The sequence below is a fragment of the Streptomyces sp. E-08 genome, assembly GCF_049913095.1.
Classification (GTDB): Bacteria; Actinomycetota; Actinomycetes; order Streptomycetales; family Streptomycetaceae; genus Streptomyces.
Genome location: NZ_CP183971.1, coordinates 3,224,787 through 3,677,604, shown reverse-complemented (window position 1 = coordinate 3,677,604; position 452,818 = coordinate 3,224,787). Strand labels below are relative to the sequence as shown.

394 protein-coding genes, 5 tRNA genes, 3 rRNA genes, 1 other RNA gene, 7 pseudogenes and 3 riboswitches (1 of these 413 running past the window's edge) are annotated in these 452,818 nt (G+C 72.0%); of the genes and pseudogenes, 247 read left to right on the top strand and 163 right to left on the bottom strand.

All coding sequences use genetic code 11. From position 1 onward, the window contains the following. Both ACN9MM_RS16710 and ACN9MM_RS16705 read left to right on the top strand, forming a co-directional pair. Window positions 1–276 carry the 3' end of a TetR/AcrR family transcriptional regulator gene (locus tag ACN9MM_RS16710; RefSeq protein WP_426364375.1) on the top strand. The gene continues 390 nt to the left of window position 1, outside the view, so the window shows 276 of its 666 coding nt (coding positions 391–666); its start codon lies off the left edge, out of view; it ends in the stop codon at window positions 274–276. 110 nt (window positions 277–386) lie between these two features. Further along, the gene (locus tag ACN9MM_RS16705) at window positions 387–1,916 is read left to right on the top strand and encodes an MFS transporter (protein WP_426364374.1); all 1,530 of its coding nucleotides are present in this window, start codon (window positions 387–389) and stop codon (window positions 1,914–1,916) included. 60 nt (window positions 1,917–1,976) lie between these two features. Here the strand turns inward: ACN9MM_RS16705 and ACN9MM_RS16700 are convergent, their stop codons facing one another. Beyond that, the gene (locus ACN9MM_RS16700; protein WP_426364373.1) at window positions 1,977–2,483 is read right to left on the bottom strand and encodes a MarR family winged helix-turn-helix transcriptional regulator; all 507 of its coding nucleotides are present in this window, start codon (window positions 2,481–2,483) and stop codon (window positions 1,977–1,979) included. 114 nt (window positions 2,484–2,597) lie between these two features. Between ACN9MM_RS16700 and ACN9MM_RS16695 the strand changes: the two genes are divergently transcribed. Next, the gene (locus ACN9MM_RS16695) at window positions 2,598–3,386 is read left to right on the top strand and encodes a dioxygenase (RefSeq protein WP_426364372.1); all 789 of its coding nucleotides are present in this window, start codon (window positions 2,598–2,600) and stop codon (window positions 3,384–3,386) included. Window positions 3,387–3,426: 40 nt separating this feature from the next. Here the strand turns inward: ACN9MM_RS16695 and ACN9MM_RS16690 are convergent, their stop codons facing one another. Beyond that, the gene (locus ACN9MM_RS16690; RefSeq protein ID WP_426364371.1) at window positions 3,427–4,434 is read right to left on the bottom strand and encodes a questin oxidase family protein; all 1,008 of its coding nucleotides are present in this window, start codon (window positions 4,432–4,434) and stop codon (window positions 3,427–3,429) included. Between the two features lie 385 nt (window positions 4,435–4,819). On the opposite strand from ACN9MM_RS16690, the gene ACN9MM_RS16685 reads away from it, so the two are divergent. Next, entirely contained in the window at window positions 4,820–5,821 is a 1,002-nt protein-coding gene (locus ACN9MM_RS16685) for a sigma-70 family RNA polymerase sigma factor (protein ID WP_426364370.1), read from the top strand. Window positions 5,822–5,968: 147 nt separating this feature from the next. On the opposite strand, the gene ACN9MM_RS16680 is transcribed toward ACN9MM_RS16685, so the two are convergent. Further along, window positions 5,969–6,928 carry a helix-turn-helix transcriptional regulator gene (locus tag ACN9MM_RS16680; protein ID WP_426364369.1) on the bottom strand — a complete coding sequence of 320 codons (960 nt, stop codon included), beginning with the start codon at window positions 6,926–6,928 and terminating at the stop codon, window positions 5,969–5,971. Between the two features lie 62 nt (window positions 6,929–6,990). On the opposite strand from ACN9MM_RS16680, the gene ACN9MM_RS16675 reads away from it, so the two are divergent. Continuing rightward, complete coding sequence (locus ACN9MM_RS16675) at window positions 6,991–8,517, top strand: MFS transporter (RefSeq protein ID WP_426364368.1); 1,527 nt, start codon at window positions 6,991–6,993, stop codon at window positions 8,515–8,517. Between the two features lie 67 nt (window positions 8,518–8,584). On the opposite strand, the gene ACN9MM_RS16670 is transcribed toward ACN9MM_RS16675, so the two are convergent. Next, entirely contained in the window at window positions 8,585–9,793 is a 1,209-nt protein-coding gene (locus tag ACN9MM_RS16670) for a hypothetical protein (RefSeq protein ID WP_426364367.1), read from the bottom strand. A gap of 314 nt (window positions 9,794–10,107) precedes the next feature. On the opposite strand from ACN9MM_RS16670, the gene ACN9MM_RS16665 reads away from it, so the two are divergent. Continuing rightward, window positions 10,108–11,184 (top strand): tetratricopeptide repeat-containing glycosyltransferase, encoded by a 1,077-nt coding sequence (locus tag ACN9MM_RS16665; RefSeq protein WP_426364366.1) that lies wholly within the window; start codon window positions 10,108–10,110, stop codon window positions 11,182–11,184. Window positions 11,185–11,269: 85 nt separating this feature from the next. Here the strand turns inward: ACN9MM_RS16665 and ACN9MM_RS16660 are convergent, their stop codons facing one another. The 5 genes from ACN9MM_RS16660 to ACN9MM_RS16640 all read right to left on the bottom strand — a co-directional run bounded on the left by ACN9MM_RS16660 (window position 11,270) and on the right by ACN9MM_RS16640 (window position 17,937). After that, window positions 11,270–12,112 (bottom strand): DUF6227 family protein, encoded by an 843-nt coding sequence (locus ACN9MM_RS16660; RefSeq protein ID WP_426364365.1) that lies wholly within the window; start codon window positions 12,110–12,112, stop codon window positions 11,270–11,272. Window positions 12,113–12,184: 72 nt separating this feature from the next. Continuing rightward, on the bottom strand, window positions 12,185–13,261 hold the full coding sequence (locus tag ACN9MM_RS16655) for a P1 family peptidase (RefSeq protein ID WP_426364364.1): 1,077 nt from the start codon (window positions 13,259–13,261) through the stop codon (window positions 12,185–12,187). Between the two features lie 26 nt (window positions 13,262–13,287). Continuing rightward, the gene (locus tag ACN9MM_RS16650; protein WP_426364363.1) at window positions 13,288–14,079 is read right to left on the bottom strand and encodes an SDR family oxidoreductase; all 792 of its coding nucleotides are present in this window, start codon (window positions 14,077–14,079) and stop codon (window positions 13,288–13,290) included. A 143-nt stretch (window positions 14,080–14,222) separates the two neighbouring features. Continuing rightward, window positions 14,223–16,709 (bottom strand): BTAD domain-containing putative transcriptional regulator, encoded by a 2,487-nt coding sequence (locus ACN9MM_RS16645; RefSeq protein ID WP_426364362.1) that lies wholly within the window; start codon window positions 16,707–16,709, stop codon window positions 14,223–14,225. 52 nt (window positions 16,710–16,761) lie between these two features. Next, on the bottom strand, window positions 16,762–17,937 hold the full coding sequence (locus tag ACN9MM_RS16640) for a low temperature requirement protein A (protein ID WP_426364361.1): 1,176 nt from the start codon (window positions 17,935–17,937) through the stop codon (window positions 16,762–16,764). A gap of 276 nt (window positions 17,938–18,213) precedes the next feature. On the opposite strand from ACN9MM_RS16640, the gene ACN9MM_RS16635 reads away from it, so the two are divergent. The 8 genes from ACN9MM_RS16635 to ACN9MM_RS16600 all read left to right on the top strand — a co-directional run bounded on the left by ACN9MM_RS16635 (window position 18,214) and on the right by ACN9MM_RS16600 (window position 25,301). After that, complete coding sequence (locus ACN9MM_RS16635; RefSeq protein WP_426364360.1) at window positions 18,214–19,635, top strand: MFS transporter; 1,422 nt, start codon at window positions 18,214–18,216, stop codon at window positions 19,633–19,635. A 49-nt stretch (window positions 19,636–19,684) separates the two neighbouring features. Then, complete coding sequence (locus tag ACN9MM_RS16630) at window positions 19,685–19,825, top strand: hypothetical protein (protein WP_426364359.1); 141 nt, start codon at window positions 19,685–19,687, stop codon at window positions 19,823–19,825. 66 nt (window positions 19,826–19,891) lie between these two features. Continuing rightward, window positions 19,892–21,016, top strand: a complete 1,125-nt coding sequence (locus tag ACN9MM_RS16625) for an MFS transporter (RefSeq protein ID WP_426364358.1) — start codon at window positions 19,892–19,894, stop codon at window positions 21,014–21,016. Next, window positions 21,013–23,334: a molybdopterin oxidoreductase family protein gene (locus ACN9MM_RS16620; protein WP_426364357.1), complete on the top strand. Its 2,322-nt coding sequence runs from the start codon at window positions 21,013–21,015 to the stop codon at window positions 23,332–23,334. The genes ACN9MM_RS16625 and ACN9MM_RS16620 overlap by 4 nt, the downstream gene beginning before the upstream one ends. Before the next feature lie 7 nt (window positions 23,335–23,341). Beyond that, a complete protein-coding gene (locus ACN9MM_RS16615) occupies window positions 23,342–23,989 on the top strand; it encodes a 4Fe-4S dicluster domain-containing protein (protein WP_426364356.1) in 648 nt (215 codons plus the stop codon). Continuing rightward, a complete protein-coding gene (locus ACN9MM_RS16610) occupies window positions 23,986–24,636 on the top strand; it encodes a ubiquinol-cytochrome c reductase iron-sulfur subunit (RefSeq protein WP_426364355.1) in 651 nt (216 codons plus the stop codon). Before ACN9MM_RS16615 ends, ACN9MM_RS16610 begins: the two co-directional genes overlap by 4 nt. Next, entirely contained in the window at window positions 24,633–25,037 is a 405-nt protein-coding gene (locus ACN9MM_RS16605; RefSeq protein WP_426364354.1) for a hypothetical protein, read from the top strand. Before ACN9MM_RS16610 ends, ACN9MM_RS16605 begins: the two co-directional genes overlap by 4 nt. 42 nt (window positions 25,038–25,079) lie before the next feature. Further along, on the top strand, window positions 25,080–25,301 hold the full coding sequence (locus ACN9MM_RS16600; RefSeq protein WP_426364353.1) for a hypothetical protein: 222 nt from the start codon (window positions 25,080–25,082) through the stop codon (window positions 25,299–25,301). A 19-nt stretch (window positions 25,302–25,320) separates the two neighbouring features. Here ACN9MM_RS16600 and mscL read toward each other — a convergent pair whose 3' ends face one another. The 6 genes from mscL to ACN9MM_RS16570 form a co-directional block, all read right to left on the bottom strand. Next, the gene (gene mscL / locus ACN9MM_RS16595) at window positions 25,321–25,893 is read right to left on the bottom strand and encodes a large conductance mechanosensitive channel protein MscL (protein ID WP_426364352.1); all 573 of its coding nucleotides are present in this window, start codon (window positions 25,891–25,893) and stop codon (window positions 25,321–25,323) included. 72 nt (window positions 25,894–25,965) lie between these two features. Further along, window positions 25,966–26,493, bottom strand: a complete 528-nt coding sequence (locus ACN9MM_RS16590; protein ID WP_426364351.1) for a hypothetical protein — start codon at window positions 26,491–26,493, stop codon at window positions 25,966–25,968. A 126-nt stretch (window positions 26,494–26,619) separates the two neighbouring features. Next, on the bottom strand, window positions 26,620–27,465 hold the full coding sequence (locus ACN9MM_RS16585; protein WP_426364350.1) for an S-methyl-5'-thioadenosine phosphorylase: 846 nt from the start codon (window positions 27,463–27,465) through the stop codon (window positions 26,620–26,622). 82 nt (window positions 27,466–27,547) lie between these two features. Next, complete coding sequence (locus tag ACN9MM_RS16580; protein WP_426364349.1) at window positions 27,548–27,880, bottom strand: FmdB family zinc ribbon protein; 333 nt, start codon at window positions 27,878–27,880, stop codon at window positions 27,548–27,550. A 68-nt stretch (window positions 27,881–27,948) separates the two neighbouring features. Continuing rightward, the gene (locus ACN9MM_RS16575) at window positions 27,949–29,229 is read right to left on the bottom strand and encodes an MFS transporter (RefSeq protein ID WP_426364348.1); all 1,281 of its coding nucleotides are present in this window, start codon (window positions 29,227–29,229) and stop codon (window positions 27,949–27,951) included. 251 nt (window positions 29,230–29,480) lie between these two features. Continuing rightward, a complete protein-coding gene (locus ACN9MM_RS16570; RefSeq protein ID WP_426368759.1) occupies window positions 29,481–31,070 on the bottom strand; it encodes a potassium/proton antiporter in 1,590 nt (529 codons plus the stop codon). A gap of 214 nt (window positions 31,071–31,284) precedes the next feature. Between ACN9MM_RS16570 and ACN9MM_RS16565 the strand changes: the two genes are divergently transcribed. After that, window positions 31,285–34,038 carry a penicillin acylase family protein gene (locus ACN9MM_RS16565; RefSeq protein WP_426364347.1) on the top strand — a complete coding sequence of 918 codons (2,754 nt, stop codon included), beginning with the start codon at window positions 31,285–31,287 and terminating at the stop codon, window positions 34,036–34,038. Here ACN9MM_RS16565 and ACN9MM_RS16560 read toward each other — a convergent pair whose 3' ends face one another. Continuing rightward, window positions 34,039–34,632 (bottom strand): 5-formyltetrahydrofolate cyclo-ligase, encoded by a 594-nt coding sequence (locus ACN9MM_RS16560; protein WP_426364346.1) that lies wholly within the window; start codon window positions 34,630–34,632, stop codon window positions 34,039–34,041. A 104-nt stretch (window positions 34,633–34,736) separates the two neighbouring features. Here ACN9MM_RS16560 and galU point away from each other — a divergent pair, with 104 nt between their 5' ends. From galU to ACN9MM_RS16520, 8 genes are all read left to right on the top strand, one after another. Beyond that, window positions 34,737–35,648, top strand: a complete 912-nt coding sequence (gene galU, locus ACN9MM_RS16555) for a UTP--glucose-1-phosphate uridylyltransferase GalU (protein ID WP_426364345.1) — start codon at window positions 34,737–34,739, stop codon at window positions 35,646–35,648. Window positions 35,649–35,652: 4 nt separating this feature from the next. Next, window positions 35,653–37,020, top strand: coding sequence for a gephyrin-like molybdotransferase Glp (gene glp / locus ACN9MM_RS16550; RefSeq protein WP_426364344.1), 1,368 nt, complete (start codon window positions 35,653–35,655; stop codon window positions 37,018–37,020). 59 nt (window positions 37,021–37,079) lie between these two features. Beyond that, entirely contained in the window at window positions 37,080–37,565 is a 486-nt protein-coding gene (gene moaC / locus ACN9MM_RS16545) for a cyclic pyranopterin monophosphate synthase MoaC (RefSeq protein WP_030546596.1), read from the top strand. A gap of 14 nt (window positions 37,566–37,579) precedes the next feature. After that, entirely contained in the window at window positions 37,580–38,119 is a 540-nt protein-coding gene (locus ACN9MM_RS16540) for a MogA/MoaB family molybdenum cofactor biosynthesis protein (RefSeq protein WP_426368758.1), read from the top strand. A gap of 14 nt (window positions 38,120–38,133) precedes the next feature. Beyond that, window positions 38,134–38,727, top strand: a complete 594-nt coding sequence (locus ACN9MM_RS16535) for a GNAT family N-acetyltransferase (protein ID WP_382867565.1) — start codon at window positions 38,134–38,136, stop codon at window positions 38,725–38,727. Window positions 38,728–38,864: 137 nt separating this feature from the next. After that, window positions 38,865–39,917: a gephyrin-like molybdotransferase receptor GlpR gene (gene glpR / locus ACN9MM_RS16530; RefSeq protein WP_426364343.1), complete on the top strand. Its 1,053-nt coding sequence runs from the start codon at window positions 38,865–38,867 to the stop codon at window positions 39,915–39,917. Between the two features lie 95 nt (window positions 39,918–40,012). Next, window positions 40,013–40,086, top strand: a tRNA-Ala gene (locus ACN9MM_RS16525). Window positions 40,087–40,327: 241 nt separating this feature from the next. Then, a complete protein-coding gene (locus tag ACN9MM_RS16520) occupies window positions 40,328–41,359 on the top strand; it encodes a hypothetical protein (RefSeq protein WP_426364342.1) in 1,032 nt (343 codons plus the stop codon). A gap of 4 nt (window positions 41,360–41,363) precedes the next feature. Here the strand turns inward: ACN9MM_RS16520 and ACN9MM_RS16515 are convergent, their stop codons facing one another. Next, window positions 41,364–41,843: a GNAT family N-acetyltransferase gene (locus tag ACN9MM_RS16515; RefSeq protein ID WP_426364341.1), complete on the bottom strand. Its 480-nt coding sequence runs from the start codon at window positions 41,841–41,843 to the stop codon at window positions 41,364–41,366. A gap of 50 nt (window positions 41,844–41,893) precedes the next feature. Between ACN9MM_RS16515 and xth the strand changes: the two genes are divergently transcribed. Continuing rightward, window positions 41,894–42,697 (top strand): exodeoxyribonuclease III, encoded by an 804-nt coding sequence (xth, locus tag ACN9MM_RS16510; protein ID WP_426364340.1) that lies wholly within the window; start codon window positions 41,894–41,896, stop codon window positions 42,695–42,697. Between the two features lie 236 nt (window positions 42,698–42,933). Here the strand turns inward: xth and ACN9MM_RS16505 are convergent. Together ACN9MM_RS16505 and ACN9MM_RS16500 are read right to left on the bottom strand one after the other, a co-directional pair. Then, window positions 42,934–43,179: pseudogene (locus tag ACN9MM_RS16505) on the bottom strand (recombinase family protein); the annotation flags it as partial. Window positions 43,180–43,263: 84 nt separating this feature from the next. After that, window positions 43,264–44,811, bottom strand: coding sequence for a recombinase family protein (locus ACN9MM_RS16500; RefSeq protein WP_426364339.1), 1,548 nt, complete (start codon window positions 44,809–44,811; stop codon window positions 43,264–43,266). Here ACN9MM_RS16500 and ACN9MM_RS16495 point away from each other — a divergent pair. The 3 genes and pseudogenes from ACN9MM_RS16495 to ACN9MM_RS16485 form a co-directional block, all read left to right on the top strand. Continuing rightward, window positions 44,794–44,883: pseudogene (locus ACN9MM_RS16495) on the top strand (exodeoxyribonuclease III); the annotation flags it as partial. The gene ACN9MM_RS16500 and the pseudogene ACN9MM_RS16495 overlap by 18 nt on opposite strands. A 53-nt stretch (window positions 44,884–44,936) precedes the next feature. After that, window positions 44,937–45,632, top strand: a complete 696-nt coding sequence (locus tag ACN9MM_RS16490) for a response regulator transcription factor (protein ID WP_426364338.1) — start codon at window positions 44,937–44,939, stop codon at window positions 45,630–45,632. Window positions 45,633–45,636: 4 nt separating this feature from the next. Next, on the top strand, window positions 45,637–47,316 hold the full coding sequence (locus ACN9MM_RS16485) for a sensor histidine kinase (protein WP_426364337.1): 1,680 nt from the start codon (window positions 45,637–45,639) through the stop codon (window positions 47,314–47,316). Here ACN9MM_RS16485 and ACN9MM_RS16480 read toward each other — a convergent pair. The 6 genes from ACN9MM_RS16480 to ACN9MM_RS16455 all read right to left on the bottom strand — a co-directional run bounded on the left by ACN9MM_RS16480 (window position 47,292) and on the right by ACN9MM_RS16455 (window position 52,646). Next, window positions 47,292–47,657, bottom strand: coding sequence for a hypothetical protein (locus ACN9MM_RS16480; RefSeq protein WP_426364336.1), 366 nt, complete (start codon window positions 47,655–47,657; stop codon window positions 47,292–47,294). The two genes, ACN9MM_RS16485 and ACN9MM_RS16480, sit on opposite strands and share 25 nt — an antisense overlap. Window positions 47,658–48,036: 379 nt before the next feature. Beyond that, complete coding sequence (locus ACN9MM_RS16475) at window positions 48,037–49,266, bottom strand: ABC transporter permease (protein ID WP_426364335.1); 1,230 nt, start codon at window positions 49,264–49,266, stop codon at window positions 48,037–48,039. After that, complete coding sequence (locus ACN9MM_RS16470; protein ID WP_426364334.1) at window positions 49,263–49,976, bottom strand: ABC transporter ATP-binding protein; 714 nt, start codon at window positions 49,974–49,976, stop codon at window positions 49,263–49,265. The genes ACN9MM_RS16475 and ACN9MM_RS16470 overlap by 4 nt, the downstream gene beginning before the upstream one ends. Beyond that, a complete protein-coding gene (locus ACN9MM_RS16465; protein WP_426364333.1) occupies window positions 49,973–51,292 on the bottom strand; it encodes a peptidoglycan-binding protein in 1,320 nt (439 codons plus the stop codon). The genes ACN9MM_RS16470 and ACN9MM_RS16465 overlap by 4 nt, the downstream gene beginning before the upstream one ends. Window positions 51,293–51,295: 3 nt before the next feature. Next, on the bottom strand, window positions 51,296–51,895 hold the full coding sequence (locus ACN9MM_RS16460) for a hypothetical protein (RefSeq protein WP_426364332.1): 600 nt from the start codon (window positions 51,893–51,895) through the stop codon (window positions 51,296–51,298). Window positions 51,896–51,995: 100 nt separating this feature from the next. Next, window positions 51,996–52,646, bottom strand: coding sequence for a MerR family transcriptional regulator (locus ACN9MM_RS16455; RefSeq protein ID WP_426368757.1), 651 nt, complete (start codon window positions 52,644–52,646; stop codon window positions 51,996–51,998). Window positions 52,647–52,917: 271 nt separating this feature from the next. On the opposite strand from ACN9MM_RS16455, the gene ACN9MM_RS16450 reads away from it, so the two are divergent. The 5 genes from ACN9MM_RS16450 (at window position 52,918) to ACN9MM_RS16430 (ending at window position 57,172) form a co-directional block, all read left to right on the top strand. Next, a complete protein-coding gene (locus ACN9MM_RS16450) occupies window positions 52,918–54,447 on the top strand; it encodes a flavin-containing monooxygenase (RefSeq protein ID WP_426364331.1) in 1,530 nt (509 codons plus the stop codon). After that, window positions 54,444–55,370: an alpha/beta fold hydrolase gene (locus ACN9MM_RS16445; protein WP_426364330.1), complete on the top strand. Its 927-nt coding sequence runs from the start codon at window positions 54,444–54,446 to the stop codon at window positions 55,368–55,370. Before ACN9MM_RS16450 ends, ACN9MM_RS16445 begins: the two co-directional genes overlap by 4 nt. Then, window positions 55,367–56,257, top strand: coding sequence for an SDR family oxidoreductase (locus ACN9MM_RS16440; protein WP_382867498.1), 891 nt, complete (start codon window positions 55,367–55,369; stop codon window positions 56,255–56,257). Before ACN9MM_RS16445 ends, ACN9MM_RS16440 begins: the two co-directional genes overlap by 4 nt. 111 nt (window positions 56,258–56,368) lie before the next feature. Continuing rightward, window positions 56,369–56,554: a hypothetical protein gene (locus ACN9MM_RS16435; protein WP_382867497.1), complete on the top strand. Its 186-nt coding sequence runs from the start codon at window positions 56,369–56,371 to the stop codon at window positions 56,552–56,554. A 123-nt stretch (window positions 56,555–56,677) separates the two neighbouring features. After that, complete coding sequence (locus tag ACN9MM_RS16430; RefSeq protein ID WP_426364329.1) at window positions 56,678–57,172, top strand: GNAT family N-acetyltransferase; 495 nt, start codon at window positions 56,678–56,680, stop codon at window positions 57,170–57,172. 26 nt (window positions 57,173–57,198) lie between these two features. On the opposite strand, the gene ACN9MM_RS16425 is transcribed toward ACN9MM_RS16430, so the two are convergent. Beyond that, entirely contained in the window at window positions 57,199–60,501 is a 3,303-nt protein-coding gene (locus ACN9MM_RS16425; RefSeq protein WP_426364328.1) for a S41 family peptidase, read from the bottom strand. A 164-nt stretch (window positions 60,502–60,665) separates the two neighbouring features. Between ACN9MM_RS16425 and ACN9MM_RS16420 the strand changes: the two genes are divergently transcribed. Both ACN9MM_RS16420 and ACN9MM_RS16415 read left to right on the top strand, forming a co-directional pair. Further along, a complete protein-coding gene (locus tag ACN9MM_RS16420; RefSeq protein WP_426364327.1) occupies window positions 60,666–61,238 on the top strand; it encodes a TetR/AcrR family transcriptional regulator in 573 nt (190 codons plus the stop codon). A 118-nt stretch (window positions 61,239–61,356) separates the two neighbouring features. Continuing rightward, the gene (locus ACN9MM_RS16415) at window positions 61,357–63,516 is read left to right on the top strand and encodes an MMPL family transporter (RefSeq protein ID WP_426364326.1); all 2,160 of its coding nucleotides are present in this window, start codon (window positions 61,357–61,359) and stop codon (window positions 63,514–63,516) included. A gap of 63 nt (window positions 63,517–63,579) precedes the next feature. On the opposite strand, the gene ACN9MM_RS16410 is transcribed toward ACN9MM_RS16415, so the two are convergent. After that, window positions 63,580–63,939, bottom strand: a complete 360-nt coding sequence (locus ACN9MM_RS16410; protein WP_426364325.1) for an SsgA family sporulation/cell division regulator — start codon at window positions 63,937–63,939, stop codon at window positions 63,580–63,582. Window positions 63,940–64,117: 178 nt separating this feature from the next. On the opposite strand from ACN9MM_RS16410, the gene ACN9MM_RS16405 reads away from it, so the two are divergent. The 6 genes from ACN9MM_RS16405 (at window position 64,118) to ACN9MM_RS16380 (ending at window position 69,645) form a co-directional block, all read left to right on the top strand. Beyond that, window positions 64,118–65,149 (top strand): energy-coupling factor ABC transporter permease, encoded by a 1,032-nt coding sequence (locus ACN9MM_RS16405; protein ID WP_426364324.1) that lies wholly within the window; start codon window positions 64,118–64,120, stop codon window positions 65,147–65,149. A 1-nt stretch (window position 65,150) separates the two neighbouring features. Continuing rightward, window positions 65,151–65,912 (top strand): cobalt ECF transporter T component CbiQ, encoded by a 762-nt coding sequence (gene cbiQ / locus ACN9MM_RS16400; RefSeq protein WP_426364323.1) that lies wholly within the window; start codon window positions 65,151–65,153, stop codon window positions 65,910–65,912. After that, window positions 65,909–66,658: an energy-coupling factor ABC transporter ATP-binding protein gene (locus tag ACN9MM_RS16395; RefSeq protein WP_426364322.1), complete on the top strand. Its 750-nt coding sequence runs from the start codon at window positions 65,909–65,911 to the stop codon at window positions 66,656–66,658. Before cbiQ ends, ACN9MM_RS16395 begins: the two co-directional genes overlap by 4 nt. Window positions 66,659–66,731: 73 nt before the next feature. Next, entirely contained in the window at window positions 66,732–67,898 is a 1,167-nt protein-coding gene (locus ACN9MM_RS16390) for a serine hydrolase domain-containing protein (RefSeq protein WP_426364321.1), read from the top strand. Between the two features lie 159 nt (window positions 67,899–68,057). Beyond that, window positions 68,058–69,113 (top strand): ArsR family transcriptional regulator, encoded by a 1,056-nt coding sequence (locus ACN9MM_RS16385; protein WP_426364320.1) that lies wholly within the window; start codon window positions 68,058–68,060, stop codon window positions 69,111–69,113. Window positions 69,114–69,138: 25 nt separating this feature from the next. Beyond that, the gene (locus ACN9MM_RS16380; RefSeq protein WP_426364319.1) at window positions 69,139–69,645 is read left to right on the top strand and encodes a YbaK/EbsC family protein; all 507 of its coding nucleotides are present in this window, start codon (window positions 69,139–69,141) and stop codon (window positions 69,643–69,645) included. 7 nt (window positions 69,646–69,652) lie between these two features. Here the strand turns inward: ACN9MM_RS16380 and ACN9MM_RS16375 are convergent, their stop codons facing one another. Together ACN9MM_RS16375 and ACN9MM_RS16370 are read right to left on the bottom strand one after the other, a co-directional pair. Then, window positions 69,653–70,270 carry a LysE family translocator gene (locus tag ACN9MM_RS16375; RefSeq protein WP_403541023.1) on the bottom strand — a complete coding sequence of 206 codons (618 nt, stop codon included), beginning with the start codon at window positions 70,268–70,270 and terminating at the stop codon, window positions 69,653–69,655. Between the two features lie 76 nt (window positions 70,271–70,346). Then, on the bottom strand, window positions 70,347–71,114 hold the full coding sequence (locus tag ACN9MM_RS16370; RefSeq protein WP_426364318.1) for a 2OG-Fe dioxygenase family protein: 768 nt from the start codon (window positions 71,112–71,114) through the stop codon (window positions 70,347–70,349). Between the two features lie 182 nt (window positions 71,115–71,296). On the opposite strand from ACN9MM_RS16370, the gene ACN9MM_RS16365 reads away from it, so the two are divergent. Continuing rightward, window positions 71,297–72,079 carry an SDR family NAD(P)-dependent oxidoreductase gene (locus ACN9MM_RS16365; protein WP_426364317.1) on the top strand — a complete coding sequence of 261 codons (783 nt, stop codon included), beginning with the start codon at window positions 71,297–71,299 and terminating at the stop codon, window positions 72,077–72,079. An 18-nt stretch (window positions 72,080–72,097) separates the two neighbouring features. Here ACN9MM_RS16365 and ACN9MM_RS16360 read toward each other — a convergent pair whose 3' ends face one another. From ACN9MM_RS16360 to ACN9MM_RS16350, 3 genes are read right to left on the bottom strand one after another with little or no spacing between them, the layout of a single operon-like run. After that, on the bottom strand, window positions 72,098–72,949 hold the full coding sequence (locus ACN9MM_RS16360) for an EamA family transporter (protein WP_426364316.1): 852 nt from the start codon (window positions 72,947–72,949) through the stop codon (window positions 72,098–72,100). Continuing rightward, window positions 72,946–73,443: a YbaK/EbsC family protein gene (locus ACN9MM_RS16355; RefSeq protein WP_426364315.1), complete on the bottom strand. Its 498-nt coding sequence runs from the start codon at window positions 73,441–73,443 to the stop codon at window positions 72,946–72,948. Before ACN9MM_RS16355 ends, ACN9MM_RS16360 begins: the two co-directional genes overlap by 4 nt. 55 nt (window positions 73,444–73,498) lie before the next feature. Then, window positions 73,499–75,136: a penicillin-binding transpeptidase domain-containing protein gene (locus ACN9MM_RS16350; protein ID WP_426364314.1), complete on the bottom strand. Its 1,638-nt coding sequence runs from the start codon at window positions 75,134–75,136 to the stop codon at window positions 73,499–73,501. 153 nt (window positions 75,137–75,289) lie between these two features. On the opposite strand from ACN9MM_RS16350, the gene ACN9MM_RS16345 reads away from it, so the two are divergent. Further along, complete coding sequence (locus tag ACN9MM_RS16345; protein ID WP_426364313.1) at window positions 75,290–75,685, top strand: hypothetical protein; 396 nt, start codon at window positions 75,290–75,292, stop codon at window positions 75,683–75,685. 58 nt (window positions 75,686–75,743) lie between these two features. Here the strand turns inward: ACN9MM_RS16345 and ACN9MM_RS16340 are convergent, their stop codons facing one another. After that, window positions 75,744–77,498 carry a dolichyl-phosphate-mannose--protein mannosyltransferase gene (locus ACN9MM_RS16340; RefSeq protein WP_426364312.1) on the bottom strand — a complete coding sequence of 585 codons (1,755 nt, stop codon included), beginning with the start codon at window positions 77,496–77,498 and terminating at the stop codon, window positions 75,744–75,746. A 52-nt stretch (window positions 77,499–77,550) separates the two neighbouring features. Here ACN9MM_RS16340 and rsmI point away from each other — a divergent pair, with 52 nt between their 5' ends. From rsmI to ACN9MM_RS16310, 6 genes are all read left to right on the top strand, one after another. Next, window positions 77,551–78,438, top strand: a complete 888-nt coding sequence (gene rsmI / locus ACN9MM_RS16335; protein WP_426364311.1) for a 16S rRNA (cytidine(1402)-2'-O)-methyltransferase — start codon at window positions 77,551–77,553, stop codon at window positions 78,436–78,438. Between the two features lie 138 nt (window positions 78,439–78,576). Continuing rightward, entirely contained in the window at window positions 78,577–78,993 is a 417-nt protein-coding gene (locus ACN9MM_RS16330; RefSeq protein ID WP_382867456.1) for a hypothetical protein, read from the top strand. A gap of 52 nt (window positions 78,994–79,045) precedes the next feature. Continuing rightward, window positions 79,046–79,915 carry a TatD family hydrolase gene (locus tag ACN9MM_RS16325; RefSeq protein WP_426364310.1) on the top strand — a complete coding sequence of 290 codons (870 nt, stop codon included), beginning with the start codon at window positions 79,046–79,048 and terminating at the stop codon, window positions 79,913–79,915. A 72-nt stretch (window positions 79,916–79,987) separates the two neighbouring features. Beyond that, on the top strand, window positions 79,988–81,286 hold the full coding sequence (locus ACN9MM_RS16320; protein WP_426364309.1) for a ubiquitin-like domain-containing protein: 1,299 nt from the start codon (window positions 79,988–79,990) through the stop codon (window positions 81,284–81,286). A 60-nt stretch (window positions 81,287–81,346) separates the two neighbouring features. Continuing rightward, window positions 81,347–82,219 carry a 16S rRNA (adenine(1518)-N(6)/adenine(1519)-N(6))-dimethyltransferase RsmA gene (gene rsmA / locus ACN9MM_RS16315; protein WP_426364308.1) on the top strand — a complete coding sequence of 291 codons (873 nt, stop codon included), beginning with the start codon at window positions 81,347–81,349 and terminating at the stop codon, window positions 82,217–82,219. Continuing rightward, the gene (locus ACN9MM_RS16310) at window positions 82,216–83,112 is read left to right on the top strand and encodes a 4-(cytidine 5'-diphospho)-2-C-methyl-D-erythritol kinase (RefSeq protein WP_426364307.1); all 897 of its coding nucleotides are present in this window, start codon (window positions 82,216–82,218) and stop codon (window positions 83,110–83,112) included. The genes rsmA and ACN9MM_RS16310 overlap by 4 nt, the downstream gene beginning before the upstream one ends. Here the strand turns inward: ACN9MM_RS16310 and ACN9MM_RS16305 are convergent. Next, window positions 83,109–84,077, bottom strand: a complete 969-nt coding sequence (locus tag ACN9MM_RS16305) for a hypothetical protein (protein ID WP_426364306.1) — start codon at window positions 84,075–84,077, stop codon at window positions 83,109–83,111. The two genes, ACN9MM_RS16310 and ACN9MM_RS16305, sit on opposite strands and share 4 nt — an antisense overlap. A 231-nt stretch (window positions 84,078–84,308) precedes the next feature. Between ACN9MM_RS16305 and ACN9MM_RS16300 the strand changes: the two genes are divergently transcribed. After that, on the top strand, window positions 84,309–85,598 hold the full coding sequence (locus ACN9MM_RS16300) for an acyltransferase family protein (protein ID WP_426364305.1): 1,290 nt from the start codon (window positions 84,309–84,311) through the stop codon (window positions 85,596–85,598). On the opposite strand, the gene ACN9MM_RS16295 is transcribed toward ACN9MM_RS16300, so the two are convergent. Continuing rightward, a complete protein-coding gene (locus ACN9MM_RS16295) occupies window positions 85,588–86,004 on the bottom strand; it encodes a PIN domain-containing protein (RefSeq protein WP_426364304.1) in 417 nt (138 codons plus the stop codon). The two genes, ACN9MM_RS16300 and ACN9MM_RS16295, sit on opposite strands and share 11 nt — an antisense overlap. Next, window positions 86,001–86,273, bottom strand: coding sequence for a CopG family transcriptional regulator (locus ACN9MM_RS16290; RefSeq protein ID WP_426364303.1), 273 nt, complete (start codon window positions 86,271–86,273; stop codon window positions 86,001–86,003). The genes ACN9MM_RS16295 and ACN9MM_RS16290 overlap by 4 nt, the downstream gene beginning before the upstream one ends. Before the next feature lie 93 nt (window positions 86,274–86,366). On the opposite strand from ACN9MM_RS16290, the gene ACN9MM_RS16285 reads away from it, so the two are divergent. The 8 genes from ACN9MM_RS16285 to ACN9MM_RS16250 all read left to right on the top strand — a co-directional run bounded on the left by ACN9MM_RS16285 (window position 86,367) and on the right by ACN9MM_RS16250 (window position 97,181). Further along, window positions 86,367–88,172 carry an ABC-F family ATP-binding cassette domain-containing protein gene (locus tag ACN9MM_RS16285; RefSeq protein WP_426364302.1) on the top strand — a complete coding sequence of 602 codons (1,806 nt, stop codon included), beginning with the start codon at window positions 86,367–86,369 and terminating at the stop codon, window positions 88,170–88,172. 136 nt (window positions 88,173–88,308) lie between these two features. Further along, window positions 88,309–90,195 (top strand): PQQ-binding-like beta-propeller repeat protein, encoded by a 1,887-nt coding sequence (locus tag ACN9MM_RS16280; RefSeq protein WP_426364301.1) that lies wholly within the window; start codon window positions 88,309–88,311, stop codon window positions 90,193–90,195. Window positions 90,196–90,208: 13 nt separating this feature from the next. Then, entirely contained in the window at window positions 90,209–92,068 is a 1,860-nt protein-coding gene (locus ACN9MM_RS16275) for a PQQ-binding-like beta-propeller repeat protein (RefSeq protein ID WP_426364300.1), read from the top strand. Between the two features lie 143 nt (window positions 92,069–92,211). After that, entirely contained in the window at window positions 92,212–92,895 is a 684-nt protein-coding gene (locus ACN9MM_RS16270) for a helix-turn-helix transcriptional regulator (RefSeq protein WP_426368756.1), read from the top strand. 110 nt (window positions 92,896–93,005) lie between these two features. Next, window positions 93,006–94,049 (top strand): galactose-1-phosphate uridylyltransferase, encoded by a 1,044-nt coding sequence (gene galT, locus ACN9MM_RS16265; protein WP_426368755.1) that lies wholly within the window; start codon window positions 93,006–93,008, stop codon window positions 94,047–94,049. Further along, window positions 94,046–95,035 (top strand): UDP-glucose 4-epimerase GalE, encoded by a 990-nt coding sequence (gene galE / locus ACN9MM_RS16260; RefSeq protein ID WP_426364299.1) that lies wholly within the window; start codon window positions 94,046–94,048, stop codon window positions 95,033–95,035. The genes galT and galE overlap by 4 nt, the downstream gene beginning before the upstream one ends. Then, entirely contained in the window at window positions 95,032–96,171 is a 1,140-nt protein-coding gene (gene galK / locus ACN9MM_RS16255; protein ID WP_426364298.1) for a galactokinase, read from the top strand. The genes galE and galK overlap by 4 nt, the downstream gene beginning before the upstream one ends. Before the next feature lie 239 nt (window positions 96,172–96,410). Further along, window positions 96,411–97,181 (top strand): LuxR C-terminal-related transcriptional regulator, encoded by a 771-nt coding sequence (locus ACN9MM_RS16250; protein ID WP_426364297.1) that lies wholly within the window; start codon window positions 96,411–96,413, stop codon window positions 97,179–97,181. On the opposite strand, the gene ACN9MM_RS16245 is transcribed toward ACN9MM_RS16250, so the two are convergent. Then, entirely contained in the window at window positions 97,140–97,637 is a 498-nt protein-coding gene (locus tag ACN9MM_RS16245; RefSeq protein WP_329853265.1) for a MarR family winged helix-turn-helix transcriptional regulator, read from the bottom strand. The genes ACN9MM_RS16250 and ACN9MM_RS16245 overlap by 42 nt on opposite strands. Before the next feature lie 163 nt (window positions 97,638–97,800). Here ACN9MM_RS16245 and ACN9MM_RS16240 point away from each other — a divergent pair, with 163 nt between their 5' ends. Further along, a complete protein-coding gene (locus tag ACN9MM_RS16240; protein ID WP_426364296.1) occupies window positions 97,801–98,634 on the top strand; it encodes a trans-aconitate 2-methyltransferase in 834 nt (277 codons plus the stop codon). A gap of 256 nt (window positions 98,635–98,890) precedes the next feature. Here the strand turns inward: ACN9MM_RS16240 and ACN9MM_RS16235 are convergent. From ACN9MM_RS16235 to ACN9MM_RS16220, 4 genes and pseudogenes are all read right to left on the bottom strand, one after another. Beyond that, window positions 98,891–100,000 (bottom strand): annotated as a pseudogene (locus tag ACN9MM_RS16235) (FG-GAP repeat domain-containing protein); the annotation flags it as partial. Between the two features lie 639 nt (window positions 100,001–100,639). Next, window positions 100,640–102,355, bottom strand: coding sequence for an FG-GAP repeat domain-containing protein (locus ACN9MM_RS16230; RefSeq protein ID WP_426364295.1), 1,716 nt, complete (start codon window positions 102,353–102,355; stop codon window positions 100,640–100,642). Window positions 102,356–102,594: 239 nt separating this feature from the next. Beyond that, window positions 102,595–103,287 (bottom strand): TetR/AcrR family transcriptional regulator, encoded by a 693-nt coding sequence (locus tag ACN9MM_RS16225; protein ID WP_189805565.1) that lies wholly within the window; start codon window positions 103,285–103,287, stop codon window positions 102,595–102,597. After that, entirely contained in the window at window positions 103,284–104,267 is a 984-nt protein-coding gene (locus ACN9MM_RS16220; protein ID WP_426364294.1) for an acyl-CoA desaturase, read from the bottom strand. Before ACN9MM_RS16220 ends, ACN9MM_RS16225 begins: the two co-directional genes overlap by 4 nt. A 239-nt stretch (window positions 104,268–104,506) precedes the next feature. Here ACN9MM_RS16220 and ppc point away from each other — a divergent pair, with 239 nt between their 5' ends. Then, the gene (gene ppc / locus ACN9MM_RS16215) at window positions 104,507–107,236 is read left to right on the top strand and encodes a phosphoenolpyruvate carboxylase (protein ID WP_426364293.1); all 2,730 of its coding nucleotides are present in this window, start codon (window positions 104,507–104,509) and stop codon (window positions 107,234–107,236) included. A 72-nt stretch (window positions 107,237–107,308) separates the two neighbouring features. Here the strand turns inward: ppc and ACN9MM_RS16210 are convergent, their stop codons facing one another. The 8 genes and pseudogenes from ACN9MM_RS16210 to ACN9MM_RS16175 form a co-directional block, all read right to left on the bottom strand. Continuing rightward, window positions 107,309–108,178: an LPXTG cell wall anchor domain-containing protein gene (locus ACN9MM_RS16210; protein ID WP_426364292.1), complete on the bottom strand. Its 870-nt coding sequence runs from the start codon at window positions 108,176–108,178 to the stop codon at window positions 107,309–107,311. Window positions 108,179–108,284: 106 nt separating this feature from the next. Then, window positions 108,285–108,728 (bottom strand): hypothetical protein, encoded by a 444-nt coding sequence (locus ACN9MM_RS16205; protein WP_426364291.1) that lies wholly within the window; start codon window positions 108,726–108,728, stop codon window positions 108,285–108,287. Between the two features lie 40 nt (window positions 108,729–108,768). Beyond that, the gene (gene pth / locus ACN9MM_RS16200; RefSeq protein ID WP_383798423.1) at window positions 108,769–109,365 is read right to left on the bottom strand and encodes an aminoacyl-tRNA hydrolase; all 597 of its coding nucleotides are present in this window, start codon (window positions 109,363–109,365) and stop codon (window positions 108,769–108,771) included. Between the two features lie 98 nt (window positions 109,366–109,463). After that, window positions 109,464–110,051 (bottom strand): 50S ribosomal protein L25/general stress protein Ctc, encoded by a 588-nt coding sequence (locus ACN9MM_RS16195; protein WP_426364290.1) that lies wholly within the window; start codon window positions 110,049–110,051, stop codon window positions 109,464–109,466. Between the two features lie 243 nt (window positions 110,052–110,294). Then, on the bottom strand, window positions 110,295–111,269 hold the full coding sequence (locus ACN9MM_RS16190) for a ribose-phosphate diphosphokinase (RefSeq protein WP_352026009.1): 975 nt from the start codon (window positions 111,267–111,269) through the stop codon (window positions 110,295–110,297). Between the two features lie 121 nt (window positions 111,270–111,390). Beyond that, window positions 111,391–112,836 (bottom strand): bifunctional UDP-N-acetylglucosamine diphosphorylase/glucosamine-1-phosphate N-acetyltransferase GlmU, encoded by a 1,446-nt coding sequence (glmU, locus tag ACN9MM_RS16185; protein ID WP_426364289.1) that lies wholly within the window; start codon window positions 112,834–112,836, stop codon window positions 111,391–111,393. Window positions 112,837–112,945: 109 nt separating this feature from the next. Further along, a tRNA-Gln gene (locus ACN9MM_RS16180) sits at window positions 112,946–113,017 on the bottom strand. A gap of 29 nt (window positions 113,018–113,046) precedes the next feature. After that, a pseudogene (locus ACN9MM_RS16175) lies at window positions 113,047–113,404 on the bottom strand (hypothetical protein); the annotation flags it as partial. A gap of 86 nt (window positions 113,405–113,490) precedes the next feature. Between ACN9MM_RS16175 and ACN9MM_RS16170 the strand changes: the two are divergent. Then, window positions 113,491–114,807, top strand: coding sequence for a sensor histidine kinase (locus ACN9MM_RS16170; RefSeq protein ID WP_426364288.1), 1,317 nt, complete (start codon window positions 113,491–113,493; stop codon window positions 114,805–114,807). Here ACN9MM_RS16170 and ACN9MM_RS16165 read toward each other — a convergent pair. Continuing rightward, window positions 114,804–115,295, bottom strand: a complete 492-nt coding sequence (locus ACN9MM_RS16165; protein WP_426364287.1) for an SUKH-3 domain-containing protein — start codon at window positions 115,293–115,295, stop codon at window positions 114,804–114,806. The two genes, ACN9MM_RS16170 and ACN9MM_RS16165, sit on opposite strands and share 4 nt — an antisense overlap. Before the next feature lie 10 nt (window positions 115,296–115,305). Beyond that, window positions 115,306–115,818 (bottom strand): YwqJ-related putative deaminase, encoded by a 513-nt coding sequence (locus ACN9MM_RS16160; protein WP_426364286.1) that lies wholly within the window; start codon window positions 115,816–115,818, stop codon window positions 115,306–115,308. A 271-nt stretch (window positions 115,819–116,089) separates the two neighbouring features. On the opposite strand from ACN9MM_RS16160, the gene ACN9MM_RS16155 reads away from it, so the two are divergent. The 4 genes from ACN9MM_RS16155 (at window position 116,090) to ACN9MM_RS16140 (ending at window position 121,151) form a co-directional block, all read left to right on the top strand. Next, window positions 116,090–117,088 carry an SMI1/KNR4 family protein gene (locus ACN9MM_RS16155; RefSeq protein ID WP_426368754.1) on the top strand — a complete coding sequence of 333 codons (999 nt, stop codon included), beginning with the start codon at window positions 116,090–116,092 and terminating at the stop codon, window positions 117,086–117,088. A 7-nt stretch (window positions 117,089–117,095) separates the two neighbouring features. Beyond that, window positions 117,096–119,723, top strand: a complete 2,628-nt coding sequence (locus tag ACN9MM_RS16150; protein WP_426364285.1) for an SUKH-4 family immunity protein — start codon at window positions 117,096–117,098, stop codon at window positions 119,721–119,723. 115 nt (window positions 119,724–119,838) lie between these two features. After that, window positions 119,839–120,765, top strand: a complete 927-nt coding sequence (locus ACN9MM_RS16145) for a cellulose-binding protein (RefSeq protein WP_426364284.1) — start codon at window positions 119,839–119,841, stop codon at window positions 120,763–120,765. A gap of 11 nt (window positions 120,766–120,776) precedes the next feature. Then, window positions 120,777–121,151, top strand: coding sequence for a VOC family protein (locus ACN9MM_RS16140; RefSeq protein ID WP_426364283.1), 375 nt, complete (start codon window positions 120,777–120,779; stop codon window positions 121,149–121,151). Between the two features lie 73 nt (window positions 121,152–121,224). Here the strand turns inward: ACN9MM_RS16140 and ACN9MM_RS16135 are convergent, their stop codons facing one another. After that, the gene (locus ACN9MM_RS16135; protein WP_426364282.1) at window positions 121,225–122,073 is read right to left on the bottom strand and encodes an ArsR family transcriptional regulator; all 849 of its coding nucleotides are present in this window, start codon (window positions 122,071–122,073) and stop codon (window positions 121,225–121,227) included. A gap of 77 nt (window positions 122,074–122,150) precedes the next feature. On the opposite strand from ACN9MM_RS16135, the gene ACN9MM_RS16130 reads away from it, so the two are divergent. Together ACN9MM_RS16130 and ACN9MM_RS16125 are read left to right on the top strand one after the other, a co-directional pair. Beyond that, entirely contained in the window at window positions 122,151–123,449 is a 1,299-nt protein-coding gene (locus ACN9MM_RS16130; RefSeq protein ID WP_426364281.1) for an MFS transporter, read from the top strand. Further along, window positions 123,446–125,722 (top strand): FG-GAP repeat domain-containing protein, encoded by a 2,277-nt coding sequence (locus tag ACN9MM_RS16125; protein WP_426364280.1) that lies wholly within the window; start codon window positions 123,446–123,448, stop codon window positions 125,720–125,722. Before ACN9MM_RS16130 ends, ACN9MM_RS16125 begins: the two co-directional genes overlap by 4 nt. 9 nt (window positions 125,723–125,731) lie before the next feature. Here ACN9MM_RS16125 and ACN9MM_RS16120 read toward each other — a convergent pair whose 3' ends face one another. After that, window positions 125,732–126,214, bottom strand: coding sequence for an ATP-binding protein (locus tag ACN9MM_RS16120; protein WP_426364279.1), 483 nt, complete (start codon window positions 126,212–126,214; stop codon window positions 125,732–125,734). Between the two features lie 103 nt (window positions 126,215–126,317). Here ACN9MM_RS16120 and ACN9MM_RS16115 point away from each other — a divergent pair, with 103 nt between their 5' ends. Next, complete coding sequence (locus ACN9MM_RS16115) at window positions 126,318–127,163, top strand: helix-turn-helix domain-containing protein (RefSeq protein WP_426364278.1); 846 nt, start codon at window positions 126,318–126,320, stop codon at window positions 127,161–127,163. Further along, window positions 127,160–127,348: a DUF397 domain-containing protein gene (locus tag ACN9MM_RS16110; RefSeq protein ID WP_426364277.1), complete on the top strand. Its 189-nt coding sequence runs from the start codon at window positions 127,160–127,162 to the stop codon at window positions 127,346–127,348. The genes ACN9MM_RS16115 and ACN9MM_RS16110 overlap by 4 nt, the downstream gene beginning before the upstream one ends. A 27-nt stretch (window positions 127,349–127,375) precedes the next feature. Here the strand turns inward: ACN9MM_RS16110 and ACN9MM_RS16105 are convergent, their stop codons facing one another. Continuing rightward, the gene (locus ACN9MM_RS16105) at window positions 127,376–128,899 is read right to left on the bottom strand and encodes an MFS transporter (RefSeq protein WP_426364276.1); all 1,524 of its coding nucleotides are present in this window, start codon (window positions 128,897–128,899) and stop codon (window positions 127,376–127,378) included. Window positions 128,900–129,400: 501 nt separating this feature from the next. On the opposite strand from ACN9MM_RS16105, the pseudogene ACN9MM_RS16100 reads away from it, so the two are divergent. The 3 genes and pseudogenes from ACN9MM_RS16100 to ACN9MM_RS16090 all read left to right on the top strand — a co-directional run. Then, window positions 129,401–129,685: pseudogene (locus tag ACN9MM_RS16100) on the top strand (helix-turn-helix domain-containing protein); the annotation flags it as partial. A 178-nt stretch (window positions 129,686–129,863) separates the two neighbouring features. Continuing rightward, complete coding sequence (locus ACN9MM_RS16095; RefSeq protein WP_426364275.1) at window positions 129,864–130,652, top strand: ABC transporter ATP-binding protein; 789 nt, start codon at window positions 129,864–129,866, stop codon at window positions 130,650–130,652. Beyond that, window positions 130,649–133,222, top strand: a complete 2,574-nt coding sequence (locus ACN9MM_RS16090; RefSeq protein ID WP_426364274.1) for an ABC transporter permease — start codon at window positions 130,649–130,651, stop codon at window positions 133,220–133,222. Before ACN9MM_RS16095 ends, ACN9MM_RS16090 begins: the two co-directional genes overlap by 4 nt. Before the next feature lie 78 nt (window positions 133,223–133,300). Here ACN9MM_RS16090 and ACN9MM_RS16085 read toward each other — a convergent pair whose 3' ends face one another. Further along, window positions 133,301–133,669: a type II toxin-antitoxin system VapC family toxin gene (locus tag ACN9MM_RS16085; protein ID WP_426364273.1), complete on the bottom strand. Its 369-nt coding sequence runs from the start codon at window positions 133,667–133,669 to the stop codon at window positions 133,301–133,303. A gap of 249 nt (window positions 133,670–133,918) precedes the next feature. Here ACN9MM_RS16085 and mfd point away from each other — a divergent pair, with 249 nt between their 5' ends. Continuing rightward, window positions 133,919–137,452: a transcription-repair coupling factor gene (mfd, locus tag ACN9MM_RS16080; protein ID WP_426364272.1), complete on the top strand. Its 3,534-nt coding sequence runs from the start codon at window positions 133,919–133,921 to the stop codon at window positions 137,450–137,452. A gap of 48 nt (window positions 137,453–137,500) precedes the next feature. Here mfd and ACN9MM_RS16075 read toward each other — a convergent pair whose 3' ends face one another. Both ACN9MM_RS16075 and ACN9MM_RS16070 read right to left on the bottom strand, forming a co-directional pair. Next, entirely contained in the window at window positions 137,501–138,802 is a 1,302-nt protein-coding gene (locus ACN9MM_RS16075) for an SGNH/GDSL hydrolase family protein (RefSeq protein WP_426364271.1), read from the bottom strand. A 28-nt stretch (window positions 138,803–138,830) separates the two neighbouring features. Further along, complete coding sequence (locus ACN9MM_RS16070) at window positions 138,831–139,412, bottom strand: TetR/AcrR family transcriptional regulator (RefSeq protein ID WP_426364270.1); 582 nt, start codon at window positions 139,410–139,412, stop codon at window positions 138,831–138,833. A gap of 115 nt (window positions 139,413–139,527) precedes the next feature. Here ACN9MM_RS16070 and ACN9MM_RS16065 point away from each other — a divergent pair, with 115 nt between their 5' ends. The 3 genes from ACN9MM_RS16065 (at window position 139,528) to ACN9MM_RS16055 (ending at window position 141,952) form a co-directional block, all read left to right on the top strand. Continuing rightward, a complete protein-coding gene (locus ACN9MM_RS16065; RefSeq protein ID WP_426368753.1) occupies window positions 139,528–140,367 on the top strand; it encodes an SCO6745 family protein in 840 nt (279 codons plus the stop codon). Between the two features lie 92 nt (window positions 140,368–140,459). Next, window positions 140,460–141,146, top strand: a complete 687-nt coding sequence (locus tag ACN9MM_RS16060; RefSeq protein ID WP_426364269.1) for an HNH endonuclease family protein — start codon at window positions 140,460–140,462, stop codon at window positions 141,144–141,146. A gap of 59 nt (window positions 141,147–141,205) precedes the next feature. After that, a complete protein-coding gene (locus tag ACN9MM_RS16055) occupies window positions 141,206–141,952 on the top strand; it encodes an N-acetyltransferase (protein ID WP_426364268.1) in 747 nt (248 codons plus the stop codon). Between the two features lie 269 nt (window positions 141,953–142,221). Here the strand turns inward: ACN9MM_RS16055 and ACN9MM_RS16050 are convergent, their stop codons facing one another. Further along, the gene (locus ACN9MM_RS16050; protein WP_426364267.1) at window positions 142,222–142,989 is read right to left on the bottom strand and encodes a hypothetical protein; all 768 of its coding nucleotides are present in this window, start codon (window positions 142,987–142,989) and stop codon (window positions 142,222–142,224) included. A 79-nt stretch (window positions 142,990–143,068) separates the two neighbouring features. Further along, window positions 143,069–143,818, bottom strand: coding sequence for a DUF4190 domain-containing protein (locus ACN9MM_RS16045; RefSeq protein WP_426364266.1), 750 nt, complete (start codon window positions 143,816–143,818; stop codon window positions 143,069–143,071). Between the two features lie 318 nt (window positions 143,819–144,136). Between ACN9MM_RS16045 and ACN9MM_RS16040 the strand changes: the two genes are divergently transcribed. The 4 genes from ACN9MM_RS16040 to ACN9MM_RS16025 all read left to right on the top strand — a co-directional run bounded on the left by ACN9MM_RS16040 (window position 144,137) and on the right by ACN9MM_RS16025 (window position 149,071). Continuing rightward, entirely contained in the window at window positions 144,137–146,194 is a 2,058-nt protein-coding gene (locus ACN9MM_RS16040; RefSeq protein WP_426368752.1) for an N-6 DNA methylase, read from the top strand. Between the two features lie 120 nt (window positions 146,195–146,314). Then, window positions 146,315–146,959, top strand: a complete 645-nt coding sequence (locus tag ACN9MM_RS16035; protein ID WP_426364265.1) for a hypothetical protein — start codon at window positions 146,315–146,317, stop codon at window positions 146,957–146,959. Next, complete coding sequence (locus tag ACN9MM_RS16030) at window positions 146,956–148,527, top strand: protein kinase domain-containing protein (RefSeq protein ID WP_426364264.1); 1,572 nt, start codon at window positions 146,956–146,958, stop codon at window positions 148,525–148,527. The genes ACN9MM_RS16035 and ACN9MM_RS16030 overlap by 4 nt, the downstream gene beginning before the upstream one ends. A gap of 157 nt (window positions 148,528–148,684) precedes the next feature. After that, entirely contained in the window at window positions 148,685–149,071 is a 387-nt protein-coding gene (locus tag ACN9MM_RS16025; RefSeq protein ID WP_382873779.1) for an LppU/SCO3897 family protein, read from the top strand. A 57-nt stretch (window positions 149,072–149,128) separates the two neighbouring features. Here ACN9MM_RS16025 and ACN9MM_RS16020 read toward each other — a convergent pair whose 3' ends face one another. From ACN9MM_RS16020 to ACN9MM_RS16010, 3 genes are all read right to left on the bottom strand, one after another. Beyond that, window positions 149,129–149,461 (bottom strand): hypothetical protein, encoded by a 333-nt coding sequence (locus ACN9MM_RS16020; RefSeq protein WP_426364263.1) that lies wholly within the window; start codon window positions 149,459–149,461, stop codon window positions 149,129–149,131. After that, entirely contained in the window at window positions 149,458–150,102 is a 645-nt protein-coding gene (locus ACN9MM_RS16015; RefSeq protein WP_426364262.1) for an RNA polymerase sigma factor, read from the bottom strand. Before ACN9MM_RS16015 ends, ACN9MM_RS16020 begins: the two co-directional genes overlap by 4 nt. Window positions 150,103–150,217: 115 nt before the next feature. After that, window positions 150,218–150,661, bottom strand: coding sequence for a hypothetical protein (locus ACN9MM_RS16010; protein WP_426364261.1), 444 nt, complete (start codon window positions 150,659–150,661; stop codon window positions 150,218–150,220). Between the two features lie 257 nt (window positions 150,662–150,918). Between ACN9MM_RS16010 and helR the strand changes: the two genes are divergently transcribed. Next, the gene (gene helR, locus ACN9MM_RS16005; RefSeq protein ID WP_426364260.1) at window positions 150,919–153,066 is read left to right on the top strand and encodes an RNA polymerase recycling motor ATPase HelR; all 2,148 of its coding nucleotides are present in this window, start codon (window positions 150,919–150,921) and stop codon (window positions 153,064–153,066) included. 57 nt (window positions 153,067–153,123) lie between these two features. After that, complete coding sequence (locus ACN9MM_RS16000) at window positions 153,124–153,558, top strand: VOC family protein (protein WP_426364259.1); 435 nt, start codon at window positions 153,124–153,126, stop codon at window positions 153,556–153,558. A 305-nt stretch (window positions 153,559–153,863) separates the two neighbouring features. Here ACN9MM_RS16000 and ACN9MM_RS15995 read toward each other — a convergent pair whose 3' ends face one another. Genes ACN9MM_RS15995 through ACN9MM_RS15985 form a run of 3 tightly spaced genes read right to left on the bottom strand, consistent with a single transcriptional unit; the run spans window position 153,864 to window position 155,475 of the window. Further along, window positions 153,864–154,472, bottom strand: a complete 609-nt coding sequence (locus tag ACN9MM_RS15995; protein ID WP_426364258.1) for a GNAT family N-acetyltransferase — start codon at window positions 154,470–154,472, stop codon at window positions 153,864–153,866. Between the two features lie 59 nt (window positions 154,473–154,531). Next, on the bottom strand, window positions 154,532–155,107 hold the full coding sequence (locus ACN9MM_RS15990) for an HAAS signaling domain-containing protein (protein ID WP_426364257.1): 576 nt from the start codon (window positions 155,105–155,107) through the stop codon (window positions 154,532–154,534). Beyond that, window positions 155,104–155,475 carry a PadR family transcriptional regulator gene (locus ACN9MM_RS15985; protein WP_093875740.1) on the bottom strand — a complete coding sequence of 124 codons (372 nt, stop codon included), beginning with the start codon at window positions 155,473–155,475 and terminating at the stop codon, window positions 155,104–155,106. The genes ACN9MM_RS15990 and ACN9MM_RS15985 overlap by 4 nt, the downstream gene beginning before the upstream one ends. Before the next feature lie 63 nt (window positions 155,476–155,538). Between ACN9MM_RS15985 and ACN9MM_RS15980 the strand changes: the two genes are divergently transcribed. After that, window positions 155,539–156,276 (top strand): DUF2625 domain-containing protein, encoded by a 738-nt coding sequence (locus ACN9MM_RS15980; RefSeq protein WP_426364256.1) that lies wholly within the window; start codon window positions 155,539–155,541, stop codon window positions 156,274–156,276. A gap of 17 nt (window positions 156,277–156,293) precedes the next feature. Here the strand turns inward: ACN9MM_RS15980 and ACN9MM_RS15975 are convergent, their stop codons facing one another. Both ACN9MM_RS15975 and ACN9MM_RS15970 read right to left on the bottom strand, forming a co-directional pair. Then, window positions 156,294–157,196 carry a hypothetical protein gene (locus ACN9MM_RS15975; RefSeq protein ID WP_426364255.1) on the bottom strand — a complete coding sequence of 301 codons (903 nt, stop codon included), beginning with the start codon at window positions 157,194–157,196 and terminating at the stop codon, window positions 156,294–156,296. Between the two features lie 4 nt (window positions 157,197–157,200). Further along, on the bottom strand, window positions 157,201–157,572 hold the full coding sequence (locus tag ACN9MM_RS15970) for a peptidase inhibitor family I36 protein (RefSeq protein ID WP_426364254.1): 372 nt from the start codon (window positions 157,570–157,572) through the stop codon (window positions 157,201–157,203). Between the two features lie 223 nt (window positions 157,573–157,795). On the opposite strand from ACN9MM_RS15970, the gene ACN9MM_RS15965 reads away from it, so the two are divergent. The 3 genes from ACN9MM_RS15965 (at window position 157,796) to ACN9MM_RS15955 (ending at window position 159,779) form a co-directional block, all read left to right on the top strand. Then, on the top strand, window positions 157,796–158,809 hold the full coding sequence (locus ACN9MM_RS15965) for an AraC family transcriptional regulator (protein ID WP_426364253.1): 1,014 nt from the start codon (window positions 157,796–157,798) through the stop codon (window positions 158,807–158,809). A gap of 89 nt (window positions 158,810–158,898) precedes the next feature. Next, window positions 158,899–159,417, top strand: coding sequence for a GNAT family N-acetyltransferase (locus tag ACN9MM_RS15960; RefSeq protein WP_426364252.1), 519 nt, complete (start codon window positions 158,899–158,901; stop codon window positions 159,415–159,417). Beyond that, the gene (locus tag ACN9MM_RS15955; protein ID WP_426364251.1) at window positions 159,414–159,779 is read left to right on the top strand and encodes a hypothetical protein; all 366 of its coding nucleotides are present in this window, start codon (window positions 159,414–159,416) and stop codon (window positions 159,777–159,779) included. The genes ACN9MM_RS15960 and ACN9MM_RS15955 overlap by 4 nt, the downstream gene beginning before the upstream one ends. Here the strand turns inward: ACN9MM_RS15955 and ACN9MM_RS15950 are convergent. Further along, window positions 159,682–162,069 (bottom strand): YfhO family protein, encoded by a 2,388-nt coding sequence (locus ACN9MM_RS15950; RefSeq protein ID WP_426364250.1) that lies wholly within the window; start codon window positions 162,067–162,069, stop codon window positions 159,682–159,684. The genes ACN9MM_RS15955 and ACN9MM_RS15950 overlap by 98 nt on opposite strands. Window positions 162,070–162,195: 126 nt before the next feature. On the opposite strand from ACN9MM_RS15950, the gene ACN9MM_RS15945 reads away from it, so the two are divergent. The 4 genes from ACN9MM_RS15945 to ACN9MM_RS15930 all read left to right on the top strand — a co-directional run bounded on the left by ACN9MM_RS15945 (window position 162,196) and on the right by ACN9MM_RS15930 (window position 165,221). Continuing rightward, the gene (locus ACN9MM_RS15945; RefSeq protein WP_426364249.1) at window positions 162,196–163,191 is read left to right on the top strand and encodes a glycosyltransferase family 2 protein; all 996 of its coding nucleotides are present in this window, start codon (window positions 162,196–162,198) and stop codon (window positions 163,189–163,191) included. An 80-nt stretch (window positions 163,192–163,271) separates the two neighbouring features. Continuing rightward, window positions 163,272–163,922, top strand: coding sequence for a SurA N-terminal domain-containing protein (locus ACN9MM_RS15940; RefSeq protein ID WP_382870501.1), 651 nt, complete (start codon window positions 163,272–163,274; stop codon window positions 163,920–163,922). Between the two features lie 19 nt (window positions 163,923–163,941). Next, window positions 163,942–164,904 (top strand): nucleoside triphosphate pyrophosphohydrolase, encoded by a 963-nt coding sequence (locus ACN9MM_RS15935; protein WP_426364248.1) that lies wholly within the window; start codon window positions 163,942–163,944, stop codon window positions 164,902–164,904. Then, window positions 164,901–165,221 carry a hypothetical protein gene (locus ACN9MM_RS15930; protein WP_426364247.1) on the top strand — a complete coding sequence of 107 codons (321 nt, stop codon included), beginning with the start codon at window positions 164,901–164,903 and terminating at the stop codon, window positions 165,219–165,221. The genes ACN9MM_RS15935 and ACN9MM_RS15930 overlap by 4 nt, the downstream gene beginning before the upstream one ends. Before the next feature lie 13 nt (window positions 165,222–165,234). Here ACN9MM_RS15930 and ACN9MM_RS15925 read toward each other — a convergent pair whose 3' ends face one another. Further along, on the bottom strand, window positions 165,235–166,446 hold the full coding sequence (locus tag ACN9MM_RS15925) for a globin domain-containing protein (RefSeq protein WP_426364246.1): 1,212 nt from the start codon (window positions 166,444–166,446) through the stop codon (window positions 165,235–165,237). Window positions 166,447–166,531: 85 nt separating this feature from the next. Between ACN9MM_RS15925 and ACN9MM_RS15920 the strand changes: the two genes are divergently transcribed. The 9 genes from ACN9MM_RS15920 to ACN9MM_RS15880 all read left to right on the top strand — a co-directional run bounded on the left by ACN9MM_RS15920 (window position 166,532) and on the right by ACN9MM_RS15880 (window position 177,035). After that, entirely contained in the window at window positions 166,532–167,815 is a 1,284-nt protein-coding gene (locus tag ACN9MM_RS15920; RefSeq protein ID WP_426364245.1) for a cytochrome P450 family protein, read from the top strand. A 94-nt stretch (window positions 167,816–167,909) separates the two neighbouring features. Continuing rightward, window positions 167,910–168,947, top strand: a complete 1,038-nt coding sequence (locus ACN9MM_RS15915) for a transglycosylase family protein (protein WP_426364244.1) — start codon at window positions 167,910–167,912, stop codon at window positions 168,945–168,947. Between the two features lie 258 nt (window positions 168,948–169,205). Further along, window positions 169,206–169,379, top strand: a riboswitch (cyclic di-AMP (ydaO/yuaA leader). A gap of 3 nt (window positions 169,380–169,382) precedes the next feature. Beyond that, window positions 169,383–170,105 carry a transglycosylase family protein gene (locus tag ACN9MM_RS15910; RefSeq protein WP_426364243.1) on the top strand — a complete coding sequence of 241 codons (723 nt, stop codon included), beginning with the start codon at window positions 169,383–169,385 and terminating at the stop codon, window positions 170,103–170,105. 354 nt (window positions 170,106–170,459) lie between these two features. Then, window positions 170,460–171,746 (top strand): phosphopyruvate hydratase, encoded by a 1,287-nt coding sequence (eno, locus tag ACN9MM_RS15905; RefSeq protein ID WP_426364242.1) that lies wholly within the window; start codon window positions 170,460–170,462, stop codon window positions 171,744–171,746. A gap of 114 nt (window positions 171,747–171,860) precedes the next feature. Further along, window positions 171,861–172,331, top strand: coding sequence for an FtsB family cell division protein (locus ACN9MM_RS15900; protein ID WP_382870486.1), 471 nt, complete (start codon window positions 171,861–171,863; stop codon window positions 172,329–172,331). Window positions 172,332–172,358: 27 nt separating this feature from the next. Then, entirely contained in the window at window positions 172,359–172,901 is a 543-nt protein-coding gene (locus tag ACN9MM_RS15895) for a DUF501 domain-containing protein (protein ID WP_382870484.1), read from the top strand. Further along, window positions 172,898–173,812: an exopolyphosphatase gene (locus tag ACN9MM_RS15890; RefSeq protein WP_426364241.1), complete on the top strand. Its 915-nt coding sequence runs from the start codon at window positions 172,898–172,900 to the stop codon at window positions 173,810–173,812. Before ACN9MM_RS15895 ends, ACN9MM_RS15890 begins: the two co-directional genes overlap by 4 nt. Before the next feature lie 370 nt (window positions 173,813–174,182). Continuing rightward, window positions 174,183–175,568: an NAD(P)/FAD-dependent oxidoreductase gene (locus ACN9MM_RS15885; protein WP_426364240.1), complete on the top strand. Its 1,386-nt coding sequence runs from the start codon at window positions 174,183–174,185 to the stop codon at window positions 175,566–175,568. Between the two features lie 174 nt (window positions 175,569–175,742). Continuing rightward, window positions 175,743–177,035, top strand: a complete 1,293-nt coding sequence (locus ACN9MM_RS15880; protein ID WP_426364239.1) for a class I SAM-dependent methyltransferase — start codon at window positions 175,743–175,745, stop codon at window positions 177,033–177,035. A gap of 62 nt (window positions 177,036–177,097) precedes the next feature. Here ACN9MM_RS15880 and ACN9MM_RS15875 read toward each other — a convergent pair whose 3' ends face one another. Then, window positions 177,098–179,629 (bottom strand): ABC transporter permease, encoded by a 2,532-nt coding sequence (locus ACN9MM_RS15875; RefSeq protein WP_426364238.1) that lies wholly within the window; start codon window positions 179,627–179,629, stop codon window positions 177,098–177,100. 53 nt (window positions 179,630–179,682) lie between these two features. Continuing rightward, window positions 179,683–180,453 (bottom strand): ABC transporter ATP-binding protein, encoded by a 771-nt coding sequence (locus tag ACN9MM_RS15870; RefSeq protein ID WP_426364237.1) that lies wholly within the window; start codon window positions 180,451–180,453, stop codon window positions 179,683–179,685. A 391-nt stretch (window positions 180,454–180,844) separates the two neighbouring features. On the opposite strand from ACN9MM_RS15870, the gene ACN9MM_RS15865 reads away from it, so the two are divergent. Beyond that, a tRNA-Leu gene (locus tag ACN9MM_RS15865) sits at window positions 180,845–180,929 on the top strand. Between the two features lie 8 nt (window positions 180,930–180,937). Here ACN9MM_RS15865 and ACN9MM_RS15860 read toward each other — a convergent pair. Continuing rightward, the gene (locus ACN9MM_RS15860; RefSeq protein ID WP_426364236.1) at window positions 180,938–181,552 is read right to left on the bottom strand and encodes a hypothetical protein; all 615 of its coding nucleotides are present in this window, start codon (window positions 181,550–181,552) and stop codon (window positions 180,938–180,940) included. A 183-nt stretch (window positions 181,553–181,735) separates the two neighbouring features. Between ACN9MM_RS15860 and ACN9MM_RS15855 the strand changes: the two genes are divergently transcribed. Next, a complete protein-coding gene (locus ACN9MM_RS15855) occupies window positions 181,736–182,638 on the top strand; it encodes a Bax inhibitor-1/YccA family protein (protein ID WP_426364235.1) in 903 nt (300 codons plus the stop codon). A gap of 62 nt (window positions 182,639–182,700) precedes the next feature. Here the strand turns inward: ACN9MM_RS15855 and ACN9MM_RS15850 are convergent, their stop codons facing one another. Continuing rightward, window positions 182,701–183,258: a TetR/AcrR family transcriptional regulator gene (locus tag ACN9MM_RS15850; RefSeq protein ID WP_426364234.1), complete on the bottom strand. Its 558-nt coding sequence runs from the start codon at window positions 183,256–183,258 to the stop codon at window positions 182,701–182,703. A 103-nt stretch (window positions 183,259–183,361) separates the two neighbouring features. On the opposite strand from ACN9MM_RS15850, the gene ACN9MM_RS15845 reads away from it, so the two are divergent. Then, window positions 183,362–184,234, top strand: a complete 873-nt coding sequence (locus ACN9MM_RS15845; RefSeq protein WP_426364233.1) for an alpha/beta fold hydrolase — start codon at window positions 183,362–183,364, stop codon at window positions 184,232–184,234. An 18-nt stretch (window positions 184,235–184,252) separates the two neighbouring features. Here the strand turns inward: ACN9MM_RS15845 and ACN9MM_RS15840 are convergent, their stop codons facing one another. Beyond that, window positions 184,253–184,483 carry a DUF4287 domain-containing protein gene (locus ACN9MM_RS15840; protein WP_426364232.1) on the bottom strand — a complete coding sequence of 77 codons (231 nt, stop codon included), beginning with the start codon at window positions 184,481–184,483 and terminating at the stop codon, window positions 184,253–184,255. Window positions 184,484–184,592: 109 nt separating this feature from the next. Between ACN9MM_RS15840 and ACN9MM_RS15835 the strand changes: the two genes are divergently transcribed. After that, a complete protein-coding gene (locus ACN9MM_RS15835) occupies window positions 184,593–184,922 on the top strand; it encodes a hypothetical protein (protein WP_426364231.1) in 330 nt (109 codons plus the stop codon). A gap of 12 nt (window positions 184,923–184,934) precedes the next feature. Here ACN9MM_RS15835 and ACN9MM_RS15830 read toward each other — a convergent pair whose 3' ends face one another. The 3 genes from ACN9MM_RS15830 to ACN9MM_RS15820 form a co-directional block, all read right to left on the bottom strand. After that, window positions 184,935–185,768, bottom strand: coding sequence for a hypothetical protein (locus ACN9MM_RS15830; protein WP_426364230.1), 834 nt, complete (start codon window positions 185,766–185,768; stop codon window positions 184,935–184,937). A gap of 651 nt (window positions 185,769–186,419) precedes the next feature. Further along, entirely contained in the window at window positions 186,420–187,640 is a 1,221-nt protein-coding gene (locus ACN9MM_RS15825; protein WP_426364229.1) for an acetyl-CoA C-acetyltransferase, read from the bottom strand. A 546-nt stretch (window positions 187,641–188,186) separates the two neighbouring features. Further along, the gene (locus ACN9MM_RS15820; RefSeq protein ID WP_426364228.1) at window positions 188,187–189,182 is read right to left on the bottom strand and encodes an SGNH/GDSL hydrolase family protein; all 996 of its coding nucleotides are present in this window, start codon (window positions 189,180–189,182) and stop codon (window positions 188,187–188,189) included. Between the two features lie 103 nt (window positions 189,183–189,285). On the opposite strand from ACN9MM_RS15820, the gene ACN9MM_RS15815 reads away from it, so the two are divergent. The 4 genes from ACN9MM_RS15815 (at window position 189,286) to ACN9MM_RS15800 (ending at window position 196,326) form a co-directional block, all read left to right on the top strand. Next, the gene (locus tag ACN9MM_RS15815; protein ID WP_426364227.1) at window positions 189,286–190,674 is read left to right on the top strand and encodes a cystathionine beta-synthase; all 1,389 of its coding nucleotides are present in this window, start codon (window positions 189,286–189,288) and stop codon (window positions 190,672–190,674) included. Between the two features lie 568 nt (window positions 190,675–191,242). Then, window positions 191,243–195,229: a hypothetical protein gene (locus tag ACN9MM_RS15810; RefSeq protein ID WP_426364226.1), complete on the top strand. Its 3,987-nt coding sequence runs from the start codon at window positions 191,243–191,245 to the stop codon at window positions 195,227–195,229. A gap of 12 nt (window positions 195,230–195,241) precedes the next feature. After that, window positions 195,242–195,724: a hypothetical protein gene (locus tag ACN9MM_RS15805; protein WP_426364225.1), complete on the top strand. Its 483-nt coding sequence runs from the start codon at window positions 195,242–195,244 to the stop codon at window positions 195,722–195,724. An 11-nt stretch (window positions 195,725–195,735) separates the two neighbouring features. Next, window positions 195,736–196,326 carry an SMI1/KNR4 family protein gene (locus ACN9MM_RS15800; protein ID WP_426364224.1) on the top strand — a complete coding sequence of 197 codons (591 nt, stop codon included), beginning with the start codon at window positions 195,736–195,738 and terminating at the stop codon, window positions 196,324–196,326. A gap of 110 nt (window positions 196,327–196,436) precedes the next feature. Here ACN9MM_RS15800 and ACN9MM_RS15795 read toward each other — a convergent pair whose 3' ends face one another. The 6 genes from ACN9MM_RS15795 to ACN9MM_RS15770 all read right to left on the bottom strand — a co-directional run bounded on the left by ACN9MM_RS15795 (window position 196,437) and on the right by ACN9MM_RS15770 (window position 206,040). Next, window positions 196,437–200,846, bottom strand: coding sequence for a hypothetical protein (locus ACN9MM_RS15795; RefSeq protein ID WP_426364223.1), 4,410 nt, complete (start codon window positions 200,844–200,846; stop codon window positions 196,437–196,439). Window positions 200,847–200,957: 111 nt separating this feature from the next. Further along, on the bottom strand, window positions 200,958–202,199 hold the full coding sequence (locus tag ACN9MM_RS15790; protein ID WP_426364222.1) for an ABC transporter permease: 1,242 nt from the start codon (window positions 202,197–202,199) through the stop codon (window positions 200,958–200,960). Then, complete coding sequence (locus ACN9MM_RS15785) at window positions 202,196–202,858, bottom strand: ABC transporter ATP-binding protein (protein WP_426368751.1); 663 nt, start codon at window positions 202,856–202,858, stop codon at window positions 202,196–202,198. The genes ACN9MM_RS15790 and ACN9MM_RS15785 overlap by 4 nt, the downstream gene beginning before the upstream one ends. Before the next feature lie 65 nt (window positions 202,859–202,923). Next, window positions 202,924–204,450, bottom strand: a complete 1,527-nt coding sequence (locus tag ACN9MM_RS15780; protein ID WP_426364221.1) for a peptidoglycan-binding protein — start codon at window positions 204,448–204,450, stop codon at window positions 202,924–202,926. A gap of 95 nt (window positions 204,451–204,545) precedes the next feature. Continuing rightward, on the bottom strand, window positions 204,546–205,544 hold the full coding sequence (locus ACN9MM_RS15775) for a hypothetical protein (protein WP_426364220.1): 999 nt from the start codon (window positions 205,542–205,544) through the stop codon (window positions 204,546–204,548). Then, window positions 205,522–206,040, bottom strand: coding sequence for a hypothetical protein (locus ACN9MM_RS15770; protein WP_426364219.1), 519 nt, complete (start codon window positions 206,038–206,040; stop codon window positions 205,522–205,524). Before ACN9MM_RS15770 ends, ACN9MM_RS15775 begins: the two co-directional genes overlap by 23 nt. Window positions 206,041–206,474: 434 nt before the next feature. On the opposite strand from ACN9MM_RS15770, the gene ACN9MM_RS15765 reads away from it, so the two are divergent. After that, window positions 206,475–207,308, top strand: a complete 834-nt coding sequence (locus tag ACN9MM_RS15765) for a MurR/RpiR family transcriptional regulator (RefSeq protein WP_426364218.1) — start codon at window positions 206,475–206,477, stop codon at window positions 207,306–207,308. A 20-nt stretch (window positions 207,309–207,328) separates the two neighbouring features. Here the strand turns inward: ACN9MM_RS15765 and ACN9MM_RS15760 are convergent, their stop codons facing one another. The 6 genes from ACN9MM_RS15760 to ACN9MM_RS15735 form a co-directional block, all read right to left on the bottom strand. Further along, window positions 207,329–207,700: a hypothetical protein gene (locus ACN9MM_RS15760; RefSeq protein ID WP_426364217.1), complete on the bottom strand. Its 372-nt coding sequence runs from the start codon at window positions 207,698–207,700 to the stop codon at window positions 207,329–207,331. Between the two features lie 37 nt (window positions 207,701–207,737). Then, window positions 207,738–208,130: a roadblock/LC7 domain-containing protein gene (locus tag ACN9MM_RS15755; protein ID WP_426364216.1), complete on the bottom strand. Its 393-nt coding sequence runs from the start codon at window positions 208,128–208,130 to the stop codon at window positions 207,738–207,740. A 41-nt stretch (window positions 208,131–208,171) separates the two neighbouring features. Further along, the gene (locus tag ACN9MM_RS15750) at window positions 208,172–208,942 is read right to left on the bottom strand and encodes a transcriptional regulator (RefSeq protein WP_382872347.1); all 771 of its coding nucleotides are present in this window, start codon (window positions 208,940–208,942) and stop codon (window positions 208,172–208,174) included. After that, the gene (locus tag ACN9MM_RS15745; protein ID WP_426364215.1) at window positions 208,939–209,325 is read right to left on the bottom strand and encodes a hypothetical protein; all 387 of its coding nucleotides are present in this window, start codon (window positions 209,323–209,325) and stop codon (window positions 208,939–208,941) included. The genes ACN9MM_RS15750 and ACN9MM_RS15745 overlap by 4 nt, the downstream gene beginning before the upstream one ends. A gap of 142 nt (window positions 209,326–209,467) precedes the next feature. Further along, window positions 209,468–209,947 (bottom strand): SRPBCC family protein, encoded by a 480-nt coding sequence (locus ACN9MM_RS15740; protein ID WP_426364214.1) that lies wholly within the window; start codon window positions 209,945–209,947, stop codon window positions 209,468–209,470. A 32-nt stretch (window positions 209,948–209,979) separates the two neighbouring features. Further along, window positions 209,980–211,323, bottom strand: a complete 1,344-nt coding sequence (locus ACN9MM_RS15735) for a diaminopimelate decarboxylase (RefSeq protein WP_426364213.1) — start codon at window positions 211,321–211,323, stop codon at window positions 209,980–209,982. A gap of 94 nt (window positions 211,324–211,417) precedes the next feature. On the opposite strand from ACN9MM_RS15735, the gene hutU reads away from it, so the two are divergent. The 4 genes from hutU to hutI all read left to right on the top strand — a co-directional run bounded on the left by hutU (window position 211,418) and on the right by hutI (window position 216,910). After that, window positions 211,418–213,082, top strand: coding sequence for a urocanate hydratase (gene hutU / locus ACN9MM_RS15730; RefSeq protein ID WP_426364212.1), 1,665 nt, complete (start codon window positions 211,418–211,420; stop codon window positions 213,080–213,082). Window positions 213,083–213,168: 86 nt separating this feature from the next. Then, window positions 213,169–214,365: an allantoate amidohydrolase gene (locus tag ACN9MM_RS15725; protein WP_426368750.1), complete on the top strand. Its 1,197-nt coding sequence runs from the start codon at window positions 213,169–213,171 to the stop codon at window positions 214,363–214,365. Continuing rightward, window positions 214,356–215,696 carry a formimidoylglutamate deiminase gene (locus tag ACN9MM_RS15720; RefSeq protein WP_426364211.1) on the top strand — a complete coding sequence of 447 codons (1,341 nt, stop codon included), beginning with the start codon at window positions 214,356–214,358 and terminating at the stop codon, window positions 215,694–215,696. Before ACN9MM_RS15725 ends, ACN9MM_RS15720 begins: the two co-directional genes overlap by 10 nt. A gap of 44 nt (window positions 215,697–215,740) precedes the next feature. Beyond that, window positions 215,741–216,910 (top strand): imidazolonepropionase, encoded by a 1,170-nt coding sequence (gene hutI, locus ACN9MM_RS15715; protein WP_426364210.1) that lies wholly within the window; start codon window positions 215,741–215,743, stop codon window positions 216,908–216,910. Between the two features lie 54 nt (window positions 216,911–216,964). Here hutI and ACN9MM_RS15710 read toward each other — a convergent pair whose 3' ends face one another. The 4 genes from ACN9MM_RS15710 to ACN9MM_RS15695 all read right to left on the bottom strand — a co-directional run bounded on the left by ACN9MM_RS15710 (window position 216,965) and on the right by ACN9MM_RS15695 (window position 219,600). Then, the gene (locus tag ACN9MM_RS15710) at window positions 216,965–217,333 is read right to left on the bottom strand and encodes a VOC family protein (protein ID WP_426364209.1); all 369 of its coding nucleotides are present in this window, start codon (window positions 217,331–217,333) and stop codon (window positions 216,965–216,967) included. Window positions 217,334–217,356: 23 nt separating this feature from the next. Beyond that, window positions 217,357–217,713: a hypothetical protein gene (locus ACN9MM_RS15705; protein ID WP_426364208.1), complete on the bottom strand. Its 357-nt coding sequence runs from the start codon at window positions 217,711–217,713 to the stop codon at window positions 217,357–217,359. Between the two features lie 218 nt (window positions 217,714–217,931). Then, window positions 217,932–218,573 carry a phosphotransferase gene (locus ACN9MM_RS15700; RefSeq protein WP_426364207.1) on the bottom strand — a complete coding sequence of 214 codons (642 nt, stop codon included), beginning with the start codon at window positions 218,571–218,573 and terminating at the stop codon, window positions 217,932–217,934. 130 nt (window positions 218,574–218,703) lie between these two features. Beyond that, complete coding sequence (locus ACN9MM_RS15695) at window positions 218,704–219,600, bottom strand: RNA polymerase sigma factor SigF (RefSeq protein ID WP_426364206.1); 897 nt, start codon at window positions 219,598–219,600, stop codon at window positions 218,704–218,706. Between the two features lie 222 nt (window positions 219,601–219,822). Between ACN9MM_RS15695 and ACN9MM_RS15690 the strand changes: the two genes are divergently transcribed. The 6 genes from ACN9MM_RS15690 (at window position 219,823) to ACN9MM_RS15665 (ending at window position 224,958) form a co-directional block, all read left to right on the top strand. Further along, window positions 219,823–220,191, top strand: coding sequence for an STAS domain-containing protein (locus ACN9MM_RS15690; protein ID WP_426364205.1), 369 nt, complete (start codon window positions 219,823–219,825; stop codon window positions 220,189–220,191). An 82-nt stretch (window positions 220,192–220,273) separates the two neighbouring features. Continuing rightward, the gene (locus ACN9MM_RS15685; RefSeq protein WP_426364204.1) at window positions 220,274–220,693 is read left to right on the top strand and encodes an ATP-binding protein; all 420 of its coding nucleotides are present in this window, start codon (window positions 220,274–220,276) and stop codon (window positions 220,691–220,693) included. A 119-nt stretch (window positions 220,694–220,812) separates the two neighbouring features. Next, window positions 220,813–221,508, top strand: a complete 696-nt coding sequence (locus ACN9MM_RS15680; RefSeq protein WP_426368749.1) for a peptidase — start codon at window positions 220,813–220,815, stop codon at window positions 221,506–221,508. Next, window positions 221,508–222,380 carry a hypothetical protein gene (locus tag ACN9MM_RS15675; RefSeq protein ID WP_426364203.1) on the top strand — a complete coding sequence of 291 codons (873 nt, stop codon included), beginning with the start codon at window positions 221,508–221,510 and terminating at the stop codon, window positions 222,378–222,380. The genes ACN9MM_RS15680 and ACN9MM_RS15675 overlap by 1 nt, the downstream gene beginning before the upstream one ends. Next, window positions 222,377–223,435, top strand: a complete 1,059-nt coding sequence (locus tag ACN9MM_RS15670; protein ID WP_426364202.1) for a hypothetical protein — start codon at window positions 222,377–222,379, stop codon at window positions 223,433–223,435. The genes ACN9MM_RS15675 and ACN9MM_RS15670 overlap by 4 nt, the downstream gene beginning before the upstream one ends. Before the next feature lie 14 nt (window positions 223,436–223,449). Beyond that, entirely contained in the window at window positions 223,450–224,958 is a 1,509-nt protein-coding gene (locus tag ACN9MM_RS15665) for a hypothetical protein (protein WP_426364201.1), read from the top strand. Between the two features lie 63 nt (window positions 224,959–225,021). On the opposite strand, the gene ACN9MM_RS15660 is transcribed toward ACN9MM_RS15665, so the two are convergent. Then, window positions 225,022–226,542, bottom strand: a complete 1,521-nt coding sequence (locus ACN9MM_RS15660) for a peptide MFS transporter (RefSeq protein WP_426364200.1) — start codon at window positions 226,540–226,542, stop codon at window positions 225,022–225,024. A 426-nt stretch (window positions 226,543–226,968) separates the two neighbouring features. On the opposite strand from ACN9MM_RS15660, the gene ACN9MM_RS15655 reads away from it, so the two are divergent. Beyond that, the gene (locus ACN9MM_RS15655; protein WP_426364199.1) at window positions 226,969–227,646 is read left to right on the top strand and encodes a response regulator transcription factor; all 678 of its coding nucleotides are present in this window, start codon (window positions 226,969–226,971) and stop codon (window positions 227,644–227,646) included. Between the two features lie 286 nt (window positions 227,647–227,932). Further along, window positions 227,933–229,204, top strand: a complete 1,272-nt coding sequence (locus ACN9MM_RS15650) for an ATP-binding protein (protein ID WP_426364198.1) — start codon at window positions 227,933–227,935, stop codon at window positions 229,202–229,204. 19 nt (window positions 229,205–229,223) lie between these two features. Here the strand turns inward: ACN9MM_RS15650 and ACN9MM_RS15645 are convergent, their stop codons facing one another. Continuing rightward, window positions 229,224–229,739: a GtrA family protein gene (locus ACN9MM_RS15645; RefSeq protein WP_382872295.1), complete on the bottom strand. Its 516-nt coding sequence runs from the start codon at window positions 229,737–229,739 to the stop codon at window positions 229,224–229,226. A gap of 187 nt (window positions 229,740–229,926) precedes the next feature. On the opposite strand from ACN9MM_RS15645, the gene ACN9MM_RS15640 reads away from it, so the two are divergent. The 4 genes from ACN9MM_RS15640 to ACN9MM_RS15625 all read left to right on the top strand — a co-directional run bounded on the left by ACN9MM_RS15640 (window position 229,927) and on the right by ACN9MM_RS15625 (window position 233,845). Further along, window positions 229,927–231,066, top strand: coding sequence for a 5-(carboxyamino)imidazole ribonucleotide synthase (locus tag ACN9MM_RS15640; RefSeq protein WP_382872292.1), 1,140 nt, complete (start codon window positions 229,927–229,929; stop codon window positions 231,064–231,066). Then, entirely contained in the window at window positions 231,063–231,596 is a 534-nt protein-coding gene (gene purE, locus ACN9MM_RS15635) for a 5-(carboxyamino)imidazole ribonucleotide mutase (RefSeq protein WP_426364197.1), read from the top strand. The genes ACN9MM_RS15640 and purE overlap by 4 nt, the downstream gene beginning before the upstream one ends. Beyond that, complete coding sequence (locus tag ACN9MM_RS15630) at window positions 231,593–232,789, top strand: dipeptidase (RefSeq protein ID WP_426364196.1); 1,197 nt, start codon at window positions 231,593–231,595, stop codon at window positions 232,787–232,789. The genes purE and ACN9MM_RS15630 overlap by 4 nt, the downstream gene beginning before the upstream one ends. A gap of 132 nt (window positions 232,790–232,921) precedes the next feature. Beyond that, complete coding sequence (locus ACN9MM_RS15625; RefSeq protein ID WP_426364195.1) at window positions 232,922–233,845, top strand: membrane dipeptidase; 924 nt, start codon at window positions 232,922–232,924, stop codon at window positions 233,843–233,845. A 55-nt stretch (window positions 233,846–233,900) separates the two neighbouring features. Here the strand turns inward: ACN9MM_RS15625 and ACN9MM_RS15620 are convergent, their stop codons facing one another. Further along, window positions 233,901–235,232 carry a UDP-glucose dehydrogenase family protein gene (locus ACN9MM_RS15620; protein WP_426364194.1) on the bottom strand — a complete coding sequence of 444 codons (1,332 nt, stop codon included), beginning with the start codon at window positions 235,230–235,232 and terminating at the stop codon, window positions 233,901–233,903. Window positions 235,233–235,358: 126 nt separating this feature from the next. Here ACN9MM_RS15620 and ACN9MM_RS15615 point away from each other — a divergent pair, with 126 nt between their 5' ends. Continuing rightward, window positions 235,359–236,531: an acyl-CoA dehydrogenase family protein gene (locus ACN9MM_RS15615; RefSeq protein WP_426364193.1), complete on the top strand. Its 1,173-nt coding sequence runs from the start codon at window positions 235,359–235,361 to the stop codon at window positions 236,529–236,531. Window positions 236,532–236,582: 51 nt separating this feature from the next. Here ACN9MM_RS15615 and ACN9MM_RS15610 read toward each other — a convergent pair whose 3' ends face one another. Then, the gene (locus ACN9MM_RS15610; protein WP_426364192.1) at window positions 236,583–237,821 is read right to left on the bottom strand and encodes an LCP family protein; all 1,239 of its coding nucleotides are present in this window, start codon (window positions 237,819–237,821) and stop codon (window positions 236,583–236,585) included. A 130-nt stretch (window positions 237,822–237,951) separates the two neighbouring features. Here ACN9MM_RS15610 and ACN9MM_RS15605 point away from each other — a divergent pair, with 130 nt between their 5' ends. After that, window positions 237,952–238,485 (top strand): acyl-CoA thioesterase, encoded by a 534-nt coding sequence (locus tag ACN9MM_RS15605; RefSeq protein WP_426364191.1) that lies wholly within the window; start codon window positions 237,952–237,954, stop codon window positions 238,483–238,485. A gap of 15 nt (window positions 238,486–238,500) precedes the next feature. Here the strand turns inward: ACN9MM_RS15605 and ACN9MM_RS15600 are convergent, their stop codons facing one another. Beyond that, the gene (locus tag ACN9MM_RS15600; RefSeq protein WP_426364190.1) at window positions 238,501–239,874 is read right to left on the bottom strand and encodes an LCP family protein; all 1,374 of its coding nucleotides are present in this window, start codon (window positions 239,872–239,874) and stop codon (window positions 238,501–238,503) included. Between the two features lie 212 nt (window positions 239,875–240,086). Between ACN9MM_RS15600 and ACN9MM_RS15595 the strand changes: the two genes are divergently transcribed. Beyond that, a complete protein-coding gene (locus ACN9MM_RS15595; protein WP_383676215.1) occupies window positions 240,087–241,124 on the top strand; it encodes a glycosyltransferase family 2 protein in 1,038 nt (345 codons plus the stop codon). 70 nt (window positions 241,125–241,194) lie between these two features. On the opposite strand, the gene ACN9MM_RS15590 is transcribed toward ACN9MM_RS15595, so the two are convergent. The 4 genes from ACN9MM_RS15590 to ACN9MM_RS15575 form a co-directional block, all read right to left on the bottom strand. Continuing rightward, complete coding sequence (locus ACN9MM_RS15590) at window positions 241,195–242,925, bottom strand: LCP family protein (protein WP_426364189.1); 1,731 nt, start codon at window positions 242,923–242,925, stop codon at window positions 241,195–241,197. 50 nt (window positions 242,926–242,975) lie between these two features. Next, window positions 242,976–244,709, bottom strand: coding sequence for an LCP family protein (locus ACN9MM_RS15585; protein ID WP_426364188.1), 1,734 nt, complete (start codon window positions 244,707–244,709; stop codon window positions 242,976–242,978). Between the two features lie 231 nt (window positions 244,710–244,940). Further along, on the bottom strand, window positions 244,941–246,149 hold the full coding sequence (locus tag ACN9MM_RS15580) for an LCP family protein (protein WP_426364187.1): 1,209 nt from the start codon (window positions 246,147–246,149) through the stop codon (window positions 244,941–244,943). A 272-nt stretch (window positions 246,150–246,421) separates the two neighbouring features. Further along, window positions 246,422–247,174: a TIGR03089 family protein gene (locus tag ACN9MM_RS15575; protein ID WP_426364186.1), complete on the bottom strand. Its 753-nt coding sequence runs from the start codon at window positions 247,172–247,174 to the stop codon at window positions 246,422–246,424. 137 nt (window positions 247,175–247,311) lie between these two features. Between ACN9MM_RS15575 and ACN9MM_RS15570 the strand changes: the two genes are divergently transcribed. The 3 genes from ACN9MM_RS15570 (at window position 247,312) to ACN9MM_RS15560 (ending at window position 251,029) form a co-directional block, all read left to right on the top strand. Then, window positions 247,312–248,754, top strand: a complete 1,443-nt coding sequence (locus ACN9MM_RS15570) for a peptidoglycan recognition protein family protein (RefSeq protein ID WP_426364184.1) — start codon at window positions 247,312–247,314, stop codon at window positions 248,752–248,754. Window positions 248,755–248,870: 116 nt separating this feature from the next. Beyond that, window positions 248,871–249,953, top strand: coding sequence for a sugar phosphate nucleotidyltransferase (locus tag ACN9MM_RS15565; RefSeq protein WP_426364182.1), 1,083 nt, complete (start codon window positions 248,871–248,873; stop codon window positions 249,951–249,953). A gap of 113 nt (window positions 249,954–250,066) precedes the next feature. After that, complete coding sequence (locus tag ACN9MM_RS15560; RefSeq protein WP_426364180.1) at window positions 250,067–251,029, top strand: DNA-3-methyladenine glycosylase family protein; 963 nt, start codon at window positions 250,067–250,069, stop codon at window positions 251,027–251,029. Between the two features lie 46 nt (window positions 251,030–251,075). Here the strand turns inward: ACN9MM_RS15560 and ACN9MM_RS15555 are convergent, their stop codons facing one another. After that, window positions 251,076–252,131 carry an FG-GAP repeat domain-containing protein gene (locus tag ACN9MM_RS15555; RefSeq protein ID WP_426364178.1) on the bottom strand — a complete coding sequence of 352 codons (1,056 nt, stop codon included), beginning with the start codon at window positions 252,129–252,131 and terminating at the stop codon, window positions 251,076–251,078. Between ACN9MM_RS15555 and ACN9MM_RS15550 the strand changes: the two genes are divergently transcribed. From ACN9MM_RS15550 to ACN9MM_RS15540, 3 genes and pseudogenes are all read left to right on the top strand, one after another. After that, entirely contained in the window at window positions 252,118–252,411 is a 294-nt protein-coding gene (locus ACN9MM_RS15550; RefSeq protein WP_426364176.1) for a hypothetical protein, read from the top strand. The two genes, ACN9MM_RS15555 and ACN9MM_RS15550, sit on opposite strands and share 14 nt — an antisense overlap. Window positions 252,412–252,414: 3 nt before the next feature. After that, a pseudogene (locus ACN9MM_RS15545) lies at window positions 252,415–252,888 on the top strand (RHS repeat-associated core domain-containing protein); the annotation flags it as partial. 850 nt (window positions 252,889–253,738) lie between these two features. Next, complete coding sequence (locus tag ACN9MM_RS15540; RefSeq protein WP_426364174.1) at window positions 253,739–254,203, top strand: DUF1877 family protein; 465 nt, start codon at window positions 253,739–253,741, stop codon at window positions 254,201–254,203. A 95-nt stretch (window positions 254,204–254,298) separates the two neighbouring features. Here the strand turns inward: ACN9MM_RS15540 and ACN9MM_RS15535 are convergent, their stop codons facing one another. The 3 genes from ACN9MM_RS15535 to ACN9MM_RS15525 all read right to left on the bottom strand — a co-directional run bounded on the left by ACN9MM_RS15535 (window position 254,299) and on the right by ACN9MM_RS15525 (window position 257,203). Next, window positions 254,299–255,663 (bottom strand): coenzyme F420-0:L-glutamate ligase, encoded by a 1,365-nt coding sequence (locus tag ACN9MM_RS15535; protein WP_426364172.1) that lies wholly within the window; start codon window positions 255,661–255,663, stop codon window positions 254,299–254,301. Beyond that, entirely contained in the window at window positions 255,660–256,616 is a 957-nt protein-coding gene (gene cofD / locus ACN9MM_RS15530; RefSeq protein ID WP_382872030.1) for a 2-phospho-L-lactate transferase, read from the bottom strand. Before cofD ends, ACN9MM_RS15535 begins: the two co-directional genes overlap by 4 nt. A 65-nt stretch (window positions 256,617–256,681) precedes the next feature. Next, entirely contained in the window at window positions 256,682–257,203 is a 522-nt protein-coding gene (locus ACN9MM_RS15525; protein ID WP_426364170.1) for a cysteine dioxygenase, read from the bottom strand. Window positions 257,204–257,857: 654 nt separating this feature from the next. Here ACN9MM_RS15525 and ACN9MM_RS15520 point away from each other — a divergent pair. From ACN9MM_RS15520 to ACN9MM_RS15510, 3 genes are all read left to right on the top strand, one after another. Continuing rightward, window positions 257,858–258,121 carry a WhiB family transcriptional regulator gene (locus ACN9MM_RS15520; RefSeq protein ID WP_015033978.1) on the top strand — a complete coding sequence of 88 codons (264 nt, stop codon included), beginning with the start codon at window positions 257,858–257,860 and terminating at the stop codon, window positions 258,119–258,121. Window positions 258,122–258,375: 254 nt separating this feature from the next. Continuing rightward, window positions 258,376–262,116 carry a glycosyltransferase family 2 protein gene (locus ACN9MM_RS15515; protein ID WP_426364168.1) on the top strand — a complete coding sequence of 1,247 codons (3,741 nt, stop codon included), beginning with the start codon at window positions 258,376–258,378 and terminating at the stop codon, window positions 262,114–262,116. Beyond that, the gene (locus tag ACN9MM_RS15510; RefSeq protein ID WP_426364166.1) at window positions 262,113–263,630 is read left to right on the top strand and encodes a DUF5719 family protein; all 1,518 of its coding nucleotides are present in this window, start codon (window positions 262,113–262,115) and stop codon (window positions 263,628–263,630) included. The genes ACN9MM_RS15515 and ACN9MM_RS15510 overlap by 4 nt, the downstream gene beginning before the upstream one ends. Window positions 263,631–263,746: 116 nt before the next feature. Here the strand turns inward: ACN9MM_RS15510 and ACN9MM_RS15505 are convergent, their stop codons facing one another. Further along, window positions 263,747–264,202, bottom strand: coding sequence for a metallopeptidase family protein (locus tag ACN9MM_RS15505; protein ID WP_426368748.1), 456 nt, complete (start codon window positions 264,200–264,202; stop codon window positions 263,747–263,749). Window positions 264,203–264,500: 298 nt separating this feature from the next. Here ACN9MM_RS15505 and ACN9MM_RS15500 point away from each other — a divergent pair, with 298 nt between their 5' ends. The 8 genes from ACN9MM_RS15500 to ACN9MM_RS15465 all read left to right on the top strand — a co-directional run bounded on the left by ACN9MM_RS15500 (window position 264,501) and on the right by ACN9MM_RS15465 (window position 273,201). After that, entirely contained in the window at window positions 264,501–264,935 is a 435-nt protein-coding gene (locus ACN9MM_RS15500) for a DUF3499 domain-containing protein (RefSeq protein WP_382872065.1), read from the top strand. A gap of 114 nt (window positions 264,936–265,049) precedes the next feature. Continuing rightward, complete coding sequence (locus tag ACN9MM_RS15495; protein WP_426364164.1) at window positions 265,050–266,417, top strand: phosphomannomutase/phosphoglucomutase; 1,368 nt, start codon at window positions 265,050–265,052, stop codon at window positions 266,415–266,417. Between the two features lie 91 nt (window positions 266,418–266,508). Then, on the top strand, window positions 266,509–266,691 hold the full coding sequence (locus ACN9MM_RS15490; protein ID WP_426364163.1) for a Trm112 family protein: 183 nt from the start codon (window positions 266,509–266,511) through the stop codon (window positions 266,689–266,691). A 299-nt stretch (window positions 266,692–266,990) separates the two neighbouring features. Then, complete coding sequence (locus ACN9MM_RS15485; protein ID WP_426364162.1) at window positions 266,991–268,139, top strand: SIS domain-containing protein; 1,149 nt, start codon at window positions 266,991–266,993, stop codon at window positions 268,137–268,139. 247 nt (window positions 268,140–268,386) lie between these two features. Beyond that, complete coding sequence (gene manA, locus ACN9MM_RS15480; protein ID WP_426364161.1) at window positions 268,387–269,538, top strand: mannose-6-phosphate isomerase, class I; 1,152 nt, start codon at window positions 268,387–268,389, stop codon at window positions 269,536–269,538. 66 nt (window positions 269,539–269,604) lie between these two features. Next, window positions 269,605–270,570, top strand: a complete 966-nt coding sequence (locus tag ACN9MM_RS15475) for a cation diffusion facilitator family transporter (RefSeq protein WP_426364160.1) — start codon at window positions 269,605–269,607, stop codon at window positions 270,568–270,570. Between the two features lie 405 nt (window positions 270,571–270,975). Beyond that, window positions 270,976–272,430 (top strand): adenosylhomocysteinase, encoded by a 1,455-nt coding sequence (gene ahcY, locus ACN9MM_RS15470; RefSeq protein WP_426364159.1) that lies wholly within the window; start codon window positions 270,976–270,978, stop codon window positions 272,428–272,430. Between the two features lie 156 nt (window positions 272,431–272,586). Continuing rightward, the gene (locus ACN9MM_RS15465; protein WP_426364158.1) at window positions 272,587–273,201 is read left to right on the top strand and encodes a hypothetical protein; all 615 of its coding nucleotides are present in this window, start codon (window positions 272,587–272,589) and stop codon (window positions 273,199–273,201) included. Between the two features lie 40 nt (window positions 273,202–273,241). Here ACN9MM_RS15465 and ACN9MM_RS15460 read toward each other — a convergent pair whose 3' ends face one another. Beyond that, window positions 273,242–274,198: an RDD family protein gene (locus ACN9MM_RS15460; protein WP_426364157.1), complete on the bottom strand. Its 957-nt coding sequence runs from the start codon at window positions 274,196–274,198 to the stop codon at window positions 273,242–273,244. Window positions 274,199–274,317: 119 nt separating this feature from the next. Here ACN9MM_RS15460 and ACN9MM_RS15455 point away from each other — a divergent pair, with 119 nt between their 5' ends. The 4 genes from ACN9MM_RS15455 (at window position 274,318) to rrf (ending at window position 281,024) form a co-directional block, all read left to right on the top strand. Next, window positions 274,318–275,325, top strand: a complete 1,008-nt coding sequence (locus ACN9MM_RS15455; RefSeq protein WP_426364156.1) for a stage II sporulation protein M — start codon at window positions 274,318–274,320, stop codon at window positions 275,323–275,325. Window positions 275,326–275,901: 576 nt separating this feature from the next. After that, a 16S ribosomal RNA gene (locus ACN9MM_RS15450) occupies window positions 275,902–277,427 on the top strand. Between the two features lie 288 nt (window positions 277,428–277,715). Continuing rightward, window positions 277,716–280,835 (top strand): 23S ribosomal RNA (locus tag ACN9MM_RS15445). 72 nt (window positions 280,836–280,907) lie between these two features. Next, a 5S ribosomal RNA gene (rrf, locus tag ACN9MM_RS15440) occupies window positions 280,908–281,024 on the top strand. The 16S, 23S and 5S rRNA genes sit together here, the layout of an rRNA operon. 96 nt (window positions 281,025–281,120) lie before the next feature. Here rrf and ACN9MM_RS15435 read toward each other — a convergent pair. From ACN9MM_RS15435 to ACN9MM_RS15415, 5 genes are read right to left on the bottom strand one after another with little or no spacing between them, the layout of a single operon-like run. Then, complete coding sequence (locus ACN9MM_RS15435) at window positions 281,121–282,431, bottom strand: DUF58 domain-containing protein (protein WP_426364155.1); 1,311 nt, start codon at window positions 282,429–282,431, stop codon at window positions 281,121–281,123. 12 nt (window positions 282,432–282,443) lie between these two features. After that, window positions 282,444–283,427 (bottom strand): AAA family ATPase, encoded by a 984-nt coding sequence (locus ACN9MM_RS15430; protein WP_426364154.1) that lies wholly within the window; start codon window positions 283,425–283,427, stop codon window positions 282,444–282,446. Continuing rightward, entirely contained in the window at window positions 283,424–284,632 is a 1,209-nt protein-coding gene (locus ACN9MM_RS15425; protein ID WP_426364153.1) for a DUF4350 domain-containing protein, read from the bottom strand. The genes ACN9MM_RS15430 and ACN9MM_RS15425 overlap by 4 nt, the downstream gene beginning before the upstream one ends. Continuing rightward, complete coding sequence (locus ACN9MM_RS15420) at window positions 284,629–285,321, bottom strand: DUF4129 domain-containing protein (RefSeq protein ID WP_426364152.1); 693 nt, start codon at window positions 285,319–285,321, stop codon at window positions 284,629–284,631. Before ACN9MM_RS15420 ends, ACN9MM_RS15425 begins: the two co-directional genes overlap by 4 nt. A 4-nt stretch (window positions 285,322–285,325) precedes the next feature. Further along, a complete protein-coding gene (locus tag ACN9MM_RS15415) occupies window positions 285,326–286,537 on the bottom strand; it encodes a DUF7544 domain-containing protein (protein WP_426364151.1) in 1,212 nt (403 codons plus the stop codon). A 329-nt stretch (window positions 286,538–286,866) separates the two neighbouring features. Between ACN9MM_RS15415 and mtrA the strand changes: the two genes are divergently transcribed. The 6 genes from mtrA to ACN9MM_RS15385 all read left to right on the top strand — a co-directional run bounded on the left by mtrA (window position 286,867) and on the right by ACN9MM_RS15385 (window position 294,510). After that, window positions 286,867–287,544, top strand: a complete 678-nt coding sequence (gene mtrA / locus ACN9MM_RS15410; protein ID WP_010356958.1) for a two-component system response regulator MtrA — start codon at window positions 286,867–286,869, stop codon at window positions 287,542–287,544. Between the two features lies 1 nt (window position 287,545). Beyond that, window positions 287,546–289,564, top strand: a complete 2,019-nt coding sequence (gene mtrB, locus ACN9MM_RS15405; RefSeq protein WP_426364150.1) for an MtrAB system histidine kinase MtrB — start codon at window positions 287,546–287,548, stop codon at window positions 289,562–289,564. Window positions 289,565–289,655: 91 nt separating this feature from the next. Further along, window positions 289,656–291,419, top strand: a complete 1,764-nt coding sequence (locus tag ACN9MM_RS15400) for an LpqB family beta-propeller domain-containing protein (protein ID WP_426364149.1) — start codon at window positions 289,656–289,658, stop codon at window positions 291,417–291,419. Window positions 291,420–291,767: 348 nt separating this feature from the next. Next, window positions 291,768–292,571: a ComF family protein gene (locus ACN9MM_RS15395; RefSeq protein WP_426364148.1), complete on the top strand. Its 804-nt coding sequence runs from the start codon at window positions 291,768–291,770 to the stop codon at window positions 292,569–292,571. Between the two features lie 295 nt (window positions 292,572–292,866). Further along, window positions 292,867–293,547 carry a ribosome hibernation-promoting factor, HPF/YfiA family gene (gene hpf / locus ACN9MM_RS15390; protein WP_382873237.1) on the top strand — a complete coding sequence of 227 codons (681 nt, stop codon included), beginning with the start codon at window positions 292,867–292,869 and terminating at the stop codon, window positions 293,545–293,547. A 210-nt stretch (window positions 293,548–293,757) separates the two neighbouring features. Beyond that, the gene (locus tag ACN9MM_RS15385; protein ID WP_056558135.1) at window positions 293,758–294,510 is read left to right on the top strand and encodes a response regulator; all 753 of its coding nucleotides are present in this window, start codon (window positions 293,758–293,760) and stop codon (window positions 294,508–294,510) included. 24 nt (window positions 294,511–294,534) lie between these two features. On the opposite strand, the gene ACN9MM_RS15380 is transcribed toward ACN9MM_RS15385, so the two are convergent. Both ACN9MM_RS15380 and ACN9MM_RS15375 read right to left on the bottom strand, forming a co-directional pair. Then, on the bottom strand, window positions 294,535–295,698 hold the full coding sequence (locus tag ACN9MM_RS15380; protein WP_426364147.1) for a winged helix-turn-helix domain-containing protein: 1,164 nt from the start codon (window positions 295,696–295,698) through the stop codon (window positions 294,535–294,537). Window positions 295,699–295,740: 42 nt separating this feature from the next. After that, window positions 295,741–296,328, bottom strand: a complete 588-nt coding sequence (locus tag ACN9MM_RS15375) for a GNAT family N-acetyltransferase (protein WP_426364146.1) — start codon at window positions 296,326–296,328, stop codon at window positions 295,741–295,743. A gap of 239 nt (window positions 296,329–296,567) precedes the next feature. Between ACN9MM_RS15375 and secA the strand changes: the two genes are divergently transcribed. Next, window positions 296,568–299,378, top strand: coding sequence for a preprotein translocase subunit SecA (secA, locus tag ACN9MM_RS15370; protein WP_426364145.1), 2,811 nt, complete (start codon window positions 296,568–296,570; stop codon window positions 299,376–299,378). A 59-nt stretch (window positions 299,379–299,437) separates the two neighbouring features. Here secA and ACN9MM_RS15365 read toward each other — a convergent pair whose 3' ends face one another. Next, window positions 299,438–299,956 carry an Rv3235 family protein gene (locus ACN9MM_RS15365; RefSeq protein ID WP_426364144.1) on the bottom strand — a complete coding sequence of 173 codons (519 nt, stop codon included), beginning with the start codon at window positions 299,954–299,956 and terminating at the stop codon, window positions 299,438–299,440. A gap of 274 nt (window positions 299,957–300,230) precedes the next feature. Here ACN9MM_RS15365 and ACN9MM_RS15360 point away from each other — a divergent pair, with 274 nt between their 5' ends. Both ACN9MM_RS15360 and ACN9MM_RS15355 read left to right on the top strand, forming a co-directional pair. After that, window positions 300,231–300,737 carry a DUF6912 family protein gene (locus tag ACN9MM_RS15360; protein ID WP_426364143.1) on the top strand — a complete coding sequence of 169 codons (507 nt, stop codon included), beginning with the start codon at window positions 300,231–300,233 and terminating at the stop codon, window positions 300,735–300,737. Between the two features lie 23 nt (window positions 300,738–300,760). Beyond that, window positions 300,761–301,417 (top strand): HAD family hydrolase, encoded by a 657-nt coding sequence (locus tag ACN9MM_RS15355; RefSeq protein WP_426364142.1) that lies wholly within the window; start codon window positions 300,761–300,763, stop codon window positions 301,415–301,417. Window positions 301,418–301,556: 139 nt separating this feature from the next. On the opposite strand, the gene ACN9MM_RS15350 is transcribed toward ACN9MM_RS15355, so the two are convergent. After that, entirely contained in the window at window positions 301,557–302,111 is a 555-nt protein-coding gene (locus ACN9MM_RS15350) for a DJ-1/PfpI family protein (RefSeq protein ID WP_426364141.1), read from the bottom strand. A gap of 430 nt (window positions 302,112–302,541) precedes the next feature. Between ACN9MM_RS15350 and ACN9MM_RS15345 the strand changes: the two genes are divergently transcribed. Beyond that, the gene (locus ACN9MM_RS15345) at window positions 302,542–307,509 is read left to right on the top strand and encodes an NAD-glutamate dehydrogenase (protein WP_426364140.1); all 4,968 of its coding nucleotides are present in this window, start codon (window positions 302,542–302,544) and stop codon (window positions 307,507–307,509) included. 68 nt (window positions 307,510–307,577) lie between these two features. On the opposite strand, the gene ACN9MM_RS15340 is transcribed toward ACN9MM_RS15345, so the two are convergent. The 3 genes from ACN9MM_RS15340 to ACN9MM_RS15330 are packed head-to-tail and all read right to left on the bottom strand — an operon-like array spanning window position 307,578 to window position 310,619. Beyond that, window positions 307,578–308,891 (bottom strand): glycosyltransferase 87 family protein, encoded by a 1,314-nt coding sequence (locus ACN9MM_RS15340; RefSeq protein ID WP_426364139.1) that lies wholly within the window; start codon window positions 308,889–308,891, stop codon window positions 307,578–307,580. A gap of 26 nt (window positions 308,892–308,917) precedes the next feature. Next, on the bottom strand, window positions 308,918–309,715 hold the full coding sequence (locus tag ACN9MM_RS15335) for an ABC transporter ATP-binding protein (RefSeq protein WP_426364138.1): 798 nt from the start codon (window positions 309,713–309,715) through the stop codon (window positions 308,918–308,920). Beyond that, window positions 309,708–310,619, bottom strand: a complete 912-nt coding sequence (locus tag ACN9MM_RS15330) for an ABC transporter permease (RefSeq protein ID WP_426364137.1) — start codon at window positions 310,617–310,619, stop codon at window positions 309,708–309,710. The genes ACN9MM_RS15335 and ACN9MM_RS15330 overlap by 8 nt, the downstream gene beginning before the upstream one ends. 157 nt (window positions 310,620–310,776) lie before the next feature. Between ACN9MM_RS15330 and ACN9MM_RS15325 the strand changes: the two genes are divergently transcribed. Beyond that, window positions 310,777–311,376 carry a TetR/AcrR family transcriptional regulator gene (locus ACN9MM_RS15325; protein ID WP_426364136.1) on the top strand — a complete coding sequence of 200 codons (600 nt, stop codon included), beginning with the start codon at window positions 310,777–310,779 and terminating at the stop codon, window positions 311,374–311,376. Window positions 311,377–311,413: 37 nt separating this feature from the next. Here ACN9MM_RS15325 and ACN9MM_RS15320 read toward each other — a convergent pair whose 3' ends face one another. The 4 genes from ACN9MM_RS15320 to ACN9MM_RS15305 all read right to left on the bottom strand — a co-directional run bounded on the left by ACN9MM_RS15320 (window position 311,414) and on the right by ACN9MM_RS15305 (window position 318,942). Then, complete coding sequence (locus tag ACN9MM_RS15320) at window positions 311,414–312,265, bottom strand: carbohydrate ABC transporter permease (RefSeq protein ID WP_426364135.1); 852 nt, start codon at window positions 312,263–312,265, stop codon at window positions 311,414–311,416. After that, the gene (locus ACN9MM_RS15315; RefSeq protein WP_426364134.1) at window positions 312,262–313,557 is read right to left on the bottom strand and encodes a carbohydrate ABC transporter permease; all 1,296 of its coding nucleotides are present in this window, start codon (window positions 313,555–313,557) and stop codon (window positions 312,262–312,264) included. The genes ACN9MM_RS15320 and ACN9MM_RS15315 overlap by 4 nt, the downstream gene beginning before the upstream one ends. An 8-nt stretch (window positions 313,558–313,565) precedes the next feature. Next, window positions 313,566–314,927 (bottom strand): ABC transporter substrate-binding protein, encoded by a 1,362-nt coding sequence (locus ACN9MM_RS15310; RefSeq protein WP_426364133.1) that lies wholly within the window; start codon window positions 314,925–314,927, stop codon window positions 313,566–313,568. 121 nt (window positions 314,928–315,048) lie between these two features. Continuing rightward, window positions 315,049–318,942: an FHA domain-containing protein gene (locus tag ACN9MM_RS15305; RefSeq protein ID WP_426364132.1), complete on the bottom strand. Its 3,894-nt coding sequence runs from the start codon at window positions 318,940–318,942 to the stop codon at window positions 315,049–315,051. A 497-nt stretch (window positions 318,943–319,439) separates the two neighbouring features. Here ACN9MM_RS15305 and ACN9MM_RS15300 point away from each other — a divergent pair, with 497 nt between their 5' ends. The 4 genes from ACN9MM_RS15300 to ACN9MM_RS15285 all read left to right on the top strand — a co-directional run bounded on the left by ACN9MM_RS15300 (window position 319,440) and on the right by ACN9MM_RS15285 (window position 325,076). Then, entirely contained in the window at window positions 319,440–321,173 is a 1,734-nt protein-coding gene (locus tag ACN9MM_RS15300) for a serine/threonine-protein kinase (RefSeq protein ID WP_426364131.1), read from the top strand. 107 nt (window positions 321,174–321,280) lie between these two features. After that, window positions 321,281–322,513, top strand: coding sequence for a serine/threonine-protein kinase (locus tag ACN9MM_RS15295; RefSeq protein WP_426364130.1), 1,233 nt, complete (start codon window positions 321,281–321,283; stop codon window positions 322,511–322,513). Window positions 322,514–322,542: 29 nt separating this feature from the next. Next, on the top strand, window positions 322,543–323,646 hold the full coding sequence (gene prfB / locus ACN9MM_RS15290) for a peptide chain release factor 2 (RefSeq protein ID WP_426364129.1): 1,104 nt from the start codon (window positions 322,543–322,545) through the stop codon (window positions 323,644–323,646). A 383-nt stretch (window positions 323,647–324,029) separates the two neighbouring features. Continuing rightward, window positions 324,030–325,076 (top strand): hypothetical protein, encoded by a 1,047-nt coding sequence (locus ACN9MM_RS15285; RefSeq protein WP_426364128.1) that lies wholly within the window; start codon window positions 324,030–324,032, stop codon window positions 325,074–325,076. Between the two features lie 110 nt (window positions 325,077–325,186). Here the strand turns inward: ACN9MM_RS15285 and ACN9MM_RS15280 are convergent, their stop codons facing one another. After that, window positions 325,187–325,369 carry a hypothetical protein gene (locus tag ACN9MM_RS15280; RefSeq protein WP_041129480.1) on the bottom strand — a complete coding sequence of 61 codons (183 nt, stop codon included), beginning with the start codon at window positions 325,367–325,369 and terminating at the stop codon, window positions 325,187–325,189. Between the two features lie 235 nt (window positions 325,370–325,604). Between ACN9MM_RS15280 and ftsE the strand changes: the two genes are divergently transcribed. The 5 genes from ftsE (at window position 325,605) to ssrA (ending at window position 329,536) form a co-directional block, all read left to right on the top strand. After that, a complete protein-coding gene (gene ftsE / locus ACN9MM_RS15275; protein WP_030692056.1) occupies window positions 325,605–326,294 on the top strand; it encodes a cell division ATP-binding protein FtsE in 690 nt (229 codons plus the stop codon). Window positions 326,295–326,323: 29 nt separating this feature from the next. Continuing rightward, window positions 326,324–327,241: a permease-like cell division protein FtsX gene (ftsX, locus tag ACN9MM_RS15270; protein ID WP_426364127.1), complete on the top strand. Its 918-nt coding sequence runs from the start codon at window positions 326,324–326,326 to the stop codon at window positions 327,239–327,241. Window positions 327,242–327,319: 78 nt separating this feature from the next. Beyond that, the gene (locus ACN9MM_RS15265) at window positions 327,320–328,495 is read left to right on the top strand and encodes a S41 family peptidase (RefSeq protein WP_426364126.1); all 1,176 of its coding nucleotides are present in this window, start codon (window positions 327,320–327,322) and stop codon (window positions 328,493–328,495) included. Between the two features lie 18 nt (window positions 328,496–328,513). Next, a complete protein-coding gene (gene smpB / locus ACN9MM_RS15260) occupies window positions 328,514–329,053 on the top strand; it encodes an SsrA-binding protein SmpB (protein WP_229842970.1) in 540 nt (179 codons plus the stop codon). A gap of 89 nt (window positions 329,054–329,142) precedes the next feature. Further along, window positions 329,143–329,536, top strand: a transfer-messenger RNA (tmRNA) gene (gene ssrA / locus ACN9MM_RS15255). A 52-nt stretch (window positions 329,537–329,588) separates the two neighbouring features. Here ssrA and ACN9MM_RS15250 read toward each other — a convergent pair. Continuing rightward, a complete protein-coding gene (locus tag ACN9MM_RS15250; protein ID WP_426364125.1) occupies window positions 329,589–330,845 on the bottom strand; it encodes an MFS transporter in 1,257 nt (418 codons plus the stop codon). Window positions 330,846–330,928: 83 nt separating this feature from the next. Here ACN9MM_RS15250 and ACN9MM_RS15245 point away from each other — a divergent pair, with 83 nt between their 5' ends. The 7 genes from ACN9MM_RS15245 (at window position 330,929) to ACN9MM_RS15215 (ending at window position 340,829) form a co-directional block, all read left to right on the top strand. Beyond that, the gene (locus ACN9MM_RS15245) at window positions 330,929–331,894 is read left to right on the top strand and encodes a LysR family transcriptional regulator (protein ID WP_426364124.1); all 966 of its coding nucleotides are present in this window, start codon (window positions 330,929–330,931) and stop codon (window positions 331,892–331,894) included. Window positions 331,895–332,081: 187 nt separating this feature from the next. Then, the gene (locus ACN9MM_RS15240) at window positions 332,082–333,437 is read left to right on the top strand and encodes a nitrate/nitrite transporter (RefSeq protein ID WP_426364123.1); all 1,356 of its coding nucleotides are present in this window, start codon (window positions 332,082–332,084) and stop codon (window positions 333,435–333,437) included. 84 nt (window positions 333,438–333,521) lie between these two features. Continuing rightward, on the top strand, window positions 333,522–334,661 hold the full coding sequence (locus ACN9MM_RS15235; RefSeq protein WP_426364122.1) for a uroporphyrinogen-III synthase: 1,140 nt from the start codon (window positions 333,522–333,524) through the stop codon (window positions 334,659–334,661). Between the two features lie 82 nt (window positions 334,662–334,743). Next, window positions 334,744–335,925, top strand: a complete 1,182-nt coding sequence (locus ACN9MM_RS15230; protein ID WP_426364121.1) for a hypothetical protein — start codon at window positions 334,744–334,746, stop codon at window positions 335,923–335,925. 135 nt (window positions 335,926–336,060) lie between these two features. Next, a complete protein-coding gene (locus ACN9MM_RS15225; protein ID WP_426364120.1) occupies window positions 336,061–338,388 on the top strand; it encodes a HelD family protein in 2,328 nt (775 codons plus the stop codon). Between the two features lie 416 nt (window positions 338,389–338,804). Next, a complete protein-coding gene (locus ACN9MM_RS15220) occupies window positions 338,805–340,235 on the top strand; it encodes an NAD-dependent malic enzyme (protein WP_426364119.1) in 1,431 nt (476 codons plus the stop codon). Window positions 340,236–340,547: 312 nt separating this feature from the next. Next, window positions 340,548–340,829 carry an HU family DNA-binding protein gene (locus tag ACN9MM_RS15215; protein ID WP_015033921.1) on the top strand — a complete coding sequence of 94 codons (282 nt, stop codon included), beginning with the start codon at window positions 340,548–340,550 and terminating at the stop codon, window positions 340,827–340,829. A 128-nt stretch (window positions 340,830–340,957) separates the two neighbouring features. Here ACN9MM_RS15215 and murA read toward each other — a convergent pair whose 3' ends face one another. Further along, complete coding sequence (murA, locus tag ACN9MM_RS15210; protein WP_329851127.1) at window positions 340,958–342,298, bottom strand: UDP-N-acetylglucosamine 1-carboxyvinyltransferase; 1,341 nt, start codon at window positions 342,296–342,298, stop codon at window positions 340,958–340,960. A gap of 278 nt (window positions 342,299–342,576) precedes the next feature. On the opposite strand from murA, the gene ACN9MM_RS15205 reads away from it, so the two are divergent. The 15 genes from ACN9MM_RS15205 to ACN9MM_RS15135 all read left to right on the top strand — a co-directional run bounded on the left by ACN9MM_RS15205 (window position 342,577) and on the right by ACN9MM_RS15135 (window position 360,350). Further along, window positions 342,577–343,137, top strand: coding sequence for a YqgE/AlgH family protein (locus tag ACN9MM_RS15205; RefSeq protein ID WP_382855183.1), 561 nt, complete (start codon window positions 342,577–342,579; stop codon window positions 343,135–343,137). Between the two features lie 28 nt (window positions 343,138–343,165). Further along, the gene (locus tag ACN9MM_RS15200) at window positions 343,166–343,453 is read left to right on the top strand and encodes a DUF3039 domain-containing protein (protein WP_015033918.1); all 288 of its coding nucleotides are present in this window, start codon (window positions 343,166–343,168) and stop codon (window positions 343,451–343,453) included. Between the two features lie 242 nt (window positions 343,454–343,695). Continuing rightward, window positions 343,696–345,051, top strand: a complete 1,356-nt coding sequence (locus ACN9MM_RS15195) for an extracellular solute-binding protein (RefSeq protein WP_426364118.1) — start codon at window positions 343,696–343,698, stop codon at window positions 345,049–345,051. A 5-nt stretch (window positions 345,052–345,056) separates the two neighbouring features. Beyond that, on the top strand, window positions 345,057–346,004 hold the full coding sequence (locus tag ACN9MM_RS15190) for a carbohydrate ABC transporter permease (protein WP_426364117.1): 948 nt from the start codon (window positions 345,057–345,059) through the stop codon (window positions 346,002–346,004). Continuing rightward, window positions 346,001–346,849 (top strand): carbohydrate ABC transporter permease, encoded by an 849-nt coding sequence (locus tag ACN9MM_RS15185; RefSeq protein WP_426364116.1) that lies wholly within the window; start codon window positions 346,001–346,003, stop codon window positions 346,847–346,849. Before ACN9MM_RS15190 ends, ACN9MM_RS15185 begins: the two co-directional genes overlap by 4 nt. 4 nt (window positions 346,850–346,853) lie before the next feature. Then, the gene (locus tag ACN9MM_RS15180) at window positions 346,854–348,491 is read left to right on the top strand and encodes a beta-N-acetylhexosaminidase (RefSeq protein ID WP_426364115.1); all 1,638 of its coding nucleotides are present in this window, start codon (window positions 346,854–346,856) and stop codon (window positions 348,489–348,491) included. A gap of 248 nt (window positions 348,492–348,739) precedes the next feature. Continuing rightward, the gene (locus ACN9MM_RS15175) at window positions 348,740–349,615 is read left to right on the top strand and encodes an FAD binding domain-containing protein (protein WP_382855194.1); all 876 of its coding nucleotides are present in this window, start codon (window positions 348,740–348,742) and stop codon (window positions 349,613–349,615) included. Next, window positions 349,612–351,156, top strand: a complete 1,545-nt coding sequence (locus ACN9MM_RS15170; RefSeq protein WP_426364114.1) for a 2Fe-2S iron-sulfur cluster-binding protein — start codon at window positions 349,612–349,614, stop codon at window positions 351,154–351,156. Before ACN9MM_RS15175 ends, ACN9MM_RS15170 begins: the two co-directional genes overlap by 4 nt. Then, window positions 351,153–353,474 carry a xanthine dehydrogenase family protein molybdopterin-binding subunit gene (locus tag ACN9MM_RS15165; RefSeq protein ID WP_426364112.1) on the top strand — a complete coding sequence of 774 codons (2,322 nt, stop codon included), beginning with the start codon at window positions 351,153–351,155 and terminating at the stop codon, window positions 353,472–353,474. The genes ACN9MM_RS15170 and ACN9MM_RS15165 overlap by 4 nt, the downstream gene beginning before the upstream one ends. Before the next feature lie 119 nt (window positions 353,475–353,593). Continuing rightward, a complete protein-coding gene (locus ACN9MM_RS15160) occupies window positions 353,594–354,049 on the top strand; it encodes a hypothetical protein (protein WP_426364111.1) in 456 nt (151 codons plus the stop codon). Between the two features lie 92 nt (window positions 354,050–354,141). Beyond that, window positions 354,142–355,608, top strand: a complete 1,467-nt coding sequence (locus ACN9MM_RS15155; protein ID WP_426364110.1) for a WXG100 family type VII secretion target — start codon at window positions 354,142–354,144, stop codon at window positions 355,606–355,608. 17 nt (window positions 355,609–355,625) lie between these two features. Further along, window positions 355,626–356,870 carry a type VII secretion-associated serine protease mycosin gene (gene mycP, locus ACN9MM_RS15150; RefSeq protein ID WP_426364109.1) on the top strand — a complete coding sequence of 415 codons (1,245 nt, stop codon included), beginning with the start codon at window positions 355,626–355,628 and terminating at the stop codon, window positions 356,868–356,870. 50 nt (window positions 356,871–356,920) lie between these two features. Next, entirely contained in the window at window positions 356,921–357,343 is a 423-nt protein-coding gene (locus tag ACN9MM_RS15145) for a hypothetical protein (RefSeq protein WP_382855209.1), read from the top strand. 36 nt (window positions 357,344–357,379) lie between these two features. Then, entirely contained in the window at window positions 357,380–359,698 is a 2,319-nt protein-coding gene (locus ACN9MM_RS15140) for a hypothetical protein (protein ID WP_426364108.1), read from the top strand. 1 nt (window position 359,699) lies between these two features. Further along, the gene (locus ACN9MM_RS15135; protein ID WP_426364107.1) at window positions 359,700–360,350 is read left to right on the top strand and encodes a hypothetical protein; all 651 of its coding nucleotides are present in this window, start codon (window positions 359,700–359,702) and stop codon (window positions 360,348–360,350) included. 13 nt (window positions 360,351–360,363) lie between these two features. Here ACN9MM_RS15135 and ACN9MM_RS15130 read toward each other — a convergent pair whose 3' ends face one another. The 3 genes from ACN9MM_RS15130 to ACN9MM_RS15120 are packed head-to-tail and all read right to left on the bottom strand — an operon-like array spanning window position 360,364 to window position 365,630. Further along, complete coding sequence (locus ACN9MM_RS15130; protein WP_426364106.1) at window positions 360,364–362,472, bottom strand: protein kinase domain-containing protein; 2,109 nt, start codon at window positions 362,470–362,472, stop codon at window positions 360,364–360,366. A 51-nt stretch (window positions 362,473–362,523) separates the two neighbouring features. Then, the gene (locus tag ACN9MM_RS15125) at window positions 362,524–364,704 is read right to left on the bottom strand and encodes a protein kinase domain-containing protein (RefSeq protein ID WP_426364105.1); all 2,181 of its coding nucleotides are present in this window, start codon (window positions 364,702–364,704) and stop codon (window positions 362,524–362,526) included. Beyond that, window positions 364,704–365,630 (bottom strand): serine/threonine protein kinase, encoded by a 927-nt coding sequence (locus tag ACN9MM_RS15120; protein ID WP_426364104.1) that lies wholly within the window; start codon window positions 365,628–365,630, stop codon window positions 364,704–364,706. The genes ACN9MM_RS15125 and ACN9MM_RS15120 overlap by 1 nt, the downstream gene beginning before the upstream one ends. 298 nt (window positions 365,631–365,928) lie before the next feature. On the opposite strand from ACN9MM_RS15120, the gene ACN9MM_RS15115 reads away from it, so the two are divergent. The 3 genes from ACN9MM_RS15115 to ACN9MM_RS15105 are packed head-to-tail and all read left to right on the top strand — an operon-like array spanning window position 365,929 to window position 369,371. Continuing rightward, a complete protein-coding gene (locus ACN9MM_RS15115; protein ID WP_426364103.1) occupies window positions 365,929–366,354 on the top strand; it encodes a hypothetical protein in 426 nt (141 codons plus the stop codon). Window positions 366,355–366,369: 15 nt separating this feature from the next. After that, window positions 366,370–368,691, top strand: coding sequence for a hypothetical protein (locus ACN9MM_RS15110; RefSeq protein WP_426364102.1), 2,322 nt, complete (start codon window positions 366,370–366,372; stop codon window positions 368,689–368,691). 11 nt (window positions 368,692–368,702) lie between these two features. After that, complete coding sequence (locus tag ACN9MM_RS15105) at window positions 368,703–369,371, top strand: hypothetical protein (protein ID WP_426364101.1); 669 nt, start codon at window positions 368,703–368,705, stop codon at window positions 369,369–369,371. A gap of 25 nt (window positions 369,372–369,396) precedes the next feature. Here the strand turns inward: ACN9MM_RS15105 and ACN9MM_RS15100 are convergent, their stop codons facing one another. The 7 genes from ACN9MM_RS15100 to ACN9MM_RS15070 all read right to left on the bottom strand — a co-directional run bounded on the left by ACN9MM_RS15100 (window position 369,397) and on the right by ACN9MM_RS15070 (window position 374,022). After that, window positions 369,397–369,783, bottom strand: coding sequence for a hypothetical protein (locus ACN9MM_RS15100; protein ID WP_426364100.1), 387 nt, complete (start codon window positions 369,781–369,783; stop codon window positions 369,397–369,399). A gap of 476 nt (window positions 369,784–370,259) precedes the next feature. Further along, entirely contained in the window at window positions 370,260–370,685 is a 426-nt protein-coding gene (locus tag ACN9MM_RS15095) for a hypothetical protein (protein WP_426364099.1), read from the bottom strand. 27 nt (window positions 370,686–370,712) lie between these two features. Further along, on the bottom strand, window positions 370,713–371,072 hold the full coding sequence (locus tag ACN9MM_RS15090; RefSeq protein ID WP_426364098.1) for a hypothetical protein: 360 nt from the start codon (window positions 371,070–371,072) through the stop codon (window positions 370,713–370,715). Window positions 371,073–371,124: 52 nt separating this feature from the next. Beyond that, the gene (locus tag ACN9MM_RS15085) at window positions 371,125–371,574 is read right to left on the bottom strand and encodes a hypothetical protein (RefSeq protein ID WP_426364097.1); all 450 of its coding nucleotides are present in this window, start codon (window positions 371,572–371,574) and stop codon (window positions 371,125–371,127) included. Between the two features lie 1,278 nt (window positions 371,575–372,852). After that, complete coding sequence (locus tag ACN9MM_RS15080; RefSeq protein ID WP_426364096.1) at window positions 372,853–373,056, bottom strand: hypothetical protein; 204 nt, start codon at window positions 373,054–373,056, stop codon at window positions 372,853–372,855. Between the two features lie 349 nt (window positions 373,057–373,405). Next, window positions 373,406–373,657, bottom strand: a complete 252-nt coding sequence (locus tag ACN9MM_RS15075) for a hypothetical protein (protein WP_426364095.1) — start codon at window positions 373,655–373,657, stop codon at window positions 373,406–373,408. A gap of 35 nt (window positions 373,658–373,692) precedes the next feature. Continuing rightward, window positions 373,693–374,022 carry a hypothetical protein gene (locus tag ACN9MM_RS15070; protein ID WP_426364094.1) on the bottom strand — a complete coding sequence of 110 codons (330 nt, stop codon included), beginning with the start codon at window positions 374,020–374,022 and terminating at the stop codon, window positions 373,693–373,695. A 150-nt stretch (window positions 374,023–374,172) separates the two neighbouring features. Here ACN9MM_RS15070 and ACN9MM_RS15065 point away from each other — a divergent pair, with 150 nt between their 5' ends. From ACN9MM_RS15065 to ACN9MM_RS15055, 3 genes are all read left to right on the top strand, one after another. After that, window positions 374,173–374,409, top strand: a complete 237-nt coding sequence (locus tag ACN9MM_RS15065; protein ID WP_426364093.1) for a GntR family transcriptional regulator — start codon at window positions 374,173–374,175, stop codon at window positions 374,407–374,409. A gap of 75 nt (window positions 374,410–374,484) precedes the next feature. Then, complete coding sequence (locus tag ACN9MM_RS15060) at window positions 374,485–375,138, top strand: hypothetical protein (protein ID WP_426364092.1); 654 nt, start codon at window positions 374,485–374,487, stop codon at window positions 375,136–375,138. Window positions 375,139–376,102: 964 nt separating this feature from the next. Beyond that, a complete protein-coding gene (locus ACN9MM_RS15055) occupies window positions 376,103–376,348 on the top strand; it encodes a hypothetical protein (protein ID WP_426364091.1) in 246 nt (81 codons plus the stop codon). 61 nt (window positions 376,349–376,409) lie between these two features. On the opposite strand, the gene ACN9MM_RS15050 is transcribed toward ACN9MM_RS15055, so the two are convergent. Next, window positions 376,410–377,186, bottom strand: a complete 777-nt coding sequence (locus ACN9MM_RS15050) for a tyrosine-type recombinase/integrase (RefSeq protein ID WP_426364090.1) — start codon at window positions 377,184–377,186, stop codon at window positions 376,410–376,412. Window positions 377,187–377,694: 508 nt separating this feature from the next. After that, window positions 377,695–377,769 (bottom strand) — tRNA-Cys (locus tag ACN9MM_RS15045). A gap of 179 nt (window positions 377,770–377,948) precedes the next feature. Between ACN9MM_RS15045 and ACN9MM_RS15040 the strand changes: the two genes are divergently transcribed. The 5 genes from ACN9MM_RS15040 to ACN9MM_RS15020 all read left to right on the top strand — a co-directional run bounded on the left by ACN9MM_RS15040 (window position 377,949) and on the right by ACN9MM_RS15020 (window position 383,005). Continuing rightward, a complete protein-coding gene (locus ACN9MM_RS15040) occupies window positions 377,949–379,421 on the top strand; it encodes an MFS transporter (RefSeq protein ID WP_426364089.1) in 1,473 nt (490 codons plus the stop codon). 41 nt (window positions 379,422–379,462) lie between these two features. Further along, entirely contained in the window at window positions 379,463–379,651 is a 189-nt protein-coding gene (locus ACN9MM_RS15035; protein ID WP_426364088.1) for a hypothetical protein, read from the top strand. Beyond that, the gene (locus ACN9MM_RS15030; protein WP_426364087.1) at window positions 379,648–380,034 is read left to right on the top strand and encodes a type II toxin-antitoxin system death-on-curing family toxin; all 387 of its coding nucleotides are present in this window, start codon (window positions 379,648–379,650) and stop codon (window positions 380,032–380,034) included. Before ACN9MM_RS15035 ends, ACN9MM_RS15030 begins: the two co-directional genes overlap by 4 nt. Before the next feature lie 123 nt (window positions 380,035–380,157). Further along, a complete protein-coding gene (locus tag ACN9MM_RS15025) occupies window positions 380,158–381,951 on the top strand; it encodes a DEAD/DEAH box helicase (protein WP_426364086.1) in 1,794 nt (597 codons plus the stop codon). A 412-nt stretch (window positions 381,952–382,363) separates the two neighbouring features. Beyond that, window positions 382,364–383,005, top strand: a complete 642-nt coding sequence (locus tag ACN9MM_RS15020) for an IclR family transcriptional regulator (protein ID WP_053648453.1) — start codon at window positions 382,364–382,366, stop codon at window positions 383,003–383,005. A 91-nt stretch (window positions 383,006–383,096) separates the two neighbouring features. On the opposite strand, the gene ACN9MM_RS15015 is transcribed toward ACN9MM_RS15020, so the two are convergent. Then, window positions 383,097–384,032 carry an ArsR/SmtB family transcription factor gene (locus ACN9MM_RS15015; RefSeq protein ID WP_426364085.1) on the bottom strand — a complete coding sequence of 312 codons (936 nt, stop codon included), beginning with the start codon at window positions 384,030–384,032 and terminating at the stop codon, window positions 383,097–383,099. Between the two features lie 82 nt (window positions 384,033–384,114). Here ACN9MM_RS15015 and ACN9MM_RS15010 point away from each other — a divergent pair, with 82 nt between their 5' ends. Further along, a complete protein-coding gene (locus ACN9MM_RS15010; protein WP_426364084.1) occupies window positions 384,115–385,233 on the top strand; it encodes an alpha/beta hydrolase family protein in 1,119 nt (372 codons plus the stop codon). Between the two features lie 63 nt (window positions 385,234–385,296). After that, window positions 385,297–386,091, top strand: a complete 795-nt coding sequence (locus ACN9MM_RS15005) for a S16 family serine protease (RefSeq protein ID WP_382855272.1) — start codon at window positions 385,297–385,299, stop codon at window positions 386,089–386,091. On the opposite strand, the gene ACN9MM_RS15000 is transcribed toward ACN9MM_RS15005, so the two are convergent. From ACN9MM_RS15000 to ACN9MM_RS14985, 4 genes are all read right to left on the bottom strand, one after another. Then, window positions 386,024–387,361: an MFS transporter gene (locus ACN9MM_RS15000; RefSeq protein ID WP_426364083.1), complete on the bottom strand. Its 1,338-nt coding sequence runs from the start codon at window positions 387,359–387,361 to the stop codon at window positions 386,024–386,026. The two genes, ACN9MM_RS15005 and ACN9MM_RS15000, sit on opposite strands and share 68 nt — an antisense overlap. Window positions 387,362–387,381: 20 nt before the next feature. Next, the gene (locus ACN9MM_RS14995; RefSeq protein WP_426364082.1) at window positions 387,382–387,573 is read right to left on the bottom strand and encodes a hypothetical protein; all 192 of its coding nucleotides are present in this window, start codon (window positions 387,571–387,573) and stop codon (window positions 387,382–387,384) included. A gap of 109 nt (window positions 387,574–387,682) precedes the next feature. Beyond that, window positions 387,683–388,288 carry a helix-turn-helix domain-containing protein gene (locus ACN9MM_RS14990; protein ID WP_426364081.1) on the bottom strand — a complete coding sequence of 202 codons (606 nt, stop codon included), beginning with the start codon at window positions 388,286–388,288 and terminating at the stop codon, window positions 387,683–387,685. 95 nt (window positions 388,289–388,383) lie between these two features. After that, the gene (locus tag ACN9MM_RS14985) at window positions 388,384–388,851 is read right to left on the bottom strand and encodes an Lrp/AsnC family transcriptional regulator (protein WP_383800086.1); all 468 of its coding nucleotides are present in this window, start codon (window positions 388,849–388,851) and stop codon (window positions 388,384–388,386) included. A gap of 121 nt (window positions 388,852–388,972) precedes the next feature. Between ACN9MM_RS14985 and hppD the strand changes: the two genes are divergently transcribed. Then, the gene (hppD, locus tag ACN9MM_RS14980; RefSeq protein ID WP_426364080.1) at window positions 388,973–390,118 is read left to right on the top strand and encodes a 4-hydroxyphenylpyruvate dioxygenase; all 1,146 of its coding nucleotides are present in this window, start codon (window positions 388,973–388,975) and stop codon (window positions 390,116–390,118) included. Between the two features lie 222 nt (window positions 390,119–390,340). On the opposite strand, the gene ACN9MM_RS14975 is transcribed toward hppD, so the two are convergent. Beyond that, window positions 390,341–391,765 (bottom strand): tetratricopeptide repeat protein, encoded by a 1,425-nt coding sequence (locus ACN9MM_RS14975; protein ID WP_426364079.1) that lies wholly within the window; start codon window positions 391,763–391,765, stop codon window positions 390,341–390,343. A 98-nt stretch (window positions 391,766–391,863) separates the two neighbouring features. On the opposite strand from ACN9MM_RS14975, the gene ACN9MM_RS14970 reads away from it, so the two are divergent. Further along, window positions 391,864–393,258, top strand: coding sequence for an FAD-binding oxidoreductase (locus tag ACN9MM_RS14970; protein ID WP_426364078.1), 1,395 nt, complete (start codon window positions 391,864–391,866; stop codon window positions 393,256–393,258). Window positions 393,259–393,281: 23 nt separating this feature from the next. Here ACN9MM_RS14970 and ACN9MM_RS14965 read toward each other — a convergent pair whose 3' ends face one another. Further along, window positions 393,282–393,773 (bottom strand): SsgA family sporulation/cell division regulator, encoded by a 492-nt coding sequence (locus tag ACN9MM_RS14965; protein ID WP_426364077.1) that lies wholly within the window; start codon window positions 393,771–393,773, stop codon window positions 393,282–393,284. Window positions 393,774–394,107: 334 nt separating this feature from the next. Here ACN9MM_RS14965 and ACN9MM_RS14960 point away from each other — a divergent pair, with 334 nt between their 5' ends. Together ACN9MM_RS14960 and ACN9MM_RS14955 are read left to right on the top strand one after the other, a co-directional pair. Further along, the gene (locus ACN9MM_RS14960) at window positions 394,108–395,688 is read left to right on the top strand and encodes an RDD family protein (protein ID WP_426364076.1); all 1,581 of its coding nucleotides are present in this window, start codon (window positions 394,108–394,110) and stop codon (window positions 395,686–395,688) included. Window positions 395,689–395,765: 77 nt separating this feature from the next. Continuing rightward, window positions 395,766–396,533 (top strand): RDD family protein, encoded by a 768-nt coding sequence (locus ACN9MM_RS14955; protein WP_426364075.1) that lies wholly within the window; start codon window positions 395,766–395,768, stop codon window positions 396,531–396,533. Between the two features lie 13 nt (window positions 396,534–396,546). Here the strand turns inward: ACN9MM_RS14955 and ACN9MM_RS14950 are convergent, their stop codons facing one another. Continuing rightward, entirely contained in the window at window positions 396,547–396,804 is a 258-nt protein-coding gene (locus tag ACN9MM_RS14950) for a hypothetical protein (protein WP_382855303.1), read from the bottom strand. A 327-nt stretch (window positions 396,805–397,131) separates the two neighbouring features. Between ACN9MM_RS14950 and ACN9MM_RS14945 the strand changes: the two genes are divergently transcribed. Next, entirely contained in the window at window positions 397,132–399,537 is a 2,406-nt protein-coding gene (locus tag ACN9MM_RS14945; RefSeq protein ID WP_426364074.1) for an immune inhibitor A domain-containing protein, read from the top strand. Between the two features lie 122 nt (window positions 399,538–399,659). Then, window positions 399,660–399,971 (top strand): hypothetical protein, encoded by a 312-nt coding sequence (locus ACN9MM_RS14940; RefSeq protein ID WP_382855310.1) that lies wholly within the window; start codon window positions 399,660–399,662, stop codon window positions 399,969–399,971. A 106-nt stretch (window positions 399,972–400,077) separates the two neighbouring features. Here the strand turns inward: ACN9MM_RS14940 and ACN9MM_RS14935 are convergent, their stop codons facing one another. Continuing rightward, the gene (locus ACN9MM_RS14935) at window positions 400,078–400,677 is read right to left on the bottom strand and encodes a nicotinamidase (protein ID WP_426364073.1); all 600 of its coding nucleotides are present in this window, start codon (window positions 400,675–400,677) and stop codon (window positions 400,078–400,080) included. A gap of 85 nt (window positions 400,678–400,762) precedes the next feature. Continuing rightward, complete coding sequence (locus ACN9MM_RS14930) at window positions 400,763–402,091, bottom strand: nicotinate phosphoribosyltransferase (RefSeq protein WP_426364072.1); 1,329 nt, start codon at window positions 402,089–402,091, stop codon at window positions 400,763–400,765. 121 nt (window positions 402,092–402,212) lie between these two features. Here ACN9MM_RS14930 and clpS point away from each other — a divergent pair, with 121 nt between their 5' ends. From clpS to ACN9MM_RS14910, 4 genes are all read left to right on the top strand, one after another. Continuing rightward, window positions 402,213–402,518 carry an ATP-dependent Clp protease adapter ClpS gene (gene clpS / locus ACN9MM_RS14925; RefSeq protein WP_426364071.1) on the top strand — a complete coding sequence of 102 codons (306 nt, stop codon included), beginning with the start codon at window positions 402,213–402,215 and terminating at the stop codon, window positions 402,516–402,518. Continuing rightward, window positions 402,518–403,102 carry a DUF2017 domain-containing protein gene (locus tag ACN9MM_RS14920; protein WP_382855321.1) on the top strand — a complete coding sequence of 195 codons (585 nt, stop codon included), beginning with the start codon at window positions 402,518–402,520 and terminating at the stop codon, window positions 403,100–403,102. Before clpS ends, ACN9MM_RS14920 begins: the two co-directional genes overlap by 1 nt. A gap of 309 nt (window positions 403,103–403,411) precedes the next feature. After that, window positions 403,412–404,848, top strand: a complete 1,437-nt coding sequence (locus tag ACN9MM_RS14915; RefSeq protein ID WP_426364070.1) for an amino acid permease — start codon at window positions 403,412–403,414, stop codon at window positions 404,846–404,848. Window positions 404,849–404,932: 84 nt separating this feature from the next. Further along, the gene (locus ACN9MM_RS14910) at window positions 404,933–405,358 is read left to right on the top strand and encodes a Mov34/MPN/PAD-1 family protein (RefSeq protein WP_426364069.1); all 426 of its coding nucleotides are present in this window, start codon (window positions 404,933–404,935) and stop codon (window positions 405,356–405,358) included. Here the strand turns inward: ACN9MM_RS14910 and ACN9MM_RS14905 are convergent. Continuing rightward, window positions 405,349–406,329, bottom strand: a complete 981-nt coding sequence (locus ACN9MM_RS14905; RefSeq protein ID WP_426364068.1) for a GlxA family transcriptional regulator — start codon at window positions 406,327–406,329, stop codon at window positions 405,349–405,351. The two genes, ACN9MM_RS14910 and ACN9MM_RS14905, sit on opposite strands and share 10 nt — an antisense overlap. Before the next feature lie 72 nt (window positions 406,330–406,401). On the opposite strand from ACN9MM_RS14905, the gene ACN9MM_RS14900 reads away from it, so the two are divergent. From ACN9MM_RS14900 to ACN9MM_RS14870, 7 genes are all read left to right on the top strand, one after another. Further along, window positions 406,402–407,040, top strand: a complete 639-nt coding sequence (locus ACN9MM_RS14900) for an HD domain-containing protein (protein WP_426364067.1) — start codon at window positions 406,402–406,404, stop codon at window positions 407,038–407,040. A 9-nt stretch (window positions 407,041–407,049) separates the two neighbouring features. Further along, window positions 407,050–407,166: riboswitch (cobalamin riboswitch) on the top strand. Between the two features lie 39 nt (window positions 407,167–407,205). Next, window positions 407,206–408,177 (top strand): ABC transporter substrate-binding protein, encoded by a 972-nt coding sequence (locus ACN9MM_RS14895; RefSeq protein ID WP_426364066.1) that lies wholly within the window; start codon window positions 407,206–407,208, stop codon window positions 408,175–408,177. Next, a complete protein-coding gene (locus ACN9MM_RS14890; RefSeq protein WP_426364065.1) occupies window positions 408,174–409,250 on the top strand; it encodes a FecCD family ABC transporter permease in 1,077 nt (358 codons plus the stop codon). Before ACN9MM_RS14895 ends, ACN9MM_RS14890 begins: the two co-directional genes overlap by 4 nt. Further along, window positions 409,247–410,032 carry an ABC transporter ATP-binding protein gene (locus ACN9MM_RS14885; protein ID WP_426364064.1) on the top strand — a complete coding sequence of 262 codons (786 nt, stop codon included), beginning with the start codon at window positions 409,247–409,249 and terminating at the stop codon, window positions 410,030–410,032. The genes ACN9MM_RS14890 and ACN9MM_RS14885 overlap by 4 nt, the downstream gene beginning before the upstream one ends. Window positions 410,033–410,076: 44 nt before the next feature. Beyond that, window positions 410,077–410,193 (top strand): putative leader peptide, encoded by a 117-nt coding sequence (locus tag ACN9MM_RS14880; protein ID WP_323809276.1) that lies wholly within the window; start codon window positions 410,077–410,079, stop codon window positions 410,191–410,193. A 91-nt stretch (window positions 410,194–410,284) separates the two neighbouring features. Next, entirely contained in the window at window positions 410,285–410,563 is a 279-nt protein-coding gene (locus ACN9MM_RS14875) for a MoaD/ThiS family protein (protein ID WP_426364063.1), read from the top strand. Window positions 410,564–410,568: 5 nt separating this feature from the next. Next, a complete protein-coding gene (locus tag ACN9MM_RS14870; protein WP_267259442.1) occupies window positions 410,569–411,519 on the top strand; it encodes a PLP-dependent cysteine synthase family protein in 951 nt (316 codons plus the stop codon). A 40-nt stretch (window positions 411,520–411,559) separates the two neighbouring features. Here the strand turns inward: ACN9MM_RS14870 and ACN9MM_RS14865 are convergent, their stop codons facing one another. Beyond that, a complete protein-coding gene (locus ACN9MM_RS14865) occupies window positions 411,560–412,051 on the bottom strand; it encodes a type II toxin-antitoxin system PemK/MazF family toxin (protein ID WP_426364062.1) in 492 nt (163 codons plus the stop codon). A 202-nt stretch (window positions 412,052–412,253) separates the two neighbouring features. Between ACN9MM_RS14865 and ACN9MM_RS14860 the strand changes: the two genes are divergently transcribed. Continuing rightward, the gene (locus ACN9MM_RS14860; protein ID WP_426364061.1) at window positions 412,254–413,006 is read left to right on the top strand and encodes an MBL fold metallo-hydrolase; all 753 of its coding nucleotides are present in this window, start codon (window positions 412,254–412,256) and stop codon (window positions 413,004–413,006) included. A 73-nt stretch (window positions 413,007–413,079) separates the two neighbouring features. Here ACN9MM_RS14860 and ACN9MM_RS14855 read toward each other — a convergent pair whose 3' ends face one another. Next, window positions 413,080–414,345 (bottom strand): PTS transporter subunit EIIC, encoded by a 1,266-nt coding sequence (locus ACN9MM_RS14855; protein ID WP_382855351.1) that lies wholly within the window; start codon window positions 414,343–414,345, stop codon window positions 413,080–413,082. Between the two features lie 344 nt (window positions 414,346–414,689). Beyond that, complete coding sequence (locus ACN9MM_RS14850; RefSeq protein WP_426364060.1) at window positions 414,690–415,997, bottom strand: PTS transporter subunit EIIC; 1,308 nt, start codon at window positions 415,995–415,997, stop codon at window positions 414,690–414,692. Between the two features lie 213 nt (window positions 415,998–416,210). Between ACN9MM_RS14850 and ACN9MM_RS14845 the strand changes: the two genes are divergently transcribed. The 4 genes from ACN9MM_RS14845 (at window position 416,211) to rdgB (ending at window position 418,385) form a co-directional block, all read left to right on the top strand. Beyond that, window positions 416,211–416,444: a glucose PTS transporter subunit EIIB gene (locus ACN9MM_RS14845; protein ID WP_107439586.1), complete on the top strand. Its 234-nt coding sequence runs from the start codon at window positions 416,211–416,213 to the stop codon at window positions 416,442–416,444. A gap of 119 nt (window positions 416,445–416,563) precedes the next feature. Continuing rightward, the gene (gene rph / locus ACN9MM_RS14840; protein WP_426364059.1) at window positions 416,564–417,295 is read left to right on the top strand and encodes a ribonuclease PH; all 732 of its coding nucleotides are present in this window, start codon (window positions 416,564–416,566) and stop codon (window positions 417,293–417,295) included. Between the two features lie 65 nt (window positions 417,296–417,360). Then, entirely contained in the window at window positions 417,361–417,768 is a 408-nt protein-coding gene (locus tag ACN9MM_RS14835) for a hypothetical protein (protein WP_426364058.1), read from the top strand. 8 nt (window positions 417,769–417,776) lie between these two features. Beyond that, window positions 417,777–418,385: an RdgB/HAM1 family non-canonical purine NTP pyrophosphatase gene (rdgB, locus tag ACN9MM_RS14830; protein ID WP_426364057.1), complete on the top strand. Its 609-nt coding sequence runs from the start codon at window positions 417,777–417,779 to the stop codon at window positions 418,383–418,385. Window positions 418,386–418,437: 52 nt separating this feature from the next. On the opposite strand, the gene ACN9MM_RS14825 is transcribed toward rdgB, so the two are convergent. From ACN9MM_RS14825 to bcp, 3 genes are all read right to left on the bottom strand, one after another. Further along, window positions 418,438–418,525: transfer RNA gene (locus tag ACN9MM_RS14825), tRNA-Leu, on the bottom strand. A gap of 120 nt (window positions 418,526–418,645) precedes the next feature. After that, on the bottom strand, window positions 418,646–420,136 hold the full coding sequence (locus ACN9MM_RS14820; RefSeq protein WP_426364056.1) for an MFS transporter: 1,491 nt from the start codon (window positions 420,134–420,136) through the stop codon (window positions 418,646–418,648). Between the two features lie 112 nt (window positions 420,137–420,248). Further along, window positions 420,249–420,722, bottom strand: a complete 474-nt coding sequence (bcp, locus tag ACN9MM_RS14815) for a thioredoxin-dependent thiol peroxidase (protein WP_426364055.1) — start codon at window positions 420,720–420,722, stop codon at window positions 420,249–420,251. Between the two features lie 135 nt (window positions 420,723–420,857). On the opposite strand from bcp, the gene ACN9MM_RS14810 reads away from it, so the two are divergent. From ACN9MM_RS14810 to ACN9MM_RS14800, 3 genes are all read left to right on the top strand, one after another. Beyond that, entirely contained in the window at window positions 420,858–421,178 is a 321-nt protein-coding gene (locus ACN9MM_RS14810; protein WP_426368747.1) for a DUF3618 domain-containing protein, read from the top strand. A gap of 37 nt (window positions 421,179–421,215) precedes the next feature. Then, complete coding sequence (locus ACN9MM_RS14805; protein WP_030554720.1) at window positions 421,216–421,554, top strand: GroES family chaperonin; 339 nt, start codon at window positions 421,216–421,218, stop codon at window positions 421,552–421,554. A 56-nt stretch (window positions 421,555–421,610) separates the two neighbouring features. Further along, window positions 421,611–421,672: riboswitch (guanidine-III (ykkC-III) riboswitch) on the top strand. A 33-nt stretch (window positions 421,673–421,705) separates the two neighbouring features. After that, window positions 421,706–422,026, top strand: a complete 321-nt coding sequence (locus ACN9MM_RS14800) for a DMT family transporter (RefSeq protein ID WP_043228159.1) — start codon at window positions 421,706–421,708, stop codon at window positions 422,024–422,026. Here the strand turns inward: ACN9MM_RS14800 and ACN9MM_RS14795 are convergent. After that, on the bottom strand, window positions 422,020–424,365 hold the full coding sequence (locus tag ACN9MM_RS14795; protein ID WP_426364054.1) for a transglycosylase domain-containing protein: 2,346 nt from the start codon (window positions 424,363–424,365) through the stop codon (window positions 422,020–422,022). The genes ACN9MM_RS14800 and ACN9MM_RS14795 overlap by 7 nt on opposite strands. 149 nt (window positions 424,366–424,514) lie before the next feature. Here ACN9MM_RS14795 and ACN9MM_RS14790 point away from each other — a divergent pair, with 149 nt between their 5' ends. From ACN9MM_RS14790 to ACN9MM_RS14775, 4 genes and pseudogenes are all read left to right on the top strand, one after another. Beyond that, window positions 424,515–425,315: an ABC transporter permease gene (locus tag ACN9MM_RS14790; protein WP_426368746.1), complete on the top strand. Its 801-nt coding sequence runs from the start codon at window positions 424,515–424,517 to the stop codon at window positions 425,313–425,315. Between the two features lie 121 nt (window positions 425,316–425,436). Continuing rightward, entirely contained in the window at window positions 425,437–426,201 is a 765-nt protein-coding gene (locus ACN9MM_RS14785; protein WP_426368745.1) for an ABC transporter permease, read from the top strand. A gap of 23 nt (window positions 426,202–426,224) precedes the next feature. Continuing rightward, window positions 426,225–427,205: an ABC transporter ATP-binding protein gene (locus ACN9MM_RS14780; RefSeq protein WP_426364053.1), complete on the top strand. Its 981-nt coding sequence runs from the start codon at window positions 426,225–426,227 to the stop codon at window positions 427,203–427,205. A 12-nt stretch (window positions 427,206–427,217) separates the two neighbouring features. Then, window positions 427,218–428,486, top strand: a pseudogene (locus ACN9MM_RS14775) (DUF445 domain-containing protein); the annotation flags it as partial. 94 nt (window positions 428,487–428,580) lie between these two features. Here the strand turns inward: ACN9MM_RS14775 and ACN9MM_RS14770 are convergent. Then, the gene (locus tag ACN9MM_RS14770; RefSeq protein WP_426364052.1) at window positions 428,581–428,883 is read right to left on the bottom strand and encodes a hypothetical protein; all 303 of its coding nucleotides are present in this window, start codon (window positions 428,881–428,883) and stop codon (window positions 428,581–428,583) included. Window positions 428,884–428,946: 63 nt separating this feature from the next. Next, window positions 428,947–430,713: a DUF262 domain-containing protein gene (locus tag ACN9MM_RS14765; RefSeq protein ID WP_426364051.1), complete on the bottom strand. Its 1,767-nt coding sequence runs from the start codon at window positions 430,711–430,713 to the stop codon at window positions 428,947–428,949. A 198-nt stretch (window positions 430,714–430,911) separates the two neighbouring features. Here ACN9MM_RS14765 and ACN9MM_RS14760 point away from each other — a divergent pair, with 198 nt between their 5' ends. Continuing rightward, entirely contained in the window at window positions 430,912–431,691 is a 780-nt protein-coding gene (locus tag ACN9MM_RS14760; protein WP_426364050.1) for a hypothetical protein, read from the top strand. 23 nt (window positions 431,692–431,714) lie between these two features. Here ACN9MM_RS14760 and ACN9MM_RS14755 read toward each other — a convergent pair whose 3' ends face one another. Together ACN9MM_RS14755 and ACN9MM_RS14750 are read right to left on the bottom strand one after the other, a co-directional pair. After that, window positions 431,715–434,852, bottom strand: a complete 3,138-nt coding sequence (locus ACN9MM_RS14755; RefSeq protein ID WP_426364049.1) for a DUF3427 domain-containing protein — start codon at window positions 434,850–434,852, stop codon at window positions 431,715–431,717. 90 nt (window positions 434,853–434,942) lie between these two features. Next, window positions 434,943–435,938 carry an SEC-C metal-binding domain-containing protein gene (locus ACN9MM_RS14750; RefSeq protein ID WP_426364048.1) on the bottom strand — a complete coding sequence of 332 codons (996 nt, stop codon included), beginning with the start codon at window positions 435,936–435,938 and terminating at the stop codon, window positions 434,943–434,945. Between the two features lie 63 nt (window positions 435,939–436,001). Here ACN9MM_RS14750 and ACN9MM_RS14745 point away from each other — a divergent pair, with 63 nt between their 5' ends. Then, window positions 436,002–436,808 (top strand): class E sortase, encoded by an 807-nt coding sequence (locus ACN9MM_RS14745; RefSeq protein ID WP_426364047.1) that lies wholly within the window; start codon window positions 436,002–436,004, stop codon window positions 436,806–436,808. On the opposite strand, the gene ACN9MM_RS14740 is transcribed toward ACN9MM_RS14745, so the two are convergent. Further along, window positions 436,762–438,144 carry an MFS transporter gene (locus ACN9MM_RS14740; RefSeq protein ID WP_426364046.1) on the bottom strand — a complete coding sequence of 461 codons (1,383 nt, stop codon included), beginning with the start codon at window positions 438,142–438,144 and terminating at the stop codon, window positions 436,762–436,764. The genes ACN9MM_RS14745 and ACN9MM_RS14740 overlap by 47 nt on opposite strands. A 90-nt stretch (window positions 438,145–438,234) precedes the next feature. On the opposite strand from ACN9MM_RS14740, the gene ACN9MM_RS14735 reads away from it, so the two are divergent. The 5 genes from ACN9MM_RS14735 to ACN9MM_RS14715 all read left to right on the top strand — a co-directional run bounded on the left by ACN9MM_RS14735 (window position 438,235) and on the right by ACN9MM_RS14715 (window position 442,678). Beyond that, window positions 438,235–438,765 carry a winged helix-turn-helix transcriptional regulator gene (locus ACN9MM_RS14735; protein ID WP_426364045.1) on the top strand — a complete coding sequence of 177 codons (531 nt, stop codon included), beginning with the start codon at window positions 438,235–438,237 and terminating at the stop codon, window positions 438,763–438,765. 164 nt (window positions 438,766–438,929) lie between these two features. Next, window positions 438,930–439,226: a DUF6412 domain-containing protein gene (locus ACN9MM_RS14730; protein ID WP_426364044.1), complete on the top strand. Its 297-nt coding sequence runs from the start codon at window positions 438,930–438,932 to the stop codon at window positions 439,224–439,226. A gap of 99 nt (window positions 439,227–439,325) precedes the next feature. Further along, a complete protein-coding gene (locus ACN9MM_RS14725) occupies window positions 439,326–440,048 on the top strand; it encodes a YidC/Oxa1 family membrane protein insertase (RefSeq protein ID WP_426364043.1) in 723 nt (240 codons plus the stop codon). A gap of 171 nt (window positions 440,049–440,219) precedes the next feature. Continuing rightward, the gene (locus ACN9MM_RS14720; RefSeq protein ID WP_329851020.1) at window positions 440,220–441,077 is read left to right on the top strand and encodes a fumarylacetoacetate hydrolase family protein; all 858 of its coding nucleotides are present in this window, start codon (window positions 440,220–440,222) and stop codon (window positions 441,075–441,077) included. Window positions 441,078–441,154: 77 nt separating this feature from the next. Next, window positions 441,155–442,678, top strand: coding sequence for a choice-of-anchor A family protein (locus ACN9MM_RS14715; protein WP_426364042.1), 1,524 nt, complete (start codon window positions 441,155–441,157; stop codon window positions 442,676–442,678). 7 nt (window positions 442,679–442,685) lie between these two features. On the opposite strand, the gene ACN9MM_RS14710 is transcribed toward ACN9MM_RS14715, so the two are convergent. Further along, window positions 442,686–443,774, bottom strand: coding sequence for a Gfo/Idh/MocA family protein (locus ACN9MM_RS14710; protein WP_426364041.1), 1,089 nt, complete (start codon window positions 443,772–443,774; stop codon window positions 442,686–442,688). A 77-nt stretch (window positions 443,775–443,851) separates the two neighbouring features. Here ACN9MM_RS14710 and ACN9MM_RS14705 point away from each other — a divergent pair, with 77 nt between their 5' ends. The 9 genes from ACN9MM_RS14705 to ACN9MM_RS14665 all read left to right on the top strand — a co-directional run bounded on the left by ACN9MM_RS14705 (window position 443,852) and on the right by ACN9MM_RS14665 (window position 452,623). Then, window positions 443,852–444,898, top strand: a complete 1,047-nt coding sequence (locus ACN9MM_RS14705) for an ROK family transcriptional regulator (RefSeq protein ID WP_426368744.1) — start codon at window positions 443,852–443,854, stop codon at window positions 444,896–444,898. A gap of 335 nt (window positions 444,899–445,233) precedes the next feature. Beyond that, the gene (locus ACN9MM_RS14700; protein ID WP_426364040.1) at window positions 445,234–446,091 is read left to right on the top strand and encodes a hypothetical protein; all 858 of its coding nucleotides are present in this window, start codon (window positions 445,234–445,236) and stop codon (window positions 446,089–446,091) included. 50 nt (window positions 446,092–446,141) lie between these two features. Next, the gene (locus ACN9MM_RS14695; protein WP_426364039.1) at window positions 446,142–446,900 is read left to right on the top strand and encodes a GntR family transcriptional regulator; all 759 of its coding nucleotides are present in this window, start codon (window positions 446,142–446,144) and stop codon (window positions 446,898–446,900) included. A 135-nt stretch (window positions 446,901–447,035) separates the two neighbouring features. Continuing rightward, a complete protein-coding gene (locus tag ACN9MM_RS14690; RefSeq protein WP_426364038.1) occupies window positions 447,036–448,157 on the top strand; it encodes a TIGR03364 family FAD-dependent oxidoreductase in 1,122 nt (373 codons plus the stop codon). Then, window positions 448,151–448,840: a phosphonatase-like hydrolase gene (locus ACN9MM_RS14685; RefSeq protein WP_426368743.1), complete on the top strand. Its 690-nt coding sequence runs from the start codon at window positions 448,151–448,153 to the stop codon at window positions 448,838–448,840. The genes ACN9MM_RS14690 and ACN9MM_RS14685 overlap by 7 nt, the downstream gene beginning before the upstream one ends. Next, window positions 448,837–449,889, top strand: a complete 1,053-nt coding sequence (locus ACN9MM_RS14680) for an ABC transporter ATP-binding protein (protein ID WP_426364037.1) — start codon at window positions 448,837–448,839, stop codon at window positions 449,887–449,889. The genes ACN9MM_RS14685 and ACN9MM_RS14680 overlap by 4 nt, the downstream gene beginning before the upstream one ends. Then, the gene (locus ACN9MM_RS14675; protein WP_426364036.1) at window positions 449,882–450,757 is read left to right on the top strand and encodes a 2-aminoethylphosphonate ABC transporter permease subunit; all 876 of its coding nucleotides are present in this window, start codon (window positions 449,882–449,884) and stop codon (window positions 450,755–450,757) included. The genes ACN9MM_RS14680 and ACN9MM_RS14675 overlap by 8 nt, the downstream gene beginning before the upstream one ends. Beyond that, window positions 450,744–451,541: an ABC transporter permease gene (locus ACN9MM_RS14670; RefSeq protein WP_426364035.1), complete on the top strand. Its 798-nt coding sequence runs from the start codon at window positions 450,744–450,746 to the stop codon at window positions 451,539–451,541. Before ACN9MM_RS14675 ends, ACN9MM_RS14670 begins: the two co-directional genes overlap by 14 nt. Before the next feature lie 23 nt (window positions 451,542–451,564). Further along, window positions 451,565–452,623 carry a 2-aminoethylphosphonate ABC transporter substrate-binding protein gene (locus tag ACN9MM_RS14665; RefSeq protein ID WP_426368742.1) on the top strand — a complete coding sequence of 353 codons (1,059 nt, stop codon included), beginning with the start codon at window positions 451,565–451,567 and terminating at the stop codon, window positions 452,621–452,623. Window positions 452,624–452,818 lie beyond the last annotated feature (195 nt).

The following is a 452,818-nucleotide window of genomic DNA, read 5'->3' as shown; positions in this document are numbered from 1 at the left end:
GAGCGCGACCGCCTGGAGGAGGCCGTCCAGGGCCTCGTCGACCGGGCGCAGCGCGCCGGCCGGCTCCGCGCCGACGTCGGCGTGGGCGACCTGATGGTGGCGCTCTCCCAGCTGACCCGGCCGCTGCCCGGGTCCGCCTGCGGGGCCTTCGACCGGTTCGTCCACCGCCACCTGCAGCTGTTCCTCGACGGCCTGGAGGCGCCCGCCCGCTCCGAGCTGCCCGGGAAGGCCGCGACCCTGGAGGACCTGAGACGCGACTCCTGCTCCTCGTCGTGAGCACCCCCTTCCAGGGCCCCTGACTTACGTAACAAGCACTTCCTTACGTCCTAACAAGCACTCCCTTACGTCCTTTTTTCGCCAGTACGCGCCAAGAGGTGGCTAGCCCCATGCCCGAAATCCCCGACAAGACCGCGATCCAGGCCGACGCCGGCCGCTGGAAAGCCCTGATCTTCATCGCCCTCGCCCAGCTGATGGTCGTCCTCGACGCGACGATCGTGAACATCGCCCTGCCCTCCGCCCAGCAGGACCTCGGGATCTCGGACGGCAACCGGCAGTGGGTCATCACCGCCTACGCCCTCGCCTTCGGCGGTCTCCTCCTCTTCGGCGGCCGCATCGCCGACATGTGGGGCCGCAAGCGGACCTTCATCACCGGCCTGATCGGCTTCGCCGCCGCCTCCGCCCTCGGCGGGGCCGCGACCGGCGAGGCCATGATGCTCGGTGCCCGCGCGCTCCAGGGCGCCTTCGGCGCACTCCTCGCGCCGGCCGCGCTCTCGCTGCTCGCCGTGACCTTCACCGACGCCAAGGAGCGCGCGAAGGCCTTCGGCATCTACGGCGCGATCGCCGGTGGCGGCGGCGCCGTGGGCCTGATCCTCGGCGGCTTCCTCACCGAGTACCTGAACTGGCGCTGGACGTTCTTCGTCAACATCCCGTTCGCCGTGGTCGCCGCCGTCGGCGCGTACCTCGTCGTCCGCGAGCCCGAGGGCGGCCGCAACCGCTCCGCGCTCGACATCCCCGGCGTGATCCTCTCCACCCTGGGCCTCGTCTCCCTGGTGTACGGCTTCACCCGCGCCGAGTCCGCGGGCTGGAGCGACGCCGGCACGATCGGCCTCTTCGTCGGCTCCGCGGTCCTGCTCCTCGCCTTCGTGCTCACCGAGTCGAAGGTGCGGTCCCCCCTGCTGCCGCTGCGCGTCCTGACCGACCGCAACCGCGGTGGTGTCTACCTGTCGCTGGGCCTCGCCGTCATCGCGATGTTCGGTCTGTTCCTCTTCCTCACGTACTACCTCCAGGTCGTGAAGGGGTACTCGCCGGTCAAGACGGGCTTCGCGTTCCTGCCGATGATCGCGGGCATGATCGTGGGCTCGACCCAGATCGGCACGCGGCTGATGACCCGGGTCCCGCCGCGCCTCCTCATGGCGCCGGGCTTCCTGACCGCGGGCGTCGGCATGCTGCTCCTCACCCAGCTGGAGATCGGCACCTCGTACGCCGGCCTGATCCTGCCCGCGCAGCTGCTCCTCGGCCTGGGCATGGGTACGGCGTTCATGCCGGCCATGTCGCTCGCGACGCTCGGCGTGGACCCGCGGGACGCCGGTGTGGCCTCCGCGATGGTCAACACCTCGCAGCAGGTCGGCGGCGCCATCGGTACGGCCCTGCTGAACACGATCGCCGCCTCGGCGACCACCGCCTACCTGACCGACCACGCCGCCGGCGCGACCACCCCGGCCGCGCAGAAGCTGCTCCAGCTCCAGGGCATGGTCGAGGGGTACGCGGCGGCCATCTGGTGGGCGGTCGGCATCCTGGCCCTCTCGGCCACGATCGCCTTCGTGCTCATCAACACCGGGAAGCCGGGGACCGGACAGGTCGTCGGGTCCGGCGCGGGCGCGGACGACGAGGTGAAGGTGCCGGTCGTCGCGCACTGAGCCGGTCTACCGGTCTACCGGTCTGCCGGTCTGCCGGTCACCTCCTGCCCTGGTTCCGCCTCAGCGGAGCCAGGGCAGGTCCGCGTTCGCGTCCGTGGGTTCGAGGCCCTCGGCCATCACCCGCATGATCGCGCCGAGCTGCTCCACCTGCTCGGGGGAGAGCCGGTCGAACATGGCCTGGCGGACGGCCGCCACGTGCCCGGGGGCGTTCCGACGGAGGACCTCCGCCCCCTCGTCCGTCAGCTGGGCGAACTGGCCGCGCTTGTCGGAGGGGCAGTCCTCGCGCCGTACCCAGCCGTTCTTCTCCAGGCGGGCGATCGCGTGGGAGAGCCGGGAGCGCGTGATCTTGGCGCTCCTGGCCAGCTCGGTCATCCGCAGCCGGCGGCGCGGGGCCTGGGAGAGCTGGACGAGGAGCCCGTAGTAGATGTGCGGCATCCCGGCGTCGCGCTGCAACTGGCGGTCGAGGTGGTCCTCGAGGAGCGTGGTGGCGTGCAGGTACGCGCGCCAGACGTGCTGCTCCTCGTCGGTCAGCCAGCGGGGTTCGGTCATGTCTCCCATGGTTCCCATCGTACGACTCGTTCTTGAAAGTTGAACTATGTGGCGTTACCGTGTGAACAGTTAGCTTGAAGTTTCAAGGACTAGTTCCAAGGACTAGCTCCAAGGACCGGGAAGGTCGACGCCATGGACGCCACTCTCGAACGGATGCCGGCCCTCTACCTGTCCCACGGAGCCCCGCCGCTCGCCGACGACCCGGTCTGGCCCGGCGAGCTCGCCGCCTGGGCCGCGGGCCTGCCGCGCCCCAAGGCGATCCTCATGGTCTCCGCCCACTGGGAGGAGGCCCCGCTCGCGCTCGGTGCCACCGAGACCGTCCCCCTCGTCTACGACTTCTGGGGCTTCCCCGAGCACTACTACCGCGTCCAGTACGCGGCCCCCGGCGCCCCGCAGCTCGCCGAGTCCGTCCGCAAGCTGCTCCGCGCCCCCGGAACGCCCGTGCAGGACATCCCCGACCGGGGCCTCGACCACGGCGCGTACGTGCCGCTCGTCGAGATGTTCTCCGGCGCCGACATTCCCGTCCTCCAGATCTCCATGCCCACCCTCGACCCGCGCCGGCTCATGGACATCGGGCGCAGGCTCGCCCCGCTGCGCGACGAGGGTGTCCTGATCGTCGGCAGCGGCTTCTTCACCCACAACCTCGCCGCCCTCCGCCACACCGGCCCCGGCGTCCCCGGCTGGTCCGCCGAGTTCGACGCCTGGGGCAGCGAGGCGCTCGCCGCGCGCGACGTCGACGCCCTCCTGGACTTCGAGCACAAGTCCCCGGCCGGCCGCCTCGCCCACCCCCGTACCGAACACTTCGCCCCGCTCTTCGTCACCATGGGCGCGGCGGACGCGGCCGGCGACCTCGACGCGGAACGGTCCGTGATCGACGGCTTCTGGATGGGGCTCGCCAAGCGGTCCGTCCAGTTCGGCTGACGGCTACAGCAGGGGCGGATTGAGCTCGATCGAGTGACGGCTACAGCAGGGGCGGATTGAGCTCGATCGAGCGGACCGCGGCGGCCAGCGCGAGTGGGTCGCCCACGTCGAGCGCCGTGTCCGTGAACTTGATCGTGTGGTCGTCGCCGTGCGCCGCCGCCCGCTCGAAGACCTCCTCCGGGGTGAGGCCGGTCCGGGCGTACGGGGCGGCCTCGCGCGGCGTGTAGGCCGCCGTCACCGCGGCCGCCGCCGCCCAGGCCGCCGCCACGCTCGGCGCCCACAGCTCGCGGGGGAGCGCGGGCAGGGTCCGCAGGACCGCGTTCGGCGCGGTCGCCGCGTGCACCAGCATGATCGGCTCGCCGTGGCCGTGGGAGGCGTACCGGTGCGTCGCCGCCGTCACCAGCTCGGTGAGCAGCTCCTTCGCCGTCCCGGGATCCGGCGCCTCGCCCCACACGGGGAACGCCGTCAGCTGCGCGAGCCGGGTCCGGATCCCGCCGTCCTGCTCCGGAACCGGTGGTACGGCGTCCAGCGCGGCCGCGGCCGTCGGCGCGACGGCCAGCGGGGCGAGCGGCGGCAGAGGCAGGTGGCGGGCCGCCCAGTAGCCGAGGGCGTGCGCCAGCTCCGCGCGGCGCGGCGCCGTCTCCTCCGTCGTGAGCAGGGTCCGTACGGCGTGACCCGTGCGGATCACCGGATGCGTCGCCCCGCCCGCGATGCCGGGCAGCAGCCGGGGCCACCACTCGGCCAGGACGTCCCGCCAGGGCCGGTCGGCCAGCTCGCGGGAGAAGAAGCGGGTCCAGTCGGTGATCCGGGCCGGGTCGCCGAGCGCCTCCCGCCAGGTGCCCGCCGTGACCGGGAGGTGCGCGGGCGGCAGCTCCTCCAGCTTGGGCGCGTAGTGGTCGAGCCAGCGGTGCACGGCCGGGGCCTGGCCGTGGCGGACCAGTGCCTCCACGGCCATGGGGGCGTGGTTGGTGAGCCAGCCGTTGCGCTCGGGCCCCGTGGTGTGGAGCCGTTCGAGGGCCTCGTCGAGGGTGCCGGTGGTGTCGGTCATGGGAGCGACGCTAGGTGCGGGGGGTGCCGGGGCGGAACGGCCTCGGGACCTAGGCCCCAGGGCGGAGGCGAGGTCGTCCACGCGGGAGGCAACCGTGACCCGTGTGACGGCGTCTGAAGGGATGGCGCCGCATGTGATCGCGGTCTCACCGACAGCGTGGTCGTGTGCGCCCGCGAGGGGCGCCGTTTCACCCTCCGTGCCCGGTCTGACCTGCACCTCCATGGGTTCCTGCGGCGTGCCCGCGGGGGCGGCGGCCGCGCAGGATACTGCATGATCGCGAAAATCCATGTGCCGGGTGGGAATTCTGTCCTGATTCCAGTCGTTGTTTCCGTCGGATGCAGGGCACCCGGAAGGGTGTCGCGACCTACTCAGCAAGGGAGCACGCATGGCAACCCGTGCCGTCGCCCGTCGTCAGACCTCCGCCCAGAGCGGGGCCGCACGGGCAAGCAGCGTTCGCGCCGTGGGCGGGGAGATCGCCGACCGCGACCTGGTCGGCATGTACCTCGACGAGATCGCGCGCACCCCCCTGCTCGACGCCGCCAAGGAGGTCGAGCTCTCCCAGACGATCGAGGCGGGCGTCTACGCCCAGCAGATACTCGATCAGGAGGTGGAGAGCGACGGGGGCGGGGCGACCCGTGAGGAGCTCGAAGCACTGGTCGCCGAGGGCGAGCGTGCCAAGGACCTCTTCATCAAGTCCAACCTGCGGCTGGTCGTGGCCGTCGCCCGGCGCTACCCGCGCAGCGGGCTGCCGCTGCTCGACCTGATCCAGGAGGGGAACGCGGGCCTGGTGCGCGCGGTCGAGAAGTTCGACTACGCGAAGGGCTTCAAGTTCTCCACGTACGCCACGTGGTGGATCCGCCAGGCCATCACCCGGTCGATCGCCGACCAGTCCCGGACCATCCGGCTCCCCGTCCACCTCGTGGAGGAGCTCGGCCGGATCCGCCGGGTCCAGCGCGAGTTCAACCGGGAGAACGGCCGGGAGCCGGAGCCGGCGGAGATCGCGGCCGAGCTGGACACGAAGCCCGAGCGCGTCGTGGACGTGCTCGACTGGGCGCGTGACCCGGTCTCGCTGAACATGTCGGTGGACGACGAGGGCGAGACGCAGTTCGGCGACCTCCTGGAGGACACGTCGGCGATCTCGCCCGAGCAGTCGGTCCTGACCCTGCTGCGCAGCGAGGAGCTCGACGACCTGATCGACAAGCTCGACCACCGGACGGCCTCGATCATCCGCATGCGGTACGGGATCGAGGACGGGCGCGAGCGGACGCTGACGGAGGTCGGGAAGCAGCACGGGCTGACGCGCGAGCGGATCCGCCAGATCGAGAAGCACGCGCTGCTGGAACTGAAGAAGATGGCGCACGACACGGGCTTCGACGCGGTGGCCTAGAGCGGCCCGCAACCTCTGGGGGCCTGCACCAGCCCACCGCTGGTGCAGGCGCCACCCCGGTCACGGGGTGGGCGCCGCCCCGGCGGAACGACGGCCCCACGGGGTGGGCGCCGCCTCGGTGGGGCCGCTGACCTCGGCAGGGTACGTTCACGGCTTCGTGGCGTTGGCCAGGCGTGCCGACAGGTCCCGCATGTACGTCACCAGCGGCTCCGGCCCGTGGACCGTGAAGGCGACGTCCATCAGGGCCAGCCGCAGGGCCAGCCATTCCACCGAGTCGGCGACGCGGGCCCGCAGCCGGCAGTGGGCCGGGCCGGTCGCGACCGGCACGAGGTGGGACGGGAGGCGGGCCACGACGAACTCGGCCGGCGCCGCGAAGGACACGTCGAGGTCGACCTCGCCCTGGGTGCGCGCCATCGACCGGGCCATGTACGTGGCGGCGTCGCCCGACGGCAGCTCCCGTGGCGTGAAGCGCGCGCCCGTCGGGAAGGGCTCGCTCACCCGGTCCACCCGGAAGGTCCGCCAGTCCTCGCGACCGAGGTCGTACGCGACGAGGTACCAGCGTCGCCCCGTCGACACCAGCCGGTACGGCTCCACCAGCCGTTTCGACTCCGTGCCGTCCCCGGCCCGGTAGCCGAACCGCAGCCGCTCGTGCCCGGTCACCGCGCCCGCGAGCGCGGTGAGCGTGGCGGGGGTGACGGTGGCGCCGTCGCCCCGGGTCAGCGGGATCGTGGCGTTCTGGAGGGTGGAGACCCGGTGCCGGAGCCGCGCGGGCAGCACCTGCTCCAGCTTGGCCAGGGCCCGTACGGACGCCTCCTCGACGCCCTCGATGGCGTGCCCGGCCCCGGCGCGCAGGCCGACGGCGATCGCGACGGCCTCCTCGTCGTCGAGGAGCAGCGGCGGCATCGCCGTACCGGCGACGAGGCGGTAGCCGCCGACGGCGCCCATGGTCGCCTCGACGGGGTAGCCGAGGTCACGGAGCCGGTCGATGTCGCGGCGGATGGTGCGCGGGGAGACCGAGAGCCGCTCGGCGAGTTCGCTTCCGGGCCACTCGCGCGGTGTCTGGAGGAGCGAGAGCAGATTCAGGAGTCGTGCCGGGGTGTCCGTCATGTCTTCCAGGATGGGGCCCATCTAGGACATGACCTGACCTACATGACTCTTATCTTCTTCGTATGAGTTCACACGACGCCGCCACCGAAGCTGCAGCGGCCAGCGACAAGAGGCGCTGGATCGCCCTTGCCATCGTCATGACCGCCGCCTTCATGGACCTGGTCGACGCCACGATCGTCAACATCGCGATCCCCAGCATCGAGAAGGACCTCGGCGCCTCGTTCGGGGCCATCCAGTGGATCACCGCCGGGTACGCGCTCGCGTTCGCCGCCGGTCTGATCACCGGCGGGCGGCTCGGGGACATCTACGGCCGCAAGCGGCTCTTCCTCCTCGGCACGGCCGGCTTCACCCTCGCCTCGGCGCTCTGCGGCTTCGCGGCCAACCAGGAGATGCTGGTCGGCTCCCGTCTGCTCCAGGGTGCGGCGGCCGCGATGATGGTCCCGCAGGTCCTGTCGATCATCCACGTCACCTTCCCGGCGCACGAGCGCGGCAAGGTCTTCGGCATGTTCGGCGCGATCATCGGCCTCGGTGCGGTGTCGGGCCCGCTGCTCGGCGCGCTGCTCACCCAGTGGAACATCGCGGGCCTGGAGTGGCGCCCGATCTTCCTGATCAACCTGCCGGTCGGCGTCGCCGCCCTGATCCTGGGCCGGAAGTTCATCACCGAGTCGAAGGCGCCGAAGGCGCTCAAGCTCGACCTGGTCGGCGTGCTCCTGGTGACGGCGGCGCTGCTCATGCTGGTCTACCCGCTGACGCGCGGGCGTGAGCTGGACTGGCCGCTGTGGGGCCACCTGATGATGGCCGGCAGCCTGCTCGTCTTCGGCGCGCTCGTGGCGTACGAGAAGTACAAGACGAAGAAGGACGGCTCGCCGCTCGTCGAGCTGTCGCTGTTCAAGGTGAAGAGCTTCGCGGCCGGTATCGCCGTGCAGCTGACGTTCGGTGTCGTCCTCGGCATCTTCTTCCTGGTCTGGACGCTCTACATGCAGATCGGGCTCGGCTGGACCCCGCTGCACGCGGGCCTGACCGGGGTGCCGTTCTCGATCGCGGTCTCGGTGGCGGCCGGCATGTCCGTGCAGAAGCTGGTGCCGCGCTTCGGCCGGAAGGTGCTCCAGGCGGGCGCGCTGACGATGATCGCGGGCGTCCTGCTCTACCTCTTCGAGGCCGGGCGGTACGGGACCGGGATCCACTCCTGGCAGATGATCCCGCCGCTGGTGGTCATGGGTCTGGGCATGGGCCTGATCGTGGCGCCGCTGACGGACGCGGTGCTCTCCGAGGTGCCGAAGGAGCACGCCGGCTCGGCCTCGGGCCTGATCAACACGACCGGGCAGATGGGCAACGCGCTCGGACTCGGCCTGGTGTCGGTGGTCTTCTTCGGGACGATCGACGACGAGAAGCTCGCCAAGGCGCCGACCGAGGTGGGGGCGGCGTTCACGGACGCCTTCCAGAACTCGCTGGGCTGGGCGGCGGGCGTGCTCGCCCTGATCTTCCTGGTGATGTTCGCGCTGCCGGCCAAGCCGAAGCAGCACCTGGAGGGCGGCGACGACGCCGACGAGGCCGTGACGGTCGAGAAGGAGCCGGTGCTCACGCACTGAGCGCGAGGGACGTGAAGAGGGGCGGTGCGCATGACGCGCACCGCCCCTCAGCCGTGTCTCCTGTCGGTCAGGGGCGCTTCAGGCCCGGGATGAGGTTGCGCGCGGTGCCGGGAGGCAGGGCGCGCTTGAAGTTGCCGGAGCGCAGCGCCGCCGGGGTGGGTGTCGTCTGCTGGCTCCAGGCTTGGTTCCAGATGAAGTTGCCGCCGTTGGTCTGGCCGACTGTCTGCCACACCTGCCCGTTCACGGTCACGATCTTGACGAGGGCCGTGTTGCCCTGGTTGTCGTAGGAGACACCGCAGGCGTTGCCGGGGAAGTTCGGGTTCGCCGGATCGGTAGCGGTAGCCGTGGCGTTGGTGAGGTCCTGCCAGGTGATGATTCCGCCCGCCGAGGGCGCCCTTCCGACATAGACCCGGCCACCGGTCAGCACCGCCTGCTCGTCCTCGGTGCTGGAGGGGGCGTAGAGGTCGATGTCGGAGCACGGACCGGTGGCACCTGTCGCGCCGGTGGCGCCGGTGGCGCCGGTGGCGCCGGTGGCGCCGGTGGCGCCGGTGGCACCCGTGGCTCCGGTGGCGCCCGTGGGTCCGGTGGGTCCGGTGGGTCCGGTGGGACCCGTGTCACCGGTTGCTCCGGTCGCGCCCGTCGCCCCGGTGGCTCCCGTGGGGCCGGTCGGGCCGGTGGGGCCCGTGTCGCCGGTGGCGCCCGTCGCGCCGGTGGCCCCGGTCGCGCCGGTCTCACCCGTGGCTCCCGTCGCGCCGGTGGCGCCCGTCGGGCCCGTCGGCCCGGTCGGTCCGGTGTCACCCGTCGCACCCGTCGGGCCCGTCGGTCCGGTCGGGCCCGTCGGGCCCGTGGGGCCGACCTGGCAGTCGTCGTCGCCCCCTCCTCCTCGCAGCGCCGCCGCCGTCACGGCGCGCGGTGCCTGGCCCTCCACCAGCGGCTGGATCTGGCGGTTCAGGAAGGCCGCGAGGTCACCGTGCGGGCCGTCCTGCTCCCAGGGGGGCGGGCCGTCCTCCTGGCCCGGCGGCGGGCCGTCCTGCTCCCACGGGGGAGGACCGTCCTCGTGGTGTCCGCCCTGGTGGTGCGGGGGTCGCTCCTCGCAGTGGCCTCCCGGCGGGGGGCCCGCCAGCGTCGAAGCGGAGGTCTGTCCGAACGAGGCCACCGCCGGCGAGGCGAAGCCCGTGAGGACGAGGGCGACCGAGGCGATGGCTCCGCTGCAGATCCATCCGCGGCGTCGGGGCAGCGGGCCGAGCGGGGACCTGGTCCTGGCGTCAGGACGCATGCATGCTCCTTCCTCCACCGGCAACGAGGCCGGTGTGAGCGCGATCGAGAGGGGAACGGATTTCCGCTCCCCTGGTCGGATCATCGGATCGCGCGTGCAAAGTCTTGACCGATTTCGGGCGCTCTCAGCGCCATGGCCTAACACGGATAGCCGAATGGATGCGTACGCGACGGCGAATTTCGAACGGCCCGTCGGCGCGCCGACGCGGCACCGCCGGAAGCGGCCCATAGGGTCACCCACCCCATCGGCCCCCGGGCGCTCCCCCGCCCCCCACCGGAAGTGGTGTTGCCGTGCGTCCGTCCATCTGCTTGTGCATGATCGTCAAGAACGAGGCCGCGGTGATCGAGCGCTGCCTCGCCTCCGTCCGCGGTCTCGTCGACACCTGGGTCATCTCCGACACCGGTTCCACCGACGGCACCCAGGACCTGATCCGCAAGGCCCTCGACGGCATCCCCGGAGAGCTCCACGAGGAACCGTGGGTGAACTTCGGCCACAACCGCAGCCTGAACATCGCGCACGCCCGCGGCCGTGCCGACTACCTGTTGCTCCTCGACGCCGACCACGTCCTGCGGCAGGACTCCCCGCTGCCGTCCGCGGGCGGCCCGCTCGCCGACGCGTACATGATCCGCCACCAGGGGACCGTCGAGTACCGCATCAAACGCCTGGTCAGAGGCGATCTGCCGTGGCGGTACGAGGGCGTCACCCACGAGTACCTGACGGCCGACCGTGACCACGTCCAGGAGAACCTGGACGCGCTCGTCATCGAGGACCATGCCGACGGCGGCTCGCGGCACGACAAGTTCGAGCGCGACGCCCGCCTCCTGAGCGCCGAGCTCGACCGGGACCCGACGAACCACCGCACGGTCTTCTACCTGGCGCAGACCCTCCGGGACATGGGCCGCAGGGACGAGGCCGTCGCCCTCTACGAGCGGCGCGCGGCCATGGGCGGCTGGGGCGAGGAGGTCTACTTCTCGCTGCTCCAGTCGGGTGTCCTCCGCGCCGACGCCGGTGACTGGCCGGCGGGCATGGACGCCCTCTCGCGGGCCTGGGAGTCGAGGCCGGGGCGTCTTGAGGCCTGTTACGAGCTGGTGGCGCGGCTCCGGAAGGCGCGGCGCCACGAGACCGCCCACGCGATCGTGTCCGCCGTCGTGGACCGGGAGATGCCGGACGACGTGCTGTTCACCCAGCCGTGGGTGTACCGGTGGGGGCTGCTCTTCGAGTACTCGATCACCGCGTACTGGGTGGGGGACCACGCCGCCGCGCTCGCCGCCTGCGACCGGCTGCTCGCGCTGCCGGACCTCCCGGAGAGCTACCGCGAACAGACCCGCGCCAACCGGGCGTTCGCCGTCGAGCGGCTGGCCGAGGCCGCGGCCCCCGCTCTCGCCCGCTGACGGCGGCGGTGGGTCGCGGCGCCCTTCGGAGGCGGCCGGGCCACGCCTCGGCGAAGCCCGGCCCGGACCCTGCCGGGCCCCCGCGTCAGCGGACCCGGGAGCGGGACTCCATCGCCCCGCGGGCCGCGTGCTCGTCCTCGTACACCTCGCACATGTGCCGGCCGTCGGGCGTCGCCGTGTGCTCGACCTCCCAGAGGCTGACCTCGCTGCCGTCGAGCAGCAGGAACTGGTGCTCGTAGAGGGTGAAGCCGGCGTCCCGGCCGCCCTCCACCGGGCAGTGCCGGCCGAAGGCCTGCGTGATGTGGTGCGCGAAGGCCAGCCGGAGACGGCGGGCCGTCCGCTCGCCCGGCCGGTCCGCGTTCTCCGCGCGGCGCAGGACGCGGCGCGCGTGGTCGGCGGAGTTGTCCGGCACGTACATCCGGGGCTGGGCGGGTATCGGGCGGGCGAGCAGGGCGCTCAGCAGCTCCAGGTCGTCGTCCTCGTCGAGGGCGCGGCCGTCGGCGCGCTCCGCCGTCCACCCCTGCAGCGGTCCGGTCGGGAGGCGGGACGCGGCGAGCCGCACCTCCGACTCCTCCGTGTACAGCTCGTGCTGCTCGGTGCCGTCCCGGCCGGCGTTGTGCACGAGCTCCCAGAGGCTGAGGGCGCTGCCGTCGGGGAGCAGATAGGTGTGGCGGTGGGTCGTGCGGTGCAGCGACGCGCTGTGGTGCGAGGAGTGCAGCGCGCTGGAGTGGGCGAGCGCCGTGCCGAGGCGCTCGACGGTCGAGTCGGGCAGATCGAAGGAGTTGAGCGCCCGGCCGAGGAGCCGCTCAAGGTGCGTCTCGGTCGTCTCGTACGGATCGTGAGGATCCTGCGGATCGTTCAAGAGGGTCTCCAGGCCGTCGCCGCATGTCACTTGGTGCTTGCTTAACGTAGTCCCTGGGTCTGACATCTGGTCCGGGGTTCCGGAAAACGAAGGGCCCGCTTGGGAAGTTCCCGCCCCTTTCATTCAACTCCCTTGGGCTTACCGGGAGTACGCGCCCGCGTCCGGTCCGTACAGCTCCCCGTACGAGGGGAAGTCGCCGCCCGGGCCGCGCAGACCGCCCGGCGCCGCGAGGACCGCGCGGACGATCGCCCGGGTGACCAGGTCCGCGCCCGCCGCCAGGATCTCGTTCAGGGCGAGCGGCCCCGGCCCCGCCGGCAGCTCCCGTGCCCCGGTCGCGAGCGCGAAGACCGTGTCCCCGTCGTTCATCAGGTGCACCGGGCGCACCGCGCGCGCGATGCCGTCGTGCGCGGTGCCGGCGACCTTCTGCGCCTGGGCCCGGGTCAGTGCCGCGTCCGTCGCGACGACCGCGAGCGTGGTGTTCATCGGGGGAGGGGCGGCCGCGTTCCGCGCCTCGGCGAGCCGTCTCAGCGCCGCCTCGTGGACCGCCGTGGCCGGGAAGGCGGGCCGGCCGGCCTCGAAGTAGCCGCCGTACGGGACGCCCGTCGTCGGGTCGACGGCCGAGCCCACCGCGTTCACCACCACGAGCGCGCCGACCGTGATGCCCGACTCCAGGACGGTGCTCGCCGTCCCCACACCGCCCCGCAGACCGCCGACGACGGCCCCGGTGCCCGCGCCGACCGCGCCCGTCGGCACGCGCGCGTGGTCTCCGCTCGCGGCGGCCGCCTCGGCCGCCGCGCGGCCCGTCGCCGCGTCCGGGCGGGCCGTGAAGTCGCCGCCCCGGCCCAGGTCGAACACGCAGGCGGCGGGCACCACCGGCACCACGTGTGAGGGGTCGGGGCCGACCCGCACGCCCCGGTTCCGTTCCGCCAGCCAGGCCATCACCCCGGCGGCCGAGTCCAGGCCGTACGCGCTGCCGCCGGTCAGGACGACGGCGTCGATCCGCTGGACCACGTTCCTCGGGTCCAGGGCGTCCGTCTCCCGCGTGCCCGGCCCTCCGCCCCGTACGTCCACGGCGGCGACGGCCCCGCCCTCCGGGGCCAGCACGACCGTGGTCCCGGTCAGCGCCCCCGGCCCGGCCACGCGCGCGTGCCCCACGCGCAGCCCGCTCACGTCGGTGATCGCGTCCGGGCCGCCGGTCTCCTCGGGGAGTGTCATGTCCCCTGCCTACCACGGCGCTTGGTTCAGCGCTTGGGGCCGAGGTAGGTGCCGCCCGAGGCGTCGATCACGGTACCGGTGATCCAGCGGCCGTCCTCCGAGGCCAGGAAGGCCACCGGGTCGGCGATGTCCTCGGGCTGCCCGACCCACGGCAGCGCCTGACCGGCGATCAGCATCCCCTCCAGCGCGGGCATCGCCGCCATGGCGGCGGTGAGGCCGGCGGTCTGCGTCGGGCCGGGAGCGACCGTGTTGACGGTGATCCGGCGCTCCCCGACGACGTTGGCGAGGGTGCGGGTGAAGGTCTCCATCGCGCCCTTCGTCATCGCGTACGCCAGCTCGTCGGCGAGTGCGATACGGGTGACGGCCGAGCCGATGTTGATGATCCGGCCGCCGTCGCGGAGCACCGGCAGCAGGCCCTGCACGAGGAAGTAGGGCGCCCGGACGTTGACGGCGAAGACGCGGTCGAACGCCTCCGGGGTCTCGTCCGAGAGGTGCCCGCCCGAGGTCGTCGCGGCGGCGTTGTTGACCAGGACGTCGAGCACCGCCTCCCCCGTGTGGGCGGCGAGGCCGGCCCGGACGCCCTCGACCAGGGTGAGGACCCCGTCGTGCGAGGCGAGGTCGGCCCCGACGGAGAAGGCGCGCCCGCCGTCCCGGACGATCAGGTCCACGGTCTCCTGCGCGGCGGCGGCGTCCTGCCCGTAGTGGACGGCGACGACCATCCCGTCGGCGGCCAGGCGGCGGGCGACGGCCCGCCCGATGCCACGGGAGGAACCGGTGACGAGGGCGGTACGGGCGGTGGTGGTGGCGTGCTGCTGCATGGCGGTCTCCTCGGGTCTCCCGTGCCGCGGGGCGTCTCCCCGGGGCACGGGAAGAACAGTCGCGCCGCCCGCTGACGAACCACTGACAGCCGGCTGACGGCCCCGTCGGACCGCGCCCCACGGGGGCCGCGGCGGCGGACCCGTCAGGCGGTGGCGTCGCCCCCGGCCGGCGTCGGCAGGCCCGCCCGGCGGGCCGTCCGCGTCGCTCGGGCGCGGTCCGTCGTCGCCGACTCGTGGTCGCCCGCCGCCTCGTGGACGGACGCACGGCGGCGCAGGAGGTCCACGACGTCCTCCGCGACGCCCAGTTCCTCGAACAGGGCCAGGGCCTCCGCCAGGAGGGGCAGGGGGTCGCGCGCGTGCGCCGCGAGGCCCTCCAGGGCCGTCGCCGTCCCCCACCGCTCGCCGAGCGCCCGGAAGCCCGCGAGGGCCTCCGTCAGGAGCGCCTCCGCCTCGGCGGGCTCCGGCGTCAGATGGGCGCGGCCCACGAGCCCCAGGGAGCGGGACCACGGGTCGTCGCCGAGCCGCAGTCCCTCCACGGGGCCCACGGACGTCGACCACAGGAACGCCGTGTACGGCTGCCGCAGCGGAGCCGTACGCGAGGTGAGGAACCCCCGGGCCCGGTCCACGTGTCCGCCCTCGCGCAGGCCCGCCGCGAGGACGCACAGCGCGTACTCCTCGCCCCGTTCCGCCGTCGGCTCCACCCGGTCGAGGAGCTCCGCGACCGGCGCCGCGACCCGGCCCCGGAGCCCGCGCAGCCACCAGTACGGGCTGAGCGCGGCCACGAGCCGCAGCCCGTCCTCCGGCGCGGCGCGCCGCAGCGCCGCCCGCAGGTTGGCGTCCTCCGCGTCAAGCCGGGCCAGCCACTCCAGCTGGGCGGGCCCGCGCAGTTCGGGATCGGCCGTCTCGGCGAGCTCCCGGTAGTACGCCCGGTGGGCGTCGGGTGCCGGATCGTCGTCCGGGAGCCGCTCGGCGGCGTACGCGCGGATCGTCTCCAGCATCCGGTACCGGCCGTCGTCCCGTACCTCCACCAGCGACTTCTCCACGAGCGACGCCAACGTGCCGGCGCCCGCTCCGCACACCCGGGCCACCGCCTGCGCCGTCGCGCCGCCCCGGAACACGGAGAGACGCGCCGCCAGTTCCCGTTCGCCGGGTTCGAGCAGCGACCAGCTCCACTCCACCACGGCCCGCAGCGTGCGGTGTCGTTCGGGCGCGGTGCGGTCCCCGCGCGACAGCAGCTCGAACCGCTCGCCGAGCCCGTCCGCCAGCTCCTCCACGGACAGCGTCCGCAGCCGGGCCGCCGCCAGCTCCACGGCGAGCGGCAGCCCGTCGAGCCCCGAGCAGAGCTCCGCCACGCGCGCGTGACCGGTGAATCCGGGCCGGACGCCCGCCGCCCGCCGCACGAACAGCTCCTCCGCCGCCTCCGGGGCCAGCGCGCCGAGCGGCAGCAGCGACTCCCCGGTGATGCCGAGCGCCTCCCGGCTCGTCGTCAGGACCCGCAGCCCCGGGCAGGCGGCCAGCAGGCGCCGTACGAGGACCGCCGTCTCCACGACGACGTGCTCGCAGTTGTCCACGATCAGCAGCACGGGCCGCCCGGCCAGGGCCGCTTCGAGCCGCGCCGCACCCCGTACACCGAGCGCCGTCGCGAACGCCTCCGCGACCTCGCCGGACGGGCCGGGAACGCCCGCCACCGCCCCCAGGTCCACGAAGCGGACCTCGCCCCGCAGCCCCGCGCCCACCTCCAGGGCGAGCCGGGTCTTGCCCGCGCCGCCCGGGCCCACCAGGGTCACCAGACGGGCCGCCGCCACGAGGGCCGCCAGCCGCTCCCGCTCCCGCTCGCGCCCCACGAAGTCCGTCAGCGGCGCGGGCAGCGGCGGGAACGCCCGCTCCGGCGCCGCCCCGCCGCCCCGCAGCAGTTCCAGGTGTACGGCGGACAGCTCCGGCGACGGATCCGCCCCCAGCTCCTCCGCGAGGGCCGCCCGCACCTCCTCGTACACGGCCAGCGCGTCCGCCTGCCGGCCCGCCGCGCCGAGCGCCCTCATCTGCAGCCCCCGCAGCCGCTCCCGCAGCGGCTGCTCCCGCGCCCACCGCTCCAACTCCCGTACGAGCACGGCCGGGTCGCCGTCCACGGCGAGTTCGGCGGCGGCCCACTCCTCCACCGCGTCGAGCCGCAGCGCGTCGAGCCGGGCCGCCTGGCCCGCCGCGAACGGCGCGTCCCGTACGTCGGCCAGCGCGGGCCCCCGCCAGAGCCCGAGCGCCTCCCGCAGCAGCCCCGCCGCGCGCCCGGGGTCGCCCGCCGCGCCGGCCCGCGCGCCCTCCCGGGCGAGCGCCTCGAACCGCACGACGTCCACTTCGGCGGCGGGGTCCGCGACCGTCAGCCGGTACCCGGCGGGCGAGAACTCCACCGTCACCCCCGGCGGGAGGGCCCGGCGCAGCCGCGACACCTGGGCCTGGAGCGCGCCCTGCGCGCCGGCCGGCGGCTCGTCCCCGTACAGCCCGTCGACGAGCCGCTCCACCGGGACGGTGCCGCCCGCGTCGAGGAGGAGCCGGGTGAGCAGGGCGCGGACCTTGGGGCCGCCGGTGATTCCGGCGGTGCCGGCCACCGTGAGCGGCCCGAGGAGGCGGAAGATCATGTACGTGATTGTGTCGCGGCGGGACGTGCCTCTTCCAGCCCCGTCGGGCCTCTCAGGCGGCGGGCGCGCGCGTGCCCGGGTTCCGGGCGGTCAGCGTCACCCCGACGGCGACCGTGGCCGCCGCGACGAGGCCGGCCGCGAGGACCGACCAGCGGCCCGCGAACGAGCACATCAGGATCGCGAACGACGCCACCGGCAGCACCAGTTGCTGCGCGATGCCGACCTTGAAGTAGCGCGCGTGCAGGAGCCACACCGACAACAGGAAGACGGCCGACGGGATCGTCACGGAGGCGGAGGCCGCGAGCGTGGAGATGTGGGCCTCGCCCACGGCCTGCTCGACGGCGATCTCCAGGCCCGCGCCGACCGCGGCGGCCGACGCGAAGATCACGTAGTGGCCGTAGCCCCACAGGAAGCCCTGACGGCTGGAGGTCAGCCGGTCGTGGGCGGGCACCACGAAGTAGATCCACCAGGCGGCGAAGACCAGCAGCAGGCCGCCCGCGGCGATCGGGAGCACCTCGCCGAGCGCGTCGTTCTCGGCGATGCCCGTCTTCACGGCGACGGTCGCGGCGGCGACGGTCTCACCCAGCACGATGATGGTGAACAGGCCGTACCGCTCGGCGATGTGGTGCGGGTGCCAAGCGCTGGGCGCGTCCTTCTCCGCGTACACCGGCACGGCCATCTCGGCGAGCGCCATGACCAGGAAGACCCACGGGCGGGCCGGCTCGGGCGCGAGGAGCAGCGCGAGCCAGCCGACCTGCACGGCGAGGACCCCGCCCGCGTACCGGCGGCACATCGTCCGCTCGGCCGGGTCGGTCGCGTGGTGCGCGGCGCGCACCCACTGAGAGGCGAGCGCGACCCGCATGACGACGTAGCCGAGGTAGACGACGAGGAAGTCGTGCTCCTCGAAGGCCCGCGAGACTCCGGCGGCGAGCACGAGCACACCGGCGATCTGGACGAGGGTGACGACGCGGTAGAGGACGTCGTCGTTGTCGTACGCGGAGGCGAACCAGGAAAAGTTCATCCACGCCCACCAGATCGCGAAGAAGATCATCGCGTAGTTGAGGATGCCCTCGCCGGCGTGGCCCTCCGCGACCGCGTGCACCAGCTCGGCGCCGGCCTGCGCGACGGCCACGACGAAGCACAGGTCGAAGAAGAGCTCCAGGGGCGTGGCGGCCCGGTGCGACTCCTCGCGGGAGCGGGCGGTGAGGGGCAGGAACGGTTGTGTCATGCGCCCCAGCACAGCAGAGCGGGCGGCAGGCCGGCTCGCGTGCCACGCCCGGTGACTTGCCCGTCCGCGCACAGGTCGGCCGCGACCCCCGCCAGGAGAGGGCGGTCGGCGAGCGGCGGGGGCGGTGCCGCTGCCCGTGCTCCCGGTCCCTCCGGCCTCCCGTCGGGGGGACCTAGGCCCGCCCGTCCGGCGACCATCGGCACTGACCTCCCCCTCAGGTACGGGCGCAGCCTGGAAGGGCAAGGAAGCACCGTCCCGAAACGCCAGGGAAGCGCCATGAGTTCCGTAGTCCAGGACAGCAGAACCACCGGCCGGTCACCCGCCTCGTACGACACGGAGCAGTACCGTCCCGGAAGGCCGGTCACCGACTGGGAGCCGGAGAACGAGCTCTTCTGGAAGTCCGTCGGCAGGAGGGTCGCCGCCCGCAACCTGTGGATCGCGGTGCCGGCGCTGCTCGTGGCGTTCGTGGTGTGGCAGGTGTGGTCGGTCACCGCGACCAGTCTGAAGGACGTCGGCTTCGGCTTCTCGACGTCCCAGCTGTTCTGGCTGACGGCCGTCCCGGGTCTGACCGGCGGCACGGCCCGGATCTTCTACACGTTCCTCGGCCCGATGATCGGCCAGCGCCGCTTCACCGCGCTGTCGACGGCCGTCCTCGTGGTCCCGCTGATCTGGCTCGGCATCGCCATCCAGGACCCGACGACCCCGTACGGCGTGATGGTCGCCATCGCGGCGCTCTGCGGCATCGGCGGCGCGAACTTCGCCTCCTCGCTCGCGAACATCGGCTTCTTCTTCCCGAAGGCGAGGAAGGGCGGCGCGACCGGCATCAACGGCGGTCTCGGCAACCTGGGCGTCTCCGTCGTCCAACTGCTGACCCCGATCGTCATCACCTGGTCGACGATCGCGATCGGCTCCGCCCAGCACAAGGCCGACGGCACCCCGGTGTACCTGCAGAACGCCGCGTTCCTCTGGGTGCCGATCCTGCTGGTCCTCGCGGCCGTCGCCTGGTTCGGGCAGAACGACCTCAAGGTGGCGGCGACCCCGTTCCGCCAGCAGAAGATCATCTTCAGGCGCAAGCACAACTGGCTGATGACCTGGCTGTACGTGGGCACCTTCGGCTCCTTCATCGGCTTCGCCGCCGCCCTGCCGATGCTGATCAAGACCACGTTCCCGGACTACTCCGTCGCCGCGTACGCCTGGATGGGCCCCGCCGTCGGCGCCCTGGCCCGCTGGGGCGGCGGCTGGATCGCGGACAGGTGGGGCGGCGCCCGGGTCACGATCCTGTCCTTCGTGGGCATGGCCGCCTCCCTCGTCGGCGTGATCGACTTCCTGCCCTCGGGCAGCGACGGAGGCTCCTTCCACGGCTTCCTCCTCTGCTTCCTCGCCGCGTTCTTCTTCTCCGGAATCGGCAACGGCTCGACCTTCCGCCAGATCCCGGTCATCTTCCGCGGCACCCACCTGAAGGGCCTCGAAGAAGGCACCCCGGAACACGCCCGGGCCCTGAAGCAGGCGGAGATGGAGTCCGGCGCCGTCACCGGATTCACCTCGGCCATCGCCGCATACGGCTTCTTCTTCATCCCGGCCCTGTTCGGCTCGGTGGCCGTGACCAGCGCGATGTGGGGGTTCGTCGCCTTCTACCTCAGCTGCACGGTCGTGACCTGGTGGTTCTACGCCCGCAAGAACGCCGAGGCGCCCAGCTGACGCTGCGAAGCCCACAGAAGGAAGGCCCCGCTCCGGCGGGGCCCTTCGCATGCCCTTCCACAAGCTCGGCGAAGCGAAGTGGCAAGCACTCGCCAGACCCTTCACCCTGCACGACACCCCGTCCCCCACCCCCGAGCAGGTCGCCGCGGCCCGCGAGGTCTTCCAGGCCCACGGGCTGACTGCGGTCTGAGCGACGCGTCACCCCTATAGCGGTCAAAACGGGACCGAACAGGTCATACAGCTTTACCGTGACCGCGTGACCGAGCCACCGCAGACCGCCGAGCAGACGCCCCCACCGAGCGAGCCCCCCGCCGCGCCGCCGCGGACCACCGGGTCGCCACGCCAGAGCCCCGCCGCCGTCCGCCGCCGCGCCACCCTCGCCGGCGTCGTCGTCTCCGTCCTGCTGATCCTCGCGATCGTCCTCGGCAGCCGCCTGCTCCGCGACTTCGACTCGGCCCTCCTCCCGTACGCCGTCGCCACCGTCTTCCTCGCCTTCGGCGTCACCTACCGCTACACCGTCTGGATCTCCGCCCCCGGCGCCCGCCGCCTCTTCCAGCAGGGCTGGCGCTCCTTCTTCTCCGCCGCGAACTTCCGCAGGGCACCCACCGCCCTGCCCAGGATGATCGCCACCTACCTCGGCTTCCAGAAGTTCCTCGGCGCCCGCTCCCACGCCCGCTGGGCCGCCCACCAGCTCCTCTTCTGGGGCTGCCTGCTCGCCGCCGCGATCACCTTCCCCCTCACCTGGGGCTGGTTCACCTTCACCTCCGACAGCGGCTCGGGACCCGGCTACGAGATGCGGATCTGGGGCTTCAAGATCATCGGATTCGACGCGCTCAACGCCGTCGGCTGGCTCATGTTCCACGGCCTCGACATCGCCGCCGTCCTCGTCATCGCCGGCGCCTCCTACTTCCTCTGGCGCCGCATGAAGGACCGAGCCGCCATCACCGGCCAGCGCTTCGCCTACGACCTCGTCCCGCTCATCGCCCTCATCGTCATCTCCGTGACGGGGCTGCTGCTGACCTTCTCGTCGATCTTCCTGCACGGCGGCGGCTACGAGTTCCTCGCCATCCTCCACATGGTGTCCGTCGTCTTCACCCTCATCTACATCCCCTTCGGGAAGTTCTTCCACATCGTCCAGCGCCCCGCCGCCGTCGGCATGCAGCTCTTCAAATACACCGCCCGCCGCGAGGACGACGACGAGATCCTCACCTGCCGCCGCTGCCACGAACCCATCGACACCACCCCCTACGTCGCGAACCTCCAGGGCACCATGCGCGACCTCGACCTCGGCTTCGACGCATGGGCCGAGTACTGCCCCCGCTGCAAACGCGTCCTGCGCGGCAACGCCTACCTCGATCACGTCAAGAAGGGCTTCAAGTGACCGCGACCGACCCCGCGACCCCCGGCCGGCCGCTGCCGCTCGATCCCTCCCTCGCCCCACCCGGCACCCGCAGCTTCCGCGACGCCGGCGGCATCCCCGCCGACCGCTGGCACGCCGACCAGAACGGCGAGACCCTCGTCCCCACCCACTGCTGCTTCTGCGGCGTCCAGTGCGGCATGTACCTCCGCGTCGACCGCCACGGCAAGGTCTTCGGCGTCGAACCCCGCAACCACGACATCAACCGCATGCGGCTCTGCCCCAAGGGCATCAACGCCTACCAGCAGGTCAACCACCCCGACCGCCTCACCGCACCCCTCCTGCGCCGCAGCCGCGACGAGGAGTTCCGCGAGGTCAGCTGGGACGAGGCCCTCGACCACACCGTCGCCGAGATCCGCCGCATCCAGGCCGAACACGGAAGCGACGCCTTCGGACTCCTCGGCGGCGCCAGCCTCTTCTCCGAGAAGACCTACCTCGTCGGCAAGTTCGCCCGCGTCGCCCTCAGGACCCGGCACGTCGACTACAACGGCCGCCTCTGCATGGTCTCCGCCGCCGGAGCCAACAAACTCGCCTTCGGCATCGACCGCGCCGGCAACCCCTTCTCCGACATCCTCCTCACCGACTGCCTCCTCATCGCCGGCTCCAACGTCGGCGAATGCTTCCCCGTCATGACCCAGTACCTGTGGGGAGCCCGCGACCGCGGCGCCTCCCTCATCGTCGTCGACCCCCGCGAGACCGCGATCGCCCGCACCGCCGACGTCCACGTCGCCCTCAAACCCGGCACCGACTCGGCCTTCTTCAACGCGGTCCTCCACGTCGTCGTCGCCGAGGGCCTCACCGACGAGACCTACCTCGCCGCCCACGCCACCGGCTGGGAGGACGTCAAGAGGACCGTCGCCGACTACCCGCCCGCCCGGTCCGCCGAGATCTGCGGCGTCCCCGAGCAACAGATCGTCCAGGTCGCCCGCATGTTCGCGGGCGCGGACAAGGCCATGGCCTGGCACGCCCGCGGCGTCGAACACCACTCCCAGGGCGTCGAGAACTGCCTCTCGATCATCAACCTCTGCGCCGCCACCGGACACATCGGGAAGCCCGGCGCCGGCTACGGCACCATCACCGGCCAGGGCAACGGCCAGGGCGGCCGCGAACACGGCCAGAAATCCGACCTCCTCCCCGGCGGCCGCTCCATCACCAACCCCGAACACCGCCGCCAGATCTGCGAGATCTGGGGCATCGACGAAGCCGAACTCCCACCCGCCGGCACCTCCATGATGGAGATGGTCTGGCAGATGCAGCGCAAGGAGATCCGCGGACTCGTCGGCATCTGCAACAACCCCTTCGTCTCCCTCCCCCACTACGCCACCGTCAAGGACGGCTACGACACCCTCGAATTCCACGCCCAGTTCGACTTCTTCCTCTCCGAGACCGCCGCCAACGCCCACGTCGTCTTCCCCGTCACCGTCTGGGCCGAGGACGAAGGCGTCATGGCCAACGCCGAAGCCAGGGTCGTCAAGCACAACAAGGCCCAGGAACCCCCCGCCGGCGTCCGCACCGACACCTGGGTCATCTGCGAACTCGCCAGACGCCTCGGCGCCGGAGACAAGTTCGCGTTCCCCGACTCCCGCTCCGTCTTCGAGGAACTCCGCACCGCCTCCGCCGGAACCGTCAACGACTACTACGGCATCACGTACGAACGCCTCGACGAGACCGGCGGCATCGCCTGGCCCTGCCCCAGCACCGACCACCCCGGCACCCCCCGCCTCTTCGAGGACGGCCGCACCTACCACCCCGACGGCAGGATCCACATGCAGGTCGTCGAATGGCACCCGCCCATGGACCCGTACAGCGAGGAGTACCCCCTCTCCCTCACCACCGGCCGCACCGTCGCCCACTTCCTCTCCGGCAACCAGACCCGCCGCCTCGGCGCCCTCGTCGAACAGACCCCCCGCCCCTGGGTCGAGGTCCACCCCTCCCACGGCTTCCGCAACGGCGACCCCGTCCGCGTCGTCACCCGCCGCGGCAGCGAGGTCTTCCCCGCCCTCGTCACCGAGGCCATCCGCCCCGACACCGTCTTCGTGCCCTACCACTGGCCCGTCCCCACCGCGGCCAACGCCCTCACCATCGACGCCCTCGACCCACGCTCCAAGATCCCCGAGTACAAGGTGTGCGCCGCCCGCATCGAGGCCGCCGAACGCGTCGACGACGTCCCCGCACCCCCCACCGCCCCCGGCCACCAGGCCTACCTGGAGACCCAGGTCTCCCGCACCGACCCGCTGCCCCCCACCTCCCCCCAGGGCCGCGGCACCGCGGAGAGGAGCTGACCCGCACATGATGGGCCGCACGATCTTCATCGACCCGGGCCGCTGCATCGGCTGCCAGGCCTGCGTCTCCGCCTGCCGCGAATGCGACTCCCACCGCGGCAAGTCGATGATCCACCTCGACTACCCCGACGAAGGCCACTCCGTGGCCTCCCTCCCCACCGTCTGCATGCACTGCGAGGACCCGGTCGCCCCCTGCGCCGAGGTCTGCCCCGCCGACGCCATCCTCGTCACCGCCGACGGCGTCGTGCAGCAGGCCGACACCACCCGCTGCATCGGCTGCGCCAACTGCGTCAACGCCTGCCCCTTCGGCGTGCCCAAGATCGACCTCCAGGCGAAGCTCCAGATGAAGTGCAACCTCTGCTACGACCGCACCGCCTACGGCCTCGCCCCCATGTGCGCCACCGTCTGTCCCACCGGCGCCCTCTTCTACGGAACCCTCGACGAGCTCCGCGCCGAACGCCCCGGCGTCCAGGTCGCCGACTCCTTCACCTTCGGCAGCACCACCGTCTCCACCGGAGTGGCGATGGTCGTCCCCGCCGACAAGGTCCAGTGGCCGGTGCCCGGCGGCCTCCCCGTCGTCGAGATCAACGGAAGGGACGTGAGCGCGGCGAACTCGAACAAGGGCGGCGGCGGGCGACGGGAGGGCGTCCGTTGAGCGTCACCGACCCCCAGCCACCCGCCCCGGACGCCCACGCCGACGCCGCCCAGGAAGCGCTCCGCGACCGGATCGCCGCCGACTCCCTCACCACCCGGCGCGACTACCTGCGGATCGTCACCACCGTCTCCGGCGGCATCGCCGTCGGCGGCATCGCCGTCGCCTCCGGCATCCTGCACCGGCACGGCGACCCCGACGGCACCCCCGCGATCAAGAAGATCGCCGACCGGATCGAACCGGGGGAGTCGCTCGCCTTCCGCTACCCGGGCGACGAGGACCGGGCGATCGCCGTACGCATGGACGACGGCACCCTCGCCGGCTACTCCGCCGTCTGCACCCACCTCGCCTGCGCCGTGCTCTGGCGCAGGGAGCGGGGGAGTGAGGGCGAGCTGTACTGCCCCTGCCACGAGGGGATCTTCGACGCCCGCACGGGAGAGGTCACCGCCGGCCCCCCGCCACGCGGCCTGCCGAAGGTGATCCTGCTGGAGCAGGTCGACGGCAGCGTCTGGGCCGTCGGCACCGCTCGCTCCGGCGAGAGCCTCCAGGAGGGCTACTGCCGCCAGCGCGGGGAGGGCAGCCCCCTCTGCGAGCGCCTGGAGGGCGGCGCGGCCCCGACCGTGCCCGCCGAGAGGAGCGAGCGGACATGAGCGAGAGCGCGTTCCCCCGGGATCCCGAAGCCCCGGAGCCGGCGGAGCCCCCGCGCCCGCCCGCCTACACCCCCGGCAGCGCTCAGCCCCGGCTGAACCGGCCCGTGCACGAGCGCTACCCGCAGATCCGGCCCACCAGCGGGTACGGCGATCCCCGGATCCGGCGCACCGGGCCGGGTCCCGGGGCCGGTACGGAGCAGGAGCCGGAGCGTTCGTCGAAGCTCTCGGCGCGTCTGGCGCTGGCGCTCACGGTCGTCATCGGCCAGCTGTGGGGGCTGACGATCGTGGTGGACGAGTGGATGACGGGCGACACCGGCACCGCCTGGTGGGGCGCGGGCTTCCTCGTCCTGTCGTTCCTCGTGGTGCTGGGCCTCTGGCTGATCGACCCGAAGGACCGCTGATCAGAGGGGTACGGGGCGGGTGAGCGGGCGTACTCTGAAGAGATGAGCACCGCCCCCGCCCACGGACCGCGAGACGCGAAGCGGCCCGGCACATCTTCCAGTCCCGAGAACAGTCCGAAGCCGGCACTCGTCTTCGACGATCCGCTGGACCAGCAATCCGCGGACGACACGGACCGCGGGTGGGGCGAGCGGCCTCCGGTCGGCGGCGACAGCGCCGCCGACCTCGCGCGCTTCCTCGACGAGAAGCCGCCGCACCACCTCTGAGACCGGCGTGTCCCGCCGGTCAGGAGGTGGGGTGCGTCCCCGAGCCACCACCGGAGCCCGAGCCGAAGCCGGAGCCAGAGCCGGAGCCAGAGCCTGTCGCCGGGCCGCGCTGGGCGATGAGGTGGTCGCGGATCTCCTTGAGCACCTCCAGCTCGCTGATCTCCATGACCTCCTCGACGCCCTCCTTCGCCTTGTCGTGCGCAGCGCGCTTGGCGAGGATCTTCGCCATCGGCAGGACCATGAGGAAGTAGACGACGGCGGCGGTGATCAGGAAGCTCAGCACGGCGCTGAGGACCAGGCCCCACTGGATCTGGATGCCCTGCACCTCGCCGTTGACCACGACGCAGCTGTCCTTGATGCAGGACGAGTAGCTCTCCAGGTCCTTGGTGCCGAAGGCGCCGACGACCGGGTTGATGATGCCCTTGACCACCGAGTTCACGATGTTCGTGAACGCGGCACCGATGACGACCGCCACCGCCAGGTCGATCACGTTGCCACGCATCAGGAAGGCCTTGAAGCCTCCCAGCAAACTTTCCTTCTTCTCGGCCACCGAGGTGCCTTTCGTCGCGTGTGCTGCTGTGTGCGGAGCCATTAGGCCGTGAACCGCGCACAGGCGTCCAATCCGTACACACTGGACGGTGACTTGACAGCGAGTCAGTGCGAATCAGCACACGATCACCGCCAGTCGGGACGTGACACCGGCACCTGCCAGCTTCGCCGCCGTCGGCCGTGGCACGGAGAGGACGACGAGCGCCCCTCCGTCCGATCGGGTCTCGCCCGGCCGTGGAACCTCGGCCACTCGGGCGCCCGTCGCGACCACGCGGGCCTCACCGTCCCCGCCGAGTGGCGAGTCGGGCGCGGCGATCACGTCGACCCGGTCGCCGGGGCGCAGCAGCCGTACGGTCGCGGCGTCGGCGATCCGTACGGGCGCGGACACCAGGGGTGCGGCGGCGGGCGGCCGGGCGCGGGCGGGCGCCGAAGGGGGAGGAGCCGGGGCGGGGGCGGCTCCCGTCTGTGCGACGGCCAGGGCGCCGGCCGTCAGGGCCAGGAGCAGTGCGGGTGCGCGCCGCCCGCGCCGGAGCGCCCTGCGCAGCCGGTGGAGGGCGCCCCGGACGCGGAGCGGCTCGAAGGCCGGCACGGTGCAGGGCGGGGGGACGGAGGAGGGGGAGGTGAGAGGGGTGGCCGTCGTCATGCGGGGTGCCGCCTGTCCTGCTCGGGAACGGGTTCGTGCCGCCACTCTCCCGGTCCCGCCGTCGCCCCGCTCCGGCCTGGGGATCACCCCGCGCCTGTGGACAACTCCTGCACTCCCGCGAGTGGTTTACGGCAGTTCGATGCCCAGGTCCCAGCCGTCGTGGGCATGTGTGCAGAGACAGTCCCGGTCCACCGTGGCGGGCAGGGCCGCCACGGCGTCGAAGAGGACGTCCCGCAGGCGTCCGACGTTCTCGCCGAACACGCGGAGGACTTCGGTGTGGGAGACGCCCTCTCCGGTCTCGGCGCCGGCGTCGAGGTCGGTGACGAGTGCGAGGGAGGTGTAGCAGAGGCCCAGTTCGCGGGCGAGGACGGCCTCGGGGTGTCCGGTCATGCCGACGACGGACCAGCCGGCGGCGGCGTGCCAGCGCGATTCGGCGCGGGTGGAGAAGCGGGGGCCTTCGACGACGACCATCGTGCCGCCGTCCACGGGTTCCCAGTCGCGGCCCCGGGCGGCCTTGACCGCGGCCCGCCGTCCGTCCGGGCAGTAGGGGTCGGCGAAGGTCACGTGGACGACGCGGGGCTGGGCCCCGTCGGCGCGCCGCTCCCCGTCGAAGTAGGTCTGCGCCCGGCTCTTCGTACGGTCGACGAGCTGGTCGGGGACGACGAGCGTGCCGGGTCCGTGGTCCTCGCGCAGTCCGCCGACGGCGCAGGGCCCGAGGACCTGTCGTACGCCGACGGAGCGCAGGGCCCAGAGGTTCGCGCGGTAGTTGATCCGGTGCGGCGGGACGGTGTGGCCGCGGCCGTGCCGGGGGAGGAAGGCGACCTGACGGCCGCCGATCGCGCCGAGGAAGAGGGAGTCGCTGGGGCTTCCGTACGGGGTGTCGACGGTCACCTCGGTGACGTCCTCCAGGAAGGAGTAGAAGCCGGAGCCGCCGATCACGCCGATGTCGGCGTACACGTCATGGTTGGCCATGCGGGTCACCCTACGCAGGGCGTGCGGATACGCCGAGGGCCCCGTCGCGGGTGGCGACGGGGCCCTCGGAGGGCGCGTGCGGTCAGGCGGCCGAGCTCCCGGTGCTCGACGAGGACGCCGAGGACGAGGAGGTGGACGACGACGCGGTCGACGCGGCGGGCTTGGAGTCCGGGGAAGAGGACGTCGTGGACGTCGTCGTCGAGGACTTCGACGAGGCCGGCGAGCTGCTGGACGACGAGCCGCGGCTGTCGTTCCGGTAGAAGCCGGAACCCTTGAAGACGATGCCGACGGCCGAGAACACCTTCTTCAGGCGTCCGTTGCAGCTGGGGCACTCGGTCAGGGCGTCATCGGTGAACTTCTGCACCGCCTCGAGGCCTTCGCCGCACTCGGTGCACTGGTACTGGTAGGTCGGCACTTGACTTCCTCCTGGCACTCACACTCATCGAGTGCTAACGACGATCCATACTGACGTATTCCGTGGGATCAGTCCACCGTCACCGGCACGCGGTGACCGATGCCACGTGCCGCGACCCGGCCGGCCTCGCGCGGCGCGAGCCGCGAGCGCAGGGCGAGCAGCGTGGCCAGGGCGAGGACGGTGCCCGCCATCGGCACCAGGAATCCGGTGCTCGCGCCGTGGGCGTCGGCGAGGCGGCCGGCGACCGTGACGGCCGCGGCCTGGCCGAGGGCGACGGCGCCGGTGAGCCAGGTGAAGGCCTCGGTGCGGGCCGTGGCCGGGATGAGGGTCTCGACGATGGTGTAGCCGGTGATCAGGGCGGGGGCGATGCACAGGCCGACGACGAGGCCGAGGGCGGCGAGGAGCAGCACGGAGTGCGTGGTCCACAGCAGGGAGGCGGCGACGGTGAGGCCGGCGTAGCCCATGATCAGGCGGCGGCGGGGGCCGGTCTTCCAGGCGACGGCGCCCATGGCGATGCCCGCGAGCATGTTGCCGGCGGCGAAGATCCCGTAGAGGAGGCCGTTGGCGCCGGGGTTGCCGATCTCCTCGGTGAAGGCGGTGAGGGAGACCTGCATGCCGCCGAAGACGGAGCCGATGCCGAGGAAGGCGACGATGAGGACACGCACGCCGGGGACGGACAGGGCGGAGCGGCGGGGTTCGGCGCCGAGGTGGCCGGCGGCCGCGGCGATGCCGTAGGCGGGCTGGGTGGCGCTCTGCGCGGCGAAGAACAGGCCGCCGACGAGGGTGAGGGCGGCCTCGGCGATCAGGCCGGCGGCCGGGTGGACGCCGGTGCACAGGGCGGTGGCGAGGACGGGGCCGACGACGAAGGTGAACTCGTCGGTGACGGATTCGAAGGCGGCGGCCGTCGGCATCAGCGGGGTGCCGTCGAGCTTGGCGGCCCAGCGGGCCCGGACCATCGGGCCGACCTGGGGCACGGAGGCGCCCGCGGGGACGGCGGCCAGGAACAGTGCCCAGAGCGGGGCGCCGCTCAGGGCGAGGACGACGAGCAGGGTGACGGACGCGGTGTGGACGAGGACGCCGGGGATCAGGACGGCGCGCTGGCCGAACCGGTCGGCGAGCTTGCCGCTCTGCGGGGCGAAGAGCGCCATGGAGACGCCGGTGACGGCGGCGACGGCGCCGGCGCTGCCGAAGGATCCGGTGGTGTGCTGGACGAGCAGGACGATGCCGATGGTCAGCATCGCGAAGGGCTGCCGGGCGGCGAAGCCGGGGAGAAGGAAGGACAGCGCACCGGGGGTGCGAAGGAGCTGCCCGTAGCCGGGCCGCTTGTCCGTGATGACCGTGGACGCCACGGTCCTTGCCTTTCTGCCGCCTGGTAGCGCGCCCCGGCACGGTGGTGCGGGTGTCGCCGAGAGCTGTCCTCATGCGCGTTACTGCGGTAGATACCGGGTCTGCCCCACGGTGGAGGGGTGCCACGGCCGCCATACGGTCGCGCCAGCTCTGCGTCAGGCAGAGTTGGTTCGATCTGGTGTGCCTTCATGGTACAGGGAGGAGCGTCTTCCCGCCTGGGAAAACGCTCCCGCACCTGAATTAATGCCTGGGATTAACCGGATGTTCTCTTGTGTCCGCCGTTGCCGGGCCTGTGTCCGCCGTTGCCCGGCAGGTGGAAGCGGCCCGTGGCGGCGGGTGCCGAGGCGGCCGTCGCGCCGCCGGTCCCGAGCCAGCCGGCGAGCTTGCCGCCCTGTCCGACGGCGCGCAGCCGCCGCTCGGTGGCGTCCCGTACGGGGTCGGTGGCGACGACGAGGAGTTCGTCGCCGTGCCGCAGGACGGTCGCGGGGCCCGGTACGAAGCTGGCGTCCTCGCGTACGACGAGGGTGACGGCGGCTCCGGCCGGGAGGCGCAGTTCGGCGACCTCGACGCCGTGCATCCGGGAGCGCTCCGGGATGGCGACGGAGAGCAGGTGTCCGCGGAGCCGTTCGAGCGGCGCGGACTCGACCCCGAGGTCGGCGGCCTCGGAGGAGTCGCCCAGCTTGAGGGCCCTGGCCAGCCAGGGCAGCGTCGGGCCCTGGACGAGGGTGTAGACGACGACGAGGACGAAGACGATGTTGAAGATGCGTTCGCTGCCCTCGATCTTCGACACCATCGGGATGGTGGCGAGGATGATGGGGACGGCTCCGCGCAGGCCGGCCCAGGACATCAGGGCCTGCTCCTGCCAGGGGATCCGGAAGGGCAGCAGGCTGACCAGGACCTCCATGGGCCGGGCGACGACCGTCAGGACGAGGCCGATGACGACGGCGGGCCAGAAGTCGTGGGCGAGCTCGTGCGGGGTGACGAGCAGGCCGAGCAGGACGAACATGCCGATCTGGGCGATCCAGCCGAGCCCCTCGGCGAAGCCGCGGTTCGCGGGCGCGTGGGGCAGCTTGGCGTTGCCGAGGACCATCGAGGCCAGGTAGACGGCGAGGAAGCCGGAGCCGTGGGCCATGGCGCCGGCGGCGTACGCGCTGACGGCGATGGCCATGACGGCGATCGGGTAGAGGCCGGAGGCGGGCAGCGCCACGTGCCGCAGGCCGTAGGCGCCGGCGAATCCGACGGCGAGGCCGACGGCGACGCCGATGGCGAGTTCGAGGGCGATCGTGCCGACGAGGACGTACCAGTGGTCGACCGGTCCGGCGGTGGAGAAGGCGACGACGAGGATGACGACGGGGGCGTCGTTGAAGCCGGACTCGGCCTCCAGGACACCGGTGACCCGCGAGGGCAGGGGCACCTTGCGCAGCACGGAGAAGACCGCGGCGGCGTCGGTGGAGGAGACGACGGCGCCGATGATCAGCGCCTGTCGCCAGTCGAGGCCGACGAGGTAGTGGGCGCCGGCGGCGGTGATGCCGACGCTGACGGCGACGCCGACGGTGGAGAGGACGACCGCGGCGGGGAGCGCCGGCTTGATCTCCTTCCACTTCGTGCCGAGACCGCCTTCGGCGAGGATCACGACGAGGGCGGCGTAGCCGATGACCTGCGTCAGTTCCGCGTTGTCGAAGGCGACGTTGCCGATGCCGTCCTGCCCGATCGCGACGCCGATGCCCAAGTAGAGCAGGAGGCTCGGGAGTCCGCTGCGGGAGGAGATCCGCACGGCCGCGACGGCCACGAGCAGGACGAGGGAGCAGACGAGCAGGAGTTCGTTGAGCTGGTGGACAGTCAGTGGCCGTTCCTTCCCCTCACGTGCGGCTGGATCGTTCCTCCAGCGGCCGGTACTTCGTTACCTTACCTAATCTTTAACGCTTTCTTGACGCCCTCTTTGCATCTCGTCGCTCACCAGTACGGTTCTCTTCCTGACACCGCGTCCGGGCCGTCCGGACGCTGCGCCTAAGGTTGCTCCCGTACTCCAGGACCACCCTGCCCCTCGAAGGACAGCGATGCCCTCCAACACGACCGCGCCCCCCGGCAAGAAGACCGCCAAGAAGAAAGGGCGGCGCGCCCGCCTGCTCCTCCTCGTCCTGGTCCTCGCACTGGTCGCGGGCATCGGCTTCGGCGGGTACTGGGGAGTCAGCACCGTCCGGGCCTCGTTCCCGCAGACGACCGGCGAGATCCGCCTCGACAAGCTCTCGGCCGACGTCGAGGTGAAGCGGGACGCGAACGGCGTCCCGCAGATCTACGCCGACAACGAGACGGACCTCTTCCGCGCCCAGGGCTACGTCCAGGCGCAGGACCGGTTCTACGAGATGGACGTCCGCCGGCACGTGACCGCGGGCCGGCTCTCCGAGATGTTCGGCGAGAGCCAGGTCGACACCGACGCGTTCCTGCGCACCCTCGGCTGGCGCCGGGTCGCGCAGCAGGAGTACGACGAGGTCCTGTCGCCGGAGACGAAGAAGTACCTCCAGGCGTACGCGGAGGGCGTCAACGCCTACCTGAAGGACCACGCGAAGCCGGCGGACGTCTCGGTCGAGTACGCGGCGCTGTCGCTGACCAACGACTACGCGATCGAGCCGTGGACCCCGGTCGACTCGGTGGCCTGGCTCAAGGCGATGGCCTGGGACCTGCGCGGCAACATGCAGGACGAGATCGACCGCTCGCTGATGACGAGCCGGCTGAGCGCGCAGCAGATCAAGCAGCTGTACCCGGAGTACCCGTACGCGCTCCACCAGCCGATCCTGGACAAGGGCGCGGTCGACGAGTCCACCGGGACGTTCGACCCGAAGGCCGACGCGACCGAGGGCGACGGGACGACGACCGGCGACACCCCGGGCTCGGGCCCGGGCGGTTCCGGCGGCGGCGTGGCCTCCCAGCTCGGCGCGCTCTCCGAGGTCCTCGACACCGTCCCCGCGCTGCTCGGCCCGAACGGCAACGGCATCGGCTCGAACTCCTGGGTCGTCGCGGGGAAGTACACGACCTCCGGCAAGCCGCTGCTCGCCAACGACCCGCACCTCGCGCCCCAGCTGCCGTCCCTCTGGTACCAGATGGGCCTGCACTGCCGCTCCGTCTCGGCGACCTGCCGCTACGACGTCGCCGGCTACACCTTCTCCGGCATGCCCGGCGTGATCATCGGCCACAACGACAAGATCGCCTGGGGTCTCACCAACCTCGGCGCCGACGTGACCGACCTCTACCTGGAGAAGATCGGCCCCGACGGCTACCTCGTCGACGGCAAGGTCAAGCCGTTCACGAGCCGCGAGGAGACCATCAAGGTCGCCGGCGGCGACGACCGCAAGATCACCGTCCGCTCCACCGAGCGCGGCCCGCTCGTCTCCGACCGCTCCTCCGAGCTGGAGCAGGTCGGCCAGAAGGCACCCGTCGGCAACGCCGCCCCCGACCGCGGCACCGGCTACGGCGTCTCCCTGCAGTGGACCGCGCTCCAGCCGGGCAGGTCCATGGACGCGATCTTCGCCCTCGACCGGGCCAAGGACTTCACCACCTTCCGGGTCGCCGCGAAGAACTTCGAGGTCCCGTCCCAGAACCTGATCTACGCCGACACCGAGGGCAACATCGGCTACCAGTCGCCCGGCAAGATCCCGCAGCGCGCCAAGGGCGACGGCACCCTGCCCGCGCCCGGCTGGGACTCCTCGTACCGGTGGAAGGGGTACATCCCCTTCGAGAAGCTGCCGTACGAGTACAACCCGGACCGCGGCTACATCGTCACCGCCAACCAGGCCGTGATCGACCAGAAGACCTACCCCGACCTGCTCACCAAGGACTGGGGCTACGGCTCGCGCAGCCAGCGGATCAACGACCTCATCGAGTCGAAGACCAAGGACGGCGGCAAGATCTCGCCGGACGACATGCGGGCCATGCAGACCGACAACCGCAGCGAGATCGCGACCCTGCTCAACCCGCTCCTGCTGAAGGTCGACATCTCCGACCCGGCCGTCCGCGAGGCGCAGAAGCTGCTGGAGGGCTGGGACTACACCCAGGAGCCCGACTCGGCCGCAGCCGCCTACTTCAACGCGGTCTGGCGCAACGTCCTCAAGCTCGCCTTCGGGAACAAGCTGCCCAAGGAGCTGCGCGCCGAGGGCGACTGCATCAACGTCCGCCCGGCCGAGGCCACCGGTCCGGTCGACGAGCAGAACAAGCTCGTCCGCGAGTGCGGCGAGCGCGACCCCGACTCGGCGCAGCCGGACGGCGGCGACCGCTGGTACGAGGTGGTCCGCCCGCTCCTCAAGCAGGAGGAGAACGAGTGGTGGACGACCCCCGGCAGCCGCACCGACGCGGCCACCGAGACGCGTGACCAGCTGCTCGCCCGGGCCATGAAGGACGCCCGCTGGGAGCTGACCGCCAAGCTCGGCAAGGACGTCTCCACCTGGAGCTGGGGCCGGCTGCACCAGCTGACCCTGAAGAACCAGACCCTCGGCACCGCCGGTCCCGGCGTGGTGCAGCAGCTCCTCAACCGCGGCCCGTGGAACCTGGGCGGCGGCGAGGCGGCCGTCGACGCCACCGGCTGGAACGCGGCCGGCGGCTACGACGTCATCTGGGTCCCGTCGATGCGGATGGTGGTCAACGTGGGCGACTGGGACAAGTCCCGGTGGGTCAACCTGACCGGCGCCTCCGGGCACGCCTTCCACTCGAACTACACCGACCAGACGGACGCCTGGGCGAAGGGCGAGCTGTACGACTGGGCCTACGGCAAGGCGGCGGTCGACGCGACGACGAAGGACACGCTCACGCTGAAGCCCTGATCAGGGGCGGAAGCGGGTGACCCCGTCCGGGGTCACCACCGCGTGCACGGGGTGGTCGTGCGGTTCCTCCGGGACCCGCGCGACCACCTCGTCCGCGTAGAGGAGCACCACCAGGGCCGGATCCACGCCCGCGCGTGCGAGCCGGGCCAGGACCCGGTCGTACGAGCCGCCGCCCCGCCCGAGCCGCATCCCGCGCCCGTCGACGGCGAGGCCCGGCAGCAGCACCGTGTCGGCGGCGCACACGGCCTCGGGGCCGAGCCGGGGGCCGGTCGGCTCCAGGAGGCCGCGGCCGGCCTTCGCGAGCGCCCCGCGTCCCTCGTACGCCGCCCAGTCCAGGTCGTTGTCGGGCAGCAGCACGGGGAGCAGGACCCGCACCCCGCGCGCGTGGAGGGCGTCGAGGAGGGTGCGGGTGCCCGGTTCGCGGCCCACGGACACATAGGCGGCGACGGTGGCCGCCCCGGAGAGTTCGGCCAGTTCCATGCCCTGCCGGGCGAGGGATTCGGCCGTTTCCGCGAGGGAGTCGGGGGTCAGTGCGGCACGGGCGGCCAGAAGTCGGCTGCGCAGCACGGTCTTTTCGGACATCTCCGGTGTCATGACAGCCCTCTGTACGTTCACGAAATTCTCGTAACTATCTTTATGTCAAGAAAGTTAACCGAAGTCACATCTTCTTCTCATTCCGAGCGACTAAGGTGCTCCGCATGAATCTGTCGCTCCCCAGGCTCGGCCGGATCAGCAAGGCTGTCATCCCCGCCGCCGGTCTCGGTACACGCTTCCTCCCGGCGACCAAGGCGACGCCGAAGGAGATGCTGCCGGTCGTCGACAAGCCGGCGATCCAGTACGTCGTCGAGGAGGCCGTCGCGGCCGGCCTCTCCGACGTCCTGATGATCACCGGCCGGAACAAGCGTCCGCTGGAGGACCACTTCGACCGGAACTACGAGCTCGAGGAAGCCCTGATCCGGAAGGGCGACGACGAACGCCTCTCCAAGGTCCAGGAGTCCAGCGACCTGGCCACCATGCACTACGTCCGCCAGGGCGCCCCGCGCGGCCTCGGTCACGCCGTGCTCTGCGCCGCCCCGCACGTCGGCGACCAGCCCTTCGCGGTGCTCCTCGGCGACGACCTCATCGACCCGCGCGACCCGCTGCTCGCGCGGATGGTGGAGGTCCAGGAGCGGGAGGGCGGCAGCGTCATCGCCCTCATGGAGGTCGAGCCCTCCCAGATCCACCTCTACGGCTGCGCGGCGGTCGAGGCGACCGCCGATGCGGACGTCGTGCAGGTGACGGACCTGGTCGAGAAGCCGGACCCGGGCGAGGCGCCCAGCAACTACGCGATCATCGGCCGTTACGTGCTGGACCCGGCCGTCTTCGACACGCTGCGGGACACCGAGCCGGGCCGCGGCGGCGAGATCCAGCTGACCGACGCCCTGCAGAAGCTCGCCTCCGACGAGAAGATCGGCGGCCCGGTGCACGGGGTCGTGTTCAAGGGGCGCCGCTATGACACCGGCGACCGCGGGGACTATCTGCGTGCCATTGTCAGACTCGCGTGCGAACGTGAAGATCTGGGACCGGACTTCCGGGCCTGGCTCCGGAGATACGTCAGCGAGGAGATGTAGCACCTTGAGCAGCAGCGCGGCACCGTCGCCGTCCCACGACGACCACGAGAAGCACGACCGCGAGGAGGGGGCCGCCGACCCCTGCGCGGGCCCGGCCCGCGGCCTGTGGTCCGTCGACGAGCACCTCGCCGACATCCTCGCGACGGTCTCCCCGCTCGAACCGATCGAGCTGCAGCTCCTCGACGCCCAGGGCTGCGTCCTCGTCGAGGACGTGACGGTGCCCGCCGCGCTGCCCCCCTTCGACAACAGCTCCATGGACGGGTACGCCGTCCGGATCGCCGATGTCACCGGAGCCACCGAGGAGTTCCCCGCCGTCCTCACCGTCGTCGGCGACGTCGCCGCGGGCGCCGGCGGCCTTCCCGAGGTCGGCCCCGGCCAGGCGGCCCGGATCATGACCGGCGCCCCGCTGCCGCCCGGCGCCGAGGCGGTCGTCCCCGTCGAGTGGACCGACGGCGGTGCGGGCGGGGGCGCGGCCACCGGCATGACCGCCGCCAGTGCCGCCCCCGAGGGCTCCGGGGGCGAGGTCAGGGTCCACCGGTCCGCCGAGGCCGGCGCCCACGTCCGCAGGGCGGGCAGCGACGTACGGGCCGGGGAGCTCGCCCTCGCGGCGGGCACGGTCCTCGGGCCGCCGCAGATCGGCCTGCTCGCCGCGATCGGCCGGGGCACCGTGAAGGTCCGCCCCCGCCCGCGGGTCGTCGTCCTGTCCACCGGCAGCGAGCTCGTCCAGCCCGGGGAGCCGCTGGGCGAGGGCCAGATCCACGACTCGAACAGCTTCGCGCTCGCCGCCGCCGCGCGGGACGCGGGCGCCCTGGCCTACCGGGTGGGGGCCGTCGCCGACGACGCGGAGTCGCTGCGCGCCACCATCGAGGACCAGCTCATCCGGGCCGACCTGCTCGTGACCACCGGCGGGGTCAGCGTCGGCGCGTACGACGTGGTGAAGGAGGCGCTGTCCGCCGACGGGCAGGTCGACTTCCGCAAGCTGGCCATGCAGCCGGGCAAGCCGCAGGGCTTCGGCGCCGTCGGCGCCGAGCAGATCCCGCTGCTCGCCCTCCCGGGCAACCCGGTCTCCTCGTACGTCTCCTTCGAACTGTTCGTGCGCCCCGCGATCCGCGCCCTGATGGGCGTCGAGGACCTGCACCGGCCGCGCGTACGGGCGCTCCTCGCAGCCGACGAGGCCGTGTCGTCCCCGGCGGGCCGCCGCCAGTTCCTCCGCGGCACCTACGACCGGGAGGCGGGCACCGTCACACCCGTGGGGGGTGCGGGCTCCCACCTGATCGCGGCCCTCGCGCACGCGGACTGCCTGCTCGTGGTCCCGGAGGAGACGGAGACCGTCGAGCCGGGCGCCGAGCTGGAAGTGGTCCTCCTCGGCTGAGGGGGCGACGCTGGGGGTACGGTGTCGTCCTTCACACAGCGACCGGGAGTGTCACGGCCATGAGCACGCAGCAAGGTCTCACCCACATCGACGAGGCGGGCGCGGCCCGCATGGTCGACGTATCGGCGAAGGACGTCACGTCCCGCACCGCCCGCGCCAGCGGGCGGGTCCTCGTCTCGCCGCGCGTGATCGAGCTGCTGCGCGGTGAGGGCGTCCCGAAGGGCGACGCGCTCGCCACCGCCCGCATCGCCGGGATCATGGGCGCCAAGAAGACCCCGGACCTCATCCCGCTCTGCCACCCGCTGGCCGTCTCGGGCGTCACCCTGGACCTGGCGGTGACGGACGACGCGGTCGAGATCCTGGCGACCGTGAAGACGACGGACCGCACGGGCGTCGAGATGGAGGCCCTCACGGCGGTCTCGGTGGCGGCCCTCACCGTCGTCGACATGATCAAGGCGGTCGACAAGGGCGCGGTCATCTCCGACGTACGGGTGGAGGAGAAGACGGGCGGCAAGTCGGGCCACTGGACGAGGGCCGAGGCGTGACGCGCGCGGGCCGGGTGGCCGGAACGCACGAGGAGCACACGGAGCCCGCCCCCGGGGAGGTGCCGGCGGCGGCCTACCGCGCGCTCGTCGTCACCGCCTCCAACCGGGCGTCGGCCGGGGTGTACGAGGACAGGGGCGGTCCGCTGATCGCGGAGGGCCTGACCCGGATGCGGTTCGCCGTGGACGGCCCGCAGGTCGTCCCGGACGGGGCGCCGGTCGAGGCGGCGCTGCGCGAAGGGGTCGCCGCCGGGTACGACGTGATCGTCACCACCGGCGGCACGGGCATCTCGCCCACCGACGAGACCCCCGAGGCCACCCGCCGGGTCCTTGAGCGGGAGATCCCCGGCATCCCGGAGGCGATCCGCGCGTACGGCCGCGAGAAGGTCCCGACGGCGGCGCTCTCGCGCGGACTCGCCGGGGTCGCGGGCACCACGCTGATCGTGAACCTGCCCGGGTCCCCCGGCGGGGTGCGGGACGGGCTCGCCGTCCTGGAGCCGCTCCTGCGCCATGCCGTCGACCAGATCCGCGGCGGCGACCACCCGAGAGCGTCGTGATCCCGTCCTGGCCGGTGGTCCTCGTCGACGGCGAGGTGCTGCTCCGCCCGATAAAGATGCGCGACCAGGCGGCCTGGCGCGAGGTGAACCGGCGCAACCGCGAGTGGCTGCGGCCGTGGGAGGCGACGGTGCCGCCGGCGCCTCCGGGCGCTCCGGTCGCCCAGCGGCCGACGTACCGTCAGATGGTGCGCCACCTGCGGTCGGAGGCGAACGCCGGCCGGATGCTGCCGTTCGTGATCGAGTACCGGGGCCGGCTCGTCGGCCAGTTGACGGTGGCCGGGATCACCTGGGGCTCCATGTGCTCGGGGCACGTGGGGTACTGGGTGGACAGCGAGGTGGCCGGGCGCGGGGTGATGCCGACGGCGGTCGCGCTCGCCGTCGACCACTGCTTCCGCGTGGTCGGGCTGCACCGCATGGAGGTGTGCATCCGCCCGGAGAACGGGCCCTCGCGCCGGGTGGTCGAGAAGCTCGGTTTCCGCGAGGAGGGCCTGCGGCCCCGCTATCTCCACATCGACGGCGCGTGGCGGGACCATCTGGTGTTCGCGCTGACCGCGGAAGAGGTGCCGGAGGGGCTGCTGCGACGCTGGCACCACGCAAGAATGCAATAAGTGTTCGAATTTAATCGCCAGTTGGCAGTCAATCGATCTGAACAATCACAAAAAAGTTCAGTGATATCAGCCAGATCGTGCGACACACCGGGCCAATTGGCCGATGCGTGTTACAGAACCCCTCTACCGTGTGAGGCGTGAGCAGCAGCGGCCTCATCTACGCAGTCATCGTCGGGGCCTGGGCCGCCTACTTGGTGCCGATGTGGCTCCGCAGGCAGGACGAGCTGAACGAAGCCCGTCCGACGGAACGCTTCAGCACCGCCATCCGGCTGCTTTCCGGACGGGCGGGCATGGAGCGCCGGTACGCCAGGGAGCTCAAGGAGCGGGACCGTACGGCGGAGGGCCCGACGCCCGACGTGGACCCGGACGCGGAGACCGAGCATCTGAGCTCGGTCGACGTCCGGGCCTTCTCCGCGCCCGCGGCCAGGACGGAAGCGCGCCTGGAACTCCCGGAGCCCGATCCGGAACCGGCCCCGCACCCGGCCCCGCAGCACCCCGCCCCGGCCCGCCCCGCCTCGGGCGCCGCCGCCGAGCGGGCCCGCCGGGGCAAGGTCCTCGCACGGCGCCGCAGGGTCACCACGCTCCTCTTCGCCGGGTTCACCCTCGGCGCCGTGGTCGCGGCCGTCGGCGGCGTCGCCTTCCTGTGGGCGCCGGCCGTCCCCGCGCTGCTCCTCAGCGCGTACATCGTGCACCTGCGGGTCCAGGAGCGGCGGCGCTTCGTCTATGTGATGGACCGGCGCCGCGCCGAAGCGGCCGCCGCCCGTCTGCGCGAGAGCCGCCGCCCGGCCCCGACGCCGGAGCCCGAGGCCGACCAGGCCCCGATGGCCCCGGCGCTCTCCCCGCAGGAGGCGGACCGGCGCGCCCTGGTCGAGCAGACCGACCACGCGGAGTGGGTGGACCAGCAGCGCGAGCGCGGCCCGGCCCGCGGCGACAGCTGGGACCCGGTCCCGGTGCCGCTCCCCACGTACGTCACCGCCCCGGTCGCCCCGCGCGCCACGAGCGGCATCGACATCACGGACCCGGAGACCTGGAGCGCGGCCCGCTCCTCCACGGCGGCCGACCCGGCCCCGGCCCCGTCCCCGGCACCCCGCCGGCGCAGCACCCCGCCCCGGCGCGGCCACGACCACGGCCGCACCCCGCTCTTCGACCAGTACGCGGACGACGACCGCCCCCGGGCAGCCAACGAATGACCCCGGCCGGGGGCCCGCGACGGCCCCCGGCTGACCTGCGGGGGAAGCGATTTTTGTTCTTCCCGATCGGGATGCTAATGTTTCACACGTCGCAAGGGCCTGTGGCGCAGTCTGGTAGCGCACCTCGTTCGCATCGAGGGGGTCTGGGGTTCAAATCCCCACAGGTCCACAGACACGGGAATCCCGTCCGATCGCAAGATCGGGCGGGATTTCTGCTGTTCGCGACAGGACCGGGATGCCGGCCGGTGCGGACGGAGTGACGCGGTCGGCCGCGACCTGACGGCCGGTCGGGCCGTTAGCCGGACATGATCACCGCACATGCCTCCGCACCTCACCCGTTCACCGCCGGGCAGGCGTTTCTCCTGAGGCCCCGGCATTTCTTCCAGAAGCCACAAGCCTGGGAGGTGCATGTGTCGGCGGCCGATCTCGCGGGGCTCGCGCAGGAGCCGGACGCGGTGCGACGGCTCGGGGCGAGGCGAGGTCGCCTCGGGGACACACCCGTCAACCGCGCGCTCGCGGCGGAGCTCCGTGACCGGCCCGAGGAGTTCGGGCGGGCGCACGCCCTTGTGCTCGGGGCCGACGAGATCCACCTTCCGCAGCCGTCCGGTCCGGGCGGATTCCCTGACGCGCTGTTCGTGTCCGGACTGGAGTGCATCGACGGGTTCCAGCGGCTCGTGGTCATCGCTGAGGCGGCCGCGGTGCTGGGTCATGTGCATCTGTCGCGGGCCACCGTGCGTCTGGACATCCATTGCGGCCGGAGTCGGGAGGCCATGCGTCGCCACTTCGGCGGCGCGGAGGATCGCGTCAACGCCGCCACGGCCCAGGACGGTCTGATCCGCTGCCCGAACATCCGGCGGCTCATGGAGAGCGACTGGGAGCGGGAGGGCTCTTTCGAGCCGTGGCGGGGTGTGAGCACGGGGGCCCGCACGCGGCGCTACGCGATGCCCGAGGTCACCCGGGGGCTCGCCTGTCTGGCGGCGGGGGCGGGGCCGGAGGCCGCTCACGCGGTGGCGACTGACGAGGGGCTCGACGCCCTCTGGGGGAGCATCGGCTCCGCCCTGTACCTCCAGGTCTTCCCGGACCGGATGAGCCCGCTGGGGGTCGTGCGCGCGGTGAAGGCTCACAGGGCGGCGCGGGCCGCCCTGGGGCGCCTTCCCGCGAAGTACGGGCACGGTGCCGGACATCTCATCGCGTACGCCCCCGACCTCGTCGCCCGGGAGGCCTGCCGGCGGCTCCTGCCCGTGGCCGACCTGCACGACGAGCGGACGCGTTTCGACTGGCACGGCGTTATCGAGCGGCAGCTGCCGCGCGAGGTCGAGCGCACGGCTGTCGACCTCGTCCGGCGCTACGCGGTCGTGCACGAGGAACTCGGGGGCAAGCCGCGCTACGCGGGTGAGGTCGATCGACTCGACGTCTGGCAGGCGATCCTGGCCGAGCAGTGACAGCTCAGGTCAGGGGCTTCGCGAAGCAGCGGCTCGTGGGGTAGTCGCGGTAGTGGCCGAACTTCGCGCAGGGGGCGTAGCCGCTGGAGCCGTAGAGGGCGATCGCCTCCGGCTGGGCGGTGCCGGTCTCCAGGACCATGCGGGTGCGGCCGGCGGCGCGGGCGTCGGATTCGAGGGCCGCGAGGATGCGGCGGGCCAGGCCCAGGCCGCGGGCCCCGGGGACCACGTACATGCGCTTGAGCTCGGCGTCGCCGTCCGCGTAGCCCTCGTCGTTCGCGTCCTGGGTGCGCCAGCCGCCCGTGGCGACCGGGCGGCCCTCGGGGTCGTACGCGACGAGGTAGAGGCCGCGGGGCGGGACGAACATCCCGGCGTCCAGCGGTGTGGCGTCGCCCTCGTCGCCGTAGCGGACGGCGTACTCCGCCTGGACCGCGTCGTCGAGTGTGACGGCGTCGGGGTGGTCGTAGGGCGTGGGCTGGATGTTCATGCGGTCCATTGTATATGTGTGCATGAGGGTGGTGTCGGTATTCTCCCGGGATGCTCACTGTGACGTCCGTGAATGTCAATGGTCTCCGCGCCGCCGCCAAGAAGGGCTTCGTCGAGTGGCTGGCCGGCACCTCCGCCGATGCCGTCTGCCTCCAGGAGGTCCGCGCCGAGGAGGCGCAGCTGCCCGAGGAGGTGCGCAGCCCCGAGGGCTGGTTCACCGTCCACGCCCCCGCCGCCGCCAAGGGGCGCGCCGGTGTGTCGCTCTACACGCGGCGCGAGCCCGACGCCGTACGCATCGGCTTCGGGTCCGCCGAGTTCGACACCAGCGGCCGGTACGTCGAGGCCGACCTGCCCGGTGTGACCGTCGCCAGCCTCTACCTGCCCTCCGGCGAGGTCGGCACCGAGCGCCAGGACGAGAAGTACCGGTTCATGGGCGAGTTCCTGCCGTACCTGAAGGACCTCAGGGCCCGCGCCGCCGCCGACGGCCGCGAGGTCGTCGTCTGCGGCGACTGGAACATCGCCCACCACGAGGCCGACCTCAAGAACTGGAAGGCCAACAGGAAGAACGCCGGCTTCCTGCCCGAGGAGAGAGAGTGGCTGAGCCGGGTCCTCGACGAGGGCGACGGCGGCTACGTCGACGTCGTGCGCGAGCTCCACCCCGAGCAGGAAGGCCCCTACTCCTGGTGGTCCTACCGCGGGCGCGCCTTCGACAACGACAGCGGCTGGCGCATCGACCTCATTGTCAGTTCATCTCGCCTGGCGGAGCGCGCCGTGAAGGCGTACGTGGAGCGGGCGGAGAGCCATGCGGAGCGGTGGAGTGATCACGCGCCCGTGACTGCAGTCTTCGACCTGTAGGGAGCGGCAGCGGAAAGCCCCGTCCGGCTGTGTTGTTCACCGCCGCCGGACGGGGCCGTCATAGGGGTTGCTACACGCGCGCTGCACGCTGGCCAACGGGGACCGGCCGCTCACGAACCCGCCCCTGGGCCACAGGCAGGCAGTAGGGCTCTTCCGGTGCCTGCCGGGCGGTACGGCGGGGTCCTCGTAGTCCCGGATCACGTCACGCAGGATGCCGACCCGCCTGGCGTCGTCCTTCACCGGCTTGCCGATGTCCGCCCGGGTGACCATCCGCGACCCTCGGGGTGGCGCCGCATGGAGACGTTGCAGTCACTCACGGTCGTCCAGTCGCCCACTTCAATCGTGGCCGGTTCCGCGTCCATCACCGCCGGACGACCACCCGCGCGCTTCTCGGCCCTGGCAGCGTCGAGACCGGCGCGCGTTCGGTCCTTGATCAAGCTGCGCTCGAACTCCGTCATCGCGCCCACCACCTGGGGCATGAGCCGACCGTCCGGGGGCCCGGCGGCTCACAGGGGGCGATCACGACCCGCCGCCAGGGGGTCCGGGCAACGGGCCGTGAACGGCGCTCAGGCCGGCTCAGGCGCCGCATCCCCCTGCCGCTGAGCCCTCGCGCCCCGCAAGTCGATCGAGAGCCGTTCCAGCGCGCGGCGCTTCATGTCCGCCGGGCGGCCCCCTCGCTGGCCCTTCGCGCACTCCAGGCGAGTTCCGGTGTCGAGCAGCATGAACCGCCGTTCCCGGGCGTCGGCGATCCTCCAGTAGTCGGAGTAGGTCTTTCCTGTGGGAACCAGCTCCGTGCGTTCCTTCTGTACCGGAGTCGCTTCCAGGACCTCGGCGCGGCCTTCCAGAGCGTCCACCTGCTCCTGCCAGATGGCGAGGCCCACACGTGATCGCCTGGATTCGCGAATGGCATACAGCTCGCGGAGTTCGGTGGTGATCTCCTCCAGTTCGGGGCGGGGGTCGTAGCCGGGGTACGTCACCTGCTCCAGCACGGGGAAGTCGCCACACTCCTTCAGGAACTCCCGTTCCGTGTACTCCTCCACCCAGTCGGTCTTGATGGCTGCGGAAGCCTCGCAGGGAAGTCCCTTGGTGCGCGCCCGGCAGACGTAGACCGAGTAATCGTGTGCGGGGACCCGGTACATGCGGCCCTTGCAGGAGGCGCAGTGCAGAACGCCGAGCAGGAGCGCGCCGGTGTCCTTTCGGGTCCCGGCTGCCCCCTTGGGGCGTTCACCGAGGGCGGTTTTGATCTCCTCGAACCGGTCTCTTGTCAGGATCGGATCGGAGGTGATGCTCACCGGCAGGCCGTTGCGGTCCCGGACGACGGAGCCCGCGTAGGTCTGATGGCCGAGGAGCGACGGGGACAGGAGTACGCGCTTGACGGTCTGGCCGACCCACTTGCGCCCCTTCGGCTTTCTCCCTTGCCGAACATCGTTCCAATCGCGAGGCGTCAAGATGCCTTCGCTGTTCAGATGGAATGCGATGGCGTTCGGGGCGTTGCCATCCAGCAGCATCCGGATCATCGTCTCGATGGCTTCGACGCGCTGCCGGTCCTGGGCCAGGGTCCACCCCTCGCCGGCTGGACGCTGCACGGGTGTGTATCCGTACGGAGGGAGCCCTCCGGAGTACCGCCCCATCGCCCGCAGCGCCGCATTGGCACTCGTGACGCGCTCCTTGATGGCCTGACTTTCCATCTGCGCGGCGAAGGCCAGCAGCATGATGATCAATTCGGACATGATCGAGGTCATGTCCAGCTCCAGTGAGCTGCCTCCCGGGCCCTCCGCGAACACCAGCCGCTTGCCGTGACGCTTCGCCCAGCGTGTCAGCTCGGCCATGTCCCCCATGGAGCGGACGGCGCGGTCGAGCCGCCACCAGATGATTACGTCGAAGTCGGCGGGCCTGGCCAACCAGTCGCCCAATTCCGGCCGTTCGAACGGAGTCGTCCTGGTGGCGGAGACGTCCAGATCCTCCGCGTAGCCGACGACCTCGGCCCCCAGGCGTCTGGCCTCCGCCTCGCCGGCTTCCCGCTGGCGCTTGGGTGATGTCGACTCGTCGGTCCTGACGCTCAGCCGTACCGCGATGAGTGCCCGCAGGTGCCCCGACTCGCCGTCAAGGCTCATGTCGAGCGGGCCGCGAGCCACGAGGAGCGGTGGAGCGATCACGCCCCCGTCACCGCCGTCTACGAGATGTAGCAAAGCCCCACGCGGTACCGTGCTCGGAATTGACGGACCGGGTGGGGGCATCGGTGGGCGCGCGCATTCTCATCGCCGAGGACGACGAAAAGCAGTCACGGCTGATTCGGATCTATCTGGAACGCGAGGGGAATTCCGTCCAGGTCGTCGCCGACGGACGTTCCGTGCTGGAGCGGGTTCGTTCCGTACGGCCGGATCTCGTCGTCCTCGACGTGATGCTGCCTTTCGTCGACGGCCTCGACGTCTGCCGCATTCTGCGTTCCGAGGGATCCGACGTCCCGATCCTGCTGCTCACCGCCCGCAGCACCGAGGAGGACATGCTCCTCGGCCTCGACCTCGGCGCCGACGACTACCTCACCAAGCCGTACAGCCCGCGCGAGCTCACCGCCCGGGTGCGCGCCCTGCTCCGCCGGTCCCGGGCGACCGGCGCGGCGGCCCGTGACGCGCTGCTGCGGGTCGGCGCGGTCGAGCTCGACACCGCCCGCTTCGAGGTCCGGGTCGCCGGCCGGCCGGTGGCCCTGACCTCGAAGGAGTTCTCCCTCCTGGAGGTCCTGGCCCGCGAACCGGGCCGGGTCTTCACCCGGGCGCAGATCATCGAGCGGGTCTTCGGCTTCGACAGCGACGTCCTGGAGCGGACGGTCGACGTCCACGTCCGCAACCTCCGGCTGAAGCTGGAGCCCGATCCGGCCCGGCCCCGCCGCCTGGAGACCGTGTACGGGCGGGGATACCGGCTCTCCGAAGGGGCGTGACGCCGTGAGCTTCCGGCTGCGCGTCTTCTCGCTCGTCCTGCTCGTCGCGGTGGCCGCCAGCGCCGCCACCGCCTGGTTGACCCTGCGGCAGCTCACCGGGCAGCTCCGCGAGTCCGCCGCCGCCGACCGCCAGTCCACGACGGCCATCACCGAGGAGCTGCGCGCCTACGGCGCCGGCCACGGCACCTGGGACGGCGTCGCCGCCACCGTGCGGACCCTCGCAGGGCAGACCGGGCAGCGCATCCGGATCGGCACCGACCGGCAGGGCCAGATCGCCGACTCCGACACCCTCCTCGGCCGATTCCCCCGCCCCGGCGGCACCGCGCCCCCGCTGCTCGTCGACCCGAGGCCGCAGCTGGAGTTCCCCCCGGGCTGGGACGCCGCGTCCATGCGCAAGGTGACGCCCAAGGTGATCGTGAGCTACGCCTCCGACGTCTCCTACGCGGCCTGCCTGACCCGGCTCGGGCAGCCGGTCACCGTCCTGCGCGGCAAGTTCGGCATGCCGGTCTTCCAGGACGGCGGGAAGACGCCGGGAGGCACACCCTGCGCCGAGACCGGCTCGGGCACCCCGCGCCGGGCCGACATCGCCGCCGCCGAGGCCTGCGACGCCACGGCGAGGGCCGAGGTGCTCGCCTGTCTGCGCCGGGTCTTCACCGAGCGCACCGCCGCCGTCGGCCCGCAGCCGCTGACCGTGCGGCTCGGCGCCGTCGACGACGCCGGACAGACCCTGGCCGCCGGCCCGACCGCGCTCGTCGCCGCCGGGGTCACCGCCGCCGTCCTCGGCTGCGCGCTGCTCCTCGGCCGGGCCGTCCTGCGCCCCGTACGCGCCCTGACGGCGGCCTCCCGGGGGCTCGGCGAGGGCGACCTGGGCCGCAGGGTGCCCGCCTCCGGCAGGGACGAGATCGCGGAGCTCGGCCGGTCCTTCAACCGGATGGCCGGCTCCCTCCAGGACAGCGAGGAGCGGCAGCGCCGGCTCGTCGGGGACATCGCCCACGAACTGCGCACCCCCCTGGCCAACCTGCGCGGCTATCTGGAGGCCCTCCGGGACGGCGTCCTGGAGGCGGACGCCGAGCTGCTCGACTCGCTCCACGAGGAGGTGCTGCTCCAGCAGCGGATCGTGGACGACCTCCAGGACCTGGCGCTCGCCGAGGCGGGCGCCCTCACGTACCACCGCAGGCCGCTGGACGCGCGGGAGCTGGTCGAGGCCTGCCGGACCGCGCACAGCGCCCGGGCTGCGGCGGCCGGGGTCACGCTGGAGGCCGTGGGCGCGGGCCCCGGCACCGTACGGCTGCACGGGGACCCGGACCGGTTGCGCCAGGCGCTCGGGAACCTCGTCGGCAACGCGGTGCGGCACACGGCCCCCGGGGGCGGTGTGCGGCTGGAGCTGGACGAGCGGGACGAGAGGGTGCGGATCGCGGTCAGGGACACCGGCAGCGGCATCCCGGCCGCCGACCTGCCGCACCTCTTCGACCGTTTCTGGCGGGCGGACGCGGCGCGCGGGCGGGCCACCGGCGGCAGCGGGCTCGGTCTCTCGATCGCCCGGCAGATCGTGGCGGACCACCACGGGGCCGTCGAGGTGGCCTCCGAGGTGGGCGTGGGGTCCGTGTTCACGGTGGTGCTGCCGGCCCCGCGGGGCGGGGCCGGCGGCGGGGTGCGGGATCAGCACGGGGCGTTGGACCCGTAACCGTTCAGCAGACTGTCCTTGATCCAGCCGGAGACGCCGGTGCTGTTGTCGCGGACGTGCGACCACGTGCCGTCCTGGCCGGCCACCCAGCAGTGCAGGGTGAGGCTGTGGCTCGCCTGCGCCTGGCCGAGCGAGACGCACTCGGTCGTCGGGCCGGTGCGGATGTTCACGCCGTTCGTGTTGGCGCTCCCGGCGCGGCCGTCCCTGTTGGACCAGCCGGGGTTGTAGCAGGCGGCGGAACCTTCCGGCGCGGCCACGGCGGCCGTGGTCGGCAGGACGAGGCCGCCGGTTGCCGCGACGGCACCGACGGCCACCGCGGCGAGTTTCGTCCGAAGACGCATTGATCTCTCCTGAACTCTTGGTCGTTCCCGCCCGGCGATGCGCCGGGCGGGTGGGCCGGTTCGTTCGAGTACGGAGAGAGAATTGCCTGCCGGAGAGAATCCGTTCAATGGCCGACGCGGTGTCGGCTGTTTTTCGGCGGTGCCGGTTCTTCGCGGGCGGGGAAGTATTTCAGGACTGTTGCGCAAGGGCGCCGGATCTTCTTCTCTTCCTCCGGTCGCCGGGCTTCCGGAGCCCGTGACGGGGGCGCCGGGAGAAAGGAATTGTCTTCCGGTCAGCCGGATCTCCCGATTCCGTCTCCGGGGCGAACAGCGGGAAACGGCCACACCGGTCCGGGAAGGTGCCCCGAACGGTTTGGCCGCTTCCCGAGGGGTGCGCGCGTCAGCTGCCGGCCAGCGCCACCGTCGGCGCGAGACGGCTCGCCCGTACCGCCGGATAGAGCCCGGCGATCATCCCGATCACCAGCGTCGCCCCCACCCCGGCCGCCGTCGCCCACACCGGGACCACCGTCGGCCAGCCCCGGCCCAGCGCGTACGCGGCGGTGATCAGCGTCCCGAGGACGGTCCCGCCGAGGCCGCCGATCACCGACAGGAGCAGCGACTCCGTGACGAACTGGGTGCGGATCTGGCCCCGGGTGGCGCCTAGCGCCCGACGCAGCCCGATCTCGGGGCGGCGCTCCAGGACGGAGATCACCATCGTGTTGCCGACGCCGACCCCGCCGACGAGGAGCGCGACCCCGCCGAGGCCGAGCAGCAGGCCGGTCAGCGCCGACTCGGTGGCCTCGCGGGCCGCGAGGGCGTCCGAGGGGCGGGAGACCTGCACCTCCGCGGGCTTCGCCGGGTTCGCCGTCGCCGGGAGCACCGCCCGTACCGCCCCGACGGCGCTGTCCTCGGTGCGGACGTAGACCGTCGACGGATGACCGTCGAACCGCAGGTACGTCCGTGCCGCCGGCCAGCCGACGAGCGCCGCCCCGTCCAGCTCCGGGGCGAGCGGTACGGGATCGAGGACGCCGACCAGGGAGAACCAGCGGCCGCCGATCCAGACCCGGGTCCCCGGGGCGTACAGGTCGAGCCGCCGTGCGGCCGTCGCGCCCAGCACGACCGCCGGGTACCGCTCGGTCGCCGCGTCCAGCCAGCGGCCCCGCCGCACCTGCCCGCCGACGGCCGGGAGCAGGCCGTCGTCCGCGGCCAGGACGCTGAGGGAGCCGGTGCGGCCGACCGCGATCCGCTCGTTGCGGTAGACCTTCGCGTCGGTCGTGCCGGTGGCGGCGACCTCGCGGACCGGCGGGATGCGGTCGATCATCCGGACCGCCTCCACCGGGAGCCTGGTCCGCTGCCCGGCCAGGGTGGCGCCGGGCGCGACCCGGAGGAGGTTCGTGCCGAGCGCGTCGAGCCGTCGGTCCACCTCCGCCTGGCCCGAGCCGGAGATGCCGACCACCGCGATCATCGCGGCGACGCCGATCGCGATGCCGAGCGCGGAGAGGAACACCCGCAGCGGGCGGGTGCGCAGGCCGGTGCCGCCGAGCCGGACGACGTCGGCGGGCCGCAGCCGGGCCGGCCGCAGGGCGGCGCGCCCGCTCCGCGAGCCTCTTCGGCGGGGGGCGGGGATCATCCGTGCGCTCCGATCGGATCCGTGGCGCTGTCCGCGACGACCCGGCCGTCGCGCATCTCGATGCGACGGGGCAGGGCGGCCGCGATCTCCCGGTCGTGGGTGATGACGACGACGGTCGTGCCCGCCGCGTGCAGTTCCCGCAGGAGCGCCAGGACGGCCGCCCCCGACGCCGAGTCCAGGTTCCCCGTCGGCTCGTCGGCGAGCAGGACCGCGGGACCGCCGACCACCGCCCGTGCCACGGCGACCCGTTGGCGTTCGCCGCCGGAGAGCTGGTGCGGCAGGTGGTGGGCGCGGTGGCCGAGCCCGACCCGGCCGAGCGCCGCCGAGGCCCGCGCCCGCCGGCGCCGCAGCGGGATCCCCGCGTACAGCAGTCCGTCCGCGACCGAGTCCAGGACCGGGACGCCGACCGCGAGGTGGAACTGCTGGAAGACGAAGCCGATCCGGGTGGCCCGCAGCGCGGACACCTCCCGGTCCGTCAGCTCCGCCACGTCGTGGCCGTCGACCAGCACCCGGCCCGCCGAGGGCCGGTCGAGGCTGCCCATCAGGTTCAGCATGCTGGACTTGCCGGAGCCCGACGGGCCCACGATCGCGACGAGTTCGCCCCGCCGGACGCGCAGGCTCACGTCCCGGACCGCCGCCACGCCGCCGGGGTACGTCTTCGAGACCGCCCGGAACTCCACCACGGTGTCGGGAGCCGTGCCCGTGCTCACTGGGGGATCCTCACCTTCAGGCCCGCGCGGAGCGCCGGGCCGCTCACCTCCACGAGGCCGTCGGCGAAGAGGCCCGTGCGGGCGGTGACGAACCGGCCGTCCTCGGTCTCCAGGCCGTACCCGCCCTCGGCGAGCGCGACGAGGGCGGCCACCGGGACGGTCAGGACGTTCTCGCGCTTCCTGCCCACGTACTCCACGGAGACCGGGCCGCCCTCCAGGCGGCCCAGGGCGCGCTGGTCGGCGAGGGTGATCGTGACCGGGACCGTGGGCGGCCCGCCGGTGCCGTCCCCCTCGGGTGCGGTCGCCTGCCGGCCGACCGAGGCGACCCTGCCCTGCACGGAGGTGCCGTCGGGCAGGCCGACGGTGACCCCGGCGCCGCGCACGGCCCAGGAGGCCTCCCGTGCGGAGGCGTCGACGACGACCTTGCGGGTGGTGCCGGTGTAGCCGAGGACGTTCTCGCCGGCCGCCGCGCCCAGCCGGACGGACGCCTGGCCGAGCCGGATCCGGCCGGAGGCGTACACGACGTCGCCGAGGCCGACCCGGCCGGTCTCGGGCAGGCCGAGGGACTTCTGCCAGCGCTCCACGGCCCGTTCGGTGCCGGAGGTGAACCGCTCGTCGACGGTGAAGCCGGTGTAGCCGAGGGCGGCGAGGTTGGACTCGAACTGGAGGACGTCCATGCCGCGGAGCGGCTGCGGGGGAGCGGCCGTACTCCTCCCGCCGTCCGTGCCCGTACTCCTACCGCCGTCCGTACTGCCGCCCGTGCCCGTGCCCGTGCCCGTCCCCGTACCACCTCCCGTGCCTCCCTTGCCTCCGGCGCCCCCCGGCGCCGGAGGGGTCGGGGGCCCGGTGGTGTCCGGGGCCGGGGTGCCGGTCGTCATGCCCAGTTCGCGGTACATGGGCAGGGCCCCGTAGAGCAGGACCACCGGCCGGTCGTCCACGCGGAGCAGGGTGTCCCCGCGCTCGGCGACGGTGCCCGCCTCCGGGAGCCAGGTGACGGTGCCGGACGCCTTGGCCGGCAGCGGTATCTCCGTCCCGTACCCCAGCGTGCCGTCGACCGCGGTGCGTTCGACGAGGGTCGTGCGGGTGACCGCGACCGTGGAGCCCGCTCTCGGCGGGGCGGCGGTGCCCGCGCCCCCGTCGCCGCCGAGGCCGAGCGCGCCGACCACGGCGACCGCCGTGACCAGCGCGAAGGCGGCGGCGACGAGGACGGTACGGCTCCGCCGGCGGCCGGGGGCGCGTGGGGGAGCCGTCCCCTCCTGCTCCGGCTCCACCTCCGCTGCTCCGGCCTCGTCCTTCTCCGTGAAGATCTCGCTCACCGCTCAGCCCTTGCCCGTGCCCTGCTCGACGGGGTCGCCGATGATCGGCGCGCAGGTCCGGGCGGCCTGCTTGGCGGCGGCGGTGGTGGAGTCCCACTGGACGTCCCCGTAGACGTTGCCGTCGGGCTCCGGGTCGGGGAAGTCGGGGGCGCCGTGCTTCTGCATGCAATCGGCGTACGCGAACTGCGTCTTGATCTGCTCGGGGGTGAGCTTGGGGGCGAGCCTGCGCTCGATCTCGGCGGGGACCGCCGGGTTGAGCGAGGAGCACTTCTCCGAGGCCTTGAGGTAGGCCGGGTTCTTCTTGAGGGTCCGGCCGTCGCCGAGGTCGACCTGGCCGTTCGCGTCGGGGTCGGGGGCGTCGACGTGGTTCTCGCGCAGGCACTTCACCCAGGCGCGCCTGGCCTCGACGTACGCGGTGACCTCGTCCTTGCCGCCGTCGGAGCCGTTCCCGGCTCCGGCCGTGGCCTTTCCCGTGCCGGAGGGGGAGCCGTCGCCGGCCGTCGGGATCTTCCCGGCGCCGTCGTCCCCGCCACCGCCGCAGCCGGTCAGCGCCAAGGCCGTGACCGCCGCGGCGGCGGCCAGCAGCACCCGGTTCTTCCTCATCGGTTCTCCCGTTCCTCCTGTCGGGCCCGGCGCGGGCGCGGCGGGTGGACCGACCGTAGGACGGAGGTCGTGAAGAACCGTTGAAGAACCTGTCAGGCGATCATGAGGCCGTTCCGGATGCCTGGGGGGCCTCGGGAGCCTCGCGCAGCCGCCGGTCGAGCGCCATGGACAGTTCGGCCTCGACCACGCTCTTGGCGAGCGGGCGCAGCCGCCACAGGTCGTCGCCGTCCGCGTAGGTGCGCAGGAGTTCGGTGAAGAGCTCGGCGAGGGCGTCGGCGTGCTCGCGGACGCGGGCGCCCGCCTTGAGGACCTCGGCGAGCGGGACGCCCTCCCGGACGAGGGCGGCGGAGACGTCGAGCAGCCGGCGGCTGATGTGGATGATCTCCTCGCCGTCGGCGACGAGGTAGCCGAGGTCGAGCGCGGCGGCGAGGTTCTCGGCGGTGACCTCGCCGGCGAAGTGGTCGGCGAGTTCCTCGGGGGTGAGGCGGACCGGCTCCTCCTCGGAGGGGGCGGGCAGTGCGAGGACCTCGCGGACGTTGCGGCCGCTCTCGAAGGCGGTGGTGAGGTCGGCGATGCCGTTGAGGGTGTGGCCGCGCTCCAGGAGGGCGGCGATGGTACGGAGCCGGGCCAGGTGGCTGTCGTCGTACCAGGCGATGCGGCCCTCGCGGCGGGGCGGCGGGATCAGTCCGCGCTCGCGGTAGAAGCGCAGGGTGCGCACGGTGATGCCGGCGGTGGAGGCCAGTTCCTCCATGCGGTACTCGCGGTGCGCGGGCGCGCCGGCGTTCAGCGCCTCGCCCGTGCCGCGGTGGGGCGCCTCGCGCGTGCTGCCGTCGGGCGCCTCGCGCGGGCCGTCCTGTGCGCCCGTCTCGGGACGTGATCCTTCTGCCACACCCGCCAGCCTATGTTGTACCGCCGGTAACTTTCCCTCGCCGTACCCCTACCGCTCGGTAAGGAGCTGCTCTACAGTCCCGACTGTGCCAGTGATTGCTGGCGGAATCGTGGCCGGGCGCACAGGAGGCGGCATGGCGAAGCACGAGCAGGTCAAGGTGGCGGTGATCGGGTCGGGATTCGGCGGCATCGGGGCCGCCGTCCGGCTCCGCCGCGAGGGGATCACCGACTTCGTCGTCCTGGAGCGGGCCGACTCCGTGGGAGGCGCCTGGCGCGACAACAGCTACCCCGGCTGCGCCTGCGACGTCCCCTCCCACCTCTACTCCTTCTCCTTCGCGCCCAACCCGGACTGGCCCCGGACCTTCTCCGGACAGCGCCACATCCGCGCCTACCTGGAGCACGTCACCGACACCTTCGGGATCCGCCCGCACCTCCGTCTCGGCCACGAGATGCTGAAGGCCCGCTGGGACGCGGAGACCCTCCGCTGGGAGATCGAGACCAGCGGCGGCACCTTCAGCGCCGAGGTCCTCGTCGCCGCCGCCGGACCGCTCTCCGACCCGCGGATCCCCGACATCCCGGGCCTCGCCGACTTCCCCGGCAAGGTCTTCCACTCGGCCCGCTGGGACCACGACTACGACCTGCGCGGCAAGCGCGTCGCCATGGTCGGCACCGGCGCCTCCGCCATCCAGATCGTGCCCGAGATCCAGCGCGAGGTCGGCAGGCTCACCCTCTTCCAGCGCACGCCCCCCTGGGTCATGCCCCGCATGGACCGCTCGATCAGCGCCCCCGAGCGCTGGCTCCACCGCACGCTCCCGGCCACGGCGACCCTGCGCCGGGGCATCCTCTGGGGCATCCGCGAGCTCCAGGTCGGCGCCTTCACCAAGCATCCGGGCGAGCTCGGCCTGGTCGAGAAGCTCGCCAAGGCCAACATCGCGCGTTCCGTCAAGGACCCGGAGCTGCGGGCCAGGCTGACGCCCTCGTACCGCATCGGCTGCAAGCGGATCCTGCTCTCCAACACGTACTATCCGGCGCTCGCCCAGCCGAACGTGGACGTCGTCGCCTCCGGTCTCCGCGAGGTCCGCGGCTCGACCGTGGTCGCCGCCGACGGCACCGAGACCGAGGTCGACGCGATCGTCTTCGGCACCGGCTTCCACGTCACCGACATCCCGATCGCCGAGCGCGTGGTCGGCGCCGAGGGCCACACCCTCGCCGAGTCCTGGAAGGACGGGGTCCAGGTGCTGCGCGGGGCCACCGCGGGCGGCTTCCCCAACCTCATGATGATCATCGGGCCGAACACCGGCCTCGGGAACTCCTCCATGATCCTCATGATCGAGTCCCAGCTGAACTACCTGGCCGACTACCTCCGCCAGCTCAAGGTCCTCGGAGGCCGGTCCGCCCTCGCCGTCCGCCCCTCCGCCGTCGGCGCCTGGAACCGCAAGGTCCAGTCCCGGATGGAGCGGACCGTGTGGAAGGCCGGCGGCTGCGACAGCTGGTACCTCGACGCCAGCGGCCGCAACACCACCCTGTGGCCCGGCACCACGGCCGAGTTCCGGCGCGAGACCCGGCAGGTCGACCTCTCCGAGTACGAGGTGATCCGCGCGCCGAAACCGGCGCCGGCGCCCGCGGCCCCCACGTCACGGAAGAAGAAGGAGACCGCCAAGTGACGCTCCAGAGCCTGCCCGCGCCCCGCGCGCTCACCGCCGTCTCCGCCGACGGCACCCCGGTCCACGTCGAGGTGTACGGCCCCGAGGGCGCGCCCGCCGTGGTCCTCTCCCACGGCTGGACCTGCTCGATCGCCTTCTGGGCCGAGCAGATACGGGCCCTCGCCGCCGACCACCGGGTCATCGCCTACGACCAGCGCGGCCACGGCAGGTCCCCCGCGCCCGCCGCCACCGGCGGCGCGGGCTACTCCACGACAGCGCTCGCCGACGACCTGGAGGCGGTGCTCGCGGCGACCCTCGGCCCCGGTGAGCGGGCCGTCCTGGCCGGCCACTCCATGGGCGGCATGACGATCATGGCCGCCGCCGGGCGGCCCGCGCTCCGGCAGCACGCCGCCGCCGTCCTGCTCTGCTCCACCGGGGCCTCGCGGCTGACCGCCGAGGCCACCGTCGTACCGCTGCGGCCCGGCGGCCTGCGCAGCCGGCTGACCGCGGCCGTCCTCGGCGCGAAGGCCCCGCTCGGCCCGGTCAACGCCGTCTCGAAGAAGGTCCTGAAGTACGCGACGATGGGACCGGCCTCGGCGCCCGGGCGGGTCGAGGCCTGCGCCCGGATCGTGCACGCCTGCCCGCGCGGCGCCCGCTACGGCTGGTCGCAGGTCCTGGCCGGTCTCGACCTGGAGGCGGGACTGCGGGAGCTGCGGCTGCCGGTGGCCGTGCTCGTCGGCACCGCCGACCGGCTCACGCCGCCCGTGCACGCGCGGGTGATGGTGGAGGCGCTGCCGCACTGCACGGGCCTCGTCGAGCTGGCCGGCATGGGCCACATGACGCCGGTGGAGGCCCCCGAGGCCGTCACCGCGCAGATCCGTGAACTGACCCTCACGTACCTGGGCGTCACGTCCGGGGAGCAGGAGAAGGAGAAGCAGGCATGAGCAGGGTGAGCCTGGAAGGACAGGTCGCGGTCGTCACCGGCGGGGCCCGGGGGGTCGGGGAGCTCCTCGCGCGCAAGCTCTCGGCGCGCGGCGCGAAGATCGCGCTCGTCGGCCTGGAGCCGGAGCAGCTGAAGGAGGTCGCCGGGCGGCTGCACACCGAGGCCGACTGGTGGCACGCCGACGTCACCGACCACGAGGCGATGGCCAAGGTCGCGGCCGAGGTGAAGGAGCGGTTCGGGAAGGTCGACATCGTCGTCGCCAACGCCGGTGTCGCGTCGGGCGGTCCCTTCGTCGACTCCGACCCGGCCGCCTGGCGGCGGGTCATCGAGGTCAACCTGATCGGCGGCGCGGTGACGGGCCGGGCGTTCCTTCCGGTCCTCATGGAGTCCCGGGGGTACTTCCTCCAGATCGCCTCGCTCGCGGCCATCACCCCGGCCCCGATGATGACGGCGTACTGCGCGTCCAAGTCGGGCGTCGAGGCCTTCGCGCACAGCCTGCGCGCCGAGGTCGCGTACAAGGGCGTGAAGGTGGGCGTCGGTTACCTGTCCTGGACCGACACGGACATGGTGCGGGGCGCGGACCAGGACGACGTGATGAAGGAGCTGCGGCAGCGGCTGCCGTGGCCCTCGAACCGCACCTACCCCCTCGGCCCGGCCGTCGACCGGATCGTGGCGGGCATCGAGCGGCGCTCGGCCCATGTGTACGCGCAGTGGTGGCTGCGCGGGATGCAGTCGGTCCGCGGCTACCTGCCCGGCGTGATCGCCACGGTCGGGAAGCGCGAGATGCGGCGCTTCGAGCCCCGTCTGAGCTCGGTCTCCAAGGGGCTGGTGGGCGCGGGAGGAGCGGCGGACGAGCAGGCGCGGGCGGAGGGTTCCTCCGCGCGGTAGCCGTCCGTAACCGATCGACATGCGTGGAATGTTCGCTCGTGCAAGGCTGGTCGAGGCCCGAGGGGCACATCGCCCCGACCCCCCTCACACCCCTTCTAGGAGTGAACTTCCATGGGCATGAAGGACCAGTTCAAGGACAAGGCGGACCAGCTCAAGGAGCAGGCCAGGCAGGCCGCGGGCAAGGCGAAGGACGAGGCGTCCGAGCGCGCCTCCCAGGGCCGCGGCCGCTCCGACGAGGAGACCCGCCGGGCCCAGCAGGAGGCCCAGGACCGCATGGACCAGGACTACGACGCCTGACCCCGGCCCGTCCTTGACGAAGGCGCACCCGCGACACCGGGTGCGCCTTCGCCCGTGCCCGGAATCGGATCTCGGCCGGTAACTCACGCGCGCCCGCGGCCGGATCTTCGTACGGTGATCGGCATGGCCGTACTCGAGCGACTCCGCACCGATCACGCACCCGCCCTGCTCGCCTTCGAGCGGGAGAACCGGGCCTACTTCGCCGCGCGCGTGCCCGACCGGGGTGACGCGTACTTCGCCGCCTTCCCGGAGCGGCACCGGGCGCTGCTCGACGAGCAGGAGACCGGGACGATCCTCTTCCACGTCCTCGTGGCGGAGGACGGGGAGATCCTCGGGCGGTTCAACCTCGTGGACGTCGCCGACGGGTGCGCCGAGCTCGGCTACCGGGTGGCCGAGCGGGCGACCGGGCGCGGGGTGGCGACGGCCGGGGTGCGCGAGCTGTGCCGGCTGGCCCGCGAGGAGTACGGGCTCAGCCGGCTCACCGCCGTCACGACCCTCGACAACGCGGGGTCGAGGACCGTGCTCGGCCGGGTCGGGTTCGGGGCGGTCGGGAGCGTGACGCTCGACGGCGGCGCGCCCGGCACCGCCTACGAGCTGGACCTCGCGCTGACCTCCTGAGGCCGGCCCGATCGACAGGACACCCGTCAGGCCTCCGGTCGCGGCGGCAGTTTCGGGCGGGAGCGGTCCGGGAGGGACTCGTACCCCGGGGGGCTCGCCGCCGGGGTCTCGTCGAGCAGGGCGAGGGCGACGTGGACCGCGTCGTCGAGCTGGGCGTGCCGGCCCTCGGCCCAGTCGAGGGGGGTGCGCAGGACCGCGAGGTCGGGTTCGACGCCGTGGTTCTCCAGGGACCAGCCGTACTCGGGGAACCAGGCCGCGTTCATCGGCACCGTGATCTGGGTGCCGTCGCCGAGCCGGTGGCGGCCGGTCATGCCGACGACCCCGCCCCAGGTGCGCTGCCCGACGACCGGGCCGAGGCCGAGCAGCTTGAACGCGGCGGTGATCATGTCGCCGTCGGAGGAGGTGGCCTCGTCGGCGAGGGCGACGACGGGGCCGCGCGGGGCGTTGGAGGCGTAACTGACGGGCTGGGCGTTGCGCGTGAGGTCCCAGCCCAGGATCTTGCGGGTCAGCTTCTCGACGACGAGTTCGCTGATGTTGCCGCCGGCGTTGCCGCGCACGTCGACGATGAGGGCCGGCCGGGAGACCTCCATGCGCAGGTCGCGGTTGAACTGGGCCCAGCCGGAGCCGCCCATGTCGGGGATGTGGAGGTAGCCGCAGCGGCCGCCGCTGATCTCCCGTACCACCGCGCGCCGTTTGGCGACCCAGTCCTGGTAGCGCAGGGGCCGTTCGTCGACGAGCGGGACGACGGCGACGCGGCGGGCCGGGCCCTCGCCCTCGGCGGGGGTGAAGGTGAGCTCGACGGTGGTGCCGCCGGTGCCGGAGAGCAGCGGGTACGGGCCTGAGACCGGGTCCACGGGCCGGCCGTCGACATGGGTGAGGACGGCGCCCTCGCGGATGCCGGTGCCGGCGAGCGGGGAGCGGGCCTTGGAGTCGGAGGACTCGCCGGGCAGGATCCGCTTCACGGTCCAGCCGGCGTCCCGGGGCACGAGGTTGGCCCCGAGCAGGCCCATCGGCCGCTGGTAGTGCGGCGGGCCCTCGTTGCGGCGGGCGGGGGTGACGTACGCGTGCGAGGTGCCCAGTTCGCCCATCACCTCGCGGAGCAGGTCGGCGAACTCGTCGGGGGACGCGACCCGTTCGACGAGCGGACGGTACTGGTCGAGGACGGCCGTCCAGTCGACCCCGCCCATGCCGGGCTCCCAGAAGTAGGCGCGGACGATCCGGCCGGCCTCGTCGAAGGCCTGCCGCCACTCGGCGCCCGGGTCGATCTCGTGCAGGATGCGCCGCAGGTCCAGGTAGACGGTGGAGTCGCCGTCCCCGGACTCGGTGGCGGGCACGGCCCGCAGCTCGCCGTCGTCGGCGACGACGAGCCGGGTGCCGTCGCCGCTGACCGCGAACCAGTCGAGGTCCTTGGCGAGTTCGCTCTTGCGGGCCTTGGTGATGGAGAAGTGCTCCAGGGTGGGCTTGCCCGAGGTGTCGGTCGGGTTGGCGAAGGTCTCGCCGAGCGCGCCCGAGATGGGCCAGCGCAGCCAGACCAGGCCGCCGCCGCTGACCGGGTGCAGCGCCGAGTACTTGGAGGCGGCGACCGGGAAGGGCGTGACCCGGTCGGGCAGGCCCTCGGTTTCGACGGTGACCGTGCCGTCGGCGGTCTCCGTGTCGTCGTCGGCGGGGTCGAGGCCGCCGGCCGCCGGGCGCCCGTCGGGGAGCAGCGCGAACGGGGAGGGCGTGGCGGAGGAGAGCGGGACGAGGTAGGGGCGGCAGCCGAGCGGGAAGGACAGGTCGCCGGTGTGCACGTCGTACACCGGGTCGAAGCCCCGCCAGGACAGGAAGGCGAGGTAGCGGCCGTCCCGGGTGAAGACCGGGTTCTCGTCCTCGAAGCGGCCGTTGGTGACGTCGACGACGGTGCGGGCGCCGGGGCCGGAGATCCGGGCCATCTTGATGGAGCGCAGGGAGCGGCCGATGCCCGGGTGGGACCAGGTCAGCCAGTCGCCGTCGGGGGAGAACGCGAGGTCGCGGACGGGCCCGTTGACGGACCGGATCAGTTCGGTGACCTCGCCGTCGGACTCCTCGGTCGCGTCGAGGAGGAGGAGCCGGCCGTCGTGGGAGGCGATCGCGAGCCGCTCGCCGTCCGGGTCGGAGACCAGTTCCTCGACCCGGCCGAGGTCGCCCGAGGCGAGTCGGCGGGGCGGCCGGTCGCCGCTGGCGCGCGGCAGGTAGGCGACCTCGACGGCGTCCTCGCCCTCGGCGTCGGTGACGTACGCGACCTGGCCGCCGCTGCCGAGCATCTCGGGCAGCCGGACCCGGACGCCGGGGGTGTCGATGATGGTGCGGGCGGGGCCGTCGCGGTGCGTCAGCCAGTACAGGCTGCCGCGGACGGAGACGGCGGAGGCGCGGCCGGTCTCGTCGACGGAGACCGCGTCGACGTGGTGGGCGGCCGGCACCTGGTAGGAGCGGCGGCCGACGCGCTGGCCGCCGAGGCGGACCTCCAGCCTGCGGGGGCGGGAGTCGGCGGTGAGGGCGTCGACGACCCACAGTTCGCCCGCGCACTGGTAGACGACCCTGCGCCCGTCGCTGGAGGCGTGCCGGGCGTAGAAGTCGTCGTGGTCGGTGTGGCGGCGCAGGTCGGTGCCGTCGGGCCGGCAGGAGTAGAGGTTGCCGACGCCCTCGTGGTCGGAGAGGAAGGCGATGCGCCCGCCGACGGCCATGGGGGCGTCGAGGTGACCGCCGATGTCGGGCAGCAGCCGTTCCCCGTGGAGCCAGAGGCGGCCGGTGGCGCCGCCCAGGTACCGCTTCCAGGCGGCCGGTTCGTGCGGCGGCTTCCCGGTGAGGAGGAGGCTGCGGCGCTCGCCGTCCTGTCCGGTGACCGCGGGGTCGTCGGTGACCGCTATGTCCGAGACGGGGCCCCAGGGCAGGCGGAGGCCGGGGGAGCCGTCGGTGGGGACGGTGTAGGCCCAGGAGTAGTACGAGAAGGGCTGCCCGTGCGAGGAGACGGCGAGGATGTCGGAGCGGCCGTCCTTGTCGGGGGGTGTCCAGCCGCAGACCCGGGTGTCGGTGGAGCCCCAGTGGGTGAGGCGCCGGGCGGGGCCGCCGTCGATGGGGACGAGGTGGATCTCGGGGTCGAGGCTGCGCCAGTTCGTGTAGGCGATGTGCCGCCCGTCCGGCGAGAAGCGCGGGTGCCCGACCCGCGTCCGGTCGACGGTCAGGCGCCAGGCCCGGCCGGGGCGGTGGCCCTCGGGGACGAGCGGGGCGAGCCACACGTCGTCCTCGGCGGCGAAGCACAGCAGGTCGTCGTGGAGGTGCGGAAAACGGAGATACGCGACGTCGTCACTCACCCGTTCATGCTTTCCGCGCGGAGGGGGCGCGGCAACTCGTACGTGTATGCGGACTTCCACGGGAGTGTGGTCCAGGACACGTACGAAACGGTTTCGTTTCGCTGAGGTGGTGGGTATATCGTCATGGTGTACGAAACCGTTTCGTTCGGATCGGAGCACCGGCCATGGCACGCAGCAGACTCACTCCCGAGCGGGAGTCCGAGCTGTACGCGGCCGTGCTCGAACTCCTCCGCGAGGTCGGCTACGACGCCCTCACCATGGACGCCGTCGCCGCCCGCACCCACTCCAGCAAGGCCACCCTCTACCGCCAGTGGGGGAGCAAGCCCGAGCTGGTCGCCCGGGCGCTGCGGCACAACAAGCCGGTCGACATCACCGAGATCGACACCGGCACCCTGCGGGGCGACATCCAGGAGATGCTCGCCCTCACCGACGACTGCCAGATGGACAAGGACGCCGCGCTGATGCGGGGTCTCGCCCATGCCGTCCACACCCAGCCCGAACTGCACCGCGCGCTGCGCGAGCTGCTCATCGAACCCGAGATGAACGGCCTCGACGAAGTCCTGCAGCGAGCGGTCCGGCGCGGCGAGATCGACGCCGGGAACCCGGCGCTGAAGCTCGTCCCGCACATGCTGATCGGTGCGTTCATCGCCCGCCCGCTGATCGAGGATCAGCCGGTCGACCGCGCCTTCCTCAGCGCCTACTTCGACGCCGTGGTGCTCCCCTCACTCGGTGCCTGATCACCTGAAGCCCCACCTCTCCACCTGAAGCTCCGCCTCTCCACCTGACGACGAACCGCTCACGCCGTCGGGCCGGCTCCCCATGTCCTGTCCCGCCCCACAATGGGAGTACGCCCCCGTGGCCACGTTCCTCTACAAGCTGGGCCGCACCGCCTTCCGGCGCCGACGGCTCGTCGCCCTCCTCTGGGTGGCGCTCCTCGCGCTCGCCGGCGTCGGTGCCGCCACCGCGCCCACCGCGACCTCCAGCTCCTTCTCGATCCCCGGCACCGAGGCGCAGCGCGCCTTCGACCTGCTCGAAGAGCGCTTCCCGGGCGCCGGAGCCGACGGGGCCACCGCCCGCGTCGTCTTCAAGGCCCCCGCGGGCGAGAAGATGACCGACCCGGCGCACAAGGCCGTCGTCGAGGAGACCGTCTCCGCGCTGAAGTCGGGCTCCGACCAGATCGTCCAGGTCACCGACCCGTACACCGCGCACGCCGTCTCGCAGAACGGCTCCACCGCCTACGTCTCGGTCTCCTACAAGGTCAACGCCATGGAGCTGACCGACGAGACCCGCGACGCGCTGAAGCAGGCCGGGGAGAACGCGCAGGGCAAGGGCCTGACCGTCGAGGTCGGCGGCGACGCCCTCCAGTCCATGCCCGAGCAGGGCGCGAGCGAGGCCATCGGCATCGTCCTCGCGGGCATCGTGCTCGTCGTCACCTTCGGCTCGCTCGTCGCGGCCGGGCTCCCGCTGCTCACCGCGGTCATCGGCGTCGGCATCGGCGTCTCGACGATCACCGCGCTCGCCAAGGTCCTCGACCTCGGCAACACCACCTCCACGCTCGCGTCGATGATCGGCCTCGCCGTCGGCATCGACTACGCCCTCTTCATCGTCTCCCGCTACCGCGCGGAGCTCGCCGAGGGCCGCACGAAGGAGGACGCCGCCGGGCGCGCGGTCGGCACGGCCGGCTCGGCCGTCGTCTTCGCCGGACTCACCGTCGTCATCGCCCTGGTCGGCCTGGCCGTCGTCAACATCCCGATGCTGACGAAGATGGGCTTCGCCGCCGCCGGCACGGTCGTGATCGCGGTCCTCATCGCGCTCACCCTCATCCCGGCCCTGCTCGGCTTCGCCGGCGACAAGGTCGTCAGCCGCAAGCAGCGCAAGGGCACCGCCAAGGCGAGCGACAAGCCCAACGGCGGCACCCGCTGGGCCCGTTTCGTCATCCGCCGCCCGCTGATGGTCCTCATCGTCGGCGTCCTCGGCCTCGGTGCGATCGCCGTGCCCGCGGCCTCCCTGGAGATGGGCCTCCCGGACGACGGCGTCAAGTCGACCGCGACCTCCGAGCGCCGTGCGTACGACGCGCTGTCCGACGGTTTCGGCCCCGGCTTCAACGGCCCGCTGATGGTCGTCGTGGACGGCGACAAGGCGACCGCCGACCGGACGGTCTCCACGATCAAGGGCCTCGACGGCTGGGCGGCGGTCACCCCGGCGACCCCGAACAAGGCCGGCGACGCCGCGATGATCACCGTGATCCCGAAGGACCGGCCGTCCTCGACCGCCACCGAGGGTCTGGTCCACGACATCCGTGACGCCACGGGCGACGACGTCCTCGTCACCGGCGCCACCGCGATGAACATCGACTTCTCGCAGAAGATGAACGACGCCCTGGTGCCCTACCTGGCCCTCGTCGTCGGCCTCGCGTTCGTGCTCCTGACCCTGGTCTTCCGCTCGGTCCTCGTCCCGCTGAAGGCGGCCCTCGGCTTCCTGCTCTCGGTGGTCGCGGCCCTCGGCGCGGTCGTCGCGGTCTTCCAGTGGGGCTGGCTGGGCAGCCTCTTCGGGGTCGAGCAGACCGGCCCGATCATGTCGATGATGCCGATCTTCATGGTGGGCGTCGTGTTCGGCCTCGCGATGGACTACGAGGTCTTCCTCGTCACCCGCATGCGAGAGGCGTACGTCCACGGCGAGCGTCCCGGCGAGGCGATCGTGACCGGCTTCCGGCACAGCGCCCGGGTGGTCACCGCCGCCGCGGTGATCATGATCGCGGTCTTCTCCGGCTTCATGGGCATGGACGACCAGATGGTCAAGATGATCGGCTTCGGTCTGGCCGCCGCGGTCCTCTTCGACGCCTTCGTGGTCCGCATGGCGATCGTCCCTGCCGTCCTCGCGCTCCTCGGCCACAAGGCCTGGTGGCTGCCGAGGTGGCTGGACCGGATCCTGCCGAACGTGGACGTGGAGGGCGAAGGCCTCGCGAAGTCCACCGGTGAGCCCGGTGCCGCGAAGCCGGACCTCGTGAAGGTCTGATGACCTGGTGAGGGTCTGATGACCTCGTGAGGGTCTGATCCCGGCTCCGGTCCCCGTGCGCCGTCAGTGTGTCGTCATCGACGTACTGGCGGCGTACGTGTGCTTCAGGAAGCGGAGCAGGGCCGTGGTGTCGAACTGGACGACGGTGACCCCGTCGCCCGTGTGGAGTTCGACGACCGTCTGGACGCGGCCGCAGGGCCAGACCCCGATGTCGCCGCGCCGGGTCGGGGCGCGCAGTCCGGTCTCCAGGAGGGCCCGCGGGAAGGACCACTCGACGGCGCCGGGGAAGCCGAGGCGGACCGTGTCAGGGGAGAACTCGGGGTCGTAACGGAGGGACACCGGGACCGGGCGGGAGAGGGGGGCGTCGCTGATGATCCGTCCCTTGGCGTGGTCGTCGACGATGTGGTCGTGCGCGCCGGCCATCGGAGGCTCCTCACATTTGTCCTCTTATCGACTAATGGTTCCACTTCTTCCCGGCGACGGCGCGCCGCATGCGTGTGCGGCGCCGGGTGTGCGCGGAGTCACGTGCCTCCGGGCGCCGTCGTTCTGTGACCCATGCGCTCTTGCAAGCTCTTTGCAGGAGCGCTCTATCATTCCGGACGTGCATGTACCTGACGGATTCATCAACGCCCCCGTGTCGGCCGCCGCCGGTGTCGTCGCCGCCGGCGCCGTCGCCGCCGGCCTGCGTGGCGCCCGCCGCGAGCTGGACGAGCGGACCGCGCCGCTCGCCGGCCTCGTCGCGGCCTTCATCTTCGCCGTCCAGATGCTGAACTTCCCGGTCGCCGCCGGGACCAGCGGACACCTCCTCGGCGGTGCGCTCGCGGCGATCCTCGTCGGGCCCTGGACCGGCGTCCTGTGCATCGCCGTGGTCCTGCTCATGCAGGGCATCCTCTTCGCCGACGGCGGCCTCACCGCGCTCGGCGTGAACATCACGGTCATGGGCGTCGTCACCGTCGTCGTCGCCTACGCGCTCTTCCGCGGCCTCGTCCTCGTCCTGCCGCGCACCCGGCGCTCGGTGACCGTGGCCTCGTTCGCCGCCGCGCTCGTCTCCGTACCGGCCGCGGCCGCCGTCTTCACCCTCATCTACGCGATCGGCGGCACCACCGACGTCCCCGTCTCCAAGGTCCTCACGGCCATGGTCGGCGTGCACGTCCTCATCGGCGTCGGCGAGGCCGTCATCACGATGCTGACCGTCGGCGCCGTGATCGCCGTCCGCCCCGACCTGGTGTACGGCGCCCGCGGCCTGACCGCGCCGCTCAAGCTCCGCGTCGACGGCGAACTGGTCGACGCCGCCCCGGCTCCCGCCGCCGCCCCGGCCGCCACCGCCTCCCCGAAGAAGCTGTGGATCGGCGGCCTCGTCACCGCCCTGGTCCTCGCCGGCTTCGTCTCCTTCTACGCCTCCGCCAGCCCCGACGGCCTGGAGAAGGTCGCCGCCGACAAGGGCATCGACAAGAACGTCGAGGACCACGCCGCCGCCGACTCCCCGCTCGCCGACTACGGCGTCAAGGGCATCGAGGCCCCCCGGCTCTCCGGCGGCCTCGCCGGCGTCATCGGCGTCGGCGCCACCCTGGCCGTCGGCACCGGCGCCTTCTGGGTCGTCCGCCGCCGCAAGACCGCCGCCCAGGAGGCGTGACATGGGTGCGGGGCACGCGCACAGGCTCTACCGGGACGGGCGGTCGCCGGTCCACGGGCTGCCCCCGCACACCAAGCTCGCCGCCGTCCTCGGCTTCGTCGTGGTCGTCGTCTCGACGCCCCGCGAGGCCGTCTGGGCCTTCGCCCTCTACGCCGCACTCCTCGCGGGCGTCGCGGCGAAGGCCCGGATCCCGGCCGGCTTCCTGCTCAAGCGGCTGCTCATCGAGGTCCCGTTCGTCGCCTTCGCGCTGCTCATGCCCTTCGTGGTGCCCGGCGAGAAGACGACCCTCCTCGGGGTCTCGCTGAGCGTCCCCGGCCTGTGGGGCGCCTGGAACGTCCTCGCCAAGGGCACCCTCGGCGTCGCCGCCTCCGTGCTCCTCGCCTCCACCACCGAACTGCGGGCCCTGATCCTCGGCCTCCAGCGGCTGAAGCTGCCGCCGCTGCTCGTCCAGATCGCCTCGTTCATGATCCGGTACGGCGACGTCATCACCGACGAGATGCGCCGCATGTCCGTCGCCCGCCGCTCCCGCGGCTTCGAGGCGAAGGGCGTCCGCCACTGGGGCGTCCTCGCCAAGTCCGCGGGCGCGCTCTTCATCCGCTCCTACGAGCGCGGCGAACGCGTCCACCTCGCCATGGTCAGCCGCGGCTACACCGGCACCATGCCGGTCATCGACGAGGTCACCGCCACCCGCGCCCAGTGGGCGTACGCCGCCGCCCTGCCGCTCACCGCACTCCTGATCTGCCTCCTGGGATGGACCCTATGACCGCCCCCGCCCCCTCGCTGGACGTACGCGGCCTGGCGTACGCGTACCCCGACGGCCACCAGGCCCTCTTCGGCGTGGACCTGACCGTCGGACGCGGCGAACGGGTCGCCCTCCTCGGCCCCAACGGCGCCGGCAAGACCACCCTCGTGCTCCACCTCAACGGCATCCTCACCGGCGGCGCGGGCAGCGTCACCGTCGCCGGGCTGCCGGTCGGCAGGCAGCACATGGCCGAGATCCGCCGCAGGGTCGGCATCGTCTTCCAGGACCCCGACGACCAGCTGTTCATGCCGACCGTCCGCGAGGACGTGGCCTTCGGCCCGGCCGCCGCCGGGGTCCGGGGCGCCGAGCTCGACGCCGTGGTGCGGGGGGCCCTCGACCGGGTCGGCATGACGGAGTTCGCCGACCGGCCCCCGCATCACCTCTCCTTCGGGCAGCGCCGCCGGGTCGCCGTCGCCACGGTCCTCGCCATGGAGCCGGAGATCCTCGTCCTCGACGAGCCCTCCTCCAACCTGGACCCGGCCTCCCGCCGCGAGCTCGCCGACATCCTCAGGGCGCTCGACGTGACCGTCCTGATGGTCACCCACGACCTGCCGTACGCCCTGGAGCTCTGCCCGCGCGCGGTGATCCTCAGCGAGGGCACCATCGCCGCCGACGGGCGGACCGGCGACATCCTCGCCGACGAGGAGCTGATGGCCCGGCACCGCCTGGAGCTGCCGTTCGGCTTCGTCCCGGGCTCGGTGGACTGAGGCCCCCGGAATCCGTCCCCCGCCGGCCGCGTTGCACCATGGGGGGTCGGATCGGCGAGTGAGGAGTGGGGACGTGGACGTCCAGGGCACGGTGGCGGCGGGCTGGGAGCCGGTCAGGGACGCGTTCCTGCGCAACTTCGAGCAGCGGGGCGAGCGCGGCGCGGCCGTCGCCGTCCACCGCGACGGCGAGAAGGTCGTCGACCTGTGGGCGGGCGTGAAGGACGTCGACGGCACGGAGCCGTGGACGGCCGGCACCGCCCAGGTCGTCCGCTCGGCCACCAAGGGCGTCGCCGCCGCCGTCCCCCTGCTCCTGCACCAGCGCGGTCTGCTGGACCTGGACGCCCCCGTCGCCGCGTACTGGCCCGAGTTCAAGGCCCACGGCAAGGACCGGGTGACCGTACGGCAGCTCCTCGCGCACCGGGCCGGGGTGCCCGTCCTCGACCGGCCCCTCAGCCTCGCCGAGGCGGTCGACCTCCCCACGGCGACGGCCGCGATAGCCGCCCAGGCCCCCGTCTGGGAGCCCGGCACCGCCCACGGCTACCACGCCCACACCTTCAGCTGGCTGCTCTCCGGGCTCGTCCACCGGGTCACCGGCCGCACCGTCGGCCGCTGGGTCGCCGAGGAGATCACCGGCCCCCTCGGCCTCGACCTGTGGATCGGCCTGCCCGCCGCCGAGACCCACCGGGTCGGCCGGCTCGGCCCCGTCGAGGAGATCGACCCGCCCGGCGGCGGCGCGCTCAGGCTCCGCCCCAAGCGCTCCGTCACCGAGGCCTACGGGGACCCGGAGTCCCTCACCCGGCGCGCGTTCGGCGTCATCGATCCCAAGCCCGACGAGAACGACCCCGTCTACCGGGCCGCCGAACTGCCCGGCTCGGCGGGCGTCGCCACCGCCCGCGCCCTCGCCCGCTTCTACGCCGCCACCCTCGGGCCCGTCGACGGCGCCGAGCGCCTCTTCGCCCCGGCGACGCTCACCCTGGCCCGTACGGAGGAGTCCGCGGGCCCGGACCGGGTCCTCCTGGTCGGCACCCGCTTCGGCCTCGGCCACATGCTGCACGGCCCGGCCTCCCCGCTGCTCGGCCCCTCCTCCTTCGGCCACCCCGGCCGCGGCGGCTCCCTCGGCTTCGCCGACCCGGAATCCGGGATCGCCTTCGGGTACGTCACCAACGGCATGCGCAAGACGGTCACGGCCGACCCGCGTGCCCAGGCGCTCGTCCGGGCGGTGCGCTCCGTCCTGGGGTGAGAACCGGCCCGGCGGGCCGAAAACACGCTCTGACCGGCCGAAAAGCGTTTCCTGCACGGCGACTTGACATTGTGCACGGCAGCCGGACAGTTCCCCGGCCACCTGGCCGATACCGTGTGGCCGCTCCTCTGACCGGGGGAGCGGGCGCGGGGGTGCGTGGTGATCGAGATTCCGCTGCGGCGGTCCGGATGCGGAACGGTCCGGATCGCCGACAGCCGGCTCTGGGAGACGTACGGCAGCATCGGGCTGCTCTCCACCCGGCGCGGTCTCGCGCCGTGGCCGTACACCAACTGGGACCGGGCGGCCCGCCGTTCGCTGACCCGGGCCGAGGTGACCATCCCGGGCTGGCTCGTCCATCTGTACCGCGCCCGCGGCGGCGCCCTCCCGTCGTTCCTCCTCGTCGTCCCCCGCCCGTCCCGGGGTGACCTCACGGCCGACCTCGCCGCGCTCGCCGCCGTGCCCCCCGCCCGCGTCCGGGAGGAGCTGGAGCAGTGGTTCCCGCAGGGCGTCCCCGCCGAGGTGCGGCCCCTGTACGCGGATCCGCGGGCCCGCCTCGCCGAGCTCCGCGACTTCCTGCCCCGGTACCGGCGCGCGGCCCTGGCCCCGTACGAGGCGCCGCTGCGCGTCGCGACGGAGGAGGACATCCTGCTGCGCGCCCGGATCCTCGCCACGCAGGGCCCCGAGCGGCTGCTCGGGGCCCTGCGCGGGCGGCGGCTCTCGCGGCACGGTGACGTCCTGAGGCTGCACGGCACCGCCGCGAGCGGCCGGACCGCGGTGCCGGACGTCTCCCGGCTCGTCCTCGTCCCCCTGGTGTTCGGCAGGGGAGCCCCGTACTCCGCGTCCGCGCCCGACGGCACGACGGCCGTCTCCTACCAGGCCGAGGGGGCCGCCGTGCTCCTCGGGGAGGCGCGCCCGCCGGGCCGGCGGGGCGCCGCCGAGGATCCCGCGCGCGGGGACCGTCTGGAGATCCTGCTCGGCCGCAGCCGGGCCGGCGTCGTCCGCGGCCTCGTCGCCCCCACCACCACCTCGGACCTGGCCGCGGCCCTCGGGCTCGCCCCGAGCACGGTCTCCGAGCACCTCACCGCCCTCGTCGCCGCGGGCGTGGTGCGGCGGCGCCGGGAGGGCGTACGGGTGCTGTACGAGCTGGACGGCCCGGGTGTCGCGCTGCTCCGGCACATGGACAACAGGCGTAGGGTCAACGCACCCGATGCGTAAACCAGTTGAAAGCAGGAGGAACCGAATGGGCACGGACGGTACGGGCGTTGTGAACGACACCTACGAGAAGCTGCTCGCCCTGCTCGACGAGCGCGGCGCGGCCTACCGGGTGATCGAGCACGCCCCCGAGGGCGCCACCGAGGCGGTCAGCGCGCTGCGGGGCCACGCGCTCGACCGGGCGGCCAAGTGCATCATCGCCATGGTGAAGATCGGCAAGAAGGAGAAGCGCTTCGCGCTCGTCGTCGTACCGGGCGACCGGCGCATCGACCTGGGCGCCGTGAAGGCGCTGTACGGCGGCACGTACGTCTCCTTCGCCTCCCCGGAGATCGCGGAGGAGCTCGCGGGCTCGCAGAGCGGCACGATCCTCCCCTTCGCCTTCGACGAGCGCCTCGAACTCATCGTGGACCCCGACCTGCTGGTCCACGATGAGTTCTTCTTCAACGCGGCCCGGCTCGACCGCTCGCTCGCCCTCTCCGCCGAGGACTACCGGGCGATCGCCGAGCCGCGCGTGGAACGGGTCTCGACGGTCTGAGGCCTTCTCACGCCACGGACGGGGTGAGGGCGAGCACCATCCCGAGCCCCACGAGGATCGTCCCGATCACCTTGTTGAGCACGCTCTGCCGCTGCAGCAGCCGGGTGCGCAGGGACTGGTTCGAGAAGAGCACCGCGGCCAGCGCGAACCACACCAGGTGCGCGAGCGACATGAACAGGCCGTAGCCGACCTGCTGGAAGACCGGGGTGTCGGCGCTGACGACCTGGGTGTAGGTGCTCAGCACGAAGAGCATGGTCTTCGGGTTGAGCGCGTTCGTCAGGAAGCCGGTGCGCAGCGCCCCCGCCTTCGACAGGCCGGCGTCGCTCGACAGGTCGATGTCCACCTGGGCCTTGGTGACGAACGTCTTGTACCCGATGTACACCAGGTACGCGGCGCCGATCAGTTTCATCGCGGTGAAAAGCATCGGGGTCCGGGTCACCAGAAGTCCCACGCCGAGCATGGTGTAGGTGACATGGACGAGAACGCCCAGGGAAATGCCGACGGCAGCGAGAACGCCGGCGGTCCGCCCGTACAAATAGCTGTTCCGTACGGTCATCGCGAAGTCCGCACCGGGACTGATGACTGCCAGAATGGTGATGACCGCTACGGCGATTAGCTGACCCATTTTCCCGTCTTCTCACTCGGGTGGTGAACAGCGCGGGGGGCGCCGTCGTGGCCGCCCCCCGCGCCGCACCGGACACTTACGGCTTGTGACGGTAGGTGATCACCAGCACGTCGCGCGAGGCCGGGGCGGCGGGGTCCACCTGCTCGATGGGCGTGACGCCGTGGAAGACCCGCTCGTCGTTGACGAGCGCCAGGTCGAGGGGGTCGGTGAGGGAGAACTTCTCCACCGGCTGCTTGTCCAGGTTGAACACGGTGGACTCGCCGCCGGTGGCGTTCGAGCGGCCGACCATCGCCATCAGGACGAAGGTCACGCCGTCGCGGTGGACGCCCTCGGGGGTCGGCAGGCCGACCTCCTCGCCGTTCACCTCGATGCGGAACTGGTGGGCCTCGATGTGCCAGCCCGAGTACGGGGCGAGGCGACCGAAGATGTCGCAGCCCAGCGTCAGCAGGCTGTCCATCGTGCGGCCGCGCAGGATCTGGTCCTCGAACGGCTCGTAGTGCCGGGCCACGCCGCCGTTGAGGTTGTTGTAGTCGAGGCCCTGGTAGTGCGGCTGGTGGGTCTCGAAGCGGTAGTCGGCGCTCGCCCGGGGCGCGCTCAGCGTCGCGTGCCGGCGACGGCGGTAGCGCCCGCCGTCCGCCATGTAGCCGTCGAGCGGCATCCGGGACCAGCTGTCGCGGAACGGCTCCAGGTCGTCGATCGCGGTCTCGGAGCGCCGGAGCAGGAGCGACTTCACCTTGTCGCCGGAGATCAGGTCGAAGCTCCGGGAGGAAAGCGATTCGCAGATCTCCTCGACACCGGACTCGTACGACTCGTGCGACTCGGACGCGCGCTGCTGGGCAGCCATTTCTTCCCCCTGGCTCAAAAAGTGATCGTCGGCGGGATCGATCGTGTTATTCGGCCGGGGTGCGTGTCAAAGACTTTCGGCCCTGGCCGAATGGCCGCGAGTCCGCGTTCTCTTGCCATTCGTCCGTGAATTCCGTGAACAATGTGTTGCGAAAAGGTTTCACGGGATGCTGGGATCGGCCCATGGATCTCACGAGACGCTTCGACGGGTACGCGGCACTGGTCACGGGCGCGGCGCGCGGCATCGGCGCGGCCACCGCCCGGCGGCTCGCGGCGGAGGGCGCGCGGGTCCTCGTCACGGACATCGACGAGGCAGCCGCCCGGCAGACCGCCGAGCGGATCCCGGGCGCGGTCGCGCTGCGCTGCGACGTCGGCGACCAGGAGTCGGTGGACGGGGCCGTCGCCCACGCCGTACGGGCCTTCGGCCGCCTCGACGTCCTCGTCAACAACGCCCTCGCCCCCGTCGCCGCCGACCGGGACCGCTTCGAGGACGAACCCGACGACGGCTGGACCGGCCAGCTCGGCGTCACGCTGATGGGCGCCGTCCGCTGCTCCCGGGCGGCCCTGCCGCACCTCGCGGCGGCCGGCGGGCGCGGGGCGATCGTCACGATCGGCTCGGTCAACGCGGAGGCGGACTTCGGCGGGCACGCCTACAGCGCCGCCAAGGCGGGCCTCGCCTCCCTCACCCGCACCCTGGCGGGCGACGCGGGGCCGCGCGGGGTCCGCGTCAACCAGATCAACCCGGGCACGATCGCGACCACGGCCTGGGCGGGCCGCGAGGCCGACCTCACGGCCCTGGCCACCCGCGTCTACCCCCTGGGCCGCGTCGGGACCCCGGAGGACGTGGCGGCGGCGGTGGCCTTCCTGGCCTCCGCGGACGCCTCCTGGATCACGGGCACGACCCTGCGCGTGGACGGCGGCCTGCTGGCGGTGAACACCCACTTCGCGGAGGTGCTGGGCGACTGAGGGGGGATGCCCCGCGGTTCAGCCCGCGTGCAGCATCAGTCCGATCCCCACCACCATCAGGCCCGCCGCCGCGACCCTCGGGGCGCCGAAGCGTTCCTTGAAGAAGAGGGCGCCGATGGCCGCGCCCACGATGATGGAGGACTCGCGCAGGGCGGCGACCGGGGCCAGCGGCGCCTTCGTCTGGGCCCACAGGACGAGGGCGTACGCCGCGACCGACAGGGCGGCGCCGAGCAGGCCCCGGGCCGCGTACGGGCGCAGCTCGGGGAGCAGGGCAGCGCGGCGGGTCCAGAGGGCGTACGCCGGGATCACGAGGCCCTCCAGGAGCATCAGCCACCCGATGTAGCCCAGGGGGGTGCCGGAGGCGCGGACGCCGACGCCGTCGACGAACGTGTACAGGGCGATCGACAGGCCCGTCGCGCCCGCCGCCACGAGCGCCGGCCAGTGCGGGCGGGCGCCCTTGCCGCGGATGCCCCACAGGGCGAGGCCGGTCAGGCCCGTGCAGGCCACCGCGACCCCGAGCAACTGCCAGCCGCCCGGCACCTCGTGGAGGAGGACGGCCGCCAGGGCGGTCACGATCAGCGGGGCCGTACCCCGTGCGATCGGGTACATCTGGCCGAAGTCGCCGAGCGAGAACGACCGCATCAGCAGGACGTAGTAGCCGATGTGCAGGAGCGCCGAGACGATCAGGTACGGCCACGCCCCCGCCGCGGGCAGCGGTACGAAGCAGGCCACGGCCAGGCCGATCAGCGCCCCGCCGCCGGAGATGAGGGTGAAGGAGAGCAGCTGGTCCTTGATGCCGTGCGCGATCGCGTTCCAGCCGGCGTGCGTGACGGCCGCTACGAGGACCGCGAGCGTGACGAGCGGGGTCACTCCGAGGTCTCGCGGACGTCCACGAGCGTGCCGCCCGCGTGCCCGACCAGCGTCTGCGGGTCCATCGCGAAGACCGTGTGCGGGGTGCCCGCCGCCGCCCACACCACGGCGTGGTCGAGGACGCCCCGGTCGGCGAGGACCCGCGTCCGGGTGCGGTGACCGAACGGCGGGACGCCCCCGATCGCGTACCCGGTGGTCTCCCGGACCGCCTTCGCGTCCGCGCGGGTGACCTTCCGCGCACCCAGCTCCTGGCGTACCCGCTCGACGTCGACCCGTGAGGCGCCGTCCATCAGGACGAGCACCGGCACCCCGTCGGCCGCGAAGATCAGCGACTTCACGATCTCGGCGACCTCGCAGCCGATGGCCTCGGCGGCCTGGAGGGCGGTGCGGGTCTCGTCGGGGAAGCGGCGGATCTCGACGTCGAGACCCAGCTCCCGGAGGGCGGCGGCGAACTGGGGGTGGGCGGCGGATGCGGTGTCCTCGTCGGTCGTCATGGCCCGCACGCTAGCGGTCGGTGTACGGGGCACGCGACAGGGTTCCGGTGGGCGGTCACCCGGCCTTCAGGACCCGCGCGACGACCGGGCCCGCCGCGTCGCCCCCGTGGCCGCCGGCCTGGACGACGGCCGCCGCCGCGAGGTCGCCGGAGTAGCCGGTGAACCAGCTGTTGGAGGTGGCCTGGCCGTCGATCTCGGCGGAGCCGGTCTTGGCGCCCTTGGGGGAGGGGACTCCGGACATCGCCTGCGTGGCGGTGCCGTCCTGGCGGGTCGCCGCCGCCGTCATCATCCGGCGCAGCCCGCTCGCGATCTCGCGGGGGAGCGGCTCGGCCTCGGCGAAGTCGCGGTCGTCGAGCTCCTTCGCCACCAGGTACGGCTGGCGGAACGCGCCGTTCTTCGCGGTCGCGGACAGCGAGGCGACGTTCAGGGCGCTCATCGTGATCTTTCCCTGGCCGATGTACGAGGCGGGCGTCTCGCTCCCGGCCGACTCGGGCACGGAGCCGTCCCACGCCCCGACCCCGATGTTCCACTCCTCGCCGATGCCGAACCAGCGACGGGCGGTCGCGCCGAGGGCGGTGTCCGCGACGTTCTTGTCGGAGAGGGGTCTGATCGCCTTGATGAAGGCGGTGTTGCAGGAGCGGCTGAAGGCGTCGGTGAGGGTGGCGTCGGGGATGCTGAAGTCCTTGAGGTTGTGGAAGGTCCGGCCCCTGGAGAGCACGTCGGGAGGACACTCGACCTTGTCGCCCGGCCCGGCCACACCGTGTTCCATCATCATCGCCGCCGTGACGATCTTCATCGTCGAGCCGGGTGCCTGCTGTCCCTGGAGCGCGGTGTCGAACTCGGTGGCCGGGTTGTTGGCGACGGCCCGAATCGCCCCCGTCGACGGCTCGATCGCGGCCACCGAGGCCTGCCCGAACCCCTTGACCGCCTTCTCGGCCGCCGCCTGGACGTCCGCGTCGATGGTGGTCCGCAGGGTGCCCGGCTTCCCCTTCCGCAGGACGAGGAGCGGGGTGTCGGCGAGGTTCTCGCTGCCCGAGTCGATCCAGGTCTCGACGCCGGCGGTGCCGTCGACCCTCGACCCGTACCGCTTGCGCAGTTCGGCCAGGACCGGCCGGAGCGAGGGGTACTTCCCCGCCGTCAGCTCCACGCCGTCGTGGTCGACGGCCTTCACCTCGGCGGTCTTCGCGACACCGGTGCGCAGGGCGCCGGCGGCGGTCAGCTTCGGGTGGAGCACGCTCGGCTGCCACTTCACGAGCGGGCGGTCGGTGGTCTCGCCGCGCACCACGGTCAGTTCGGAGGCGTACGACCAGTCCTTGGACACGTCCTCGTACGTGATCGTCGCCTTCACGGTGAACGGCACCTTCGGGCCGACCGGCGTCCCCGGCGTGATGACCGCCTTCGAGACCTTGCCGCCCTCGCGGTACGCGGCGACCGCGGCCCCGGCCGTGACCGGGTCGTTCGTCAGCTGGGCGGCCCGCTCGGGCTCCCCGGCGGCCCAGGCGGCCAGGAAGTCCTTCGCGGCGGCCGTCACCTCGTCGGGGGTGACGGGCCCCGTCCTCGGCGCGGACTCGGAGCGGGTCCCGGTCTCGCCGCCCGTGACCCCGTTCCAGAGGTTGTAGCCGCCGTACCCCACTCCGCCCGCCACGACGGCGAACACGCTCCCCACGATCGCGACCTTGGCCCCGCTGCGCATGGCTGCGCCTCCCCTCCCCAGGTGGACCGACGAGTCAAGCAGTCAGGACGTTCGTGTGTCGAGCACCTGTCGCCACATCCGTCAAACCTGCCCCCGCCGTCCCCGGATACGATACTTTGAACGCGTTCAAGTATTCAGGATCGGGGGCGGGGCATGCAGGTCGATGCGCGAAACGGTGTTCATCCCTGGCAGTTCGGCCTCGTGCTGCTCGCCGCGATCACCCCCGTGGCCGCGTCGGCCGCGTGGGTCGACCAGGGCTTCACCTCCCTCTCCCTGGTCCTTGCGACCGCCGCGGTCACCGCCGTGCCGCTGCTGTTCCACGCCGGCTCCCCGGGCTTCGCCCGCTCGGCCGGCGCCGTCTCGGTGCTGCTGCTCGTCTGGAGCTACCTCGGCGCCCTGGCGGGGATGTTCGTCTTCCTCCCCTCGGTCCTCCTGCTCTGGCTGGCCTCCGGGGCGGACCCGCGCCGGCGCCCGACGGCGGCAAAGGTGATGGCCGCGGCCGGTCTCGCGCTCGCCGTCCTCCTGCCGCTCCACTTCCTCGGGGCGTGAGCGCAAGCGAAGGGGGCGCGACCACCGGTCGCGCCCCCTTCGCCGTGCATTTCCCCCGCTACACCCAGGTGTCGAGCCACATCCGGCTTCTCCACTGGTCCAGTGGAATGGGGGTGCCGGTGTAGATGGGCCAGAAGTAGATGAAATTCCAGACGATGAGCAGGACGAGACATCCCGCCGCCACCGCGCCGAAAGTCCGGCGTCTTTCCGATGAACCGCGGGGGCCGATGATCGCGCCCAGCATCATGGCCACCGCCAGGCACAGGAAAGGCACGAAGACGACCGCGTAGAAAAGGAAGATGGTGCGTTCCTGGTAAAGGAACCAGGGGAGCCAGCCGGCCGCGATGCCGCAGGCGATCGCGCCCGCCCGCCAGTCGCGGCGGAAGGCCCAGCGCCACAGGACGTACAGGATCGCGAAGCACGCTGCCCACCACAGCAGGGGCGTGCCGAGGGCGAGGACCTCCTGGGCGCACTTCTCCTTCGCCGTCACCGGGCAGCCCGCCGTGCCGGGGGCGGGGGACTCGTAGAAGTACGAGACGGGGCGGCCGAGGACGATCCAGGACCAGGGGTTCGACTGGTAGGTGTGCGGCGAGGTGAGGCCGACGTGGAAGGTGTACACCTCGGACTCGTAGTGCCACAGGCTCCGCAGCCAGTCCGGGAGCCAGCCCCAGGTGCCGCCGCCGACCGCCTTGTCGTGGTCCTCGGCCCAGTGCCGGAAGTAGCCCTTGTCGCTGACCAGCCAGCCCGTCCAGGTCGCCAGGTACGTGGCCAGGGCCACCGGCACCACCGACACGAACGCCGGGACCAGGTCCTTCCGGATCACCGCGAGGTACGGGCGGACCGCGCCGGCCGTGCGCCGCCCGCCGACGTCCCACAGGACCGTGAGCAGGCCGAACGCGACCATCACGTACAGGCCGTTCCACTTGGTCGCCGCCGCGAGGCCGAGGGACACGCCCGCCGCGATCCGCCACGGCCGCCAGCCCAGGCGCACGCTCTCCGCGATCTCCGCGTCGGGCCGCAGGACCCCCTCCTCGTCCTCGGGGAGGGCGGCCGCGAGCCGCTTCCTGGTGCGGTCCCGGTCGAGGACGAGACAGCCGAAGGCGGCGAGCACGAAGAACATCAGCACCTGGTCGAGCAGCGCGGTGCGGCTCATCACGAAGTGCAGTCCGTCGACGGCGAGCAGCAGGCCCGCCAGGCAGCCCAGGAACGTCGAGCGGAACAGACTGCGGCCGATCCGGCACAGCATCAGCACGGAGAGCGTGCCGAGCAGCGCCACCATGAACCGCCACCCGAAGGGCTCGAAGCCGAAGAGCTTCTCGCCGACGCCGATCACCCATTTGCCCATCGGCGGGTGGACGACGTACCCGGGGTCGGTCGGCACCAGGACCGAGCCGGGGTCGGTGAGGATCGTCTTGTCGATGTCCTTCGGCCAGGCCCCCTCGTACCCCTGGTTGATCAGCGCCCAGGAGTCCTTGGCGTAGTACGTCTCGTCGAATATCACCGCGTGCGGCTTGCCCAGGTTCCAGAACCGCAGCAGGCCCGCGACCGCCGTGACCAGCAGCGGACCGCCCCAGGCCGCCAGCCGCCACAGCCGCTCCGCGCCGCCGGGGCCGATGCCGAGGAGCGACCAGGTCCGGGCGGACGGCCGGGTGTACGAGGGGACGAGCCGCTCGCGCAGGCCGATCGGCGCGGCGTCCGGGGCGGGCGGCGTGTAGCCGAAGCGCCGCAGCCTCTGCTGCCAGGAAGAGGGCTCTGCCACGGGCGCCGCCATGGGGTGCTGGCCCTCCAGGGCCTCGGGTGCGGTACTGGTCACCGCGCCATCGTAGGGAACGCGCCTGTGCGCGTCGCCTGTCCGGGCTGGGAGGATGTCCCGTGTGACAGGAACGCTGGTACTCGCAGGGACCCCCATCGGCGACATCGCGGACGCCCCGCCCCGCCTCGCCACCGAGCTGCAGAGCGCGGACATCGTGGCCGCCGAGGACACCCGGAGGCTGCGCGGTCTCACCCGGGCGCTCGGCATCCACACCACGGGCCGGGTCGTCTCGTACTTCGAGGGGAACGAGTCCGCCCGTACGCCGGAACTGGTCGAGGCGCTGGTCGGCGGCGCGCGCGTGCTGCTCGTGACCGACGCGGGCATGCCGTCCGTCTCGGACCCCGGCTACCGGCTCGTGGCCGCCGCCGTCGAGCAGGACATCAAGGTGACGGCCGTCCCCGGCCCGTCCGCCGTGCTCACCGCGCTCGCCCTCTCCGGCCTCCCCGTGGACCGCTTCTGCTTCGAGGGCTTCCTGCCGAGGAAGGCCGGCGAGCGCCTCGGACGGCTGCGCGAGGTCGCGGACGAGCGGCGGACCCTCGTCTACTTCGAGGCCCCGCACCGGCTCGACGACACCCTCGCCGCGATGGCCGAGGTGTTCGGCGCCGAGCGCAGGGCCGCCGTCTGCCGCGAGCTGACCAAGACGTACGAGGAGGTCAAGCGGGGCCCGCTCGGCGAGCTCGCGGAATGGGCGAAGGACGGCGTGCGCGGCGAGATCACCGTCGTCGTCGAGGGCGCCCCGGAGACCGGACCCGCCGAACTCGACGCCGAGGAGCTGGTGCGCAGGGTGCGGGTGCGCGAGGAGGCGGGGGAGCGCCGCAAGGAGGCGATCGCCGCCGTCGCGGCGGAGGCGGGACTTCCCAAGCGGGAGGTGTTCGATGCGGTGGTCGCGGCAAAGAATGCGGACGCGTCGGGCCCCGGAAAGGGTAAAGGACTAACCTGAAAGGCAAAGCCGAACCCGGCGCCGGGACTCTTCGCGGGGTGCTTGGCAAGGGAAGAGCCAAAAGCCTTCCATGGTTCGTCCGCCGCTGATGCGCTCCGGCCGGAAAAGGCGTCCACTGATCAGTGGAGAGGAGCTGGCATGAGCGAGATCACCGGCACCGGCATATCCGTCGCCCATGAGGCGTACGCCTTCGCCTGCATGCGCTGTGGATACGGCTGGGAGCAGGCGTACGACATCGAGCACCACGTCGACGCCGCCGGCCAGGAATTCGTCGTCTACAAGGCCGACGGAGAGCGGGTACCGTCCCCGCTGTCCAGCCCCACCTGCATGAACTGCGGCGGCCACGTCGTCCGCATCATGCGCGCGGGGCAGGTGTCGTCGGTGCTCGACCTGATCGCCGCGACCGAGAAGCATCAGCACGGAGCGCGGGCGACGAAGCCCGTCTCGCCGGCCGGGCCCATCGGCCAGGAGCTGACGGAGGACACCCCCGAGAAGCCGCCGGTGCCGCACCACTGGCACCTGTCGGACCTCTTCCACCGCAGGCGTCACCAGTAGGTCACCGGTAACCCCGCGCGGCGGCACTCATGGCCCTCGTACGATCGGGACCATGAGTGCCAAGGACGCCCCGCCGCCGCTGCCCGAGCCCCTCCTCGTGGAGGTCGCGGACTCGCACACCCACATGGACCTGCAGTCCGGGACCGTCGAGGAGGCCCTGGTCAAGGCCGCCGCCGTCGGCGTGACCACGGTCGTCCAGGTCGGCTGCGACGTGAAGGGCTCGCAGTGGGCCGCCGAGACGGCCGCCGCCCACGAGAACGTGCACGCGGCCGTCGCGCTGCACCCCAACGAGGCCCCCAGGATCGTGCTCGGCGACCCCGACGGCTGGTCCCGCCAGGGCGCCCGCGAGGGCGGCGGCGACGCGGCCCTCGACGACGCCCTCACCGAGATCGACCGGCTCGCCGCCCTCCCGTACGTCCGCGGGGTCGGCGAGACCGGCCTCGACTTCTTCCGTACGGGACCCGAGGGCATCGCCGCGCAGGAGCGTTCCTTCCGCGCCCACATCGAGATCGCCAAGCGCCACGGCAAGGCCCTCGTCATCCACGACCGCGAGGCCCACGCCGACGTGCTCCGCGTCCTGGACGAGGAGGGCGCCCCCGAGCGGACCGTCTTCCACTGCTACTCCGGCGACGCCGCCATGGCCGAGATCTGCGCCGCCAAGGGCTACTACATGTCCTTCGCCGGCAACGTCACCTTCAAGAACGCCCAGCCGCTGCGGGACGCGCTCGCGATCGCCCCGCTGGAGCTCGTCCTCGTCGAGACCGACGCCCCGTTCCTCACCCCCGCCCCCTTCCGGGGCCGCCCGAACGCCCCCTACCTGATCCCGGTCACCGTCCGGGCCATGGCCGAGGTCCGCGGCATGGGGGAGAACGAGCTGGCCGCGGCGATCGCCGTGAACACGGCCCGCGCCTTCGATTACTGATCCATAACAGTTACGTGCGGTAGTCGCGTCGTCATGAAGCGTGACCGGGGTCGGGGCTAGGGTCCCGGCCTCGTGAGCACTTCCCAGGGCAGTCACCGAGCCGGACGGCGGGCGGGCGCGGCCGCGACCCTGCCACTGCACGAGCAGCCGACCCAGGCGGCGCCCCTCGTCGTACCGGCGATCCCGCAGGGAGTCCTGCCCGAGCAGGGCTCCCGGGCCGGGGCCCGCCGCGCCGCCCGCCGCCGCAGGGTCGCCGGCGTCCCGGGCGGGGGCCCGCGGAAGGACGGCCTGCGCAAGCTCGTCCCGCAGGCGCTCGTCGTCGCCTTCCTCGCCGGCGGCACCAGCGCCTTCGTCGCCGACGACAAGGCCGTCGAACTGTCCGTCGACGGCGTCCCCCGCACCCTCCACACCTTCGCCGACGACGTGCGCGAGCTCCTCGCCGACGAGGGCCTCGCCGTCGGCGAACACGACATCGTCGCCCCCGGCCCCGGCGAGCCCCTGGCCGGCGGCGACGAGATCGTCGTCCGGTACGGGCGGCCCGTCGCCCTCACCGTCGACGGGCAGCGCCGCCAGGTCTGGACGACCGCCGCGACCGTCGAGGGGGCGCTGCGCGAGCTCGGGGTCCGCGCCGAGGGCGCCTACCTGTCGGCCTCGCGCGGCGCCGCCATCTCCCGCCAGGGCCTCGCCCTCGACGTCCGCACCGAGCGGGCCGTCACCTTCCTCGCCGACGGGCGCGAGCGGACGATCCGTACGAACGCCGCCACCGTCCGGGAGGCCCTCGCCGAGGCCGGGATCACGCTCTCCGGACAGGACACCACCTCCGTCCCCGCCGACTCCTTCCCGCGCGACGGCCAGACCGTGAACGTGCTGCGGATCACCGGCTCCCGGCAGGTGCGGGAGGAGTCCGTCCCGTACGCCGTCGAGTACGTCCGCGACCCCGGTCTCTTCGCCGGCACCGAGGTCGTCGAACGGCAGGGCGTCCCGGGCGTCCGCCGCGTCACGTACAGCCTGCGCACGGTCAACGGCGTCACGCAGCGGCCGCGCAGGACCGGCGAGGAGATCGTCCGCGAACCCGTCGGCCGCACGGTGCGGGTCGGCACCCGGCCGCTGCCCACCTCCGTCGCCGGCGCCGACGGCCTCGACTGGGGCGCGCTCGCCGCCTGCGAGTCCGGCGGCCGCCCGAACGCGGTCGACCCCTCCGGGACGTACGGCGGGCTCTACCAGTTCGACCCCGGCACCTGGCACTCCCTCGGCGGCAGCGGCACCGCGCAGGACGCGCCCGCCGCCGAGCAGACCTTCCGCGCGAAGAAGCTCTACGTGCAGCGGGGGGCGAGCCCGTGGCCCCACTGCGGCCGCCGGCTCCACCGGTGAGGGCGGCGCCGTACCGGTGAGCCGTAGGTCGGCCGTACCGGGGCCCCGTAGGCTGTACCGGTGAGCACCACCACCGGCCCCGAAAGCCCCGACGCCCTCCTCGGCCCCGCCGACATCCGTGAGCTGGCCGCCGCCCTCGGCGTGCGCCCCACGAAGCAGAAGGGCCAGAACTTCGTCATCGACGCCAACACCGTCCGGCGGATCGTCCGCACGGCCGAGGTGCGGCCCGAGGACGTGGTCGTGGAGGTGGGTCCCGGACTCGGCTCCCTCACCCTGGCCCTCCTGGAGGCCGCCGACCGCGTGACGGCCGTCGAGATCGACGACGTGCTCGCCGCCGCGCTGCCCGCCACGATCGCCGCCCGCATGCCGGCCCGCGCCGACCGCTTCGCGCTCGTCCACTCCGACGCGATGCACGTCCAGGAGCTCCCCGGCCCGCCGCCGACCGCCCTCGTCGCGAACCTGCCGTACAACGTGGCCGTGCCCGTCCTGCTCCACATGCTGGAGCGGTTCCCGACCATCGAGCGGACCCTCGTCATGGTCCAGGCCGAGGTCGCCGACCGGCTCGCCGCGAAGCCCGGCAACAAGGTGTACGGCGTGCCCTCCGTCAAGGCCAACTGGTACGCCGAGGTCAAGCGCGCCGGGGCCATCGGCCGCAACGTCTTCTGGCCCGCCCCGAACGTCGACTCCGGCCTCGTCTCCCTGGTCCGCCGCACCGAACCCCTCGCGACCACCGCCACCCGGCGGGAGGTCTTCGCGGTCGTCGACGCGGCCTTCGCGCAGCGCCGCAAGACCCTGCGCGCGGCCCTCGCCACCTGGGCGGGCTCGCCGGCGGCGGCGGAGGAGGCCCTGGTGAAGGCCGGGATCTCGCCGCAGGCGCGGGGCGAGTCGCTGACGGTGGAGGAGTTCGCGCGGATCGCGGAGGCGAAGGCATGAGCGGCGTCACCGTACGCGTGCCCGCCAAGGTCAACGTCCAGCTCGCGGTCGGCGCGGCCCGCCCCGACGGCTTCCACGACCTGGCGAACGTCTTCCTCGCCGTCTCCCTGTACGACGAGGTCACGGCGGTCCCCGCCGACGCACTGACGATCACCTGCGAGGGCCCGGACGCCGACAAGGTGCCGCTGGACCGCACCAACCTGGCCGCGCGCGCCGCCGAGCTGCTCGCCGCCCGGCACGGCATCTCCCCGGACGTGCACCTGCACATCAAGAAGGACATCCCGGTCGCCGGCGGCATGGCCGGCGGCAGCGCCGACGGCGCGGGCGCGCTGCTCGCCTGCGACGCGCTGTGGGGCCTCGGCACGCCCCCCGAGGTGCTCCTGGAGATCTGCGCCGAGCTCGGCTCGGACGTGCCGTTCAGCCTGGTCGGCGGCGCGGCGCTCGGCACCGGGCGCGGCGAGAGGCTGACGGAGCTGCCGGTCGGGGGCACCTTCCACTGGGTGTTCGCCGTCGCCGACGGCGGGCTCTCGACCCCAGCGGTGTACGGCGAGTTCGACCGACTCGCCGAGGGCACCGAGGTCCCCGAGCCGGCCGCGTCCCCGGCCCTCCTGGAGGCCCTGCGCACCGGGGACGCCACCGCCCTCGCGGGCGCCCTCGCCAACGACCTGCAGGCCCCGGCGCTCTCCCTGCGGCCCTCGCTCGCCGCGACCCTGGCGGCCGGCACCGAGGCGGGCGCGCTCGCGGCCCTGGTCTCCGGCTCGGGCCCGACGACGGCGTTCCTGGTGAAGGACGCGGAGGCGGCGGACACCGTCGCCGCCGCCCTCGTCGCCTCCGGCACCTGCCGCACGGCCCGCACCACGACGTCCCCGGCGCCGGGCGCGGTCGTCCTCTAGAGCTTGTTCTTCGAGATCCGGGCCAGGAGCAGGTTCGGGTCCGGGTTCGGGGTGGTGAAGTAGGCCGCGCTGGGGACGTAGACGGACTTGGCGCGCACCGCCGCGGACGTCGGGTTGTCGAGGCCGTCCGCCGCCGTGAGGACCGGCTTGTGGGTGCCGTCGGGTCGTACGAGCTCCAGCGTGTCGTCCATGATCAGCGCGGCGAGGACCGTGTCGCCGTGTCCGGTGAAGGCGAAGTCGTCGATGAAGTTCAGCCCGGTCGCCCGGGTCTCGATCGGGCCGGCCGTCCGGTCCTCCTGGACCGGGATGCGCAGCAGGGTCGACCGGGCGGTGTTGGACACCCACACGGCGCCGTGGTGGACCTTGAGGCCGTTGGCGCCGAAGGGGACCTCGACGGTGGGTTCGAGCGCGGCCCCGGTGGCCCACACCGTGGGCTCGCCGCCGGCCACCGGCAGGCTCCACACCCTGCCGAGGCCCGTGTCGGCCGTGTAGAGGGTGTCGCACTTCTCGTCGAGGGCGAGCCCGTTGGGGAAGGCGTCCGCCGGGAAGAACCCGATCTGCTCCGGCACGCCCCCGCCGGGCGCGATGCGCCAGACGCCCGTCTCCTTCGTGCCGGTGACGTAGTTGACGTACAGCGTGCCGTCATGGGCGCGGGCGATCCCGGAGGCGACGGGCCCTCCGACGGGCGAGTGTCCGCCCGGCACGTCGGGCAGGGTGGCGACGGGCGTCGTGACGCCCTGCCTGGTGACGCGGACGACCTTGTGGGCGAAGGCGAAGGTCAGGTCGGCGGAACCGTCGGGCTCCAGCGCGATGTTCTCCGGCGTCTCGCCGGCGGCGAAGTCGAAGTGGGCGACGACGCGGGGATCGGTGACGGCCGGATCGCCGTCCGACGCGGGGCCGGCGGCGAGGGCGCCGAGGGCGGCGGTGGCGGTGACGACGGCGGCCAGGCGCGGGTGTCTGGGCAAGGGTCTCTCCTCGGAAGGTCGGTCTGAGGAGAGGCTCGCTGTTCCCGGGCGGGGGACCCGGGCAGCCGTGGCCGCGAGGTCGCCCGCGTGGCCGACGGCATGGGGCCGGTTGGCAGTGAGCCCGGTGGTGGACGGGGGGCGCGCGCCGACCGTCGTCGCGCCCCGTACTCAGCCGCCGGTTGAGTATCCGCGCCCTGACGGCCGGCCGTGCGGGCGCGGGACCGTGCCCGTATGGGAATCAGCGCGCGTGAACTCGCCGCCGCCACACCGGCGACACGGGACCGGTACGTCGATCTGCTCCGGGTCGCCTCGCTCGCGGTCGTCGTTCTCGGCCACTGGCTGATGGCGGCCGCCACCGCCGACGGGCAGGTCGGGAACCTGCTCGCCGTCGTGCCGGAACTCCAGGCGGTGACCTGGGTGTTCCAGGTGATGCCGGTGTTCTTCTTCGTCGGCGGCTTCTCGCACGCCCTCGCCCACCGCTCGCGCCCCCGGTACGCGGACTTCCTGCGGGCCCGGCTCCAGCGACTGCTGCGGCCGACGATGGTGTTCGTCGGGGTGTGGGGCGCGGCGGCGCTGGTGCTCCAGCTGTCCGGCGCCGACGAGGGGCTCACCGGGGTCGCGCTGCGGCTCGTCACCCAGCCGCTGTGGTTCATCGGGATCTACCTCGCGATGGTGGCGTTCACGCCGCCGCTGCTGAGGCTCCACGAGCGGTGGGGCTGGGGCGCGTTCGGGGCGCTCGCGGGCGGGGCGGCCGTCGTGGACGTGCTGCGGTTCGCGGCGGGCGTGCCCTACGTCGAGTTCCTGAACTTCGCGTGCGTGTGGCTCGCGGTCCACCAGCTCGGATTCCTCCGCGCCGACGGCATGATCCGCCGCCCGGCCCTGCTCGCCGGGGCGGGTCTCGCCGGCGCGACCGCGCTCGTGGCCCTCGGGCCGTACCCGCTGTCGATGGTCGGCATGCCCGGCGAGCGGGTGTCGAACATGGCCCCGCCGACCCTCGCGCTGCTCTGCCACGGCCTGTGGCTGGTCGGCGGCGTCGAGCTGCTGAAGGGGCCCGGCGCGCGGCTCGTCGCCCGTGCCGGGGTGTGGCGGACGGTGGTCGCCGCCAACGGCGTCGCGATGACGGCGTTCCTGTGGCACCTGACGGCCATGCTCGCGGTGTACGGGGCGCTGCTCGGGTTCGGCGCACGGCTCCCGGCTCCGGCCTCGGGCGCCTGGTGGGCGCAGGTCCCGCCGCGGTTCGCGGCGGCGGCGCTGCTCACGGCGCTGCTCGTCACGGTCTTCCGCCGCTTCGAGGCGCCGGTCGCGGCGGCCCCGGCGCGCGACGGGGGCGGCGGGCTCGCGGCCCTCGGGATCACGCTTGCCCTGTCCGGGGTCCTCGGCCTGTCCCTGACGGGCTTCGCCGGGCTCCTCGACGGACACGCGGCGACCCTGATCGCCGTCCCCGTCACGGCCCCGGCGGCCGTCGGCCTGGCCCTGGCGGGGTGGCTGCTGGTGGAGCGGGCGGGGAGGGTCAGACGGTGATGACGGTCGCCCTTCCCGCGCAGAGGGTCATCAGGTCCTCCGGGTCCGAGCTCAGCACGGTGACGGGGCCGGGCGCGGCCAGGGCCGTCGCGGCGACCATCGCGTCGATGGCGTACTTGTGCCCGTGCAGCCCCGCCTCGGCGAGCAGGCCGGCCGCGCGCCGGGCGACGGCGTCGGTCACGGGCTCGACGACGAGGCGTGACAGGGTCCACTCCAGGGCGGCCCGGTTGATCCGGGGGTGCATCACCTCCACCAGCGTGGCCGCACTCGTCACGACGCGCAGATCGTCCGCGCGGGCGAGGGCGAGCCAGCCCGTGACACTGCGGTCGCGCAGGACGGCCTTGGCGAGTCCCTCGCTGTCGAGGACCAGCGTCCCGCCGGGGACCGCCTCGGGGCGGGGCGTCACGCCGCGCTCGCCTCGCCCGGGGCGGTACGGCCCTGCTCCGCGCGTGCGCGCCGGAGCTGCTCACGCCGCGCCTGGATCTCCTCGTCGGTGACGGCGCCGTGCTCGGCCTCCGCCACGGCGATGAGCTCGTTGAGGTCGTCCCGCTCGATCTGCCGTGCGACCGCCGCGGCGACGTAGGCCGAGAGCCCGGACGGGCCCCCGCGCGCGCGTGCGGCCTCCGCCACGTCCCGTGGCATGCTGATCGAGTACTTCTGAGTGGGCTCGCTCATGCCCCTTATGCTACCGCTGATGCCACCCGTGGGTCGGGGAGTGCGCGGAGACGTACCCTAGGACGTCGATCGATCCCCCGTACAGGAGTCAACGTGGCCGTCAACCTGGTCAATGTCGAGGCCGTCAGCAAGGTGTACGGCACCCGTGCCCTGCTCGACGGGGTCTCGCTCGGGGTCTCCGAAGGGGACCGGATCGGGGTCGTCGGGCGCAACGGCGACGGCAAGACCACCCTCATCCGGATGCTCGCGAAGCTGGAGGAGGCCGACACCGGCCGCATCACGCACAGCGGCGGGCTCCGCCTCGGGGTGCTCACCCAGCACGACTCCCTCGACCCTGAGGCCACGATCCGGCACGAGGTCATCGGCGTCATGGCCGACCACGAGTGGGCGGGCAGCGCCAAGATCCGCGACGTGCTCACCGGGCTCTTCGGCGGGCTCGACCTGCCCGGCTTCGAGAAGGGCCTCGACACCGTCATCGGCCCGCTCTCCGGCGGCGAGCGGCGGCGCATCGCGCTCGCCAAGCTCCTCATCGAGGACCAGGACCTGCTCGTCCTCGACGAGCCCACCAACCACCTCGACGTCGAGGGCATCGCCTGGCTCGCCAAGCACCTCCAGGAGCGCCGCTCCGCGCTCGTCTGCGTCACCCACGACCGCTGGTTCCTCGACCAGGTCTGCACCCGCATGTGGGACGTGCAGCGCGGTGACGTGCACGAGTACGAGGGCGGCTACTCCGACTACGTCTTCGCCCGCGCCGAGCGCGAGCGCCGCGCCGCCACGGAGGAGACGAAGCGGCAGAACCTGATGCGCAAGGAGCTGGCCTGGCTGCGGCGCGGCGCCCCCGCCCGTACCTCCAAGCCCCGCTACCGCATCGAGGCCGCGAACGAGCTCATCGCCGACGTGCCGCCGCCGCGCGACACCTCCGAGCTGATGAAGTTCGCCAACGCCCGCCTCGGCAAGACGGTCTTCGACCTGGAGGACGTGTCCGTCACCGCCGGCCCCAAGGAGCTGCTCAAGCACCTCACCTGGCAGCTCGGGCCCGGCGACCGCATCGGCCTCGTCGGCGTCAACGGCGCGGGCAAGACCTCACTCCTGCGGGCGCTCGCCGAAGCGGCCGCCAGCCAGGGCGAGAAGCAGCCCGCCGCCGGCAGGATCGTCGTCGGCAAGACCGTCCGGCTCGCCTACCTCTCGCAGGACGTCACCGAGCTCCCCGCCACGCTGCGCGTCCTGGAGGCCGTCCAGCAGATCCGCGACCGCGTCGACCTCGGCAAGGGCCGCGAGATGACCGCCGGTCAGCTCTGCGAGCAGTTCGGTTTCTCCAAGGAGAAGCAGTGGACGCCCGTCGGCGACCTCTCCGGCGGTGAGCGCCGCCGCCTCCAGCTGCTGCGCCTGCTGATGGACGAGCCGAACGTCCTCTTCCTCGACGAGCCCACCAACGACCTCGACATCGAGACCCTGACCCAGCTGGAGGACCTCCTCGACGGCTGGCCGGGCTCCATGGTCGTCATCTCCCACGACCGGTTCTTCATCGAGCGCACCACGGACCGGACGTTCGCCCTGCTCGGCGACCAGACCCTGCGGATGCTGCCGCGCGGCATCGACGAGTACCTGGAGCGGCGCCTGCGGATGGTCGAGGCGTCGGTCCCGGCCCCCGCCGCCGCGGCCGCGCAGCAGAAGCCGGGCGTGTCCGCCGCCGACGCCCGCGCCGCCAAGAAGGAGCTGCAGAAGGTCGAGCGGCAGCTCGACAAGCTCTCCGACAAGGAGGCGAAGCTGCACACGCAGATCGCCGACAACGCCACCGACTTCGAGAAGGTGGCGAAGCTCGACGCGGAGCTGCGCGAACTCGCGGGCGAGCGCGAGGAACTGGAGATGCGCTGGCTGGAGCTGGCCGAGGACGCGTAGGTCCGGGCCGCCGAAGCGCATAACGAGGGCATCACAGGCCGGTCCTCCCTTGGGTACAAGGGGCGGACCGGTCGCTTTTGCGCCATCGCGTGAGTGGTAGAAAGAAAACCCGTTCACGTCAAGGGGGAAACCGCTGATGACCCAGCCGCCCAGCAACCAGCCGCCGGGGGGCTTCGGAGCCCCCCAGGACCCGAACCAGCCGCCTGCCCACGACCTCGGCAAGAACCCGGGCATGCCGCCCGTGCCGCCGACCCCGCCGCAGGCACCGCCGGTCCCGCCGCAGGCGCCGGCCGCGCCGCAGTCCCCGCCGCCCGCCGCGCCGGGACCGTACGGGCAGGCACCGCAGCCCGGTTACGGCTACCCGCAGCAGCCGGGCCAGGCGCCGCAGCCCGGTCCGTACGGCCAGCCGGCGCAGCCCGGTCCGTACGGGCAGCCCGCGCCGCAGCCCTACGGCTACCCGCAGCAGGGCCAGCCGGGGCAGCCCGGCCCGTACGGCCAGCAGCAGAACCCCTACGGCGGATACCCCACCCAGCCCATGTATCAGGGCGCCCCCACCCCGCCCCAGGCGCCCGGTGGCGGCGGTCCGTTCAAGGGCCGGACCGGTGTCGTCGCCGCCGTGGCCGCCGCCGCCGTCCTGGTCGCCGCCGTCACGACCTGGGCCGTCGTCGGCGGGGACGACGAGAAGGACCCGGTCGCCAAGCCCACGCCCACGGCCACGTCCTCCGGCGCCCCGAAGCCCACCGAGTCGGTGGACCAGGGGGACGGTTCGGGCGACGGCGACAAGGGCGAGGACGACCTCAACGCGGGCCGCGAGGCCGGCGAGGCGAAGGTCGGCTGGCTGCTCAAGAACACCGTCGACCTGCCCCGCAACGGCTCCGACGTCTTCGGCCCGTGGATCGTCGGCGACACCGTCGTCAAGGCGATGTACAAGGGCGTCGACGGCTACGGCCTCGCCGACGGCAAGCCCAAGTGGCACGTCGACCTGCCGTTCGAGCTGTGCGCGGTCCCGCCGCAGCCCGCCGCCGACGGCTCCATGGTCTTCGGCTACGCCGAGAGCGCCAAGGACGGCGCCAAGTGCACCCAGCTCCAGAAGGTCGACCTCAAGACCGGCAAGCCCGGCTGGAAGAAGGCCGTCCCGAAGGCCACGGGCCTCTTCGCCTTCTCCGACAACACCCTGGCCATCAGCGGCAACACGGTCACCGCCGCCGGTTCCAGCAGCGCGTACGGCTTCTCGCTCGCCGACGGCCACCAGCTCTTCAAGGGCGCCGACACCGGCTGCAAGCCCTTCGCCTTCGCGGGCGGCAGCAAGCTGATCGCCGCCATGGACTGCCCCTCGGGCAGCACCAGCAAGAAGATCCAGGCGGTCGGCGAGGTCGACCCCAACACCGGCAAGCCGAAGTTCACCTTCCAGCTGGAGGCGAACTGGGAGGTCGACAAGGTCTACTCGGTCGACCCGCTGGTCGTCTCGGCCACCCAGCGCGACCAGAAGAAGTGGACCATCTTCGCGCTCGACGCCAACGGCAGGCTCCGCTCGACGATCCAGGGCGGCAACGACAAGTTCGCGCCCTCCTGCGGCGGCAGCTTCGTCATCTTCGGCAAGAACCTCCAGGGCTGCACGGGTGTCGCGGCCGACGCGAACACCTTCTACATGGCCACCGAGACCGACTACGGCAAGCCCAACGAGGTCGTCGCCTTCGACCTGAAGACGGGCAAGGCCAAGTGGCGCTCCAAGGCCCCCGGCGAGCAGTCGATGACGCCGCTGCGCATGGAGGGCGGTCAGGTCCTGCTGTACGTGGAGCCGTCGTACGACAAGGGCGGCGCCGCCGCCACCATCGCCCCGACCGGCGGCGCGCCGAAGATCCTGCTCCAGCACCCGGCGTCGACCGCCCAGATCGAGAGCAACTTCTACAGCGCGCACTACGCCTACGGCAACGGCACCTTCGTGGTGGCGGCGGGACGTGTGTCGGCGTCCAACGACAAGGACGAGATGCAGGTCAAGACGATGATGGCCTTCAGCAAGTGAGGTACACGGACCGATGACGCAGCCACCCCCGCCGCCGAACCAACCCCCGGATCCGCAGGGCGGCTTCGGCGCCCCGACGCCCCCGCCGCAGCAGCCGGAGCCCGGTTACGGCTACCCGCAGCAGCCGCCGGCCCAGCCGGAGCCCGGTTACGGCTACCCGCAGCAGCCGCCGGCCCAGCCCGGTCAGGGCTACGGCCAGCCGCAGCAGCCGTACGGCTACCCCACCGCGCCGCAGCAGCCGCAGCAGCAGCCCCCGCAGTACGGCGGCTACCAGCAGCCCCAGCAGCCGGTGCAGCCCCCGTACGGCTACCCGACCCAGCCGCAGCAGCCCCAGTACGGCGGCTACCAGCAGCCCGTCGCCACCCCTCCGGCCCCGGGCGGCGGGAAACTGTCGGCGCAGCTCCAGATCGTCATCGCGGCGGTCGTCGCCGTCGTCCTGATCGTCGGCGTCGGCATCTGGTACGCCAACTCCGGCGACGGGGGCGACGAGGCCAAGGGGTCGGGCGGCACCTCGCAGGGCTCCGCCACGGGCGGTGGCGACGCCGGTGGTGGCGACACCGGCGGCAAGGGACTCGGCGGTGGCGGCAAGGAGAAGCCGCCGGCCGACACGAAGGCGAAGATGGCGTTCCAGGTCGCGGAGCCGAAGGTCGCGGACGTCACCGACGTCTCCGGCTCCTGGATCACCGACAAGGCGTTCGTGAAGCCCGGGGTGAACTCGCTGGTCGGCTACGACCTGGACAAGGGCACCGTCCAGTGGACGCTGCCGCTGACCGGCCAGGTCTGCGGCGCCTCGCGGCACATCACCGCGGACAACAAGGCGCCGATCCTCTTCGAGGCCACCAAGCGGGTCGCGCCGCGCTACTACCAGCCGTGCACCGAGGTCGGCGTCGTCGACCTGAACACCGGCAAGCTGCTCTGGTCCACCTCGGTCACCGGCGGCAGTGCCGGCGACCAGAAGGCCCGGTTCAGCGAGGTCACGCTCAGCGGGGCGACGGTCGCGGCCGGCGGCACCGACGGCGGCGCCGCCTTCGACCTCGCCAACGGCAACCCGCGCTGGAAGCCGCAGGCCAACGACCAGAACTGCTACGACATGGGCTACGGCGGCGGCGAGGGCCTCGTCGCGGTCCGCAAGTGCGGCTCGTACGACAGCCCGAGCGTGCTGATCCAGAACCTCAACCCGACGACGGGCGCCCCGCTCTCGCAGTTCAAGATGCCGGCCGGCGCGAAGTACGCCTCGGTCGTCTCCACCAAGCCGCTGGTCGTCGCGGCCGACGTCGGCGAGACCGCCGGTGACGGCAGCGGCATCTCGGACTTCTTCTCCATCGACGAGAAGACCGGGAAGCTGAAGGCGAAGATCACGGCGGACGCGGACCAGTACGCGGCCCGCTGCCGGGCGACCGAGGTCGAGTCCTGCACGCAGGCCCTCGTCGGCAACGGCCGGCTGTACGTGCCGACCGAGGAGCACGAGGGCAGCACCGGCGAGTACGGCGACGAGACCAACGAGATCATCGCCTTCGACCTGGCCACCGGGCGCACGGTGCCGGAGAAGGCCGACGCCGGGGACAAGTACACCTTCGTCCCGCTGCGGATGGACGGCGGCAACCTCATCGTCTACAAGGCCCCGCCCTACGACCAGGGCGGCCGGATCGTCTCGGTCGACGGCGGCACGATGAAGGAGACGCTCCTCCTGGAGAACCCGGCGAACAAGTCGATCCACAACGCCGAGAGCAGCTTCAGCCTGAACGGTGCCGAACTGCTCTACCGCGACGGCCGGTTCTTCATCTCGGAGACGCTGGTCAGCAAGCCCCGGGAGAACGCCTCTCCCAACGACATCAAGGAGTACCTGCTGGTCTCCTTCTCCGTCGGGCACTGACGACCCGTCGCACCGACCGTGGGCCCCTCCGGTGATCCGGAGGGGCCCACGCGCATGTCGGCGGCCGGGGCGGGGGAGCGTGTAGCTTGCCGGGTCAGGCCGACGGGGTGTCCGGACGGCCAGGAGGAGGGGGGATGACCGGGATGGGCGTACGCCTCGTGGTGGTGGACGACCACCGCCTGCTCGCGGAGGCGCTCGCCTCGGCGCTGAAGCTGCGCGGGCACCGGGTGCTCGCCGCGGCCGCGCCGGTGGCGGGGGCCGCGGAGCTGGTGGTGGGCCGGGCGCCGGAGGTCTGCCTCGTGGGCACGGCGACGCCGGACGCGCCGGGGACCTTCGACCCGGTCGTACGGATCAAGCGGGAGCGGCCGCAGGTGGCCGTGGTGGTGCTCGGCCCGGTGCCGTCGCCGCGCGGGATCGCGGCGGCGTTCGCGGCCGGGGCCTCGGGGTACGTACGTCACGACGAGCGCATCGAGGGCGTCGAGCGCGCCCTGGTCAAGGCGCGGGCGGGGGAGACGGCGGTGGCGCCGCAGCTGCTCCAGGGGGCCTTCGCGGAGCTGCTCCATCCCTCGGCGCAGCCGGACGACGAGGCGCAGCGCCTGCTCCAGCTGCTCACCCACCGGGAGGTGGAGGTCCTCGTGCGGGTCGCGGAGGGCGAGGACACGCGGCTGATCGCGGCGGGGATGGGGATCGCGCCGAGCACGGCGCGGACGCACGTGCAGCGGGTCCTGATGAAGCTGGGGGTCGGTTCGCGCCTGGAGGCGGCGGCGCTCGCGGCCCGCACGGGGCTGCTGGACCGGGCGGTGCCGGGGCAGCGCGGCTCCTTCTGAGGTGTCTTCGGAGCCCCTCGGGCGCGGGGGGCGGGTTCACCATTGACGGGTATGTTTGAATGTGATTCTTTGTGCGTGGTTCTGTTTGGTTCGCCCTGGAGGGCACCCCCGTGAAGAAGACCGTCACCACGCTCGCCGACGGGCGCGAGCTGATCTACTACGACACGCGCGACGACGCCGTCCGCACCGCCGTCGACCCCCGCCCCCTCACCCCCGTCGTCTCCCGCTCCGAGATCCGGTACGACGAGCTCACCGGCGACACCGTCGCCGTCGCCTCGCACCGGCAGAGCCGCACCTACCTCCCGCCGGCCGACGCCTGCCCCCTCTGTCCCGCGAAGGACGGCCACGAGAGCGAGATCCCCGAGGAGAGCTACGAGGTGGTGGTCTTCGAGAACCGCTTCCCCTCGCTCTCCGGCGGCGTCGGACGCTGCGAGGTCGTCTGCTTCACCGACGACCACACGGACTCCTTCGCCGACCTCACCGAGGAGCGCGCCGCGCTCGTCCTCGACGCCTGGACCGACCGGACCGCCGCGCTCTCCGCCCTGCCCGGCGTCGAGCAGGTCTACTGCTTCGAGAACCGCGGCGCGGAGATCGGCGTCACCCTCCCCCACGCGCACGGCCAGATCTACGCCTTCCCGTACGTCACCCCCCGCACCGCCGCCATGCGCCGCCGCGCGGACGAGCACCGCGCGGCGACCGGACGGAACCTCTTCGACGACGTCGTCGCCCGCGAGCGGGCCGACGGCGAGCGGGTGGTCCTGGAGACCGAGCACTGGATCGCCTTCGTGCCGTACGCCGCTCACTGGCCGTACGAGGTGCACCTCCACCCCAAGCGGCGGGTGCCCGACCTGCTCGCCCTCGACGCGGCGGAGCGCACAGAGTGCGCACAGGTCTACCTGGAACTCTTGAGGCGCTTCGACCGGATCTTCGGCCCGGACGAGCCGCCGACGCCCTACATCGCCGCCTGGCACCAGGCGCCGTTCACGGACGAGCGGCGCGAGGACCTCGGACTGCACCTGGAGCTTTTCACCGTCCGACGGGCCTCTGGCAAGCTGAAGTTCCTCGCGGGCACGGAGTCCGGCATGGGCGCGTTCATGAACGACGTACGGCCGGAGGACGCGGCCCGGCGCATCCGAGAGGTGGCAGGCGCATGACGCGGAAGTACCTGGTGACGGGCGGGGCGGGCTACGTGGGCAGCGTGGTCGCCGCCCACCTCCTGGAGCGGGGCCACCGGGTCACCGTCCTCGACGACCTCTCCACCGGCTTCGCCGAAGCCGTCCCCGAGGGCGCCGAGTTCGTCGAGGGCCGCATCCAGGACGCCGCGCGGTGGCTGGACCCCGGCTACGACGGCGTCCTGCACTTCGCCGCCTTCTCCCAGGTCGGCGAGTCGGTCGCGAAGCCGGAGAAGTACTGGGAGAACAACGTCGGCGGCACCATGGCCCTGCTCGCCGCGATGCGCGCCGCCGGGGTCCGCAAGCTGGTCTTCTCGTCCACCGCCGCCACCTACGGCGAGCCGGAGACCGTACCGATCACCGAGACCGCGCCGACCGCACCCACCAGCCCGTACGGGGCGAGCAAGCTGGCCGTCGACCACATGATCGGCGGGGAGTGCGCCGCGCACGGCCTGGCCGCCGTCTCGCTGCGCTACTTCAACGTCGCCGGGGCGTACGGCCCGCTCGGCGAGCGCCACGAGCCCGAGTCCCACCTGATCCCGCTCGTCCTCCAGGTCGCCCTGGGGCGGCGCGAGGCGATCTCCGTGTACGGCGAGGACTACCCGACCCCGGACGGCACCTGCGTCCGCGACTACATCCACGTCGCCGACCTCGCCGAGGCCCACCTGCTGGCCCTCGACGCGATGACCTCCGGCGAGCACCTCGTCTGCAACCTCGGCAACGGCAACGGCTTCTCCGTCCGCGAGGTCGTCGAGACCGTCCGCAAGGTCACCGGCCACCCGATCCCCGAGATCACCGCCCCGCGCCGCCCCGGCGACCCAGCCGTCCTGGTCGCCTCCGCCGAGGCCGCCCGCGAGCGCCTCGGCTGGACGCCGTCCCGCCCGGACCTGGCCGACGTCGTCGCCGACGCCTGGGCGTTCGCGAAGCTCCGGACCACCCGTCAGGGAGAGACGGAGGCGGGAGCATGAGCGTCGCCGCCGGCTTCGAGGCGCTGTACGGCGCCGCGCCCGAGGGCGTCTGGGCCGCCCCCGGGCGGGTCAACCTCATCGGGGAGTACACCGACTTCAACGACGGCTTCGTGCTGCCGCTCGCGCTGCCGCACACCACCGTCGCCGCCGTCTCCCGCCGCGACGACGGCGTCCTGCGCCTGCACTCCGCCGACATCGACGGCGGGATCGTCCAGCTGGCCGTCGACGCCCTGGAGCCGCACTCCGGCGGCTCCTGGGCCGCCTACCCGGCCGGTGTCGTCTGGGCGCTGCGGGAGGCCGGACACCCGGTCACCGGGGCCGACGTCCACCTGGCCTCGACCGTGCCGACCGGCGCGGGACTGTCCTCGTCGGCGGCCCTGGAGGTCGTCACCGCGCTCGCCCTGAACGACCTGTTCGGGCTCGGGCTCTCCCGACCCGAGCTGGCCCGGATCGCCCAGCGCGCCGAGAACGCCTTCGTCGGCGTGCCCTGCGGCGTCATGGACCAGATGGCCTCCGCCTGCGCGGAGGAGGGGCACGCCCTCCATCTGGACACGCGGGACCTGTCGTACCGCCAGGTCCCCTTCGACCTGGCGCGCGAGGGACTCCGGCTGCTCGTCGTCGACACCCGCGTGAAGCACGCGCTCGGAGACGGCGCGTACGCCGAGCGGCGCGCCGGGTGCGAAGCGGGTGCGCGGGCGCTCGGTGTCCGCACCCTGCGCGAGGTGCGCGCCGCGCATCTGCCCGAAGCGCTCGGACGTCTGAGCGACGAGACGGTCCTGCGGTACGTGCGGCACGTCGTCTCGGACAACGCCCGTGTGGAGCGGACCATCGCGCTGCTCGACGCCGGCGACACCCGGGCCGTCGGCCCGGTCCTCACCGAGGGCCACGCCTCCCTCCGGGACGACCTGCGGGTCTCCTGCCCCGAGCTGGACCTCGTCGTCGAGGCGGCGAACGCGGCCGGGGCGCTCGGCGCCCGGATGACCGGCGGCGGCTTCGGCGGCTCGGCCGTCGTCCTCGTCGAGGCCGAGCGGGCGGACGCGGTGTCCGCCGCCGTGGAGAAGGCCTTCGCCGAGGCCGGGCACACGGCCCCGGGGATCTTCCCGGCCGTGCCGGCGGCGGGCGCGCGCCGCCTCTGAACCGGAACACACACCCGTACTGCTTCGCACAGTTCCGCGAATCGGCCCCCACCGCGGCGCCCCGCCCCTACTCTGAGGGGCAGCGCCGGTGGGGGCCGGTGCTGTTCAGGGGGCGAGACCCGTCGGGTACGGCGCCAGAGTGGGGTAACAGTCAACGCACGGCGGCGGCCGTGCTGTCGGCGGACCCGCCTCCGGCGCCGTACCCGCGTCGGTCCGTTCCTCGACACTTGGGAGTGTCCGTGGCACGCATCCGCGTCCTGGTGGTGGACGACCACCGCATCTTCGCCGAATCGCTGGCCGCCGCCCTCGCGGCGGAGCCCGACGTCGACGTCGCCGCCGCCGGCAGCGGCCCGGCGGCCCTGCGCTGTCTGGAGCGCGGCGTGGCGGAGGGCCGCAGGTTCGACGTGCTCCTCGTCGACGCGGAGCTGGGCGCCGGGCCGCAGGGGCAGGCCGCCGCGCGCGTGGTGCCCGACGACGCAGAGGGCGCCGTGGACGGGATCTCGCTGGTCGCCGGCGTACGACGGATGCAGCCTCCGCTCCGTACGGTCGTCCTCGCGGAGAAGGACGACGCGCGCAGGGCCGCCCTCGCGCTCCAGGCCGGGGCCTCCGGCTGGGTCGCGAAGGACTGCTCGCTCCAGCGGCTGCTCGCGGTGGTGCGGGGCGTGCTGCGGGACGAGACGCACCTGCCGCCCGCGCTGCTCACGGGTGTCCTGCGGGAGCTGACGGAGGTCCGCAGGCACCGGACGGACAGCGAGCGGCTCGTGGAGTCGCTGACCCCGCGCGAGCGGGAGGTGCTGCGCTGCATGGTCGCGGGCCTGGGCCGCAAGGCGGTCGCCGAGCGGCTCTTCCTGTCCCCGCACACCGTCCGGACGCACATGCAGAACGTGCTGGGGAAGCTGGGCGTGCACTCGACGCTGGCGGCGGTAGCGCTGGCCCGCCGGGCGGGTGTGGGCCCCGCGGAGCCGGTGCTACCCGGGGATGTTGTCGAACGGGGCGGTCAGCCGGCGTAGCAGCGCGGCCAGTTCGCCGCGCTGGCCGCGGGAGAGCTGGGCCAGGATGGCGCGCTCCTGGGCGAGGAGTCCGGCGAGCGCCTCGTCGGCGCGGTCGCGGCCCTCGGGGGTGAGTCGGACCAGGACCCCGCGCCGGTCGCTGGGGTCGGGGAGCCGCTCGACGAGGCCCTTCTTGGTGAGCCGGTCGATGCGGTTGGTCATGGTGCCCGAGGTGACCAGGGTCTGGGTCAGGAGCTGGCCGGGGGAGAGCTGGTAGGGCGCCCCGGCGCGGCGCAGGGAGGTGAGGACGTCGAACTCCCACGGCTCCAGCTGGTGCTCGGAGAAGGCGAGCCGACGGGCGCGGTCGAGGTGGCGGGCGAGCCGCGAGACGCGGCTGAGCACCTCGAGCGGTTCCACGTCGAGGTCGGGGCGCTCGCGGCGCCATGCTGCGACCAGTCGGTCGACCTCGTCCTCCATGACGATCAGTGTAGAGGGTCTGTTGACATAAAGTCTCTTGTGTTCAAGTTTCTCGAAGTCGAGTATCTTGGAATCAAGATATATTTCCCTGGACTACGGGGAAGGGACCCCGCCGGAACGCCGTTCCGCTTCGGCAACTCGTGCCAGCAAGGGGGCTTCGAACATGCATTCCGGCCACTCCGCCGCACCGACCTGGGATCCACGGCAGTACCTCCGCCACTCCGGCCACCGCACCCGCCCGTTCCTCGACCTGCTCGCCCGAATACCCCAGCTGCCGACCCAGGGCGCGCCCGCCCGCATCGCCGACCTCGGCTGCGGCCCCGGCAACGTGACGGTCCTTCTCGCCGACCGGTGGACCGACGCGCACATCACCGGGTTCGACCTCTCCTCCGAGATGCTGGAGCACGCGGAGAAGGACTGGGCGGGCACCACCCGGGGCGGCGGCTGGCTCGACTTCCGGCGCGCCGACGCCGCCCACTGGACCCCCGGCGAGCCGTACGACCTGATCGTCTCCAACGCCGCCCTCCAGTGGGTGCCCAACCATCCCGAGTCCTTCGCCGCCTGGATCGACGGACTCCGCCCGGGCGGCACCCTGGCCTTCCAGGTCCCGGGCAACTTCACCTCGCCCAGCCACGCCCTGCTCGGCGAGCTCTGCGAGACCCCCGAGTGGCGGGCCCGCCTCGCCGACCAGGGCCGCCGCTTCGTCCACGTCCTCGACACCGCCGACTACCTCACCCGCCTCGCCGACCTCGGCTGCGAGACGGACGTCTGGGAGACCACGTACTGCCAGCTCCTCCAGGGCGAGGACCCCGTCCTCGACTGGGTCAAGGGCACCGCGCTGCGGCCCGTCCTCACCGCCCTGGGCGAGGACCGGGAGGCGGTCGACACCTTCCTCGCCGAGTACCGGGCGCTCCTCCGCGAGGCCTACCCGCCCGGCCGGCACGGCACGGTCTTCCCCTTCCGCCGCATCTTCGCGGTCGCCCGCAAGAAGCCGTGACCGGCCCCGAGCCGGGAACGCGCGCGCCCCGCACCGGAACTCCGGTGCGGGGCGCCCGCGTTCGCGCGACCTTCAGGACGTGGCGTCAGGACATCGCGTTGTAGACGGAGAAGCCCGGGCCGAGCTTGGCGCGGGTGGAGAACTTGCTCGGAGAGGTGTTCAGGTAGCGGTAGAGGTCGCCGCCCGAGGTCACGCCCAGCAGGTCCGCCTTGCCGTCGGCGTTGAGGTCGCCGGGGGCGACCAGCTTGGTGTACGCGTTCCAGCCGGAGCCGATCTTCACCCGCGTCTTGAACGGGGAGGCCGCGACGCCCGTGCCCGGGTAGAGGTACAGGTCCCCGGCCGGCGTGCGGCCCAGCAGATCGGTACGGCCGTCGCCGGTGAAGTCGCCCGCGCCCAGGAGCCTGTCGTACCCGCCCCAGCCGCTGCCGACCCTGACCCGGCCGCCGAGCGCCGTGCCGGAGCCGTTGCCCGGGTACAGGTAGAGGACGCCGGAGCGGTCGCGGGCCAGCAGGTCGCCCCTGCCGTCGCCGGACAGGTCGCCGGGGCCGACGATCGTGTTGTAGACGCCCCAGCCGCTGCCGATCTTGACGCCGTCGATGTAGAGGACGCCCTGGAAGATCTCCGCGAGGTCGGACGAGGCGTCCTGGTCCATCGAGGACAGGTGGCTGAAGTCGGCACCCGCCCAGGCACCGGCGTCGCCGAACTGCGCGCGGGGGCCGAGCCGGCCGCCGTTCGTGCTGCCGTACCAGAACATCGTGCCGGACGTGTCCCGGGCGAGCACGCCCTCCTTCTCGCCGCTGACCGGGATGTTGCCCGCGCCGCCGAACTGCGGGACCCAGCCCCAGTCGCCCGTGGCGCCGATCTGCTGCCGGGTCGCGAGCGTGCCGTCGCCCTTGCCCGTGTAGTACCAGAGCGTGCCGGCCAGGTCGCGGGCGATCAGCTCGCCGTTGCCGTCGCCGTTGTCGTCGCCGACGGGGAAGATCTGGTTGTAGACGCCCCAGCCGCCGCCGAGCGACCTGCGCGTGGCGAACGGCTCGGCCTTGTCGCCCGTACCGGCGTAGAACCACAGGGTGCCCGCGGTGTCGCGGCCGATGAGGTCCGCCCAGCCGTCGCCGTTGTTGTCGCCGATGCCGAGGAGCTGGTCGTACGTGTTCCAGCCGGCGCCCAGCCGCACCCGGGCGGAGAACGGCGCCGTGCGCTTGCCGGTGGCGTAGTACAGCCACAGGACGCCGTCGCGGTCACGGGCGACCAGGTCGGCCCGGCTGTCGTCGTTCACGTCGCCCGGCGCGACGATCTTGTTGTAGATGCCCCAGCCGTTGCCCTGCCAGGCGAGCGTCCCGCCGGAGGGCGTGGCGTCCGCGTACATGCTGAGCGTGCCCTGCGCCGACAGCGTCAGGACCTCGGGACCGCTCGCGTTCCCGTCCTGGTTGCCGATCGGGACGACGTCCTTCGGCGGCGCCGAGAACGAACCGAACTGGGCGCTCTCGGTGGAGGTCGAGGCCGTCCGGACCGTGCCGTCCCAGACGCGGTAGATCAGGTCGCCCGCGCCGTCGCCGTCGAAGTCCGACAGCTGCGGAGAGGCGCCCACGCCGGCGGCGGCCGCGGCGCCCTGGCGGAGCGCGCCGCTCACGGGGCGCACCGGGGACGGCGGGGCGGAGCGGGTGACCGGCTTCTCGGCGACCGGGTGCGGCGCGGGAGCGCCGGCGGACGCCGGGGCCGCCAGGAACATCCCGGCGGAGAGGACGAGCGCGGTGCAGCCGGCGACCCGGCGCGCGCGCGTGGAGTGCGGGAAGAGCAAGAGATCCCCCCAGGGACCAGAGGTTCGACGGACCGGACAGGGGGCTCGCACGGGTTCGGGCGGCGTCCACGACTGCCCGTGAGCAAGCGGAGACGACGTCGCCCGAGGATGGGAACACCCCCCCGGATGTGGAACAGGAGTGTACTCGCGGGCCGCACGCACGGGCGCCCCGCACCGGAACTCCGATGCGGGGCGCCCGGGGTCCCGTCAGTACAGGTTGGAGTACGTCTGGAAGCCGGTGCCGATCTTCACCCGGGGCGAGATTGCCGCGCCGGTGCCCGTCCCCAGGTACCGGTACAGGTCGCCTGCCGCGTTCACACCCAGCAGGTCGGCCCTGCCGTCGCCGTTCAGGTCGCCCGGCGCCGCCAGCATGGTGTACGTGCCCCAGCCCGTGCCGATCCGCACGCGCCCGGCGAACGGGCCGGTCGCGGAGCCGGTGCCCTTGTACAGGTACAGGTTGCCGGAGCCGTCCCGGACCACGACGTCCGCCCGCCCGTCGCCCGAGAAGTCACCCGCGCCGAGGATCCGGTTGAACCCGCCCCAGCCCGCACCGATCCTGATCCGGGAGGCGAAGCCCGTACCCGCGCCGTTGCCCCGGTACAGCCACAGCACACCGGCCGTGTCACGGGCCAGCAGGTCGCTCTTGCCGTCGCCGCTCAGGTCACCGGGGCCGACGAGCAGGTTGTAGACCTGCCAGCCGCCGCCCAGGTCCCGCTCGGCGTTGTAGAGGTGCCCCTGGTAGACCTCCAGGAGGTCGGCGAACGACCCCTCGTCCAGGGCGGAGACGTACGCGAGGCTCGCACCGGCGAAGCCACCGGTGCCACCCCACTGCGCGCGTGCGGTCAGCTTGCCGTTGTTCTGGTCCCCGTACCAGAAGAGCGTCCCCGCCTTGTCGCGGCCGACGAACCCGCTCTTCCCGGCGGTGGGGATGTTGCCCGCCCCGCCGAACTGGTCCACGCCGAGCCAGCTGCCGGCGAGCTTCACCGGCGCCGAGTACCCGCCGTTGCCCAGACCGCTGTAGGCCCAGAGCGCACCCGCCTGGTCACGGGCGAGCAGATCGGCCCTGCCGTCACCGTTGCGGTCGTCGGGGGCGACGATCTGGTTGTACGTGTTCCAGCCCCTGCCGAGCTCCTTGCGCGGCTTGAACGGCGACACCGGGTCACCGGTGCTGCCGTAGAAGTACAGCCGGCCGTCCGTGTCACGGGCCACGACGTCACCGCGGCCGTCGCCGTCGTTGTCACCGATGCCCACGAGCTGGTCGTAGACGCCCCAGCCCGGGCCGACCTTCGCCCGCCCGGCGAACGGCGCCGACGGCACACCGGTCGCCCGGTAGTAGTACAGCGAGCCGTCGTACTGCCGGGCCAGCAGGTCCGCCCTGCCGTCACCGTCGACGTCACCGGGCGAGAACACCTTGTTGTAGATGTTCCAGCCGTTGCCCGACCAGGCAAGCGTGCCGGAGGTCCCAGTGGCCTCCGCGTACAGCCGCAGCACACCGTTCCGGGCGACCGACAGCACCTCGGGCCTGCCCGTGCCGTCCTGGTCCCCGAGCGGAACGAGGTCGAGGTTCTGGAAGACCAGCGAATCGGCCGTCACGAACTTGGTCGCCGCCGCCGTGGCCGTCGGCGCGACATACGTCCGGCCGTCCTGCTTGCGATGGATCAGGTCGGTCCTGCCGTCGCCGTCCACGTCGAAACGCGGCGCCACGACGGCCGCCGCACCGGCGGCACGGACCCCGCCCGCCTCGACGGCCGGCTGCGACATGTCCAGCCTCGGCGTCGGCCTGTCGGCACTCCGTGGCTGCTCCACGACGGGCCGGGGCCCGCCCTCGGCGACGGCGGGCGACGCCAGGAGCATGCCGGCGGACAGGGCGAGCGCGGTGCAGGTGGTGACACGACGAGCACGCCCGGAGAATACGGAACGCAAAAGATCCCCCCCTGGGGAACGTGAGAACCAGGACCGGACAGAGGGGTCCGCGGCGCCCCCGCACGGCCACGTACAACGGGCACGCGCGGAGGGCGAACACCCCCCCGGATGTGGGGGTGAGTGTACTCCTGGGCGAAAGTGGGGAGTCCAGCCGGTTTCCCCACACCGTCGGCCCGTCCGGCCCCGACGCCACCGGCCCCGACGCCACCGGCCCCGGCGGCCCGTCCGCCCCGGCGCCGTCAGTTCTTGCGGTGTCCTATCAACCGCGGCTTCTGCTCCAGACCGTCCAGACCGTGCCACGCCAGGTTCACCAGATGCGCCGCGACCTCCGCCTTCTTCGGCTTGCGGACGTCCAGCCACCACTGGCCCGTCAGCGCCACGCTCCCCACCAGCGCCTGCGCGTACAGCGGCGCCAGCTTCGGGTCGAAGCCCCGGGCCTTGAACTCCAGACCCAGGATGTCCTCCACCTGCGTGGCGATGTCACTGATCAGCGACGCGAACGTGCCCGTCGACTGCGCCACCGGCGAATCCCGCACGAGGATCCGGAAACCGTCCGTGTAGTTCTCGATGTAGTCGAGCAGCGCGAACGCCGCCTGCTCCAGGAGCTCCCGCGGATGCCCCGCCGTCAGCGCCCCCGTCACCCCGTCGAGGAGCTGCCGCATCTCCCGGTCGACCACGACCGCGTACAGCCCCTCCTTGCCCCCGAAGTGCTCGTACACCACCGGCTTGGACACCCCGGCCTTCGCCGCGATCTCCTCCACCGACGTGCCCTCGAAGCCCTTCTCCGCGAAGAGCGTGCGACCGATGTCGAGCAGCTGCTCCCGGCGCTCCGCGCCCGTCATCCGCACCCGGCGCCCACGCCGGGGCTTCTGCTCTCCGCCGCTGCTGCCGGTACCGCCGGTCCTGCCCTCGATCGCCACGTCTTCCATCATGCCGCGTCTGCGGACGCGCTCTGGCGGCGGGCTTCGATGCGCGACTTCGCCGGCCACCGCACGTCCGTCGCCCAGCCCAGCTGCTCGAACCAGCGGATCAGCCGCGCACTGGAGTCGACCTGCCCGCGCAGCACCCCGTGCCGCGCCGACGTCGGGTCCGCGTGATGCAGGTTGTGCCACGACTCGCCGCACGACAGCACCGCAAGCCACCACACGTTGCCCGAACGGTCACGCGACTTGAACGGACGCTTGCCCACCGCGTGACAGATCGAGTTGATCGACCACGTCACGTGGTGCAGCAGCGCCACCCGCACCAGCGAGCCCCAGAAGAACGCCGTGAACGCCCCCCACCACGACATCGTCACCAGACCGCCCACCACCGGCGGGATCGCCAGCGACACGACGGTCCACAGCACGAACTGCCGCGAGATCGCCCGGATCGCCGGATCCTTGATCAGATCGGGGGCGTACTTGTGCTGCGGCGTCTGCTCCTCGTCGAACATCCAGCCGATGTGCGCCCACCACAGGCCCTTCATCAGCGCCGGAACCGTCTCGCCGAACCGCCACGGCGAATGCGGGTCACCCTCCGCGTCCGAGAACTTGTGGTGCTTGCGGTGATCCGCCACCCAGCGGACCAGCGGGCCCTCCACCGCGAGCGAACCCATGATCGCGAGCGCGATCCGCAGCGGCCGCTTCGCCTTGAAGGAACCGTGCGTGAAGTACCGGTGGAAACCGATCGTGATCCCGTGACAGCCGATGTAGTACATCGCCACCATCAGCCCCACATCCAGCCAGCTCACCCCCCAGCCCCAGGCCAGCGGCACCGCCGCCAGCAGCGCCAGGAACGGCACCGTGATGAACAGCAGCAGGGTGATCTGCTCGATCGAACGCTTGCTGTCCCCGCCCAGCGTGGCGGAGGGCAGGGCCGCGGTGCCGTCCGGCGCCGCGGACGCCGACGTCATCTCGGGGCTCATGGTCATGGGTGTCCCTGGGGGGTGAAGAGAAGGGGAAACGCGTCGAAGCACGAAGCCGTGGCTACGCATCCGTAACCTACGGCGTCGTAAGTATGGCAGCGCCGTGGCGCGCGGCAAGAGGGCACAAAGAGGGCCCTGCCCGCCGCCCACCATGTGGACACCTATCCTGGGTGCGTCGGACAGCGCGGTCCGCAAGCCTCCAGAACCCCTCCAGACGTGCTGAAACACTGCAAGGAGCCGCACCTGTGAGCAGTGCCGACCAGACCCCCACCGCCAGCACCGAGCTGCGCGCCGACATCCGCCGACTGGGCGATCTCCTCGGCGAGACCCTCGTGCGCCAGGAAGGCCACGAACTCCTCGACCTCGTCGAGAAGGTCCGCCGCCTCACCCGTGAGGACGGCGAGGCCGCCGCCGAGCTCCTCCGAGGCGTCGAGCTGGAGACGGCCGCCAAGCTCGTGCGCGCCTTCTCCACCTACTTCCACCTCGCCAACGTCACCGAGCAGGTCCACCGCGGCCGCGAGATGCGCGAGAAGCGCGCCGCCGAGGGCGGCCTCCTCGCCCGCACCGCCGACATGCTCAAGGACGGCGACCCCGAGCACGTCCGCGAGACCGTCAAGAACCTCAACGTACGGCCCGTCTTCACCGCGCACCCCACCGAAGCCGCCCGCCGCTCCGTCCTCAACAAGCTCCGCCGCATCGCCGCCCTCCTGGAGAGCCCGGTCAGCCAGGTCGAGCGCCGACGCACCGACCTGCGCCTCGCCGAGAACATCGACCTCATCTGGCAGACCGACGAACTCCGGGTCGTCCGCCCCGAGCCCGCCGACGAGGCCCGCAACGCCATCTACTACCTCGACGAGCTGCACGCCAACGCCGTCGGCGACGTCCTGGAGGACCTCGCCGCCGAACTGGAGCGCGTCGGCGTCGAGCTGCCCTCCGGCACCCGCCCGCTCACCTTCGGCACCTGGATCGGCGGCGACCGCGACGGCAACCCCAACGTCACCCCGCAGGTCACCTGGGACGTCCTGATCCTCCAGCACGAGCACGGCATCACCGACGCCCTCGAACTCGTCGACTTCCTCCGCGGACTGCTCTCCAACTCCATCCGCTACACCGGAGCCACCCAGGAACTCCTGGACTCCCTCCAGCGCGACCTCGACCTCCTCCCGGAGATCAGCCCCCGCTACAAGCGCCTCAACGCCGAGGAGCCGTACCGCCTCAAGGCGACCTGCATCCGGCAGAAGCTCGTCAACACCCGCGAGCGCCTCGCCCACGGCACCCCGCACCAGGACGGCCGCGACTACCTCGGCACCGCCGAACTCATCCGCGACCTCACCCTCATCCAGACCTCCCTGCGCGAGCACCGCGGCGCGCTCTTCGCCGACGGCCGCATGGACCGGGTCATCCGCACCCTCTCCGCCTTCGGCCTCCAGCTCGCCACCATGGACGTCCGCGAGCACGCCGAGGCCCACCACCACGCCCTCGGCCAGCTCTTCGACCGCCTCGGCGAGGAGTCCTGGCGGTACGCGGACATGCCCCGCGACTACCGGCAGAAGCTGCTCGCCAAGGAACTGCGCTCGCGCCGCCCCCTCGCCCCCACCCCGGCCCCGCTGGACGCCGCCGGCGAGAAGACCCTCGGCGTCTTCCACACCATCAAGGAGGCCTTCGAGCGCTTCGGCCCGGAGGTCATCGAGTCGTACATCATCTCCATGTGCCAGGGCGCCGACGACGTCTTCGCCGCCACCGTCCTCGCCCGCGAGGCCGGCCTCGTCGACCTGCACGGCGGCTGGGCCAAGATCGGCATCGTGCCGCTCCTGGAGACCACCGACGAGCTCAAGGCCGCCGACGTCATCCTCGACGACATGCTCGCCGACCCCTCCTACCGGCGCCTCGTCTCCCTCCGCGGCGACGTCCAGGAGGTCATGCTCGGCTACTCCGACTCCTCCAAGTTCGGCGGCATCACCACCTCCCAGTGGGAGATCCACCGCGCCCAGCGGCGGCTGCGCGACGTCGCCCACCGCTACGGGGTCCGGCTGAGGCTGTTCCACGGCCGCGGCGGCACCGTCGGCCGCGGCGGCGGCCCCTCGCACGACGCGATCCTCGCCCAGCCCTGGGGCACCCTGGAGGGCGAGATCAAGGTGACCGAGCAGGGCGAGGTCATCTCCGACAAGTACCTGATCCCGTCCCTCGCCCGCGAGAACCTCGAACTGACCGTCGCCGCCACCCTGCAGGCCTCCGCCCTGCACACCGCGCCGCGCCAGTCCGACGACGCCCTCGCCCGCTGGGACGCGGCCATGGACACCGTCTCCGAGGCCGCCCACACCGCGTACCGCAAGCTGGTCGAGGACCCCGGCCTGCCGGCGTACTTCCTCGCCTCCACCCCCGTCGACCAGCTCGCCGACCTGCACCTGGGCTCACGGCCCGCGCGCCGCCCCGGCTCCGGCGTCTCCCTCGACGGACTCCGCGCCATCCCCTGGGTGTTCGGCTGGACCCAGTCCCGCCAGATCGTCCCCGGCTGGTACGGCGTCGGCTCCGGCCTCAAGGCCCTCCGCGAGGCCGGCCTCGACGCCGTCCTCGGCGAGATGTACGAGCGGTGGGGCTTCTTCCGCAACTTCCTCTCCAACGTCGAGATGACGCTCGCCAAGACCGACCTGCGGATCGCCCGCCACTACGTCGACACCCTCGTCCCCGACGACCTCAAGCACATCTTCGACACCATCGAGGCCGAGCACGCGCTGACCGTCGCCGAGGTCCTCAAGGTCACCGGCGGCGAAAAGCTCCTCGACTCCAACCCGGTCCTCCAGCAGACCTTCGCCATCCGCGACGCCTACCTGGACCCGATCTCCTACCTCCAGGTCGCCCTCCTCGCCCGCCAGCGCGCGGACGCGGAGCGCGGCGAGGACCCGGACCCGCTGCTCGCGCGGGCCCTGCTCCTCACGGTGAACGGCGTGGCCGCGGGCCTCCGCAACACCGGCTGACACCCCTCCCGTCACGCACGACAGGGCCCCCGCCGGATTCCCGGTGGGGGCCCTGTCGTACTTCGGGGTACGTCAGTTCTGCGCGGCCTTGCGACGACGGGTCACCAGCACCGCGCCGGCGGCCGCGAGGGCCAGGGCGGCGGCGGCGAGGAGGCCGACCGGGGCGCTCGAACCGGTCTCGGCGAGGTTGCCCTCACCCTTGGTGTCCGTACCACCGGCGGCGGAACCGCCCGTGGTCTCCCCACCGGTGGCGGAGCCACCCGCGGTGGAACCACCGGTGGAGGTCTCGCCGGTGGTCGAGCCGCCCGTGGTGGTCTCACCCGTGGTGGTCTCGCCGGTGGTCGAGCCGCCCGTGGTGGTCTCACCCGTGGTGGTCTCGCCGGTGGTCGAGCCGCCCGTGGTGGTCTCACCCGTGGTGGTCTCGCCGGTGGTCGAACCGCCCGTGGTGGTCTCACCCGTGGTCGAGCCGCCCGTGGTCGTCTCGCCGGTCGTCCCACCAGTGGTCTGCTCACCGGTGGTGCCGCCGGTCTCGGTGGCCAGGCAGGTGTGGGACAGGTTGAACCAGCCCTGCTTGACCTCGCCGTTGACCTCGGCGACGGCCGAGGTCAGCTTGGCGCCCGGCGCGGACCCCACGTACGCGTGCTTGGCGTCCGGAGGGCCGAAGGAGGTGATGACGATCGGCGCACCGCCGTCGAAGGTCACCGTGAGTCTGGTGAACTCCACCCCCTTGCCGGGGATGACGAAGTGCCAGCCGTCCTGAGTGGCCGGGATCGTCTTGCAGTCACCGTCGTGGCCGGCCTCCGACGCGGCGATCGGCGTCGGCTGGTGCAGCGGCAGCGTGAACGTCTTCGGCCCTTCCGAGGCGAACGCGGTAGGCGCCAGGATCACGGAGCCCGCCATGGCCGCGACAAGTGCGGCTGCGGGTATGAGAGAACGTCGCATGTGCAGTCGTCCATCTGTGGGATGAGGATGCCGTGGGAGGTGGCTGCCACGCACCCTATCCACCCCCGCGAGCCGGCGCCGAGGCAGTGCCTCACCACGCTCACGCTCAGAGCGCGAAGAACGCCGCCACCAGCACCGCCCCGCCGGCACCCGCCAGCGACCACGCCGTCCGGGGCAGCCGCATCCCCCCGCCCACCAGCGGCGCCGCAAGCAACAGCGCCCCGCCCAGCGGCAGCCACGCGTGCAGACCGCCGCCCCAGCCCGTCCGCACACCCTCGTCCGTGCCCGGCTTCACCACCACCGGGATCGTCGCGCCCTTCTCCGCCGCCACCGAACGTGCGATCGTCAGCGTCCGGCGCGCCGACGACGGATCCTCCGGAACATAACGCCCGCTGCACGTCTCGTCCGTGCAGGCGGTCACCGTCAGCGTCCCGTGCTCACGGCCCTTCGCGAGCAGAACGTGCTGGGCCGAGTTCCACGAGGCCCAGACCCCCGCGACGACGAGGAGCAGGGCGACCAGGGCCATGGCTGCGGTACGGACGTGCGTCATGACCCGCGATCGTACAGTCGTACGTCCCGATCGCCAGGCCCTACGAGTTGTACGCCGACTGGGCCCGCTCCAGACCCTCCGCCACCAGACACTCCACCGCGTCCGCCGCCCGGTCCACGAACCAGTCCAGGTCCTTGCGCTCCGCCGACGAGAAATCCTTCAGGACGAAGTCCGCGACCTGCATCCGGCCCGGCGGACGCCCGATCCCGCACCGCACCCGGTGGTACTCCGCACCCATCGCCTTCGTCATCGACTTCAGACCGTTGTGCCCGTTGTCGCCGCCGCCCAGCTTCAGCCGCAGCACCCCGTAATCGATGTCCAGCTCGTCGTGCACCGCCACCACACGCGCCGTCGGCACCTTGTAGAAGTCGCGCAGCGCCGTCACCGGACCGCCCGAGAGGTTCATGTACGACATCGGCTTCGCGAGGATCACCCGGCGGTTCTCGGGCCCCGGAGGCCCCATCCGGCCCTCGACGACCTGCGCCTGGGCCTTCTGCGCCCGCTTGAACGAGCCGCGGATCCGCTCCGCGAGCAGGTCCACGACCATGAAGCCGATGTTGTGCCGGTTGGCCGCGTACTCGGGCCCCGGATTGCCGAGACCGACGATCAGCCAGGGGGCGTTCGCGTCGTCCGTCATGTGCGCAGCTCTCCTCGTATCCGCGTATCCGTACAAGAGAAACGGGGTGACGGGCCCGTACGGCCCATCACCCCGCAACGTCAGGCAGAGCCTACGGCTCAGGCCTCGGCGCCCTCGGTGGCCTCGGCCTCGGCGGCCGGCTCCTCGGCCTGCGCGGCCAGGACCTGCAGGACGACGGCGTCGGCGTCGGTCACCAGGGTCGCGCCCTTCGGGAGGACGATGTCCTTGGCGAGGACGGAGGAACCGGCCTCCAGGCCCTCGACGGAGACCGTGACGGCCTCGGGGAGGTGGGTGGCCTCGGCCTCGACGGACAGGGTGCCGAGCACGTGCTCCAGCAGGTTGCCGCCGGCGGCCAGCTCACCCTCGGCCTGGACCGGGATCTCGACCGTGACCTTCTCGCCGCGCTTGACGAGCAGCAGGTCGACGTGGATCAGGAAGCCCTTGATGGCGTCACGCTGGACGGCCTTCGGGATCGCCAGCTCGTTCTTGCCGTCGATGTCCAGGGAGAGCAGGACGTTCGGCGTACGGAGCGCGAGACCGAGCTCGTGGGCCGGAAGGGTGATGTGGGCCGGCTCGGAGCCGTGGCCGTAGACGACCGCGGGAACCTGCGAGGCGCGGCGGATGGAACGGGCGGCGCCCTTGCCGAACTCGGTACGGACGGCAGCGGCGAGCTTGACCTCGGACATGGTGCACTCCTCGTAGAAAGGTGACGAAAAAGCGTGGTCACCCGGCCACGACTGGCGATGGCCTGCTACGAAGAGCGCGTCGATAACGGACCGCCGTGACCCCTTACGGGTACGGCCTCCCTCGCCGAGCAACTACGGCAGTCTACCGGCAGCTCGCCCTACCACCCAATTCGATCACCGAAACACGGCTGAGGGCCGCTCCCCCGAACGGGGAAACGGCCCTCGGCCACAGCCTGTGGTGGCTCAGTGCTCCTCGAAGAGGCTCGTCACCGAACCGTCCTCGAAGACCTCGCGCACCGCGCGCGCGATCGTCGGCGCGATCGAGAGCACCGTGATCTTGTCCAGCTCCAGGGCACCCGGCACCGGCAGCGTGTCCGTGAACACGAACTCGCTGACCTTGGAGTTCTTCAGCCGGTCCGCGGCCGGACCCGACAGGATGCCGTGCGTGGCCGTCACGATGACGTCCTCCGCACCGTGCGCGAACAGCGCGTCCGCGGCGGCGCAGATCGTGCCACCCGTGTCGACCATGTCGTCGACCAGGACACAGACGCGGCCCTTCACGTCACCGACGACCTCGTGCACGGTGACCTGGTTGGCGACGTCCTTGTCGCGACGCTTGTGCACGATCGCGAGCGGCGCGTCCAGACGGTCGCACCAGCGGTCGGCGACCCGCACGCGGCCCGCGTCCGGGGACACGATCGTCAGCTTGTCGCGGTCGACCTTCGCACCCACGTAGTCCGCGAGGACCGGGAGGGCGGACAGGTGGTCCACCGGGCCGTCGAAGAAGCCCTGGATCTGGTCCGTGTGCAGGTCCACGGTCAGGATGCGGTCCGCACCCGCCGTCTTCAGCAGGTCCGCCACCAGACGCGCCGAGATCGGCTCGCGGCCGCGGTGCTTCTTGTCCTGACGGGCGTAGCCGTACGACGGGATGATCACGGTGATGCTCCGGGCCGAGGCCCGCTTCAGAGCATCGATCATGATCAGCTGTTCCATGATCCACTTGTTGATCGGAGCCGTGTGGCTCTGGATCAGGAAGCAGTCCGCGCCGCGCGCCGACTCCTGGAAGCGGACGTAGATCTCACCGTTGGCGAAGTCGAACGCCTTGGTCGGAACGAGACCGACGCCCAGCTGGTGCGCGACCTCCTCGGCCAGCTCGGGGTGGGCGCGGCCGGAGAAGAGCATCAGCTTCTTCTCGCCGGTCGTCTTGATCCCGGTCACAGCACTGTCTCCTCAGACGTGTTCTCTGGCCGCGACCCCGCGCCTGTCGAGCGCATGTGCGTGCCAGCCGAATTTGTGTGCACGTATCACGGTACGCCGAGTTCGACGTACCCGTTTCCGGTCAGCTTTCGCCGGCGGACTCTTCAGAGGCGGCCGAAGCGGCCTGCGCGGCGGCGCTGCCGGGGCGCTTCCTGGCCACCCAACCCTCGATATTCCGCTGCTGGCCCCGGGCCACGGCGAGCGAACCGGCCGGCACGTCCTTCGTGATCACGGACCCCGCGGCGGTGTAGGCCCCGTCCCCGATGGTGATGGGAGCCACAAACATGTTGTCCGAACCCGTACGGCAGTGAGAGCCGATCGTGGTGTGGTGCTTCGCCTCGCCGTCGTAGTTCACGAAGACGCTCGCGGCGCCGATGTTCGTGTACTCGCCGATCGTCGCGTCGCCCACGTACGACAGGTGCGGGACCTTCGTGCCCTCGCCGACCGTCGCGTTCTTCATCTCGACGTACGTACCGGCCTTGGACTTCTTGCCGAGGTTCGTCCCCGGACGGAGGTACGCGAAGGGCCCCACGGAGGCGCTCTCGCCGATGACGGCGGAGAAGGCGACCGTGTTGTCCACCCGGGCGCCCTTGCCCACGGCGACGTCCGTCAGGCGCGTGTTCGGGCCCACCACGGCGTCCTCGCCGATGTGCGTGGCACCGTGCAGCTGCGTACCCGGCAGGATCACCGCGTCGGGCTCGAAGGTCACGGTCACGTCCACGAGCACGGACGCCGGGTCCACGACGGTGACACCGGCCATCATGGCCCGCTCGAGCAGCCGGCGGTTCAGCAGGCCACGGGCCTCGGCGAGCTGCACCCGGTTGTTGATCCCGAGGATCTCGCGGTGGTCACCCGCCAGCGAGGCCCCGACCCGGTGCCCGGCCTCACGCAGGATCGACAGCACGTCGGTGAGGTACTCCTCGCCCTGGCTGTTGTCCGTACGCACCTGCGTCAGCGCCTCGGCGAGCAGCTTCCCGTCGAACGCGAACACGCCCGAGTTGATCTCCCGGATCGCGAGCTGGGCCGCCGAGGCGTCCTTGTGCTCGACGATCTCGGTCACGGCGCCGTCGGCGTCCCGCACGATCCGGCCGTACCCGGTGGAGTCCGGCACCTCGGCCGTCAGCACCGTCACGGCGTTGCCGTCGTCGGCGTGCGTGCCGGCCAGAGCCCGGAGCGTCTCCCCGGACAGCAGCGGGGTGTCGCCGCAGACGACGACGACGGTCCCCTCGGGGGCCTCGCCGAGCTCCTCCAGGGCGATGCGCACGGCGTGCCCGGTGCCGTTCTGCTCCTCCTGGACGGCGGTCCGGGTACCGGCGTAGTGCTCCGCCAGGTGCCCCTTGACCTGCTCGCGGGCGTGCCCGACGACCACGACGAGGTGCTCGGGCTCCAACTCCCGGGCGGCGGACACGACATGCCCGACGAGCGAACGCCCGGCGATCTCGTGCAGGACCTTGGGGGTCTTCGACTTCATGCGGGTGCCCTCACCCGCTGCGAGGACGACGACGGCTGCCGGGCGGTTGGCGCTCACGGGAATGCCCTTCGGCTTTGGGTGGTGGACCCACGAAGGATACCGGGGGGCAAGCGGCCGGACACGAGTGCGGGTCCTGACCTGGACGGTCAGGACCCGTGCCGTAGGGCTCCCCTGCCAGGACTCGAACCCGGACATAGGACTCCAAAGGTCCCAGTGCTGCCGATTACACCACAGGGGATGGTATTCAGGGTCAAAGCGGACATCGCGTCAGCCCTGCGCTCCGGCGGCCTCCACTATGCCGTACCAGGCGCCCTCCATGCGACGGTACAGCTCCGCGCTCCTCAGGACGTAGATGACGAGGCGCCCTCGGTAGGCCTCGGCGGTGTTCTTTCGGACCGTTCGGGGGTTGTGGCGCTTCAGCGTGGCTCCCTGGAACGCCGAGCTGTCGACCTCGGCCGGGCTCCGCCCAGAACCGCTCGGCTCCGGCGACGTCGGCGCTCTCGTGGATGCTGACGCGGAAGTGCAGGCGGTCCAGCTCTGCCTGGATCCGGTCGTAGGTCCAGCCCTGGAGGCGGAGCTCCCTCGCGCGGTACCGGAGGTCGTCCTTCGCGTTCGGCCGCTTCGTCCGGTTCGAAAGTGCGGTCGATTCAACAGTTCGAGGGACGCGTTTATCCGGCGTTGACGCAGGGGCCCACCCGTAGGGTGGTGGGTATGACCACAACGGGGGCAGACCGGGACGCCATGGGCGTCGGGAGTTGGTGGTGGTGGGGGAGACGGCGCAGCGCCGTCCTGGACATCGGGCTCGCGCTCGTGTCCGCGCTGGAGTGCGCCGTCGAGGGCATCGGCTTCGCCGACAAGGCCTCGCTGCCCGTGCCCGTCGGGGTGCTCTTCGGGCTGGTCGTCGGGTCCACCCTGCTCCTCCGGCGCCGCTGGCCCATCGCCGTCGTCCTCGTGTCGATCGCCATCGCGCCGGCCGAGATGGGCTTCCTCATGGGGATCGTCGGCCTGTACTCGCTCGCCGCCTCCGACGTGCCCCGGCGGATCACCGCCGTCCTCGCCGGCATGTCGACGCTCGCCGTGTTCGTCGTGACCTACGTCCAGATGCGCCAGGACGTCGCCCAGGTCGACGCGGGCCCGGCGGACATCGACCCGAGCGGCTGGTACGTCCCGAGTGTCGCGCTCTTCACGACGCTCGGGCTCAACGCGCCCCCGGTCCTCTTCGGCCTCTACATAGGGGCACGCCGCCGTCTCATGGAGAGCCTGCGGGAGCGGGCGGACTCCCTGGAGCAGGAGCTGTCGCTGCTCGCCGACCGCGCCGAGCAGCGGGCGCAGTGGGCGCGGCAGGAGGAGCGGACGCGGATCGCCCGTGAGATGCACGACGTCGTCGCGCACCGGGTGTCGCTGATGGTGGTGCATGCGGCGGCGTTGCAGGCGGTCGCGTTGAAGGATCCGCAGAAGGCCGTGCGGAACGCGGCTCTGGTCGGTGACATGGGGCGGCAGGCTCTCACCGAGCTGCGGGAGATGCTGGGGGTGCTCCGGGAGGAGGCCGCTCCCGCCGCTCCGGCCGTCGTGCCCCTGGCGGCGGTGGGCCGTGCCGCTGCCGCGGCGGCGGAGGCGGCCGCCGAGGACGGGCCGTGTCTTGACGCGGTGGAGGCGCTGTGCGAGCAGTCGCGGCTGGCGGGGGCGGTGGTGGAGCTGGTGGTGATCGGGGAGGCGCGTCCGTACGCCCCCGAGGTGGAGCGGACGGCGTACCGGGTGGTGCAGGAGGCGCTGACGAACGTCCACAAGCACGCGGGGGGTGCGAAGGTCGTGGTGCGGCTGGCGCACCGGGGTGCCGAGGTCGCGATGCAGGTGGAGAACGGTCCCTCGGACGTGGCGGTGGCCGATGTGGGGCTGCCGAGCGGGGGGAACGGTCTGATCGGCATGCGGGAGCGGGTGCTGCGGCTCGGGGGTGTGTTCGTGTCGGGGCCGACGGACGTGGGTGGTTTCAGGGTGTCGGCGGTGCTGCCGGCGTCGTCCGTGGTCTAGCCGGCGGTGAGGCGGGTCGGCTGGGCTCCGGTGATGAGGGTGGACAGGGCCGCGTCGATGTCCTTGCCGAGGTACCAGTCGCCCGCGTGGTCGAGGCTGTAGACGCGGCCTTCGGCGTCCATGGCGAGGACGGCCTGGTGTTCGCCCTCCTCGCCGAGCGGGGCGAGCTCGGTGTCGAGGGCGCGGCCGAGGTCGGCGAGGGTGCGGGAGAGGTGGAGTCCGGCGAGCGGGTCGAAGCGGACGGGGGCGGGCGCTATCTGCCGGCCGTGGCCGGGCGCGGTGATCCGCAGTCCGCCGAATTCGGCCCAGGCTTCGACGGCGGCGGGGAAGACGCTGTGCCGGTGTCCTGCGGGGGAGATGTGGGCGCGCAGGGTGTCGGCCCATTCTTCGGCGAGTTTGATGTCCCAGCGGCCGGGCTGCCAGCCGGCTTCGCGGAGGGCGGCGTCGACGTTGACCGGGAAGCGTGTGGTGCTGAGGTGGTCGGGCATGGGGGTGCGGTCAGCCGTTCTCGTCGGGCGTGGCGGGGTCGACGGTGCGGACGCCGAAGTGGGCGAGCATCGCCGTACAGGAGCGGCAGGGTGCCGCGTAACTGCCGTGGAGGGGGTCGCCGTCCTCGCGGATGCGCCGGGCGGTGAGTTTGGCGTGTTTGAGGGAGCGGCGGGCTTCGCTGTGGGTGAGTGGTTTGCGCTGGGCGCGTTTGGAGCGGCTGTTCTCGGTGGCGGTGAGGTGCCGGGAGAGCAGGATCGCTTCGGGGCAGCGGCCGGTGAAGCGTTCCCGCTGGCTGCTGGTGAGGGTGTCCAGGAAGTCCTGGACGAGGGCGTGCAGGACGGGGGGCCGGTCGCCGCGGCCCGCGGTGCACGTGAGGGTTTCGCCGCGGACGGAGAGGGCGGCTCCGACGGTGGGGAGGATTCCGTCGCGGCGGTGACGCAGTAAGGGTGCGCGTGTCGCCTCGGCGCTGCTGCTCCAGTTGAGGCGTGGGTCACCCTGTGTGGGCGTCGTTGCTGTGTGCATGGTGCTGGTCTTCCCCTCCTGCAATCCCCCGAGTTGCGTGGACAGCCTGCCAAATAGGGAGCCATATGGGGAAGCTGGGGCGGCGAAACGCGTCCTCGGTGTGTCGGAATCATGGTGCATCTGTCATGGCGTCGTGACAGTTGGTCACGGTCGGTGTCCGGGGGTTCGGGTCCGGTTCTGCCTCTTGTGGCAGCGCATAGGCTGTGCGGCATCAGGCTGTGGGAATCAGCCGGTAGCAGCAGTCAGTGACGCCATGCAGGGGGCAACCGCCATGACGACAGGTCGGCTCGGGCAGGACACCGCGCCACCGAACGCGGCCTATGCCGGGCAGGTCGTGCATTTCCCGGACCCGGTGCGTGCCTCTCGTCACCCGAGAGGGGTACGGGTGGACGAGCACGGTCACCCGGACTTCTCGCCGTACGCGCGTGCGGCGGCGGAGATCGCGGATCCGCCGGAGGGTTTCGGCGTCGACGAGCTGCGTCTCACGGACTATGTGTCGGCGAACGCGGCGATCGCGGCGACGGGTCATGAGCTGTGGGACACGATCCCGTCGGTGGCGACTCCGCACGGCTGGACGTGGCACCACGTGGCGCGGTCGCGGCGGATGGAGCTGGTGCCGGTCGAGGTGAAGGCGTTGTTGCGTCATCACGGCGGGGTGGCGACGGCCGCTGTCGATCAGTCGAAGCGGGGTACGCGTCCGCTGCAGGAGACCCGGCCGGTGCACTTCGGGCTGCCGAAGGGTCTGGTGTCGGTGTCGGAGCAGCAGCTCCTGGGTGTCGAGGAGGATCTCGGCTACCGGCTGCCGGGGGCGTACCGCTCGTTCCTGAAGGCGGCGGGCGGGTGTGCTCCGGTGGGGGCGGCGCTGGACGCGGAGCTGGGGCTCCTGGTGGACCAGCCGTTCTTCACGGTGCGGGAGGAGGCGGGGGTCAATGACCTCGTCTATGTCAACAAGTGTCTGCGTGACCATCTGACGAAGGACTATCTGGGCGTGGCGTTCGTCCAGGGTGGTCTGATCGCGCTGAAGGTGCGGGGTGCGGCGGTCGGTTCGGTGTGGTTCTGCGCGTACGACGACGCGCGGGACTCCGGCGAGGTGGCGGCCGGCTGGTCGGTGGGTGAGCGGGTGGAGCGGTTGCTGCTGCCCTGTGGTGCGGATTTCGACGCGTTCCTGGGGCGTCTTGCGGGTAATCCGCCGGAGCTGGAGACGGTGGCGAACCTGATGGTGGACGGCGGCTTCGCGCGTGCCGTTCCTGTGGTCCCGGTGGGGGAGTGAGCTGGCTGTGGTGACGTTCGCGCAGGCGCAGGAGCGCGCCGAGGAATGGATCAACGGCGACCTGCCGGCGTACCAGCACCGTGAGGTGCGGGTGCGGGAGTTCGGGCTGGGGTTCGTGGTGTGGGCGGAGGACCGTGAGGGTGGTCCGACGTCGGACGGCGGGCGTCAGCGGCTGGTGATCGCGCGGGACAGTGGTGAGGCGACGTTGTGGCCGGGGTTGCCGGTGGGTGAGGTGATCCGGCGGTACGAGGAGGAGTACGGGGCGACGGACGAGGTTCCGGCGCAGGCGGCGGTGCCGGCGGCGCGGATCGATCTGAATCAGACGTCGTTCCTGCTGAGTCCTCCGGAGTGGTTGCAGGACGCGGCGGACAAGATCGGGCTGCCGCGGGAGGAGTCGCATGCCTCGCAGGAGAGCGTGAGCGCGTCGGCGCCGGTGGATGACGTGTCGGACGCGGTGGGGGCGGGGGTGTCGAGGCCTTCGGCTTCGGTGGCGTCGTCCGCTTCTTCGTCTGCGTCCTCGGCGTCCTCGGCGTCCTCTGCGTCTTCTGCGTCTTCTGTCTCTTCCTCTTCGTCGGTTCCGGTGGCGGCGTCGGAGGCGGCGACGGCTCCGGTTCCGGCCGCGCCCGCCGTTCCGGCTCCTGTGGCGGAGGCGGACGCGGCGTACGAGCCGACGGCGATGGACGGTGTGCCGGCGAAGCCCGCAGCTCCCGTGCCCGCGCCCGCTCCCGTGCCCGCGCCCGCTCCCGTGCCCGCGCCCGCTCCCGCGCCCGTGTCCGCGTCCGACAGTCCGTGGGTGGACGCCAACGCGAGTTCCGGTGGTGCGGACGGGGCGGTGCCGCTGCCCGCGACCGTCTTCGCGCCGGCGCTTTCGGGTACGGACGACGAGGACACCCCGCCGCTGTCGGTGGGTGCGGACGCGCCGACCGCTCTGATGAAGGGGGGCAGTGCGCTGCCCCCGACCGCGATCGCCCCGCGTCTCGACCCGGCGGCCCCGGCCCCGGGTCAGGCCTCGGGCCCGGCCCCCGTTCCTGCCCCGATTCCGGGTCGGGTTCCTCAGGCTCCGGTTCCGCAGGCCCCGCCGACGCCCCCGGCTCCGCCCGCGCCCGCGGTGCCGGGTGCCGGGGACATCGCGGACGCCGCGACCAGCAAGGCCTCGCTGCCGCCGAAGGCCGGGCGCGGTCCGACGCCGCCCCCGCCGCCGGGTGCCCCGGGTGTGCCGGGTGCCTCGCAGGGCTCGAACGCGTACATCCCCACGCAGCTGGTGTCGCAGCTCGGGCCCGAGGGGCTCCAGCCGCCCGCGCCCGCGCAGCCGGGTCCGCCCGGTCCGCCGCCTCCGCCGCCCGCGCCGGGTCCGGTGACGCCTCCGCAGCCGGTGCACCACGCGGCGACGATGCTCGCGCACCCGAACCAGGGTGGTCCCGGCGCGCCGCCGCCGCCCCCGCCGCCGCCGGGTGTGCCCGGTACGCCTCCGGGTGGTGTCGCGCACGCGGCGACGATGCTGGCGCACCCGGGTCCGGGTGGTGTGGGTGCTCCGCCGCCCCCGCCCGCTCCGGCGCCGCCGGTCGGGGGGCACACGCCGCCGCCCGCGCCGGGTCCCATGGCTCCGGGGCCGGTGGCTCCGGGTCCCGTGCCCCCGGCGTACGGCTATCCGCAGCCGGCGGGTCAGCCGACGGTCGGTCCCGGCTACCAGGCGGTGCTGCGCTACCGGGCGCCCGACGGTTCCGAGGCGCAGATCATCCGGCGTTCGGCGCCGGGCACGCCGCACCCGGAGTGGCAGATCCTGCACGAGCTGCGGGCGATGAACGTGCCGCCGCAGCAGGTGCTGGAGCTCCACACGGAGCTGGAGTCCTGTGAGCTGCCGGGCGGTTACTGCGCGCGGATGATCCGGGAGACGTGGCCGCAGGCTCGGATCACCAGCATCGCCCCGTACGGTCGTGATCACGCGGGCCGGCAGCAGGGCATGCGGCAACTCCTGACGCATCAGGGTGAGTTGCATCAGGTCGCGGACGGTCCGGCGCGTCCGGCTCCGGTGCGGGCGCCGCTGCCGCAGGTGCAGCCGGCGCCGCCGATCCCCCCGGAGGGGATCGCGCAGGAGCTGGCGGGTGCGTTCGGTCCTGGCGTGCTGCGGTTCGACCAGCGGGCGGTGTCGCGGCAGGGTGTGCCGGAGATCGTGGCGCGCACGCTGGTGTGGGCGGGGCTTCCGGCGGACTTCGGTCCGTTCTTCTGGGCGCAGCCGGCGGTCCCGGTGGTGCCGACGCTGGCGGAGCTGGCGGCGCAGCGGCAGGTCGCGGCGGCGCCGGACGCGAGTTCGTACCTGGTGCTCGGTTCGGACTTCGGCCGGGCTATCTGTGTCCAGTACGGGACCGCGCACATCGTGGCGGTGCCGGTGGAGGCCGGTCCGGGCGGGCAGTCGGTGCCGCCGCAGTTCGTGTCCACAGGGCTGCCGGAGTTCACGCGGTCGATGGCGCTGCTGGGCCGGATGTGGCGGCTGCGGTTCGGGTTGAACCCGGAGCAGGCGGGTCGCTGGACGGTCGACTTCCAGGCGCAGTTGGCGATGCTGGACCCGGCGGCGCTGTCGTCGCCGGAGAACTGGTGGTCGGTGCTGCTTGAGCAGATGTGGGACGGCCTGCTGTAGGCGCGGCTGAACGGATGTGACGAAAGGCGCTCGACGTGTGTGCACGTTGGGTGCCTTTTGTCCGTTCTGATGCCGCATCCTGGTTGTTCGAGACCAGAGGGAAGGGGCGTCAGGGATGGCTTTCGCCGTCGGACGGGGGCGCGCGTACCGCCCCGAGCAGGTCGACCGGTTCCTCGCCGAGCTCTCCGCGGAGCGGGACGGCGCCTGGGAGCGGGCGGCGCGGCTCACCGTGCTCGCCAAGGAGATGGAGAAGGAGGCCGCCGGGCTCCGGCTGGCCGTCAAGCAGCTCGCGCCGCAGCGGTACGAGTCGCTGGGCGAGGCGGCGCAGCAGATCCTGCGCCTGGCCGAGCAGGAGGACGAGAAGCTCGTGCGGGCCGCGGAGGCCGGGGCGCAGGCCCTCGCGGAGGCGGCGGACGCGGCGGCCCGGGAGGCGGAGGAGTCGGCGCGGGCGTACGCGGAGGGTGTCCGCGCGGCGGCCGAAGCGGCGGCCCGGGCGACCCTGGAGTCGGCGCGCGAGCGGGCCGACTCGATGTCCACGATCGCGCGGCGGGACGCGGAGGGGGCCCGGGCGGCGGCCATGGAGGCCTTCGCGGAGACCGAGCGGCGGGCGGCGGAGCTCCTGGCGGAGCAGCGCGACGAGCAGACCGCCGTACGGGACGAGGCGGAACGCACGGCGGAGGGCCTCGCGGCCGATCTGGACGCCCGGCACGGCGAACTCGTCGCGGCGGCGGAGGCGGGGCTCGCGGAGGCGCAGCGGGCCCTGGCCGAGACGGAGGAGCAGGCCCGGCACGGCCAGGAGGACGCCGAGGCCCGCGCCGAGGAGCTGCTCGCCGAGGCCAGGATGAAGGCGGAGCGGGTCGAGCGCGAGACGGACCGGGTGCTGCGGGAGCACGAGGAGGCCCGGGACGAGATCCACTCCCACATGGAGCACATCCGCCACTCGCTGGCGGCGCTGACGGGCCGCCCGGCGGCGCCGGAACAAGAACGGAAGGGTGATCAGGGGGACTTGGGGGACGGGGAGGGTTCCGGGGGCGCCGCGTAGGCTCCGGGGCCATGCTCATGAAACCGACGGCGGTCACGCTCGACTGCGCCGACCCCATGGCCCTGGCCGAGTTCTACCGGCGGGCCACCGGCCTCCCGCTCGCGGACAGGTCCGACGAGGAGTTCGCGGGACTGCGCGGCGCGGACGGTCTGTTCCTCGGCTTCCAGCGCGTCGACGGCTACCGGCCGCCGACCTGGCCGGGCCAGGAGGTCCCGCAGCAGCTGCACATGGACTTCGACGTCGAGGACCTGGACGAGGCGACGGCCCGCCTCGTGGAGTGGGGCGCGACGGTACCCGCCGACCAGCCCCGCCCGGACCGCTGGCGGGTGGTCCTGGACCCGGCGGGACACCCGTTCTGCCTGTCGCTCCCGCACGGGGTGGCTTAGGGGGTGTCTTGCCGATCAGGCCGGGCTCGCGGCGCCTGGCACTCCCTGATCCGGCCTGATCGACAAGACACCCCTAGGGTCTGCCGAGCAGTGCCCGGCCGAGTTCGCTCGCCCGGTAGTACACCTCGCGCCGGTACCGGTGCGGGGTCACCAGGCCCGCGTCCCGCAGCACGGCGAGGTGCTGTGACACCGCGCCGAGGCTGAGCCCGGTCTGCTGCGCGAGGCCCGTGGTGGTGGTCGGCGTGGTCGTACGGCACAGGAGTCCGGCCCTGCTGCGCCCGAGGAGCCGCGCCAGCCCGTCGCCCGGCTCCGCGTGCCTCTCCCACAGGGTGCCGACGGCCCGCGCGGGATAGACGAGGCACGGCGGTACGGCCCCCCGCCCGGGCAGCAGGACGCAGCGGGTCGCGAAGGCGCTCGGGGCGAGGGTGATCCCGCCGCCGTCCAGGGCGGGCCCCCGGGCCGGGAGGCCGCTCCCGGTGAGCCGGTCCTCCGCCCATCGCAGGCTGGGGTGGAGGTGGGCGAAGACCTCCTGGATGCCGTCCTCGGCGAGCTGCCGGGTGCGGTGGGCGAGGTCGGCCTCCAGTACGGCCCTGATCCGGGGCCAGTACGGGCGCACCCCGGCCCGCCACCAGGCGAGCAGGGCCTCCGCGCGCTCCGGCGGCCCCGGGAGGGCGGCGAGCTCCTCCTCGATCTCGGCGAGGGGGCAGCGCGGAGGAGGGGCGAGGGCTTCGAGCTCCGGCAGGTGCGGGAGCAGGCCGGTGCGCTCCCGCCCTACCGTCAACGCCGTTTTGATCCAAGGGAGATGGAGGGCGTGGCGCCCGGGGTCGGCGGAGGCGCGCAGGGCGGCGACGGACTCCCACAGGGGTGACACGGCGAACCGGAGCTGTGCCAGGTCGTCGACCCCGAACCGTATCTCTCCCACCCGGCACCCCCGTACGAGCTTTTCGCCCAGACTAAAACAATGGTCGGCGGAGGCCGTGGCTGATGGTGTTCGCCGACATGACCACCACCTCTCCCGTCCGTCACTCTTCCCGGGCTCCCCGGCTCCACCGGCTGCCGGACTTCCGCCGGCTGTGGATCGGCGACACCGTCAGCCAGGCCGGTACCGCCGTCACGGTCCTCGCGCTCCCCCTCGTGGCGATCGGCCCGCTGCGGGCGTCCCCGTTCGAGGCGGGGCTGCTCGTGATGTGCGAGTACCTGGGCGTCCTTCTCCTGGGGCTGCCCGCGGGGGCGTGGGTGGACCGGATGCGCCGCCGCCGCGTGATGATCGTGGGCGATGTCGCCCGGGCCGTGCTGCTCGCGAGCCTCCCGCTCGCCGCGTGGCTCGGCGTGCTGACGCTGCCGCAGCTGTACGGGGTGGCCTTCGCGTTGTCCGTCTGCACGGCCTTCTTCGACATCGCGTACCAGAGCCACCTTCCCGAACTCGTCGACGACGACCGGCTGGTGGAGGCGAACGTGGCCCTGGAAGCGAGCCGTACGGTGACCGCGGCCGGCGGCCCCGGGGCGGCCGGGGCGCTCGTCGCGGCGGTGACGGCCCCGGTGGCGCTCGCCGTCGACGCCCTCAGCTTCCTCGCGTCCGCGCTCCTCCTGACCCGGATCCGCCGCCCCGACCCCCGGCCCGCGAAGGCCCCCGGGGCCCGGCTGCGGGCGGAGATCGCCGAGGGGCTGCGGTTCGTGTTCCGCGACCGGCTGCTGCGGGCGCTGACGCTCACGGCCGCGATCTCCAACCTCTGCGGCACGATCGGCACGTCCATGCTGCTCGTGCTGCTCGCGGGGGACCTCGGCCTGTCGCCGTTCCTGTGCGGGCTGGTGTTCACGGCGGAGGCGCTGGGCGGCTTCCTCGGGAGCCTCCTCACGACCCGGATCTCGGCCCGTCTCGGCGAGGTCCGCGCGATGGGCGCGTCCGTGGTGGTCAGCGGGGTGCTGTGGCTGCTGGCGCTGCCGTTCTTCCACGCGGACGGGCGGTACGCCGTGGCCTGCGTGCTCCAGGGCCTCGGCTGGACCGCCTTCATGACCTTCAAGATCAACACGGTGGCGCTCCGCCAGCGCCGCACCCCGGCCCCGCTCCTCGGCCGCGTCACGGCGACCTTCCGCTTCGTGGTGTGGGGCTGCATGCCGCTCGGCGCCCTGGCGGGCGGGCTCCTGGGGCAGTACGCGGGGGTCCGCACGGCCCTCTGGACGGGGGCACTGGGGGAGCTGCTGGCGGTGGTGCCGCTGTTGCTGGTGGGGCGGGGGGTGCAGGGAGGTGTGACGGAACGGACGGCTAACGTCGGCCCTTCTACGGGAGGGAAATCTTGAAGCACGTAAGCACACCCGGCCGCCGTCTCGCGGCCGTCGCCACCACCGTCGTCCTCGCCGCCGCGGGCGGCACGCTCACCGCGCTGCCGGCCACGGCCGCGCCCGCCGCGACGCAGGAGGCACAGCAGACCACTGTGCCGTTCCCGCGCAACGCGGACGTCGTCGGCGCGGGCCCCGGCGGCTTCCTGTCGAAGACCCGCGGCTCCACGCCGGAGTTCCGCTGGACCTGGTACGCGGACGGCTCGTCCGTCGTGCTGCCGGGCGCCACCGTCGCCGCCGCCGGCGGCGCGGACCTCGTCGTCACCGTCGACCGGACGGCCCCGGTCGCCGGCCGGGTGGTGCGGGTCTACGACCTGGCGAAGCCCACCGCCGCCCCGGTCCCGCAGGAGGTGAACCTCGACGCCCTCGGCGACGGCTTCTTCTTCGAGGGCGTCGCCGGCGACACCATGCTCCTCGGGCAGTACGTGACCGGCGGCCCCCAGAAGCAGTACGCCGTCACCCTCGACGGCAACCCGCCGAAGGCCAGAGCAGTGGCCGGAGGGTCCGGAATCTCCTGCGCCGACGGTCGCGAGGGCTGGACCGACACCGCTTCCGCGCTGTACGAATGCCACCTCGACGGGACCGGAACGGACGTCAAGATCCTCGTCGACCTCGCCTCGGGCACGTCGAGGTGGTATTCCCAGACCAACGACGAGTGGGCCCGCGACGGTGCCGTCTCCGCCACCCACGTGGCCTGGCGCGAGGCGCGGATGTCGGGCGGCAGGTCCGTCCACGGGATCGTCGCCTTCGAGCGCGGCAACACCACCGAGCGGTGGATCCCGTCGGACGACGACCTGGACGACCCGCTGTACCTGGTCGGCGGCTGGACGGCGTCCGGCCGGAAGGCGCACATCGACACGTCCACATCCGCGCCCGGCGTGCCCCGTCCGACGGTGCGGCCGTTCACGGCGCAGTCCGTCGCGACCGGCGAGACGGTCCAGCTCCTCACCGCGTTCTCCTCCGCCGTCGCCGGGCCCGGCGGCAGCCTCCTCGTGCGCGGCGGCACCCCCGAGCACGGCGAGGGCCTCTACCGGATCTCGCCGCGCCCCGACGGCGGCCGTCCGGACGTCGAGCGGGTCGCCTCCACCGGACAGTCGACCGTCCTGGCCCTCACCACTTCCACCACCCCGAAGACCCTGACCGGCGAACAGGTCGCGCGCGGGGTCGACTTCGCCTGGAACCTGTCCCGGGCGGACAGCGACGTGCGGCTGACCCTGACCGACGTGGGCAGCGGCCGGACGCTGAGCACCGGCCTGAACGCCCAGGACCCCGTCGCCCAGGGCATGCCGGGCCGGTTCGCCTGGCACTGGGACGGCAAGGACCTGGAAGGCGCCGACTGGGGCAGCCCCGCCCGCAACGGCACGTACGAGTGGAAGCTCACCGCCCGCCCCGACGAGGGCATCGGACCCGACGTCGTCTCCACCGGCCGGTTCACCGTGACCCGCCCCGCCGCCCCGCACGACTTCGACGACGACGGCACGGCCGATCTCCTCGTCCGGGACACCGGCGGTGTGCTGTGGCGCTTCGGCACCCGGCCCGCCGCTCCGGGCGGCTCCCTCGCGGCCACCGGGGGCTCGCGCGTCGGCAGCGGCTGGGGGGCCTACGACCGGCTCGAAACCGTCGGGAACGTCTCGGGTTCGGCCGCGGCCGACGTGATCGCCCGGGACAAGGCCGGTGTCCTCTGGCTCTACCAGGGCACGGGGGACCGGGACAAGCCGCTCTCGGGCCGTACGCGGATCGGGTCCGGCTGGCAGACGTACACCGAGCTCGCGGGCGGCAGCGACCTGACCGGCGACGGCCGCCCGGACCTGGTCGCCACCGACAAGGCGGGCGCCCTGTGGCTGTACAAGGGCACGGGCAGCGCCGACGCACCCTTCGCGGCCGCCAAGAGGATCGGCGGCGGCTGGGGCGCCTACAACCAGCTGACGGCCACCGGCAACCTCGCCGGCGGCCCCGCAGGTGACCTCCTCGCCCGCGACAAGGACGGGGTCCTCTGGCTGTACCTCGGCAAGGGCGACGGCACCTTCGCCGCCCGGACCAAGGTGGGCTCCGGGTGGGGCGGCTTCACCGGGCTCACCGCCGTCGGCGACGCCAACGGCGACGGCCGGGCCGACCTGCTCGCCTCGAACGGCGCCGAGACCTTCTACGCCGGTACGGGCAACTGGTCGGCGCCCCTCAAGCGCGGCGCGTCCGTGTCCCTGACACAGGACATGTCCTACAACAGCCTCTTCTAGCCCGCCCGTTCAGGTGAGGGCGCACTCCGCCCACACCGTCTTCCCCGGACCGCCGACCCTGGGGTACCAGCCCCAGCGGTCCGCGAGCCGCTCCACGAGCACCAGCCCCCGGCCCCCTTCCGCGAGTTCCCCCTCCGGAAGGGGGCCGGGGCGCACCGGCAGCCGCTCGCCCCGGGTGTCGCCGACCTCGATCCGCGCGATGGCCGGAGCTCCGTTCAGCAGGCGCAGGAGCAGCTCGAAGTCCCTCCCCGGCACGTGCCCGTGCCGCACCGCGTTCGCCGTCAGCTCGGCGGCGACGAGCACCACGGTCTCGTGCGCGGTGGTGCCGAACGGCACCCCCCACTCGTCCAGCCGCACGGCGACCAGCCGCCGGGCGAGCCTGGCCCCCCGGGCGGTCGACGTGAAACGAAGGGTGAAGACCCTGCTGCCCAAGTAAGGCGAGACGCCTGCGGGTTGGGTGGTGCCCGAGGGGCTGTCGATGTTGCTCGTCATGCCCTCCACGCTCCTCCCGGTCGCGTAGCGTGACCAGAGGTGACACACCGACGCGACGGCCTTGTACGTGGAGTGTCGGTGCCGGTACGAGAGGCGGGGCGCGATGGCGGAGGAAGAGCCGGAGGACGAGGTCGGCCAGGCAGCGGACAGAACCGGCAAGGGCGTGGTCGCGGCGTTCGGGCAGAGCCTGAAGACGCTGCGAGTGCGGGCGGGAATGGAGCGGGAGGAGTTCGGTAAAAGGCTGGGCTACTCGGCATCGACCATCGCCTCCTTCGAGCAGGGGCGAAGAATCCCGCCCCCGCGCGCGGTCGACCAGTCGGACGAGGTGCTGGACGCGGGCGGGTTGCTCTCGGTGTGGAAGGAGCAGTTGGAAAGGGCCCAGTACCCGGCGTTCTTCCAGGGAATGGCGCAGCTGGAGAAGCGGGCGGTGGAGCTGCTGGCGTATGACACCCTGGCGGTCAAAGGACTGTTGCAGACCGAGGAGTACATGCGGGCGGTGCTGAGCAACCGACGTCCGCCGCTTGACTCCGAGACCATCGAGCAGCGTGTCACCGCCAGGTTGGCCCGACAGGCCATCTTCGACCGACGCCCCGCGCCTTTCCTCAGCTTCGTCATGTGTGAGTCGGTGTTGCGGCGGAAGGTCGGCGGCAGGCAGGTGCTGCGCGGACAGCTGGAACAGCTCCTTCTCATCGGCCAGCGGAGGAACGTCGAACTCCAGGTCATGCCGCTCGAATGTGAGGACAACGCGGGCCTGGAAGGGCCGTTCACCGTCGTCACCCGCGAGGACGGCAAGAGGTTCGTCTACGCAGAAGCCCAGAGCACCAGCGCCTTGGAGACCGACCCCAAGCAGACAGTTCTGGCCGCAGCCCGCTATGGGATCATCCGGTCGCAGGCTCTCAGCCCGCGTGAGTCACTGGAGTTCATCGAGAAATTGTTGGGAGAGCTATGAACAGCGCGGAGTCCCTCGCCTGGTTCAAGAGCAGTTACAGCGGCGGTGACGGAGGCGACTGCATCGAGGTCGCCGCCCGCGCGGGAGCCGTGCACGTCCGGGACTCCAAGGACGTCGCCCGGCCGGGCCTGTGCGTCTCGCGCGACGCGTGGGCCGGGTTCGTCGGGCTCGCGTCGGCGGAGTAGTACAACCGCCGCCTGTACGCGAGGCGCTCAGCGGTCCGCCGCGTCCCCCGTCGCTTCCTCCAGTACCGGGAAGCGGCGGGGCGCCAGCGTGAGGAGCGCCAGCAGGGCGAGGGCCGCCGCTGCCGCCGCGCCCAGGTAGACCCAGTCCACGGCCGCGTCCACCGCCCGCCGGATGCCGTCGGTGCTGCCGAGGGAGCCGGCCAGGGAGTCGAGGTCCGTGTCGGCGCCGAGGCGCGCCGCCAGGACGCCGTTGGCGATCGCGCCGAACAGCGCCGCGCCGACGCTCTGGCCGACCTGGCGGCAGAAGAGGACGGACGCGGTGGTGGTGCCGCGTTCCCCGTACGGGACGGTCGACTGCACGCCGACGATCAGGGGCAGCTGGAAGAGGCCGAGGGCCCCGCCGAGCAGCAGCATCAGGAGGGCGGGCTGCCAGGGTTCGCCGGGGAACGGCAGGAACGGGAACGCGAGCAGCAGGAGCAGGGCGAGCGAGATCCCGATGACGGCGGTGAGGCGGAAGCCGATGCGGGTGTAGACCCGGTTGGACAGCGCGGCCGTGATGGGCCAGCTGAGGGTCCATGAGGACAGGACGAAGCCGGCGGCGATCGGGCCGAGGCCGAGGACGGACTGCGCGTACGTGGGCAGGAAGACCGTCGGGGCGACCATGAGCAGGCCGAGGGCGCCGAGGGAGAGGTTGACGGCGGCGATCGTGCGGCGGCGCCAGACCCAGCCGGGGATGATCGGTTCGGCCGCGCGCCGCTCGATGACGACGGTCAGCGCGGCGAGGGCGGCGGCCGTGCCGAGGAGGCCGAGGGACGGGGCCGAGAACCAGGGCCAGGCGACGCCGCCCTGGACGAGCGCGGTGATGAGCACGGCTCCCGTGGCGAAGATGGCGAGGGCCCCGGCCCAGTCGATGCGGACGCGCGCGCGGGGTGCGGTGCGGGCGGGTTCGCGCAGGTGGCGGGTGACGAGCCAGAGGGCGAGCAGGCCCACGGGCAGGTTGATGAGGAAGATCCAGCGCCAGTCGGCGTATCCGGCGAGGAGGCCTCCGACGGCCGGGCCCGCGACCGAGGAGGCGGCCCACACGGAGGACAGCTTCGCCTGGATCTTGGGGCGTTCCTTCAGGGGGTAGAGGTCGGCGGCGATGGTCTGGACGGTGCCCTGGAGGGCGCCGCCGCCGAGGCCCTGGACGACGCGGAAGGCGATCAGGGAGGGCATGTTCCAGGCGGCGGCGCAGAGCAGGGAGCCGGCGAGGAAGAGGACCGTCCCGGCGATGAGGACGGGCTTGCGGCCGAAGGTGTCGCTGAGCTTCCCGTACACGGGCAGGGTGACGGTGACGGCGAGCAGGTAGCCGGAGAAGAGCCAGGAGAAGACGGAGAGTCCGCCGAGGTCGCCGACGATCTGGGGCACGGCGGTGGACACGATGGTGCCGTCGAGCGCGGCGAGCCCCATGGCGAGCATGAGCGCGATGACCACGGGACGCCGGGGCGCGGGGGAGGGCGCGGTGGCCGGGCCGGGGCCGGCTCCGGCCCGGGTCGTCGACGGCTCTGACACCGCGCCCTTCCTTTCTTCGTACACCTAAATGTGTTCGCGTCAGGGTCTCACCGCAGGGGCGGCGCCGGATAGTCGTCGACGGTCACGGAGTCGTAGAGACGTGCGGTCCTGGTGGTGAGCCTGACGAGGGCGCGGCTGGGGCGGGAGGGCGGAGATCAGGCGGGCACCCCGGGCCGGTCCCCGTACGCCGAGGCGCCAGTGGGCCAGGACCTGTCCGGCGACGCCCGCGCCGGAGACGAGGATCCGCAGGGCACTCGTCCTTTCTCGTTCGGTCTTTCTCGTTCAGTCCACCGGTACGGAACGGGTGGTCGATGAGCGCCAGGGCGGTCACCAGATCGGGCCGTTCTTCGGCGAGGGCGGTGGCGACGACGCCGCCGCTGCCGAGCCGGTCGTGGGGCGGTGCGGCGGAGTGGGACGTCGCGAGCCCGCGGCGGCGGAGCGGGGTCGCCGGTCTCACCATGGCCGGGTTCCACGTCGGCGACCTGCACGAGCTCCGGATGGGACGCGCTCGCCGCCGAGGTCGGCTGGAGCCGCAAGCGGCTGTGGTCCCGGTTCGGGGCGCAGCTCGGAGTGCCGCCCAAGCGCGCCGCGAAGCTGGTCCGCTTCGACCACGCCGCCCATCGCCTGGTCGCGGGCGAGGGCGCGGCCCGCGTCGCGGACCAGTCCCATCTGCACCGGGACGTCGTGGAGTGCACCGGGGTGACCCCCGCGACCCTGGCCGGTGAGCCGTTCCTCGCCGTCGACGACATCGCGTGGCCCGGCCGGGGGACGACCGCGGGCCGTTGAGCCGGGTACGGATCCGGCCGCGCGCGGAGGGGCCGGTCTCCGACCACGGGTGGAGCAACCCCTAGGGGCCCCTCCCCCATGAGGCCCAGGGGTCGGTCGTACCGGCGGAGGAGGTGAAGTGCCGTTCGGGCTTCTTAACTTGAACTTACACACCACCCACCGCTCCAAGGAGAAAACCGTGACTTCGGCTGTGACCATCCCCAGGCACGGGGGTACTGGAGGGCGTACGGCCGTCGCCGCGCGGGCGCGTCAGGTCGTCAAGGCGTACGGCTCGGGGGAGACCCGGGTCGTCGCGCTGGACTCCGTCGACGTGGACATCGCCCGCGGTCAGTTCACCGCGATCATGGGGCCCTCGGGCTCCGGCAAGTCGACCCTGATGCACTGCCTCGCCGGGCTCGACACCGTCACGAGCGGCCAGATCTACCTCGACGAGACCGAGATCACCGGCCTCAAGGACAAGAAGCTCACCCAGCTGCGCCGGGACCGGATCGGCTTCATCTTCCAGGCGTTCAACCTGCTGCCCACCCTGAACGCCATCGAGAACATCACGCTCCCGATGGACATCGCCGGGCGCAAGCCCGACGCCGAGTGGCTGCGCCGGGTCGTCGACACCGTCGGGCTCTCCGAGCGCCTCAAGCACCGGCCGAACCAGCTCTCCGGCGGTCAGCAGCAGCGCGTCGCCGTGGCCCGCGCGCTCGCCGCCCGGCCCGAGATCATCTTCGGTGACGAGCCGACCGGAAACCTCGACTCGCGGGCCGGCGCCGAGGTCCTCGGCTTCCTCCGCTCGTCCGTGGACGAGCTGGGGCAGACCATCGTCATGGTCACCCACGACCCCGTCGCCGCCTCCTACGCGGACCGGGTCCTCTACCTCGCCGACGGGCGGATCGTGGACGAGATGGAGCGGCCCACCGCCGACGCCGTCCTCGACCGGATGAAGGACTTCGACGCGCGCGGGCGGACGTCGTGACCGTCCTCAAGACCTCGCTGCGCAACTTCTTCGCGCACAAGGGCCGGATGGCGCTCTCCGCGGTCGCCGTCCTGCTCTCCGTCGCCTTCGTCAGTGGGACGCTCGTCTTCACCGACACCATGAACACGACGTTCGACAAGCTCTTCGCGTCGACCGCCTCGAACGTCACGATCAGCCCGAAGGCCGCCGAGGCCGACGGCCAGAGCCCGCAGAACGGCCGCCCCGAGTCCCTCCCCGCCTCGCTCGTCGAGCAGGTCCGGAAGGTCGGCGGCGTCAAGGACGCGCAGGGCTCGGTCGCCTCGACCAGCGTCACCGTCGTCGACGCGAAGAACAAGAACGTCGGCCCGACCGGCGGCGCCCCGACGATCGCCGTCAACTGGACGCCCAACGAGCTGCGTTCCGTGGAGATCGCGTCCGGCCACGAGCCGCGCGGCCCCACCGAGGTCGTCGTCGACGGCGCCACCGCCGAGAAGCACGGCCTGAAGATCGGCGACGAGCTGCGGACGATCGCCGTGACCGGCGACCTGACCGCGAAGATCTCCGGTATCGTCGAGTTCAAGGTCACCAACCCGGGTGCGACCGTCGTCTACTTCGACACCGCCACCGCGCAGCGCGCACTCCTCGGCAAGGAGGGCCTGTTCACCCAGATCTCCGTCGACGCGAAGCCCGGTGTCGCCGACGCCGCCCTGAAGAAGGACGTCGCCGCCGCCCTCGGCGACGGCTACAAGCTGCAGACGGCCGCCGAGGTCGCCGACGCGGGCCGCGAGAGCATGGCCGGCTTCCTCGACGTCATGAAGTACGCGATGCTCGGCTTCGCCGGGATCGCCTTCCTCGTCGGCATCTTCCTCATCGTCAACACCTTCTCCATGCTGGTCGCCCAGCGCACCCGCGAGATCGGTCTCATGCGGGCCATCGGCTCCAGCCGCAAGCAGGTGAACCGGTCCGTCCTCGTCGAGGCGCTCCTCCTCGGCCTCGTCGGCTCCGTGGCCGGTGTCGCCGCGGGCGTCGGCCTCGCCGTCGGCCTCATGAAGATCATGTCCTCGATGGGCATGGAGCTCTCCACCCGCGACCTCACCGTCGCGTGGACGACCCCCGCCGTCGGCCTCGCCCTGGGCATCGTCGTCACCGTCCTCGCCGCGTACGTCCCCGCCCGCCGGGCCGGCAAGGTCTCCCCGATGGCGGCCCTCCGCGACGCGGGCACCCCCGCCGACGGCAAGGCCGGACGGGTACGGGGCGTGCTCGGGATCGTCCTCACCGGCGCCGGGGCGGCCGCCCTGGTCGCCGCGGCCCGCGCCGCGGAGGCCGGACCCGGCTCCCTCTGGCTCGGCCTCGGCGTGGTCCTCACGCTCCTCGGCTTCGTCGTCGTCGGCCCGCTCCTCGCGGGCGGTGTCGTCCGCGCCCTCGGTGTCGTCGTCCTGCGGATCTTCGGTCCCGTCGGCCGGATGGCCGAGCGGAACGCGCTCCGCAACCCGCGCCGCACCGGCGCCACCGCCGCCGCCCTGATGATCGGCCTCGCGCTCGTCGCCGGCCTCTCGGTGGTCGGCTCCTCGATGGTCGCCTCGGCCACCGAGGAACTGGACCGTTCCGTCGGCGCCGACTTCATCGTGCAGTCCCCCACGGGACAGCCGATCGTGCCGCAGGCGCAGGCCGCCGTGGCGAAGACGTCCGGCCTCGACCACGTCACCGCGTACAAGTGGGTCGACGCGAAGGTCACCGACCCGCACGGGAAGGTCTCCACGGCCGACCTGGCCGCCACCGACCCGACGTACGTGAAGGACCTGCGCCGCGAGACCACCGCCGGCACGCTCACCGAGGCGTACGGCGAGGGCGCGATGTCCGTCGGCAGCGACTACGCCACCGAGCACCGCGTGAAGGTCGGCGACGTCCTGACCCTCGCCTTCAAGGGCGGCGACACCGTGAAGCTGAAGGTCGCGGCGATCACCGCGGACACCGGCCAGGTCGACAAGGGGGCGATGTACACGAGCATCGCCACCGTCGCCCGCCACCTGCCCGCCGACCGGATGCCGAACAGCCTCCTCGTCCTCGCCAGCGCCAAGGACGGCCAGGAGACCCGGGCCTACCAGGCCCTCAAGGACGCGCTCGCGCCGTACCCGCAGTACAAGGTGAGCAACCAGGCCGACTACAAGGAGGAGCTCCAGAAGCAGGTCGGGCAGCTGCTCAACATCGTGTACGGGCTCCTCGCCCTGGCGATCGTCGTCGCGGTCCTCGGCGTCGTGAACACCCTCGCGCTGTCGGTCGTCGAGCGGACCCGCGAGATCGGCCTCATGCGGGCGATCGGCCTCTCCCGCCGCCAGCTGCGCCGCATGATCCGCCTGGAGTCGGTGGTCATCGCCCTCTTCGGCGCCCTGCTCGGCCTCGGCCTGGGCATGGGCTGGGGCACGGCCGCCCAGAAGCTCCTGGCGCTGGAAGGCCTCGGGGTCCTGGAGATCCCCTGGTCGACGATCGTGACGGTCTTCGTCGGCTCGGCCTTCGTGGGCCTGTTCGCGGCGCTGGTCCCGGCGTTCCGGGCGGGCCGGATGAACGTCCTGAACGCGATCGCGAGCGAGTAGCGAGCGACCGCGGGACGGCAACGGGGGAGCGCGGCCCCGGAAGGACCCTGCCAGGTCCTTCCGGGGCCGCGCCGCCGTTCAGACGGCCAGGACGGGCACGTCGTAGAGCGGGATGTTCTTGTCCCGGGTGACGAGCGTGAGCCCCTCGGTCTGCGCCTGGGCGATCAGGATCCGGTCGAAGGGGTCGCGGTGGTGGGCGGGGAGCCGGCCGGCGCGGATGCCGTGCTCCGCCTCGACCGGCAGCGCCAGGAACTGGGTGTCCCTGGCACGTTCCGCCACGTCGACGGGGGCGTCGAGCTTTCCCGCGGCCTGCTTGACGGAGAGCTCCCAGGGCGTGACGGCGCTCATGTACACCCAGCGCTCCCCGGCGAGCAGATCCCGGGTCTCGTCCCGCAGCTCTCCCCGGAGCCACCACAGGACGACGTGCGTGTCGAGCAGAAGCCTCACTCGTCGGCTCCGAAGGCCTCGGCGAATCCCTCGGGGAGGTCGTCGAAGTCGTCGGTGACGGTGATCTGCTTGACCGCGGGCCGGCTCCGTCACCCTCCCGAGTGGCCCCGTTCCTTCGCGCGAGTGACGGTGGCACGCCGTAGGCTGGGGGCGACCGGGCCGTACGTGCCCGGGACCACCCGGCCCGTGACACGTGTCGGGCTGTTCGCGTTGCCCGCCCCCGTCGTCCGAACCCGGGATGGAAGCTCCATGAGCCTGCACGGTCTGCTCGATGTCGTCGTCAAGGACGCCGCCCTCGCCGAGGCGGTGAAGGCCGCCGCCGACGGCAACCGCCCGCACGTGGACCTGGTCGGTCCGGCCGCCGCGCGGCCGTTCGCGGTGGCCGCGCTCGCCCGGGACTCGGGGCGGCCGGTGCTCGCGGTGACCGCGACCGGCCGCGAGGCCGAGGACCTCGCCGCCGCGCTGCGCTCCCTCCTCGACCCGGACCGGGTCGTCGAGTACCCCTCCTGGGAGACCCTGCCGCACGAGCGGCTCTCGCCCCGCTCCGACACCGTGGGCCGCCGGCTCGCCGTGCTGCGGCGCCTGGCGCACCCGCGCGACGACGACCCGGCCGCCGGGCCCGTCTCCGTCGTCGTCGCGCCCATCCGTTCCGTACTCCAGCCGCAGGTCAAGGGGCTGGGGGACCTCGAACCCGTGGCGCTGCGGTCCGGGCAGACCGCCGATCTGAACGAGATCGTCGAGGGCCTCGCGGCCGCCGCGTACTCCCGGGTGGAGCTGGTCGAGAAGCGCGGCGAGTTCGCCGTGCGCGGCGGCATCCTGGACGTGTTCCCGCCGACCGAGGAGCATCCGCTCCGGATCGAGTTCTGGGGCGACGACGTCGAGGAGATCCGCTACTTCAAGGTCGCCGACCAGCGGTCCCTGGAGGTCGCCGAGCACGGCCTGTGGGCGCCGCCCTGCCGGGAGCTGCTGCTGACGGACGACGTGCGGGAGCGGGCGGCGGCGCTCGCCGAGGCCCACCCCGAGCTGGGCGAGCTGCTCAACAAGATCGCCGAGGGGATCGCGGTGGAGGGCATGGAGTCCCTCGCGCCGGTCCTCGTCGACGACATGGAGCTGCTGCTCGACGTGCTGCCCAAGGGCGCCATGGCCGTGGTCTGCGACCCGGAGCGGGTGCGGACCCGGGCCGCCGACCTCGTCGCCACCAGTCAGGAGTTCCTCCAGGCGTCCTGGGCCGCCACCGCCGGCGGCGGCGAGGCCCCGATCGACGTCGGCGCGGCCTCCCTGTGGGGGATCGCGGACGTACGGGACCGGGCGCGCGAGCTGGACATGGCCTGGTGGTCGGTGTCGCCGTTCGCGGCGGACGCGGCCGACGCCGGCGGGGACACGCTGACGCTGGGGATGCACGCCCCCGAGTCGTACCGGGGCGACACCGCCCGTGCGCTCGCCGACACCAAGGGCTGGCTGGCCGACGGCTGGCGGACGGTGTACGTGACGGAGGCGCACGGTCCGGCGTCCCGGACGGTCGAGGTCCTCGGCGGCGAGGGCATCGCGGCCCGTCTGGACGCGGACCTCGCGGAGATCTCGCCGTCCGTGGTGCACGTGTCGACCGGTTCCATCGACTACGGCTTCGTCGATCCGGCGCTGAAGCTGGCCGTGCTCACCGAGACCGACCTGTCCGGCCAGAAGGCGGCGGGCAAGGACGGCCAGCGGATGCCGGCCAAGCGCCGCAAGACGATCGACCCGCTGACCCTGGAGGTCGGCGACTACATCGTGCACGAGCAGCACGGTGTCGGCCGGTACGTGGAGATGGTGCAGCGGACCGTGCAGGGCGCGACCCGCGAGTACCTGCTCGTGGAGTACGCGCCCGCGAAGCGCGGGCAGCCCGGTGACCGGCTGTACATCCCGACCGACCAGCTGGAGCAGGTCACGAAGTACGTGGGCGGCGAGGCGCCGACGCTGCACCGGCTCGGCGGCGCGGACTGGACGAAGACGAAGCAGCGCGCGAAGAAGGCCGTGAAGGAGATCGCGGCCGATCTGATCAAGCTGTACTCGGCGCGGATGGCGGCCCCCGGTCACGCCTTCGGCCCGGACACCCCGTGGCAGCGGGAGCTGGAGGACGCCTTCCCGTACGCGGAGACGCCCGACCAGCTGTCCACCATCGCCGAGGTGAAGGAGGACATGGAGAAGACGGTTCCGATGGACCGTCTGATCTGCGGCGACGTCGGTTACGGCAAGACGGAGATCGCCGTGCGGGCGGCCTTCAAGGCCGTGCAGGACGGCAAGCAGGTCGCCGTCCTCGTCCCGACGACGCTGCTGGTCCAGCAGCACTTCGGGACGTTCAGCGAGCGGTACTCGCAGTTCCCCGTGAAGGTGCGGGCGCTGTCCCGGTTCCAGACGGAGACCGAGTCGAAGGCGACGATGGAGGGGCTGCGGGAGGGCTCGGTGGACATCGTCATCGGCACCCACCGTCTCTTCTCGTCCGAGACGAAGTTCAAGGACCTGGGTCTGGTCATCGTCGACGAGGAGCAGCGCTTCGGCGTCGAGCACAAGGAGCAGCTGAAGAAGCTCCGGGCGAACGTCGACGTCCTGACGATGTCGGCGACCCCGATCCCGCGCACCCTGGAGATGGCGGTGACGGGCATCAGGGAGATGTCGACGATCACGACACCGCCCGAGGAGCGGCACCCGGTCCTCACCTTCGTCGGCCCGTACGAGGAGAAGCAGATCGGCGCGGCGATCCGGCGCGAGCTCCTGCGCGAGGGCCAGGTCTTCTACATCCACAACCGGGTCGACTCGATCGACCGGGCGGCGGCGCGGCTGCGCGAGATCGTGCCGGAGGCGCGGATCGCGACGGCGCACGGCCAGATGTCGGAGCAGGCCCTGGAGCAGGTCGTGGTGGACTTCTGGGAGAAGAAGTTCGACGTGCTGGTGTCGACGACGATCGTCGAGTCCGGCATCGACATCTCCAACGCCAACACGCTGATCGTCGAGCGCGGCGACAACTTCGGTCTGAGCCAGCTTCACCAGCTGCGCGGCCGGGTCGGCCGTGGCCGTGAGCGGGGCTACGCGTACTTCCTGTACCCGCCGGAGAAGCCGCTCACGGAGACGGCGCACGAGCGGCTGGCGACGATCGCCCAGCACACCGAGATGGGCGCCGGCATGTACGTCGCCATGAAGGACCTGGAGATCCGCGGCGCGGGCAATCTGCTCGGTGGCGAGCAGTCGGGCCACATCGCGGGCGTGGGCTTCGACCTGTACGTGCGGATGGTCGGCGAGGCCGTCGCGGACTACCGGGCGCAGATGGAGGGCGGGGTCGAGGAGGAGGCCCCGCTGGAGGTCAAGATCGAGCTGCCGGTCGACGCGCACATGCCGCACGACTACGCGCCGGGTGAGCGGCTGCGGCTCCAGGCGTACCGCTCGATCGCCTCGGCGAACTCGGAGGAGGACATCCGGGCCGTACGCGAGGAGCTCACCGACCGGTACGGCAAGCTGCCGGAGCCGGTGGAGAACCTGCTCCTGGTGGCGGGCCTGCGGATGCTGGCGCGCGCGTGCGGGGTCGGCGAGATCGTCCTCCAGGGCTCCAACATCCGTTTCGCGCCGGTGGAGTTGCGCGAGTCCCAGGAGCTGAGGCTGAAGCGCCTCCACCCGCGCACGGTGATCAAGCCGGCCGTCCACCAGATCCTGGTGCCGCGGCCGACGTCCGGGAAGATCGGCGGGAAGCCGGTGGTGGGCCGTGAACTCCTCGCGTGGACGGGCGAGTTCCTGACGACGATCCTCGGGGGCTGAGGCGGGCGGTGCGGCACCCCGGGTCGCCGGGGTGCCGCACCGCGCGTCCTACAGCTCGTCGAGGTCCAGGGCCCCGGCCATCGCGGTGTAGCCGGCGTCGTTGGGGTGGAGGGCGTCGCCGGAGTCGTACGCGGGGAGGATGCGGTCCGGGTCGGCCGGGTCGGCGACGGCGCGGTCGAAGTCGACGACGGCGTCGTAGGCGCCCGAGGTGCGGATCCAGTCGTTGACGGCCTCCCGCTTGGCCTCGTTGACCGGGGTGAAGTAGAACGAGCCCTTGATCGGGGTGAGGGTGGCGCCGACGGCCTTGAGGCCCTTGGCGTGGGCCTCGCGGATCAGGGTGCGGTGGCCGGCGATCAGCTTCTCGACGGAGACCTCGGGGGTGGGGCCGCCGGGGAAGGCCGGTCCGCTGCCGCCGATGTCGTTGATGCCTTCGAGAATGACGACGGTCCGCACGCCGGGCTCGGTGAGGACGTCCTTGCGGAAGCGGCTGAGGGCCTTCTCGCCCGCCCAGGTGGTGTCGTTGACGACCTGGTTGCCGCCTATGCCGTGGTTGAGGACGGCGCGGGGCCGGCCGGCGGCGGCGAGGCGTTCGGCGAGCTCGTCGGGGTAGCGGTGGTCGGCGTCCGCAGTGGAGCCGACGCCGTCGGTGATGGAGTCGCCGAAGGTGACGACGCCGTTGCGGCGGGCGGTGTCGCGGCCGCCCGTGACCTCGACGCCGGAGAGGTAGTACCAGGAGGCGCTGGTCTCGCGGAAGGCGGTGCCGGAGAGGTCGGCGCGGTGGTCGCCCTCGGCGCGGTAGCTGGTGGCCGAGGAGAAGGAGTGGAAGGTCGCCGGGCCGGTCGCCTCCGCGAGGTAGAGGGTGACGGTCAGCGACTCGAAGGCCTTGACGGGGAGGTTCACGGCGTCGCTGAGGAGGGTCTCGCCGGCCGGGATCGTCACGGACGGCCGGTGGCCGAAGCGGAGCGTGCGGACGGAGCCCGGCTCGACCGCGTTCCGGGCGGTGGCCGCGCCTCCGGCCGCCGTGTCTCCGCTGGCGGTCCGGGCGACGGTGGCGCCGGTGATCCGCAGCGGGCCGGTGCCGTAACGGTTCGTCAGCTCGATGCGGGTCCGGGTGCCGGTGGCGGTCACGCGGACGACCTGGCGGACGGTCTGGTTCTCGAAGCCCTGCTGCGACCAGTTGGGGCCGAACGGCGCGGTCGCCGACTGCGGGGACGCGGCCCAGGCGCCGCGCCAGGCGGTGCCGTCGGTGCCGTGCCGGCCGGTGTCGGCGAGGGCCGTGGGGGCCAGGGCGAGCGTGGCGGTGGTGAGCAGGGCCAGTGCGGAGCGGCGGAGCGTGTTCGTGGTTCGCATGCTCTCGTCAATTACGTGCTGACGCGGGCTATTCCCGTTCCCCGGTGGGGAGTTGTTCCGCGAAGAGCAGGCCGGTGAGCGAGCGGAAGTACTCCTCGGGGTCGCGGTCCCCCAGCGCCCCCTCGACGTTGCGGGTGAGGAGCAGCGTCGCGAAGCCGTGGGCGAGCGACCAGGCGGCGATGCCGGCCGTGCGGGCGTCGGGGGCGCTCGTCAGGTCGGCGACGCCCGTGCGGAGTTCGGCGGAGGCGCGGTCCTTCGCGGCGAGGAGGTCCGGGTCGTCGGCGCGCAGCAGTTCCGGCTGGAACATGACCTGGAAGTGCGCCGGGTGTTCCCTCGCGAAGCGGACGTACCGCACGCCGCGTTCGCGGAGCTCGGGCGTGCCCGCGAGGCCGGCGGCGAGGAGCTCGTACCCCTCGGCGGCGATCGCGGTCAGCAGGCCCGTGCGGTCCTTGAAGTGGTGGGCGGGGGCGGCGTGCGAGACGCCCGCGCGGCGGGCGAGGTCGCGCAGGCTGAGTGCCCCGGGACCCTCGGCGGCGATCACGTCGAGTGCGGCGGCGAGGAGGGCCTGCCGCAGCTCGCCGTGGTGGTAGGTGCTCCGGCTCGTCGTCATGGCAGCAGCCTAGCCGTCATCTAGTCATTGACAAGTTCCCGGTCCGGCGGGCAATCTTGTCACTGACAAGTTGTGGACGAGGGAGGACACCGTGGACACCGCTCGCGTACGTCAGATGTGGCACCTGCTCGAACCCCTGCACGCCGTGCTCTACTACGCCCCCGAGGCCTTCGACGAGGCCGCCGCCCTCGGATACGCGACGGACGAGCGCTGGCCCTCCTACTTCGCGTGGCGGGCCGCCCCCCTCGGCCCCGCCGGTCCGGTCCGGGTCGCCTCCGCCTTCTACAGCTTCAGCCCCGCGATGGTCGCCCGGCACGTCCCCGCCGCCTGGGAGGTCGCCGCCCCCGCCGACGTCCTCGCCGCACGGCTCCGCGCCGTCGACCGGGCCTACCGCTCCGTGCTCGGCGAGGACGTCGTCAAGGGCCCCGAGCTCGTCGAGGCCGCCGGGCTCGCCCGCCGCGCGGCCGCGGCGGCCGCACCCGAGGGCCGCCCGCTCGCCGCCGCCCAGGCCGAACTGCCCTGGCCCGAGGCCCCGCACCTGGTGCTCTGGCAGGCCGCGACGATCCTGCGCGAGCACCGCGGCGACGGCCATCTCGCCGCCCTCCTCGCCGCCGGCCTCGACCCGGCCGAGTCGCTCGTCTCCTTCGCCGCGATCGGCGCCGCGCCCGAGCCCGTCTTCGAGAGCCGCGGCTGGAGCGCCGCGGAATGGGCCGCCGCCCGCGCCCGACTGACCGCCCGCGGCCTCCTGGACCCGGAGGGCGCGGCCACCGACGCCGGGCGCGCGCTGCGCGCCGAGGTCGAGCGGCACACCGACGAGCTCGCCGCCGCCCCCTGGGACGCCCTCGGTCCCGAGGGCACCGCGCGGCTCGCCGACCTCCTCGGCGGCCCGTGGCTGGCCGTGATCGGCTCCGGCCTGCTCCCCGCCGTCAACACCCTGGGCATCGGCACGGTGTGACGCCCCGACAGGGAACGCGCGGGCCCTTCGGCCCGTCCGTTTCGGGACCATCGGTACGAAGGTGACGTAACGGCCAGGCCTAGGATTCCAGGGTGCTGACGTACCGAAGGACCCTCGCCGCCTCGACGCTCGCCGTCGCCGCGCTCCTCACCACCGCCTGCACCCCCGGAACAGGCGGTCCGGGGGACGGGGGCGGCGCGGGCGGGAGGCCCGCCGCACGCGGTACGGCGCTCGCCGCCGTGGACACCCTCACCGTCAAGGGCCGCGCCCCGAAGACCGGCTACGAGCGGGAGAAGTTCGGCCGCGCCTGGGTGGACGTCGACGGGAACGGCTGCGGCACCCGCGACGACATACTCAAGCGCGACCTGACCGGCGTCCGCTTCACGGACGGCCACTGCAAGGTCGCCTCCGGCACCCTCACCGACGACCCGTACACCGGCACCACCGTCCGCTACGTGCGGGGCCGCTCCAAGGTCGACATCGACCACGTCGTCGCGCTCTCCGACGCCTGGCAGAAGGGGGCGCAGAAGTGGGACGGCGAGACCCGGCGCCGCTTCGCCAACGACCCGCTCAACCTCCTCGCCGTCGACTCCGCGACCAACCGCCGCAAGTCCGACGGCGACGCGGCGACCTGGCTGCCGCCGAACGGTGCCTACCGCTGCACGTACGTGGCGCGGCAGATCGCGGTGAAGAAGAAGTACGGGGTGTGGGTGACGGCAGGGGAGCGGGACGCGATGAAGAGGGTCCTCGGGGCCTGCCCGCAGCAGAAGCTCCCGTAGTGCGCGGACCTGGCGAAAAATCGTTTGGGCGGCAGGTGAACGATCTTTAACCTGGCCGAATGGACCTGAACATATCGACCCTCGCCGAACGACCCGAGCTCGAAGGGGCGATGTGGTCCATGAAGGACCTCTGGCCCGAGTTCATGATGTACGACCCGGTCGGCTGGGCCAACATGGGCCGCATCGTCCGGGACTTCCCGGAGTTCGTGCTCGTCGCCACCGACGCCAAGGGCGCGGTCGTCGCCCGCGGCTTCAGCGTGCCCTTCCGCCTCGACGTCGAGGGCCGCCGTGAGCTGCCCGCCCGCGGCTGGGACGAGGTCCTCAACTGGGCCTTCTCCGACCTGCGGCACGGCCGGGAGGCCGACACCGTGAGCGCGATCGAGATCACCGTCGACCTCGGCCACCTCGGCAAGGGCATCTCCCACACGATGCTCGCCGCCATGCGGTCGAACGCCGGCGCGCGCGGTTTCGCCGAGCTGGTCGCCCCGGTCCGCCCCAACGGCAAGCACCTGGAGGCCGAGGCCTCCATCCACGAGTACGCCTTCCGCACGCGCGAGGCCGACGGCCTGCCGCACGACCCGTGGCTCCGCGTCCATGTGCGCGCGGGCGGCGTCATCGAGGCGGTGGCCCCGGCCTCGATGACGGTCTCCGGCTCCGTCGAGCAGTGGCGGGAGTGGACCGGCCTGCCCTTCGACACGGACGGACCGGTCGAGGTCCCGGGCGCGCTGGTCCCGGTCCACTGCGAGGCCACGCGCGGCTACGCGGTCTACGTGGAGCCCAACGTGTGGGTACGGCACCGCATCTGACGCACCGGCGAGAGGCGGGTGCGGGTCGCGCCTGGCGTTCCGGCGAGAGGCGGGTGCGGCTCGCGCCTGGCTTTCCGGTGAGAGGCGCGTGCGGGGCCGCATCTGACGTACGGGTGAGGCGCGTGCGGGGCCGTATCTGACGTACGGGTGAGGCGTGTGCGGGCCCGGGGCGTGCGTGAGGTATCGCGTCCGGCATGCCCGTGAGACGCGCGTGAGGGGGCCGTTCCCCGGTGACGGCCCCCTCACGCGTGTCCTGTCGCACCCCGCGGTCAGTCGGCGGCGACGACGTCCTTCGCCGCCGGGACCGTCGCCACGACCGGCCGGCCGTACTTCGAGAAGGTGATCGTCCCCGGCTCCTCGCCGCCCTTCGTGACGATCCTCAGCACGTGGGGAGTGCCCTCCGTGGCCACGTAGACCGTGCTGCTCTCGCCGTCCTCGCCCGGCTCCGTCAGGGCCAGCGCCCGCTGCCCGCCGACGGTGGTCTCGGTGCCCTTCACGATGCCGCCCGCCCCCGGCTCGAAGCCGCCGAGGAGTTCCTTCAGGTCGCAGAGCGCCAGCATGTCCCTGCTGTCGGGGTCGGAGACGGGCGACTTCATCCAGCGGCCCCTGAGGGCGTCGAGGGTGGCCTCCTGCGTCTCGGGACTCTCGTCCTTGACCTGCTCGCGCAGGAAGGCCTCGTCGAAGCGCAGGTAGACGTTCTCGTCGTCGGCCTTGACCAGTTCGGCGGTGTCGGCCGTGCCCATGGTCAGGGTGCCCGCGCACCTCCCCCGGTCGTCGAGGGCGAGATAGCCCTTCGTCGGCTCGTCGGGGGACCGCAGGTCGATGTCGACGGTCAGGGACTTCGCGGCCCGCGTCGCGGCGAAGGCCTTGTCGACGATCTGTGAACCGGTCAGCTCCCCGAAGGGCCCGGCCGGCCTCGCGTCGTCCGAGGAGGGGCCGCAGGCGGTGGCGCAGAGGGCGGCGGTGCCCAGGAGGACGGCGGCGACGGCGGTCCGGCGGGGACGGCGGGGGGAGCGGCGGCGGGGGGCGGCGTGCATGGCGGAGTCTCCGAGAGGGGGGCGTACGAGCGGTGGGGCCCCGAAGGGCCCCGTCCACGAGGTGGTTCGTCCGGCAGGGTCAGCCGACCTTCAGCTCCCACTGGGAGGCGTTGTAGTCGAAGCCCGGGTTGACCTCGACGGTCAGGTTCTTGGCGTCCTTCGGGGTGTCGAAGGCGAGGGTGACGGTGGCCTTCTTGCCGGGCAGGATGTTGCCCTGGAAGCCCGTGCCGACCTTCTCGTCGAAGATCTGCTCGGCCGTGACGCCGTTCTTGCCGGCGCGCCCGGTCAGGGTGACGAGCGTGGCGTCGAACTTCTTCTTGCCGCCGTTCTCGATGACCACGGTCACCTGGTAGGCCTTGTTGCCCTGGGTGTGGCCGGCCGCGAACTCGCTCGGGGAGTACGCCTTCGGGTCCGAGACCGTCACCTTCAGGTCGTCGTCGTAGACCGAGGTGTCGCCGTCCGCGAGGTTCTTGGCGGCCGGGTCCTTCGGGGCCGCGTCCTTGACCGCCTTGTCGATCTCGTCGACCGCGTCGCTGACGGCCGTGAACGTGATGACCGCGCCGACGACCGAGAGGATCAGGGCCGCGAGGCCCAGGATCGCTCCGGTGAGCGCCACTCCCTTGTTGTTCGCCTCGCGGCGCTTCACGCGGCCCTTGCCGACGAGGCCCAGGATCAGGGCGATCAGGCCGAGGATGCCGGCCAGCCAGAAGAAGAGCGGGATGAGCCCGGAGAGCGTGCCGATGATGCCGAGGATCAGGGCCGCGGTGCCGAGGCCGTTGCGCATGACCTGCGGGGCGGCGGCAGGCGGGACCTGGGTGTCGTACGACATGGGTGTGTCCTCCCGGACGGAGACGATGTCTGGTGCGATGGGTCAATCACAGCAGAGGCTGTGAACCGAGTCAACATGGTTCACGGAAAAGAGGTCTACTCACACTGTGAAGTGGTACAGCGTGCGTTCGTCGCTAGGATTGGTGTCACAGCCAGAGGGCGAACAGGGGAGTTGGGTCACGTGCCGGAGAACGCAGCAGAGGCAGGTGCGGAGCACACGGGTGGCGCGGCGGACGGCGCGGGCGCCGCGGCACAGGGCGCAGGCGCTCCGGCGGAGGGCACGGGCGCTCCGGCGGACAGCACCGCCGGCACCGCCGAGGTGACCGCCGCCGGGATCGCCCGGCTCGCCGGGGTGGGCCGGGCCGCCGTCAGCAACTGGCGCCGCCGTCACCCCGACTTCCCCAAGCCCGTCGGCGGTACGGAGACCAGCCCGTCCTTCGCCCTCGCGGACGTCGAGCGGTGGCTCCGCGCCCAGGGCAAGCTCGCCGAGGTCCCGCTCAAGGAGCGCGTCTGGCAGCAGATCGCGGGCCACCCCGCCGGCGCCGTCACCGCCCTCGTCCACGCCGGCTGCGCCCTCCTCCTCGTACGGGACCGGTCCGCGGCCTGGCCCACGCTGGCCGAGCTGCCCGACGAGCGGCTCGCGGAGGTGCTGCCCGTCGCCCTGGAGGAGACGCTCACCGAGCGCCTCGGCCCGGAGCGGGCCGTCCTCACCCCCACCACCCCCGCGCTCGCCGCCTCCGTCCCGCTCCTGCGCGGGGCCGCCGAGCTCGCGGCCGAGGCCGGGGTCCGCCCGGCCTTCGAGTTCCTCCTCGGCCGTCACCTCGACGCCAACCCCCGGCAGTACACGCTCACCCCGCCCGGCCCCGCCGCCCTCATGGCGGCGCTCGCCGCGACCCCGAGGACGGGGCGCGGCGGCGTCCCGCTCACCGTCCTCGACCCCGCCTCCGGGACCGGCGGCCTGCTGAGCGCGGTCGAGCGGCCCGGCGCCGTCTGCGGCCAGGACGCCGACCCCGACCTCGCCGCGCTCACCGCCCTCCGCCTGGCGCTCGCCAACGACGCCGACATCCGCGTCCGCTCCGGCGACAGCCTGCGCGCCGACGCCTTCCCGACGCTCGCGGCGGACGCGGTCCTGTGCCACCCGCCGTTCAACGAGCGGAACTGGGGCCACGACGAACTGGCCTACGACCCGCGCTGGGAGTACGGCTTCCCGGCCCGCACGGAGTCCGAACTCGCCTGGGTCCAGCACGCCCTGGCCCGCCTCCGCCCCGGCGGCACCGCCGTCCTCCTCATGCCGCCCGCCGCCGCCTCGCGACGCTCCGGCCGCCGCATCCGCGCCGACCTGCTCCGCCGCGGCGCGCTGCGCGCGGTCGTCGCCCTCCCGGCCGGCGCCGCCCCGCCGTACGGCATCCCGCTCCACCTCTGGGTGCTGCGCCGCCCCGCCCAGGGCGAGCGCCCCGCCGCCGAACTCCTCCTCGTCGACGCCGCCTCCGAGCAGGCGGGACCCGGGAGGGAGGGCCGCGACCGGCTCGACTGGCCGGCCGTCCACTCCGCCGTACTGGACGCCTGGACGCCCTTCGACCGAGACGGCACCCTCGCCGGGACGCCCGGTGCGAGCCGTTCCGTGCCGGTCATCGAGCTCCTCGACGACGACGTCGACCTCGCCCCCGCCCGGCACCTCCCGCCGCCCGCCGCCGCCGAGGGAGCGGTCCAGCTGACCGGCGTGCGCGAGAGGCTGACGGAGACGCTCGCCCGGACCCGTGAACTGACCCCGCCGCCCGTCGTCGACCCGGCCTCCGGCGGCGCCGGGCCCGGCCGGCCCACGACCACCGTCGGCGAACTCGCCCGTGCCGGAGCCCTGGCCCTGCGCGCGGGAGGCGCGGGCACCGCCCCCGCCTCCGCCCCGGTCGCCGTCCTCACCGACCACGACGTCCTCGCCGCCCAGCCGCCCTCCGGCTCGCTGCCCGACGGCCCGCCCGAGGAGCCGGTCCTCATCACCGCCGGGGACGTCGTCGTCCCCGTCCTCGGCGGCGTCACGGCCGTCCGGGTCGTCGACGCGTCCGCCGCGGGCGCCGCGCTCGGCCGCAACCTCCAGCTGCTCCGCCCCGATCCGGCGGCCCTCGACCCCTGGTTCCTGGCCGGTTTCCTGCGGGCGACCGCCAACACCCGGCAGGCCAGCAGCTACGCCTCCACCGCGACCCGGCTCGACGTGCGCCGCCTCCAGCTGCCGCGCCTGCCCCTGGCCGAACAGCGCCGGTTCGGCGAGCGGTTCCGGGCGCTCGCGGAGTTCGAGGAGTCGCTGCGCCTGGCCGCCCGTCTCGGCGACCAACTGGTCCAGGGCCTGTACGACGGTCTGGCGGACGGCACGGTGGCCCCGTAGGGCCGCTTCCGCGGCCGTGGGTGATCTGTTCGGCAACGGTTCCGGGTATCCCGGAACCGTTGTCCGTATCGGTGTATACGCTCGTCTCCGCACCCGATCCGTCCGAGCAGGAGCAGCAGGATGTACGGCCCGCCGCAGGCCCCGCAGGTTCCCCAGCCGTCGAAGAGCCCCGTCTCCGGTGGCCGGATCGCGCTGCTCGTCCTCTTCTCCGCCCTCTCCCTGATGAGCTGCGGCTTCCTGGCGTGGGCGCCGATGCTCCGGCTGGCGATCGTCACCCGCAGGACGCTGGACTGGGTGCTGTTCGGTGCGACGTTCCTGGTGGCGGCGGGCCTCTTCACGTACGCGGGCGTCACCGGCGACGAGGAGGCCACCACCGTGGAGTCCTTCGTCGCCGTCGGCGTCATGGTGCTCCTGGTGGCGGGCTCGATCTCGTACTACCTGGTGACCGAGATCCGGAACCTCGACCGGGCGGGCGCGGCTTCCGCGTTCCGTCCGGGGTACGACCACGCCGCCGCCGTCACGGTCCCGAGCGCCGTCGCCGACCTGGCCCCGATCCCGAACCCGTACGCCCGCCCGGTCGTTCCGCCGCCCGCCGTCCCCGTGCAGCAGCCGCAGCCGCCCGTCGCGCCCGGGCCCCGGATCGACCAGGTCCGCGCCGAGCTCGACGAGCTGAGCGACCTGCTCAGGAAGGACACCGGGAACGCCGGGAACGCCGGGAACACCGGGAACACCGGGAACGCCGGGGAAGGCGCGGGCGGCAGGTGAACGGGCGCGTCATCGGCGGGCGTTACGAGCTCGCCACCGTCATCGGCCAGGGCGGGATGGGCCAGGTGTGGACGGCCTACGACGGGCGCCTCGACCGCAGGGTCGCGGTGAAGCTGCTCCGGCCCGCCACCATGACCGGACCCGCCACCGCCGCCGAGGAGCTGCGCCGCCGCTTCGTGCGCGAGTGCCGGGTGACCGCGCAGGTCGACCACCCCGGCCTGGTGACCGTGCACGACGCGGGCAGTGACGGCGACGACCTCTACCTCGTCATGCAGTACGTGGAGGGGGCGGACCTCGCCGACCACCTGGCCGAGCACGACCCGTACCCCTGGGAGTGGGCGGTCTGCGTGGCCGCGCAGCTCTGCGCGGTGCTCGCCGCCGTGCACGCGGTGCCGATCGTGCACCGCGACCTCAAGCCGCGGAACGTGATGATCCGCCCGGACGGGGCGCTGACCGTCCTCGACCTGGGCGTCGCCTCCGTCCTGGACACCGACACCACCCGGCTCACGCAGACCGGTTCGCCCATCGGCAGCCCGGCGTACATGGCGCCCGAGCAGGCCATGGGCGGCGCCGTCGGCCCGTCCACCGACCTGTACGCGCTGGGCGTCCTGCTCCACGAACTCCTCAGCGGGAACGTGCCTTTCGCCGGATCCACCGCGCTCGGCGTGCTGCACCGGCACCTGTACGAGCCGCCCGCGCCGCTCCGGCAGCTGCGGCCGGAGATCCCCGAGGCGCTCGAGGCGCTGGTCCTGCGGCTGCTCGCCAAGGACCCGCAGGCGCGCCCGTCCGGCGCCCACGAGGCGTACGAGCACCTCCTGCCGCTGCTCCCCGCGCGCGGGGCCCCGGCGGGTCCGATGAACCCGACCCGCCCGTTCCTGCGCCCGCACGCGCCCTGGCCGGACCGGGCGACGGTGAAGACCGTCCACGTGCCTCCGGTCCCGCCGGTTCCCCCCGCCCGGGGGGCCGATCCCCGGACCGATCCCCGGGTGTACGCGCACGGGGCGCCGCCCGCGCGTCCCGACGTGGCCGCGGCCGTCGACGAGGTGAAGCGGCTGCTCGGGGAGGGCTCGCTCACGCAGGCCGTGGACCTGCTCGGCTCGATCCTGCCCGCCGCGGCGGCCGAGCACGGAGAGCGGTCGCCGGTCGTCCGCATCCTGCGCAAGCAGTACGCGTCGACGCTGATGGACGACGGCCAGTACCGGCGCGCGCTGCCGGAGCTGCGCCGGCTCGCGGAGGACCGGGGTGCGGAGGCGGGCCCGGCGGACCCGCAGTTCCTGCAGTTCCGCTACGACGCGGCCCTGTGCCTGGAGCAGTTGGGGGAGACGGCGGCCGCGCTCGGGGAGTTCCGCTCGGTCCTGCCGTACTACGAGCGGGACCTGGCGCGGGCCTTCGACATCCGGCAGAGGATCGGGCTGCTGCTCCTGGCGGCGGGTGAGCACGCGGCCGGGCAGGACGAGCTCCAGCGGCTGCTGTTCGACGCGGAGCGCGCGTACGGGCCTTATCACCCGCTTCCGGTGGACCTGCGGCGCGCGCTGGACCACCAGCGGCAGTTGGGGCCGCGGCCCTGAGGGGGGCCGGGGCGGCGTACCTGATCGTGCCCCTGACGGGGCGGCAGGATCACGACTCGACAACTGATCGCCCAGTGGATCTTCATGATCCTCTTTGACCGTTTTGGTGCATGTAACGTTCGCGTCTGATCATGTCCGCGTCTCCCAAGGAATCCCCATGACGACGCCCCCCGCTCCCTTCTCCCCCGAGCAGCAGCAGCCCGCCGCCCCCGCCAAGAAGGGTGGCGCCCTCCTCAAGAAGGTCGGCGGCATCGTCGTGGCGATCGTCGTGGCCCTCGCGGTGAAGCTCGGCCTCCCGTACCTCACGGGCGACGCCCCGGTGCACGCCGAGGCCGGCGAGTGCGTCACGGTCAGCGGCCCCGACAACGACCCGAAGGTCGACACCGCGGACTGCTCCTCCGGCAAGACCGACCTCTACAAGGTCGTCAAGGTCGTCGACGACACCTTCGACGTCGAGAAGTGCGCCGACGCGAGCGAGATCGCGCTCGCGCAGCAGCTGGAGTCGGACAAGTTCGTCCTCTGCCTCGACAAGGTCGCCAAGTAAGCCCCCGGCACCCCGAGAAGGGCCGGAACCCGACGGGTTCCGGCCCTTCTCGCTGTCCTACGGCGACCCCACCGGCCGGGGCGACGTGACGGACGGGGCGGCCGGCGGAGCCGGGGCCGGTGTCGGCACCGGAGGCGCACCGGTGCGGGCGGGGGTACGGGCGGGCAGCACCGGGTCCGGGGTCGCAGGCCCGTCCGGGAGCAGCGTCAGGACGCACACGGCGGCCACCGCGGCGGCCGCCCCGAGCACCACCGACGCGACCGCGCGGACCCGGTGCGTCCCCCAGCGGCGCCCCTGCGGAGGTGCGGCGCGGCGCAGGTCGCGGTAGGTGACGAGGTCGGCGCGGGCGGCCAGGGCGGCGCGCAGCCGTTCCTCCACGGGCGAGGTCATCGGTCCGCCTCCGCTCTCTTCTCCAGCTTTCGCTCCAGGGCGTCGAGGGCGCGGCTCGCGGTGGACTTCACCGTGCCGCGCGAGAGCCCGAGCGTCTGCGCGATCTGCGCCTCCGTCAGCTCCGACCAGTACCGCAGCACCAGCACCTCGCGCTGCCGGCGCGTCAGCTCCCCGAGGGCGTCCAGCACGTGCCGGTGCTCCTCGGCGAGCAGCAGCCCCTCGTCGACAGGGGCCCCGGAGCCCGGGTGGGGCGGGGTGTACGCGCGCGCGGTGCGGCGCCGGCGCAGCACGGAGCGGGCCGCGTTGACGACGGCGGTGTGCAGGTACGCCCCCGGGTCCTGGAGCCCGTCCAAGGAGGTCCCGTAGGTGCGGCACACGGCGGCGAACGCGTCCTGCACGACGTCCTCGGCGGTCGGCAGGTCGTCCACGAGGAAGACCGCGAGCCGCACCATGTCGAGCCGCCGGGCCCGGTAGAGCTCGGTGAGGGTGGGTGCGGGCCCGTCGCCGCCGTACGGGGCGCCGACGACGCGCAGAGGGCGTTCCCGTACCGGCGCGCGCTCGTCCCGGGCCGCGCGGGACACGCGCGCGAGCAGCCGCGACCACCAGGGCGGCGCCAGGGGCAGGGGGAGGGCGTACGGCATGGGCCTCGATCCGTCGGGCGGGGGTCGGGGTCGGGGTGGGAGTGCAGGTGGGAGCCGGGACGGGAGGGCGAGCGGGCGGGCCCGGGGTTCGGGCCCGCCCGCTCGCCCGGCGCGGCTACTTGCCGGGCGCGATCACGCGGGGCGCGTCACCGGCGGGCGCGGGCGCGGGCGCGGACACGGGCTTCGGCGCGGCGGGCGCGGGGACCGGCCGCGGCGCGGTGCCCGGCTTCGACGCGGGCGCGGGGACGGGTGCGGGCACGGTCACGACCTTCGGCGCGGCCGGGGCGGGCGCCGGCCGGGGCGCGTCGGCCTCGGGCGCGGCGGGCCCGGTCACCGGCTTCGGCGCGGTCACGACCTTCGGGGCCGCGGCCGGCTGCGGCGCGGTCACGGGCTTCGGCGCGGCGTCGGGAGCGGTCGGCGCGGCCGGAACCGGCTTCGGGCCCGAGTCGGCGAAGGCCTGCGCGGCGAATCCGCCGCCGAGGAGCAGCGCGGCACCGGCGACGGCGCCCAGGAGTCGGGGGCTGCGGGGCCGGAGGCTCCGCCTGGCGTGGCTGGACATGGGTTCTCCCGAGGAATGTCGGAAACACGGTCTGGAACATCAGCTGAAGGGCGCCTTCAACCCACCAGACGTGCGGCACCGCCCGAGGTTGCGAACCGGGTCCGGGGAATTTTCCCCGACAACGAAGAAACGAGAGGGAACACACACCTCTCGCACTTTCAACATATAGCGCACAGGGGGGCTTGCGGCAAGGCCCCCCTCGTGGCGCAGAATCGCACCTCGAAAGCCAGAAGCTGAGAAAGCGGGAAATTCACCACATGACGTCCCTTATTGCCGGTGTGTTCGACCTCTCCGGCAACCTCGCCCCCAAGGCCGACCCGGCGCTCATCGCCGCGGACGAGCAGCACTTCGCGGACATCGCCCGGTGCCTCGACGAGACGATCGCCGAACTGTCCGAGCGGCTCGACGCCGAGCGGAAGGCGCCCGGCGGCGTCGGCCGGGAGGCGATGGACCGGGACGCGGAGATCCACCGGCTGAGCGGGCGCCTGCGGACGCTGCGCCGCTTCGGCCTGGACCTGTGCCTGGGGCGCGTGGTCGGTACGGCCGACCCCGAGCCCGTGTACATCGGGCGCCTCGGCCTCACCGACAGCACCGGCCGCCGGCTGCTCATCGACTGGCGTTCCCCGGCCGCGGAGCCGTTCTTCGCGGCGACGCACGCGACCCCGATGGATCTGGCGAGCCGCCGCCGCTACCGCTGGTCCGGCGGCCGGATCACCGACTACTGGGACGAGGTGTTCACCGCCGAGGGCCTCGAAGGGCACGCCGCGCTCGACGACCAGTCCGCGTTCATCGCGAGCCTGGGCGGCAACCGCTCGCCCCGGATGCGGGACGTGCTGGCGACGATCCAGTCCGACCAGGACGCGATCATCCGCGCGGGTTCGCGGGGCGCGCTCGTCGTCGACGGCGGCCCGGGTACGGGAAAGACGGTCGTCGCGCTGCACCGCACCGCGCACCTCCTCTACGCGGACCCGAGGCTCGGGCACCGCCGGGGCGGCGTGCTGTTCGTCGGCCCGCACCAGCCGTACCTGAACTACGTCGCCGACGTCCTGCCCAGCCTGGGCGAGGAGGGCGTACGGACCTGCACCGTCCGGGACCTGGTCGCCGAGGGCGCGAAGGCTCCGGCGGAGGCCGATCCGGAGGTGGCCCGCCTGAAGTCCTCCGCGGACATGGTGCGGGCGATCGAGAAGGCCGTGGCGTTCTACGAGGAGCCGCCCACCGAGGGGATGACCGTCTCGACGCACTGGTCGGACATCCGGCTGACCGCGGCGGACTGGGCGGAGGCCTTCGACGCGGCGGAGCCGGGGACCCCGCACAACGAGGCGCGCGAGCAGATCTGGGAGCACCTGGTCTCGATCCTCTTCGACAAGTACGACGGCGAGGAGGTCCCGGAGGCGCAGTTCCGCAAGTCGCTGCGTCTGGACCGGGAGCTGACCGGGGCGCTGAACGGCGCGTGGCCGATGCTGGAGGCGTCCGACCTCGTCGGCGACCTGTGGACGGTCCCCGCGTACCTGCGGATGTGCGCGCCCTGGCTGACGCCCGACGAGGTGCGGGCGCTGCGGCGGGCCGACGGACAGGCGTGGACGGTCTCGGACCTGCCGCTCCTGGACGCGGCCCGGCAGCGGCTCGGCGACCCGCGGACGGCGCGGCTCAAGCTGAGGCGCAAGGCCACCGCCGCCGCCGAACGCGAGCGCATGGCCGGGGTCATCGACAGCATCATCGCGGCCGACCCCGACGGCGAGGGCGCGGTCACGATGCTGCACGGCAAGGACCTCCAGGAGAGCCTGGTCGACGAGAACGCCCTGCCGACGGCCGAACTGGAGCCGCTGGACGGGCCGTTCGCGCACGTCGTGGTGGACGAGGCGCAGGAGCTGACCGACGCGGAGTGGCAGATGCTGCTGCTGCGCTGCCCGTCCCGCAGCTTCACGATCGTCGGCGACCGCGCCCAGGCGCGGCACGGCTTCACCGAGACGTGGCGGGAGCGTCTGGAGCGGGTCGGGTTCGACCGGATCGACCTGACGTCCCTGAGCGTCAACTACCGCACGCCGGAAGAGGTGATGGCGGAGGCGGAGCCGGTCATCCGCGCCGCGCTGCCGGACGCCAACGTGCCGACGTCGATCCGCAGCAACGGCATCCCGGTCACGCACGGGACGGCCGCGGACCTGGACGGGATCCTCGACGGCTGGCTGGCCGGGAACGCCGAGGGCGTCGCCTGCGTCATCGGCGCCCCGGCCTTCCGCGAGCGCCCGCGCGTCCGCTCGCTCACCCCGTCCCTCTCGAAGGGCCTGGAGTTCGACCTGGTGATCCTGGTCGATCCGGAGTCCTTCGGCGAGGGCATCGAGGGCGCGGTCGACCGGTACGTGGCGATGACCCGGGCGACCCAGCGGCTGGTGATCCTCACGTCCTGACGGGCGCTCCGTGAAAAGGAAATGAGCGCCGGAAGGCTCTGTTGCTACGGTGACCGGATGGCATCGATCAAGGAAATCCAGGTCACCATCGACTGCGCGGAGCCCGGGCGCCTCGCCGAGTTCTGGTGCGAGGTGCTGGGGTACGTCGTCCCGCCGGTCCCCGAGGGGTTCGCCACCTGGGCGGAGTACCACCGGTCGCTGCCGGCCGAGGAGCGGCCCGTGTACTTCGCGTGCTCCGACCCCACGGGCGCCGGCCCGCGCGTGCTCTTCCAGCGCGTCCCCGAGGGCAAGGCCGTCAAGAACCGGGTGCACATCGACGTGCGGGCCGGCAAGGGCCTCGTGGGCGAGGAGCGCCTGACCACGCTGGAGGCCGAGTGCGCACGGCTGGTCAAGCTCGGCGCGGTCCACCTGCAGACGCTGTACGCCGACGGCGAGAACGAGTCCTGCATCAACATGCAGGACATCGAGGGCAACGAGTTCTGCCTCGACTGACCTCTGCCCGACGGCGCGAACGGCCTCCGCCCGTGAAGGGCGGAGGCCGTTCGGATGCGGCCATCCGGTGTGCTGGTTACGCTGGTTGTACGGCCTGTCTACTCGGGCGTCCTGAACTTCCTTCTTGAGGAAGGTGACGCTCACGTCGGCGACTCGGTCGTCTCCTTCGTCCCGATGGGCGGTGCCGACATCCACGACTACGCCGAGCCCGAGTGCCAGCTGCTCAACGAGCCCGCCGTCGTGGTGGCCCCCGCCAACATGAGCCTCGCCGCCGGCGAGCCCGGTTCTGCACCTGTGAAGGGCGTTCAGGCGGTTCGGGGTTCGCGCTTCATCGCCCACAGGACCGGGCCGCCGCCCGGCAGGGTGAACTCGGCGCGGACCTTGAAGCCGAAGTGCTCGTACACCGGCAGGTTGTCCGGCTTGGAGGACTCCAGGTAGACCGGGAGGCCCGCCGCGTCCGCCTTCGCGAGGCCGGAGCGGAGGAGGGCCGAGCCGTGGCCCTGGCCCCGGGCGGCCGGGTCGGCGCCTATGACGGCGAGGTACCAGTGGGGTTCGGTCGGCCCGTGCTCGGCGGCCGCCATGACGGCCTCCCGGAAGGCCGGGGCGCGGTCGCCGAGGATCTCCACGAGTTCCTGGATGGTCTCCGCGTCGGGCACGGCCTTGTCCGCGCCCTCGGGCGACACCCAGAACGCCGCGGCGGACGCGGTCCGCTCGCAGACGCCGTGGAGGCCGTACTGCCGGGTGAAGAGGGTCGTGAAGTAGCGGCCGAGATCCGCCTCGCGGGAGGTCTCGTCGGGGAAGAACCACTGCATCATCGGGTCGTCGCCGAAGGCGGAGGCCAGGGTGCGGCTGACCGCCCGAGCGTCGTCGATCGTGGCCGGTTCAGGTGCGTTTGCCAGGGTCATACGGGTCATTCTGCACCCGTGATGATCTTGGTCGGGGGGTGGGGGTCGCTCCGTGTCCCCGCCCCTGGTCAGGCGGCCTTCGGCTGTGTACGGAGCAGGCGGACCGCCGCCGTGGCCGGCAGGGCGATGCTCAGGGTGAGGATGACGAGGAGCTCCACGACGCCGAGGCGGGCGGCGAGGAGGAGGAAGCCGAGCGCGATCACGACCAGGGGCGCGAGGGTGAGGGTGGTGGCCAGGACCTTGGTGGCCCGGTCCCATGTGCCGGACGTCCACAGCAGGCCGAGGCCCGCGATGATCGCGGCCAGGCCGATGAAGGGGGCGGCGAAGACCGCGATGCTGCTGATGCCGAGCAGGACGGCCGTGACGATCGTCCGCGTCCGGGGCTGCGTCCGCGGAGCCGCGACGGCCGCCGTCGGGGCCTCCGGCTCCTCCGCGCGGGCGGCCGCCACGATGGCGGAGGGGCTGCCGAGCCGTTCGAGGGCCGCGCGGACGGCCTCCGGGTCGTCCTCCTCGCCGACGGCGACCGCGAGGTGTTCGCGCAGGTCGGCGAGGAGTTCTTCGCGGCGTCCCGAGGGCAGGAAGGATGCCTCGCGCTCGATCGTGGCCAGGTAGTCGGTCACGAGGGGGTGTTCGGTGCCGGTCATGCGGAGCCTCCGTGGGGTGCGGTCAGGAAGTGGTCGACGCCGTCGCGGAAGCGCGGCCAGCTCTCGGCGAACTCGGTGAGCGCGGTCCTGCCGGGCGCGGTGAGCGTGTAGTAGCGGCGGGCGGGGCCGGTGGCCGACTCGCGGAGCTCGGTGTCGACGAGTCCGTCGCGGCGAAGCCGGGACAGCAAGGGGTAGATCGTTCCCTGGCTGGTGGTCATGACGCTGACCGCGGCCAGCTCGTCGAGGATCTCGACGCCGTAGCGCGGACCGTCGCGCAGCAGGGCGAGGACGCAGTACTCCAACACGCCCTTGCGCAGCTGGCTGGCGACCTTTCCGGCCGCCTCGGATCTTGCTTCGCCAGGAACCATGTAATGCAAGATACCCCCGGGAGTGCCGCCGATCAACGGCGAACCACGTGCGACGATGCCCGGATGCGAGAACCGCGTGGACTGAGCGAGCTGACCGAGGTCGAGGATCCGGCGTGGCCGCGCCTCGAAGAGGAACTGCGGGCCGCGAAGGTGCCCGTCGAGGTGCTGGACGCCGATCCCGGGCGGGCGGCGGCCACGCTCCTGCGGATGCAGGTCACCGTCCGCTCGTACCTGGGGGCGTTCGCGCTGCACACCGGCGGGGCGCTCGTCGACGACGGCTGGCTGCGGGTCTACGGCAGCCCGGCCGCCCACAACGACCGCCGGCTGCCCGGCCTCGCCCGGATCAACGACTGCCCCGACGACCCCGGCACCGCATGGCGCCCCGCCGCCGGACTCGTCGTCGCGCACGACGTGCTCGGCGGGACCTTCGCCGTCCAGGGCGGTACGGAGGAGGAGACCGGGCTGCCGGGCCGGCCCGGCGAGATGGTCTACTTCGCGCCCGACTCGCTGCGCTGGGACGCGATCGGCGCCGGCTACGGCGCCTGGCTGTCGTGGCTGCTCGCCGGCGGGACCGAGGAGTTCTACGAGGGGCTGCGCTGGCCCGGCTGGCGCGACGAGGTGCCCGGACTCACCGGCGGGGAGGGCCTCTCCCTCTACCCGCCCCTGTGGTCCGCCGAGGCGCACCAGGACCTGGCCGGGACCAGTCGCGCGGTCGTCCCCCTGGAGGAGCTGCTCGGGTTCGGCCGCGAGACGGCCCTGGGCCTGGACGGCACCGACCCGGGCTTCCTCGGGACCCCGTGACGCCCCCGTAGGGGCGTCTACCGGCGGTGCGCCCTCGCGAGCGCCTGCTTCCGCAGGTCCAGCAGGGCGGCGAGCTCGTCGCCGTAGCCCGCGCCCAGTCTCCTCTCGGCGTCCTTCTGCGCCACCGTGACGACGGCGGTGAGTCCGGCCCCGGCCTGGCAGTCCGCGTCCGCCCTGGACAGCTTCAGTTCGACTCCGGCGACGGCGTGCACCGCGGCCGGGTCCCGGCCGGCCTTCCGGAGGTCCTTGTCGATCCTGGCCTGCGGATCGCCGAACGCCTTCGCCTCGGCTCCCGCCTCCTTCATGCAGGTGCTCCAGGAGGCCTGCGCGGCGAGGTACCGGCGGTCGGCCCGCACGCGGTCGACCACCGCGTCGCCCAGCACCTGGAAGGTGTTGTAGAGCCGGTAGTAATCCGGCCCGAAGAGACGGGACTTGGCGTCGCTGACGCAGGAGTCCGACTGGTAGAAGAACTCCCGCTTCATCGGCATCGCCAGGTTCACGCGGTGCGCCGGGGTGCCGAGCAGGGCCTTCCTCCAGCGCTCGTTCGCGCCCTCGGCGGCGTTGACGTCCGCCGGCGGTCGCATCGAGAGGGCGGTGCTCGTGATGCCGTAGCCGTCGTTCACCGCCTGCGCGACGCCGAGCAGTCCGAACGGATTGATGTCGGAGAGGTGGTCCCCGGTGGCCAGCGGCTGCGGGCGGTACGTGAAGCCGCGCCGCTTCATGCAGGCGGCGACGAGCTCCTCCTCCGCCGCGTGCAGCGCCAGGCGCTCCGGCTCGGGGTAGTGGGTGACGCCCTGGAAGGGGCGAGGGGCGGGGAGTGGCGCCGGGCCGGGTGCGGCGGTGCCGCCGGACGTCGAGCATCCGGCGGCACCGAGACCCAGAAGCAGCGCCACGGCTGCGGTGCGTCTCCTGGAGCTCATGGTTCTAGTACGTGCACCACTTGTTGGAGCCGATCGTGCTCAGGTTGTCGCCGATGTCGTAGAAGCCGGTGCCGCGGTCCAGCCTCCAGCCGGTACCGCGGTAGCCCGTCTCCTTCCACATCGTCACGTTGCAGCTGTTGCCGTTGTTCCAGGCCGAGCCGTGCAGCGCGTTGTTGAAGTTCTGGTAGCCGGTGAGGTCGTAGTTGTCCTGGTAGACGGTCTGGACGCTGCCCGTCCAGCCGGTGGTCCAGTACACGCACAGCCCGCCGCTGGCGCAGCCCGCCGGGGCGGCGTTCGCGGCCGGCGCGACGGCGGCGGCGCCGAGGGCGACGCCGGCGGCCATGCCGAGGGCGACGAGGGATCGCTTGAGGTTCACGAGGTGCTCTCCGTTTCTCATGGACCGGGTCTCCGGTTCGGCATGAGGCTGTCAGGGGCGGCCAACGGAAGGTCAAGGAGTGATCAACACCCCTTCAATGAGGGAGAGTTGAAGCGCAGGTCAGGATGGTGTGAGTGCGCCACGCCGATCGGGAAACCCGGCGACAAACGCGTTCGCGCCGCTGCATTCTGGCCACCGAAGGAAGATCGACGGGGGGCGTGCGATGTGGTCAGTGGTGTCGGCGGGGGAACTGCCCGCGCGGGAACGTTTCGACTGGTTCGCGGACGTGATCACGCGGGAGGTGATGCCCACCGCGCTCAGCGTCGAGCGGCCCGCCGACTTCCAGGCCGACGCGGCCGTCCTGGACCTCAGGACCGTCCGCGTCGCCCGGTTCTCCTTCTCGCCCCTGCGGTCGCGCCGTACGCCCGCGCTGATCCGCCGCGGCGACCCGGAGCAGTACCAGCTGGGGCTGATGCGGCGGGGCGCCACCGTCCTGTCCCAGCACCGCAACGACTGCAGCGTCGGGGCCGGGGACCTGGTCTTCTGGGACACCTCGCGGCCCTCCGACGCGGCCATGCCCACCGACTCGGGGCCGGTGCAGCTGACCATGCTCCAGCTTCCGCGCGACGTCCTGCCCCTGCGCCCCCGCCGGATCGACCGGCTGCTCGGCAGCCGCATCCCCGGCGGGCACGGCCTCGGTGCGGTCCTCGCCTCGTTCCTCGGCTCCCTGGAGGGCCACGCCGGCCAGTGCGCGCCCGAGGACCTGCCGCGGCTCGGCGCCGTCGTCGTCGACCTCGTCGCCGCCTGCCTCGCCCAGAACCTCGACGCCGAGGAGCAGCTCCCCGCCGAGGCCCGCTCGCGGGCCCTGATCCAGCGGATCCACACCTTCGTCGACGCGCACCTCGGCGACCCCGACCTCACTCCGGCCGCCGTGGCCGCCGCCCACCACGTCTCGGTACGGAGCCTCCACCAGCTGTTCCAGACGTACGGGGACGGGGAGACCGTCCAGGTCCGGATCCGGCGCCGCCGTCTCGAACGGTGCCGCGACGACCTCGCCCGCCCCGAGCTCCTCCGGCACCCCGTGCAGGCCATCGCCGCGCGCCGGGGGTTCAGCGGCCCGGCCGTCTTCAGCCGTGCCTTCCGTGCGGCGTACGGACTCAGCCCCACCGAGTTCCGCGCGCTGAGCGTCAAGGAGGCCCGCGCCGGGCGCACAGCGGGACGGGCGGGGCGTTCCTAGGCTCGGAGCCGTCCGGCAGGCTTCGGGAAGGACGGGGGAGGGACCACAATGAACGGCGACAACGGCCAAGGGATCTGGGACTTCGACGCGTGAACACGGAAACGGAACAGGGCGGCCTCGCGACCGTGCGGACGGGGCGGCTCGACCTCGTGCCCCTCGCCGTCGCGCACGCCGGCGAGATGGCCGGGGTCCTCGCCGACCCCGCCCTGCACACCTTCATCGGCGGCGCCCCGCTGACCGCGCCCGAGCTGCGGGCGCGGTACGAGCGGCTGGCCGCCGGGTCGCCCGACCCGGCGGTCGTCTGGTGCAACTGGGTGGTGCGGGTCCGCGCCGGGGGCCGGCTCGCCGGGACCGTGCAGGCGACGGTCACCGACGGCGGGCGGACCGCGGAGGTCGCCTGGGTGATCGGGACGGAGTGGCAGGGGCGGGGAATCGCCCGGGAGGCGGCCGGGGCGCTCGTCGGCCTGCTCGCCGAGCGGGGCGTGCGTACGGTCGTCGCCCACGTCCACCCGGACCACGCGGCCTCCGCCGCCGTCGCCCGCGCGGCCGGCCTGGCACCGACGGACCAGGAACAGGACGGCGAGGTCCGCTGGGAGCTCAGGCCGTGAGCGCGGAGACGTTTCTCTTCCGCTTCGTGGACGGCGAGTTCGCCGCGCTGGACGTCGAGCGGTTCCGCCGGGTGGTCGAGCCGTACGTGGTGGCGGGCGCGCCGGACCTCGGCGAGGTCCACCTGCGCGCGGAGGACGGGGGCGAGGCGGAGTTCCACGTCCGCACCGCAGAGCCCGGAGGGGTGACGTCCCTGACGGCGATGCACATCTCGGGCGGCGCCATGCTCGACGTGGTCACCCGCGTCGCCGACGCCCTCGGGGCCGTCATCCTCCCTGTGGGCGGCCCCGTGGAGATCCTTCACGAGGACCAGCGGCGCCACCTTCCGCCGGAGCTCCGGGACGAGGCGGTCGTCCGCCTCTGACGCTTCCCACGGCCACCCCCAGGAGCCCCAGCACCGCCGCCGTCCCCGCTGCCAGGCCCGCCCGCAGGCCCGGCGGGCGGAAGGTGCAGGAGACCTCGCCGCGGGCCGGGACGGCGAGGAGACCGGCGTACGGGACGGGGTCGGCGCCCTCGCAGTGCCAGCCCGCGATGCGCGGGGCCGCCACGACCGCCGTGCCCGTGGCGCCCGGCGGGAGCGTGGCCCGGATGCCGTCCGGGGTGACCCGGACCGAGGTCGCCGCGCGGGCCCGGAGCGCCGTCACCGCCGTGCGGAGGCGGTCGTGGTCCAGGCAGCCGAGTTCGCCGGGCCCCGGGAGGTCCGGTCGCAGGCCGGGCACCCGCTGGAAGCCCAGCGAGGTCAGGGCCGCGCGGCGCTTCGGGGTGCCCCCGAGGAGCCGGACCGGGGCGCCTTCGCCCAGCCGGGCCGTGCCCGTGGTGTCGGGGGCCCAGAGGAAGACCTCCGTGCCGACCGGGCACGCGCCCGCGTGCGGGGACGCGTAGACCCGGGCACCGAGCAGGAGTTCCTGGTTGCGGAAGGGCGAGGGGCCGTAGACCGGCGGCGGGCCCGGGGGCCGTACCGTCACCAGGGGGAGACGGACGTCCGTACGGACCACCTCGCCGCCCCGCCACCGCGCCCCCACCCCGAACAGCGCGTCCGTCACCGGGTTGTCCAGGCTCAGCAGGTTCCGGCCGCGCGAGGTCCAGCCGCCGCCCAGCGCCGCCAGGGTCTCCGTCAGGACCGCCGGGGTGTGGCTGCTGTAGTACGCGGCGCCCTGGCCGCCCAGGAGCAGGGGATCGTTGCCCGCGACCCGGGGCAGCCCGGCGTCGGTGCGGTACGCGGGCCAGCCGTCGGCCCCCGCCAGGGCCGCCGCCCGCCGCTCGTGCTCCGCGCCCCACGGCGGGTAGTCGTCGAGCCGGGCGAGCCGCTCCCGGTCCGCGTACGCCGTCGTCGCCGCCGCCTGTCCCAGCAGGGTGCCGGTGACGAGGAGCGCGGCGAGGAGCCCGTACCGGCCCCGGCGGGGCAGCAGCAGGGCGCCCGCCACCGCCGCGAGGCCCGCGCCCGCGAGGAGCAGCGCCCACGGGGTGAGGAGGGCGCTCGGCAGGGCCCCGGCCGTGAGGGCGAGGACGACCGCCGCCCCGCCGAGGAGCGACCTCCGGTCCGGCGGGCCGTGCGCGAGGCCCGTCCAGGCGGCGAGGACGAGGACGCCGGACAGCACGAAGGTCTGGCGGTACGGGCTGCCGTTCGGGGTGGCGAAGACGTGCCAGACGAGGTGCGTCGGGCCCCACTGCATCGACATCGCGACCGCCGCGCACAGCCCGCCCCACAGCCACCGCTCCCGGCCCGGCGCGTCCCGGCGGAAGAGCAGCGCCCCCGCGAGCAGCGGCACCGCCGTGCAGACGAAGGCCGCCGGGGTCGCGAAGCTGTACGTCACCGGGAGCAGCCGTGCCAGCACGTCCGGGCCGGCCGCCGGGGCGAAGTCCCGGACCACGCCCGGGTAGGCGTGCCGGGAGCCGAGGAGGACCGGGACCAGGACGGGGGCCGCGAGGCCGACGCCGAGCGCCGTCGTCAGCGCCGCCCGGAGCAGCGTCCGCCACCGGAAGGAGTCCGTGACCGCCAGGCGGACCAGGAGCACCAGGGCGGCGCCGAGGGTCGCCATGTACGCCGTGTAGAAGTTCGCGAACCAGCAGACCGCCACGACCAGGGGGCCCAGGAGCGGCCGCCGGCCCTCCCGTGCCCATTCGCCCACCAGACAGAGCAGCGGGAAGGCGATCAGGCCGTCCAGCCACATCGGGTTGTACGTGCCCTCCGCGAGCGACCAGCCGCACAGCGCGTACGCGGCGCCCAGGACCGAGGCCCACCACCACACGCCCGCCGGCCCCAGGCGCCGGAGCAGGAACGTCATCGCCGCCGCCGCGACCGCCGTCTTCAGGACGGTGACCGCGTACACCGCGTACTCGATGTCGCCGCGCGGGAAGAGCGCGACCAGGGGGGCGAAGGGGCTCGACAGGTAGGTGCCGTAGTCGGGCAGGAAGCTCGTGCCCCAGCCGCCCTGCCAGTCGAGGAGGAGCCCGCCGTCCGCCCGGCCCCGCAGCAGGTCCCACAGGTGCGCGTGGAACGGCACGAACTGGTTGGCGAGGTCGTTGACGGCCCGGTGGCGCGGCCCGAAGGGGAACACCCGGGCGACGGCGTCCCCGCCGCAGACGGCGACGGCGGACAGGACGGCGGCGAGCAGGTACGAGCGTGTGGTGTGCGAACGCGTGGTCTTCGGCATGACGGATCGAATATGACAGCGAACGATCGGGAAGTGACGGGTCCGGCGGGCCAGTTCACGCGATGGTCGCCTGAAGGTCATCCCGCCGGACCGGCGGGGACACCGGGCTCCGTTGTCGTGGTCGGCGTGCTGCTCTCGATCGTCGTCCCCTGCTTCAACGAGGAGGACGTCCTCGCCCGCTTCCACGACCACGTGACCGCCGAGCTCGACCGTCTCGACGGAGAGTTCGAGCTCGTCTACGTGGACGACGGAAGCCGGGACGGGACCCTCCCGCTCCTCCGTGAACTCGCCGGACACGACCCGGACCGGGTCCGCTACCTCTCCTTCAGTCGCAACTTCGGCAAGGAGGCCGCGATGCTCGCCGGGCTCCGGCACGCCGCCGGCGACGCGGTCGTGATCATGGACGCCGACCTCCAGCACCCGCCGGAGCTCGTGCACCGCATGGTCGCCCTGCACGCCGAGGGGTACGACCAGGTCGTCGCCCGCCGCACCCGGGAGGGCGACCGGGTCACCCGTACCCTCACCGCCCGCCTCTACTACCGGGCGATCAACCGGCTCGTCGACGTCGAGCTCGTCGACGGCGTCGGCGACTTCCGGCTCCTGTCGCGGCGCACCGTCGACGCGGTCCTCGGCCTCGGCGAGTACAACCGCTTCTCCAAGGGCCTCTTCTCCTGGGTCGGCTTCCGCACCACGACGTTCTCCTACGAGAACGCCGTCCGCGAGGAGGGCCGCTCCAAGTGGACCTTCGGCAAGCTCCTCAACTACGGCCTCGACGGGCTCCTCTCCTTCAACAACAAGCCCCTGCGGGCCGCCGTCCACCTCGGCCTCCTCCTCACCGTCGTCGCCCTCGGGTACGCGGCCTGGATCGTCGGCGACGCCCTGGTCAACGGCGTCGACACCCCCGGCTACGTCACCCTCCTCGTCGCCGTCACCGCCCTCGCGGGCGTGCAGATGGTGATGGCCGGACTGATCGGCGAATACGTCGGACGCATCTACTACGAGGTGAAGCGACGCCCGCACTACCTGCTCAAGGAGACGAACACGCGTCCAGAGTCGGCCCTGGTGCGGGCCGACACCCCGGTGACGGGTGAGTCGTTGTGGGAAACAGTCGCTCCGAAGTAGTGGCTCCGGCCCCGGCGACTCCCTACCATCGATCACCGCAAGGTCGTTCAACTGACGCACGACCAGCCCGGGAGGCTCCTTTGCACCGCCGCACTGCGCTCACCGTGTCCGCCGCGCTCCTCGCCGCGGCCCCCCTGCTCACCGCCTGCGGCAGTGACGCCCACCCAGGAGCGGCGGCCGTCGTCGGCGGCGAACGGATCGAGGTCTCCAGCCTCCAGGCACAGGTCGCGGACGTGCGGTCCGCGCAGGCCGCCTCGCCCCAGTCGGCCCAGCTGGTCGCGGCCACCGGCGACCTCGGCCGCCGCAAGCTCAACGTCATGATCTTCGACCGGGTCGTCGACAAGGTCGCCCGGGACAACGGCGTCGAAGCCACCCGCGCCGAGCTCCAGCAGACCAGGGCCTCCTTCGTCCAGCAGGCCGGCGGCGAGGACCAGCTCAAGGCCGTCCTCCTCCAGGAGCAGGGCGTGGCGCCCGGCCAGATCGACGACTTCGTCCGCCGCAACGTCCTCATGAACAAGATCGCCGAGAAGCTGGGCGTCTCCGACGACGCGGCGGGCCAGAAGAAGCTGACGGACGTCTTCTCCGCCGCCTCCAAGGACCTCGGCGTCGACGTGAACCCGCGCTACGGCCGCTGGGACGACACCCAGGTGAGGCTCGACACCGGCTACGCCGGCGGCCCCTGGCTCCGGCAGATCAGCCAGGACCCGGCCGCCGTCCCGTCGGGGGCGTGAGTCCGGGTAGGTTCGAGGGGTGACATCTGAGAGCCCCGGCCGCATCGTCCTGCTCACCGCCAGCCACCGCGTGGCACCCGGACTCCTGTCCTGGCCCGCCTGGCAGGCGCTGCACGGCGCCGACCGGGTGCTCTGCCCCGACGAGGACCACCCCCAGCTGCCGTACCTGCGGGAGGCCGGCGTCTCCGTCGAGCACGTCCGGCCCACCGCCGAGGAGCTCGTCGAGGCCTGCGCCGGGGGCCGCACGGTCCTCCTGCTGCCCTCCGGCGAGGGCGACCGGGCGCTGACCGACGGCCTCGCCCGGCTCGCCGGCTCCGGCCGCGTGTCCATGCCCGACCTGGAGCTGCTGCCCGGCTCGTACGACCTGCCGGGCGCCCGCCTCCTCGACCTCGTGCAGATCATGGACCGGGTCCGCCGCGAGTGCCCCTGGACCTCGCTGCAGACGCACCGGGGGCTCGCCAAGTACGCCATCGAGGAGGCGTACGAGCTCGTCGAGGCAATCGAGGAGGGCGACCGGCGGGAGCTGCGCGAGGAGCTCGGGGACGTCCTGCTCCAGGTCGTCTTCCACGCCCGGATCGCCGAGGAGGACCCGGAGGAGCCCTTCTCCGTGGACGACGTCGCCGGGACCCTCGTCGAGAAGCTGATCCACCGGCACCCGCACGTCTTCGGGGACGCGACCGCCCAGACGCCCGAGGACGTCCAGGCGCACTGGCAGCGCACCAAGGCCGTGGAGAAGCAGCGGGAGTCCGTGACGGACGGCGTGCCGCTCGGGCAGCCGGGCCTCGCGCTGGCCGCGAAGCTCGCGGGGCGGGTCCGCACGGCGGGCCTCGACGTGAAGCTCCCGGGGGGCGAGGGCATCGGGTACGAACTGCTCGCCCTCGCGGCCCGCGCGGAGGCCTCCGGCGTGGACCCGGAGGCTGCGCTGCGGGCGGCGGCGAAGACGTACCGGGACGCGATCCGCTCGGCGGAGGGCCTGACGTGAGCGGCACGCCGACCGTGAGCGAGCCGGGCGCGCACGCGCCGGACCCGGCCGAGGCGGCCGCGGGTGTGCCGGACCGGACCGCGCTGGACCCGGCCGAGGCGGCCGCGGGTGCGGTGGGGGGTTCGAAGAAGCCGGCGCGGAAGTCGTCCTCCGACGACATGCCGCCCGCCATGATGGCCATGATGGTCGCGGTCTTCGCCTGGGAGACCGTGAGCGACGGGCACCCGGTCTGGATACGGTGCGGCGCGGCGCTGTTCACCCTGCTGGGCGCCGTGGAGCTGGTACGGGTCGTGCGGCGGCGCCGCGCGCGGCGCTGACGCACCGACGGGCTCACGCCTCGCGCGGCGCGCGGGCCTCCGGGTCGTGCCAGAGCGGGGCCGGCGGGCCCAGGAGGCGTTCGGCGGCGGTGTTCGGGCGGGTGGTGAAGCGGCCCACGGACGGCAGGGTGTCGTGGTGGATCCGCGCCGGGTCGGCGCCCAGCTCCTCCAGGACCTCGGAGACCTCCGCCACGAAGGCCGGCGGACCGGCGAGGTACACGTCGTGCGCGGACCAGTGGACGCAGGCCCGCAGGGCCTGGAGCAGCCGCTCGGTCGCCCGGTCCCTGCGCTGCCGCGGCGCGGCCGTGATGTAGGTGACGTTCAGCCCGGGGAGCCGTTCCTTCAGGAGCTCGGCGTCCTCCCGCCCGTACAGGTACTCCTTGGCACGCGCCACCACGAACAGCCGGCCCTCCATCTCCGGCTCGGTCTCGGCGGCCTCCGCGAGCAGCGCCCGCACGGGGGCCCAGCCCGTACCGCCGCATATATAGGTGCGCAGTCCGCCCGGCGGCGTCCGCGCGGTGAGTCCGCCGCCGGGGGCGCTGAGCCGCAGCACCTCGCCCGGGCCCGTCTCGTCGACCAGCGCCGTGGACATCGCGCCGCCCGCGATCCGGCTCACGTGCAGTTCCACCGTGCCGTCGGCGCGGGGCGCATCCGCGAGGGAGTAGGTGCGCCAGACGCGCGGGACCCGCAGCGAGCTGACGCTGACGTACTGGCCGGGGAGGTACGGGAGGGGCTGCCGGGGGCGCAGGGTGAGGACGGCCAGGTCGTCGCCGTACCGCTCGTGCCGGACCACGTCCGCGTCCCACCAGGCGGGCTCCCCGGCCCCGGCCGCCTCGTCGGCGCCCGCCAGCATCAGGTCGGAGACCTGGCCGTACGCCTCGGACCAGGCCTTCTCCGTCTCGATCGTCCACGCGGCACCGGAGGCGTGCGCGAACGCGGCGAGCAGGCTCTGCCCGACGGCCGCGTACAGCGCGGGGGAGGCGAGGAACTTGCGGTGGTCGCGCCCCAGCCGCCCCAGGTATCCCGCGAGCCGGGGGTCCTCCAGGTGGGTCACCACATGGGTGAGCGCGGCGAAGAGCCGGTCCCGCTGCGGGAGCATGTCCTCGGGGAAGAGCGCGCGCACACCCGGGTTGTTCCAGAAGAGGTGCGAGTAGAAGAACGTGACGGCGTGCTCGGCGCGTCTCTCGACGACCGCGAACGTGCTTCTGAGCAGCTGGGGATCCACCGACAAGAATCTAGGGCACGAGCCGCGCCGTTTGATCACGCTTCTCCGTGAATGCTCCTCCGGGGCCGCCCTGTACGGTCGTGGCGTGAGCACCGCCCCCACCCCTCAGCCCGTCCCCACGCTCTTCACCTGGGAGTTCGCGAGCGATCCGTACCCCGCCTACGCCTGGCTGCGGGAGCACGCGCCCGTGCACCGGACGACGCTGCCCAGCGGGGTCGAGGCCTGGCTCGTGACCCGGTACGCGGACGCCCGGCAGGCCCTGGCCGACCAGAGGCTCTCCAAGAACCCCGCGCACCACGACGAGTCCCCGCACGCGAGGGGCAAGACGGGCATCCCGGGCGAGCGCAAGGCCGAACTGATGACGCATCTGCTCAACATCGACCCGCCGGACCACACCCGGCTGCGGCGGCTCGTGTCGAAGGCGTTCACCCCGCGCAGGGTCGCCGAGTTCGCGCCGCGCGTGCAGGAGCTGACGGACCGGCTCATCGACTCCTTCGTGGAGAGGGGGAGCGCCGACCTCATCCACGAGTTCGCCTTCCCGCTGCCGATCTACGCGATCTGCGACCTCCTCGGGGTGCCGCCGGAGGACCAGGACGACTTCCGGGACTGGGCCGGGATGATGATCCGGCACGGCGGCGGGCCGCGCGGCGGGGTCGCGCGGTCGGTGAAGAAGATGCGCGGCTATCTCGCCGAACTGATCCACCGCAAGCGCGAGGAGCCGGGAGACGACCTGATCTCGGGGCTCATCAAGGCCTCCGACCACGGCGAGCACCTCACCGAGAACGAGGCCGCCGCCATGGCCTTCATCCTGCTCTTCGCCGGCTTCGAGACGACCGTGAATCTGGTGGGGAACGGACTTTACGCACTTCTTCGGCACCCCGAGCAGCGCGCGCTGCTCCAGGCCTCCCTCGCGGCAGGGGAGACCGGGCTCCTGGAGACCGGCGTCGAGGAGCTGCTGCGGTTCGACGGGCCCGTGGAGATGGCGACCTGGCGGTACGCGACGCGGGCGCTGACCATCGGCGGGCAGGAGATCCCGGCGGGCGACCCGGTGCTCGTGGTGCTCGCCGCCGCCGACCGGGACCCGGAGCGGTTCGACGGGCCGGACGTCCTCGACCTCGCGCGGCGCGACAACCAGCACCTCGGGTACGGGCACGGCATCCACTACTGCCTGGGCGCCCCGCTCGCCCGCCTGGAGGGACAGGCGGCGCTCGCGACCCTGCTGACTCGTCTGCCGGATCTGCGACTTGCCGCCGATCCGGCCGAACTGCGGTGGCGCGGAGGGCTCATCATGCGGGGCTTGCGCACGCTTCCGGTGGAGTTCTCCCCTTCCGTACCCCTCTTGACCACTGACGGTTCATCAGAAATGTGATCTTCACGTGATCGCGGGGCGATCGACTTGTGACGGACGTTCGAATGCCGCTACGTTTCCCGGCAGTCTCAGCCGTCACGCGAAAGGCCCTCCTATGCGTTCCGGGAACGGACGACACCGTCGCCCCCGTCAGGCTCCCGCCATCGTCGTCGCCGCCGGCGTGACCGGATCCGCCATGGCGCTGCCGTTGCTCGCCACGGGATCCGCCTCCGCGGCCGACGCCGCCACGTGGGACCGGGTCGCCGAGTGCGAGTCCGGCGGCCAGTGGAGCGCCAACTTCGGCAACGGGATGTACGGCGGCCTCCAGTTCACCCAGGCCAGCTGGGAGCGGAACGGCGGCCTGGCGTACGCGCCCAGCCCCGACCTCGCCAGCCGCGCCCAGCAGATCGCGGTGGCCGAGAAGGCGCTTGCCAAGGGCAGCGACGAGTGGGCCACCTGCGCGCCGATCGCCGGCCTGAAGAACGACGGGAAGGCCACCGGGGTGAACCCCGGCCCGACCGCCGTCCCGACGACCCCCAGCGGGCCCCTCCCCGAGTCCAACCGCACCGCGGGCACCCCGGCCGCCCCCGCGGGCGCCACGGGGACGGCGGACCGGTCCGCCACGTCCGCCCCCGTGACGCCGGCCTCCCCGGCCACTCCGGCGACCTCCGCCTCCCCGGCCACGCCCGCCACCCCGGCGGCGCCGGTCACACCCGACGCATCCGTTACGCCCGGTACGCCGGATTCGTCCGGGTCGCCGGAGGGTGACGCGCCGTCGGCCACGCCCGGCACGGGCAAGCACCGGGGCGAGGCCGCCCCGGAGGAGTCCGGCAAGCCGGACAGTTCGGCCGAATCGGGTCGGCACGCGTCGGGCGTGGACGCGTCCGCGGGGAAGTCCGCGGGGAAGGTCGACGACACGCCGGTGACTGACGACACGAAGAATTCGGACGCAACGGACAGTCAGGACACTTCGGGCGAGTACACCGTGCGGCCGGGTGACAGCCTGTCCGGCATTGTGCAGGAGAACGAACTCCCCGGAGGCTGGACCGCCCTCTACGACGCCAACCGGCAGACGGTGGGTATCGATCCGGACCTCATCCTGCCTGGTCAGAGCCTTGACCTGACGGTGGGTTCGACGGCGACGGAAGGCTAGTTCGCGGGCTTATGTCCGGTTCTGGGCAAGTGAGACATGGGTCTCTTCGCCCCAACTGGCGTGTCACGTCCGCAAACTTTGCTCCCGTCACCTCTCACCTGCACAAACGCCGCCCACCGGAGGGCAAGCGGGGCCGATTTTTCCGCAATGGGCCTCTTTGAACTTCCGGTGGGTCTGTGTCTACGGTCGTCACCGCTCGCCACCGCGGGCCCCGTCGACCGAAACGCCGAATCCTGCCGTCGGCCGATGGGAACAGTCGTCGCGCAAGCGCCGAAGGCAGGAGTGGGGGACCCAAGGTAAGTGCCGGTCCCGGCCGTTGAGACAGACGGCCGACGATCGGCTTGGGGTGAAGCCGCGTGCAAGGACACGCGGCCGGGCAACTTTCCGGCCCGAACCCGACAGCTCACCTCACAGGCGTCGGTGAGGAGAATTCCCATGCTGTTTTCCGCCAAGGGCAAACACCGTCGTCCCTCCAAGGCCACCCAGGTCGCCACGCTCGTCGGCGTCACCGGTGTCGCCGTCGCCGCCCCGCTGCTGACCGCGGGCACCGCCTCCGCCGCCACGGCCGCCGAGTGGGACACCGTCGCCCAGTGCGAGTCCGGTGGCAACTGGGCCATCAACACCGGCAACGGCTTCTACGGCGGCCTGCAGTTCACCAACTCCACCTGGGCCGCGTTCGGTGGCACCGCCTACGCCGCGCGCGCCGACCTGGCGTCGAAGACCCAGCAGATCGCCATCGCCGAGAAGGTCCTCGCGGGCCAGGGCAAGGGTGCCTGGCCGAGCTGCGGCGTCGGCCTCTCGGGCGCTTCCTACGACGGCGGTGCCGCCGAGAGCGCCCCGCAGCAGACCCAGCAGCAGGCCGCTCCGAAGCAGCAGGCCGCCCCGAAGCAGCAGGAGCGTCGCGCCGAGCAGCCGACCACCCGCAGCGAGCAGCGCCAGGCCCCGAAGGCCGCCGCCAAGAAGACCGTCACCACGCCCACCGGCAAGACGGTCAAGAAGGGTGACGGCGAGTACAAGGTCGTGGCCGGCGACACCCTCTCCAAGATCGCCCAGGCGCACGGCGTCAAGGGCGGCTGGGCCAAGCTCTTCGAGCTGAACAAGGGCGTCGTCGAGAACGCCGACCTCATCTACCCGGGTCAGCAGCTCCACCTGAAGTGAGCCCGGCGGCCCGCGTGAGTCCGGCGGCTCACGCGGCCCCGACGACCCTCCCGCGGTGACCACCCCGGTCCGGCGTGCCCTTCCCCCGTGCGCGCCGGACCGGGGTTTCCCCTTATACGGGGAAAGCTGACGGTTCCGAGTCATTACGGGGGGCCTGAGGGTTCCGAGGGTTACCGCACAGTAGGTCCGGGGCCCTTCGTCCCGAGATGCGTGCCCTTGGGTCCTTTTTCGTCCCAGGGGGCGGGCGCACGGCGGGCGGGAGCCCCCGAGCCGGTTAGGCTCTTGTCGCAAGGCCAAGCGACCCTGCACCGACCTTGCGTCACATCCAGCGTCACATCCCAGAAGGAGATGCTCGTGCCGTCCATCGACGTCGTCGTAGCCCGGGAAATCCTGGACTCCCGAGGCAACCCCACGGTCGAGGTCGAGGTCGGCCTCGACGACGGCAGCACCGGCCGTGCTGCTGTTCCGTCCGGCGCCTCCACCGGTGCGTTCGAGGCCATCGAGCTTCGCGACGGTGACCCCAACCGCTACCAGGGCAAGGGTGTCGAGAAGGCCGTCCTCGCCGTCATCGAGCAGATCGGCCCGGAGCTCGTCGGCTACGACGCCACCGAGCAGCGCCTGATCGACCAGGCCATGTTCGACCTGGACGCCACGGAGAACAAGGGCTCGCTCGGCGCCAACGCCATCCTCGGCGTCTCGCTCGCCGTCGCGCACGCCGCCTCCGAGGCCAGCGACCTCCCGCTCTTCCGCTACCTGGGCGGCCCGAACGCGCACCTGCTGCCCGTTCCGATGATGAACATCCTCAACGGTGGGTCGCACGCCGACTCCAACGTCGACATCCAGGAGTTCATGATCGCCCCGATCGGCGCGGAGTCCTTCTCCGAGGCCCTCCGCTGGGGCACCGAGGTCTACCACACCCTCAAGTCCGTCCTGAAGACCAAGGGCCTCTCCACCGGCCTCGGCGACGAGGGCGGCTTCGCCCCGAACCTGGACTCCAACCGTGAGGCGCTCGACCTCATCCTGGAGGCCATCAAGCAGGCCGGCTACGTCCCGGGCAAGGACATCGCGCTGGCGCTCGACGTCGCCGCGTCCGAGTTCTACAAGGACGGAAAGTACGAGTTCGAGGGCAAGTCCCGCTCGGCCGCCGAGATGACCGAGTACTACGAGGAGCTCGTCTCCGCGTACCCGCTCGTCTCCATCGAGGACCCGCTGTTCGAGGACGACTGGGCCGGCTGGAAGGTCATCACCGACAAGCTCGGCGCCAAGGTCCAGCTCGTCGGCGACGACCTGTTCGTCACCAACCCGGAGCGCCTGGCCCGCGGCATCGAGGAGGGCACCGCCAACGCCCTGCTCGTCAAGGTCAACCAGATCGGTTCGCTGACCGAGACCCTCGACGCCGTCGAGCTCGCCCAGCGCAACGGCTTCAAGTGCATGATGTCGCACCGCTCCGGCGAGACCGAGGACGTCACCATCGCCGACCTCGCCGTCGCCACCAACTGCGGCCAGATCAAGACCGGCGCCCCGGCCCGCTCCGAGCGCGTCGCCAAGTACAACCAGCTCCTGCGCATCGAGGAGATCCTCGACGACGCCGCGGTCTACGCCGGCCGCAGCGCGTTCCCGCGGTTTCGCACTGCGAACTGATGAAGAGGGGCAAGGGCTGATCAAGGGCTGACACCTGCTCTGATCCGTACGTCCCCGCACTCGGTCCCGTACCGTGTGCGGGGACGTACGCGTGAACAGGGGAGGCGACACGACATGGCCGCGAAGGACCGGGACCGGTTCTCGACCGCGACCCGGATCAGGCTGCTCGGAGAGCAGACCGCCGCCCGTGTCTACCGCTCCCAGACCCGCCGCCAGGCCCGCCGCTCCCGGCTCACCGGCCGCGCGGCCTTCCTCGCCCTCGTGGTCTGCTCCCTCGTCGTCGCCCTCGCCTATCCCATGCGGAGCTACGTCTCCCAGCAGGGCGAGATCGCCGAGCAGGAGCGCCGGGCCGCCGAGGCCGCCCGGCGGGTCGAGGAACTGAAGGACGAGAAGGCGCGCCTCCAGGACCCGTCCTACGTCCGCCGCCTCGCCCGCGAGCACCTGCACTACGTGCTGCCCGGCGAGACCGGCTTCACCGTGAACGACCCCGACGCGGAGCAACGGCCCCGCGCCGACCAGGGCACGGCCGACCGCCCCTGGTACGACAACCTCTGGGACGGCGTCGACCACGCCGACCGACCCTGACCCCTCCGCGACACGAACAAGGCAGACATGGAAACGCCCCCTCCGCAGACCGAACGCACCGAGCCGACCGAGACGGACATCGCGGCCTTCGAGCTCCAGCTCGGCCGCCCGCCCCGCGGCCTGCGCGCCATCGCGCACCGCTGCCCGTGCGGCAACCCGGACGTCGTCGAGACCGCGCCCCGGCTCCCCGACGGCACGCCGTTCCCGACCACGTACTACCTGACCTGCCCGCGGGCGGCCTCGGCCATCGGCACGCTGGAGGCCAACGGGGTCATGAAGGAGATGCAGGCCCGGCTCGCCACCGACCCGGAGCTCGCCGCCGCCTACCGGGCCGCGCACGAGGACTACCTCGCCCGCCGTGACGCCATCGAGGTCCTGGAGGGCTTCCCCAGCGCCGGCGGCATGCCGGACCGGGTCAAGTGCCTGCACGTCCTCGTCGGTCACTCGCTCGTGGCGGGCCCGGGCGTGAACCCCTTCGGCGACGAGGCGCTCGCGATGCTGCCGGAGTGGTGGGCGAAGGGCCCGTGCGTGACGCCGTGCGCGGAGAAGAAGGAGGGCGAGGAGAAGTGACCCGGGTCGCCGGAATCGACTGCGGTACGAACTCCATCCGCCTCCTCGTCGCGGACGTCCACCCGGAGACGGGCGACCTCGTCGAGCTGGACCGGCGGATGACGATCGTCCGGCTCGGGCAGGGCGTCGACAGGACCGGACGGCTCGCCCCCGAGGCCCTGGAGCGGACCTTCGCGGCCTGCCGCGAGTACGCCCGGGTCATCGAGGAGCTGGGCGCCGAGCGGGTCCGCTTCGTCGCCACCTCCGCCTCCCGCGACGCCGAGAACCGCCAGGACTTCGTGGACGGGGTCGTGGAGATCCTGGGCGTCGAGCCCGAGGTCATCACCGGAGACCAGGAGGCCGCGTTCTCCTTCACCGGCGCCACCGGCGAGCTGCACGGGGACGACCGCCGCCTGGTCGTGGACATCGGCGGCGGCTCCACCGAGTTCGTCGTCGGCAACAAGCACGTCGAGGCGGCCCGCTCCGTCGACATCGGCTGCGTCCGGCTCACCGAGCGACACGTCCGCCACGACCCGCCGACCGCCGAGGAGGTCGCCGCGATCCGCGCCGACGTCCGCGGTGCGCTCGACCTGGCCGCCGGGACCGTGCCGATCGACACGGCCGAGACCCTCGTCGGGCTCGCCGGCTCGGTGACCACGGTCGCCGCCATCGCGCTCGGGCTCCCCGCGTACGACTCCGAGAAGGTCCACCACTCCCGGATCTCCGCCGCGCAGGTCGCCGAGGTGACCGAGCGGCTCCTCGCCTCCACCCACGACGAGCGGGCCGCGATCCCCGTCATCCACCCCGGCCGGGTCGACGTGATCATCGCCGGGGCGCTGGTCCTGCGGGAGATCGTGGAGCGCGTCGGAGCCCGTGAGGTCGTCGTCAGCGAGCACGACATCCTCGATGGGATCGCCCTATCCGTGGCATAGCGGGCGGCTATCGACCCCTCCGGCGACACCCTGTCGGAAAAGGTTCGTGAAGTTCTTCACAAGGAAAAGGGCCCTGATGGCGCCCGAGGGGGGTCTTTAGGCCTTCCGAGGGGCGCCGCAGGGCCCTTTCGCAGGTGCGGAGGCCGATTCGCTCGATGTTTCCATCGTGTGAAGCGGGGCTCCGCTTCAGCGTTAACGGGCGCTCTCCAGGCCAGTTCACGAGGGGTGAACAACGTTCGCCAGTGCACCCTGGTTCCTTTGCAGGACCATGATGTGGATCACGTGGGCGGCGGAGTGTAGCAGAGGTGTCCAGAGAGCTTGTGAAGGGGCGCACGAGCACCCCCCTGAGGAGGGGTGGATACTCGATCCCATGAGCACCACGGAGCGTCCCAGGATCCTCGTAGTAGGCGGCGGGTACGTAGGCCTGTACGCAGCTCGGCGCATCCTCAAGAAGATGCGCTACGCGGAGGCGACCGTCACGGTCGTCGACCCGCGGTCGTACATGACCTACCAGCCCTTCCTCCCCGAAGCCGCCGCCGGCAGCATCTCGCCGCGCCACGTCGTCGTCCCGCTGCGACGCGTCGTGCGCGGAGCGGAGGTGCTCACCGGCCGGGTCACCACCATCGACCAGGACCGCAAGGTCGCCACGATCGCGCCGCTCGTCGGCGAGGCGTACGAGCTGCCGTTCGACTACCTGGTCATCGCCATGGGCGCGGTCTCCCGCACCTTCCCGATCCCCGGTCTCGCCGAGCAGGGCATCGGCATGAAGGGCATCGAGGAGGCCATCGGCCTGCGCAACCACGTCCTCGAGCAGCTCGACAAGGCCGACTCGACCACCGACGAGGAGGTCCGCCGCAAGGCGCTGACCTTCGTCTTCGTCGGCGGTGGCTTCGCCGGCGCCGAGACCATCGGCGAGGTCGAGGACATGGCCCGCGACGCCGCGAAGTACTACCAGAACGTGTCGCGCGAGGACATGCGCTTCGTCCTGGTCGACGCGGCCGACAAGATCCTTCCCGAGGTCGGCCCCAAGCTCGGCCAGTACGGCAAGGAGCACCTGGAGAGCCGCGGGATCGAGATCTACCTCGAGACCTCCATGGACTCCTGCGTCGACGGCCACGTCGTGCTGAAGAACGGCCTCGAGGTCGACTCCAACACGATCGTCTGGACCGCCGGCGTGAAGCCGAACCCGGCGCTCTCCCGCTTCGGTCTGCCGCTCGGCCCCCGCGGCCACGTGGACTGCAACGAGAAGCTCCAGATCAACGGCCTCGACTACGCCTGGGCCGCGGGCGACAACGCCCAGGTCCCGGACCTGGCCGCGATCAAGGCCGGCGTCCCGGCCGAGCGCGCCTGGTGCCCGCCGAACGCCCAGCACGCGCTGCGCCAGGCCAAGGTCCTCGGCGACAACGTGGTGGCCGGCATGCGCGGCTTCCCGCAGAAGGACTACAGCCACGCCAACAAGGGCGCCGTCGCGGGCCTCGGTCTGCACAAGGGCGTCGCGATGATCGTCATGGGCAAGGTGAAGATCAAGCTCAAGGGCCGTCTCGCCTGGTACATGCACCGTGGCTACCACGGGATGGCGATGCCGACCTTCAACCGCAAGATCCGCGTCTTCGCCGACTGGACCCTCGGCATGTTCCTCAAGCGCGAGGTCGTGTCGCTCGGCGCCATGGAGACGCCGCGCGAGGAGTTCTACGAGGCGGCCAAGCCCGCCCCGGCGCCGGCCGCCCCGGCGCAGGAGAAGGCGAAGGCCTCCTAAGCACCACCCGCAGTACACGCAAGGCCGTAAAAGGGCCGTCCGCCATCCGTGGTGCGGACGGCCCTTCGCGTGTTTTGCCGACTTGTTGCGCGGCGGCGGGACTGGAAACGCCTACGGACGGTGTTCCCTTGGTGACGAGCATTTCTGGGGCACGAGATCACGGAGGTGTGCACCATGGCCGACGCCGCGTCGCGGCTGACGACTCTCGCCGAGGAACTCCTCGGAGGACCGCTCCCGGTCCGTCTGCGAGCCTGGGACGGCAGTGAGGCCGGCCCCACGGGCGGCCCCGTCCTGATCGTCCGCGACCGCCGGGCCCTGCGGAGGATGATCTGGAAGCCCGGCGAACTGGGCCTGGCCCGCGCCTGGGTGGCCGGCGAGCTCGACGTCGAGGGGGACCTCTACGAGCTCCTCGACCGCCTCTCGGGCCTCCTCTGGGAGCGCGGCGGGGAGACCAGGAGCCTGCTGGACTCCGCACGCGATCCCAGGCTGCGGGCCGCCGCCCGCGCCCTGCTGCGGATCGCCGGGCCCTTCCCGCCGCCGAAGCCCCCGGCCGAGGAGATGCGCGGACGCCACGGCAGCCGGCACAGCAGGCGCCGCGACAAGCAGGCGATCAGTCACCACTACGACGTGGGCAACGACTTCTACGCGCTGGTCCTCGGCCCCTCGATGGTCTACTCGTGCGCGTACTGGACCGAGCACGGCACCCTGGAGGACGCCCAGCGCGACAAGCTGGACCTCATCGCCCGCAAGCTGAACCTCAAGGAGGGCGACCGGCTCCTCGACGTGGGCTGCGGCTGGGGCTCCATGGCCATCCACGCGGCACGCGCGTACGGCGCCAGGGTCGTCGGCGTCACCCTCTCCCGCGAGCAGGCGGCCTTCGCCCGCAAGAGGATCGCCGAGGAGGGCCTCACGGACCTGATCGAGATCCGCGTCCAGGACTACCGGGACGTCACGGACGGCCCGTACGACGCGATCTCCTCGATCGGCATGGCCGAGCACGTCGGCGCCGTGAAGTACCGGGAGTACGCCGACACGCTGTTCGGCCTCCTCAAGCCCGGCGGGCGGCTCCTGAACCACCAGATCTCCCGGCGCCCCGAGCCCCACGAGGAGGCCTACGAGGTCGACGCCTTCATCGACGCGTACGTCTTCCCCGACGGCGAACTCGCCCCGATGGGCCGCACCCTGACGACCCTGGAGGACGCCGGCTTCGAGGTCCGGGACGTGGAGGCGATCCGCGAGCACTACGCGCTCACGCTGCGCCGCTGGGTGGCCAACCTGGAGGGCGACTGGGACCGGGCGGTGCGGCTCACCTCGCCCGGCAGGGCCCGGATCTGGCGGCTCTACATGGCGGCCTCGGCGGTCTCCTTCGAGCGCAACCGGATCGGCGTGAACCAGTTCCTCGCGGTGAGGACCCCGGCGTCGGGGAAGAGCGGCACGGCGCTGCGGCCGCGCGTCTGGCAGGAGTGACACGAAAGAGGGCCGGCCCCCCCCGTGCGGGGGGCCGGCCCTCTTCTTCCGTACGGCTGCGGCTACTCGGCCTTGATGGCGGAGAGCATGTTCAGCTTCGCCGCGCTGCGGGCCGGCCACAGGGAGGCGAGGACGCCGACCAGGGCGGCCAGGACCAGGAAGAGCCCGATCCGGTCCCAGGGCAGGACCAGGACGTAGCCCGGCAGGCTGCTCTTGAAGGTCTCGCCGAGCGCCCAGCCGAGGAACGAGCCCAGGCCGATGCCGACGACCGCGCCGAACACCGAGATGACCACGGCCTCCAGACGGACCATCCGCTTCACCCGGCGCCGGTCGAGACCGATCGCCCGGATCATGCCGATCTCCTGCTGGCGTTCGAAGACGGACATCGCGAGGGTGTTGACGACGCCGAGGACGGCGATGATCAGGGCCATGCCGAGCAGGCCGTACATGATGTTGAGCAGGATGTTGATCGGGCCGCCGAAGGTGTCGCGGATCTCCTTGTGGTCCATCACCTGGATCGCCGGATTGTCGCCCATGGCCTTGGCCAGGGCCCGCTCGTTCGCCGCGGTCGCGCCGCCGTCCGTCGACACGAAGATCTGGCGGATGTCCGCCTGCTCCTCGTGCGCGGTGACCAGCTCGTGGTCGGCCAGGACCGGCGAGACGAACTCGTTGGCCTTGTAGACCGCGCCGACGGTCAGCCTGCCCTTCTGCCGGTCGAGGTACTCGACCGGGACGGAGTCGCCGACCTTCAGGCCGCGCTTCGTGGAGACGTTGTCGTCGACGGCGATCGTGTTCCCGCCGAGGGAGGACAGCGAGCCCTTCACGACGTCCAGCTTGAGGACCTTCTCGATGGCGCCGGGGGTGACACCGGAGACCGAGGTGTAGTCGCCCTTCAGCTCGAAGGCACCGGCCTGCTGCGGGGAGACCGCGGTGACGCCCGGCGCCTTCTCCAGGGCGGTCAGCGCCTCCTGGCTGAGACCGTTGCCGCTGGCCATGGAGACCATGTAGTCGGCCTTGATCTGGTCGGTCGTCGCCTTGTCGATGGCCGAGCCGACCGTGGCGCCGAGCACCGAGAGGCCGGTGACCAGGGTCAGGCCGATGGCGAGCGCGGAGGCGGTGGCGCCGGTGCGGCGAGGGTTGCGGACCGCGTTCAGGGAGGCGAGCTTGCCGGAGATCCCGAAGACGCCGACGAGCAGCGGGCGGAACAGGGCGATCACGGGCCGGGACAGCATCGGGATCAGGACGATGACGCCGATGAGGGTGAGGAAGGCGCCGCCCCCGATGAACATGCGGCCGTCGTCGCCGCCCGTGCCGGCGCCGAGCACGATCAGGACGACACCGAGCGCGGTGAGCACGGCACCGATCGAGTTCCGCACGACGAGCGACTTGGTGCTCTGGGTGGCGTGGACGCTGCTCATGGCGGCGACCGGCGGGATCTTCGCGGCGCGGCGGCCGGGCAGCCAGGCGGCGAGCATGGTGATCAGGACGCCGACGCCGAAGGCGGCGACGGCCGGGGTGGCTTCGAGGACCAGGCCGCCGGCCGGGACCTTCAGGTCGAAGGCGCTCATGGCCGAGCGGAGGCCGACGGCGAGTCCGATGCCGAGGGCGTAGCCGACGGAGGAGGCGACCAGGCCGACGAGACCGGCCTCGGCGAGCACGGAGCGGGTGATCTGCTTGCGCGAGGCGCCGACGGCGCGCATCAGCGCGAGTTCCTTGGTGCGCTGCGCGACCAGCATGGTGAAGGTGTTGGAGATCAGGAAGATCCCGACGAAGAGCGCGATGCCGGCGAAGCCGAGGAGGACCTGGTTGAGGGCGCCGAGGCCCGCCTCGATGTCCTTGGCCTGCTGGTCGGCGAGGGCCTTGCCGGTCTGCCCGGTGGCCGACTTCGGGACGACCTTCAGGACCTCGTCGAGGAGCTTGCCGTCGCTCGCGCCGGGGGCGGCGGTGACGGCCAGGTCCCGGTAGAAGCCGGGCTTCAGGTAGAGCTTCTGGGCGACGGCGCCGTCGAAGACGACCAGGCTGCCGCCGGCGTTGACGGCGCCGTCCTCGGTGGTGAAGACACCGGAGAGGGTGTACTCCTTCACCGGTCCGTTGGTGGCGACGCGGACGCTGTCGCCGGTCTTGTAGCCGCCCTTGTCGGCGGTGTCCCTGTCGAGCGCGATCTGGTCGGCCCGGGCCGGGCCGTTGCCCGAGACGAAGGTGTACGCGCGGTCCTTGCCGTCCTTGCCGGGGGCGAAGTTGGTGCCCTTGTTCGACCAGCCGCTGCCGATCAGCTTGCCGTTCTTGTCGGGCACACCGGCGAAGCCGTCGACGCGGGGGGTGACGGAGGCGACGCCGTCCAGCTTCGCGACCTTGTCCACGACCTGCTGGGAGAGGCCGGGGGTCTTCCGGGCCTCCTCGGGGTTCGGGTACATCGTGACGGCGACGGCGACGTCGTCGTAGCTCTTGGCCGACTGGTTGCGGAAGGCCTGGCCGAGGGTGTCGGTGAAGACGAGGGTGCCGGAGACGAAGGCCACGCCGAGCATCACGGCGAGGACGGTCATCAGCAGTCTCGCCTTGTGCGCGAGGACGTTGCGCAGGGCGGTACGGAACATGGGTGGGTCCTGGAGTTCGAGGAGGCGGCGGACGGGAGCGGCGCGGAGCCGCGTCAGCTCGTACGGCCCTTGGCGTCGAAGGCCTTCATGCGGTCGAGGACGCCGTCCGCCGTCGGGCGGAGCATCTCGTCGACGATCCGGCCGTCCGCGAGGAAGATCACGCGGTCCGCGTAGGAGGCGGCCACCGCGTCGTGGGTGACCATGACGACGGTCTGGCCCAGCTCGCGCACCGAGTTGCGCAGGAAGCCGAGGACCTCGGCGCCCGAGCGGGAGTCCAGGTTTCCGGTCGGCTCGTCGCCGAAGATGATCTCGGGGCGGGAGGCGAGGGCGCGGGCCACGGCCACGCGCTGCTGCTGGCCGCCGGAGAGCTCGGACGGACGGTGGCTGAGGCGGGCGGAGAGGCCGAGCATGTCGATGACCTGCTGGACCCACTGCTTGTCGGCCTTGCGGCCGGCGATGTCCATCGGCAGCGTGATGTTCTCCAGGGCCGTCAGCGTCGGCAGGAGGTTGAAGGCCTGGAAGATGAAGCCGATCTTGTCCCGGCGCAGCTGGGTGAGCTGCTTGTCCTTCAGGGTGGAGAGCTCCGTCTCGCCGATCCGGACCGAGCCGGAGGAGAAGGAGTCCAGGCCGGCGACGCAGTGCATGAGCGTCGACTTGCCGGAGCCGGAGGGGCCCATGATCGCGGTGAACTCGCCCTGGCGGAAGTCCACGCTGACCCGGTCGAGCGCGACCACCTGGGTCTCGCCGTGTCCGTAGACCTTCGTGAGATCCGTGGCGCGGGCGGCCACCGCGGTGGCGCGGGACACGGTGGGGGTGGTGGTCACGGGAGGACTCCTGTCACTGCGACTGCGATTCGGGAACTCCTCCATCCTTTCCGGCGTTCCGGTCCCGGGCGTCCGCCCACGTGCCCGTTCCGGGGGCCGTCTGGAGTCTGACCGGAGGTCCGGTCCCTCCTCCTTTGGGATGACGGGATCCCCGACTCCGTCCGGTGGAGAACCCGCCGGACGGAGGTGACAGACCTGCGACGACTTTTCGTCATTCCAGGGGGTGCGGCTTTGCGCCTGCGACCCCTGTCACAGTTTGGTGAAAGGGCCCCCACCTGCACTGACGCACCCTCAGACGTCAATAAAATAAGACAACATCGGACCGATGTTCCGCTGATCGGGGGAAACCGTCCCGATAGGCTCATGTGCCAACGCGGAGCTTCGCGGCGACGCCCGGATGGTGGAATGCAGACACGGCGAGCTTAAACCTCGCTGGCCTTCGGGCCGTACCGGTTCGAGTCCGGTTCCGGGCACCACGGCTTCGCTACTTCGGCAGCCGGTCCAGCAGCCAGGTGCCGTACTCCTCGGAGAAGAGCGGGCCGCCGGGGGCACCCCCGCCGGTGATCGACTCGTCCACGAGCTCCTCGGTCAGGCCGTCCGGTACTCCGCCGTCGACGAGCCGCAAGAACGCCGGGATCCGGGGCCGGTCGCCCATCCTGCTCAGCTCGGCCTCGTCCTCCAGCTCCGGGTCGGCGCCGTTGTGGGAGAAGAGGACGCCCGTCCCGTGGTCGAGCCGCTGGTACTCCATGCCGGCGAGGGCGTAGCGGGCGGCGAGGGCGCCCTGCCCGGTGCCGCCGACGGTCAGCGGGGCGTCGCCGTGCCGCTCCGCGAGCGCGCGCGTGACGGCGTTCTGCACGATCCCGCCGTCGCCGGTCATGGAGCCGTCCTCGGGCAGGGCGAGCAGGATCAGGTCGTGACCGCGCGCCGTGAGCTCCGAGATCAGGGAGTATGAGCCGTGGCCGGCGCCCGCGGCGAGGTCGGCGGGCCCGGTGCCGGCGTCGCCGGCCAGGAGCACGGGCCTGGTGAGGTGCTCGCCCGCGGTGAAGACCCACGCGGTCGCGTGGCGCAGGGTCCAGGTCTCGTTCGGTTCGGGGGCCATGGGGCTCTCCTGGGGAGGGGGTGGTTCCGTACGCGAAGAGCCTGGCCGGGCGGGGAGGCCCGCCGCCGGTGAAGATCGGAAACTTACGGGAAAAGATCCTCCCCGAGCACTAGGGAGTTTCTTTTGCCTACCCATTACTCTTGACGCAGGGCCGCGCCGTGCGGTCCGCCATGGAGGAGTGAGATGAGGAGCAGCAACCCGGTCTTCTCGCGACGGGGGTTCAGCCGCGACGCCGGCTACGCGGGCTTCAACGCGCAGCAGCCGCAGGCCGGGGGCCCCGCCGTCGGAACCAACCCGTACGCCACCGGCACCCCTTACGCCGGGGACGCGACGAACCCGTACGCGACCAACCCGTACGCCCCGCAGGACACCCAGCTCGGCGCCCCTCAGCAGGCCCGCGGCAACGTGATGACGATCGACGACGTCGTGAGCCGTACGGCCATGACGCTCGGCACGGTCGTGCTCACCGCCGTCCTGTCCTGGCTGCTGCTGCCGGTCGACCCGGCGAACCTCGGCAAGTCCTACGGCATCGCCATCGGCGCCGCCCTGGTCGCGCTCGTGCTGTCGCTCGTGCAGTCCTTCAAGCGCAAGCCGTCGCCCGCGCTCATCCTGGGCTACGCCGCCTTCGAGGGCGTCTTCCTCGGCGTGATCTCCGCCGCCGTGTCGACGTACATCGCCGACGGCGTGGTCATCCAGGCGGTCCTGGGCACGATGGCGGTCTTCGCCGGCGTGCTCATCGCCTACAAGCTGGGCTGGATCCGGGTCAACCGGCGCTTCGTCGGCTTCGTGATGGCCGCTGCCATGGGCTTCATGCTCCTCATGGTGGTCAACCTGCTGTTCGCCGTCTTCGGCGGCGGTGACGGCCTCGGCTTCCGCAGCGGTGGCCTCGGCATCCTCTTCGGCGTCATCGGCGTCATCCTGGGCGCCTGCTTCCTGGCCCTCGACTTCAAGCAGGTCGAGGACGGCGTGACCTACGGCGCGCCGCGCGAGGAGGCCTGGCTGGCCGCCTTCGGTCTCACCATGACCCTGGTGTGGATCTACCTGGAGATGCTGCGTCTGCTGTCGATCCTGCAGGGCGACGACTGACGCACCCCCTGACTCGGGGGAGGGCCCGTCCGGCTTCGTGCCGGGCGGGCCCTTTCGCGTGCTCAGACCGCGGCGTCCAGGAGGACCCGCGCGGCCGCCTTCGCCTGGGCGGCCGGTTCGGGGGAGCCGGTGATGCCCGCGACGGCCATGGCGCCGTTCGCGAGCAGGGCCAGCTGGTCGGCGAGGACGGGCGGGGCGCCGAGGGCGTCCGTCTGCGCGGCGAAGTAGGCCCGCAGCGCCTCCTTGTGCTCGCGGGCGATCGCGGCGACCTGCGGGGTGACCCCGCCGAGCTCCCCGAAGGCGTTGATGAACGCGCAGCCGCGGAAACCGGGCTCGGCGAACCAGCCGGCCAGCCAGTCGAAGACCGCGAGCGCCCGCTCGTACGGCCCGTCGGCGGTCCGCGCGCCGTGCTCGGCGAGGGCCGTCCGCACCGCCTCGTCACGGCGTCGCAGGACGGCCTCGACCAGGAGGTCCTTCGAGGGAAAGACCTGGTAGAGCCGCTTCAGCGAGACGCCCGACGCGGTGCGGATGGCGTCCATGCCGACGGACTGCACCCCCCGCTCGTCGAAGAGCCGTTCCGCGGTGTCGAGCAGCTTCAGCCCGGCCGTCTCCGCGTCCATCGTCCGATCACCCCTTGCGTGGAGAACCATCGTTCTCGTAGTCTACAGCGCACGGGGAGAACGATCGTTCTCCTGGTCCGGAACCGGAAACGGGGAGTCAGTCATGTCCGCCTTCGCCCTGCGCGCCCGCACCGTCACCGTCGACGGCCTCGACGTCTTCTACCGGGAGGCCGGAGACCCGGCGAACCCCACCCTCGTCCTGCTGCACGGCTTCCCGTCCAGCTCGCACATGTACCGGGGACTCATCGCCGACCTCGCCGACGCCTACCACCTGATCGCACCCGACCACATCGGCTTCGGCGCCTCCGCCGCACCGGCCGTCGAGGACTTCACCTACAGCTTCGACCGGCTCACCGAGATCACCCTCGGGCTGCTCGACCAGATCGGCGTGGACAGGTTCGCGCTCTACATCCAGGACTACGGCGCGCCGATCGGCCTGCGGATCGCCTCCCGCCACCCCGAGCGCGTCACCGCGATCGTCAGCCAGAGCGGCAACGCCTACCTGGAGGGGTTCACGCCCTTCTGGGACGTGCTCTTCGCCCACGCGAAGGACCGCGCGGCGAACGAGGCCGGCGTACGGGAGCTGCTGACCGCCGAGGCCACCCGCTGGCAGTACACCCACGGCGTGCCCGCCGAGCGGCTCGACCGGCTCGCGCCCGAAGCCTGGCTCCTGGACCAGGCCGGCCTCGACCGGCCCGGCAACAAGGAGATCCAGCTCCAGCTCTTCTGGGACTACCAGTTCAACCTGGACGGCTACCCCGCCTTCCAGGAGTACTTCCGCACCCACCGGCCGCCGCTGCTCGCGGCCTGGGGGCGCGGCGACGAGATCTTCGGGCCGGCCGGCGCGGAGGCCTTCGCCCGTGATCTGCCCGACGCCGAGATCCACCTCCTGGACGCCGGGCACTTCGCCCTGGAGACGCACGGCGAGGAGATCGCCGGCCTCGTCCGCGACTTCCTCGGCCGGCACGTGAAGTGACCCGGGCCGGGGAGGCCGTCAGAGCAGTCTGCGGGCCGCCCGCCGCAGGTCGTACTCGTGGATGATCGCCTTCGCGTGGCCGTACGCCAGCTCGTGCTCCCCGCGGAGCCAGCTGACGCGCTCCTCGAAGCGGAGGAGCGAGGGGCCCTCCTCGACGGTGCGCATCCAGTCGGCGATCTCGCGGCCGGTGCGGCGCGGGATGCGGGCCAGCAGGTTGCGATGGGTCTCTTCGGAGAAAGTCTGGGACATCGGCGCCTCCGGACGCTTCGTACCGTGTGCTTCTCGTACTCCTTCCCGTCACCGTGCCGAAGCCCGCGGCCGTTGGCAAGGGCCCCGGGAGGGCGCGTAGGGTCGCGGCGTGCGCGATACGAGTGAACTGACCACCGCCGTCGAGCGGTTCGCCGACCGGCTGCGGGCGGCCCCGCAGAGCCGCCTCAAGCAGGGCGCGGCGGCCGAAGGACTGGCCCTGGCCAGGGAGTTGGCGGTGCGCGCCCAGCGCGCCGAGGACCCGGAGCGGGAGCCGCGGATCATGCCGGACGCGGGCCTGTTCGTGGTGGGCGACCAGCTCGCCGTCGCCGGGAACGACTTGGCCGAGATCCTGCGAACGGCCCCGGCCGGCTCCGCTGAGGGGGAGCTGGGCGAGGCCGTGGGGCTGGTACGGGAGGCGGCGGAGCGCGCGGGCCTGTAGGGCCCTGGGGGCCTACAGGGAGGCGATCACGCGGTCCGCGAGGATGTAGACGTTCTCCTCGTCCGTGTCGCCGTACGAGAAGGTCAGGGCGAAGGCGCCCGAGACGCCCGAGCCGCCGAGCAGGACCGGGGTGCGGCCCGAGCGCAGGGCCTCGGCCAGGCGCTCCGCGGTCTCGCGGTGGCCCGGGGTCATGCAGAGCGTGGTGCCGTCCGCGAAGACGTACACGTCGAGCGTGCCGAGCGGGCCCGGACGCACGTCGGTGAGCGCGGTGCGGGTGTCCGCGAGCTCCTCCAGACGGGCCACCGTCCGCTCGTGGTCCGTGACGACCGGGGTCTGCACCGGCACGAAGTCCGGGTGCGAGGGGTGCCGGCGGCGGGCCGCTGCCAGCTCCGCCGTGTCCTCGGGGTACTCGGGGTACTCGTCGAAGGCGTCCAGGGTGTCGGGGCCGTCGAGCGCCGAGGCCTCCGCCTCCATGGCCTCCAGGGCCATCGCCTCCAGGCCCGCGAAATCGGCCTGGCGCGGGACGAAGAAGGTGCCGTCGTCGACCGGGCCGCCCAGACCGCCGAGCAGGGACGGCGCGTCGGCCGCGTCACGGGCCTCCTGCGCGGCCCAGAAGGCGCGCGCCTCGGCGAGCTCGCGCTCGCGCTCCTCCGCCAGTGCCTCGGCGACCGCGGCCCGTATCTCGGCGGCGGGCGTGGCGCGGGCCGCGGGGACCGTGGCGCCGTGACCGGCGGCCAGCTCGCCCCGCAGGGCGGTGACCTCCTTGCGGAGACCGTGGACGGCGTGCAGGGCAGCAGCGCCCACGGCCGTGGCAGCGGCCGTGGTCAGCAGCAGGGCAAGAGACATGGCGCTCACTGACGTACTCCCGATTCCGAGTCGATCCCCCGACTTCCTACATCAGCTTGTCCCGGGGTGGTGCCCGCTGTCAGTGCATTACGTCACGAATTGGACAGGTATTTCTGCCAGGCGTTTAGTCCCGAAACGGCTCTGACCTGGGAAAACGAACTCCCCCGGGACGTAGGTCACATCCTGGGGGAGATTCGGTCACGGCTCGGACGCGGTGTGGTTGACGCGCTCGGTGCGTGGAGAGCGGGGGCTCAGCTCAGTCGCTCGCTTCTCCGGTCGCACTGGGCTTCGCCACCGCTGCGGGCAGGTGCCGCCTTCGTTCCTCAGGCGACCCCTACCCTCCGCTACGGCTCAGCTCAGTCGCTCGCTTCTCCGGTCGCACTGGGCTTCGCCACCGCTGCGGGCAGGTGCCGCCTTCGTTCCTCAGGCGACCCCTACCCTCCGCTACGGCTCAGCTCAGTCGCTCGCTTCTCCGGTCGCACTGGGCTTCGCCACCGCTGCGGGCAGGTGCCGCCTTCGTTCCTCAGGCGACCCCTACCCTCCGCTACGGCTCAGCTCAGTCGCTCGCTTCTCCGGTCGCACTGGGCTTCGCCACCGCTGCGGGCAGGTGCCGCCTTCGTTCCTCAGGCGACCCCTACCCTCCGCTACGGCTCAGCTCAGTCGCTCGATGACCATGGCCATGCCCTGGCCGCCGCCGACGCACATGGTCTCCAGGCCGAACTGCTTGTCGTGGAACTGGAGGCTGTTGATCAGCGTGCCGGTGATGCGGGCGCCGGTCATGCCGAAGGGGTGCCCGACGGCGATGGCGCCACCGTTGACGTTCACCTTGTCCAGGTCCAGGCCCAGGTCCTGGTAGGACGGGATGACCTGGGCGGCGAAGGCCTCGTTGATCTCGGCGAGGTCGATGTCGTCGATCGTCAGGCCGGCGCGCTTCAGGGCCTGCTTCGAGGCCTCGACCGGGCCGAGGCCCATGATCTCGGGGGAGAGGCCGGAGACGCCGGTGGAGACGATCCGCGCCAGCGGGGTCAGGCCGAGCTCGCGGGCCTTGGTGTCCGACATGATCACGAGCGCGGCGGCGCCGTCGTTCAGCGGGCAGCAGTTGGCGGCGGTGACGAGGCCGTCGGGGCGGAAGACCGGCTTCAGGCCCTGGACGCCCTCCAGCGTGACGCCGGCGCGCGGGCCGTCGTCCGTCGACACGACCGTGCCGTCCGGCAGCGTCACCGGGGTGATCTCGCGCTCCCAGAAACCGTTCTTGATGGCCTGCTCGGCGAGGTTCTGCGACCGGACGCCGAACTCGTCCATCTCCTGGCGGCTGATGCCCTTCATGCGGGCCAGGTTCTCCGCGGTCTGGCCCATCGCGATGTAGGCGTCCGGGACGATGCCGTCCTCGCGCGGGTCGTGCCAGGTGGAGCCCTCGGAGGCGGCGACCTCGGCGGTACGGGCCTCGGCCTCCGCGAAGAACGGGTTGTGCGTGTCGGGCAGCGAGTCCGAGTTGCCCTTCACGAAGCGGGACACCATCTCGACACCGGCCGAGATGAAGACGTCGCCCTCGCCCGCCTTGATCGCGTGCAGCGCCATACGGGAGGTCTGCAGGGAGGAGGAGCAGTAACGGGTGATCGTGCAGCCCGGCAGGTGGTCCATGCCCATCTGCACGGCGACGATCCGGCCCAGGTTGTTGCCCTGCTCGCCGCCGGGGAGGCCGCAGCCGAGCATCAGGTCGTCGATGTCGCGCGGGTCCAGCTCGGGCACCTTGGCCAGGGCGGCCTGGACGATGGTCGCGGTGAGGTCGTCCGGACGCAGGTCCTTCAGGGAGCCCTTGAAGGCCCGGCCGATGGGCGAACGGGCGGTCGAGACGATCACGGCTTCGGGCATCACGGCTCCATGAGGGTGCGGAGTGGGCGGACTGAAAGGGAAGTTACCCGTACGTACCGCCGGGGTCACCGTTGCCGGTATGTGATGCGGACCTCTTTTCTAAGCGAGCGCTCAGTCGGGGGACGGCGGGCGGCGCCCCGCGCCCGTGCGTGCCGCGCCCGTGTGGGCCGCGCCGCGCCCTTCCGGGCCGCGCCCGTGTGGGCCGCCGCCCGTTGCCGTGTGGGCAATCGTCCCGCTGGGGCGGGACGGGTGGGCACACGGGACGGCGCCCTCGGCGGGCGCCTCCGCCCCTCGTGCCTTGACCCGCACCTCCAGAGTGCCGCCACCTGTGGTGCGGGTCCAGGCGCGGAAGCCTAGGCCCGGCACGGGGCGCCGTTCCGTTGTGCCCACCCTCCCCCAAGCTCTCGGCTTCGCTCGAGCAGGGGGGACCCCCATCGCCCCTTGCGGAACGCCTGCCCACAACGGGGGTGGGCACCGCCCCGGTGGAGCGCCTGCCCGCGACGGGCGCCGCACCGGCGGAGCGCCTGCTCGCAGCGGGGCGGGCGGTTACGTCTGGGCGTCTTCCGGGGTCGGGGATTCCGCCGTGGGGAGGCGCCGGCGCCGGCGGTGCTTCAGGAGGGCCCACGGCGCCCGCGCCCCCGTGACCTCCGTCCCCGCCTCCCGTACCGCCTCCGCCGCCGCCTTCGCCACCGGCAGCATGTCCTCCCGCCGGGCCGGCTCCAGCCGGTCCGTTTCCGGCCAGACGCCCAGCGCGGCGCAGACCGTCGGCAGCATCGCCATCGCCGCCGTCGCGTACCCCTCCGCCGAGGGGTGGAAGTTGTCCACGCCGAACATCTCGCGCGGGTTCGCCGCGAACTCGGGGCCGAGGAGGTCGCCCACCGACACCGTCCGGCCGCCCTGCTCGACGACCACGATCGTCTGTGCCGCCGCCAGCTGCCGCGAGGCCCGCCGCGCCAGCCAGCGCAGCGGCTGGTAGACGGGCTCGATCGTGCCCAGGTCCGGGCAGGTGCCGACGACCACCTCCGCGCCCGCGGTCCGCAGCCGTCGTACGGCCGTGGCGAGCAGCCGCACCGACTCCGTGGCCGGCAGCCGGTGCGTCACGTCGTTCGCGCCGATCATGATCACGCACACGTCCGGCGGCCCGAGCGGCTGCGCGAGCAGCAGCGAGACCTGGCGCTCCAGGTCGTCCGAGCGCGCCCCGGAGAGCGCCACGTTCCGCAGCACCACCGGCCGCTCCGCCACCGCGGCGAGCCCGGAGGCGAGCAGCGCGCCCGGGGTCTGACCCGAGCGGCGCACGCCCTGGCCCGCCGCGGTGGAATCACCCAGAAGGGCCAGCCGCAGCGGGTCGTCGGTGCCGAAGGCGCGGCCGTAGAGGCCGTCCGCCACCGGTGGCAGCGGCGCGGGCGCGCCGTAGACCGTGCGCTTGGCCAGCTGCGCCTCGGCGAGGAGGACACCCACCGCCGCCACCCCGATCAGGCCGATGCTCCCGCCGCCGTACGCCGCACCCGCCGCGATCCGCCGCGCCACCCTCGCCCTCGACATGGGGCCGTCACCTCCTTCAAGCCGTTCAGGGTCTAACTGCCCCGTAACCCGCTCCGACTACGCATACGCTGGCCACACCATTACGGAGACCCCGGAGATTACGGTGCAATTCCACGACTCGATGATCAGCCTCGTCGGCAACACCCCGCTGGTGAAGCTCAACAACGTCACAGCGGGCATTCAGGCGACCGTTCTGGCCAAGGTCGAGTACTTCAACCCCGGCGGTTCGGTCAAGGACCGGATCGCCGTGCGCATGATCGAGGCGGCCGAGCAGAGCGGTGAGCTCAAGCCCGGCGGCACGATCGTCGAGCCCACGTCCGGCAACACCGGCGTCGGCCTGGCGATCGTGGCCCAGCAGAAGGGCTACAAGTGCATCTTCGTCTGCCCGGACAAGGTGTCGCTCGACAAGATCAACGTACTGCGGGCCTACGGCGCGGAGGTCGTGGTCTGCCCCACGGCCGTCGATCCCGAGCACCCCGACTCGTACTACAACGTCTCGGACCGGCTGGTCCGTGAGACGCCGGGCGCCTGGAAGCCCGACCAGTACTCGAACCCGAACAACCCGCGCTCGCACTACGAGACGACCGGTCCCGAGCTGTGGGAGCAGACGGAGGGGCGGATCACCCACTTCGTCGCGGGCGTCGGCACCGGCGGCACGATCTCCGGCACCGGCAACTACCTCAAGGAGGCCAGTGGCGGGAAGGTGAAGGTCATCGGCGCGGACCCGGAGGGTTCGGTCTACTCGGGCGGCTCCGGCCGGCCGTACCTGGTCGAGGGCGTCGGCGAGGACTTCTGGCCCACCGCGTACGACCGGAACGTCACCGACCGGATCGTCGCCGTGTCCGACAAGGACTCCTTCCAGATGACCCGCCGCCTCGCCAAGGAGGAGGGCCTCCTGGTCGGCGGCTCCTGCGGCATGGCCGTCGTCGCGGCCCTGGAGGTCGCCAAGGAGCTCGGTCCCGACGACGTCGTCGTCGTGCTGCTGCCGGACTCCGGCCGCGGCTACATGTCGAAGATCTTCAGCGACGAGTGGATGGCCGGTCACGGCTTCCTGGAGGACACCTCCACCGCCACCGTCGCCGACGTCCTGCGCCACAAGGAGGGCGGTCTGCCCTCGCTCGTCCACATGCACCCGGACGAGACGGTCGGCCAGGCCATCGAGGTGCTGCGCGAGTACGGCGTCTCCCAGATGCCCATCGTGAAGCCCGGCGCCGGCCACCCCGACGTGATGGCCGCCGAGGTCGTCGGCTCGGTCGTCGAGCGCGAGCTGCTCGACCACCTCTTCACCAAGAAGGCCTCCCTGGAGGACCCGCTGGAGCAGCACATGAGCGCGCCGCTGCCGCAGGTCGGCTCCGGCGAGCCGGTCGCCGACCTGATGGCCGTCCTCGGCGAGTCCGCCGACGCGGCGATCGTCCTGGTCGAGGGCAAGCCGACCGGTGTCGTGAGCCGTCAGGACCTGCTGGCCTTCCTGGCCAACGGCGGTTCGAAGTAGGTCGCGCGGCGGGCGTGCCGCAGTTCGCGCAAACGGTACGAGGGCGACACGTATCCGCAGCACCCGCTTAACACGCGTCCGGCACAGTGGTGGTTGTCGGCGTCACGGACTTCCGGAGCGGCTCCCGGGCCTCCACAGACGCCGCGGACGCGGTGACCGGCCCTGACCCGGGCCCGTGTCCCTCGCGGGGACCGCCGTCGTCCCGCCCCCCGGTGACGGGGGTGCGGCGGTCCCCGCGTCCACCGCCCTGCACGACGTCCTCGGGCCCCCGTTCACACGGGGGCCCGACGGCGTTCGGCTTCCGGCCACCGCGGCTGATCATGCTCTGTTCAAGCGGTTGTGCGGGTACTACTGTCGCAACGCTCCCTGGAGATCGACCGCGCCATTCGGCCGGCGTCCCGGGTCGTCCCGACTCCCCGCGGAACCCTTGACGGCCACCGCTGTCATGATCATGATCACGCGTGGTGCGGACGTACGGCCACCGTTTCGGGGGAGGCTTCCGCGCCGTACGAGCCTCTAGGGAGCGCAGTTGAGATTCCTCCGTACGACGCGAGCACCCCTGGCAGCGGTGGCTGCCGGTGCTCTGCTCGCCGGACTGACCCAGACCGCGGCCTGGGCGCAGCCCGGGACCGCCGCGCCACCGGCGCCCGTCACCGCCACCACCCCGGCGCCGGACAGCGTTCCGCCCGCCGACCGCGCCGAGGTCCTCGGCAAGGACTGGCAGAAGTCCGCCGACATCGCCTGGACCACCACCGGTGACGCCCAGGGCTTCCACCTGCTGACCGCCACCGAACAGAGCGGCTACGCCTGGAAGACGCTCGCGTCCCTGGCCGAGCCCGGCTTCGACGTGGACCAGTGGATCGGCAACGCCTGTGTCACCGGCTCCGGCAAGCGCGCCGTCGTCGTGTACGCCCCCCGCACCTTCACCAACGACCCCCGCCTGATGGCCCGCGGCGGCTTCACCGCCGTCGTGGACCTCACCAGCGGCGCCGTCACCAAGCTGAAGGTCAACGCCTCCCTGTCCTACTACAACCCCGGCTGCGGCGCGGACGAGGAAGCCGTCCTCACCCAGTCCCCGGGCGAGGACAAGAAGCAGACCCGCCTCTTCCGCGTGAACGCCGCCACGGGCCAGGTCAGCGAGCCCGTCGTCGTCGACGGCCAGATCACCTCCTCGGTCCCGGCCGGCAGCGGGAAGATCGCCGCCGCCTCCGGGCGCACCCTGGTCGAGATCGACGGCAAGGGCGCCAAGAAGAAGCTCGCGACGACCGGCACCGTCCCGTACCGCATCAGCAAGGACAACGACGGCGGCTACGTCTTCCTGGAGCGCGACCAGCGCGACAGCCTCCAGGAGAAGGAGACCGCGTTCGTCCGCCGCTGGGCGGACAAGAAGGTCTCCAGGATCGGCCACGGCTCCCTCGCGAACGCCGGCCTCACCCGGGTCGGCGGACAGGTCTACCTGACCGGCGACGTCACCCCGGAGGCCGGCGCGAGCCTGCCGAGGTCCGTCACCCGGCTGTCCGGGGTCCACAAGGACGCCACGCTGTCCACCAAGGGCCAGGCGATCGTCCAGCACACCGTCTGGGCCGACAACCTCGGCTCCGCGAAGTACCTCCAGCGGGACGAGGCCACCGACGTCCGCCCGGTGAACATCGACACCACCCTGCGCGACACCGGCAAGAGCGTCGACTTCACCGTCACGCCCCTGGACGCCACCTCCCCGAAGTGGGAGACCTCCCGGACCCCGTCGCCGCTCCTCGGCACCGCCAAGGGCGGCGCCGGCACCGACGCGGGCGGCCCGGCGGCCCAGACCGCCGGCACCCGCGCCCTGAGCGCCGGCACGGCCGCCACGACCGCCGCCGCCGCGACGACCGCCTCCTCCGGCGAGATCGTCGAGTCGGAGCGCACCTGCTCCGTGCCCCGCAACGACCCCCGCAACCAGGCCATGCAGCCCAAGCCGCGCCAGGTCGAGTGGGCCGTCGACAAGGCCATCACGGGCAAGCTGAACATCGGCGCCTCGCGCCCGGCGAACTGGAAGAACCTCGGGATGCCGGCGTACGCGCCGCAGACCCTCTTCCCGAACCCGGTCCTCGAAGGCGGCGGCCGCGTCCCCGCGCAGGTCCTCCTCGGCATCACCGCCCAGGAGTCGAACATGTGGCAGGCCTCCCGCTCCGCGGTGCCCGGTGTCACCGGCAACCCGCTGATCGGGAACTACTACGGCGTCGACTACTACGACGGCAAGCCGGAGAACGACTGGGACGTCAACTGGTCCAAGGCCGACTGCGGCTACGGCATCACCCAGGTCACCGACCACATGCGCTACGCCGGCCGTGAGCACGGCAAGGGCGGCACCGCCTGGGACTACCAGCAGCAGCGCGCGGTCGCCCTGGACTACGCGGCCAACGTCGCCGCCGGCATCGGCATCCTCGTCGACAAGTGGAACACGACCCGGCGCGCCGGGCTCCAGGTCCACGACGGCAACCCGGCCAAGCTGGAGAACTGGTTCTTCGCCCTGTGGGCGTACAACTCCGGCTTCTACGAGAACGTCAACGGGAACGACGCCTGGGGCGTGGGCTGGGCCAACAACCCCGCCAACCCCGAGTGGGACGCCGGCCGTCTGCCGTTCATGGAGGACCGCCTCGGCAACGAGGACGCCTCCGCCGCCGCGCGCCCGCAGAACTGGCCGTACCCCGAGAAGGTGCTCGGCTTCGCCGCCCACCCGCCGTCGTTCCTGGAGTCCCCGGGCGTCCTGGTCGCCGCGTTCCGCGCCGCCTGGTGGAACGGCACCACCGAGGACGCCACGATCGTCGGCTCCGCGAAGTACAACCGCGCGCGCGTGAAGCCGCCGGAGGACCTCTTCTGCGGCGTCTACAACTGGTGCGAGCCCTCGAAGATCTCCGACGGCGCGAAGAACGAGCCCGGAGCCGGCCCCTGCACACGGGACGACTTCCACTGCTGGTTCCACCTGTCCGTGCAGTGGAAGACCGACTGCTCCTACTCCTGCGGCAACGAGCTCTTCCGCTTCACCTCGCCGGACTACGACGCCGAGCAGGCCGACGGCACGGCCTACCCGCCGAGCTGCACCCGCACCGGCCTGCCCGCCGGCGCCCTGATCGTCGACGACGTCCCCGGCGGCACACCGTCGGTCAGGCCGGGCTGCGCCAACAGCGACTGGTCCAACTCCGGCACGTTCAGCGCGAACTTCACCGGTGAGTCCGGCATCGCCCACGACGGCACCGCCGCGACGGTGTACCCCGGCAAGATCGACATGCACCAGCTGGGCGCGGGCTTCGGCGGCCACTTCTACTTCGGCCACACCCGGGACCTCACCGCCAAGGGCGACCGCCTCAACTTCACCGGCACCTGGACGCTGAACCAGGACCGCACCGACTGGATGCGCGTCCTGGTCCACCTCCCCGACCACGGCGCCCAGACCCAGCAGGCCAAGTACGACATCGACACCGGCGTCGGCTACTTCAACCGTCACCGGTACGTGAACCAGAAGCGCGGCACCAACGGCTGGATGTCGCTCGGCGCGTACCGGATGAGCGGTGTGCCCCGCGTCCAGCTCACCACGGAGACCGAGGACGGCACCGGGGACGACGACGTCGCCTTCGACGCCGTCGCCTTCCAGCCGCTGCCGGGCAAGCCCCAGCAGGTCGTGCAGATGGGCGACTCGTACACCTCGGGCGAGGGCGCGGGCTCGTACGCCAAGGAGTCCGACAACGACATCGACGTCTCGTCCCGCTGGAACGCCTGCCGGCGCAGCGCCAACTCCTGGGTCCGCAAGACCACCCTGCCGGGCCGCTCGGCCACGATCGGCACCCTCGCCGACGGCTTCTCGTCCGAGCTGGAGCTCCAGAACGTCTCCTGCTCCGGAGCGCGCTCCTGGCAGATGGACACGGGCCACGCCGTCGACAAGAACGGCAACGAGGTCTGGGGCACCGACGGCAACTTCCACGAGCGGTTCCAGATCGACTCCGGCGTCCTCAGCTCCGACACCGACCTGGTGACGCTCACCGTCGGCGGCAACGACGCGGGCTTCCCGGACGTCATGAAGGAGTGCGCCCTCACCGGCTGCCCGGCCGAGGCGGACGTCCACAAGGCCATCGACGACGCCATGGTCGGAGTCGAGGACCTGCTGCGGAAGATCCACAACGAGGCCGGCAGCGCGAAGATCATCCTGCTCGGCTACCCGCAGATCTTCAACGAGGACTCGCTCACCTGTGTGAGCGGCGTCGGCGGCGCGGGCATGATCCGCATCAACGACAACGCCGTCTACATGGAGGGCAAGCAGCGGGCCGTCGCCGACAAGCTGAAGGCGGCGGGCCTCCCGGTCTTCTTCGAGTCCCCCGACGGGGACTTCGCGGGCAGGCGGGCGTGCGACTCCCCCGAGGGCATCAACAAGATCGTCACCGCGGGCAAGGGCCCCGGTGACTTCAAGTGCCAGCTCGGCGGCACCTGGTGCATCAGCCGCGAGAGCTACCACCCCAACACCACCGGTACGACGGCCTACTCGCAGGCCTTCCGCCGCGCGGTGGACAACCTTCCCAAGTAACCTCGGGACACAGTGAAAGCAGAACGCAGCGGCGGAACCGCACCCTGGGCCAAGGTCCTGGGTGCGGTTCTGCTCGTCCCCGTCGTGGCGCTCGTCGTCCTCTACGCCGTCGCCCGGGCCCGTGAGTCGGGCCGGGAGCACGACGCCTTCGAGGCCACCCGGGCGGACGCGGCACGGTTCGCCGACGCCCTCCTCGCCGCCGAGGGCCCCACCCCCTCCGACCAGGACGTGCGGGACGCCCTCGACCGGTTCGCCGGCCAGGGCCCGCGCCTCGGCGGGCTCGCCGGGGTGCGCGCCACGGACCACGGCACCCGGGTCTACGTCCAGTTCTCCCGCCCGTACGAGCGGGGCGTGGCCCTCCTCGGTCCGTCCGACGCCCTGGCCACCCGCTGCTTCACCCTCGACCTCCCGGAGGCGTCCGGGGCCCGGCCCCGGGTCACGGCCCACGGCCCGGACGTCTCCTGCACGACCCTGGCCGCCTCCACCCCGAACTGACCGGAGCCCCCATGTCCGACGCCGACGCCGTCCTCCCGGCCTGGTCCAGGATCGTCCGCTGGCTGGAGGAGCACGCGCCGGGCGACGCCGCGGCACTGCGCCCCGGCGCCTCCGGGGCCGCCCTGGACGCCCTGGAGGACGGACTCGGCTTCCCTCTCGACCCGGCCCTGCGGGCCCTGCTCGCGGCCTGCGACGGTGTCGTGCCGCGCCGGGCCGGCGACGAGGCGGGGGCGTTCCTCGTCGGGTACGGCCTCCTGGACGCCGAGAAGGTCCTGGAGTGGCAGCGCTATCTCGCCTCCCGGGCCGAGGAGGCCGTCGACGAGGGGTACGAGGACGAGGTCGGGAGGACCTCCCACGCGCGCTGGGTCCCGTTCGCGCAGGCGCTCACCGGCGATCTGCTCTTCGTGGACCACCGCGAGGACGGGTACGGGACGGTCGGTGAGCTCTCCTTCGGCGACCCGGACCACCGGCGGCCCTGGCCCGGCCTGGGCGCCATGTTCGACGACCTGGCCACGGCCATGGAGCGGGGCACCCCGCTGCCCGGCGTGGGCCGCAGGCCCGTGGTCCACGAGGGCCGGATGCTGGAGTGGCCGACGACCTGACGTCGCCTGCCCGGTCGCCGCCGGAAACCGAACGGCCCGCCCGGTCGCCGACGGAGACGGAACGGCCCGCCCGGTCCTGGGGACCGGGCGGGCCGCGCTGCGTTCAGGCGTCAGACGATGTTGCAGACGGAGCTGATGCTGCAGCCCTCGAATCCGGTCTGGACGTAGTACGCGTCGTTGTCGAGGAGCCGGACCTCCGACGTGAACCGGCCGAGGTCACCGCCGGCGTCCGTGTTCTGCTTGGTCGGGACCGCGGCACGACCGCAGATCTCGTTCCAGGTGGGGTTCGCGTAGTTGCCGTCGAGTTCCAGCATCCACGAGGTGCCGTTGGGCTGCTTCGCGGCGTACATCTGGACGCAGTACTTGCCCGAGGTGAGCGTCATGCCACCGCTCTCGCGCGACTTCGCGAACGGGTACTCGTCGCAACTCGTGCCGTCGGCGGCCGGGTTCGGGCGCCACTCGGCGACGGCGAGCATGCACATCTTGTCGCGGTTCGTCTGCGCCGTGGCGTCGTTCGCGAGACGGTGCAGCGGCTTGTCGAACTTCTCGCTGCCCGGGTGGCTCGCCAGCTTCTCCATGATCACCCAGTAGTAGGCGGCGGCCGCCGGGTACTTCTGGGTGTTCATCTGGATGGTCGGGGTGTAGCTCGGGAAGACGCAGCCCGTGTTGCCGCCCACCTCGTTGTCGCAGCGGATCTTGAAGTTCTGGTGGCTCCACTTCGGGACGGCCTGGACGGCCGACTGCGGGGTGGACCAGAACGTCTCCCAGGTCAGGTCGAGGACGCTGCGGCCGCCCACGACCTTGTTCCACGTGAACGTGTTGGTGCGCGTCGCGACGTGCGGGTCACCCGTCGTCCACGTCGTGGCACCGATCCAGGGGCCGTAGCTCTCGGAGCAGGCGGTCGTCGACCAGCACTCCTCGTTGAAGTCGGTCATGGTCGTGGAGGTGATCCCGGTCATGCTGATCAGGGACACCTCGGTCCACGTCTTGAAGACGTTCGACTTGGGGTCGAGATTGATCTCCTGGATCACCTTCATGGTGGCGTTGCCGATCGGCACGCCGTCCTTGGTCGCGGTGAGGGGCATCATGCCCCGCAGGCAGCCCTCGGTCCGGCTGAACATGAACGAGCCGTTGACGTTCTTGCACCAGCCGGGGGTCGCGGTGGCGGCCGCCGCGCGCGGCGTGGTCGACACCGTCGCCCTCCGCTCGGCCGGGAGCGGCTGGAACGAGGCGCACAGGGTCACGCGGTCGACGCCGGTGGAGCAGGAGGGCTCACCGGACGAGGCGGTGAGGGCCGAGGCCATCATCGTCCCCATCGGGCCCGCGTCCTTGGGGTACTGGGTGCCGATGAAGTCGACGTCCGGAGCCAGCGGGTTCGCCTCGGGGAAGGTGACCGCGTTGAGCCCGTCGTAGTCGCCGGGGACGAAGGCGATCGCGTCCCACGCGATGTCCTTGTCGCCGTTCCCGTCGCTGGTGAAGTTCGACAGGCTCACCTGCGGCAGGGTGCTGCCGAACTGGTAGGCGCCCAGGTCGACCCACTTGTTCGAGGCGTTGTCCGCCTGGGAGATCGTCTTGGTGACCGTGCCGCCGACCGTCTCGATCTGATAGTCGGCGATCTTGGTCTGGGCCCCGTGGTCCGGGATGTGCGCGTAGACCCTGGCCTGCCCGCCGGGAACCGGCTGGTTCAGCTTCCACACGCCGTTGATGTACAGCCGGTGGCCGTAGTACGGGTCCGGCTTGCGGGTGTGGGTGAACCAGAAGTGGTTGCCGTACGCCGCCCCGATCTGATGGGTGTCCATCTTGCCGGGGTAGGTGCCGTCGCTCCAGATGTAGTAGTTCAGCTTGAACGACCCGTCGGACTTCACCGCCCCGCAGCTCCGCCCGGCCGAACCGGCCGGGACCACGCCGTTCGCGAGGTCGTCGACGATCAGCGCGTTCGCCGCCAGGCCGCTGGAGCAGCGCGGCGGGTACGAGTTGGCGTCCGGCTGCTCCGGGTAGGTCGTGTTGAAGCGGTGGACCTGGTTGCCGCACTGGGCTCCGGAGCCGCAGTTCTTCCAGGTCACCGGCTTGTTCCACCAGCAGTGCAGCCAGTGGGCGTTGGTGTCCTTGTTGCCGGCGTCGAGGGTGCAGGCACCCTTGCCCTGGTCGTTGGAGTCGTTGTCGCCGATCTTCGAACCGTCGCAGGAGTTGGACGCGTCGCAGAACTTGTCGATCGGCGGCTTGGCGTTCGTCCGGTCGAAAGAGGTGGTCCAGTTGGCGGAGACGTAGCCGGGCTTCATGTCGCCGGGGGCGAACATCGCCGTGATGGGCCGGGCTGCCCAGCCGATGACCTTCTCCTCGTACGGCCACTCCTGCGGGCGCGCGGCGTGGCTGTAGTCGTCGCCGCCCAGCGAGTTCTCCAGGAACGGGGTCCTGTTCGCCTTCCACAGCGGGTTGGCGGGGTTGTTGGTCCAGCCCACGCCCCAGTGGCCCGCCGCGTCGGCCTGCGACTGCGGGTAGAAGCCGGAGTTGTACGCCCACAGGGCGAAGAACCAGCTCTCGATCCACTTCGGGTGGCCGTCGTTGACCTTCAGCCCCGCGGCGTACGTCTGGTTCCACTTGTCCGAAAGGATCTGCGCGCCCGCCGCGATGTTGGCGGTGTAGTCGAGCGCGATCGCCTCCTGCTGGAGGACCGACTTGGTCGGCTGCTCGTGACCGGGCAGCCGCATGCCGTCGGTGGCCTGCGTGATGCCGTAGCCGCAGTCGGCGTCCTTCCAGTCGATCGCCCACGGGTCGACCTGGGTGCCGCTCGGGTTGTAGTCGACGCCGTAGTAGTTGCCGATCAGGCTGTTGGAGGTGACGCCGGGCACCGCGTACCGGGTGGCCTGCCACATGTTCGACTCCTGGGCGGTGACGCCGAGGAGGATCTGCGACGGGATGTGCCAGCGGTCGTTCGTGCCGTCCTCGGAGTCGAGCGTCCCGTTCGGGTCACCCGCGAGGACGATCGGCGGGAACAGGCTCTGCGGCGAGTAGCCGCCCATGCCGGTGTTCTTCCAGTTCGGGCTGCGGGTGAGGTTCAGCCGGCCGATGACCGCCTGGTCCACCGCCCACTCGACCTGCCGGGGAGTCGGCTGGAACGCCTGCTTCCGCGGGTCGTTCCGGGGCACCGCGCAGGTGCGCTCGGCCTCGTCCTCGATCGGGTCGTCCGGCGCGGACGCCACCGAGACGTCCGTCCCGCGCGCGGCGGTCCGGCCGGGCGCCGGCTTCCCCGGGCGCGGGAGCGCCGGAGAGGTCGTACGGCCCTGCTCCGCGGCCTTCTCGCCGCCGATCCGGTCCTGGCCGGGCAGCGCGTCGAGGGTGACGGTCCGGTCCGTGCCGAGGACCCGGAGGGTGGTCCGGGCGGTGCGCTCGGTCAGCGCCTCCTCGGGCCGGATCCGGCTGTCCTTGCCGTCCGCCCAGGTGGTGGTGACCGCCGCGTGGCCGTGGCTGGAGAGCCGGGCGCCCTTGGCGAGACCGCCGGGGTTCTTCACCCGCGGGGGCAGCGTGCCGGTGCTCGTGGCCCGGCCGGTGACGTAGACCGTGCCGTCGGCGGAGGACGCCAGGTCCCAGGCGGTGAGGGCGCCGGAGGCCACCGTGGCCGCCTCGGCCCCGGAGCGCAGGAGCTGGAGGGCGTCCAGGTGCCGGGCGTAGCTCGTCGACGCCTTCCCGGCCTCGGTGCTCCGGGCGCGGTCGATGTAGGTGAGGCCGCCCGAGGCGTCCACGGTCAGCTGGAAGGGGACCGTCCGGGTGCGGGCGATCTCCCGCAGCCGGCCCCTGGCGTCGGCGGCGACGAGGCTGTTGCCGCGGGCGGCGACGACACCGGTCCGCGCGGGCACGGCCGAGGTGAGCTGACCGGGGTACGCCACGGGGGTGCCGGCCTTGCCGGTGGCGGCGTCCACGGTGATCAGCCGGGTCTTCTGGGCGGTGTCGCCCTCGTACGAGAGCTGGGTGAACACCGCCTTCTCGCCCGCGCCGCAGCCGGGGCTGAAGTACGCGAGGGAGACCTGGAACGGGAGCTTGGTGACCTTGCCGGTGGTGAGGTCCACGGTCGCCGCGAAGGCGCCGCGGGCCATCAGCTCCGGCTTGTTGGTGAAGGTGCGCGGCGCGTACGCCACGGCGGCCCGCCTGCCCGAGGCGGTGAGGCAGGCGTTGCCGATCCAGGCGTCGGCCTCGAAGCCCGGCTCGGACAGGGACGCCGCCGTCTTCCAGGCGTACCCGTTCTTCTCGGCGGCGACCAGCAGGTGGAAGCCCGTGCCGTCACCGGAGGTGGTGAACGCGGTGTCGGTGGACTTCGCGTGGCCGCGGCCGAGGACGGCGGACCGGTCGGCCGGGGGTACGGCGCGCGGCCGGGCGGCGGGCTTCGCGGCCGGGACCGCCTTCTGCGCCGTTCTCTTCGGGGGCGCGGGCTCGGATGCCATCGCGGGCATCGAGAGGGGCACGGCCAGCGCTGTGGCCAGCGCGACCGTGAGCGGCGCCGTGCGCCGCATGGGTATGGACTTCACGCTTTTCCTTCGTCGGTGGTGCTCTCGCACCGGGGGACCTTCCGGCGGCACGGCCCGGGGCGGCTGAGCCGGCGCGCCGGACCGTGACGTATGTGGGGGAGGAGCCGGAGATCAGCGGCGCAGCGCCTCGACGGGCTGGATGCGGCTGGCGCGCCAGGCCGGGTAGAGCCCGGCCAGCAGGCCCGTCAGGAGGCCGATCGCCGGGGCGGCGACCACCGTGGTGGGCGGGATGACGGGCGTCCACGCGCGGGCCATGGCGACACCGACGACGACGCTCACGCCGAGCGAGGTGCCGATGAGGCCGCCGAGCGCCCCCAGCACCCCGGACTCGGTGAGGAACTGGGTGAGCACGTGCCGCCCGCGGGCGCCGAGCGCGCGCCGCAGCCCGATCTCCCCGGTCCGCTCCATGACGGCGACGAGCGTGGTGTTGGCGATGCCGACCGAGCCGATGAACAGGCAGACGGCGGCGAGCACCAGGAACAGCTGCCCGAGGTCCCCGCTGACGCCGCTGCGCAGGGTGCGCGGGTCGGGCGGCGGAACGGCCCTGAGGTACTCGGGGTGGTCCGGGCGCACCGCGACCGGCACCTCGCTCGCGACCTGCTGCGCGGCCCCCACCCTCGTACTGATCAGCATCTCGGCCCCGTCCTTGGGCGGGCCCCAGAGCTCCTGGGCGGTGCTGCGCGGGACGATCACCGACAGCAGCAGGTCGGCCTTGCGGCGGGTGTCGTCGACGATGCCGATGACGGAGAACGCCTCGTCGCCGATGAAGAGCGCCGGCTGGGTCTCCAGGGTGGTGATGCCGAGCCTGGCCGCCATGCCCACGCCGATGACCGCGACCCGCTGCCGGGTCGTGTCGTGCCAGTGGTCGTACACCCGCCCTTCCCGTACGGACGGTTCGGCCGCGAGCAGCGCGCCCGAGGAGGCGGCGACGACCTGGATCTGGCTCGCCGCTCCGGCGGCCGCGACGGGCGCGGAGCGCACCTCCTGGCCCTCGCGCAGCTGCACCGTCCACAGGACTCCGCCGTGGGTGACGCCGTTGAGGCGCTCCACCCGCCGGTCGGCGTCGCCGGGAAAGGCCAGCGGTTCGAACTCGGTGTGCTCGTTGCTGACGTCCTGGACGGTCACCTCGGTGGCGCTCAGGTCGCTGAAGCGGGCGTCGATCTGGGAGGCCGCGGTGGCGGTGAGCCCGAGCACGGCGACGAAGGAACCGACGCCGAGCACGGTGCCGAGGGCCGTCAGCGCCGCGCGTGCCGGGCGCTGGAGCAGTCCGGCGGTGGACTCGGAGACCAGGTCCCGCCAGTGGAAGCGGGAGGGTTCGATGCCGTCGGCGCGACGGCGGAGGGGGATCCTCACGCCGCCCCTCCCTCGGTCAGTACGCCGTCCCGGATGGCGAGGGTGCGTGCGCCCCGCCGTGCCACGGCCGGGTCGTGCGTGATGACCAGGACGGTCATGCCGTCGCGGTGCAGGTCCTCCAGGAGCTCCATCACGGTGGTGGCCGTCGTGGTGTCCAGGTTGCCCGTGGGCTCGTCGCAGAGCAGCAGAGAGGGGCGCGCGGCCAGGGCCCGCGCGATCGCCACGCGCTGCCGTTCGCCGCCCGACAGGGTCGTCGGGATCGCCTCCAGGCGGTGCCCGAGGCCGACGCGGACGAGGGCGTCCCGAGCGGCGGCGACCCGGTCCTTGCGGGGGGTCCCGCCGTACACCATGGACAGCGTCACGTTCTCCACGGCCGTGCGGTGCGGCAGCAGGTGGAAGGCCTGGAAGACGAAGCCGATGCGCCGTCCGCGCAGCGCCGAGCGGTCGGCGTCGCCCAGCGCGCCGGTGTCGATGCCGTCGAGCAGGTACTGCCCCTCGGTGGGGGAGTCGAGCAGCCCCGCGATGTTGAGGAACGTCGACTTGCCGGAGCCCGAGGGGCCCACGATCGTCACGAACTCGCCCTTGCGCACGGTCAGTTCGCAGGGCTTGAGGGCCGAGACCGCGGGCGGCCCGGGGTACGTGAGCCCGGCGCCGCGCATCTCGATGACGGGCGGCGCGGCCGCCCCGTCCGCGGGCCGGTCCACGGCGGGCGCCGTCGTCCCGCTCACGAGCCGAGACCGGTCGGGGCGCCGTCGGAGCCCGCGCCGGCGGCGACCCCGGTGATGACCTGGTCGCCCGCGGACAGCGCGTCCGCGCGCGCGGGCCGGACCTCCACGTAGCCGTCGCCGGTGCCGCCGGTGCTCACCGGGACCCGGATCCGCCTGCCGTCGGCCCGGACGACCGTCACCGCGGTCCTTCCGTCGGCGCCCGCCGAGATGGCGGTGACCGGGACGACGAGCACCGCGCCGTCGGTCGCGGCGGTCTGCACCGTCAGCCGGACGTCCTGTCCGGCCATCGACGCGTCCAGCGGCTTGTCCGGGGCGACGACCATGGCGTACCCCTGGGCGGCGGCGGCCTTGTCCGGGGCGGCCTCGCCCCCGGCGGCGGGCTGCGGGCGGGCGAGACCGGTCGCGACGGAACGCACCGTCGCCGCGGCCGACGTGCCCTCCCACTCGGAGAAGATCTCCACCCGCTGGCCCGGCCTGACCAGGCCCCGCTGGTGCTTCTGCAGGTAGCCCTCGACCACGAGGACGCCCGCCGACACGGTCAGCGCGTTCCCCTCGGCCCTGCTGCCGACGCCGGCCGCGACCGAGTCGACCCGGGCCGGGAAGCCCTTCAGGTACACGACCTCGGAGGCGGGCAGCATGGGGCCGGTCTTCGCCTTGATCCGGTCGAGCCGGTCCCGGGTCTTCGCCAGGTCCTCACGGGCGCGGCGGAGCTCGACGGCCGAGTCGGTCCCGTCCCCGGGGCCGGTGGCGGCCGTGCCGCCCTTGCCCCCGGTCCCCGGCGAGGCGGGGGCGCGCCGTGCGGCGGCCTGGATGTCCTCGACGCGGCGGGCCGCCTCGGTCACCGCCTCCTGCGCGCCGGTCAGCTCCTCCTCGCCGCCGTCCTCGGCCGGCAGCGGGTCGTACCCGACGCTCCGGTAGAACGCCGTCAGGGCGGCCTTCGTCCCGGGCCCGAAGAGCCCGGACTCGTCCCCGCCCGTGTCGTGGCCCCGCTCCCGCAAGGCGCTCTGGAGCTGGGCGACGTCCTCGCCCTCGGCGCCGGGCTTGAGGTCCCGGTACACGGGCACGCTGCCCTTGAGCGCGATCACGGGCCGTCCGGACACCTCCATCAGGACGCGGCCGGAGCGGAAGGTGTCCCCGGCGTTCACGTTCATCTTGGTGACGACGGGCGCGCCGCCCGCCCCGCCGGAGACGGAGGCGGAGACCTGCACGGTCTGGGAGGCGCGGACGGCTCCCCGGAGGATCACGGCCTCCTTGAGCACGCGGTGCTCCACCGGGGCGGTGATGACGCTGGGCGGCGGCGCCGCGGTGTCCGCGGCGGCCTGGGCCGGCGACTTGATGACCCGGGCGGCGACGATGCCGAGGCCCGAGACCAGGACCGCGGCGGCGGTCACCGCCCCGAGCAGACGCCTGCGGCGGGCCAGGCCGTTGCCCGGTCCGCTCGCCTTCGGACGCGTGTCCTGCGGTGTGCCGGCCTGCTCCCACTCCTCGTCGACGGGCGACGGGGTGTCGGGTCCGTTGTCCACGGGTGTCCCCTCAGTCTGCGCGGCGCCCCGCCGGGCGGGGCGCCGGGCCGTGGCGGGTGCCGGTGCGGCCGCACCGACGCCCGCCACGGGCCGTTTCATCCGCGGAGCGCCGCCTCGGCGGCCTTGACCGCGTGGGCGTTCTTCTCCTTGAGCTGCTGCAGGGCGAGCTGGTTCCGCTCGACCTGCTGGGTCTGGATCGCGGTCTCCGCCCGGTGCCAGACGCGGACGAGGTCCGTCTCCTTCTTGCAGTCGATGTCCGCCACGGCGGCGGAGATCTCCTTCGGGGACGTCTCGGCTCCCTCGACCCGGGGGACGAGGTCGATCGCGGCGTAGGGGTCCGCGACCGTGTACCCCTTCTTCTTCATGCAGCCCGACCAGGCCCTGACCGCCGCCTGGACCACGGGGGTCTCCTGCGACTTCACGAGGCTGTCGTGGTCGAGCCGGCTGGAGAGGCCGAAGTCGATGCGCGCACCGATCCTGTCGAAGGACGAGCCCTGGCAGCCGTCCTTGGGGATCTTCTTCCCCCGGTACGTGGCCGGGGCGGGTTCGGCGCGGGGGCCGAGGCCCTTGCGGCCGGTGAGGACGGCGACGGCGGCGGCCGTCAGCTTCGGCGGCGGCGGGTGCTCCACGGTGTCGGGCGGGATCCCGAATCCGTACTTCTCGGCCGTCTCGCGGTCGCTGATCCCGTACCGCCGGGACATGTTGGCGTCGTCCGCGTTCGGCGGCGGGTTCGTGCCGACGGGCGGGAAGACGACGGTGAAGCCGAAGTCGGCCATGCACTGCGTCTGGAGGGTGCGTGCGGCCCGCTCGATGACGACGGAGTCCTCGTAGGTCTGCATGTACTGCTGGAGCGGCAGGACGAGCCCGCGGGCGAGCCCGGTCTCGGGCGTCGCCTTGGGCCACTTCGACTCGTCGACCTTGGCGTTGGCCGCGGAGGCCGGGGGCGGTGCCTGCCCGGCGGGGTCCGTGTCCCCGCAGCCCGTCAGGGCGGTGAGGGCGAGGCCGGCGCCGGCCAGGGCCGCCAGGGGCCGCGCGAGCGTCCCCGGCGTGCCCGGCCGGAGCCCTGCCCGTCTACGCGAAGTGCGAGGAGGCATTGTTGTTCTTCAGGGTGGCGTCCAGGTTGGTGCTGGAGGCGCAGGCCCAGTAGTGCGGGATGGACTGGGAGTGGCCCGCGTAGCCCGAGTTGTAGTAGACGCGGTAGCCGTCCACGGTCGAGCAGTTGTTGGCGGAGGCGGCGTTGTTCTTCACGAGCTGGCCGGCGCCGTCGCCCTGGCCGGAGGCGAACACGAACACGTAGTTCACGGTGCCCGCGTCCGTGCCGTTGTACGAGATGGTCTCGCCGGCGTGGTTGTACTGGTTGCCGTAGAACCGCGCGAAGCTGCCGCTCGGGTTGCCGTTGCCGGAGTCGGCGACCGAGTGGTAGTTCAGGTAGAGGTCGCCCTCGGTGCAGCCGCGGTAGTCGCAGTTGTCGCTCACGTACTGCGTGGAGACGGCGGCGGCGGGCGTGGCGGCGTACACCGTCGCGAGGGCGGCGGCAGCGGCGGCAGCGGCCGTGGCGCCCATGCGCGTGCGTGCGGAACGGACCTTCATGGCTCCCCCTGAGTCCATAGGAATTCCCCTGTCCGGAGCCGGGTGGGTTCCGGACGGGCAGAAGGTAACCGGCGGCCGGGGCGGGGGTCTAGGCCAATCCGCGGGGGTTCCGGGTGTCTGGTTTTTCGGATCTTGTTGTGATCATGGCGGATGCGTAACGCCGGGCCGGAGTGGCGTCCGATATGGCTGACGGGGGATCAATGTGCGGGGTGACCAGGGAAGTTGATGTTTCGCGCGAGACGGTCGCCCCTTCTGGTGTGGCGGTGTCGTGAAGGGGTGGTGTCGGTCGTGATGTGACGCAGGTCACGGCAACCGTCTCGCGGTTCGGGCCATCCGCGGGCGGGCACCGCCCCCTTCGCGGGGGTGTCGCACCCCGCCCGTTATGCATATCCTTATGCAGAAGTTTCATGGATGAATAGAAGGAAGGGGGCGGCATGAGCGACAGCCCGGCCGGCCGGCTGCAGGCGCTCTTCGAGGGGCACCGGCTGACGCCGACCCAGCGGCGGATCGCGCACTGCATGGTGCGCCGCGCCGCCGACGTGCCGTTCCTGTCCAGCGTGGAGCTCGCCGAGCTCGCCGGGGTCAGCCAGCCCTCCGTCACCCGCTTCGCCGTCGCCCTCGGCTTCGACGGCTACCCGGCGCTCCGCAAGCACCTGCGGGAGAGCATGCCCGCGGCCGCCGAGGACGCCTCCGGGCACAACGAGTACCAGCAGGCCGTGCTCGCCGAGATCGAGAACCTCCGGCACCTCGCCGGACTCCTCGCCGACCCCGCCCCCGTCGAGCGGGCCGGTCGGCTCCTCGCCGGGTCCCGGCCGCTGCCCGTCCTCGGACTGCGCGCCGCCTCCTCACAGGCCCGGGGCTTCGCCTACTTCGCCGCCAAGGTGCATCCGGACGTCCGGCTCCTCGACGAGGGCGGCTCCATGCTCACGGACCGCATCGACGCGGCCGTACGGGCCGGGGCGACGGCCCTGCTCTGCTTCGCGCTGCCCCGGCACCCCCGTGAGGTCGTCGAGGCCCTGGAGTACGCGCGGGCGGCCGGGCTCGCGGTCGTCACCGTCGCCGAGTCGGCGTTCGCGCCCGTCGCCGCCCACAGCGACCTGCTGATCCCGGCCGCCGTCGGCACCGGGCTCGCCTTCGACACGGCCTGCGCGCCGATGCTCCTCGGCCGGGTCCTCCTGGAGGCCATGGCGGACGAACTCCCCGACGCGCAGGCGCGCCTGGAGGAGTTCGACACGAAGGCGGCGGCCCGGGGCCTGTTCGTCGAATAGGCCCCGCGTGCCGCCGCGGATCAGACGTCCAGCTCGGCCTCGATCTTCTTCAGGTGGTGGCGGGCCATCGCCAGGTTCGCGCGGTCCTTGTCCAGCGCCAGGTAGAGGAAGAGGCCGCTGGTTCCGCGCCCCTTGAGAAGCCGGATCAGGTGGTACTGGCTGCCGAGGGTGATGAGGATGTCCTCGATCTCCTCCTTGAGGCCCAGCATCTCCATCGTCCGGAGCTTGGCCCGCACCACGTCGGTGTTGCCCGCCGCGGCCATGTTCAGGTCGAGGTCCTTGCCGCCGCCGATGGTGCCGAGGGCCATACCGCTGGTGTAGTCGACGAGGGCCGCGCCGAGCGCGCCCTCGATCTGGGCCGCTTCCTTGAGGGAGGTCTCGGTGTTCGCCATGGTGTCGTCTCTTCCTTCTCGCTACTGATGGACGGATTCAGTTCGGGTCTCTGCGTTCCAGCGCGCCGTCGACGAGTTCCCCTATCCGGGTGCTGGACCTGCGGGCCTCCAGATGGAGCCGCCCCACGTTGATCCGGGGTTCGGCGAGCAGCGTCAGGACGGCCGAGCCGCCCGCCGCGTACGTCGCCACGTAACCGTTCTCGCCGCGCACGAGCAGCTCGCGGAAGCGGCCCTGGCCGGTGGAGTCGGTCAGCCGCTGTCCGACGCCGAGTGCCGCCGCGGTCAGCGCGGCCACGCTCTCCGCCTCGCCGTCCACGGTGTCGTGGGCGAGCACGAGTCCGTCGGCGCTGGCCGCCAGGGCCCCGGTGAGCTGCGGCAGCCGCGCGCGCAGCCGTCTGAGCTCGCCGAGGACCTCGGCTTCTGCCGTCATGAGCTGTCTCCTCTCGGCGCGCATGCGCAGGGCACGCCTCATCACAGGTGTGCCTCCAGGGCGTCACGGAGCCGGCGCAGCAGGGCGATGTCGGGATCGGCCACCGGCAGGGTGGCCGATAAGGGCGGCGGTACGGGGCCGGGGTCCGGTTCGGGGGCGAGCGGCGTCTCCACGAGCCCGGCCGCGGCGAGGCGCCGCACGTCGAGGAGCGTGTGGAAGGCGGGCCGGCCGAGGAGCCGGGCCAGCTCCGCCGGGGTCAGCTCCCCGTCGGCGGCGGCGAGCAGCGCGCGCTGCCGCGCCCCGACGGTCTGGCCGGGGGAGGCGGGGCGGGGCACGACCGGGGCGGTGTCCACGGCGGCGTACGGCCAGACGGCGTCGAGGAGTTCGCGGCGGCGCACGGTCTCGCGTTCCACGGCCTCGGCGGACACCGGCCGCACCGTCCCGAACCAGTGCCCCACCCCGTACCGGAAGCGGGTCGGGCCGCTGGTGGGGGAGAGGGCGAAGAAGGCGGCGTCGAAGACGGCGCCGAGGTGGCATATCTCCAGCTCGCCGTCGTGCAGCCGGCCGCTGTCGACGAGGAAGCGACCGACCGCGCGGTGCGCGCCGGCCCGGTCGACGGCCTCGTCCCAGCCCTCGCGGGGCAGCCGGCCGCCGGTGGTGAGGAGGACGTCGACGCCGGGGGCGGCGGGGGACTCGGCGTGCACGACCCGGCCGTCGACGAGGTAGAGCGTGCCGTGGTCGCGCAGCAGGGCGCCGGTGGCCTTCTCGGCGGCGAGCCGGACCAGCATCGGGGAGACCGTCGCCCGGCTCATCCGAGGACCAGCCGTTCGGCGAGGTCGCGGAGCCGGAGCCGGGCGAGGGCGAGGTTGCCGGAGTCGCGGTCGAGCCAGAGGTGGAGGAAGACGCTGCTGTCGAAGGAGGTCTCGACGAAGCGGAGGACGTGGTAGCCGGCGCGGGTGGTGACGATCAGGTCCTCGACCGGCGGGCCCTCGTTCCCTCCCTCCGCCGTGAAGGAGTCGAACTCGGCCGCCGACCGGGCGAGTTCGGCGGTCTCGGCGGCCGTCGTCTCGTGGTCGCCGACCGGCGAGTCGCCCGCCGTCCCGAGGGCGAGGCCGCTGGTCCAGTCGACCAGGGAGGCGCCCCGGGCCCCCGGCAGGGCCATGGCCTCCAGAAGGCACTCGTCGATTCCGGGCACGCGGATTCCCCTCCCGATGCGGCGTGCGAACGTGCGGCAGTGACGGTGACGCTACTGAACGTTCGTGCCCCGGGGAGGCGTTCTGGCATTTTCCACCGGAACATGCCGCTGTCTGACGGGAATTGATCCGGACGGGTCCGGATCAGCCCCGTGACTCCACGGCCCTCGCGATGTCGGACAGGTCCTTCGTGAGCGCCTTCGCGACCGCCTTCGCCCCGAAGCGGGCGAGCAGCCGGGCCGCGAGCCCCGCGGTCCGGCCGCCGGCGGGCCGGGCGGAGAAGGCCATCCGCAGGGTGGTGGCCCCGGCGCCGTCGGGCGTGAGGGTGAGCTCGGAGACGTAGTGCATGCCGTGGGAGTCGGCCACCGTGACGTAGCGGTCGGGCGGCTCGCACTCGGTCACGGTCATCTCCTCCGTCGCCTCCTTGCCCAGCATCCGCCGGGTCTCGCGCCAGCGCGTGCCGACGCCGAATCCGCCCTCGGTGAGCACCTCCACCCGGTCGACGCCCGAGAGGACCCGGGGCATGTCCAGCAGGTCGGTGATCGCCTCCCAGACCCGCCCGGGGGAGGCGGCGACCCGGCGCTCGACCACGACGGAGGTGGTGTCCGTACCCGTTCCAGTCATGACTTCATCGAAACCGGGCCGCCGCGCCCGCGCTACCGGAGGACGGCGTCCTTCCCGGTCAGCGCGTCCGCCCGCGCCCCGCCCGCCTCGGCGACGATCTCGTCGAGCGTCTGCGCCCTCCGTACGGCCGTGAAGGTCACCGCCCCGTCGCCGTCCACCGTGAAGCCGTGGATCGCGGGCCGGGGCAGGCTGTTGTACGCGTAGTGGTGGGCGAAGTAGTACGCGCCGGTGTCCGGCACCGCCACCACGTCCCCGGGGTGCAGCAGCGGCAGCGCGCGGCCCGTGGCGAGCAGGTCCCCGGCGAAGCAGGCGGGGCCCGCCACGTCCTGGACGGTGACGTCCCCGGTGCGGGGCCGGCCCTCGGAGTCGTACGCGAGGACGCGCAGCGGCCAGGACTCGGGGGCGTAGACCGTACGGGTGGCCAGCTGCACCCCCGCGTGGGTGACGGCGATCGGGCGGCCGCCGGAGGTCTTCGTGTACTCCACCCGGGCGAGGACCGTGCCGTGCTTGGCGAGCAGGGAGCGCCCGAACTCGGTGACGAGCCGGTAGCGGCCGTCGAAGAGCCCGGGGACGGTGTCGGCGAGCAGCCGGGCGTACTGCGCGTACGTCGGCGTCTCCTCGTCGGAGGTGAAGTTCACCGGAAGGCCGCCGCCGATGTCCAGGGTGTCGATCTGCTGCCGCCCGGCCGCCCGGTTGATCTCCTCGGCGAGCGCGTACGCCTCCCCGACGCCCTCGGCCATGAGGGAGAGCGGGATGCCCTGGGAGCCGGTGTGGGTGTGCAGCCGGGTCAGCCAGGGCCGCTCCAGGTACGCCTGGACGACGGTCTTGCGGGCGCCCTCGTCACGGAGCGCCACGCCGAACTTCGAGGTGGCGGTCGCGGTCGAGAGCGCGCCGATGGAACCGGCTCCGACCTGCGGGTTCACCCGGAGTCCGAGGGGCGAGGCGGTGGGTGCGGAGGCGACGAGCGCGTCGAGGCGGGCCAGCTCCTGGAGGTTGTCGGCGTTGACGGCGATGCCGAGGGCGAGGGCCTGGCGGAGCTCGGCGGGGGTCTTGGCCGGGGAGTCGAGGACGGTGTGGCCGGGCGGGATCCCGGCGGCGCGGGCGAGGGCCAGCTCGCCGGGGCTCGCGACCTCGACGCCGAGCCCCGCCTCGTGGAGGAGGCGCAGGACGGGGACGAGCGGGGTGGCCTTCACGGCGAAGGCGTGGAGGACGGGTGCGTCGGTGACGGCGGCGAAGGCGCTGGTCAGGGCGGCGGCGGAGGCGTGGATGCCGGCGGTGTCGAGGAGGGCGACGACGGGTTCGGCGGGGGAGAGGAGTCCTTGATCGACGGTGGCTCGGACGGCGAGATCGCGACGGGAGGAGGCCATACGGCCCATCCTCGTCCATGGCGTGGCCGGGACGCCCTGTTGACTACAACTATTCAGCGAGACAAGATGTGAATATCTGAACGACATTCGAGGAGGCACCCCCATGTCAGGACCCCGCCCCGTGCGAGCAGCCCGCGGTACGGAACTGAGCGCCCTGGGATGGCAGCAGGAAGCCGCCCTCCGGATGCTCCAGAACAACCTCGACCCCGAGGTCGCCGAGCACCCCGACAAGCTCGTCGTCTACGGCGGCACCGGCAAGGCCGCCCGCGACTGGCGCTCCTTCGACGCCATGGTCCGCACCCTGCGCACCCTCAAGCAGGACGAGACGATGCTCGTCCAGTCCGGCCGCCCCGTCGGCGTGATGCAGACCCACGAGTGGGCCCCCCGCGTCCTCCTCGCCAACTCCAACCTGGTCGGCGACTGGGCGAACTGGGAGGAGTTCCGGCGCCTGGAGCACCTCGGCCTCACCATGTACGGCCAGATGACCGCCGGCTCCTGGATCTACATCGGCACCCAGGGCATCCTCCAGGGCACCTACGAGACCTTCGCCGCCGTCGCCGCGAAGAAGTTCGGCGGCACCCTGGCCGGCACCATCACCCTCACCGCCGGCCTCGGCGGCATGGGCGGCGCCCAGCCCCTCGCCGTGACCATGAACGACGGCGTCGCGATCTGCATCGACGTCGACCCGCGCGCCATCGAGCGCCGCATCGAGCACCGCTACCTGGACGTCAGGGCCGACAACCTCGCCCACGCCCTCCAGCTGGCCGTCGACGCCCGCGACGCCCGCCGCCCGCTCTCCATCGGCCTCCTCGGCAACGCCGCCGAGCTGCTCCCGCAGATGCTCGCCGAGGGCGCCCCCATCGACATCGTGACCGACCAGACCTCGGCCCACGACCCGCTCGCGTACCTCCCGGTCGGCGTCGCCTTCGACGACATGGCCGACGCGGCGGCGAAGGACCCGGCCGGCTTCACCCAGCGCTCCCGCGAGTCGATGGCCAAGCACGTCGAGGCCATGGTCGGCTTCATGGACGCGGGCGCCGAGGTCTTCGACTACGGCAACTCGATCCGCGGCGAGGCCCAGCTCGCCGGCTACGACCGCGCCTTCGCCTTCCCCGGCTTCGTCCCCGCCTACATCCGCCCGCTGTTCTGCGAGGGCAAGGGCCCCTTCCGCTGGGCCGCCCTCTCCGGCGAGGCCTCGGACATCCACAAGACCGACAAGGCGATCCTCGACCTCTTCCCGGAGAACGAGTCCCTGCACCGCTGGATCAAGATGGCCGGCGAGCGCGTCCACTTCCAGGGCCTCCCCGCCCGCATCTGCTGGCTCGGCCAGGGCGAGCGCGACAAGGCGGGCGACATGTTCAACGACATGGTCGCCGACGGCACCCTCGCCGCGCCCCTCGCGATCGGCCGCGACCACCTCGACTGCGGCTCCGTCGCCTCCCCGTACCGCGAGACCGAGGCCATGCTCGACGGCTCCGACGCCATCGCCGACTGGCCGCTGCTCAACGCCATGGTCAACGTCGCCTCCGGCGCCTCCTGGGTCTCCATCCACCACGGCGGCGGCGTCGGCATGGGCCGCTCCATCCACGCCGGCCAGGTCTCCGTGGCCGACGGCACCAAGCTCGCCGGCGAGAAGATCCGCCGCGTGCTCACCAACGACCCCGGCATGGGCGTCATCCGCCACGTCGACGCGGGCTACGACATCGCCGAGCGCGTCGCCGACGAGAAGGGCGTCCGCGTCCCGATGCGCGAGGGTGACTCCGCGTGACCTCGTCCCACGACGCCGCCGAGGCGCCCCGCGGCCCCGCCCGGGCCGCCTCGGCGGGGCGGGGGGACTCCCCCTCGTTCCACGCGATGTGGCGCAGCCTCGCCCCCATCGGCCGTAACGCGGCCTCCGGCGGCTACCGCCGCTACGCCTGGACCGCGGCCGACGCCGACTGCCGACTCTGGTTCCGGATGCAGGCCGAGGCCCGCCGCCTGGACGTCGAGACCGACCGCAACGGCAACCAGTGGGCCTGGCTCGGCGACCCCACCGCGGGCGACGCCGTCGTCACCGGCTCCCACCTGGACTCCGTCCCCGACGGCGGCGCCTTCGACGGCCCCCTCGGCGTCGTGTCCGCGTTCGCCGCCCTCGACGAACTCCGCGCCCGCGGAGCCTCGTTCAGGCGGCCCCTCGCCATCGTCAACTTCGGCGACGAGGAAGGAGCCCGCTTCGGCCTCGCCTGCGTCGGCTCCCGCCTCACCGCCGGCCGGCTGACGAAGGAGCAGGCGTACGAGCTCCGCGACGCCGACGGGATCACCCTCCCGCAGGCCATGGAGGCCGCCGGGTACGACCCGGCGGCGATCGGCCCCGACCCCGAGCGGCTCGCCCGGATCGGCGCCTTCGTCGAACTCCACGTCGAGCAGGGCCGGGCCCTGGACCTCTCCGGGGACGCCGTCGGCATCGCCTCCGCCATCTGGCCGCACGGCCGCTGGCGGTACGACTTCGCCGGCGAGGCCAACCACGCCGGCACCACCCGGCTCGTCGACCGCCGCGACCCGATGCTCACCTACGCCGAGACCGTCCTCGCGGCCCGCCGCGAGGCCGAACTCGCCGGAGCCGTCGCCACCTTCGGCAAGATCGCGGTCGAGCCCAACGGCGTCAACGCCATCCCGTCGATGGTCCGCGGCTGGCTCGACGCCCGCGCCGCCGACCAGGGCTCCCTGGACAAGGTCGTCGCGGGAGTCGAGACGGCAGCCCGGGAGTACGCCGAACGCCACGGCATCGACCTCGCCGTCGTCCAGGAGTCCTACACCCCGGTCGTGGACTTCTCGCACACCCTGCGCGACGAGCTCTCCCGGATCCTCGGCACCTCGGGCCAGGTGCCGGTCCTCGGCACCGGAGCGGGACACGACGCGGGCATCCTGTCCGAATCGATCCCGACCGCCATGCTGTTCGTACGGAACCCCACGGGCGTCTCGCACTCCCCGGCCGAGAACGCGGCCGAGGACGACTGCGTGGCCGGGGTCCTCGCACTCGCCGACGTACTGGAGGAGCTGGCGTGCCGCTGACGACGTACTGGCTGGAACACGCCTGGCTCGACACGAACGTCGAGCCGGGCGTGGCCCTCGACGTGTCCGCCGAGGGCCGGATCGAGGCCGTCCGCACGGGAGTGGAGACGCCCCCGCCGGGCGCCGTCGTCCTCCGCGGCCTCACCGTCCCCGGCCTCGCCAACGCCCACTCGCACGCCTTCCACCGCGCCCTGCGCGGCACCGTCCAGGTCGGCTCCGGCACCTTCTGGACCTGGCGCGAGATCATGTACACGATCGCCCAGCGCCTCACCCCCGACAGCTACTTCGCGCTCGCCCGCGCGGTCTACGCCGAGATGGCGCTCGCGGGCATCACCGCCGTCGGCGAGTTCCACTACCTGCACCACGCCCCCGGCGGCAGCCGGTACGCCGACCCCAACGCCATGGGCGAGGCCCTCATCGCGGCGGCCGGCGAGGCGGGCATCCGCATCACCCTCCTCGACACCGCGTACCTCTCCGCCGGCTTCGGCGCCGCACCCGAACAGCACCAGCTCCGCTTCACGGACGGCACCGCCGAGCAGTGGGCCGAGCGGGTCTCGGCGCTCAAGGAGAGCGACGGCGTCCGGATCGGCGCCGCGATCCACTCCGTACGCGCCGTCCCCGCCGACCAGCTGGCCACGGTGGCCCGCTGGGCGCAGGACCGTCAGGCCCCGCTCCACGTCCACCTCTCCGAGCAGACCGCGGAGAACGAGGCCTGCCTCGCGGCCCACGGCATGACGCCGACGCAGCTCCTCGCCGAGCACGGCGTCCTCGGCGCGCACACGACCGGCGTCCACAACACCCACCTCACGGACACCGACGTCACCCTGCTCGGCTCCTCGGCCACCGGCACCTGCATGTGCCCCACGACCGAACGGGACCTCGCGGACGGCATCGGCCCCGCCGTCGCCCTCCAGCGCGCCGGCTCGCCGCTCTCGCTCGGCAGCGACAGCCACGCCGTCATCGACCTCCTCGAAGAGGCCCGGGCCATGGAGCTGAACGAGCGCCTGCGCACCCGCACCCGCGGCCACTGGACGGCCGCCGCGCTCCTGCGCGCCGCCACCGCCGACGGCCACGCGGCCCTCGGCCGGCCCGAAGCGGGCACCCTGGAGCAGGGCGCGCCGGCCGACTTCACCACGATCACCCTGGACTCGGTCCGCACGGCCGGGCCCGTACCGCGCCTGGCGGCCGAGACGGCGGTCTTCGCGGCGACGGCGGCGGACGTGCACCACGTGGTGGTGGGCGGCCGGATCGTCGTACGGGACGGCGTCCACGTCTCCGTACCGGACACGGGCGAGGCGCTCGCCACCGCGATCGCCGCACTCAGAAGCTGAGCCGCACCCGCCCGCCCCGCCCGCCCCTCCACGGAGAGCACCCCATGACGACGACGCTCATCACGAACATCGGCAGCCTGGTCACGAACGACCCCGGCCTCGGCGAAGGCCCCCTCGGCCTGATCACGGACGCCGCCCTCGTCCTGGACGGCGACCGGGTCGCCTGGGCGGGCCCCGCCGCCCAGGCCCCGGCCGCCGACACCTCCACCGACGCCGCCGGGCGCGCCGTCATCCCCGGTTTCGTCGACTCCCACTCCCACCTCGTCTTCGCGGGCGACCGCACGGCCGAGTTCAACGCGCGCATGTCGGGGCAGCCGTACAAGGCGGGCGGGATCCGCACGACCGTCGCGGCGACGCGCGCGGCTAGCGACGCCGAGCTGTCCGCCAACGTCGCCCGCTACATGTGGGAGGCGCTGCGCCAGGGCACCACCACCTTCGAGACCAAGTCCGGCTACGGCCTCACCGTCGAGGACGAGGCCCGCGCCCTGCGCATCGCCGCCGAGCACACGGACGAGGTCACCTACCTCGGCGCGCACATCGTCTCCCCGGACTACGCCGACGACCCTGCCGGGTACGTCGACCTGGTCACCGGCGAGATGCTGGACGCCTGCGCCCCGTACGCCCGCTGGGTCGACGTCTTCTGCGAGAAGGGCGCCTTCGACGGCGACCAGGCCCGCGCGATCCTCACGGCCGGCAAGGCGAAGGGCCTCCAGGCCCGGGTCCACGCCAACCAGCTCTCGTACGGCCCCGGCGTCCAGCTCGCGGTCGAACTGGACGCGGCGAGCGCCGACCACTGCACCCACCTCACCGCCGCCGACATCGACGCCCTCGCCCAGGGCGACACGGTCGCGACCCTGCTGCCCGGCGCCGAGTTCTCCACCCGCGCCGCATGGCCCGACGCGCGCCGGCTGATCGACGTGGGCGTCACCGTCGCCCTCTCCACGGACTGCAACCCCGGCTCCTCCTTCACCTCCTCGATGCCCTTCTGCATCGCCCTCGCCGTCCGCGACATGCTGATGACCCCCGACGAGGCCCTCTGGTCCGCCACCGCCGGCGGCGCCGCGGCCCTCCGCCGCACCGACGTGGGCCGCCTCACCACCGGCGCCCGCGCCGACCTCGTCGTCCTGGACGCCCCCTCGCACGTCCACCTGGCCTACCGCCCGGGCGTCCCCCTGATCGCCGAGGTCTGGCGCAAGGGCGTGCGGGTGGTCTGAGCAGCCGATCGCGGGGGCCCTGCCTGGGGCGCGCTGACCTCCCTGGGCGACCCGTCAGACCCGGTGGCCCAGCACGTTGACCACGCGGCCGTCCGGGTCGCGGACGAAGAAGCGGCGGACGCCCCAGGGCTCGTCGGTCAGCGGGTGGACGATCTCCGCGCCGGACGCGCGGACCGCCCGGTACGCCGCGTCGACGTCCTCGACCTCCACGCTCAGATCGGGGACGACGGGGGCCGTGAGGTCCTCGGACATCAGGCTGATCTGGGCCGTCGGGGCGGACGGGGAGGCGAGGGTCGTGATCCAGCCGTGGTTCATGACCTCCTCGAAACCGAGCAGACCGTAGAACGCGCGGTTCTCGGCCGGGGCGTCGGTCCGGAGGTTGGGGACGGCACGGCGGACACGCGCCGGGGTTCGTGATTCCATGCCCCCACCCTGCCCGGCCGCCGTCAGCGGAACGCGTGGACGACCTCGATCTCACCCACGATGTGCGCGTTGAACTCGTCCAGCTCCTCCGCCGGCACCCACAGCTCCAGGATCGTCCGTCCGCCCGCCTGCCGGACCGGGTACCTGCGGAGGAACTCCGTGTCGACCTCGAAGCGGGTGACGTACCCGGAGCCGCTGTGCTTCACGTTCCAGTCGCGCGCGATCCTCACCGCGTACTCCTCGTCCAGCACGGGGTAGAAGATCGGCTGCTCGGGCAGCCGCGGCGGCCAGGCGCGCCATCCCGACTCCCGCACGAGCTCCAGCTCGACGGGGCCGGTGGGGCGCCACAGGGTCGTCGTCGGGCGGGTGTCGCCGGTCATCGCGATGCTCTCTCTGCCGGGGGAGGCCGCCGGTGCGGCCCCTGGAGGAACGGACGGTAGCGACGGCGGCGGCCCGCCGGCCACCGGGTTTCGGGCCGTGGCGGAGGTCGGGTCGGGGTCGGGCCGGGTGTGCCGGCGCGGCCGCACGGGGCATGCGCGGGCCCGTCCCCTTCGACGGCGAGGTCCTCGGGGAGGTCCAGGTCGGCTGGTGGTCCGGCTCAGGCGGACAGCGTGCGCACCAGCTCCGCCGCGGCCCCCAGCGCCGCCACCTCCTCCGCCGTCAGGTTCGGGTCCGCCGCGCGGCGCGTGCGGGCCGCCGGGAGATCGGGGAGGACCGGGGCGCCGAGTCGGGCGAGCAGGGCAGCCAGGCCCGCGCGGGCGCCCGGGGCGTACGGGGCGCCGGACACGGCGACCTCCGCCAGGATCAGCGCCGACAGGGCACGGTCCAGGCCCGGCGCGCCGCCCTCCTGCGCCGTCCGCCAGTCGATGACGACCGGGCCCCGGGCCTCCGTGAGGATCACGTTCCCCGGGTGCAGGTCGAGATGGACCACGTTCTCGCCCGGCAGCGCGTGCAGGCGGTCGAGCAGATCCGCGATCAACTCGCCCGCGGGTTCCGGCTCGTACGCGCCCGCGAGCAGCGCGTCCAGGAGCGACGGTCCCGCCAGGCGCTCCATGACCAGGTCCGGGCCCTCCGCGTGGAGGACCGCCGGCACCGGATAGCCCCGGTGCGCGAGCCGGGCCATCACCGCCGCCTCCCGGGTCGCGTCCCCGCCGTCCCGGTACCGCCGCAGCACCCGCCGCTCGTCGAGCGCGTGCACGTCCGCCGTCCTGCCCCGGCCGATGACCTTCAACCGGCCCACCCCTTTCGCGCCTCGGTCCTCCGCGTCGCCACGGACCGGCCGAGTATGCCAACCGGGGACACGGAAAGGCCCGTCCACGGTCGGCAGACGGTGGACGGGCCCTTCGGCGGCTCGGGGGTGCCGCTGGAGGTCACTCCTCCAGGGTCAGGCCGCGGCGCAGCCGGCCGAGGGTGCGGGCGAGCAGCCGGGAGACGTGCATCTGCGAGATGCCGAGCTCCGCGCCGATCTCCGACTGGGTCAGGCCGGTGACGAAGCGCAGGGAGAGGATCTGCCGCTCGCGGACGGGCAGCGAGGCGATCATCGGCTTGAGGGAGGCGATGTACTCGATCCCGGTGAGTCCGTGGTCCTCGTAGCCGAGGCGGTCGGCGAGCGCGGCCTCGCCGCCGGCGCCGTCCTCCTCGTCGGGCTGTGCGTCGAGGGAGGTCGCGGTGTAGGCGTTGCTCGCGGCCATGCCCTCGACGACCTCCTCCGGCGCGATGCCGAGCTCTTCGGCGAGTTCGGCGACGGTCGGGGCGCGGTCGAGGCGCTGGGCGAGCGCGTCACCGGCCCTGGCGAGGTCGAGCCGGAGCTCCTGGAGCCTGCGGGGCACGTGGACGGACCACGAGGTGTCGCGGAAGAAACGCTTGATCTCGCCGATGATCGTCGGCATCGCGAAGGTCGGGAACTCGACGCCGCGGGTGAGTTCGAAGCGGTCGATCGCCTTGATGAGGCCGATGGTGCCGACCTGGACGATGTCCTCCATCGGTTCGCTGCGGGTGCCGAACCGGGCGGCGGCGAACCGGACCAGGGCGAGGTTGAGTTCGACGAGGGTGTTGCGGACGTACGCGTGGTCGTGGGTGCCCTCCTCCAGCTCGGAGAGCCGGGCGAAGAGCTGCTTCGACAGGGCGCGGGCGTCGACCGGGCCGATCCGGTCGAGCGGCGTGTCGTGCAGTCGGTCGGGCAGGTCGGGCAGGTCGGCGACAGGGGGGAGGGGGAGCGCTGCCGACGGCGCGTCGGGGGTACGCGGGGCGTCGAGCCGGGGTGACATGGGTCTCCTTCGGGTGCTTCTCGCTGCGGTTTGCGGCGCCTCCAAAGCCGGTCGGGTCGGACGTTCTCTTCTAGCCCTACCGGTTCGACCCCGATGGTTGCAAGTGGCAATAATCCGTTCTGTGTCGATATGTGGAGGACCTCGTGTGCGCTGGAGGGGGCGCCGCTTGTAGGGTTCGGGGGCACGTCAGTCGGCATCCGCGAGAGCGAAAGAGGCACGGCCATGGACCGCGAACACATCGGCAGCGCGCCGCCCGCGCGGCTGCGGGTCGAAGTGCGGGACGTGGCCGGGAGCACACTCCTCACGCCCGTCGGTGAGCTCGATCACCACACCGCCGAACTGCTGCGCAGCCCCCTGGACACCGCCCTCGACGCGGGCGCGGCGCGGCTCGTCGTCGACTGCTCGGGCCTGGAGTTCTGCGATTCGACCGGGCTCAACGTGCTCCTCGGCGCGCGGCTGAGGGCGGACGCCGCCGGCGGCGGCGTCCATCTGGTGGGGATGCGGCCCGCGGTGGCGCGGGTGTTCCACATCACGGGCGCGGACGCCGTCTTCACGGTCCACGAGGCGCTCGACACGGCGCTCCCCGGCTGAGACCGACGTCATACCCCCCCCGCACGGCTCCGCCCGTACGTCCTGTCCCCTCTGTCCCGTCGATCGGTGAGGTGAAGCGTTGATGGACCAGGCTTCCGACGTCCGTACGCTCGCCCTCGGCGAGACCAGCGGTACGGTGCCGCTCGCGCGCGACTTCACGCGGTCGGCGCTCCAGGAGTGGGGCTGGCTGCCGGCCGCCACCGCCGACCGCAGGGCGGCCGCCGAGGACGTCCTGCTCGTCGTCTCCGAACTCGTCACCAACGCCTGCCTGCACGCCGAGGGCCCCGAGCGGCTGCGCGTCCTGCGGATGCCCCGCACGCTGCGCCTCGAAGTCACCGACCGCGGCGCCGGCCAGCCCGCGCCGCGCACCCCGCACCGGTCCGGACGGCCGGGCGGGCACGGCATGTTCATCGTGCAGCGGCTCTGCCTCGACTGGGGCATCGACCGCACCCCGGGCGCCCCCGGCAAGACCGTCTGGGCCGAACTGGCCGCACCGGCATAGGACTTTCACAAGTCCACTGGTTCCCCTGCCTTCCCTCCGCAAGGTCTCCGGCGTACCTTGACGCCCAATCTGAAAGACCGTCAGTTACGTTGCGGTGAGGGGTGCTCGGGGTGTCCAAGGTGCCGAACCGGAGGAGAACGACCGCCGCGCTCACGGCCGCCGTCGCGGTGGCGGGCGCGGCCGTACTGGCCGGCGCACCGGCCGCCCAGGCGGTCGTCGTCGACGTGAACTACGCCTGCGAGACGAAGATCGGGCCCAAGAGCGCCGTCTCGCCCGTCGACATCAAGGCCGTCAAGAGCGGCAGCGGCTACACGATCACCATGTCGTTCGAGAAGGGGGTCTCCGACAGCCCGGTCGAGCTCCCCAAGGGCGTCATGACCCCGCGCGCCGAGCTCGTCCTCGGCGGCGACGCGAGCGGCAGGGTGAAGGTCACCGGCACGCCGAACACGGCCGCCATCCCGCCCGACACCCCCATCAGCATCGGCACGCTCACGGGTACGTTCACCCCGAAGAAGAACGGCAAGGTCACCTTCACGGCGGGTGTCCTCACCGTGCACGCCCTCGGGATGGACGCGGCCGTCTGCACGCCGAAGAACAACCCCAAGCCCTCGCTGGAACTCCAGGTCACGGGCGTCTCAGGAGGTTCGGACACCCCACCGCCCGCCGACGACGGCGGCTCCGGAGGTTCCGGCGACGAACAGCTGCCCAAGACCGGCCCGCTCGACTCCGCCGTGGCGCTCGGCACCCTCGGCGGCACCGTCCTGCTGACCGGCGCCGCCGGAGTCCTCTGGCTCACGCGGCGCACGGCACGCTGATGCGGACGGCGGACCGCCCCGGGGCACGGAGGGCGGCGCCCCCCGGACGGCGGACGGCGGCCCGCTCCGGGCTCGTGGCCGCCGCGGCCGCCCTCCTCGGCGCGGTCGCGGCGGCGCCCCCCGCCGCCCGCGACTGGACGGCGGCGCCCGCCGCCGGACGGCCGTACGCCTACCTGGAGGGCCCGGCCGGCAGCGTCCTCCAGGACACCCTGTCGGTCACCAACCCCGGCACCGCGCCGCTCACCGTCCGCCTCTCCGGGCAGGGCGCCCCGGTGTCCTTCGCCGCGCCGACCGTGACCGTGCCCGCCCGGACGCGGGCCGACGTGCCCTTCGCCGTGACCGTCACCGCGGACACCCCGCCCGGCGAACACCGGGGCACCGTACGGGCCGCGGCCGCCGGCCGGGAGGTCCGCGTCGACCTGCGGCTGCGGGTCAGCGGACCGCACCTCGCCGCGCTCACCGTCGAGGACGTCCACGTCGACGCCGCCACCGGCGCCGTCCGCTACACCCTGGTCAACCGCGGCACCACGGTCCTCGCCCCGCGCCTCGCAGTCCGCGCCGAAGGCCTCCTCGGCACCGTCCTCGACCGCCCGGAGCGCGCCCTGCCGCTCACCCTGCGCCCCGGCGAGCGGGCCACCGGGACCGAACCCTGGCCCGACCCGCCCGCCCTCGACTCCGTCACCGTCCGGCTGACGGCCACCGCACCGGGCGCCGCCCCCGCCACCGCCCGCGCCGAGGCCGCCTTCGCCTCGGGCCCCGCGCTCACCGGCACCGCCGGCCTGCTTCTGGCGGCCGCGGGCGGAGCCGGATACGCGGCACGGCGGCGGAGCGCGTCCCGTACCCAGCGAGCCCCGGCGGGAGCGACACCATGAGGACGATCCGTACGGCCGCCGCCCTCCTCGCCGCCCTCGCCCTCGTCCTGCTGCCCACCGCCCCCGCGGCCACGGCCGCACCGGGGCCCGTGGTCGAGCTGTCGAAGACCGAGGGCGGCAAGGGCGGCGAGATCACCGTCAGCGGCAGCGGCTGGAAACCCGGCGCGCTGCTCATGCTCCTGATCTGCGGTCAGGGAGCCCCCGGCAAGGGCGTCGTCGGCGGGACCAACTCCTGCGCCAACACCGAGGGCCGGGCGGCGACCGTCGACGCCAGGGGAGCGTTCAGCGCGAAGCTCCCCGTCGCCGAACCGCCCAAGCCCTGCCCCTGCGTGGTGCACGTCGCCGGGGTCACCGGACAGCAGGACGCCGTCGACAAGGCGTTCACGGTCGCCGGGCACCCCACGGCCCCGCTCCCCGAGGCCTCCGGCGACGGGCGCCTCGCCGTCCTCGCCGCCGTACGCCTCGACGGCTCCAGCGGCATCCTCGTCTGGTTCGGCGCGCCCCCGAGCCGCGAGGTCGTCTTCACCGTCGGCAACCTGGGCCCGGCCGCCGTCAAGGACCCCGTCTTCCAGGTCGGCACCAGCCACGGCGTCTTCGCGCCCCAGTACGAGGAACGCCAGTGGCGCGGCACGATCGAGCCCGGCAAGAAGGCCCTGATCCGTCTCCCCGCCGAGCTCACGGCCGGCGCGCACGGCGACTACCAGGTCTCCGTGAAGTACGCGGGCAAGGTCCTCGTCGAGCAGCCGTGGGGCGTCGGCAGGCCCTGGGGCGTCACCCTCTTCTGGGTGCTCCTCGGCGTCGTGGTGCCGGCCGCGCTCTTCCGGACCGGCATGGCCGTGGTCGACCGCGCGCGGCCCTCTTCCGGGGCCGGACGGGCCCGCACCTCCCGGACCCGGACGGTGCCGCGCCCGCGTCGCCGCGCCCCGGCCCGTACACCCGCTTCCGCCCCCGCACCGGGGGACGGGGAGACGACCGCGGCCCTGCCGTGGTTCAGCCCTGACTCCGCACCGTCAGCGCCAGAGAGCAGCAGCCCGACGACGAAGGGACATGCGTGAGTACGCAACGGAGGATGAGCGCGGCCGGGGTCGCGCTGATGCTCGGCGGCGCGGGGATCCTGTATGCCGCCGGCCCCGCCCAGGCCGCCGAGACCAGCTACGCGACGGAGTGCATCCCGCCGCCGATCTCGGGGCTTCCGCCCGTGCAGGGCACGACGAAGGTGCTGATCACCGCGCCCGCCGAGGCCAAGGTCGGCGACGAGGTCGAGATCGTCTGGAAGACGGTCCAGGCCGCCTCGAAGAACCCCGACGTGCTCGACCTGGACAAGGACACGGTGAAGCCGACCGGCGTCCTCACCGTGGGCGGCGCGGGGAGCGGGACCGTCGCGATGGAGGGACCGCGGCAGAACCCGCCGATCCCCAAGAACAGCCCGATGGTGCTGCCCGACATGAAGGGGAAGCTGAAGCTGGACAAGGCGGGCGAGATCACGCTGACGCCCGGCAAGTACACGATCAACGTCTCCAAGCCCCTGTCGACGGACACCAAGTGCTCCCCGAAGGAGACGGTGCCGGTCGGCGCGACGATCAAGGTCACGGACGGGGGAGGGGGGACGACGACGTCGGGCGGTACGACGACCTCGGGCGGGACCACGACGTCCGGTGGTACGACGACCTCGGGCGGGACCACGACGTCCGGTGGTACGACGACCACGGGCGGTACGACGACCACGGCGGGTGGCACCACCGCCTCGGGCGGATCCTCGGACTCCGGCGGATCCTCCGACTCCGGCGGTACGACGTCCACCGGGGGTACGACGTCCACCGGCGGCGGCTCCGGCGACACCGGCGGCGCCGCGACCAGCTCCTCTGGCGGCACCGGAGGCGAATCCGGGAGTTCCGGGGGCTCCGGCGGCACCGGCGGCCGGACCGACTTCCCCGGCAAGGAGGTCAAGGTCGCCTTCGCCTGCACGAGCCCCGGCCCGGAGGCGATCGACTCCAAGGTGACGATCGACGCGAAGAAGAACGGCGAGGTCTACGACCTGACGGTCAAGACCGCCAAGGGCGTCATGAAGAGCCCGGCCGCCCTGCCCGCGGGGGCCCTGAAGCCCTCCATGGCGGTCAAGATCGGCGGGGCCGACAAGGGCACGGTGACGGTCACCGGCGCGGCCAATCCCACCGCCCTCGCCCTGGACGCCCCGGTCAGCCTGGAGGACATGAAGGGCACGTACCGGCCCGGCGCGACCGGCACGTCGACGCTCAGCCCCGGCACGCTCACCATCAAGGTCAGCCTCGGCTCCGTGAAGATGGAGATCCCCTGCCGGGTCAAGGGCGCCGTGAAGGCCTCCCTCGAACTGGACACCAGCAAGCAGGACGGCGGTGTCTCCGGCGGCGACGACGGCGGCACGGACACGACCGCCGGTGCCGGCTCGGACTCCGGATCCGGCGGCTCCGACGGCGGGAACCTCGCCCACACCGGCGGGAACGACGGCGCCCTGCGCGCCCTCGCCCTCGTCGCGGGCACGGTCATCCTGGTCGGCGGCGCGGTCTTCACCTTCACCCCCTGGGCCCGCCTCAGGCGCTGAGGGAACGGCGAAGGCCGCCGCACCGGAGCGGTGCGGCGGCCTTCGGCCGTACAGGGGGCGGGGTCAGTGGACGCTGCCCATGAGGCCCTGGACCTTCTTGCGGTACATGTAGATCGCGAAGCCCGCGAGGACGGCCAAGGCGGCCTGCATCGCGATGATCCCTGTCCCGTTCAGGTCCACACCGGCCAGCGACAGCAGACCCGTGGTGCAGTCACCGGCGGTGACGGCGAGGAACCAGACGCCCATCATCTGGGAGGCGTACTTCTGCGGCGCCATCTTCGTGGTGACGGAGAGGCCGACCGGGGAGAGGCACAGCTCACCGATGGTCTGGATCATGTAGATCGTGACCAGCCACATCGGGGAGACCTTGGTGCCGTCGCCCGCCATGTTCATCGGGACGATGAAGACGAAGAAGGACGCGCCGACCAGGACGAGACCCATCGCGAACTTCACGATGGTGTTCGGCTCCTGGTTCTTGCGGGCCAGCCACAGCCACAGCCAGGCGAAGACCGGGGCCAGCGCCATGACGAAGAGCGGGTTCAGGGACTGGTACCAGGTGGCCGGGAAGCCGAAGCCGAAGACGGTGTCCGCGGTCTTGTCGTCCGCGAACAGCGACAGGGTCGAGCCACCCTGGTCGTAGATCATCCAGAAGACGGCGGCGGCGACGAAGAACCAGATGTAGCCGGTCATCTTCGACTGCTCGGTCTTGTCGAGGTCCTTGTCGCGCTTGATGCGGACGAGGACGGCGACCGGGATGATCAGACCCGCGAGGGTGATCGGGACGAGCGCCCAGTTCAGGGTGTACATGCCGAGGCCGACGATGACGCCGTAGAAGGCGGCGGCGAGGACGAACACGAGCGCGACCTTGACCAGGACGCTCTTGCGCTCGGCCTGGCTGAGCGGGTTCGGGACGACGGCGCTCTTCGGGCTGAGGTTCTTCGTGCCGATCAGGAACTGGATCAGGCCCAGGCCCATGCCGAGCGCGGCGAGCGCGAAGCCGAGGTGCCAGTTGACCTTCTCGCCGACGGTGCCGACCACGAACGGCGCCACGAAGGCACCGAGGTTGATGCCGACGTAGAAGAGCGTGAAGCCACCGTCACGGCGCGGGTCGTCCGGGCCGTCGTAGAGGTGGCCGACCATCGTGGAGATGTTGGCCTTGAGCAGACCGGAACCGGCGGCGACGAGCGCCAGACCGACGAAGAACATCGCCTGGCCGGGGAGGGCCAGCGAGGCGTGACCGGCCATGATCACGAAACCGGCGATCGTGACGGTCTTGCGGGCGCCCCAGACGCGGTCGCCGAACCAGCCGCCGGGCATGGCCATCAGGTAGACCATCGAGACGTACACCGAGTAGATGGCCGTCGCCGTGGCCGCCGTCATGGCGAGGCCGCCACCCTGGCTGCCGGTCGCCGCGTCCGCGCCGCCGGAGACCAGGTACAGAACGAGAAGGGCCCGCATGCCGTAGTAGGAGAAGCGCTCCCACATCTCGGTCATGAAGAGGGTGGCCAGGCCACGGGGGTGGCCGAAGAACGTCTTCTCGGAACCAGAGGTTCCGGACGAAGCCGTCGTCAGGCTGGACGCCATGTCGATCCTTGCTCTGTCGGGACGCACGCCTTGTGAGCGTGATGCGCCCGGTGGGGGAGGCCGGCACCGGCGGAGTGTTGGAACTCCACCGGGATCCACGCCCCGGGAGATGCGTCTTCGCGTCCCGGAACCCGGCCCACAGGTCATTCACCGTCTCAAGGTTCGGCTGAGCCGACCTCACGCAGAAAGAGGACCTTGGCGCGCGAAGCTGGCCAAAGGTCCCCGATTACCGCTACTGACGTCTCGCCACCATACGACACGACACTGCCGGATATGGAAGGACTTGAGAGATGGATCACAGGCGCGGATGCAACCGCGCAAGGTCATTCGAAGGTCATGTGCAGGATGCCCACAAGATCCCCAGGGGCCGCCCAGGCCCTGTCCATCCCGCCCCGGCCCGGGCGCCGTGCCGACTACCATCACCCCATGACCCGTGTACTGCTCGCCGAGGACGACGCATCCATCTCGGAACCGCTGGCCCGCGCCCTGCGGAGAGAGGGATACGAGGTCGAGGTCCGCGAGGACGGCCCCACCGCCCTCGACGCCGGACTCCAGGGCGGGGTCGACCTGGTCGTGCTCGACCTGGGCCTGCCCGGCATGGACGGCCTCGAAGTCGCCCGCCGGCTGCGCGCCGAGGGCCACACGGTCCCGATCCTGGTCCTCACCGCCCGCGCGGACGAGGTCGACACCGTCGTCGGGCTCGACGCGGGCGCCGACGACTACGTCACCAAGCCCTTCCGGCTCGCCGAGCTCCTCGCCCGGGTCCGAGCCCTGCTCCGGCGCGGCTCCACCGAGCCCGCCACCGCCCCGGCGACCCACGGCGTGCGGATCGACGTCGAGTCCCACCGGGCCTGGATGGGCGACGAGGAGCTCCAGCTCACCGCGAAGGAGTTCGACCTCCTGCGGGTCCTGGTCCGGGACGCCGGCCGGGTCGTCACCCGTGACCAGCTGATGCGCGAGGTCTGGGACACCACGTGGTGGTCCTCCACCAAGACCCTCGACATGCACATCTCCTGGCTCCGCAAGAAGCTCGGCGACGACGCGGCGAACCCGCGCTACATCGCGACGGTCCGAGGGGTCGGCTTCCGCTTCGAGAAGAGCTGAGCGCCTTCGAGAACAGCTGAGCGCCTTAGAGAACAGCTGAGCGCCTCCGAGAGGAGCTGAGCGCCTTCGAGAACAGCTGAGCGCCGCCGCCGGGGCCCGGGGCCAGGGTCCGGGGCCGCCTTCCGGATCGGGCCGGACTCGCGGGGCCACGCCGGCGCCATAGGGGCTCGCGCGGTGCCGCGGCCGCCGTCCGCCGCGGAACGGCCGCGCGGCTCCCCGCACCCCCGAGGCCGTCCGGCAGGGCGTCGCCACCCCCGTCGCCGTCAAGCCGCCCTCCGGAGGATCCATGCGCCGCCGACTGATCAACTCCACGCTCGCCGTCGTCCTCGTCGTCATCGCCGTCTTCGGGGTCTCCCTCGTCCTCGTCGAGACCCGCACCATCTCCAGCAGCGCCCAGGAGAGCGTGGACTCGGAGGCGCTGCGGATCGTCTCCATCGTCGACAGCCGGCTCATCGGCGGCGAACCGGTCAACCCGGACATCCTCGCCGAGCAGAGCGGCGCCAAGCGGTACGCCCAGATCCGCATCCCGGGCCGCGAGACCATCGAGATCGGCAACCGCCCCGAGGGCGAGGTCATCCGGGGCCTCGCCGAGGGCGAGCGCGGGGAGACCGTGCTCGTCGAGGAGTCCCGCTCCGCGGTGACCGCCGAGGTCGGCCGCACCCTGCTGATCATCGGCGCGGTCGCCCTGCTCGCGGTCGTCGCCGCCGTCCTCCTCGCCGTACGGCAGGCGAACAAGCTGGCCTCGCCGCTCACGGACCTCGCCGAGACCGCCGAGCGCCTCGGCTCCGGCGACCCGCGGCCCCGGCACAAGCGGTACGGGGTGCCCGAGCTGGACCGGGTCGCGGACGTCCTCGACGCCTCCGCCGAGCGCATCGCCCGCATGCTCACCGCCGAGCGCCGGCTCGCCGCCGACGCCTCCCACCAGCTCCGTACGCCCCTCACGGCGCTCTCCATGCGCCTGGAGGAGGTCGCCATGGCCGACGACCTCGACACGGTCCGGGAGGAGGCGACGATCGCGCTCACCCAGGTCGAGCGGCTCACCGACGTCGTCGAGCGGCTGCTGACCAACTCCCGCGACCCCCGCACCGGCTCCGCCGTCGCCTTCGACCTGGACGAGGTCGTCAAGCAGCAGATCGAGGAGTGGCGCCCGGCCTACCGCAGCGCGGGACGGGCCATCGTGCACTCCGGCAAGCAGAGGATGCGGGCGGTCGGCACCCCCGGCGCGGTCGCCCAGGTGCTCGCCGCCCTGATCGAGAACTCGCTCATGCACGGTGGCGGCACGGTCGCCCTGCGCACCCGCGTCACCGGCAACCAGTCGGTGATCGAGGTCACCGACGAGGGCCCGGGCGTCCCGGCCGACCTCGGCGCGCGGATCTTCGAGCGGGCGGTGAGCGGCCGCAGCTCGACCGGGATCGGCCTGGCGGTGGCCCGTGACCTGGCGGAGGCGGACGGCGGCCGTCTGGAGCTGCTCCAGCAGCAGCCGCCGGTCTTCGCGCTCTTCCTGAGCCGGGAGGTCAGGAGCGTCGCGGAGGCGCCGCAGGAGCGCCCCGTACGGTAAGACGCGCGGAAGGCGCAGGTCAGACGCGGTCGGGCTGGCGACGGGTCGCCTGCCGCGGGGCCTGCTCCAGGAACGATTCGGCGGTCTGCACGGCCTCCTTGGCCGGCAGCGCCCGGAACACCCACGTGCGGTACGACCAGAAGCGGAACAGGGTCGCGATCCCGATGCCGGAGAACTTGAAGAAGTTGCTCGCCAGCGGGCCGTCCCAGCCGAAGCCGTACGTCGCCGCGTACAGGATGCCGTTCTCGATGACCAGGCCGACCAGGCTGAACAGCAGGAACAGCGTCAGTTCCTTGGTGCGCCCGGACTTGTCCCGGTCGCGGTACGTGAAGTAGCGGAAGCCCACGTAGTTGAAGGCGATCGCGACCACGGTGGCGATCAGGCTCGCCCGCACGACCGGCAGCTCCGAGAAGTGGCGCACCAGGTTGAAGACGCCCAGGTTGACCAGGACGCCGAGACCGCCGACCACCCCGAACTTGGCGACCTCCCGGAAGAGCCCCTGGAGTCGCATGCGCAGCGCGCCGGGTTCACTCATGGTGATCGCTCTGTCCGTCCGTCCGGATGACGTCCGGGCGACGTCAACCCAACCATGCTAACCAGCGCCCCTGTCACCCGCCTGTGTACCTCGAAAACCCGTGGAGAACCCGTATCCCGCCCCCGTCGCGCTTGTGCCAAGACACAGCCGGACGAGTGTTCCCCGATGGTGCGGATACCCTAAGAGGGTGACGTTCCCCGTAGTAGGCATGGTCGGAGGCGGGCAGCTCGCCCGCATGACCCACGAGGCGGGCATCCCCCTCGGCATCAAGTTCAAGCTCCTCAGCGACACCCCGCAGGACTCCGCGGCCCAGGTGGTGAGCGAGGTCGTCATCGGCGACTACCGCGACCTGGACACGCTGCGTGACTTCGCGCGCGGCTGCGACGTGATCACCTTCGATCACGAGCACGTCCCCACCGAGCACCTGCGCGCCCTGGAGGCCGACGGCATCCCCGTCCGGCCCGGCCCGGACGCGCTCGTGCACGCGCAGGACAAGGGGGTGATGCGCGCGAAGCTCGACGAGATCGGCGCGCCGAGCCCCCGCCACCGCATCGTCGCCGACCCCGCCGACGCGGAGGCCTTCGCCGCCGAGGCCGGCGGCTTCCCGATCATCCTCAAGACCGTGCGCGGCGGCTACGACGGCAAGGGCGTCTGGTTCGTCCGTACGCCCGAGGACGCCCGCGACCCCTTCCTCGCGGGGGTCCCGGTCCTCGCCGAGGAGAAGGTCGACTTCGTCCGCGAGCTCGCGGCGAACATCGTCCGCTCCCCGCACGGCCAGGCCGTCGCCTACCCGGTCGTCGAGTCCCGTCAGGTCGACGGCGTCTGCGACACGGTCATCGCGCCCGCGCCCGACCTCGACGACGAGCTGGCGGGGCAGGCCCAGGAGCTGGCCCTCCGCATCGCCAAGGAGCTGGGCGTCGTCGGCCACCTCGCCGTCGAGCTGTTCCAGACCACGGACGGCCGCATCCTCGTCAACGAACTGGCGATGCGCCCGCACAACTCCGGCCACTGGACCCAGGACGGGGCGATCACCTCGCAGTTCGCCAACCACGTCCGGGCGGTTCTCGACCTGCCCCTCGGCGATCCGCGTCCGCGCGCGACGTGGACCGTGATGTGCAATGTCCTGGGCGGCGACTACCCGGACATGTACTCCGCGTACCTGCACTGCATGGCCAGGGACCCGCAGCTCAAGATCCACATGTACGGCAAGGACGTGAAGCCCGGTCGCAAGGTGGGCCACGTCAACACCTACGGCGACGACCTCGACGACGTGCTGGAGCGCGCCCGTCACGCCGCCGGCTATCTGCGAGGAACCATCACCGAATGAGCACCGCCACCGCCCCCGTCGTCGGCATCGCCATGGGGTCCGACTCCGACTGGACCGTCATGGAGGCCGCCGCGCAGGCCCTCGACGAGTTCGAGATCCCGTACGAGGTGAACGTCCTCTCGGCGCACCGGATGCCGCGCGAGATGATCGCGTACGGCGAGGAGGCCGCGGGCCGCGGCATCCAGGCGATCATCGCGGGCGCGGGCGGCGCCGCCCACCTGCCCGGCATGCTCGCCTCCGTCACCCCGCTGCCGGTCATCGGCGTCCCGGTGCCGCTGAAGTACCTCGACGGCATGGACTCGCTGCTCTCCATCGTGCAGATGCCCGCCGGCATCCCCGTCGCCACGGTCTCCGTCGCCGGAGCCCGGAACGCGGGCCTGCTCGCGGCCCGGATCCTCGCCGCGAGCGACGCCGAGCTCCGCGCCCGGATGACCGACTTCCTGCAGGAGCTCAACGACCAGGCCACGGAGAAGGGCAAGCGGCTCCGGGCCAAGGTCGAGGGCTCGGCGTCCTTCGGCTTCGCCAAGTGAGCGCCGCGGACCGTCTGGAGGAGGCCCGCGAGCTGCTCGCGGGCCACCCCGTCGTCGACGGCCACAACGACCTGCCCTGGGCGCTGCGCGAGCACGTCCGGTACGACCTCGACAAGCTGGACATCGGCGCGGACCAGACCGGCGCGCTCCACACCGACCTCGCCCGGATGCGGGCGGGCGGCGTCGGCGCCCAGTTCTGGTCGGTGTACGTGCCCTGCGAGCTGACGGGCGACCACGCCGTCAGCGCCACCCTGGAGCAGATCGACATCGTCGACCAGCTCCTGGAGCGGTACGCGGGCGACCTCGCCCCCGCCCTGACCGCCGACGACATGGAGGCGGCCCGGAAGCAGGGCCGTATCGCCTCCCTCAAGGGCGCCGAGGGCGGCCACTCGATCAACAACTCCCTCGCCACCCTGCGCGCGCTGCACGCCCTGGGCGTGCGCTACATGACGCTCACGCACAACGACAACAACGACTGGGCCGACTCCGCGACCGACGACCCGCGCGTCGGCGGTCTGACCGCCTTCGGCCGCGAGGTCGTCCGCGAGATGAACCGCAGCGGCATGCTCGTCGACCTCTCCCACGTCGCCGCGACCACCATGCGGGCCGCGCTCGACACCTCGGCCGCGCCGGTGATCTTCTCGCACTCCTCGGCCCGCGCGGTCTGCGGACACCCGCGGAACGTCCCGGACGACGTCCTGGAGCGGCTGCCCGCCAACGGCGGTGTCGCGATGGCCACCTTCGTGCCGAAGTTCATCCTGCCCGCCGCCGTCGAGTGGACGAACCGCGCGGACGAGAACATGCGGGCGCACGGACTGCACCACCTCGACACCACCCCGCGCGGCATGGAGGTGCACCGCGCCTTCGAGGCGGAGAACCCGCGCCCGATCGCCACCGCCGCCACGGTCGCCGACCACCTCGACCACATGCGCGAGGCCGCCGGCATCGACCACATCGGCATCGGCGGCGACTACGACGGCACGGCCTTCACCCCGTCCGGTCTGGACGACGTCGCGGGCTATCCGAACCTGATCGCGGAGCTCCTGCACCGCGGCTGGTCTCAGCCGGACCTCGCCAAGCTGACCTGGTCCAACGCGGTCCGCGTCCTGCGGGACGCGGAGGCCGTCTCCCGCGACCTGAGGAGCCGTACGGCCCCGTCGAACGCCACGATCGACGTGCTCGACGCGCCATAGGCGCCGCCACCCGCTCCTCACCCGGACGGCGTAGCCCGCCGGGCCCCGGGCAGGGGCCGGTGGCACGGTGGACGGTACTGCCCCGCCGCTCTAGGCGGGGCGGTACTGCATCGCCGATCTCGGAGTAACACCATGGCGGAACTGCTAGACGACCATCCCAACCTCTCCACCGTCCCTGCCGCCGCCGGCGAGCCCGACCCGCCGGAGTCACCGCCACCGCTCGACGAGACGGCCCGGGCCCGCGCCCTGCTGGCCGCGCAGCCCGTCACCGAGGGCCACACCGAACTCCCCGGATCGCTCGACCCGGAGGACCTGCCGCCCGTCCGCGCCGCGGAGGCCGGGGCCCAGCTCTGGTCCCTCCACGTGGAGACGGACGAAGGCGTCATCGGGACCCTGCGGCGCATCGACGCCGTCCGCGCCCTCGTCGCCGCCTGCCCCGAGGAACTGCGCCTCGCGCACACCACGTCCGAGCTGGACCACGCCCGCAACTGCGGCCGTGTCGCCGCCCTGCTCGGACCGGTCGGCTGGACCGCGCTCGGCGGCTCGGCCGCCACCCTGCGGGCCTACCACGCCCTGGGCGTACGGGCCGTGAACCTCACCCGCTTCGACCGCTTCGCCCGCGACGCGGTACGGGAGATGAACCGCATCGGCTTGGCCGTGGACCTCTCCGGCGCCGACCAGGACACGGTCCGCCGCACCCTCGCCGTCACCCGCGCCCCGGCGCTGCTGACCCGGGCGGCCCCGGAGAACCTGCCGGACGACGTCCTCGGCCTCCTCGGCGAGAACGGCGCCGTCCTCATGGTCACGGTCACCGACGACCTGTCAGCCGTCGCCGATGTCCTCGACCGGGTGCGCACGGAGGCGGGCGCGCACTGCTCGGGCGTCTCCCACACCACCGCCCCGGCCGCCGGCTACGTGCCGCTCTTCGCGGAGCTGCTCCGCCGCGGCTGGACCGCCCAGGAACTGGTCGGCCTCTCCCACGCCAACGCCACCCGGGCGCTGCGCGGGACGGAGTTCCTGGCCCGGACGAACCGGATCCGGCCGGCAGCGGCCTGACCGGTACGCACGCGAGAGGGGCGCACCGCCTGCGGTGCGCCCCTCTCCTCCGTTCTCAGGCCGTCGGGCGGCCCATCGCCCGGTACGTCCAGCCGGCCGCCCGCCACCGCTCGCCGTCGAGGGCGTTGCGGCCGTCGAGGATCGTCCGCGTGGCGGCGACCGAGGCCAGCTCGGCCGGGTCGAGCTCGCGGAACTCGCGCCACTCGGTCAGGTGCAGCACGACGTCCGCCCCGCGCACGGCCTCCAGGGCCGAGTCGGCGTAGCCGAGGGTCGGGAAGACGCGGCGGGCGTTGGCCATGCCCTTCGGGTCGTAGACGGTCACCTGGCCGCCCTGGAGGTGTATCTGGCCGGCCACGTTCAGGGCGGGGGAGTCGCGGACGTCGTCGGAGTCCGGCTTGAAGGTGGCGCCGAGGACGGCGACCCGGCGGCCCAGGAAGGTGGACCCGCCGAGGGCCTCGCGGGCCATCTCGACCATCTGGCCGCGCCGCCGCATGTTGATGGAGTCGATCTCGCGGAGGAAGGTCAGGGCCTGGTCGGCGCCCAGTTCGCCCGCACGGGCCATGAAGGCCCGGATGTCCTTGGGCAGGCAGCCGCCGCCGAAGCCGATGCCGGCGCGCAGGAACTTGGCGCCGATCCGGTCGTCGTGGCCGATGGCCTCAGCCAGCTTCACGACGTCGCCGCCGGCGGCCTCGCAGACCTCCGCCATCGCGTTGATGAAGGAGATCTTGGTGGCGAGGAACGAGTTGGCGGCGGTCTTCACGAGCTCGGCCGTCGGGAAGTCGGTCACCACGAACGGCGAGCCCTCGGCGACGGGGACCGCGTACACCTCGCGGAGCGTCTTCTCGGCCGCCTCGCCGAACGCGCGGACGCCGACGACGACGCGGTCCGGGTGCAGGGTGTCGTTGACGGCGAAGCCCTCCCGCAGGAACTCGGGGTTCCAGGCGAGGTCGACGCCCTCCGGGAGGAGCGCGGCGAGCCGCTCGGCCGAGCCGACGGGGACGGTGGACTTGCCGACGACCAGGGCCCCTTCGCGGACGACCGCCGCGAGGGAGGTGAAGGCGGCGTCGACGTAGCTCATGTCGCAGGCGTACTCGCCGTGCTTCTGCGGGGTGTTCACACAGACGAAGTGCACGTCGCCGAAGGCGCCGACCTCCTCCCAGGAGGTGGTGAAGCGCAGCCGGCCGCTCGATCCCTCGATGCCGGCGACGTGCTTCGCGAGCAGCTCCTCCAGGCCCGGCTCGTACATGGGGACGCGTCCGGCGGACAGCATCTCGACCTTCTCGGGGACGACGTCCAGGCCGAGCACCTCGAAGCCCAGCTCCGCCATGGCCGCGGCGTGGGTGGCGCCGAGGTAGCCGGTGCCGATCACGGTGATCTTGAGGGCCATGCGGGACTCCAGGGAACGTCGGGCGGAATGCCTGCCCGAGCATAGTCGTGCCCTGGTCGGGGACCCCGTCACGCCCTACCATTTGGGTTACTTAACGGTAGTTAGCAAGCGTGGGAGTGAGTGAGCGTGTCAGGTTCTGCTGATTTCGACCTGTATCGGCCTTCCGAGGAGCACGACATGCTCCGGGAGTCGGTGCGTGCCCTCGCGGAGGCGAAGATCGTTCCGTTCGCGGCGGCGGTGGACGAGGAGGGCCGGTTCCCGCAGGAGGCCCTGGACGCGCTGGTCGCCAACGACCTGCACGCCGTGCACGTCCCCGAGACCTACGGCGGCGCCGGCGCGGACGCGCTCGCGACGGTGATCGTGATCGAGGAGGTCGCGCGCGCGTGCGGCTCGTCCTCGCTGATCCCGGCCGTCAACAAGCTGGGCTCGCTGCCGGTGATCCTGTCCGGCTCCGAGGAGCTCAAGCACAAGTACCTCGGCCCGCTCGCCAAGGGCGACGCGATGTTCTCCTACGCCCTGTCCGAGCCCGACGCGGGCTCCGACGCGGCCGGCATGAAGACCCGCGCCGTGCGCGACGGCGACTTCTGGGTCCTCAACGGCGTCAAGCGGTGGATCACCAACGCCGGCGTCTCCGAGTACTACACCGTGATGGCCGTCACCGACCCCGACAAGCGGTCCAAGGGCATCAGCGCCTTCGTCGTGGAGAAGTCCGACGAGGGCGTCTCCTTCGGCGCCCCGGAGAAGAAGCTCGGCATCAAGGGCTCCCCCACCCGCGAGGTCTACCTCGACAACGTCCGCATCCCCGCCGACCGCATGATCGGCGCCGAGGGCACCGGCTTCGCCACCGCCATGAAGACCCTCGACCACACCCGCATCACCATCGCCGCCCAGGCCATCGGCATCGCCCAGGGCGCCCTCGACTACGCCAAGGGCTACGTCAAGGAGCGCAAGCAGTTCGGCAAGCCCATCGCCGACTTCCAGGGCGTGCAGTTCATGCTCGCCGACATGGCCATGAAGCTCGAGGCCGCCCGCCAGCTCACCTACGCCGCCGCCGCCAAGTCCGAGCGCGTGTCCGCCGGAGGCGACAAGGAAGACCTCACCTTCTTCGGCGCCGCCGCCAAGTGCTTCGCCTCCGACGTCGCCATGGAGGTCACCACCGACGCCGTCCAGCTCCTCGGCGGCTACGGCTACACCCGCGACTACCCCGTCGAGCGCATGATGCGCGACGCCAAGATCACCCAGATCTACGAAGGCACCAACCAGGTCCAGCGCATCGTCATGGCCCGCAACCTCCCGTAGGCACGGCGAAGGGGCGCCCTCCTGTCGGAGGGCGCCCCTTTCCGTATCCGGTCAGCGGTCCGAGGTCACCGTGACCGGCTCGTCGTTCTTGATCTGCTCGACGAGCTGCTTCACCTTCGGCATGTCCCACTTGAAGGAGTTCTGCGGCGCGGAGCCAGCGAGCGGCATGTTCATGGACTTGCCGTCACCGCTGTTGATGCCCTTCATCGCGAAGAACATCTTCCCGAGGTCGTACAGCGACATGTCCTTGTCCACGATCAGCGTGTCCAGACCGGCGCCCAGCGTCGGGTACAGCGTGAACGGGTTGAGGATCGTGCCCGGCGTCGCCGCCTGGTTCGCGAGGGCGGCGAGGAACTTCTGCTGGTTCTTCGTCCGCTGGAAGTCCGACTGGGCGAAGGCGTACCGGGTCCGGACGAAGGCCAGGGCCTGCTCGCCGTTGAGGGTCTGCTCGCCCGCCTGGAAGTCGGCGCCGGACTTCTTGTCCTTGAAGCCCTTCTCGATGTTCAGGTCGACGCCGCCGAGCGCGTCCACGATGTTCGCGAAGCCGGCGAAGCCGATCTCCGCGTAGTGGTCGATGTGCAGGTTGGTGTTGTACTCGACGGTCCGCACGAGCAGCTCGGGGCCGTCCATCGCGTAGGCCGCGTTCAGCTTGGAGCCGCCGCGGGCCGGGTACGCCTTGCCCGACTCGGAGCCGACGAAGTTCGGGATCGTCACCCAGGAGTCACGCGGCAGCGAGACCATCGTGTTCCCGCTGGAGCAGGCCGCGAGGATCATCATCGAGTCGGTCCGCTTGCCCTCGGCGGAACCGGTGTGGAGCTTCTTCTTCTCCTCGGCGGACATGCCCTCGCGGCTGTCGGAACCGACGATCAGATACGTCGTGCAGTCCCCCTCCGCCGGCCGCTCGATGACCTTGGAGAGGTCGACCTCGTTGCGCATCTTCGAGCCGGCCCAGGCGTAGGTGCCGATGCCCCAGCCGAGGACGGCGACGACCAGCACGATCGAGCCGACCTTGATGCGCTTGCGCCAGTCCGGCGCGGGACGGCCGGGGCCCTGCGGCGCGTACTGAGGGGGAACGGTGACGCGGCCGCCGCCCTGGTCCTGGGGGCGGCCGCCGTACACCTGGCCGCTGCTGTAACCGGAGTCGTAGCCCTGGTTCTGCGCCTGGGTGTAGTTCGGGTTGTAGCCCTGGCCGTAGCCCTGCTGGGAACGCGGCGGCTGCTGCGGAACCTGCGGGCGCTGCACGTGGCTCATCCGGCGGGGTCCCTCGGGCTCATCGGGCCAGTCATTCATGGGGACCAGTGTGCCGGGCAGGTCTTTCCGGGCGACAGTCCGGGTAGAAGATCGGACCGGTGCTGTTGCCAAGCTGATGCAAACCGGACCGAACGGCGACCGCGCGAGGACCCGGCATATGGTGGAGGGCATGACAGAACAGGGCGATATCCCGGGCAAGCCCACCTCCGCGTCCCGCACCACTCTCAGCCACATCATGACGAGCCACGACACCAACCTCCTGGGCACGGTGCACGGCGGCGTGATCATGAAGCTGGTCGACGACGCGGCGGGCGCCGTCGCGGGCCGCCACTCGGGAGGCCCGGCGGTCACGGCCTCCATGGACGAGATGGTCTTCCTGGAGCCGGTGCGGGTCGGCGACCTGCTGCACGTGAAGGCCCAGGTCAACTGGACCGGCCGGTCCTCCATGGAGGTCGGCGTACGGGTCATGGCCGAGCGCTGGAACGAGTCCACGCCCGCCACGCAGGTCGGCTCCGCCTACCTCGTCTTCGCCGCCGTCGACGCGGACGGCAAGCCCCGCCTGGTCCCCCAGGTGCTCCCGGAGACCGAGCAGGACAAGCGCCGCAACCAGGAAGCCCAGATCCGCCGCACCCACCGCCTGGCCCGCCGCCAGGCCATCAAGGAGCTGCGGGAACGCCGGGCGGCCGAGGGCTACGAGGACTGACGGGGACCGACCCGGTCACGGGCACACCACCTTGTCCCCGGTGACCGCCTCGAAGGGCGCTTCCGAGGACTCCGCCCGCACCGCCCGGACGGCCTTGTGGTCGCTCCCCACGGTGACCCGCAGCGTCCCGCCCCGCCCCGCGACGGCCCGCAGTTCCGCCCCCGGCAGGGCCGCGGCCAGCGACGTGGCGGACCGGTCCCAGCGCGGGTCGTACTCCACGAGGGTCCGCTTCCGCGGGGAACCGGTCATCGGCGTGCGGGTGGTGTCGAAGCCGGTCGCGCGCAGCGCGTCGTCGACCTTGCGTCCGAGGCCGTCGGTCCGGGTCCCGTTGTAGACCTGGACGCGGACCGTCCCCGGCGGCACGTCCACGACGACCGCCTTCGGCGCCTTCGAGGAGTCCTCCTCCTGCTGCGCGGAAGCGGCGAGCGGCCGGTCGTCCCGCAGGGCCTGGAAGAGCCTCTGGGCCTTGGCCGCGTCCCACTTCACGGTCGAGCCGATGCCCTTCACGGGGAAGCTCATGTCCCCGATCGGCACGGACACGAACTCCGACGAGGCCGGGGTGAAGCCGTGCATCGCCTTGGCGAGCGCCAGCAGCTGATCCGTACCGAACTCCTCGTCGGCCCGCACGGAGCCCAGCATCGTCGTCGCGACCTCACGGAACCGCACCGGGTTGAGCAGCACCCCGCCGTTCGTCAGCTGGTCGATCAGCGCCGCCATGAACCGCTGCTGCCGCTGCATGCGGCCGATGTCGGCGGCCCCGTCGATGTGCCGGGAGCGCACGTACTGCAGGGCCTGCCCGCCGTCCAGTTCATGGGTGCCGGGGGACAGGTCGAGTCCCGTGTACGAGTCCTTCAGGGGCCGCGTCGTACAGATCTGCACCCCGCCGACCGCGTCCACGGTCCGCATGAAGCTCGTGAAGTCGACCTCCAGGTAGTGGTCGATCTTCACGCCGGTCATCGACTCGACGGTCCGCACGGTCAGACCGGGCCCGCCCTCGGCGTAGGCCGCGTTCAGCTTCACCGGATGCGCCCGGTGCTTCCTGCCGCTGGTCAGGTCGGTGTGCTCGGGCATCTCCGCGTACGAGTCACGGGGCAGGCTGACGACGCTCGCCCGCTCCCGGTCCTCCGAGATGTGCACGAGCATCACCGTGTCGGTGCAGTGGCAGGGAGCGCCGCCGAGCCGGTACTTCCTCTTCTCCTCCGGGGTGATGCGGTCCCGGCCGTCCGTGCCGACCACCAGCACGTTCATCCCGTGCCCGGCCTGCGGCCGGTTCTTCATGTCCTTGAAGGGGTCGACCCGGGTGATCCCGGTGTCCAGACCGGTCACCACGGCGTGCCCGATCCCGCCGGCCACGAGGACCGTCACCGAGAGCGCCGTCGCCATCCGCATCCCCCACCGGGGGCGCCTCCGCCGCCGGCGGACCGGTGCGCGACGGGCGGCGGGCCGGGGACGGGGCGTGCGGGGCGGTGTGGGCACGGACGGACACCTCCGCGGGTGTGACTGGGGAACCGTGAGCACGGTAGGCCCATACGATCAGCGCAAGGGCGCACCACCCGCTCGGCGCGCACCGCTGTCCCCCGTTCGCGGTAACGTGGCGGGCAATGAACGCCACGCCCCCCGTCTCCGTGATCATGCCGGTCCTCAACGAGGAGCGGTATCTGCGCACCTCGGTTCGTCACATCCTGGAGCAGGAGTACGACGGCGAGATGGAGGTGGTGATCGCCCTCGGCCCGTCCTCGGACCGCACGGACGAGATCGCCGCCGAGCTCGTCCGCGAAACCGCTTCGGGAAAGCGCCGCGTCATCACGGTGCCGAACCCCACAGGACGCACCCCCGCCGCCCTCAACGCGGCGATCCAGGCCTCCCACCACCCGATCGTGGTGCGTGTCGACGGCCACGGCATGCTCTCCCCGAACTACATCGCCACCGCGGTCCGTCTCCTGGAGGAGACGGGCGCGCAGAACGTCGGCGGTGTGATGCACGCCGAGGGCGAGAACGCCTGGGAGGACGCGGTCGCCGCCGCCATGACCTCGAAGATCGGCGTGGGCAACGCCGCCTTCCACACGGGCGGCGAGGCGGGCCCCGCGGAGACCGTGTACCTGGGTGTCTTCCGGCGCGAGGCGCTGGAGCGGCAGGGCGGGTACAACGTGGAGTTCATCCGCGCCCAGGACTGGGAGCTGAACTTCCGCATCCGCGAGGCCGGCGGTCTGATCTGGTTCTCGCCGGAGCTCCGCGTCCAGTACCGCCCGAGGCCCTCGGTGAAGGCCCTCGCGAAGCAGTACAAGGACTACGGCCGCTGGCGGCACGTCGTGGCCCGCTACCACCAGGGCTCGATCAACCTGCGCTACCTGGCCCCGCCGACCGCCGTCTGCGCGATCGCCGCCGGCCTGGTCGTCGGCGCGGTCCTCACCCCGCTCGGCTTCGTGATCCCGGCCGGCTACCTCGCCGCGATCGCCGCCGGCTCGGTCCCGGCGGGCAAGGGCCTTCCGCTCAAGGCGCGCCTGCAGATCCCGGTGGCCCTCGCGACCATGCACATGTCCTGGGGCTACGGCTTCCTCACCAGCCCCCGCTCGCTCGCGAGGAAGGTCATCGCGAGCCGCCGCCCGGCGGTGAAGGCGGGCGAGACCGAGACGGTCTGACCTCCGCGCACACGGCGACGGCCGGGTCCCCTTCCGGGGCCCGGCCGTCGCCGTGTGTCGGGGGAGCGGGTCAGCTCTTCCCGTCCCAGCGGTAGACGGAGTAGACGTCCATGCAGCTCTCCTTGTCGTCGGCGCCCTCGGGCAGGTCGCCCGCGACGGCCTTCGGCTTCTTGTAGGTGGAGCCCTCGCGCCAGTCGGACCCGACGACGAGAGTGATGCCCTGGACCTTGCCGTCGGCGCGCACGGCCGAGTCGGGCAGGCCGAGCGCCTTCGCCACGGACTGCGCGTTCGCCTTGCCCTGGTCGCCGTCGGCCTTGGGGTAGGTGATCAGCGTGTCCTTGCGGGGCTCGGCCTCCTTGGAGGAGTCGGCCTGGGTGAAGCCCTTGCCCTGGAGGGTCTCGGCGACGGTGCCGGCCCGGCCCTCGGTGGGCGGCTCGTCGTCGCCGGCGGTGCCGTTGACGACCGTCACGGCGAAGGAACCGGGCGCCTCCGCGGGCGTCTTCGGCTTCGCGGGGGCCTTCGGCTTGTCACCGGCCTTGTCGCCGTTCTTGTCGAAGGCGACGTCGTCGCGGAGCATCGAGAACATCTTGTCGGCCGACGCCTTGACGAGAACGTTTCTGTCGCGGTCCTGCGACCACTCCGCCGTCGGGACGGTGGCCGTCGTGAGGCGGTTCATCTTCACGTTCTTGAGCTGCATCGCCAGGTCGAACAGCTTCTTGACCGTCTTGAGCTCGTCGGAGACCTGGAGCGACTCCGTGGCGGTCTCGGCGAGCCCCATGAGCCGGCCGGTGTCGCTCCAGGCGTTCTGCTTCTGGAGCTTGTCCACCATGCCGTTCAGGTACATGTGCTGGGCCTTGGCGCGTCCCTGGTCGTTGAAGAAGGGGTGCCGGGTGCGCAGCCACTGGAGGGCCTGCTTGCCCTGGATCTCGGTCGTGCCCGGGCCCAGCTGCAGCCCGGAGCCACCCTTCACGCGCGCGGTCGGGCGGTCCCACACACCGGTCTTCACACAGACCGGGACGCCGCCGACCTCGTCGGCCATCGCCACGACACCAGCGAAGTCGACCATCAGCCAGTGGTCGATGTAGACCCCGGTGAGGGTCTCCCAGGTGGTGAGGGTGCATCCGGGACCGCCGCGGCTCAGCGTCTCGTTGATGGGCCGGTTGTCCGTCGCGGCGTAGGACTTGCCGTCGTCGCCCTTGCATTCGGGGATGTGGACGATGGTGTCGCGCGGAATGGACACCAGAGAGGCGTTCTTCCGGTCCGCGGAGACGTGCAGCAGCATCTGCACATCGGCGAGCGGCGGGTTCTCCCGGAGGTTCTTTCCCCCTCCCAGCGCCACGTTCTTCGCGTCCGCCCGGCTGTCGGAGCCGATCAGGAGGATGTTCAGCGGGGTGTCGCCGAGCGCGTTCGGCGCGGCCTTCTTCACGCCGCTCTCGCCGCCCGCGCGGCCACCGCTGCGGATGTTGCCGTTCAGGTGCTCGTAGTACAGGTATCCGGCGCCGGCCGTCCCGAGTATCAGCAGCGACAGCGTGATCGCCGTCCACCGCAGCGCCTTGCGCTTGCCGGTCTTCTTGGCCCGCTTGCGCGCGGCGGCGCGGCCGCCCGCACCGCCACCGCCATCGCCGCCGCGACGGCGCGCGGCGCGGCCCGGTGCCGCGGAGGCGTCCGCCTCCTCCTCGGGAGCGTCGTCCTGCGCGCCGGTTGCCTCGCCGGCGTCGTACAGGTCGTCGTCCCAGCCCAGTTCACGGGCGCGCGGAACGCTTTTTCGCGTTCCCTCCCCACGCACGCTGCTCTGTCCCACCCCAGGTCCCCTCGTCAGTCAGCAGTGCTTCAAGTCCCGGTGTTTCCGGGTCACTTGGCGCACACCTGCTTGTCAGCTGCTACCTTCTCCAGATCCTTCGGCGCCTTTGCCGGTCCGGTGATGGGCACCCCCGCGCCCTTGAAGTCCGCGCCGAGGACGAGCGTCATGGGCTCGCGCTCCCCGGCGTCCTGTGTGCCCGGCTTGAGAGCCGTGGCCGGCAGACCCATCATGTCCGCGAGCTTGCGGGCCTGATCGGCCTGGTTCGGTGCATAGGTGAGCGTGGTCTTCGCCGCCTGCTCGGGGGCGTTGCTCTTGTTGGTGGAGCGGTTCACGCCCTCTTCGTTCTGCAGCCAGTTGAGGGTCGACTGGGCCGCCCCCGTGATGCCGCTGCCGTTGTAGACGTCGACGCGCACCTCGGCCGCGGTGGACCGCGTGCCCTTGAGGAGCGCGGCCTGCGCGTTCTTGGCGTCCTGCTGCTTCTTCTTCACCTCGGTGAGCGAGGTGTCGGACTGGAGCATCGCGAACAGCTGCGGCGCCTTGACCGGGTCCGGGACGACCGTCGCCCGGCGGTTCGGGGGCTCGTCCGGGTTGTCGATGACCGGCAGCGTCGCGAACGCGATGTTCTTGGTGTCGATCGAGGACAGCTCACCGGCGAGTGCCTGGAGCTTCGTCAGGTCGCCTATGCCGGAGTCGACGGTGAGGGCGCTCGTCGCCGCGTTGGCGAGGTCGAGGAGCTTGCCCGGGTCCGTCAGCGTGTCGTCCGACTTCATCTGGCGGATCATCGAACTCAGGAACTGCTGCTGGACCTTGATGCGGTCCAGGTCGCTCTCGTTGCCGAAGCTGTGCCGGGTCCGGACGAAGGCGAGCGCCTGCTCGCCCTGGATGACCGACTCGCCGGCGGGCAGCTTCAGATGGGACTTCGGGTCGTTCACGGCCTTCTCGACGCAGACCTTCACGCCGCCGACCGCGGTCGTCATCTCCTTGACGGCGTTGAAGTCGGCCATCATGAAGTGGTCGACCGTCACGCCGGTCAGCTCCTCGACCGTGCGCATGACGCAGCCGGGGTCCCGGCCGTCCTGGCCGAGGCTCACGTTGAAGCGGACGTCGGTCTCGCCCGGGATCGTCTTGATGGTCTTGTCGGCCTGGCGCGTCTGGCACTCGGGGACGTCCGTCTTCATGTCGCGCGGGATGGAGAGCGCCGTGGCGTTCGTCCGGTCCTTGGAGACGTGGAAGAGGATCGTGGTGTCGGCGTGGCCGGGGCTGTTCTTGTCGCCGTAGCCCGCGTTGCCCTCGCCGGTCCGCTTGTCGGTGCCGATGACGAGGATGTTGAAGGCCTTGCCCTTGGCGAAGCCGGCGGCGGTGTCCTTGCCGACGACGTCGACGACGTCGAGGTTGTTGTTGAGCTTGTTGTAGAGGGCGTACGCGCCGGCGGCGCCCCCCACGAGCACGAACGCCATCGCGCCGCCGGTCCACAGGAGGACCTTCTTCTTGCGGCTGGCGCCCTGCTTGCGCTTGCGGCGGCGCTGCGGCGGGATCTGCCCGCCGGCGGGCTCCTCCGGGGCGCGGCGGCGGCGCTGGCCGGGGACGGGCGCGTCGGCCGGCGCGGAAGCGGGTGCGGGCGTGGGTGCGGCGGAGGCGGATCTCCGGGGGCGGGACGGGGTCTGCGCCTGCGACTGCCCAGCGGAGCGGTCCAGTCGCAGTTCGTAGTTGCCGGTCTGCGGGTTGAGGACCCACTGGTCGGCGGGGTCGATCTCGTCCGCCCGTCCACGGCTGTGCGCGTCCACGGTTACTCGAGTCCTCCGTCGGTGCCACGCGAGGCGCCTCCCCCACAGGGCGCCGCTCTCTCGGTCGTTCGATCCTTGGTGAGTGCGACCACGCGGTCGGGGTGCACCGGATCGCGTCACACTATCCGCCCAGTTCAGCGTGGGGCGACGTCCGTGACAAATTCCACGCCCCTTACAACCGGGCAATTTGCTCAAACCTCATCGCTCTCAACGGTCCCCTTGAGATGGCCTTTACTCGCACACCCCTTCCGCCGCGTTGCGCCCCGTGAAGGTCGGCGTCGTGGAGGGTCCCGGTGCGTCCGGGTCGTCGGGCTTCCCGTCCCCACCGCGCTCCCCGTCCTTCCTGTCGTTCTCGGGCGTCACCAGAACGGGCCTGTCCTCGCGCAGTTGCCTGAACAGTTCGCTCGCCGCGGGTTGCACAAGTTCGTCCCGGTTCGCGTCGTATCGGTAGGACCGCCGGGGAACAGTGAGGAACTGCACCTTGTCCGTCGGGATCGCCCGCATCGACCGCGCCAGGTCGTACAGGTCCCTCAGCGAGTCGAGCCCCGGGTCCGTGGTGATCGCCTTCGTGGCCGCGTCCAGGACCGGATAGAGCTTGGTCGGGTTGAGCAGCACCCCGTCGCTCTGCACCTTGTTGACGAGGGCCCCGAGGAACTGCTGCTGGCGGTCCATGCGTTCCGTGTCGCTGCCGTTGCCGAGCGACTTGCGGGCCCGTACGAAACCGAGCGCCTGCTCCCCGTGGAGCGTCTGGCGGCCCGCGGACAGCTTCAGCTTGGCGTCCGGGTCGTTCACGGGCTCCTTGAGGCAGACCTCCACCCCGTCCACCGCGTCCACCATCTTCTTGAAGCCCCGGAAGTCGATCACCATGTGGTGGTCGATCCTGATCCCGGTCAGCTTCTCGACGGTACGGATCGTGCACGCCGTACCGCCGAACTCGAACGCCCAGTTGAACTGCGCGAACTGCTCCCGGGTGCGGGTCCCGTCCGGCTTGCGGCAGCTCGGGATCGTCACCATCAGGTCGCGGGGGAGGGAGACGGCGGTCGCGCTCGCCTTCCCCGCCGCGAGGTGCAGCAGGATCGTCGTGTCGGACCGCTGGGTGCCCTTGTCCCTGCCGTACTTGCGGTTGCCCTCGCCGGCCCGGGTGTCCGAGCCGATCAGCAGGATGTTCCGGGCGGCCGAGGTGCCGGCCGGGGGACGCTCCTTCTCGTACCTCCGCAGCTCGGCGTCGGCGGTGGTGTCCGTGGTGATGTTGTTGTCGAGCTTCCGGTAGAACCACCAGCCGACCCCGGCGGCGGCCAGGACGACGAGCGCGCAGCCGAGGGCGGTCCAGCGCAGCCAGTGGCGGCGCCGGCGCGGCTCCTCCGGAGCGCCGGGCGCCGTCTCCCCGTCCTCCGGTGCCGGGGGATCCGGTTCGGCGGGCGTGCCTGCACGGTCCGTCACGTCTGGTCCGTCCTTCATGGCGTCGGCGGAGCGCCGGGCGTCCGCCGGTCACAGAAGGAGACGGCCGAGCCCGACGCTTGGTTGTGCGGAAGGAGACGACTCCCCCCGGCCGATCATGTACCGGACCGGGCGCGGGGACCCGGGGACTCGGCGCGGTGCTACTCCGAATGGTGCGCCGAGCGGGGTGGAGGGCCGGCGCCGGAGGGCGTCCGGCCGCTGCCGGGAGGCTGCCCGCGGCCCGAGAGGGGGCCGGTGTCTTCCGTCCGCCGCCCTTACAGCGCCGTGTGCGTGACGCGCTCGCTCTCGACGCGCTTCTCCAGGCCTTCGGCGCCCAGCTGGTCCAGGTTCCGGCAGAGGACGACGGAGCCGCCCGCCGCGAGCGGTGCGTACAGGCCCGACGAGAGGCCCTGCCAGTCCGCGTAGCCGAGTCCGGAGAGCAGCCGGGAGCCCGGGGCGAGGCCGAGGGCCGCCGCGTCCGCGCGGGCCTGCTCGACGAGCTGGGCACCAGTGCGTTCCGTACCGTCGACGACGAGCGCCGGAGCCTCCGGATCGACCGGTACGAACGGGGCGAACCGGTCGCCCTGGCTCGGCACCTCGACCGCGTAGTCCGCGTATCCGGCGGGCGCGGCCGGGAAACGGCGGCCCAGCGGGGCCAGGGAGAGCGCGATGCGCTCCCCGGAGCAGGCGAGACCCGCCTCCAGGGTGTCCGGCCCCGCGACCACGACGTCCGCGTCCGCCGGGTCGCCGCCGATCTCCGCGGTCACGCCGACGGACGCGCAGGCGAGCAGCCAGACGGCGCTCTGCCAGTGCGCGGGCAGCAGCAGCGCGAGCCGGTCGCCGGGCGCGGCGGACAGCTCGCCCTGGAGCAGGTTCGCCGTCTTGGCCACCCAATTGGCGAAGGTGGCGACGGACAATTCCACGCGCTCACCGGTGGCGTCGTCGTAGAAGGTGACCAAGGGGCGGGCCGGGTCCGCGGCGAGCGCGGATCGCAGCAGGTCGGCGGGGGTGCGGTCGCTGGCGTTCACGCCGGACAGCGTACGCGGGCGGGTGCGCGGGGGTCCGCCGTACCGGTGACGCCGTCCTCCGGTCGGACCGACGGCCCGTCAGTTTCCCGGCGGATTCCCGGCGCGCGGATCGGCGCGGCGATACGCACGATCGGCCTATGCGTGCCTCACTCGCCTCCTCGATCGCCGTCACCTGCGCGGCGGTACTCGCCCTGCCGGTCTCCCTCACCGTGCCGGCGGCGGCCTCGGCGCCACCCGCGGCCGCCTCCGCACTGCCACCCGCGCCCGAACTGCCGGGCTCCACCCAGTCGCTGCCGCTCCAACCGCTCGGCGCCGCCACGCGGTCCCTGGGCGGCGGGGCGACCGGCTCGGGCGAGCAAGGGCTCACCCGACGTGACGTCAGACCCTTCTCGCTCGTCGGCGTCGTCTGGGACGACCCGACGGCCCCGCTGCACGGCACCGTGCAGGTCCGCACCCGGGCCACCGGGGGCGGCGCCTGGTCGGAGTGGCAGGACGTGGAGACCCACAACGAGGAACACGGTGCCGACCCCGACTCCGCCGAGGGTCACGCCCGGGCGCTCCGCGGGTCCACCGCCCCGCTGTGGGTGGGCGACTCGGACGGCGTCGAGATCCGCGTACGGGGGGAGGAGACGCTCCCCTCGGGCCTGCGGCTCGAACTGGTCGACCCGGGGGAGGGCCCCGGTGCGGACCGGGACCCGGACCGGGCGGCCGAGCCCGAGGCCCCCGCCCCCCACACCCGCAGCGCGGCGATGCCGGCCGCCCCGGCCGTCCTGAGCGCGGCGGAGGCGGCGGCGAGCGCGGTGAACGCCCAGCTCGCCCCGTACGGCGCGACCTGGATCCCGGCCCTCTCGAAGGAGGAGACCGAGCTCACGGTCCGGAACATGCCGCAACAGGAAGCGGCGCAGACGGCCCAGGCGGCCGCGGCGGAGGCCGCGGGACGGGGGGCGCCGGCCGCGGTCGCGGCGAAGCCGTACATCGGCCCCCAGCCCAAGATCATCACCCGTAGGGGCTGGGGCGCGGACGAGAGCATCCGCGAGAAGGGCTTCGTCTACACGAAGACCATCAAGGCCGCCTTCGTCCACCACAGCGCCACCGGCAACAACTACACGTGCAGCAAGGCCCCCTCCGTCCTGCGCAGCATCTACCGCTACCACGTCCTGAGCAGCGGATGGCGGGACTTCGGGTACAACTTCGCCGTCGACAAGTGCGGGAACATCTACGAGGGCCGGGCGGGCGGCGTCGCCAAGCCGGTCCTCGGCGCGCACACCCTCGGCTTCAACACCAACAGCATGGGCATCGCCGTCCTCGGCACCTTCACCAAGAGCAGCCCGCCGGCCGCCGTGGTCACCGCCGTCGCCCGCCTGACGGCCTGGAAGCTGGGACTGCACGGCGTGAACCCCAAGGGGGTGTCGTATCTGGTGTCAGGCGGCGGAAACCGGTTCAAGAAGGGCACGACGGTACGGTTCAACGCCATCGCCGGACACCGGGACGGATTCGCCACGGAATGTCCCGGCGCACGCCTCTACGGCAAGCTCGGCACGGCCCGCACGAGCTCGGCGAAGTACCAGGGAAGGCCCTGATGGGGGCGCGGATGAGGGCAGGGAGGCAACCATCTGCATAAACTGACCGGTCATATCGCACGGACGACCGAGACGGGCGAGCTGACCGGCCCCGAACAGGAAGCAGAGACGACAAGGTGACAGAAGCGATCCTCCTGGTCGGTGGCAAGGGCACACGGCTGCGACCCCTCACGGTCAACACGCCCAAGCCCATGGTCCCGGCGGCGGGCGTCCCCTTCCTGACCCATCAGCTGGCCCGGGCCCGTGCCGCCGGCGTCGAGCACATCGTGCTCGCCACCTCGTACCTGGCCGAGGTCTTCGAGCCGCACTTCGGTGACGGCTCCGCCCTCGGCCTGAGCCTGGAGTACGTCACCGAGGAGGAGCCCCTCGGCACCGGCGGAGCGATACGCAACGTCGCCTCGCGGCTGCACTCGGGTCCCGACGAGCCGGTCCTCATCTTCAATGGGGACATCCTCACGGGCCTGGACATCCAGGCCCTCGTCGAGACCCACTCCTCCTCCGGCGCGGACGTCTCCCTCCACCTCACCCGGGTCGACGACCCGCGCGCCTTCGGCCTGGTCCCCACGGACGCCACCGGACGCGTCACGGCCTTCCTGGAGAAGCCGCAGACGCCGGAGGAGATCGTCACGGACCAGATCAACGCGGGCGCGTACGTCTTCAAGCGCTCGGTCATCGACACGATCCCCGCGGGCCGCCCGGTCTCGGTCGAGCGCGAGACCTTCCCCGAGCTCCTCTCCTCCGGAGCGCACCTGCAGGGCATGGTGGACTCCACGTACTGGCTGGACCTCGGCACCCCGCAGGCCTTCGTGCGCGGCTCCGCCGACCTGGTCCTCGGCCGCGCGCCCTCCCCGGCCGTCCCGGGCCGCTGCGGCGACCGCCTGGTCCTGCCGTCGGCGCGCGTCGCCCCGGACGCCAAGCTGACCGGCGGCACGGTCGTCGGCGCGGACGCGGTCGTCGGCGAGGGCGCGCGCGTCACGGGCTCCACGCTGCTCGCGGGCGCGATCGTGGAACCGGGCGCGGTGATCACGGACTCCCTGATCGGCGCGGGGGCCCGCATCGGCGCCCGTACGGTCGTCAGCGGCGCGGTCATCGGGGACGGGGCGCAGGTGGGCCCGGACAACGAACTCCGCGAGGGAGTCCGCGTCTGGTGCGACACCACCCTCCCCGCAGGCGCGGTCCGCTTCTCCTCGGACCAGTAACCCACCCGCCGTCGCTGGGGTGCGGGCCCAGGCGCGGAACGCGGAGGCGCCGCCCAGGTAAGGCGTCGCCCAGGCGCCCGCCGCCCCCACCCACCCCGGCTACGCTCATACGCATGGCCGGCCGCTACGCACCCAGACCCACCCGCACCACAGTCCGCGGCGGCCACGTCCCCGTCCCCCGCTCCCTCGACACCGCGCAGGACCTGGACCTGGGGCTCACTCTCGGTCCCCTCCGCCGCGGCCCCGCCGATCCCACCTTCCGGGCGACCCCGGACGGCTCGGTGTGGCGGGTCTGCCGGACCCCGGACGGCCCCGGCACGCTGCGGGTCCGCATGGACGGGGGACGGGCAGGGGCGGAGGCCTGGGGCCCGGGCGCGGCCTGGCTCCTGGACGGCCTCCCGGCGCTCCTGGGCGCCGAGGACGACCCGGCCGCCTTCGTCCCGCGACACAAGCTGCTCCTGGCGACCCACCGCCGCCGCCCGGGTCTGCGCCTGACCCGCACGGGCCTGGTCCTGGAGTCGCTGATCCCGTCGGTCCTGGAGCAGAAGGTCACGACGCACGAGGCCTACGGGTCCTGGCGCCTCCTCGTGAGGAAGTACGGCGAACCGGCCCCCGGCCCGGCCCCCGAGGGCATGTACGCGATGCCCGACGCCCGCACCTGGACCCAGATCCCGTCCTGGGAGTGGCACCGGGCGAACGTGGACGGCAAGCGCGCGGCCACGATCGTCCGCGCCGCGCGGGTGGCGGCCCGCATGGAGGAGGCGGCGGCGATGGACGGCCCCGCGGCACGTGCGCGCCTGGAGCTGATCCCGGGCATCGGCCCCTGGACGAGCGCGGAGACGATCCAGCGCAGCAACGGCGCCCCGGACGAGGTCACCACCGGCGACCTCCACCTGCCCGGCATCGTCGGCTGGGCGCTCGCGGGCGACCGTACGACGGACGACGAGGCGATGCTGGACCTCCTGGCCCCGTACGCGGGCCAGCGTCACCGCGCGGCCCGCCTGATCCTCCTCAGCGGCCGCGTGCCGCCCCGCAGGGCACCCCGTATGACTCCGGGAGACATCCGCCGCCTGTGACGGGTGGGGCCGGTCACCGCGGTGACCAGCCCCACCCGGAGACCCTCTATCCGACGGCCAGTTTCCCCGTCCAGCCGCCGGCGGTGGCACTGATCATCTCCGTACCACTGCCCGACAGCACGGTCCGGCCGCCGGCGTAGAACCGGACGGCACCGTCGGTGCGCACGGTCCAGACGTCCGGGATGCCGTCTCCGGTGGCATCCGGGGTGCCGAAGAGGAACCGGATGCTCGTCCGTCCCCATCCGGCCGCGCCGTACACAAGGTCGGCGCCTCCGGCGGACGCGGCCGACGAGGCGAACGAGGCCAGATCGACCCCGGTACCGGACGCGGCCTTCTTGCCGTTGCGCAGCAGCAGCCGGGCGGTGGAGTGGGACCTGTAGACGAGGTCCGTCACACCGTCGCCGCTGACGTCCTGGACGGTGACGATGTCCTGGTCGAGCCACGGGCTGGACGAGACGAGGACCGCTTGTTCGACACTCGCTCCGTGGTAGCCGATCAGGGCCCACAGAGTGTCCCCCACCTTGACGAAGAAGTCCGCCTTGCCGTCGCCGGTGGCGTCGCCGGCGGAGACGATCTGGGCGAAGGTGCTCGGTGCGGGGGCGTTCGGCGGCAGCAGGATCTCCTGTCGCTCGTCGATGTTCACGGCCCCGTACCCGTCGCCGGGGTAGACCCACAGCCGCCCCTCCCGGACGGCGATGAGGTCCTGCAGGCCGTCGCCCCCGTAGACGTCCCCGAGATGGGTGACGAGCGTGTTCTTCCAGTAGCCGGACGGCGCCGCCACGTACGCCGGCTTGCCGTCGTTGCCCGTCGGGGCCTTGTCCGGGTTGCTGCGGTAGGCACCGGACATGGAGTAGTCGAGGTCACCGGTTCCCTTGGTCAGGTCGGCGGTCGCCTCGGACGGGTAGAGACGCAGGTTCCCGTTCGCGTCCACCACCATGAGGTCGGGCAGCGCGTCCCCCGTGAAGTCGCCCGGCTTGTCCTCCTGGTCGCGTGGGGTCACGTAAAAGAAGTACTTGCGGGGGTCGGACACGTGGCCCGCTCCGTCAACGGCGCGCACGTACAGCACATTGGGGCCCGCCAGGGGCGGCTTGGCGTTCGACACGGTCGTCACCGTGGTGACCGGCGCCCCACTCGTGCGGGCAACGGAGAACGGGTACGAGGCCTGGTTGAAGCCGTACTCGAACTTCACGACGTCCGTCTGCGATGCCTTGAACGAGAAGGAGCCCGCGGTGCCGAATTTGACCGTGCTCCATTTCGAGTCCTCGGCCTCGTTGTTGAATCCGTTGTCATTCGCGTCGGCATCGGGGAACTGTGTCGAGCTGACGATCGGCGGGGTCGGCCGTGAGTTGTCGAAGACGAAGCGGCACGGCGTCGTCGTGTGAGACCCGACGGGAACCGTCCTCTACCTGGGGGAGACCGAACTGACCGCCCAGGCGGGGGTCATCACCAAGGCGGCCCGTTCGTACACCCAGGAGAAGGCCCCAACCGTCGTCCGTTCCACCCTCAACGGTGCCACCAGCGGGCACAAGCTCCTGGTGATCCTCGCCGATCACCTGGGTACGGGAACCACGACCGTCGATTTGGGCAGCGGGCAGCAGGTGACCCGACGTTCCTTCAAGCCCTACGGCGAGGCGCGTGGGCCCCAGCCGACCGCGTGGCCCAACAAGCGGGGATATCTCGGCGTCGGCATCGACGACACGGCCTTCGGGCTGGTCCACCTGGGCGCCCGGGAGTACGACCCGAGCACCGGGCGCTTCATATCGGCCGACCCCGTGGTGGACGTCTCCGACCCGTTGCAGTCGAACGGCTACGCGTACAGCCACAACAGCCCGGTCTCCCGCAGCGACCCGACGGGGCTCTACGACCCCGACCAGCGTGCGTGGGAGCAGCAGCAGGAGCGCAAGAGGCGCGAGCGCGAGTACTGGGCGACGGTCAATGAGAAGTACACCAAGGCCCACGACGCGACGATCGTCGCGTACCAGGCTTGGCTCGTCGCGGTGAAGCCCCACGGAGGCGGCCGGGTCACGGTGGACCTTCAGAAGACGATGGGCTACCGCGACTCGGAGAACTGGATTCCCAAGGGCTCGGCGAAAAGTCCGGGGAAGAACGGCGGCTGGGCCGACCTCCTGTACTGGACCGACGACACCGTCTACGTCTATGAGGTGAAGAACTGGGGAGGCAAGGCCGAGAAGGGCGGCAAGGTCGAGGTCGAGAACTACGTGAAGTACCTCAAGGAGTACTTGGCCACGCAGGAGGACAAGAAGCATCTGCAGGTCAAGATCGGCCCTGACCTTCCCCCCCTGAAGACCCTCAACCCGTTCAAACCGAACGAGATGGTCGACTCCTTCCCATCGGCCGTCGGCGACGGGGTGATCGCCTACAAGACCAAGAGCCTCAAGAAGCCCCCGCCGCCGCCCGCGTACAACCGGCAGCCCCAGGAAGCACCCGAGAAGTCGTGGTGGAAGACGAAGTGGGAGGGGTTCTCCGAGAAGGCCGGAGAATGGTGGCACACGAACGTGGAGAACCACGACTGGTCGACGAACCCCTGGACCCCCACCGCCCCGGCAGGGGGACCGATCCCGATCGTGATCCCGGTTATTCCCTGACGGCGGGACGTTCCCGTCGACCACCCGGGGCTAGGCTTCGGATGGTCGGCGGGTGCCGGCGCTGCGGAGACTGCGAAAGGCTGATGAGGCTGTGGGGCTGTCGATGATGCGGATGCCCGAGGAGGCGTTGCGCGAAGGGTTCGACGCGGTCGTGCGCCGCTTCGAAGAGGCGGAGAGCGCGAGCGCGGACGGCACCGGCGGTGTTCCGGCCGGAACCTTCTGCGACCTCGGCGAGGAGGCATGGTCCTTGCGTGCCGCCCTGACTCCGGCGACGGGGGCCGAGACCGCGGAGAACGCGACCGATGGCGGACGGTTCCTCGGAGACGACGAACTGGGCACGGCGTGCGCCTACCTCACCTCCGCCGAGGTGGCGGGGGCGGCCGAGGCGCTGGCGGCGATCGACGTCCGGTCGGTGCTCGCGGCGAGCGACCCGTCGGTCTTCGGGATCCGTGGCAGCCTGCCGCCCGGATACCTCGATTCCGTGTGGGAACAGGCGGAGGAGCTCGTGGAGCTCTTCACCGCGGCGGCGAAGGCCGGTGAGTGCGTGGTGAAGCGGATCGAGGAGTAGTCCGCTCCCCTCCCCCGGGCAGGAAGACCCGGGGAGCGGTCCGCTCCTCGTGCCCCGGCGTGGGGACCACTTGTCCGGCTCCACGCCGTTCCGTCTCAGCGCACCTCGACGAACTCCGAGGCCCACCGCGCGGGCCGGTCTTTCGGAGGGGCCGCGGGGTGACCGATGGCGACCGCGCCCATGGGGTCCCAGCCGTCCGGCAGCCCGAGGACGTCCCGTACGACGTCCCGGCAGAACATCGTCGAGGACACCCAGGCCGAGCCGAGCCGCTCACCGGCCAGCGCCACCAGGAAGTTCTGCACGCCCGCGCCCGTCGCCACCACGAACATCTCGCGCTCGGCGGCGTCCCGGCGCGGGTCGCCGTAGTGGTGGGAGCCGTCCATGACGAGGCAGGGCACCGCGAGGTAGGGCGCGTGCCGCAGGACGTCCCCGCGCCGCACCCGCTTCGCGATGGACTCCTCGGACCTGCCGTCCCCCCGAAGGTCCGCGATCCACGCGTCCCGCATGGCGTCGAGCAGCCGCGTCCGCGACTCCGCGGACTCCAGGAGCACGAACCGCCACGGCGTGGTGTGGTGCGGCGCGGGAGCCGTCACGGCGGCGGCGACGGCCCGCCGGACCGCCCCCGGGTCGACGGGCTCGCCGGTGAACTCCCGTACGGTCCGGCGCAGCGTCACCGCCTCCCGTACGGCCTCCGAGGTCCCGAGCCGGAACATGTCGTCGGCGGCGGAGCGTACGAGCGCCCGCGCACCGTCCTCGTCGTCGCCGCCCACCACGTGGGGCAGTCCGCGCACGACGGCGACCGGCAGCCCGGCCGCCTTGCCCTTCACCAGGTCTCCGGCGGCGGCGAGTTCGTCGGCGGTGGCGACCACGGTCGCGCTCAGCGGATTGCCGTGCGCGTCGGTGCCGCCGCGCAGGTCGTCGAGGACCCGCACCCCGGCCGCACCGATCGCCACGTCGGTGAGCCCGCTGCGCCAGGGCCGCCCGAAGGTGTCCGTGACGACGACGCCGACGTCGACGCCGAGCGCCTCGCGCAGGCCCGAACGGATGCGCCGCGCCGAGGCGTCGGGGTCCTCCGGCAGCAACAGCACGGTCCCGGACGGGGTGTTGGAGGCGTCGACCCCGGCGGCGGCCATGACGAGCCCCTGCCGGTTCTCGACGATCCGCAGGGGACCGCGCCGGGCCACCACCCGTACCGTCTCGGCGTCGATGGCCTCCTCGCGGTCGTCGGCCGCGATCACCCGTCCCTCCGCCTTGCTGACGATCTTGGAGGTGACGAGCAGGACGTCCCCGTCGGCGAGCTCGGGCGACACGGAGGCGATCAGCTTGGCCAGGTCGTCCCCGGCGCCCACCTCTGGCAGCCCGGACAGGGCCCACACCCGGTACGCGGGCTCGTGCGAGCCGGCGCCACCCCCGGTCGCCCCGGCGCCCCCGCGCCGCTCCGACGGCTGCGCCCTCGTCACCCCCGCACCTCCTCGGCCAGCGCCAGCGCCTCGCGCGCCATCGCGGCCGTCGCGTCCAGGTCCGTCATCATCAGCGGCACCGCGCGGCAGGCGATCCCCGCCGCCTCGACCTCCGCGACCGCGCCCGCGTCCACGGTGTCCACGAGCCAGCCGCCGACGAGCTCGGCGCCGTAGTGCAGGGCCACCGCCGCCGCCGTGGACTCCACGCCCACGGCCGCGAGCACCTTGTCGGCCATGCCGCGCACGGGCGCGTCGCCGACGATGGGGGAGAGGCCCACGACGGGCGCCCCGGCCGCGACGACGGCGTCGCGGATCCCGGGCACGGCCAGGATCGTGCCGACGCTCACCACGGGGTTGGACGGCGGGAAGAGGATGACGTCCGCCCCGGCGATCGCCTCCAGGACGCCCGGCGCGGGCTTCGCGGCCTCGGCGCCGACCGGCACGACGGCCTTCGCGTCGACGGAGGCGCGCAGCTTCACCCAGTACTCCTGGAAGTGCACCGCGCGCTGCTCGCCGTCCACCTCGATCGCCACGTGCGTCTCGACGCGGTCGTCGGACATCGGGAGGAGGCGCACGCCGGGCTTCCACCGGTCGCACAGCGCCTCGGTGACGGCGCTCAGCGGGTAGCCCGCGCCGAGCATCTGCGTACGGACGATGTGGGTGGCGAAGTCCCGGTCGCCGAGGCCGAACCACTCGGGCCCGACCCCGTACGCCGCGAGCTCCTCCTTGACGGTGAAGGACTCGTCCGTACGTCCCCAGCCCTGCTCCTCGTTGATGCCACCGCCGAGGGTGTACATCACCGTGTCCAGGTCGGGGCAGACCTTCAGCCCGAAGAGATGGATGTCGTCACCGGTGTTGCCGATGACCGTGATCTCCGCGTCAGGCGCGGCCTGCTTGAGGCCGCGAAGGAAACGGGCACCACCGATGCCGCCGGCCAGAACCACAATGCGCATGCGGACAGTCTGTCAGCCGAAGGCCGATCGTATGAGGGGTGGTGGCCCGGAGACGGGTGGGCCGGTCAGGCGGGCAGGACCTCGGGGGCGGCCGGGGCGCACTGGGCCTGGAGCGACTCGTGCATCGACTCGTGCATCGGCATCTCGGTGAGGCCCGGGAAGTAGACGTGCAGGCTGACGGCCGGTTCCAGGGAGTCATTGACGACCTCGTGGACGTAGCCCGGGGCGAAGACCCGCTCGCCGCCCGGGGCGAGCGTCCACGTGCCGCGGTCCGTGCGCTCCGTCAGCTCGCCCTCCAGGACGGTGAGCACGCCGGAGGAGAGGCCGTGGTCGTGGAGCCCGCTGCCCTGTCCGGGCACCCAGGAGAGCAGCCACACCTCGTAGCCGGGGCCGGTGCGCAGGCGGTGGTACCAGCGGGTGGTGGCGTCGTACTCGACGTACGGGGCCCACTGGGAGCGGTCGCCGGCGATGGAGCGCGCGAGACCGGCGAACTCGGCCACGGTGACGGGGTGGGCGCGCTCGGGCTGGAGGAGGTGCGGGACCTCGAGGATGTCGCCGGCGATCTGAAGGTCGCTGTCCATGTTCATGGGATGGGGAGGTTCCTCAGCAGAAACAGAAGCGGTGGGGGGTCACGGAAGAGAGGTGACACGGGTGACGCAGGGTGACGCTGGGAGAAGAAGCTGGAGCTCTACGGCATCAACAGCTGGGACAGCAACAGCAACAGCGCGCCTGGACAGCGCGGCGGAACCCACGGCTGTGGGTCGCGGAGGGCGCTGCGGTCGCTGGCATGCCACCAAAGGTGGCCGGAGGGGCACCCGACTGTCAACTCAATGCCCGATTTGGGGGTAATGTTTCACCTCATCCGGTTACCGTGCCCGGAGAAAGGTTTGTTCAGGTGCGGACCAGGAGAGATGGCGCTTCGACCGCGCCCGTAAACATGGGCAGGCGTGATCGGACTGTGATCCGGATCGCTTCCATGGCTGGATCGCAACAAGATCCAAGTCTCGGACGTCCTCCCCTGTGAAGGAGGCGCGACGCGGTCAAGCCGGTGGCATGTGTCACGGTTTTTGGTGATTTGAACACTTTCCGCATAGGCTTGGTTCCGCAGAGTGAATACGGGGCCCAATAGCAGATCTCGGCTTGACTCGCACAGAGCACGAACTTGTAATTTCACTCGTGTCGTTCGGCCGGGTTCGCCCCGGCAACATCACGGGGACGCACAGAACAGACGAGGGGCGCACATGACCGAGTTGTTCCAGGAACTGCTGGTCGAGGACGCGGACGAGGAACTCGGCTGGCAGGAGCGCGCGCTGTGCGCCCAGACCGATCCCGAGTCCTTCTTCCCCGAGAAGGGCGGCTCGACCCGCGAGGCCAAGAAGGTCTGCCTCGCGTGCGAGGTCCGCTCCGAGTGCCTCGAATACGCCCTGCAGAACGACGAACGGTTCGGCATCTGGGGCGGCCTCTCCGAGCGCGAGCGACGCCGTCTGAAGAAGGCCGCCGTCTGAACCGCGCCGACCCCGCCGGGCCCCGCGCGCCACAGCGCGCACACCAGGACATGACGAACGGTCCGCCCCCTGTGCACCCCACAGGAGGCGGACCGTTCCGCGTGTCCGGTACGCGGTGTCCGATACGAAGCCGTCCCGCACGGTCTGTCCACAGGGCGGCGGACCGCTCCGCGTGCAGCCGTTAGTGTGGGCCTCCGTCCGAGACGCTCCCCACGCCCCCCGCGGGCGACCCCGGCCGGAGGGCCCGTAGCTCGATGTCCTCAACTCCTGAGTTTCCGCGACACGTCGTCACCGCCGTGCTCGTCACCCACGACGGCGCCCGCTGGCTGCCCGACGCGCTCGCCGGGCTGCTCGCCCAGGAGCGCCCCGTGCAGAACGTGGTGGCGGCCGACACCGGCAGCGCCGACGACTCGGCGCAGCTCGTCGCCGACGCCATCGGCGCCGACCGCGTCCTGCACCTCGCGCGCCGCACCGGCTTCGGCGCCGCCGTCGAGGAGGCCGCCCGCACCGCGCCCCCGCTCGGACCCGAGGACCTGCCCTACCTGAAGCGCCCCAGCGGCTGGGACCCCGTCAGCCGCACCTGGAACGACGAGGCGTACGACCTCCCCGAACTCCCGCACGGCGAACCGGTCCAGTGGCTCTGGCTCCTCCACGACGACTGCGCCCCCGAGCCCGGCGCCCTCGCCGAACTCCTGCGCGTCGCCGAGTCCGACGCGGAAGCCGCCGTCATCGGCCCCAAGCTGCGCGGCTGGTACGACCGCAAGCAGCTCCTCGAAGCCGGCGTCAGCATCGCCCGCAGCGGCCGCCGCTGGACCGGACTCGACCGCCGCGAACAGGACCAGGGCCAGCACGACCAGGTCCGCTCCGTCCTCTCCGTCTCCACCGCCGGCATGCTGATCCGCCGCGACGTCTTCGAGGGCCTCGGCGGCTTCGACCGCCGCCTGCCCCTCATGCGCGACGACGTCGACCTGTGCTGGCGCGTGCACTCCGCCGGCCACCACGTCCTCGTCGCCCCCGACGCCGTCCTGCGGCACGCCGAGGCCTCCGCCCGCGAGCGCCGCACCGTCGACTGCGCCGGCCGCACGGCCGCCAACCCGCACCGCGTCGACAAGGCCGGCGCCGTCCACACGCTCCTCGCCAACACCCGCGGCCGCGCCCTTCCGTACGTCCTCGTGCGGCTCGTCCTCAGCACCCTGCTCCGCACCCTCGCCTACCTCGTCGGCAAGGCCCCGGGCCAGGCGGTCGACGAGGTCATGGGCCTCTTCGCGGCCCTGCTGCGCCCCGAGAAGATCCTCGCCGCCCGCAAGCGCCGCAAGAACCCGGAGGTCCTCAACAGCGAGTTCCGGGCCCTCTTCCCACCGCCCGGCGCCACCCTCCGCGCCACCGTCGAGCAGATCGCCTCCCACTTCGGCGGCGCCGAGGCCGACACCGGCGGCTCCCGCCACGGCGTCGTCGAGTCGGGACCCGGCGGAGACGACGCCGACTACCTGGAGATCGAGCAGTTCGCCCGGCTCAAGAAGATCGCCCGCAAGCCCGGGCCGGTCCTCTTCGCCCTGCTCCTCCTGGTGTCCCTCGTCGCCTGCCGCAACCTCTTCGCCGGCGGCTCGCTGGCCGGCGGCGCCCTGCTGCCCGCCCCCGACACCGTCTCCGACCTCTGGTCGCGGTACGCCGACTCCTGGCACGCCCTCGGCACCGGCGGCACCCAGACCGCCCCGCCCTACCTCGCCGTCCTGGCGGTGCTCTCCGGGCTGTTCCTCGGCTCCACCTCCACCGCGCTGACCGTGCTGCTCGTCTGCTCGGTCCCGCTCGCCGGCTTCACCGCGTACTTCGCCGCCCGCGGCATCGTCGAGTCCCGGCTCCTGCGCGCCTGGGGCGCCATCGCGTACGCCTTCCTGCCCGCCGCCACCGGGGCCCTCGCCGCCGGCCGGCTCGGCACCGCCGTCCTCGCGATCCTGCTCCCGCTGATCGCCCGCGCCGCCGTCTCCGCCCACGGCTTCAACCGGCCCGACCGGGGCAGCTGGCGCGCCACCTGGGCCTACGCCTTCCTGCTCACCTTCACGACGGCGTTCACCCCGGTCGTCTGGCCGCTCGCCGTCCTCCTCGGCCTCGGCGTGCTCGTCGTCCGCCGCGACGACATCACCGCGTACGGACTCCGCTTCCTGGCCGCCGTCGGCACCCCGATCCTGCTCCTCGCGCCCTGGTCGCTCACCCTGCTCACCGACCCCGGCGCCTTCCTGCGCGAGGCCGGCCTCGACGTCCGTACGGGCACGGCGACCGCGCTCGACCTGCTCGGCACCAGCCCGGGCGGCCCCGGCACCACCGGCGGCCTGCTCCTGATCGGCCTCGTCCTCGCCGGACTGGCCGGACTGCTCCGCGAGGAGCGACAGCTCGCCGTCCGCACCGCCTGGGCCGCCGCCCTCGCCGGACTCCTCCTCGCCGTCCTCACCAACGGCGCGGGCGGCACCGGCTGGGCCGGACCCGCCACCCTCGTCTACGGCGCCGCCCTCGTCGCCGCCGGCATGATCGGCGCCGAGGGCGGCCGCACCCGCGTCGCCGCCCACGGCTTCGGCTGGCGCCAGCCCGTCGCCGCCCTCATCGCGCTCGCCTGCGCCCTCGGCCCCGCCGTCGCCGCCGTCGGCTGGATGATCGGCGGCGCCGACGGCCCGCTGACCCGGCGCGACCCGGTCCAGGTCCCGGCCTTCGTCGCCGAGGAGAGCGGCACCCGCGACCAGCCCCGCACCCTCGTCCTCGGCGGCAGCGCGCCCGGCGAGGTCGCGTACACCCTCGTCCGCGGCTCCGGCGCCCGCCTCGGCGACGGCGAACTCACCGCGGCGGCCGAGGACGACCCGCGCCTCGACGCGGTCGTCGCCCACCTCGTCGCGGGCTCCGGCGCCGACCAGACCCAGGAGCTCAGCGGCTACGCCATCCGGTACGTCCTCGTACGGGACGGGGCACCGCGCCAGATGAGCCGCGTCCTCGACTCCACCCCGGGCCTCAGCCGCCTCAGCCAGCTCGACGGCAGCGCCCTGTGGCGCGTCGACCGCGAGATCGCCCGCGTCATGATCGTCCCGCCCGCGGCCAAGACCGCCGGCACCGAGAAGGCGCCGGAGACCGCCCGGCCGGTCGCCGTCGCCGCCGGACCCGTCGAGGCCCACACCGACGTCCCGGCGGGCCCCGCCGGCCGCGTCCTGCGCCTCGCCGACCGCGCCGACGAGGGCTGGACCGCCACCCTCGACGGTAGGGAACTCACGAGGACCACCGTCGACGACTGGGCCCAGGGCTTCGAGCTCCCCGCCCAGGGCGGCCGCCTCGACCTCACGTACGACGAGCCGCTCACCCACACCGCGTGGATCTGGGCCCAGGCCGGCCTCGCCGTCGTCCTGCTCGTCCTCGCCCTGCCCGGGCGGCGCCGCGAGATCGACGACGACCTCCCCGAGGAGGAGCTCGCGATCCCCGCCCAGGCGACCGAGGGCGACGGCCGCCGGGCCCGCCGTCTGCGCGCCGCCGCGGAGGCGGAAGCGGCCGCGGAGACCGCCGAACCGGCCGCGGAGACCGCCTTCGACGCCTTCGGGACCGCGCAGGACGGGCCGGCCCCCATCCCGGGGCAGCAGTCCCACGAGCCCGAGGGCCAGGAACAGGACTGGGACGGCGGCTACGACCCGGCCTACCCCCAGGCCCCGGCGCAGCAGCCCCAGGAACAGCCGCAGACCCAGCCGTACGCCGATCAGGGCTACTACCAGGACTACGCGGCCGACCCGTACCAGCAGCAGCCGTACGCATACCCCCAGCAGGGGTACGAGCAGCAGCCCCCGCAGTACGCCGAACAGGGCTACGAGCAGCAGCAGCCCCAGCAGGGCTACGAGCAGCAGCAGTACGACCAGCAGCAGCCGCAGCAGTACGACCAGCAGCAGTACGACCCGTACGGCGGCTACGGCTACGGATACCCCCAGGGCCACGACACCGAGCAGCGTCCCGACGGGAGCAGCAACCAGTGAAGCGCACGACCCTCTCCCTGATCGCGGGCGCCACGGCCCTCGCCGCCGTCACCGGCTTCGCGGCCCTCACCGCCCCGGACGGCGCCGCCGCCCCCGAGGCGAAGGCCACCACCCGCCTCCCGGTCGAGCGCGCCGGCCTCGTCTGCCCGGCGCCCAGCACCTCCGAGGTGGCCGAGACGCTCTACACCTCGTACACCCCGACGGGTACGGGCTCCGCCCCCGCCGCCGGCGGCAAGGCGGAGCCGCCGACGGCGCAGCTGCGGACCGCCGCGAGCGCGCCGAGCGAGGGCGGCACCGGCAAGAAGCCGAAGGCCGCCAAGGCCCCGGCGACCGTCACCGCCCCGGGCAAGCCCGTCACCGCCGAGGCGGAGGGCGGCTCCGTGCCCGCCCTCACCGGCGCCGCGACCGGCGCCCTCGCCCCCGGCTGGACCGTCCAGCAGACCACCGTCGTCCCGGCGGGCGGCGCGCGCGGCCTCCTCGGCCTCGGCTGCGGCGCCCCCGACACCGACTTCTGGTTCCCGGCCTCCTCCACCGCCAAGGACCGCCAGGACTACGTCCACCTCACCAACCCGGACGACACGGCCGCCGTCGCCGACATCGAGCTGTACGGCCCCGAGGGCGCCCTCAAGTCCCAGTTCACCGACGGCATCCCGGTCCCCGCCCACTCCACCGTCCCCGTGCTGCTCTCCACCCTCACGAGCGGGCCCGGCCAGAAGGACGTCACCGTCCACGTCACCACCCGCAGCGGGCGCGTCGGCGCCGCCGTCGCCGCGGCCGACGACAAGCTCGGCAGCGACTGGATCGCCCCGGCCGCCGACCCGGCGAACAGCGCCGTGCTCCCCGGCATCCCGGCCGACGCCACCTCCGTGCGGCTGGTGGCCTTCGCCCCCGGCGAGGAGGACGCCGACCTCAAGGTCCAGCTGGTCACCGCGACCGGCACGATCGTCCCGGCGGGCGCGGGCTCCCTCCACGTGAAGTCCGGGATGACGGCCGCCGCCGACCTGCCGAACCTCACCCGGGGCGCGGTGGGCTCCCTCCTGCTGACCCCGAGCGACCCGAAGAAGGCGACCCCGGTCGTCGCGGCCCTGGAGGTCGTGCGGGGCAAGGGCGAGAACACCGAGATCGCGTTCATCCCCGCGACCGCGGCGGTCTCCGCGCGCGCGACCGTCGCCGACAACCGCGCCAAGGGCTCGACGCTCTCGCTGACGGCCCCGGGCGCCGACGCCCAGGTGAAGGTCACCGCCTCGGCCGGTTCCCAGGGCGGCACGCCGGTGTCCAAGACCGTCACGGTCAAGGGGGGCACGACGACGGTCCTGACCGACCTCGTGCCCGGGGGCCTCAAGGGCTCCTACGCGCTGACCGTCGAACCGGTCTCGGGCGGCAAGGTCCACGCGGCCCGCACGCTCGCCCTTCCGGAGGACGGCGTCCCGATGTTCACCGTGCAGACCTTCGTCGACGACCGGGGCACGGTCGAGGTCCCGACGGCCCACCAGGACCTGGGCGTACTGGACTGACGGCGCGGGGCCGGGGGTCCCTCGTACGGGCGGAACGGTCCGGTGGGGAGTGGCCGGGCGGCCCGGGCGGGCTCAGCCGGGCCCGGCTGAGCCCGACCGGATCCCGGCTCCCCGGCTCAGTCCTGCCCGTACCGGGGATCGACCGACTCGGGGGAGAGCCCGAGGAGCTCGGCGACCTGCTCCACGACGACCTCGTGGACCAGGAGCGCCCGCTCGTCCCGGCTCTTCGAGCGGATCTCGACCGGCCGCCGGTAGACGACCACCCGGGCCGGCTCGTTCTTCTCGGCGGGCACCGAGCCGCCCAGCGGCACCGTCTCGCCCGACACCGGCGGCGGCACCTCCATCACCATGAATTCGACGTCCGCCAGCTGCGGCCAGCGCCGTTCGAGGCGCTCGACCGAGTCGAGGACGAGATCGCGGAAGGTGTCGGCCCGGCTCGCGGAGAGCGGCACCTGCGGCGGCGCGACCGGTCCCCGCATCCCGCGGCCGTGCCGGTCGCGGCGGCGGACCCGGGGCTCCGCCGGGGGCTCCGTGGGACGGTGCGAGGGGCTCGGCGGCACAGGACTGTCCATCACTGACGCAGCGTAACCCTCATCCGTCCCACCGCACCGTGGCGCATCCTCGCCACCTTTCCCCGCGTGCCCGCGCCCCCGCCCCGCGCCACGTCGAAACCTGAACATTCCGGCCGGGCGCCGCCCGATTCGACGGCCCGTCACGATCGGCCATCTGGCCCTGGTTGACCGGATTTGTATCTCAAGGTGTCCGGATAGCCCCCTGCCCCCACCCCCCGGGGCCCCCTCCCACGCAGGTCAGAGCGGCGGCCGCGCGAAGGGGGGTGTCGGAGCTCACACCGCGACACGGTGGAGTGACCTGAGGGAGAGTCGTCGCGGCCCGCTCAAGAGTGCGGTACCGTCCAACGTCGTGAGCCCTGTACGTCGCTGTTCGCGCACCGCGTGCGGCCGCCCTGCCGTCGCGACACTGACGTACGTCTATGCCGACTCGACTGCGGTCCTCGGCCCGCTCGCCACCTACGCCGAGCCCCACTGCTACGACCTGTGCGCCGAGCACAGCGAGCGCCTCACCGCCCCGCGCGGCTGGGAGGTGGTGCGGCTCTCCGACGGATCCGCCCCCGCCCGCCCCAGCGGCGACGACCTCGAAGCGCTGGCCAACGCGGTGCGCGAGGCGGCCCGCCCCCAGGAACGCGCAGCCGAGGCCGGCGGCAAGGGCGGCGGAGGCCGCGGCGGCGACCCCATGGAGGTCGGGCGCCGCGGGCACCTCAGAGTGCTCCGTTCGCCCGACAACTGACGCCGACAGGCCGACCTCCGCGTACCCCCGACCCCGTATCGCCGGTCTCCGGGTAGTTTTGGCGTTCCGTACACGCGCCGCACACGCGTGTGGAGAACTCAGGAGGGTGGATCCGTGACTGCCGATCTGTCGCAGATCGTGAAGGCGTACGACATCCGCGGAGTAGTACCCGACCAGTGGGACGAGACGCTCGCCGAACTCTTCGGCGCCGCCTTCGTACGGGTGACGGACGCGGCCGCGATCGTCGTCGGCCACGACATGCGCCCCTCCTCGCCCGGCCTCGCGTCGGCCTTCGCGCGCGGCGCGGCCCGCCTCGGCGCCGACGTCACCCTCATCGGGCTCTGCTCCACGGACCAGCTGTACTTCGCCTCCGGCAGCCTCGACCTGCCCGGCGCCATGTTCACCGCCTCCCACAACCCGGCCCAGTACAACGGCATCAAGATGTGCCGCGCCGGCGCCGCCCCCGTCGGCCAGGACACCGGCCTCGCCGACATCCGCGCCCTCGCCGAGGAGTGGACGGAGAAGGGCGCCCCCCAGGCCGCCGCGACGCCCGGCACGATCACCGAGCGCGACACCCTCGCGGACTACGCCGCCCACCTGAAGGGCCTGGTCGACCTCACCGCGATCCGCCCCCTCAAGGTCGTCGTCGACGCGGGCAACGGCATGGGCGGCCACACCGTCCCGACGGTCTTCGACGGCCTCCCGCTCACGACGGTCCCGATGTACTTCGAGCTCGACGGCACCTTCCCGAACCACGAGGCCAACCCGCTCGACCCGAAGAACATCGTCGACCTCCAGGCCCGCGTCCTCGCCGAGGGCGCCGACCTCGGCCTCGCCTTCGACGGCGACGCCGACCGCTGCTTCGTCGTCGACGAGCGCGGCGAGCCGGTCTCCCCGTCCGCGATCACGGCCCTCGTCGCCGCGCGCGAGCTCGCCAAGCACCCCGGCGGAACGATCATCCACAACCTGATCACCTCCTGGTCGGTGCCGGAGGTCGTCCGCGAGCAGGGCGGCGAGCCCGTCCGCACCCGCGTCGGCCACTCCTTCATCAAGGAGGAGATGGCGAAGAGCGGAGCGATCTTCGGCGGCGAGCACTCGGCGCACTACTACTTCAGGGACTTCTGGAACGCGGACACCGGCATGCTCGCCGCGCTGCACGTCCTCGCCGCCCTCGGCGGCCAGGACGGCACCCTGTCCGACCTGGTCTCCGCCTACGACCGGTACGCCTCCTCCGGCGAGATCAACTCGACGGTCGAGGACCAGACGGCGAGCACGGCCAAGGTCAGGGCGGCGTACGACGGCACCGAAGGCATCACCTTCGACGAGCTCGACGGCCTGACCGTGACGGCGGCGGACTGGTGGTTCAACCTCCGCGCCTCCAACACGGAGCCGCTCCTCCGCCTCAACGTCGAGGCCCGCGACGAGGCCACCATGGCCAAGATCCGCGACGAGGTCCTCGCCCTGGTCCGGGCGACAGACTGACCCCGCCCCACCGCCGGGGAACCGGGGCGTGCCCCGTTCCCCGGCGGTAGGCTGACCTGGCCCGATCCGTCTTGTCCGAAGGGACCCACCCATGCCGCTCGAAGCCGGCCTCCTGGAGATCCTGGCCTGCCCGGCCTGCCACGCTCCGCTGAACGACCGCTCGGCGGACGAGACCCCCGAGCTGATCTGCACGAGCCCCGACTGCGGCCTCGCCTACCCGGTCCGCGACGGCATCCCGGTCCTCCTCACGGACGAGGCCCGCAAGCCGGAGTAAGCCCCGGCGCGGCCCGCTGCCCGCGTGGGCCGGCGTCCCGCTCTCCGTGGGGGCCGGCTTCCGTTCTCCGCGCGTGCAGGCGTCCCGCTCCCGTGCGGGCAGGCGCCCCGCTCTCCGTGTGGGCCGACGTCCCACATGGGGTCCCCTGGACGAAGTCCGTGGGGGAGGGAAGGGTTGGCACACGGGACGGGTGCCCCTTGCCGGGCCCAGGCTCCCGCGCCTGAACCCGCACCACCCGCACCACCCGCACCCGCACCAGGCAGCGCCCGCACAAGCCGCGCCCCGCAGGGAGGCCGCACATGCTCGACGAGACCCTCCTCGACGCCCCGGACGACCTGGCCCTGGCCGACCGCCGAGGCCTCCTCCGCGGCGCCGCCGAGGCCGGCGCACGGGTGAGGACCGCCGCCCGGCACGCCGCGGAGGCCGGCATCGCGGACCTGCGCCCCGAGGGCCGCCCCCGCGCCGTCCTCGTCGCCGGCCCCGGCACCGCCGCCGCCGGCGTGGCGGACCTGATCGGCGCGCTCGCCGGAGCCGCCGCCCCCGTCGTACGGCTCCAGCCGACCGGCGTCGCCCCCGCCGCGGGCGCCCTGCGCTGGGCGCTGCCCGGCTGGGCGGGCTCGGTGGACCTGCTCCTGCTGCCCACCACCGACGGCTCCGAACCGGGCCTCGCCCTCCTCGCCGAGCAGGCCTACCGCCGGGGCATCACGGTCGTCGCCGTCGCCCCGAAGTCCTCCCCGCTCACCGAGACGGTCAACGGCTCGCACGGCCTGTTCGTCCCGATGGCGACCGCGCCCAACGAGACGCCCGACGAGTACGCCGAGAGCATCGCGGCCAGCCCGGGCGCCCTCTGGGCCCTGTTCACCCCGCTGCTCGCGCTCCTGGACCGCGTCGGCCTCATCGAGGCGCCGCCGGAGGCCCTGGAGAAGGTCGCGGACCGCCTCGACCGCACGGCGGAACGCTGCGGCCCGGCGATCGCCACGTACAGCAACCCGGCGAAGACGCTCGCCGCCGAACTCGCGGACTCGCTCCCGCTGATCTGGACCGAGGGCACCGCCGCAGGACCGGCCGGCCGCCGCTTCGCCGCCGTCCTCGCCGAACTCGCCGGCCTGCCCGCGCTCGCCGCGGAACTCCCCGAGGCCCTTCCGGCGCACGGCGTCCTCCTCGCGGGCGACTACGCGGCGGGCGCCGACCCGGACGACTTCTTCCGCGACCGCGTGGACGAGCAGCAGGCGCTCCGCGCGCGCGTGGTGCTGCTCCGCGACCGTCCGGCGGACGGCCTCACCGCCGCCCCGGCCGCCCGCGAACTGGCCCTCGGCCACGAGACGGCCATCAGCGAACTGGAACCCGAGGAGGGCGGCGACCTGGAGACCCTCGCCGAACTGCTCGCCGTGACCGACTTCGCGGCCGTCTACCTCTCCCTGGCCACCCCGGGCCGCACACCGCACTAGCCCGCGGCCGCCGCCCCGCACCGGTCCACACCCGGCACCCGCCCACCCGCACCGGCCGCCCACCCGCACCGGCCCAGCGCCCTCCAGGCACGCACCGGCACAAGCCCGCACCCACCCGGGCGCCGGTACGCCACCAGGACCGCACCACCAGGACCCCGCCCCGTCACCCACCCGTCACCCGCCCCCTGTCACCTGTCTCCCGACAACCCGCACGATCCATCACCGCCCCGAGGAGCTGGCAGGCACCATGGACCGCCTCGTCAACACCGTCCGCCCCTACGCCTGGGGATCCACGACGGCCATCCCGGAACTGCTCGGAACCGCCCCCACCGGCGAGCCGCAGGCCGAACTGTGGATGGGCGCCCACCCCGGTGCCCCCTCCCGCACCGAGCGCGGCGCGCTGAACGAGCTCATCGCCGCCGACCCCGTACGCGAACTGGGGGAGCAGGCCGTCGAGAAGTTCGGACCGCGGCTCCCGTTCCTCCTCAAGCTGCTCGCCGCCGGCGCCCCGCTCTCCCTCCAGGTCCACCCCGACCTGGAACAGGCGAAGGCCGGGTACGCCGCCGAGGAGGCCGCCGGCATCCCGGTCGACGCCCCGCACCGCATGTACAAGGACGCCAACCACAAGCCCGAGCTGATCTGCGCCCTCACCCCCTTCGACGGCCTGTGCGGCTTCCGCGCCCCCGTCGAGGCCGCCGACCTCATCGCCGCGCTGGGCGTCGACTCCCTCAAGCCGTACGTCGACCTCCTCCACGCCCACCCCGAAGAGGCCGCGCTCCGCGAGGTCCTGACCGCCCTGCTCACCGCCGACCGCGAGGAGATGGCGCACACCGTCGCCCAGGCCGCCGCCGCGGCCGACCGCCTCGGCGGCGACCACGCCCCCTTCGCCGGCCTCGCCCACCACTACCCGGGCGACCCCGGCGTGATCGCCGCCATGCTCCTCAACCGGGTACGGCTCCAGCCCGGCGAGGCCCTCTACCTCGGCGCGGGCGTCCCGCACGCCTACCTCGACGGCCTCGGCGTCGAGATCATGGCCAACTCCGACAACGTGCTGCGCTGCGGCCTCACGCCCAAGCACGTCGACGTCCCCGAACTCCTCCGGATCGTCCGCTTCGAACCGAACGAGTCGGCCGTCCTGCGCCCCGAGGCCTCCCCCTCCGGCGAAGAGGTCTACGAGACCCCCATCGACGAGTTCCGCCTCTCCCGCTTCGTCCGCGCGGAAGGCGCCGCCCCGACCGACGTCACCGCCCCCACCCCGCAGATCCTGCTCGCCGTCGCCGGCCGCCCCCGGGCGGGCGAGCTCGTCCTCGGCCCCGGCGAGTCCGTCTTCGTCCCGGCGGGCGAGGCCACCGAACTGACCGGAGCGGGCACGGTCTTCCGGGCGACCGTCGTGGCCTGATGCGACAATGACCGGCCGAGCCGCGGCGATCGAGCCGGAGCACCGAAGAAGGGACCCCGTACACCCATGAGCGCGTCAGGCGGAACCAAGGCGATCGTGGCGGCACTCGCCGCCAACCTCGCGATCGCCGTAGCCAAGTTCGTGGCGTTCCTCTTCAGTGGTTCGTCGTCGATGCTCGCCGAGAGCGTCCACTCGCTCGCCGACTCCGGCAACCAGGGCCTGCTGCTCCTCGGCGGCAAGAAGGCCCAGCGCGAGGCCACCCCGCAGCACCCCTTCGGCTACGGCCGCGAGCGCTACATCTACGCCTTCCTCGTCTCCATCGTGCTCTTCTCCGTCGGTGGCATGTTCGCCATCTACGAGGGCTACGAGAAGATCAAGCACCCGCACCCCATCGAGGCCTGGTACTGGCCGGTCGGCGTCCTCGTCTTCGCGATCATCGCCGAGTCCTTCTCCTTCCGGACCGCCATCAAGGAGTCCAACCAGATCCGCGGCGGCCTCTCCTGGACGGAGTTCGTCCGCCGGGCCAAGGCCCCCGAGCTCCCCGTCGTCCTCCTGGAGGACCTCGGCGCCCTCATCGGTCTCGTCCTCGCCCTCGGCGGCGTCGGCCTCGCCCTGCTGACCGACAACGGCGTCTGGGACGGCATCGGCACCCTCTGCATCGGCATCCTGCTCATCCTCATCGCGCTCGTGCTCGCCGCCGAGACCAAGTCGCTGCTCCTCGGCGAGTCCGCCGGCGTCGAGGACGTCAGGAAGATCGAGGCGGCCGTCGTCGACGGCGAGACCGTCACCCGCCTCATCCACATGCGCACGCTCCACCTCGGCCCCGAGGAGCTCCTCGTCGCCGCGAAGGTCGCCGTCCAGCACGACGACACCGCCACCGAGGTCGCGAACGCCATCAACGCCGCCGAGGAGCGCATCCGCGCCGCCGTCCCGATCGCCCGGGTCATCTACCTGGAGCCCGACATCTACAGCGAGACGGCCGCCTCCGCGGGACGGAACCCGGCGAAGACCCCGGGCGGCCCCGGCCACTGACCCACCGGCCGGCCCCGGGGAGCGCCGGCCCGGGGCGACCCCCGGGGCGACCCCCGGGCGGGCACTCCCCACCACCTCGGACCCCCGGACCACACGGCCCGGGGGTCTCGTGCATCCGTACGGGCCCCACGCGCAGGGCGCACGGCCGTACGAGCCACAGGGCGCCGGGGGCCCCGCAGGCCGGATGCGGACTGTGGCCCGCCGAGCCGATCGGTGTAGATTCGTGACCAGCCAGACGTCGCTGCTGATGGCGGTCGGGCGGTCCGCGGACCGTCCGAGGGAGAGAGGGCCTCCGACGACGGCACCGAGCAAGCACCCGGGCATTCGTGTGCCCAGGGGGCTCCGCCGCGGTGCCAGGCGCCTCAACCGACCCTCGCACTCGCACACACGAGGAGCAGCCCAGTCATGACGACTGTCGCCCACCAGGACTTCAAGGTCGCCGACCTCTCCCTGGCCGTCTTCGGCCGCAAGGAGATCACCCTCGCCGAGCACGAGATGCCCGGCCTGATGTCGATCCGCCGCGAGTACGCCGATCAGCAGCCGCTCGCCGGCGCCCGCGTCACCGGCTCCCTGCACATGACCGTGCAGACCGCCGTCCTCATCGAGACCCTGGTCGCCCTCGGCGCCGAGGTCCGCTGGGCGTCCTGCAACATCTTCTCCACCCAGGACCACGCCGCCGCGGCCATCGCCGTCGGCCCGAACGGCACCCCGGAGAACCCCCAGGGCGTCCCGGTCTTCGCCTGGAAGGGCGAGACCCTGGAGGAGTACTGGTGGTGCACGGAGCAGGCCCTCACCTGGCCGAACACGCCCACCGGCGGCCCGAACATGATCCTGGACGACGGCGGTGACGCCACCCTCCTCGTCCACAAGGGCGTCGAGTTCGAGAAGGCGGGCTCCGCCCCGGACCCCTCCACCGCGGACAGCGAGGAGTACGGCCACATCCTCCGTCTCCTCAACCGCACCCTCACCGAGAACCCGCAGAAGTGGACCCAGCTGGCGTCCGAGATCCGCGGCGTGACCGAGGAGACCACCACCGGCGTCCACCGCCTGTACGAGATGCACCAGGCCGGCTCGCTCCTCTTCCCGGCGATCAACGTGAACGACGCCGTGACGAAGTCGAAGTTCGACAACAAGTACGGCTGCCGGCACTCCCTCATCGACGGCATCAACCGCGCCACCGACGTCCTCATCGGCGGCAAGACGGCCGTCGTCTGCGGTTACGGCGACGTCGGCAAGGGCTGCGCCGAGTCCCTCCGCGGCCAGGGCGCCCGCGTCATCATCACCGAGATCGACCCGATCTGCGCGCTCCAGGCGGCGATGGACGGCTACCAGGTCACGACCCTCGACGAGGTCGTCGAGACGGCCGACATCTTCATCACCACCACCGGCAACAAGGACATCATCATGGCCGGGGACATGGCCAAGATGAAGCACCAGGCGATCGTCGGCAACATCGGGCACTTCGACAACGAGATCGACATGGCCGGCCTCGCGAAGACCCCGGGCATCGTCAAGGACGAGGTCAAGCCGCAGGTCCACACGTGGACCTACCCGGACGGCAGGGTCCTCATCGTCCTGTCCGAGGGCCGCCTGCTGAACCTCGGCAACGCGACCGGCCACCCGTCCTTCGTGATGTCGAACTCCTTCGCGGACCAGACCCTGGCCCAGATCGAGCTCTTCACGAAGCCGCAGGAGTACCCGACCGACGTCTACGTGCTGCCGAAGCACCTGGACGAGAAGGTCGCCCGCCTCCACCTGGACTCGCTCGGCGTCAAGCTGACGACCCTCCGCCCCGAGCAGGCCGCCTACATCGGCGTCGAGGTCGAGGGCCCCTTCAAGCCGGACCACTACCGCTACTGATGCCCCGGCCGGCGGCGCCCGCGCGCTGACGCGGCGCCGTCCCGGACACCCGTAGAGGACTCAGGCAGGCCCCCCGCACCCCCGTGCCGGGGGGCCTGCCCCGTCCCCGCCCCCCTGCTACCGCTCCAGGAAGCGCACCCTCCCGAGGACCGACCCATGCCCCGCGGCCGTTATTCGCTCCATGACCCGCACGATCACACCCCCCTCGGCGAAGAACACTTCCACTGCGCGCCCGGCCCCTCCGGCTGGCGCTACGTCTCGCAGATCACCACCCCCACCGGCGATCACCGGGGCTCCGTCGACCTGGCCGTCGACGAACTCGGCCGCCCCATCCGCCTCGAACTGCACGCCGCGAGCTGGCAGGTCCGCGGCGCGGCCCTCGACGGCGTCACCTGGGTCCGCACGGACCCCACCGGAAACCACGCCACCGAAGGCAATGTGCGCGCCCACGCCTTCACCGGCACGTCCCCGGCGTTCCTCGTCGCCCTCACGCGACTCCTGCGTCTCACCCCCGCTTCCCCCGAGACCCGTGTCAGGCTCGTCGCCTTCACGGACCCGGTGCTCGCCCCCCTCACGGTCGACCAGTCCTGGGCCCTGCTGAGAAGTGAAGCGCACGCCACTGACAACGGCCTGCTGACGGTGGACGAGTACCAGGTCAGCGCCCTAGACACGGGCGAACGCCATACCGTCCACATCGCCGGCGACGTGGTCCTCGCGGCCCCCGGCATCGAACTCGAAGCCCTGGAGACCCCGCCCTCGGTCTTCCCCTGACCCGGGAGACCCGGTCAGGTCGCCGACCCGGGAGGCCCGCTCAGGCGGGCGGAGCGAAGCCGGTGGACCGGGCCGCGGGCCCGGCCCCGCCGACGGGCGGTGTGACGACGGGTTGTGTGACGACGGGGGGAGAGGCAACCGGCGCAGCCGCCACCGGGGGAGCGAACACAGAGGGAGCGAGCACAGGGGGAGCGAGCACAGGGGGCGAGCCCGCCGGAGCCGCCGCGGCCCCGGAGGCCGCACCCGCACCCCGGGGCAACGCCCGCCGGGCGTCCCGCGCCTGCCGCTCGGCCACCACCCCCGCCAGATAGGCGTCGGCCGGAACCCCCGCCGGCGGAGGAGTTCCGGTCCGCGCCACGAGTTCGTCGGCCAGCCGTTCTGCAAGGTGCCGCCCCACGACCGGATCCAGCTCGCGCGACCGCGTCAGGTACTGACGTATCTCCAGCCACAGGCCCTCCGGCACCGCCGAGAGGTCGAGACCGCCGAAACGTCCCACCAGCCACGGCGGCGGCGGAGGCACGGCCACGACCCGGGCCGCGGGTATCCGCTCCCGCACGACCAGCGTCCCCGCGAACACGTCCCCGAGCCGCCGACCCCGCTCGGACACCAGCGAAGCGACCAGGGCGACGACCCCGAAGGTCATGAGGATCTCCACGACCGCCATCGCACCCCGCACGAGCGCGTGCCGGAAGCGGATCGGCCCGCCGTCGTCCCGGACCACCCGCAGACCGCAGGCCAGCTTCCCCAGCGACCGGCCGTGCGTCAGCGTCTCCACCGCGATCGGCGCCCCCACGAGCACCAGCAGGAACGACGCGATGGACACCGCCATGACCGCGGCCTCGTCCAGCGACGCCGTCGCGACCGCGAGCCCGAGCGTGAGCAGCAGGTACGCGGCCCAGACGACGACCAGATCGATGAGCACCGCGAGCGCCCGACTCGGCAACCGTGCGGGCTGCAATCCCAGAACGACCGCGTCGCCCGTCACCAGACCACTCACGGCACCCACCCTTCTCCGACCTTCCCGACCCCACCGAACGCCAGTCTGCCAAGCTGGCCCGCAGCGCGCCGCAGTAGTACGGACCCGTCCACAGCCAGTGCCTGGAGCAGCAGCCGATCATGGACCTCGACGTCTACGTGACCGCCCACCGCGCAGAGTGGGAACGCCTCGACCACCTCCTGCGCCGGGGCGGCAGGCTCACCGGCGACGAGGCGGACGAACTCGTCGCGCTCTACCAGCGCACGGCCACCCACCTCTCGATCGTCCAGTCGAGCACCCCGGACCCCATGCTCACGGCCCGGCTCACCCAGCTCGTGGCCCGCGCCCGCGCCACCGTCACCGGCACCCGCCGCTCCTCGTGGCGGGACGCGCTCCGCTTCCTCACGGCCGGCTTCCCGGCGGCGGTCTACCGCTCCCGGCACTGGTGGATCCCCACGGCCGTGCTCTCCACGCTGCTCGCGGTCCTCATCGGCTGGTGGATCAGCACCCACCCGGAGGTCCAGGCCTCGATCGGCGCCTCGGGCGACCTCCGCGAGATGACCCGCCCCGGCGGCCAGTACGAGACGTACTACTCCAGCCATCCCGCGGCCTCCTTCGCCGCGCAGGTCTGGACGAACAACGCCCAGGCCGCGGCCATGTGCCTGGTCCTCGGCGCGTTCCTGGGGATCCCGGTCCTCTGGATCCTCTTCGCGAACATGCTGAACGTGGGCGTCGGCCTCGGCCTGATGTCCTCCGCCGGCCGCCTCGACGTCTTCCTGGGCCTGATCCTTCCCCACGGCCTCCTCGAACTGACCGCCGTCTTCGTGGCCGCCGGTACGGGCCTCCGCCTGGGCTGGACCGTCGTCGACCCGGGCCCCAGGACCCGCAGGACCGCCCTGGCGGAACAAGGCCGCTCGGCCGTCGGAATGGCGATCGGCCTGGCCCTGGTCCTCTTCGTCTCGGGCCTGATCGAAGGCTTCGTCACCCCCTCGGGCCTCCCCACCTGGGCCCGCATCGCCATCGGCATCGCCGCCGAGCTGGCCTTCCTCGCGTACGTGTACGTCCTCGGCGGCCGTGCCGCGCGGGCCGGCGACACCGGCGACCTCGAAGAGCCGGACCGCAGCGCTGCGCTGCCCACCGCGGCCTGATGTGCGTCGGGCCCTCCTGAGCTGCTAGTCTCCTCCGGTGCCCGCGAAAGCTGTTGACACAGCGGTCGTGGGGAGGTAGATTCAAACGGTTGCCTAGAACTGGACAGTTCGGTAGCGACCGGGTAGAGTCTCACTCACTCCGGCAGGGAATTCGATTCCACGGAGTCACCCCGATTCTTATTCGAATCACGAAAGCCACCGATTAGGTCGGCCGAAATGAATCTGATAAAGTCGAAACCGCCGGAAGGGCCCAGAGCGAAAGCGAAAGGGACCAGAAAGCACCGAGGAAATCGGGTCGGAAAGATCTGATAGAGTCGGAAACGAAGGAAGCGCCCGGAGGGCCTGGAAACAGGAACGAAGAAAGCGTCCGCACCTTGAGAACTCAACAGCGTGCCAAAAATCAACGCCAGATTAGTTGATACCCCGTCCATCTTCGGATGGCGAGGTTCCTTTGAAAGTCCTGCTGGCCCTTGTGGCGAGTAGGCAACATACACAGCGAGGACGCTGTGGACGGTCGGCCATATTCCGGCATGACTGTCCCGCTCAACGCGAGTGTCACCCGATTACGGGTAAACATTCACGGAGAGTTTGATCCTGGCTCAGGACGAACGCTGGCGGCGTGCTTAACACATGCAAGTCGAACGATGAAGCCCTTCGGGGTGGATTAGTGGCGAACGGGTGAGTAACACGTGGGCAATCTGCCCTTCACTCTGGGACAAGCCCTGGAAACGGGGTCTAATACCGGATAACACCGGCTTCCGCATGGGAGCTGGTTAAAAGCTCCGGCGGTGAAGGATGAGCCCGCGGCCTATCAGCTTGTTGGTGGGGTAATGGCCTACCAAGGCGACGACGGGTAGCCGGCCTGAGAGGGCGACCGGCCACACTGGGACTGAGACACGGCCCAGACTCCTACGGGAGGCAGCAGTGGGGAATATTGCACAATGGGCGAAAGCCTGATGCAGCGACGCCGCGTGAGGGATGACGGCCTTCGGGTTGTAAACCTCTTTCAGCAGGGAAGAAGCGAAAGTGACGGTACCTGCAGAAGAAGCGCCGGCTAACTACGTGCCAGCAGCCGCGGTAATACGTAGGGCGCAAGCGTTGTCCGGAATTATTGGGCGTAAAGAGCTCGTAGGCGGCTTGTCACGTCGGGTGTGAAAGCCCGGGGCTTAACCCCGGGTCTGCATCCGATACGGGCAGGCTAGAGTGTGGTAGGGGAGATCGGAATTCCTGGTGTAGCGGTGAAATGCGCAGATATCAGGAGGAACACCGGTGGCGAAGGCGGATCTCTGGGCCATTACTGACGCTGAGGAGCGAAAGCGTGGGGAGCGAACAGGATTAGATACCCTGGTAGTCCACGCCGTAAACGTTGGGAACTAGGTGTTGGCGACATTCCACGTCGTCGGTGCCGCAGCTAACGCATTAAGTTCCCCGCCTGGGGAGTACGGCCGCAAGGCTAAAACTCAAAGGAATTGACGGGGGCCCGCACAAGCAGCGGAGCATGTGGCTTAATTCGACGCAACGCGAAGAACCTTACCAAGGCTTGACATATACCGGAAAGCATTAGAGATAGTGCCCCCCTTGTGGTCGGTATACAGGTGGTGCATGGCTGTCGTCAGCTCGTGTCGTGAGATGTTGGGTTAAGTCCCGCAACGAGCGCAACCCTTGTCCTGTGTTGCCAGCATGCCCTTCGGGGTGATGGGGACTCACAGGAGACCGCCGGGGTCAACTCGGAGGAAGGTGGGGACGACGTCAAGTCATCATGCCCCTTATGTCTTGGGCTGCACACGTGCTACAATGGCCGGTACAAAGAGCTGCGATGCCGCGAGGCGGAGCGAATCTCAAAAAGCCGGTCTCAGTTCGGATTGGGGTCTGCAACTCGACCCCATGAAGTCGGAGTTGCTAGTAATCGCAGATCAGCATTGCTGCGGTGAATACGTTCCCGGGCCTTGTACACACCGCCCGTCACGTCACGAAAGTCGGTAACACCCGAAGCCGGTGGCCCAACCCCTTGTGGGAGGGAGCTGTCGAAGGTGGGACTGGCGATTGGGACGAAGTCGTAACAAGGTAGCCGTACCGGAAGGTGCGGCTGGATCACCTCCTTTCTAAGGAGCACAGTACCGATTGCAGGCAAACGTTCTGCACGGTCAGCTCATGGGTGGAACGTTGATTAGTTGGCACAGTCAGTGACGCGAGATCGTTAGTACTGCTTCGGCGTGGAAAACGGGATTCGAGGAACGGACTGTGCTTGGCACGTTGTTGGGTGTCTGAGGGTACGGCCGTAAGGTTCGTATCTTCGAGGATGCCGGCCCCAGTGAACTTGTTGCTTCGGTAGCAGGGTGATGGGTGGCTGGTCGTTGTTTGAGAACTACACAGTGGACGCGAGCATCTGTGGCCAAGTTTTTAAGGGCGCACGGTGGATGCCTTGGCACCAGGAACCGATGAAGGACGTGGGAGGCCACGATAGTCCCCGGGGAGCCGTCAACCAGGCTTTGATCCGGGGGTTTCCGAATGGGGAAACCCGGCAGTCGTCATGGGCTGTCACCCATGCCTGAACACATAGGGCATGTGGAGGGAACGAGGGGAAGTGAAACATCTCAGTACCCTCAGGAAGAGAAAACAACCGTGATTCCGGGAGTAGTGGCGAGCGAAACCGGATGAGGCCAAACCGTATGCGTGTGATACCCGGCAGGGGTTGCGCATGCGGGGTTGTGGGATCTCTCTTTCACAGTCTGCCGGCTGTGAGACGAGTCAGAAACCGTATGGATAGGCGAAGGACATGCGAAAGGTCCGGCGTAGAGGGTAAGACCCCCGTAGCTGAAATCTGTACGGCTCGTTTGAGAGACACCCAAGTAGCACGGGGCCCGAGAAATCCCGTGTGAATCTGGCGGGACCACCCGCTAAGCCTAAATATTCCCTGGTGACCGATAGCGGATAGTACCGTGAGGGAATGGTGAAAAGTACCGCGGGAGCGGAGTGAAATAGTACCTGAAACCGTGTGCCTACAAGCCGTGGGAGCGTCGGATACAGCTTGCTGTATCTCGTGACTGCGTGCCTTTTGAAGAATGAGCCTGCGAGTTTGCGGTGTGTTGCGAGGTTAACCCGTGTGGGGAAGCCGTAGCGAAAGCGAGTCCGAATAGGGCGATTCAGTAGCACGCTCAAGACCCGAAGCGGAGTGATCTAGCCATGGGCAGGTTGAAGCGGAGGTAAGACTTCGTGGAGGACCGAACCCACCAGGGTTGAAAACCTGGGGGATGACCTGTGGTTAGGGGTGAAAGGCCAATCAAACTCCGTGATAGCTGGTTCTCCCCGAAATGCATTTAGGTGCAGCGTCGTGTGTTTCTTGCCGGAGGTAGAGCACTGGATAGGCGATGGGCCCTACCGGGTTACTGACCTTAGCCAAACTCCGAATGCCGGTAAGTGAGAGCGCGGCAGTGAGACTGTGGGGGATAAGCTCCATGGTCGAGAGGGAAACAGCCCAGAGCATCGACTAAGGCCCCTAAGCGTACGCTAAGTGGGAAAGGATGTGGAGTCGCAGAGACAACCAGGAGGTTGGCTTAGAAGCAGCCACCCTTGAAAGAGTGCGTAATAGCTCACTGGTCAAGTGATTCCGCGCCGACAATGTAGCGGGGCTCAAGCGTACCGCCGAAGTCGTGTCATTGCAGTACATACCCCCAACGGGGACTGTGATGGGTAGGGGAGCGTCGTGTGCCGGGTGAAGCAGCCGCGGAAGCGAGTTGTGGACGGTTCACGAGTGAGAATGCAGGCATGAGTAGCGATACACACGTGAGAAACGTGTGCGCCGATTGACTAAGGGTTCCTGGGTCAAGCTGATCTGCCCAGGGTAAGTCGGGACCTAAGGCGAGGCCGACAGGCGTAGTCGATGGACAACCGGTTGATATTCCGGTACCCGCTTTGAAACGCCCAATATCGAGCCCATTAATGCTAAGGCCGTGAAGCCGTTCCGGACCCTTCGGGGAAAGGAAAGTGGTGGAGCCGTCGACCCAAGGTGGTAGTAGGTAAGCGATGGGGTGACGCAGGAAGGTAGTCCAGCCCGGGCGGTGGTTGTCCCGGGGTAAGGGTGTAGGGCGTGTGATAGGCAAATCCGTCACGCATTAAGCCTGAGACCTGATGCCGAGCCGATTGTGGTGAAGTGGATGATCCTATGCTGTCGAGAAAAGCCTCTAGCGAGTTTCATGGCGGCCCGTACCCTAAACCGACTCAGGTGGTCAGGTAGAGAATACCGAGGCGTTCGGGTGAACTATGGTTAAGGAACTCGGCAAAATGCCCCCGTAACTTCGGGAGAAGGGGGGCCACGTCTGGTGATCGGATTTACTCCGTGAGCTGGGGGTGGCCGCAGAGACCAGCGAGAAGCGACTGTTTACTAAAAACACAGGTCCGTGCGAAGCCGTAAGGCGATGTATACGGACTGACGCCTGCCCGGTGCTGGAACGTTAAGGGGACCGGTTAGCTCTGTTTCGACAGGGCGAAGCTGAGAACTTAAGCGCCAGTAAACGGCGGTGGTAACTATAACCATCCTAAGGTAGCGAAATTCCTTGTCGGGTAAGTTCCGACCTGCACGAATGGCGTAACGACTTCTCGACTGTCTCAACCATAGGCCCGGTGAAATTGCACTACGAGTAAAGATGCTCGTTTCGCGCAGCAGGACGGAAAGACCCCGGGACCTTTACTACAGTTTGATATTGGTGTTCGGTTCGGCTTGTGTAGGATAGGTGGGAGACTTTGAATCCGTGACGCCAGTCATGGTGGAGTCGCCGTTGAAATACCACTCTGGTCGTGCTGGATGTCTAACCTCGGTCCGTGATCCGGATCAGGGACAGTGTCTGATGGGTAGTTTAACTGGGGCGGTTGCCTCCCAAAGGGTAACGGAGGCGCCCAAAGGTTCCCTCAGCCTGGTTGGCAATCAGGTGTTGAGTGTAAGTGCACAAGGGAGCTTGACTGTGAGACCGACGGGTCGAGCAGGGACGAAAGTCGGGACTAGTGATCCGGCGGTGGCTTGTGGAAGCGCCGTCGCTCAACGGATAAAAGGTACCCCGGGGATAACAGGCTGATCTTCCCCAAGAGTCCATATCGACGGGATGGTTTGGCACCTCGATGTCGGCTCGTCGCATCCTGGGGCTGGAGTCGGTCCCAAGGGTTGGGCTGTTCGCCCATTAAAGCGGTACGCGAGCTGGGTTTAGAACGTCGTGAGACAGTTCGGTCCCTATCCGCTGTGCGCGTAGGAATATTGAGAAGGGCTGTCCCTAGTACGAGAGGACCGGGACGGACGAACCTCTGGTGTGCCAGTTGTCCTGCCAAGGGCATGGCTGGTTGGCTACGTTCGGGAGGGATAACCGCTGAAAGCATCTAAGCGGGAAGCCTGCTTCGAGATGAGTATTCCCACCTCCTTGAGAGGGTAAGGCTCCCAGTAGACGACTGGGTTGATAGGCCGGATGTGGAAGCCCAGTAATGGGTGGAGCTGACCGGTACTAATAGGCCGAGGGCTTGTCCTCAGTTGCTCGCGTCCACTGTGTTAGTTCTGAAGCAATGAACTCCCTTGCCGGTTGAGTTCAACTTCATAGAGTTTCGGTGGTCATAGCGTTAGGGAAACGCCCGGTTACATTCCGAACCCGGAAGCTAAGCCTTTCAGCGCCGATGGTACTGCAGGGGGGACCCTGTGGGAGAGTAGGACGCCGCCGAACAATCATTGTGGGAAAGCCCCGCACCTTATGGTGCGGGGCTTTTCTGCGTTTACGGCACGGAGCGGACTCCTTTCGCAGAGGTAGTTCCTATCGTGTTCAGAGGCGGCCGGCGGCCTTCAGGGCGAGGTAGGCGTCTGCCAGGGCGGGCGCGAGGGTGTCGGGGGTGGCGTCGACGACCGTGACGCCGTGGCGCTGGAGCTGATCCGCGGTGCGGGCGCGCTGGGACTGGGTCTGCGTGGCCGCCGCCGCCTCGTAGACGCCTTCGATCGTGCCGCGGGCGCCGGCCATGCGCGTGACGTGGGGATCGGCCACGGAGGCCAGCAGGACCGTGTGGCGCTGGGCGAGCTGCGGGAGCACCGGGAGGAGGCCCTCCTCGATCGGGGCCGCGTCGAGGCTGGTCAGGAGGACGATCAGCGAGCGGCGTGGCGCGCGGGCCAGAGCCGTCGCGGCCAGGCCGCGGGCGTCGGTCTCCACGAGTTCGGGTTCCAGCGGGGCGAGGGCGTTGACGACGGCCGGCAGGACGTCGCCGGCGGAGCGGCCCTGGACCTGGGCGCGGAGGCGGCGGTCATAGGCCAGGAGGTCCACGCGGTCACCGGCGCGGGACGCGAGCGCGGTGAGCAGGAGCGCGGCGTCCATGGAGGCGTCCAGGCGCGGGACGTCGCCGACGCGTCCGGCCGAGGTGCGGCCGGTGTCGAGGACGATCAGGATGTGGCGGTCGCGCTCGGCGCGCCAGGTGCGGACGGCGACGGCGTTCTGGCGGGCCGTGGCACGCCAGTCGATCGAGCGGGTGTCGTCCCCGGGGACGTACTCGCGGAGGCTGTCGAACTCCGTGCCCTCGCCGCGGGTGAGCACGCTGGTGCGGCCGTCGAGCTCGCGGAGCCGGGACAGGCGTGATGGCAGGTGCTTCCGGCTGGTGAAGGGCGGCAGGACGCGGACGGTCCAGGGGACCTCGTGGTGGCCCTGGCGGGCGGCGAGGCCGAGGGGGCCGAAGGAGCGGACCGTGATCCGTTCGGCTCGGCGGTCGCCGCGCCGGGTCGGGTGCAGGTTCGTGGTGAGGCGGCGGCGTTCGCCGGCCGGGACGGTCAACCGGCGGCGCGAGGCGGCCTGTTCGGTGCCGGGGAGCCAGCTGCTGGGCGGCCAGGCGTCGCGGAGCTGGGCGCGCAGGCGGCGGCGGGACGGATTGGTGACGGTGAGCTGGACCTCGGCCTCGTCACCGAGTCGAACGGATGTATCACCACTTCGGGTGAATTGGAGCGTTCGTACTGGCGCCGCCAGGGCGTAGTCGCACAGAATTGCGAGGGAGAGGGGCGCGTTCACCGCGAGCATCCCCGCCCAGCTGGGGGCGAGGATGCCGACGGGGAGCGATCCGAGGGCGGCGAGCAGCGCGGTTCGTCCGGTGAGGGCCATGGGGCGCCGTTCTCAGCGGGGGACGGGGACGTGGGCGAGGATCGAGTTGATGACGGAGTCGGGGGTGACCCCCTCCATCTCGGCCTCGGGCCGCAGATGGATGCGATGACGCAGGGTGGGGAGAGCGAGGGCCTTCACGTCGTCCGGGGTGACGTAGTCCCGGCCGGTGAGCCAGGCCCAGGCGCGGGCGGTGGAGAGCAGGGCGGTGGCGCCTCGGGGGGAGACTCCGAGGGCGAGCGAGGGGGATTCACGCGTGGCGCGACAGATATCGACGACATAGCCGGCGATCTCGGCGGAGACCGAGACCTTGGCGACGGCGTTCCGGGCCGCTTCGAGTTCGGCGGGGCCCGCGACGGGGCGGACGCCGGCGGCCTTCAGGTCGCGGGGGTCGAAGCCCTCGGCGTGACGGGTGAGCACATGGATCTCGTCGGCGCGTGAGGGCAGAGGGACCGTCAGCTTCAGCAGGAACCGGTCCAGTTGGGCCTCGGGGAGCGGATAGGTGCCCTCGTACTCGACGGGGTTCTGGGTCGCGGCGACCAGGAACGGCTCGGGCAGGGCGCGCGGGGTGCCGTCGACCGTCACCTGACGCTCCTCCATCGCCTCCAGGAGGGAGGACTGGGTCTTCGGGGGCGTGCGGTTGATCTCGTCGGCGAGCAGCAGGTTGGTGAAGACCGGGCCGGGCTGGAAGGAGAACTCGGCGGTGCGGGCGTCGTAGACCAGGGAACCGGTGACGTCGCTCGGCATCAGGTCGGGGGTGAACTGGACGCGCTTGGTGTCGAGTTCGAGTGCGGCCGCGAGCGTGCGGACCAGGAGGGTCTTGGCGACTCCGGGGACGCCTTCGAGGAGGACGTGTCCCCGGCAGAGCAGGGCGACGACGAGACCGGTGACGGCGGGGTCCTGGCCGACCACGGCCTTCGCGATCTCGGTGCGCAGGGCCTCCAGGGAAGCGCGGGCGCTGTCCGAGTCCGTGGCGGTCTCGGGGGTCGGGGCGCTCATGAGGTGCGTACCTCTCTTTCGAGGGCGTCGAGTTGGTCCGCCAGGCGGATGAGGGGGGCGTCGTCGGCGGGTGCCGGGCCGAAGAGGAGGTTCCTGGGGTCCGCGGTGGTCTCGGGGAGACGGGCGGAGAGTGCGGGGAGGAGACGGTCGGGGGAGTGGGCGTCCTGGACGGGGACGCCGAGCAGCGGGGCGAGCCGGGTGCGGGTCGCGGCGCGCAGGACGGAGGCGGCGCGGTCGCGGGCGTTCGCCTTGCGGTAGAGGCGGGCGCGGCCCTCGGTGGCCTCGGAGGCGCGGAGTGCGACGGGGAGGTTCTCGGTGACCAGGGGGCCGAGGCGGCGGCTGCGCCAGAGGGCGGCGAGCACGGCCGCGAGGGCGAGTTGGAGAGTGCCCCACAGCCAGCCGGAGGGGATGAGCGCGAGGAAGTTGCCCGTGGTGTCGTCGGCGGGGTTGTCGGCGGTGGCCGAGGTGTCCGAGAGGGAGGGGAGGTACCAGACGAGATGGGGCCGGGAGCCGAGGAGTTGCAGGGCCAGCGAGGCGTTGCCGCGTTGGTCCAGGTGGGAGTTGTAGAGGATGTCGGGCGAGCCGAGGAGGACCGTGTCGGCCGTGCCGCTGCCGGTGTCGGGGAGGCGGAGCAGGGTCGGCAGGCCGCCGGCGAGGTAGCAGGCGTCGGCGGTCGTGCCGGGGGAGGCCTCGTACCGTTCGCCGCCGAGGTCGACGCTGCCGGCGCGGGTGGCGGCCGGGAGGGTGCAGGCGGGGGCGCGTTCTCGCACCGGGGTGCTCGGGGCGCCGACGACTCCCGGGGCGAGGGCGGCGAGGGAGGCGCGGCCGGCACCGACGAGGACCGTGCGGCCGGAGGAGGCCTCCATGGCCGAGTGGAGCGCGCCCTTCTGAGTGTCCGTCAGGAGGTCGGGGGTGGTGACCAGGAGGGTGGTCCCGGTGTCCGCGGCCGCGGTGGCCTCGGCGAGGGTGGTGGCCAGGGTGACGGTGACGCCGCGGGCCTTGAGGAGCTCGGCGACGGCTCGGCTGCCCTGGGGGTCGGCGGAGCGCGGGTCGAGGGCGCCGTGGCTGTCGGTGGAGTGGAGCGTCGCGAGGGCCAGGCCGCCGGTCAGGATCAGGGCGAGGACGAGGGCCGCGCCGCGGATGCGGGTCCACACCTGCCGGGCGGTGGGGGCGGTCGAGGTGGTGCCGGTGGCCGGTCGGCTCATGCGGGCGTCCCCGTGGAGGCGGTGTCGAGGGTGGGCCTGTTGCGCTCCAGGGCGGTGTCCAGTTCCTCCAGGCGGCGGTACGCGGCCTCGTCGGCGGTGCGGCCGCCGTACGTGACGTCGTCGAAGGTGCGGGCCGCGAGGCGCAGGTCGTCCGCGTGGGAGGGGAGGGAGCGGCCGGCTTCGGCGGCGGCCTCGTCGGCGGTGCGGCCGGGGCGGGGTTCGAGGAGGGTGCGCTCTTCGCAGGAGCGGACGACGGCGCGCATCCGTTCCTGGACGGCCTGGTTCCAGCGGCCGGCGGAGGCGTGGCGTGCGGCGGCCGTCCGGTGGTCGCGGGCGGTGCGGGGGCCGTCGGTGAAGAGGGAGTCGCCGGTGGTGCCGGGGGCCCGGCGCGGGGTGCCGAGGCGCCACCAGAGGGCGGCGACCAGGGCGGCCACGGCCAGGACGATGACGACGAGGCCGACGACGCCGCCCGGGGTGGCCCCCGAAGCGGTGCCGAAGAGGTCGTCGAGCCACTCCCAGAAGCGGTCGAGGCCGCGCTGGAGGAGGTTCGGGTCGTTCTCGTGGTACCTCGGATCGGACAGCTCCCGCTCCGCCGCCTCGCGGGCGGGGAGGCGGGAGATGTCCACCGGTACGTCGCCGTCGGCGTGCAGCCGGGCCAGTGCCGCGGCCGCTCCCCCCGTGACCGTCACCGCATCAGCCCCCGGCGGTGTCGGTGGCCGGGGTGGCGCCGTAGCCGGGGAGGCCCGCGGCCCGGGCCAGTTCGAGGTCCAGGGCTTCGCGGCGGATGCGCTGGTCCACGTAGAGGAGGACGGTCACGCCCGCCGAGATCGGGTAGGTGATCGCGCTGGTGATCACGCCGCCGATGCCTGTGACGATCAGGAACGGCCAGCCGAAGGTGGTGGAGGTGCCGGCGAGGAGGTTGGTGAAGCTCTCGCCGTCGACCGCGAAGCCGATGACGGTGAACGGGATCGCGATGATCATGGCGAAGAGGAAGATCAGCAGCTGCGTCAGTACGGTGATGCCGAAGATCCGCCACCACGAGCCCTGCACCAGCTTGGCCGATCGCTTCAGCGACTGGACGACACCCCGGCGCTCCAGCATCAGGGCGGGCGACGCGAGGCTGAAGCGGATCACGAGCCAGACGGACGCCACGATCGCGCCGAGCCCTCCGAGGAGGGTCAGGGCGACGCCCGGGGCGCCGCCGATCAGGAGCCCGGGCAGCAGGCCGACGGCCACGATGGCCGAGGCCATCGCCGCGAGCAGCAGGGTCAGGCCCAGCAGCTGGAGCAGGCGCGGCCTGGCCTCCTGCCAGGCGGAGCCCAGCGAGACCGGGCGGCCGAGCACCGCACGGCTGATGACGACGGTCAGCAGGGCGGCGCTCACCATCGAGGCCATCATCGTCACGAGGAGGGCAGGTCCCAGGCCGATCAGGGAGGCCTGGGCCGCTTCGAGGGACTGCTCCAGCTGCTCGGCGGGGGTGGCGTCGGCGTTGAGCTCCGGGGCCGCGGGCACGAGGTACCGCTCGGCCAGGATGTTGGCGATCTGGGAGATCACCGCGACCGTGACGGTGATGGCGAGGACCGTGCGCCAGTAGGTGCGGAGGGTCTTCACCGCGCCGTCGAGGATCTCGCCCATGCCCAGCGGGCGCAGCGGGATGATGCCGGGCTTCGCGGCCGGAGGCCTGCCCCAGTTGACGTTCGGGGGCGGGGTTCCCCAGTTCTGCCCGGGGCCCGGGGGCGGAGTCCGGTCGGTCGGCGGGGACCACTGGCCGGCGGGCGGCTGGTCCTTCGACCACTGGGCGGAGCCGTTCGCGTCGGCCGGGGCGGAGGGTCCGGGGATCCTGGAGCCGTCCGGGCCGTCGGAGGGGGCGGATCCGGGCGAGGTCCAGCCCGGAGTGTCGTTCACGGTCGTCCACCTCGGAGGAATGGTCGCGGCGCCGGATCGGCGAACCGGCTCGGTCACGGCGGCCGACACCAGACGCGGCGGCGGGCCGGGTGCCATCGTGCCACGCGGGGCCCGCCCGTGGGCCGGAGCCTTGATCTCCTTCGTACCTTTGTCCGGACCTTCATTGTGCGGGCGGCAGACGGCACACTGTGCGGATGCCCGATCAGGTCGCACGAACCGTGCGCCGGCGGGCCGAGCGGGCCGTTTTCCACGAGAGAACGGCCCGGGCAGGGGTGGGGCTGTGGGACAGGTCACGGCAGGTAACGATTGGCTAATGGGATGATGTCGATATGAAGGGACGCGTTCTTGTCGTCGACGACGACACCGCACTGGCCGAGATGCTCGGCATCGTGCTGCGGGGTGAAGGGTTCGAGCCGTCGTTCGTCGCGGACGGTGACAAGGCGCTTGCCGCTTTCAGAGAGGCCAAGCCCGACCTGGTGCTGCTGGACCTGATGCTGCCCGGAAGGGACGGCATCGAGGTGTGCAGGCTCATCAGGGCCGAGTCAGGTGTGCCGATCGTCATGCTCACGGCCAAGAGCGACACGGTCGACGTGGTCGTGGGTCTGGAGTCCGGCGCCGACGACTACATCGTGAAGCCGTTCAAGCCGAAGGAGCTCGTCGCCCGCATCCGGGCGCGGCTGCGGAGGTCCGAGGAGCCGGCTCCCGAGCAGCTCACCATCGGTGACCTGGTCATCGACGTGGCCGGGCATTCCGTGAAGCGGGACGGCCAGTCCATCGCCCTGACGCCGCTCGAGTTCGACCTGCTGGTCGCGCTGGCGCGGAAGCCGTGGCAGGTCTTCACCCGTGAGGTCCTCCTGGAGCAGGTCTGGGGCTACCGGCACGCGGCCGACACCCGGCTGGTGAACGTGCACGTACAGCGGTTGCGCTCGAAGGTCGAGAAGGACCCCGAGCGTCCGGAGATCGTGGTGACCGTCCGAGGCGTCGGTTACAAGGCGGGGCCGAGCTGACATGAGCGCAGGCAGTACTGCTCCGAAGCCCGGGGACCCGGGAGTCCGTACGGGGCGGACTGCCGGACCGGGGCGGGGGGGCTCGCGTTTCGGCCGTCTGCTGCGTGGCGGACGGCTCTTCCGGGACGGGGTGCGCGGTGGGCCGGTCCTCCGGCTCTTCACGCGCTGGGTCCGCCGGCCGCTGCTGCCCGCCGTGCGGCTGTGGCGGCGGAACATCCAGCTGAGGATCGTCGCGGGCACCCTGCTGATGTCCCTCGGAGTGGTGCTGCTGCTCGGCATCGTCGTCATCGGGCAGGTCCGCAACGGCCTGCTCGACGCCAAGGAGAGGGCCGCCCAGAGCCAGGCCGCCGGTGGGTTCTCCGCCGCCCAGGACCGGGCGGCGACCACGCCCTCGGCGCCCGGACAGCAGGACGGCGGACGGACCGGCGCCTCCGTGAACTGGCGCTCCACGCTGGTGGAGCAGCTCGCCAGTGGTGGCCAGAGCGCGTTCAACGTGGTCGCGCTCTCCCTCGACACCGGTGACACCGCGAGCCGTGGCGCCCGCGCCTCCGGCGAGGTCGACCCGACCACGAGCATCCCCGTCGAGCTGCGGCACTCGGTCGCCCAGGGCACCGGGACGCTCCAGAAGTTCACGCGGATCCACTACACCAGCGGAAAGGCGTCCGAGCCCGGCCTGGTGATCGGCAAGCGGCTGAACGACGCCGACGGCGACCAGTACGAGCTGTACTACCTCTTCCCGCTGACCCAGGAGGAGGACTCCCTCACCCTGGTCAAAACCACCCTGGCGACGGCCGGACTCTTCGTCTGCGTCCTGCTCGGCGCCATCGCCTGGTTCATGGTGCGCCAGGTCGTCACGCCCGTGCGGATGGCCGCGGGGATCGCCGAGCGGCTCTCGGCCGGGCGCCTCCAGGAACGTATGAAGGTCACCGGCGAGGACGACATCGCGCGCCTCGGCGAGGCCTTCAACAAGATGGCCTCCAACCTCCAGCTCAAGATCCAGCAGCTGGAGGAGCTGTCGCGGATGCAGCGGCGGTTCGTCTCCGACGTCTCGCACGAGCTGCGCACCCCGCTGACCACCGTCCGGATGGCCGCCGACGTCATCCACGAGGCCCGCGTCGACTTCGACCCGATCACCGCGCGCTCCGCCGAACTCCTCGGCGACCAGCTCGACCGCTTCGAGTCACTGCTCTCCGACCTCCTGGAGATCAGCCGCTTCGACGCGGGCGCGGCGGCCCTGGAGGCCGAGCCGATAGACCTGCGCCAGGTGGTCCGGCGGGTCATCGGCGGCGCCGAGCCCCTCGCCGAGCGCAAGGGCACCCGGATCGTGGTCCTCGGCGACCAGCAGCCCGTGGTGGCCGAGGCGGACGCCCGCCGGGTCGAGCGGGTCCTGCGGAACCTCGTGGTCAACGCCGTCGAGCACGGCAATGGCCGGGACGTGATCGTGAAGCTCGCCGCCGCCGGCGGTGCCGTCGCCGTCGCCGTCCGCGACTACGGCGTCGGACTCAAGCCGGGCGAGGCCACCCGGGTCTTCAACCGTTTCTGGCGCGCCGACCCCGCACGCGCGCGCACCACCGGCGGCACGGGCCTCGGCCTGTCGATCGCCGTCGAGGACGCGCGACTGCACGGCGGCTGGCTCCAAGCCTGGGGTGAGCCGGGCGGCGGCTCGCAGTTCCGGCTCACCCTGCCGCGTACCGCGGACGAGCCGCTGCGGGGCTCTCCGATCCCGCTGGAGCCCGAGGACTCACGGCGCAACCGCGAGCAGGCGGCCGCCGGACGCGACCAGGAGAGCGGCCGGCTCACCTCGGTGCCGGCGCAGCCCGCCGGTGACCGGCAGGCGCTCGCCGTACCGCCGAGGCTGCCCGCGCCGCCGCGGGCGACCGTCGACCCGACGGCGCTGCCCGGCAGCGGCGCGCGGGTCGTGGCGCGGGCGGCGACGGACATGGACGGCGGCGGGGCGGGCACGGCGACGGCCGGTGGCAACGGGCAACTGGAGCGGGAGGACGGGACACGTGGGCGCTGACTCCCGAGTGGAGCACGCGGGGCGGGGACGCAGTACACGCGCGGTGGTGCTGGCCGCCTGCGGCGGGCTCCTCGTGACCGGGTGCGCGACCATGCCCGACAGCGGGGACGTCCAGCCCGTGAAGGGGGCCGGCACGGGCGACTCGCAGGTGCGGGTCTACGCCGTCGCACCCCGGGAGAGCGCGGACCCGGACGAGATCGTCGACGGCTTCCTGGAAGCCATGACCAGTGACGACCCCGGCTTCGCCACCGCCCGCAAGTACCTCACGAAGAAGGCCGCGCAGAGCTGGAGGCCGGAGCAGAGCATCACCGTGCTCACCACGGCGCCCGACCGCGAGCAGGCCGACCGCAACGCCGACCCCGAGAACCAGGGGCGCGCCTTTCCCCTCCTCGGCCGCAAGATCGCGACCGTGGACGCCCGGCACGCCTACCAGCCGGTCAGCCCCGCCGAGTACACGCAGTCGATCCACGTCGTGCAGCAGCCGACGGCGAACGGCAAGGGCAAGGAGTGGCGCATCGACAGCCTCCCGCCCGGCCTGGTCCTCGGCGAGTCCGACTTCCTGCGCAACTACCGGTCGGTCAACAAGTACTACTTCGCCTCCGGGGAGGACTGGGTCGTCGCCGACCCGGTCTACATCCGGCAGCGGCAGGACCCCGTCACCCGGATGGATCCGGTGACGCAGACGGTCAGGGCGCTTCTCGAAGGCCCGACGAACTGGCTGAAGCCGGCCGTCGACTCGCAGTTCCCCTCCGGTACGGAGCTCAAGAGCGGGGTCACCACCCTGGCCACGGACGACCAGTCCACGCTGCGGGTGCCGCTCAACCGCAAGGCGGACCGGGCCAGTGGCGAGGCGTGCCGGCGGATGGCGGCGCAGCTGCTGTTCACGCTGCGCGACCTGACCTCCGTCAACGTCGAGCAGGTCGAGCTCCTCGGATCGGGCGGGCAGTCGCTGTGCCGGCTGGGCCGGGGACAGGCGGTCGAGTTCGCCGCGGTGCGGAACACCGACCGTGACGAGAACCCGTACTTCGTCGACGAGCACGGCAAGCTGATGATGCTCCTCGTCGGTGCCAAGGAGGCGAACGCGCCGGTGGAGGTGCCGGGCCCGTTCGGCAAGGGCACGGTGCCACTCCGCTCCGTCGCCGTCGACCGGGGCGAGACCCGGGCCGCCGGGGTCGGGCAGACCGGCCGCGAGCTCCTCGTCTCCTCCATCAGCGCCGAGCAGGACCCGCTGCCGCCGGTCCTGACCAGCCGGGCCGCCCGGCCCGCCGACCGGCTGTCCGCGCCCAGCTGGGACGGCAGGGGCGATCTGTGGGTCGCCGACCGGGACCCCGCAGCTCCCCAGTTGTGGATGGTGCCGGACGGCACCGGTCACCCCGTCAAGGTCCGCACGCCGTGGCTGGGGGACGACGCCCGCATCGAGTCCCTGCGGGTCTCCGCCGACGGCGTACGGATCGCCCTCGTGGTCACCCGGGGCGAGCGCACGACCCTGCAGATCGGGCGGATCCAGCGGGACACCACGGGCGACGAGCCCGTCGTCTCCGTCGAGGACCTCCAGCCCGCCGCGCCCCGGATGGAGTCGGTCACGGCCGTCTCCTGGGCGGGGCCGAGCCGGCTCGTCGTGGTCGGCAAGGAGGCGGGCGGCGTCCAGCAGATCCGCTACCTCCAGACCGACGGCTCGACCTCGTCGACCTCGGTGCTCCCCGGTCTGAACGGGGTCACCTCGGTGGCCGCGTCGCACACCGACAAGGCGCCGGTGGTGGCCGACTCCGGCAACGACGGCATCGTCCGGCTGGCGCCGGGGACGAACTGGCAGCCGGTGGCGAAGAAGGGCTTCTCGCCGGTCTACCCGGGGTAGCCGGACGCCGGGGCGCGGGCCGTCGGTCCTTCCGGGGGAGCCTGCTGGTGTCGGGCGCGGCCCGGCGGTCTGTCCGAGGGCCGGCCGGCTGCTGCCGGGTCCGCCGCCCGCGGTGGTCATGACGGGCTGCCTGGGTCGCCACCCGGGGTTCTCATGACGGGCTGCCGGGGCCGCCGCCCGCGGTGCTCCTGACGGGCTGCCTGGGCCGTCGCCCGCGGTGCTCATGGCGGGCCGCCTGAGAGCCGCCGCCCGCGGTGCCCATGACGGGCGCACCTGACGTACTCCGGGGGTCCCCGCAGGTTTTCCACAGGGGTGGCCGGGAGCCGCCCGGAGGCGCACAGTGGAGCCATGCGGGGGTGGTGGCGCGAGATCGCGGGACTGGTGCTGCCGGTCGCCTGCGGAGGCTGCGGCAGACCGCGGACGGAGTTGTGCCCGGTCTGCGCGGACGTGCTCGCGGGGGCGGCGCCGCGCCGGGTGCGGCCCGCGCCCGAGCCCGCCGGGCTGCCGGTGGTGCATGCCGCCGCGCCGTACGCCGACGCCGTACGGGAACTGCTCCTCGCACACAAGGAACGCGGCGTGCTGCCGCTCGCCGGACCCCTGGGCGGTGCCCTCGCCGGGGCCGTGGAGGCCGCTGCCGGGCCCTGGGCGGGTCCGGAGGACCGCCCCCTGCTCCTCGTACCGGTGCCGTCCTCGCGGCGTTCCGTACGGGCGCGTGGCCACGATCCGACACGGCGGATCGCGCTGGCCGCGGCGGCCAGGCTGCGGCGGGCGGGGAGGCCGGCGCGGGTCGTGCCCGTGCTGCGGCAGCGGCGTCACGTGGCGGACCAGGCGGGGCTCGGGGCGCGCGGACGCCTCGCCAACCTGTCCGGGGCGCTGGAGGTCGTGCCGGGCGGCGTGCGGCTCCTGACGGCTGGAAGGGTGATCGTCGTGGACGACCTGATGACCACGGGCGCCTCGCTCGCGGAGGCGGCGCGCGCGCTCGGAGCCGTACACCAGCCGTTCATTCCTGGAATACCGCACGGTTTACCGGCTGGTTCGGTGCAGCACGGATTCGAACAGCGGGCGGCGGCTGTGATCGCATCCTCTCCCGCTTCGTTCGAAATAAACCGGAACTCGCCGGAAACTTGGATCGTTGCAGGTGGTGAGAGGTGAAAGCACCCGTCCGGAGGTATGTCGCGGTACCGGGTGCCGACACCCGTCCGAAGGGGCTATGTTCGGTTGTGAGGAATGGCGAATGCCATCGCCTCACCAAGAATATGGTTGCGCCTACAGGACAGGAGTTCAGGGCGAATTAACCTCTTGTCGATGGGGTGGAGATCTCGTCGGCGGGGCAGGAGGAGGGCGAAGTCGCCAAGTCCGAGCTCCGGTGACCAACCGGAGTCTGGTGCAAAGGGAGATGCCCTGCGGCCAAGGAGCCGACCAGGGCGATCCGGGAACGGAGTTCTGCGTGGACATCGTCGTCAAGGGCCGCAAGACCGAGGTGCCCGAGCGGTTCCGCAAGCACGTGGCCGAGAAGCTGAAGCTGGAGAAGATCCAGAAGCTCGACGGCAAGGTGATCAGCCTCGACGTCGAGGTGTCCAAGGAACACAACCCGCGGCAGGCCGACCGGTCCGACCGCGTGGAGATCACCCTCCACTCCCGAGGCCCGGTGATCCGGGCCGAAGCCGCGGCTGGCGACCCGTACGCAGCGCTCGACCTCGCCAGCGACAAGCTCGAGGCACGACTGCGCAAGCAGCACGACAAGCGGTACACCCGCCGTGGGAACGGCCGGCTGTCCGCCGCGGAGGTCGGGGACGTGGTGCCCGGCGCCGCCAAGCTCAACGGCGACGGCCAGCTGGCCGTCGACGAGACCGACAAGGTGCCCACCACGATGATGGGTTCCATCGAGGTCCAGGGCGAAGGCCCGCTGGTGGTCCGCGAGAAGACCCACCGGGCCGCACCGATGACGCTCGACCAGGCGCTCTACGAGATGGAGCTGGTCGGGCACGACTTCTACCTCTTCGTCGACTCCGACACCAAGCAGCCGAGCGTCGTCTACCGGCGCCACGCCTACGACTACGGCGTCATCCACCTGGAGAGCGACCCGCTCGCCGAGGGCGGCGGCGCCGGCGGTGCGCTCGGCGGCTGATCCTCCGCCACGTACCGCCTCCGAACTGAGGTGTCCCTCTCGGTGCCCCTGGAGCGCACTGCGCGCCCCCAGGGGCACCCCCGTGCTCCCGCGGATCACCCCGTGGCCGCCGGGGCATGAAATCATGGCGTGCACGCCAACCGGTGCCGAACGCGTACGGGTTGGAGGACCGGAAACGAATTCAGGCCACGGCCTTCAGGGGGAGGAACGATGGCGGACAGCTTCGGGCCGGTGCTCAGCGGGCGCGAGCACGGTGGTGCGGTCCCGGAGGGATCGGATTCGGACAGCGGTGCATTCCGCAAGGAGCCGATCCGGGTCCTCGTCGTGGACGACCACGCCCTCTTTCGCCGGGGACTCGAGATCGTCCTCGCCCAGGAAGAGGACATCCAGGTGGTCGGCGAGGCCGGTGACGGCGCCGAGGCCGTCGACAAGGCCGCCGACCTGCTCCCCGACATCGTCCTGATGGACGTACGGATGCCCCGGCGCGGCGGCATCGAGGCGTGCACCTCCATCAAGGAGGTGGCCCCCAGCGCGAAGATCATCATGCTGACGATCAGCGACGAGGAGGCCGACCTCTACGAGGCGATCAAGGCGGGGGCCACCGGCTACCTCCTCAAGGAGATCTCCACCGACGAGGTCGCCACCGCGATCCGCGCGGTCGCCGACGGCCAGTCGCAGATCAGCCCGTCGATGGCGTCCAAGCTGCTCACCGAGTTCAAGTCGATGATCCAGCGCACCGACGAGCGCCGGCTCGTGCCCGCGCCCCGGCTGACCGACCGTGAGCTGGAGGTCCTCAAGCTCGTCGCGACCGGGATGAACAACCGGGACATCGCCAAGGAACTCTTCATCTCCGAGAACACGGTGAAGAACCACGTCCGGAACATCCTGGAGAAGCTTCAGCTGCACTCCCGGATGGAGGCCGTGGTCTACGCGATGCGGGAGAAGATCCTCGAGATCCGCTGAGGCTCCCGCCCTGGCGCCTGGTCCCTAGGCCAGGGCCGCCACCAGGTCCTGCGTCAGCTTCGGGTGGTCCACGCGCTCCACCGCCACCGTGTCGCAGCCCACCCACTCGGCCGCCTCGCGCAGTGCGCGTGCCACCGCGGGCACCGCCTTGGGGCCGTCGAGCGAGACCTGCTTCGCCACCAGTGTCCGGCCCTCCCGCGCCGGGTCCACCCGGCCGACCAGCCGGCCCCCCGCGAGCACCGGCATCGCGAAGTAGCCGTGGATCCGCTTCTGCTTCGGCACGTACGCCTCCAGGCGGTGCGTGAAGCCGAAGATCCGCTCCGTGCGCGCCCGCTCCCAGATCAGCGAGTCGAACGGCGAGAGCAGCGTCGTGCGGTGCCGGCCGCGCGGCTCGGTGGCCAGCGCCGCCGGATCCGCCCAGGCGGGCTTCCCCCAGCCCGCCACCGTCACCGGCACCAGACCCGAGGCCTCCACCACCGCGTCGAACTGCTCGCCCTTGATCCGGTGGTAGTCCGCGATGTCCGCGCGCGTGCCCACGCCGAGTGCCTCGCCCGCCTGCCGCACCAGGCGCCGCACGCACTCGGCGTCGTCCAGGTCGTCGTGGAGGAGCGCCTGCGGGATCGCCCGCTCGGCCAGGTCGTACACGCGCTTCCAGCTGCGCCGCTCGGTGACGACCACCTCGCCGTACATCAGCGCCCGCTCGACGGCGATCTTGGAGTCGGACCAGTCCCACCACTCGCCCTTGTTCTTCGCGCCGCCCAGCTCGGTCGCCGTCAGCGGACCCTGGTCCCGCAGCTGGGCGATCACCTTGTCGTACGCCCCGACCGACAGCTCGTGGCCCCAGTGCGGGCGGTCGCGGTAGGCGCGGCGGCGGAAGGCGAAGTGCGGCCACTCCTCGACCGGCAGGACGCAGGCGGCGTGCGACCAGTACTCGAAGGCGTGGGACCCCGTCCAGTACGCGTCCTCCACCGCCGGGCGGCCCACGGCGCCCAGCCGTGCGTACGGAATGAGCTCGTGCGAGCGGGCGAGGACCGAGATGGTGTCGAGCTGGACCTGGCCGAGCGACCGGAGGACCCCGCGCACGCCGGCCCTGCGGTCGGGCGCGCCGAGGAACCCCTGGGCGCGCAGGGCGATCCTGCGGGCGTCGTCGGCGGACAGTTCGGCGGCGGGGCGCGGCGCAGTCGTCATGGAACGCACCCTAGGCCTCGTCACTGACAGCGGGCGCGTGTGTCAGTCGCCGGTGGAGCGCTCCGGGGCGGGGAGGTACGGAAGGGGGCTCGGCAGGCCGAAGTCGGACGGGAGCAGCGCGCCGACCCAGGCGTCCCGGAGGGTGCCCTTGTTGGCCAGGCCGGCGCGCTGCACGCCCTCCAGGGCGAAGCCGGCCCGCTCGGCCACCGCGCGTGAGGCGGCGTTGCCGACCTCGGCGCGCCAGATCAGGCGGGTGCAGCCGAGCCCGGTGAAGGCCCAGTGGGCCAGGGCCCGGACGATCTCCGTCATGTAGCCGGAACCGCGATGTTCCTTCGCCAGCCAGTAGCCGATCTCCCAGGCGCCCTGGCCGCGGCTGGACAGGGTGACCGCGGCGAGCAGCGGGCCGCCCTCGATGGGTTCGGCGGCGAAGCTGTACTCGGTGTCGTCGCGCCAGCCGTCCGGGACGAGACGGTGGACGAAGAGCTCGGCGTCCTCGCGCTTGTACGGGGAGGGGACGACGGTCCAGCGCTGGATGTCGGGGTCCTGGCAGACGGCGGCCACCGCGTCGACGTCCTCGGGGACGAAGTTCCGCAGGCGGAGCCGGTCGGTGGTGAGGGTGATGGGATCCATGCCGGGATTGTGGTGACCGCGGCCACCGGAAGCGAACACTTTTCGGGTGGGGCGGCACCTTCCGCCCACCTCGTGCGTTCTCTTTGCGGGCGGACCTACGGCTCGGGCACTGCGGGCCTCCCTGCGCGAGGGCGGTCTCGCTTACGATGGCCGTTGCGGTGGGGACCACCTGCCGTGCCCGCGCTCGTGTCCATCACAAGACCCAGTGCCAGGCCCGACCGGCAAGGAGACCAGCCTCAGTGTCCGTCTTCAACAAGCTCATGCGTGCAGGCGAAGGCAAGATCCTGCGCAAACTGCACCGCATCGCGGACCAGGTCAACTCCATCGAAGAGGACTTCGTCAACCTCTCCGACGCCGACCTGCGGGCGCTCACCGAGGAGTACAAGCAGCGGTACGCCGACGGCGAGAGCCTCGACGACCTGATGCCCGAGGCCTTCGCGACCGTCCGCGAGGCCGCCAAGCGCGTCCTCGGCCAGCGCCACTACGACGTCCAGCTGATGGGCGGCGCCGCCCTGCACCTCGGCCACGTCGCCGAGATGAAGACCGGTGAGGGCAAGACCCTCGTCGGTACCCTCCCGGCGTACCTCAACGCGCTCTCCGGCAAGGGCGTGCACCTGATCACGGTCAACGACTACCTGGCCGAGCGCGACTCCGAGCTCATGGGCCGGGTCCACAAGTTCCTCGGCCTGACCGTCGGCTGCATCCTGGCCAACATGACGCCGGCCCAGCGCCGTGAGCAGTACGCCTGCGACATCACGTACGGCACGAACAACGAGTTCGGCTTCGACTACCTCCGCGACAACATGGCGTGGTCCCAGGACGAGCTCGTCCAGCGCGGCCACAACTTCGCCTGTGTCGACGAGGTCGACTCCATCCTCGTCGACGAGGCCCGTACGCCGCTGATCATCTCCGGCCCCGCCGACCAGGCGACCAAGTGGTACGGCGACTTCGCCAAGCTCGTCACCCGCCTGAGCAAGGGCGAGCCCGGCAACCCGCTCAAGGGCATCGAGGAGACCGGCGACTACGAGGTCGACGAGAAGAAGCGCACCGTCGCGATCCACGAGGCGGGCGTCGCCAAGGTCGAGGACTGGCTGGGCATCGACAACCTCTACGAGTCGGTCAACACTCCTCTCGTCGGCTACCTGAACAACGCCATCAAGGCGAAGGAGCTGTTCAAGAAGGACAAGGACTACGTCGTCATGGACGGCGAAGTCATGATCGTCGACGAGCACACCGGCCGTATCCTCGCCGGCCGCCGCTACAACGAGGGCATGCACCAGGCGATCGAGGCGAAGGAGGGGGTGCCGATCAAGGACGAGAACCAGACGCTCGCCACGATCACCCTCCAGAACTTCTTCCGCCTGTACTCGAAGCTCTCCGGCATGACCGGTACGGCCATGACCGAGGCCGCCGAGTTCCACCAGATCTACAAGCTCGGCGTCGTCCCGATCCCCACGAACCGGCCGATGATCCGCAAGGACCAGTCGGACCTGATCTACCGGACCGAGGTCGCCAAGTTCGCCGCCGTCGTCGACGACATCGCGGAGAAGCACGAGAAGGGTCAGCCGATCCTCGTCGGCACGACCTCCGTCGAGAAGTCCGAGTACCTCTCGCAGCAGCTCTCGAAGCGCGGCATCCAGCACGAGGTGCTCAACGCCAAGCACCACGAGCGCGAGGCCAGCATCGTCGCCCAGGCCGGTCGCCGCGGCGCCGTCACCGTCGCCACGAACATGGCCGGCCGCGGTACGGACATCAAGCTCGGCGGCAACCCGGACGACCTCGCCGAGGCCGAGCTGCGCCAGGCGGGCCTGGACCCGGTCGAGCACGTCGAGGAGTGGGCCGCGGCCCTGCCCGGCGCCCTGGAGCGTGCCGAGAAGGCCGTGAAGGCGGAGTTCGAGGAGGTCAAGGACCTCGGCGGGCTGTACGTCCTCGGTACCGAGCGGCACGAGTCGCGCCGTATCGACAACCAGCTGCGCGGTCGTTCCGGCCGTCAGGGCGACCCGGGCGAGTCCCGCTTCTACCTGTCGCTCGGTGACGACCTGATGCGTCTGTTCAAGGCGCAGATGGTCGAGCGCGTGATGGCCATGGCCAACGTGCCGGACGACGTCCCGATCGAGAACAAGATGGTCACCCGCGCCATCGCCTCCGCGCAGTCCCAGGTCGAGACCCAGAACTTCGAGACCCGTAAGAACGTCCTGAAGTACGACGAGGTCCTCAACCGGCAGCGCGAGGTCATCTACGGCGAGCGCCGCCGCGTCCTGGAGGGCGAGGACCTGCACGAGCAGGTCCAGCACTTCATGGACGACACGATCGACGACTACATCCGCCAGGAGACCGCCGAGGGCTTCGCGGAGGAGTGGGACCTCGACCGTCTGTGGAACGCCTTCAAGCAGCTCTACCCGGTGAAGGTGACCGTGGACGAGCTGGAGGACGCGGCCGGGGACCGGGCGGGCATCACCGCCGAGTTCATCGCCGAGTCCATCAAGGACGACATCCACGAGCAGTACGAGACGCGCGAGAAGCAGCTCGGCTCGGACATCATGCGTGAGCTGGAGCGGCGCGTGGTCCTCTCGGTCCTCGACCGCAAGTGGCGCGAGCACCTCTACGAGATGGACTACCTCCAGGAGGGCATCGGCCTGCGCGCGATGGCGCAGAAGGACCCGCTGGTCGAGTACCAGCGCGAGGGCTTCGACATGTTCACCGCCATGATGGAGGGCATCAAGGAGGAGTCCGTCGGCTACCTGTTCAACCTGGAGGTCCAGGTCGAGCAGCAGGTCGAGGAGGTCCCGGTGCAGGCGTCCGCGCCCTCGCTGGACAAGGAGGACGCCGTTCCGGCGGCCGCCGGGCGTCCGGAGATCCGCGCGAAGGGGCTCGACGCCCCGCAGCGGCCGGACCGGCTGCACTTCTCCGCGCCGACCGTGGACGGGGACGGCGGTGTCGTCGAGGGCGACTTCGCCTCCGACGACGCGGAGTCCGGCGACGGGCTGACCCGTGCCGAGCGGCGCAAGGCGCAGAAGAACGCGGGCGGCGGGCGTCGCCGCAAGAAGTGACGCGTCCGAACTGACGTGACGGAGGGGTCGGTCGCCCGGAGGGGCGGCCGGCCCCTTCGTCATGGGTGGCGGGCGGCCGTGCCGAGGCCGTCCAGTTCCACGGCGGCGCAGCGCCAGCGCTGGTCCTCGCCGCGCTCCAGGCGGAACGCCATGGCCCGTAGCCGGGCGCCGGTGGCGATGGTCGCGAAGGCTTCGAGGGCCGCCTGGGGGGAGTGCACCTGGACCGAGCAGCGGCGCAGGACCGGGCGGGGACCGTGCGAGCGCAGGGGTGTCTCCGGGGCGAGCCGGACGAGCTGCTCGTAGGCGTCGCCGACGGTGTGGCCGAGCATCCAGTGGACGGGCCGCTCCCCGCTGAGCACGGCGAGCAGGCGCTCGGCGAAGACGGTGTGCGGGGGGAGGGTGCGGGGCGCGGTGCGGACGGGGCCGCCCTGTGCCGGGGTGCGGGGGTGGGTGCCGGCCGCGCTGTGGGGGCGGGCTCCGGCGGAGCCGCGCGGGCGCGTGCCGGCCGGGCCGCCGGGGGCCGTGCGGGGGCGGGGCCGGGGGAGCGGGGCGGGCGTGGTGGTGAGCGTGGCGTTCATGGCGGACCCCTGTCGTTGCGTCACCGGGTGATACCAGTGAGTAACTTTCGTTGGGGATCTTGTACGGGGGGACTTCGAGGCTCCGCAAGGAGGCCGTCGCGGCGGGGCGGCGACGAAACCGGATCACCTATCCGGGTGACGCGGTCGAAAATCGGGTCTCCGGCGACTCGGAGGGCGCCTTCGTCGGTGGACGGACGGCGAGTCCGGCCCGCCACCCCGAAGGGGGACTCCGCACGTATCCTGAGGGCCTCTCCGTCTACGAAAGCGGCCTGCCATGCGCGTCTACGTCCCCCTGACCCTCCCCGGTCTCGCACAGGCGCACAAGGCGGGCGAGCTGGGCCCCGGTCCGCTGACGGCCTACGCCGTCACCCCCGCGCTGCGCGAGTGGTACGTCTCCGACGACATCGAGGAGCTGGAGTACGCGGCGCTCAACCGGGCCGCCTCCGCCTCCCTGCGGCTCCTCGCCGGTGACCCCGAGGCGCCCCGGCGCCGGATCGTCGTCGCCGTCGACGTGGCGGACAAGGACGCGACCGTCGACCCCGACCGCGGGCTCGACGCCGGTTCCATCGGCGAGGTCCGCATCGCCGGAGCCGTAGCCCTGACCAAGGCCGCGGCCGTGCACGCCGACGCGGACGACGCCGAGGCGGACGTCACAGCGGCGGCGGGCGCGCTGGGCGCGGCGGACCAGGGCGACGACGACGCGCAGTTCGTCGTGGACGGGGCCGAGGACCACGAGCTCCTCTGGTTCGGCGTGCAGGAGATCCCCTCCCTGCTCGGCTGAGCCGCCGGGTACCGTCTCTCTCCATGGGGAAGCACGGAAAACACCTGGTCTGGGACTGGAACGGCACACTGCTCGACGACATCGGCGCGGTGATCGGCGCGACGAACGCAGCTTTCGCCGAGCTCGGGCTCGAATCGATCACGCTGGAGCGGTACCGCGATCTGTACACGGTGCCGGTGCCGAAGTTCTACGAGCGGCTGATGGGGCGCCTGCCGACGGACGAGGAATGGACCGTCATGGACGGGGCCTTCCACCGGCACTACTGGGAGCGCGCCGAGTCCTGCGGGCTCACCACCGGCGCGGCGGAGCTGCTCGCCGCGCGGCAGCAGTCCGGGCTCACGCAGTCGCTGCTGTCGCTAGCGCCGCACGCCGAGCTGATACCGCTCGTGCGGCGGCACGGGATCGCCGAACGGTTCGTCCGCATGGACGGGCGCGTCGACGCCTCGACGGACGGCAAGTCCGGGCACATGGTGCGGCACCTGGCCGCGCTGGGCGTCCCCGCCGAGCGGGTGGTCGTCATCGGCGACGCGGCGGACGACGCGCTGGCGGCGGCGCACGTGGGGGCGCGGGCGGTGCTGTACACCGGCGGGTCGCACAGCCGGGCGTCGCTGTCGCGCGTCGGGGTGCCGGTCGTGGACTCGCTCGCGGAGGCCGTCGCCGTGGCGGAGGAGCTGGTCTAGGGAGGGGCTTGCCGATCGGACGTCCGAGGGGCTTGCCGATCGGACGTCGCGGGTCCGGCCTGATCGGCACGACACCCCCGGGAACGTCGCGGGGCCGGGTCCGTGGGCAGTCTGCCCACGGACCCGGCCCCGACGTGCGTCAGCCCTTCGCGCGGAGGACCTTCAGGAACTCGCGCATCCAGGTCGGGTGGTCCGGCCAGGCGCGGGACGAGACCAGGGGGCCGTCCACCACGGCCGCGCTGTCCTGGAACGTCGCCCCCGCCGCCTGCATGTCGAGCTCCAGCGCCGGGTACGCCGTGACGCGGCGGCCCTCCAGGCTGCCGATCGCGGCCGTCAGAAGCGGGCCGTGGCAGATCTGGGCCACCGGCTTGTCGGCGTCGAAGAAGGCCTTGAGGATCTTGCGGAGCTCCGGGTCGTTGCGCAGGTACTCCGGCGCGCGGCCGCCCGGGATCACCACCGCCGTGTACGCGCCCGGGTCGACCTCCGAGAAGGCCAGGTCGGCGGGCCACGTGTAGCCCGGCTTCTCCGTGTACGTGTCGTAGCCCGGCTCGAAGTCGTGGACGACGAAGCGGAGCGTCTTGCGCGCCGGGGCCGCGATGTCGACCTCGTAGCCCTCCTCCAGAAGCCGCTGGTAGGGGTACATCACCTCCAGCGACTCCGCCGCGTCCCCGGTCACGATCAGGATCTTCGCCATGGCTCTCCCAGATCACAGATGGTCGGTCTGTCGTGCTCTGCCCATGCTCGCGCACCCGCAGCCCCCGGCGCGGGGGTTTGGCCGGAGGGCGCGTGTCGCTGTCCATATCGTCAAACTTCCCTCGCTCTTTTGTACGCATACGGCTCATGACGGTTCGGGGGTCATGAGCGATAGGCTTTTGCCGTGATCAGCGCGATACGCCAGGGGGGCAGTGAAGCCCCCGGCTGCCGCCCGGCCCGCGACAGCGGCCGGGCCGACCGTGCGTTCGCCGATCCTCTCCGTCCGGGCGTGCCACGCTCCGTGGCCGATAACGACCTGGGCATCTCTCATCCGGGCATAACGTCGACTTCGACCGGAATCACCGCGTCGCGGCGTTGTGTCCTTTCTTCCACCGACGTCACGCAACGGCGCGCGACAGGAGTCAGAGGACATGCAGACCAAGCTGGACGAAGCCAAGGCCGAGCTGCTCGAGAGGGCCGCTCGGGTAGCTGAGCACAGCCCGGTCGGGGGGCGACTTCCGACGGGCCCGGAGGGCGCGGGCAAGCGCCCGGACCGGGACACGGTGCTCGAGTACCTCCAGCGCTACTACCTGCACACCGCGCCCGAGGACCTCGCCGACCGCGACCCGGTCGACGTGTTCGGCGCCGCGCTCTCTCACTACCGGCTCGCGGAGAACCGCCCGCAGGGCACTGCGAGCGTGCGCGTCCACACCCCGACGGTGGAGGAGAACGGCTGGACGAGCAGCCACTCCGTCGTCGAGGTCGTCACCGACGACATGCCCTTCCTCGTCGACTCGGTCACCAACGAGCTGTCCCGCCAGGGCCGCGGCATCCACGTCGTGATCCACCCGCAGGTCCTCGTCCGCCGCGACGTCGCAGGCAAGCTCATCGAGGTCCTGTCGGCGCAGATCCACGGCGAGCTGCCGCACGACGCGCTCACCGAGTCCTGGATCCACGTCGAGATCGACCGCGAGACCGACAAGGCCGACCTCAAGCAGATCACCAACGACCTGCTGCGCGTCCTGTCCGACGTCCGCGAGACCGTCGAGGACTGGGACAAGATGCGCGAGACCGCGCTGCGCATCGCCGACGGCCTCTCGGCCGAGCCCACCGCCTCCGACCTGCGGCCCACCGAGGTCGAAGAGGCCCAGGAGCTGCTGCGCTGGCTCTCCGACGACCACTTCACCTTCCTCGGCTACCGCGAGTACGAGCTGGTCAACGGCGACGCCCTGTCCGCCGTGCCCGGCACCGGCCTCGGCATCCTGCGCTCCGACCCGCTGCACGGCGCCGACGACCAGGGCCACCACGCCCACCCCGTCTCGCCCTCCTTCAGCCGGCTGCCCGCCGACGCCCGCGCCAAGGCCCGCGAGCACAAGCTGCTGATCCTGACGAAGGCGAACAGCCGGGCGACCGTGCACCGCCCCTCGTACCTCGACTACGTCGGTGTGAAGAAGTTCGACGCCGACGGCAACGTCATCGGCGAGCGCCGCTTCCTCGGGCTCTTCTCGTCCGCGGCCTACACCGAGTCCGTCCGCCGGGTCCCCGTCGTCAAGCGCAAGGTCCAGGAGGTCCTCGCGGGCGCCGGCTTCTCGCCGAACAGCCACGACGGCCGCGACCTGCTCCAGATCCTGGAGACCTACCCGCGCGACGAGCTCTTCCAGACCCCGGTCGACCAGCTCCAGTCCATCGTCACCAGCGTCCTGTACCTCCAGGAGCGGCGCCGGCTGCGGCTCTACCTGCGCCAGGACGAGTACGGCCGCTACTACTCGGCCCTCGTCTACCTGCCGCGCGACCGCTACACGACCCGCGTCCGGCTGCGGCTCATCGACATCCTGAAGGAGGAGCTCGACGGCACCAGCGTCGACTTCACCGCCTGGAACACCGAGTCGATCCTCTCCCGGCTGCACTTCGTCGTCCGCGTCAAGCCCGGCACCGAGCTGGCCAAGCTCACCGACGCCGACGTCGACCGCATCGAGACCCGGCTCGTCGAGGCCGCCCGCTCCTGGTCCGACGGCTTCGGCGAGGCCCTCAACGCCGAGTGCGGCGAGGAGCGCGCCGCCGAGCTGCTGCGCCGCTACGGCAACGCCTTCCCCGAGGGCTACAAGGCCGACCACTCGCCGCGCGCGGCCGTCGCCGACCTGGTCCACCTGGAGGCCCTCACCAGCAGCGGCAAGGACTTCGCGCTCTCCCTGTACGAGCCGGTCGTCGCCGGCCCCGGCGAGCGCCGCTTCAAGATCTACAAGACGGGTGAGCAGATCTCCCTCTCCGCCGTGCTGCCGGTCCTCAACCGGCTCGGCGTCGAGGTCACCGACGAGCGCCCGTACGAGCTGCGCTGCGCCGACCGCACCCACGCCTGGATCTACGACTTCGGTCTGCGGATGCCGGTCACCACGGGCAACGGCGGCGACTACCTCGCCGACGACGCCCGCGAGCGCTTCCAGGAGGCCTTCGCCGCCACCTGGACGGGCGAGGCCGAGAACGACAACTTCAACTCGCTCGTCCTGTCCGCCGGGCTCAACTGGCGCGAGGCGATGGTGCTCCGCGCCTACGCCAAGTACCTGCGCCAGGCCGGTTCGACCTTCAGCCAGGACTACATGGAGGACACCCTCCGCAACAACGTCCACACCACCCGGCTGCTGGTCAACCTCTTCGAGGCCCGCATGGCCCCGGAGCGCCAGCGCGCCGGCACCGAGCTGATCGACGCGCTCCTCGAAGAGCTGGACGCCGCCCTCGACCAGGTCGCGAGCCTGGACGAGGACCGGATCCTGCGGTCCTTCCTCACCGTCATCACGGCGACGCTGCGTACCAACTTCTTCCAGACCACGGCGGACGGCAAGCCGCACTCCTACGTGTCGATGAAGTTCGACCCGCAGGCCATCCCGGACCTGCCGGCCCCGCGCCCGGCCTTCGAGATCTGGGTGTACTCCCCGCGCGTCGAGGGCGTCCACCTGCGCTTCGGCAAGGTCGCCCGAGGCGGTCTGCGCTGGTCCGACCGCCGGGAGGACTTCCGTACGGAGATCCTCGGCCTGGTCAAGGCCCAGATGGTGAAGAACACCGTCATCGTGCCGGTCGGCGCCAAGGGCGGCTTCGTCGCCAAGCAGCTCCCGGACCCTTCGGTGGACCGCGACGCCTGGATGGCCGAGGGCATCGCCTCGTACAAGACGTTCATCTCGGCGCTGCTCGACATCACCGACAACCTGGTCGCGGGCGAGGTCGTGCCGCCGGTCGACGTGGTCCGCCACGACGAGGACGACACGTACCTCGTGGTCGCCGCCGACAAGGGCACCGCCACCTTCTCCGACATCGCCAACGGCGTCGCGGAGTCGTACGGCTTCTGGCTCGGCGACGCGTTCGCCTCCGGCGGCTCCGCCGGCTACGACCACAAGGGCATGGGCATCACCGCCCGCGGCGCCTGGGAGTCCGTCAAGCGGCACTTCCGCGAGCTGGGCCACGACACCCAGACCGAGGACTTCACCGTCGTCGGCGTCGGCGACATGTCCGGCGACGTCTTCGGCAACGGCATGCTGCTCTCCGAGCACATCCGCCTGGTCGCCGCCTTCGACCACCGCCACATCTTCATCGACCCGAACCCGGACGCGGCCGTCTCGTACGCCGAGCGCCGCCGGCTCTTCGACCTGCCGCGGTCCTCGTGGGCGGACTACGACACCTCGCTGCTCTCGGCGGGCGGCGGCATCCACCCCCGTACCGCCAAGTCCATCCCGGTCAACGCGCAGGTCCGGGCCGCCCTCGGCATCGAGGCCGGCGTCACCAAGCTGACCCCGGCCGAGCTGATGAAGGCGATCCTCCAGTCGCCCGTCGACCTGCTGTGGAACGGCGGCATCGGCACGTACGTGAAGTCCTCGGCCGAGTCCAACGCCGACGTCGGCGACAAGGCCAACGACGCCATCCGCGTCGATGGCCAGGACGTCCGCGCCCAGGTCATCGGCGAGGGCGGCAACCTCGGCGCGACCCAGCTCGGCCGCATCGAGTTCGCCCGCATCGGCGGCCCCGAGGGCCAAGGCGGCAAGGTCAACACCGACGCGATCGACAACAGCGCCGGCGTCGACACCTCCGACCACGAGGTCAACATCAAGATCCTGCTCAACGGGCTCGTCGCCGAGGGCGACATGACCGTCAAGCAGCGCAACAAGATCCTCGCCGAGATGACGGACGAGGTCGGCGCGCTCGTCCTGCGCAACAACTACGCGCAGAACACCGCCCTGGCCAACGCCGTCGCCCAGTCGCCGTCCCTGCTCCACGCCCACCAGCGGTTCATGCGCCGCCTGGGCCGCGACGGGGCCCTCGACCGGAACTTGGAGTTCCTGCCCAACGACCGGCAGATCCGCGAGCTCCTCAACAACAGCCGGGGCCTGAGCCAGCCCGAACTCGCCGTCCTCCTCGCGTACACCAAGATCACGGTGGCCGACGAGCTGATCGGTACGGAGCTGCCGGACGACCCGTACCTGCGCGGGCTGCTCCACGCGTACTTCCCGACGCTGCTGCGCGAGAAGTTCACCGAGGCCGTCGACAGCCACGCCCTGCGCCGCGAGATCATCACCACGGTGCTGGTCAACGACACCGTCAACACCGGTGGCTCGACCTTCCTGCACCGCCTCCGCGAGGAGAGCGGCGCGTCGATCGAGGAGATCGTCCGCGCGCAGACCGCCGCCCGGATCGTCTTCCGCCTCGGCCAGGTCTGGGACGCCGTCGAGGCCCTCGACAACCAGGTCCCCGCCGACGTCCAGACCCGGATGCGCCTGCACTCCCGCCGGCTCGTCGAGCGCGGCACGCGCTGGCTGCTCAACAACCGGCCGCAGCCGCTCCAGCTCACCGAGACCATCGAGTTCTTCGCCGACCGCGTCGAGGAGGTCTGGGCCCAGCTGCCGCAGCTGCTGCGCGGCTCGGACCTGGAGTGGTACAAGTCGATCCTGGCCGAGCTGACCGAGGTCGGTGTGCCGGAGGAGCTCGCGCTGCGGGTCGCCGGCTTCTCCTCCGCCTTCCCGACGCTCGACATCGTCGCGATCGCGGACCGGACGGGCAAGGAGCCGCTCGCGGTCGCCGAGGTCTACTACGACCTGGCCGACCGGCTGCGGATCACGGACCTGATGGACCGCATCATCGAGCTGCCGCGCAGTGACCGGTGGCAGTCGATGGCCCGTGCCTCGATCCGCGAGGACCTCTTCGCGGCGCACGCGGCGCTGACCGCCGACGTCCTGACGGTCGGCAACGGCACGACGAGCCCCGAGGAGCGGTTCAAGGCCTGGGAGGAGAAGAACGCGGCGATCCTGGGCCGCGCGCGGACGACCCTGGAGGAGATCCAGGGCTCGGACACCTTCGACCTGGCGAACCTGTCGGTGGCGATGCGGACGATGCGGACGCTGCTCCGTTCGCACAGCTAGTCGTTCCTCGAGGAAGGGCCCCGCCGGTGTTCCGGCGGGGCCCTTTCCCGTGCGTCCGGCCGGCGGGTTCAGGCGGCCGGGGGTCCGCCGGTGGTCGAGGTCCACAGGCGGCGGGCGGCGAGCAGGGCGGCCGCGAGGAGCAGGCCGTTGCGGAGGACCATGACGGTCAGGCCGGTGGGGGTGCCGGCGACGACCTCGTCGTAGAGGACGGGGTACGCGAGGGAGCTGAGGGCGGCGGCGGGGAGGAGCAGCAGGGCGACCGGCCGCATCACGGTGTGGCGGGAGGTCAGGCAGACGGCGGCGAGGCCGAGCAGCCAGATCATGTACTGGGGACTGATCACCCGGCTGGTGACGGTGAAGAGCAGGACGGCGGCGAGAGCCGCGTCGAGCGGGGTGGCGGGGGTCCAGCGGTGTGCCGCGAGGCGCCACAGGAGCAGCCAGCCGAAGGCGACGACGGTGAGCAGCAGGGCGAGGTGCCCGATGCTGGAGACGTACGGGCCGGTGTACTCGAAGGCGCCGTAGCGGAACTCGACCCTGCCCGGCCAGGCGCCGGTGGCGCGGGCCACCGCGAGGGCGGTGCCGCCCAGGGACTCGATCTGGATGCCGCGGCTGCCCTGCTGGCGCAGGAAGCCCAGCGCGTCGGAGAAGAAGAGCGCGAGGGTGGCGAGGAGCGCGAGGGCGGTGACGGCCGCGGCGGTCCAGGCCTCGCGGGTGGTACGGCCCCGGGGCGTGCCGATCAGGGCGAGTGCCGGCCACACCTTGACCATCGCGCCGATCCCGGCGAGCGCGCCGCCGAGCTGGTGGGCGGCGGTGCGGCGGGCGCCCAGGGCGAGGAGGGCGAGGACGGCGAGGGCGGTGGTCTGGACGTCGTACCGGGCGAGCGGGAGGTGGAGGAGGAGGGGGAGGCCGCCGACCCAGATCCAGGCGCCGTGGGTGAGGCGGGCGCTGTCGGCGCGGGCGAGGGCGAGCGTGACGACGGCGTCGGCGAGGAGGGTGAGGGTGACGAACGCCTGGAAGTAGCTGAGCCAGGGGAGGACGCCCGGCGACATGATCACGAGTCCCGCGCCGGGCGGGTACTGCCAGGTGACGTCGCCGGGCGGGAAGGTGCCCTCGGCGAACTTCCCGTACCAGTACTGGTAGAGGCCCACCTCGCGGCCCACCCCGCCGATGCCGAGGTCGTCGCGGGCCAGGAGCAGGAGCATCCCGGCCCGGGTGAGGAGCCACACGGTGGCGAGGGCGAGGTAGGGGCCGCGGCCGACGGTGACGAACGTGGCGGAGGTGAAGGTGTCCGAGTCGAAGGGGGACCTGGTGAGGTCGGGGGCCTCGCTCCTGGACGGGGTCGGCGGCCGGAGGGGGTCGGGCTGCGGGTGATCGTGCGTCATCTCACCGCACTTTAGCCCTCAATGTCTTATTTGTTCGTTTCCTTCGCTCCCGGCCGGGCCGTGAACTCCTCGTACGCCGCGACGACCTCCTTCGCCGGGCCGTCCATCCGCAGCGTTCCGCTCTCCAGCCACAGCGCCCGCTCGCAGGTCTCCGTGATCGTCGAGTTCGAGTGGCTGACCAGGAAGACGGTCCCCGCCTCCGCCCGCAGCTCGTCGATGCGCTGCCGGCTGCGGCGACGGAAACGCGCGTCGCCGGTCGACAGCGCCTCGTCGATCAGGAGCACGTCGTGGCTCTTGGCGGCGGCGATGGAGAAGCGCAGCCGGGCGCCCATCCCGGAGGAGTACGTCCGCATCGGGCGGGAGATCGCGTCGTCCTTCTCGTTGATCCCGGAGAAGTCGACGATCCCGTCGTAGCGCTCGCGGACCTCCGTGCGGCTCATGCCCATCGCGAGGCCGCCCAGGATCACGTTCCGCTCGCCGGTCAGATCGTCCATCAGGGCCGCGTTGACGCCGAGGAGGGAGGGCTGTCCGTGGGTGTAGATCGATCCCCGGTCGACGGGCTGGAGGCCCGCGACGGCCTTCAGGAGGGTGGACTTCCCGCTCCCGTTCGAACCGATCAGGCCGATCGCCTCGCCCCGGTGAGCCACGAAACTGACGCCCTTCACGGCGTGCACCCGGCGGGCGGCCGGAGCCGGCCGGCGGCGCACGATCCGGCCCAGCGCGGCGGTGGCCCCGCCCCGGCCGCCCGGGTGCCCGCCGTGGACGGTGTACGTGACGTGGACCCCGTCGGCGACGACGGTGGGGGTCAGGGGTGTCTCAGCCACGGCCGTACGTCTCCTCCGCCTTCCAGAACCAGACGAAACCGCCCGCGAAGGCCAGCACGGCCCAGCCGGCTGCGAGCGCCCACACGTGCGGCGGCAGCTGCGCCGCCGTGAAGCTCCCGATCAGCGCGAAGCGCATGAGGTCGATGTAGACCGCGGCCGGGTTGCACTGGAGGGCCAGCACGACGGCCTCGGGGAAGCGCCCGCTGCCCGCCAGGTTCTGGATGGAGAACATGGCGCCCGACGCGTACATCCAGGTGCGGAGCACGAACGGCATCAGCTGGCTGACGTCCGGGGTGCGGGCCGCGACCCGGGCCAGTACCAGCGCCACGCCCGTGCTGAACAGCGCCTGGAGGAACAGCGCCGGTACGGCGAGCAGCCAGCTCCAGGTCGGGAACTCGCCGAAGAAGGCCAGCAGCACGACGAGCGCGGCGAGCGAGAACAGCAGCTGCTGGAGCTGCTGGATCGCGAGCGAGATCGGCAGGCTCGCGCGCGGGAAGTGCAGGGCGCGGACCAGGCCCAGGTTGCCGCTGATCGCCCGGGTGCCGGCCAGTGCCGTGTTGGCCGTGAAGGTCCACACGAAGATGCCGGTCATCAGGAAGGGGACGTAGTCGGGCACGCCGTTCTTCGCGTCCATGATGACGCCGAAGATCAGGTAGTACACGGCCGCGTTGAGCAGCGGGGTCATCACCTGCCAGACCTGGCCCAGGCGCGCCTGGCTGAACTGGGCGGTGAGCCGGGCGGTCGCGAAGGCGGCGATGAAGTCGCGGCGGGACCAGAGCTGCCGCACGTAGACGCGGAGCGAGGGGCGGGCGCCGCTGACGCTCAGGCCGTGGCGGCTGGCGAGGGCACCGAGGTCCTCCGCGGGGGCGTCCCGCCGCACGGGCGGGGCGAGGGTCGTGGTCACAGGCGGGTGCTTTCGACGGGGGTGCGGGGCGCGTGCTGTCGTCGGCGACGGAACGGGTCCGTATCGTCGCTACGGGGAGGTTAGGACGAGGTACGTCGGAACGCAACCGTCTCGTCGTGACGACCCCGGGGCATCGCCGTTGGTTAGGATGCCGTTCATGACCGCCCCGACCCCCCGCCGAACCCCCGCCGGAGCAGCCGTGCTCCGCGAGGACGTGACCGAGGCCATCCGCGCCGCCGTCTTCGAGGAGCTCGCGGCCGTCGGCTACGCCCGGATGTCCATCGAGGGCATCGCGCGCCGCGCGGGAGTCGGCAAGACCGCCGTCTACCGGCGCTGGAAGTCCAAGCTGTCCCTCGTCCTCGACCTCGTCGGGGCCTTCGCCGCCCAGGGCCTGCCGGCACCCGCCAGCGGCTCCCTGTACGGGGACGTGCGCGCGCTCCTCGAAGTGGCCTCGCACGCCCTGCGCCACCCGGTCGCCTCGCAGGTCATCCCGGACCTGCTCGTCGAGGCCGCCCGGCACCCCGAGATCGCCGAGACCGTGAAGGCCGTGCTCCTCGACGGGCAGCAGGGCGTCATGACCCAGGTCGTGCGCGAGGCCGTCGCGCGCGGCGAACTCCCCGGGGGCACCGACCCGGGCAAGGCCCTCGACCTGGCCGTCGGCCCGCTCTACTGGCGCCTCGTCGTCGTCCGTACGCCCCTGCCCAAGGGGTACGTGGACGAGCTCGCGCGCGCGGCGGTCGCGGCGCTCAAGGCCTGACGGCCGCGGGCCGCCTCCGGCCCGGGGCCCCCGCCGGCTACTTCACCGCCCCCGCCATCACGCCCGACGCGAACTGCCGCTGGAACGCGAAGAACACCACCAGCGGCACCACCATCGACACGAACGCCCCCGGTGCCAGCACGTCCACGTTGTTGCCGAACTGGCGCACCTGCTGCTGGAGCGCCACCGTGATCGGCGGCGACTGCGAGTCCGCGAAGATCAGCGCGATCAGCATGTCGTTCCACACCCACAGGAACTGGAAGATCCCCAGCGAGGCGATCGCCGGACCGCCGAGCGGCAGCACCACGCGCGCGAAGAGACGGATCTCGCCCGCCCCGTCGAGCCGCGCCGCCTCCAGGAGCTCGCGCGGGATCTCCGCGAAGAAGTTCCGCAGCAGGAAGATCGCGAACGGCAGCCCGAACGCCGTGTGGAAGAGCACCACCCCGAGGGTGGTCTCGAAGAGCCCGACCGCGCCGAAGAGCTTCGACACCGGGACCAGGGCCACCTGCACCGGCACCACGAGGAGCGCGACCACACCCAGGAACCACCAGTCCCGGCCCGGGAACTCCAGCCACGCGAAGGCGTATCCGGCGAGCGAGCCGATGACGAGGACGAGCAGGGTGGCCGGGACCGTGATCAGGACGGTGGAGAGCAGCGAGCCGGTGATCGTGTCGTTCGCGAGGAGATGCGCGTAGTTCTCGGTGGTCAGCCGGGTCGGGGCCGTGAACACCTGCCACCAGCCGCTCGCCGCGATGTCGGACGGCGAGCGGAGCGAGGACACCAGCAGCCCGATGGTCGGCAGCAGCCAGAACAGGCCCGCGACGAGGAGGAACACCCGGACGGCGCCCCCCGTCGTACGGGCCGCGAGGCGGGAGACGAGGCCCCTCATCGGCGGGACTCCCTTCGGATGCGGCGGATGTTGACCACCATCACCGGCAGCACGAGAAGGAGCAGGACGACCGAGATGGCCGAGCCGACCCCGAGGTCCGCGTCCGTGCCGAACGACGAGCGGTACAGCTGGAGCGCCAGCACGTTCGCGTCGTCCTGCGCGGAGCCCGGCGCGATGACGAAGACCAGGTCGAACACCTTGAGCACGTTGATCATCAGCGTGACGAGCACGACCACGAGGACCGGCGCGAGCAGCGGCACCGTGATCCGTCGGAACACCTGCCACTCGTTCGCCCCGTCCATCCGCGCCGCCTCCAGGAGTTCGCGCGGTACGGCCGCGAGCCCGGCGCCGATCAGGACCATCGCGAACCCGGCCCACATCCACACGTACGCCCCGATCACGGCCGGGGTGACGAGCGTCGGGCCCAGCCACTCCACGCCGTTGTACTGCTCCCTGAAGTTGCTCGCGGGGAGGCGGAGCACCGCTCCGTCGGCGCGGTCGGCGGGCAGGGCGAAGCTGCCGTCGGCCGCCGCCGTGGCCGTGGCGACCACCTTCCCGTCCCGGACCACCTCGATCCGCAGCCCCTTCAGGCCCATTTCCTCCGGGTCGACGACGTTCGGCTTCCCGCCGCCGCCCCGGGTGAAGTCCAGCCAGGCCGTTCCGGTGATGTCCGTGCCGCTGCCGGCCGGCGCGTGCGCCGGGCGGGCGTCCTGCGGCATCTGCCCCGGTGCCACCCCGACCAGCGGCAACAGCACCGGCACCCCCGCCCGTACCGGCTCCTTCGTGACATACGCGCCGCCACCGGCCTCCTTCAGCGGGTGCACGGGCAGCGGCCGGGCCCGCGGGAAGCCGGAGGACTCGGCGAAGGTGTCGTGGACCCCGACCCAGACGGCGTTGGCGACCCCCCGGTCCGGGTCCTGCTCGTAGACCAGCCGGAAGATGATCCCGGCGGCGAGCATCGAGATCGCCATCGGCATGAAGACGACGAGCTTGAACGCCGTCCCCCAGCGCACCCGCTCGGTGAGCACGGCGAAGACCAGACCGAGCGCGGTGGCCACCAGGGGGGCCACGACCAGCCAGATCAGGTTGTTGCGGACCGCCGTGCGGAGCGAGTCGTCGGTGAAGAGCGCGAGGTAGTTGTCGAGGCCGACGAAGGAGTCGCCGGAACGGTCGAAGAGCGAGCGCCGGACGGAGTACCCGATCGGGTAGGCGACGAGCGCGCCGAGCAGGAGCAGGGCGGGGAGCAGGAACCCCGCCGCCACGGTCCTGCTCCTGCCGGTGGTCCGCGGCATCGGGAGGCCTAGCCCTTCGCGGCGGACCGGTACGCCTTCGCCGCGTCCGCCTCCAGGCGCGCCTGGGTCCCGGTGACGTCCTTCGGGTTCTTCAGGAAGTCCTGGAGCGCCTTCCACTCGCCCTTGCCCGGCGTCCCGCCGAAGGACTGCGGCATCTGGTCCGACATGTCGAAGCGGAAGTCGTCGCCGGCGCCGATGAGCGCCTTGGCGATCTCGCGCTGGACGTCGTTCGGGTACGCCGCCGGGTCCAGGTTCTTGTTCGGGGAGAGGAACCCGCCCTCGGCCGCCCAGATCTTCGCCGCGTCCGGGGAGGCGAGGAAGGCGAGCAGCGCCTGAGCGCCCTTGGTGTCCTTCAGGGCCACGGCCGCGTCCCCGGCCGTCACCACCGGCGAGGTGCCGGCGTCGCCCACCTTCGGGAAGGGGAACACCTTCGCGTCCTTCCCGATCTCCGCCTTGGTCTGGGCGATGTTGACGGCGGCGAAGTCGCCCTCGAAGACCATCGCCCCCTTGGGCTGGTCGCCGCCCGTGAAGGTCTGCGTGACCGAGGCCGGGTACTCCGTCTGCAGCGCGCCGCTCGCGCCGCCCGCGATCAGCGACGGCTTGCCGAAGAGCTCGGCGAGCGTCTTCAGGGCGGCGGTGACGGACGGGTCCGTCCACTTGATCTCGTGCTTCGCCAGCTGGTCGTACCTGGCCGGGCCGGCCTGGGAGAGATAGACGTTCTCGAACCAGTCGGTGAGGGTCCAGCCGTCCGCGCCGCCGACCGACACCGGGGTCACGCCGGAGGCCGAGATCGTCTCCGCGGTGCCGAGGAAGTCCTTCCAGGTCTTCGGCTCGGAGGCGCCCGCGTTCTCGAAGACGGCGGTGTTGTACCAGACGAGGGACTTGTTCGCGGCCTTGAAGTAGACCCCGTACTGGGTGCCGTCCACCGCGCCCAGCTCCTGCCAGCCGCGCGAGTAGTTCGCCGCCAGCTGCGCCTTCGCCTCCGGCCCGGCCGGCTTCAGCCACTTCTGGGCGGCGGCCTGCTGGATCGCGCCCACCTGCGGCAGCATCGCCACGTCGGGCGGGGAGCCGCCGGCGATCTTCGTGCCGAGGAAGTTCACGATCGGGTCCTGCGCGGGCACGAAGGTGACCGTCGCGCCCGTGCGCTTCTCGAACTCCTTCAGGACCTTGGTGAAGTTCTCCTGCTCGGGGCCCGTCCAGACGGCGGCGACCTCGATCTTCTCGCCCTTGAGGGAGAGTTCGCGGTCGGGCGCGGGCTCTCCCTTGTCCTTGTCGGCCCCGCCGCCGCAGCCCGCGAGGGCGAGTGCGGCCAGCGCCGTGAGTGCTGTGACGCTCACAACGGCTTTACGTGGACGAAGAGTTGTGCGCATCGCTGCCCCGTCTCTCCCGTGCGTTTCACTGTCCGTCCGACAGGTCTACGCCGGGCCGCGGAGCCCCGCAATACCGCCTTCGGCGTCAAGAGGGCGATCGTGACGCCCTCGTGACGTGCCGTCAGCCGTGCGCGGCCGGGGTGAGCGGGGGCACGGGCGTCGCCTCGACCGAGCGCGCCGCCCGGTCCAGCGCGCTCGCCAGGAGGGCCAGGTCCGTCGGGCCGTTGCCCAGCTCACGGACCGGGCGGCGGGTGGGCGGGTCGCCCATCCGCTCCCACTCCAGCGGGACGACCGTCGGGCGGAGCGTCGCCGTCCGGGGGATCCGGCCCGTCACGCGACCCGCCTGGAAGGGGGTCACCCGGCCGTCCGGATGCCCGAGGCGGCCCCGCCCGGCCGCCGGCACGTCCGGGCCCGCCGCCGGGGGCGCGTCCAGCACGATCCGCAGCCGGGCCCCGTGGGCCAGCTCCGTGTCGGACGTGCGGTCGGGGCGGGACGAGGTCGCGACGAGGTGCACCCCGAGCCGCTCGCCGTTCCGCGCGACGGCCTCCAGGGCCCGTACGACGGAGCCGGCGGCCGGCCGGCCGCTCGCGCCGAGCGCGGGGGCGACCAGGGCGTCGAAGTCGTCGACGAGGACGACGAGCCGCGGCAGATGCCCGGCACCCGAGACCCTCGCGGGAGCCTGCTCCCCGGAGGCGGGCCGCGGAATCCGGCCCCCGGCCGCGTCGTCGCCCGTACGGAGGGTGCGGCTGCTGGGACGGTCGTCGAGACCCCCGCCGTCCCGCCGGGGCAGCCGCCCACTGGGCGTATCGGCCAGGAACCCGTCCCCACCGGCCCGCTGGACGCGCCCGCTGGGGTGGTCGGTGAGGTCGCCGGACCGTTGGACGCGCCCGCTGGGGTGGTCGGTGAGGTCGCCGGTCCGGGGAACGCGTCCGCTGGGGTGGTCCTGGAGGTCGCCGGCGCTCGGGTACGGGACGCGGGCGCTCGGGCGGCCGGTCACGTCGTCCGCGCCGGGGTACGGCATCCGTCCGCTGGAGCGGCCGGTGATGTCCTCGCCGCCGGGGTGGGGGACGCGCCCGCTGGGGCGGCCGGTCACGTCGTCCGCGCCGGCGTACGGGACCCGTCCGCTGGGGCGGCCCGTGACGTCGTCCGCGCCCGGGTACGGCACTCGGCCGCTCGGGCGGCCCGTCACGTCGTTCGCGCCCGGGTGGGGGGTTCGGCCGCTCGGGTGGGCCGTGAGGTCGCCGTCGCCGGTGCGGAGGGTGCGGCTGCTCGGGCGAGCGCCGAGGTCACCCGCGCCCGGGTACGGCACCCGGCCGCTCGTGCGCCCGGTCACGTCCTCCGCGCCTGGGTACGGGACCCGGCCGCTCGGGCGGTCGTTCAGGGTGCCGTCCTGCGTCCTGCCGCTGCGGCTGCTCGGGAGCGAGCCGATCGTGCCGTCGCCCGTGCGCAGCGTGCGGCTGCTCGGACGGTCGGAGAGCTCGCCGGTGTCCGGGACGCGGACGCTCGCGCGGGCGCCCTGCGGCAGGGACTCCGCCGCGCTCGGGGCGCGCTGCCCGATCAGCCGGTCGGCGGCGCGCGCCGCCGACCGGCGGTCTGCGAAGTGCCCGTCGCCCAGGAGCTCGGCCCTGCGCTTCAGCTCGGCGCCGAGCGCCTGCGCGAACTCCCGCATCCGTACCGGGTCCGAGGCGACCAGGTGCTCGGTGACGTGCGGCAGCTCCGTACAGACCGCGAGGCCCTCGCCGCGCTCGCCGCCCGCGCCGTCCACGAGGAGCAGGCCGAGCCGGTCCGGGCGGCCGCCCGCCGCGAGCGAGGCGGCGATCGAGCGGAGCAGCTCCGTGCGTCCGCTGCCCGCCGGGCCCTCGATCAGGAGGTGCGGGCCCTCCTGGGTCAGGTCGACGGCCAGCGGTCCGCGCGGGCCCGCGCCCAGGACGGCGGTGCCGTCCCCGGCGGAGGCCCAGCGGGCCATCAGGGAGGCGGGGGTGGCCCGGGCGAGCCCGAGCTCGTCGAGCAGGCGGGCCGACGGGGGCAGCGCGGCGGCCCTGCCGTGCGGCGCCGCCGCCGTCTCGGGGCGCAGCGGGGCGAGGGCCCGGCCGAAGCGCTCGGCCCAGGCGACGGACACCGCGTCGACGACGCCGACGGTGCCGTGGCCCGCGAGCCGCCCGCCGGACGTCCGCAGCAGCCGCAGCGCCGTCGCCACGTCACCGCTGAGGAGCGCGGCGGCCCCGCACTCGCGGAAGGCGAGGGACGCGGCGCACGCGGCCTCGTAGGTGGCGGCCACCGGTGAGTCCGGGGTGGTGGAGGGGGCCTCGGCGAGGCACAGGAGGTGGATGCCGGCGGCGGCGCCCACGCCGGCGAGGCGCGCGACCGTCTCGCGCAGGGCCGCCGATCCGGGGTCGCCGTCGACGATGACGACCGTCGTCGGCCCGTCGTGGCGGGCGGCGGCCCCGGCGACGGACGCGCGGTCGGCGCTGGGCCAGCCGGGTCCGAGCGGGCCGTCGTCGAGCCGGCGGGTCAGCTCGGCCGTACGGGCCTGGGCCTGCTCGCGGTCGTACGCCAGGAGCAGCCGGCAGTCCTGGCCGTGGGCCGGGCGGACGTGCGGGAGCCAGCCGAGCCAGCCCCAGGCGCGGCGCCGCTCCTCCAGGGAGCGGTTCCGGTCGGCGCTGATGAGCACGATCTCCAGGTCGGAGGGGGAGTGCAGGGCGGCGAGCTGGGCCACGACCGAGCGCGCGAGCCCGGTGAGCCGGTCGCCGGGGCCCGCGAGGCCGAGGGAACCGGCTTCGCGGAGGCCGACGGTGACGGGCACGCCGGAGAGGTCGGCGCGGTCCGTCGTGCCGAGCCGGACCACGAGGGCCTCGGGATGGTCCTGGCCCCGCTCCCAGAGCCGGGGGCCCGGACCGAGGGCGGTGAGCAGGACGGTGGCCGGGTCGGGCCAGGTGTCGGGGGCCGGTGCGGGGCCGGGGGCGCCGTCCCGGGCACCGGGGCCGGGCCGGATGCCGGCGTGCGTGTCCGGGGCGGAGGGGGAGGCGTGGACGTCGTCGGCAGGGAGCTCCTCGCGGCCGCCGGCCAGACGCCGGGCCCATGCGCCGAGCCCGCGGCGGCCGCCACCGCGGGCGGGCGGGGCGGGAGGCGGCGCATCCCCCCGGCCGCGGGTCCGGTCGGTGTCCCGGGTTCTCGCGTGCGCCTCGCCGTCGTCCCGGCCGGAGTACGCGTCGTGCGGGTCTCCCGCGTGCGCGTGCCCGCCGTCCGAGCGTCCTCCGTCGTAGACCTCGCCGAAGGCGATCCCGCGCGCGCCGCCGTGCGTGGCGTCGTCGGACGGTCCGACGACGCCACGCACGGCGGTCCGGTCCGGCAGGTCCGTGGCGTGCGCGACCCGGAGGTGGCCCTCCCCGTCCGGGGCGGTCGCCACCGCGTTCGTGCCTCCCGGGGCGCCGCCGGGGCCCGTCAGACGGAGGACGGACTCGCCGAGGCGCAGCAGCGCGCCCGGGCGGAGCGTGACCGGGCGGTCGCCGACGGGCACGCCGTCGAGCGTCGTCCCGTTCGTCGAGCCGCGGTCGGCGACCGTGACGCGGCCGTCCTCGCCGACGGTCACGGTGCAGTGGGAGCGGGAGACGTCCGGGTCGTCGAGCGGCACGTCGGCGTCGACGGAACGGCCGATTCTGATCGCTCCGCCGTGCAGCAGGTGCACACCGCCGGCGTCGGGGCCCGCCACCACGTGCAGCCGGGCGGAGGCCGTCTCGTCGGCCCGGTCGTCCGGACCCGGGACCTGGAGGGAGAGGACCGCGCCGTCGACCAGCGGGGGTTCGCCGAGGACGCAGCGCCGCCCGTCGAGCCGCTCCGCGCCCGCGTAGAGCACGGTGGTGCCCGAGGCGGAGGTGTCGGGTCCCGTGACGGCGGCGGCGAGGTTCGAGGCCACGGCGGAGAGGGCCGTCCCGGCGGGGGCCGTGACGAGCACGTCGCAGGCGCGCCCGGAGCCGTGGCCGGCGTACGGCGCGAGGACGGTCAGCCGGATCTGCATCGCCGTCAGCGGTCCCTTCTGCGCCAGATGGCCCGGCAGGGGGGAACCGCCCTGTGTCTCCCCCCACCCGGCACGGACGCGTCGCCCGGTACAGGTCGGCACGGCGCGGGGGCTCCCGACCCCGTCGATGCGACGTGCTGGAGGCATCCTCGCACCTGCCACCGACGACACGCCCGCGGGTCGGTCACAAGTGATCTTGAATGGTCGGCCATGGACGAGAAATAGCCCGGTTGGGCATGCCTTCGGAGCATGCGTGGCAACCGTCGTCCCCCCTGGAGCGTCTTCTTCCGGACAAGTTCGGGACCGTTTCCGCCCGCTCCGGGCCCCCGACGAGGCTCGGACACGGCATCGGAACCCACCTGTGGACGACCGGCCTGCGACCCGTTCGGCGGCACTAAAGTGGGTCGGACACCCGGACGGGTCACAACAGAGGACAGGGACCCCGGGGACACATCGGGAAGCAACCCCAGGACCACGATCAGCAGGGAGCGCGTGACGTGCGGCCTATCGGCAGCAAGTACCTGCTCGAGGAGCCGCTCGGCCGCGGCGCCACGGGCACCGTCTGGCGAGCCCGCCAGCGGGAGACGGCGGGCGCCGAGGCGGCCGTGCCCGGTCAGCCCGGCGAGACCGTCGCGATCAAGGTCCTCAAGGAGGAGCTGGCCAACGACGCGGACATCGTGATGCGCTTCCTGCGCGAGCGGTCCGTGCTGCTCCGGCTCACCCATCCCAACATCGTGCGCACCCGCGACCTGGTCGTCGAGGGCGATGTCCTCGCCCTCGTCATGGACCTCGTCGAGGGCCCCGACCTGCACCGGTACATCCGGGAGAGCGGCCCGCTCACCCCGGTCGCCGCCGCGCTCCTCACCGCGCAGATCGCCGACGCGCTCGCCGCCAGCCACGCCGACGGCGTCGTCCACCGCGACCTCAAGCCGGCCAACGTCCTGCTCGCCGAGCAGGGCGGCCAGATGCACCCGATGCTGACCGACTTCGGCATCGCGCGCCTCGCCGACTCCCCGGGACTGACCCGCACCCACGAGTTCGTCGGCACGCCCGCGTACGTGGCGCCGGAGTCCGCCGAGGGCCGCCCGCAGACCTCCGCCGTCGACATCTACGGCGCGGGCATCCTCCTCTACGAGCTCGTCACCGGCCGGCCCCCGTTCGCCGGCGGCACCGCCCTGGAGGTCCTCCACCGGCACCTCAGCGAGGAGCCGCGCCGCCCCTCGACCGTGCCCGGACCGCTGTGGACGGTCATAGAGCGCTGCCTCAGCAAGAACCCGGACCAGCGGCCGAGCGCCGTGAACCTCGCCCGGGGCCTGCGCGCGGTCGCTGCCGGCATCGGCGTGCACGCCACGCCCGCGCAGATCGAGGCCGCGGACGGCGTCGGGGCGCTCCTCGCCCCGGACCCGGCGCCCGCGCCGGTCCCCGGGACCCCCGAGGACCGGACCCCGGGCGCCGCCGACCCGACCCAGGTGCTGCCCACCGGCGCCGCCGGTGCCGCCGCCGCTGCCGGGATGCCCCCGCAGTACGACCCCGCCGCCGCGACCAGCGTCATGCCGACCGGCGGACCGGGCGCCGCCGATCCGACGGCCGTCATGCCCCCCGTACCGCAGAATCCTCCGGCCGAGGACCCGCACCCCTGGCAGAGCCAGCTGCGCCAGGTCCGCGACCGCAACGAGCAGACGCAGGTGCAGTACCTGGACCCGGGCGACGACCCGCTGCGCCGCCGCCCGCAGCGCCGGCCGCAGCAGCAGGGGCAGCAGCCGCAGCCCGGCCCGTACGGCGCGCAGCAGGGGCAGCAGCCGCCGCCGTACCAGCAGCAGCGCCCGGCCCCGCAGCGACCCGCCCCCCAGCCGTACCAGCAGCCGCAGCAGCAGTACGCGCCTCCGCCGCCCCAGCAGCAGCAGTACGCCCCGCCCCAGCAGCAGTACACGCCGCCGCAGCCGCCGCCCCAGGCCCCGGCGCCGCGCGAGCCGCGCCCGCCGCGTCAGCGCAGCGCGAACCCGGTGCGGATCCCCGGCCTCGGCTGCCTCAAGGGCTGCCTGATCATGATCGTCCTGTTCGTGATCGGCGGCTGGCTCATCTGGGAGCTCACCCCGCTCCAGGACTGGGTCGCCCAGGGCAAGGGCTACTGGGAGGCCATCGGCGACGGCATCTCGTCGTTCACCGGCTGGGTCTCCTCGCTCCTCGATTCCACCGGTTCCGGGGGTACTACCGGCGGTACGGGGCAGTAACACTGCCGATTTGTCGACTTCCGAGGGGTGATTTCCGCTCGGAGGTCGAGACCGGCGGCCGTGGACGCGTAGCTTTGTCGAGAACCGCAGCCGCTGAGGGAGCAGTCTTGGCACGGAACATCGGCAGCCGCTACACCGCCCACCAGATCCTCGGGCGGGGCAGCGCCGGAACGGTGTGGCTCGGCGAGGGGCCCGAGGGGCCCGTCGCCGTCAAACTGCTGCGCGAGGACCTGGCCTCCGACCAGGAGCTCGTCGGCCGCTTCGTCCAGGAGCGCACCGCCCTGCTCGGACTCGACCACCCCAGGGTGGTCAAGGTCCGCGACCTCGTCGTCGACGGCAACGACCTCGCCCTCGTCATGGACCTCGTCCGCGGCACCGACCTGCGCACCCGGCTCGACCGGGAGCGCCGCCTCGCCCCCGAGGCCGCCGTCGCGATCGTCAAGGACGTCGCGGAGGCCCTCGCCGTCGCCCACAAGGCCGGGATCGTCCACCGGGACGTCAAGCCGGAGAACATCCTGCTCGACATGGAGGGCCCGCTCGGCCCCGGCGGCGCCCACCCCGCGCTCCTCACCGACTTCGGCGTCGCCAAGCTGATCGACACCCCCGGCCGCACCAAGGCCACCCGGATCATCGGCACCCCCGACTACCTCGCCCCCGAGATCGTCGAGGGCCTCCCGCCGCGCGCCGCCGTCGACATCTACGCCCTCGCGACCGTCCTCTACGAGCTGCTCGCCGGCTTCACCCCGTTCGGCGGCGGCCATCCCGGCGCCGTCCTGCGCCGCCACGTCACCGAGACCGTCGTCCCGCTCCCCGGCATCCCCGAGGAGCTGTGGCAGCTGATCGTCCAGTGCCTCGCCAAGGCCCCCGCCTCCCGGCTGCGCGCCTCCGAGCTCGCCACCCGCCTGGGGGACGTCCTGCCGCTCCTCAAGGGCATCCCGCCGCTGGACGTCGACGAGCCCGACGCGGAGCCGGCCCCGGAGCCGTACGAGGAGGACGCGTACGCCACCGGCACGGGCGCGGGAGAGCCCGGCCCGCGCCGCGCCGCCGTCCCGCTCGTCCCCGGCGCCTCCGCCGACTCCAACCGCGACACCCACACCTCCATGCGGGTCCCGGCCCCCGACGAGCTCTCCGGCGGCCCCCTGGGCACCGCCCGCGCCCCGCGCCCCGCCGGTGCGCGCCGTCCCGGCTCGGCCCGCCACAAGGCGGTCCGCAAGCGCCGCATCACCCTCACCGTCGCGGCGGTCGTCGTCGTGGGGGCGCTCGGCGCGGGCGGCTACCTCGCCGTCTCCGGGGACGCGGAGGCCCCGCCGCAGGACTCCAAGCAGTCCTCCCTGCCGTAGGACGGGCGGCGAGCCGTTACGCTGGACGCGTGGCAGTCGTCGATGTATCCGAAGAGCTGAAGTCCCTCTCCTCGACCATGGGGTCGATCGAGGCCGTCCTGGACCTCGAGAAGCTGAGGGCCGACATCGCCGTGCTCGAAGAGCAGGCCGCGGCCCCGTCCCTGTGGGACGACCCGGAGGCGGCGCAGAAGATCACGAGCAAGCTTTCGCACCTCCAGGCCGAGGTCCGCAAGGCCGAGACCCTGCGCGGCCGGATCGACGACCTCGCGGTGCTCTTCGAGCTCGCCGAGGAGATGGACGACCCGGACACCCTCGCCGAGGCCGAGACGGAGCTGACCTCCGTCCGCAAGGCCCTCGACGAGATGGAGGTCCGCACCCTCCTCTCCGGCGAGTACGACGAGCGCGAGGCCCTGGTCAACATCCGCGCCGAGGCCGGCGGCGTCGACGCCTCCGACTTCGCCGAGCGGCTCCAGCGCATGTACCTGCGCTGGGCGGAGCGCCACGGCTACGCGACGGAGATCTACGAGACCTCGTACGCGGAGGAGGCGGGCATCAAGTCCACCACCTTCGTGGTGAAGGCCCCGTACGCCTACGGCACGCTCTCCGTCGAGCAGGGCACCCACCGGCTCGTCCGGATCTCGCCCTTCGACAACCAGGGCCGTCGCCAGACCTCCTTCGCCGGCGTCGAGATCCTGCCGGTCGTCGAGTCCTCGGACCACGTCGAGATCGAGGAGTCGGACCTGCGCGTCGACGTGTACCGCGCCTCGGGCCCCGGTGGCCAGGGCGTCAACACGACCGACTCGGCCGTGCGCATCACGCACCTCCCGACCGGCATCGTCGTCTCCTGCCAGAACGAGCGCTCCCAGATCCAGAACAAGGCGAGCGCCATGAACGTCCTGCAGGCCAAGCTCCTGGAGCGCCAGCGCCAGGAGGAGCGGGCCAGGATGGACGCCCTCAAGGACAGCGGCAGCTCCTGGGGCAACCAGATGCGTTCGTACGTGCTCCACCCGTACCAGATGGTCAAGGACCTCCGTACGGAGTTCGAGGTCGGCAACCCGCAGTCCGTCCTGGACGGCGAGATCGACGGCTTCCTGGAGGCGGGCATCCGCTGGCGCAAGCAGCAGGACAAGTAGTCCCCTCGGTCGTACGAGCCCGGGCCCCGCACCTCTCGGTGCGGGGCCCGGTGCCGTTCCGGTGCCTCCCGCGGATTCGCTGACGCAAGCGGAAGCGCGACCGTCGGGGCGCTTTGTCGACATGGGAACTGCCGCCTTCGGGCCCGGAGTTCCGGCTTACGTCACAGTTGCATCAGCGCATGCCGGACACCTGGTGATCTTTCGGGCATCGCACGCGCAACGACCTTGACGCTTCATCGGAAACTCGGAAGGGTGGCGCAATGGCATGCGCTTTTCTGGGACGCGTGTGAACGGGGGCCGGTCCAGTCGTGACGCACCCCTGCTGCGCGAGGTGCCCGAGCGCTGCCCCATGACGATGATGAGCTACTGGGGGTAGCAGCCAGATGACCAACAAGACGCGAGTCCGCCTGGTGCGGGTCGCGGCCAGTGCCGTGATCATCGCCGGTGCGTCCCTGACCGCGGCCGGTGCCGCGCAGGCCGTCGGCGGATTCGGAACCGACTCGAACCAGACCCAGGGCGTGGAGGTCGGCACCCAGTCCGAGGGTGACACCGACGGCGGCAACACGATCCTCGGCGGGATCTCCGGCGGCGCCTCCGACGGTGGCGCCGCTGACGGCGGCGCGGCCGCCGACGGTGGTGCCGCTGCCGACGGCGGCGCGGCTGCCGATGGCGGCGCTGCCGCTGACGGTGGCGCGGCCGCCGATGGCGGTGCCGCTGCCGATGGCGGCGCGGCTGCCGACGGTGGCGCTGCCGCTGACGGTGGCGCGGCCGCCGACGGTGGCGCGGCCGCTGACGGTGGTAACAGCAGCGACGGTGGTAACTCCTCGGACGGCGGTAACTCGTCCGACGGTGGTAACAGCAGCGACGGTGGTAACTCCTCGGACGGTGGCAACTCGTCCGACGGTGGTAACAGCAGCGACGGTGGTAACTCCTCGGACGGCGGTAACTCGTCCGACGGTGGTAACAGCAGCGACGGTGGCAACTCGTCCGACGGTGGCAACTCGTCCGACGGCGGCAACTCCTCCGACGGCGGCAACTCGTCGAGCTCCGGCTCGAACGGCTCCGGCTCCAGCGGCTCGGGCTCCGACGCCTCCGGCTCGACCGGCACCGACGGCGGCTCCACCACCGACGGTGGCAACACGTCGACCACCGGTGGCTCCACCACCACCAGCGGTGGCGGCTCGTCCACCGACGGTGGCACCTGCACCGTCGACCTCGACGGCGCCGAGTGCGTGGACACCCCGAACAACACCGACACCGACCAGGCCGGCTCGCAGCCCGTCCAGCAGGGTCAGGCGAAGGAGGAGCTCGCCGAGACCGGTGCGGCCGAGACCTCGTTCCTGATCATCGGTGCCGCGACCATGATCGCCGGCGGCATCGGCTTCCGGATGCTGCCGCGTCTCGTCGGCGGCGGCCGCGCCGCCGTCTGACGCACCCGCGCGGACGCGTAGGCGTGTAGACGCATGACGAAGGGCCGGGGAGTTCGCTCCCCGGCCCTTTCGCGTGGTTCCGGCTCGTGTGGGCTCCGTATGCCCTCCGGTCAGGCCGCCTGGACCGCGGCGAGCAGCGCGATCGCCGCGAGCAGGGCGATCGCCAGCGTCAGCAGCATCGCGGGGGACAGCCCCTGAGGGGTCAGACGCTCCCGGTTCGCGCGGCAGACGGGACAGCGGCCCTCGGCGACCGGGGCCGCGCAGTTGGCGCACACCAGTCGGTCGTAGGTCATGCGCTCTCCTCCTCCCGCACTGGGGTACACACCAGGACAACGTCCGGAGGGATCCGGACGTTCCCCCTACCACTGTGCCAGCTCCGCGGCGTTTCGGCGCGCCCCGCCGGAATGCCCGCCTTCGGCCCGGGAGGGCGAAAAGGATAAACGTCGCAAGCCAGGACCGCGACTGCGCGGAGGATCTCCGGTCGCGTAAGGTCACGCACACCTACTCCCGGCCGACCGTGGTGCATCCGTGATCCGATTCGACAATGTCTCCAAGTCCTATCCGAAGCAGAGTCGCCCCGCGCTCCGGGACGTCTCCCTGGAGATCGAGAAGGGGGAGTTCGTCTTCCTCGTCGGTTCCTCCGGCTCCGGAAAGTCGACTTTCCTGCGACTGCTCCTGCGTGAGGAGCGCGCCAGCCAGGGGCAGGTGCACGTCCTCGGCAAGGACCTGGCCCGGCTCTCCAACTGGAAGGTGCCGCAGATGCGGCGCCAGCTGGGCACCGTCTTCCAGGACTTCCGCCTGCTGCCCAACAAGACCGTCGCCGAGAACGTGGCCTTCGCGCAGGAGGTCATCGGCAAGCCGCGCGGCGAGATCCGCAAGGCCGTGCCGCAGGTTCTCGACCTGGTCGGACTCGGTGGCAAGGAGGACCGGATGCCGGGCGAGCTCTCCGGCGGTGAGCAGCAGCGCGTCGCCATCGCCCGGGCCTTCGTCAACCGGCCGATGCTGCTGATCGCCGACGAGCCCACCGGCAACCTCGACCCGCAGACCTCCGTCGGCATCATGAAGCTGCTCGACCGGATCAACAGGACAGGGACCACCGTCGTCATGGCGACCCACGACCAGAACATCGTCGACCAGATGCGCAAGCGCGTCATCGAGCTCGAAAAGGGCCGCCTCGTCCGCGACCAGGCGCGCGGCGTCTACGGATACCAGCACTGAGCCTGTAGCGAGTAGGAGAAAGCAGACCCATGCGCGCTCAGTTCGTGCTCTCCGAGATCGGTGTCGGTCTCCGGCGCAATCTCACCATGACCTTCGCCGTCATCGTCTCCGTGGCCCTCTCGCTCGCCCTCTTCGGCGGCGCGCTGCTGATGCGCGAGCAGGTCAGCACGATGAAGGACTACTGGTACGACAAGGTCAACGTCTCCATCTTCCTCTGCAACAAGGCGGACGCGACCACGGCGGCCAAGTGCGCCAAGGGCGCGGCCACCCGCCAGCAGAGAGAGCAGATCGAGGCCGATCTGAAGAAGATGGACATCGTCGAGTCCGTCGAGACGGAGACGGCCGACGAGGCGTTCAACCACTACAAGGAGCAGTACGGCGACACCGCCATCGCCTCCGTGGTGACACCGGACCAGATGCAGGAGTCGCTCCGGGTCAAGCTCAAGGACCCGGAGAAGTACAAGGTCGTCGCCACGGCCTTCGCGGGACGCGACGGCGTCGAGTCGGTCCAGGATCAGCGGAACATCCTGCAGAACCTCTTCGACCTGATGAACGGCATGAACATCGCCGCCCTCGGCGTCATGGGTCTCATGCTGGTCATCGCGCTGATGCTGATCGTCAACACCGTCCGCGTCTCGGCCTTCAGCCGCCGCCGCGAGACCGGCATCATGCGGCTCGTCGGCGCGTCCAGCTTCTACATCCAGATGCCGTTCATCATGGAGGCCGCGTTCGCCGGACTCCTCGGCGGCGGCGTCGCCTGTGTGCTGCTGCTCGTCGGCCGGTACTTCCTCATCGACCACGGCATCGCGCTCGCCGAGAAGATGCAGCTGGTCAACTTCATCGGCTGGGACGCCGTCCTCGCCAAGCTGCCGCTCGTGATCGCCATCGGCCTGCTCATGCCCGCCGTGGCCGCCTTCATCGCACTGCGCAAGTACCTGAAGGTGTGACAAGACACCACTGACGTCCGATGGCGTCGTACGGGCAAAGCCCGTGCGGCGCCATCGCCTTGTCCTAGAGTGGGCCGCATGCCGGCCGGGCCCGCACGCTTCTGTATCCGGCCCCGTGGAGTCGTCCGCGGGGCCGTTCTGACGTTGGTCTTCACCGGGGTCCTCGCCACCGCCGCCGCCACCGGCTCGCTGCCCCGGCAGGAGAGCTCGGGTGCCGAGCGGACCGCCCCGGCCTCCGGGCCGGGCGGCGCGACCGTCGACAGTGCCGCGCTCAGCCGGGCCGCCGCCGCGGCCATGGCCGACGGGAAGTCGGGCAAGAAGGCCGCCGAGGAGTTCGTCAGCCGCAGCGGGGACCGCTGGGGCGCGGTGTACGACAAGAAGGAGTTCGCCGAGTTCGAGCAGGCCCTCGACGGCGCCTACACCGGGGTCGGGCTCTCGGCCGGCCGGACCGGCGCGGGCGGGGTCCGGGTCACCCGGGTCCGGGCCGGCGGCCCCGCCGACAAGGCCGGTCTGCGGACCGGTGACCGGCTGGTCTCGGTCGACGGGCGCCCGGTCGACGGGCTCTCCGTCTCCGAGGTCGTCTCCCTGCTCCGCGGCGACGGCGTCCCCGGCTCGGCCGTCGCCCTCCGGGTCGAGCGCGGCCGCGCCGCCTGGACGCAGACCCTGCTCAGGGCCCGGCTCGCGACGGACCCGGTCACCGTCCGCCGCCTCGACGACGGGGCCGTACTGATCCGGGTCGCCGCCTTCACCAAGGGCGCGGGCACGCGCGTGCGTGACGCCGTGCGGTCCGCCCCGGCCGGCGCCGGGGTCCTCCTGGACCTGCGGGGCAACGCGGGCGGCCTGGTCGCCGAGGCCGCCGTCGCCGCCTCCGCCTTCCTCGACGGCGGGCTCGTCGCCACGTACGACGTGGAGGGCGAGCAGCGGGCCGTGTACGCGGAGGGCGGCGGCGACACCGGCAGGCCCCTGGTGGCGCTGATCGACGGGGGCACCATGAGCGCGGCCGAGCTGCTCACCGGCGCCCTCCAGGACCGGGGCCGGGCGGTCACCGTCGGCTCGCGGACCTTCGGCAAGGGCTCGGTCCAGATGCCGAGCGCCCTGCCCGACGGCTCCGTCGCCGAGCTGACCGTCGGCCACTACCGCACCCCCGCCGGGCACGCCGTCGACGGGCGGGGCATCACACCGGACCTGGCGGCGCAGGCGGGGGCCGAGGAACGGGCGAGAACGGTATTGAGTGGCCTCGGAGGGGGCTCGTAGTGCGAAAATGACCGCACTATGGCAAAGGGACTCGTGAACGTGCAGGGCAAGCCTGCCAAGAAGAACCAGGACAAGGCGCCGGAGCGCAAGCTCATCGCGCAGAACAAGAAGGCGCGCCACGACTACCACATCATCGACACCTACGAGTGCGGTGTGGTGCTCATGGGCACCGAGGTGAAGTCGCTGCGCATGGGCCGGGCCTCGCTGGTCGACGGCTTCGTCCAGATCGACGGCCACGAGGCGTGGCTGCACAACATCCACGTGCCCGAGTACATGCAGGGCAGCTGGACCAACCACCACGCGAAGCGGAAGCGGAAGCTGCTGCTGCACCGGGCCGAGATCGACAAGCTGGAGTCGAAGTCGCAGGAGACGGGTCACACGATCGTGCCCCTCGCCCTGTACTTCCTGAACGGCCGGGTGAAGTGCGAGATCGCGCTCGCCAAGGGCAAGAAGGAGTACGACAAGCGGCAGACCCTGCGGGAGAAGCAGGACACGCGCGAGACGAACCGGGCGATCGCGGCGGCGAAGCGGAAGCAGCGGGCGGCGCAGAGCGCCTAGCGCCGGTAATACGCTGGCGACGGCACCCGTCGGTCACGTACGATGGGCACTGCACCCCACCGAGGGTGCGACCTTTGAAAAAACAACATGGGGATGATCGGTTTCGACAGCGGATGTCGAAGCAGTGGGAAGCGTGTCGAGGAAGCGGCAATGATCTCGTAAACCATATGTCGCAACCAATAATCGCCAACACCAAGAGCGATAACTCCCGCTTCGCCCTCGCTGCCTAATTTTAGGTAACGACAAGAAGCCTCTGTGAGGAGCGTCAGCCCGGGGGTGGTCCCGACCCGGATCCTGGCGTCATTTAGGGATCTAAACCTCCTTCCCCGGTCACGGGGGTCGGAGGGAAATCAAACAGTGGCTGAGCCCGTTCCGGACTTGTCTGGGTGATCCGGAGGGCTGAGAAACTCGTACCAGACTGCACACGGAGAAGCCCTGATTCCGCACCGTTGGACGCGGGTTCGATTCCCGCCATCTCCACTCATCCCATGTGGGCAGAGGCCCGGTGGTCGCGCGAGCGACTGCCGGGCCTCTGTCATGCCCGGCCGCCTCGTGCGCGACGGCCCACGCGGGCCGTCGCGCACAGGGCCAGGGCCGTTGCCGCGGCCGTCGTCGGGATCAGGAAGCCGAACGAGGCGAAGGGGGCGTGGTCGGCGGCCCAGCCGCCGGTCGCCGAGCCGGCCGCGATGCCCGCCAGGAGGGCCGTCACCGCGAGGCTCATGCCCTCGTTCAGCTGGGCCGGGGGCGTGAGGCGCTGGACCAGACCCATGCCCGTCACCATCGTCGGGGCCGTCGCCATGCCCGCCACCAGGAGGCCGGCGGCGAGCGCCACCAGGGAGCCGGTCGAGGCGCCGAGCAGCGGCATCGCCATCAGGACCGTCATCGCGGCCAGGCAGGTGCGCAGCCGGGCGGTGCGGCGGACGCGGCCGTAGAGGAGTCCCGCCGCGAAGGAGCCCGCGGCCTGGAGGGCGAGGACCGGGCCCGCGACGGGGCCGTCCACGTACGCCAGGGTGACCACCTCCATGGAGCCGAAGACCGCGCCCGTGGCGAGGAAGACCGCGAGCAGCGGCGCCATGCCGGGGGTGCGCAGCGGGGAGCCCGCCGCGGTGCGCGGGGCGACCGGCGGCTCGGTGGAGCGCTGGGCGGCGAAGAGGAGGACGCCGCCGAGGAAGAGGGCGCCGGCGGTGAGCGTGCCGGCCTCCGGGAACAGTGCCGAGCAGAGGACGGCGGCGAGGACCGGGCCGAGCATGTAGCAGAGCTCGTCGGCGGCCTGTTCGAAGGCGTTGGCGGTGTGCAGCGCGTCCGGGTCGTCCCGGAGGAGGTGTGCCCAGCGGGCCCGTGACATCCCGCCCGTGTTGGGGGTGGTGGCGGTGAGGGCGGTCGTGAGGAACAGGGCCCAGACCGGGGCCTTCGCGTGGACGCAGAGCACCAGGACCACGTTCCCGAGGACCGTGTGGACGGTGGCCGGGACCGCGACCCTGGCCTGGCCGTACCGGTCGACGAGCCGGGCGATCAGCGGGCCGGTCACGGAGCCGACCGCGAGGCCGGTGGCGGTCACCGCGCCGGCCAGGGCGTACGAGCCGTACGCCGCCGAGATCATGATCACGACGCTGACGCCGAACATGCCGGAGGGCAGCCGGGCGATCAGGTTCCCGGCGGTGAAGGCGCGGGTGCCGGGGTGGGAGAAGAGCCGGAGGTAGGGGCCGGCGGGGAGCGCACGGGGGGCGCGGTCGCGGTAGCGGGGGGCGAGGGCCGGGCCCGCCGGGGTGAGGGTGAGGTCCGGTTGCGGCATGGATCAAGGGTGGGTCGGCACGGTCCCGCCGGTCCAACACCTGAGCGGTGGCCATTCACGCACCTGTGTTGTTGAATGCCGCGGTGGCCACCTCCTCGTACGACACCGACCCCCGCCTGCTGCGCGCCTTCACCGCCGTCGCCGAGGAGCTGCACTTCACCCGCGCCGCCGCCCGCCTCTACGTCGCCCAGCAGGCCCTCAGCCGTGACATCCGGCGCCTGGAGCGGGAGTTGGGCGCCGACCTCTTCGTACGGACCACCCGGCAGGTCGCCCTCACCCCCGACGGAGAGCGCCTCCTCCCGTACGCCCGGCGCGTGCTGGCCGCGCACGACGAGCTCACCGAGGCCTTCCGGGCCGCGCCCCGGCCGCTCCTCGTCGATCTCAACAGCCCCGACCTCGTCCAGGAGCGCGTCCTCCTCCGGGCGCGTGAACTCGCCCCGGAGCAGGAGCTGATGGCCCGCTACGAGAGCGGCCTCACCGGGGCCGCGCAGTCCATCCTCGCCGGCCGGATCGACACCTCCTTCGGCCGGTACGGAGGGCTCGACGCCCCGCTCAGGGCGCGGCTCGACTCGCAGTTCGTCCGGTACGAGCGGATGGCCGTGATCCTCCCCGAGGACCACCCCCTCGCCGGCCTGCCCGAGGTGCCGCTCGCCCGCCTCGCCGGCGAGCGGATCTACGCCGGGGCCGGGAACGACCGCACCCCCGAGTGGACCGACCTCGCCGCCCGCCTCTTCGCCGGCCGCGGCATCGGGATCGCCCCGCCCGCGCCCCTCGCGATCGGCCACGAGGAGTTCCGCCGGCTCATGGCCAAGCACCGCGACCCGATCCTCGCCGTCGTCGACTTCCCGCCCATGCCGGACCGGGTGATCCGGCCCCTCGTCGACCCCGTCCCCCTCTCGCCCGTGAGCCTGGTGTGGCGCAAGGGACTGCGCCACCCCGGCCTGGACGCCCTCCGCCGGGCGGCCGCCGAGCTGGGCGCCCGGGAGGGCTGGCTGGAGCGCCCGCCCGGCGCCTGGCTGCCGGAGGGGGAGCCGGGGCTTCCCGCGTAGGACTGGGCGGGAGCGATCGGGGTAGGACGGGAGCCGTGGGGGCGGGCGGGAGCCGTGGGGGCGCTCACAGGGCCCGTGCGCTCCGGGTGAGAGCAAGGTTCCGCCACCGACACCTCACGGCACCGGCCTGAAACGCGCCCTTCCTAGCGTGATGCACATCAGGGATCCGACTCCGTGGAGGTGCGAGATGGGTGGCCGCTGGATCGAACGCTGGGAACCGGAGGACGAGACCTTCTGGCGGGAGAAGGGGGAACGGATCGCGCGGCGCAACCTGGCGTTCTCCGTCCTCTCCGAGCACATCGGCTTCTCGGTCTGGAGCCTCTGGTCGGTCATGGTCCTCTTCATGGGCCCCCAGTACGGGGTCGACCCCGCGGGGAAGTTCTTCCTCATCGGCACCGCCACCTTCGTCGGCGCGCTGATCCGCGTCCCGTACACCTTCGCCGTCGCCCGCTTCGGCGGCCGCAACTGGACGATCCTCAGCGCCCTGCTGCTCCTGCTGCCCACCGGCCTCGCCTTCGCGGTGATGCGGCCCGGCGTCTCGTACACCACCCTCGTCCTGGTGGCGGCGCTCACCGGCGTCGGCGGCGGCAACTTCGCCTCCTCGATGACCAACATCAACGCCTTCTTCCCGCTGCGGAAGAAGGGCTGGGCGCTCGGCCTCAACGCCGGCGGCGGCAACATCGGCGTCCCCGTCGTGCAGCTCGTCGGCCTCCTCGTCATCGGCACCGCGGGCGCGATGCACCCGAGGATCGTGCTCGGCGTCTACCTGCCGCTGGTCGTCGTCGCCGCCCTCTGCTCCGCGCTCTTCATGGACAACCTCGCCCCCGTCAAGAACGACACCGGGGCCGCGAAGGAGGCCGTGCGGGCCCGGCACACCTGGATCATGGCCTTCCTCTACATCGGCACCTTCGGCTCCTTCATCGGCTACAGCTTCGCCTTCGGCCTCGTCCTCCAGACCCAGTTCGGCCGCACCCCGCTCCAGGCCGCCTCGCTCACCTTCATCGGCCCGCTGCTCGGCTCGCTCATCCGGCCCCTCGGCGGCTCCCTCGCCGACCGGCACGGCGGCGCCCGCATCACCCTGTGGACCTTCGCCGCGATGGCCGCCGCCACCGCGGTCGTGATCTACGCCTCCGTCATCGAGTCGCTCGCCGTCTTCCTCGTCGGCTTCATCGGACTCTTCGTGCTCAGCGGCCTCGGCAACGGCTCCACGTACAAGATGATCCCGGCGATCTTCCTCGCCCAGGGGCACCGCCAGGGCCTCGCCGGCGAGGCCGCCGAGGCCTACGGGCGGCGGCTCTCCGGGGCCGCCATGGGCCTCATCGGCGCCGTCGGCGCACTCGGCGGTCTCGGCATCAACCTCGCCTTCCGGCAGTCCTTCCAGACCGCCGGCACCGGCACCGCCGCGTTCGTCGCCTTCCTCGCCTTCTACGCGGCCTGCATGGTCGTCACCTGGGCGGTATACCTTCGAAGCCAGGGCACCGTCCCCGCGACCGCCGAGGCGGTCACGGATCCGGAGCCCCGGTCCGGCTACGCCCGGGTGTGACCCCCGATGCCCGGCGGGGACCGTAACGACCAGGAAATACGGGCGAACCGAGACCGTCACGCGCCCCCGTCAGGCTCAGGCCCCATGGACGAGCAAGAACACGGCCCCCTCGCCGGCTTCACCGTCGGCGTCACCGCGGCACGCCGCGCCGACGAGCTGATCGCGCTGCTGCGGCGGCGCGGTGCGGCCGTCGTCCACGGCCCCGCCCTGCGGATCGTGCCGCTCGCCGACGACACCGAACTCCTCGCCGCCACCAAGGAGCTCATCGCCCACGCCCCGGACGTCGTCGTCGCCACCACGGCGATCGGCTTCCGGGGCTGGGTCGAGGCCGCCGAGGGCTGGGGGCACGGGGACGAGCTCCTCGGCGTCCTGCGCGACGTCGAGCTCCTCGCCCGCGGGCCCAAGGTCAAGGGCGCCGTGCGGGCCGCCGGACTCACCGAGTCCTGGTCGCCCTCCTCGGAGTCCATGGCCGAGGTCCTCGACCGGCTCCTCGAGGAGGGCGTGGCGGGCCGCCGCATCGCGCTCCAGCTGCACGGCGAGCCGCTCCCCGGCTTCGTGGAGGCCCTGCGGGCCGGTGGCGCCGAGGTCGTCGGCGTCCCCGTCTACCGCTGGATGCCGCCCGAGGACCTCGGCCCGCTCGACCGGCTCCTCGACGCGACGCTCGCCCGCGGGCTGGACGCGGTGACCTTCACCAGCGCGCCGGCCGCCGCGTCGCTGTTCTCCCGGGCGGCCGAGCGGGGCGTACGGGACGAACTCGTCGCCGCGCTCCGGCACGACGTGCTCGCGGTGTGCGTGGGGCCCGTGACGGCGCTGCCGCTCCAGGCGGAGGGCATCGACACCCACCAGCCCGAACGCTTCCGGCTCGGGCCGCTCGTCCAGCTCCTGTGCCGGGAGCTTCCCGCGCGCGCCCGGGTCCTGCCGGTCGCCGGCCACCGCGTCGAGGTCCGGGGGCACGCCGTCCTCGTCGACGGCTCCCTGCGGCCCGTCCCGCCCGCCGGGATGGCCCTCCTCGGCCTCCTCACCCGCCGCCCCGGCTGGGTCGTCTCCCGCGCCGACCTCCTCCGCGCGCTCCCGGGCGCGGGACGCGACGAGCACGCCGTGGAGACGGCGATGGCCCGCCTGCGCACGGCCCTGGGCACGCCGAAGCTGATCCAGACCGTCGTCAAGCGCGGCTACCGGCTGGCGCTCGACCCGGCGGCCGAGGCCAAGTACGACGACCGGTAGGCCGGGCCGGGGCGCGCCGGAGGCACGGCGGGACCACACTGAAAGGGGTGACCCTCCCGGACCGACCAGAGGAGGGATCCGGATGGTCCATCCCGGAGAACCCGTCGCCATCCCCGCCGACGCGTACGAGGCACTCGAATCCCTGAGGGCCGCCTTCAACCGTCTGCTCCCCGCCGAAGCGGCCTTCGGCGTCGGGCTGAAGAGGATCGGTGACGACTACGTCGCCGAACCCTCCCTGATCGTCTATCTCCCCGAGAAACTCCCGGCTGACCGGCTCCCGTCCGAGACGGTGATCCCGGCGCACTGGGAGGGGTACGCGACGGACGTGGTCGAGAGCCGCCCCGAGCCGGTGGCGCTCGTCGACGACACGAGCTTCGTCGACCCGCCGCGGGGCGGCATCGACATCGGGTGGGAGGACCCGTTCGAGGTACACGTCGGAACGCTGGGCTGTGTGGCGCAGCTCCGCGGCGACGGGGCGAGGCGGCTGCTCACGGCCGACCACGTCACCCCGGCCCCCGGAATCGAGATGTTCCAGCCGCACCCCCTGACCGCGCAGAGCACGCTCCTCGGCACCGTCGAAGCCCAGGGGACGGACTGGGACGCCGCCCTCCTCGTCACGGACCCGGGGCGGGGCGTTCCCGCCTGCTCGGTGCGGGACGTCGGACCGCTCCGGGGCTCGTCCACCGTGACCGTGGGGACCCCCGTCAGGAAGCGCGGCCGTACGACGGGGCTCACCCTCGGATTCGTGGTGGCCCACATCCCCGACCCGCCCGGCCAGGTCGGGCAGGCCCGGATCCGGATCGACACCTTCCCGCCCGGCGGGCTGTTCCTGTGGCACGGGGACTCGGGCTCCGTCGCGGTCAACCTCTCCGACGAGGTCGTCGGGCTGGTGGTGCAGGCGGACAACCTGCAGACGGACGCGAGCGGCAACCCGGTCGCGGCCGTCGGCATGGCCCTCCCCATCCAGCCGGTCCTCGACGAGCTGTCCGTCGAGATCGGGGTGAGTCCGCCGGCGATCTCCCGGATCAGTCCCGACACGGCGGCGGGCGTGCTCGCGGTGGGAGGCAAGGCCGAGATCGACGGGGCCGGGTTCGACGCGGGGACCCGGGTCACCTTCAACGGCGTCGACGCGCTGAGCGTCGTCCCCGCCTCTCCCCGAAGGCTGGTGGTGGTCCCTCCGTTCCTGGGGATCCTCGGGACGGTGCCGGTCGTCGCGACGAACGCGTTCGGCGAGTCGTCGGCGGCGAGCAGCTTCACCTACTAGTCAGGGGCGCTCCCGAGCTCGTCAGGGGCGCTTCCGATGCGCCTCCTGCGCCCCTGAGTCGACCACGCCTGACACGAGACCCCCCGGTGGCGTACGCTCGACGGCTGCCCAGTGCACGTGAGAAGGGGGCCTTAGGTGGCCGCGCAGGAAGCCGTGGACACGGTCAGAGACCGTGAGATCGGTGTCGAGCAGGAACATCTGGATCAGGTCTACCGCCGACTGGAGGAGAAGATCCACGAAGCGGAGTTCCTGATGAACGACGCCGCCCAGCGGGGCCAGGTCGGCACGCCCGGCGCCCTCGCAGAGCGGGACGCCCAGGTCTTCCGGGCCGGCATCCACCTCAACCGTCTCAACAACGAGTTCGAGGACTTCCTCTTCGGCCGGATCGACCTTCTGTACGGGAAGGACGGGAAGAAGGGTCCCGACGGGGCCTACACGTCCGTCGAGCCCGCCGAGGACGCCGTACGGTCCGACAACACCGCCGACATCGGCGAGACCCTCCACATCGGGCGGATCGGAGTCCTCGACTCCGACTACGCCCCGCTCGTCATCGACTGGCGCGCGCCCGCCGCCGCGCCCTTCTACCGGTCCACGCCCGTCGACCCCGGCCGGGTCGTGCGCCGCCGCGTCATCCGCTCCAAGGGCCGGCAGGTCCTCGGCGTCGAGGACGACCTCATGCGCCCCGAGCTGCGCGCCACGCTCGACGGCCGCGAGCTGCCCGTGATCGGCGACGGCGCCCTGATGGCCGCGCTCGGCCAGGCCCGCAGCCACACCATGCGGGACATCGTCTCCTCCATCCAGGCGGAGCAGGACCTCGTCATCCGCGCGCCCGCCGCCTCCGTGACGTACGTCGAGGGCGGGCCGGGCACCGGGAAGACGGCGGTGGCGCTGCACCGCGCCGCCTACCTGCTCTACCAGGACCGGCGGCGGTACGCGGGCGGCATCCTGATCGTCTCCCCGACCCCGCTCCTCGTCTCGTACACCGAGGGCGTCCTGCCCTCCCTCGGCGAGGAGGGCCAGGTCGCGATCCGCGCCGTCGGCTCGCTCGTCGACGGCGCCGAGGCCACCGCGTACGACGAGCCGGCCGTCGCCCGCGTCAAGGGCTCCTCCCGCATGGTCCACGTGCTGCGGAAGGCCGCCCGGGGTGCCCTGGAGACCCCCGCGCCGAAGGTCCAGCCCGAGCTGGGGGAGGAGGAGCCCGTCTCCGCCGGCACTCCCACCCGGCTCCGTGTCGTCGCCTTCGGGCGGCGCCTCGAGCTGGAGGCCGACGACCTCCGTCGCATCCGCCACAACGTCCTCGGCGGCACCGCCCCGGTCAACCTGCTCCGGCCGCGTGCCCGCAGGCTCCTCCTCGACGCGCTGTACTCCAAGTCCGGCGCCGTCGGCCGGCACAGCGACCCCGAGCTCGCCGCCGAGCTGCGCTCCTCCTTCGACGAGGACGTGTCGACCGAGGACGCGTTCCTGACGTTCCTCGACGCCTGGTGGCCCGAGCTCACCCCCCGTCAGGTCCTCGACGCGATGTCCGACGAGCGGCGGCTCGGCCGCTGGGCCCGCCGGATCCTCAACCCGGGCGAGGTGCGGCGGCTCGCGCGGTCGCTGCGCCGCCGGGAGCTCTCCGTCCACGACGTCGCCCTCCTCGACGAGCTGAACACCCTGCTCGGCGCCCCGGCCCGGCCCCGCAAGAAGCGGGAGTACGACCCGCTGGACCAGCTCACGGGTCTGGAGGAGCTGATGCCGGTACGGGAGGAGACGCAGCGGGAGCGGGCCGAGCGGCTCGCCGCGGAGCGCACCGAGTACGCGCACGTGATCGTCGACGAGGCCCAGGACCTGACGCCCATGCAGTGGCGGATGGTCGGCCGCCGCGGCCGGCACGCCACCTGGACGGTCGTCGGCGACCCGGCGCAGTCCTCCTGGTCGGACCCGGACGAGGCCGCGGAGGCCCGGGACGAGGCACTCGGCTCCCGGCCGCGGCGCCGCTTCGAGCTGACCGTCAACTACCGGAACCCGGCGGAGATCGCCGAGCTCGCCGCGAAGGTCCTGGCGCTCGCCATGCCGGGCAAGGAGTCGCCGCGCGCGGTCCGCTCGACGGGCGTCGAACCCCGCTTCGTGACGGTCCCGGCCAAGGCGGATCTGGCTGAAACCGTACGGTCCGAGGCGCAGCGGCTGCTCACCGACGTGGACGGCACGGTCGGTGTCGTCGTCGCCATGAACCGGCGCCGTGAGGCCGCCCGCTGGCTCGCCGACCTGGGCGACCGGGTGGTGGCGCTCGGTTCCCTGGAGGCGAAGGGCCTGGAGTACGACGCGACGGTGGTCGTCTCGCCCGCGGAGATCGCGGACGAGTCGCCGGCCGGTCTGCGGGTGCTCTACGTGGCCCTGACCCGGTCCACGCAGGCCCTGACGGTGCTCTCGGGCGACCGGGACATGCCGGACGGGGCCGGGGTTCCGGACCTGCTGCGGGACTGAGCCGCTCAGGACCGCGGGCGGGAGCGGGCCGGTCAAGACCGCAGGGCTGATTTCCGGTCAACCTGTGGCGCTGGAATCACCAGCCAGGGTGGTTTGTTAGCCTTGTCGTGGCACCGGCTCGATCCAAGCCCCCGGGCCCAACCTTCGTCCCTCAGAGGGACCACTTGCCGCGAGGCGAGCATGGCGGGTCGGTGCCACTTAGACATACGTACGAAGTTGAGGCCCCTGTCACCTCCGGTGACGGGGGCCTCTTCTGTTTCCCCATGGGTTCTCGTATGGTGGAAACTACTTTCCGAAAACAAAATGACCGCATTACCTGCTACCGGCAGGTAGGTGCGACCATCGGAGGGCGCCGCCAGGGCAACCAGCCGGGGCGGCGTAGCAACGAAGCTCAGGGAAAGCAGAGGAACTCGGCCATGGCAACGGCGCCCAGCGTCTCGTACTCGATGACGGTCCGGCTGGAGGTTCCCGCGAGCGGAACCGCGGTCTCCCAGCTCACCACGGCGGTGGAGTCCCACGGCGGATCCGTCACCGGCCTCGACGTGACCGCCTCCGGCCACGAGAAGCTCCGCATCGACGTCACCATCGCCGCGACCTCCACCGCGCACGCCGACGAGATCGTCGCGCAGCTGCGCACCATCGAGGGCGTCGTCCTCGGCAAGGTCTCCGACCGTACGTTCCTGATGCACCTCGGCGGCAAGATCGAGATGGCGTCGAAGCACCCCATCCGCAACCGTGACGACCTCTCCATGATCTACACCCCGGGCGTCGCCCGCGTGTGCATGGCGATCGCCGAGAACCCCGAGGACGCCCGCCGCCTCACCATCAAGCGCAACACCGTCGCGGTCGTCACCGACGGCTCCGCCGTCCTCGGCCTCGGCAACATCGGCCCGATGGCCGCGATGCCGGTCATGGAGGGCAAGGCGGCCCTGTTCAAGCGCTTCGCCGACATCGATGCCTGGCCGCTCTGCCTCGACACGCAGGACACCGACGAGATCGTCGCGATCGTCAAGGCGATCGCGCCCGGCTTCGCGGGCATCAACCTGGAGGACATCTCCGCGCCCCGCTGCTTCGAGATCGAGGCCCGGCTGCGCGAGGCGCTCGACATCCCCGTCTTCCACGACGACCAGCACGGCACCGCCATCGTCGTCCTCGCCGCGCTCACCAACGCGCTGCGCGTGGTCGGCAAGGGCATCGGCGACGTACGGGTCGTCATGTCCGGTGCCGGCGCCGCCGGTACGGCCATCCTCAAGCTGCTGATCGCGGCCGGTGTGAAGCACGCCGTCGTCGCCGACATCCACGGCGTCGTGCACGCGGACCGCGAGGACCTGGTGGAGGCCGCCCCCGGCACCCCGCTGCGCTGGATCGCCGACAACACCAACCCGGAGGGCGTCACCGGCACCCTCAAGGAGGCCGTCGTCGGCGCGGACGTGTTCATCGGCGTCTCCGCGCCGAACCTGCTCGGCGCCGAGGACGTCGCCGCCATGGCGGAGGGCTCCATCGTGTTCGCGCTCGCGAACCCGGACCCGGAGGTCGACCCGGCCGCCGCCCGGCAGACCGCCGCCGTCGTCGCCACCGGCCGCTCGGACTTCCCGAACCAGATCAACAACGTGCTGGTCTTCCCGGGTGTCTTCCGCGGTCTGCTCGACGCCCAGTCCCGTACGGTCAACACGGAGATGATGCTGGCGGCGGCGTCCGCCCTCGCCGACGTGGTCACCGAGGACGAGCTGAACCCGAACTACATCATCCCGTCGGTCTTCAACGACAAGGTCGCCGGCGCGGTCGCCGGCGCGGTCCGGACCGCGGCGAAGGCCGCGGGCTCGGGCGCGGCGCCGTCCGGGCGCTGACGGCGCGTCGCGATTCGCGGAGCCGTAAACCCGCCTTTAGGGTGGCTTTTCGGCTCCGCGTGGTTTTCGTGGTGTCGACAGAACGTCACCACCACGGGGCTCTGGCGCTTTTCGTGTGACCCGCGGGGGTGCCGGATTGGCGTTCCCGCCGCTGGTGGGGGCAGGATGCGTGTTTGGGCGCGAGGGTCTGTCATTTGACCCGGGTCCGGGGACTGTCCGAGGGCCCTGGCAGCATCGGCTTCGCTGTACCCAATCGCGCGGCTTCCGCCGCGTGGCACGCCTCACAGGCAAGAAGAACACGGGAGTAACAACATGAACCGCAGTGAGCTGGTGGCCGCCCTGGCCGACCGCGCCGAGGTGACCCGCAAGGACGCCGACGCCGTGCTGGCCGCTCTCGCCGAGACCGTCGGTGAGGTCGTCGCCAAGGGTGACGAGAAGGTCACCATCCCCGGCTTCCTGACCTTCGAGCGCACCCACCGTGCCGCTCGCACCGCTCGTAACCCGCAGACCGGCGACCCGATCGACATCCCGGCCGGCTACAGCGTGAAGGTCTCCGCGGGCTCGAAGCTCAAGGAAGCCGCCAAGGGCAAGTAAGGCAGCCTGTAGGCGCCGAAAGGGCGGCCACCCTGTCAGGGGGTGGCCGCCCTTTCGTTCGTGCCCGTACGGGGCGCGTGACGCCTTCACGGGCCCCGTGAAGGCGTCACGGGGCCCGCGTGCGGTGCCTAGACCAGCGCGCTGCCCGGGAGCTCGACCTTCGCGCCGAGCTCGACGAGCTTCTCCATGAAGTTCTCGTAGCCGCGGTTGATCAGGTCGATGCCGTGCACCCGGCTCGTGCCCTGGGCCGCGAGCGCGGCGATCAGGTACGAGAAGCCGCCGCGCAGGTCGGGGATGACCAGGTCGGCGCCCTGGAGCTTCGTCGGGCCGGACACGACCGCCGAGTGCAGGAAGTTCCGCTGGCCGAAGCGGCAGTCGGAGCCGCCCAGGCACTCGCGGTACAGCTGGATGTGCGCACCCATCTGGTTGAGCGCGGAGGTGAAGCCGAGCCGGGACTCGTACACCGTCTCGTGGACGATGGACAGGCCGGAGGCCTGCGTCAGGGCCACGACCAGCGGCTGCTGCCAGTCCGTCTGGAAGCCGGGGTGCACGTCCGTCTCCAGGGCGATCGCGTTGAGCGAGCCGCCCGGGTGCCAGAAGCGGATGCCCTCGTCGTCGATCTCGAAGGCGCCGCCGACCTTCCGGTACGTGTTGAGGAAGGTCATCATCGAGCGCTGCTGGGCGCCGCGCACGTAGATGTTGCCCTCGGTCGCCAGCGCCGCCGACGCCCAGGAGGCCGCCTCCAGGCGGTCCGGGAGCGCCCGGTGGGTGTAGCCGTCGAGCTTGTCGACACCGGTGATCGTGATGGTCCGGTCGGTGTTGATCGAGATGATCGCGCCCATCTTCTGCAGGACGCAGATCAGGTCCTCGATCTCGGGCTCCACGGCCGCGTTCGACAGCTCGGTGACGCCCTCGGCGAGGACGGCGGTGAGCAGCACCTGCTCGGTCGAGCCGACCGAGGGGTACGGCAGGCGGATCTTGCAGCCGCGAAGGCGCTGAGGGGCCTCCAGGTACTGGCCGTCCGCCCGCTTCTCGATGGTCGCGCCGAACTGGCGCAGCACGTCGAAGTGGAAGTCGATGGGCCGGCCGCCGATGTCGCAGCCGCCCAGGCCCGGGATGAAGGCGTGGCCGAGGCGGTGCAGCAGCGGGCCGCAGAAGAGGATCGGGATGCGCGACGAACCGGCGTGGGCATCGATGTCGGCCACGTTGGCGGACTCGACGTGCGTCGGGTCGAGGACGAGCTCGCCGGGCTCCTCGCCGGGGCGGACCGTCACTCCGTGCAGCTGGAGCAGCCCGCGGACGACGCGGACGTCACGGATGTCGGGCACATTGCGCAGGCGGCTGGGGCCGCTGCCGAGCAGGGCGGCGACCATCGCCTTGGGCACGAGGTTCTTCGCGCCGCGGACGCGGATCTCGCCCTCCAGCGGGGTTCCGCCGTGGACAAGCAGGACATCGTCTGTGCCGGTCATGAATCTCGCGTTCCGAAAGTGGGGTCCGACGGGTGGCCAGTGAAAAGGGTAAGGGGCCATGAGACCCCGATCGGATGCCTCGGGGGGCCTGTCAGATGTAATGAATTCGGCACAACACCCTCTGTTCCCGTGATCTTGCGGAGCGTCACCGTCCGCTTGTTCTCGCGGGATACCCCGCCGCCGTGACCGTGCCCCTCCCGAACCGCGCTGGTCCCCGGCTTCCCCGCATCCCGTCCGACAACCCCCGCGAACGACGAAGATGCGGGATCATGTGTCGCATGACCGAGGTGTCCTCGCTCACAGGACGGCTGCTCGTGGCCACCCCCGCGCTGGCGGACCCCAACTTCGACCGCGCGGTGGTCCTGCTGCTCGACCACGACGACGAGGGGTCGCTCGGCGTCGTCCTCAACCGGCCCACACCGGTGACCGTCGGCGACATCCTCGCGCCCTGGGCCACCCTCGCGGGCGAACCCGGCGTCGTCTTCCAGGGCGGCCCCGTCTCGCTCGACGCGGCCCTCGGCCTCGCCGTCATCCCCGGCGACGAGGGCCCCCTCGGCTGGCGGCGGGTGTACGGCGCGATCGGCCTGGTCGACCTGGAGACCCCTCCCGAGCTGCTCGGACCGGCGCTCGGGTCGCTGCGGATCTTCGCGGGGTACGCGGGCTGGGGCCCCGGCCAGCTGGAGTCCGAGCTCGGCGACGGGGCCTGGTACGTGGTCGAGTCGGAACCCGGCGACGTGTCCTCGCCGCGCCCCGAGACGCTCTGGCGGCAGGTGCTGCGACGGCAGCGCGGCGAACTCGCGATGATCGCGACGTACCCGGACGACCCGTCCCTCAACTGAGCCCCGGCTTTCAGTACCCTTGGCGGTTATGAGCACTCTCGAGCCCGAGCGCGGGGCAGGTACGGGAACCCTCGTCGAGCCGACGCCGCAGGTGTCCCACGGTGACGGCGACCACGAGCGCTACGCCCATTACGTCCAGAAGGACAAGATCATGGCGAGCGCGCTCGACGGCACGCCCGTCGTGGCGCTGTGCGGAAAGGTCTGGGTGCCGGGGCGCGACCCCAAGAAGTACCCGGTCTGTCCGATGTGCAAGGAGATCTACGACTCCATGGGCGCCGGCGGTGGCGACAAGGACAAGGGCGGCAAGGACAAATAAGCGGGTCCTGACGTCGGGGACGGCCCCCGTCGTGCGTACTTCGGTACGCACGACGGGGGCCGTTCCGCGTCTCCGGGTCCTCCGTGCGCCGTTGCACGGGGTGCTTTCGCCGGTCACGGAGTGGTTGAGGTGGTCGAGACCTCTTGTCGGCCCGCCGGAGGCACGCCTAACCTCACGCGTGTTGTGCAGCACGAAACGCACATTGCACATGATGCAACGCATGCATTCGGAGGGGATCCGCCATGAAGTCCGCCCTGAAGCTTCCCGCCCTCCCCCGAGCTCTCGGCTCCGCCCGAGCAGGGGGGACCCCCGTCACCGCCCTGGCCGCCGCACTCCTGCTGGCCGGTCTCACCGCCACCGCCTGCGCGCCCCAGACGTCCGGCGGCGCGGCCGCGGCCGACGACAAGAGCGGGACCCTGCGCGTCTGGCTCTTCCAGGAGGTCGGCAACAAGCCCAAGGAGCAGGTCGTCCAGCAGGCCGTCGCCGCCTTCGAGAAGAGCCACGCGGGCGCGAAGGTCGAGGTCGAGTACATCCCCGTCGAGACCCGCGCCCAGCGCGTCAAGGCCGCCTTCAACGACCCGAAGTCCGCGCCCGACCTCATCGAGTACGGCAACACCGACACCGCCGGATACGTCGAGGACGGCGGACTCGCCGACATCAGCGCCGAGTTCGCCGCCTGGGACGACGCCAAGGACACCGACCCCACCGCCCGGCAGTCCGTCACCGTCGGCGGCAAGGTCTACGGCGCCCCGCTCTTCGTCGGCGTCCGCGCCCTCTACTACCGCACCGACGTGTTCCAGGAGCTCGGCCTCACCGCCCCCAAGAGCCAGGCCGAACTCGTCTCCACCGCCAAGAAGATCCGCAAGGCGAAGCCCGAGCTGTACGGCATCGCCGTCGGCGGCGCCTACACCTACGGCGCCATGCCCTTCGTCTGGGCCGCCGGCGGCGAACTCGCCACCGCGAACGGCGCCACGTACAAGGCCGCCGTCGACAGCGAGGCCGCACGCAAGGGCATCAGCACGTACACCTCGCTCTTCGGCGACGACAACTGCCCGGCCGCCAAGTGCGCCCAGATGGGCGGCAACGCCACCGTCACCGCCTTCGCCTCCGGCAAGGCCGGCATGGCCATCGGCGGCGACTTCAGCCACGCCGCCGTCGAGGCCGGCGCCGTGAAGGGCAAGTACGCCGTCGTCCCGCTGCCCGGCACCACCCCCGGCTCCATCGCCCCCGCCTTCGCCGGCGGCAACAACATCGGCGTCCTGAAGAGCACCTCCCACCGCACCCTCGCCATCGACCTCCTCAAGTCCCTCACCGGCAAGGAGACCCAGGGCAGGCTGTTCGACGCGATGGGCTTCCTGCCCACGTACACCGACGTCCGCACCGCCGCCGCCCAGCGCCGGCCCTTCGTGAAGCCCTTCATCGACACCCTCGGCGCCGGCACCCGGTTCGTCCCGGCGTCCCCCGGCTGGGGCCAGATCGACGCCTCCCTCGTGCTGCCCACGATGTTCCAGGAGGTCGTCAGCGGCCGTAAGGACGTCGCGACGGCCTCCGGCGACGCCGCGAAGAAGATGGACGCGGCGTTCGCGGCCGCGGGCTGAGCCGCATGACGACGACCCAGCTCACCCGCCCCGCCGAGCCGGTGAAGACAGCCCCCCGGACCCCCCGCGCCCCCCGGCGCACCAGCCCCTGGACCCCCTGGCTCTACCTGCTGCCCGCCCTCGCCGTCCTCGGCGGACTCCTCGTCTACCCCGTCTACCAGCTCGGCCTGATCTCCTTCCTGGAGTACACCCAGGCCCAGGTCAGCGGCGGCGAACCGACCTCCTTCCAGGGCTTCGCCAACTACACCGCCCTCTTCGGCGACCCCCAGTTCCGCCAGGTCCTCCTCGCCACCGTCGTCTTCGCCGCCGCCTGCGTCGTCACCACCCTCGCCGTCGGCTGCTCCCTCGCCGTGCTGCTCACGCGCGTGCGTGCCCTGCCCCGGCTCGTCCTGATGCTGGCCGCGCTCGGCGCCTGGGCGACCCCCGCCGTCACCGGCTCCACCGTCTGGGTCTTCCTCTTCGACCCCGACTTCGGCCCCGTCAACCGGCTGCTCGGGCTCGGCGACTTCTCCTGGACGTACGGGCGGTACAGCGCCTTCGCCCTGGTCCTCCTCGAAGTCGTCTGGTGCTCGTTCCCGTTCGTGATGGTGACGGTGTACGCCGGCATCCGGGCCATCCCGGCCGAGGTCCTGGAGGCCGCCGCCCTCGACGGCGCCTCGCAGTGGCGGATCTGGCGCTCGGTCATGGCGCCGGTGCTCCGCCCGATCCTGGTCGTCGTCACGATCCAGTCGATCATCTGGGACTTCAAGCTCTTCACCCAGATCTACGTGATGACGAACGGCGGCGGCATCGCCGGCCAGAACCTCGTCCTCAACGTGTACGCCTACCAGAAGGCCTTCGCCTCGTCCCAGTACAGCCTGGGCTCGGCGATCGGCGTCGTCATGCTGCTGATCCTGCTGGCCGTGACGCTGGTCTACCTGCGCCTGCTGCGACGCCAGGGAGAAGAACTGTGACCACCTCCCGTACGTTCCGCATACGGCGACCCGGGCGCCTCGCCGCCGAGGCCGTCACCCTGCTCGTCGCCGCCGCCGTCGCCTTCCCGCTGTACTGGATGGTCCTCTCGGCCCTCAAACCGGCCGGCGAGATCCAGTCCGCGCACCCCCGGCCGTGGACGCTGTCCCCGTCCCTCGACTCCTTCCGGCGCGTCTTCGACCAGCAGGAGTTCGGCCGGTACTTCGTCAACTCGCTGATCGTCGCGGGCACGGTCGTCCTCGCCTCGGCCCTCATCGCCTTCCTCGCGGCGACGGCCGTCACCCGCTTCCGCTTCCGGTTCCGGACGACGCTGCTCGTCATGTTCCTCGTCGCCCAGATGGTGCCGGTCGAGGCGCTGACCATCCCGCTGTTCTTCCTCATGCGGGACTTCGGCCAGCTCAACACCCTCGGCTCGCTGATCCTGCCGCACATCGCGTTCTCGCTGCCGTTCGCGATCTGGATGCTGCGCGGCTTCGTGAAGGCCATCCCGGAGGCGCTGGAGGAACAGGCCCAGATCGACGGCGCGAGCCGCACCCGCTTCCTGTGGCAGATCCTCTTCCCGCTGGTCTTCCCCGGCCTCGTGGCGACGAGCGTCTTCTCGTTCATCTCGACCTGGAACGACTTCCTCTTCGCGAAGTCCTTCCTCATCAGCGACACCTCGCAGTCCACCCTGCCGATGGCGCTGCTCGTCTTCTTCAAGCCCGACGAGAACGACTGGGGAGGAATCATGGCCGGGTCGACCGTGATGACGATCCCGGTGCTCGTCTTCTTCGTACTCGTACAGCGCCGCCTGGTCTCGGGACTCGGCGGGGCGGTGAAGGACTGACGCGATGACTCACTCCATGGACCTGATCCCGGCGCCGCTGTCGGTCGAGCACCGGGGGAGCGCCCCCGGGTGCGTCACGCTCGACGAGCGCACCACGCTCGACGCGGGCCCGGGCACGGAATCCACCGCCCGCTGGCTGAGGTCCGCCCTGGGCGCCGCCACCGGGCTGTCCTTCGCCGACGGCGCCGGGCCGCACGCGATCCGGCTCAGGATCGGCGCCGAGACCGGGCGCCCCGAGGGCTACCGGCTCACGGTCGGCGGCCCCGACGCCGCCGTCGCCATCGAGGGCGGCGGCCCCGCAGGAGTCTTCTGGGGCGCCCAGACCCTCCGTCAGCTCCTCGGGCCCGACGCGTACCGCAAGGCGCCCGTACGGAAGGAACCAGCCCGGGACCTGCCGTACGTGACGATCGAGGACGCGCCCCGCTTCGGCTGGCGCGGCCTCCTCCTCGACGTCTCCCGGCACTTCCTGCCCAAGGACGACGTCCTGCGCTACCTCGACCTCCTCGCCGCCCACAAGCTGAACGTCTTCCACTTCCACCTCACCGACGACCAGGGCTGGCGCATCGAGATCCTGCGCCATCCGAAGCTCACCGAGGTCGGCGCCTGGCGCGCCCGCACCAAGTGGGGACACCGGGCCTCGCCGCTGTGGACCGAGACCCCGCACGGCGGGTTCTACACCCAGGACGACATCCGCGAGATCGTCGCGTACGCCGCCGAGCGGCACATCACCGTCGTCCCGGAGATCGACCTCCCCGGCCACGCGCAGGCCGCCATCGCCGCCTACCCCGAGCTCGGCAACACCGACGTCGTCGACACAGCCGCCCTCACCGTCTGGGACACCTGGGGCGTCAACCCGAACGTCCTCGCCCCGACGGACGCCGTCCTCCGCTTCTACGAGGGCGTCCTCGAAGAGGTCCTCGGCCTCTTCCCGTCCACCTTCGTCCACATCGGCGGCGACGAGTGCCCCAAGGACCAGTGGAAGGCCTCCCCGGCCGCACAGGCCCGCATCAAGGAGCTCGGGCTCGCCGGCGAGGACGAGCTCCAGTCCTGGTTCATCCGCCACTTCGACCGCTGGCTCGCCGCCCGCGGACGCCGCCTCATCGGCTGGGACGAGATCCTGGAGGGCGGCCTCGCCGAAGGAGCGGCCGTGTCCTCCTGGCGGGGGTACGCGGGCGGGATCGCCGCCGCCGAGGCCGGCCACGACGTCGTCATGTGCCCCGAACAGCACGTCTACCTGGACCACCGTCAGGCGCCGGGCGACGACGAACCGATGCCCATCGGATACGTCCGCACCCTGGAGGACGTCTACCGCTTCGAGCCCGTCCCGCCGGGCCTCGCGCCCGAGGCCGCCGCCCACATCCTGGGAACCCAGGCCAACGTCTGGACCGAGGTCATGGAGAACCGCTCCCGCGTCGACTACCAGGTCTTCCCGCGCCTCGCCGCCTTCGCCGAGGTCGCCTGGTCCGCGCTCCCCGCGCCGGAGGCGCGCGACCACGCCGGTTTCGAGCGCCGCATGCGCACCCACTACCGGCGCCTGGAAGCACTCGGCGTCGACCACCGCCCGCCCGCCGGACCCCACCCCTGGCAGCGGCGCCCGGGGGTCCTCGGCCGCCCCCTGGAGGGCACGCCCCCGAACGTGTGAGGGGCCCGGCGCCGCCGGTCACCCAAGAGCGTCGAAACGGAAGTTACCGCCCCACCCGGTGCGTTCCGGACGGAACAGTCCTTCGCGGACCCTCGCGCCGGACTCCTCGGAAGATGTGCCAGAGTTGCCACGTCCGGCCTGTGAGCACGTACGGTACGCCCACACGCAGGCACGTCGTACCGCCCGCTCGCAGGCGCGACGGCCGGGCACAGTCGGGGACCACCGGGACACCGGGAAGGGGCAGCGGGTTGACCACGCACGCACCACAGACGGCGCAGTCCGTGACGCTGCCCGCCTCGCTCGACGAGGCCGTGGCGGCGCTCACGGCCATGCCGGCCGCCGTGCCCGTCGCCGGCGGCACCGACCTCATGGCCGCCGTCAACAAGGGCCAGCTCCGCCCCGCCGGACTCGTCGGGCTGAGCCGCATCAACGAGATCCGCGGCTGGCAGTACCAGGACGGCCACGCCCTCCTCGGCGCGGGCCTCACCCACGCCCGGATGGGCCGCCCCGACTTCGCCGCCCTCATCCCGGCCCTCGCCGCCGCCTCCCGCGCCGCCGGGCCGCCCCAGATCCGCAACGCGGGCACCCTCGGCGGCAACGTCGTCACCGCCGCGCCCACCGGCGACTCCCTGCCCGTCCTCGCCGCCCTGGAGGCCGACCTCGTCGTCCTCGGCCCGCTCGGCAGCCGCGAGATCCCCGTCTCCCACCTCCTCGCCGGCCGTGACCTGCTCGCCCCCGGCGAGCTCGTCGCCTTCGTCCGCGTCCCGCTGCTCCACGCCCCCCAGGTCTTCGTCAAGGCCACCGGCCGCACCGGCCCGGCCCGCGCCACCGCCTCCGTCGCCGTCGTCCTCGACCCGGCGCGGCGCGGCGTGCGCTGCGCGGTCGGCGCCGTCGCGCCCATGCCGCTGCGCCCGCTGGAGGCGGAGCGCTGGATCGCCTCGCTGGTGGACTGGGACAACGACCGGGGGCTCGCCCCGGAGGCGCTCGCGGCCTTCGGCGAGTACGTCGCCGCCGCCTGCATCCCTGACCCGCCGGGCGACGAACAGTTGCCCCCGGCCGTACTGCACCTGCGGCGCACCGTCGCCGCACTCGCCCGACGGGCACTGGGGAGGGCACTCGCGTGAGCAGCGACGACCAGCACGACCAGCACGGGTACCGGGGCGGATGGGAGCCCCTTCCGCAGAGCGAGGGGTACGACGGCGACGCCACCGCCTTCGTCCAGCTCCCGCCCGACTTCATGCTGGACGGCGTCCCCCTGGAGGCGCCGGGCCACGGCTACGTGCCGCCGATGATCACTCCGCTCCAGCCGCTCGCCCCGTCCCCGGCGACGGACCCGGCGGCGACGGGCAGCTGGACGGTGCACGTCCCGACCGAGGCGCAGCAGACGCAGTACTTCACGGGCGGCGAGTTCGGGGACGGTTCGTTCCGGGACCGTGAGTTCGGGGACGGTTCGCTCCAAGGCGGCTCGTTCCAGGACGGTTCGTTCGAGGACGGTTCTTTCCAGGACGGTTCCTTCCGGGGCGACTCCTTCCGGGGTGGTGAGCACTTCCAGCCGCCCGCGTACGTCGAGAACGTCGTCGAGCACCTCGACCACGCGGAGCCGGACCAGCAGGACCAGCAGGACCCGCAGGACCCGCACGCGACGGCCGAGTGGCGTTTCGAGGAGGCCGTGGCACCGGCCGCCGACCCGGGGGCCACGGGCCAGTGGCAGATCCCGGCCGTGGCCGAGGCGCCCCGGCAGGAGGGGGCCGAGCCGGAGGTGGCGGTGACGCCGGCCTCCTACGCCGAGGCTCCCGCGACGCTGCCGGGCGGCGCGCCCGCGCCCTGGGCGCTTCCGGAGGAGCCCGCGGCGGAGTCGGGGAAGGCCGTGGAGCCCGAGGAGTCCGCGGGGTCCGCGGAGGCTGCCGGGAACGGTGCGGAGGAGACGGCTCCGGAGGCCGAGCCGGACGTCGCACCGGATGCCGCACCGGACGTCGTGCCGGACGTCGAGGCTGCGGAGGCCCAGGCCCAGGCCCAGGTCCCGGCCACGGCCCCGGAGGCGCAGGCCCCGGCCCCCGCCCCCGTGCCCGCGCCCCCCGTGGACGCGTCCACGGACAGCGACGAGCACCCCCACACCTCGTACACCCTGCGGGTCAACGGCACCGACCGCCCCGTCACCGGTTCCTGGATCGGCGAGTCGCTGCTCTACGTCCTGCGCGAGCGCCTCGGCCTCGCCGGGGCCAAGGACGGCTGCTCGCAGGGCGAGTGCGGCGCGTGCAACGTGCAGGTCGACGGCCGGCTCGTGGCCTCCTGCCTGGTGCCCGCGGCGACCGCCGCCGGCAGCGAGGTGCGGACCGTCGAGGGCCTCGCGTCCGACGGCGAGCCCTCGGACGTGCAGCGGGCGATGGCCCGCTGCGGCACCGTCCAGTGCGGCTTCTGCATCCCCGGCATGTGCATGACCGTGCACGACCTCCTGGAGGGCAACCACGCCCCCACGGAGCTGGAGACCCGCCAGGCCCTCGCGGGCAACCTCTGCCGCTGCTCCGGCTACCGGGGCGTGCTCGACGCCGTCCGCGACGTCGTCGCCGAGCGCGAGGCCGCCGCCTCGGCCGGCGCGCCCGAGACGGCCGGCGAGGCCCGTGTCCCGCACCAGATTCCCCACCCGCACGACGGAGGCATGGCGTGAGCAGCGACGCGACCACCGCCGCTCCCACGGCTCTCGACACCCCCGGGGGCCCCGGACAGGAGCCGGCCGCGCACGGCCTCGGCACCTCGCTCCCGCAGGCCGAGGCGCGGGCGAAGACCGAGGGCACGTTCCCGTACGCCTCCGACCTGTGGGCCGAAGGGCTGCTCTGGGCCGCGATCCTGCGCTCGCCGCACCCGCACGCCCGGATCGTGTCGATCGACACCACGGCCGCGGCCGCGATGCCGGGCGTCCGGGCCGTGGTGACGGCCGCCGACGTGCCGGGCGCGGCCACCTACGGGCGGCGGGTCGCCGACCGGCCCGTCTTCGCCTCCGAACTGGTCCGGCACCACGGCGAGGCCCTCGCGGCCGTCGCCGCCGACCACCCGGACACGGCCCGGCTCGCCGCCGCGGCGATCGACGTCGAGTACGAGGTGCTCGACCCGGTGACGGACCCGGAGAAGGCGTTCGAGGCCGAGGCGCTGCACCCCGACGGGAACCTGATCCGGCACATCCCGCTGAGCTTCGGCGACCCGGAAGCGACGGGCGAGATCGTCGTCGAGGGCCTCTACCGGATCGGCCGCCAGGACCCGGCGCCGATCGGAGCCGAGGCGGGCCTCGCCGTGCCGCGCCCCGACGGCGGAGTGGAGATCTACACGGCCTCCACCGACCCGCACACCGACCGCGACCTGGCCGCCGCCTGCTTCGGGCTGCCGCCCGGGCAGGTCAAACTGGTCGTCACCGGAGTCCCCGGCGCCACCGGCGACCGCGAGGACCCGGGCTTCCAGATCCCGCTGGGGCTGCTCGCGCTGCGCACCGGCTGCCCGGTCAAACTCACCGCCACGCGCGAGGAGTCCTTCCTCGGCCACGCCCACCGCCACCCCACCCTGCTGCGCTACCGCCACCACGCGGACGCGGAGGGGCGCCTGGTGAAGGTGGAGGCGCAGATCCTGCTCGACGCGGGCGCGTACGCGGACTCGTCGTCGGAGTCGCTCGCGGCGGCCGTGGCCTTCGCCTGCGGCCCGTACGTGGTGCCGCACGCCTTCGTCGAAGGCTGGGCGGTCCGCACCAACAACCCCCCCTCCGGCCATGTGCGGGGCGAGGGCGCGATGCAGGTGTGCGCGGCGTACGAGGCCCAGATGGACAAGCTGGCCGCGAAGCTGGGCGTGGACCCGGCCGAGCTGCGCATGCGGAACGTCATGGCGACGGGCGACATCCTGCCCACGGGCCAGACGGTGACGTGCCCGGCCCCGGTGGCCGAACTGCTCGCCGCCGTGCGGGACTTCCCCCTGCCCCCGCTGCCGAAGGACACCCCGGAGGGCGACTGGCTGCTGCCCGGCGGTCCCGAGGGCGCGGGCGAACCCGGGGCGGTGCGGCGGGGCGTGGGCTACGCGCTCGGCATGGTGCACATGCTGGGGGCGGAGGGCACCGACGAGGTGTCGACGGCGACCGTGCGCGTCATGGACGGGGTGGCCACGGTCATCTGCTCGGCCGTGGACACGGGCTCGGGCTTCTCGACCCTCGCCCGCCAGATCGTCCAGGAGACCCTCGGCATCGACGAGGTCCACGTGGCCCCTGTCGACACCGACCAGCCGCCGGCCGGACCGGCCGCCCACGGCCGCCACACCTGGGTGTCGGGCGGGGCGGTGGAACGGGCCGCGAAGATGGTCCGTACGCAGCTTCTCCAGCCGCTGGCCCACAAGTTCGGCATGTCGACGGAGCTGCTCCAGATCACGGACGGCAAGATCACCTCGTACGACGGCGTCCTGTCGACCACGGTCACGGAGGCGATGGACGGCAAGGAACTCTGGGCGACCGCCCAGTGCCGCCCGCACCCCACCGAGCCCCTGGACGAGTCCGGCCAGGGCGACGCGTTCGTCGGCCTCGCCTTCTGCGCGATCCGCGCGGTCGTGGACGTGGACATCGAACTCGGCGCGGTGCGCGTGGTGGAGATGGCCGTCGCGCAGGACGTCGGCCGCATCCTGAACCCCGCCCAGCTCGCCGCCCGCATCGAGGCGGGCGTCACCCAGGGCGTGGGCGCGGCCCTCACGGAGAACCTCCGCACGGCCCGTGGCCTGGTCCGGCACCCCGACTTCACGGGGTACGCACTCCCGACATCCCTGGATGCCCCGGACATTCGCATCGTGAAACTCGTCGAGGAACGCGATGTGGTGGCCCCCTTCGGCGCGAAGGCGGCGAGCGCGATCCCGGTCGTCACCTCACCCGCCGCAGTGGCCTCAGCGGTACGAGCGGCGACGGGCCGCCCGGTCAACCGCCTCCCGATCCGCCCCCAGGCGGCGGTCGCCGTTCCCAATTCGTAACCATGTGATGTCCGTTGCTTGTGCAACTGAGAGGTGCGGACTGTCGTCCTTCCTGACTACAGTGAACTTCTAGACTTGTTGCGGTACACGGCGTGGTGGTTCACGGGGGAGGTCGCGTCATGCGAGCAGAGTTGGATGGGATGTCGTCCGGGATGCGGACGCAGGCCGTCAAATACAGCGCCGACTCCATGCAGAAGTTCAAGCAGGGCGTCGAGGAGCTCATCACCCAGCTCCAGGGCTCCGACGCGAGCGCTCCGAAGCTGAAGTCGGACCCGGTCACGCGCACGCAGTTCGGCGGGGGCGGGGCGGCCTGGTCCGAGGCGCAGGGCGCCTACTCGGCGTACAACGAGACGCTTCACAGCCTGGTCGAGCTCTCCGGTCTGCTCAACGACTGCCTGGAAGGGCTCGGGATCGCGGTCGTCGCCTCCAAGAACGGCATGGAGGAGATGGACGACGACATCAAGCGCAAGATGATCCAGATCCACCAGCGGACGTTTGACGCCAAGGCGAAGGCGGACAAGGAGTCCAGCCACGGAGGCAACGACGCGGCCGAGGGTGACGGCTCCTTCAAGTAGGGGCGTGCGGACGGAATTTCGGGGACACGGGGAAGAGGCGAAGGATGAGGCCTGCAGAGGGCGGCGGAGGCGGCGGAACCAATTTCGCCGGCATGAAGCACGAGCAGATGCTGGCGTGGCTGGACGAGGCGAGCAGCTACTACGTGGGTGACGCGGCGCGGCGGCTGAAGACCGTCTCGTCGCAGATGGCCAGGATCGCCGAGGACCTGCGCGCCAGCATGAGGAACATGGACTGGGAGGGCGAGGCCGAGAAGGCCTTCGTCGAGTGGGCCACCAACGTGGCCAACTCGACCACGCACCTCTCGGACTACGCCGGGCGCGGATCCGTCGCGATGGAGGACAACTCGTCCGCCATCGCCTCGGCGCAGAGCGCCATGCCTCGCTACACCTCCCACGCGGCCGCCAAGGAGAACCTGCAAGCGGCGCTGAAGGCCCACAACGACCCCGACTCCCAGACCATCGCCCGCAACGCCCGGAGCGAGATGTCCCCCAGCGAGGAGCTGGCGGCCATCGAGGCGAAGGAGAAGGAGAACCAGCAGGCGGCGGCGGACGAGATGTACCGCCTCTCGTCCACCTACCAGTGGTCGAGCCTCCGCATGAAGAACGAGGTGCCGCCCACGTTCCCGCCGCCGCCGGGCGCGTTCGTGCCGGAAACGCCCGACGGCCGGGACAGCGGCTCCTACCTCGGCTCCTCGCAGGGGACCGGCCAGCGCTCCACCGGCACCGGCACCAGCACGGACACGAGTACGGGGACGCGGACCACGCATACCCCGCCCGACACCCGGACCACGCCCGACATGCCCACGGTCCCGCCCACGGGCGACCCGTCCGGTCCGACGCACGTCGTCAAGCCCGAGGTCCGGCCCGACGCACCTGTGGACCTCGGCATCGACAGCGTGCAGACCCCGCCGAAGCCGGACATCACGGTGCCGACGACGCAGTTCCCGGGCGGCCCGCCGCCGGTCACCAAGCCGGACGGAGGCATGCCTCCGATCGTGACGCCCGGCATGCCGCCGCTGTCCCCGAAGGGCGGTCCGGGCCCCCTGGGTCCCACCTCGCCCGTCACCGGTGGCACCAGCAACCCCCGGGGTCCGCTGACCGGCGGACTCCGCAACGGCCCCGGCATGCCCCGTGAGGGCATCAGCGGCGGTCGCCAGGTTCCCAGCACCACGGGCCGACCGCAGACCGGCATCCCGCGCAGCACCGTCGTCGGCAACGAGCCCACCGGACAGAACAACCGGACGGGCATGGGCCGCGGCATGGGCGGATCACACGGCATGGGCGGCTCCATGGGCGGCGCGACCGGCCAGAGCGGCATCACCGGCGGGCGGCGCCTCGCCGGCGAGACGGGCGGCGTCGTCGGCGGCAAGGCGCAGCGCGCCGGTGCCGCGGGAGGCGGGAAGCCCTTCACGGCCGGTGGCTCCGGCCTGGTGCGCGGCGGAAACGCCGCGAAGCCGGGCGAGCGCGAGGAGCAGAACGGAGAGCGTCCCGACTACCTGGTCGAGGACGAGGAGACCTGGCAGCAGGGCCGCCGCGTGGCGCCCCCCGTCATCGACTGATCAGCGCGAGGAAGCAGATGCGTACCAGCAGTGTTCGTCGGAGCCGTGCCGGAGCCACCGCCTCGGCCGCCTTGGGGATGCTGCTGGTGGGCATCGCTTCCGTTCCCGCCCACGCGGAGAACTTCCGCGCCCAGCAGTGGCACTTGGACGCCATGGGCGCGGAGGAGATCTGGCAGCTCAGCACCGGTGCGGGCGTCACCGTCGCGGTGATCGACTCGGGCGTGGACAAGTCCAACCCCGACCTGCGCGGTCAGGTACTCGAAGGCAAGGACCTCGCGACCGACGAGTCCGGCGATCAGTTCACCGACTACACCGGGCACGGCACCGGCATGGCGGGTCTGATCGCGGGAACCGGAGACCGGGACGGAGGGAACGGAGCCTTCGGTCTGGCGCCGGGCTCCAAGATCCTTCCGGTGCGCGTCTCCGGTCTCGATGCCGGCGAGGGGAGCATGGCGGACAGCGACGAGGAGTTCAATCGCGTCGTGCCGCCTGCGATCAAGTACGCAGCCGACTCGGGTGCCAAGGTCATCAACGTCTCCCTGGGAGCGGGAGCGGGTTCGCAGGCTCTCACCGATGCGGTGAAATACGCGCTGGGCAGAGGTGCGCTCGTCTTCGCATCCGTCGGGAACACCGGCGACAAGGGCAACATGGTGGAGTATCCGGGAGCGACCCCCGGGGTCGTCGGCGTCGGCGCCGTCGACAACAAGGCGAAGCATGTGTCGACGGCTCAGTACGGCTCGCAGGTCGACCTGGTGGCCCCCGGAAAGGACATGGTGCACGCCTGCGGCGGTGGCACCGGCATGTGCAAGTCCACCGGTACGAGTGACGCCACCGCCCTCGCTTCCGCCGCCGCCGCGCTCCTCTGGTCGAAGCACCCCGACTGGACCAACAACCAGGTCCTGAAGGTCATGCTCGACACCGCAGCGAAGCCCAAGGGGGGCGAGAAGCGCAGCGACTACATCGGCTTCGGCGCCATCCGCCCGCTGCGTACGCTGAAGACGCCCGGCGACCCCGGTCCCGCCGACGTCCGTCCCATCGACGACCTCACCGAGGCCGCGACCGCGACCCCGTCCGCCTCCGCCTCCGGTGCGGCGGACCCGGCCCCGTCGCAGTCCACCACCAGCCCGGCCCCCGTCCCCCAGGCAGCCTCCGCCACCGACGACGGTGGCAACACCGGCCTCTGGATCGGCCTCGGGATCGGTGCCGCCGTGCTCGTCGGCGCCGCCGTCGCCGTCACCGTCCTTCGCTCGCGGCGGAGCTGAGCCGGAACCTTCCGCCGCCCGCCGTCCGTAACTCACTCATGGGGAAGTAGATGTCGTTCGACGAGGAGTGGAGCCAAGTCCGCAGCGAGAGCGCGGCGATGAGGCTCAACAGCGTGCCCATGGACCCCGGTGGCGGTGGTGGCGGCGGGGCCAGTGACTACAAGGTGACCTCCGCCGACCTCAAGGCCATCGGCAACGAGGCCCAGGAGCTCTTCCACTGGTTCGAGCGCGACGCCTTCCACGCGGGCGCCCAGACCGACGCCGCGGCCAAGGGCCTGGACGGCGACGGGTTCCTGACGGGCTCCGCGATGTGGACGATGTGGGACACCTGGCGCGGCCAGGCCGAGGCGCTCCTCAGCGCCTGCGCGCACATCCACAACCACCTCGAAGACACGGTCATCAGCCACGCCAACCATGAAGAAGTGCTGGTCACGAACTTCTCCATGTCAGAGATCGACAAGCACTTCAACTGAGCCTGAGCCGGCAACGGCGGCTGACGAGGGAAACAGATGCTGAAGTTCGACCAGGTCCTCCACGCCCACCTGAGTGGTCTCAAGGAGGCCGTCACCGTCTGGTCGGAGACGGTGACCAAGCTGGAGAAGACCAAGGAGAAGGCGGAGACCGGTCTCCAGGGCAAGGCCGACAAGGCGGACTGGAAGGGCGAGAACGCCGGCGTGACGCAGGCGTTCGTCCGGAAGACGGCCAAGGAGTTCGGCGACGCCCTCACCGAGGCGAGCAGCATCCGCAACATCCTGCGGGACGCGGAGGGCGAGTTCACCGCCGCCAAGACCGAGCTGGAGAAGCTCGTCTCGGAGGCCCCGGGCAAGGGCATCCGCATCGACCCGGACGGCGTCGTCAGCTACCTGATCCACCCCGACCGCCGCGCCAAGGACTACGACGGGCCCAAGCCCGAGCAGGCCGACTTCGAGGCGATGCGTTCGGCGATCAAGGCCGCGATCGACAAGGCCAACAACGCCGACGACGTCGCCTCCCGCGCCCTGCGCGGACTCGTCGGCAACGACAAGATGAACTTCTCCGGCACGAACTACGACTCCCTCAAGGCCGCCTCGAAGGCGCAGGACGCCGAGGACGCGCACGCCGCCTACGAGCTGTACAAGAAGGGCGACGACGCCACCCCGGAGGAGATCGACAAGCTCAACGCGCTCTTCAAGGCCAACCAGAAGGACCCGTACTTCGCCGAGAAGTTCGCCCTGGAGGTCGGGCCGAAGGGCAGCATGGAGTACTGGGCCGACATGGGCGACCCGAGCGACGGCTCGCGGCTCGGCGTCGACCACCGCGACAAGCTCAAGGAACTCCAGACGAACTGGAGTCTGACGCTCGCCACCGCGACCCATTCCACGAGCCCCGAGATGGAGCAGTGGAAGGCCGACGTCATCAAGGCCGGCAGCGAGCCGATCCACACGCGCGGCACCAGCCCGTACGGCTTCCAGGTCATGAGCAACCTGATGCGCGTCGGCGACTACGACGACAAGTTCCTCAAGGACTACGGCAACGGGCTCGTCATCACCGAGCGGAAGATGACCCACGACGGGGCGCTGCCCGCCGACCGGGCCTGGCGCCAGCTGACCGGCGGGCCGAGCCACCTGAACTGGATGGGCGGCGATCTGGGCAACGACCCCATGATCGGCTTCATGGAAGGCCTCGGGCACAGCCCGAAGGCGTCGACGGAGTTCTTCAACGGCGACATCGATCTCACGCCCGAGAACACCAAGGACGACAAGAAGATCGACCCGTTCGACTACTTCACCAAGGACCGCGAGTGGCCCGAGGAGCTCAACGACAAGGGTGACCGCACCAAGGAGCCCGGCTACAACGCGCTCGGTCACGCACTAGAGTCCGCGACCACCGGCCACCCGTACGACGCCGACCCCGAGGGCCTGAAGGACGTACGGACCAAGGAGAACGCCGAGGTCATGCAGAAGGTCGTCGAGCGGTACGGCGACGACCCGAAGTACATGCACAAGCAGCCGGGCATCGACGACAGCCTCGGCAAGATGGGCGCCGCCTACATCGACGAGCTGAACCGTTCCCTGGAGACGGACAGCGACACGACGATGGAGGAGAAGAAGAACTCGCCGTTCGGCTTCAACGGTGCCGACGGCAAGTCCCGCTTCGGCTCCGAGTTCGACACCGGGCTGCTCTGGAACCGCGGCGACGCCGTCAACTTCATGGGCATCGTGGCGCAGAGCGAGACCGGCCACTCCACGCTCTCGGCGGCCGAGTCGCTGTACACGACGAGCGTCCTCGACCAGGTGGGCCCCAAGCCCGGCTCCACCTTCGACGACCGGGACCTCACCGACGCGCGGACCACGCTGCGGGTCGGTTCGGAGGCGCAGGGCATCCTGGACGAGACCCGTATGGCGCAGATCGACAAGGACTACGAGAAGGACTCCGAGGAGCACAAGAAGGCCGTCGGCAAGACGACCGAATGGGTCAAGTTCGGTGTCGGCGCGGCGGCGGCGGGCGGCATCGCGGTCCTGACCGGTGGCGCCGGTGGCGTACTGGTACCGCTGGCCGCCGAGACGGTGGGCGGCGCGGTCACCACGGTCATCGGCATGGAGGCCGACGACATGGCCGAGAAGTACGAGAAGGACGAGCTGCTGAAGAAGAAGTCGGACGACCTGTCGGACGAGGCGCTCGCCATGGGCAAGGAGAACTCGCTCCGCCCCGGCATCGCCTACGCCAACGCCCCCGGCTGGAGCGAGAAGGACCGGAACTACCTCGACGAGGAACTGGTCAAGTACGTCCGGGACTCGCGTCTGCACTCCCGCGACAACTCGCTGCCCGACCCGTACGAGAAGGACTGACATGCGCTCTGCGCCGGCACGAACGGCCGCGGCCCTCGCCGTGGCCGCCCTCCTCACGAGCTGCTCCGGCGGCGGGGCGTCCACGGAGGAACCGAAGGGCCTCACGGCGGCCGAGGCCTGCGGCGGCTTCGCGAAGGACACGGCGGCCACGACGGCGCTGAACGCCGTCCTGGGCGGCGACCGCTTCGAGGACAACCTGTCGAAGCCGGACAAGGCCCTCGCCGCGCTGCGGGACGCCGCGGCCGCGCCGTGGGCGGACTCTTACCGGCCGCAGCCGGTGACGTACTGCGGTCTCCGTCCCGGGGAGGGTGGCGAGAAGGACCTCAAGATCGAGGTGGGCGCGGTGAAGGAGGCCCCGGAGGTGGACACGCGGCTCTCCGACAAGGCCACGTACTTCACCTCGGGTCTGCGCGCCTACTCCTCCTCCGGTCTCGGCAAGCTGTACTTCTCCTGCCGCCTCAAGGCCCCGGCGCACGAGATCGTCGTCGAGACGAGCGTGTGGGGCCCCGGCGACGTCCCGGAGACCGACCAGCAACAGCGCACCCGCCTGATCACCCTGGCGAACGCTGCGGCCCGGGACGTCTCGGCGAAGCTGGGCTGCCAGGGGGACGACGGGCTGGCGACGGGGGTGCCGACGAAGGCGCGGGCCTGAGGGGAGAGGCCCCTCACTCGCCGAAGACCGGCATGGCCGCGATCCTGCCGCCGCGTCCGATGAAGACGCGGTGGGCGTCGCTGACGAGCTGGAAGACGCCCTCACGCTCCATCGGCACGGTGAACAGCTTCGTTTCGCCGGTCTTGTTCACCACCCGGACGGCGCTGTCGTCGGGCTCGGGCAACCAGACCGTCCCGCCCTCCACCACGGGGGCGGTGAGGGTGCCGGTCGGGGTGCCCAACTCGCCCATGACGACCGACCACTCCGTGCTGGAGCGGCCGGTGTCGGCGACCGTGCCGAGCCGGTAGGCCATGTAGCCGTCGACAGCCACGACGGATGCGCCGTCGGCGGTAGGGCTGGACCAGCCCTGCCGCAGGTTGCCGTAGTTCCTGGTCTCCTCCTTCCACAGGAAGCCCCCGTCGTCGAGGCGCCTGGCCACCAGGTCGGGGCCGCCGATGTAGAAGGTGTTGCCGCTGATCGCGGGCGCCTGGCCCTGGGTGCCCTGGCCCTTGAGCGTGCAGATGGTCTCGGCCGTCGTGGTGTCGAGGACCTCGACGTGGCCGTCCCGGCCGTGGATCACGAGCCGCTTCCGGCCGGCCACCGCTTTCGCGGGGCCGTTCGGCGAGCGCGGGGAGGCCATCGGGCGGGTCCAGGTGGTGGCGAGCGTCCAGGCGTCGACGGCGTGCAGCTCGTTCTCCCTCGTCACCAGGTAGACGTGGGTGTCGTCGGCGGCGAGGACGTCGTCGACGTCGGACCGCGTCTGCCACACGGGCTTGCCGGTGGAGGCGACGAACGCGTTCAGGACGCCGTCCCTGTCGGCGCCGACGACGAGCCGGTCGGCGACGGAGACGTACCCGGCGTCCGCGTCGATGTCCTTGGCCCGCCACCGTTCCTTGCCGTCCGTGACGGAGAGGGCCAGCAGACCGCTGTTCTTGGCCTGCACGACCAGCACATCTCGTACGGGCAGCGGGGGGCGACCGTTCGGGGCGGTCACGTCGAGAGGGCCCCACAGGGCCTTCGGGACCTCGCCCGGCTTGCTGTCGATGAGCGAGAGGAATGGCGCCTCCGGAGTCGCCACCGCCAGCGGCACGTCGGCGGTGGGTGAACCGCCGTCCCTGTTCAGCCACCAGGCCCCGGCCCCGCCACCCGCGCCGAGTACGGCCACGCCGGCCGCCGCGGCGGTGAGGAAACGGCGCCGGGTCGGCGCGGGGGCGGGTACGGCGGTGTCCTCGGGAGCCGTGAGGCGCTTCGTGGCCGCCTCCCGCCGCCTGATGTCCTCCGCCAGCGGGCCCTTGCGCCACGCCCGGTCGGCGCCCTTCGGCGGGGCGAAGGCCTCGGCGACCTGCGGCGGAGCCGGGCGGGACGCCGGGTCCTTCGCGAGACACGGGCCGATCAGCGTCTGGAGCTCCGGAGGCACCAGGCTCAGGTCCGGCGTGCCGTGCACGACCTCGTACTGGACCGCCGCGACATGGCCCCCGTCGAAGGTCCGCCGCCCGCTCGCCGCGTACGCGAGGACCGCGCCGAGCGAGAAGACGTCCGAGGCCGGTCCGACGCGCTGCCCGAGGACCTGCTCGGGGGCACCGTATCCGGGGGTCACCGGGATCTGGCCCGTGGTGGTGAGGGTCAGGCCGTGCTCGGGGCGCGCGATGCCGAAGTCGATGATCCGCGGGCCGGTCGAGGTGAGCACGATGTTCGCGGGCTTGAGGTCGCGGTGGACCAGACCCGCCACGTGAATGTCGTGGAGGGTGCGCGCGAGCTGGGCGGCCAGCGCGCGGACCGTCGGCACGTCCATCGGGCCGTACGCGCGGACGGCCTCGTCGAGGGTCGGCCCGGCGAGGAACTCGGCCGCGATCCACGGCCGTCCGCCCTCGGTCTGCGCGCCGAGGACCCGCGCCACGCCCTTGCCGGTGACGGCCCGCGCCATGTCGGCCTCGCGGACGAACCGCTGCGCGAGGTGCTGGTCGTGGGCGAGTTCGGGCCGGAGGACCTTGACGGCGGCGGTGGTCCCGGCGCCGTCCCGGCCCACGTACACCTTGCCCATGCCGCCCTCGCCGAGGACGCCGAGGAGCCGGTACGGGCCGAGCCGGAGCGGGTCGCCGGTGGCGAGGGGCTGAGTGGTCACGGGCTGCTTTCCGGTTGGCGGTGGACGGAGGGTGTGGCAGGAGGGAACGGCTCAGGCGAAGGGGAAGGCCACGACGGACGACGTTCCCGCCCCGATGATCCGGGTTCGTGAGGTGTTGACGACGTACCGGCTGGCTTCCGTCGGGAAGACCCAGGCCGAGCGGTGGGTCACGCGGTCGACCGCGCTCAGACCACCTCGGACAGGCGCGTACACGTACTTGGTTCCCACCAAGGGGACCGAGAGGAGCTCCGGGGTGAGGCTGCGGCCGGACGCCTGCTCCACCCAGACCTTGGCACCCTTGTCGGCGGTGACGGCCACGAGCCCGCGACCTGCCTCGTTCGCGTGGACGAGACCGTCCGCTACGGCGGGGATCCCGAAGGCGGAACCGCTGCCGTACTCCCAGGCCACACCGCCGTCGTTGAGGCGCAGCGCCCGGAGGCGGTCGCCGCCCAGGTAGAGGTGCCGGTCGTCGGTGATGAGCTGGCCGGGCTTGAAGGACATGGAGTCCTTGAGCGGGACGCTCCGCCGCCACAGCTGGCGACCGGTGCGCAGATCCCTCGCCTGGACGTCGAAGGACTCGAGGTCGTCGCTGTTCTTGCCGAGTACCAGCCGGTCGTCGACGATCCGGGACAGCCAGGGGCGGACGTTGCCCCATTCGTACGGCCGGCGCCAGATCTCCCGGCGCGTACGCAGGTCGATGGCGAGGAGGTGCCAGCCGATTTCCCGGTCCTCCATCGGGTCCGTGTACCGACCGGCACGTGAGGCGGTGATGAGGCGTCCGTCGGCGGCGGTGAGGAGTTGCGTGCCGAACTGGGAGCCGTCGAAGCCCTTGATCTCGATGGTCCGCGCCGCTTCCTTGCCGGTGCGGGGAGCGAGAGTGCGGATCTGGAGGATGCCGGGGCCCTCGGTGGGGCCGTTGGAGCCGTAGAAGAAGCTGCCGTCGGTGGTGATCTGCTGGGGCTCGAACACGATGATGTCGTCCCAGAGCTTCTTGCCGTCGCGTGTGTCGAACGCCCGGTAGGAACCCGCCTGGGCGACTCCCACGACATCGTCGGCGAGCAGCGGTGTGGTCCTCTCCTCACGGTCGAACGACTCGCCCTGCCACACCCGTGCCGGCGACCCGTCCGCAGCTGTCGAGGCCGGGATGGCCGTGGGGCCCGTGGCCGCCGGGGTGCCGCCCGTTCCCGTGGTGGTGTCGCGGGTGCCCAGCCAGGCCCAGAGGCCGCCGCCGGCAGCCGCCGTGCCGAGGAGGGCGGCTCCGCCGACGGAGAGGGCGCGGCGGCGGGAGACCGGCGTGGTCGGGGTCGTCGGCGTCGTCGCGGATTCCGTCGGGGCCGGGAGGCGGTGCGGGGCGGGGAGCCAGACGTCGGTCGCCCGGCGGGCGATGTCGGCGAGGAGCAGCGGCGGCAGGTGGTCCGCGAACTCGCCGTGGCCGTCGTGGAGGTGGTCCACCAGGGCGTGCGTCGTCGGGCGGGCCGCCGGGTCCTTCGCGAGGCACGCCGTCAGGAGCGGCAGCAGTGCCGCCGGTACGCCGCCGAGGTCGGGTTCGGCGTAGCGCACGCGGTAGAGGAGGTCGGCGGGGGAGCCCTTGCCGAAGGGTCCGTGGCCCGTGGCCGCGAACACCAGGACGCCGGCCAGGGCGAACACGTCGCCCGCCGGGGTGTGTTCCTCGCCGCTCGCCTGCTCCGGCGACATGAACGCGGGCGTGCCCGCCGCCGCCCCCGTGCGGGTGAGGTGGTCGTCGCCGGCCGCGCGCGCGATGCCGAAGTCGATGATCTTCGGGCCGTACGCGGTGACCAGGACGTTCGAGGGCTTCAGGTCGCGGTGGACCACGTCCGAGGAGTGCAGCTGGGCGAGGGCCCCGGCGAGGGCGGCGCCGAGGGCGCGGACGGTCGGTTCCGGCAGGGGGCCGCCGAGCGCGACGGCGTCGTCGAGCGGTGGGCCGAGGACGTACTCCGTGGCCAGCCACGGCGTCTCGGCCAGCGGGTCGGCGTCGACGACGGCCGCGCCGTGCCGCGCGCCGATGATCCGGGCCGCGTCCGTCTCCAGGCGGAACCTGGAGCGGAACGCGGGGTCGGTCGCGAGACGGGCGTGCACGGTCTTCAGGGCGACGGTACGGCCGCCGGGCGTGCGCGCCAGGTAGACCGTGCCCATGCCGCCGGAGCCGAGGCGGGCGAGGAGACGGTAGGTGGCGACGGTGGCCGGGTCGTCGTGGGTCAGGGGCGACAGCATCAGGTCAGGTCAGATCCGGGAGAGGTGTCGGGGTCCGTGCCGGTGGGAAGTTCGGCCGCGAGGAGTTCGGACGACTGGCGGGCCAGCGCCGCCACGACCCGGCCCGGCAGCCAGCCGGGCGTGAGCAGGGAACCGGCCGAGTTCAGGACGGTCAGGTGCGGGGTGGGCGGTGCGAGGGCCGCCCTCGCGTCCGCGGCGGTCGGGCGGTCCGCCGGGTCGCGGGCCAGGCAGGAGGAGACCACCGGGCGCAGGGCGGGCGGGAGTTCGTCCCGCTCGGGCACGGTGTGGCCGGTGGCGGCGTACGCGAGGACCGCGCCGAGGGCGAAGACGTCACCGGGCGGGCGGGGGCGGCCGCCGGTCGCCTGCTCGGGGGCGAGCGTGCCCGGTTCGAGGCCCGGCAGGCCGGTGCGCGCCTCGCCGTCGGCGCCGGCCGCCCGTACCGCGCCGAAGCAGCTCAGCCGGGGGCCGTCGGCGGTGAGGAGGACGGCGGCGGGGGAGACCCCGGCGTGCGTGAGGCCCTGGGCGTGCGCGGCGGCGAGCGCCTCGGCGAGGGCGGTGCCGACGGCCCGTACGGTCGCTTCGGGCAGCGGCCCGCCGTGGACGGCGAGGGCGACGGGGAGGGGGAGGGCGGGGACGTACGGGGTCGCGTACCAGGGGGTCTCGCCGGGCGCGGCCAGGTCCGTCACCGGTGCGACCCACGGGCCGAGGAGCCGTCGGGCCGCGTCGGCCTCCGTGGCGAAGCGGGCCGGGTCGGCGCCGGGCAGCGGGGCGCTCAGCAGGACCGTGCGCTCGCCGTCCCGCGTCCGGGCGACGAACCGGCGGCAGGGGACGGCGGGACCGTACGGTCCTGGCGGGTCGAGGCGGGTGATCAGCCGGTACGGGCCGATCCGACGCGCGGACTCCTCCCGCGTGCGCGACTGCTCCACGTGTACGTCCCCCCGTCGTTCCCGCGCCCTGTGGTGACGGGGCGCCGGGAGAGCCTATCGAGGCGGGAGCGGAGGGCCGCTCCCGGGCCGGAACGCCCGGGCTGTCCGAGTTGCGAAGGTGAAGCGGAGCGCCTGGCACCCGAGAACCTTGGAAATGAGGGGAGATCCTCTGTAGGGACCGCCCGAACGGGTGCTCGGAGATGACCGGCGGGCTACGATCGCGATGCCTCGCCCGGCGCGGAACTTGCTGAGGCGAAGCCGGAACGATCATCGCAGGACAGTCGCCACGGGGGAGAGCATGTCGTTCGAGGACGAGTGGGCGTCCGTACGGTCCACGTCGACGGCCAACGTGAGCATGAGGCTCAACCAGGTCGCGCCCGAGCCCGGGGGCGGCGGGGGCAGCGCCGACCTCGGCGTCGACCAGGACAAGCTCGGTGCCATCGGCAGCGCCGCGTACGCGCTGCACGGCCGGCTCGCCAAGGACGGCAACCACGCCCGTACGAGCACGACCGAGGCGGCCACCCAGCTGAAGGGGCACGACTTCCTCACCGGTTCGGCCATGGCGGCCGTGCAGGAGACCTGGGACTCCCAGCTGAAGACGCTTCTCGACGCCTGCGCGAACATCTCCAACCACCTCGACTACAGCGCGGCCTCGCACGCGAAGGAAGAGGAAGACATCAAGGCGGCCCTCGCGGCCTCCCAGATCGACCAGTACCTCAAGTAGGCCGGGGGATCCGCTGTGCTGACCTATCAGAACGTCATGCAGGCCGCGCTCGACAGGATGAAGACGGCCGCCGACGACTGGTCCGCCCTGAAGGGCAAGCTCGACACGCTCACCCAGGACGCCCGGTCCACCATGGCCGCGAAGGCCAGGGACGACTACTGGCGCGGGGTGAACGCCGAGGTCACGAAGCCCTTCGTGGACAAGACGGCGAAGGAGTTCGGCGACGCCGCGAAGGCCGCCGACGGCATCCACAAGGTCCTGGCCGACGGCCACCGGGCCTTCAAGAAGGCCCAGGACGACCTCAAGGCGATCGCCGAGACGGAGGCCCCCGCCAAGGGCTTCTACGTCAAGGCCGACGGCACCGTCGCCGCCCGGGAGCCGCTCTCCGAGATCAAGGACCCCGGCGCCCGCCACGACCCCGACTTCCAGGACCTGGTCCGCAAGGAGCGCGCCGACATCCGGGCGATGGAGGAGCGCATCAAGGCGATCCTGGAGGTCTGCACCGAGGCCGACGTGGCCTGCTCCAACGCGCTCCGGGCCGACAACACCGGGGACCGGAACAACTTCAGCGCCCCGAAGTTCACGAGCCTCGACGCCGAGGAGGCGCAGCGGGCCGTCGACCTCGCCAAGAAGGGCCGGGACATCTCGCACGAGGAGCTGATGCGTCTCAACGAGCTCCTCAAGGACAACAGCGGCTCGAAGGAGTTCTCCCGGGCCTTCTACGACGGCATGGGCCCGAAGGGGGCCCTGGAGTTCTTCGGGCAGCTGTCGACCGACACGTACGACTACGCGAAGGTCGACAAGCAGCGCCTCGCCGACGTCCAGGACCTGCAGAAGAACCTGGGCCTCAACCTGGCGACGGCGACGCAGGGCGGCGACGCGTGGACCGACAAGTGGTCCACGGACATGCGCAAGCTCGGCACGGAACGCATCCCGCTGGTCAAGTACGACAACAACCCGGCGTACGGCTACCAGTTGCTCGGCGGCATCATGCGCTACGGCAACTACGACCCCAGGTTCCTGGTCCCGATCGCGGAGCACGTCACCCAGCTGCACGCGAAGGACCCGTACATGTTCGCCGACAGCAAGCCGCTCGGCGGCGGCTGGCTGAAGAACCAGTACAACCCGTCCGGCGTCAACGGCTCCGGCTTCGACCCGGTGAACTCGATGCTGGAGGCGCTCGGGCACAGCCCGGAGGCGGCGAAGGAGTACTTCTCCAAGGAGCCCACGGCCTACGACAAGGACGGCGGCGTCGGCGGGACGGTGGACCTGGACCCGAAGAAGGACGGGGCCCAGAAGGGCTACCTGGACTACTTCCAGAACAAGGACTACGAGTTCTTCCCCGACGTCGAGGGCCACGACCCGGACGACTGGAAGAAGACCGCGGAGTACATGCCGGACGCCCTCGGCCACGCCCTGGAGGCGGCGACCACGGGCCACGGCTGGGACGACCCGAACCCGCAGCTGCACCGCGACGAGAAGTCCGCCGAGATCATGAAGCAGGTGATCGACTCGTACGGGACGAACACCGAGCTCCGCGGGCAGCACAAGCCGCTGATGGACAGCCTGGGGCGGATGGGCGCCGCCTACATCGACGACCTGAACTACTCCACGTACAACTTCGGCGATTCCGGCGACGCCCTCGGCCGGGACAAGCTCTTCGGCGCGAGCAGCGACGGAAGCTCGCGCACGGACTTCGGCGAGGGCGCGAGCCTCCGGTTCATGAACGCCGTCGCGGGCGACGAGCAGGGGTACAAGACGCTCTCCGCCGCGCAGCAGGTCTTCGAGGCCGGCGGTCTCAAGGCCCTGGAGGGGGACAAGGACTCCCAGCTCACCTTCCTCCACAACTCGACCAAGCTGCACGGCATCCTCGACGAGTCGCGGATCGACGCCATCTCCCTGGAGTTCAAGGACCAGGAGGAGGCCAGGAACCTGGAGATGGAGAAGCAGGCCGAGTGGCGGAAGTCCGCCGTCAGCGGCGGTGTCGCCGCGGTGGTCGGTGTCGGCTCCGCCGTGGTGCTCGGGCCCGCCGCGGGACTCGTGGCGGCGACCGCGGTCCCGATCATCATGGAGACCGTCGGGTCCGCGGTCAGCACGGACTACGCCTCGGACACCCTGCAGTACCTCAAGGACAACGAGTACAAGAACGACGACGACGCGGACTCCGCCGTCGTGGACGCCCGCCAGGAAGGCCGTCGCGCCGTGGTCGTTCCCGCCCTGAACGTCGCCGAGACGCAGGGGCTGACCCGGTCCGAGCGGCAGGAACTGATCCGCGAGATCGAGTACTCGTACAACACGGGCGCGAAGAGCGTCGACGACCTGACCGCGAACAAGTGAGGCGGCGGACAGTGAGCAGGACGCGGAGACTGCCGGGGATCGCCGCCGGCGCCCTGGCAGCGGCCCTGGTCCTGAGCGGGTGCTCCGACGGCGGGGACGGCGGGGGGAAGGAGCGTACGGGGGTCGTGCCCCCGGCCGCCCTGAAGAACTGCGGGAAGGTGTTCGGGGAGCAGAACGTCGAGGCGCTCCGGGCCGACCTGGAGGGTTTCCAGCCGCACGACCGCTCGCTCACCGAGATGAGGCAGCGGATGCTCGTGGAGGCGCAGGGCTGGGATCCCGACACGGACGAGCTCGCGCGGACGACCTTCCGTCCCTGCCAGATCGAGGGCCGGGCCGACGGGAAGGAAGCCTGGGTCAACGCCACGGTCGGCTGGTCGAGGTACGACGTGGCCTTCGTGACCGGGGGAAAGCACGCGCGCGAGTTCCGCGAGGTGGCGAAGGGGGTCTATCTCGACCGCCGCGAGGAGTTCGACGGCCGCTCCCTGATCATGCCGTGCACGGTCCCCGGCACCCGGGCCGGACAGGGCGAGGAGCTGCCGCTCCAGGTCTCCGTGGTCGACACGGACCGCACGACCCGGTCCGTGTCCACGGATCAGCTGCTGAAGGCGCTCGCGGAGAGCACCCGGGGGCTGCTCGGGTGCGCCGAGAGGGTCACGGTGCCGGAGAAGCTGGTGCCCTGAGGACGCGGGGGGCGGCAGGGGCCCCTCAGCCCTCCGCCGGCTCCGCGATCGGTCCCAGTTGGGACAGGAGCAGCAGGGTCGCGCGGGTGATCAGGGCCGCCAGGAGGATCGTCGCGAGGCCGTCGACGTGCAGGTAGGCGATCTGCGGGCCCAGCCAGGAGAGCAGCCACCAGATCAGGGCGTCCTGGACGAAGCCCGCGAGGCCGAAGACCAGGAGGGCGGGGAGCGGGACGCGGCCCGACGGGCCTATGAAGATCACCTGGGTGAGGACCGTCATGACGACGCTCGCCATCAGGACGGAGAGGACGATGTCCACCGTCTCCGTGCCGGTCAGGGTGATGCCGGGCAGAAGGCCGCAGGCGAGGCCCACGCCGAGGATGACGCCCAGTCTGCGTCTGCCGTGATCGCTCATGCGCGGACTGTGGCACAGTCCGCGGGCGGATGTGAAGGTTCCGTAAGGAAACCCTCCGGAACCGGTAGAGACCGTGGCGGGAATTGAACCCGCGTAACTCGCTTTGCAGCTCTATGGAGTAGCGGTTCCTAGCACTGTGACAAACGTGCAGCTTAGAGGCGTGGCACGTGCCGGATCAACACGCGCCGGGCTGCTCATCAACTTGCCCAGCACAGCCAGTTGGGGGACGTGGACGGCCTGAAACGAGCGGCCACAGAGCGCGTCTCGTAGAGCGCTTGCCTGGCACCCTGGGCACTGGCCGGGGGATTCACCCACCCCAGCTCCCGCACACCCGCGAGAGGCTAACCGGACCCATCCCTGCCTCACGTCCCACACAACCCGGTGAGCGTGAGCCCTACTTCCCCCCAGGCTGCTCCCAGTGATCCACGCAGATGGTGTGTCCGTCCATGACGCTCACGGCTCGCACGTTCTTCCACTCACCCCGGTGGCCGTTCTGACCGTCCGGGGTCACGTACGGGGCGCCCGGCTCCGGCTTGCCGTCCTGGCGGAGCGGCTTGTTGGCGCGCCTCCCACTCGGCCTGCTGCTGCTCGGAGTCGTTGGACCGGCGCATGGCCTCATGGACCCATCGGTTGCGGGCCTGCTCGCGGGCGGCCTCGGCCTCGGCGTCGAGCTGGCGGCGTGCCGTCTCCTCGGGGTACGGCACACCCTCCCGGCGGAGCTTCGCCGTCCGGGCTCGGACCGCCTGGCCGTGCTTCTCCTCGGCCTCGCGGTTGGCCTCGTGCATGTGGCTGTAGTCCACCGGGCCCCGCGCCCGGCGCAGGATCTCCAGCGAGGTCGGATCGGCACCCTCCGTCGGGTCGGTCTCCGGCTCGCCCCAGACCGCCTGGAGGGCGGCCATCATCTGGTGGCTCTGTCGGCTGGCTATCGGTCACTCCATCTCTTCGAAGTCGGGTACGTGCTGGGTGTGGTGCTCGTTGAGTCCGGAGAGCAGAGCCGCGAGGTCCTTATCCACGTCAATCCCCATCCAGGGCGGCGAGGGAATCTGGCGATTCTTCTTCTGGGCAGCGTGAACCGCGTCCGCGTATTCGCGCCGGTTGCGGATCTGCTCGTCCGAGAGTTTCCGCGTTTCGCATGGGACTTCTACCGTGTCGAGTTCACCGATGGGCCCGTATGCCATTTCGATGAATGGCTTGGTGAACAGGTTCCATTCATGCTTGGCGTAGGCCCTTATCACGGGGTGGTCCGGGTATTTCTTGCAGAGCGGGCCGTGCGCGGTGCAAACAACCACACCAGCCTCAGCGCGTTGACGGGCCCGGGCCAGAGATCGAAGCGGCATTAGTTCAGATCACCGCCCCAGACAGTTCCATCTGAATTCCCTTCTCCAGCTCCAGAGTGAGCTCCGCCGGCACTTCGAGCCCGAGGAGCTTGGCCAGCTTCATGTTCAGGTCGGCAATAGTCCGCACACAGGCGTTCTTCTCGCTCACCGTCTCAGCCTGGGCCAGGTTCCTGTGAGCCTCGCGCACCATGTCGGTGAGTGACGACTCACGGTCGGTACGCAGGTCGTCCGCAGTGTCCGTGGGCAGCATCCTTCGAGCCCGGTCGATGCTGCGTTCCACCACGTCCTTGCTCAGCCCTGTTGCTCGGCGGATGGCGGAGATGGAGTGCCCCTTCTTGTGGAGGGCGTAGATCTTCTCCGCTCGGGCGTCTAGCTCGGCCGCGTTGAGAGTGCCAGCGCCCACGGGAGAATCCGGCTTCCGCGGCCTAGCGTTGCTGGTCTTCTTTTCCGCCACGACTTTCCTCCTTTCGGCCAATCGATTTCCGTGCCGATTTCCTTTCTTCGGCAATTCGAGAATGACAGATGCTTGACAAGACGGCAAGGTGTTGTATATGGCGCGCGAGCGTGGGGAAGCCGCAGAATCGTGGATAGCGTGGTGTTATGAGCAATCGATATGAGGATGCCTTTGCCCGCTCCGTGGCTAACGTGGATATTCGAGCCGGGTGGAATGCGTGTTGGCCCTGGACTGGAAAGCTGACCGAGAAGGGTTATGGGCAGTTCCAGGTGAATGGTAAGAAGAAGCGGGCGCACCGCTGGCTTACCGAGAGAACCCTCGGGTACGAGCTGGAACGCGATGAGTTCGTGTGCCACACCTGCGACAACCCGTCGTGCTGCAACCCTCGGCACTTCTTCGTGGGCGACGCTGGCGACAACAACCGCGACTGTGTGGCCAAGGGGCGATACCCCTTCCGCCCTGGCAATCAGCACCAGGGGAAGACGCACTGCAAGCGGGGCCATGACTTCACTCGCGAGAACACCCGTCTCTATCGCGGGTATCGGGTCTGTCGCGCGTGCAACCGGATCCAGCACGGGCGCGTTGCTGAGTAGTTCGCGTGAGCGCGAGCGAACGTCTCGCGCGTGCTTGTGCGTTAGGGCGACAGAACGACGCTTCTCGGGCGCTGAGAGCGTGAGTGCGTCTCTCTCGTCGTGCGAACTCTTCTGGGCGCCTAGAAGCGCGCGCAGAGCTTCCCGATCACTTCGCCGGCGAGCGCGTTGTGCCTGGTCAGCCATGCGAAAGCCCGGTCACTCTCGCGAGTGCCGGGCCATGAGTGGAGCTGGCTGCTGTAGCGGACCAGAGCTAGGGGCTTAGGGTCCTACTTCTTGACGATCGTGGCGCAGCCGGAGCACCTCAACTGGTTGGTGGTGTACGGCTGGAGCGTGTTCTTGCCACAGCTCGGACACTTGTGACCCTTCGCCACAGCACTTCCCTTCGCGGAGTGCGCTCACCCCCGAGGCGAGCAGTCGAGGTTCATGGTGACCAGCTTTTTTGATTGCGTCAATTCGCCTGCCTTGACCTGCACTTCTGCATCCAATGACCCCACGAGACCTGCGGCCAATGCTCTTTGGATCTTGTCGTGCCCGTCCTGTCTCAGGCCCTTCGGGCTCTCGCTCGGGCTCTCCGCTCACGTGCTCTCTGAGCTTTGGCCTGCTCACACGTCCGCGCAGGTCAGCCCATACGAAAGCCCGATCGCCTGGGGGAGTGTCGGGGCTCTCTGCTCGGGGTGGTGTGGAACTAGTCGGCGGGCTCAGCCGGGGGAGCGGGCTTGGTCGGCGACTTCCTCGCGGGGGCGGGCTTGGCCGTGACGGGCTTGGGCGCAGCCGTGGGAGTGGCAGCGTCCGAGACGGCAGCGGCCCGCATGTTCGTGCGGCACTTCGCACGGGTGCTCTTGGTCCTCTCGTGGTCACAGTTGCTGTGGTCGAAGTGCTGGCGGGTCATCTCGGCTCCTCGGTGGGTCGTTGTCGTGCTGGCAGGTCGAGACTCTCGGAGTACGTCACCCAGTCCGAAGGGCTACGGCTGGACTCCATGGAGAGTCGTTATGGAGCGGGGGCCAGAGGTGGTCACGGGCGCCACTTCTCCAGCAGGCCACCAGCGCAGACGGGGCACGCGACCTTGAGCACGTGCGAGCACGTCGCACAGCCGGCGAACCCTCCGTAGTCCGGGCACCAGACCGTGCGATGGCCTGAGCAGTAGCCACAGACTGTGGATAAGGCGTTCAGCCACTCGATGAACCCGAGCGGTCTGGCGTCGTACCCAGTGCGCCCGGCTCGCTTCTTCGGCGGAGCCGTCATGCCGACTTGGCCTTGATCTCAGGCTCGAAGACCTGGCGCAGAACCACGCTGATCTCACACTCGGCCTCGTTGTTGCACTCCCAGCAGTCGGCCGCGTGAAAGAGCCAGAGGATCCGCGCACCGAGGGCGCTCAGGTGCTTGGGCGCACAGGTGAGGCACGCGTACAGGCTCCAGCCGATCCCGTCCTTCGGCTCTATGCGCTGGATCAGGACCGGCTGGTCGGTGATCTGCTCGCAGTCCGAACACATCCGGACTGCTGCCTGCCGCCGACGTGGGTTCCGACTCATGCCGTCGCCCCCTGGAAGTCGATGCCGACCGTGGCGAGGAACAGAGCCGTGCGGCGGTCACGCTGGCGCCAGCGCTCCTGGTCCTCTTCGAAGCGGGCGTAGTACGGACGGATCAGCGCCACGTCCTCGCCGCGCAGGTACTCCGGCTCGCGAGGGGAGCGGAGGGCGGGAAGTCCCACACCCAGCGCATCGCGTGTGATGAGGAGACGCCGCGTCGGGGAATCCGCGGGAGGGGTGTCGCCAATAGCGGTCTCCTCGATCTGGGCCCGACGCCTGCCGGTGGAGGGCATGAGCCACGCGAGGATGAGGGCAAGTACGCTTCTCACGTCGGTCACTCCTTGGGTGATCGGCCACGCCCCGGGAGGTCTAGCCACCTCGCCGGGGTCTTCTGTTGTCACTCGCTCGGAGCATACGCGTGTATGCGTATTCGCGTATACGCGGTCGCGTGGACACGCAGATACGCGGACGCTGACGATATGGATCTCGACCGAAGCAAGCCCGTGTGGCCGCAGGTAGCTGCCGAACTGCGCCGTCGTCTGGACGCGGGGGAGTGGAAGGCCGGGGAGCGCTTCCCCGCCGTGAACCAGTTGGCCGCTGAGCTGGACGTGGTCCCGTCCACGGTTCAGAAGGCCGTGGTTGCCCTGAGGGAAGAGGGGCGGGTCTACACGGAGCTGGGCCGAGGCTCGTTCGTGGCGGATGCGCCGGAGGGGTGACGCGAACCTGACGGGCTAGCAGGCATGGCTCGAAAACCTGTGCCCATGCGAGCGCAAACCCCATACGGTGAAGGCATGTTGAGAAACAAGGTAATCGCTGCGTTGGCCGCAGTCTTCATGACTGTGCTCGCCCTCCCTGCCGCCTCAGCTTCTGCCGAAACGCCGGCCGATGCGACCGGGATGGCTACCGCCAGTGTCGAGTACAAGGGCGCCGTGACCACTCTGGCCGCGCTGGAGAAGAAGATCGGTCCGACCCACTGCCACGATGGGAAGGGCAAGGGCAAGCTCACCTGCTTCGCGACCGAGCGGGAGGCAGATCTCGACCTGCTCGCGAAGGGTGCCTTTCCCGGCGACGCCGCCAAGGCCGTCGCCCGCAAGTGGGGTGTCGCCGTCCCCAAGCAGACCCGCATAGCGGCTGCTCCCGCAGCAGCTGAGGTCACCGGGACGTGCCACCCCTGGCTGGTCTCTCGTCTCTATGACGGCAACAGTGGCACGGGTGCGTCGTTCAGCCTCTACTGCGACTACGCGAACCTTGGGCAGATCGGCTGGGATAATCGCATGAACTCCCTTGCCTGCTACGTCTGTTCCCCCATCCAGCACCCCGAGGTGGATGCCCTTAAGGGCTTCCAGAACTACACGTTCCAGACTCAGCTGTTTGCGCAGCACGCGAACATGACGATTAACGAAACGGCGAACGTCATGTCGTCGATCCGTCTCAACATGAACTAGTAGACGCACACCCCGGGCTAGACGGGTCTCCACCCGTCTAGCCCGGACTACGGCTCTGCGGCGCGGTCTGCCTCTCCTGAAATGAGCATTCGCGCGATGCAGTCCTAGAGACATCAGGGCCTTGGCGAGGGCGTCTTCCAGGGCTCACGGCGAACCGACGTGTTCATCTCAGTGCCAGTGGAACAAGTCGAGCACTCTCTATTTGGACGCATGCCCGATGCGGCGTATCCATGCAGCTGCGCCAGCAATCCGTCGGCGAGCCTTGTCTTGCAGCGGGAGCGGCCCTGGGCATCACCTGGCCAGGTGATGTTCCTCGTGCGGGTCGTGACGATGGTGCGGGCATGCTTGCCGGCTGTTTTCCGTCACGATTGCGCCACCACACTGTGCCTTCGGACAGGTGCAGTCTGTGGGCGCCGTCCGAAGACCTGGCGGCGCCGAGTGATACTCCTCCATACGCCCCCTATTTCAGTTCTCTTGCAGGCTCTTGCAGATCTTGGTTGTCCCTTGTCGGGTGAAATGCTTACGGCTGGGACAGTGGTCGATGTTGCTGTTGGGGCCCCTGCCGAAGAAGACTAGAGCCATGGTCTTGCTCGCGGGCTCCTCGGTTGCGTCTGGTTGCACGAGCCTGGCCGTGTCGACTGGGCGCGGTCAAGACTGCCTCCGGCCAGCTTGAGACGGCGGCGTACCCCCGCCGTCCCGGGGTCGCTACCCTCCTGGCAGACGGGGAGGTGCTGGGGAGCGCGCCGGTAAGGGTGGGGTGGTCGTGGTGAAGGTTCGAAGACTCGGCGTGGCCGTCGTGGTGAGCTTGGCGTTGGCGGGGTGCATGGGGTCCCCGAGCGAGTCAGCCTCTGATGCTGCCCGGCGGGTGTGTACGAACCTTGGATACGAGAACGGTTCCCGGTCGTCTGACGGCGGCGGCTCAGCCGATACCGATACTCCATGGGGCTACGCGAAGTGGGCAGAGGTGGCAGACGGCCTCAACGAGGAAGCCAACCTGGCAGCCAGAGCAGCGCGTGTAGATCCGCGCTGGAACGACCTCTCTAACACCGTCACCGACTTTCAGCGCCTGGCTGAGCTTTCGTCCACAATCGAGGATCAGAGCCTGACCCAGGCTGACCGAGACGCCGCCCAGGCTCAGAAGGACGCAATGAACCCGTCGGAGGTTGTGCGCTCGCTGGACCAGGAGTGCCGGAAGGCTCAAGCGCAGTGAGCGGGCTGGGTGTGGAACGTAGGTGATGGACGCCCCACACCCCCTCAGGCTGAGCCGGCGGTCAGTACCTATCGCCCAGTGCGTGCACGGCGGTCACTGCTCGCTGACTGGCCATGTCTGCGCCGTACCTGCGGAGCATGGCGGGGCTCTTCCATCCGCGTACGGCCATGACGTTCTCACCCGAGACGCCAGCCGACAGAAGGTCGTCGGCCCACGTGTGACAGAAGGAGTGGGGCGTCACGGCCTCGGGGCCATACCCGGCTTCCTCGGCCCGCTTCTTCACCATGCGATAGAGGGCCATGTACCTGAGCGGTCGGCGTGAGCGGGTGCCAAGCCAGAGGAACGGGGTCGCGTTCGGGTTCTCCGGGTTCGCCATGACGTGGTCCTGTCGCACGCGCAGGTACCGGGTGATCGCCTTCACGGTCTTGGGCTGCAAGGGAATGACGCGGCCGTCCGTACTGTTGCGGTCTCCCTTGAGCGGCACGACTACGAGGGTGTGTCCGGGAAGGCCGAGATCCTGGACGCGGAGGTTCAAGACCTCCTCTGCTCGCAGACCCTCGGTGAGGACCCGGAGCATCGCGTGATCGCGGACCGTGAGGAAGTCACGCACCCTCGGTGAGCCGTTCCCCGTGACCGCCAGGCAGTCATTGATGAACTCCTCGGACAGCGTCTTGGGCTTCCCGAGCTGCGGAGCCGCGTACCGGTGGAGCTTCGGATCGAGGTACGGATTGGGGTGGTCGTACTCCTCGGCCAGGTAGACGAACAGGGCTCGAAGGTTCCGCTGGGTCGTAGTGACGCCGCCGGTGTAGCCGCCCTGGCCGTCCTGGCTCTTCGGCACGTCCTTGGTCTGGAGCGGAAGAACGCGTTGGCCGTGCTGGTGTCGACGTCGGTGAAGCTGATTACTGCCACACCCAACGCGTTGACGTGCGCAGATGCTCCGATCCAGGTCGACAGGGCTTTGCCAGCGTTCGCGTAGGCGTTGATGGTCTTCCGCTGGAATGGTCGGCCGTGCTTGTTGGTCGTGGTCTCTAGGTGCAAGCTCAGCTCAGCGAGCAGTGCGTGACGTACGTCCTCAGGCGACGTGAGCGCACGTACGGCGCTCTGTGATGAGAGGTGCGTGTCTGCGCTTGCTGCTCGTGTGTCGTGCGCCGTAGCGCGCATCTGTGAGCGCAGCGGGCTCTTGAAGGCGGGTGTGCCCATGCTCGTGACCCTTCTCCCCCGGGACGGGGAGTGAGGGAGCTGGGCAAGCGTTGTTAGTTCAAGCGACTTGCCTAGCTCCGCCGAATACGGAGTCACAGAGCCAGGAAGCCGCGTCGTCCGACCATAAGTGCAGGTCAGAAGAGCCTTGGAGACCGTGGCGGGAATTGAACCCACGTAACTCGCTTTGCAGGCGAGCCCCTCAACCACTCGGGCACACGGTCGTGTGGTGCACGAGTACGACCGTAGGCGGGGGCCGGGAGGGGCTCAAGGGTTTCCGGGGGCACGCCATGCGACTGCCACACCGCCGCAACAATCCGTTCGTGGACCTACGTCCGACGGCTGAGCCGGATCCCGCCTCCTGACAGGAGCCAACCACGGGATCACCTCTTACCCTGGGGGAATGAGCGCCCTCGAACCCCGCGACGCCGACGTCGCCGCCCTACCCGGACCCCCTGCCGCACCAGGCGACACCAAGGGGTCCGTCCTCGACCCGGAGCACCGGGCGCTCAGCATCGGCATCGTCTCCGTCGTCCTCCTCATCGCCTTCGAGGCCACCGCCGTCGGCACCGCCATGCCCGTCGCCGCCCGCGAGCTCGACGGCATCCCCCTCTACGCCTTCGCGTTCTCCGCGTACTTCACCACCAGCCTCTTCGGCATGGTCCTCGCCGGCCAGTGGTCCGACCGCAGCGGCCCGCTCGCCCCCCTCACCGCCGGCATCAGCGCCTTCGCCGCCGGACTGCTGCTCTCCGGCACCGCCGGCGCCATGTGGCAGTTCATCCTCGGCCGGGCCGTCCAGGGCCTCGGCGGCGGTCTGGTCATCGTCGCCCTGTACGTGATCGTCAGCCGCGCCTACTCCGAACACCTCAGGCCCGCGATCATGGCCGCCTTCGCCGCCGCCTGGGTCGTCCCCTCCGTCGTCGGCCCCCTCGCCTCCGGCACCGTCACCGAGCACCTCGGCTGGCGCTGGGTCTTCGTCGGCATCCCCGCCCTCGTCGTCTTCCCGCTGGCCCTCGCCCTCCCCGCGATCCGCCGCACCGCCTCCGGCCCCGCCGACCCGGCCGCACCCCTCGCGCCCTGGGACCGGCGCCGGATCATGCTGGCCCTCGGCATCTCCGCCGGCGCCGCGCTCCTCCAGTACGCCGGCCAGGAACTGAGCTGGCTCTCCCTGCTGCCCGCCGCCGCCGGTCTCGCGCTCCTCGTGCCCGCCGTCCGCGGCCTGCTGCCGCGCGGCACCTACCGGGCCGCCCGCGGCCTGCCCTCCGTCATCCTGCTCCGCGGCATCGCCGCCGGGTCCTTCATCGCCGCCGAGTCCTTCGTCCCCCTGATGCTGGTCTCCCAGCGCGGCCTCAGCCCCACCCTGGCCGGGCTCTCCCTCGCCGTCGGCGGCCTCACCTGGGCGCTCGGCTCCTGGATCCAGGCCCGGCCGTGGACGGAGCCGTACCGGGAACGGCTCACCGTCCTCGGCATGATCCTCGTCGGGCTCGCCATCGCCGCCGCGCCCAGCGTGCTGATGGCGTCCGTGCCGGTGTGGGTCGTCGCCGTCGCCTGGGCCTTCGGCTGCCTCGGCATGGGCGCCGTGATCTCCTCGACGAGCGTCCTCCTCATGAAGCTCTCCGCCCCGGAGGAGGTGGGCGCCAACTCCGCCGCCCTCCAGATCTCCGACGGCCTCTCCAACGTCCTGCTGCTCGCCGCCGGCGGCGCGGCCTTCGCGGCGCTCGGCGGCGGCGCGGTCGGCCACGCGATGGACGCCGGCGGCGCCACCGGCTCCCACCCGGCCGCCTTCGCGGCCGTCTTCCTGCCGATGGCGGGGGTGGCGGCGGCGGGGGCGTGGGTCGCGACGCGGCTGCACGCGGCCGGGGCCGACGCGTCCTAATCCCGTGGCCCTCGCCGTCGCCGTCCCCCTACCCTCCGCGTATGAGTGAGACGACCGTTACGGTCGGCGACGGGTTCGCCGACCTCGCCGACGCCCGGGGCGTCACCCCGGAGGAGCTCGCCGCCGAGGCCTGCGCGGGCTTCCTGGCCGCCGAGGCCGAGCGCGTGTGCAGGGAGGCGCTGCGCCTCGCCGAGCGGCACCACACCCTTCTGAGGAGGCTCGGCGCATGAGCACCGCCCCGCGCTTCCTCACCGTCGGCGAAGCCACCGAGATCGCCCGGATCGCCTTCACCGGCGACGGCGTCCCCGAGCTGCGGGCACCCGGACTCCTGGCGTCCGCCGTGCACCGCCCGCGGGCCCGGATGTTCGGGGAGAGCGCGTACGAGGGCGTGTACGAGCAGGCCGCCGCGCTGCTGCACGCCGTCGCCACGAACCACCCCTTCGTCGACGGGAACAAGCGGGCTGCCTGGCTCTGCGCGGCCACCTTCCTCGCCGTGAACGGAGTCGATCTCGCCGACGCCGACCTCGAACGGGCATACGGCCTGGTCATCGCCGTGGCCGGTGGCGAACTGGGAGAAATTCCGGACATCGCGCGCCACCTCCGGGAGCTGTGAGGACCGTCTCAAGCGCACCCGCCACGCCTTCGCGCGGGGCGGGTCGCGACGCCCGCACCGGTAAGGTGGCCCGGTTGTCATATCTGGACTGTCATTCCGTGACGAGCGTCGAACCCGGAGATCGTGACTACTACCGCCACCTCCTCCCATCACCTTTCTCCCGCCTTTCCCGGACGGGCCCCGTGGGGTACCGCCGGCAAGCTGCGTGCCTGGCAGCAGGGCGCGATGGAGAAGTACATCCAGGAGCAGCCCCGTGACTTCCTCGCGGTCGCCACGCCCGGCGCCGGCAAGACCACCTTCGCCCTGACCCTCGCCTCATGGCTGCTGCACCACCACGTCGTGCAGCAGATCACCGTGGTCGCCCCCACCGAGCACCTCAAGAAGCAGTGGGCGGCCGCGGCGGCGCGGATAGGGATCAAGCTGGACCCCGACTACAGCGCGGGCCCGCTCAGCAAGGAGTACGACGGCGTCGCCATCACGTACGCCGGCGTCGGCGTACGGCCCATGCTCCACCGCAACCGTTCCGAACAGCGCAAGACCCTCGTCATCCTCGACGAGATCCACCACGCCGGAGACTCCAAGTCCTGGGGCGAGGCCTGCCTGGAGGCCTTCGAGCCCGCCACCCGGCGTCTCGCCCTCACCGGCACCCCCTTCCGCTCCGACACCAACCCGATCCCCTTCGTCACGTACGAGGAGGGGAACGACGGCATCCGGCGGTCCTCGGCCGACTACACCTACGGCTACGGCAACGCCCTCGGCGACGGCGTCGTCCGGCCGGTCATCTTCCTCTCCTACAGCGGCAACATGCGCTGGCGCACCAAGGCCGGCGACGAGATCGCCGCCCGCCTCGGCGAGCCGATGACCAAGGACGCGGTCTCGCAGGCCTGGCGCACGGCCCTGGACGCCAAGGGCGACTGGATGCCGAACGTCCTGCGCGCCGCCGACCAGCGCCTCACCGAGGTCCGGAAGTCCATCCCGGACGCCGGCGGCCTCGTCATCGCCTCCGACCAGGACTCGGCCCGCTCGTACGCCAAGCTGATCCGCGAGATCACCGGCACCAAGGCCACCGTCGTCCTCTCCGACGACACCGGCGCCTCGAACCGCATCGACGAGTTCAGCGAGAACACCGACCGCTGGATGGTCGCCGTCCGGATGGTGTCCGAGGGCGTCGACGTCCCCCGCCTGTCCGTCGGCGTGTACGCGACGACCATCTCCACCCCGCTCTTCTTCGCCCAGGCCGTCGGCCGCTTCGTGCGATCCCGCAGGCGCGGCGAGACCGCCTCCGTGTTCCTTCCGACGATCCCCAGCCTCCTCGGTTTCGCCAACGAGATGGAGGTCGAGCGCGACCACGTCCTCGACCGGCCGAAGAAGGCGGGCGAGGACGAGGACCCGTACGCCGAGTCCGAGAAGGAGATGGCCGAGGCCGAGCGCCAGCAGGACGAGGACACCGGCGAGCAGGACATGCTGCCCTTCGAGGCGCTGGAGTCCGACGCCGTCTTCGACCGCGTGCTCTACAACAGCGCCGAGTTCGGCATGCAGGCCCACCCCGGCAGCGCCGAGGAGCAGGACTACCTCGGCATCCCCGGCCTCCTCGAACCCGACCAGGTCCAGCTGCTCCTCCAGAAGCGCCAGGCCCGACAGATCGCGCACAGCCGCAAGAAGCCGGACACCGAGGCCGACCTCCTGGAGCTTCCGGCGGAACGCCGCCCCGTCGTTTCCCACAAGGAGCTCCTCGAGCTGAGGAAACAGCTCAACACGATGGTCGGTGCGTACGTTCACCAGAGCGGCAAGCCCCACGGCGTCATCCACACCGAGCTGCGGCGGGTCTGCGGCGGGCCGCCGAGCGCCGAGGCGACGGCGGGCCAGATCCGCGAGCGGATCAAGAAGGTCCAGGAGTGGGCCACGCGCATGCGGTGAGCCCCCCGTACGTGACGTGACCGAGGCCCGTACGCCGGTGTGCGTACGGGCCTCGGGCATCCCGTGGGGACGGGAGCGGGCACGGAGACCGGCCCCCACGGTCGGCCTCCGGCCGCCTCCACGGTACGGGCGCGACATAGCCGATCTTGTCCGCCAAAGTCCCTCGTCAGACCGACGAAGGTCCCGAACCGTCTCTATACGGTCGCCGACGCCCGGATTCTGGACGAGGTCTTCCGCTGAGCGGAGCGCGCCGCTACTGTCCCGGCTCACAAGCATTCGCCCCGTGGCAGCGCCGCCGCGGAGCGCAGCCGGTGTACCCCTTCCTGCCGGCGGCCTCTGACGTGCGTCGCCGCGGGACCGGCGCCGCAACTCCGTGAGAGCCGCCGCCACTCACTCCGAAGGAGAGGGCGTCGTGACCGCGGAGACCTCCCAGACGCTCGACCGGGGACTCAGAGTCCTCAAACTGCTCGCCGACACCGACCACGGCCTGACGGTCACCGAGTTGTCCAACAAACTCGGTGTCAACCGGACCGTGGTCTACCGGCTCCTTGCCACGCTCGAGCAGCACGCCCTCGTCCGCCGCGACCTGGGCGGGCGCGCCCGCGTCGGCCTCGGCGTGCTGCGGCTGGGCCGGCAGGTCCACCCGCTCGTACGGGAGGCCGCGCTGCCCGCGCTGCGCTCGCTCGCCGAGGACATCGGGGCGACCGCCCACCTGACCCTCGTCGACGGGGCGGAGGCGCTCGCGGTCGCGGTCGTCGAACCGACCTGGACCGACTACCACGTCGCCTACCGGGCCGGCTTCCGGCACCCGCTCGACCGGGGCGCTGCCGGCCGGGCGATCCTCGCCGCCCGGCAGGGCGGACTGACCGAACCCGGCTACACCCTCACGCACGGCGAACTGGAGGCCGGCGCGAGCGGAGCGGCGGCGCCGCTGGTCGGCGTGACCGGCGTCGAGGGCAGCGTCGGCGTCGTCATGCTCGCGGACGCGGTGCCGGAGCGGGTGGGGCCGCGGGTGGTGGACGCGGCCCGAGAGGTCGCCGACGCGCTGCGCTAGGGCGCGCGGCGGAACAGGGCCCGGGGCTGCCCGAGCCCTCGTGGGCGACGCCCACGCCCACCGCGTTGCGGAACGCCTGCCCACGGCGCCGTTAGGGCAGCAGGGCTGCCAGCGGCGTCACCGCGTGGTGGACCGATCTGCCCGTGCGGGTCGTCGTCAGCAGGCCCGCCGCGCGGAGCGCCTGCGCGTGGGCCGAGGCCGTCGCGTTGCTGACGCCGAGCCGCCGGGCCAGTTCCGTCGTCGTGCGGGGCTCCGTCAGGGCCCGGAGGAGTTCCGCGCGGGTCCGGCCGAGGACCCCCGCGAGGGGATCCTCCCCGGGGGCCGCCGGCGGCGCGGGCGGCAGGCCGCCGCCCGCCGGGTACGCCAGGACCACCGGGCGCTCCGGCAGGTCCTGGACCAGCGGGCCGCCCCGCCAGTGGAAGGTCGGCAGGAGGACGAGGCCCCGTCCTGCCAGGCGGATGTCACGAGGAGCGCCCGGCCACTCCCAGGTGCCGTCGCGCAGCCCCGGTGACAGGGCCGTCAGGGCCGCGCCGAGCCCCTGCTCGGCGACCGTCAGCGCGTGCCGGGTGAACTCCGCCCGGTGCAGGTCCTGGACCAGCGTCCACACCGGCGCGAGGACCGTCTCGTACGCCGCACGCTGGGCCCGTTCCACCACCCGCCAGGCGTCCGGGCGACCGTCGTGCAGGCCCCGGATCCACAGGGGTGCCGTGCCGGCGCCGTACACCCGCTCCAGCTCGGACCGCACGTGCTCCGGCCGCGCCGACCGGATGAGCGCGAGGCCCTCCTCCCGCGTCTCGCCGAGGACGTCGAGGAAGGACGGGGCCGCCCCGCCGGGCACCAGGTCCGCGAGCGGCCCCGCCGCCGCGGGCAGGGCGCGCAGCAGCCTGCCCCGCCAGCGTCCGAAGAGCAGCCCTTCGTGCGGGGCGCCCAGCATCATCAGGGCGGCGTGCAGTTCGGGCACGGGCGACGGCCGGGGCGCGAACCGCACCCGGGTGAAGTCCTCCGCCGTGAAGTGGATGCGCAGCAATCCGGCCCCCTCCGAAACGCCAGCCTTTCGGGCAGGGCCTGAACCTTCGCCCGACTTCCCGTCCCGGCCAAGGATGCCGTGCATGACACCGCATCCCGCACCCAGCCGCCGCACCGTCGCCAAGGGCGCCCTCCTCGGAGCCGCCGCCGTCCTGTTCGGCGCGTCCTCGGCCGAGGCGGCGGCCGCCCCCGCCCGGGCGGCGGGCGCGCAGGCCGAGCCGCCCGACCTCCGGCTGCCCGCGCCCACCGGCCCCCACCCCGTCGGCCTGCGCACCTTCGCCCTGACCGATCCCTCCCGCCCCGACCCCTGGGTGCCCGGCGTGCGGGAGGTGATGATCAGCGTCCTGTACCCGGCCCGTACCGTCCGCGGCTTCCCGCGCGTCCCGCAGCTCACCCCCGCGGAGGCCGGGGAGTTCGCGGTCCTGGCGCCCCTGGTGCGTCCCGGTCTGCCCGCCGCCGGTGTCGACTGGGGCGCGGTCCTCACCCACGGGCACAGGGACGCGCCCCCGCTGCCGGGCCGCCGCCCGGTGCTCCTGTACACCCCGGGCGGCGGTGACTGCCGCACCCTCGGTACGGCCCTCGCCGAGGACCTCGCGAGCCACGGCCGGGTCGTGGTCCTCGTCGACCACCCGGGCGACGCCAGCCAGGTGGAGCTGCCCGGCGGGATGCGCTGGACCGTGCTCACCGGGCCCCCGGACCCGGCGACCTTCCGCACCATGATCGACACCCGGGTCGCGGACCTCCGCCTCGTCCTGGACCGGCTCGGAGACCTGCCCCTCGCCTCCGTCATGGATCCGCGCCGGATCGGCGTGTACGGGCACTCGGCGGGCGGCACCGCCGCCGTCCACGCGCTGGCGGGCGACGACCGGATCAGTGCCGGGGTCAACCTGGAGGGCTATCTCGACCTCGATCCGGAGCTCGTGGCGGGTCTGGGCCGGCCCCTGCTCATGTTCCGCACGGACGGCTTCGAGGGCGCCGCCCGCATCGACAGCTCCTGGGCGGGAGTCCGTGCCCGCCGCGTCCTGCTGCCCCACGCCGCCCACTGGGTCCTCAGCGACTACGCGCACCTCGTCCCGCAGCTCCAGGCCGCCGGGCTCGTCGACGCGGGCGCCAGGGCCGCGCTCGTCGGGACCGGGGACACGCGGCGCGCGACGGCCGTCGTACGGCACGGGGTGCGGTCCTTCTTCGAGCGGCGGCTGTAGGTCGTGGCCGGCGGGGTCCGTGCCCCGGCCTCGCCCCGGAGCGCGTCCCAGTAGATTGGGGGCGTGTTCTCCAGCCTCTCCCGTCCCCGTGCCCTCGCGCTGTGCGCCCTGCCCGTCGCCGCGCTGTTCGCCGTCGTCGGGCTCGCGCCGCTGCCGTACGCGATCGCGCAGCCCGGCACGACCGCCGACGTGCTCGGCGAGGACAAGGGGCGGGAGGTCATCACCATCACCGGCGCCCCCGTCAGGGACACCAAGGGCGAGCTGCGGATGACGACGATCCTCGCGACCGGTCCGTCCACGGACGTGGACCTCGCGGACGTGACCGACGCCTGGTTCCGTACGGACCGGGCCGTCCTGCCGCACGACTCCGTCTACCCCCCGGGGAAGTCCGACGCCGAGATCGAGAAGCGGAACCTCGGCCAGATGAAGGAGTCCCAGGACGCCGCGACCCTCGCCGCGCTCGGGTACCTGAAGAAGGACCCCGAGAAGGTGAAGGTGACCCTGCACCTCGCCGACGTCGGCGGGCCGAGCGCCGGGCTCCTCTTCTCCCTCGGCATCGTCGACAAGCTCGACGGCGACGGGAACGGCGGCGACCTCACCGGGGGCCGGACCGTCGCCGGTACGGGCACGATCCAGCCGGACGGCACCGTCGGCGCGGTCGGCGGGGTCTCCCTCAAGACGCAGGCCGCCGCACGCGACGGGGCCACCGTCTTCCTCGTACCGAAGGACGAGTGCGCGGACGCCAAGGCCGAGCAGCCGAAGGGGCTGCGGCTCGTGCCCGTCACCGCGCTCAGTGACGCGGTGGCGTCCCTGCGGGCCCTGGAACAGGGGCAGGAGTCGAAGGTTCCGTCCTGCTGACGTCCTCGGCGGATTCGCCGGAGGACGGGCCGGCCGGCGCCTTGTCCAGGCCCCGCCAGGCCGGGAAGAACATCGGCGAGAGCGTCGCGAGGAAGTAGGCCGCGCCGATCCCGAGCAGCGTCGCCGTCAGCCCGACCCGCTCGACCAGGAGCCCCGCCGCCAGACCGCCCAGCGGGGTCGTGAGCAGCACCCCCGCCGTACTCGCGCCCGCGACCCGGCTGCGGAGCGCGTCGGGCACCTGCTCGTAGATGACCGTGGTCAGGATCGGGTTGAGGACTCCGGCGCCGAAGCCCGCCGCCACCATCGTCACGAGCAGCGGCGCGGTGGTGTCGGTGAGCGCGGCGACGACGTACGGCGGGGCGCCGCAGAGCAGGAAGCCCACCGTGAACACGGCCCGGCGCGGGAAGCGTTCGCCGACCGCTCCGTAGAGCAGGGCACCGGCCAGGGCGCAGCCGGCGAAGACGGAGACGAGCAGGCCCTGCGCGGCGGGGCCGCCGAGGTCCTCCTTGGCGTGGACCGGCAGCAGCACCGAACTCCAGCTCTGGTTCAGGCCGTTGGTCACCATCACCATGACCGTGATGGCGAGCAGCAGCCGGGCGCGGAACAGGAAGGCGTACCCCTCGCGCAGATCGGCGCGGTAGCGGGCGGGGGAGAGGCGGGGCCCGTCGCGCTGCGGCTCCGCCGAGGGCACCCCGCGCAGGCCCGCCGTGACGAGGAGCGCGGAGGCCGCGAAGGTGGCCGCGTCGAGGTACAGCACCGTGCCGGGGCCCATGAACGCGACGAGCAGTCCGGCGACCGCGGCGCCCGTCATCCTGGCTCCGCGTGCCACCGCGTCGTACAGGCTGGCCGCCCGGGTGAGCGAGGTCCCGGCGCGCCCGGCCAGGTCGGGGACGAGCACGTGCCGGGCCATCTCGCCGGGCGCGTGGAACAGGCCCGTGACGGCCATCAGCGCGCACAGCATCCAGAACCTCAGGGCCCCGGTCTGGTGCAGGAGCGGGATCGCGGCGAGGGCGAGCCCGCAGACCAGGTCGGAGGCGATGCTGACCCGGCGGCGCCCGAGGCGGTCGATGACGGGGCCGCCGGCGATCGCGGCGAGGACGACGGGGACGGCCGCGCAGAAGGCGACGAGTCCGGCCTTGCCGGGGCTGCCCGTGGTCTCCAGGGCGAACCACGGGACGCCGATGAGCGTGAGCGAATTGCCGGTGACGGATATGGCGTTGGCGGTCAGGACGGTCCCGAGCGGGACGCGGTCGTGCCGTGTCGTCCTCATGTCGTGTCCCCCCGGCACGGTCATGCGGCCAGAGGGGCCGGGCCGTGGGTGGGCGTGGCCATGCGCAGGCCCAGCTCGACGAGCTTCCAGCCCATGCGGGCGCGGAGGGCGGGGACGCGGGCGGCGGCGGGGCGCGGCACGGCGGCGGCGGCCTCGTGCCGGAGCTCCTCGGCGGTCAGCGCGTGCAGCTGGAGGTGGATGTCGGCATGCATGATGCGGGTCCTTCCGTGGGTGCGGGCGGTGACGTGCGGGCGTACGGGTGGAGCTCGGGGGTGTCTTGCCGATCAGGCCGGGCTCGCCAAGACACCCCCTGGGGCCGGGTCAGTCCTCGCGCTGCGGGAACGCGTGCAGGTGCATCCGTACGCGGGCGGCGCCCGGCGCGTCGGCGTCGCCGGTGTCGCTGTATTCGTTGATCAGCGCGTGGATCTTCTGGTTGAGCTCGCGCAGCCGCTCGGGCGGGAGGTTCAGCTTGAAGTCGCTGAAGTCCGAGGCGCCGGCCCAGGACTCGTCCCAGGTGTGGCGTGTGGCGACCCAGGTCGACAGCTCCTGGGTGTGGATGTTCGCTATCTCGTGCAGGAAGACGTCGAGGGCGCCCTGGACCTCGGGGTCCGGGTTCTTGTGGAGCGTCTCGTCGAAGGACGTCCCCTGGTGCGCGGCCTTCCACCAGCGCTCCCGGCCCTTGCCGCGCGTCGGGTCGTCCACGATGAAGTCGTGGGCGGCGAGCTGGCGGAGGTGGTAGCTGGTGGCGCCGCTGGACTCGCCGAGCCGCTCGGCGAGCTGGGAGGCGGTGGCGGGGCCGTACCGCCGCAGCGCGCGCAGCAGCTGGATGCGCAGCGGGTGGGCGATCGCACGCAGGGAACGCGGGTCGAGCGTGCGGCTCAGGGACTCTTCGGTCCGCGTGTAGTCCTGCTCTTCGGGCTCGGGCATGGTTCCACCGTAGAGTTGCAAAGAAGTCTCTGCAAGTGTTTTTTGCAGAGACTTCTTTGCAACTCTTCCCGCCTCTTCGGGTGGCGCCTCCGCCGCTACTCCTGCGCCGCCTGCTCCACCAGCGGGATGATCCGCAGCGGCACCGGGTTCTCCATCACGATCGCCGTCGACGCCCGTACGATCCCCTCGAAGCCCACCACCTTGTCGATCACCCGCTGGAGGTCCGCGTTCGAGCGGGCCACGAGCCGGCAGAGCATGTCGCCGTGACCCGTCGTGGTGTGCAGCTCCAGGACCTCCGGCACCGTCGCCAGATGACCCCGCACGTCCGCGCCCTGCCCCTGCTTGATCTCCAGGGTCGCGAAGGCCGTCACCGGATACCCGAGCGCCGCCGGGTCCACCTGCGGCCCGAACCCGCGGATCACCCCGCTCGCCTGGAGCCGGTCGAGCCGCGCCTGCACCGTGCCGCGCGCCACACCCAGGCGCCGCGAGGCCTCCAGGACCCCGATGCGCGGCTCGCGCGCGAGCAGCGCGATCAGCCGGCCGTCCAAATGATCGATCGCCACAGCGGCCTCTCCATGGTCAGGATGTACAAGTCGCACGGCCATACTCGCCCGTCGCTGTACAGCTTGACCAGTGGATCAGCGAACTCTTGCGCACCTTGCCGAACGGCGGGACATTGCTGCCATGACTGAGACCATCGATCACACCCCCTCCACCGCGCGTAAGGCCGATCCCTTCCCGGTCAAGGGAATGGACGCGGTCGTCTTCGCCGTCGGCAACGCCAAGCAGGCCGCGCACTACTACTCCACGGCCTTCGGCATGAAGCTGGTCGCCTACTCCGGACCGGAGAACGGCAGCCGCGAGACCGCCAGTTACGTCCTCACCAACGGTGCGGCCCGTTTCGTGTTCACCTCCGTCATCAAGGCCGCGACCGACTGGGGCCGCTTCCTCGCCGAGCACGTCGCCGAGCACGGCGACGGCGTCGTCGACCTGGCGATCGAGGTGCCGGACGCCCGCGCCGCGTACGCCTACGCCGTCGAGCACGGCGCCACCGGCATCACCGAGCCGTACGAGCTGAAGGACGAGCACGGCACCGTCGTCCTCGCCGCCATCGCCACGTACGGCAAGACCCGCCACACCCTCGTCGAGCGCTCCGGCTACGACGGCCCGTACCTGCCGGGCTTCGTCTCCGCGAACCCGATCGTCGAGCCGCCGGCCAAGCGCACCTTCCAGGCCATCGACCACTGCGTCGGCAACGTCGAGCTCGGCCGGATGAACGACTGGGTCGGGTTCTACAACAACGTCATGGGCTTCACGAACATGAAGGAGTTCGTGGGCGACGACATCGCGACCGAGTACTCGGCGCTCATGTCGAAGGTCGTCGCGGACGGCACCCTCAAGGTGAAGTTCCCGATCAACGAGCCGGCGATCGCGAAGAAGAAGTCGCAGATCGACGAGTACCTGGAGTTCTACGGCGGCGCGGGCGTGCAGCACATCGCCCTCGCCACCAACGACATCGTCGCCACGGTCCGCGCGATGCGCGCCGCGGGTGTCTCCTTCCTCGACACCCCCGACTCGTACTACGACACGCTCGGCGAGTGGGCGGGCGAGACGCGCGTGCCCGTCGAGACCCTGCGCGAGCTGAAGATCCTCGTCGACCGCGACGAGGACGGCTACCTGCTGCAGATCTTCACGAAGCCGGTCCAGGACCGTCCGACCGTCTTCTTCGAGATGATCGAGCGGCACGGGTCGATGGGCTTCGGGAAGGGCAACTTCAAGGCGCTGTTCGAGGCGATCGAGCGCGAGCAGGAGAAGCGCGGCAACCTGTAGTAGCCGCACTGTGGGGGCCCGGGGCCGCGCCCCGGGCCCCCACACGCATGCCGCCGCCGCCCACCCCGTCGTGGGCAGGCGTTCGGCCGTGCCCACCCGTCCCGCCCGGCGCGGGCCCACACGGGCGCGGGCGACGGGTACCGCGCGGGGCGGGCGCGGGCCCCACGGGGGTGGGCGCCGGCCCGCCGCGCGCGGCACACGCGGGCAGCGCCCGCCCCCGGCTCACGCGGGGGTCCGGCCGGGGGGCCTGCTCGGGGGCGGAGACGTCGTCCCCGGGGGTTGTTCCGGGCGGAGTTCCGGCGGGAGTTCGTCCGGGAGCTCGCCCAGCGCCGCCAGCGATGCCTCCGCCCGCCGGGCGTGCAGCGGGGAGAACCCCGGGTTGATCCGCAGCGCCTCCTCCAGGTGGCGCCGGGCCGGCCCCTGCTGCTCCAGGGCCCGTTCGATCTCGCCCCGGTGGTACATGAAGAGCGCGCTCCGCAGGCCCTCCTCCGTGGCCCTCTTCGCGTACGCCAGCGCCTCCTTCGACGCGCCCGAGCGGTGCAGCGCCCACCCCAGCGCGTCCGCCACCCGCACCGAGTGGTGGCCCCGCGCCCACTCCGCCCGCATCCGGACGGCCGCCGCGGCCGCGTCGCCGTGGTCCGCGTCGAGGAGCCCGAGCGACACCTCCGCCCCCGTCCAGGTGCCCGTCCGCAGCCGGTCGTACAGGGCCCGCGCGTCCCCGTCCCGGCCCAGCGACTCGTACAGCTCGCCCGCCTCCAGGAGGTACTCCGGCAGCGGCAGCCGGGCCAGGGCCGTCCGCCAGGCGCGCACCGCCTCCTCCGTGCGGCCGAGGGCCGCGAGCGTCCGCGCCCGGCCCGCGAGCGAGGGCCCGTGGTCCGGTACGAGCCGCAGCGCCGCCGCGTACCGCCCGAGGGCCTCCGCCGGCTCGCCCCGCTCCCACGCCAGGTCCCCGAGCCGTGCCAGGGCCGCCGTCTTCTCCGGGTCCGTCTCCGCGAGCGCCGCCGCGTCCTGGGCCGCCGCGTCGGCGTCCTCCCGCCAGCCCCGGTCGCTGTAGGCCTGCGCGGCCCTGGCCCGTACCACCGCGCCCGCGTGGAGCTTCTCCAGGCTCTCCAGCGCCTTCTGGGCGGCCTGGTACTGCCCGAGCCCGTTGTACGCGTCGATCAGGACCGGGTACACCGGCCACCGGCGCGGATCCGCCTTCCGTACCCGCTCGCCCCACTCCCGGGCCGCCGCCCAGTCGCCCCGCGCCCCCGCGAGCGCCCCGAGCCCCAGCTCCGCCTCCGGGTTCCCGCGCGCGGCGGGCCGTTCGGCGAGCGAGCGGCGCAGCGCCCGCTCGGCCCGCGGATAGTCCCGTACGTCTCCGAGCCGGCTGCCCCGCTCCGTGTACGCCGCGCCCAGCTCCGCCCAGGACGCCTCGTCGTCCGGATGGGCCCGCAGCCACCGCTCCCGGTCGGCGATCAGCGCGGCCAGGTCCGGGAGCGCGGCCTGCGCGCCCGCGTGGGCCGCGATCACCGCCCGTTCCGCGGGCCCGGGCGGGGGCGGCGGGCCCTGGCCGACGAACTCGGGCACGTACACCAGCGCCGTCGCCGCGAGCACCGCGCCCACCCCGGCGGCGAGGACCGTCCTCGACACGTTCTCGGTCTTCATGGCGCTCACTGTGCGCCCGCCCCCCGCTGTACGAAGAGCACACGAAGCGCTCGCTCCGGCGGGTTCACACCGATGGCCCCGGGTGCCACGCTGGACGCATGGACGATCTTCAGCAGGACGATCCCAGGGCGCGGCTGCACTCCGCGCTGCTCGCCGGACTCCCCGCCGAGGCGCTGCTCACCGACCCGGACGTGACCGTCTCCTACGCGCGTGACATGGCGAGTTTCTGCGCGGCCGGCACCCCCGCGGCCGTCGTGCTCCCGCGTACGGTCGAGCAGGTCCGGCACGTCATGCGCACGGCGACCGAACTCCGCGTCCCCGTGGTCCCGCAGGGCGCCCGCACGGGCCTGTCAGGCGGCGCCAACGCCTCCGACGGCTGCATCGTGCTCTCCCTCGTGAAGATGGACCGCATCCTGGAGATCAACCCGGTCGACCGGATCGCCGTCGTCGAACCGGGCGTCGTCAACGCGGTGCTGTCCCGTGCCGTCGCCGCACACGGTCTGTACTACCCGCCGGACCCGTCCAGCTGGGAGACCTGCACGATCGGCGGGAACATCGGCACCGCCTCCGGCGGCCTGTGCTGCGTCAAGTACGGGGTCACCGCCGAATACGTCCTCGGCCTCGACGTCGTCCTCGCCGACGGCCGGCTCCTGCGCACCGGCCGGCGCACGGCGAAGGGCGTCGCCGGATACGACCTGACCCGGCTCTTCGTCGGCTCCGAGGGCAGCCTCGGCATCGTCGTCGGAGCCGTCCTCGCGCTCAGGCCGCAGCCGCCGGCGCAGCTCGCGCTCGCCGCCGAGTTCCCCTCCGCGGCCGCCGCCTGCGAGGCCGTCTGCGCGATCATGGAGCGCGGCCACACCCCCTCGCTGCTCGAACTCATGGACCGCACCACCGTCCAGGCGGTCAACAAGCTGGCGCGCATGGGTCTGCCCGACACCACCGAGGCGCTGCTCCTGTGCGCCTTCGACACCCCGGACCCGGTCGCCGACCTGGCCGCCGTCGCGGAGCTGTGCACGGCGGCGGGTGCCACCGAGGTCGTCCCGGCCGCGGACGCCGCCGAGTCCGAACTCCTCCTCCAGGCGCGCCGGCTCGCCCTCACGGCCCTGGAGACGATCAAGTCCGCGACGATGATCGACGACGTGTGCGTGCCGCGGACGCGGCTCGCCGAGATGCTCGACGGCACGGCGGCGATCGCGGAGAAGTACCACCTGACCATCGGCGTCTGCGCGCACGCGGGCGACGGCAACACCCATCCCGTCGTCTGCTTCGACCACACCGACGAGGACGAGTCGCGGCGCGCGCGGGAGTCCTTCGACGAGATCATGGCGCTCGGGCTCGCGCTGGGCGGCACGATCACCGGCGAGCACGGCGTGGGCGTCCTCAAGAAGGAGTGGCTGGCACGGGAGCTGGGGCCGGTCGGTCTGGAGCTCCAGCGCGGCATCAAGGCCACCTTCGACCCGCTGGGGCTGCTCAACCCCGGAAAGCTCTTCTGACGCCGTCCCCGGTCGTACGGGGATCACAGCTCGCCGTCCTGGGACTCGTCCGACGGCCACGGGTCGCGCAGCCACAGCTCGTCGGCGACCACGGTGGTCGCCAGGATCTCCGCGAGCCCTTCGTCGATGCCGAGCCGCTCGGACTCGGTGCCCGGCGGCACCGCGCGCAGGGTCCGCTCCAGCCAGGCGGACACCTGCGCGGAGGGTGCTTCGAGCAGTGCGTCGCCGTCGGGAGAGGAGAGGGCCATCAGGATGACGTTCCGGCCGTCGACCTTCGTGGGCCAGATCCGGACGTCCCCGTGGCCGCAGGCCCGGAAGACGCCCTCGACGAGCAGTTCGCGCGCGAAGGTCCAGTGGACCGGGTGGTCGGTGCCGACGTGGAAGGTGACGTGGACGGCGTACGGGTCGTCGGTCCGGTAGGCGAGCCGGGCGGGGACGGGGACGGAACGCTCGGGGGAGAGCACCAGCTTCAGTTCCAGCTCGCGCTCGACGGTGGTGTTGTCGGTGTTCTGCATGTCCTGCTCCTTCTCGCGGTCGGGTCCCGGACGGGCCTTCGCCTGGAGAGAGCGGGGTGGACGCGGTTCATTACGCGACTTCGGGAAGTTTTTTTCGGGAAGTTTTCTCCCGGGGATTCCGGGGAGGTCTTCAGGGTGGTCCGGCGGACGGGATGTGTCGGCCCGAACATCACCGGGAGTGATCGATTCCGGTACGTGTCCCCCCGAAGGCGGGCTTTCTCGCGGGCTCCTCGTCCCCTCGGGGACGTTCTTCGTTACTGTCCTCCTTGGGCGCGGCACGCCCGGCGAGCTGCCGTGCGGATCAAAGGCGTTGTGACTGAACGGAGTCGGGGCAGTGGCTACTCCTCCTGGAGGCGGCGGAGAGGTACCGCAGGCGGGGTACTACCCGGACCCGTCCATTCCCGGATACATCCGGTACTGGAACGGGGGCGCGTGGGTGCCCGGCACGAGCCGGCCCGCCCCGGCGGACGGTGAGGTTCCGCCCGGTCCGCCCGCCGCGGCGATTCCGGCGGGCCCGATCCTGGCCTCCGGCCCGGCACCGGCCCCGGTGGCGGCACCCGCACGGACGGCCGAGCCCGCGCCGCAGTTCGCGGAGCCGGCGTCCTTCGCCGAGCCCGTGCCCTTCGCGGAACCGGCGCAGTCCGTGGAGCCCGCGTCCTTCGGGGAGCCCGCCTCCTTCGCCGAGCCCGCGCCGCAGGCCGTCGCGCCCGCGCAGTCCGCCGCGCCCGTGCAGTCCGCGGCACCCGCGCAGGCCGGGACGCCCGTTCAGGCCGCCGCGCACGTGCCCGTCCAGGCGCAGGCGCCCGCCCCCGCCCCCGTACCCACGGTGGAGGAGACCGGGCCCGTCTTCTTCGACGAGGAGCCGCTCGCTCCGGAGCCCGCCTCGGCCTGGCAGGCGGACTCCGCCCGCCAGACCGGGTTCGGCGGCGACCGCGACCAGAAGGTCTCCTGGGGTGCGCCGCGTACGCCCGATCCGCGCACCCCGGCCGAGTGGCCGGTCGCGGGCGGCAGCGAGCCGGACGAGCCGCGGGCCGCCGCCCCGGCGCCCGTCGCCGATCCCCGGGCGACCGGGGGAGCGGCGCGCCTCGGAGGCATGCCCGTCACCCCGATCCCGACGCCCTCCCCGGCACCCCGGTCCCAGCCGCAGCCGCAGCCGCAGCCCCAGCCGCAACCCCAGCCCCGACCGGCCCCCGTCGCAGCAGCCCCGGCGCCCGCCCCTGCCCCCGTCCCTGCCCCCGCGCCCGTCCAGAACTCTGTCCCTGCCCCCGCCCCGACTCCCGCCCCCGTGCAGCCGACACCGTCCACGCCCTCGTGGGCCCAGCAGCAGGTTCAGCCCCAGGCCCAGCCCCACCCCCAGGAACAGCAGCAGCCCGTCGTCCCGTGGAAGCCGCCCGTCGAGGACGTCTTCCAGCAGGCGGCCCGCGAGCAGGCCTCCGCCCGCCCCGCGGGACTCGGCCGGCGCCTGGTCGCCCGCCTGATCGACGGCGTCGTCCTGGGCGCGCTGGTCGGCGCGGCCTCCGTGCCCTTCGTGACCGCCGCCGTCGACCACATCGAGGGCAAGATCGAGGAGGCGCGGCAGTCCGGCACCACCGTCCAGGTCTGGCTGCTCGACTCGACGACCTCCGTGCAGTTCGGCATCGCGCTCGCCTCGCTGTTCGTCATCGGCGTCCTGTACGAGGCGCTGCCCACCGCCAAGTGGGGCCGTACGCTCGGCAAGAAGCTGTGCGGCCTCCAGGTGCGGGGCATCGAGTCGCACCAGCCGCCGACGTTCGGGATGGCGCTCCGCCGCTGGTTCGTCTACAGCGTCCTGGGGCTCCTGGCCGTCGGTGTCCTCAACGTCCTGTGGTGCCTCTTCGACCGCCCCTGGCGCCAGTGCTGGCACGACAAGGCGGCGGGCACCTTCGTGGCACGCTGAGGCGGGTCCGGGGGCGCCGTCCCCCGAACGGGCGGTGATTCCTTGCGGGGCCGTCCCGCCCGGGATGCACTGCCCCCATGAGCACCGACCAGCCGCCCCCCGACCAGCCGCCCGAGGACGACCCGTTCAGCAAGAGGCCCCCGGAGCCGCCGCCGGGAGGTCAGCCGCCGTCGGGCCCGCCCCCGGGAGGCCCGCCCCCTCCTGGAGGTCCCCCTCCTGGAGGTCCCCCTCCGGGCGGTCCGCCGCCCGGTGGGCCCCCGCCGGGGAGCCCGTACGGATCCCCGTACGACAACATGCCCCCGCCCCCGCCCCCGCCCCCGTACGGCGGTGGCTACGGCGGCGGTTACGGCGGGTCCGATCCGCTCACCGGGATGCCGCCGCTCGCGGAGACCGGGCGCCGGGTCCTCGCGCGGCTCGTCGACTGGGTGATCGTCGCGGTGCCGCTGGCGATCATCGGCATCCCGTTCCACATCTACTCCCGGGCGACCCGGGACGGCAACGACTTCGGGGACACGGTCAACAGCCTCAACGGCGGCAGTCAGCTGGTCTTCCAGCTCATCACGATCGTCGCGTACGTCGGGTACGACACCGTGCTGACGGCCAAGAACGGCCGGACCATCGGCAAGAAGCTGATGAAGCTGCGGGTCGCGATGCTCAACGACGGGTCGACGCCCCCGATGAGCCAGTCGCTGCTGCGCGCCGTCGTGCTCTGGCTGCCGGCGCTCATCTGCTGCGCCTGCCTGTGGCCGCTGCTCATCCTGATCCTGATCCTGGTCGACAAGCCCTACAAGCAGGGTCTGCACGACAAGGCGGCGAAGACGGTGGTGGTCAGCGTCCCCCAGTGATACGGACGAAGCGTCACGAACCGATCCGGGTATCGGCCCCAGCGCCCACGCGCTCGGCCGGTACCCGGATCTCTTCGTCCACCGGGGTATTGACGGGCCGCTCGCGCACCGGCATCGTCACCGCCACGAGGGCGCCGAGCAGCAGGCCGGCGGCGCAGATCACCGCGATGCCCAGGGTCGTCGTCGTACCGGAGAGCAACAGCAGGGCGACGGTCGCGAGGACGACGGTGGCCGAACCGTAGGTGAGCTGTGCGGCGTTCGGACGCTGCATGACGGGTACCGCCCCTCAAGACTTCGGTTCGACTCTACGACGGTGGATGCCCGGGCGGTGCGACAGGTAAGCGTGACCTAACCCACGCCGCCGGTGCACGGGGGGCGCACGGGGTCACGAAATCGTCAATCTTCCTTCACGATGCGCCCGCTGAGTGTTCGATTATCGGAAACAGTCTCCCGCATAGTGCAGTTGACCCGTGCAAGTCAAGATCTGTCTTTTCTTGCGACACTCCGGTCGAATGTCGTCACTTGTGACGCGCGACCCCGCCGGACGGACACCCCACCTTCGGTCCGAGAGCGCGGGCGCCGGGGAGGACAACATCAAGTGACCAACAGACGACGGGCCATAGCGTCCGCAGTCGTCGTGGCGCTCGCGGCCACCGCCGCTTCCGCTTCGACGTTCACCACCGCCTGGGCCGAGGACAAGGGCCCGGGTGTGCCGGCAGGCATCCAGACCGTCGACAAGACGACGGTCGACCACGACCTCGAGGGCCCGTACAGCGACCAGCAGGAGCTGCAGCGCAAGGCTGCCCTCGAGCGGGTCATGAACGGCGACGCCAAGGTCGAGAACCGTGGCGGTTCTCAGGTCGTCAAGCTCGGCGCCAAGAAGTACGTCGAGCTCGGCCGCGAGAAGACCGACAAGATCTTCACGATCCTCGTCGAGTTCGGCGACCAGGTGGACAACACCACCCTGGTCGACCGCAAGGACGACGACACGCCGGAGCTGAAGCCGAAGTACGGCGGCACGCCCGGCCCGCTGCACAACCGCATCGCCCAGCCCGACCGTAAGAACGACAACTCCACGGCCTGGCAGGCGGACTACAACCAGCAGCACTTCCAGGACCTGTACTTCGGTACCGGCAAGGACAAGAAGGGGCAGCAGAAGCAGTCCCTGAAGACCTACTACGAGCGGACCTCGTCCGGTCGTTACTCGGTCGACGGCACGGTCTCCGACTGGGTCAAGGTCCCGTACAACGAGGCCCGTTACGGCTCGAACTACTGCGGCCAGACCAACTGCTCCAACGTCTGGGACACGGTCCGCGACGGCCTCAACGCCTGGGTCGCCGACCAGAAGGCCAAGGGCCAGACCGACGCCCAGATCAAGGCCCAGCTGGCCACGTACGACCAGTGGGACCGTTACGACTTCGACGGCGACGGCAACTTCAACGAGCCCGACGGCTACATCGACCACTTCCAGCTCGTGCACGCGGGCGAGGACGAGTCGGCCGGCGGCGGCGCCGAGGGCAAGAACGCCCTGTGGGCCCACCGCTGGTACGCCTACGGGACCGACGCGGGCAAGACCGGACCGTCGAACAACAAGTCCGGCGGCACCCCGATCGGCGACACCGGCATCTGGGTCGGCGACTACACGATGCAGCCGGAGAACGGCGGCCTCGGCGTCTTCGCGCACGAGTACGGTCACGACCTCGGTCTGCCGGACCACTACGACACCGCGGGCGGCGAGAACTCCACCGGGTTCTGGACCCTCATGTCCTCCGGCTCCTGGCTGGGCCAGGGCAAGGACGCCATCGGCGACCTGCCCGGCGACATGAGCGCCTGGGACAAGCTCCAGCTCGGCTGGCTGAACTACGCCAAGGTCAACGACTGGCAGCGTGGCACCAAGACCACCCACAAGCTGGGCGTCTCGGAGTACAACACCAAGAACCCGCAGGCGCTCGTCGTCGAGCTGCCGAAGAAGCAGGTCACCACCGACATCGTCGCCCCCGCCGAGGGTGCTTCGCAGTGGTGGAGCAACATGGGTGACGACCTCAAGAACACCCTGACCCGCTCCGTCGACCTCACGGGCAAGACGTCCGCCTCCCTGGAGCTCCAGGGCTGGTACGACATCGAGGCCGAGTACGACTACCTCTACGCCGAGGTGTCGACCGACGGCGGCGCCAACTGGACGGCCCTGGACGGCACCGCCGACGGCGTGGCCCTCCCGCGCGACGCCGCCGGCTCCCCGGGTCTGACCGGCGTCTCCGACACCCGCAAGAAGCTCGTCTACAACCTGGGCGCCTACGCGGGCAAGAAGTTCGACCTCCGCTTCCGCTACCAGACGGACGGCGGCGCGGGCGGCAAGGGCTTCACGGCCGACGCCATCACGCTGTCCGCCGACGGTGCCGCCGTGTTCACGGACGGCGCCGAGAACGGTGACAACGGCTGGGTCGCCAAGGGCTTCTCGCGGGTCGGCAAGGGCTTCACGAAGGAGTACGAGCAGTACTACATCGCGGAGAACCGCCAGTACGTCTCGTACGACTCGACGCTCAAGACGGGCCCGTACAACTTCGGGTTCACGGGTGACAAGGCCGGCTGGGTCGAGCACTACGCGTACCAGAACGGTCTGCTCATCTGGAAGTGGGACCTGTCCCAGAAGGACAACAACACCTCCCAGCACCCGGGCGCCGGTCTGGTCCTCCCGATCGACTCGCACCCGAGCCCGCTGAAGTGGGGCAACGGTGACCTGATGCGCAACCGCGTCCAGGCGTACGACTCGCCCTTCACGATCGCCCGCACGGACGGCTTCCAGCTCCACAACAAGGACGTCGCCACGTGGGTCCCGTCGCAGGCCGGCAACCCGACCTTCGACGACCGCAAGGGCGTCTACTGGTTCGCCGAGAACCCGCGCGCCGGTGTCCAGGTAACTGACACCAACACCAAGATCCAGGTCGTCAAGGAGCCGAAGGATGGCCAGACGATCACGGTTCAGGTCGGTCCCTCGACCAAGTAATTTGTAAAACCGCAGGTCAGATCATGATCGGCCGTCGCCCTCTAGCGGGCGGCGGCCGATCGTGTTTAGGTGCGTCTGACGCCAGTCTTATTGACATCTGATCCACGGGGGAGTGGTTCCGCATGCCCAACGGAGGGTTCTGCAAGCTGCCGGGAGGCAGCGTGGTCGTCGCCATAGGGCTGCCCAGCCCGGCCCGGGACGGCGCCACCGTCCGCTTCCTGGTCCACGCCGCCAACCGTGCCCGCGCCCTGACCCGGCTGCGGAACCTGGGGCTGCGCGCGGTGTACCTCCGCGGCAACAGCGAGCCGCCGACCCCGGACGAGATCACGGCCGTCCTGCACCACCCGGAGGGCCTGCTCTGGAGATCCACGCCGGGCGCCGCCCAGGAGCTCTGGCACCCCGTACGGTCCCTCCCGAAGGAGCCGGCGGCGTAGGCCGCCCTGGAGGCCCTCAGGCCACGCCCGGCTTGCCCGTGGGCGGACTACGCCACGACCGGCTGGCCCGTGGGCACAAGCCACGACCGGCTGGCCCGTGGGCGGACTACGCCACGACCGGCTTGCCCGTCAGCCGCACGCCCGCCGTCCGGAGCTCCTCCAGGGCCCGGTCCGTGGTCTCCTTCGCCACGCCGGCCGTCAGGTCGAGCAGGACGTGGGTCCGGAAGCCCTCCCGGGCCGCGTCCAGGGCCGTGGCCCGGACGCAGTGGTCGGTGGCGATGCCGACCACGTCGACCTCGGTGACGCTCCGCGAGCGCAGCCAGTCCGCGAGCGTCCGCCCGTTCTCGTCGAACCCCTCGAAGCCGCTGTACGCCGCGGAGTACGCGCCCTTGTCGAAGACGGCGTCGATCGCCCCGCTGGCGACGGCGGGCGCGAAGTTCGGGTGGAAGCCGACGCCCTCCGTGCCGGCCACGCAGTGCACCGGCCAGGAGGACACGTAGTCCGGATCCTCGCCGGCCGGGGCGAAGTGCCCGCCCGGGTCGACGTGGTGGTCGCGGGTGGCGACGACGTGCCGGTAGGAGGTGCCCGCCGTCTGGCCGACCAGGTCGGTGATCGCGGCGGCGACGTCCGCGCCCCCGGACACCGCGAGGCTGCCGCCCTCGCAGAAGTCGTTCTGAACGTCCACAACGATCAATGCGCGGTGCATGGCGGGTGTCCTTAGCGCGTCGGGAGGGAGGTATCGAGCCTAGAGACTTCCCCCTCCGTTCGGGAGGGGGCGTCCCCGAGGACTCCTACACGTACTCGGTCGGCAGGACGGGCTCGCCCCGCGACAGCTGGATCGCCGACATCGGCAGCCCCGCGCGGGCCGCGATGTGCCGCGCCCTGGCGGCCTCCAGCGGCTCCCGGGCCACCACGTCCCCGCTCTTGACCAGCTCGACGAGCAGCTGGTGGTCGGCGAGCTCCGGCGGGACCGGGCCGGTGCCCACGACCTCCGCCTCGGCGACCCCGTCCGCGTCGGGCCTGCGGGCCGCCCACTTGCGCCCGCCGACGGAGGCCTTGCCGCCCAGCGACTTCTTGGCCACCGGCACCAGGGGCGCCTTCGGATCGGCCGAGGCGGCCCGGGCGACCAGCTTGTAGACCATCGAGCAGGTCGGGTGGCCGCTGCCGGTGACCAGCTGCGTGCCCACCCCGTACGCGTCGACCGGGGCCGCCGCGAGCGAGGCGATGGCGTACTCGTCGAGGTCGGAGGTGACCACGATCCGCGTGTCCCGGGCGCCCAGCTCGTCGAGCTGCGCCCGGACCCGGTGCGCGACGAGCAGCAGGTCGCCTGAGTCGATCCGTACGGCCCCCAGCTCGGGTCCTGCGACCTCGACGGCGGTCCGGACGGCCTCGGCCACGTCGTACGTGTCGACGAGCAGGGTCGTGCCGCGCCCCAGGGTCTCCACCTGGGCCCGGAAGGCGTCCCGCTCGCTGTCGTGGAGCAGGGTGAAGGCGTGGGCGGAGGTTCCGACGGTCGGGATGCCGTAGCGGAAGCCGGCCGCGAGGTCCGAGGTGGAGTCGAAGCCGCCGACGTACGCGGCGCGGGAGGCGGCGACGGCCGCCAGCTCGTGGGTGCGGCGGGCGCCCATCTCGATGAGGCGCCGGCCGGCGGCCGCGGCCGACATGCGGGAGGCGGCGGCCGCGATGGCCGAGTCGTGGTTGAGGATGGAGAGGATCACCGTCTCCAGGAGCACGCACTCGGCGAAGGAGCCCTCGACGCGCAGCACGGGGGAGCCGGGGAAGTACACCTCGCCCTCGGGGTAGCCCCAGATGTCTCCGGAGAAGCGGTAGCGGGCCAGCCACTCCAGGGTCGGCTCGTCGACGATGGCCCGCTCCCGCAGGAAGCCCAGGACGGCCGGGTCGAACCGGAAGTTCTCGACGGCGTCGAGGACCCGGCCGACGCCCGCGAGGACGCCGTAGCGCCGCCCCTCGGGCAGCCGCCGGGTGAAGACCTCGAAGACCGAGCGCCGGTCGGCGGTGCCGGCCCGCAGGGCCGCCTGGAGCATGGTCAGCTCGTACTGATCGGTGAAGAGCGCGGTCGACGGCACGTCCACCGGCAGCCCAAGGTCCGCAGCGTTCATGTCAGCGATGCTAGCGCAGAAATCGTCAGAGTGACGAATAGTGGGTCGACGGGTGTCGGGAAGCGGCCGGGGGGTGTGCCCGTTTGCGCGACCGGCCCCCAGGGGTGACAACATGGTGTGAGTGAGCGTCGCGCCTATTGAGATCGAACGTACGGAATCGGCCGAGGAGGTCTCCGCGGTCGTCGAACCCGACGTGCCCTGGGTGACCCTCGTGCACAACGATCCGGTCAACCTGATGAGCTATGTCGAGTACGTCTTCCAGTCGTACTTCGGATACTCCAAGGACAAGGCGCACAAACTGATGCTCGACGTGCACCACAAGGGCCGCGCGGTGGTCTCCAGCGGCACCCGCGAGGAGATGGAACGGGACGTGCAGGCGATGCACGGCTTCGGCCTCTGGGCGACCCTCTCCCAGGACCGCTTCTGATGGCCGGCCACTTCGAGCCGCTCCCCGGCGGCGGCGCGGCCGTCGCGCTGGACGACGTCGAGATCTCCATCCTCCGCTCCCTCGCCGTGCAGCTCATGGAGCTGATCGGCCCGGGCGACGAGCCCGCGGCCGACGCGGACCCGCTGGCCGCGCTCTTCGCCGAGGGGCCGAGCGAACCGCCGTCCGACCCGGCCCTGCGGCGCCTGTTCCCCGACGCGTACGGGGACGACAGCGAGGAGCTGCGGGCGGCCGCGTCCGACTTCCGCCGCTACACCGAGAACGACCTGCGGGCCCGCAAGCGCGAGGACGCCCTCGTGGTCGTGCGCGCCCTGGACTCCCTCTCCGCCGAGGCGGCGGGGGAGGGCGGTGCGGTCCTGAAGCTCACTCCGGACGAGTCCCGGGCCTGGCTCGGCGCGCTCAACGACCTCCGGCTGACCATCGGGACCCGCCTGGAGGTCACGGACGACGAGGACAGCGAGCAGCTGTACCGGCTGCCGGACTCCGATCCGCGCAAGCCGATGGTGATGGCGTACCTCTGGCTGGGGGCGCTCCAGGAGTCCCTCGTCGCGACCCTGATGGCCTGACCGAAGGCCTGTTCGCTCAGCGGACGCTCAAATCCGGATAACGAATGCGTTATCAGAGCGTCCGCCTGGTCATCTTGCGCACCCTTTGTCCGTATTTTTTTGTGATGCGCGCCACCCGCAACTCCGTCGATCACCCCCCACCCCGTGATAAATCTTCACGACCACTCGGGCACGCCACCCCTGTTCCCGAGGGCGCTTGGACCGGCTGACCGCCGGTAGCACTCCATCCACATCCGGGGGGATCAGGATCTGATCCGCAGCAGACGCACTCGCAGTCGCGCGGATCAGCATGGAGAAAGGCGCACCACCATGACCTCAGTGCAGGTCGACAAGCAGCACGACGGCAATGAGGCCGCGGACTCCGCCTCGGGCGAGGGTTACCACCGGGCACTCGGCGCCCGTCAGATCCAGATGATCGCGATCGGCGGTGCCATCGGCACCGGGCTCTTCCTGGGAGCGGGCAAGGGCATCTCCATCGCGGGACCCAGCCTGATCCTGGCGTACGCCCTCGCGGGCCTCGTCATCTTCTTCATCATGCGGGCGCTCGGCGAGCTCCTCATGTACCGCCCGGTGTCGGGCTCCTTCTCGGAGTACGCCCGTGAGTTCATCGGGCCGTTCGCGGGCTTCGTGACCGGCTGGACGTACTGGCTCTTCTGGGTCGTCACCGGCATCACCGAGGTCACCGCCGCGGCGACCTACATGACGTACTGGTGGGACATCCCGCAGTGGCTGTCCGCCCTCGTCTTCACCGTGATCCTCTACGGCGCCAACCTGATCTCCGTGAAGCTCTTCGGTGAGCTGGAGTTCTGGTTCTCCATGGTCAAGGTCACCGCCATCATCGGCATGATCCTGATCTGCGCCGGCATTCTCACCCTCGGCTTCTCCGACGCCGGCGACACCGCCTCCGTCACCCACCTGTGGGACCACGGCGGCTTCTTCGCCGGCAAGGACGGCATCTTCTCCACCCTGATGACCCTCCAGATGGTCATGTTCGCGTTCCTCGCCGTCGAGCTGGTCGGCGTCACCGCGGGCGAGTCGAAGGACCCGAAGACGGTCCTGCCGAAGGCCATCAACACCGTGCCGTGGCGCATCGCCGTCTTCTACGTCGGCGCGCTGATCATGATCCTGTCGGTCGTCCCGTGGACCGAGTTCAAGCCGGGCGTCTCCCCGTTCGTCGCGGCCTTCGAGAAGATGGGCCTCGGCGTCGGCGCCGCGATCGTCAACTTCGTCGTCCTGACGGCGGCGCTGTCCTCCTGCAACTCGGGCATGTACTCCACCGGGCGCATGCTGCGCGACCTCGCGCTCAACGGCCAGGGTCCGAAGGCCTTCACCAAGCTGACCAGGTCCGGCACCCCGCTGGTCGGCACCACCGTCTCGGCCGCGCTGATGATGGTCGGCGTCTGGATCAACTACCAGTGGCCCGGCGAGGCGTTCAACTACGTCGTCTCCTTCGCCACCATCTCCGGCATGTGGGCCTGGATCGTCATCCTGATCTGCCAGATCCGCTACCGCCTCAAGGCCGACCGCGGCGAGCTGCCCCAGTCCCCCTTCAAGGCGCCGGGCGGCATCTGGTTCAGCATCTTCTCGCTCGCCTTCATCGGCATGGTCATCGTGACCATGGGCATGGACAAGGACAACCGGGTCGCGCTGTACGGCGCGCCGGTGTGGGGCCTGATCCTCGCCGTCTCGTACCTGGTCCTCAAGGCCCGCAACCCCCAGGGCGCGGCCTTCGTGAAGCGCGCCTGACGCCCTGACCTGGCGCGTCTCAGCATCCGGGCCGTTCCGTACCACTCATCGGTACGGAGCGGCCCGTCTGCTTATCCTGTCGGCATGCTGACCATCACCCGGGCCCTGTACGACCAGATCGTGGAGCACTCCCGAGCGGACCACCCCGACGAGGCCTGCGGCGTGGTCGCGGGACCGGTCGGCAGCGGGCGCCCCGAGCGGTTCATCCCGATGCTGAACGCCGCCCGCTCGCCCACGTTCTACGAGTTCGACTCCGCGGACCTGCTCAAGCTCTACCGCGAGATGGACGACCGGGACGAGGAGCCCGTCATCGTCTACCACTCGCACACCGCGACCGAGGCCTACCCGTCGCGCACGGACATCACGTACGCGAACGAGCCCCAGGCCCACTACGTCCTGGTCTCCACCGCCGACACCGACGACGCGGGCCCCTTCCAGTTCCGCTCCTACTCGATCGTCGAGGGCGTGGTGACGGAGGAAGAGGTCAAGGTCGTGGAGGCCTACGAGTAGGACGTCGCCGGCGGGCCGGGCGCGGCCTCCGGGGAGGACGTCGTCCGGAACCTGGCCAGGTAGGCGGAGGGCGTCACCCCGAAGTGCCGGGCGAACGCCCTCCGCAGGCTCTCGTCGCTCCCGAGCCCGCTCCGCGCCGCCGCCCCCGTCACACTCGCCCCGCCCTCCAGCAGCATCCGCGCCGCCTCCACCCGCACCCGCTCCACGTACCCCGCCGGCGTCGCCCCGACCTGCTCCCGGAACAGCCGCGCCAGATGCCGGGCGCTCATCCCCGCCCGCCGCGCGAGCGCGGCGGCGCTGTGATCCGCCGCCGGGTCGGCCGCCACCGCGTCCAGCAGCGGCCGCACCACCGGGTGGCCCGTCGGGGGAGTCCGCGAGGCCGCCGAGAACTGCGACTGGCCGCCCGGCCGCTGGAGGAACACCACCAGGTCCCGCGCCACCGCCCGCGCCGCCTCCGGACCCCGGTCCGCCTCGACGAGCGCCAGACACAGGTCGATCCCGGCCGTCACCCCCGCCGAGGACCACACCTCCCCGTCCCGCACGTGGATCGCGTCCGGGCACACCTCGACCGCCGGATACCGGCGGGCCAGCTCCCCCGCGTGCTCCCAGTGGGTCGCCGCACGCCGCCCGGCGAGCAGCCCCGCCGCCGCCAGCGCGAACGCCCCCGTGCACACCGACGCCACCCGCCCCGCGCGTGCCGCCAGCGCCGCCACCTCCGGGGCGACCGTCACGCAGCGCTCCACGTCCACCGCCCCGGGGACGATCAGCGTGTCCGCGACCGCCACCTCCCCGGCCGCGCGGTCCGCGCCGATCCGGAGCCCGCAGGAGGTCCGCACCCCCCACCCGTGCGGCGTGCACACCCGCACCCGGTAGCCGGAGCCGGCCGTCGAGAACACCTCCAGCGGGGCCGAGACGTCCAGCAGCCGGACCCCGTCGAAGGCGAACACCCACACCTCGTGCGTCGTCGTCATGTGTCCGATTGTGTGGGACACCTGTCCATGAGGACATGGCGGGCGCCCCGCCCCGACGGCGAGGCTTGTCCCATGAACCCGATGACGCTCGTCCCCGACAGCAAGCTCGCCACCGCCGCCACCGCACTCGTCCGCGACACGGTCGGCGACCTGATCTACCACCACTCCCGTCGCGTCTACCTCTTCGGCGCCCTCCGGGGCCGCGCCCAGGGCCTCGCCTTCGATCCCGAACTCCTCTACGTCGGCGCCATGTTCCACGACCTCGGCCTCGGCGAGGAGCACCGGAACAGCGGCCGGCGCTTCGAGGTCGACGGCGCCGAGGAGGCCGCCGCCTTCCTCCGCGCCCAGGGCGCCGACGAGGACGCCGTCCGCCGCGTCTGGACCGCGATCGCCCTCCACACGACCCCCGGCATCCCCGCGTTCATGGAACCCGAGGTCGCCCTCGTCACCGCCGGCGTCGAGTACGACGTCCTGGGCATCGGCTACGACGACCCCGCCGCCGTCACGCCCGAGGACCGCGCCGCGATCGTCGCCGCCCACCCCCGACCCGACTTCAAGCGGCAGATCCTGGGCGCCTTCGCCGAGGGCATCGCCCCCCGGCCCGACACCACCTTCGGCAACGTCAAGGCCGACGTCCTGCGCCACTTCGTGCCCGGCTTCGTCCCCGGGGACTTCGTGACCACCATCCGCGAGTCGTCCTGGCCCGAGTGAGACACTGGCCGGGACCAACGGGCGGCAGGACCCAGGAAGCCGGTGCGAATCCGGCACGGTCCCGCCACTGTGACCGCCTCCCCCTCGGGGCGGAAGCCAGGAACTGACCTGCCGCCTCTCACCACCGATCGGGGACGTGGAAATCCCCGGAGGAGGCACCCCGTCATGACCTGGCCCCGCCGCGCCCTGCTGCCCGCCGTCGCCGTCACCCTGCTCGCCGGCTGCGCCGCACCCGAGGCGCGGACCCCGGAGGCGAAGCCCGCGCCGGGATTCCCGTACACCGTCGCCAACTGCGGTGTGACGACGACCTACCAGGCCCCGCCGCGGCGCGCCGTCACCATGAACCAGCACGTCACCGAGGTCATGCTCGCCCTCGGCCTGGAGAAGTCGCTCGTCGGCACCGCCTACCTCGACGACGCGATCCTCCCCGCGTACAAGAAGGCCTACGACACCGTCCCCGTCCTCGCGAAGGAGTACCCCTCCAAGGAGGCCCTCCTCGCCGCGAACCCCGACTTCGTGTACGGCGGTTACTCCTCCGCCTTCGACGCGAAGGCCGGCCGCGGCCGGGACGACCTGAAGCGCTCCGGCATCGCCACCCGCCTCAACACCGAGTACTGCCCCTCCGGTTCGACCTCCCTCGACGACCTCTACCGCGAAGTCCGCGAGACCGGCCGCACCTTCGGCGTCCCCGACCGCGCCGAGACCTGGATCCGCGGCGCGAAGACCACCGTCGCCGCCACCGAGAAGCGCCTCAAGGGCGTCACCCCGGTCTCCGTCTTCGTCTACGACAGCGGCGACAAGACCGCGTTCACCGCCGGCGGCAAGGGCATCGGCAACGAGCTCATCACCCGCGCCGGCGGCCGCAACGTCTTCGCCGACCTCGACAAGACCTTCGGCGACGCCACCTGGGAACAGGTCCTCGACCGCCGCCCCGACGTGATCGTCATCTACGACTACGGCACCACCACCGTCGCCCAGAAGAAGCAGCGGCTCCTCGACGACCCCGCCCTCAAGGACGTCCCCGCCGTCAGGAACCGCCGCTTCGCCGTCCTCCCCCTCTCCGACACCGTCCTCGGCGTCCGCGTCCCCGCCGCCGTCGACAAGCTCGCCGCCCAGCTCCACCCCGCCGCCCGATGACCACCACCGTCCGTCCGCCCCGGACCCCGTCCGGGGCGGACGGTGTCCGGACCCCGGCGCGCCCCGTCCGCCACGCCCTCGTCGTCACCGGGCTGCTCGCCGCCCTCGCCGCCGCCTGCCTCGCCGCCCTCGCCCTCGGCTCCGTCCGCATCCCGCCCGGCCAGGTGCTCGACGCGCTGACCGGGCGGGCCGGCCCCTCGCCGTACCGGACGATCGTGCTCGACGTACGGCTGCCCCGGGTCCTCCTCGGCCTGGTCGTCGGCGCCGGGCTCGCCGTCGTCGGCGCCGTCCTCCAGGCCCTCGTGCGCAACCGGCTCGCCGACCCCTTCCTCCTCGGGATCTCCTCCGGCGCCTCCGCCGGAGCCGTCCTGGTCCTGGTCGTCGGCATCGGGGGAGGGGTGACCACCACCGTCGCCCTGCCCGCCGGCGCCTTCGCCGGCGCCCTCCTCGCCCTCGTCCTCGTCTACGGGCTCGCGCGCCGCGGCGGGACCATGACCGGCGCCCGGCTCGTCCTCGCCGGAGTCGCCGTCTCGTACATCCTCTCCGCCCTCGCCACCCTGCTCCTCGTCGTCGCCGGACGGCCCGAACAGTTCCAGGAGGCGCTGTACTGGTCGCTCGGCGGCCTCGGCAGCGCCCGCTGGGACACCCTCGCCCTCCCCGCCGCCGTCCTCGTCCTCGGCACCGGCGTCCTCCTCGCCCTCGCCCGCCCCCTCGACCTGCTCCTCACCGGCGAGGAGGGCGCCACCGTCCTCGGCCTCGACACCGCCCGCTTCCGCGCCGGCGTCTTCGTCCTCGCCTCCCTCGTCACCGCCGTCATGGTCGCGGCGAGCGGAGCCGTCGGCTTCGTCGGCCTCATGGCCCCGCACGCCGCCCGCCTCGCCGTCGGCGCCCCGCACCGCCGCCTCCTCCCGGTCGCCGCGCTCGGCGGGGCCCTCGCCCTCGTCCTCGCCGACCTCGGCGCCCGCACCGTCGCCGCCCCCCAGGACATCCCCGTCGGCGTCCTCACCGCCCTCACCGGCGGTCCGTTCTTCCTCTGGCTGATGCGCCGCCGCCCCGAAGGGACAGCCCCGTGACCGAGCTCCGGCTGCGCGGACTCTCGTACGGGGAACGCCTCCGCTCCGTCGACCTCACCGTCCGCCCCGGCGAGACCGTCGGCCTCATCGGCCCCAACGGCAGCGGCAAGACCACCCTCCTGCGCTGCGTCTACGGCACCCTCACGCCCACCGCGGGCCACGCCACCCTCGACGGCGACGACCTCCACGCCCTCGGCCCCAAGGCCCGTGCCCGCCGCGTCGCCACCGTCCCCCAGGACAGCGCCACCGAGTTCGAACTCACCGTCCGCGAACTCGTCGCCCTCGGCCGCTCCCCGCACAAACGGTTCTGGGAGGGCGACACCGGCGACGACGACGCGCGCGTGGCCGCCGCCCTCGCCCGCGTCGGGCTCGCGGACCTCGCCGACCGCCCGTACCCCACCCTCTCCGGAGGCGAACGCCAGCGCGCCCTCGTCGCCCGCGCCCTCGTCCAGGATCCGGACCTCCTCGTCCTCGACGAGCCGACCAACCACCTCGACATCCGGCACCAGCTCGACGTCCTGGCCCTCGTCCGCACCCTGGGCACCACCAACCTGCTCGCGCTCCACGACCTCAACCTCGCGGGGGCGTACTGCGACCGCCTCTACGTGCTGGAGCGCGGACGGCTCGTCACCGGCGGCACACCGGCCGAGGTCCTCACGCCCGCGCTCCTGGAGACGGTCTACGGGGTGGACGCCGAGGTCATCCCGCATCCCAGGACGGGGAGCCCCACCGTCCTCTTCCAGCCCGTTCCGGCAGGCGGTCAGAAATCATCCACCATGTGAGATCACATTCCGAAACCCGGACCGGGAATCGATACGATGAGCTCATGGTTTCCCACGACGTGAGCGAAGAGACTCCGAGCACCACCCTGCTCGTGGCACGCCTGCACGTCGACCTGTGCCGCCTCGCCAGCGCGATCTGTACCTCACGCGCTGCGCTCTGAGCGACCGGCCGAGCGCCCTCACCGTACGACCCCCTCCGCGCGGGGCCACAGAAGCGCGCCCAACACGCCACTTCCGACAGGAGCCCACGCCATGGCCATCGAGGTCCGCATCCCGACCATCCTCCGCACCTACACCGACGGCGAGAAGGCCGTCCACGGCAGCGGTGAGACCCTCGCCGCGCTCCTCACCGACCTGGAGACGCGCCACCCCGGGATCGAGGCCCGCATCGTCGACGGCGGCAAGCTCCGCCGCTTCGTCAACGTCTACCTCAACGACGAGGACGTCCGCTTCCTGGACGGCATCGACACCAAGCTCACCGACGGCGACAACGTCACGATCCTGCCGGCCGTCGCCGGCGGCATGGTCTGATCCACATGCGTTACGACTCCTCGCTGGCCGCGGTCGGCAACACGCCGCTGGTCCGCCTCCCCCGGCTCTCGCCCTCGGACGACGTCCGCATCTGGGCGAAGCTGGAGGACCGCAACCCCACCGGCTCGGTCAAGGACCGCCCCGCGCTCCACATGATCGAGCAGGCGGAGAAGGACGGCCGCCTCACCCCCGGCTGCACCATCCTGGAGCCGACCAGCGGCAACACCGGCATCTCGCTGGCCATGGCCGCCAAGCTCAAGGGCTACCGCATCGTCTGCGTCATGCCCGAGAACACCAGCGAAGAGCGCCGCCAGCTGCTCGCCATGTGGGGCGCCGAGATCATCTCGTCCCCCGCGGCGGGCGGCTCCAACACGGCCGTACGCGTCGCCAAGGAACTCTCCGCGGAGAACCCCTCCTGGGTGATGCTCTACCAGTACGGCAACCCCGACAACGCCGGCGCGCACTACGCCACCACCGGCCCGGAGATCCTCGCCGACCTCCCCTCCATCACCCACTTCGTCGCCGGCCTCGGCACCACCGGCACCCTGATGGGCGTCGGCCGCTACCTGCGCGAGCACAAGCCCGACGTCAAGATCGTCGCCGCCGAGCCGCGCTACGACGACCTCGTCTACGGCCTGCGCAACCTCGACGAGGGCTTCGTCCCCGAGCTGTACGACGCCTCCGTCCTCACCACCCGCTTCTCGGTCGGCTCCGCCGACGCGGTCACCCGCACCCGCGAACTCCTCCAGCAGGAGGGCATCTTCGCGGGCGTCTCCACCGGCGCCGCCCTGCACGCGGCCATCGGCGTCGGCAACAAGGCGGTCAAGGCGGGCGAATCCGCCGACATCGCCTTCGTCGTCGCCGACGGCGGCTGGAAGTACCTCTCGACCGGCCTCTACACGGCCAAGACGACGGAGGAAGCGATCGCGGCGGTCCAGGGCCAGCTCTGGGCGTAGGGCCGGCCTTCCGCCGCCCGCACCCACCGGCCCCGCACCGCTAACGCGCGAGGTGGCGGACCTGGTCCCAGACGACCGGGTCCGCCTCTCCCACTCTCCGGCGGAAGTCCGACACCGGCACCTCCCGCAGCTCGTCCGTCTCCAGGAAGCTCGACCGCCCCTGCGCGTCCCCCACCGAACCCGGCGGCAGCGCGATCACCCCCGGCCGCTCGTCGTGGTACTTGCTGGTGATCTTGGCGACGAGCGCGCTGTCCCCCCGTACGAGAAGCACCAGACAGGGCCGGTCCTTCGACCCGGGCCCGTCCTCGAAGGGCACGTCCGCCCACCAGATCTCGGCCGCCCTCGGAGCACGCCCCGGTCGCGCGGGTGCCTTCCCCGGCCCCGCGGGCGCACGCCCCGGCCTCGTGGGCCGCGCGGGCGGCCGCGTCCGGCCCGAAGGTCGCCGAGCCGACCGCTTCCTCCCGTCGGCGAGCGCCACCACCAGCGCGATCACCACGACCGCGACCAGCGCGGGCCACCACGACGTGTCCATACCTCAAGAAGGTACCGGTGCGCGTCCCACCCCGCCGCCGCGCCCCGCCATCCATCCGAACCGGTGACAGAGCCCGTGAGTTCGCCCACAACGGGCCACCACGAAGGAGCGGCGGGCCCGGGTGCGCCTTACGCTCGACAGACCGCACAGCCTCCCCTCCCTCAGCGCGTTTTCCGCACCCGTCCACGGAGGTTCACGCTCCATGAAGCTCACCGTCGTCGGCTGCTCGGGGTCGTTCCCGTCCGCGGACTCGGCCTGTTCGAGCTACCTCGTCGAGGCCGACGGCTTCCGGCTGCTCCTCGACATGGGCAACGGCGCCCTGGGCGAGCTGCAGCGTCACATCGGTCTGTACGACCTCGACGCGATCTTCCTCAGCCATCTGCACGCGGACCACTGCATCGACATGTGCGGGTACTTCGTCGCCCGCTACTACCGGCACGAGGGCGGGCGCTGCGACGCGATCCCGGTCTACGCGCCGGAGGGCGCCGAGCAGCGGCTGACCACGGCGTACGCCGACACGCCCTCGCCCTCCTCGATGAGCGAGGTCTTCGACTTCCGCACGCTGACGTCGGGCACCTTCGAGATCGGCCCGTTCTCCGTCCGTACGGAGAAGGTGTGCCATCCGGTCGAGGCCTTCGGCATCCGGGTCGAGCACGGCGGCCGTTCGCTGACGTACTCCGGGGACACCGGGGTCTGCGACGCGCTGAACGACCTCGCCGCGGGCACCGACCTCTTCCTCTGCGAGGCCTCCTTCACCCACGGCAAGGAGGACGTCCCGGACCTCCACCTCAACGGCCGGGAGGCCGGCGCGCAGGCGACCCGGGCGGGCGTGGGGCGCCTCGTCCTCACCCACATCCCGCCGTGGACGGACGGCGAGCGGAACCTGCGGGACGCGCGCGAGGTGTACGCGGGGCCGTCGGAGCTGGCGCGGCCGGGCGCGGTCTACGAGATCTGAGGTCGGGTACGGAGAACGGGGAAGGGCCCCGGAACCATGAGGTTCCGGGGCCCTTCCGCCGTACGGGCGAGGCTCACGCCTTGGTGAGGTCCTCGATCTCCTCCTCGGGCTCGCGGCCCGGGGTCATGATGTTGAACTTGGTGATCGCGAAGCGGAAGACCACGTAGTAGACCGCCGCGAAGACGAGACCGATCGGGATGATCAGCCAGGGCTTGGAGGCGTACGTCCAGTTCAGGAAGTAGTCCAGGGCACCGGCGGAGAAGGTGAAGCCGTGGTGCACGCCGAGGGCCGAGGTGATGACCATCGAGGCGGCGGTGAGCACCGCGTGGATCACGTACAGCAGGGGCGCCAGGAACATGAACGCGAACTCGATGGGCTCGGTGATGCCCGTGACGAACGAGGTCAGGGCGAGCGAGAACATCATGCCGCCGACGACCTTGCGGCGCTCGGGGCGGGCGGTGTGGGTGATCGCCAGGGCGACGGCCGGGAGCGCGAACATCATGATCGGGAAGAAGCCCGACATGAACTGACCGGCGGACGGGTCGCCGTGGAAGAAGCGCGGCAGGTCGCCGTGCCAGACGGCGCCGGTGGAGTCGGTGAAGCTGCCGATCTCCTGCCAGGCGACGGTGTTGACGAACTGGTGCATGCCGACGGGGAGGAGGCCGCGGTTGATGGCGCCGAAGATGCCCGAACCGAGGGCACCGAGGCCGGTCATCCAGTTGCCGAAGTCGGTGATCACGCCACCGATGGGCTCCCAGAGGAGACCGAAGAGGACACCCATCACGGTGCCGACGAAGGCCATGAGGATCGGGACGAGCCGGCGGCCGTTGAAGAAGCCGAGCCAGTCGACCAGCTTGGTGCGGTGGAACCGCTGCCAGACGACGGCGCCGAGCAGGCCCATGATGATGCCGCCGAACACCTTGGGGTCGTTGTACGTCGCGGCGACGTCGACACCCTTGTTCGCGGTCGTGTTGATGACGGCCTCGGAGGTCGGGAACGCCGTCAGCACGTTCTTGTAGACCAGGAAGCCGACCAGCGCGGCGAGCGCGGTCGAGCCGTCCGCCTTCTTCGCGAAGCCGATCGCGATGCCGACGCAGAACAGCAGCGGCATGTTGGCGAAGACCGCGTCGCCGGCCGTGGCGAACACGGAGGCGACCTTGTCCCAGCCGAGACCGTCCGCACCGAAGACGTCAGGCTGGCCGAGACGGAGCAAGATACCCGCGGCCGGCAGAACGGCGATCGGCAGCTGCAGGCTGCGACCGACCTTCTGCAGGCCCTGGAACAGGCCGGATCCGCGCTTCTTCGCGGGAGCGGCGGCCTGGGCGGTGGCCGTACTCATCAACTTCCTCCAGTAAGGCAAGGCGCCGCCAGGGACAGTGAACACGGGGGGAGGCGACGTCTCGTGGAACGCGGTGGTCTGGACCGCGTGGTCTACACCAATGAGTGGTGTAGACCAGTTGTAGCACGTGAGACTTAGATAAGGAACCTGCGAATTCTGTGCGCTCAGCCATAGCTGGAAATGCACGACATAAGGCCCCCGGACGGTCAGGTCCGGGGGCCTTCGGTGAGCCTTACGAGGGGGTCGAAAGCCTCGAAACGGTCAGGCTTCGACGGGTTGGGCCACGGGGGATCGACGGGTGATCCGCGGGGGGTCGACGGGGTGATCGGCGGGTGATCGAGGCGCTACTTGACGTTGTCGCGCTCGATCTCCTCCTCGATCTCGTCCGGCTCGCGGCCGGGCGTCGGAAGGTTGAACTTGGTGATCGCGAACCGGAAGATCGCGTAGTAGACGACCGCGAACCCCAGACCGATCGGGATGATCAGCCACGGTTTCGTCGCGAGGTTCCAGTTGATCACGTAGTCGATCAGACCGGCCGAGAAGCTGAAGCCGTCCTTCACGCCGAGCGCCCAGGTCAGCGCCATCGAGACACCGGTCAGGACGGCGTGGATCGCGTACAGCACCGGCGCGATGAAGAGGAACGAGTACTCGATCGGCTCGGTGATTCCGGTGACGAACGAGGTCAGGGCGACCGAGAGCATCATGCCGCCGACCGCCTTGCGCCGGTGCGGCTTCGCGGTGTGGGCGATCGCGAGTGCCGCCGCCGGCAGCGCGAACATCATGATCGGGAAGAAGCCGGTGGTGAACTGGCCGGCGTTCGGGTCGCCCGCGAGGAACATCGGGATGTCGCCGTGGACCACCGTGCCGTCCGGCTTCGTGAACGTGCCGAACTGGAACCAGATGGGCACGTTCAGGAACTGGTGCAGGCCGATGACGAGCAGCGCGCGGTTCGCGACGCCGAAGATGCCCGAACCCCAGGCGCCGAGCCCGACCAGCCAGTCGCTGAAGTTCTCCAGACCGTCACCGATCGGCGGCCAGACCCACAGGCACAGCGAGGCGAAGGCGATCGCCACGAAGGTCATGATGATCGGCACGAGCCGGCGGCCGTTGAAGAAGCCCAGCCAGTCGACCAGCTGCTTCCGGTGGTACCGCTGCCAGAACCAGGCCGCCATCAGGCCGATGATGATGCCGCCGAAGACACCCGGGTTCTGGTACGTGTACCCGCTGAAGACCTGCTCCGGCGCGAGGCAGCCGCCGTTGATGTCCACCGTGCCCGACGGGCAGGTCTTGGGGAACTGCCGCAGCACGTTGTAGTAGACGAGGAAGCCGACCACCGCGGCGAGCGCGGTCGAGCCGTCCGCCTTCTTCGCCATGCCGATGGCGACGCCGACGCAGAAGAGGAGGGGGAGGCCGAGGTTTCCGTCGAGCAGCGCGCCGCCCGCGCCCGCCATCACCTTCGCGACGTTGTCCCAGCCCAGACCGTCGGCGCCGAAGACGTCCGGCTGCCCGAGCCGGTTGATGATGCCCGCGGCCGGAAGGACGGCGATGGGGAGCTGGAGGCTGCGGCCCATCTTCTGGAGGCCCTGGAAGAACCCGCCCCAGGACAACGACTTCTTCGGTTTCGGTGCGGCCGCGGCGCTGTCCGTACTCATCGGCGTCCTCCCTGCCCGGAACATCCCGGGTCCGCATCTCGTTGCACACTGGTGTAGACCAGTTGCGATAGGCTCCGGGAGCCCGCTGAGGGCAGGCCGCCGGTGATCGTCATCATTCGGCAGAGCGGCTGCACTCGCTCGCGAAGTTGAGCCAACCGTGGGTTACCGTGACAAAGCGGACCGTCGGTGCGCAGAACGGACAGGGAGAAACACATGGCCAGCAAGGCTGAGAAGATCGTCGCCGGCCTCGGCGGCATCGACAACATCGAAGAGGTCGAAGGCTGCATCACCCGCCTGCGCACCGAGGTCATCGACGCCGGCAAGGTCGACGAAGCAGCCCTGAAGGCCGCCGGCGCCCACGGCGTCGTCAAGATGGGCACCGCCATCCAGGTCGTCATCGGCACCGACGCCGACCCGATCGCCGCGGAGATCGAAGACATGATGTGAGCCACCGGCTCCCATCGACAAGGGCCCGTTCCGGCAGGGGAACGGGCCCTCCGTCATATCCGGCCAGGCTCCTCCCCACGGGGAACAGGCCCTCCGCCATGTCCGGCTAGGCTCGTCCCATGTCTCGCATCGACGGCCGTACCCCCGAACAGCTCCGCCCCGTCACCATCGAACGCGGCTGGAGCAAGCACGCCGAGGGCTCCGTCCTCATCTCCTTCGGCGACACCAAGGTCTTCTGCACCGCCTCCGTCACCGAAGGCGTCCCGCGCTGGCGCAAGGGCAGCGGCGAGGGCTGGGTCACGGGTGAGTACTCCATGCTCCCCCGCGCCACCAACACCCGCGGCGACCGCGAATCCGTCCGCGGCAAGATCGGCGGCCGCACCCACGAGATCTCCCGCCTCATCGGCCGCTCCCTGCGCGCCGTCATCGACTACAAGGCCCTCGGCGAGAACACCGTCGTCCTCGACTGCGACGTCCTCCAGGCCGACGGCGGGACCCGCACCGCCGCCATCACCGGCGCCTACGTCGCACTCGCCGACGCGATCACCTGGGCCCAGGGCAAGAAGCTGGTGAAGGCCGGCCGCAAGCCGCTCACCGGCACCGTCGCCGCCGTCTCCGTCGGCATCGTCGACGGCATCCCCCTCCTCGACCTCTGCTACGAGGAGGACGTCCGCGCCGACACCGACATGAACGTCGTCTGCACCGGCGACGGCCGCTTCGTCGAGGTCCAGGGCACCGCCGAGGCCGAGCCCTTCGACCGCAAGGAGCTCAACGCCCTCCTCGACCTCGCCTCCGGCGGCTGCGCCGAACTGGCCGAGATCCAGCGCAAGGCGCTCGAAGGAACCCTCTGACCCCACCCCGCGTCCTGACGGGCGGGCACCCGGATACGATCCGTGCGCCCGCCCGTCCGCATGTCATGTACGTATCTGGGGGAGGACCCGCCTTGAAGCGCCGTCTCGCACTCGCCGTGGCCACGGCCGCCGCGCTCACCACCGTCCTGAGCGGCTGTGGAGCCCTCGACACCGCCATGGACTGCGTCAAGACCGCAGACGCGATAGCCACGTCCGTGCAGAACCTCCAGCAGGCCGTCTCGAACGCCTCCAACGACGTGACGCAGATCGAGGAGTCCCTGGACCAGATCTCCACCGAACTCGGCAACCTCAAGGACACGACGGACAACGCGGACCTCTCGAAGGCCGTCGACGACCTGACGAAGGGCGTGGACTCCGTCCGCACGGCGGTCAAGAACGGCGACACCACCCCGGACATCACGCCGATCACGGACGCGGCCGGCGAAGTGGCCAAGGTCTGCACCCCGGGATAATCCCTGGCATGACCCGACAGCGCCTGATCCTCGCCACCCGCAACGCGGGCAAGATCACCGAACTCCACGCGATTCTCGCCGACGCGGGCCTCGACCTCGAACTCGTCGGCGCGGACGCGTACCCCGACGTGCCCGACGTCAAGGAAACGGGAGTCACCTTCGCCGAGAACGCCCTCCTGAAGGCCCACGCCCTGGCGCAGGCCACCGGCCTCCCGGCCGTCGCCGACGACTCGGGCCTCTGCGTCGACGTCCTGAACGGCGCCCCCGGCATCTTCTCCGCCCGCTGGGCCGGCACGCACGGCGACGACCGCGCGAACCTGAACCTCCTGCTGGCCCAGCTGTCGGACATCGCGGACGAGCACCGCGCGGCCCACTTCGCCTGCGCGGCGGCGCTCGCCCTCCCGGACGGCACGGAGCGCGTGGTCGAAGGCCGCATGGAAGGCATCCTCCGCCACACCCCGGCAGGCACGAACGGCTTCGGCTACGACCCGATCCTCCAGCCGAAGGACCGGGAGGTGACGTGCGCGGAACTGACCCCGTCGGAGAAGAACGCGATCAGCCACAGGGGCAAGGCGTTCAGGGCACTGGTGCCGGTGGTGCGGGAGCTGCTGGGCTGACGACCGCATGCGAACGGCCTGCGCATCGATCCTTCGATACGCAGGCCGTTTCTGGTGCGGCGGAAGGGATTCGAACCCTCAAGCCCGATCAAGGGCCACAGATCCTAAGTCTGCTGTGTCAACCATTGCACCACCGCCGCCCAACTGCCTGCCATCGTAGCGGGAGCCGCCGAGGCGTCAGGTACGGGTGACGGCATGACAGTCGGGACACGGCGGCCGGAGATTCTCGCGCCGGTCGGCTCGGGTACGCCGACCTGCCGTCAGAACCTCGGTTCCGGTGTCTGGGCCAGGACCAGTTCCGTCGCCTCCTCCGGGGTGGCCACCGACGGGGGCGAGCCGTCCAGGGGGCGGCGGGCCGTCTCCTTCATGCAGGCCACCGCGATCACGCCGACGAGCGCCGCGCCCATCGCGTAGTACGCCGGCATCAGGCTGCTGCCGGTCGCGCCGATCAGGGCCGTGATGACGAGCGGGGTCGTCCCGCCGAACAGGGACGCGGACAGGTTGTAGCCCACGGCCAGGGAGCCGTACCGGACCTCGGTCGGGAACAGCGCCGGGAGGGCCGCCGACATGGTGCCGAGCAGGCAGACCAGCGAGAGGCCGAGCATCATCATGCCCGCGGTGATCGCCGGCACGCCGCCCCGGCCTATCAGGAGGAACGCGGGCAGGGAGAGGAGGAGGAAGCCGAGCATGCCGGCCATCAGGACGGGCTTGCGGCCGACGCGGTCGCTGAGCCGGCCGACCCGGGAGACGACCAGCATGAGCGCGACCATCACGAGCAGCAGGATCAGCAGGCCGTGGGTCTCGCCGTAGCCGAGCTCGTCGGAGAGGTACGTCGGCATGTAGGACAGCAGCATGTAGTCGGCGATGTTGTACGCGCCGACCAGCGCCACGCACAGGATCAGCGCGGGCCACTGCTGCCGGAAGATCTTCGCCAGGTCGCCCTTGGCCGAGGTCTCCGCCGGGGCCGCCGCCGGGGCCGCCGACTCGCTCTCCAGCTTCTGGAAGGCGGGCGTCTCGTCGAGCCGGAGCCGCAGGTGGAGGCCGATCAGACCCAGGGGGCCCGCCACCAGGAACGGCACGCGCCAGCCCCAGGCCTCCATCGTGCCGGGGCCGAGCCACGCGGTGAGCGCCGTGACGAGGCCCGCCGCGGCGACGTAGCCCGCCAGGGTGCCGAACTCCAGGAAGCTCCCGAAGTAGCCGCGGCGCCGGTCGGGCGCGTACTCGGCGATGAACGTCGAGGCACCGCCGTACTCGCCGCCGGTCGAGAACCCCTGGAGCATCCGGAAGAACACGAGGAGCACCGGCGCCCAGAACCCGATCGAGGAGTACGAGGGGATCAGGCCGATCGCGAAGGTGCCGGCGGCCATCAGGATCATGGTCAGCGCGAGGACCTTCTTGCGGCCCAGCCGGTCACCCATCGGGCCGAACACCATGCCGCCGAGGGGGCGGACCAGGAAGGCGACGGCGAAGGTCGCGAACGACGAGAGCAGCTGGACCGTGTCGTTGCCCGACGGGAAGAAGACATGGCCGAGGGTGACGGCGAGGTAGGCGTAGATGCCGAAGTCGAACCACTCCATGGCATTGCCCAGGGAGGCCGCCCGCACCGCCCGCCTGACCGACGTCTCGCCGGTGACCGTGATGTCGGTCCGCCGCAGCCTGGGCCGCCGGCGCCGGGTGACGGCCCTGAACAGGCGCGGATGGCGTCTCAGGGCCTCGGGGTCGGCGGCGGGGCCGTGGTCTGTGGCCGGCATGACCGTACGTCCTCTCTGAAGGGGTGAACTCCAGAGGACCTTCTGTACGGTCATGCCGATCACAAACGGGATCGGCCCGGGAAAGGGACGTCCGTCACGCCGGCCGCGGGTCTCAGCCCTCGACGGCGAGGTCCCGCATGATCTTGGCGACGTGGCCGGTGGCCTTGACGTTGTAGAAGGCGTGTTCCACCTTGCCCTGCTCGTCGACCACCACCGTCGAGCGGATCACGCCCGTCACCACCTTGCCGTACAGCTTCTTCTCGCCGAAGGCGCCGTACGCCTCCAGGGTCTCCTTCGACGGGTCGCCGACCAGCGTGACCCTCAGGTGCTCCTTCTCGCGGAACTTCGCCAGCTTCTCCGGCTTGTCGGGGGACACGCCGATGACGTCGTAGCCCGCCTCCGCGAGGACGTCCAGGTTGTCCGTGAAGTCGCACGCCTGCTTCGTGCAGCCGGGGGTCAGCGCCGCCGGGTAGAAGTAGACGATGACCTTGCGGCCCTTGTGGTCCGCGAGGGAGACCTCGTTGCCGTCCGCGTCGGGAAGGGTGAAGGCGGGGGCGGTGTCGCCGGGCTGCAGTCGCTCGCTCATGGCTGGCTCTCCTCGGAATGTTCGCGTACGCATTTCAGAGCCTAATGGGGTCTCATGGGGGTCTGGGGCGACCTGATCGCGGCGGAGCTGACAGACTGGCAGTCAACGACCGATTACGACTACGGAGGCAGCGCGGTGTCGGAGGCCAGGACCCCTGCGCAGATCGAGGCGGACATCGTCCGCCGGCGCGAGCAGCTCGCCGTCACTCTCGACGAGATCGGCATTCGGATGCATCCGAAGACGATCATCGGGGACGCCAAGGCCAAGGTCGCCTCGACGGTCGACCAGACGGCCGGGCGCGCCTTCGTCGCCGTCAACCGGGTCTTCTCGGACGTGAAGGCCCGCTTCACCCACGAGGACGGCGCCCCCCGTCTGGAGCGCGTCGTCCCGGCGGCGGTCGTGGCGCTCGCCGTCGTCGGGCTGATCGTCACCTCCTCCCGGCGGAACAAGGCGTGATCGCTCTGCGGCCCTCCCTGGCAGGTAGGTTCACTCCGTGAGCGAGAACACGCACGACAAGCTGCCCATCCGGATGCTTCACGACCGGGTCCTGGTCCGTACCGACTCCCCGGAGGGGGAGCGGCGCTCCGGCGGCGGCATCCTGATCCCCGCGACGGCCGCCGTGGGCCGCCGCCTCGCCTGGGCCGAGGTGGTCGCGGTCGGCCAGAACGTCCGTACCGTCGAGATCGGCGACCGGGTGCTGTACGACCCCGAGGACCGTGCCGAGGTCGAGGTGCGGGGTGTCGCGTACGTGCTGATGCGGGAGCGCGACCTGCACGCGGTGGCCGCGGACCGGTTCCAGGGCACCTCGGACTCCACCGGGCTGTACCTGTAGGGCGGGACGTCCTGAGGCCCTGGTGACCGGAGTCACCGGGGCCTTTGCTCGTTCTTTGCTAGCCTGGAGACACCCCGACGAGACGCGCCGTACCGGGTTCACGACAAGACGACGCACCCCTGTAGTTCCGTCTCGCGGAGGTGTGCTCGTCATGGCCTGGGTTCTTCTGATCGTCGCCGGTCTTCTCGAGGTCGGCTGGTCCATCGGCATGAAGTACACCGAGGGCTTCACGCGGCTCTGGCCGAGCGTGTTCACCGGTGCCGGGATCGTCGCCTCGATGCTGCTGCTGTCGCAGGCGGCCAAGACGCTGCCGATCGGTACGGCCTACGGCGTGTGGGTCGGCATCGGCGCGGCCGGTGCGGCGGTGCTCGGCATGGTGGTGCTCGGTGAGCCGGCGACCGCCGCCCGTATCTTCTTCGTCTGTCTGCTGCTGGTCGCCGTGGTGGGGCTCAAGGCGACGAGCGGTCACTGACCCCTGGCCCGCACGACGCCGGGGCCTTGGCCGGGTGCTGGGACGGGGCCGGGTGTAGTGCCGGGAACGGGTCCGGGGCCGGGCGCAGGTCCGTGTCCAGGTCCGGGTCCGTGTCCAGGACCAGGCCCGTGCCCGGGTCCGTTGCCGCGCGGCGCCGCGCCCGGTCCGGCCTCCCCCGTCTCGTACCAGTCCTCCATCCCGCCCGTCCCGCCCGTCCCGCCCGTCCCGTCCGTCCCCTCCGGTTCGGACGACGCGTCCGGCACCGCCGGTGCCGCCGTCGCCGGCGGTGCCTCGGCCCCCGGCATCAGCCGGAGCTCGAAGTCCCGCGCCGGTGTCCCGGCCAGTGCCTCCCGGGTGAACAGGCCCCAGATCTCGGCCGGCACCCCGCCTCCGTTGATGCGCGGCTGCCCGAGGGCGCCGTAGAGGGATTCCTGCGATCCCGATTCGGGGTCCTGGCCCATCAGCGCGACGACCGTCGCGAGTTCCGGGGTGTAGCCGGCGAACCAGGCGGCCTTGTCGTCCTCCGCCGTGCCCGTCTTGCCGGCGGCGGGGCGTCCGGCGGCCTGCGCGGCCGTGCCGGTGCCCGCCTCGACGACGCTCTTCAGGATCGACGTCGTCGTGTCGGCGGCCTCGCGGCTCACGGCCTGCCGGCGGGCGGTGGCCGGGAGCAGTTCCACCTGCCGGCCGTTCCGGCTGATCTCCTCGACGAGCGAGTACGTGCCGTTCCGGCCGTGCGCGGCGAGCGTCGCGTACGCCGAGGCCATGTCGAGGACGCTGGCGGTGGCGGCGCCGAGGGCGATGGAGGGGGAGGCGGTGAGGTCGGGGGTGGCGCCGGGGACGCCGAGGGCGATCGCGGTGCGCCGTACGTGGGCGGGGCCGACGTCGACGGCCATCTGGGCGTACACGGCGTTCACGGACAGGTCGGTGGCGGCGCCGACGGAGATCTCGCCGTAGCTCGCGTCGTCCTCGTTGGCGGGGTCGTACGGGCTGCCGCCCCACCCTTCCACCGGGCGCCGGTTGGTGCCGTCGTACACGGTGTACGGGGTGATGGGCAGGCCCTGCTGGGTCTGGGCGCCGTTCTGGACGGCGGCCGTGAAGACGAAGGGCTTGAAGGTGGAGCCGACCTGGTAGTCGCGGCGGGTGGCGTTGTTGACGTACTGCTGGGTGTAGTCGACGCCGCCGTACATGGCGAGGACCTTGCCGTTCGCCGGGTCGACGGCCGCGGCCCCGACCCGTACGTACCGGTCGGTGGGGGCGTTCGCCGGGTCGAGCCGGGAGACGACCCGGTCCTCGACGGCCTGGACGAGGGCCTCCTGCTTGGCGGGTTCCAGGGTGGTGGTGATGCGGAAGCCGCCGCCGGCGAGGGTCTTCTCGTCGACGATGCCGTGGTCGGTGAGGTACTCCTCGACGGCCTGGACGAGGTAGCCGCGCTGGCCGGAGAGGGCGGTCGCGGCGTGCGCGGTCTGGGGGACGGGGAAGTGGGCGGCGGCGCGGGCGGCGGGGGAGAGCCAGCCCTCGGTGACCATGCCGTCGAGGACGTAGTGCCAGCGGGCGACGGCCTTGGCCCGGTTCTCGGGGTGGGTGGTGACGTCGTAGGCGCTGGGGGCCTTGAGGAGGGAGGCGAGGTACGCGCCCTCGGCGGTGTCGAGGTGTTCGACGTCCTTGCCGTAGTAGGCGCGGGCGGCGGCCTGGATGCCGTAGGCGTTCCGGCCGAAGTAGCTGGTGTTCAGGTAGCCCTGGAGGATCTCCTCCTTGCTCTTCTCGCGGCCCAGTTTGATCGCGATGAAGAACTCCTTGGCCTTGCGGCTGAGGGTCTGTTCCTGGCCCAGGTAGTAGTTCTTGACGTACTGCTGGGTGATGGTGGAGCCGGACTGGCGGCCCTTGCCGGTGACGGTGTTCCAGGCGGCGCGGACCATGGCCTTGGGGTCGACGGCGCGCGAGGTGTGGAAGTCGCGTTCCTCGGCGGCGAGGACGGCCCGCCGGACGGGGAGCGGGACCTGGCCGAGGCGGATGTTCTCGCGGTTGACCTCGCCGTCGCGGGCGAGGGGGGTGCCGTCCCGGTAGAGGTAGACGTTCGACTGGGCGACGGCGGCGGCGTTGGCGGGCGGGATCTCCACCAGGAGGTAGCCGGCGGCGAAGGCGCCGGCGAGCAGCAGTGTGCCGAGGAGGAGGAGCCCGAGGAGGGTCCGCAGGGCGCGGCGGAGGCCTCTTCGCGGACGGTGGCGGGGTGGTCCGGGAAGGGTGGGGTCCCGTGGCTCCCAGCCGCTCGGGTGGGGGTCGTCGTCGCTCGTACCGCTCGTGCCGGAGCTCGTACCGCTCGTACCGGAGGAAGGGGACATGGCATCACATACTGCATGGAATGCGGCGAAACTCCCCGGAAATCTCCCAAGCGACCCGAAGGTGGCGCGAAAACCGCTCGCGGCGCGCCGGGCGCAGCCACTAGGGTCGTGCGCTTCGCCGTCCACCCCGCCGGAAAGGGGCCTTCATGCTGCGGCTGTACGCGACGGTGGCCGCGGGCGGTTTCCGGCGCTTCGCCACGTACCGCGTGGCCACGGCCGCGGGCGTCTTCACCAACAGCGTCTTCGGGTTCGTCCTCTCCGCCACGTACATCGCCCTCTGGGACGAACGGCCGCAGCTCGGCGGCTACTCCATGGACGACGCCCTCGCGTACGTGTGGATCGGCCAGGCGCTGATCACCGTCTGCGGACTGATGGGCGGCGGCTTCGAGGACGAGCTGATCGAGCGGATCAGGACCGGTGACATCGCCGTCGACCTCTACCGTCCCGCCGACCTCCAGGCCTGGTGGTTCTCGGCCAATGCCGGCCGTTCCGCGTACCAGCTCCTCGGCCGCGGGGTCGTCCCGATGGCGGTCGGCGCGCTCGTCTTCCACTTCACCCTGCCGTCGGGACCGGGCGCGTGGCTCGCGTTCCTGGTGGCGGTGGCGCTGGGCTCCACCGTCAGCTTCGCGATCTGGTACCTGGTGGCGATGAGCGCGTTCTGGCTGCTCGACGGGCAGGGGGTGGTGCAGGTGGCCTGGCTGGGCGGCCTGTTCTTCTCGGGGATGCTGCTGCCGCTGAACGTCTTCCCGGGGGCGTTGGGCGAGATCGCGCGGACGCTTCCGTGGGCGTCGCTGCTCCAGGTGCCGGCCGACGTGTACCTGGGGAGGTACGAGGGCTGGGAGCTGGCGGGGGCGTACGCCTTCCAGGGCTGCTGGGCGCTGGTCCTCCTGGGGGCGGGCCGGGCGGCGCAGGCGGCGGCGAGGCGGAAGGTGGTGGTGCAGGGTGGCTAGGCCACGGGTGGCGGGGCCACGGGTGGCGGGGTCACAGGCGGCGGGGCCACGGGTGGCGGGTCCATGGGCCGCCCGGGCGTGGGCGGGCGATTCCTGGCGCACGTACCGGCTGGTGGCGGGCATGTGGATCCGCTCCACGATGACGTACCGCTCCTCCTTCGCCCTGACCCTCTTCACCAGCTTCTGCGTCACCTTCTTCGACTTCGTCACCATCCTCCTGATGTTCGGTCAGGTGCGGGGGCTGGGCGGCTTCTCGTTCGCGGAGGTCGCCCTCCTGTACGGGACGGCGGGCACGTCCTTCGGGATCGCCGACCTGACGACGGGGTCGCTCCAGCGGATGGGGCAGCGGATCAGGGACGGTTCGCTCGACACGTTCCTGATGCGTCCGGCGCCGCTGCTCGCGCAGGTCGCGGGGGACAAGTTCGCGCTGCGGCGGTTCGGCCGGGTCGCGCAGGGCCTGCTCGTCCTGGTCTGGGGCCTGCTGCTGCTCGACGTGGAGTGGACGCCGCTGAAGGTGCTGCTGCTGCCGATGGCGGTGGTGTGCGGCGCGGTGATCTTCGGTGCGGTGATGGTGGTGGGCGCGTCGGCCCTCTTCTGGATGCAGGACGCGGCGCAGGTCACGAACTCCTTCACGTACGGAGGGAACACCCTCCTCCAGTACCCGCCGACGATCTTCGCGCAGGAGCTGGTGCGGGGGGTCGTGTACGTCGTACCGCTGGCGTTCGTGAGCTGGCTGCCCGCGCTGTACGTCCTGGGCCGGCCGGCACCGGCGGGGGTGCCGGACTGGGCGGCGTTCCTCTCGCCGCTGGTGGCGGCGGCGAGCTGCGGGGTCGCGGGACTCGCGTGGCGGGCCGGGATCCGCTCGTACCGATCGACAGGAAGCTGACATCGACAGGAAGCTGACAGAGCATGCCCTTCATCGAACTGGACTCCCTGGAGAAGACCTTCACGGTCCGCCGGAAGACGGGCCTGATCCGCCGCGAGAAGAAGGAGGTCCGGGCGGTCGACGGCATCACCTTCGGCGTGGAGCGCGGCGAGATGGTCGGCTACATCGGCCCGAACGGCGCCGGGAAGTCGACCACCATCAAGATGCTCACCGGCATCCTGACGCCCAGCGGCGGCCGGCTGCGGGTCGCGGGCATCGACCCGGCGCGGGAGCGGACCCGTCTGGCCCAGCGGATCGGGGTGGTCTTCGGCCAGCGCACGACGCTCTGGTGGGATCTCCCGCTGAAGGACTCGTACCGGCTGGTGCACCGCATGTACCGCATTCCCGACGCCCGGTACGCGGAGAACCTCGCCCGCTGCGTGGACCTCCTCGACCTGGGCGAGCTCCTCGACGTCCCCGTACGGCAGCTCTCCCTCGGCCAGCGGATGCGCGGCGACATCGCGGCGGCGCTGCTGCACGACCCGGAGGTGCTGTACCTGGACGAGCCGACGATCGGCCTGGACGTGGTGTCGAAGGCGAAGGTGAGGGAGTTCCTCCGCGACCTGAACGCCACCCGGGGCACGACCGTCCTCCTGACGACCCACGACCTCACGGACATCGAACAGCTCTGCTCCCGCGTGATGGTGATCGACCACGGGCGGCTGATGTACGACGGGGAGCTCGCCGGCCTGCACACGGTGGGCGAGAGCGAACGGCTCCTGATGGTGGACCTGGAACGGGAGGTGGACCCGATCAGGGACGTGCCGGGAGCCCGCTTCGTACGGGCGGAGGGCCCCCGCCAGTGGCTGGCGTTCCCGGCGACGGAATCGGCGGCACCGCTGGTGGCGGCGGTGGCCGCCAGGTATCCCCTCCTCGACCTGTCGGTGCGGGAGCCGGACATCGAGGCGGTGATCGCGAAGATGTACGGGGGAACTCGGGACGAGCGCCGGGAGTCCCTGATGTAGGAGGTCGAGTCCATGGTGAGTTTCTCGTACACGGCTGCGGACGAGGAGAAGAGCAGAGGCGTCCGCCGCATGAAGACCCTGGCGACGGCGCTGCTGCTGCTGGTGGCCGTGATCTACGCCCTGGCGACGTGGGCGAAGAACGCGGGCTGGGGGGCGTGGGCGGGATACGTCGCGGCGGCGGCGGAGGCGGGCATGGTCGGCGCGCTCGCGGACTGGTTCGCAGTGACGGCACTGTTCCGGCGCCCGCTGGGCCTCCCCATCCCGCACACGGCGATCATCCCGACGAAGAAGGACCAGCTGGGGGCGTCGCTGGGCACGTTCGTGGGCGAGAACTTCCTGTCGGCGGACGTCGTACGGGGCAGGCTGGCGGCCCTGGGAATCGGCCGCCGCCTGGGCGGGTGGCTGGCGGACCCGGCCCACGCGGACCGGGTCACGGCGGAACTGTCGACGGCCCTGCGCGGCGCCCTGACGGTCCTCCGTGACGCGGACGTGCAGGCGGTCGTGGGCGAGGCGATCACCCGCCGCGCGGAGTCGGCGGAGATCGCCCCGGGCCTGGGGAAGACCCTGGAGAAGGTGGTCTCCGACGGGGCGCACCGCCGGGCGGTCGACCTGATCTGCACGCGCGCGCACGACTGGCTGGTGACGCACGGGGAGTCCGTGATGGACGCGGTGCAGGGCGGAGCGCCGGGCTGGACGCCCCGCTTCGTCGACCGGCGCATCGGCGAACGCGTCTACAAGGAACTCCTCCGCTTCGTCACGGAGATGCGGGACATGCCGGGGCACCCGGCGCGCGGGGCGATCGACCGGTTCCTCACCGACTTCGCGGCCGACCTCCAGGCCGACACGGACACCAGGGCCCGCGTGGAACGCCTGAAGTCGGACCTCCTGGCCCGCCCGGAGGTCCAGGACATCATCGCCTCGGCCTGGTCCTCGGTACGGTCCCTGATCATCGCGGCGGCCGAGGACGACCGCAGCCAGCTCCGCCTCCGCGCCCGCGCCTCACTGATCTCGCTGGGCACCCGCCTGGCGACGGACGAGCGCCTGCAGGCGAAGGTGGAGGGCTGGGCGGAAGACGCGGCGGCGTACGTCGTCACCACGTACCGCCACGAGATCACGTCCCTGATCACCGACACGGTCGCCGGCTGGGACGCCGACCAGACCTCCCGGAAGATCGAGGCGAACATCGGCCGCGACCTCCAGTTCATCCGCATCAACGGCACGGTGGTCGGCGCCCTGGCGGGCCTCCTGATCTACACGGTGAGCCACGCGCTGGGGGGCTGAGGCTACTTCCCCCGCGTCACGGCCGGGGGTGCGGCTCAGCCCCGGCCGCGGCGGCTCAGCCCTTCCCGCGGGTGACGGCCCAGGAGGCGGCGGCTCAGCCCTTCCCGCGGGTGACGGCCCAGGAGGCGGCGGCCATGCCCCCGGCCACGGAGAACACCGCGGGCCAGGCCCCGATCTTCTTGGCGAGCGGGTGGGACCCGGCGAACGCGGCGACGTACCCGGCGGTCAGCCCCACGGCGGCCTTGGCTCCCCCGGCCTGCTGCCACTCCCTGGCGGCCACACCCCCGGCGACGGCCAGCACGGCACCCCCGAGCGGCCGCTTCTTGGTCCACCGGGCAACGGCATACCCACCGACGAGCCCGGCGGCGGCTATGACGGGGGAGGGGATGCGGGGCATGACGGGGGTCCTTCCGTTCGCGGGTGTCCTGCTTCGAGCGTACGAGCCTTCCAGCGGGCTCTGTCAGAGAGCCCCCTCATGTCGCGCACCCACAGGCCATACGTCGACCGCGATCTTGGCAAGGTCCGCCTGACGTTCTTCGATTCCGCGGGCGCGCCAGCCGCCGCCCTCGAAGTCCCAGAGGCGCTCGATCCCGGTCTCCTGTGTGATCAGAAGGGATGAGGAGTCGTAAGCATCGACCTTCTGCGGGTACGCCTTGTTGGACGCGATTCGGTTCTTTCGGCCGTGCAGCAGGGTCTGATTGCCCAACCGGTTGACCCACGACGAGTGTTCGTCGAGTCGGAACTCGGGATCGGGGCTTTGCGGATAGATGTGTTCCACGTGTACGGCCGTTGCGCCTGCCACCACCACGTCGTCGACATCCGCGTTTCGCCGGAGGTGCTGCTCGATGACGGTGAGCAGGTAGCGCGCCTGCGTGCTGCGCGGGATGGGAGCTTGCGCGAAGTCGGACTGGAAGGTTGCGTCGTCAGGGGTCCAGTGGGTGATCTGCTCGAATGCCTCCTCGGTGGAGAGTCCCGAGCTGATCTGCTTGGCCAGGTCGAACAGTTTCTCTTCCAGCAGGGTCGACTCACGCCGGCCGACCACCGTCCAGCGGACGTAGTAGCTGATCAGGGCTTGCGTGACTCTGACCATCTGGAGGTACGGGACCTTCTCCGAAACGGCAAGAAGCAGCGGGTAGGCAGCGTCGGCGCTGAGGCTTCGCACCTCGTCCAGGAGGCTGTCCAGCGGCTCGACGCCCGTGCCGGAGGTGATGAGCTCGATGTATCGGCCCGAGGCGTTCTGCAGTTCCGCTGCGAAGGTGCGCACCTCATATCGAGGAGTCACCGTGTCGAAGCGCTGTGTGAGGTCTTTCCGGATCGTGGTGTACAGGCTGTGCGAGCGGACGTCCCCGTGTCGGGCCACCCAGAAGTGTCGCAGGAATTTCTCTATGTCCTCGCGTCGCTCGAATCCGTCGAGAAGGGAACGCCAAGCATTGTTTACCCGCTCCTTCTCCTCGTCGTTGCGACTCTTTTCCATGAGGAAGTTGCGGACGAGGTCGACCGTTGACAGGTCCTTGCCTCGGGAGTTAATGGTCTCAAAGACTTCGTTCGCGTCGCTGGAGGTGGGGGTTTGGACCTCGACGAACACCAAGCCCTTGACGAGACAATCGGCAAGTTCGTCGAGCCAGTCGAGACGGTCTTCCTCGGAATGGATGGGGTCAAGGGTCTGGGCAATGTGGCTCTTGAATGACGTGTAGGCGTCTTGGATGAGTTTATGCGACGGCCGGGAGGGCTGTTCCGTTACGGCCGTCCTGCCCGTGGCTTCGTTCCAGCTCTGAATGTAGTCCTTGAAGAAATCTCGGTCGAACAGGGAAAGGGTAAGGAAGTATTGAGGGTCCGAGTGTCGGCCGTCGCGGCGTGCTATGTAGTCGCGCTGAATGTTGTTGGCTATGACTTTCCCTTCGGTCGATGCCATCGTTCCAAGGGTGTCTCTGATCGCGGCGATCAGGATGGTTGACGTGGTGAGGCGCTGCTGGCCGTCAAGGAGAGAGCGTGTGGTGATCTTGTCGTCTGTGATGGTGACGATGGGGCCGATGAAGTATTCCGAAGAGGCTTGGATTCCTGTCTTGCGCGCCCGCATGAACTTTTGGATATCGGCCCAGTACGTGTCCACTTCGCGCTTCCCCCACGCGTACTGACGCTGACTGTCGTCCGGCACCACGACCGGCGGGTTGTTGGCCCCGATGAGCTGGCCGAGCGTCTGGCGGGCGGCGTTCTTGATGATGGCCATACTGTTCCTCCCAAGTCTGGCCAGAGGCTATCTCGCGGTCCGCTGTCGCGATTGAGAGTGGTGCAAACTACGTCAAGAGGTGTGCGGTTTGTAGGGGATTGTTCCCTCGGTGACTCGCGTGAGAGTGAGCTGCCTACCTGGCCGTGGGGCGTCTGATAGCTTCGTTTCTTCTTGCTGTCCAAGCTGTGAGGGTGGGGGATGGAGACGCGGATTCCCGGTACGAGTGCCCATGGCTTGCACGAGATTCTCGTGCGGGTGTGGGAGTCGGGGGCTCAGAACTTCCGGAGCGGGTGGGCGGATTCACTCGGTGCTGAGTGGGGGTCGTCGGAATTCGCCCGCCGGCATGCAGAGGTAACCGGCCTTCTAGCGGAAACCATCCAACAGGTCCATGCGTTGCCCGATGCTCAGCGGAATCGCTATTCTCGCTATTTTCCGCAATGGTGGACGGCTGTTGTGCAGCCCGATCTGAACTGGGCAGACCCGGGGCGTCCGGCTCGTGTATTGGTGACGCAGGAGACTCTTGATCACCTGGCGTCGGCGGCTGATCTGCTGCAGAGCGTTCTGGGAGGCACGTGCTCGGCCCCCACGGGAACCAATCTGGAGGGTCTGAGGGAGAGTTGCGACTCCTGGCTCGAACTGCTGGCGCAGACTCCGGATGAGGAACTTGCACCTGCGCTGCGAGACGAGATCGCCGCGCAGATCAGGCATCTTCTCTGGCTGATCGACAACGCCGCCCTGTTTGGGACTGCTCGCATCTCTCGTGAGGCCACGTCGGTCATCGGATCGATCGCGCAAGCATCCACAGGACTCACCGGTCAGGATCTACAGACCGGCGGGAGGTGGCGGCGCGGATTTGTCGCGTTCGTTGCGGCATCCGCGCTCCTTGCCACGGGCACCGCGCAGCTGCAGACGGCCATTGAGGCGGGTTCGGGCGTAGTCAAGGAGATCACCCAGGTCGTTGAGAGCGTGACGGGGTAGGACACCTCGTCCCCGGTTCCGTGTCAGCCCGCCGCGATCGTGGAGTACGTCCACACGTCGGCGGGGATTTCATGGCGTAGCTGCCAGACGATCCCCATCGGTTTGCTGCCCTTGTGCTCGACGTACTCGGCCGGGCCCAGAAGCATCCACGGCTGAGGGCCGCCGATGTCGGTCTTCTTGTACCGACGGACGAAGAGCAGGACGTGAGAGCCGGCCGCCTTGTGGGTCTGATAGCGGCGGCCCGTCGTCGAGGTGTCCGACGTCCGGTTCTGGGACTCCCAGTGGAAGAGCAGCTCGCTCCGGGCGTAGTCGTGATACCGAGTCTGTGGGGAGAAGTCCTTCTCGTCCTTCTCCAGGGTGATGAACAGGGCGTCGGTCTTGATGGCGTCGCACCACTTCACGCCCTCGCGGAAGTGGCCCGGAACATCGCGGTCCACGAAGGACTGACCCAATGCTGGGAGGATTTCCTCGCGGCTGTAGGAGGCGTGGACGGTCAGGGGCAGACCGGCGAGTGCATCCTTCAGTCTGATCGGCACGTGGTCGAGCCGGCCCAGGGCATAGGCCAGCACTTGACGGAGTTCGCTTCGGAAGGCGTGCTGCGGTCGCAGCGACTCCAGCCCTTCCTCGTAGCTGCTGAAACCGCTGAGAGGCCAGAGCGAGAAGTAGAGCATGCGGGCGAAGGCCTGCCCGCGCTCGCTCAGCTCGCAGTAGCGAGGGGCGGCATCCTCAAGGAGCGCGGAGTACGCGGCGATCCGCTCCGGATCGTCGGCATGGTGGAAGGCGGAGATGCGCCTCAAGAGCGCCTCTTCGCCCTCTGGAGCCACCTGCGACAGCAACCCGGATCGACGGAGGAGACCCGTCCAAGAGTTGCCGTTGCCGCGATAGATCTCCTTCAACTCCCGTCCGCTCTCGTGTAGGTACGTTGAGAGTTCCAGCACGCCGTACCGCCGGACCTCCTGCGCCAGCTGTGTGACGTTGACGCTGATCTGGCTACGGATGTTGTCGATGATCAGTTCCTTGGCCTTCGACTCAAGGATGATCTGGCAGCCGGAGGGCAGCTGGGGGAAGTCGTGCTCGATGGTGGCGAGGAGACGGTTGCGCGTCAGGTTGGTCAGCGCACGGAACTGCTCCTCGAAGCGGAACTCCTTGCGGTGCTGTCCGATGAAGTCCAACACCGTGAGGACGGCCTTGGTCTGCGTGCGGCGTAGCCCGCGGCCCAACTGCTGGAGGAAGACCGTGGCGCTGGAGGTCGGGCGCAGCAGCAGGAGGGTGTCGACATCCGGGATGTCCAAGCCCTCGTTGAGCAGGTCAACCGAGAAGATCACTTGGAGCTCGCCGGCGCGAAGGGCGGCCAAGGCGTCCTTGCGCTGCTCCCGGGGAGTTTCGCCGGACAAGGCCTCGGCCTTGAGACCGGCGCGCCGGAAGAAGTCCGCCATGAACGTGGCGTGGGCTACGGAGACGCAGAACCCCAGCGCACGCATCGCCCCCGGGTTCGACACCTTGTCCCGTACGGCCTGAACGACGAGACGTGCGCGCGCGTCATTCCCCGTGAAAAGCTCACTGAGCGCTGCAGCGTCGTAAGCCCCGCGCTTCCATGCAACGGCGCTCATGTCGGTGGTGTCGGAGATGCCGAAGTAGTGGAAGGGGCTCAGCAGTTCGTTCTCCAGCGCCTCCCATAGGCGCATCTCTGCCGCGATCCGACCGTCGAAGAACTCGTCCTGAACGTTGCGGCCGTCCATGCGCTCCGGAGTCGCGGTGAGCCCCAGGAACTCGATGGGACGGAAGTGGTCGATGATCCGCCGGTAGGTCGACGAGACACCGTGATGGAACTCATCGATGACGATGACGTCGAAATGGTCGGGGGACAGCTGTTCCAGCCTCTGCGCGTTCAACGACTGCACGCTGGCGAAGACGTGGTGCCATCCCGCAGGTTCGAGACCGCTGTGCAGCTCTTCTCCGAAGTTGGCGTCTACGAGCACGTCCTGGTACGTGCGCAGTGACTGACGCAGAATCTCCTGTCGGTGGGCGACGAACAGCAGGCGCAGGTCCCGGCCGTGCTGCTGCCGCAATTGCTTGTAGTCCAGCGCAGCCATGACGGTCTTGCCCGTGCCGGTCGCTGCTACCAGGAGATTCCGATGCTGGTCGTGGACCTCGCGTTCCACCTGGAGACGTTCCAGCATGTCCCGCTGGTGCGGATATGGACGTACCTCGAGACCGGACAGGGTGATGCGCTGTTCCGTCGCAGGGTCCTTGCCGTGGCTGGCTATCCGGAGTGCTTCGCTGAGTCGTGCGGCGTCGCGGTCGGGGTCGTACGCCTCGAATGCGGGGTCACTCCAGTAGGCGTCGAAGGTTGCTTCGAACTTGCGGATGGCATCTGGTGTTGCCACGGAGGACAGCCGAACGTTCCACTCCAGTCCGTCGAGGAGCGCTGCTTTCGACAGGTTGGAGCTGCCGACGTAGGCCGTGTCGTATCCACTGTCGCGTCGGAACAGCCAGGCCTTGGCATGCAGGCGGGTCGAGCGCAGCTCGTAGTTGACCTTGACCTCGGCGCCGAAGCGCTGAACGAGACGGTCGAGGGCCTGACGCTCGGTCGCTCCGATGTACGTCGTCGTGATGACTCGGATCGGGACACCCCGCGCATGCGCTGCTTCGAGCGACTGCTCGATGACGCGCAAGCCGTGCCACTTCACGAAGGCGCACAGGAGATCTACCCGGTCGGCCGTGGCCAGCTCTGCGCGCAGTTCGAATCCCAGGCTGGGATCTTCCGGCGCATTGGTGAGGAGGGCTGCCTCCGCCAACGGAGTCGCGGGGCGGATGCGATACACGCCCTCGGATTTCTGCTCCGCGACCGCGAGGAGCTGGCGCGGACCGTCGGCAATGAGCTCGACCCATTCACGGGCGCCCTCGATCGTGCCCATGGATTCGAGGATGTGATTGGCCGCATGTACGTGCTCTGACGCAGGAAGCCGCTCCAGGATGCGACGGACGGTGTCGGATACGTGCTTCGCAAGGACGCGAGGAGAGGACTCGGGGCCGACGACGTCGTCGATCGCTTGGCCGCCACGATCTGCGAGCTCCTTGAGCTGTGCTTCGAGACGAAGGGTGACCAACTGCTCGTAGAGTCCCGAAACCGGCCCTCTGGAGTCCGACAGCTCGCTCATCGATTTCCCCTCCCTGATCAACCGCACCATTGGTATCAGGCGCCACCGACACGCTCTCAGTGATACGCCAGACTGGTGACGGCTGAGCTGTCACTGCGTCGCGTGGCACTCCCCATAAGTCCGCCCCGAGCCGCACCAGCACTCCGCCCCGCGCGCCGGGGGCCAGGGCGTTGCTCGGGCCCTGGCTGCCAGGGTTGTGGCGTACTGGGGGAGGAGGTCCGGGTTCGACGGTGGGGTGGCTTCCGAGGCGGCGAAGGCTTCGTACGAGGGGACCGTCGCTCGGACGATGCCCAGGTTCGGGGTGCCGGCGGCCGACAGTTCGCGGAGGGACGCCTCGATGTCCGTCAGGTGGGCCCGGTACGTGGGGTACTCCGCCTCCAGCTCCGGATACGCCGCGAGGAGTTCGTCCAGTTCCGGTTCCAGCCAGTGCAGGACCGCCACCGGGAACGGGCGGGAGAGGGCCGTGCGGTAGGTGCCCAGTTCCGAGCGGAGGCGGGTGATCTCCGCCTGGAGTTCCGCCGGGTCCGAGGAGCCGAGCGACCACAGGCGCTTCGGGTCGTGCAGTTCGTCGAGGCCGACCGTGCCGGTGTGCAGGCGGTCCGCCAGGTCGTCCCAGTCGTCGTGGTCCAGGGCCAGCATCCGGCGGATCCGGTGCCGGGTCGTGAGCAGGGACTGTGTGGCGTGGGGGAGGTCCGTGGTCGTGGCCAGGAGGGTCGCTCCCTCCGTCAGCGTCGACTCCGCCGCCTCCAGCTCGTCGTGCGCCTCCAGCGTCTCCGCCGTGATCTGCCAGGGTGCCGCGTCCGACGGCTTCGTCCGCCGGATGCCGTCGATGATCGCCCGGGCCTCCGCCTCGTGCCCGTACTCCCACAGGTTCGCCGCCTTCAGCGCCCTGATCAGGTGCGGGTCCGCCGGTTCCCCGGCGAGGAGCGCGTCGTAGAGGGCGGTCGCGCCCGGGCGGTCGCCCGCCAGTTCCCGGTGGGCGGCGGCCTGGAGGTACAGGGGCTCCCGGTCTCCGGGGTACTGCTCCGCGGTGCGCAGCAGACGCTCGGCTTCGGTGGTGTGGGCGGCAGGCGTGTCGGGGCGCATGCCCTCCACCGTACTGCTGTACGGGCCTGGAGAGTTGGCGCCTCAGCGCTTATCGTGCCCCGCGTGCGGGCCAGGGTGGGGCAGCGGGTGCCGGTCGTCGTCCAGACGGGAGGACGATCTCGTACGAGCGCCCGCGCGCTGTGGCTGGGCGCCGAGACCGCCGTCACCTGCGGGGTTCTCATCCTGCTTCTTGTCGTCCATCAGCTCTGGTGGACGAATCGGGAGGCCCGTGCCGAGGCCCTCGACCAGGTGCGCGTCCTGGAGCGGGAGTGGGACATCTCTCCGACGCCCGAGTCCGTTTCCGGCGAGGAGCCCGTGTCCGACTCCGTGTCCGAGGCCGGTTCCGAGCCCGCGTCCCCGTCCGGTTCCGCTCCTGCGCCGGGTGCCGCTGCCGCTTCTCCCGCCCCTTCGCCCTCTGCCGCCTTCGCCGTCCTCCGTATCCCCCGGCTCGGGCTCAGCGTTCCCGTCGCCGAGGGCGTGTCCAAGCGGTCCGTCCTCGACAAGGGGTACGCCGGGCACTACCCCGGCACCGCCGGGCCGGGGGCCGTGGGGAACTTCGCGCTCGCCGGGCACCGGAACACGCACGGTGAGCCCTTTCGGTACATCAACCGGCTCCGGGACGGGGACGAGATCTCCGTGCGCACGCGTGCGCGTACCTATCTCTATCGTGTCGATCTCGTTCTGGCTTCGACTTCTCCTCGGGACGTCGGTGTGATTCGGGCCGTGCCCCGGTCCCTCGTGAAGCCTTCGTACGGGTACTCCGCCCCCGGGGCCTATCTCACCCTCACCACCTGCACCCCCGAGTTCACCAGCACCTACCGGCTCATCGTCTGGGCGAAGCTGGTGTCGACCGCCCCAGGGCGAGGGTGAGCGCCCCGCCCGTGAGGGCCAGGGCGGCCGAGACGAGCAGCGCCGTGTCCGGGCCCGCCGGCACCAGGGCCAGGGTGAGGGCGACGCCGGCCGAGGAACCGATGTAGCGGGCGGTGTTGTTCGCGCCCGAGCCCATCGCCGCCCGCTCCGGCGGCACCGAGTCCACCGCGAGCCGGGGCAGCGCCGCGTTCAGGAGGCCGCTGCCCGTGCCCGCCACCACGAGGCCCGGGAGGAGGCGCGGCCAGGGGCCTTCGAGCCCGCCGAGCAGCGCGAGGACTCCCGCCGCCGACAGGACGAAACCCAGCGCCAGTTGGTGCGCGGCGGAGAGCCGGCCCGCGAGGCGGCGGGCCTGCAGGGCCGCCACGAACGCGGTGCCCGACCAGAGGAGGAACAGCGCCGCCGCCCCCAGCGGCGACATCCCGGCCCCGCCCTGGAGCAGCGCGGGCACCACGCTGAACAGGCCGATCACGGCCAGGCCCGTGAACAGCGCTCCGAGCGTCGACGCCAGGAACGCCGCCCTGCGCAGCAGCGCCAGGTCGATCATGGGCGTACGGCTCCGGTGCTCGACCGCCACGAACAGCGCCGTCAGGACGGCGGACGCGAGGAGCAGCAGGCCCACCGGGGGACGCAGCCAGCCGTCCCTGCCGAGGGTGAGGGCGGTGAGCAGTGCCGTCAGGGCCAGGCCGAGGGCGACCGCTCCCGCGATGTCGGGGCGCCCCTCGCCCGCCGGGGTCCTCGCCTCGCGCTCCATCGTCCGCGCCCCCGCCGCCGCGGCCACCAGCGCCGCCGCCCCCAGTGCCGCGTACGCCAGGCGCCAGTCGGCCAGGCTCAGCGCGCCCGCGAGGAGCGGGCCGAGGGCGATGCCGCCGCTGACCGACGCGCCCCAGATCCCGGTGGCCCTGATCCGGTCCCGGCCCGCCGGGTACGCCTGGGCCAGGAGGCCGAGGCTGCCCGCGAGGACGGCCGCGCTCGCCGCGCCCTGGGCGATCCGGGCCAGGGTGAAGGTGAGGGTCGAGCCGGCGAGGGCGCCGAGCGCGGTGGTGAGGCCGAGCGCGAGGGTGCCGAGCAGGAAGACCCGGCGCCGCCCGTGCGCGTCGGCGAGGCTGCCGGCCACCAGGAGGAGGACGGCCAGGCCGAGCGGGGTGCCGTTGAGCAGCCAGGCCTGTGCCGAGGCCGGGGTCCCGAAGGCGGCGGCCATGTCGGGGAGGGTCAGCATCGGGGCCGTGTAGTTCATCAGGGCGACCGCGGTGGCGGCGGCCGTGACGGCGAGGGTGGCCCGGGGGCGGCCGGTACGGGCGGGTGGTGCGGTGCGGGCCGTGGCGGCGAGCTGGGACATGGCAGGGGCCTCCACCCGTCGGTTCGGTGAATGAACTCAAGGTACCAGGTTGGTTCGTTCAGTGAACCTGGAATCGGTACGATGGATCCCATGGCCCTAGGCAAGGACTACTCCCAGCAGCAGTGCTCCATCGCCCGCGCCCTGGAGGTCGTCGGCGAGCGCTGGACCCTGCTCGTCGTCCGCGACGCCTTCTACGGCGTCCGCCGCTACAACGACTTCCTGCTCCACCTCGGCATCCCCCGCGCCGTCCTCGCCGCCCGCCTCCAGGCCCTCGTCGAGGCCGGCGTCCTCGACCGGCGGCGCTACCGGGAGTCGCCCCCGCGCGACGAGTACGTGCTCACCGAACGCGGCCTCGGTCTCTGGCCCGTCCTGCGCTCGCTCGGCGCCTGGGGCCGGGCCGAGGTCCCCGGAGCCGTACCGCTGCGCCACTTCCACCACGCCGACTGCGGCACCGAACTCGGGCCGTACGGCGAATGCCCGTCCTGCCACCTCCCCGTGCCGCTCGGCGACGTCGAGATGCGGCCCGGCGCCGGGCTCGACCCGGATCCCGCCGATCCCGTCAGCCGCGCCCTCCTCCGGCCCCGCCGCCTCCTCGCCCCCCTGGAGCACGCGAGCTCCTGACGCCTGCGGGCGGGCCGGTGGATGCGCGGGCCGGTGGACGCGCGGGCGGGTGGACGCGTGGGCGTACAGTCGTACGGGAAAGTCGTGAGCGCGCGCGGGAACTCCTGGGTCTCCCCGGGCGTCCTCCCCGTGAGACGACCGTGGCAGGCGAAGGAGGTGGCGGGATGACGATCAGGACCCTGGTCCTGCGCATCGTCGCGCCCCTGTTCTTCCTGCTCGCCCTCGCCGACCTGCTCCTCTCCGACGGCGCGAGCCTCTCCGCCGCCGTCGCCCTCGCCGCGACCGGCGTCGTCTGTGCCCTCTTCGGAGCCCGTACGGCCCCCGCCGTACCGCCCACCGCCGTCCGCACCGCCATCCGCGACCGCGAGCGGCGCACCGCCTTCCTGCCCCAGCGCGACCCCGACGCCGCAGGGCGCCGCAGACCCCGCGCTCCCGGCCGTCCCCTCCCGACGGCCGCGTAGGGAGCCCGTACCACCCCGTACCGCAGCACGCACCTTCCGCGGATCCGTCATGCCGATTTCTCCTGCTCCCGGCACGACGAGACCCCACGGAGGGCTCCCTTGAACGTCTTCGCTTCCCTGGTCGAGCGGCTCGCAGACCTGCTCCAGCCGCTCTTCGCCACCACAGCCACGGCCGCCGCGATCGTCCTCTTCACCCTGCTCGTACGGCTCGCGGTCCACCCGCTCTCCCGTGCCGCCGCCCGCGGTCAGAAGGCCCGCACCCGGCTCGCACCGCAGCTCGCCGAGATCCGCAAGAAGCACGCCAAGAACCCCGAGCGGATGCAGAAGGCGATCATGGAGCTGCACGCGCGGGAGAAGGTCTCGCCGCTCGCCGGCTGCCTGCCGAGCCTGCTCCAGGCGCCCGCGTTCTTCCTGATGTACCACCTCTTCTCCAGCGGGCGGATGTCCGGCCACAGCCTTTTCGCCGCCCCGCTCGGCGACCACTACGCCGACGCGCTCGCCGACGGGGGCGTCTTCGGCCCGGCCGGTCTCGTCTACCTCGCGCTCTTCGCGATCGTCGCCGCCGTCGCCACGTACAACTACGTCCGGGCCCGGCGCCAGCCCGTCGCGGTCACCGTCGAGCCCGGCCAGCCGGGGGCCGGGATGGCCGCGGGCATGGCCCGGTTCATGCCGCTGCTCTCCTTCGCGACCCTGATCTCGGTCGCCGTCGTGCCGCTCGCCGCCGCGCTCTACATCGTCACCAGCACCACCTGGGCCGCCGTCGAGCGCGCCTTCCTCTACCGGGACATGCCGGGGGCGGCGAGCCTGGCCACGGCCGTCTGAGGCGTCGACCGGGCCCGGTTACTCGCGCGTAAGGGTCCAGTGTGTGAACGGGGTCTTGCAGAGTGACCCGTTGTCTTGGAGGATCGACCAATCCTCCGATGGCCGCACTCCATCGGCCGGGGCACCTCAGGGCCCTCCCCCCGGGCCCTCCTCGACCACAGGGAGAAGACCATGAAGCTGCTGCGTGTCGGCCCGCCGGGAGCCGAGCGTCCCGCCCTGCTCGACCAGGACGGAACGCTCCGCGACCTGTCCGCCCTCGTCGACGACATCGACGGCAGTCTGCTCGCCGACGCCTCCGCCCTCGACCGCGTCCGCGGCGCGGCGGCCGCCGGCGTGCTGCCCGCGCTCGACGCCACCGGGCTGCGCGTCGGCCCGCCGGTCGCCCGGATCGGCAAGGTCGTGTGCATCGGGCTGAACTACCACGGGCACGCCGCCGAGACCGGTCAGGCCACCCCCGCCGAGCCCGTCGTCTTCCTCAAGGCCGCCGACACCGTCGTCGGCCCGGACGACACCGTGCTCGTGCCCCGCGGTTCGGTGAAGACCGACTGGGAGGTCGAGCTCGCGATCGTCATCGGCCGCACCGCCCGCTACCTGGAGACCGACGAGCAGGCCCTCGCGCACGTCGCCGGGTACGCGGTCGCCCACGACGTCTCCGAGCGCGAGTTCCAGATCGAGCGCGGCGGCACCTGGGACAAGGGCAAGAACTGCGAGACCTTCAACCCGCTCGGCCCCTGGCTCGTCACCGCCGACGAGGTGCCCGACCCGCAGGACCTCGGCCTGAAACTGTGGGTCAACGGCGAGCTCAAGCAGGACGGTCACACCTCGGACCAGATCTTCCCGGTCGCGGAGGTCGTCCGGTACGTCAGCCGGTTCATGACCCTGTACCCGGGCGACATCATCAACACCGGCACGCCCGCGGGTGTCGCCATGGGGCAGCCGGAGCCCAAGCCGTACCTGCGCCCCGGTGACGTGGTCGAGCTGGAGGTCGAGGGCCTCGGCCGGCAGCGCCAGGAGCTCAAGGGCGCCTGACTCCACGGAGGAGAAAGCGGCGACGCCCCCGCGTGGGGCGTCGCCATTTCCATGTCATTTTTTGCATATTGCCCGATATGGAGAGAATTTCGTACGCGCGGAGGCGCGACCGGCGCCGCCTCGCCCTCATCGCCGCGTCCACGGTCGGGGCCACCGCCCTCGTCGGCGTGCTCGCCGTCACGGGCCACGCCGACCCCCTGCCCGGCGGCCTCGGCCCCTGCAAGCCGGGCGACTGCCCCGCGAAGTACCCCGACGACAACGGCAGCGGCCCCGTCACCCACCGCGACAACAACATCAACGTCTTCGTCGGCGGCGACTTCCGCGTCCGCGAGTCCGCCGCCGAGGCCGAGGGCAAGATCGTCGTCCTCGGCGGCTTCGACCAGAACAAGAGGCAGGGCGTCTCCGGCGTCTACAACGTCGGCGTCGCAGGAGTCGGCTCGCGCGTCCCGCCCGAAAACGGCACCGACTTCCTCACCGTCGGCAAGGACCTGACGGTCGCCGCCCAGCAGCGCCTGCTGGCCGAGGAGGGCACGGTCCACGGCGTCGTACGGTACGGGGGCGCCCTCTCCGGCACGGTGATCCCCGCCCCGGTCCACGACACCGCGGCCGCCGACCCGTACAAGGCGCTCCGGGGGCAGCTCACCGAGGCCAGTCACTGCTACGCGTACGTGAACGGGGCCTCCCGCACCCCCACCGGCACCGCCGTCAACAACAACCACGAGACGCTCTTCACGGGTGACGGCACCTCGGCGCTCCAGGTCTTCAACGTCGCCTTCGACCTGGAGTCGGCGAGCGGCGGCCAGCAGGGCATCCGCTTCGCCCGGATCCCGGCCGGTGCCACGGTCCTCGTCAACCTCCTCGGCGCGGACCGCACCGTCGACTCGTACATCAACCAGCTGCCGGACGGCCTGCGCGAGCGGGTCCTGTGGAACTTCCCGGACGCCACGAAGGTCACGTTCGAGGGCACGGCCCAGTTCGCGGGGAGCGTGCTCGTCGGCAACCAGGCCAGTGGGACGACGGTGACGATGCCCGGCATGAACGGCCGCTTCTTCACCACCGGCGACCTCACCCACACCTCGGCGTCCGGCGGGGGCGGAGGTCAGGAGATCCACGCCTATCCGTTCAACGGTGATCTGCCGTCGTGCACGGACCCGACGCCGACGCCCACCCCCACGCCGACGGACCCCACGCCGACGCCGACCGACCCGACTCCCACACCGACGGATCCGACGCCGACCCCGACGGATCCGACCCCCACGCCGACCGAGCCGACCCCCACCCCGACCCACCCGACCCACCCGACACCGACGCCCACCGACCACACGAGCGGAGGCTGGACGACCGGCGGCTCGACGGACGGCGGCTGGACCACCGGCGGATCCACCACCGGCGGATCATCCACCGGCGGTGACTCCGGCCACGGCGACAGCGGCGGCGACAGCGGTTACGGCGACTCCGGCGGCGACCACGGACCGAACGGCGAGCTCTCCGAGACCGGCGCCGGTACCGGGAAACTCGTCATGGGCGCCACCGCGGTCGCCCTCGGCCTCGGCGGCGGCGCGCTCGTGCTGATCGGCCGGCGGCGGAGGCGGAGGAGCTGAGCGGTCGTCAGAGGGTGACCGTGCGGCCCTCGCGGGCCGAGAGCCGCGCCGCCTCCAGGACGTCCAGGGCGGCGGCCGCCTCGTGCGCGGTGACCGGGTTCTCCCCGGCGCCGCGCACGGCGGCGGCGACGGACGCGTAGTACGCCGGGTAGTCGCCGGGCAGCGACTCCACCGGAGTGCCGCCGCCCGTCAGCGGCGACTCCCCGGCACCGATCCGGCCCCACAGCTGCTCCGGCTCGGCGCCCCAGACGACGCCGGGCCCGGGTCGCAGACCCTCACGGAGGGCGGCCTCCTGGGGGTCGAGCCCGTACTTCACGAAGCCCGCGCTCCGCCCGAGCACCCGGAAGCGGGGGCCGAGCTGGGCGGTGGTGGCGCTCACGTACAGGTGGGAGCGGACCCCGTTCGCGTGGGTGAGCGCGAGGAACGTGTCGTCGTCGGCCTCGGCGCCGGGCCGGCGCACGTCCGACTCGGCGTACACCGAGGCCACCGGGCCGAAGAGCACGAGGGCCTGGTCGACGACGTGGCTGCCCAGGTCGTACAGGAGCCCGCCGATCTCCTCCGGCGCGCCGGACTCGCGCCAGCCGCCCTTGGGTCGCGGGCGCCACCGCTCGAAGCGGGACTCGAAGCGCTGGACCTCGCCGAGCGCGCCCTCGTCGAGGAGTCGGCGCAGGGTGCGGAAGTCGTTGTCCCAGCGGCGGTTCTGGAAGACGGAGAGGAGCAGGCCGCGCTCCTCGGCGAGGGCCGCGAGCGCGCGGGCCTCGGCGGCGGTCCCCGCGAGCGGCTTGTCGACGACGACGGGGAGGCCGGCCTCCAGAGCGGCGGTGGCGACGGCGACGTGCGTCTTGTTGGGGGAGGCGACGACGACCAGGTCCAGCTCCCCGGCCCCCGGTGCCCACAGCTCCTCGGGGCGGGCGGCGACCCGGACGCCGGGGTGGGCGGCCCCGGCCTCGGCGGCCCGCTCGGGGTTGCCGGTGGTGACGGCGGCGAGGACGAGGTCCTCGGAGGCGGCGATCAGCGGGGCGTGGAAGACGGAGCCCGCGAGGCCGTAGCCGACGAGTCCGACGCGGAGCGGGGTGCGGGGGTCGGTGCCAGTCATGCGTTCCACTTAAGCAACGCTGTTGCCAAAGTGCAAGCGACGGCGACAATGGGGGAGTGAGGAATGACCTGGTGGGAGTGAACGTACCGGCCCTGCGCAGCCACAACGCGGCGCTCGTGCTCGACCTGCTGCGCACCGCGGGCGAGAACGGGATCAGCCGCCTGGAGGTGGCCGAGCGGACCGGGCTCACCCCGCAGGCGGTCAGCAAGATCACCGCCCGGCTCCGGGCCGAGGGCCTCGCCGCGGAGGCCGGCCACCGCGCCTCGACCGGCGGCAAGCCCCGCACCGTCCTGCGCCTGGAGCCCTCCGCCGCGCACGCCGTCGGGGTCCACCTCGACCGCGACGAGCTGACCGTCCTCCTGACCGACCTCGCCGGCACCGTCCTGGAGGTCCGCCGCCGTCCCGTGGACCTGGGCGCGGGGGCGGGACCGGTCCTGGACGCGGTGACGGAGGAGGTGCGCGCGCTGCGGGAGGTGCTCCCGCCCGACAGCACCGTCCTCGGTGCCGGGGTCGCCATGCCCGGGCCGCTGGACCACCGGGCCGGGGTGCCCGGCCGGGTCACCGGCTTCCCGGAGTGGGCCGGACATCCCGTACGGGAGGAGCTGGCGGCGCGCCTCGGGCTGCCCGTCGTCCTCGACAAGGACACCAACGCCGCCGCCCTCGGCCTCGCCCTGCGCCCCGCCGCCCCCGCCTCCTTCGCCTACGTCCACCTCGGTACGGGGCTGGGTGCGGGTCTCGTCCTCGGTGGCGCGCCGCTGCGCGGGGACAGGACGGGGGCGGGCGAGCTCGGCCACCAGACCGTGCAGCTGGACGGACCGCCGTGCGGCTGCGGCGGGCGCGGCTGTCTGGAGGTCCTGTGCCTGGCGGCCGTCGCGCGCGGCGAACTCGCCGGGGCCGCGCGGATCCTGGGCGCGGGCGCCGCCAACCTCGTCCGGCTCCTCGACATCGACCAGGTCCTCCTGGGAGGGCGGGTGGTGCTCGCCGATCCGGAGGTCTTCGCGGAGGGGGTACGGGAGGTGCTGGCCGGCCTCGGTCTGACGGCGCCGGTGGCCCTCGCGACCGGCCGGGACGCGGTGGCGGAGGGCGCGGCCTGGCTGACCCTGGCCCCGGTCTTCGGGAAGTGACCGCCGGGGCTTCGGGGAAGTGACCGCCGGGGCTTTAGGACGTGACCGCCGGGCCCCCTTCGGGACGTGACCGCCGGAGCCCCTTCGGGACGTGACCGCCGGGGCCCCTTCGGGGCGTGACCGCCGGAGCCCCTTCGGGACGAGACCACCGGGGCCCCCTCGGGAAGCGGCCGCCAAGCTCCCGGCCTACTTTCCGATCATCGGAAAGTAGGCCGATCGGACGGATCCTTTGTCCCCTGCGGGTGTCTTCCCGGTGTCGCCGGCCCGTCCGCCCCCTCCCGCGTGGCAGCGTCACCGCCGTCCCCACGTCCGCGAGCAGCAAAGGCCCCCGCCCCATGGCACCCGCCCCCCTGCGCCTGCGCGGCGTCCGCGCCGTGACCGTGACCGTGGCCGCCGCGGCCACCGCGCCCCTCGCGATCGCCGCCCCGGCCTTCGCCGTCCCCGCGCCCGATCCGCCCGCGCCCACCTGCGGAATCCCGGCCGGTGGAGGGTTCCCGCTGGACACCCGGATCCACGGCGGACCGGCCGACTATCCGGCGGGCGGCCCCTTCCAGGCCTGGAAGCTCGACCTCACGAACACCACCGACGCCCCCTGCTCGGACGTCCACCCGGTGCTCGTCCTCGCCGACCGCGACCGCGCCCTGCGCCCGGAGCAGATCCGGTTCGAGTTCTACGACGCCGGTTCGGCACGCTGGCGCCCGGTGTCCTTCGAGTCGACCGAGGAGGCCGAGAACGTGGGCGCGTTCACCGGCTTCGGCGGCTTCGCGGTGCCCGCGGGCGGGACCCTCACCGTTCCCGTACGCCTGACGTTCGAGGTGGAGACGGCGCCCGACGAGGTCGTCGTCAACGCGGCGGTCGTGCAGCGCAGGGGCGAGGACGGCGACTGGATCGGCGAGTCCGGCGACTACCGCCTGACCGTGGGCCCGGCCGGGCCGGCCACGCCCACGGCACCTGACACACCCGCCCCGGCGGACCCGTCGGCGCCGCCCGGCAAGGCGGCCCGTCCACCGGCGCCGACCGCGCCCGCCACCGGGGCCGCGCAGGACCCCGCCGACACCGCACAGGGCCCCGAACTGGCCAATACCGGACGGGAGTCGGAGACGTACGCGTGGGGCTTCGGTCCGCTCGCCGCCGGTCTGGTCCTGCTCGGCGCACTCCTCGTACGGGCCGCCCGGCGCCCCCGGCACCGCTGAGCCATGCGCCGTACACCTTCCCGTTCATCCCCGTCTGCGACCATCCCCGGATGAACTACCAGACCAGCCCCGGCGCCCCCGTCCGCTCCGGCATCCCCGAGCACGGCCGCGTCCCCAAGTACTACGCCGTCAAGGCGAAGATCGCCGTGATGGTCGACGAGTTGGGGGAGGGCGGGCTGCTGCCCACCGAGCGCGATCTCGCCGTCCGGTACGAGGTCTCCCGCGAGACCGTCCGGCAGGCGCTGCGCGAACTCCTCCTGGAGGGGCGGCTGCGCCGCCGGGGCCGGGGCACGGTCGTCGCGGGGCCCAAGCTGGAGCAGCCCCTCTCGCTCGCGAGCTACACGGAGGGCGTGCGCCGCCAGGGCCGCCGGCCCGGCCGCAGCCTGATCTCGCTCGACCGCTTCCCCTGCCCGGAGGCGCTCGCCCCCGAGGTCGGCGCCGAACGCGGCGAGCCCGTCTGGCACATGGAGCGCGTGCTGCTCGCCGACGACGAGCGGGTCGGCCTGGAGAGCACGTACGTCTCGGAGGCCCGCGCCCCGCGGCTCGACACCGAGTTCGACCCGGACTCCTCCTTCTACGCCTACCTCCACGGCCGGCTCGGCATCTCGTTCGGTGACGCCGACGAGCGCATCGAGACCGTCCTCGCGACCCCGCGCGAGGCCCTGCTCGTCGGCACGCCGCCCGCGCTGCCGATGCTGCTGCTCCACCGCGTCTCCCGGGACACGGCGGGGCGGCCCCTGGAGCGGGTCCGCACGCTCTACCGGGGTGACCGGTTCAGCTTCACCACGCACCTGGGGCGGCAGGGCTGACCGCCCGGGCACCCGGACCCCACCCCCGCATGATCACGGAATGGTAACGGGTCTGGTCCAAGCTTGTCGGGCCGTTCACCGTCCCGTCGCCCACCGGATCCGTCCGGTCCACCCGATCCCGCGACCGTCGACGTCATGAAGGTGATCGTCGTAGGAGCCGGCGTGGTGGGAACCATGCACGCCTGGCACGCAGTGGAACGCGGCCACGAGGTCGTACACATCGAGCGCGAGGCCGAGGCGCGCGGAGCGTCCCTCCGCAACTTCGGCCAGATCTGGGTGAGCGGACGGGCGGGCGGGGAGGAGCTCGACACCGCCCTGCGCGCCCGCGAACTCTGGGAGGGCATCGGCGCCCGCGTCCCCGGCCTCGGCTTCCGGGCCATCGGCTCCCTCACCCCCGTACGGAACGAGCTCGAACTCGCCGTCGCCGAGGCCGCCGTGGCCCGCCCCGACGCCGCCGCCCGCGGCTACAGGCTGCTCACGGCCGCCGAGGCCCGCGCGGTCAACCCGGCCCTGCGCGGCGCTTTCGAGGCGGCCCTCTGGTGCGAGCGGGACGCGGCCGTCGAACCGCGCCTCGCCCAGCTCGCCCTCCGCGAGGCCCTCCTCGCCACCGGGAAGTACACCTTCCTGCCGAACCGCGAGGTCCGGGACGTCGTGGGAGAGAACGCGGTCCGCGACGACCGCGGCGAGACCCACACCGGCGACGCCGTCGTCCTGTGCACGGGCGCCTGGCTCTCCGGCCTCGTCCGCGAGGTCGCCGGCGAGATACCGGTCCGCCGGGTCCGGCTCCAGATGATGCAGACCGCACCCCTCGGCGAGCCGCTCACCACCTCCGTCGCCGACGCGGACTCCTTCCGCTACTACCCGGCGTACGCGTCCCCCGCCCTGGACGCCCTCAACGAGGGCCAGGCGCAGGACCCCACCGCCGCCGCCCACAAGATGCAGCTGCTGATGGTGCAGCGGCTCGACGGCGGGCTGACCATCGGCGACACCCACGAGTACGAGCACCCCTTCGCCTTCGACACCCTCGAAGACCCCTACGAGCACCTCACCCGCGTCGTCGAGTCCTTCCTCGGCCGCCCGCTGCCGAAGATCCGGCGCCGCTGGGCCGGGGTGTACGCGCAGTGCGTCGACACCAGCCGGGTCGTGCACCGCCAGCGGGTCCGCGACGGCGTCTGGCTGGTGACCGGACCCGGCGGCCGGGGCATGACCTGCTCTCCCGCCATCGCCGAGACGACCGCGAACGAACTGGGCTGGTGAACACCGTGAAGAAGAACAACCTCGTCGTCCTGGACATGGCCGGTACGACCGTCGCCGACGGCGGCCTCGTCGAGCAGGCGTTCACGGCCGCCGCCGAACGCCTCGGCGAAGACCCGGCCACGATGATCGACTACGTCCGCGCCACCATGGGCGAGTCCAAGATCTCCGTCTTCCGCCACCTCTTCGGCGGCGACGAGACCCGCGCCCAGGAGGCCAACCTCGCCTTCGAGGCGGCGTACGGAGAGCTGGTCGCCGACGGTCTCATCGCCCCCGTCCCCGGCGCGGCCGACGCCATCGCCGCCCTCCGCGACCAGGGCCGGACCGTCGTCCTCACCACCGGCTTCGCCCGCGTCACCCAGGACGCCATCCTCGACGCCCTCGGCTGGCGGGACCTCGTCGAGCTGACGCTCTGCCCGGCGGACGCGGGCGGCCGGGGGCGCCCGTACCCCGACATGGTCCTCGCCGCGTTCCTCCGCACCGGGGCCGTCGACGACGTACGGCAGATCGTCGTCGCGGGCGACACCTCGTACGACATGCTCAGCGGGGTCCGCTCGGGCGCCGGGATCGTCGCGGGCGTCCTGACGGGCGCGCACGACGAGGCCGCCCTCAAGGAGCACGGCGCCACGCACGTCCTCGCCTCGGTCGCGGAACTCCCCGGCCTGATACGGGAGTACGAGGCATGATCAGCGGCATCCGCTTCGACGGCGTCACCGTCACGTACGGCAGCAACACCGTCCTCGACTCCCTCGACCTGACCGTCGAGCCCGGCGAGGTCATGGCCCTCCTCGGCCCCTCCGGCTCCGGCAAGACGACCGCCCTGCGGGCCGTCGCCGGATTCGTCCGGCCCGCCTCCGGGCGGGTGCTCATCGGCGACCGCGACGTCACCGCGCTCCCGCCGTACAAGCGGGGCATCGGCATGGTCGTCCAGCAGTACGCCCTCTTCCCCCACCTGAAGGTCGTGGCCAACGTGGCCTTCGGCCTGAAGGCCCAGAAGGTGCCGAAGGGCGAGATCCCGGGGCGGGTCGCCGAAGCCCTGGAGATGACCGGGATGGCCGCCTACGCCCAGCGCCACCCCCGTGAGCTCTCCGGCGGCCAGCAGCAGCGCGTCGCCATCGCCCGCGCGCTCGCCATCCGCCCCCGGGTCCTCCTCCTCGACGAGCCCCTTTCGGCGCTCGACGCCCAGCTGCGCTCCGGGATGCTGACCGAACTCGCCCGGCTCCACCGCGAGCTGCCGGACGTGTCGATCCTGTACGTCACCCACGACCAGGTGGAGGCGCTGACCCTCGCCGACCGGATCGCCGTCATGGACAAGGCGCGGCTCCAGGACTGCGGCACCCCGCAGGACCTGTACCGCCGCCCGCGCACCGAGTTCACGGCCTCGTTCGTCGGCAACGCGAACCTGCTGCCGGTGACGGTGGGCGCGAAGGGGGTCACCTTCGAGGGACTGGAGCTGGAGGTGCCGGCCTCCGAGGCCGCGCCCGGATCCACCGCCACCCTCTGCGTCCGGCCCCACCTCGTCGGCCTCGGCCCGGGGCCCAACGCCCTGAGCGGCCGGATCACCGAGGTCCAGTGGCGGGGCTCCACGCACCGGCTGTACGTGGAGGTGGGCGGGCATCGCGTCAAGGCGGACGTACGGGAGCTCAGGGAGACGCCCGCACTCGGTACCGAGGTGACGGTGCACTTCGCGCCGGACGACGCGGTGCTGCTGTCCGCAGGGGTCGGCCATGGCTGAAGGCCTCCTCGAACGGCGACCCGCACCGGGGGTCGTGCCCACCGGCTCCGCCCCGGCGGAACGCAGGCCCACCACGCGCGTCCGGCTCTGGGCCCTGCCCCCCGTCGCCGTCCTCGCCGTCGTCTTCCTCTACCCGCTCGCGCTCGTCGTGCGGGAGTCGCTCGCCCCCGGTGCGTACGCCGAGGTCTTCGCCTCCGCCTCCTTCCGCGACGCACTCGTCACCACCGTGTGGCTCGCCGTCGCCGCCACCGCCGGCTGTCTGGTCCTCGGCTTCGTCCTCGCGCTCGTGATCGCGTTCGTGCCGTTCCCCGGCGGGAAGGCGGTGTCGAAGTTCATCGACGTCTTCCTCTCCTTCCCGTCCTTCCTGATCACGCTCGCCCTGCTGTTCCTGTACGGCTCGGCCGGCATGGCCAACGGGATCTGGACCGACGTCACCGGCGACCCCGCGGGCCCGTTCCGGTTCCTCACCACCCCGTGGGGCGTCCTGCTCGCCGAGATCACCTACTTCACCCCGTTCGTGATGCGCCCGCTCCTCGCCGCGTTCTCGCAGATGGAGACCGCCCAGCTGGAGGTCGCGTCCTCGCTCGGCGCCCGGCCGCTGCGGATCGTCCGGCAGGTGATCCTGCCCGAGGCGCTGCCCGCGCTCGCCGCCGGCGGCAGCCTCGTCCTCGTCATGTGCCTCAACGAGTTCGGGATCGTCCTGTTCACCGGGGCCAAGGGCGTCACGACCCTCCCGATGCTCGTCTACAGCAAGGCGATCCTCGAATCCGACTACGCGGCCGCCTGCGTCGTCGCCGTCGTCAACGTCGCCCTCTCGGTCGGCCTCTACGTCCTCTACCGGGGGGTGAGCCGCCGTGCTGGTGCATAGCCGTCCGGGCAGGTGGACCGCGTGGGTCCTGTTCGCGGTGCTCTTCGTCCCGCTGTTCGCCCTGCCGCTCCTCGTCATCCTCGCCGCCTCGTTCTCCACCCACTGGTCCGGCGCCTTCCCCTCCGGACCCACCGCCGCCCACTACACGGCGGCCGTGCGCGGGGAGTCCCTCCAGGCGCTCACCACCAGCCTGGTCACGGCCGTCACCGCGAGCGTGATCGCGCTGACCGTCGGGACCTGGGCCGCGCTCGCCGCCGCGGCCCTGGGGAAGAGGGGCAGGAGGATCCTCGGCGCCCTCTTCATGCTGCCGGTCGCCGTGCCGTCCGTGGTCGTCGGCCTCGCCGTCCTCGTCGCCTTCTCGCAGCCGCCGATGCTCCTCAACGGCACCCGCTGGATCGTGATCCTCGCGCACACCGTCCTCGTCACGGCGTTCGCCCACCAGTCGGTCTCGGCCGCCATCCGGCGTCTGGACCCGATGTACGAGCAGGCGGCGGCCAGTCTCGGCGCCCGGCCCTCGTACGTCCTGCTCCGCGTGAAGCTCCCGCTCCTGCTGCCGTCCCTGAACGCGGCCGCCGGGCTCTGCTTCGCCCTGTCCATGGGAGAGCTCAGCGCCACGATGATGCTCTACCCGCCGGACTGGACCCCGCTGCCGGTGCTCATCTTCACCGCGACCGACCGGGGCTCCCTGTTCACCGGCTCGGCGCTCGCCGTGGTCCTCATGGCCGCGACGCTCCTCGCCCTGCTCGCCGTCTCCCGTATCCGTACCAGAGCGTCCTACCGCTAAGTCACCCAGGAGAGAACAACGTGATGCGTACGTACGCCAAGCCGGTCGCCGCCCTCACCGGCGCCCTCGTCCTCGCCGCCACACTCAGCGCCTGCTCGGGCTCCTCCGCCGCCTCCGACGAGAAGGTCGTCACCGTCTACAGCGCCGACGGCCTCAAGGGCGAGGCGGGCGACGGGTGGTACGACAAGGTCTTCGCCGACTTCGAGAAGCAGACCGGCATCAAGGTGAAGTACGTCGAGGGCGGCTCCGGCGAGATGGTGCAGCGCGCCCTCCGCGAGAAGAGCAACACCCAGGCCGACGTCCTCGTCACCCTGCCGCCGTTCATCCAGCAGGCCGGCTCCAAGGGCCTGCTCCAGCCGTACGAGCCGAAGGGCGCCGACCAGGTGAACGGCGGCGACAAGTCCGGTGACGGCACCTGGACCTCCGTCGTCAACAACTACTTCGGCTTCGTCCACAACGAGAAGGAGCTCCCCGGGGCCCCGAAGACCTGGGAGGAGCTGCTCGACGCGAAGTACAAGGACAAGCTGCAGTACTCCACCCCCGGCGTCGCGGGCGACGGCACCGCCGTCCTCATCAAGGCGATGCACGACTTCGGCGGCAAGGAGCCAGCCATGGAGTACCTGAAGAAGCTCCAGGCCAACAACGTCGGCCCGTCCTCCTCCACCTCCAAGCTCGCCCCCAAGGTGGACAAGGGCGAACTCCTCGTCGCCAACGGCGACGTCCAGATGAACTTCGCCCAGTCCAGGTCCATGCCGAACCTCGGCATCTGGTTCCCGGCGAAGGGCGGCGGCAGGCCCACCACCTTCGCCCTGCCGTACGCCGCCGGCCTGGTGAACAAGGCCCCCCACACCGAGAACGGCAGGAAGCTCCTCGACTTCATGCTGAGCGAGGGCGCCCAGCGCCAGGTCAGCGCGATCGGCGGCGGCTTCCCCGCCCGCAAGGACGTCAAGGCCACCGACGCCAACGCCATCGAACTCGCCAAGCTGATGGAGGGCGTCGAGGTCTTCGAGCCCGACTGGGCCGACGTCGACAAGAACCTCACGGCGTACGTCGACGCGTGGAAGTCCGCGACCGGAAGCTGACCGGCCGCCGGGCGGCAGCCAAGAGTTCACCGTACGGCTCCGGAAAGCCTCCGAACATCGCGGAAAGATAACGGGTACGGACCAACGCCCCTGAGGAATCAGGGGCGTTGGCGCGTCCCGTCACCTTCCACGGGCCCCACGGAGGACTCCGACATGCCGCTCCACGGCATCTCACGCCGCACCGTGCACAACTGG

Excerpts from the sequence above, each read along its gene's own strand:
- ACN9MM_RS16705 (WP_426364374.1), top strand. The coding sequence starts at position 387 with ATGCCCGAAATCCCCGACAAGACCGCGATCCAGGCCGACGCCGGCCGC.
- ACN9MM_RS16700 (WP_426364373.1), bottom strand. The coding sequence starts at position 2,483 with ATGGGAACCATGGGAGACATGACCGAACCCCGCTGGCTGACCGACGAG.
- ACN9MM_RS16695 (WP_426364372.1), top strand. The coding sequence starts at position 2,598 with ATGGACGCCACTCTCGAACGGATGCCGGCCCTCTACCTGTCCCACGGA.
- ACN9MM_RS16690 (WP_426364371.1), bottom strand. The coding sequence starts at position 4,434 with ATGACCGACACCACCGGCACCCTCGACGAGGCCCTCGAACGGCTCCAC.
- ACN9MM_RS16685 (WP_426364370.1), top strand. The coding sequence starts at position 4,820 with ATGGCAACCCGTGCCGTCGCCCGTCGTCAGACCTCCGCCCAGAGCGGG.
- ACN9MM_RS16680 (WP_426364369.1), bottom strand. The coding sequence starts at position 6,928 with ATGACGGACACCCCGGCACGACTCCTGAATCTGCTCTCGCTCCTCCAG.
- ACN9MM_RS16675 (WP_426364368.1), top strand. The coding sequence starts at position 6,991 with ATGAGTTCACACGACGCCGCCACCGAAGCTGCAGCGGCCAGCGACAAG.
- ACN9MM_RS16670 (WP_426364367.1), bottom strand. The coding sequence starts at position 9,793 with ATGCGTCCTGACGCCAGGACCAGGTCCCCGCTCGGCCCGCTGCCCCGA.
- ACN9MM_RS16665 (WP_426364366.1), top strand. The coding sequence starts at position 10,108 with ATGATCGTCAAGAACGAGGCCGCGGTGATCGAGCGCTGCCTCGCCTCC.
- ACN9MM_RS16660 (WP_426364365.1), bottom strand. The coding sequence starts at position 12,112 with ATGTCAGACCCAGGGACTACGTTAAGCAAGCACCAAGTGACATGCGGC.
- ACN9MM_RS16655 (WP_426364364.1), bottom strand. The coding sequence starts at position 13,261 with ATGACACTCCCCGAGGAGACCGGCGGCCCGGACGCGATCACCGACGTG.
- ACN9MM_RS16650 (WP_426364363.1), bottom strand. The coding sequence starts at position 14,079 with ATGCAGCAGCACGCCACCACCACCGCCCGTACCGCCCTCGTCACCGGT.
- ACN9MM_RS16645 (WP_426364362.1), bottom strand. The coding sequence starts at position 16,709 with ATGATCTTCCGCCTCCTCGGGCCGCTCACGGTGGCCGGCACCGCCGGA.
- ACN9MM_RS16640 (WP_426364361.1), bottom strand. The coding sequence starts at position 17,937 with ATGACACAACCGTTCCTGCCCCTCACCGCCCGCTCCCGCGAGGAGTCG.
- ACN9MM_RS16635 (WP_426364360.1), top strand. The coding sequence starts at position 18,214 with ATGAGTTCCGTAGTCCAGGACAGCAGAACCACCGGCCGGTCACCCGCC.
- ACN9MM_RS16630 (WP_426364359.1), top strand. The coding sequence starts at position 19,685 with ATGCCCTTCCACAAGCTCGGCGAAGCGAAGTGGCAAGCACTCGCCAGA.
- ACN9MM_RS16615 (WP_426364356.1), top strand. The coding sequence starts at position 23,342 with ATGATGGGCCGCACGATCTTCATCGACCCGGGCCGCTGCATCGGCTGC.
- ACN9MM_RS16605 (WP_426364354.1), top strand. The coding sequence starts at position 24,633 with ATGAGCGAGAGCGCGTTCCCCCGGGATCCCGAAGCCCCGGAGCCGGCG.
- ACN9MM_RS16600 (WP_426364353.1), top strand. The coding sequence starts at position 25,080 with ATGAGCACCGCCCCCGCCCACGGACCGCGAGACGCGAAGCGGCCCGGC.
- mscL (WP_426364352.1), bottom strand. The coding sequence starts at position 25,893 with ATGGCTCCGCACACAGCAGCACACGCGACGAAAGGCACCTCGGTGGCC.
- ACN9MM_RS16590 (WP_426364351.1), bottom strand. The coding sequence starts at position 26,493 with ATGACGACGGCCACCCCTCTCACCTCCCCCTCCTCCGTCCCCCCGCCC.
- ACN9MM_RS16585 (WP_426364350.1), bottom strand. The coding sequence starts at position 27,465 with ATGGCCAACCATGACGTGTACGCCGACATCGGCGTGATCGGCGGCTCC.
- ACN9MM_RS16565 (WP_426364347.1), top strand. The coding sequence starts at position 31,285 with ATGCCCTCCAACACGACCGCGCCCCCCGGCAAGAAGACCGCCAAGAAG.
- ACN9MM_RS16560 (WP_426364346.1), bottom strand. The coding sequence starts at position 34,632 with ATGACACCGGAGATGTCCGAAAAGACCGTGCTGCGCAGCCGACTTCTG.
- galU (WP_426364345.1), top strand. The coding sequence starts at position 34,737 with ATGAATCTGTCGCTCCCCAGGCTCGGCCGGATCAGCAAGGCTGTCATC.
- moaC (WP_030546596.1), top strand. The coding sequence starts at position 37,080 with ATGAGCACGCAGCAAGGTCTCACCCACATCGACGAGGCGGGCGCGGCC.
- ACN9MM_RS16515 (WP_426364341.1), bottom strand. The coding sequence starts at position 41,843 with ATGAACATCCAGCCCACGCCCTACGACCACCCCGACGCCGTCACACTC.
- xth (WP_426364340.1), top strand. The coding sequence starts at position 41,894 with ATGCTCACTGTGACGTCCGTGAATGTCAATGGTCTCCGCGCCGCCGCC.
- ACN9MM_RS16500 (WP_426364339.1), bottom strand. The coding sequence starts at position 44,811 with ATGAGCCTTGACGGCGAGTCGGGGCACCTGCGGGCACTCATCGCGGTA.
- ACN9MM_RS16480 (WP_426364336.1), bottom strand. The coding sequence starts at position 47,657 with ATGCGTCTTCGGACGAAACTCGCCGCGGTGGCCGTCGGTGCCGTCGCG.
- ACN9MM_RS16475 (WP_426364335.1), bottom strand. The coding sequence starts at position 49,266 with ATGATCCCCGCCCCCCGCCGAAGAGGCTCGCGGAGCGGGCGCGCCGCC.
- ACN9MM_RS16460 (WP_426364332.1), bottom strand. The coding sequence starts at position 51,895 with ATGAGGAAGAACCGGGTGCTGCTGGCCGCCGCCGCGGCGGTCACGGCC.
- ACN9MM_RS16455 (WP_426368757.1), bottom strand. The coding sequence starts at position 52,646 with ATGGAGGAACTGGCCTCCACCGCCGGCATCACCGTGCGCACCCTGCGC.
- ACN9MM_RS16450 (WP_426364331.1), top strand. The coding sequence starts at position 52,918 with ATGGCGAAGCACGAGCAGGTCAAGGTGGCGGTGATCGGGTCGGGATTC.
- ACN9MM_RS16440 (WP_382867498.1), top strand. The coding sequence starts at position 55,367 with ATGAGCAGGGTGAGCCTGGAAGGACAGGTCGCGGTCGTCACCGGCGGG.
- ACN9MM_RS16435 (WP_382867497.1), top strand. The coding sequence starts at position 56,369 with ATGGGCATGAAGGACCAGTTCAAGGACAAGGCGGACCAGCTCAAGGAG.
- ACN9MM_RS16430 (WP_426364329.1), top strand. The coding sequence starts at position 56,678 with ATGGCCGTACTCGAGCGACTCCGCACCGATCACGCACCCGCCCTGCTC.
- ACN9MM_RS16420 (WP_426364327.1), top strand. The coding sequence starts at position 60,666 with ATGGCACGCAGCAGACTCACTCCCGAGCGGGAGTCCGAGCTGTACGCG.
- ACN9MM_RS16410 (WP_426364325.1), bottom strand. The coding sequence starts at position 63,939 with ATGGCCGGCGCGCACGACCACATCGTCGACGACCACGCCAAGGGACGG.
- cbiQ (WP_426364323.1), top strand. The coding sequence starts at position 65,151 with ATGGGTGCGGGGCACGCGCACAGGCTCTACCGGGACGGGCGGTCGCCG.
- ACN9MM_RS16395 (WP_426364322.1), top strand. The coding sequence starts at position 65,909 with ATGACCGCCCCCGCCCCCTCGCTGGACGTACGCGGCCTGGCGTACGCG.
- ACN9MM_RS16380 (WP_426364319.1), top strand. The coding sequence starts at position 69,139 with ATGGGCACGGACGGTACGGGCGTTGTGAACGACACCTACGAGAAGCTG.
- ACN9MM_RS16375 (WP_403541023.1), bottom strand. The coding sequence starts at position 70,270 with ATGGGTCAGCTAATCGCCGTAGCGGTCATCACCATTCTGGCAGTCATC.
- ACN9MM_RS16370 (WP_426364318.1), bottom strand. The coding sequence starts at position 71,114 with ATGGCTGCCCAGCAGCGCGCGTCCGAGTCGCACGAGTCGTACGAGTCC.
- ACN9MM_RS16365 (WP_426364317.1), top strand. The coding sequence starts at position 71,297 with ATGGATCTCACGAGACGCTTCGACGGGTACGCGGCACTGGTCACGGGC.
- ACN9MM_RS16355 (WP_426364315.1), bottom strand. The coding sequence starts at position 73,443 with ATGACGACCGACGAGGACACCGCATCCGCCGCCCACCCCCAGTTCGCC.
- ACN9MM_RS16350 (WP_426364314.1), bottom strand. The coding sequence starts at position 75,136 with ATGCGCAGCGGGGCCAAGGTCGCGATCGTGGGGAGCGTGTTCGCCGTC.
- ACN9MM_RS16345 (WP_426364313.1), top strand. The coding sequence starts at position 75,290 with ATGCAGGTCGATGCGCGAAACGGTGTTCATCCCTGGCAGTTCGGCCTC.
- rsmI (WP_426364311.1), top strand. The coding sequence starts at position 77,551 with ATGTCCCGTGTGACAGGAACGCTGGTACTCGCAGGGACCCCCATCGGC.
- ACN9MM_RS16330 (WP_382867456.1), top strand. The coding sequence starts at position 78,577 with ATGAGCGAGATCACCGGCACCGGCATATCCGTCGCCCATGAGGCGTAC.
- ACN9MM_RS16325 (WP_426364310.1), top strand. The coding sequence starts at position 79,046 with ATGAGTGCCAAGGACGCCCCGCCGCCGCTGCCCGAGCCCCTCCTCGTG.
- ACN9MM_RS16310 (WP_426364307.1), top strand. The coding sequence starts at position 82,216 with ATGAGCGGCGTCACCGTACGCGTGCCCGCCAAGGTCAACGTCCAGCTC.
- ACN9MM_RS16300 (WP_426364305.1), top strand. The coding sequence starts at position 84,309 with ATGGGAATCAGCGCGCGTGAACTCGCCGCCGCCACACCGGCGACACGG.
- ACN9MM_RS16290 (WP_426364303.1), bottom strand. The coding sequence starts at position 86,273 with ATGAGCGAGCCCACTCAGAAGTACTCGATCAGCATGCCACGGGACGTG.
- ACN9MM_RS16280 (WP_426364301.1), top strand. The coding sequence starts at position 88,309 with ATGACCCAGCCGCCCAGCAACCAGCCGCCGGGGGGCTTCGGAGCCCCC.
- ACN9MM_RS16275 (WP_426364300.1), top strand. The coding sequence starts at position 90,209 with ATGACGCAGCCACCCCCGCCGCCGAACCAACCCCCGGATCCGCAGGGC.
- ACN9MM_RS16270 (WP_426368756.1), top strand. The coding sequence starts at position 92,212 with ATGGGCGTACGCCTCGTGGTGGTGGACGACCACCGCCTGCTCGCGGAG.
- galE (WP_426364299.1), top strand. The coding sequence starts at position 94,046 with ATGACGCGGAAGTACCTGGTGACGGGCGGGGCGGGCTACGTGGGCAGC.
- galK (WP_426364298.1), top strand. The coding sequence starts at position 95,032 with ATGAGCGTCGCCGCCGGCTTCGAGGCGCTGTACGGCGCCGCGCCCGAG.
- ACN9MM_RS16245 (WP_329853265.1), bottom strand. The coding sequence starts at position 97,637 with ATGGAGGACGAGGTCGACCGACTGGTCGCAGCATGGCGCCGCGAGCGC.
- ACN9MM_RS16240 (WP_426364296.1), top strand. The coding sequence starts at position 97,801 with ATGCATTCCGGCCACTCCGCCGCACCGACCTGGGATCCACGGCAGTAC.
- ACN9MM_RS16225 (WP_189805565.1), bottom strand. The coding sequence starts at position 103,287 with ATGATGGAAGACGTGGCGATCGAGGGCAGGACCGGCGGTACCGGCAGC.
- ACN9MM_RS16220 (WP_426364294.1), bottom strand. The coding sequence starts at position 104,267 with ATGACCATGAGCCCCGAGATGACGTCGGCGTCCGCGGCGCCGGACGGC.
- ACN9MM_RS16210 (WP_426364292.1), bottom strand. The coding sequence starts at position 108,178 with ATGCGACGTTCTCTCATACCCGCAGCCGCACTTGTCGCGGCCATGGCG.
- ACN9MM_RS16205 (WP_426364291.1), bottom strand. The coding sequence starts at position 108,728 with ATGACGCACGTCCGTACCGCAGCCATGGCCCTGGTCGCCCTGCTCCTC.
- pth (WP_383798423.1), bottom strand. The coding sequence starts at position 109,365 with ATGACGGACGACGCGAACGCCCCCTGGCTGATCGTCGGTCTCGGCAAT.
- ACN9MM_RS16195 (WP_426364290.1), bottom strand. The coding sequence starts at position 110,051 with ATGTCCGAGGTCAAGCTCGCCGCTGCCGTCCGTACCGAGTTCGGCAAG.
- ACN9MM_RS16170 (WP_426364288.1), top strand. The coding sequence starts at position 113,491 with ATGACCACAACGGGGGCAGACCGGGACGCCATGGGCGTCGGGAGTTGG.
- ACN9MM_RS16165 (WP_426364287.1), bottom strand. The coding sequence starts at position 115,295 with ATGCCCGACCACCTCAGCACCACACGCTTCCCGGTCAACGTCGACGCC.
- ACN9MM_RS16160 (WP_426364286.1), bottom strand. The coding sequence starts at position 115,818 with ATGCACACAGCAACGACGCCCACACAGGGTGACCCACGCCTCAACTGG.
- ACN9MM_RS16155 (WP_426368754.1), top strand. The coding sequence starts at position 116,090 with ATGACGACAGGTCGGCTCGGGCAGGACACCGCGCCACCGAACGCGGCC.
- ACN9MM_RS16145 (WP_426364284.1), top strand. The coding sequence starts at position 119,839 with ATGGCTTTCGCCGTCGGACGGGGGCGCGCGTACCGCCCCGAGCAGGTC.
- ACN9MM_RS16140 (WP_426364283.1), top strand. The coding sequence starts at position 120,777 with ATGCTCATGAAACCGACGGCGGTCACGCTCGACTGCGCCGACCCCATG.
- ACN9MM_RS16130 (WP_426364281.1), top strand. The coding sequence starts at position 122,151 with ATGACCACCACCTCTCCCGTCCGTCACTCTTCCCGGGCTCCCCGGCTC.
- ACN9MM_RS16120 (WP_426364279.1), bottom strand. The coding sequence starts at position 126,214 with ATGACGAGCAACATCGACAGCCCCTCGGGCACCACCCAACCCGCAGGC.
- ACN9MM_RS16115 (WP_426364278.1), top strand. The coding sequence starts at position 126,318 with ATGGCGGAGGAAGAGCCGGAGGACGAGGTCGGCCAGGCAGCGGACAGA.
- ACN9MM_RS16110 (WP_426364277.1), top strand. The coding sequence starts at position 127,160 with ATGAACAGCGCGGAGTCCCTCGCCTGGTTCAAGAGCAGTTACAGCGGC.
- mfd (WP_426364272.1), top strand. The coding sequence starts at position 133,919 with ATGAGCCTGCACGGTCTGCTCGATGTCGTCGTCAAGGACGCCGCCCTC.
- ACN9MM_RS16075 (WP_426364271.1), bottom strand. The coding sequence starts at position 138,802 with ATGCGAACCACGAACACGCTCCGCCGCTCCGCACTGGCCCTGCTCACC.
- ACN9MM_RS16070 (WP_426364270.1), bottom strand. The coding sequence starts at position 139,412 with ATGACGACGAGCCGGAGCACCTACCACCACGGCGAGCTGCGGCAGGCC.
- ACN9MM_RS16065 (WP_426368753.1), top strand. The coding sequence starts at position 139,528 with ATGTGGCACCTGCTCGAACCCCTGCACGCCGTGCTCTACTACGCCCCC.
- ACN9MM_RS16055 (WP_426364268.1), top strand. The coding sequence starts at position 141,206 with ATGGACCTGAACATATCGACCCTCGCCGAACGACCCGAGCTCGAAGGG.
- ACN9MM_RS16050 (WP_426364267.1), bottom strand. The coding sequence starts at position 142,989 with ATGCACGCCGCCCCCCGCCGCCGCTCCCCCCGCCGTCCCCGCCGGACC.
- ACN9MM_RS16045 (WP_426364266.1), bottom strand. The coding sequence starts at position 143,818 with ATGTCGTACGACACCCAGGTCCCGCCTGCCGCCGCCCCGCAGGTCATG.
- ACN9MM_RS16035 (WP_426364265.1), top strand. The coding sequence starts at position 146,315 with ATGTACGGCCCGCCGCAGGCCCCGCAGGTTCCCCAGCCGTCGAAGAGC.
- ACN9MM_RS16025 (WP_382873779.1), top strand. The coding sequence starts at position 148,685 with ATGACGACGCCCCCCGCTCCCTTCTCCCCCGAGCAGCAGCAGCCCGCC.
- ACN9MM_RS16020 (WP_426364263.1), bottom strand. The coding sequence starts at position 149,461 with ATGACCTCGCCCGTGGAGGAACGGCTGCGCGCCGCCCTGGCCGCCCGC.
- ACN9MM_RS16015 (WP_426364262.1), bottom strand. The coding sequence starts at position 150,102 with ATGCCGTACGCCCTCCCCCTGCCCCTGGCGCCGCCCTGGTGGTCGCGG.
- ACN9MM_RS16010 (WP_426364261.1), bottom strand. The coding sequence starts at position 150,661 with ATGTCCAGCCACGCCAGGCGGAGCCTCCGGCCCCGCAGCCCCCGACTC.
- helR (WP_426364260.1), top strand. The coding sequence starts at position 150,919 with ATGACGTCCCTTATTGCCGGTGTGTTCGACCTCTCCGGCAACCTCGCC.
- ACN9MM_RS16000 (WP_426364259.1), top strand. The coding sequence starts at position 153,124 with ATGGCATCGATCAAGGAAATCCAGGTCACCATCGACTGCGCGGAGCCC.
- ACN9MM_RS15995 (WP_426364258.1), bottom strand. The coding sequence starts at position 154,472 with ATGACCCGTATGACCCTGGCAAACGCACCTGAACCGGCCACGATCGAC.
- ACN9MM_RS15990 (WP_426364257.1), bottom strand. The coding sequence starts at position 155,107 with ATGACCGGCACCGAACACCCCCTCGTGACCGACTACCTGGCCACGATC.
- ACN9MM_RS15985 (WP_093875740.1), bottom strand. The coding sequence starts at position 155,475 with ATGGTTCCTGGCGAAGCAAGATCCGAGGCGGCCGGAAAGGTCGCCAGC.
- ACN9MM_RS15980 (WP_426364256.1), top strand. The coding sequence starts at position 155,539 with ATGCGAGAACCGCGTGGACTGAGCGAGCTGACCGAGGTCGAGGATCCG.
- ACN9MM_RS15975 (WP_426364255.1), bottom strand. The coding sequence starts at position 157,196 with ATGAGCTCCAGGAGACGCACCGCAGCCGTGGCGCTGCTTCTGGGTCTC.
- ACN9MM_RS15965 (WP_426364253.1), top strand. The coding sequence starts at position 157,796 with ATGTGGTCAGTGGTGTCGGCGGGGGAACTGCCCGCGCGGGAACGTTTC.
- ACN9MM_RS15950 (WP_426364250.1), bottom strand. The coding sequence starts at position 162,069 with ATGCCGAAGACCACGCGTTCGCACACCACACGCTCGTACCTGCTCGCC.
- ACN9MM_RS15915 (WP_426364244.1), top strand. The coding sequence starts at position 167,910 with ATGCGTTCCGGGAACGGACGACACCGTCGCCCCCGTCAGGCTCCCGCC.
- ACN9MM_RS15910 (WP_426364243.1), top strand. The coding sequence starts at position 169,383 with ATGCTGTTTTCCGCCAAGGGCAAACACCGTCGTCCCTCCAAGGCCACC.
- ACN9MM_RS15900 (WP_382870486.1), top strand. The coding sequence starts at position 171,861 with ATGGCCGCGAAGGACCGGGACCGGTTCTCGACCGCGACCCGGATCAGG.
- ACN9MM_RS15895 (WP_382870484.1), top strand. The coding sequence starts at position 172,359 with ATGGAAACGCCCCCTCCGCAGACCGAACGCACCGAGCCGACCGAGACG.
- ACN9MM_RS15885 (WP_426364240.1), top strand. The coding sequence starts at position 174,183 with ATGAGCACCACGGAGCGTCCCAGGATCCTCGTAGTAGGCGGCGGGTAC.
- ACN9MM_RS15880 (WP_426364239.1), top strand. The coding sequence starts at position 175,743 with ATGGCCGACGCCGCGTCGCGGCTGACGACTCTCGCCGAGGAACTCCTC.
- ACN9MM_RS15875 (WP_426364238.1), bottom strand. The coding sequence starts at position 179,629 with ATGTTCCGTACCGCCCTGCGCAACGTCCTCGCGCACAAGGCGAGACTG.
- ACN9MM_RS15860 (WP_426364236.1), bottom strand. The coding sequence starts at position 181,552 with ATGGCCCCCGAACCGAACGAGACCTGGACCCTGCGCCACGCGACCGCG.
- ACN9MM_RS15855 (WP_426364235.1), top strand. The coding sequence starts at position 181,736 with ATGAGGAGCAGCAACCCGGTCTTCTCGCGACGGGGGTTCAGCCGCGAC.
- ACN9MM_RS15850 (WP_426364234.1), bottom strand. The coding sequence starts at position 183,258 with ATGGACGCGGAGACGGCCGGGCTGAAGCTGCTCGACACCGCGGAACGG.
- ACN9MM_RS15845 (WP_426364233.1), top strand. The coding sequence starts at position 183,362 with ATGTCCGCCTTCGCCCTGCGCGCCCGCACCGTCACCGTCGACGGCCTC.
- ACN9MM_RS15840 (WP_426364232.1), bottom strand. The coding sequence starts at position 184,483 with ATGTCCCAGACTTTCTCCGAAGAGACCCATCGCAACCTGCTGGCCCGC.
- ACN9MM_RS15830 (WP_426364230.1), bottom strand. The coding sequence starts at position 185,768 with ATGTCTCTTGCCCTGCTGCTGACCACGGCCGCTGCCACGGCCGTGGGC.
- ACN9MM_RS15825 (WP_426364229.1), bottom strand. The coding sequence starts at position 187,640 with ATGCCCGAAGCCGTGATCGTCTCGACCGCCCGTTCGCCCATCGGCCGG.
- ACN9MM_RS15820 (WP_426364228.1), bottom strand. The coding sequence starts at position 189,182 with ATGTCGAGGGCGAGGGTGGCGCGGCGGATCGCGGCGGGTGCGGCGTAC.
- ACN9MM_RS15800 (WP_426364224.1), top strand. The coding sequence starts at position 195,736 with ATGTCCGACGCCGACGCCGTCCTCCCGGCCTGGTCCAGGATCGTCCGC.
- ACN9MM_RS15785 (WP_426368751.1), bottom strand. The coding sequence starts at position 202,858 with ATGCGCGGCGCCGGGCTCACGTACCCCGGGCCGCCCGCGGTCTCGGCC.
- ACN9MM_RS15775 (WP_426364220.1), bottom strand. The coding sequence starts at position 205,544 with ATGCCTCCTCGCACTTCGCGTAGACGGGCAGGGCTCCGGCCGGGCACG.
- ACN9MM_RS15770 (WP_426364219.1), bottom strand. The coding sequence starts at position 206,040 with ATGAAGGTCCGTTCCGCACGCACGCGCATGGGCGCCACGGCCGCTGCC.
- ACN9MM_RS15765 (WP_426364218.1), top strand. The coding sequence starts at position 206,475 with ATGAGCGACAGCCCGGCCGGCCGGCTGCAGGCGCTCTTCGAGGGGCAC.
- ACN9MM_RS15760 (WP_426364217.1), bottom strand. The coding sequence starts at position 207,700 with ATGGCGAACACCGAGACCTCCCTCAAGGAAGCGGCCCAGATCGAGGGC.
- ACN9MM_RS15755 (WP_426364216.1), bottom strand. The coding sequence starts at position 208,130 with ATGACGGCAGAAGCCGAGGTCCTCGGCGAGCTCAGACGGCTGCGCGCG.
- ACN9MM_RS15750 (WP_382872347.1), bottom strand. The coding sequence starts at position 208,942 with ATGAGCCGGGCGACGGTCTCCCCGATGCTGGTCCGGCTCGCCGCCGAG.
- ACN9MM_RS15740 (WP_426364214.1), bottom strand. The coding sequence starts at position 209,947 with ATGACTGGAACGGGTACGGACACCACCTCCGTCGTGGTCGAGCGCCGG.
- ACN9MM_RS15735 (WP_426364213.1), bottom strand. The coding sequence starts at position 211,323 with ATGGGCCGTATGGCCTCCTCCCGTCGCGATCTCGCCGTCCGAGCCACC.
- hutU (WP_426364212.1), top strand. The coding sequence starts at position 211,418 with ATGTCAGGACCCCGCCCCGTGCGAGCAGCCCGCGGTACGGAACTGAGC.
- ACN9MM_RS15725 (WP_426368750.1), top strand. The coding sequence starts at position 213,169 with ATGTGGCGCAGCCTCGCCCCCATCGGCCGTAACGCGGCCTCCGGCGGC.
- hutI (WP_426364210.1), top strand. The coding sequence starts at position 215,741 with ATGACGACGACGCTCATCACGAACATCGGCAGCCTGGTCACGAACGAC.
- ACN9MM_RS15710 (WP_426364209.1), bottom strand. The coding sequence starts at position 217,333 with ATGGAATCACGAACCCCGGCGCGTGTCCGCCGTGCCGTCCCCAACCTC.
- ACN9MM_RS15705 (WP_426364208.1), bottom strand. The coding sequence starts at position 217,713 with ATGACCGGCGACACCCGCCCGACGACGACCCTGTGGCGCCCCACCGGC.
- ACN9MM_RS15695 (WP_426364206.1), bottom strand. The coding sequence starts at position 219,600 with ATGTCACCCCGGCTCGACGCCCCGCGTACCCCCGACGCGCCGTCGGCA.
- ACN9MM_RS15690 (WP_426364205.1), top strand. The coding sequence starts at position 219,823 with ATGGACCGCGAACACATCGGCAGCGCGCCGCCCGCGCGGCTGCGGGTC.
- ACN9MM_RS15685 (WP_426364204.1), top strand. The coding sequence starts at position 220,274 with ATGGACCAGGCTTCCGACGTCCGTACGCTCGCCCTCGGCGAGACCAGC.
- ACN9MM_RS15675 (WP_426364203.1), top strand. The coding sequence starts at position 221,508 with ATGCGGACGGCGGACCGCCCCGGGGCACGGAGGGCGGCGCCCCCCGGA.
- ACN9MM_RS15670 (WP_426364202.1), top strand. The coding sequence starts at position 222,377 with ATGAGGACGATCCGTACGGCCGCCGCCCTCCTCGCCGCCCTCGCCCTC.
- ACN9MM_RS15665 (WP_426364201.1), top strand. The coding sequence starts at position 223,450 with ATGAGCGCGGCCGGGGTCGCGCTGATGCTCGGCGGCGCGGGGATCCTG.
- ACN9MM_RS15660 (WP_426364200.1), bottom strand. The coding sequence starts at position 226,542 with ATGGCGTCCAGCCTGACGACGGCTTCGTCCGGAACCTCTGGTTCCGAG.
- ACN9MM_RS15655 (WP_426364199.1), top strand. The coding sequence starts at position 226,969 with ATGACCCGTGTACTGCTCGCCGAGGACGACGCATCCATCTCGGAACCG.
- ACN9MM_RS15650 (WP_426364198.1), top strand. The coding sequence starts at position 227,933 with ATGCGCCGCCGACTGATCAACTCCACGCTCGCCGTCGTCCTCGTCGTC.
- ACN9MM_RS15645 (WP_382872295.1), bottom strand. The coding sequence starts at position 229,739 with ATGAGTGAACCCGGCGCGCTGCGCATGCGACTCCAGGGGCTCTTCCGG.
- purE (WP_426364197.1), top strand. The coding sequence starts at position 231,063 with ATGAGCACCGCCACCGCCCCCGTCGTCGGCATCGCCATGGGGTCCGAC.
- ACN9MM_RS15625 (WP_426364195.1), top strand. The coding sequence starts at position 232,922 with ATGGCGGAACTGCTAGACGACCATCCCAACCTCTCCACCGTCCCTGCC.
- ACN9MM_RS15620 (WP_426364194.1), bottom strand. The coding sequence starts at position 235,232 with ATGGCCCTCAAGATCACCGTGATCGGCACCGGCTACCTCGGCGCCACC.
- ACN9MM_RS15610 (WP_426364192.1), bottom strand. The coding sequence starts at position 237,821 with ATGAATGACTGGCCCGATGAGCCCGAGGGACCCCGCCGGATGAGCCAC.
- ACN9MM_RS15605 (WP_426364191.1), top strand. The coding sequence starts at position 237,952 with ATGACAGAACAGGGCGATATCCCGGGCAAGCCCACCTCCGCGTCCCGC.
- ACN9MM_RS15600 (WP_426364190.1), bottom strand. The coding sequence starts at position 239,874 with ATGCGGATGGCGACGGCGCTCTCGGTGACGGTCCTCGTGGCCGGCGGG.
- ACN9MM_RS15595 (WP_383676215.1), top strand. The coding sequence starts at position 240,087 with ATGAACGCCACGCCCCCCGTCTCCGTGATCATGCCGGTCCTCAACGAG.
- ACN9MM_RS15570 (WP_426364184.1), top strand. The coding sequence starts at position 247,312 with ATGCGTGCCTCACTCGCCTCCTCGATCGCCGTCACCTGCGCGGCGGTA.
- ACN9MM_RS15560 (WP_426364180.1), top strand. The coding sequence starts at position 250,067 with ATGGCCGGCCGCTACGCACCCAGACCCACCCGCACCACAGTCCGCGGC.
- ACN9MM_RS15540 (WP_426364174.1), top strand. The coding sequence starts at position 253,739 with ATGATGCGGATGCCCGAGGAGGCGTTGCGCGAAGGGTTCGACGCGGTC.
- cofD (WP_382872030.1), bottom strand. The coding sequence starts at position 256,616 with ATGCGCATTGTGGTTCTGGCCGGCGGCATCGGTGGTGCCCGTTTCCTT.
- ACN9MM_RS15525 (WP_426364170.1), bottom strand. The coding sequence starts at position 257,203 with ATGAACATGGACAGCGACCTTCAGATCGCCGGCGACATCCTCGAGGTC.
- ACN9MM_RS15520 (WP_015033978.1), top strand. The coding sequence starts at position 257,858 with ATGACCGAGTTGTTCCAGGAACTGCTGGTCGAGGACGCGGACGAGGAA.
- ACN9MM_RS15515 (WP_426364168.1), top strand. The coding sequence starts at position 258,376 with ATGTCCTCAACTCCTGAGTTTCCGCGACACGTCGTCACCGCCGTGCTC.
- ACN9MM_RS15505 (WP_426368748.1), bottom strand. The coding sequence starts at position 264,202 with ATGGACAGTCCTGTGCCGCCGAGCCCCTCGCACCGTCCCACGGAGCCC.
- ACN9MM_RS15490 (WP_426364163.1), top strand. The coding sequence starts at position 266,509 with ATGCCGCTCGAAGCCGGCCTCCTGGAGATCCTGGCCTGCCCGGCCTGC.
- ACN9MM_RS15485 (WP_426364162.1), top strand. The coding sequence starts at position 266,991 with ATGCTCGACGAGACCCTCCTCGACGCCCCGGACGACCTGGCCCTGGCC.
- manA (WP_426364161.1), top strand. The coding sequence starts at position 268,387 with ATGGACCGCCTCGTCAACACCGTCCGCCCCTACGCCTGGGGATCCACG.
- ACN9MM_RS15475 (WP_426364160.1), top strand. The coding sequence starts at position 269,605 with ATGAGCGCGTCAGGCGGAACCAAGGCGATCGTGGCGGCACTCGCCGCC.
- ahcY (WP_426364159.1), top strand. The coding sequence starts at position 270,976 with ATGACGACTGTCGCCCACCAGGACTTCAAGGTCGCCGACCTCTCCCTG.
- ACN9MM_RS15465 (WP_426364158.1), top strand. The coding sequence starts at position 272,587 with ATGCCCCGCGGCCGTTATTCGCTCCATGACCCGCACGATCACACCCCC.
- ACN9MM_RS15455 (WP_426364156.1), top strand. The coding sequence starts at position 274,318 with ATGGACCTCGACGTCTACGTGACCGCCCACCGCGCAGAGTGGGAACGC.
- ACN9MM_RS15435 (WP_426364155.1), bottom strand. The coding sequence starts at position 282,431 with ATGGCCCTCACCGGACGAACCGCGCTGCTCGCCGCCCTCGGATCGCTC.
- ACN9MM_RS15430 (WP_426364154.1), bottom strand. The coding sequence starts at position 283,427 with ATGAGCGCCCCGACCCCCGAGACCGCCACGGACTCGGACAGCGCCCGC.
- ACN9MM_RS15425 (WP_426364153.1), bottom strand. The coding sequence starts at position 284,632 with ATGAGCCGACCGGCCACCGGCACCACCTCGACCGCCCCCACCGCCCGG.
- mtrA (WP_010356958.1), top strand. The coding sequence starts at position 286,867 with ATGAAGGGACGCGTTCTTGTCGTCGACGACGACACCGCACTGGCCGAG.
- mtrB (WP_426364150.1), top strand. The coding sequence starts at position 287,546 with ATGAGCGCAGGCAGTACTGCTCCGAAGCCCGGGGACCCGGGAGTCCGT.
- ACN9MM_RS15400 (WP_426364149.1), top strand. The coding sequence starts at position 289,656 with ATGCCCGACAGCGGGGACGTCCAGCCCGTGAAGGGGGCCGGCACGGGC.
- ACN9MM_RS15395 (WP_426364148.1), top strand. The coding sequence starts at position 291,768 with ATGCGGGGGTGGTGGCGCGAGATCGCGGGACTGGTGCTGCCGGTCGCC.
- ACN9MM_RS15385 (WP_056558135.1), top strand. The coding sequence starts at position 293,758 with ATGGCGGACAGCTTCGGGCCGGTGCTCAGCGGGCGCGAGCACGGTGGT.
- ACN9MM_RS15380 (WP_426364147.1), bottom strand. The coding sequence starts at position 295,698 with ATGACGACTGCGCCGCGCCCCGCCGCCGAACTGTCCGCCGACGACGCC.
- ACN9MM_RS15375 (WP_426364146.1), bottom strand. The coding sequence starts at position 296,328 with ATGGATCCCATCACCCTCACCACCGACCGGCTCCGCCTGCGGAACTTC.
- ACN9MM_RS15365 (WP_426364144.1), bottom strand. The coding sequence starts at position 299,956 with ATGAACGCCACGCTCACCACCACGCCCGCCCCGCTCCCCCGGCCCCGC.
- ACN9MM_RS15360 (WP_426364143.1), top strand. The coding sequence starts at position 300,231 with ATGCGCGTCTACGTCCCCCTGACCCTCCCCGGTCTCGCACAGGCGCAC.
- ACN9MM_RS15355 (WP_426364142.1), top strand. The coding sequence starts at position 300,761 with ATGGGGAAGCACGGAAAACACCTGGTCTGGGACTGGAACGGCACACTG.
- ACN9MM_RS15350 (WP_426364141.1), bottom strand. The coding sequence starts at position 302,111 with ATGGCGAAGATCCTGATCGTGACCGGGGACGCGGCGGAGTCGCTGGAG.
- ACN9MM_RS15345 (WP_426364140.1), top strand. The coding sequence starts at position 302,542 with ATGCAGACCAAGCTGGACGAAGCCAAGGCCGAGCTGCTCGAGAGGGCC.
- ACN9MM_RS15340 (WP_426364139.1), bottom strand. The coding sequence starts at position 308,891 with ATGACGCACGATCACCCGCAGCCCGACCCCCTCCGGCCGCCGACCCCG.
- ACN9MM_RS15325 (WP_426364136.1), top strand. The coding sequence starts at position 310,777 with ATGACCGCCCCGACCCCCCGCCGAACCCCCGCCGGAGCAGCCGTGCTC.
- ACN9MM_RS15320 (WP_426364135.1), bottom strand. The coding sequence starts at position 312,265 with ATGAGGGGCCTCGTCTCCCGCCTCGCGGCCCGTACGACGGGGGGCGCC.
- ACN9MM_RS15315 (WP_426364134.1), bottom strand. The coding sequence starts at position 313,557 with ATGCCGCGGACCACCGGCAGGAGCAGGACCGTGGCGGCGGGGTTCCTG.
- ACN9MM_RS15310 (WP_426364133.1), bottom strand. The coding sequence starts at position 314,927 with ATGCGCACAACTCTTCGTCCACGTAAAGCCGTTGTGAGCGTCACAGCA.
- ACN9MM_RS15305 (WP_426364132.1), bottom strand. The coding sequence starts at position 318,942 with ATGCAGATCCGGCTGACCGTCCTCGCGCCGTACGCCGGCCACGGCTCC.
- ACN9MM_RS15285 (WP_426364128.1), top strand. The coding sequence starts at position 324,030 with ATGACCAACAAGACGCGAGTCCGCCTGGTGCGGGTCGCGGCCAGTGCC.
- ACN9MM_RS15280 (WP_041129480.1), bottom strand. The coding sequence starts at position 325,369 with ATGACCTACGACCGACTGGTGTGCGCCAACTGCGCGGCCCCGGTCGCC.
- ftsX (WP_426364127.1), top strand. The coding sequence starts at position 326,324 with ATGCGCGCTCAGTTCGTGCTCTCCGAGATCGGTGTCGGTCTCCGGCGC.
- ACN9MM_RS15265 (WP_426364126.1), top strand. The coding sequence starts at position 327,320 with ATGCCGGCCGGGCCCGCACGCTTCTGTATCCGGCCCCGTGGAGTCGTC.
- smpB (WP_229842970.1), top strand. The coding sequence starts at position 328,514 with ATGGCAAAGGGACTCGTGAACGTGCAGGGCAAGCCTGCCAAGAAGAAC.
- ACN9MM_RS15250 (WP_426364125.1), bottom strand. The coding sequence starts at position 330,845 with ATGCCGCAACCGGACCTCACCCTCACCCCGGCGGGCCCGGCCCTCGCC.
- ACN9MM_RS15240 (WP_426364123.1), top strand. The coding sequence starts at position 332,082 with ATGGGTGGCCGCTGGATCGAACGCTGGGAACCGGAGGACGAGACCTTC.
- ACN9MM_RS15235 (WP_426364122.1), top strand. The coding sequence starts at position 333,522 with ATGGACGAGCAAGAACACGGCCCCCTCGCCGGCTTCACCGTCGGCGTC.
- ACN9MM_RS15230 (WP_426364121.1), top strand. The coding sequence starts at position 334,744 with ATGGTCCATCCCGGAGAACCCGTCGCCATCCCCGCCGACGCGTACGAG.
- ACN9MM_RS15220 (WP_426364119.1), top strand. The coding sequence starts at position 338,805 with ATGGCAACGGCGCCCAGCGTCTCGTACTCGATGACGGTCCGGCTGGAG.
- ACN9MM_RS15215 (WP_015033921.1), top strand. The coding sequence starts at position 340,548 with ATGAACCGCAGTGAGCTGGTGGCCGCCCTGGCCGACCGCGCCGAGGTG.
- murA (WP_329851127.1), bottom strand. The coding sequence starts at position 342,298 with ATGACCGGCACAGACGATGTCCTGCTTGTCCACGGCGGAACCCCGCTG.
- ACN9MM_RS15205 (WP_382855183.1), top strand. The coding sequence starts at position 342,577 with ATGACCGAGGTGTCCTCGCTCACAGGACGGCTGCTCGTGGCCACCCCC.
- ACN9MM_RS15200 (WP_015033918.1), top strand. The coding sequence starts at position 343,166 with ATGAGCACTCTCGAGCCCGAGCGCGGGGCAGGTACGGGAACCCTCGTC.
- ACN9MM_RS15195 (WP_426364118.1), top strand. The coding sequence starts at position 343,696 with ATGAAGTCCGCCCTGAAGCTTCCCGCCCTCCCCCGAGCTCTCGGCTCC.
- ACN9MM_RS15190 (WP_426364117.1), top strand. The coding sequence starts at position 345,057 with ATGACGACGACCCAGCTCACCCGCCCCGCCGAGCCGGTGAAGACAGCC.
- ACN9MM_RS15180 (WP_426364115.1), top strand. The coding sequence starts at position 346,854 with ATGACTCACTCCATGGACCTGATCCCGGCGCCGCTGTCGGTCGAGCAC.
- ACN9MM_RS15160 (WP_426364111.1), top strand. The coding sequence starts at position 353,594 with ATGCGAGCAGAGTTGGATGGGATGTCGTCCGGGATGCGGACGCAGGCC.
- ACN9MM_RS15155 (WP_426364110.1), top strand. The coding sequence starts at position 354,142 with ATGAAGCACGAGCAGATGCTGGCGTGGCTGGACGAGGCGAGCAGCTAC.
- mycP (WP_426364109.1), top strand. The coding sequence starts at position 355,626 with ATGCGTACCAGCAGTGTTCGTCGGAGCCGTGCCGGAGCCACCGCCTCG.
- ACN9MM_RS15145 (WP_382855209.1), top strand. The coding sequence starts at position 356,921 with ATGTCGTTCGACGAGGAGTGGAGCCAAGTCCGCAGCGAGAGCGCGGCG.
- ACN9MM_RS15140 (WP_426364108.1), top strand. The coding sequence starts at position 357,380 with ATGCTGAAGTTCGACCAGGTCCTCCACGCCCACCTGAGTGGTCTCAAG.
- ACN9MM_RS15135 (WP_426364107.1), top strand. The coding sequence starts at position 359,700 with ATGCGCTCTGCGCCGGCACGAACGGCCGCGGCCCTCGCCGTGGCCGCC.
- ACN9MM_RS15125 (WP_426364105.1), bottom strand. The coding sequence starts at position 364,704 with ATGCTGTCGCCCCTGACCCACGACGACCCGGCCACCGTCGCCACCTAC.
- ACN9MM_RS15115 (WP_426364103.1), top strand. The coding sequence starts at position 365,929 with ATGTCGTTCGAGGACGAGTGGGCGTCCGTACGGTCCACGTCGACGGCC.
- ACN9MM_RS15100 (WP_426364100.1), bottom strand. The coding sequence starts at position 369,783 with ATGAGCGATCACGGCAGACGCAGACTGGGCGTCATCCTCGGCGTGGGC.
- ACN9MM_RS15095 (WP_426364099.1), bottom strand. The coding sequence starts at position 370,685 with ATGATGGCCGCCCTCCAGGCGGTCTGGGGCGAGCCGGAGACCGACCCG.
- ACN9MM_RS15080 (WP_426364096.1), bottom strand. The coding sequence starts at position 373,056 with ATGACCCGCCAGCACTTCGACCACAGCAACTGTGACCACGAGAGGACC.
- ACN9MM_RS15075 (WP_426364095.1), bottom strand. The coding sequence starts at position 373,657 with ATGTGTTCGGACTGCGAGCAGATCACCGACCAGCCGGTCCTGATCCAG.
- ACN9MM_RS15065 (WP_426364093.1), top strand. The coding sequence starts at position 374,173 with ATGGATCTCGACCGAAGCAAGCCCGTGTGGCCGCAGGTAGCTGCCGAA.
- ACN9MM_RS15060 (WP_426364092.1), top strand. The coding sequence starts at position 374,485 with ATGTTGAGAAACAAGGTAATCGCTGCGTTGGCCGCAGTCTTCATGACT.
- ACN9MM_RS15040 (WP_426364089.1), top strand. The coding sequence starts at position 377,949 with ATGAGCGCCCTCGAACCCCGCGACGCCGACGTCGCCGCCCTACCCGGA.
- ACN9MM_RS15035 (WP_426364088.1), top strand. The coding sequence starts at position 379,463 with ATGAGTGAGACGACCGTTACGGTCGGCGACGGGTTCGCCGACCTCGCC.
- ACN9MM_RS15030 (WP_426364087.1), top strand. The coding sequence starts at position 379,648 with ATGAGCACCGCCCCGCGCTTCCTCACCGTCGGCGAAGCCACCGAGATC.
- ACN9MM_RS15010 (WP_426364084.1), top strand. The coding sequence starts at position 384,115 with ATGACACCGCATCCCGCACCCAGCCGCCGCACCGTCGCCAAGGGCGCC.
- ACN9MM_RS15000 (WP_426364083.1), bottom strand. The coding sequence starts at position 387,361 with ATGAGGACGACACGGCACGACCGCGTCCCGCTCGGGACCGTCCTGACC.
- ACN9MM_RS14995 (WP_426364082.1), bottom strand. The coding sequence starts at position 387,573 with ATGCATGCCGACATCCACCTCCAGCTGCACGCGCTGACCGCCGAGGAG.
- ACN9MM_RS14990 (WP_426364081.1), bottom strand. The coding sequence starts at position 388,288 with ATGCCCGAGCCCGAAGAGCAGGACTACACGCGGACCGAAGAGTCCCTG.
- hppD (WP_426364080.1), top strand. The coding sequence starts at position 388,973 with ATGACTGAGACCATCGATCACACCCCCTCCACCGCGCGTAAGGCCGAT.
- ACN9MM_RS14975 (WP_426364079.1), bottom strand. The coding sequence starts at position 391,765 with ATGAAGACCGAGAACGTGTCGAGGACGGTCCTCGCCGCCGGGGTGGGC.
- ACN9MM_RS14970 (WP_426364078.1), top strand. The coding sequence starts at position 391,864 with ATGGACGATCTTCAGCAGGACGATCCCAGGGCGCGGCTGCACTCCGCG.
- ACN9MM_RS14965 (WP_426364077.1), bottom strand. The coding sequence starts at position 393,773 with ATGCAGAACACCGACAACACCACCGTCGAGCGCGAGCTGGAACTGAAG.
- ACN9MM_RS14955 (WP_426364075.1), top strand. The coding sequence starts at position 395,766 with ATGAGCACCGACCAGCCGCCCCCCGACCAGCCGCCCGAGGACGACCCG.
- ACN9MM_RS14950 (WP_382855303.1), bottom strand. The coding sequence starts at position 396,804 with ATGCAGCGTCCGAACGCCGCACAGCTCACCTACGGTTCGGCCACCGTC.
- ACN9MM_RS14940 (WP_382855310.1), top strand. The coding sequence starts at position 399,660 with ATGCCCAACGGAGGGTTCTGCAAGCTGCCGGGAGGCAGCGTGGTCGTC.
- ACN9MM_RS14935 (WP_426364073.1), bottom strand. The coding sequence starts at position 400,677 with ATGCACCGCGCATTGATCGTTGTGGACGTTCAGAACGACTTCTGCGAG.
- ACN9MM_RS14930 (WP_426364072.1), bottom strand. The coding sequence starts at position 402,091 with ATGAACGCTGCGGACCTTGGGCTGCCGGTGGACGTGCCGTCGACCGCG.
- ACN9MM_RS14920 (WP_382855321.1), top strand. The coding sequence starts at position 402,518 with ATGGCCGGCCACTTCGAGCCGCTCCCCGGCGGCGGCGCGGCCGTCGCG.
- ACN9MM_RS14915 (WP_426364070.1), top strand. The coding sequence starts at position 403,412 with ATGACCTCAGTGCAGGTCGACAAGCAGCACGACGGCAATGAGGCCGCG.
- ACN9MM_RS14910 (WP_426364069.1), top strand. The coding sequence starts at position 404,933 with ATGCTGACCATCACCCGGGCCCTGTACGACCAGATCGTGGAGCACTCC.
- ACN9MM_RS14905 (WP_426364068.1), bottom strand. The coding sequence starts at position 406,329 with ATGACGACGACGCACGAGGTGTGGGTGTTCGCCTTCGACGGGGTCCGG.
- ACN9MM_RS14900 (WP_426364067.1), top strand. The coding sequence starts at position 406,402 with ATGAACCCGATGACGCTCGTCCCCGACAGCAAGCTCGCCACCGCCGCC.
- ACN9MM_RS14895 (WP_426364066.1), top strand. The coding sequence starts at position 407,206 with ATGACCTGGCCCCGCCGCGCCCTGCTGCCCGCCGTCGCCGTCACCCTG.
- ACN9MM_RS14890 (WP_426364065.1), top strand. The coding sequence starts at position 408,174 with ATGACCACCACCGTCCGTCCGCCCCGGACCCCGTCCGGGGCGGACGGT.
- ACN9MM_RS14880 (WP_323809276.1), top strand. The coding sequence starts at position 410,077 with ATGGTTTCCCACGACGTGAGCGAAGAGACTCCGAGCACCACCCTGCTC.
- ACN9MM_RS14875 (WP_426364063.1), top strand. The coding sequence starts at position 410,285 with ATGGCCATCGAGGTCCGCATCCCGACCATCCTCCGCACCTACACCGAC.
- ACN9MM_RS14870 (WP_267259442.1), top strand. The coding sequence starts at position 410,569 with ATGCGTTACGACTCCTCGCTGGCCGCGGTCGGCAACACGCCGCTGGTC.
- ACN9MM_RS14865 (WP_426364062.1), bottom strand. The coding sequence starts at position 412,051 with ATGGACACGTCGTGGTGGCCCGCGCTGGTCGCGGTCGTGGTGATCGCG.
- ACN9MM_RS14860 (WP_426364061.1), top strand. The coding sequence starts at position 412,254 with ATGAAGCTCACCGTCGTCGGCTGCTCGGGGTCGTTCCCGTCCGCGGAC.
- ACN9MM_RS14855 (WP_382855351.1), bottom strand. The coding sequence starts at position 414,345 with ATGAGTACGGCCACCGCCCAGGCCGCCGCTCCCGCGAAGAAGCGCGGA.
- ACN9MM_RS14850 (WP_426364060.1), bottom strand. The coding sequence starts at position 415,997 with ATGAGTACGGACAGCGCCGCGGCCGCACCGAAACCGAAGAAGTCGTTG.
- ACN9MM_RS14845 (WP_107439586.1), top strand. The coding sequence starts at position 416,211 with ATGGCCAGCAAGGCTGAGAAGATCGTCGCCGGCCTCGGCGGCATCGAC.
- rph (WP_426364059.1), top strand. The coding sequence starts at position 416,564 with ATGTCTCGCATCGACGGCCGTACCCCCGAACAGCTCCGCCCCGTCACC.
- ACN9MM_RS14835 (WP_426364058.1), top strand. The coding sequence starts at position 417,361 with ATGTACGTATCTGGGGGAGGACCCGCCTTGAAGCGCCGTCTCGCACTC.
- rdgB (WP_426364057.1), top strand. The coding sequence starts at position 417,777 with ATGACCCGACAGCGCCTGATCCTCGCCACCCGCAACGCGGGCAAGATC.
- ACN9MM_RS14820 (WP_426364056.1), bottom strand. The coding sequence starts at position 420,136 with ATGCCGGCCACAGACCACGGCCCCGCCGCCGACCCCGAGGCCCTGAGA.
- bcp (WP_426364055.1), bottom strand. The coding sequence starts at position 420,722 with ATGAGCGAGCGACTGCAGCCCGGCGACACCGCCCCCGCCTTCACCCTT.
- ACN9MM_RS14800 (WP_043228159.1), top strand. The coding sequence starts at position 421,706 with ATGGCCTGGGTTCTTCTGATCGTCGCCGGTCTTCTCGAGGTCGGCTGG.
- ACN9MM_RS14795 (WP_426364054.1), bottom strand. The coding sequence starts at position 424,365 with ATGTCCCCTTCCTCCGGTACGAGCGGTACGAGCTCCGGCACGAGCGGT.
- ACN9MM_RS14785 (WP_426368745.1), top strand. The coding sequence starts at position 425,437 with ATGTGGATCCGCTCCACGATGACGTACCGCTCCTCCTTCGCCCTGACC.
- ACN9MM_RS14780 (WP_426364053.1), top strand. The coding sequence starts at position 426,225 with ATGCCCTTCATCGAACTGGACTCCCTGGAGAAGACCTTCACGGTCCGC.
- ACN9MM_RS14770 (WP_426364052.1), bottom strand. The coding sequence starts at position 428,883 with ATGCCCCGCATCCCCTCCCCCGTCATAGCCGCCGCCGGGCTCGTCGGT.
- ACN9MM_RS14765 (WP_426364051.1), bottom strand. The coding sequence starts at position 430,713 with ATGGCCATCATCAAGAACGCCGCCCGCCAGACGCTCGGCCAGCTCATC.
- ACN9MM_RS14760 (WP_426364050.1), top strand. The coding sequence starts at position 430,912 with ATGGAGACGCGGATTCCCGGTACGAGTGCCCATGGCTTGCACGAGATT.
- ACN9MM_RS14755 (WP_426364049.1), bottom strand. The coding sequence starts at position 434,852 with ATGAGCGAGCTGTCGGACTCCAGAGGGCCGGTTTCGGGACTCTACGAG.
- ACN9MM_RS14750 (WP_426364048.1), bottom strand. The coding sequence starts at position 435,938 with ATGCGCCCCGACACGCCTGCCGCCCACACCACCGAAGCCGAGCGTCTG.
- ACN9MM_RS14740 (WP_426364046.1), bottom strand. The coding sequence starts at position 438,144 with ATGTCCCAGCTCGCCGCCACGGCCCGCACCGCACCACCCGCCCGTACC.
- ACN9MM_RS14735 (WP_426364045.1), top strand. The coding sequence starts at position 438,235 with ATGGCCCTAGGCAAGGACTACTCCCAGCAGCAGTGCTCCATCGCCCGC.
- ACN9MM_RS14730 (WP_426364044.1), top strand. The coding sequence starts at position 438,930 with ATGACGATCAGGACCCTGGTCCTGCGCATCGTCGCGCCCCTGTTCTTC.
- ACN9MM_RS14720 (WP_329851020.1), top strand. The coding sequence starts at position 440,220 with ATGAAGCTGCTGCGTGTCGGCCCGCCGGGAGCCGAGCGTCCCGCCCTG.
- ACN9MM_RS14715 (WP_426364042.1), top strand. The coding sequence starts at position 441,155 with ATGGAGAGAATTTCGTACGCGCGGAGGCGCGACCGGCGCCGCCTCGCC.
- ACN9MM_RS14710 (WP_426364041.1), bottom strand. The coding sequence starts at position 443,774 with ATGACTGGCACCGACCCCCGCACCCCGCTCCGCGTCGGACTCGTCGGC.
- ACN9MM_RS14700 (WP_426364040.1), top strand. The coding sequence starts at position 445,234 with ATGGCACCCGCCCCCCTGCGCCTGCGCGGCGTCCGCGCCGTGACCGTG.
- ACN9MM_RS14695 (WP_426364039.1), top strand. The coding sequence starts at position 446,142 with ATGAACTACCAGACCAGCCCCGGCGCCCCCGTCCGCTCCGGCATCCCC.
- ACN9MM_RS14690 (WP_426364038.1), top strand. The coding sequence starts at position 447,036 with ATGAAGGTGATCGTCGTAGGAGCCGGCGTGGTGGGAACCATGCACGCC.
- ACN9MM_RS14680 (WP_426364037.1), top strand. The coding sequence starts at position 448,837 with ATGATCAGCGGCATCCGCTTCGACGGCGTCACCGTCACGTACGGCAGC.
- ACN9MM_RS14675 (WP_426364036.1), top strand. The coding sequence starts at position 449,882 with ATGGCTGAAGGCCTCCTCGAACGGCGACCCGCACCGGGGGTCGTGCCC.
- ACN9MM_RS14665 (WP_426368742.1), top strand. The coding sequence starts at position 451,565 with ATGCGTACGTACGCCAAGCCGGTCGCCGCCCTCACCGGCGCCCTCGTC.